At 67.1% G+C, this 450,504-nt stretch carries 425 protein-coding genes, 7 tRNA genes and 5 pseudogenes (2 of these 437 running past the window's edge); 211 read left to right on the forward strand and 226 right to left on the reverse strand.

The features are described 5' to 3' along the window. A protein-coding gene (locus tag FFI97_RS18700) for a helix-turn-helix domain-containing protein (protein WP_185993656.1) crosses the window boundary here: on the reverse strand, positions 1 to 262 show its beginning. Its footprint begins 569 nt before the window's first position; the window shows 262 of its 831 coding nt (coding positions 1–262); the start codon lies at positions 260 to 262; its stop codon lies beyond the left edge, outside the window. 102 nt (positions 263 to 364) lie between these two features. Here FFI97_RS18700 and FFI97_RS18705 point away from each other — a divergent pair, with 102 nt between their 5' ends. Both FFI97_RS18705 and FFI97_RS33625 read left to right on the forward strand, forming a co-directional pair. Next, entirely contained in the window at positions 365 to 1,351 is a 987-nt protein-coding gene (locus tag FFI97_RS18705; RefSeq protein WP_185993657.1) for a Bug family tripartite tricarboxylate transporter substrate binding protein, read from the forward strand. 2 nt (positions 1,352 to 1,353) lie between these two features. Further along, entirely contained in the window at positions 1,354 to 2,679 is a 1,326-nt protein-coding gene (locus tag FFI97_RS33625; protein WP_139702567.1) for a PhzF family phenazine biosynthesis isomerase, read from the forward strand. Here the strand turns inward: FFI97_RS33625 and FFI97_RS18715 are convergent. Further along, positions 2,676 to 3,413, reverse strand: coding sequence for a TetR family transcriptional regulator C-terminal domain-containing protein (locus FFI97_RS18715; protein ID WP_139702566.1), 738 nt, complete (start codon positions 3,411 to 3,413; stop codon positions 2,676 to 2,678). The genes FFI97_RS33625 and FFI97_RS18715 overlap by 4 nt on opposite strands. Beyond that, complete coding sequence (locus tag FFI97_RS18720) at positions 3,410 to 4,861, reverse strand: PLP-dependent aminotransferase family protein (protein ID WP_185993658.1); 1,452 nt, start codon at positions 4,859 to 4,861, stop codon at positions 3,410 to 3,412. The genes FFI97_RS18715 and FFI97_RS18720 overlap by 4 nt, the downstream gene beginning before the upstream one ends. 253 nt (positions 4,862 to 5,114) lie before the next feature. On the opposite strand from FFI97_RS18720, the gene FFI97_RS18725 reads away from it, so the two are divergent. From FFI97_RS18725 to FFI97_RS18745, 5 genes are all read left to right on the forward strand, one after another. After that, positions 5,115 to 6,485 carry an NAD(P)-dependent oxidoreductase gene (locus FFI97_RS18725; protein ID WP_409574633.1) on the forward strand — a complete coding sequence of 457 codons (1,371 nt, stop codon included), beginning with the start codon at positions 5,115 to 5,117 and terminating at the stop codon, positions 6,483 to 6,485. A gap of 70 nt (positions 6,486 to 6,555) precedes the next feature. Further along, positions 6,556 to 7,866 carry an NAD-dependent dihydropyrimidine dehydrogenase subunit PreA gene (gene preA, locus FFI97_RS18730; protein ID WP_139702563.1) on the forward strand — a complete coding sequence of 437 codons (1,311 nt, stop codon included), beginning with the start codon at positions 6,556 to 6,558 and terminating at the stop codon, positions 7,864 to 7,866. Between the two features lie 128 nt (positions 7,867 to 7,994). Continuing rightward, the gene (locus FFI97_RS18735; RefSeq protein WP_139702562.1) at positions 7,995 to 9,500 is read left to right on the forward strand and encodes an NCS1 family nucleobase:cation symporter-1; all 1,506 of its coding nucleotides are present in this window, start codon (positions 7,995 to 7,997) and stop codon (positions 9,498 to 9,500) included. Positions 9,501 to 9,526: 26 nt separating this feature from the next. Continuing rightward, a complete protein-coding gene (gene hydA, locus FFI97_RS18740; protein ID WP_139702561.1) occupies positions 9,527 to 10,966 on the forward strand; it encodes a dihydropyrimidinase in 1,440 nt (479 codons plus the stop codon). 18 nt (positions 10,967 to 10,984) lie between these two features. Next, on the forward strand, positions 10,985 to 12,241 hold the full coding sequence (locus tag FFI97_RS18745) for a Zn-dependent hydrolase (protein WP_139702560.1): 1,257 nt from the start codon (positions 10,985 to 10,987) through the stop codon (positions 12,239 to 12,241). A 22-nt stretch (positions 12,242 to 12,263) separates the two neighbouring features. Here the strand turns inward: FFI97_RS18745 and FFI97_RS18750 are convergent, their stop codons facing one another. The 4 genes from FFI97_RS18750 to ycaC all read right to left on the reverse strand — a co-directional run bounded on the left by FFI97_RS18750 (position 12,264) and on the right by ycaC (position 15,635). Next, positions 12,264 to 13,481, reverse strand: coding sequence for an acyl-CoA dehydrogenase family protein (locus tag FFI97_RS18750; RefSeq protein ID WP_070062107.1), 1,218 nt, complete (start codon positions 13,479 to 13,481; stop codon positions 12,264 to 12,266). Positions 13,482 to 13,578: 97 nt separating this feature from the next. Next, a complete protein-coding gene (locus FFI97_RS18755; protein ID WP_095746578.1) occupies positions 13,579 to 14,175 on the reverse strand; it encodes an NADPH-dependent FMN reductase in 597 nt (198 codons plus the stop codon). 90 nt (positions 14,176 to 14,265) lie between these two features. Beyond that, on the reverse strand, positions 14,266 to 14,955 hold the full coding sequence (locus FFI97_RS18760) for an isochorismatase family protein (RefSeq protein WP_139702559.1): 690 nt from the start codon (positions 14,953 to 14,955) through the stop codon (positions 14,266 to 14,268). A gap of 50 nt (positions 14,956 to 15,005) precedes the next feature. Beyond that, entirely contained in the window at positions 15,006 to 15,635 is a 630-nt protein-coding gene (gene ycaC, locus FFI97_RS18765; protein ID WP_139702558.1) for an isochorismate family cysteine hydrolase YcaC, read from the reverse strand. A 244-nt stretch (positions 15,636 to 15,879) separates the two neighbouring features. Between ycaC and FFI97_RS18770 the strand changes: the two genes are divergently transcribed. The 4 genes from FFI97_RS18770 to FFI97_RS18785 all read left to right on the forward strand — a co-directional run bounded on the left by FFI97_RS18770 (position 15,880) and on the right by FFI97_RS18785 (position 18,224). Continuing rightward, complete coding sequence (locus tag FFI97_RS18770) at positions 15,880 to 16,215, forward strand: hypothetical protein (protein ID WP_062479977.1); 336 nt, start codon at positions 15,880 to 15,882, stop codon at positions 16,213 to 16,215. 179 nt (positions 16,216 to 16,394) lie between these two features. After that, a complete protein-coding gene (locus tag FFI97_RS18775; RefSeq protein ID WP_062479959.1) occupies positions 16,395 to 17,093 on the forward strand; it encodes a Bax inhibitor-1/YccA family protein in 699 nt (232 codons plus the stop codon). A 35-nt stretch (positions 17,094 to 17,128) separates the two neighbouring features. Then, complete coding sequence (locus FFI97_RS18780) at positions 17,129 to 17,674, forward strand: Rrf2 family transcriptional regulator (RefSeq protein WP_062479961.1); 546 nt, start codon at positions 17,129 to 17,131, stop codon at positions 17,672 to 17,674. A 103-nt stretch (positions 17,675 to 17,777) separates the two neighbouring features. Then, complete coding sequence (locus FFI97_RS18785; RefSeq protein ID WP_062479963.1) at positions 17,778 to 18,224, forward strand: universal stress protein; 447 nt, start codon at positions 17,778 to 17,780, stop codon at positions 18,222 to 18,224. A gap of 38 nt (positions 18,225 to 18,262) precedes the next feature. On the opposite strand, the gene FFI97_RS18790 is transcribed toward FFI97_RS18785, so the two are convergent. The 4 genes and pseudogenes from FFI97_RS18790 to FFI97_RS18800 all read right to left on the reverse strand — a co-directional run bounded on the left by FFI97_RS18790 (position 18,263) and on the right by FFI97_RS18800 (position 20,472). Then, the gene (locus FFI97_RS18790) at positions 18,263 to 18,691 is read right to left on the reverse strand and encodes a hypothetical protein (RefSeq protein ID WP_062479965.1); all 429 of its coding nucleotides are present in this window, start codon (positions 18,689 to 18,691) and stop codon (positions 18,263 to 18,265) included. A 42-nt stretch (positions 18,692 to 18,733) separates the two neighbouring features. Continuing rightward, on the reverse strand, positions 18,734 to 19,231 hold the full coding sequence (locus FFI97_RS33785) for a GNAT family N-acetyltransferase (RefSeq protein ID WP_260685147.1): 498 nt from the start codon (positions 19,229 to 19,231) through the stop codon (positions 18,734 to 18,736). Positions 19,232 to 19,252: 21 nt separating this feature from the next. Continuing rightward, positions 19,253 to 19,819: pseudogene (locus FFI97_RS33995) on the reverse strand (HD domain-containing protein); the annotation flags it as partial. A 65-nt stretch (positions 19,820 to 19,884) separates the two neighbouring features. Beyond that, positions 19,885 to 20,472, reverse strand: a complete 588-nt coding sequence (locus FFI97_RS18800; protein WP_139702556.1) for a hemerythrin domain-containing protein — start codon at positions 20,470 to 20,472, stop codon at positions 19,885 to 19,887. Positions 20,473 to 20,618: 146 nt separating this feature from the next. On the opposite strand from FFI97_RS18800, the gene FFI97_RS18805 reads away from it, so the two are divergent. Both FFI97_RS18805 and FFI97_RS18810 read left to right on the forward strand, forming a co-directional pair. Continuing rightward, positions 20,619 to 21,131, forward strand: coding sequence for a universal stress protein (locus tag FFI97_RS18805; RefSeq protein ID WP_095746583.1), 513 nt, complete (start codon positions 20,619 to 20,621; stop codon positions 21,129 to 21,131). Positions 21,132 to 21,250: 119 nt separating this feature from the next. Then, on the forward strand, positions 21,251 to 21,775 hold the full coding sequence (locus tag FFI97_RS18810) for an OsmC family protein (RefSeq protein ID WP_185993659.1): 525 nt from the start codon (positions 21,251 to 21,253) through the stop codon (positions 21,773 to 21,775). A 21-nt stretch (positions 21,776 to 21,796) separates the two neighbouring features. On the opposite strand, the gene FFI97_RS18815 is transcribed toward FFI97_RS18810, so the two are convergent. Continuing rightward, positions 21,797 to 22,981 carry a fatty acid desaturase gene (locus FFI97_RS18815; RefSeq protein WP_139702554.1) on the reverse strand — a complete coding sequence of 395 codons (1,185 nt, stop codon included), beginning with the start codon at positions 22,979 to 22,981 and terminating at the stop codon, positions 21,797 to 21,799. A gap of 181 nt (positions 22,982 to 23,162) precedes the next feature. Here FFI97_RS18815 and FFI97_RS18820 point away from each other — a divergent pair, with 181 nt between their 5' ends. Continuing rightward, the gene (locus tag FFI97_RS18820) at positions 23,163 to 23,888 is read left to right on the forward strand and encodes a winged helix-turn-helix domain-containing protein (RefSeq protein ID WP_139702553.1); all 726 of its coding nucleotides are present in this window, start codon (positions 23,163 to 23,165) and stop codon (positions 23,886 to 23,888) included. Beyond that, positions 23,881 to 25,992 (forward strand): PAS domain S-box protein, encoded by a 2,112-nt coding sequence (locus FFI97_RS18825; protein WP_139702552.1) that lies wholly within the window; start codon positions 23,881 to 23,883, stop codon positions 25,990 to 25,992. The genes FFI97_RS18820 and FFI97_RS18825 overlap by 8 nt, the downstream gene beginning before the upstream one ends. 13 nt (positions 25,993 to 26,005) lie before the next feature. Here the strand turns inward: FFI97_RS18825 and FFI97_RS18830 are convergent, their stop codons facing one another. Continuing rightward, positions 26,006 to 26,764 carry a Crp/Fnr family transcriptional regulator gene (locus FFI97_RS18830; protein ID WP_260685050.1) on the reverse strand — a complete coding sequence of 253 codons (759 nt, stop codon included), beginning with the start codon at positions 26,762 to 26,764 and terminating at the stop codon, positions 26,006 to 26,008. Between the two features lie 222 nt (positions 26,765 to 26,986). On the opposite strand from FFI97_RS18830, the gene FFI97_RS18835 reads away from it, so the two are divergent. Continuing rightward, a complete protein-coding gene (locus tag FFI97_RS18835; protein ID WP_260685051.1) occupies positions 26,987 to 27,469 on the forward strand; it encodes an ornithine carbamoyltransferase in 483 nt (160 codons plus the stop codon). A 20-nt stretch (positions 27,470 to 27,489) separates the two neighbouring features. On the opposite strand, the gene FFI97_RS18840 is transcribed toward FFI97_RS18835, so the two are convergent. From FFI97_RS18840 to FFI97_RS18900, 13 genes are all read right to left on the reverse strand, one after another. Further along, positions 27,490 to 28,191: a sulfite exporter TauE/SafE family protein gene (locus tag FFI97_RS18840; protein ID WP_139702550.1), complete on the reverse strand. Its 702-nt coding sequence runs from the start codon at positions 28,189 to 28,191 to the stop codon at positions 27,490 to 27,492. A gap of 7 nt (positions 28,192 to 28,198) precedes the next feature. Continuing rightward, positions 28,199 to 29,605 (reverse strand): oxygen-independent coproporphyrinogen III oxidase, encoded by a 1,407-nt coding sequence (gene hemN / locus FFI97_RS18845; protein WP_139702549.1) that lies wholly within the window; start codon positions 29,603 to 29,605, stop codon positions 28,199 to 28,201. Beyond that, positions 29,602 to 29,835 (reverse strand): hypothetical protein, encoded by a 234-nt coding sequence (locus tag FFI97_RS18850; protein WP_223301390.1) that lies wholly within the window; start codon positions 29,833 to 29,835, stop codon positions 29,602 to 29,604. The genes hemN and FFI97_RS18850 overlap by 4 nt, the downstream gene beginning before the upstream one ends. 5 nt (positions 29,836 to 29,840) lie before the next feature. Next, the gene (locus FFI97_RS18855) at positions 29,841 to 30,131 is read right to left on the reverse strand and encodes a FixH family protein (protein ID WP_139702548.1); all 291 of its coding nucleotides are present in this window, start codon (positions 30,129 to 30,131) and stop codon (positions 29,841 to 29,843) included. Between the two features lie 11 nt (positions 30,132 to 30,142). Further along, positions 30,143 to 31,570, reverse strand: a complete 1,428-nt coding sequence (ccoG, locus tag FFI97_RS18860) for a cytochrome c oxidase accessory protein CcoG (RefSeq protein WP_139702547.1) — start codon at positions 31,568 to 31,570, stop codon at positions 30,143 to 30,145. Next, positions 31,567 to 32,481 (reverse strand): cytochrome-c oxidase, cbb3-type subunit III, encoded by a 915-nt coding sequence (gene ccoP, locus FFI97_RS18865; RefSeq protein WP_139702546.1) that lies wholly within the window; start codon positions 32,479 to 32,481, stop codon positions 31,567 to 31,569. Before ccoP ends, ccoG begins: the two co-directional genes overlap by 4 nt. Positions 32,482 to 32,494: 13 nt before the next feature. Further along, the gene (locus tag FFI97_RS18870) at positions 32,495 to 32,635 is read right to left on the reverse strand and encodes a cbb3-type cytochrome oxidase subunit 3 (RefSeq protein WP_062481697.1); all 141 of its coding nucleotides are present in this window, start codon (positions 32,633 to 32,635) and stop codon (positions 32,495 to 32,497) included. A 23-nt stretch (positions 32,636 to 32,658) separates the two neighbouring features. Further along, a complete protein-coding gene (ccoO, locus tag FFI97_RS18875) occupies positions 32,659 to 33,303 on the reverse strand; it encodes a cytochrome-c oxidase, cbb3-type subunit II (protein ID WP_062481700.1) in 645 nt (214 codons plus the stop codon). Positions 33,304 to 33,321: 18 nt separating this feature from the next. After that, positions 33,322 to 34,764: a cytochrome-c oxidase, cbb3-type subunit I gene (ccoN, locus tag FFI97_RS18880; RefSeq protein WP_139702545.1), complete on the reverse strand. Its 1,443-nt coding sequence runs from the start codon at positions 34,762 to 34,764 to the stop codon at positions 33,322 to 33,324. 87 nt (positions 34,765 to 34,851) lie between these two features. Further along, the gene (ccoS, locus tag FFI97_RS18885; RefSeq protein WP_062481719.1) at positions 34,852 to 34,989 is read right to left on the reverse strand and encodes a cbb3-type cytochrome oxidase assembly protein CcoS; all 138 of its coding nucleotides are present in this window, start codon (positions 34,987 to 34,989) and stop codon (positions 34,852 to 34,854) included. Position 34,990: 1 nt separating this feature from the next. Continuing rightward, positions 34,991 to 37,321, reverse strand: a complete 2,331-nt coding sequence (locus tag FFI97_RS18890; RefSeq protein ID WP_139702544.1) for a heavy metal translocating P-type ATPase — start codon at positions 37,319 to 37,321, stop codon at positions 34,991 to 34,993. An 86-nt stretch (positions 37,322 to 37,407) separates the two neighbouring features. Further along, positions 37,408 to 37,623 (reverse strand): DUF1059 domain-containing protein, encoded by a 216-nt coding sequence (locus FFI97_RS18895; protein WP_070062088.1) that lies wholly within the window; start codon positions 37,621 to 37,623, stop codon positions 37,408 to 37,410. Between the two features lie 16 nt (positions 37,624 to 37,639). Further along, positions 37,640 to 38,701 (reverse strand): class I SAM-dependent methyltransferase, encoded by a 1,062-nt coding sequence (locus tag FFI97_RS18900; RefSeq protein WP_062482952.1) that lies wholly within the window; start codon positions 38,699 to 38,701, stop codon positions 37,640 to 37,642. 144 nt (positions 38,702 to 38,845) lie between these two features. On the opposite strand from FFI97_RS18900, the gene FFI97_RS34330 reads away from it, so the two are divergent. Further along, positions 38,846 to 39,313 carry a helix-turn-helix transcriptional regulator gene (locus FFI97_RS34330; RefSeq protein WP_062482955.1) on the forward strand — a complete coding sequence of 156 codons (468 nt, stop codon included), beginning with the start codon at positions 38,846 to 38,848 and terminating at the stop codon, positions 39,311 to 39,313. A gap of 24 nt (positions 39,314 to 39,337) precedes the next feature. Here the strand turns inward: FFI97_RS34330 and FFI97_RS18910 are convergent, their stop codons facing one another. The 11 genes from FFI97_RS18910 to FFI97_RS18960 form a co-directional block, all read right to left on the reverse strand. Continuing rightward, positions 39,338 to 39,994 (reverse strand): energy transducer TonB, encoded by a 657-nt coding sequence (locus FFI97_RS18910; RefSeq protein WP_139702543.1) that lies wholly within the window; start codon positions 39,992 to 39,994, stop codon positions 39,338 to 39,340. Beyond that, positions 39,991 to 40,428, reverse strand: a complete 438-nt coding sequence (locus tag FFI97_RS18915; RefSeq protein ID WP_139702542.1) for an ExbD/TolR family protein — start codon at positions 40,426 to 40,428, stop codon at positions 39,991 to 39,993. The genes FFI97_RS18910 and FFI97_RS18915 overlap by 4 nt, the downstream gene beginning before the upstream one ends. Positions 40,429 to 40,456: 28 nt before the next feature. Next, entirely contained in the window at positions 40,457 to 40,885 is a 429-nt protein-coding gene (locus tag FFI97_RS18920) for an ExbD/TolR family protein (protein WP_139702541.1), read from the reverse strand. Positions 40,886 to 40,916: 31 nt separating this feature from the next. Then, a complete protein-coding gene (locus FFI97_RS18925; RefSeq protein WP_139702540.1) occupies positions 40,917 to 41,786 on the reverse strand; it encodes a MotA/TolQ/ExbB proton channel family protein in 870 nt (289 codons plus the stop codon). Positions 41,787 to 41,816: 30 nt separating this feature from the next. Continuing rightward, complete coding sequence (locus FFI97_RS18930; RefSeq protein WP_139702539.1) at positions 41,817 to 42,980, reverse strand: alanine racemase; 1,164 nt, start codon at positions 42,978 to 42,980, stop codon at positions 41,817 to 41,819. Beyond that, positions 42,977 to 45,343 (reverse strand): alpha/beta fold hydrolase, encoded by a 2,367-nt coding sequence (locus tag FFI97_RS18935; RefSeq protein ID WP_139702538.1) that lies wholly within the window; start codon positions 45,341 to 45,343, stop codon positions 42,977 to 42,979. The genes FFI97_RS18930 and FFI97_RS18935 overlap by 4 nt, the downstream gene beginning before the upstream one ends. Continuing rightward, a complete protein-coding gene (locus tag FFI97_RS18940) occupies positions 45,340 to 47,013 on the reverse strand; it encodes a serine hydrolase domain-containing protein (RefSeq protein ID WP_139702537.1) in 1,674 nt (557 codons plus the stop codon). Before FFI97_RS18940 ends, FFI97_RS18935 begins: the two co-directional genes overlap by 4 nt. A gap of 51 nt (positions 47,014 to 47,064) precedes the next feature. Then, complete coding sequence (locus tag FFI97_RS18945) at positions 47,065 to 48,456, reverse strand: MFS transporter (RefSeq protein ID WP_139702536.1); 1,392 nt, start codon at positions 48,454 to 48,456, stop codon at positions 47,065 to 47,067. A gap of 1 nt (position 48,457) precedes the next feature. Next, positions 48,458 to 50,962, reverse strand: coding sequence for a TonB-dependent receptor domain-containing protein (locus tag FFI97_RS18950; protein ID WP_144004484.1), 2,505 nt, complete (start codon positions 50,960 to 50,962; stop codon positions 48,458 to 48,460). A 72-nt stretch (positions 50,963 to 51,034) separates the two neighbouring features. Next, positions 51,035 to 52,033, reverse strand: coding sequence for a FecR family protein (locus FFI97_RS18955; protein WP_095948770.1), 999 nt, complete (start codon positions 52,031 to 52,033; stop codon positions 51,035 to 51,037). Then, positions 52,030 to 52,602 (reverse strand): RNA polymerase sigma factor, encoded by a 573-nt coding sequence (locus FFI97_RS18960; protein ID WP_223301388.1) that lies wholly within the window; start codon positions 52,600 to 52,602, stop codon positions 52,030 to 52,032. Before FFI97_RS18960 ends, FFI97_RS18955 begins: the two co-directional genes overlap by 4 nt. 313 nt (positions 52,603 to 52,915) lie before the next feature. Here FFI97_RS18960 and FFI97_RS18965 point away from each other — a divergent pair, with 313 nt between their 5' ends. The 3 genes from FFI97_RS18965 (at position 52,916) to FFI97_RS18975 (ending at position 58,127) form a co-directional block, all read left to right on the forward strand. Next, positions 52,916 to 53,263: an STN domain-containing protein gene (locus FFI97_RS18965; RefSeq protein ID WP_139702534.1), complete on the forward strand. Its 348-nt coding sequence runs from the start codon at positions 52,916 to 52,918 to the stop codon at positions 53,261 to 53,263. Positions 53,264 to 53,457: 194 nt separating this feature from the next. Beyond that, on the forward strand, positions 53,458 to 56,181 hold the full coding sequence (locus FFI97_RS18970; protein WP_139702533.1) for a diguanylate cyclase domain-containing protein: 2,724 nt from the start codon (positions 53,458 to 53,460) through the stop codon (positions 56,179 to 56,181). Between the two features lie 47 nt (positions 56,182 to 56,228). Then, positions 56,229 to 58,127, forward strand: coding sequence for a GspE/PulE family protein (locus tag FFI97_RS18975; RefSeq protein WP_139702532.1), 1,899 nt, complete (start codon positions 56,229 to 56,231; stop codon positions 58,125 to 58,127). A gap of 27 nt (positions 58,128 to 58,154) precedes the next feature. Here the strand turns inward: FFI97_RS18975 and FFI97_RS18980 are convergent, their stop codons facing one another. After that, positions 58,155 to 58,844, reverse strand: coding sequence for an EAL domain-containing protein (locus tag FFI97_RS18980; protein WP_062477265.1), 690 nt, complete (start codon positions 58,842 to 58,844; stop codon positions 58,155 to 58,157). Positions 58,845 to 59,241: 397 nt separating this feature from the next. Here FFI97_RS18980 and FFI97_RS18985 point away from each other — a divergent pair, with 397 nt between their 5' ends. The 4 genes from FFI97_RS18985 to FFI97_RS19000 are packed head-to-tail and all read left to right on the forward strand — an operon-like array spanning position 59,242 to position 63,404. Beyond that, entirely contained in the window at positions 59,242 to 59,772 is a 531-nt protein-coding gene (locus FFI97_RS18985) for a spore coat U domain-containing protein (RefSeq protein ID WP_070062075.1), read from the forward strand. An 8-nt stretch (positions 59,773 to 59,780) separates the two neighbouring features. Then, positions 59,781 to 60,590, forward strand: coding sequence for a molecular chaperone (locus FFI97_RS18990; protein WP_139702531.1), 810 nt, complete (start codon positions 59,781 to 59,783; stop codon positions 60,588 to 60,590). A gap of 1 nt (position 60,591) precedes the next feature. Continuing rightward, the gene (locus FFI97_RS18995; RefSeq protein WP_185993660.1) at positions 60,592 to 62,913 is read left to right on the forward strand and encodes a fimbria/pilus outer membrane usher protein; all 2,322 of its coding nucleotides are present in this window, start codon (positions 60,592 to 60,594) and stop codon (positions 62,911 to 62,913) included. After that, positions 62,883 to 63,404: a spore coat U domain-containing protein gene (locus FFI97_RS19000; RefSeq protein WP_185993661.1), complete on the forward strand. Its 522-nt coding sequence runs from the start codon at positions 62,883 to 62,885 to the stop codon at positions 63,402 to 63,404. Before FFI97_RS18995 ends, FFI97_RS19000 begins: the two co-directional genes overlap by 31 nt. Before the next feature lie 4 nt (positions 63,405 to 63,408). On the opposite strand, the gene FFI97_RS19005 is transcribed toward FFI97_RS19000, so the two are convergent. The 4 genes from FFI97_RS19005 to FFI97_RS19020 form a co-directional block, all read right to left on the reverse strand. After that, complete coding sequence (locus FFI97_RS19005) at positions 63,409 to 64,386, reverse strand: NAD(P)H-dependent flavin oxidoreductase (RefSeq protein ID WP_139702528.1); 978 nt, start codon at positions 64,384 to 64,386, stop codon at positions 63,409 to 63,411. A 48-nt stretch (positions 64,387 to 64,434) separates the two neighbouring features. Next, entirely contained in the window at positions 64,435 to 65,040 is a 606-nt protein-coding gene (locus FFI97_RS19010) for a TetR/AcrR family transcriptional regulator (protein WP_095948777.1), read from the reverse strand. A gap of 130 nt (positions 65,041 to 65,170) precedes the next feature. Next, positions 65,171 to 66,325, reverse strand: coding sequence for an aromatic ring-hydroxylating oxygenase subunit alpha (locus FFI97_RS19015; protein ID WP_139702526.1), 1,155 nt, complete (start codon positions 66,323 to 66,325; stop codon positions 65,171 to 65,173). Positions 66,326 to 66,436: 111 nt separating this feature from the next. Continuing rightward, positions 66,437 to 67,495, reverse strand: a complete 1,059-nt coding sequence (locus FFI97_RS19020) for a 3-keto-5-aminohexanoate cleavage protein (protein WP_139702525.1) — start codon at positions 67,493 to 67,495, stop codon at positions 66,437 to 66,439. A 235-nt stretch (positions 67,496 to 67,730) separates the two neighbouring features. Between FFI97_RS19020 and FFI97_RS19025 the strand changes: the two genes are divergently transcribed. Together FFI97_RS19025 and FFI97_RS19030 are read left to right on the forward strand one after the other, a co-directional pair. Next, positions 67,731 to 68,711 (forward strand): Bug family tripartite tricarboxylate transporter substrate binding protein, encoded by a 981-nt coding sequence (locus tag FFI97_RS19025; RefSeq protein WP_139702524.1) that lies wholly within the window; start codon positions 67,731 to 67,733, stop codon positions 68,709 to 68,711. Positions 68,712 to 68,739: 28 nt separating this feature from the next. Beyond that, entirely contained in the window at positions 68,740 to 69,780 is a 1,041-nt protein-coding gene (locus FFI97_RS19030) for an AraC family transcriptional regulator (protein WP_062477242.1), read from the forward strand. Between the two features lie 97 nt (positions 69,781 to 69,877). Here FFI97_RS19030 and FFI97_RS19035 read toward each other — a convergent pair whose 3' ends face one another. From FFI97_RS19035 to FFI97_RS19045, 3 genes are read right to left on the reverse strand one after another with little or no spacing between them, the layout of a single operon-like run. Then, the gene (locus FFI97_RS19035; protein ID WP_070062068.1) at positions 69,878 to 70,936 is read right to left on the reverse strand and encodes a 3-keto-5-aminohexanoate cleavage protein; all 1,059 of its coding nucleotides are present in this window, start codon (positions 70,934 to 70,936) and stop codon (positions 69,878 to 69,880) included. A gap of 35 nt (positions 70,937 to 70,971) precedes the next feature. After that, positions 70,972 to 71,814, reverse strand: coding sequence for a TauD/TfdA dioxygenase family protein (locus FFI97_RS19040; protein ID WP_070062067.1), 843 nt, complete (start codon positions 71,812 to 71,814; stop codon positions 70,972 to 70,974). A 31-nt stretch (positions 71,815 to 71,845) separates the two neighbouring features. Continuing rightward, complete coding sequence (locus FFI97_RS19045; protein WP_139702685.1) at positions 71,846 to 72,817, reverse strand: Bug family tripartite tricarboxylate transporter substrate binding protein; 972 nt, start codon at positions 72,815 to 72,817, stop codon at positions 71,846 to 71,848. 198 nt (positions 72,818 to 73,015) lie between these two features. On the opposite strand from FFI97_RS19045, the gene FFI97_RS19050 reads away from it, so the two are divergent. The 13 genes from FFI97_RS19050 (at position 73,016) to FFI97_RS19105 (ending at position 86,708) form a co-directional block, all read left to right on the forward strand. Next, positions 73,016 to 73,987: a quinone oxidoreductase family protein gene (locus tag FFI97_RS19050; protein WP_095948783.1), complete on the forward strand. Its 972-nt coding sequence runs from the start codon at positions 73,016 to 73,018 to the stop codon at positions 73,985 to 73,987. Between the two features lie 23 nt (positions 73,988 to 74,010). Beyond that, positions 74,011 to 75,042: an AraC family transcriptional regulator gene (locus FFI97_RS19055; protein WP_139702684.1), complete on the forward strand. Its 1,032-nt coding sequence runs from the start codon at positions 74,011 to 74,013 to the stop codon at positions 75,040 to 75,042. A gap of 46 nt (positions 75,043 to 75,088) precedes the next feature. Next, positions 75,089 to 76,036: an AAA family ATPase gene (locus FFI97_RS34335; RefSeq protein WP_313906283.1), complete on the forward strand. Its 948-nt coding sequence runs from the start codon at positions 75,089 to 75,091 to the stop codon at positions 76,034 to 76,036. Between the two features lie 49 nt (positions 76,037 to 76,085). After that, positions 76,086 to 77,786, forward strand: a complete 1,701-nt coding sequence (locus FFI97_RS34340; RefSeq protein ID WP_313906284.1) for a LuxR C-terminal-related transcriptional regulator — start codon at positions 76,086 to 76,088, stop codon at positions 77,784 to 77,786. Between the two features lie 218 nt (positions 77,787 to 78,004). Further along, entirely contained in the window at positions 78,005 to 78,853 is an 849-nt protein-coding gene (locus FFI97_RS19065) for a TauD/TfdA dioxygenase family protein (RefSeq protein ID WP_139702696.1), read from the forward strand. Positions 78,854 to 78,908: 55 nt separating this feature from the next. Next, positions 78,909 to 79,967 (forward strand): 3-keto-5-aminohexanoate cleavage protein, encoded by a 1,059-nt coding sequence (locus FFI97_RS19070; RefSeq protein WP_139702682.1) that lies wholly within the window; start codon positions 78,909 to 78,911, stop codon positions 79,965 to 79,967. Between the two features lie 41 nt (positions 79,968 to 80,008). Next, positions 80,009 to 80,992, forward strand: coding sequence for a tripartite tricarboxylate transporter substrate binding protein (locus FFI97_RS19075; RefSeq protein WP_139702681.1), 984 nt, complete (start codon positions 80,009 to 80,011; stop codon positions 80,990 to 80,992). Between the two features lie 14 nt (positions 80,993 to 81,006). Next, positions 81,007 to 81,564, forward strand: a complete 558-nt coding sequence (locus FFI97_RS19080; RefSeq protein WP_139702680.1) for an RBBP9/YdeN family alpha/beta hydrolase — start codon at positions 81,007 to 81,009, stop codon at positions 81,562 to 81,564. A 42-nt stretch (positions 81,565 to 81,606) separates the two neighbouring features. Continuing rightward, entirely contained in the window at positions 81,607 to 82,578 is a 972-nt protein-coding gene (locus FFI97_RS19085) for a quinone oxidoreductase family protein (RefSeq protein WP_139702679.1), read from the forward strand. A 7-nt stretch (positions 82,579 to 82,585) separates the two neighbouring features. Continuing rightward, the gene (locus FFI97_RS19090) at positions 82,586 to 83,596 is read left to right on the forward strand and encodes a YeiH family protein (RefSeq protein ID WP_139702678.1); all 1,011 of its coding nucleotides are present in this window, start codon (positions 82,586 to 82,588) and stop codon (positions 83,594 to 83,596) included. Positions 83,597 to 83,650: 54 nt separating this feature from the next. After that, positions 83,651 to 84,892 (forward strand): porin, encoded by a 1,242-nt coding sequence (locus tag FFI97_RS19095; protein ID WP_139702677.1) that lies wholly within the window; start codon positions 83,651 to 83,653, stop codon positions 84,890 to 84,892. A 59-nt stretch (positions 84,893 to 84,951) separates the two neighbouring features. Further along, positions 84,952 to 85,512, forward strand: coding sequence for a hypothetical protein (locus FFI97_RS19100; RefSeq protein WP_095746625.1), 561 nt, complete (start codon positions 84,952 to 84,954; stop codon positions 85,510 to 85,512). Further along, entirely contained in the window at positions 85,509 to 86,708 is a 1,200-nt protein-coding gene (locus FFI97_RS19105; RefSeq protein WP_260685052.1) for a PrsW family intramembrane metalloprotease, read from the forward strand. Before FFI97_RS19100 ends, FFI97_RS19105 begins: the two co-directional genes overlap by 4 nt. Positions 86,709 to 86,721: 13 nt before the next feature. On the opposite strand, the gene FFI97_RS19110 is transcribed toward FFI97_RS19105, so the two are convergent. The 7 genes from FFI97_RS19110 to FFI97_RS19140 form a co-directional block, all read right to left on the reverse strand. Then, positions 86,722 to 87,399: a peptidoglycan DD-metalloendopeptidase family protein gene (locus tag FFI97_RS19110; RefSeq protein ID WP_235926374.1), complete on the reverse strand. Its 678-nt coding sequence runs from the start codon at positions 87,397 to 87,399 to the stop codon at positions 86,722 to 86,724. A gap of 175 nt (positions 87,400 to 87,574) precedes the next feature. Continuing rightward, complete coding sequence (gene phaP / locus FFI97_RS19115) at positions 87,575 to 88,024, reverse strand: TIGR01841 family phasin (protein ID WP_139702675.1); 450 nt, start codon at positions 88,022 to 88,024, stop codon at positions 87,575 to 87,577. Positions 88,025 to 88,068: 44 nt separating this feature from the next. Beyond that, on the reverse strand, positions 88,069 to 89,409 hold the full coding sequence (locus FFI97_RS19120) for an MFS transporter (protein WP_139702674.1): 1,341 nt from the start codon (positions 89,407 to 89,409) through the stop codon (positions 88,069 to 88,071). A 48-nt stretch (positions 89,410 to 89,457) separates the two neighbouring features. Next, the gene (locus FFI97_RS19125) at positions 89,458 to 91,074 is read right to left on the reverse strand and encodes a wax ester/triacylglycerol synthase family O-acyltransferase (protein WP_139702673.1); all 1,617 of its coding nucleotides are present in this window, start codon (positions 91,072 to 91,074) and stop codon (positions 89,458 to 89,460) included. Between the two features lie 50 nt (positions 91,075 to 91,124). Then, the gene (locus FFI97_RS19130) at positions 91,125 to 92,837 is read right to left on the reverse strand and encodes a long-chain-fatty-acid--CoA ligase (RefSeq protein WP_139702672.1); all 1,713 of its coding nucleotides are present in this window, start codon (positions 92,835 to 92,837) and stop codon (positions 91,125 to 91,127) included. A gap of 52 nt (positions 92,838 to 92,889) precedes the next feature. Next, positions 92,890 to 93,669 (reverse strand): esterase/lipase family protein, encoded by a 780-nt coding sequence (locus tag FFI97_RS19135; RefSeq protein WP_095948796.1) that lies wholly within the window; start codon positions 93,667 to 93,669, stop codon positions 92,890 to 92,892. Between the two features lie 536 nt (positions 93,670 to 94,205). Further along, positions 94,206 to 95,246 carry an AraC family transcriptional regulator gene (locus FFI97_RS19140; protein WP_139702671.1) on the reverse strand — a complete coding sequence of 347 codons (1,041 nt, stop codon included), beginning with the start codon at positions 95,244 to 95,246 and terminating at the stop codon, positions 94,206 to 94,208. A gap of 298 nt (positions 95,247 to 95,544) precedes the next feature. On the opposite strand from FFI97_RS19140, the gene FFI97_RS19145 reads away from it, so the two are divergent. After that, on the forward strand, positions 95,545 to 96,459 hold the full coding sequence (locus tag FFI97_RS19145; RefSeq protein WP_139702670.1) for an alpha/beta fold hydrolase: 915 nt from the start codon (positions 95,545 to 95,547) through the stop codon (positions 96,457 to 96,459). 8 nt (positions 96,460 to 96,467) lie between these two features. On the opposite strand, the gene FFI97_RS19150 is transcribed toward FFI97_RS19145, so the two are convergent. The 3 genes from FFI97_RS19150 to FFI97_RS19160 all read right to left on the reverse strand — a co-directional run bounded on the left by FFI97_RS19150 (position 96,468) and on the right by FFI97_RS19160 (position 99,443). Beyond that, positions 96,468 to 98,336: a hybrid sensor histidine kinase/response regulator gene (locus FFI97_RS19150; RefSeq protein WP_139702669.1), complete on the reverse strand. Its 1,869-nt coding sequence runs from the start codon at positions 98,334 to 98,336 to the stop codon at positions 96,468 to 96,470. Between the two features lies 1 nt (position 98,337). Then, positions 98,338 to 98,946: a response regulator transcription factor gene (locus tag FFI97_RS19155; protein WP_139702668.1), complete on the reverse strand. Its 609-nt coding sequence runs from the start codon at positions 98,944 to 98,946 to the stop codon at positions 98,338 to 98,340. A 104-nt stretch (positions 98,947 to 99,050) separates the two neighbouring features. Next, a complete protein-coding gene (locus FFI97_RS19160; RefSeq protein ID WP_139702667.1) occupies positions 99,051 to 99,443 on the reverse strand; it encodes a hypothetical protein in 393 nt (130 codons plus the stop codon). A 171-nt stretch (positions 99,444 to 99,614) separates the two neighbouring features. Here FFI97_RS19160 and FFI97_RS19165 point away from each other — a divergent pair, with 171 nt between their 5' ends. Further along, on the forward strand, positions 99,615 to 101,303 hold the full coding sequence (locus FFI97_RS19165; protein WP_139702666.1) for an InlB B-repeat-containing protein: 1,689 nt from the start codon (positions 99,615 to 99,617) through the stop codon (positions 101,301 to 101,303). A 172-nt stretch (positions 101,304 to 101,475) separates the two neighbouring features. On the opposite strand, the gene FFI97_RS19170 is transcribed toward FFI97_RS19165, so the two are convergent. The 11 genes from FFI97_RS19170 to FFI97_RS19220 all read right to left on the reverse strand — a co-directional run bounded on the left by FFI97_RS19170 (position 101,476) and on the right by FFI97_RS19220 (position 109,685). Next, complete coding sequence (locus FFI97_RS19170; protein WP_139702665.1) at positions 101,476 to 103,200, reverse strand: ATP-dependent nuclease; 1,725 nt, start codon at positions 103,198 to 103,200, stop codon at positions 101,476 to 101,478. Between the two features lie 88 nt (positions 103,201 to 103,288). After that, a complete protein-coding gene (locus FFI97_RS19175) occupies positions 103,289 to 103,618 on the reverse strand; it encodes an HNH endonuclease (RefSeq protein ID WP_139702664.1) in 330 nt (109 codons plus the stop codon). A gap of 176 nt (positions 103,619 to 103,794) precedes the next feature. Continuing rightward, positions 103,795 to 104,028: a hypothetical protein gene (locus FFI97_RS19180; protein WP_313906285.1), complete on the reverse strand. Its 234-nt coding sequence runs from the start codon at positions 104,026 to 104,028 to the stop codon at positions 103,795 to 103,797. A gap of 59 nt (positions 104,029 to 104,087) precedes the next feature. Continuing rightward, positions 104,088 to 104,453 carry a hypothetical protein gene (locus FFI97_RS19185; RefSeq protein ID WP_139702662.1) on the reverse strand — a complete coding sequence of 122 codons (366 nt, stop codon included), beginning with the start codon at positions 104,451 to 104,453 and terminating at the stop codon, positions 104,088 to 104,090. Next, the gene (locus FFI97_RS19190; RefSeq protein ID WP_260685148.1) at positions 104,450 to 104,803 is read right to left on the reverse strand and encodes a hypothetical protein; all 354 of its coding nucleotides are present in this window, start codon (positions 104,801 to 104,803) and stop codon (positions 104,450 to 104,452) included. Before FFI97_RS19190 ends, FFI97_RS19185 begins: the two co-directional genes overlap by 4 nt. A 128-nt stretch (positions 104,804 to 104,931) precedes the next feature. Continuing rightward, positions 104,932 to 105,019 (reverse strand) — tRNA-Ser (locus FFI97_RS19195). A gap of 32 nt (positions 105,020 to 105,051) precedes the next feature. Next, positions 105,052 to 106,314 (reverse strand): radical SAM family heme chaperone HemW, encoded by a 1,263-nt coding sequence (hemW, locus tag FFI97_RS19200; RefSeq protein ID WP_139702660.1) that lies wholly within the window; start codon positions 106,312 to 106,314, stop codon positions 105,052 to 105,054. A gap of 3 nt (positions 106,315 to 106,317) precedes the next feature. After that, a complete protein-coding gene (locus FFI97_RS19205) occupies positions 106,318 to 106,917 on the reverse strand; it encodes a non-canonical purine NTP pyrophosphatase (protein ID WP_139702659.1) in 600 nt (199 codons plus the stop codon). A gap of 70 nt (positions 106,918 to 106,987) precedes the next feature. Then, positions 106,988 to 107,719 (reverse strand): ribonuclease PH, encoded by a 732-nt coding sequence (gene rph / locus FFI97_RS19210; protein ID WP_095948810.1) that lies wholly within the window; start codon positions 107,717 to 107,719, stop codon positions 106,988 to 106,990. A gap of 44 nt (positions 107,720 to 107,763) precedes the next feature. Further along, entirely contained in the window at positions 107,764 to 108,672 is a 909-nt protein-coding gene (locus FFI97_RS19215; RefSeq protein ID WP_062476311.1) for a PP2C family protein-serine/threonine phosphatase, read from the reverse strand. Between the two features lie 5 nt (positions 108,673 to 108,677). Further along, positions 108,678 to 109,685, reverse strand: a complete 1,008-nt coding sequence (locus FFI97_RS19220; RefSeq protein WP_056573330.1) for a serine/threonine protein kinase — start codon at positions 109,683 to 109,685, stop codon at positions 108,678 to 108,680. A gap of 91 nt (positions 109,686 to 109,776) precedes the next feature. Between FFI97_RS19220 and FFI97_RS19225 the strand changes: the two genes are divergently transcribed. The 4 genes from FFI97_RS19225 (at position 109,777) to FFI97_RS19240 (ending at position 113,907) form a co-directional block, all read left to right on the forward strand. Continuing rightward, entirely contained in the window at positions 109,777 to 110,700 is a 924-nt protein-coding gene (locus FFI97_RS19225; RefSeq protein ID WP_139702658.1) for a YicC/YloC family endoribonuclease, read from the forward strand. Positions 110,701 to 110,714: 14 nt separating this feature from the next. Continuing rightward, positions 110,715 to 111,335, forward strand: a complete 621-nt coding sequence (gene gmk, locus FFI97_RS19230; RefSeq protein WP_062476362.1) for a guanylate kinase — start codon at positions 110,715 to 110,717, stop codon at positions 111,333 to 111,335. A 31-nt stretch (positions 111,336 to 111,366) separates the two neighbouring features. Beyond that, positions 111,367 to 111,570, forward strand: coding sequence for a DNA-directed RNA polymerase subunit omega (gene rpoZ / locus FFI97_RS19235; protein WP_013543330.1), 204 nt, complete (start codon positions 111,367 to 111,369; stop codon positions 111,568 to 111,570). A gap of 93 nt (positions 111,571 to 111,663) precedes the next feature. Next, positions 111,664 to 113,907 (forward strand): RelA/SpoT family protein, encoded by a 2,244-nt coding sequence (locus FFI97_RS19240; protein ID WP_095746649.1) that lies wholly within the window; start codon positions 111,664 to 111,666, stop codon positions 113,905 to 113,907. A gap of 9 nt (positions 113,908 to 113,916) precedes the next feature. Here the strand turns inward: FFI97_RS19240 and greB are convergent, their stop codons facing one another. Then, positions 113,917 to 114,498, reverse strand: a complete 582-nt coding sequence (gene greB, locus FFI97_RS19245) for a transcription elongation factor GreB (RefSeq protein WP_139702657.1) — start codon at positions 114,496 to 114,498, stop codon at positions 113,917 to 113,919. Between the two features lie 98 nt (positions 114,499 to 114,596). Between greB and FFI97_RS19250 the strand changes: the two genes are divergently transcribed. Further along, complete coding sequence (locus FFI97_RS19250; protein ID WP_260685053.1) at positions 114,597 to 115,157, forward strand: thermonuclease family protein; 561 nt, start codon at positions 114,597 to 114,599, stop codon at positions 115,155 to 115,157. Positions 115,158 to 115,225: 68 nt separating this feature from the next. Here FFI97_RS19250 and FFI97_RS19255 read toward each other — a convergent pair. After that, positions 115,226 to 115,302 (reverse strand) — tRNA-Arg (locus FFI97_RS19255). A gap of 216 nt (positions 115,303 to 115,518) precedes the next feature. Between FFI97_RS19255 and FFI97_RS19260 the strand changes: the two genes are divergently transcribed. Beyond that, a complete protein-coding gene (locus tag FFI97_RS19260; RefSeq protein ID WP_070062003.1) occupies positions 115,519 to 115,929 on the forward strand; it encodes an HU family DNA-binding protein in 411 nt (136 codons plus the stop codon). Positions 115,930 to 116,112: 183 nt separating this feature from the next. Here FFI97_RS19260 and FFI97_RS19265 read toward each other — a convergent pair. The 3 genes from FFI97_RS19265 to FFI97_RS19275 all read right to left on the reverse strand — a co-directional run bounded on the left by FFI97_RS19265 (position 116,113) and on the right by FFI97_RS19275 (position 120,553). Next, positions 116,113 to 116,189 (reverse strand) — tRNA-Arg (locus FFI97_RS19265). 82 nt (positions 116,190 to 116,271) lie between these two features. Continuing rightward, complete coding sequence (locus FFI97_RS19270) at positions 116,272 to 119,406, reverse strand: efflux RND transporter permease subunit (protein ID WP_139702656.1); 3,135 nt, start codon at positions 119,404 to 119,406, stop codon at positions 116,272 to 116,274. 19 nt (positions 119,407 to 119,425) lie between these two features. Beyond that, positions 119,426 to 120,553, reverse strand: coding sequence for an efflux RND transporter periplasmic adaptor subunit (locus FFI97_RS19275; protein WP_260685054.1), 1,128 nt, complete (start codon positions 120,551 to 120,553; stop codon positions 119,426 to 119,428). Between the two features lie 423 nt (positions 120,554 to 120,976). Between FFI97_RS19275 and FFI97_RS19280 the strand changes: the two genes are divergently transcribed. The 10 genes from FFI97_RS19280 to FFI97_RS19325 all read left to right on the forward strand — a co-directional run bounded on the left by FFI97_RS19280 (position 120,977) and on the right by FFI97_RS19325 (position 131,288). After that, positions 120,977 to 121,684, forward strand: coding sequence for a DUF4145 domain-containing protein (locus tag FFI97_RS19280; RefSeq protein WP_139702654.1), 708 nt, complete (start codon positions 120,977 to 120,979; stop codon positions 121,682 to 121,684). A gap of 270 nt (positions 121,685 to 121,954) precedes the next feature. Further along, entirely contained in the window at positions 121,955 to 122,809 is an 855-nt protein-coding gene (locus FFI97_RS19285; protein ID WP_185993662.1) for a putative phage abortive infection protein, read from the forward strand. Positions 122,810 to 123,065: 256 nt separating this feature from the next. Beyond that, positions 123,066 to 124,469, forward strand: a complete 1,404-nt coding sequence (locus FFI97_RS19290; RefSeq protein ID WP_260685055.1) for an integrase — start codon at positions 123,066 to 123,068, stop codon at positions 124,467 to 124,469. Then, entirely contained in the window at positions 124,466 to 125,260 is a 795-nt protein-coding gene (locus FFI97_RS19295) for a hypothetical protein (protein ID WP_139702652.1), read from the forward strand. Before FFI97_RS19290 ends, FFI97_RS19295 begins: the two co-directional genes overlap by 4 nt. Positions 125,261 to 125,384: 124 nt before the next feature. Further along, entirely contained in the window at positions 125,385 to 125,594 is a 210-nt protein-coding gene (locus tag FFI97_RS33630) for an AlpA family transcriptional regulator (RefSeq protein ID WP_180838850.1), read from the forward strand. Beyond that, positions 125,591 to 126,553, forward strand: coding sequence for a hypothetical protein (locus FFI97_RS19305; protein WP_139702650.1), 963 nt, complete (start codon positions 125,591 to 125,593; stop codon positions 126,551 to 126,553). The genes FFI97_RS33630 and FFI97_RS19305 overlap by 4 nt, the downstream gene beginning before the upstream one ends. A gap of 178 nt (positions 126,554 to 126,731) precedes the next feature. Further along, a complete protein-coding gene (locus tag FFI97_RS19310; protein WP_139702649.1) occupies positions 126,732 to 127,670 on the forward strand; it encodes a hypothetical protein in 939 nt (312 codons plus the stop codon). A 351-nt stretch (positions 127,671 to 128,021) separates the two neighbouring features. Beyond that, positions 128,022 to 129,890 (forward strand): UvrD-helicase domain-containing protein, encoded by a 1,869-nt coding sequence (locus FFI97_RS19315; protein WP_185993663.1) that lies wholly within the window; start codon positions 128,022 to 128,024, stop codon positions 129,888 to 129,890. Positions 129,891 to 129,998: 108 nt separating this feature from the next. Beyond that, the gene (locus FFI97_RS19320; RefSeq protein WP_139702647.1) at positions 129,999 to 130,262 is read left to right on the forward strand and encodes a hypothetical protein; all 264 of its coding nucleotides are present in this window, start codon (positions 129,999 to 130,001) and stop codon (positions 130,260 to 130,262) included. Positions 130,263 to 130,340: 78 nt separating this feature from the next. Then, positions 130,341 to 131,288, forward strand: coding sequence for a hypothetical protein (locus FFI97_RS19325; protein ID WP_139702646.1), 948 nt, complete (start codon positions 130,341 to 130,343; stop codon positions 131,286 to 131,288). Between the two features lie 116 nt (positions 131,289 to 131,404). Here the strand turns inward: FFI97_RS19325 and FFI97_RS19330 are convergent, their stop codons facing one another. From FFI97_RS19330 to FFI97_RS19355, 6 genes are all read right to left on the reverse strand, one after another. Further along, positions 131,405 to 131,983 (reverse strand): HNH endonuclease, encoded by a 579-nt coding sequence (locus tag FFI97_RS19330; RefSeq protein ID WP_139702645.1) that lies wholly within the window; start codon positions 131,981 to 131,983, stop codon positions 131,405 to 131,407. Positions 131,984 to 132,362: 379 nt separating this feature from the next. Then, positions 132,363 to 132,761, reverse strand: coding sequence for a hypothetical protein (locus tag FFI97_RS19335; protein ID WP_139702644.1), 399 nt, complete (start codon positions 132,759 to 132,761; stop codon positions 132,363 to 132,365). A gap of 363 nt (positions 132,762 to 133,124) precedes the next feature. Beyond that, positions 133,125 to 134,132 carry a hypothetical protein gene (locus FFI97_RS19340; RefSeq protein ID WP_139702643.1) on the reverse strand — a complete coding sequence of 336 codons (1,008 nt, stop codon included), beginning with the start codon at positions 134,130 to 134,132 and terminating at the stop codon, positions 133,125 to 133,127. 3 nt (positions 134,133 to 134,135) lie between these two features. Continuing rightward, entirely contained in the window at positions 134,136 to 134,852 is a 717-nt protein-coding gene (locus tag FFI97_RS19345) for a GIY-YIG nuclease family protein (protein ID WP_185993664.1), read from the reverse strand. Between the two features lie 101 nt (positions 134,853 to 134,953). Further along, a complete protein-coding gene (locus FFI97_RS19350; protein ID WP_139702641.1) occupies positions 134,954 to 136,162 on the reverse strand; it encodes a hypothetical protein in 1,209 nt (402 codons plus the stop codon). A gap of 3 nt (positions 136,163 to 136,165) precedes the next feature. After that, positions 136,166 to 136,705, reverse strand: coding sequence for a hypothetical protein (locus tag FFI97_RS19355; RefSeq protein WP_139702640.1), 540 nt, complete (start codon positions 136,703 to 136,705; stop codon positions 136,166 to 136,168). A gap of 140 nt (positions 136,706 to 136,845) precedes the next feature. Between FFI97_RS19355 and FFI97_RS19360 the strand changes: the two genes are divergently transcribed. From FFI97_RS19360 to FFI97_RS19375, 4 genes are all read left to right on the forward strand, one after another. Then, complete coding sequence (locus FFI97_RS19360) at positions 136,846 to 137,124, forward strand: excalibur calcium-binding domain-containing protein (protein ID WP_139702639.1); 279 nt, start codon at positions 136,846 to 136,848, stop codon at positions 137,122 to 137,124. A 2-nt stretch (positions 137,125 to 137,126) separates the two neighbouring features. Beyond that, positions 137,127 to 137,615, forward strand: coding sequence for a hypothetical protein (locus tag FFI97_RS19365; protein WP_139702638.1), 489 nt, complete (start codon positions 137,127 to 137,129; stop codon positions 137,613 to 137,615). Between the two features lie 69 nt (positions 137,616 to 137,684). Further along, entirely contained in the window at positions 137,685 to 138,872 is a 1,188-nt protein-coding gene (locus FFI97_RS19370; RefSeq protein ID WP_260685056.1) for an energy transducer TonB, read from the forward strand. 478 nt (positions 138,873 to 139,350) lie between these two features. Continuing rightward, the gene (locus tag FFI97_RS19375; RefSeq protein ID WP_260685057.1) at positions 139,351 to 140,376 is read left to right on the forward strand and encodes a site-specific integrase; all 1,026 of its coding nucleotides are present in this window, start codon (positions 139,351 to 139,353) and stop codon (positions 140,374 to 140,376) included. Between the two features lie 360 nt (positions 140,377 to 140,736). Here the strand turns inward: FFI97_RS19375 and FFI97_RS19380 are convergent, their stop codons facing one another. The 11 genes from FFI97_RS19380 to FFI97_RS19425 all read right to left on the reverse strand — a co-directional run bounded on the left by FFI97_RS19380 (position 140,737) and on the right by FFI97_RS19425 (position 152,098). Next, a complete protein-coding gene (locus tag FFI97_RS19380) occupies positions 140,737 to 141,786 on the reverse strand; it encodes a hypothetical protein (RefSeq protein WP_139702637.1) in 1,050 nt (349 codons plus the stop codon). 39 nt (positions 141,787 to 141,825) lie between these two features. Next, on the reverse strand, positions 141,826 to 143,706 hold the full coding sequence (locus FFI97_RS19385; protein WP_139702636.1) for an AAA family ATPase: 1,881 nt from the start codon (positions 143,704 to 143,706) through the stop codon (positions 141,826 to 141,828). Further along, positions 143,703 to 144,209: an ABC-three component system middle component 2 gene (locus FFI97_RS19390; protein ID WP_221937700.1), complete on the reverse strand. Its 507-nt coding sequence runs from the start codon at positions 144,207 to 144,209 to the stop codon at positions 143,703 to 143,705. Before FFI97_RS19390 ends, FFI97_RS19385 begins: the two co-directional genes overlap by 4 nt. Next, positions 144,194 to 145,282, reverse strand: coding sequence for an ABC-three component system protein (locus tag FFI97_RS19395; RefSeq protein WP_139702635.1), 1,089 nt, complete (start codon positions 145,280 to 145,282; stop codon positions 144,194 to 144,196). Before FFI97_RS19395 ends, FFI97_RS19390 begins: the two co-directional genes overlap by 16 nt. Positions 145,283 to 145,325: 43 nt before the next feature. Further along, the gene (locus FFI97_RS19400) at positions 145,326 to 145,922 is read right to left on the reverse strand and encodes a recombinase family protein (RefSeq protein WP_139702634.1); all 597 of its coding nucleotides are present in this window, start codon (positions 145,920 to 145,922) and stop codon (positions 145,326 to 145,328) included. Between the two features lie 545 nt (positions 145,923 to 146,467). Continuing rightward, positions 146,468 to 146,737 carry a YkgJ family cysteine cluster protein gene (locus tag FFI97_RS19405; RefSeq protein ID WP_139702633.1) on the reverse strand — a complete coding sequence of 90 codons (270 nt, stop codon included), beginning with the start codon at positions 146,735 to 146,737 and terminating at the stop codon, positions 146,468 to 146,470. Then, entirely contained in the window at positions 146,734 to 148,356 is a 1,623-nt protein-coding gene (locus tag FFI97_RS19410) for a hypothetical protein (RefSeq protein ID WP_139702632.1), read from the reverse strand. Before FFI97_RS19410 ends, FFI97_RS19405 begins: the two co-directional genes overlap by 4 nt. A 71-nt stretch (positions 148,357 to 148,427) precedes the next feature. Then, the gene (locus tag FFI97_RS19415; protein WP_139702631.1) at positions 148,428 to 149,522 is read right to left on the reverse strand and encodes a chemotaxis protein; all 1,095 of its coding nucleotides are present in this window, start codon (positions 149,520 to 149,522) and stop codon (positions 148,428 to 148,430) included. Between the two features lie 53 nt (positions 149,523 to 149,575). Next, complete coding sequence (locus tag FFI97_RS33635; RefSeq protein ID WP_185993665.1) at positions 149,576 to 149,740, reverse strand: hypothetical protein; 165 nt, start codon at positions 149,738 to 149,740, stop codon at positions 149,576 to 149,578. Further along, positions 149,737 to 150,681 carry a helix-turn-helix transcriptional regulator gene (locus tag FFI97_RS19420; RefSeq protein WP_139702630.1) on the reverse strand — a complete coding sequence of 315 codons (945 nt, stop codon included), beginning with the start codon at positions 150,679 to 150,681 and terminating at the stop codon, positions 149,737 to 149,739. The genes FFI97_RS33635 and FFI97_RS19420 overlap by 4 nt, the downstream gene beginning before the upstream one ends. 331 nt (positions 150,682 to 151,012) lie before the next feature. Beyond that, positions 151,013 to 152,098, reverse strand: a complete 1,086-nt coding sequence (locus FFI97_RS19425; RefSeq protein WP_139702629.1) for a helix-turn-helix transcriptional regulator — start codon at positions 152,096 to 152,098, stop codon at positions 151,013 to 151,015. Between the two features lie 285 nt (positions 152,099 to 152,383). Between FFI97_RS19425 and FFI97_RS19430 the strand changes: the two genes are divergently transcribed. Both FFI97_RS19430 and FFI97_RS19435 read left to right on the forward strand, forming a co-directional pair. Continuing rightward, positions 152,384 to 153,976 carry a hypothetical protein gene (locus FFI97_RS19430; protein ID WP_260685058.1) on the forward strand — a complete coding sequence of 531 codons (1,593 nt, stop codon included), beginning with the start codon at positions 152,384 to 152,386 and terminating at the stop codon, positions 153,974 to 153,976. Then, positions 153,973 to 154,362, forward strand: a complete 390-nt coding sequence (locus FFI97_RS19435; RefSeq protein ID WP_139702627.1) for a hypothetical protein — start codon at positions 153,973 to 153,975, stop codon at positions 154,360 to 154,362. The genes FFI97_RS19430 and FFI97_RS19435 overlap by 4 nt, the downstream gene beginning before the upstream one ends. A gap of 1,133 nt (positions 154,363 to 155,495) precedes the next feature. Here the strand turns inward: FFI97_RS19435 and FFI97_RS19440 are convergent. The 3 genes from FFI97_RS19440 to FFI97_RS19450 form a co-directional block, all read right to left on the reverse strand. Further along, positions 155,496 to 155,783 (reverse strand): hypothetical protein, encoded by a 288-nt coding sequence (locus FFI97_RS19440; protein WP_139702626.1) that lies wholly within the window; start codon positions 155,781 to 155,783, stop codon positions 155,496 to 155,498. A 219-nt stretch (positions 155,784 to 156,002) separates the two neighbouring features. After that, a complete protein-coding gene (locus FFI97_RS19445; RefSeq protein WP_139702625.1) occupies positions 156,003 to 157,103 on the reverse strand; it encodes a hypothetical protein in 1,101 nt (366 codons plus the stop codon). Between the two features lie 50 nt (positions 157,104 to 157,153). Then, positions 157,154 to 158,371, reverse strand: a complete 1,218-nt coding sequence (locus tag FFI97_RS19450; RefSeq protein WP_139702624.1) for a hypothetical protein — start codon at positions 158,369 to 158,371, stop codon at positions 157,154 to 157,156. Positions 158,372 to 159,208: 837 nt separating this feature from the next. Here FFI97_RS19450 and FFI97_RS19455 point away from each other — a divergent pair. The 3 genes from FFI97_RS19455 to FFI97_RS19465 all read left to right on the forward strand — a co-directional run bounded on the left by FFI97_RS19455 (position 159,209) and on the right by FFI97_RS19465 (position 160,784). Then, a complete protein-coding gene (locus FFI97_RS19455) occupies positions 159,209 to 159,679 on the forward strand; it encodes a hypothetical protein (protein WP_139702622.1) in 471 nt (156 codons plus the stop codon). Positions 159,680 to 159,699: 20 nt separating this feature from the next. Continuing rightward, positions 159,700 to 160,068, forward strand: a complete 369-nt coding sequence (locus FFI97_RS19460; protein WP_139702621.1) for a hypothetical protein — start codon at positions 159,700 to 159,702, stop codon at positions 160,066 to 160,068. A gap of 266 nt (positions 160,069 to 160,334) precedes the next feature. Further along, the gene (locus FFI97_RS19465; RefSeq protein ID WP_139702620.1) at positions 160,335 to 160,784 is read left to right on the forward strand and encodes a hypothetical protein; all 450 of its coding nucleotides are present in this window, start codon (positions 160,335 to 160,337) and stop codon (positions 160,782 to 160,784) included. Positions 160,785 to 160,804: 20 nt separating this feature from the next. On the opposite strand, the gene FFI97_RS19470 is transcribed toward FFI97_RS19465, so the two are convergent. Beyond that, positions 160,805 to 161,893 carry a helix-turn-helix transcriptional regulator gene (locus FFI97_RS19470; RefSeq protein ID WP_139702619.1) on the reverse strand — a complete coding sequence of 363 codons (1,089 nt, stop codon included), beginning with the start codon at positions 161,891 to 161,893 and terminating at the stop codon, positions 160,805 to 160,807. A 560-nt stretch (positions 161,894 to 162,453) separates the two neighbouring features. On the opposite strand from FFI97_RS19470, the gene FFI97_RS19475 reads away from it, so the two are divergent. The 4 genes from FFI97_RS19475 (at position 162,454) to FFI97_RS19490 (ending at position 165,843) form a co-directional block, all read left to right on the forward strand. Beyond that, positions 162,454 to 163,155: a hypothetical protein gene (locus FFI97_RS19475; protein WP_139702618.1), complete on the forward strand. Its 702-nt coding sequence runs from the start codon at positions 162,454 to 162,456 to the stop codon at positions 163,153 to 163,155. A 406-nt stretch (positions 163,156 to 163,561) separates the two neighbouring features. Then, the gene (locus tag FFI97_RS19480) at positions 163,562 to 164,623 is read left to right on the forward strand and encodes a hypothetical protein (RefSeq protein WP_139702617.1); all 1,062 of its coding nucleotides are present in this window, start codon (positions 163,562 to 163,564) and stop codon (positions 164,621 to 164,623) included. 148 nt (positions 164,624 to 164,771) lie between these two features. After that, a complete protein-coding gene (locus FFI97_RS19485) occupies positions 164,772 to 165,140 on the forward strand; it encodes a type I restriction endonuclease subunit M (protein ID WP_260685059.1) in 369 nt (122 codons plus the stop codon). Between the two features lies 1 nt (position 165,141). Then, the gene (locus FFI97_RS19490) at positions 165,142 to 165,843 is read left to right on the forward strand and encodes a hypothetical protein (RefSeq protein ID WP_144004486.1); all 702 of its coding nucleotides are present in this window, start codon (positions 165,142 to 165,144) and stop codon (positions 165,841 to 165,843) included. Between the two features lie 113 nt (positions 165,844 to 165,956). Here the strand turns inward: FFI97_RS19490 and FFI97_RS19495 are convergent, their stop codons facing one another. Continuing rightward, positions 165,957 to 166,439: a helix-turn-helix domain-containing protein gene (locus FFI97_RS19495; protein WP_260685060.1), complete on the reverse strand. Its 483-nt coding sequence runs from the start codon at positions 166,437 to 166,439 to the stop codon at positions 165,957 to 165,959. A 135-nt stretch (positions 166,440 to 166,574) separates the two neighbouring features. Between FFI97_RS19495 and FFI97_RS19500 the strand changes: the two genes are divergently transcribed. The 6 genes from FFI97_RS19500 to FFI97_RS19525 all read left to right on the forward strand — a co-directional run bounded on the left by FFI97_RS19500 (position 166,575) and on the right by FFI97_RS19525 (position 169,985). After that, entirely contained in the window at positions 166,575 to 166,931 is a 357-nt protein-coding gene (locus tag FFI97_RS19500; RefSeq protein WP_139702615.1) for a DUF4190 domain-containing protein, read from the forward strand. Positions 166,932 to 166,956: 25 nt separating this feature from the next. Beyond that, entirely contained in the window at positions 166,957 to 167,373 is a 417-nt protein-coding gene (locus tag FFI97_RS33640) for a zinc ribbon domain-containing protein (protein ID WP_185993666.1), read from the forward strand. Further along, the gene (locus FFI97_RS19510) at positions 167,370 to 168,191 is read left to right on the forward strand and encodes a hypothetical protein (protein ID WP_139702614.1); all 822 of its coding nucleotides are present in this window, start codon (positions 167,370 to 167,372) and stop codon (positions 168,189 to 168,191) included. The genes FFI97_RS33640 and FFI97_RS19510 overlap by 4 nt, the downstream gene beginning before the upstream one ends. 145 nt (positions 168,192 to 168,336) lie before the next feature. Next, positions 168,337 to 168,888 carry a hypothetical protein gene (locus FFI97_RS19515; RefSeq protein WP_139702613.1) on the forward strand — a complete coding sequence of 184 codons (552 nt, stop codon included), beginning with the start codon at positions 168,337 to 168,339 and terminating at the stop codon, positions 168,886 to 168,888. Positions 168,889 to 169,046: 158 nt separating this feature from the next. After that, on the forward strand, positions 169,047 to 169,487 hold the full coding sequence (locus FFI97_RS19520; RefSeq protein ID WP_139702612.1) for a helix-turn-helix domain-containing protein: 441 nt from the start codon (positions 169,047 to 169,049) through the stop codon (positions 169,485 to 169,487). Between the two features lie 48 nt (positions 169,488 to 169,535). Further along, positions 169,536 to 169,985: a GNAT family N-acetyltransferase gene (locus tag FFI97_RS19525; protein WP_139702611.1), complete on the forward strand. Its 450-nt coding sequence runs from the start codon at positions 169,536 to 169,538 to the stop codon at positions 169,983 to 169,985. Here FFI97_RS19525 and FFI97_RS33645 read toward each other — a convergent pair. Then, complete coding sequence (locus FFI97_RS33645; RefSeq protein ID WP_185993667.1) at positions 169,977 to 170,345, reverse strand: hypothetical protein; 369 nt, start codon at positions 170,343 to 170,345, stop codon at positions 169,977 to 169,979. The genes FFI97_RS19525 and FFI97_RS33645 overlap by 9 nt on opposite strands. 391 nt (positions 170,346 to 170,736) lie before the next feature. Between FFI97_RS33645 and FFI97_RS19535 the strand changes: the two genes are divergently transcribed. Then, positions 170,737 to 171,306 carry a hypothetical protein gene (locus tag FFI97_RS19535; RefSeq protein ID WP_139702609.1) on the forward strand — a complete coding sequence of 190 codons (570 nt, stop codon included), beginning with the start codon at positions 170,737 to 170,739 and terminating at the stop codon, positions 171,304 to 171,306. A 98-nt stretch (positions 171,307 to 171,404) separates the two neighbouring features. On the opposite strand, the gene FFI97_RS19540 is transcribed toward FFI97_RS19535, so the two are convergent. Further along, the gene (locus FFI97_RS19540) at positions 171,405 to 172,118 is read right to left on the reverse strand and encodes a phage holin family protein (protein ID WP_139702608.1); all 714 of its coding nucleotides are present in this window, start codon (positions 172,116 to 172,118) and stop codon (positions 171,405 to 171,407) included. A gap of 970 nt (positions 172,119 to 173,088) precedes the next feature. Between FFI97_RS19540 and FFI97_RS19545 the strand changes: the two genes are divergently transcribed. From FFI97_RS19545 to FFI97_RS19580, 8 genes are all read left to right on the forward strand, one after another. Next, entirely contained in the window at positions 173,089 to 173,805 is a 717-nt protein-coding gene (locus tag FFI97_RS19545; RefSeq protein WP_139702607.1) for a sigma-70 family RNA polymerase sigma factor, read from the forward strand. Further along, complete coding sequence (locus FFI97_RS19550) at positions 173,802 to 174,437, forward strand: hypothetical protein (protein ID WP_139702606.1); 636 nt, start codon at positions 173,802 to 173,804, stop codon at positions 174,435 to 174,437. Before FFI97_RS19545 ends, FFI97_RS19550 begins: the two co-directional genes overlap by 4 nt. Beyond that, positions 174,434 to 177,757 (forward strand): UvrD-helicase domain-containing protein, encoded by a 3,324-nt coding sequence (locus tag FFI97_RS19555; protein ID WP_139702605.1) that lies wholly within the window; start codon positions 174,434 to 174,436, stop codon positions 177,755 to 177,757. The genes FFI97_RS19550 and FFI97_RS19555 overlap by 4 nt, the downstream gene beginning before the upstream one ends. A 103-nt stretch (positions 177,758 to 177,860) precedes the next feature. Continuing rightward, positions 177,861 to 178,358, forward strand: coding sequence for a hypothetical protein (locus tag FFI97_RS19560; RefSeq protein ID WP_139702604.1), 498 nt, complete (start codon positions 177,861 to 177,863; stop codon positions 178,356 to 178,358). 10 nt (positions 178,359 to 178,368) lie between these two features. Then, complete coding sequence (locus FFI97_RS19565) at positions 178,369 to 178,827, forward strand: hypothetical protein (protein ID WP_139702603.1); 459 nt, start codon at positions 178,369 to 178,371, stop codon at positions 178,825 to 178,827. Further along, positions 178,784 to 179,299, forward strand: coding sequence for a Mov34/MPN/PAD-1 family protein (locus FFI97_RS19570; RefSeq protein WP_139702602.1), 516 nt, complete (start codon positions 178,784 to 178,786; stop codon positions 179,297 to 179,299). The genes FFI97_RS19565 and FFI97_RS19570 overlap by 44 nt, the downstream gene beginning before the upstream one ends. After that, positions 179,296 to 180,693 carry a thiamine biosynthesis protein ThiF gene (locus tag FFI97_RS19575; protein WP_139702601.1) on the forward strand — a complete coding sequence of 466 codons (1,398 nt, stop codon included), beginning with the start codon at positions 179,296 to 179,298 and terminating at the stop codon, positions 180,691 to 180,693. The genes FFI97_RS19570 and FFI97_RS19575 overlap by 4 nt, the downstream gene beginning before the upstream one ends. Before the next feature lie 47 nt (positions 180,694 to 180,740). After that, complete coding sequence (locus FFI97_RS19580; protein ID WP_144004487.1) at positions 180,741 to 181,091, forward strand: hypothetical protein; 351 nt, start codon at positions 180,741 to 180,743, stop codon at positions 181,089 to 181,091. A 5-nt stretch (positions 181,092 to 181,096) separates the two neighbouring features. Here FFI97_RS19580 and FFI97_RS19585 read toward each other — a convergent pair whose 3' ends face one another. Both FFI97_RS19585 and FFI97_RS19590 read right to left on the reverse strand, forming a co-directional pair. Continuing rightward, positions 181,097 to 181,699, reverse strand: coding sequence for a poly-gamma-glutamate hydrolase family protein (locus FFI97_RS19585; protein ID WP_139702599.1), 603 nt, complete (start codon positions 181,697 to 181,699; stop codon positions 181,097 to 181,099). A gap of 524 nt (positions 181,700 to 182,223) precedes the next feature. Next, positions 182,224 to 183,639, reverse strand: coding sequence for an IS1182 family transposase (locus FFI97_RS19590; RefSeq protein ID WP_139701439.1), 1,416 nt, complete (start codon positions 183,637 to 183,639; stop codon positions 182,224 to 182,226). Positions 183,640 to 184,106: 467 nt separating this feature from the next. On the opposite strand from FFI97_RS19590, the gene FFI97_RS33650 reads away from it, so the two are divergent. Together FFI97_RS33650 and FFI97_RS19600 are read left to right on the forward strand one after the other, a co-directional pair. Beyond that, positions 184,107 to 184,412, forward strand: a complete 306-nt coding sequence (locus FFI97_RS33650; protein ID WP_185993668.1) for a hypothetical protein — start codon at positions 184,107 to 184,109, stop codon at positions 184,410 to 184,412. Between the two features lie 349 nt (positions 184,413 to 184,761). Continuing rightward, positions 184,762 to 185,136, forward strand: a complete 375-nt coding sequence (locus FFI97_RS19600; RefSeq protein ID WP_139702597.1) for a hypothetical protein — start codon at positions 184,762 to 184,764, stop codon at positions 185,134 to 185,136. A gap of 193 nt (positions 185,137 to 185,329) precedes the next feature. Here the strand turns inward: FFI97_RS19600 and FFI97_RS19605 are convergent. Together FFI97_RS19605 and hrcA are read right to left on the reverse strand one after the other, a co-directional pair. After that, a tRNA-Ile gene (locus tag FFI97_RS19605) sits at positions 185,330 to 185,406 on the reverse strand. A 35-nt stretch (positions 185,407 to 185,441) separates the two neighbouring features. After that, entirely contained in the window at positions 185,442 to 186,449 is a 1,008-nt protein-coding gene (hrcA, locus tag FFI97_RS19610) for a heat-inducible transcriptional repressor HrcA (protein ID WP_139702596.1), read from the reverse strand. Between the two features lie 31 nt (positions 186,450 to 186,480). On the opposite strand from hrcA, the gene FFI97_RS19615 reads away from it, so the two are divergent. From FFI97_RS19615 to rapZ, 3 genes are read left to right on the forward strand one after another with little or no spacing between them, the layout of a single operon-like run. Beyond that, the gene (locus FFI97_RS19615; RefSeq protein ID WP_062476290.1) at positions 186,481 to 187,386 is read left to right on the forward strand and encodes an NAD kinase; all 906 of its coding nucleotides are present in this window, start codon (positions 186,481 to 186,483) and stop codon (positions 187,384 to 187,386) included. Between the two features lie 37 nt (positions 187,387 to 187,423). Then, entirely contained in the window at positions 187,424 to 189,106 is a 1,683-nt protein-coding gene (recN, locus tag FFI97_RS19620; RefSeq protein ID WP_139702595.1) for a DNA repair protein RecN, read from the forward strand. A 2-nt stretch (positions 189,107 to 189,108) separates the two neighbouring features. Then, complete coding sequence (gene rapZ / locus FFI97_RS19625) at positions 189,109 to 189,981, forward strand: RNase adapter RapZ (protein ID WP_095949299.1); 873 nt, start codon at positions 189,109 to 189,111, stop codon at positions 189,979 to 189,981. A 16-nt stretch (positions 189,982 to 189,997) separates the two neighbouring features. Here the strand turns inward: rapZ and mutY are convergent, their stop codons facing one another. The 3 genes from mutY to mutM all read right to left on the reverse strand — a co-directional run bounded on the left by mutY (position 189,998) and on the right by mutM (position 193,965). Next, a complete protein-coding gene (gene mutY, locus FFI97_RS19630) occupies positions 189,998 to 191,032 on the reverse strand; it encodes an A/G-specific adenine glycosylase (protein ID WP_185993705.1) in 1,035 nt (344 codons plus the stop codon). Positions 191,033 to 191,072: 40 nt separating this feature from the next. Then, positions 191,073 to 193,046 carry a dynamin family protein gene (locus FFI97_RS19635; protein WP_139702594.1) on the reverse strand — a complete coding sequence of 658 codons (1,974 nt, stop codon included), beginning with the start codon at positions 193,044 to 193,046 and terminating at the stop codon, positions 191,073 to 191,075. Between the two features lie 103 nt (positions 193,047 to 193,149). Then, entirely contained in the window at positions 193,150 to 193,965 is an 816-nt protein-coding gene (gene mutM / locus FFI97_RS19640) for a bifunctional DNA-formamidopyrimidine glycosylase/DNA-(apurinic or apyrimidinic site) lyase (protein ID WP_139702593.1), read from the reverse strand. 71 nt (positions 193,966 to 194,036) lie between these two features. Here mutM and FFI97_RS19645 point away from each other — a divergent pair, with 71 nt between their 5' ends. The 8 genes from FFI97_RS19645 (at position 194,037) to FFI97_RS19680 (ending at position 200,588) form a co-directional block, all read left to right on the forward strand. Then, on the forward strand, positions 194,037 to 195,893 hold the full coding sequence (locus FFI97_RS19645) for a tetratricopeptide repeat protein (RefSeq protein WP_139702592.1): 1,857 nt from the start codon (positions 194,037 to 194,039) through the stop codon (positions 195,891 to 195,893). Beyond that, positions 195,894 to 196,439 carry a lipoprotein insertase outer membrane protein LolB gene (locus tag FFI97_RS19650; RefSeq protein WP_139702591.1) on the forward strand — a complete coding sequence of 182 codons (546 nt, stop codon included), beginning with the start codon at positions 195,894 to 195,896 and terminating at the stop codon, positions 196,437 to 196,439. Beyond that, positions 196,436 to 197,317 (forward strand): 4-(cytidine 5'-diphospho)-2-C-methyl-D-erythritol kinase, encoded by an 882-nt coding sequence (gene ispE / locus FFI97_RS19655; RefSeq protein ID WP_070061996.1) that lies wholly within the window; start codon positions 196,436 to 196,438, stop codon positions 197,315 to 197,317. The genes FFI97_RS19650 and ispE overlap by 4 nt, the downstream gene beginning before the upstream one ends. A 71-nt stretch (positions 197,318 to 197,388) precedes the next feature. Beyond that, positions 197,389 to 197,465, forward strand: a tRNA-Gln gene (locus tag FFI97_RS19660). Positions 197,466 to 197,608: 143 nt separating this feature from the next. Further along, the gene (locus FFI97_RS19665; RefSeq protein ID WP_062476346.1) at positions 197,609 to 198,583 is read left to right on the forward strand and encodes a ribose-phosphate pyrophosphokinase; all 975 of its coding nucleotides are present in this window, start codon (positions 197,609 to 197,611) and stop codon (positions 198,581 to 198,583) included. An 86-nt stretch (positions 198,584 to 198,669) separates the two neighbouring features. After that, positions 198,670 to 199,326, forward strand: a complete 657-nt coding sequence (locus FFI97_RS19670; RefSeq protein ID WP_062476274.1) for a 50S ribosomal protein L25/general stress protein Ctc — start codon at positions 198,670 to 198,672, stop codon at positions 199,324 to 199,326. 81 nt (positions 199,327 to 199,407) lie between these two features. Further along, positions 199,408 to 200,043: an aminoacyl-tRNA hydrolase gene (gene pth, locus FFI97_RS19675; RefSeq protein ID WP_139702590.1), complete on the forward strand. Its 636-nt coding sequence runs from the start codon at positions 199,408 to 199,410 to the stop codon at positions 200,041 to 200,043. Positions 200,044 to 200,171: 128 nt separating this feature from the next. Beyond that, positions 200,172 to 200,588: a hypothetical protein gene (locus FFI97_RS19680; RefSeq protein WP_260685061.1), complete on the forward strand. Its 417-nt coding sequence runs from the start codon at positions 200,172 to 200,174 to the stop codon at positions 200,586 to 200,588. On the opposite strand, the gene FFI97_RS19685 is transcribed toward FFI97_RS19680, so the two are convergent. Further along, positions 200,571 to 200,876: a YfhL family 4Fe-4S dicluster ferredoxin gene (locus tag FFI97_RS19685; RefSeq protein WP_095949170.1), complete on the reverse strand. Its 306-nt coding sequence runs from the start codon at positions 200,874 to 200,876 to the stop codon at positions 200,571 to 200,573. The genes FFI97_RS19680 and FFI97_RS19685 overlap by 18 nt on opposite strands. Positions 200,877 to 201,021: 145 nt before the next feature. Between FFI97_RS19685 and FFI97_RS19690 the strand changes: the two genes are divergently transcribed. From FFI97_RS19690 to FFI97_RS19720, 6 genes are all read left to right on the forward strand, one after another. Further along, positions 201,022 to 201,972, forward strand: coding sequence for an ABC transporter permease (locus FFI97_RS19690; protein ID WP_139702588.1), 951 nt, complete (start codon positions 201,022 to 201,024; stop codon positions 201,970 to 201,972). Further along, positions 201,969 to 202,844, forward strand: coding sequence for an ABC transporter permease (locus tag FFI97_RS19695; protein ID WP_062481348.1), 876 nt, complete (start codon positions 201,969 to 201,971; stop codon positions 202,842 to 202,844). The genes FFI97_RS19690 and FFI97_RS19695 overlap by 4 nt, the downstream gene beginning before the upstream one ends. An 11-nt stretch (positions 202,845 to 202,855) precedes the next feature. Continuing rightward, positions 202,856 to 203,845 (forward strand): ABC transporter ATP-binding protein, encoded by a 990-nt coding sequence (locus FFI97_RS19700; protein ID WP_139702587.1) that lies wholly within the window; start codon positions 202,856 to 202,858, stop codon positions 203,843 to 203,845. Continuing rightward, on the forward strand, positions 203,842 to 204,663 hold the full coding sequence (locus FFI97_RS19705; RefSeq protein ID WP_144004488.1) for an ATP-binding cassette domain-containing protein: 822 nt from the start codon (positions 203,842 to 203,844) through the stop codon (positions 204,661 to 204,663). The genes FFI97_RS19700 and FFI97_RS19705 overlap by 4 nt, the downstream gene beginning before the upstream one ends. Before the next feature lie 275 nt (positions 204,664 to 204,938). Next, entirely contained in the window at positions 204,939 to 206,426 is a 1,488-nt protein-coding gene (locus tag FFI97_RS19715) for an ABC transporter substrate-binding protein (protein WP_139706421.1), read from the forward strand. 23 nt (positions 206,427 to 206,449) lie between these two features. Beyond that, on the forward strand, positions 206,450 to 207,844 hold the full coding sequence (locus FFI97_RS19720) for an amidase (RefSeq protein WP_409574645.1): 1,395 nt from the start codon (positions 206,450 to 206,452) through the stop codon (positions 207,842 to 207,844). Between the two features lie 9 nt (positions 207,845 to 207,853). Here the strand turns inward: FFI97_RS19720 and FFI97_RS19725 are convergent, their stop codons facing one another. Further along, the gene (locus FFI97_RS19725) at positions 207,854 to 208,717 is read right to left on the reverse strand and encodes a LysR family transcriptional regulator (RefSeq protein WP_139706425.1); all 864 of its coding nucleotides are present in this window, start codon (positions 208,715 to 208,717) and stop codon (positions 207,854 to 207,856) included. A gap of 125 nt (positions 208,718 to 208,842) precedes the next feature. On the opposite strand from FFI97_RS19725, the gene FFI97_RS19730 reads away from it, so the two are divergent. From FFI97_RS19730 to FFI97_RS19740, 3 genes are all read left to right on the forward strand, one after another. After that, entirely contained in the window at positions 208,843 to 209,241 is a 399-nt protein-coding gene (locus FFI97_RS19730) for a tautomerase family protein (protein ID WP_139706427.1), read from the forward strand. Between the two features lie 50 nt (positions 209,242 to 209,291). After that, on the forward strand, positions 209,292 to 210,653 hold the full coding sequence (locus FFI97_RS19735) for a tetratricopeptide repeat protein (protein ID WP_139706429.1): 1,362 nt from the start codon (positions 209,292 to 209,294) through the stop codon (positions 210,651 to 210,653). A gap of 117 nt (positions 210,654 to 210,770) precedes the next feature. Continuing rightward, on the forward strand, positions 210,771 to 212,363 hold the full coding sequence (locus FFI97_RS19740) for an N-acyl-D-amino-acid deacylase family protein (RefSeq protein ID WP_139706431.1): 1,593 nt from the start codon (positions 210,771 to 210,773) through the stop codon (positions 212,361 to 212,363). 9 nt (positions 212,364 to 212,372) lie between these two features. Here FFI97_RS19740 and FFI97_RS19745 read toward each other — a convergent pair whose 3' ends face one another. Beyond that, complete coding sequence (locus FFI97_RS19745; RefSeq protein ID WP_139706433.1) at positions 212,373 to 213,068, reverse strand: histidine phosphatase family protein; 696 nt, start codon at positions 213,066 to 213,068, stop codon at positions 212,373 to 212,375. Between the two features lie 116 nt (positions 213,069 to 213,184). On the opposite strand from FFI97_RS19745, the gene FFI97_RS19750 reads away from it, so the two are divergent. After that, positions 213,185 to 213,895, forward strand: a complete 711-nt coding sequence (locus FFI97_RS19750; protein ID WP_185993669.1) for an alpha/beta fold hydrolase — start codon at positions 213,185 to 213,187, stop codon at positions 213,893 to 213,895. Between the two features lie 9 nt (positions 213,896 to 213,904). Here FFI97_RS19750 and pcp read toward each other — a convergent pair whose 3' ends face one another. The 7 genes from pcp to FFI97_RS19790 all read right to left on the reverse strand — a co-directional run bounded on the left by pcp (position 213,905) and on the right by FFI97_RS19790 (position 219,052). Next, entirely contained in the window at positions 213,905 to 214,576 is a 672-nt protein-coding gene (gene pcp / locus FFI97_RS19755) for a pyroglutamyl-peptidase I (RefSeq protein WP_139706435.1), read from the reverse strand. A gap of 5 nt (positions 214,577 to 214,581) precedes the next feature. Continuing rightward, entirely contained in the window at positions 214,582 to 215,322 is a 741-nt protein-coding gene (gene pxpA, locus FFI97_RS19760; protein ID WP_070061982.1) for a 5-oxoprolinase subunit PxpA, read from the reverse strand. Between the two features lie 55 nt (positions 215,323 to 215,377). After that, complete coding sequence (locus FFI97_RS19765; RefSeq protein ID WP_139706437.1) at positions 215,378 to 216,376, reverse strand: biotin-dependent carboxyltransferase family protein; 999 nt, start codon at positions 216,374 to 216,376, stop codon at positions 215,378 to 215,380. Continuing rightward, positions 216,373 to 217,020, reverse strand: coding sequence for a 5-oxoprolinase subunit PxpB (pxpB, locus tag FFI97_RS19770; RefSeq protein ID WP_062481459.1), 648 nt, complete (start codon positions 217,018 to 217,020; stop codon positions 216,373 to 216,375). The genes FFI97_RS19765 and pxpB overlap by 4 nt, the downstream gene beginning before the upstream one ends. A 150-nt stretch (positions 217,021 to 217,170) precedes the next feature. Continuing rightward, entirely contained in the window at positions 217,171 to 217,674 is a 504-nt protein-coding gene (gene coaD, locus FFI97_RS19780) for a pantetheine-phosphate adenylyltransferase (protein WP_062481439.1), read from the reverse strand. A 43-nt stretch (positions 217,675 to 217,717) separates the two neighbouring features. Next, positions 217,718 to 218,380: an RsmD family RNA methyltransferase gene (locus FFI97_RS19785; RefSeq protein WP_062481442.1), complete on the reverse strand. Its 663-nt coding sequence runs from the start codon at positions 218,378 to 218,380 to the stop codon at positions 217,718 to 217,720. Between the two features lie 36 nt (positions 218,381 to 218,416). Then, complete coding sequence (locus FFI97_RS19790) at positions 218,417 to 219,052, reverse strand: LysE/ArgO family amino acid transporter (RefSeq protein WP_062481444.1); 636 nt, start codon at positions 219,050 to 219,052, stop codon at positions 218,417 to 218,419. 79 nt (positions 219,053 to 219,131) lie between these two features. Between FFI97_RS19790 and FFI97_RS19795 the strand changes: the two genes are divergently transcribed. Then, positions 219,132 to 220,043, forward strand: coding sequence for a LysR family transcriptional regulator ArgP (locus FFI97_RS19795; RefSeq protein ID WP_070061978.1), 912 nt, complete (start codon positions 219,132 to 219,134; stop codon positions 220,041 to 220,043). 15 nt (positions 220,044 to 220,058) lie between these two features. Here FFI97_RS19795 and FFI97_RS19800 read toward each other — a convergent pair whose 3' ends face one another. Together FFI97_RS19800 and FFI97_RS19805 are read right to left on the reverse strand one after the other, a co-directional pair. Continuing rightward, a complete protein-coding gene (locus tag FFI97_RS19800; RefSeq protein WP_139706439.1) occupies positions 220,059 to 221,423 on the reverse strand; it encodes a M16 family metallopeptidase in 1,365 nt (454 codons plus the stop codon). A gap of 17 nt (positions 221,424 to 221,440) precedes the next feature. Next, complete coding sequence (locus FFI97_RS19805; protein ID WP_139706441.1) at positions 221,441 to 222,886, reverse strand: M16 family metallopeptidase; 1,446 nt, start codon at positions 222,884 to 222,886, stop codon at positions 221,441 to 221,443. 29 nt (positions 222,887 to 222,915) lie between these two features. On the opposite strand from FFI97_RS19805, the gene ftsY reads away from it, so the two are divergent. The 4 genes from ftsY to FFI97_RS19825 all read left to right on the forward strand — a co-directional run bounded on the left by ftsY (position 222,916) and on the right by FFI97_RS19825 (position 229,747). After that, complete coding sequence (gene ftsY / locus FFI97_RS19810) at positions 222,916 to 224,217, forward strand: signal recognition particle-docking protein FtsY (protein ID WP_139706443.1); 1,302 nt, start codon at positions 222,916 to 222,918, stop codon at positions 224,215 to 224,217. A 642-nt stretch (positions 224,218 to 224,859) separates the two neighbouring features. Beyond that, the gene (locus tag FFI97_RS19815) at positions 224,860 to 225,666 is read left to right on the forward strand and encodes a hypothetical protein (RefSeq protein WP_144004489.1); all 807 of its coding nucleotides are present in this window, start codon (positions 224,860 to 224,862) and stop codon (positions 225,664 to 225,666) included. Beyond that, the gene (locus FFI97_RS19820; protein WP_144004490.1) at positions 225,663 to 228,695 is read left to right on the forward strand and encodes a T6SS effector BTH_I2691 family protein; all 3,033 of its coding nucleotides are present in this window, start codon (positions 225,663 to 225,665) and stop codon (positions 228,693 to 228,695) included. The genes FFI97_RS19815 and FFI97_RS19820 overlap by 4 nt, the downstream gene beginning before the upstream one ends. Further along, entirely contained in the window at positions 228,692 to 229,747 is a 1,056-nt protein-coding gene (locus tag FFI97_RS19825) for a DUF6708 domain-containing protein (RefSeq protein ID WP_139706969.1), read from the forward strand. The genes FFI97_RS19820 and FFI97_RS19825 overlap by 4 nt, the downstream gene beginning before the upstream one ends. 287 nt (positions 229,748 to 230,034) lie before the next feature. On the opposite strand, the gene FFI97_RS19830 is transcribed toward FFI97_RS19825, so the two are convergent. Then, on the reverse strand, positions 230,035 to 231,834 hold the full coding sequence (locus FFI97_RS19830) for a hybrid sensor histidine kinase/response regulator (protein ID WP_260685063.1): 1,800 nt from the start codon (positions 231,832 to 231,834) through the stop codon (positions 230,035 to 230,037). Further along, positions 231,831 to 232,550, reverse strand: a complete 720-nt coding sequence (locus FFI97_RS19835; protein ID WP_139706993.1) for a response regulator transcription factor — start codon at positions 232,548 to 232,550, stop codon at positions 231,831 to 231,833. The genes FFI97_RS19830 and FFI97_RS19835 overlap by 4 nt, the downstream gene beginning before the upstream one ends. Positions 232,551 to 232,706: 156 nt before the next feature. Here FFI97_RS19835 and FFI97_RS19840 point away from each other — a divergent pair, with 156 nt between their 5' ends. Then, positions 232,707 to 233,171: a DUF962 domain-containing protein gene (locus FFI97_RS19840; protein WP_144004491.1), complete on the forward strand. Its 465-nt coding sequence runs from the start codon at positions 232,707 to 232,709 to the stop codon at positions 233,169 to 233,171. Positions 233,172 to 233,215: 44 nt separating this feature from the next. On the opposite strand, the gene FFI97_RS19845 is transcribed toward FFI97_RS19840, so the two are convergent. Next, complete coding sequence (locus FFI97_RS19845; protein ID WP_139699921.1) at positions 233,216 to 234,034, reverse strand: aminotransferase class IV family protein; 819 nt, start codon at positions 234,032 to 234,034, stop codon at positions 233,216 to 233,218. A 114-nt stretch (positions 234,035 to 234,148) separates the two neighbouring features. Here FFI97_RS19845 and FFI97_RS19850 point away from each other — a divergent pair, with 114 nt between their 5' ends. Beyond that, positions 234,149 to 235,066 carry a LysR substrate-binding domain-containing protein gene (locus FFI97_RS19850; RefSeq protein WP_139699922.1) on the forward strand — a complete coding sequence of 306 codons (918 nt, stop codon included), beginning with the start codon at positions 234,149 to 234,151 and terminating at the stop codon, positions 235,064 to 235,066. 136 nt (positions 235,067 to 235,202) lie between these two features. Beyond that, positions 235,203 to 236,144 carry an RNA polymerase sigma factor RpoH gene (rpoH, locus tag FFI97_RS19855; protein WP_056577975.1) on the forward strand — a complete coding sequence of 314 codons (942 nt, stop codon included), beginning with the start codon at positions 235,203 to 235,205 and terminating at the stop codon, positions 236,142 to 236,144. A 67-nt stretch (positions 236,145 to 236,211) separates the two neighbouring features. Here rpoH and FFI97_RS19860 read toward each other — a convergent pair whose 3' ends face one another. Genes FFI97_RS19860 through FFI97_RS19885 form a run of 6 tightly spaced genes read right to left on the reverse strand, consistent with a single transcriptional unit; the run spans position 236,212 to position 241,389 of the window. Then, positions 236,212 to 237,042 (reverse strand): DNA alkylation repair protein, encoded by an 831-nt coding sequence (locus FFI97_RS19860; protein ID WP_095746690.1) that lies wholly within the window; start codon positions 237,040 to 237,042, stop codon positions 236,212 to 236,214. 16 nt (positions 237,043 to 237,058) lie between these two features. Then, positions 237,059 to 237,679: an SCO family protein gene (locus FFI97_RS19865; RefSeq protein ID WP_139699923.1), complete on the reverse strand. Its 621-nt coding sequence runs from the start codon at positions 237,677 to 237,679 to the stop codon at positions 237,059 to 237,061. A gap of 17 nt (positions 237,680 to 237,696) precedes the next feature. Further along, complete coding sequence (gene cyoE, locus FFI97_RS19870; protein ID WP_139699924.1) at positions 237,697 to 238,602, reverse strand: heme o synthase; 906 nt, start codon at positions 238,600 to 238,602, stop codon at positions 237,697 to 237,699. After that, positions 238,599 to 239,822: a COX15/CtaA family protein gene (locus FFI97_RS19875; RefSeq protein WP_139699925.1), complete on the reverse strand. Its 1,224-nt coding sequence runs from the start codon at positions 239,820 to 239,822 to the stop codon at positions 238,599 to 238,601. The genes cyoE and FFI97_RS19875 overlap by 4 nt, the downstream gene beginning before the upstream one ends. 24 nt (positions 239,823 to 239,846) lie before the next feature. Beyond that, on the reverse strand, positions 239,847 to 240,530 hold the full coding sequence (locus FFI97_RS19880; RefSeq protein ID WP_139699926.1) for a hypothetical protein: 684 nt from the start codon (positions 240,528 to 240,530) through the stop codon (positions 239,847 to 239,849). Then, positions 240,514 to 241,389, reverse strand: coding sequence for an SURF1 family protein (locus FFI97_RS19885; protein WP_139699927.1), 876 nt, complete (start codon positions 241,387 to 241,389; stop codon positions 240,514 to 240,516). The genes FFI97_RS19880 and FFI97_RS19885 overlap by 17 nt, the downstream gene beginning before the upstream one ends. Before the next feature lie 27 nt (positions 241,390 to 241,416). Between FFI97_RS19885 and FFI97_RS19890 the strand changes: the two genes are divergently transcribed. Further along, entirely contained in the window at positions 241,417 to 241,647 is a 231-nt protein-coding gene (locus FFI97_RS19890) for a twin transmembrane helix small protein (protein WP_062481367.1), read from the forward strand. A gap of 80 nt (positions 241,648 to 241,727) precedes the next feature. On the opposite strand, the gene FFI97_RS19895 is transcribed toward FFI97_RS19890, so the two are convergent. From FFI97_RS19895 to FFI97_RS19925, 8 genes are all read right to left on the reverse strand, one after another. Beyond that, the gene (locus FFI97_RS19895) at positions 241,728 to 242,609 is read right to left on the reverse strand and encodes a cytochrome c oxidase subunit 3 (protein WP_062481365.1); all 882 of its coding nucleotides are present in this window, start codon (positions 242,607 to 242,609) and stop codon (positions 241,728 to 241,730) included. 82 nt (positions 242,610 to 242,691) lie between these two features. After that, positions 242,692 to 242,859, reverse strand: coding sequence for a DUF2970 domain-containing protein (locus FFI97_RS19900; protein WP_082818316.1), 168 nt, complete (start codon positions 242,857 to 242,859; stop codon positions 242,692 to 242,694). A gap of 53 nt (positions 242,860 to 242,912) precedes the next feature. Then, entirely contained in the window at positions 242,913 to 243,542 is a 630-nt protein-coding gene (locus tag FFI97_RS19905) for a cytochrome c oxidase assembly protein (RefSeq protein ID WP_056577955.1), read from the reverse strand. A gap of 37 nt (positions 243,543 to 243,579) precedes the next feature. After that, positions 243,580 to 243,696: a cytochrome oxidase small assembly protein gene (locus FFI97_RS33790; protein WP_216360125.1), complete on the reverse strand. Its 117-nt coding sequence runs from the start codon at positions 243,694 to 243,696 to the stop codon at positions 243,580 to 243,582. A gap of 40 nt (positions 243,697 to 243,736) precedes the next feature. Next, complete coding sequence (gene ctaD / locus FFI97_RS19910) at positions 243,737 to 245,374, reverse strand: cytochrome c oxidase subunit I (RefSeq protein ID WP_062481356.1); 1,638 nt, start codon at positions 245,372 to 245,374, stop codon at positions 243,737 to 243,739. 43 nt (positions 245,375 to 245,417) lie between these two features. Beyond that, a complete protein-coding gene (gene coxB / locus FFI97_RS19915; protein ID WP_062481354.1) occupies positions 245,418 to 246,596 on the reverse strand; it encodes a cytochrome c oxidase subunit II in 1,179 nt (392 codons plus the stop codon). Between the two features lie 59 nt (positions 246,597 to 246,655). Continuing rightward, positions 246,656 to 247,132 carry a DUF2244 domain-containing protein gene (locus tag FFI97_RS19920; RefSeq protein ID WP_056578078.1) on the reverse strand — a complete coding sequence of 159 codons (477 nt, stop codon included), beginning with the start codon at positions 247,130 to 247,132 and terminating at the stop codon, positions 246,656 to 246,658. Between the two features lie 163 nt (positions 247,133 to 247,295). Continuing rightward, a complete protein-coding gene (locus FFI97_RS19925) occupies positions 247,296 to 248,210 on the reverse strand; it encodes a class I SAM-dependent methyltransferase (protein ID WP_062481352.1) in 915 nt (304 codons plus the stop codon). 22 nt (positions 248,211 to 248,232) lie between these two features. Between FFI97_RS19925 and FFI97_RS19930 the strand changes: the two genes are divergently transcribed. The 3 genes from FFI97_RS19930 to FFI97_RS19940 all read left to right on the forward strand — a co-directional run bounded on the left by FFI97_RS19930 (position 248,233) and on the right by FFI97_RS19940 (position 249,857). Next, positions 248,233 to 248,949, forward strand: coding sequence for a ComF family protein (locus tag FFI97_RS19930; protein ID WP_139699928.1), 717 nt, complete (start codon positions 248,233 to 248,235; stop codon positions 248,947 to 248,949). Positions 248,950 to 248,980: 31 nt separating this feature from the next. After that, the gene (gene trmL / locus FFI97_RS19935; protein WP_139699929.1) at positions 248,981 to 249,442 is read left to right on the forward strand and encodes a tRNA (uridine(34)/cytosine(34)/5-carboxymethylaminomethyluridine(34)-2'-O)-methyltransferase TrmL; all 462 of its coding nucleotides are present in this window, start codon (positions 248,981 to 248,983) and stop codon (positions 249,440 to 249,442) included. A 124-nt stretch (positions 249,443 to 249,566) separates the two neighbouring features. After that, positions 249,567 to 249,857 (forward strand): DUF4148 domain-containing protein, encoded by a 291-nt coding sequence (locus FFI97_RS19940; protein ID WP_139699930.1) that lies wholly within the window; start codon positions 249,567 to 249,569, stop codon positions 249,855 to 249,857. Between the two features lie 27 nt (positions 249,858 to 249,884). Here FFI97_RS19940 and FFI97_RS19945 read toward each other — a convergent pair whose 3' ends face one another. Both FFI97_RS19945 and FFI97_RS19950 read right to left on the reverse strand, forming a co-directional pair. Beyond that, the gene (locus FFI97_RS19945; protein ID WP_062479484.1) at positions 249,885 to 250,355 is read right to left on the reverse strand and encodes a MaoC family dehydratase; all 471 of its coding nucleotides are present in this window, start codon (positions 250,353 to 250,355) and stop codon (positions 249,885 to 249,887) included. 71 nt (positions 250,356 to 250,426) lie between these two features. Next, positions 250,427 to 251,047 (reverse strand): ParA family protein, encoded by a 621-nt coding sequence (locus FFI97_RS19950; RefSeq protein WP_070061962.1) that lies wholly within the window; start codon positions 251,045 to 251,047, stop codon positions 250,427 to 250,429. A 92-nt stretch (positions 251,048 to 251,139) separates the two neighbouring features. Here FFI97_RS19950 and FFI97_RS19955 point away from each other — a divergent pair, with 92 nt between their 5' ends. After that, positions 251,140 to 251,862, forward strand: coding sequence for an NAD(P)H-dependent oxidoreductase (locus FFI97_RS19955; RefSeq protein WP_139699931.1), 723 nt, complete (start codon positions 251,140 to 251,142; stop codon positions 251,860 to 251,862). Positions 251,863 to 251,864: 2 nt separating this feature from the next. After that, entirely contained in the window at positions 251,865 to 253,727 is a 1,863-nt protein-coding gene (gene kefC / locus FFI97_RS19960; RefSeq protein WP_139699932.1) for a glutathione-regulated potassium-efflux system protein KefC, read from the forward strand. 9 nt (positions 253,728 to 253,736) lie between these two features. Here kefC and FFI97_RS19965 read toward each other — a convergent pair whose 3' ends face one another. Together FFI97_RS19965 and FFI97_RS19970 are read right to left on the reverse strand one after the other, a co-directional pair. Further along, entirely contained in the window at positions 253,737 to 254,687 is a 951-nt protein-coding gene (locus FFI97_RS19965) for a succinylglutamate desuccinylase/aspartoacylase family protein (protein WP_139699933.1), read from the reverse strand. A gap of 16 nt (positions 254,688 to 254,703) precedes the next feature. Beyond that, on the reverse strand, positions 254,704 to 255,705 hold the full coding sequence (locus FFI97_RS19970; protein WP_139699934.1) for a Bug family tripartite tricarboxylate transporter substrate binding protein: 1,002 nt from the start codon (positions 255,703 to 255,705) through the stop codon (positions 254,704 to 254,706). 118 nt (positions 255,706 to 255,823) lie between these two features. On the opposite strand from FFI97_RS19970, the gene FFI97_RS19975 reads away from it, so the two are divergent. Beyond that, a complete protein-coding gene (locus tag FFI97_RS19975) occupies positions 255,824 to 256,720 on the forward strand; it encodes a MurR/RpiR family transcriptional regulator (RefSeq protein ID WP_139699935.1) in 897 nt (298 codons plus the stop codon). A 3-nt stretch (positions 256,721 to 256,723) separates the two neighbouring features. Here FFI97_RS19975 and FFI97_RS19980 read toward each other — a convergent pair whose 3' ends face one another. Continuing rightward, positions 256,724 to 257,599, reverse strand: a complete 876-nt coding sequence (locus tag FFI97_RS19980) for an amidohydrolase family protein (RefSeq protein WP_062479505.1) — start codon at positions 257,597 to 257,599, stop codon at positions 256,724 to 256,726. Between the two features lie 104 nt (positions 257,600 to 257,703). Here FFI97_RS19980 and FFI97_RS19985 point away from each other — a divergent pair, with 104 nt between their 5' ends. From FFI97_RS19985 to FFI97_RS20010, 6 genes are all read left to right on the forward strand, one after another. Next, on the forward strand, positions 257,704 to 258,477 hold the full coding sequence (locus FFI97_RS19985) for a crotonase/enoyl-CoA hydratase family protein (RefSeq protein WP_139699936.1): 774 nt from the start codon (positions 257,704 to 257,706) through the stop codon (positions 258,475 to 258,477). Positions 258,478 to 258,568: 91 nt separating this feature from the next. After that, the gene (locus FFI97_RS19990; RefSeq protein ID WP_139699937.1) at positions 258,569 to 260,422 is read left to right on the forward strand and encodes a feruloyl-CoA synthase; all 1,854 of its coding nucleotides are present in this window, start codon (positions 258,569 to 258,571) and stop codon (positions 260,420 to 260,422) included. 20 nt (positions 260,423 to 260,442) lie between these two features. After that, positions 260,443 to 261,207: an SDR family NAD(P)-dependent oxidoreductase gene (locus tag FFI97_RS19995; protein WP_062479514.1), complete on the forward strand. Its 765-nt coding sequence runs from the start codon at positions 260,443 to 260,445 to the stop codon at positions 261,205 to 261,207. 34 nt (positions 261,208 to 261,241) lie between these two features. After that, complete coding sequence (locus FFI97_RS20000) at positions 261,242 to 262,234, forward strand: Bug family tripartite tricarboxylate transporter substrate binding protein (protein WP_062479517.1); 993 nt, start codon at positions 261,242 to 261,244, stop codon at positions 262,232 to 262,234. A gap of 5 nt (positions 262,235 to 262,239) precedes the next feature. Then, positions 262,240 to 263,979 carry an acyl-CoA dehydrogenase family protein gene (locus FFI97_RS20005; RefSeq protein WP_139699938.1) on the forward strand — a complete coding sequence of 580 codons (1,740 nt, stop codon included), beginning with the start codon at positions 262,240 to 262,242 and terminating at the stop codon, positions 263,977 to 263,979. A gap of 36 nt (positions 263,980 to 264,015) precedes the next feature. Then, the gene (locus FFI97_RS20010; RefSeq protein WP_139699939.1) at positions 264,016 to 264,507 is read left to right on the forward strand and encodes a MarR family winged helix-turn-helix transcriptional regulator; all 492 of its coding nucleotides are present in this window, start codon (positions 264,016 to 264,018) and stop codon (positions 264,505 to 264,507) included. 16 nt (positions 264,508 to 264,523) lie between these two features. Here FFI97_RS20010 and FFI97_RS20015 read toward each other — a convergent pair whose 3' ends face one another. Beyond that, a complete protein-coding gene (locus tag FFI97_RS20015; protein ID WP_139699947.1) occupies positions 264,524 to 265,177 on the reverse strand; it encodes a TetR/AcrR family transcriptional regulator in 654 nt (217 codons plus the stop codon). A 121-nt stretch (positions 265,178 to 265,298) separates the two neighbouring features. Here FFI97_RS20015 and FFI97_RS20020 point away from each other — a divergent pair, with 121 nt between their 5' ends. The 5 genes from FFI97_RS20020 to FFI97_RS20040 all read left to right on the forward strand — a co-directional run bounded on the left by FFI97_RS20020 (position 265,299) and on the right by FFI97_RS20040 (position 268,742). Continuing rightward, a complete protein-coding gene (locus FFI97_RS20020) occupies positions 265,299 to 265,742 on the forward strand; it encodes a VOC family protein (RefSeq protein ID WP_139699950.1) in 444 nt (147 codons plus the stop codon). Between the two features lie 46 nt (positions 265,743 to 265,788). After that, positions 265,789 to 266,316 carry an SRPBCC family protein gene (locus tag FFI97_RS20025; protein WP_139699952.1) on the forward strand — a complete coding sequence of 176 codons (528 nt, stop codon included), beginning with the start codon at positions 265,789 to 265,791 and terminating at the stop codon, positions 266,314 to 266,316. A gap of 47 nt (positions 266,317 to 266,363) precedes the next feature. Continuing rightward, on the forward strand, positions 266,364 to 266,783 hold the full coding sequence (locus FFI97_RS20030; RefSeq protein WP_139699953.1) for a VOC family protein: 420 nt from the start codon (positions 266,364 to 266,366) through the stop codon (positions 266,781 to 266,783). Between the two features lie 50 nt (positions 266,784 to 266,833). After that, positions 266,834 to 268,309, forward strand: a complete 1,476-nt coding sequence (locus FFI97_RS20035; RefSeq protein ID WP_139699955.1) for a DHA2 family efflux MFS transporter permease subunit — start codon at positions 266,834 to 266,836, stop codon at positions 268,307 to 268,309. A 70-nt stretch (positions 268,310 to 268,379) separates the two neighbouring features. After that, entirely contained in the window at positions 268,380 to 268,742 is a 363-nt protein-coding gene (locus FFI97_RS20040; RefSeq protein WP_062479540.1) for a DUF1428 domain-containing protein, read from the forward strand. Between the two features lie 7 nt (positions 268,743 to 268,749). On the opposite strand, the gene FFI97_RS20045 is transcribed toward FFI97_RS20040, so the two are convergent. Continuing rightward, positions 268,750 to 269,508, reverse strand: coding sequence for a sulfite exporter TauE/SafE family protein (locus FFI97_RS20045; RefSeq protein ID WP_070061947.1), 759 nt, complete (start codon positions 269,506 to 269,508; stop codon positions 268,750 to 268,752). A gap of 187 nt (positions 269,509 to 269,695) precedes the next feature. On the opposite strand from FFI97_RS20045, the gene FFI97_RS20050 reads away from it, so the two are divergent. The 4 genes from FFI97_RS20050 to FFI97_RS20065 all read left to right on the forward strand — a co-directional run bounded on the left by FFI97_RS20050 (position 269,696) and on the right by FFI97_RS20065 (position 273,671). Beyond that, complete coding sequence (locus FFI97_RS20050; protein ID WP_139699957.1) at positions 269,696 to 270,478, forward strand: FadR/GntR family transcriptional regulator; 783 nt, start codon at positions 269,696 to 269,698, stop codon at positions 270,476 to 270,478. Positions 270,479 to 270,594: 116 nt separating this feature from the next. Continuing rightward, a complete protein-coding gene (locus FFI97_RS20055) occupies positions 270,595 to 272,004 on the forward strand; it encodes an amidase family protein (RefSeq protein ID WP_139699959.1) in 1,410 nt (469 codons plus the stop codon). Between the two features lie 49 nt (positions 272,005 to 272,053). Beyond that, complete coding sequence (locus FFI97_RS20060) at positions 272,054 to 273,058, forward strand: tripartite tricarboxylate transporter substrate-binding protein (protein WP_139699961.1); 1,005 nt, start codon at positions 272,054 to 272,056, stop codon at positions 273,056 to 273,058. 139 nt (positions 273,059 to 273,197) lie between these two features. Continuing rightward, on the forward strand, positions 273,198 to 273,671 hold the full coding sequence (locus FFI97_RS20065) for a DoxX family protein (protein ID WP_139699963.1): 474 nt from the start codon (positions 273,198 to 273,200) through the stop codon (positions 273,669 to 273,671). Position 273,672: 1 nt separating this feature from the next. On the opposite strand, the gene FFI97_RS20070 is transcribed toward FFI97_RS20065, so the two are convergent. After that, the gene (locus FFI97_RS20070) at positions 273,673 to 274,398 is read right to left on the reverse strand and encodes a Crp/Fnr family transcriptional regulator (protein ID WP_139700373.1); all 726 of its coding nucleotides are present in this window, start codon (positions 274,396 to 274,398) and stop codon (positions 273,673 to 273,675) included. Positions 274,399 to 274,441: 43 nt separating this feature from the next. Between FFI97_RS20070 and FFI97_RS34440 the strand changes: the two are divergent. After that, a pseudogene (locus FFI97_RS34440) lies at positions 274,442 to 276,102 on the forward strand (adenylate/guanylate cyclase domain-containing protein). Between the two features lie 117 nt (positions 276,103 to 276,219). Continuing rightward, entirely contained in the window at positions 276,220 to 276,579 is a 360-nt protein-coding gene (locus tag FFI97_RS20080) for a hypothetical protein (RefSeq protein WP_062479876.1), read from the forward strand. Here FFI97_RS20080 and rtcA read toward each other — a convergent pair whose 3' ends face one another. From rtcA to FFI97_RS20110, 6 genes are all read right to left on the reverse strand, one after another. Next, positions 276,580 to 277,680 carry an RNA 3'-terminal phosphate cyclase gene (gene rtcA, locus FFI97_RS20085; RefSeq protein WP_139699964.1) on the reverse strand — a complete coding sequence of 367 codons (1,101 nt, stop codon included), beginning with the start codon at positions 277,678 to 277,680 and terminating at the stop codon, positions 276,580 to 276,582. It lies immediately after the preceding gene. An 18-nt stretch (positions 277,681 to 277,698) separates the two neighbouring features. After that, positions 277,699 to 278,052, reverse strand: coding sequence for a zinc-ribbon domain-containing protein (locus tag FFI97_RS20090; protein ID WP_139699966.1), 354 nt, complete (start codon positions 278,050 to 278,052; stop codon positions 277,699 to 277,701). 14 nt (positions 278,053 to 278,066) lie between these two features. Further along, positions 278,067 to 279,431, reverse strand: a complete 1,365-nt coding sequence (locus FFI97_RS20095; protein ID WP_139699968.1) for a hypothetical protein — start codon at positions 279,429 to 279,431, stop codon at positions 278,067 to 278,069. Between the two features lie 70 nt (positions 279,432 to 279,501). Then, positions 279,502 to 280,722: an RtcB family protein gene (locus FFI97_RS20100; RefSeq protein WP_139699970.1), complete on the reverse strand. Its 1,221-nt coding sequence runs from the start codon at positions 280,720 to 280,722 to the stop codon at positions 279,502 to 279,504. 17 nt (positions 280,723 to 280,739) lie between these two features. Beyond that, complete coding sequence (locus FFI97_RS20105; protein ID WP_139699971.1) at positions 280,740 to 281,252, reverse strand: hypothetical protein; 513 nt, start codon at positions 281,250 to 281,252, stop codon at positions 280,740 to 280,742. 294 nt (positions 281,253 to 281,546) lie between these two features. Beyond that, positions 281,547 to 282,698, reverse strand: a complete 1,152-nt coding sequence (locus tag FFI97_RS20110; RefSeq protein ID WP_095950994.1) for a slipin family protein — start codon at positions 282,696 to 282,698, stop codon at positions 281,547 to 281,549. 688 nt (positions 282,699 to 283,386) lie between these two features. Between FFI97_RS20110 and rtcR the strand changes: the two genes are divergently transcribed. Genes rtcR through FFI97_RS20135 form a run of 5 tightly spaced genes read left to right on the forward strand, consistent with a single transcriptional unit; the run spans position 283,387 to position 287,725 of the window. Further along, positions 283,387 to 285,006 (forward strand): RNA repair transcriptional activator RtcR, encoded by a 1,620-nt coding sequence (gene rtcR / locus FFI97_RS20115; RefSeq protein ID WP_139699973.1) that lies wholly within the window; start codon positions 283,387 to 283,389, stop codon positions 285,004 to 285,006. 23 nt (positions 285,007 to 285,029) lie between these two features. Further along, the gene (locus FFI97_RS20120; RefSeq protein WP_139699974.1) at positions 285,030 to 285,557 is read left to right on the forward strand and encodes a 2'-5' RNA ligase family protein; all 528 of its coding nucleotides are present in this window, start codon (positions 285,030 to 285,032) and stop codon (positions 285,555 to 285,557) included. Between the two features lie 49 nt (positions 285,558 to 285,606). Next, a complete protein-coding gene (locus tag FFI97_RS20125) occupies positions 285,607 to 285,915 on the forward strand; it encodes a hypothetical protein (protein WP_139699976.1) in 309 nt (102 codons plus the stop codon). Beyond that, positions 285,912 to 286,778, forward strand: coding sequence for an alpha/beta hydrolase (locus tag FFI97_RS20130; RefSeq protein WP_139699978.1), 867 nt, complete (start codon positions 285,912 to 285,914; stop codon positions 286,776 to 286,778). The genes FFI97_RS20125 and FFI97_RS20130 overlap by 4 nt, the downstream gene beginning before the upstream one ends. Continuing rightward, the gene (locus FFI97_RS20135; protein WP_139699981.1) at positions 286,775 to 287,725 is read left to right on the forward strand and encodes an ornithine cyclodeaminase family protein; all 951 of its coding nucleotides are present in this window, start codon (positions 286,775 to 286,777) and stop codon (positions 287,723 to 287,725) included. The genes FFI97_RS20130 and FFI97_RS20135 overlap by 4 nt, the downstream gene beginning before the upstream one ends. 24 nt (positions 287,726 to 287,749) lie before the next feature. Here the strand turns inward: FFI97_RS20135 and FFI97_RS20140 are convergent, their stop codons facing one another. Then, a complete protein-coding gene (locus tag FFI97_RS20140) occupies positions 287,750 to 289,963 on the reverse strand; it encodes a TonB-dependent receptor domain-containing protein (protein WP_139699983.1) in 2,214 nt (737 codons plus the stop codon). A gap of 304 nt (positions 289,964 to 290,267) precedes the next feature. On the opposite strand from FFI97_RS20140, the gene FFI97_RS20145 reads away from it, so the two are divergent. Continuing rightward, positions 290,268 to 290,537, forward strand: coding sequence for a hypothetical protein (locus FFI97_RS20145; RefSeq protein ID WP_139699985.1), 270 nt, complete (start codon positions 290,268 to 290,270; stop codon positions 290,535 to 290,537). Positions 290,538 to 290,542: 5 nt separating this feature from the next. Further along, positions 290,543 to 291,013, forward strand: a complete 471-nt coding sequence (locus FFI97_RS20150; RefSeq protein ID WP_095746724.1) for a hypothetical protein — start codon at positions 290,543 to 290,545, stop codon at positions 291,011 to 291,013. Positions 291,014 to 291,069: 56 nt separating this feature from the next. Here the strand turns inward: FFI97_RS20150 and FFI97_RS20155 are convergent, their stop codons facing one another. From FFI97_RS20155 to FFI97_RS20170, 4 genes are read right to left on the reverse strand one after another with little or no spacing between them, the layout of a single operon-like run. Further along, entirely contained in the window at positions 291,070 to 291,915 is an 846-nt protein-coding gene (locus FFI97_RS20155) for a fumarylacetoacetate hydrolase family protein (RefSeq protein ID WP_139699987.1), read from the reverse strand. A gap of 29 nt (positions 291,916 to 291,944) precedes the next feature. Further along, positions 291,945 to 292,976, reverse strand: a complete 1,032-nt coding sequence (locus tag FFI97_RS20160) for a TRAP transporter substrate-binding protein (RefSeq protein ID WP_139699989.1) — start codon at positions 292,974 to 292,976, stop codon at positions 291,945 to 291,947. Between the two features lie 38 nt (positions 292,977 to 293,014). Next, positions 293,015 to 293,767, reverse strand: a complete 753-nt coding sequence (locus FFI97_RS20165) for a hypothetical protein (protein ID WP_070061924.1) — start codon at positions 293,765 to 293,767, stop codon at positions 293,015 to 293,017. A 52-nt stretch (positions 293,768 to 293,819) separates the two neighbouring features. Beyond that, on the reverse strand, positions 293,820 to 298,556 hold the full coding sequence (locus FFI97_RS20170; RefSeq protein ID WP_409574634.1) for an RICIN domain-containing protein: 4,737 nt from the start codon (positions 298,554 to 298,556) through the stop codon (positions 293,820 to 293,822). A 228-nt stretch (positions 298,557 to 298,784) separates the two neighbouring features. Between FFI97_RS20170 and FFI97_RS20175 the strand changes: the two genes are divergently transcribed. From FFI97_RS20175 to FFI97_RS20210, 8 genes and pseudogenes are all read left to right on the forward strand, one after another. Then, complete coding sequence (locus tag FFI97_RS20175) at positions 298,785 to 300,365, forward strand: ABC transporter substrate-binding protein (protein ID WP_139699993.1); 1,581 nt, start codon at positions 298,785 to 298,787, stop codon at positions 300,363 to 300,365. Between the two features lie 9 nt (positions 300,366 to 300,374). Then, positions 300,375 to 301,316: an ABC transporter permease gene (locus tag FFI97_RS20180; protein ID WP_095746728.1), complete on the forward strand. Its 942-nt coding sequence runs from the start codon at positions 300,375 to 300,377 to the stop codon at positions 301,314 to 301,316. A 3-nt stretch (positions 301,317 to 301,319) separates the two neighbouring features. Continuing rightward, positions 301,320 to 302,159 (forward strand): ABC transporter permease, encoded by an 840-nt coding sequence (locus FFI97_RS20185; protein WP_062482920.1) that lies wholly within the window; start codon positions 301,320 to 301,322, stop codon positions 302,157 to 302,159. After that, on the forward strand, positions 302,159 to 303,196 hold the full coding sequence (locus tag FFI97_RS20190) for an ABC transporter ATP-binding protein (RefSeq protein ID WP_144004492.1): 1,038 nt from the start codon (positions 302,159 to 302,161) through the stop codon (positions 303,194 to 303,196). The genes FFI97_RS20185 and FFI97_RS20190 overlap by 1 nt, the downstream gene beginning before the upstream one ends. Beyond that, positions 303,193 to 304,201, forward strand: a pseudogene (locus tag FFI97_RS20195) (ABC transporter ATP-binding protein). The gene FFI97_RS20190 and the pseudogene FFI97_RS20195 overlap by 4 nt, the downstream one beginning before the upstream one ends. Continuing rightward, the gene (locus FFI97_RS20200; protein ID WP_139706959.1) at positions 304,198 to 305,505 is read left to right on the forward strand and encodes an alanine racemase; all 1,308 of its coding nucleotides are present in this window, start codon (positions 304,198 to 304,200) and stop codon (positions 305,503 to 305,505) included. The pseudogene FFI97_RS20195 and the gene FFI97_RS20200 overlap by 4 nt, the downstream one beginning before the upstream one ends. Before the next feature lie 19 nt (positions 305,506 to 305,524). After that, positions 305,525 to 307,009, forward strand: coding sequence for an N-acyl-D-amino-acid deacylase family protein (locus tag FFI97_RS20205; protein WP_144004493.1), 1,485 nt, complete (start codon positions 305,525 to 305,527; stop codon positions 307,007 to 307,009). 42 nt (positions 307,010 to 307,051) lie between these two features. Continuing rightward, complete coding sequence (locus FFI97_RS20210) at positions 307,052 to 308,011, forward strand: LysR family transcriptional regulator (RefSeq protein WP_139704844.1); 960 nt, start codon at positions 307,052 to 307,054, stop codon at positions 308,009 to 308,011. Positions 308,012 to 308,044: 33 nt separating this feature from the next. Here the strand turns inward: FFI97_RS20210 and FFI97_RS20215 are convergent, their stop codons facing one another. From FFI97_RS20215 to FFI97_RS20225, 3 genes are read right to left on the reverse strand one after another with little or no spacing between them, the layout of a single operon-like run. Then, on the reverse strand, positions 308,045 to 309,487 hold the full coding sequence (locus FFI97_RS20215; RefSeq protein ID WP_221937701.1) for an aldehyde dehydrogenase family protein: 1,443 nt from the start codon (positions 309,485 to 309,487) through the stop codon (positions 308,045 to 308,047). An 18-nt stretch (positions 309,488 to 309,505) separates the two neighbouring features. Then, entirely contained in the window at positions 309,506 to 310,702 is a 1,197-nt protein-coding gene (locus FFI97_RS20220; RefSeq protein WP_139704847.1) for an ABC transporter ATP-binding protein, read from the reverse strand. Positions 310,703 to 310,738: 36 nt separating this feature from the next. After that, positions 310,739 to 311,527, reverse strand: coding sequence for an SDR family oxidoreductase (locus FFI97_RS20225; RefSeq protein ID WP_370681988.1), 789 nt, complete (start codon positions 311,525 to 311,527; stop codon positions 310,739 to 310,741). Between the two features lie 330 nt (positions 311,528 to 311,857). Here FFI97_RS20225 and FFI97_RS20230 point away from each other — a divergent pair, with 330 nt between their 5' ends. The 5 genes from FFI97_RS20230 to FFI97_RS20250 all read left to right on the forward strand — a co-directional run bounded on the left by FFI97_RS20230 (position 311,858) and on the right by FFI97_RS20250 (position 316,107). After that, on the forward strand, positions 311,858 to 313,081 hold the full coding sequence (locus FFI97_RS20230) for an ABC transporter substrate-binding protein (RefSeq protein WP_139704900.1): 1,224 nt from the start codon (positions 311,858 to 311,860) through the stop codon (positions 313,079 to 313,081). 81 nt (positions 313,082 to 313,162) lie between these two features. Further along, complete coding sequence (locus FFI97_RS20235) at positions 313,163 to 314,053, forward strand: carbohydrate ABC transporter permease (RefSeq protein WP_139704849.1); 891 nt, start codon at positions 313,163 to 313,165, stop codon at positions 314,051 to 314,053. Further along, positions 314,050 to 314,904 carry a carbohydrate ABC transporter permease gene (locus FFI97_RS20240; protein WP_139704851.1) on the forward strand — a complete coding sequence of 285 codons (855 nt, stop codon included), beginning with the start codon at positions 314,050 to 314,052 and terminating at the stop codon, positions 314,902 to 314,904. The genes FFI97_RS20235 and FFI97_RS20240 overlap by 4 nt, the downstream gene beginning before the upstream one ends. 127 nt (positions 314,905 to 315,031) lie before the next feature. Further along, entirely contained in the window at positions 315,032 to 315,610 is a 579-nt protein-coding gene (locus FFI97_RS20245; RefSeq protein ID WP_139704853.1) for a DJ-1/PfpI family protein, read from the forward strand. Between the two features lie 74 nt (positions 315,611 to 315,684). Beyond that, a complete protein-coding gene (locus FFI97_RS20250) occupies positions 315,685 to 316,107 on the forward strand; it encodes a ribbon-helix-helix domain-containing protein (protein WP_139704854.1) in 423 nt (140 codons plus the stop codon). Positions 316,108 to 316,136: 29 nt separating this feature from the next. Here the strand turns inward: FFI97_RS20250 and FFI97_RS20255 are convergent, their stop codons facing one another. From FFI97_RS20255 to FFI97_RS20280, 6 genes are all read right to left on the reverse strand, one after another. After that, positions 316,137 to 319,247 (reverse strand): autotransporter outer membrane beta-barrel domain-containing protein, encoded by a 3,111-nt coding sequence (locus FFI97_RS20255; RefSeq protein WP_139704856.1) that lies wholly within the window; start codon positions 319,245 to 319,247, stop codon positions 316,137 to 316,139. Between the two features lie 350 nt (positions 319,248 to 319,597). Further along, positions 319,598 to 320,611 (reverse strand): Bug family tripartite tricarboxylate transporter substrate binding protein, encoded by a 1,014-nt coding sequence (locus FFI97_RS20260; RefSeq protein ID WP_139704859.1) that lies wholly within the window; start codon positions 320,609 to 320,611, stop codon positions 319,598 to 319,600. 56 nt (positions 320,612 to 320,667) lie between these two features. Then, positions 320,668 to 321,645, reverse strand: a complete 978-nt coding sequence (locus tag FFI97_RS20265; protein WP_139704861.1) for a Bug family tripartite tricarboxylate transporter substrate binding protein — start codon at positions 321,643 to 321,645, stop codon at positions 320,668 to 320,670. Then, complete coding sequence (gene pcaF / locus FFI97_RS20270) at positions 321,645 to 322,850, reverse strand: 3-oxoadipyl-CoA thiolase (RefSeq protein WP_139704864.1); 1,206 nt, start codon at positions 322,848 to 322,850, stop codon at positions 321,645 to 321,647. The genes FFI97_RS20265 and pcaF overlap by 1 nt, the downstream gene beginning before the upstream one ends. A 41-nt stretch (positions 322,851 to 322,891) precedes the next feature. Then, positions 322,892 to 323,539: a 3-oxoacid CoA-transferase subunit B gene (locus tag FFI97_RS20275; protein ID WP_139704866.1), complete on the reverse strand. Its 648-nt coding sequence runs from the start codon at positions 323,537 to 323,539 to the stop codon at positions 322,892 to 322,894. Then, positions 323,536 to 324,237: a 3-oxoacid CoA-transferase subunit A gene (locus tag FFI97_RS20280; RefSeq protein ID WP_139704868.1), complete on the reverse strand. Its 702-nt coding sequence runs from the start codon at positions 324,235 to 324,237 to the stop codon at positions 323,536 to 323,538. Before FFI97_RS20280 ends, FFI97_RS20275 begins: the two co-directional genes overlap by 4 nt. Positions 324,238 to 324,374: 137 nt before the next feature. Between FFI97_RS20280 and FFI97_RS20285 the strand changes: the two genes are divergently transcribed. Beyond that, positions 324,375 to 325,172, forward strand: coding sequence for an IclR family transcriptional regulator C-terminal domain-containing protein (locus tag FFI97_RS20285; protein WP_095746744.1), 798 nt, complete (start codon positions 324,375 to 324,377; stop codon positions 325,170 to 325,172). A gap of 27 nt (positions 325,173 to 325,199) precedes the next feature. Here the strand turns inward: FFI97_RS20285 and FFI97_RS20290 are convergent, their stop codons facing one another. Beyond that, the gene (locus tag FFI97_RS20290; protein WP_139704870.1) at positions 325,200 to 326,204 is read right to left on the reverse strand and encodes a Bug family tripartite tricarboxylate transporter substrate binding protein; all 1,005 of its coding nucleotides are present in this window, start codon (positions 326,202 to 326,204) and stop codon (positions 325,200 to 325,202) included. Positions 326,205 to 326,409: 205 nt separating this feature from the next. Here FFI97_RS20290 and FFI97_RS20295 point away from each other — a divergent pair, with 205 nt between their 5' ends. From FFI97_RS20295 to FFI97_RS20370, 16 genes are all read left to right on the forward strand, one after another. Next, on the forward strand, positions 326,410 to 327,585 hold the full coding sequence (locus FFI97_RS20295; RefSeq protein WP_139704902.1) for a nuclear transport factor 2 family protein: 1,176 nt from the start codon (positions 326,410 to 326,412) through the stop codon (positions 327,583 to 327,585). Then, positions 327,585 to 329,066, forward strand: coding sequence for a murein L,D-transpeptidase family protein (locus FFI97_RS20300; RefSeq protein ID WP_409574635.1), 1,482 nt, complete (start codon positions 327,585 to 327,587; stop codon positions 329,064 to 329,066). Before FFI97_RS20295 ends, FFI97_RS20300 begins: the two co-directional genes overlap by 1 nt. A gap of 373 nt (positions 329,067 to 329,439) precedes the next feature. Continuing rightward, positions 329,440 to 329,658, forward strand: coding sequence for a Flp family type IVb pilin (locus tag FFI97_RS20305; protein ID WP_313906287.1), 219 nt, complete (start codon positions 329,440 to 329,442; stop codon positions 329,656 to 329,658). A 12-nt stretch (positions 329,659 to 329,670) separates the two neighbouring features. Next, positions 329,671 to 330,174, forward strand: a complete 504-nt coding sequence (locus tag FFI97_RS20310; protein WP_260685069.1) for a prepilin peptidase — start codon at positions 329,671 to 329,673, stop codon at positions 330,172 to 330,174. 72 nt (positions 330,175 to 330,246) lie between these two features. Then, positions 330,247 to 331,245 (forward strand): Flp pilus assembly protein CpaB, encoded by a 999-nt coding sequence (cpaB, locus tag FFI97_RS20315; RefSeq protein ID WP_139704875.1) that lies wholly within the window; start codon positions 330,247 to 330,249, stop codon positions 331,243 to 331,245. 48 nt (positions 331,246 to 331,293) lie between these two features. After that, a complete protein-coding gene (locus tag FFI97_RS20320) occupies positions 331,294 to 332,667 on the forward strand; it encodes a type II and III secretion system protein family protein (protein WP_139704877.1) in 1,374 nt (457 codons plus the stop codon). 41 nt (positions 332,668 to 332,708) lie between these two features. Then, complete coding sequence (locus FFI97_RS20325) at positions 332,709 to 333,992, forward strand: CpaE family protein (protein WP_139704879.1); 1,284 nt, start codon at positions 332,709 to 332,711, stop codon at positions 333,990 to 333,992. Between the two features lie 3 nt (positions 333,993 to 333,995). Further along, positions 333,996 to 335,312: a CpaF family protein gene (locus FFI97_RS20330; protein WP_139704881.1), complete on the forward strand. Its 1,317-nt coding sequence runs from the start codon at positions 333,996 to 333,998 to the stop codon at positions 335,310 to 335,312. After that, positions 335,305 to 336,309 carry a type II secretion system F family protein gene (locus FFI97_RS20335; RefSeq protein ID WP_185993670.1) on the forward strand — a complete coding sequence of 335 codons (1,005 nt, stop codon included), beginning with the start codon at positions 335,305 to 335,307 and terminating at the stop codon, positions 336,307 to 336,309. The genes FFI97_RS20330 and FFI97_RS20335 overlap by 8 nt, the downstream gene beginning before the upstream one ends. Continuing rightward, complete coding sequence (locus tag FFI97_RS20340) at positions 336,306 to 337,271, forward strand: type II secretion system F family protein (RefSeq protein WP_139704883.1); 966 nt, start codon at positions 336,306 to 336,308, stop codon at positions 337,269 to 337,271. Before FFI97_RS20335 ends, FFI97_RS20340 begins: the two co-directional genes overlap by 4 nt. After that, complete coding sequence (locus FFI97_RS20345; RefSeq protein ID WP_260685070.1) at positions 337,268 to 338,191, forward strand: tetratricopeptide repeat protein; 924 nt, start codon at positions 337,268 to 337,270, stop codon at positions 338,189 to 338,191. Before FFI97_RS20340 ends, FFI97_RS20345 begins: the two co-directional genes overlap by 4 nt. 8 nt (positions 338,192 to 338,199) lie before the next feature. Next, positions 338,200 to 338,613, forward strand: a complete 414-nt coding sequence (locus tag FFI97_RS20350) for a DUF3613 domain-containing protein (RefSeq protein ID WP_260685071.1) — start codon at positions 338,200 to 338,202, stop codon at positions 338,611 to 338,613. A 46-nt stretch (positions 338,614 to 338,659) separates the two neighbouring features. Further along, entirely contained in the window at positions 338,660 to 339,145 is a 486-nt protein-coding gene (locus FFI97_RS20355) for a TadE/TadG family type IV pilus assembly protein (protein WP_139704885.1), read from the forward strand. Further along, on the forward strand, positions 339,142 to 339,627 hold the full coding sequence (locus FFI97_RS20360; protein WP_139704887.1) for a TadE/TadG family type IV pilus assembly protein: 486 nt from the start codon (positions 339,142 to 339,144) through the stop codon (positions 339,625 to 339,627). Before FFI97_RS20355 ends, FFI97_RS20360 begins: the two co-directional genes overlap by 4 nt. Positions 339,628 to 339,640: 13 nt before the next feature. Beyond that, on the forward strand, positions 339,641 to 341,410 hold the full coding sequence (locus FFI97_RS20365; RefSeq protein WP_139704888.1) for a TadG family pilus assembly protein: 1,770 nt from the start codon (positions 339,641 to 339,643) through the stop codon (positions 341,408 to 341,410). Positions 341,411 to 341,434: 24 nt separating this feature from the next. Next, positions 341,435 to 342,847, forward strand: coding sequence for a sigma 54-interacting transcriptional regulator (locus FFI97_RS20370; RefSeq protein WP_062479678.1), 1,413 nt, complete (start codon positions 341,435 to 341,437; stop codon positions 342,845 to 342,847). A gap of 132 nt (positions 342,848 to 342,979) precedes the next feature. Here FFI97_RS20370 and FFI97_RS20375 read toward each other — a convergent pair whose 3' ends face one another. The 7 genes from FFI97_RS20375 to FFI97_RS20405 form a co-directional block, all read right to left on the reverse strand. Next, positions 342,980 to 344,554 carry a TolC family protein gene (locus FFI97_RS20375; RefSeq protein ID WP_095948074.1) on the reverse strand — a complete coding sequence of 525 codons (1,575 nt, stop codon included), beginning with the start codon at positions 344,552 to 344,554 and terminating at the stop codon, positions 342,980 to 342,982. Further along, positions 344,551 to 345,846, reverse strand: coding sequence for an HlyD family type I secretion periplasmic adaptor subunit (locus FFI97_RS20380; protein WP_223301423.1), 1,296 nt, complete (start codon positions 345,844 to 345,846; stop codon positions 344,551 to 344,553). The genes FFI97_RS20375 and FFI97_RS20380 overlap by 4 nt, the downstream gene beginning before the upstream one ends. A gap of 100 nt (positions 345,847 to 345,946) precedes the next feature. Beyond that, positions 345,947 to 347,791, reverse strand: coding sequence for a peptidase domain-containing ABC transporter (locus FFI97_RS20385; RefSeq protein WP_095948072.1), 1,845 nt, complete (start codon positions 347,789 to 347,791; stop codon positions 345,947 to 345,949). A 91-nt stretch (positions 347,792 to 347,882) separates the two neighbouring features. Beyond that, positions 347,883 to 348,161, reverse strand: a complete 279-nt coding sequence (locus tag FFI97_RS20390; protein WP_185993713.1) for a hypothetical protein — start codon at positions 348,159 to 348,161, stop codon at positions 347,883 to 347,885. 11 nt (positions 348,162 to 348,172) lie between these two features. Then, the gene (locus tag FFI97_RS20395; protein ID WP_139704892.1) at positions 348,173 to 351,265 is read right to left on the reverse strand and encodes a glutamate ligase domain-containing protein; all 3,093 of its coding nucleotides are present in this window, start codon (positions 351,263 to 351,265) and stop codon (positions 348,173 to 348,175) included. A 111-nt stretch (positions 351,266 to 351,376) separates the two neighbouring features. Then, on the reverse strand, positions 351,377 to 351,874 hold the full coding sequence (locus FFI97_RS20400) for an OmpA family protein (protein ID WP_062479666.1): 498 nt from the start codon (positions 351,872 to 351,874) through the stop codon (positions 351,377 to 351,379). Positions 351,875 to 351,963: 89 nt separating this feature from the next. Then, the gene (locus FFI97_RS20405) at positions 351,964 to 356,481 is read right to left on the reverse strand and encodes a hypothetical protein (RefSeq protein WP_260685074.1); all 4,518 of its coding nucleotides are present in this window, start codon (positions 356,479 to 356,481) and stop codon (positions 351,964 to 351,966) included. A 298-nt stretch (positions 356,482 to 356,779) separates the two neighbouring features. On the opposite strand from FFI97_RS20405, the gene FFI97_RS20410 reads away from it, so the two are divergent. Further along, on the forward strand, positions 356,780 to 357,214 hold the full coding sequence (locus tag FFI97_RS20410) for a DUF1841 family protein (protein ID WP_062482964.1): 435 nt from the start codon (positions 356,780 to 356,782) through the stop codon (positions 357,212 to 357,214). A 4-nt stretch (positions 357,215 to 357,218) separates the two neighbouring features. Here FFI97_RS20410 and FFI97_RS20415 read toward each other — a convergent pair whose 3' ends face one another. Then, entirely contained in the window at positions 357,219 to 358,214 is a 996-nt protein-coding gene (locus FFI97_RS20415; protein WP_260685075.1) for a LysR substrate-binding domain-containing protein, read from the reverse strand. A gap of 103 nt (positions 358,215 to 358,317) precedes the next feature. Between FFI97_RS20415 and pcaH the strand changes: the two genes are divergently transcribed. Further along, positions 358,318 to 359,040 (forward strand): protocatechuate 3,4-dioxygenase subunit beta, encoded by a 723-nt coding sequence (gene pcaH / locus FFI97_RS20420; RefSeq protein WP_095746761.1) that lies wholly within the window; start codon positions 358,318 to 358,320, stop codon positions 359,038 to 359,040. A 12-nt stretch (positions 359,041 to 359,052) separates the two neighbouring features. After that, positions 359,053 to 359,664 (forward strand): protocatechuate 3,4-dioxygenase subunit alpha, encoded by a 612-nt coding sequence (gene pcaG, locus FFI97_RS20425; protein WP_139704894.1) that lies wholly within the window; start codon positions 359,053 to 359,055, stop codon positions 359,662 to 359,664. An 81-nt stretch (positions 359,665 to 359,745) separates the two neighbouring features. On the opposite strand, the gene FFI97_RS20430 is transcribed toward pcaG, so the two are convergent. After that, positions 359,746 to 360,438, reverse strand: a complete 693-nt coding sequence (locus FFI97_RS20430; protein WP_062482594.1) for a c-type cytochrome — start codon at positions 360,436 to 360,438, stop codon at positions 359,746 to 359,748. A gap of 150 nt (positions 360,439 to 360,588) precedes the next feature. Here FFI97_RS20430 and FFI97_RS20435 point away from each other — a divergent pair, with 150 nt between their 5' ends. From FFI97_RS20435 to FFI97_RS20475, 9 genes are all read left to right on the forward strand, one after another. Beyond that, entirely contained in the window at positions 360,589 to 361,443 is an 855-nt protein-coding gene (locus FFI97_RS20435) for an AAA family ATPase (RefSeq protein ID WP_062482592.1), read from the forward strand. Between the two features lie 3 nt (positions 361,444 to 361,446). After that, the gene (locus FFI97_RS20440; RefSeq protein WP_062482590.1) at positions 361,447 to 361,695 is read left to right on the forward strand and encodes a hypothetical protein; all 249 of its coding nucleotides are present in this window, start codon (positions 361,447 to 361,449) and stop codon (positions 361,693 to 361,695) included. Positions 361,696 to 361,741: 46 nt separating this feature from the next. Further along, positions 361,742 to 362,329, forward strand: a complete 588-nt coding sequence (locus FFI97_RS20445) for a GNAT family N-acetyltransferase (protein ID WP_139704896.1) — start codon at positions 361,742 to 361,744, stop codon at positions 362,327 to 362,329. 21 nt (positions 362,330 to 362,350) lie between these two features. After that, entirely contained in the window at positions 362,351 to 363,538 is a 1,188-nt protein-coding gene (locus FFI97_RS20450; protein ID WP_062482585.1) for a vWA domain-containing protein, read from the forward strand. 58 nt (positions 363,539 to 363,596) lie between these two features. Then, positions 363,597 to 365,528 (forward strand): autotransporter assembly complex protein TamA, encoded by a 1,932-nt coding sequence (locus tag FFI97_RS20455; protein WP_139704898.1) that lies wholly within the window; start codon positions 363,597 to 363,599, stop codon positions 365,526 to 365,528. 8 nt (positions 365,529 to 365,536) lie between these two features. Further along, complete coding sequence (locus tag FFI97_RS20460; RefSeq protein WP_144004494.1) at positions 365,537 to 369,634, forward strand: translocation/assembly module TamB domain-containing protein; 4,098 nt, start codon at positions 365,537 to 365,539, stop codon at positions 369,632 to 369,634. Positions 369,635 to 369,692: 58 nt separating this feature from the next. Then, positions 369,693 to 369,767 (forward strand) — tRNA-Arg (locus FFI97_RS20465). A 520-nt stretch (positions 369,768 to 370,287) separates the two neighbouring features. After that, on the forward strand, positions 370,288 to 371,325 hold the full coding sequence (locus FFI97_RS20470) for a PQQ-binding-like beta-propeller repeat protein (RefSeq protein ID WP_139704770.1): 1,038 nt from the start codon (positions 370,288 to 370,290) through the stop codon (positions 371,323 to 371,325). A gap of 101 nt (positions 371,326 to 371,426) precedes the next feature. Continuing rightward, positions 371,427 to 371,606 (forward strand): hypothetical protein, encoded by a 180-nt coding sequence (locus tag FFI97_RS20475; RefSeq protein WP_062469702.1) that lies wholly within the window; start codon positions 371,427 to 371,429, stop codon positions 371,604 to 371,606. Positions 371,607 to 371,683: 77 nt separating this feature from the next. On the opposite strand, the gene FFI97_RS20480 is transcribed toward FFI97_RS20475, so the two are convergent. Further along, a complete protein-coding gene (locus FFI97_RS20480) occupies positions 371,684 to 371,932 on the reverse strand; it encodes a hypothetical protein (RefSeq protein WP_139704772.1) in 249 nt (82 codons plus the stop codon). Positions 371,933 to 372,155: 223 nt separating this feature from the next. Here FFI97_RS20480 and FFI97_RS20485 point away from each other — a divergent pair, with 223 nt between their 5' ends. Further along, entirely contained in the window at positions 372,156 to 372,509 is a 354-nt protein-coding gene (locus FFI97_RS20485) for a hypothetical protein (protein ID WP_139704773.1), read from the forward strand. 391 nt (positions 372,510 to 372,900) lie between these two features. Here FFI97_RS20485 and FFI97_RS20490 read toward each other — a convergent pair whose 3' ends face one another. Beyond that, positions 372,901 to 373,482, reverse strand: a complete 582-nt coding sequence (locus tag FFI97_RS20490; RefSeq protein WP_144004495.1) for a hypothetical protein — start codon at positions 373,480 to 373,482, stop codon at positions 372,901 to 372,903. A 930-nt stretch (positions 373,483 to 374,412) separates the two neighbouring features. Between FFI97_RS20490 and FFI97_RS20495 the strand changes: the two genes are divergently transcribed. After that, a complete protein-coding gene (locus FFI97_RS20495) occupies positions 374,413 to 375,576 on the forward strand; it encodes a hypothetical protein (protein WP_062469704.1) in 1,164 nt (387 codons plus the stop codon). 309 nt (positions 375,577 to 375,885) lie between these two features. Here the strand turns inward: FFI97_RS20495 and FFI97_RS20500 are convergent, their stop codons facing one another. Next, positions 375,886 to 376,341 (reverse strand): hypothetical protein, encoded by a 456-nt coding sequence (locus FFI97_RS20500; RefSeq protein ID WP_139704777.1) that lies wholly within the window; start codon positions 376,339 to 376,341, stop codon positions 375,886 to 375,888. A 268-nt stretch (positions 376,342 to 376,609) separates the two neighbouring features. On the opposite strand from FFI97_RS20500, the gene FFI97_RS33655 reads away from it, so the two are divergent. Further along, the gene (locus FFI97_RS33655; protein WP_185993672.1) at positions 376,610 to 377,011 is read left to right on the forward strand and encodes a hypothetical protein; all 402 of its coding nucleotides are present in this window, start codon (positions 376,610 to 376,612) and stop codon (positions 377,009 to 377,011) included. Here FFI97_RS33655 and FFI97_RS20510 read toward each other — a convergent pair. The 10 genes from FFI97_RS20510 to FFI97_RS20555 are packed head-to-tail and all read right to left on the reverse strand — an operon-like array spanning position 376,974 to position 388,119. Then, entirely contained in the window at positions 376,974 to 377,693 is a 720-nt protein-coding gene (locus FFI97_RS20510; protein WP_139704779.1) for an EthD domain-containing protein, read from the reverse strand. The genes FFI97_RS33655 and FFI97_RS20510 overlap by 38 nt on opposite strands. Then, the gene (locus tag FFI97_RS20515) at positions 377,690 to 378,874 is read right to left on the reverse strand and encodes an NADH:flavin oxidoreductase/NADH oxidase (RefSeq protein WP_139704782.1); all 1,185 of its coding nucleotides are present in this window, start codon (positions 378,872 to 378,874) and stop codon (positions 377,690 to 377,692) included. The genes FFI97_RS20510 and FFI97_RS20515 overlap by 4 nt, the downstream gene beginning before the upstream one ends. Before the next feature lie 9 nt (positions 378,875 to 378,883). Further along, a complete protein-coding gene (locus FFI97_RS20520; RefSeq protein ID WP_260685078.1) occupies positions 378,884 to 379,807 on the reverse strand; it encodes a DMT family transporter in 924 nt (307 codons plus the stop codon). A 1-nt stretch (position 379,808) separates the two neighbouring features. Continuing rightward, positions 379,809 to 380,777, reverse strand: coding sequence for an MBL fold metallo-hydrolase (locus FFI97_RS20525; protein WP_095746773.1), 969 nt, complete (start codon positions 380,775 to 380,777; stop codon positions 379,809 to 379,811). Positions 380,778 to 380,805: 28 nt separating this feature from the next. After that, on the reverse strand, positions 380,806 to 381,516 hold the full coding sequence (locus tag FFI97_RS20530) for an ABC transporter ATP-binding protein (RefSeq protein ID WP_139704784.1): 711 nt from the start codon (positions 381,514 to 381,516) through the stop codon (positions 380,806 to 380,808). A 20-nt stretch (positions 381,517 to 381,536) separates the two neighbouring features. After that, positions 381,537 to 383,318: an ABC transporter permease subunit gene (locus FFI97_RS20535; RefSeq protein WP_139704787.1), complete on the reverse strand. Its 1,782-nt coding sequence runs from the start codon at positions 383,316 to 383,318 to the stop codon at positions 381,537 to 381,539. Further along, positions 383,315 to 384,238, reverse strand: coding sequence for a branched-chain amino acid ABC transporter permease (locus FFI97_RS20540; protein ID WP_062469725.1), 924 nt, complete (start codon positions 384,236 to 384,238; stop codon positions 383,315 to 383,317). The genes FFI97_RS20535 and FFI97_RS20540 overlap by 4 nt, the downstream gene beginning before the upstream one ends. A gap of 56 nt (positions 384,239 to 384,294) precedes the next feature. Further along, positions 384,295 to 385,494, reverse strand: coding sequence for an ABC transporter substrate-binding protein (locus FFI97_RS20545; protein WP_139704789.1), 1,200 nt, complete (start codon positions 385,492 to 385,494; stop codon positions 384,295 to 384,297). Between the two features lie 60 nt (positions 385,495 to 385,554). Then, positions 385,555 to 386,331 (reverse strand): SDR family NAD(P)-dependent oxidoreductase, encoded by a 777-nt coding sequence (locus tag FFI97_RS20550; RefSeq protein WP_139704791.1) that lies wholly within the window; start codon positions 386,329 to 386,331, stop codon positions 385,555 to 385,557. Between the two features lie 33 nt (positions 386,332 to 386,364). Further along, complete coding sequence (locus FFI97_RS20555; protein WP_095746778.1) at positions 386,365 to 388,119, reverse strand: FAD-dependent oxidoreductase; 1,755 nt, start codon at positions 388,117 to 388,119, stop codon at positions 386,365 to 386,367. Between the two features lie 191 nt (positions 388,120 to 388,310). Here FFI97_RS20555 and FFI97_RS20560 point away from each other — a divergent pair, with 191 nt between their 5' ends. After that, positions 388,311 to 389,108 (forward strand): IclR family transcriptional regulator, encoded by a 798-nt coding sequence (locus FFI97_RS20560; protein ID WP_070062752.1) that lies wholly within the window; start codon positions 388,311 to 388,313, stop codon positions 389,106 to 389,108. A 304-nt stretch (positions 389,109 to 389,412) separates the two neighbouring features. On the opposite strand, the gene FFI97_RS20565 is transcribed toward FFI97_RS20560, so the two are convergent. Genes FFI97_RS20565 through FFI97_RS20590 form a run of 6 tightly spaced genes read right to left on the reverse strand, consistent with a single transcriptional unit; the run spans position 389,413 to position 393,996 of the window. Then, positions 389,413 to 390,159 carry a lysophospholipid acyltransferase family protein gene (locus FFI97_RS20565; RefSeq protein ID WP_139704793.1) on the reverse strand — a complete coding sequence of 249 codons (747 nt, stop codon included), beginning with the start codon at positions 390,157 to 390,159 and terminating at the stop codon, positions 389,413 to 389,415. 58 nt (positions 390,160 to 390,217) lie between these two features. Then, positions 390,218 to 391,501 carry a dihydroorotase gene (locus tag FFI97_RS20570; protein ID WP_095746780.1) on the reverse strand — a complete coding sequence of 428 codons (1,284 nt, stop codon included), beginning with the start codon at positions 391,499 to 391,501 and terminating at the stop codon, positions 390,218 to 390,220. Beyond that, a complete protein-coding gene (locus tag FFI97_RS20575; RefSeq protein ID WP_056577783.1) occupies positions 391,498 to 392,460 on the reverse strand; it encodes an aspartate carbamoyltransferase catalytic subunit in 963 nt (320 codons plus the stop codon). The genes FFI97_RS20570 and FFI97_RS20575 overlap by 4 nt, the downstream gene beginning before the upstream one ends. Continuing rightward, a complete protein-coding gene (gene pyrR, locus FFI97_RS20580) occupies positions 392,460 to 392,957 on the reverse strand; it encodes a bifunctional pyr operon transcriptional regulator/uracil phosphoribosyltransferase PyrR (RefSeq protein ID WP_139704795.1) in 498 nt (165 codons plus the stop codon). The genes FFI97_RS20575 and pyrR overlap by 1 nt, the downstream gene beginning before the upstream one ends. Then, the gene (gene ruvX, locus FFI97_RS20585; protein WP_139704798.1) at positions 392,954 to 393,388 is read right to left on the reverse strand and encodes a Holliday junction resolvase RuvX; all 435 of its coding nucleotides are present in this window, start codon (positions 393,386 to 393,388) and stop codon (positions 392,954 to 392,956) included. Before ruvX ends, pyrR begins: the two co-directional genes overlap by 4 nt. A gap of 8 nt (positions 393,389 to 393,396) precedes the next feature. After that, positions 393,397 to 393,996, reverse strand: coding sequence for a YqgE/AlgH family protein (locus tag FFI97_RS20590; protein ID WP_095948042.1), 600 nt, complete (start codon positions 393,994 to 393,996; stop codon positions 393,397 to 393,399). Between FFI97_RS20590 and FFI97_RS20595 the strand changes: the two genes are divergently transcribed. After that, on the forward strand, positions 393,997 to 395,499 hold the full coding sequence (locus tag FFI97_RS20595; RefSeq protein ID WP_139704800.1) for a cryptochrome/photolyase family protein: 1,503 nt from the start codon (positions 393,997 to 393,999) through the stop codon (positions 395,497 to 395,499). Positions 395,500 to 395,567: 68 nt separating this feature from the next. Here the strand turns inward: FFI97_RS20595 and FFI97_RS34015 are convergent, their stop codons facing one another. The 7 genes and pseudogenes from FFI97_RS34015 to FFI97_RS20625 all read right to left on the reverse strand — a co-directional run bounded on the left by FFI97_RS34015 (position 395,568) and on the right by FFI97_RS20625 (position 405,554). Further along, on the reverse strand, positions 395,568 to 398,861 hold the full coding sequence (locus tag FFI97_RS34015; protein WP_409574636.1) for a response regulator: 3,294 nt from the start codon (positions 398,859 to 398,861) through the stop codon (positions 395,568 to 395,570). 515 nt (positions 398,862 to 399,376) lie between these two features. Beyond that, positions 399,377 to 401,545 (reverse strand): annotated as a pseudogene (locus FFI97_RS34345) (Hpt domain-containing protein); the annotation flags it as partial. Positions 401,546 to 401,618: 73 nt separating this feature from the next. Then, positions 401,619 to 403,943 carry a methyl-accepting chemotaxis protein gene (locus FFI97_RS20605; protein ID WP_139704803.1) on the reverse strand — a complete coding sequence of 775 codons (2,325 nt, stop codon included), beginning with the start codon at positions 403,941 to 403,943 and terminating at the stop codon, positions 401,619 to 401,621. A 42-nt stretch (positions 403,944 to 403,985) separates the two neighbouring features. Then, positions 403,986 to 404,519 (reverse strand): chemotaxis protein CheW, encoded by a 534-nt coding sequence (locus tag FFI97_RS20610; RefSeq protein WP_062479111.1) that lies wholly within the window; start codon positions 404,517 to 404,519, stop codon positions 403,986 to 403,988. A 19-nt stretch (positions 404,520 to 404,538) separates the two neighbouring features. Beyond that, the gene (locus FFI97_RS20615) at positions 404,539 to 404,904 is read right to left on the reverse strand and encodes a PleD family two-component system response regulator (protein WP_062479114.1); all 366 of its coding nucleotides are present in this window, start codon (positions 404,902 to 404,904) and stop codon (positions 404,539 to 404,541) included. Further along, positions 404,904 to 405,302: a PleD family two-component system response regulator gene (locus FFI97_RS20620; RefSeq protein ID WP_021012487.1), complete on the reverse strand. Its 399-nt coding sequence runs from the start codon at positions 405,300 to 405,302 to the stop codon at positions 404,904 to 404,906. Before FFI97_RS20620 ends, FFI97_RS20615 begins: the two co-directional genes overlap by 1 nt. 81 nt (positions 405,303 to 405,383) lie before the next feature. Then, positions 405,384 to 405,554, reverse strand: a complete 171-nt coding sequence (locus FFI97_RS20625; RefSeq protein ID WP_007838397.1) for a rubredoxin — start codon at positions 405,552 to 405,554, stop codon at positions 405,384 to 405,386. A gap of 111 nt (positions 405,555 to 405,665) precedes the next feature. Here FFI97_RS20625 and FFI97_RS20630 point away from each other — a divergent pair, with 111 nt between their 5' ends. Both FFI97_RS20630 and hemL read left to right on the forward strand, forming a co-directional pair. After that, positions 405,666 to 406,625, forward strand: a complete 960-nt coding sequence (locus FFI97_RS20630; RefSeq protein ID WP_139704804.1) for a hydroxymethylpyrimidine/phosphomethylpyrimidine kinase — start codon at positions 405,666 to 405,668, stop codon at positions 406,623 to 406,625. Beyond that, a complete protein-coding gene (gene hemL / locus FFI97_RS20635; protein ID WP_139704807.1) occupies positions 406,625 to 407,905 on the forward strand; it encodes a glutamate-1-semialdehyde 2,1-aminomutase in 1,281 nt (426 codons plus the stop codon). Before FFI97_RS20630 ends, hemL begins: the two co-directional genes overlap by 1 nt. Before the next feature lie 16 nt (positions 407,906 to 407,921). Here the strand turns inward: hemL and FFI97_RS20640 are convergent, their stop codons facing one another. Continuing rightward, entirely contained in the window at positions 407,922 to 409,322 is a 1,401-nt protein-coding gene (locus FFI97_RS20640; protein ID WP_139704809.1) for an amidase family protein, read from the reverse strand. A gap of 45 nt (positions 409,323 to 409,367) precedes the next feature. After that, on the reverse strand, positions 409,368 to 410,345 hold the full coding sequence (locus FFI97_RS20645; protein ID WP_260685082.1) for a Bug family tripartite tricarboxylate transporter substrate binding protein: 978 nt from the start codon (positions 410,343 to 410,345) through the stop codon (positions 409,368 to 409,370). A 159-nt stretch (positions 410,346 to 410,504) separates the two neighbouring features. Here FFI97_RS20645 and FFI97_RS20650 point away from each other — a divergent pair, with 159 nt between their 5' ends. Next, positions 410,505 to 411,401 carry a LysR substrate-binding domain-containing protein gene (locus tag FFI97_RS20650; RefSeq protein WP_062479122.1) on the forward strand — a complete coding sequence of 299 codons (897 nt, stop codon included), beginning with the start codon at positions 410,505 to 410,507 and terminating at the stop codon, positions 411,399 to 411,401. A 143-nt stretch (positions 411,402 to 411,544) separates the two neighbouring features. Then, positions 411,545 to 412,021 carry a hypothetical protein gene (locus FFI97_RS20655; protein WP_062479124.1) on the forward strand — a complete coding sequence of 159 codons (477 nt, stop codon included), beginning with the start codon at positions 411,545 to 411,547 and terminating at the stop codon, positions 412,019 to 412,021. Between the two features lie 75 nt (positions 412,022 to 412,096). On the opposite strand, the gene purH is transcribed toward FFI97_RS20655, so the two are convergent. The 3 genes from purH to dusB are packed head-to-tail and all read right to left on the reverse strand — an operon-like array spanning position 412,097 to position 415,040. After that, positions 412,097 to 413,704: a bifunctional phosphoribosylaminoimidazolecarboxamide formyltransferase/IMP cyclohydrolase gene (purH, locus tag FFI97_RS20660; RefSeq protein ID WP_139704811.1), complete on the reverse strand. Its 1,608-nt coding sequence runs from the start codon at positions 413,702 to 413,704 to the stop codon at positions 412,097 to 412,099. A gap of 16 nt (positions 413,705 to 413,720) precedes the next feature. Next, complete coding sequence (locus FFI97_RS20665; RefSeq protein ID WP_056577757.1) at positions 413,721 to 413,957, reverse strand: Fis family transcriptional regulator; 237 nt, start codon at positions 413,955 to 413,957, stop codon at positions 413,721 to 413,723. A 24-nt stretch (positions 413,958 to 413,981) separates the two neighbouring features. Then, on the reverse strand, positions 413,982 to 415,040 hold the full coding sequence (gene dusB, locus FFI97_RS20670) for a tRNA dihydrouridine synthase DusB (RefSeq protein WP_070062764.1): 1,059 nt from the start codon (positions 415,038 to 415,040) through the stop codon (positions 413,982 to 413,984). Between the two features lie 183 nt (positions 415,041 to 415,223). Between dusB and FFI97_RS20675 the strand changes: the two genes are divergently transcribed. Further along, positions 415,224 to 415,694, forward strand: coding sequence for a YqaA family protein (locus FFI97_RS20675; protein ID WP_062479132.1), 471 nt, complete (start codon positions 415,224 to 415,226; stop codon positions 415,692 to 415,694). A gap of 19 nt (positions 415,695 to 415,713) precedes the next feature. On the opposite strand, the gene FFI97_RS20680 is transcribed toward FFI97_RS20675, so the two are convergent. Then, positions 415,714 to 416,388: a glutathione S-transferase gene (locus tag FFI97_RS20680; protein WP_062479135.1), complete on the reverse strand. Its 675-nt coding sequence runs from the start codon at positions 416,386 to 416,388 to the stop codon at positions 415,714 to 415,716. Between the two features lie 135 nt (positions 416,389 to 416,523). Between FFI97_RS20680 and FFI97_RS20685 the strand changes: the two genes are divergently transcribed. Beyond that, positions 416,524 to 417,516, forward strand: a complete 993-nt coding sequence (locus FFI97_RS20685) for a trypsin-like peptidase domain-containing protein (RefSeq protein ID WP_082818224.1) — start codon at positions 416,524 to 416,526, stop codon at positions 417,514 to 417,516. A gap of 67 nt (positions 417,517 to 417,583) precedes the next feature. Here the strand turns inward: FFI97_RS20685 and FFI97_RS34025 are convergent, their stop codons facing one another. Next, positions 417,584 to 417,709, reverse strand: coding sequence for a hypothetical protein (locus tag FFI97_RS34025; RefSeq protein WP_260685084.1), 126 nt, complete (start codon positions 417,707 to 417,709; stop codon positions 417,584 to 417,586). Positions 417,710 to 417,822: 113 nt separating this feature from the next. Then, positions 417,823 to 418,914, reverse strand: a complete 1,092-nt coding sequence (gene ychF / locus FFI97_RS20690) for a redox-regulated ATPase YchF (protein ID WP_062479140.1) — start codon at positions 418,912 to 418,914, stop codon at positions 417,823 to 417,825. Positions 418,915 to 419,176: 262 nt separating this feature from the next. Between ychF and FFI97_RS20695 the strand changes: the two genes are divergently transcribed. The 6 genes from FFI97_RS20695 (at position 419,177) to rbsD (ending at position 425,257) form a co-directional block, all read left to right on the forward strand. Next, the gene (locus tag FFI97_RS20695; protein WP_062479141.1) at positions 419,177 to 420,130 is read left to right on the forward strand and encodes a sugar ABC transporter substrate-binding protein; all 954 of its coding nucleotides are present in this window, start codon (positions 419,177 to 419,179) and stop codon (positions 420,128 to 420,130) included. A 62-nt stretch (positions 420,131 to 420,192) separates the two neighbouring features. After that, complete coding sequence (locus FFI97_RS20700; RefSeq protein WP_139704813.1) at positions 420,193 to 421,797, forward strand: sugar ABC transporter ATP-binding protein; 1,605 nt, start codon at positions 420,193 to 420,195, stop codon at positions 421,795 to 421,797. 5 nt (positions 421,798 to 421,802) lie between these two features. Then, positions 421,803 to 422,807 carry an ABC transporter permease gene (locus FFI97_RS20705; RefSeq protein WP_062482008.1) on the forward strand — a complete coding sequence of 335 codons (1,005 nt, stop codon included), beginning with the start codon at positions 421,803 to 421,805 and terminating at the stop codon, positions 422,805 to 422,807. A gap of 22 nt (positions 422,808 to 422,829) precedes the next feature. After that, positions 422,830 to 423,909 carry a LacI family DNA-binding transcriptional regulator gene (locus FFI97_RS20710; protein ID WP_139704815.1) on the forward strand — a complete coding sequence of 360 codons (1,080 nt, stop codon included), beginning with the start codon at positions 422,830 to 422,832 and terminating at the stop codon, positions 423,907 to 423,909. Then, on the forward strand, positions 423,906 to 424,865 hold the full coding sequence (rbsK, locus tag FFI97_RS20715; RefSeq protein ID WP_139704817.1) for a ribokinase: 960 nt from the start codon (positions 423,906 to 423,908) through the stop codon (positions 424,863 to 424,865). The genes FFI97_RS20710 and rbsK overlap by 4 nt, the downstream gene beginning before the upstream one ends. Next, a complete protein-coding gene (gene rbsD, locus FFI97_RS20720) occupies positions 424,862 to 425,257 on the forward strand; it encodes a D-ribose pyranase (RefSeq protein WP_139704819.1) in 396 nt (131 codons plus the stop codon). The genes rbsK and rbsD overlap by 4 nt, the downstream gene beginning before the upstream one ends. Positions 425,258 to 425,260: 3 nt before the next feature. On the opposite strand, the gene FFI97_RS20725 is transcribed toward rbsD, so the two are convergent. Together FFI97_RS20725 and FFI97_RS20730 are read right to left on the reverse strand one after the other, a co-directional pair. Further along, positions 425,261 to 426,238: a glycerophosphodiester phosphodiesterase family protein gene (locus tag FFI97_RS20725; RefSeq protein ID WP_139704821.1), complete on the reverse strand. Its 978-nt coding sequence runs from the start codon at positions 426,236 to 426,238 to the stop codon at positions 425,261 to 425,263. Positions 426,239 to 426,248: 10 nt separating this feature from the next. Further along, positions 426,249 to 427,163 carry an MOSC domain-containing protein gene (locus tag FFI97_RS20730; RefSeq protein ID WP_409574637.1) on the reverse strand — a complete coding sequence of 305 codons (915 nt, stop codon included), beginning with the start codon at positions 427,161 to 427,163 and terminating at the stop codon, positions 426,249 to 426,251. Positions 427,164 to 427,220: 57 nt separating this feature from the next. Here FFI97_RS20730 and FFI97_RS20735 point away from each other — a divergent pair, with 57 nt between their 5' ends. Genes FFI97_RS20735 through FFI97_RS20745 form a run of 3 tightly spaced genes read left to right on the forward strand, consistent with a single transcriptional unit; the run spans position 427,221 to position 430,975 of the window. Then, entirely contained in the window at positions 427,221 to 428,348 is a 1,128-nt protein-coding gene (locus tag FFI97_RS20735; protein ID WP_139704825.1) for an FAD-dependent monooxygenase, read from the forward strand. Between the two features lie 46 nt (positions 428,349 to 428,394). Then, entirely contained in the window at positions 428,395 to 429,114 is a 720-nt protein-coding gene (locus FFI97_RS20740) for a DsbC family protein (RefSeq protein ID WP_062481991.1), read from the forward strand. A gap of 4 nt (positions 429,115 to 429,118) precedes the next feature. After that, positions 429,119 to 430,975, forward strand: a complete 1,857-nt coding sequence (locus tag FFI97_RS20745; protein WP_139704828.1) for a M61 family metallopeptidase — start codon at positions 429,119 to 429,121, stop codon at positions 430,973 to 430,975. A 7-nt stretch (positions 430,976 to 430,982) separates the two neighbouring features. On the opposite strand, the gene FFI97_RS20750 is transcribed toward FFI97_RS20745, so the two are convergent. Further along, the gene (locus tag FFI97_RS20750) at positions 430,983 to 431,591 is read right to left on the reverse strand and encodes a DUF2325 domain-containing protein (protein WP_144004496.1); all 609 of its coding nucleotides are present in this window, start codon (positions 431,589 to 431,591) and stop codon (positions 430,983 to 430,985) included. 133 nt (positions 431,592 to 431,724) lie between these two features. Here FFI97_RS20750 and FFI97_RS20755 point away from each other — a divergent pair, with 133 nt between their 5' ends. After that, complete coding sequence (locus tag FFI97_RS20755) at positions 431,725 to 432,504, forward strand: enoyl-CoA hydratase (protein WP_062481985.1); 780 nt, start codon at positions 431,725 to 431,727, stop codon at positions 432,502 to 432,504. Positions 432,505 to 432,549: 45 nt separating this feature from the next. On the opposite strand, the gene FFI97_RS34030 is transcribed toward FFI97_RS20755, so the two are convergent. Together FFI97_RS34030 and FFI97_RS20765 are read right to left on the reverse strand one after the other, a co-directional pair. Beyond that, entirely contained in the window at positions 432,550 to 433,815 is a 1,266-nt protein-coding gene (locus tag FFI97_RS34030; RefSeq protein ID WP_260685085.1) for a hypothetical protein, read from the reverse strand. Then, positions 433,812 to 434,486, reverse strand: a complete 675-nt coding sequence (locus tag FFI97_RS20765) for a sigma-70 family RNA polymerase sigma factor (RefSeq protein ID WP_139706648.1) — start codon at positions 434,484 to 434,486, stop codon at positions 433,812 to 433,814. The genes FFI97_RS34030 and FFI97_RS20765 overlap by 4 nt, the downstream gene beginning before the upstream one ends. A gap of 167 nt (positions 434,487 to 434,653) precedes the next feature. On the opposite strand from FFI97_RS20765, the gene FFI97_RS20770 reads away from it, so the two are divergent. Beyond that, positions 434,654 to 434,730: transfer RNA gene (locus FFI97_RS20770), tRNA-Met, on the forward strand. A gap of 71 nt (positions 434,731 to 434,801) precedes the next feature. On the opposite strand, the gene FFI97_RS33660 is transcribed toward FFI97_RS20770, so the two are convergent. The 18 genes and pseudogenes from FFI97_RS33660 to FFI97_RS20855 form a co-directional block, all read right to left on the reverse strand. Continuing rightward, a complete protein-coding gene (locus FFI97_RS33660) occupies positions 434,802 to 434,969 on the reverse strand; it encodes a hypothetical protein (RefSeq protein WP_185993673.1) in 168 nt (55 codons plus the stop codon). 255 nt (positions 434,970 to 435,224) lie between these two features. Further along, positions 435,225 to 435,422 (reverse strand): annotated as a pseudogene (locus tag FFI97_RS20775) (2-hydroxymuconate tautomerase); the annotation flags it as partial. A 33-nt stretch (positions 435,423 to 435,455) separates the two neighbouring features. Continuing rightward, complete coding sequence (gene dmpH / locus FFI97_RS20780) at positions 435,456 to 436,244, reverse strand: 2-oxo-3-hexenedioate decarboxylase (RefSeq protein WP_139706650.1); 789 nt, start codon at positions 436,242 to 436,244, stop codon at positions 435,456 to 435,458. Next, positions 436,241 to 437,314 (reverse strand): 4-hydroxy-2-oxovalerate aldolase, encoded by a 1,074-nt coding sequence (gene dmpG, locus FFI97_RS20785; RefSeq protein ID WP_139706652.1) that lies wholly within the window; start codon positions 437,312 to 437,314, stop codon positions 436,241 to 436,243. Before dmpG ends, dmpH begins: the two co-directional genes overlap by 4 nt. A 10-nt stretch (positions 437,315 to 437,324) precedes the next feature. Further along, the gene (locus tag FFI97_RS20790; protein WP_139706654.1) at positions 437,325 to 438,254 is read right to left on the reverse strand and encodes an acetaldehyde dehydrogenase (acetylating); all 930 of its coding nucleotides are present in this window, start codon (positions 438,252 to 438,254) and stop codon (positions 437,325 to 437,327) included. A gap of 13 nt (positions 438,255 to 438,267) precedes the next feature. After that, positions 438,268 to 439,050 carry a 2-oxopent-4-enoate hydratase gene (gene dmpE, locus FFI97_RS20795; protein WP_139706656.1) on the reverse strand — a complete coding sequence of 261 codons (783 nt, stop codon included), beginning with the start codon at positions 439,048 to 439,050 and terminating at the stop codon, positions 438,268 to 438,270. A 37-nt stretch (positions 439,051 to 439,087) separates the two neighbouring features. Next, positions 439,088 to 439,924 (reverse strand): alpha/beta fold hydrolase, encoded by an 837-nt coding sequence (locus FFI97_RS20800; RefSeq protein WP_139706658.1) that lies wholly within the window; start codon positions 439,922 to 439,924, stop codon positions 439,088 to 439,090. Positions 439,925 to 439,934: 10 nt separating this feature from the next. Continuing rightward, positions 439,935 to 441,389, reverse strand: coding sequence for a 2-hydroxymuconic semialdehyde dehydrogenase (locus FFI97_RS20805; protein WP_139706659.1), 1,455 nt, complete (start codon positions 441,387 to 441,389; stop codon positions 439,935 to 439,937). Between the two features lie 13 nt (positions 441,390 to 441,402). Beyond that, entirely contained in the window at positions 441,403 to 442,335 is a 933-nt protein-coding gene (locus FFI97_RS20810; RefSeq protein WP_139706661.1) for a catechol 2,3-dioxygenase, read from the reverse strand. A 31-nt stretch (positions 442,336 to 442,366) separates the two neighbouring features. Next, a complete protein-coding gene (locus FFI97_RS20815; RefSeq protein ID WP_139706663.1) occupies positions 442,367 to 442,711 on the reverse strand; it encodes a 2Fe-2S iron-sulfur cluster binding domain-containing protein in 345 nt (114 codons plus the stop codon). A gap of 13 nt (positions 442,712 to 442,724) precedes the next feature. Beyond that, positions 442,725 to 443,783, reverse strand: coding sequence for an NADH:ubiquinone reductase (Na(+)-transporting) subunit F (locus tag FFI97_RS20820; protein WP_139706665.1), 1,059 nt, complete (start codon positions 443,781 to 443,783; stop codon positions 442,725 to 442,727). 22 nt (positions 443,784 to 443,805) lie between these two features. Beyond that, positions 443,806 to 444,168, reverse strand: a complete 363-nt coding sequence (locus FFI97_RS20825; protein ID WP_139706667.1) for a phenol hydroxylase subunit P4 — start codon at positions 444,166 to 444,168, stop codon at positions 443,806 to 443,808. Positions 444,169 to 444,261: 93 nt separating this feature from the next. Next, entirely contained in the window at positions 444,262 to 445,845 is a 1,584-nt protein-coding gene (locus FFI97_RS20830; RefSeq protein ID WP_139706669.1) for an aromatic/alkene/methane monooxygenase hydroxylase/oxygenase subunit alpha, read from the reverse strand. A gap of 37 nt (positions 445,846 to 445,882) precedes the next feature. After that, positions 445,883 to 446,179, reverse strand: coding sequence for an MmoB/DmpM family protein (locus FFI97_RS20835; protein ID WP_185993674.1), 297 nt, complete (start codon positions 446,177 to 446,179; stop codon positions 445,883 to 445,885). Between the two features lie 33 nt (positions 446,180 to 446,212). Continuing rightward, positions 446,213 to 447,217, reverse strand: a complete 1,005-nt coding sequence (locus FFI97_RS20840; RefSeq protein ID WP_139706671.1) for an aromatic/alkene monooxygenase hydroxylase subunit beta — start codon at positions 447,215 to 447,217, stop codon at positions 446,213 to 446,215. Between the two features lie 45 nt (positions 447,218 to 447,262). Continuing rightward, on the reverse strand, positions 447,263 to 447,532 hold the full coding sequence (locus FFI97_RS20845; RefSeq protein WP_174250303.1) for a phenol hydroxylase subunit: 270 nt from the start codon (positions 447,530 to 447,532) through the stop codon (positions 447,263 to 447,265). A 222-nt stretch (positions 447,533 to 447,754) separates the two neighbouring features. After that, positions 447,755 to 449,428: a sigma-54-dependent Fis family transcriptional regulator gene (locus tag FFI97_RS20850; protein WP_144004497.1), complete on the reverse strand. Its 1,674-nt coding sequence runs from the start codon at positions 449,426 to 449,428 to the stop codon at positions 447,755 to 447,757. Between the two features lie 172 nt (positions 449,429 to 449,600). Beyond that, a protein-coding gene (locus tag FFI97_RS20855; protein WP_139704313.1) for a 3-(methylthio)propionyl-CoA ligase crosses the window boundary here: on the reverse strand, positions 449,601 to 450,504 show its 3' portion. Its footprint extends 737 nt past the window's final position; 904 of the gene's 1,641 nt are visible here — the last part of the coding sequence; its start codon lies off the right edge, out of view; it ends in the stop codon at positions 449,601 to 449,603.

Consider the following 450,504-nt stretch of genomic DNA (forward strand, 5'->3'; position numbering starts at 1 on the left):
GGCCGGCGGTGAGCGTGGTCGTCGAATGCGCGCTGCCCGCCGCGAACCAGACGAAGTGGCCGGGCCCGAGGCGCTGCGCCTCGCCCTGCGCATCGCCCACGCTGAAGCGGCCTGCGATGGGCACGAACAGCATGTCGCAATCGTGCACGTGCGCGTCGGTGGCGTAGTGGTCGCGGGTGTTGGCGACCATCGTCGCCTGGTGAGACAGCCGTTCGACGAACAGCGATTGGCGGGGCGGCGGATGGCTGGAAGTCAGTGGCATGGCCGTTCCTTGTCGCATTCGAAGCCGCGCATGTCGCAATCGGGCGCACGCGTTGGCGCGCGCTCCACAGAATCGGAAGGACCACTCCTGCAAGAAGACCCCATGACTACTCAACCTCTGCGCCGCGCGCTCCTGGGCCTGGCCGCCGCCGGCGCCCTGTACGGGCCGACCGCCTCGTGGCCGGCCTCCGATCCGGCCTACCCGGTGAAGCCGATCACCATCATCGTACCCTTCCCCGCCGGCGGCGGAACGGACGTGATCTTCCGTTCGGTGCAGCTGCGGCTGCAGGCTGCGCTCAGTGTGTCGGTCATCATCGACAACCGCTCGGGCGCGGGCGGCACCGTCGGCACGGGCTTCGGCGCGAAGGCGAACCCCGACGGCTACACGCTGGTGGCCAGCACCACGACCACCATCGCCTCGGCCGATGCGGTGTACCCCAAGCTCCCGTACGACCCTCTCAAGGACCTGGTGCCGATCGGCACCATCGGCACCACGCCTTTCGTGCTGGTGGTCACGCCCGCGCTGGCGGCGCGCACGGTGAAGGACTTCGTCGGCTACGCCAAGGCCAACCCGCAGGCGCTCAACTACGGCAGCATCGGTAACGGCAGCCTGAGCCACCTGGCGGGCGAACTCTTCAAGCAGCGCACCGGCATCGAGATGACGCACGTGCCCTACCGCGGCGCCGCGCCCGCGCAGGCCGACCTGATGGCAGGCCAAATCCAGGCGCTGTTCGACAACCCGCCCGCGCTGCTGGCGCAGGTGCGCGGCGGCCGCATGCGGGCGCTGGCCATCAGTGAACCGTCGGCGGGTTTCGCCGACCTGCCGACTTTCGAGGCAGCCGGCATCAAGGACTTCAAGCCGCAGCTCTGGTATGGCCTGATGGCACCGACCGCCACGCCGCAGCCGGTGGTGCAGCGCCTGCGCGCCGCGCTCGACACCGCGATGAAAGACCCGGCCCTGCGCACCGACATGCTGGCCAAGGGCGTGACGCCGTGGAGCGTGCGACCCGAGGTGTTCGAGGAACAGATCCGCGGCGACATCAAGCTCTGGGGCGGCATTGCGCGCTCGGTCAACGCGAGGGCTGATTGACGATGGCTGCGATTTTTTCTGCGCCCGGTTGCCGGAACATCCGCGTGTTCGTCGGCCCCGACCCATCCGTCGGCGGCAACCCCGCGCCCGTTTGGCTCGATGCTGACGCGCTCTCCACCGCACGGATGCAAGAGCACACCCGGCTCAGCGGCCATGAGTCCGTCTTCGTGCTGAAGCCGACCACACCGGCGCACCGGCTGCGCATGCGCTACTTCGTGCCGAAGCACGAGATGGAAATGTGCGGCCACGCCACGGTCGGCGCGCTGTGGCTGCTGCACCGGCGCGGCGAATGGGACGGTGCGCCCGTCGCGATCGAAACGCTCAGCGGCACCGTCACGGGCCGGCGCGTCGATGGCACGGTGCAGATCAGCCAGCCGCGTGCCACGGTGGAAGAGGTGACGCAACAGCGGCTGGTCGAAGACATCGCGCAGTGCCTGGGCATCGAGGTCGGGCAGATCGTGGGGCCAGTGCTCAACGCCGCCACCAGCCGGGTCAAGACGCTGGTTCGCCTGGCCGACACCGCGCAGCTGCACGCCTTGCGCGTCGACTTCGCACGCGTCGAATCGCTGTGCGAACGTCTCGGGTCCACCGGGCTGTATCCCTATGCCATGTCACGGGACGAGACCGACACGGTCAGCGCACGGCAATTTCCCAAATCTTCCGGCTACCCGGAAGACGCCGCCACGGGCATCGCCGCCGCCGCGCTGGCCTGGGGCCTGCGCCACCTTGGGCTGGTCGGCCACGAGGCGCTGTCAGTGACCGTGCGGCAGGGAGAGGCGATGGGTTCACCTTCCGCGATCCACGTGGGATTGCCATGGGATGCGAACACGCAGGAAGGTTGCTGGGTCGGCGGCGAGGCCTGCGATGCGCAGCCCGAAGATTTCTTGCTCGACCAGCTGTGCCCGCCGGAAGTGGCGCGGGCCAAGCCATCGGGTACTTACGCCACATTCGCGAGGGCCGGCAGTCTGCTGCACACGAGCGGCGTGGTGGCGCGCGAGAACGGCCAGGTGATCACAGGCCGGCTCGCAGGCCCCGACGATGTGGCACGCGGCCAGCGGGCCGCAGTGGCGGCTGTCGGCGCCCTGCTGCGCGCGGCACAGGACGAGCTCGGCAGCCTCTCGCGCGTCGTGCGCGTCGTGGCACTGAACGGCTACCTCCAGGCTTGCGGCGACTTCAAGGACCACGCCCAGGTGATGGACGCGGCCTCGGCGGCCCTTCAACGGATCTTCCCCGATGCCCCACTGCCGGTTCGCACCACCGTGGGCGTCGCGTCGCTGCCTCGCGGCGGCGTGGTCGAGGTGTCGATGGTGCTCGAGACGCGCGACTAGGCCCGCTCCTTTCCGGCTTTTTCCACGGGAGGCAGCGCAGCGTGCCCGCTCGTCACCACCGCCGAGGTGGCGGGCCGCTTCAGCCCCAGCGCGCCTTCGAGCATCCGCAGGATGGTCTCGCGGGCCAGGTCGAAGTCGGCTGGCTCCAGCGCCTGCTTGCCAAGCAGCATGCGCATCTGCCAGGCGAAGTCGGCGTAGGTCTGCGTCATGGCCCACAGCGTGAACAGCAGGTGCGGCACCGGCAGCGGCGCCACGTCGCCGTTCGCCATCCAGCGGTTCAGCACGGCGGCTTCGGCGCGGAAGGCGGGCACCAGCTTGGCCTCGATGTCGTCGGCGCATTGCGGCGCCTGCGAAATGATTTCCTGCGCGAACAGCCGCGAGCCCGAGGGGTGGTCGTACGAGAACTGCAGCTTCTGCGTGACGTAGCGCTCCAGCGCGGCATGCGGGTCGAGGTCGGCATCGGCCAGGCTGTTGAGGTTCGACAGCCACGAGTCGAGCACGTCGTTGAACACGCGGCTGTACAGCGCCTTCTTCGAGGGGAAGTAGTACAGCAGGCTCTGCTTGGAGATGCCCGCGTCGGCCGCGATGTCGTCGACCGACACGCCGCCGTAGCCGTGCAGCGCGAATCGCTCCTGCGCCACCGCGAGGATGGCGCTCTCGAGGTTCTGGCGGCGGGCCTGGCGCTTCACGGCGGGAGGACGCGCCGCAGTTCGCAGGGGGGGCGCAGCGCTCATGGGTTCTTCATCCGCGCCAGGAAGCGCACCAGTCGCTCGTCGCCGCAATGCGCGACGTTGAAGCGATACCAGGCAAAGGGCTGCGGCATGTCGCCGAAATCGGTCGCGGCCGCGAGCGGCAGGCCCTGCTTGCGCGCCTCCTGCAGCACCGCATCACCCGATGGACGAGGCTCGCTGCCGGGCGGCCAGCCTGCGCAGAGAAAGGGACCGCCATCGGGCACGCACAGCGCCTGCAGGCCCGCGCCGGTCAACAGCGACAGCGTGCGCTCGCCGGCGATCTTCAGCGCGGTGTTGAGCTTCTGCAGGAAACGCGGATAGCCGGCATCGGCCAGCACCTCGCAGGCCACGCGCTCTTCGAACTCGCTCGGCCCGAGCGTGGTGTGCAGACAGCGCAAGGCCGCATCCTCGACCCAATGCTGCGGCAGCAGCACATGTGCAAGCCGCAGCTTGGCCGAGAGCGTGGTCGACACGCCACCGACCTGCGCCACGCGCTGCAGCCCGTCCATCGCGGCAAGGCTGGGCGCCTGCAACGGCGAGAGCCCGCGCCAGGTGTCGAGCTCGATCACGCGCAGGTCGTGCCGCTCGGCCGCCTGCAGCGCCTGGTGCGCGCCCTGCGGGCTCATGCAGATCCCCATTGGATTGGAGACGGCGGTCGACAGGAACAGCAGGCGCTGCCGGCTCGCCGTCGGCAACAGCACGGCATGGCCGTCGAGCGCGGCGATGTCGAGGCAGCCGCCGCGCCGTGGCACTTCGAGCATGCGACGGCCCAGCGTGCGGATCAGGCTGCGCAGCTGGCGCGGTGCGGGCGACTCGACCAGCACCGCGTCGCCGGGCTCGGTCCAGGCCTGCAGCAGGCACATCGTGGCGCCGAGGCTGCCCGCTGCCGTCATGACCTGCTGCGGGCCCAGTGCGGGCAATTCGACGCGATGGCGCGCGGCGATCAGTTCGCGCAGGCGCGGCAGGCCGAAACCATGTCGCGTGCCGCTGTCCCATTCGGGGGCCGAGCGCGCCACGCGGCGCATGGCTTCGCGCACCAGGTCGTCGCCCCGGTATTCGGGGGGTGGCGGGCGGTCGTGGGCCGTGGCGGTGTCGGTCATGCGCGGCACCGCATCGGCGTCGTCGGTTGCCACGCGCGAAGGCCGGTGCAGCACGTAGTAGCCGCTGCCCGGCCGCGAGGCCAGCACCGAGCGTGCGCGCAAGGCGCTGTACGACTCGGTGACGGTGAAGGTGCTGATGCCCAGCTTGCCGGCCAGCGCGCGCACCGAAGGCATCTTGGTGCCGGGGGCGAGGCGCCCGTCGATGACGCGCAACTCGACGCCCACCACGAGGCGCTGCGCCAGCCCGAGGCCGGGCGCGGCTTCGTCCATGTCGCCCATCAGGCCCTGCATCCAACCGGCACCGGCGGGCGCCGGCTGGCGCAGCGCCGACGCGTTGCTTGAACTCTGCATCACCGGGTCTCCTTGAGAAACGCATGCGGCCTGTCTGGACAGGGTTTGCCCTTGGCAACTGTGCTGGGGAGTGCACCAAACAGCATGGTCGGCAGCGGCAAACACTTTCTCGTGCGCCGCGCCAACTGTGTATGGGCGGCACCCCTCGTTTGCTGAATCATCGCGACATTCGACCACTTGGTCAAACTTCATGAGGGCTCGCTCTCTCATGTCGCACACGGTTACCCCACCACGACCTGGAGCTTGAAAGCCCATGAGCAGCACGATGAATCCCGTCGCGCCCAGCGCGCACATTGCCTCCGATGTGCGCGCCGGCCGTCTCGACCCCGCGCAGTACGCCAAGAACTTCTGCGACGCCCACCCGCCGCTGAACGTGGTGCAGGCCAACATCGAGGCCGAGCGCTGCTACTACTGCTTCGACGCGCCCTGCCAGACGGCCTGCCCCACGGGCATCGACATCCCGACCTTCATCCGCCGCATCGCCGACGGCAACCTGCGCGGCGCCGCGCGCACCATCCTCGAAGAGAACCCGCTGGGCGGCATGTGCGCCCGCGTGTGCCCGACCGAGGTGCTGTGCGAGCAGGCCTGCGTGCGCAACAGCAACGAGAGCAAGCCGGTCGAGATCGGCCTGCTGCAGCGTCATGCGACCGATGCCTTCTTCGACGCGCCCGGCGCGCCGCTCTTCGTGCGCGCGGCCGACACGGGCAAGCGCATTGCCGTCGTCGGCGCGGGCCCGGCCGGCCTGGCCTGCGCGCACCGCCTGGCGGTGCTGGGCCATCAGGTGACGCTGTTTGATGCACGCCCCAAGCTGGGCGGCCTGAACGAATACGGCCTGGCCAGCTACAAGACGGTGAACGACTTCGCGCAACGCGAGATCGAGTGGCTGCTGTCGGTGGGCGGCATCGAGGTGCGCAACAACCAGGCACTGGGCCGCGAACTGCACCTCGATGCGCTCGCCGCCGACTACGACGCGGTGTTCCTCGGCCTGGGCCTGGCGGGCGTGAACACGCTGGGCCTGAGCGAGCAGACCGGTGTGCGCGACGCGGTGGACTTCATCGCCGAACTGCGCCAGGCCGCGTCGCCGGCCGACGTGGCCATCGGCCGACACGTGGTGGTGATCGGCGGCGGCATGACCGCCGTGGATGCGGCCGTGCAGTCGCGCAAGCTCGGCGCGGAAGACGTGAGCATCGTCTACCGCCGCGGCGCCGAGGCCATGGGCGCTTCGGTCGACGAGCAGAGCTGGGCCAAGGAGAACGGCGTGCGCATCATCCACTGGGCCGCGCCCAAGGCCCTGCGCGCCAAGGGCGGCGTGCTGCGCGGCATCGACTTCGCGCGCACCGCGCTGGTCGACGGCAAGCTGGTCGAGACCGGCGAAGCGCTGGCACTGCAGGCCGACATGGTGCTGTGTGCCATCGGCCAGAGCTTTGTCGCGACGGCGCTGGAAGACAGCGGCGTGCAGCTGCAGGGCGGGCGCATCAGCACCGATGCGGAATGCCGCAGCTCGCTCCCCAAGGTCTGGGCCGGCGGCGACGCGCGCTTCGGCGGGCGCGACCTCACGGTCGAGGCGGTGGAAGACGGCAAGCAGGCCGCGCTGTCCATCGACCGCCACCTGCGCGCGGCCTGACGCGACCGCACCGATCCTCCTTTCCTCTCATTCCATCCGTGCGCGCCTTGCCGCGACAGGAGCAATTCACATGGCAGACATGAGCATCGACTTCGTGGGCATCCGCAGCCCCAACCCTTTCTGGCTGGCCTCGGCGCCACCGACCGACAAGGAGATCAACGTGGTCCGCGCCTTCGAGGCCGGCTGGGGCGGCGTGGTCTGGAAGACCGTGGGCGAAGACCCGAACGTGGTCAACGTGCACGGCCCGCGCTACGCCGTGTCGTACGCGGCCGACCGCCGCGTGACGGGCTTCAACAACATCGAGCTGATCTCCGACCGGCCGCTGCGCACCAACCTGGAAGAGATGACGCGCGTCAAGCGCAACTGGCCCGACCGCGCGCTGGTGGCGTCGATCATGGTGCCGTGCACCGAAGAGGCCTGGAAGAACATCCTGCCGAGGGTCGAAGACACGGGCTGCGACGGCATTGAGCTGAACTTCGGCTGCCCGCACGGCATGAGCGAACGCGGCATGGGCGCGGCCGTGGGCCAGGTGCCCGAGTACATCCAGATGGTGGCCGAGTGGTGCAAGCACTACTCCAAGCTGCCGGTGATCGTGAAGCTCACGCCCAACGTGGCCGACATCCGCCCCGCCGCGCGCGCGGCCAAGAAGGGCGGCGCCGACGCGGTGAGCCTCATCAACACCATCAACTCGATCATGGGCGTCGACCTGGACGCGATGGCGATGTTCCCGCACACCGACGGCAAGGGCTCGCACGGCGGCTACTGCGGCCCCGGCGCCAAGCCCATCGCGCTGCACATGGTGGCCGAGATCGCGCGCGACCCGCAGACCGCCGGCCTGCCGATCTCGGGCATCGGCGGCGTCTCGACCTGGCGCGATGCGGCCGAGTTCATCGCGCTGGGCAGCGGCTCGGTGCAGGTGTGCACTGCTGCCATGGTCTACGGCTTCAAGATCGTGCAGGACCTGTGCGACGGCCTTTCGAACTTCATGGACCAGAAGGGCTACGCCAACCTGGAGCAGCTGCGCGGCCGTGCGGTCGGCAGCATCACCGACTGGCAGCAGCTCAACCTGAACCACGTCGACAAGGCGGTGATTCACCAGGACCTGTGCATCCAGTGCGGCCGCTGCCACGTGGTGTGCGAAGACACCTCGCACCAGGCCATCAGCGCCACGAAAGACGGCATGCGCTTCTTCGAGGTGAAGGAAGAAGAGTGCGTCGGCTGCAACCTGTGCGTGTCGATCTGCCCGGTGCCCGGCGCGCTGTCGATGCGCACGCTGAAGGCCGGCGAGACGGACGCGCGCACCGGCCACCCGGTGGTCGGCCACTACGCCAACTGGACCACGCACCCCAACAACCCGATGCGCACCGGCAGCCCCGCCTGAACGGGATATCGAACAAGCGAGTGAGTGAGTGAGCAAGTGAATGACCAAGCCCGGCGCGGACCGGGCGGCGGCGGGAGGGGAACGACCACACGGCCAGACGCACGACACACGTGCAGGAGAAAACCCACATGACGACCCCACAGCACGGCGGCGCACCCGCCGCAAACCTCTGGAACGAGGACCTGGCGCCCACCACGCTGGCGCAGCGAACGTGGCGCTGGTACCACTTCGCCGCGCTCTGGGTGGGCATGGTGATGTGCATCCCCGCCTACATGCTGGCGGCCAGCCTCATCGAGGGCGGCATGTCGTGGGGGCAGGCGGTGCTGACCGTGTTCCTCGGCAACGCCATCGTGCTGGTGCCGATGCTGCTCATCGGCCACGCCGGCGCGAAGTACGGCATTCCGTATGCGGTGATGGCGCGCGCCTCGTTCGGCACGCGCGGGGCGCGGCTGCCTGCCCTGCTGCGCGCCATCGTGGCCTGCGGCTGGTACGGCATCCAGACCTGGTTCGGCGGCCAGATGATCTACACGCTGGTCGGCGTACTCATGGGCCAGCCGCTGGGCGGCGACAAGCTGCCGATGCTCGGCATCAACGGCGCGCAGCTCGTGTGCTTCCTGATCTTCTGGGCCATCCAGCTGTACTTCGTGGTGCACGGCATCGAGTCGATCCGCCGTCTCGAGACCTACACCGCGCCGCTGAAGATCATCGTGTGCGTCGCGCTGCTCTACTGGGCCGTGCAACGTGCCGGCGGCCTGGGCCCGATCTTCGACCAGCCTTCGCAGTTCGAGGCCGGCGGCAAGAAGGCCGGCATGTTCTGGGCCGTGTTCTGGCCGTCGCTCACGGCCATGGTCGGCTTCTGGGCCACGCTGGCGCTGAACATTCCCGACTTCACGCGCTTCTCGCGCTCGCAGCGCGACCAGGTGGTGGGCCAGGTGATCGGCCTGCCCGCGCCCATGGGCCTGCTCGCGATGATGGCCGTGATGGTCACCTCGGCCACCGTCGTCATCTACGGCAAGGCGCTGTGGGACCCGGTGGACCTGGCCAGCCGCATGACCGGCGCCGCGGTGCTGCTCGCGCTCATCATCCTGCTGATCGACACCGTGAGCGTGAACCTGGCGGCCAACCTCGTGGGCCCGGCCTACGACTTCTCTGCCCTCAACCCGAAGAAGATCTCGTACCGCACGGGCGGCTACATCACGGCCGGCATCGCCATCGTGATGATGCCGTGGAAGGTGTTGGAGACCACGCAGGGCTACATCTTCACCTGGCTCATCGGCTACTCGGCGCTGCTGGGGCCGGTGGCCGGCATCCTGATTGCCGACTACTACCTCATCCGCCGCAAGGAGCTGGACGTCGAGGCGCTCTACCGCGAGAACGGCGCGTACAGCTACGGCAATGGCTGGAACATGGCGGCCATCGTCGCCTTCGTGGTCGGCGTGCTGCCGAACATCCCCGGCTTCCTCAACGCCGCCTTTCCGTCGGCCGTGCCGTCGATGCCCGAGTTCTTCAAGACGATCTACACCTACGCCTGGTTCGTCGGCGTGGTGCTGTCGGCCGTGGTCTACATGGGGCTGATGAAGGCTCGCGCGCCGCAGCTTCAGGGCCTGGCCCCACCCCTCAAGAACCCCAGCTGACACAAGAAAGAAAAGGAACCCACGCCATGACCGTACTCATTCGCGGTGGCACGGTGGTCAACGCCGATGCCGAGCACCGTGCCGACGTGCTCTGCCAGGGGGACAAGATCCTCCAGGTCGGCACCGACCTGGAGGTGCCGGCCGGCGCCGAAGTCGTCGACGCCGGCGGCGCCTACGTCATGCCCGGCGGCATCGATCCGCACACCCACATGCAGCTGCCCTTCATGGGGACGGTCGCGGCCGACGACTTCTTCAGCGGCACGGCGGCCGGTCTGGCCGGAGGCACCACCAGCATCATCGACTTCGTGATTCCCGACCCGCAGCAGTCGCTGATGGACGCCTTTCGCATGTGGCGCGGCTGGGCCGAGAAATCGGCCGGCGACTACAGCTTTCATGTGGCCGTGACCTGGTGGAACGACAGCGTGCACAAGGACATGGGCACGCTGGTGCAGGAGCACGGCGTGAACAGCTTCAAGCACTTCATGGCCTACAAGAACGCGATCATGGCCGACGACGAGATCCTGGTGAAGAGCTTCCAGCGCTCGTTGGAACTCGGCGCCATGCCGACGGTGCATGCGGAGAACGGCGAGCTGGTCGCGATGCTTCAACAGCAGTTGCTGGCACAGGGCATTCGCGGCCCCGAGGGGCATCCGCTGTCGCGCCCGCCGATGGTCGAGGCCGAGGCCGCCAACCGCGCCATTGCCATCGCCGACGTGCTGGGCGTGCCGATCTACGTTGTGCACGTGTCCTGCGGCGAAGCGCTCGACGCCATCACCCGCGCCCGCGCGCGCGGCCAGCGCGTGTACGGCGAAGTGCTGGCCGGCCACCTCGTGGTCGACGAGAGCGCCTACCGCGACCCCGACTTCGCACGCGCCGCCGCCCACGTGATGAGCCCGCCCTTCCGCTCGCGCGAGAACCAGGCCATGCTGTGGCGCGGCCTGCAGGGCGGCAACCTGCACACCACGGCCACCGACCACTGCACCTTCTGCGCCGAGCAGAAGGCGGCCGGCCGCGACGACTTCACGAAGATTCCCAACGGCTGCGGCGGCGTCGAAGAGCGCATGGCCGTGCTGTGGGATGCGGGCGTCAACCCAGGCCGCCTCACACCGTCGGAGTTCGTGCGCGTCACCTCGACCAACGCGGCGCAGCTGTTCAACCTGTACCCGCGCAAGGGCGTGATCCAGCCCGGTGCCGACGCCGACATCGTGGTGTGGGACCCGAAGGCCACCAAGACGCTGTCGGTGAAGACGCAGCACTCGAAGAGCGACTTCAACATCTTCGAAGGCCGCCAAGTGACGGGCGTGCCCAGGCACACGGTCAGTGCCGGCCGCTGGGTCTGGCGCGACGGCGATCTGCGCGCCGAGCCGGGCACCGGCCGCTACCTCAAGCGCCCGCCCTTCGCGCCGATGTTCACCGCGCTCGAACGCTTCAAGCAGCAGCACGCGCCCACGGCCGTGGCGCGCTGAACCCCCAAGGAGTCATACATGAATGCAGCAGTGGACACGCAGGTGCTGACGATCAACGGCGAGCGCCTGTGGAACTCGCTGATGGAACTGGCACGCATCGGCGCCACCCCCAAGGGCGGCGTCAAGCGGCTGGCGCTGACCGACCTCGACAAACAGGGCCGCGACCTCGTGGTGTCGTGGGGCAAGGCGGCCGGCCTGAGCATCACGGTCGACAAGATCGGCAACGTCTTCATGCGCCGCGAAGGCACCAACCCCGCGCTGCCGCCCATCGTGTCGGGCAGCCACATCGACACGCAACCCACCGGCGGCAAGTTCGACGGCAACTACGGCGTGCTGTCGGCACTGGAAGTGGTGCGCACGCTGAACGACCAGGGCATTCGCACCGAGGCGCCCATCGAAGTCGCGTTCTGGACCAACGAGGAAGGCTCGCGCTTCGTGCCGGTGATGATGGGCTCGGGCGCCTTCTGCGGCGCCTTCAGCCTCGAGCACGCCTATGCGGCCAAGGACACCGAAGGCAAGACGGTGCAAGAGGAGCTGGAACGCATCGGCTACATCGGCGACCAGACGCCGGGCGACCACCCCATCGGCGCCTACTTCGAGGCGCACATCGAGCAGGGGCCGGTGCTGGAAGATGCGGACAAGGTCATCGGCGTGGTGCCGGCGGTGCTCGGCCTCTCGTGGTACGACTGCGTCGTCACCGGCATGGAGGCGCACGCGGGCCCCACGCCGATGCACCTGCGCCGCGACGCGCTGCAGGTGGCGACGCGGATCATGCAGGAGGTGGTGGCCATCGGCCTGCGCTACCCGCCCTACGGGCGCGGCACGGTCGGCATGGTGCAGGTGCACCCGAACAGCCGCAACGTGATTCCGGGCGAGGTGAAGTTCTCGGTCGACCTGCGCAACGTGAGCGGCGAACTGCTCGACCGCATGCACGGCGAGATCCTCGCCTTCGTCGAGCGCACGGGGCGCGAGACCGGGTTGGGCGTGACGATCGAGCGCGTGTCGTACTTTCCACCCTGCCCGTTTCACCCCGATTGCGTGGATGCGGTGCGCCGCGCGACCGAACGGCTCGGCTACTCGACCATGGACGTGGTCTCGGGCGCGGGCCACGACGCGATCTATGCCGCGCGGCTCGCACCGGCCGGCATGATCTTCGTGCCCTGCAAGGACGGCATCAGCCACAACGAGATCGAGGACGCGCAGCCCGACCACCTCACGGCCGGCTGCAACGTCTTGCTGCACGCCATGCTGGAGCGCGCGAAGCGCGTCGACTGACGCGCTCGCGGCGGCGCTGCCGTTACTGGTACGCCGCCAGCTCCTGCTTGGCGATCGCGTTGCGGTGCACCTCGTCGGGGCCGTCGGCCACGCGCAGGTGGCGCTCGTAGGCGTAGAAGTGCGTGAGCAGCGTGTCCTGGCTCAAGCCCATCGCGCCGAAGGCCTGCATGGCCCAGTCGATCACCTTCACGCAGTTGTTGGGCGTGAGCACCTTGATCATCGCGATCTCTTTCGCCGCGACCTTGTTGCCCACGGTGTCCATGCGGTAGGCGGCATTGAGCACCATCCAGCGCGACTGCTCGATGAGCATGCGCGACTCGGCAATGCGCTCGCGCCACACGCCCTGCTCCGACAGCGGCTTGTGGAAGGCCACGCGCGACACGAGGCGCTGGCACATCATCTCCAGCGCGGCCTCGGCCATGCCGATGGCGCGCATGCAGTGGTGGATGCGTCCGGGGCCGAGGCGGCCTTGCGCGATCTCGAAGCCGCGGCCCTCGCCCAGCAGGATGTTCTCGACCGGCACGCGCACGTTGTCGAACACGATCTCGGGATGGCCGAAGGGCGGGTCGTACATGCCCAGCAGCTGCATGTCGCGCACGATGGTGATGCCGGGCGTGTTCTTGGGCACGAGCACCATCGACTGCTGCTTGTGGCGGTCGGCGTTGTCGGGGTCGGTCTTGCCCATCAGCACGAAGATCTCGCAGCGCTCATTCATGGCGCCGGTGATGTACCACTTGCGCCCGTTGATGACGTACTCGTCGCCCTCACGGCGGATGCTGCAGCGGATGTTGGTGGCGTCGCTGGAGGCCACCTCGGGCTCGGTCATGGCGAACGACGAGCGGATCTCGCCTGCCAGCAGCGGCGTGAGCCAGCGCTCCTGCTGCGCCTTGGTGCCGTAGCGCGCCAACACTTCCATGTTGCCGGTGTCGGGCGCGGAGCAGTTGAAGATTTCCGCGCACCAGTAGCGCCGGCCCATGATCTCGCACAGCGGCGCGTACTCGACATTGCTCAGGCCCGGCCCGTGTTCCGACTCGGGCAGGAACAGGTTCCACAGGCCGCGCTCGCGCGCCTTGGCCTTCAGGCCGGCCATCATCGGCAGTTCGGCGTAGGGCCGGCCGGCGCGGGCGTTGGCGGCCAGCTCTTCCTCGCGGCGCTTCTCGTTCGGGTAGACGTGCTCGTCCATGAACTTGAGCAGCTCGGCGCGCAGCGCGAGCACCCGGGGCGTGAATTCGAATTGCATGTCGTCTCGTCCTTCTTCCAATGTGCGGTCGAAGATACGTCGCGATGCGGATCGGGACGGTCGTTCGCGCGACAGCACGAACACCGCCCTGGGCAGGTCAACGTGGCGTGGGCAACGCGGTCGCGAGCGCGGCCAGCGCCGCCACCACCTTCTGCACCGACTGCGCGGCGCGTGCGTCCTTCAGCGTGCCGTCGGCCTCGAAGGCCTCGTTCGCGCGCCCGAGCGCGAACTGCTGCGGTGCCACCAGCATGGCGAAGGCCATCTGCAGGTACTGGCGCAGGAAGTTCATCGAGCGCAGTGCGCCCAGCGGCCCGGGCGAGGCCGACAGCAGCGCAGCCGGCTTGTTGGCCGTGGCGGCCAGGCCGCCCGCGTGGCCCTCGCCCGGCGGAATGCGCGAGAGCCAGCTGAAGGCGTTGATGACCAGCGGCGTGGGAAAGCCGTTGTACTCGGGCGTGACGATCAGCACGCCGTCGCTCGCCGCGATGGCGCTGCGCAGTTCGTGCGCCCCGGCCGGCACGCCCGAGGCGGCCTCGAGGTCGCCGTCGTACACGGGCAGCGCCAGCGCGCGCAGGTCCATCTCCGTCACCTGCAGGCCCGCCGCGCGCGCGGTGGCCGCGGCCACCGCCGCCAGCCGGCGGTTGAGCGAGCCGTCGCGGGCGCTGCCGGGAATGATCAGGATGCGGGGACTGTCCATGCGGGGCTCCTTGCCGTGCGTTTGAAAGGAAAGCCGCGCCGCACGCGAAGGGCGTGCGGCGCGGCGGTCGTCAGTGTCGCATCCGGAAGATCAGGCGCGCTGCGAGTCCAGCTGCTCGCTGTTCGTCACGACCTCCTGCGCCTTCATGTAGCTCTCGATCAGCAGCTGGTAGGGCGGGAACACGGCGCTGTAGGCCTCGGCCCATTGCGCGGCGTCGTCGCGGTGCCAGGTCTTCTGCACTTCGGAGCACACGCCCGCGGTGTCGATCGGCACCACGCCGGCCTGCACCACGCGCGCCAGCGTGATCTCCTGCGCCATCTTCGAGTACGTGCCCGAGGCGTCGATCACCGCGAACACGCGGTAGCCCTCGTGCACCGCCGCGATGCTCGGGAAGGCCATGCACACGCTGGTGATGGTGCCCGCGATGATCAGCGTGCCGCGCCCGGTGGCCTTCACGGCGGCCACGAACTCGGGGTTGTCCCAGGCGTTGATCTCGCCCTTGCGCGCCACGTACTGCGCATGCGGCGCGTACTTGTGCACTTCGGGAATCAGCGGCCCGTTGGGCCCCTGCGGCACCGAGGCGGTGGTGATGACCGGGATCTTCGCCAGCGTCGCGACCTTGGCCAGCGTGGTGACGTTGGAACGCAGCTCGGTCATCGGCATGTCCTTCACGGTCTGGAACAGGCCGCTCTGGTGGTCGATGAGCAGCATCACGGCGTCGTCGGGGTCGATGACGGGCTTGGCGCCGTTGAAGTTGGCGATGGTGTTGGGGATGGCCATGGTGTTTTCTCCTGGATGAATGAACGAACGAACGGTGAAACGGGCTCTGCTTACTTCCCGCCCTGGGTCAGCTGCGTGTAGCTGGTGATCAGGTTGCGGTAGTCGGGGATGTGGTTGGAGAACAGCGTCCCCAGCCCTTCGATGTCGTTGCGCCAGTCGCGGTGCAGCTCGCAGGCCACGCCGAACCACGACATCAGCTGTGCGCCGGCGGCCGACATGCGGTCCCACGCGGCCTGGCGCGTCACGTCGTTGAAGGTGCCCGACGCATCGGTGACGACGAACACGTCGAAGCCCTCGGCCAGCGCCGACAGCGCCGGGAAGGCCACGCAGACCTCGGTGACCACGCCGGCGATCAGCAGCTGCTTCTTGCCCGTGGCCTTCACGGCCTTGACGAAGTCCTCGTTGTCCCAGGCGTTGATCTGGCCGGGGCGGGGAATGTAGGGCGCGTCGGGGAACTGTGCCTTCAGCTCGGGCACCAGCGGGCCGTTGGGGCCGTTCTCGAAGCTGGTGGTCAGCACCGTGGGCAGCTTGAAGTAGCTGGCGATGTCGGCCAGGGCCAGCACGTTGTTCTTGAACTTGTCGGGGTCGATGTCGCGCACCAGCGAGAGCAGGCCGGTCTGGTGGTCGACCAGCAGCACGGCGACATCGTTCTTGTCGAGACGGGTGTAAGGCTTGGACATGAGAGGCTTCCTTTGCGAGGTTGAATGCCGGGGAAAAATGGCCCCCGATGCATGTCCGTCAGCGTAAAAGCGCCCCCGAAAGTCCGGTAGTCGGCGAAATTTGCCTGCAGCGTTCCACCCGATGGACGATGGCAACACCCGTGCGCGCAGGTCGGATGAATTCGCGCCCGCCGGAGCCGATCCGTGGCGGCGGGTAAAATACCCCTACATGTCCCGCTGGTTTGCCGCTACCGTCCTCGCTTTCATGCTGTCCTGCTACGGCTTCGCCGTGCTCGCGCACGGGCTGGTCGGCGGCCACCATGTGACGTCGTCGTCCGGCGAACGCCAGACCGTCGCGACGCTCGCCGCCTCGCTGGCCGATGGCGGCGACAAGGACATCGGCAAGACCTCGTCCGAAGACCCGTCCGCCATGGACGAAGCGGGCTCCGAGCACGCCGAACTGGTCGATGCGCGTCCCCACGCACGCAACCTGCTGGTGCTGTCCGCGCAACCGCCGCGGCTGGGCTCCACCTCGGTGCTCTCGCCGCTGCTCGACCGGCCCAAGCGGCCACCCCGGCCCCACGCCCTCCTCGCCGCCTGAGGCCGCGCGGCGGCGAGCGAACGCCTGAGGACTGTTGCAGTCCGGGCGTTTGCGCTCATCCGATCCGGCCCGTCGCCCTTTTCGCGCGACGCCCCTGCCCCTTCTTTTCAGCCGTCTGACGGCCCCGCCGCACGTGTCATGCGACCCGTCCGGCCTTCTCTCTTTTTCAGGATTTTTCGATGAACTCCAGCCAATCGGCCTACCCCTCCAGCTTCGGCGCACCGTTGGCCTCGGTCCAGGAACGCAACCGCGTTCTGCGCAACACCTACTGGCTGCTCGCGCTGTCGATGGTGCCCACCGTGCTGGGCGCCTGGCTCGGCGTGGCCACCGGCCTCACGCGCGCCATGTCGCCGGGCATCGGCATCATGGTGTTCCTCGGCGGCGCCTTCGGCTTCATGTACGCCATCGAGAAGACCAAGAACTCCGCCGCCGGCGTGCCCGTGCTGCTGGCCTTCACCTTCTTCATGGGTCTGATGCTGTCGCGCCTGGTCGGCAGCGTGCTCGGCCTGTCCAACGGCGCCAGCCTGGTCATGACCGCCTTCGCCGGCACCGGCGGCATCTTCCTGGGCATGGCCATGCTCTCGACGGTCATCAAGCGCGACATCTCGGCCATGGGCAAGTGGCTCTTCGTGGGCGCCATCGGCCTGCTCGTGGTGGGCATCGCCAACGTCTTCATCCAGTCGAGCGCGCTGATGATGACGCTGTCGGTCGCTGCCATCGGCATCTTCTCGGCCTTCATCCTGCATGACCTGAAGCGCGTGAAGGACGGCCTGGAAACCAACTACATCTCGGCCACGCTGGGCGTGTACCTGAGCCTCTACAACGTGTTCCAGTCGCTGCTGGCCCTGCTGGGCATCGCCGGCGGCCGCGACGAGTAAGCGCACACAGAACGACAAGCAAGGAAGGAAACACCATGCGCCTCACCACCAAGGGCCGCTTCGCGGTCACCGCGATGATCGACATCGCCCTGCACGGCCGATCGGGCCCCGTCACGCTGGCCTCGATCAGCCTGCGCCAGCAGGTCTCGCTGTCGTACCTGGAACTGCTGTTCGCCAAGCTGCGCCGCAACGGGCTGGTCGAATCCACCCGCGGCCCCGGCGGCGGCTACTCGCTCAGCCGCAAGGCCGCGGAGATCACGGTGGCCGACATCGTGCTCACCATCGAGGACCTGGGTGCCAGCAAGATCCGCCCGCGCGCCGCCGGCTCGGCCGACGAACCCGGCCGCTGCGAGATCGACGACCTGTGGGCCTCCGTGAACCTGCGCGCCGTCGAGTTCCTGCGCTCGATCTCGCTGCAGAGCCTGGTCGACGAACAGAAGGCCAAGGGCGTGCAGCCCGCCACCAGCGCGGCCGCCCGCCGCACCACGGCCGTGGTCGGCTCGCCGGTGCGCAAGCCCTTCGTGGTCGACGCGCCGAACTCGGTGTTCGCACTGGGCCGGCGCCACAGCACGAGCAGCTGACGGCGATCGGCGCGGCCGCTGCGCCGCGCCTTGAAAGACCGGGCCCCGCGACCTAGACTGGACAGTGAGGGCACCCGCGGTGCCGGGGGCCAAGGAGCCTGCCATGTACAAGCGTGTTCTCGTCGCAACCGACGGCTCTTCGCTGTCGGACAAGGCGGTGGCCGCGGCCATCGACCTCGCGTTGCTGACCGGCGCCGAGCTGGTGAGCGTCAACGTCGCACACATCCAGCCCTATGGCTACTTCGAAGGCTCGATGCTGCTGAACCAGACGGATTTCGAGGCCAACCAGAAACACGTCGAGCAGGCGGCCCAGCGCGTGGCCGATGCGGTGCGCGACACCGCCCTGGCCAAGGGCGTGCGCCGCGCCGACGCGGTGGTCATGAAGTCGAACCAGGTGGCCGAAGCCATCATCCACGCCGCCAAGAACCAGGACTGCGACCTGATCGTGATGGCCTCGCACGGGCGCCGCAGCCTGGCCCGGCTGCTGCTGGGCAGCGAGACGCTGCACGTGCTGACGCACTCGCACATTCCGGTGCTGGTGCTGCGCTGAACTGAACGAACGAGGCACCGCGCACGCGGTGCGCGGGGTTATCTCGTCGCGGCGGACTCGACGGTCTCGACGACCGTGCGGCCGGCCGGCGGGCACGACGGCCCGGCATCGCGGCCGAAGCAGCGCGCGGCCTGCGTGCGCGCCTGGGCTTCCTGCGCGTGGCGCGCCTGCGCGGCATCGACCTGGTAGTCGAGCAGCCACTTCATGAGCAACAACATCGCGATCACCAGCCCGAGCGCCACACCCAGCAGGGTCGTGCGCCAGTTGCGCGGTCGCGCCGCAGACGGCGCGCGGGCCGGTGCGCTGCTCTCCATCGCGGTGAAGCCCGCAAGGCTGCGGGACGCACCACCGTCATGGATGCGGCGGCGGGGTGGTTCGGGGGTCGCGGAACGCGCGGACACCGAGGTCTGCGCGCGCTTCACGCGCGGCGCATGGGCAGTGTCCGAAGGCAGGTGGCGGGCAGGCATGACGGGGGCGATTATGAACGCCTTGCGCCCCCGATCCGCGCGTCAGGCACCGACGCCGAACGCCGCGTGGTACCGCACCTCGCCGACCGGCCACGCGCCGTGGAACGACACGGCCTGAAAGTATTCCGGCGGCACGCCCGGCAACACCAGCCCGGGCCGCACGACGAAGCCGAAGCGACCATAGAAAGCCGGGTCGCCCAGCAGCACGCAGCCTTGCGCGCCGGCCGCGCGCAGGCCCGCCAGCGCGGCCTCCATGAGCAGCCGGCCGATGCCCTGCCCCTGGCGCGCGGGCGCCACCGAGATCGGCCCCAGGCCATGCCAGCCGGTCGTGCCGTCGGATATCGCCACGGGCGACAGCGCCACATGGCCGACGATCTCGCCGCCGTCTTCGGCCACGAGCGACAGCGTGAGCTGGCCGGCCGCGCGCAGGGCGTCGACGATGAGGTGCTCGGTCCCGTCGGCATGCGCCGCGCCGGCAAAGGCCGCCACCGTCAGTTGCCGGATCGCGGCTTCGTCGCCCGCTTGCTCGGGGCGCACCACCGGCCCCGCCTGCGCCCGCCGCGCGGCCTCCACCTTCTTCTGCGTTTCGACATCCACCAAAGCCCGCATGGCGCGAAACAGCGGCCGGCTGCCGGTGTGCTTCTGGCCGTAGCCGAGATTGAATTCGTAGTCGAAGTCCGGCGGGTTCGCGCCCTGGTTGTGCTGCAGCAGGGTCTCGAGCTTGTCGAGCGCCTTCACCGCCTGCGCTTCGGGCGTCTCGGCTTTCTCGTACTCGTCCCACAGCGCCAGGATGCCGGCGCGCAGCGGCGCGTCGAGCGTGCGCGTGAGCACCTGCAGGTCTTCGCGCTCCTGCGCGCTCTTGTCGGGATGCGCGCCCTGTTCGATGGCGGGGATGTCACCATGGATCGCCTCGCCCAGGTCGTGCACCACGCACATCTTCAGCACCTTGAGCAGGTCCAGGTCGGCCAGCTCGTCCTCGAAGGCCATGGCCATGAGGCACAGGCGCCAGCTGTGCTCGGCCGTGCTCTCGGTGCGGCCCGAGGCCGTGTGCGCGCTGCGCAGCACGCTCTTGAGGCGCTCGGCCTCGCGAAGGAAGTCCAGCCTTCCCCTGATCTGATCGATGTCCATCTCGCCGTCTCGTTGGTCCTGAATGAGTTCAGGCCGAGCCTAAGCGATCCGGACACAGGCCGTCGTTACAGCGCCGGCCCCAGCCCGATCGGTGCGGGCACCACGTTGACGATGCGCGTGAAGAGCGACGCATACACCTCGTCGGGCGCGGGGTGGTTGGAGAACAGGTCGCGGTTCTCGCCGAAGGCCGCGTCGAGCTCGCGCCAGTCGTCGGCGCCGAGCACGCGCTCGGCCAGCGGCAGGATCTCGCGTTCCTCGTGCGCCATGTGCTCCAGGTAGAAGCTCACGTACTCGTTCATCGCCTGCTCGAAGGCCAGGCGGCGCGGCTCGCCGAGCATCTCGAAGGCGAGCAGCGCATGCTCGACGTGGCGGATCTTGCGCTCGCCCCAGGCGTGGTCGTTGTCGAGCTTGTCCATCAGGTCGCGCGAGATCGGCGTGCAGGCGCGCAGCCGGGGAAAGAGCAGCTCGGTCTCTTTCGGGTGGTGGCGCTTCTCGGGAAACTCGTCCACGTAGAACAGCATGGCGCGCAGCGTCGCGAAGTCGGGCATCGTGCCCTTGCGGCGGTGCTGGTCGAGCAGCATCACGATGGAACGCAGCATGGCCGCCAGCGCGGCGTGCTCCTGGCGAATGATCCGGACGGCGGCATGTGTCATGAGGGTCTCCTTCTTTCGAAGGCCCCAAGGGTCGCAAGCCCGAGGCGGCCCAGGCTTGTTCCAGATCAAGGCCCGTGCACGCAGCCAGGCACAGACTGGCATGGCATCTCCTCTTTCTCATCAACGCACCCTGGAGGTTCCACACCATGTACCAACGCATCCTGGTTCCCGTCGACGGCAGTTCCACCTCCGCCGAAGGCCTGGCCGAAGCCATCCGCCTGGCAAAGCTCACCGGTGGCCGCCTGCGCATCGTCCACATCCTGGACGAGCTCTCGTTCGCGCTCGGCATGGACGTCTACGTCGGCCATTCGGGCGACTGGCTCGGGGCGCTGCGCGCCAACGCCGTGACGCTGCTCGAGAAGGCCCGCGCCCAGGCGCAGGAAGCGGGCGTCGAGGCCGAAGTCGTGCTGCGCGATGGCTTCAAGGCCGGCGCGGTCCACGACCAGGTGGTGACCGAAGCCGTCGATTCGAAGGCCGACCTGATCGTGCTCGGCACGCACGGGCGGCGCGGCCTGAGCCGCTGGGCCATGGGCAGCAGCGCGGAGCACATCCTGCGGGTGGCGCCCGTGCCGGTGCTGCTGATCCGCGCGCCCGAAGCCGCGGCGAAGGTGGAGTCCGAGCGCTTCAGCCTGCCGGACGGGCTGGTCGCGAACCAGTAGGCCGGCCGCCCGCCGCCGGTTTGACGGGGCCCGGCACCGCGCCCAGAATGGCCTGCTCCGCTCGCGGCTTCTTTCGCGCAAGAGCCGCCCGCCCGTTCCCCGTTTCAAGGAGCAGCGCCATGAGCTCACCCCAGCACATCCGGCAGTCCATGGACACCCTCGCGAGCCACTTCGCGACGCATCCCCAGGACGCCCTGACCCAGGACAAGCCGGCCACGGCCACGCTGGTGTCGGGCCTGCACTTTCGCGTGACCGGGCCCACGGGGGAATCCATCGCGACCGACATGCCCAAGGCCATCGGAGGCCACGCTGAAGCGCCATCCCCCGGCTGGTTCATGCGCGCCGCCCTGGCGAGTTGCGAAACAACCGTGATCGCCATGCGGGCGGCGCAGCTCGGCATCGCATTGACGACCCTCGAAGTGGTCGTCGGCAGCCAGTCGGACAGCCGCGGCCTGCTCGGCGAGCCGGCCTCCGTGCCCGCCGGCCCCAGCCGCATGCACGTCGCGGTGCGGATCGCCGCGGACGGCGTGCCGGAGCAGGACCTGCGCGACCTGGTGCACTGGGCCGAGGCCCACTCCCCGGTGGGCAGTGCGCTGCGCCGGGCCGTGCCGCTCGATGTGGCGGTGCAGGTCGGGCCGGCCTGACGGCACCGGCGAAGGCCGTCCTCAGGCGTAGGAACGCAGTCGCACCGCAAAGGCCGCCAGCGGCGCGATGCCGCTGGCTTCGGCGCGCTCGCACCAGTCCTGCAGCCGCTTCACGAGCTGTTCGCCCGTGGCGCCCGAGCGGCTCCACAGCGCCGTCAGTTCGCGCCGCATCGCGTACATGGTCTCCAATGCTTGCGAGGCCACCAGCGCTTGCGTGAGCTGCGCATGGCGCGTGGCATCGAGCGCCTTCTCTTCCTTGCCGAGCCAGGGCCGCGCGGCGCGCAAGGCACGGGCCTTGTTCGGCGCGAGCGCATGCACCCGCGCCAGCTCCTCGGTGCAGGCCTGCTTCAGCGAGCGCGAGTAGTTCGACAGCACGTCGTAGTGGTGCCGGATCACCGCCTGCACCGTGAGCAGGTCGACGGTGGCGCGCGGCGTGGTGAGGCGCGGCTTCGGCGCCAGGTGCTTCACCTTCGCCAGCCCCAGCGCCTGCAGCGCGCGGATGTAGACCCAGCCGATGTCGAACTCGAACCACTTGTTCGAGAGCTTGGCCGAGGTCGGGAACGCGTGGTGGTTGTTGTGCAGCTCCTCGCCGCCGATCAAAAGGCCGATGGGAAAGATGTTCGTGCTCGCGTCCGACGCGGGCCAGTTGCGGTAGCCCCAGAAGTGGCCGATGCCGTTGACCACGCCGGCGGCCCAGAACGGAATCCACGCGATCTGCACGAGCAGCACCAGCGCGCCCGGCAGCACGCCGAACAGCGCCATGTCGATCAGGCCCATGCAGGTGATGCCCAGCGTCTGGTAGCGCGTGTACAGCCGCCGCTCCAGCCAGTCGTCGGGCGTGCCGTGGCCGTAGCGGCTGAGCGTCTCGGGGTTGCGCGCCTCGGCCACGTACAGCAGCACGCCGCCCCACAGCACGCGCTTCAGGCCCACCACCTGCGGGCTGTGCGGGTCGTCGCGCGTGTCGCACTTGGCGTGGTGCTTGCGGTGCACCGCGGCCCACTGCTTCGTGACCATGCCCGTGGTCATCCAGAGCCAGAAGCGGAAGAAGTGGCTGGCGATGGGGTGCAGGTCGAGCGCGCGGTGCGCCTGGTGGCGGTGCAGGAAGATGGTGACCGAGGCGATGGTGACGTGCGTCAGCGCCAGTGCGGCCAGCAGCACGCCCCACCACGGGAGATCGAGCGCGCCCGAGAAAAGAAAAGATGCCATTCGTTCGTACCTTCTGGACCCTGTGGACAACGGGCGCGATTCTCGGAAGCGCCCCGCCCGCGCGCCTTGCGCCAGATCAACGGCGGGTGCTGCGGCTGCCGCAGCCGCGCCTTGCGTGCTACGCTTCCCGGCTCCCTGCGCCCTTCCCCGTGGCGCCGGCGTTTTTTCTCCCAGCCCCCGCATGACTTCTGCCCCCCACATCGCGGTGCTCGACGACGAGGTCGACATCACGCTGCTGCTGGCCAACTACCTCCAGGGCCACGGCTATCGCGTCACCCAGATCCACGACGGCGCGGCGCTGCGCTCGCTCATGGCCGCCGACCCGGCCGACCTCGTGCTGCTGGACCTCGGCCTGCCCGGAGAAGACGGTTTTTCCATCGCCCGCCACGTGCGCGAGAACTGGCGCTGCGGCCTCGTGATCGTCACCGGCCGCGGCGACCCGGTGGACAAGGTGGTGGGCCTCGAAGTGGGCGCCGACGACTACGTGACCAAGCCCTTCGACCTGCGCGAGCTGGCGGCGCGCGTCAAGGCCGTGCTGCGGCGCCTGACGCCCGACGCGTCGGCAGCCGCCGCCGCGCCCACGCCGCCCGAGCGCCTGCGCTTCGCCGGCTGGCGCCTGGACACCGCCGCGCGCAGCCTCAGCAACGCGCAGGGCGAGGCCGTGGCGCTGACCACCGGCGAGTTCGACCTGCTGTGCGCCTTCGCGCGGCACCCGGGCCGCGTGCTCTCGCGCGACTTCCTGCTCGAGCAGACGCGCGGGCGCGAAGCCGCGCCCTTCGACCGCACGATCGACGTGCAGGTCGGCCGGCTGCGCAAGAAGATCGAGGCCAACGCCGACGATCCGCAGCTCATCAAGTCGGTGCGCGGCGCGGGCTACATCCTGGTGCCGCCGGTCACCCATGGCTGACGGCAACGCCCCCTCGATTCCCGGCCTGCCCTCGGGCGTCGAGGAAGGCAGCGTGTTCCGCTCGCTGTTCGCCGCGTATCCCGATTCGCTGCTGGTGGTCGACCAGTCGGGCCGCATCGTGCTGGCCAACCCTTCGGCCGCCGCCATGCTCGGCTATGCGGCCGACGAGCTCGTGGGCCTGAGCGTGGAAGCGCTGGTGCCCGACAGCATCCGCCCGCGCCACGCGGCGTTTCGCGAAGCCTACGGCCGCGCGCCGCGCCCGCGCCCGATGGGCACCGACATGGAGCTGGTCGCCAAGCGCAAGGACGGCAGCGAGGTGATGGTCGAAATCGCGCTGAGCCCGCTGCAGAACCAGGGCCTGCCCTTCGTGGTGGCCGCGATCCGCGACATCGGCGCCTACCCGCGCGTGAAGCAGGCGCTGCAGCGCGCGCGCTACAGCGAACACCTGGCGCAGCTGGGCCGCCTGGCGGTCGACACGCGCGACCTGCAGGTGGTGCTGGCGCAGGTGCCCGACATCGTCGCGACCGCACTGCAGGTCGAGGTCGCCATGGTGTGGCTGCTCGACGGCAGCCAGCGCGAGTTCCGCCTGGCCAGCGGCGTGGGCCTGGTCGCCGACGAGAGCGTGGGCCTGCGCATCGCCAACCGGCCCGACACGCAACCCGGCTACGTGCTCTCGCAAGGCTGCCCGGTCGTGGTCACGGACTATCGCGAGGAGCGCCGCTTCACCGTGCCGCCCGCCTACCTCGAGGCCGGGCTGGTCAGCGCGCTGGCCGTGCCGCTGTCCGACCGGGGCCGCGTGACCGGCATGCTGTCGGTGCGCGCCACCGCCGCGCGGCGCTTCGGCGACGAAGAGATCCGTTTTCTCGAATCGGTGGCCAGCCTGCTGGCCACCAGCCTGCAGCGCGTGCAGACCGAAGAAGCGCTGAACCATGCACAGCGCCTGGAGAGCGTGGGCCAGCTCACCGGCGGCATCGCGCACGACTTCAACAACCTGCTCACCATCATCCAGGGCAACCTGCAGGTGCTCGAGGAGCTGCCGCAGCTCGCGGCCGACGGCTACGCGCAGCAGCTGGTGGCCGCCGCCGCGCGCGCCAGCCGGCGCGGCGCCGAACTCACGGGCAAGCTGCTGGCCTTCTCGCGGCGCCAGATGCTGCAGCCCGACGCGGTCGACGTGCGGCAGATGCTGCACTCGCTCACCGACATGCTGCGCCGCACGCTCGACCAGCGCATCCAGATCGAGATCGACGCCGACGACCCCTGCCCCGCCGTGCGTGCCGACACGGGCCAGCTCGAATCGGCGCTGCTGAACATCGCCATCAACGCGCGCGACGCCATGCCCGAGGGCGGGCGCCTGCACTTTCGCGCCGAAGCCTGCGACGCCCTGCCCGCCACCGTGCGCCAGGAACTGAGCGACGCCGACGCCGGCCGCCGCTTCGTGGCGCTCTCCATCGCCGACAGCGGCACCGGCATGACCGACGCGGTCATGGAGCACCTCTTCGAGCCCTTCTTCACCACCAAGGAGGCCGGGCGCGGCACCGGCCTGGGCCTGAGCACGGTGTACGGCTTCGTGAAGCAGTCGCGCGGCGCCATCGCCATCGACAGCAAGCTCAACGCCGGCACCACCGTCACGCTCTACCTGCCGCAGGTCGAGGCCGAGGTGGCGAGCGCTGCAACACCTGCCGATGAAGACCCGATAGAAGTTGAAGCCGAAGCCACGCTGGCCCCGGGCCTGCGCGTGATGCTGGTCGAAGACGACGCCGAGGTGCGCCAGGTGGTCCACACCTTCCTGACCACGCTGGGCTGCGAGGTCGCGACCGCCGCCAATGCCGAACAAGCGTTGCCCGCCATGGCGGCAGAGGCCACGCCCTTCGACCTGCTGCTGAGCGACATCGCGCTCGGCCCCGGCATGCGCGGCACGCGGCTGGCCGCCGAGGCGGTGCAACGCCAACCCCGGCTGGCGGTGCTGCTGATGTCGGGGTTCTCGGCCGAGCTGCTCGACGCCGACCGCGAAGCGCCGCCGGGCTGGGAGCTGCTGCGCAAGCCGTATTCGCGCAGCGAGCTGGCGCGCGCGATGGCGCGGGCGCTGTTGGCTGCGCGCGAGTGAACGAAGTCTCTTCCTACTGAAGCATCGCGGGCGCCGGCGCCAGGCAGCGCTGCACGAAGGCCGAGAGCGCGCTCACGTCGGGAATCTGCACCTCGCGCCGCCCCTTGGTGGCAAAGCCGATGACCTTGTCGCGCGCCAGCCGCGAGAGCGCACGGCTCACGCTTTCGAGCGTCATGCCCAGGTAGTTGCCGATCTCGGCGCGCGTCATGCGCAGCGTGATCTCGTCGGTGCGCATGCCGCGGTCGGCCAGCGACTCGGCCCAGTAGCGCAGGAAGTCGGCCACGCGCGCGTCGGCCGGCAAGGTGCACACCGACATCAGCGAATCGCGGTCGTGCGCGATCTCGCGGCTCATCGCGGCGTGCAGCATCTGCAGCAGCGCGGGGTGTGTGGTGCACGCCGCCAGCAGCGATTCGTAGGGCACGACCCAGACCTCGCCGGTGTCCATGGCCACGGCGTCGCACACGTAGCGCTGGCCCGCGATGCCGTCGAAGCCCAGCCAGTCGCCGCGGAACTTCAGGCCCACCACCTGCTCGCGCCCATCGGCCGAGAGATTCACGATCTTGAAGAAGCCCGAGTTCAGGATGTAGAGGTTGCCGAAGCGTTCGCCGGCCTGGTAGATCACGTCGCCCGTGTGCACCATGCGGCGCTGCGGTTGCAGCTGCTCGGCCAGCAGGCGCAGGCGCTCGGCCGTGCGGCGGCCCGCGTCTTCCTTCTGCACCGTCGGAAGGGGCCGAAGCGGCAGGATGGGGTTGGGGCGGGCACTCGTGAGCATGGGGATTCCTCGGCGTTCTGTCTTGTGTAGCGTTGCCTGCGATCAGGCGATGTCTCGATGCTAGGAAGCGCGAGGCCCCGCAGTGACAACGGCCCGCATCGGTGCGTAACGTCGGGTGAATGCTCTGTGTCCGGCGTGTAACAGCGGGGCGCTCCTTGATGTGCGTCAAGGCCGGCGCGGCCTGGGTGGCTAGCCTCCGCGAGACACATGTCGAACCTTGCCATGCACCCTTCCACCGCCGCGCTGTCGCCCCAGAGAGAGGCCAGCCTGCTCGGCCGCGCCCGGCTGCTCCAGCGCGCCGCGCTCGACGGCACCGCGCCGCCGCGGCTGCTGCGCGGCAAGAACCTCGGCCTGCTCAGCGAGACCGGCGACAGCGCCGCGCTCGCCCTGCTGCGCCAGGCCGCCGAGGAACTGGGCGCACAGGTCGCGACCATGCGCTCCAGCCTGTCGACCGACACGCCGGTGCAGGAGCTGCAGCACACGGCGCGCATGCTCGGCCGGCTCTACGACGCCGTGGCCTGCGAGGGCATCGATGCCGCGCTGGTGCGCCAGATCGGCCAGCACGCGGGCATTCCGGTGCACGACGGCGCCGCAGCCGACAGCCACCCCACGGCCGCGCTCGCAAGCCTGCTCGGCGAACGCACGGCGGCGGCGGACAACCGGAGGTTCGTGCTGCAGGCGTTGCTGATCGAGAGCATCGCCTGACGAGTTAGCGCGGCAGCGCCTCAGCCGCACCAGTCGGCGATGCGGTGGCTCAGGTCCATCCACAGCGCCTGCAACGCCACCGCTGCCAGCAACACCCCCGCCAGCCGCGCGCCCCAGGCCTGGCGCGTGCCGCTGTCGCCCCACCCGCGCAAGCGCTGCCACAGCCACGGCGCGGCGAGCAGCGACACGCTGCTGCCGAGCGCGAACAGCGCCATCGTCGATGCACCTTGGAGCGGCCCGTTGCCCAGCGCGGCCAGCATGAGTGCCGAATAGAGCAGGCCGCAGGGCATCGCGACCCACAGCGTGCCCGTGGCGAGCACGCCCAGCAGCGAGCCGCCGGCCCTCGGCCGCAGCCGCACTTCGAGCGCGCGCCCGGCGCGTTGCGCCCACAGCGGTTGGCGGCCTGCGACGGCGAGCACCACGCCCCAGGCGAGCACGAACACATGCAGCATCACCCACAGCGGACGCCAGGCCGCGACCTGCGCGCTCGCTGCGCCCAGGCCGTGCAGGCTCGCGGCGGCGATGGCGCCGGCGGCGGCGTAGCTCGCCATGCGGCCGAGGTGGAAGGCGACCGGTGCGACGGGATGCACGGCCTGCGCGGGCCTGCCCACCGGCACGATGCGGATCACCGCGGCCGACACCGCGCCGCACATCGCCACGCAGTGCGGCCCGCCCGCAAGCCCCATCAGCAATGCGGCGCCGGCGAGTGCGGGGGAACTCATGGCCTTCCTAAACCACGCGCGAAAAGCGCGTGCGCGTCGCAGCGCAGTAGCGGTCGAACACCATCGCCACCGCACGCACGAGGAACCAGCCGGCCTCCGTGACCTCGATGGCGCGCGGCGACAGGCGCACCAGCCCCTGCTCAGCCATCGGCACCAGCGCGGCGCGCTCGGGGGCGAAATAGTCCGCGAAGGCGATGCCGTGCGCGGCCTCGACGGCGTCGAAGTCCACGCGGCCCCGGCACATCAGCGCCATGATGACCTCGCGACGCAGCACATCGTCGTCCGACAGCGCGAGCCCCTTGACCACGGGCAGGCGCCCCTGGTCGAGCAGCGCGTAATAGTCTTCCAGCGTCTTCGCGTTCTGGCTGTAGGTCGCACCGACGCGGCCGATGGCCGACACGCCGAGCGCCACGAGGTCGCCGTCGGGCTGCGTGCTGTAGCCCTGGAAGTCGCGGTGCAGCCGGCCTTCGCGCTTGGCCACGGCCAGCGGATCGTCGGGCAGCGCGAAGTGGTCCATGCCGATGTAGACATAGCCGGCTTCGGTGAGCGCGGCGATCGCGCGCCCGAGCATGCGCACGCGCGTGGGCGCGTCGGGCAGTTCGTCGGCCGCGATGCGTCGCTGCGGCTTGAAGCGCTCCGGCAGGTGGGCGTAGGCATACAGCGCGATGCGGTCGGGCCGCAGTTCGCGGATCTGCGCGAGCGTGCGCTCGAACGAGGCATCGTTCTGACGCGGCAGGCCGTAGATCAAATCGACGTTGATCGATTTGAAACCCAGCGCGCGCGCCGCGTCCATGAGTGCGAAGACCTGCGCCGCCGGCTGGATGCGGTGCACGGCCTGCTGCACGGCGGGATCGAAGTCCTGCACGCCGAAGCTCAGGCGGTTGAAGCCGAGTGCGGCCAGCGCCGCGAGGCGCTTCGCATCGACGGTGCGCGGATCGATCTCGATCGACTGCTCGCCGCCCGGCACGAAGGCGAACGCGCGGCGCAGCAGGGCCACCAGTTCGCCCAGTTCTTCGTCGTCCAGGAAGGTCGGCGTGCCGCCGCCCAGGTGCAGCTGGCCGACGGCCGCACCGGGTCCGAGCTGCGCGACCTGCAGCGCCACTTCGCGCGCGAGGTAGTCGAGGTACTCGCGTCCGCGCTCGCGGTGCTTCGTCACGACTTTGTTGCAGGCGCAGTAGTAGCACAGCGATTCGCAGAACGGGATGTGCACGTACAGCGACAACGGCTCGCCGGCCGCATCCGCATCGCGCCGCAGGTGCAGCGCCTGCGCGTAGTCGCCAGCGCCGAAGGTCTCGACGAAGCGGTCGGCCGTGGGGTACGAGGTGTAGCGCGGGCCGGGCACGTCGAAGCGGCGCAGCAGCTCGACGGGCAACACGGACGGGGTCTCGGGAACGCAGGCCAGGGGCAGGCTCATGACGCAGTCTCTTTCTCGGACGGCAGCGCCAGCAGCGTGGTGCACGCGCTCGAGGCCGCCGCCATCAGCCAGAACACGAAGAAGGACACGGTGTAGATGCCCTGGCGCGACATGCGCAGCGCATCGGCGCCGCAGTACGAATGGATCGGGTCGATCATGGCGAACACCAGCACTTCCATGCCGCAGGCCACGAGGAACGACGGCCACAGGATGCCGGCGATGCGGCGCATGGCACTCACTGCGCGCCCCTCCGGGGCACCGGCACATCGTCCTCGGGCGTCGCCGCATGGTTGCGCCCGGCCTGCGCCGGCATGCGCTTCTTGTCGGCCAGCGTGCGGTTGATCTCGATGCCTTCGCGGTAGTAGTCCTCCGACACCAGCACCTCGGGGGTGCGCAGCGCCAGCCACACGGTCGCGATGCTCGCCAGCACCACGGCCGCAGGCCCCGCGATCACCAGCCAGACCAGCGGGTAGCGCCACCAGGGGCCAGAGGTCGCGGGCACGTTCATCGGCAGGGCATCGTTCATGGGAAGACCTTTCAGCGCGGCACCAGGAAGACCGCTTTTTCGGAAACCTGCGCCGCGCCATCCGCCTGCCGGATGTCGAAGTGCACGGTGTGCGAACCGGCCGGCGCGGCGCCATAGGGCACCTGCAGCCGCACCGCCACCCAGCGCGCCTGCGCGGGCTCGACCTCGATGGCCTCGTCGGGCGAGGCCACGCTCAACCCGTCGATGCCGCGCGCGGCGATGCGGTAGTGCTGCGTGCGCTCGGTCGCATTCATGATCTGCAGCCGGTAGACGTTCTCCAGCCGCCCGCCCTCGACGATGCGCGCCAGCGAGGCGCGGTCGCGCACCACGTCGACCTTCAGCGGCGTGCGCGCGACCAGGCTGGCGAGCAGGCCCGCCACCAGCAGCGCGAGCAACGCGGTGTAGACCAGCACGCGCGGGCGCAGCACGCGGCGCCACAGCTGGCGGCGCGACCAGCCGGCTTCCATGCCGTTCTGCGTGTCGTAGCGGATGAGGCGCGGCGCGTAGCCCATCTTGTCCATCACGCTGTCGCAGGCGTCCACGCACAGGCCGCAGCCGATGCACTCGTACTGCAGGCCCTGGCGGATGTCGATGCCGGTGGGGCACACCTGCACGCACAGGCTGCAGTCGATGCAGTCGCCCAAGGCGGCACTGCGCGGGTCGACGTTCTTGCGGCGCGGCGCGCGCGGCTCGCCGCGCCGTGGGTCGTAGCTGACGATGAGCGTGTCGCGGTCGAACATCGCGCTCTGGAAGCGCGCGTAGGGGCACATGTACTTGCACACCTGCTCGCGCATGAAACCGGCGTTGCCGTACGTGGCAAAGCCGTAGAAGAACACCCAGAACACCTCCCACGAGCCCATCTGCGTCTGCAGAAAGGCCATGCCCAGCTCTCGGATGGGCGTGAAGTAGCCCACAAAGGTGAAGCCGGTCCACAGCGCGATGCCGATCCAGACGAGGTGCTTGAAGGCCTTCTTCAACAGCTTCTCGAGCGAGAACGCACCGGCGTCGAGGCGGATGCGCGCGCTGCGGTTGCCTTCGATGCGCTGTTCCACCCACAGGAACATCTCGGTGTAGACGGTCTGCGGGCAGGCATAACCGCACCACAGGCGCCCGGCCACGGCCGTGAAGAGAAAGAGGGAGAGCGCGCTGATCACCAGCAGGCCCGACAGGTAGATCAGGTCCTGCGGGTACAGCACCAGACCGAAGATGTAGAAGCGCCGCGCGGCCAGGTCGAACAGCACCATCTGCCGCTCGCCCCACTCCACCCAGGGCATGCCGTAGAACACCAGCTGCGTGAGAAAGACCATGGCCCAGCGCCAGCGCGCGAACAGGCCCTGCACGCTGCGCGGGTAGATCTTCTTCGTCGCCTCGTACAGGCCGACCTCCGGCGCGGCGGCAGGCGGCGCGCTGACGATCGGGATGACCGTCTTTCGCGTCATGGCGTCCCGGTCGCAGGGTTGGACATGCCCCACACGTAGGAGGCCAGCAGCTTGATCTGGGCCTCGGTCAGGCGCCCTTCCTGCGCGGGCATGGCGCTGTGCTTGCCCTCGTTGATGATCTGCACGATGGCGGCCTCGCCGTAGCCGTGCAGCCAGATGCGGTCGTTCAGGCGCGGGGCGCCCAGCGCCGGGTTGCCCACGCCACCGATGCCGTGGCAGGCAGCGCAGGCGGCGAACTTGGGCTTGCCCAGGCCCGCGCGCAGCGAGTCGTGCGGCTCGCCCGACAGGCTCAGCACATAGTTGGCGACGTTCTTCACGTCGTCGGGCGTGCCGACCATCGCGGCGGCCGGCGGCATGGTGCCGATGCGGCCCTTGGTGATCGACTCGACGATCTTGTCGGGCGTGCCGCCGTGCAGCCAGTCGGCATCGGTGAGGTTGGGAAAGCCCTTGCTGCCGCGCGCGTCGGAGCCGTGGCACTGCGCGCAGTTGTTCATGAACAGGCGCTCGCCGATGGCGCGGGCCTGCGGGTCGCGCGCGACCTCCTCCAGGGGCATGGGCGCGTAGCGCGCGTACACCGGTTCCAGTGCCTGCGTGGCTTTGACCATGTCCTGCTGGTACTCGGTGCGCGAGCTCCAGTCGTTCGTGCCGCGGAAGCTGCCCAGGCCCGGGAACACGGCCAGGTAGCCGAGCGAGAAGACGATGGTCAGCACGAACAGGCCCACCCACCACAGCGGCAGCGGGTTGTTGGCTTCGCGCAGGTCTTCGTCCCACACATGGCCAGTGGTGTTGTCGGCGTCGGAGGGCACGCGCTTGCGCGCCGTGAGCCACAAGAGCAGCACGCAGCCCAGGATGCTCAGCAGCGAGGCCACGGCCACGTAGCTGGACCAGAAGTTGTTGATGAAATCGCTCATCGTGGGGCTCCCTTCAGTCCTGCTCGAACGGCAACCGGGCCGCTTCGGCGAAGCGCTGCGTGTTGCGGCGCGAACAGGCCCAGGCCACGATGCCGATGAAGACGACGAAGCAGGCGATGGTGGCGGCGATGCGCAGGGTGGTGATGTCGGTCATGGGGCGTTGCCTGTTCTTTCTTCTTACTTGAGCGCCAGGCCCAGCGACTGCAGGTAGGCCACGGTGGCGTCCATGTCGGTCTTGCCGGCAACCTCGTCGGCGGCCTTGGCAATCTCTTCGTCGGTGTAGGGCACGCCCACCGTGCGCAGCGCGCGCATGCGGGTGGCGATGCTGCCGGCGTCGACCAACCCCTTCTCCAGCCACGGGTAGGCCGGCATGTTCGACTCGGGCACGAGGTCGCGCGGGTTGTTCAGGTGGATGCGGTGCCACTCGTCGCTGTACTTGCCGCCCACGCGGTGCAGGTCGGGGCCGGTGCGCTTGCTGCCCCACTGGAAGGGGTGGTCGTACACGAACTCGCCGGCCACCGAGTAGTGGCCGTAGCGCAGCGTCTCCGAGCGGAAGGGGCGGATCATCTGCGAGTGGCAGTTGTAGCAACCCTCGCGCAGGTACACGTCGCGGCCGGCCAGCTGCAGCGGCGTGAGCGGCTTCACGCCCTCCACCGCCTCGGTGGTCGACTTCTGGAAGAACAGCGGCACGATCTCCACGAGGCCGCCGATGGCCACCACCAGCAGGATCAGCACGATCATCAGCAGGTTGTTGGTCTCGACCTTCTCGTGCGTGAAGCCGGTGGCGGCGGGCGCGGAGTTCTGGTTGTCAGGTGCGTTCATCGTGCGTCCTCGGGAGCTTCAGGCGTGGGCGGCGGCAACGGCCGGGATCTCGGCGCGCACCGAGCGCCCGGTGATCACGGTCATCCAGACGTTCCAGGCCATGACCAGCATGCCGCCCAGGTAGAGCACGCCGCCGATCACGCGCACCAGGTAGTAGGGGAAGGTGGCCTTCACGCTTTCGACGAAGGTGTAGGTCAGCGTGCCGTCGGCATTGATCTCGCGCCACATGAGGCCCTGCATCACGCCGGCGATCCACATCGCGGCGATGTACAGCACGATGCCGATGGTGGCCATCCAGAAGTGCACGTCGATGGCGCGCACGCTGTACATGGCGAGGCGGCCGTACATGCGCGGGATCAGGTAGTACAGCGACCCCATGGTGATGAAGCCCACCCAGCCCAGCGCGCCGGAGTGCACGTGGCCCACGGTCCAGTCGGTGTAGTGGCTCAGGGCGTTGACGGTCTTGATGGACATCAGCGGGCCCTCGAAGGTCGACATGCCGTAGAACGACAGCGCGACGATCAGAAAGCGCAGGATCGGGTCGGTGCGCAGCTTGTGCCAAGCGCCCGAGAGCGTCATCACGCCGTTGATCATGCCGCCCCAGCTGGGCGCCAGCAGGATCAGAGAGAACACCATGCCCAGCGACTGGGTCCAGTCGGGCAGCGCGGTGTAGTGCAGGTGGTGCGGGCCGGCCCACATGTAGGTGAAGATCAGCGCCCAGAAGTGCACGATCGACAGCCGGTACGAGTACACCGGACGCCCCGCCTGCTTGGGGATGTAGTAGTACATCATTCCCAGGAAGCCGGCCGTGAGGAAGAAGCCCACGGCGTTGTGGCCATACCACCACTGCACCATCGCGTCCTGCACGCCGGCGTAGGCCGAGTAGCTCTTCATCCAGCCGGCCGGAATGGCCGCGCTGTTGACGATGTGCAGCAGCGCCACCGCGATGATGAAGGCGCCGTAGAACCAGTTGGCCACGTAGATGTGGCGCACCTTGCGCAGCCCGATGGTGCCGAAGAACACGATGGCGTAGGCCACCCAGACCACCGCGATCAGGATGTCGATGGGCCATTCGAGCTCGGCGTATTCCTTGCCGCTGGTGTAGCCCAGCGGCAGGCTGATGGCGGCGGCGACGATCACCAGCTGCCAGCCCCAGAACACGAACGAGGCCAGCGCCGGCGCGAACAGCCGCACCTGGCAGGTGCGCTGCACGACGTGGAAGCTCGTGGCCATGAGCGCGCAGCCGCCGAAGGCGAAGATCACCGCGTTGGTGTGCAGCGGACGCAGGCGGCCGTAGCTGAGCCAGGGAATGCCGAGGTTGAGTTCGGGCCAGGTCAGCTGCGAGGCGATGATCACGCCGACCAGCATGCCGACCACCCCCCAGACCACCGACATGAGTGCGAACTGCCGCACGACGGTGTCGTCGTAGATGGCCGCGGGAGGGTGCGTGGTCTGCTGCATCGTGGTGCCCGTAGATGTGGTTTGCGGGCAGTGTCTGCCCGCGTCGCCCGGGCAGGCTTGATGCAGATCAAGCCATCAATCGCTGTGTCAGTCGTTGTTCAGGATGCGGTCGCCTTCGACCTCGATGTCCTCGAACTGGCCGCGCTCGATGGCCCACCAAAGGCCCCCGAGGATCGCCAGAACGAGCACCACCGACAGCGGCACGAGCAGGAACAGCACGTCCATCTCAGGCCACCGCCGTCTTGCCGGGCGCAGCGAGCCGCGCCGCGTTGAGCACCACCAGCAGCGAACTCGCGGCCATGCCCAGCCCGGCGAGCCAGGGCGGCAGCCAGCCGGCCACCGCCAGCGGCACGCACACGGCGTTGTAGGCTGCGGCCCAGAACAGGTTCTGGCGCACCACGCGCAGCGTGCGGCGCGCCTGCGCCACCGCGGCGGGAATGGCCTGCAGTGCGTCGCCCAGCACCACGAAGTCCGAACGTGCGCGCGACAGCGGCACGGCGTGGCCGAAGGCGAACGAGGCGTTGGCGCGCGCCAGGCTGGGGCCGTCGTTCAGGCCGTCGCCGACCATCGCCACCTCGCGCCCGGCCGCCTGCAATTGCCACAGCACCTCGAGCTTGTCTTCCGGCGCGCAGTCGCCCTGCACTGCCGCGATGCCGGCCTGCGCGCCGATGGCGCGCGCTGCGTTCTCGCGGTCGCCCGAGAGCAGGCGCACCGACAAGCCCTGCGCCTGCAGCGCCGTCACGGCCTGCATGGCGTCGGGGCGCAGCTCCTCGGCGAGCACGAAGCTGGCGAGCCAGCCCTCGTCGTCGCTCAGGTGGATCTGCGCCGCATCGACCTGCAGCGGCGGCACCTCGCAGAAGGCCGCCGAGCCCAGGCGCACGGGGCGCGCGCCGTGGTCGTCCACCGCATCGCGCCGGTGCAGCGAGGCCGCCACGCCCTGCCCCACCGTCTCGCGCAGCTGCGTCGCCGACCAGGCCGGCGGCGCGCGGAACTGCGCCTGCCAGGCGTTCACGAGCGCGCGCGCAGCCGGGTGCAGCGACAGCGCCGCGAGCGCCGCACCGATCTCCAGCGCATCGCCGGGGCGCAGGCCCTGGCGGCAGTACACGCGCTCCAGGCGCGGCGTGTCGCCCGTGAGCGTGCCGGTCTTGTCGAACACCACGGTGTCGACGCCGGCCAGCGCTTCGAGCGCCTGCAGGTTCGACGTGAGCACGCCGCCGCGCGCCAAGGCGCCCGCGCTCGCGAGCATCGCGGCCGGCGTGGCCAGCGACAACGCGCACGGGCAGGTGACGATCAGCACCGCCACCGCGACCATCAACGCCTTGCCGGGATCGACCGTCCACCACAGCGCGCCCGCGCCGAACGCGCAGGCCAGCACCGCGATGAGAAAGGGCCGCGCCACGCGGTCGGCCAGCCGGGCCAGGCGCGGCTTGTCGAGCGCGGCGTTTTCCATCAGCTGCACGATCTGCGCGAAGCGCGTGCCCTCGCCCACCGAGGCGATGCGCACCTGCACCACGGCCGAGAGGTTGTGGCTGCCCGCGAGCACGCGGTCGCCGCAGGGGCGCGGCACGGGGCGCGACTCGCCGGTGAGCAGCGCCTCGTCGGCGGTGGTGTCGCCGTCGATCACCGTGCCGTCGGCCGGAAAGGCCTCTCCGGGGCGCACGCGCACCACATCGCCCGCGCCGAGCCGGCGCACCGCCACGCGCGTCCATTCGCCGTCGGCCCCGAGGCGCTCCACGCTGTCGGGCAGCCGGTGCATCAGCGCCTCGAGCGCGCCGGCCGTGCGGTCGCGCAGCCGCGCCTCGAGCCAGCGGCCGGTGAGCAGGAAGAAGACGAACATCGTCAGCGAGTCGAAGTAGACCTCGTGCCCCAGCGGCCCCGTGGGGTCGAAGGTGGCGGCCGTGCTGACCAGGAAGGTGATGACCACGCCGAAGGTCACGGGCAGGTCCATGCCGACACGGCCGATGCGCAGGTCGCGCCAGGCGCTGCGAAAGAAGGGCCCGCACGAGAACAGCACCACGGGCAGGCTGAGCACCCACGAGGCCCAGCGCAGCAGCTGCGCCGCATCGGCCGTCATGTCGCCGGGGCGTGCGACGTAGGCCGGGTAGGCGTACATCATCACCTGCATCATGCAAAAGCCCGCGACCAGCCAGCGCCACAGCGCCATGCGCAGTTCGCGCGTGCGCGTCTCGCGCGCGCTGCGGCTGCCAGCGGGCAGCAAGGGGTAGCCCGCGCGCGCGCTGGCCTCGAACCAGCGCGAAGGCCGCGTGGCCGTGGCCGACCACACGACGCGCGCGCGCCGGCTCGCGGCATTCACCTGCACCTCGGTCACGCCGGGCACCTGCGCCAGCGCGGCCTCGACGGTGAAGGCGCAGCCCGCGCAGTGCATGCCTTCGACCGCCACCTGCGATTCCCAGCGGCCCGTGCCGGCCTCCAGCGGGCGGCCGAACGCGGCCCACTCGGCGGGATCGTCGAGCAGCTGCCAGGCGTCGGCGCGGGCGTCACTCCCGGCGGACGATGGAACGGACGGAAACGGCGCGAGCGCGGCGGAAGCTTGCATCGGGGCAGGCTAAATGCCGGGCCGATGCAAGCGTTTGATCTGCATCAAGGTTCGTTGCGGCGGCCGGGGCCGCGCAGGACCGTCAGTCAGGCAGGCGTCTTTGCGAGCTCCACCGGCGGCGTGCCGGCCTTGAACATGCTCGCCAGCTGCTTGCGCAGTTCGGGCGTGTCGGTGTGGCCGTGCACGGCCACGGCGTGCTGGACGGCGGCATCGAGCAGTTCGCCTTCGGAATCGGCGCAGAGCGCGACACTGCAGTTCATCGTGCTTGGGTACTCGCGGCAGTCGATGTATTGGCGGGACATGGCGCCTCCTTTGTCCTTACGGACGTGCTTCGAAGATCAGGTTGAAGGGCGTTTCGCTGGCGCGGCGGAAGTGCGAGAAGCCGCCCTGCGAGACGACGTCGCGCAGGCGCGCTTCACCGGCCTGCGCCCCCAGGCACAGGCCCACTTCCTGCGAACGCGAGGCCGGCGTGCAGATGAAGCTGGAGGCCGAATAGAACACGCGCCCCACCGGGTTGATGTTGTCCTCCAGCCGGTCGTTGGCAAAAGGCTCGACGATCATCCACGTGCCCTGCGGCTTGAGGGTGCGCCGCACGTGCGCCGCCGCGCCGACGGGGTCGCCCATGTCGTGCAGGCAGTCGAAGACGGCGACCAGGTCGTAGTCTTCGCCGGGGAAATCCTTAGCGCTCGCGACCTCGAAGCGCAGGCGCTTTTCATCGTCGACGCCGGCCTTGCGCGCGGTTTCGCGGGCGCGTTCGATCGACGGCGCGTGGTAGTCGAAGCCGACGAAGCTGGATTGGGGATAGGCCTGCGCCATCAGCAGCGTCGAGGCACCGTGCCCGCAGCCCACGTCCGCCACGCGCGCGCCGCTTTTCAGCAAGGGCTCGATGCCTTCGAGCGCCGGAATCCACTGGCTCACCAGGTTGGCCGCGTAGCCGGGCCGGAAGAAGCGCTCGGTGCCATGGAACAGGGCCACGTCGTGCTCGTGCCAGCCGATGCCCAGGCCCGTGCGCATGGCCTGGACCATCTTGGGAATGATCTTGAACTGCGCCACGGCGATCTGGAACGCGCCGGGCACGAAGGCCGGGCTGCCTTCCTCGGCCAGCGCGAAAGCCTGTTCCTCGGTCAGCGAGAACAGCTCGCCTTTCGGGTCGTACTCGACGTAGCCGCTGGCGGCCTGGGCCGAGAGCCATTCGCGCAGGTAGCGCGGGTCGGTCTCGGTGCGGCGGGCCAGCTGCTCCGCCGTGGCGGGGCCTTCGGCCAGCGCCTTGTACAGGCCGAGCTGGTCGCCGACGACGATGGTGGCCGCGTGCATCACGGCCCCGATGTCGTGGACGAAGTTACCCATGAACGCGTTAAGCCGTGTTTCGTCGATGGCCATGTGTATCCCCTTCGTCGACAAGCGACTGGCGCGCCCGCTGCCTGCCTATACTGAATTCGAGGCAAAGGGCCTGCGAGCATCCTGTCTCTCGATGCGTGCGGGCGCCATACGCAGCAATGCGTATGCACCGTGAAAGGGCATGCCATGACGCACCTGTCGCGCAACGATTGGGCGAGCGCACTTCGCCTGCTGGACAAACTGGAGTCCGGCCATGTGCCCGTGCGGCATCGCAGCGCCGACGCGCATCCCACGCGCACCACCCGCCGCATCGCCAAGGCGCCGGGCCGGCGCGAGTTGCGCCGCGCCGCCCAGCAGGCCGACTACTGCCGGCGCGTGGGGCTGGAGCATGCGATGGCGGTGGCCTTCCTGTACCGGTTGGCCTGCCGCACGCCGGCGCCGTTGCCCGATGCACAGCCCGCCGGCCTCACGCCGCGCGAGGGCGATGTCATGCACTGGCTCTCGCAGGGCAAGACCGATGCCGAGATCGCCGCCCTGCTGACGATCAGCCCCCGCACCGTGCACAAGCACCTGGAGCATGTCTACGTGAAGCTGGGCGTGGAGACGCGCACGGCCGCCGTGATGCGCGCGCTCGCCATGGGCCGATCTGTCTGAAGAAGAGAGACCGGCTCCTTCCCCCTACTCGATGCGGAAGACGAACTCCTGCGTCGCCAGCACCTCCGCGTCGCCCGTGGTCTGGCATTCGTAGCGCATCACCGCGGCGCGCACGGCCGAGTGGTACACGCGCGGCCCCGACAGGAAACGCACCTCCTGCACATGGCCGCCCTTGATGCGCACCTCGGCCTTGACCACGCCGCCGATGCCTTCGTCCATCGCCTTGCGCGGCATCTCGGGCTTGACCTGCCGCGGGCAGGCCACCGCGATGTCGGTGGTGGTCGCCTTCGGCGGGGCCGGCGGCGGGGGGGGCGCCGGCGGTGCGGCCGGCGGCGGCGGCACGGGCTCGGTGTTCTGCACGGCGGTGATCGCGGGCGCCGACGTGGCCGGCGGTGTCACGGCCGGCGGCGGCACGTAGGCCGGGCGCGGCGGCGGCGGGGCCTTGGGCGTTTCCTGGCGCACGATCTTCTTCGGCGGCGGGGGCGGCGGTGGCGGTGGGGGCGGCGGCTTGATCTCGCTGATGATGGTCGCGTCCATCGGCTTCTTGATCAGCTCGACCGTCTGGCGCGCCAGCCCCGATACGAGCGCATAGCCCACGCCGACGTGGAACAGCACCATCACCGCGATGCCCACAGGCCCGAAGCGTGATTTCGGGTTGAAGTCCTTGCGGGAGCGCTTCATGGGATGAACTGCTCCGCGCCCACGATGCCCAGCTTGCTCACGCCCGTGCGCTGCGCCGAGGCCATCACGCCGGCCACCACTTCGTACTTGGCGCGGCGGTCGGGCCGCAGGTGCACCTCGGGCTGCACCGCCTGCGCGGCGACCTGCTCGAAGCGCCGTTCCATCTCGCCGCGGTCGGCCAGCGGCTCGCCGTTCCACTGCACGACGCTGAGCGCGTCGATGTCGATGCGCAGCACCTCGGGCTTGAGCTCGCTGGGCGGCGGGTTGCCCGTGGGCATGTTCAGGTTCACCGAATGCAGCTGGATCGGAATGGTGATGATCAGCATGATCAGCAGCACCAGCATCACGTCGATGAGCGGCGTGGTGTTGATGTCCATCATCGGCTCGTCGGAAGGCGTGCTGCTGCGCCGCCCCTGCTTCTGTTTTCTTGGCATGGCTTGCTTGTCTCGCTGTCTGCTCGTCTCAGTTGCGCGCGGGCGGCTCGGTGATGAAGCCCACCTTGGCGATCCCGGCCGCCTGGCAGGCGTAGATGATCCGGCCCACCGGCTCGTAGTCGGAATGCCAGTCGCCGCGGATGTGCACCTCGGGCTGCGGGTTCAGGGCCGCCACCTTGGTGAGCCGCGCCACCAGTGCGGGCGTGCCCTGCACCGGCGTGTCGTACCAGTAGGTGCGGCCGGCGGCGTCCACCGAGATCACGACGGTCTCGGGCTTGCTCTCGCGCACCTCGTTGCGCTCCTTCGGCACCGCGACGGGCACCGAGTAATTGACCACCGGGATGGTGATGAGAAAGATGATCAGCAGCACCAGCATCACGTCGACCAGCGGCGTGGTGTTGATGGCCGCGATGGCCTGTTCCTCGTCTCCCCCGGAGGCCGGGATGTTCATCGCCATGGCGCGATCCGCTTGCGTGCGTGCGCGCGCGTCAGGCCGCGGCGCTGCCGGCCAGGATCACGGAGTGCAGCTCGCCGCTGAACTCGCGCACGTCGTCCATCACGGTGATGTTGCGGCGCAGGAGCCAGTTGTAGCCCAGCACCGCGGGCACGGCCACGGCCAGGCCGATGGCGGTCATGATGAGCGCCTCGCCCACCGGGCCCGCCACCTTGTCGATCGAGGCCTGCCCCGCCACGCCGATGGCGGTGAGCGCGTGGTAGATGCCCCAGACGGTGCCGAACAGCCCGACGAAGGGCGCGGTGGAACCCACGGTGGCCAGCAGCGACATGCCGTTGCCCAGGCGCCGCTGCACGCGCTCGGTGGCGCGGTGGATGCACAGGTCGACGAAGTCGGCGAAGTCGACCTTGCCGCGCAGGCCGTCGTGCTTCTGCGTGGCCTGCATGCCGGCGTCGGCGATGAAGCGGAACGGGCTGCCCTCGGCCAGCCGCGCGGTGCCGGCCTGCACGGTGCCCGCGTTCCAGAACTCGTTGTCGACCGCGCGCGCCTGGCGGCCCATGCGCATCTGCTCGAGCAGCTTGGTGACGATCACGTACCAGCTGCCCATCGACATGATCGCCAGGATGGCGAGCACGGCCTTGGCGACCGCATCGCTCTGCGACCAGAGCGCGCCCACGCCGTAGGGGTTGTCGACCTTGGCGGTGGCGGCCGGCGTGGCAACCGGGGCTGCAGGCTTCTCGGGCACCGCCACGGGCGCCGGCGCGGCGGCAGCAGCCGCGCTGGCCGCGGCCTGCGGTGCGGCCGGCGTCTGGGCGCCTGCGAGTTGCGGCGCGCTGCCCAAGCCGAGGGCCAGAACAAAGGGCGCGGCCACGGCCGTCAGCCGTGCAAGGAATGTCTTCGTCATCGTTGTCTTCTCCAGAAAAATTGATTGGCTTCAGGCGCCGGCCTGCCAGCCGTGCGCCTTGTCCCAGACCGCCTGCACGCCGCTGCCCGCGCCGTCCACCACGTGGTAGCGGTCGTAGGGCGCGGCCGTCATGCAGGCGTGGTGCGGCAGCACGCGCACGCGGGCGCCCAGGGGCAGCGCGCGGAACATGGCCTGTGCGTCGTCATCGCCTTCGCAGGCGATCAGCCCATGCTCCTGATGCAGCTCGGCCACGCACAGGCCGGGCAGCGGCACCGTGCCGTCGGCCCGGCACACCAGCCCGAAGCCCAGGCCGGCGCGGAACTCGGCCGCCGACTGGTCCTTCGACAGCGCGAGCGCGCCGGCATCGATCAGCACGCGGCGCGAGCGCGGGTTGTGGCCGATCACCGTGGCCAGCACCGACAGCGCGATCTCGTCCACGCCGCAGATGCCGCGCGCCGCCTGGTCCAGGTCGAAGAAGGTGTAGACGCCGGGGCGCATCTCGGTGACGCCCTCGAGCGACTGCGCGCACACGGCCGTGGGCGTGGAGCCCACGCTCACCACCTCGACCGGGATGCCGACCGCGCGCAGCCGTTCGGCGGCATGCACGGCGCCGGCGCGCTCGGCCTCGGCGATGGCGCGGATCGCCGTGCCGCCCTGCACGTGGTAGCTGTGGCCCGCATGCGTGAGCACGCCGGCCAGCGCCAGTGATTCGCTGCGCTGCACCTCGCGCGCGAGCGAGAGCAGGCCGTCGTCGCGCGGACCGACGCCGCCGCGGCCGCCGCCCGTGTCGATCTCCAGCAGCACGCGAAAGCTCGCGCCCAGCGCCCGCGCGCGGGCACCGGCCGCCTGCACGGCCTCGACCGAATCGGCCAGCAGCGTCACGCGCGCGCCGTGCGTGCGCTGGATGTCGTGCAGCGCCTCGATCTTGTTCGCGTCGATGCCCACGGCATAGGTCAGGTCGGTGAAGCCGTGGCGCGCGAAGTAGGCGGCCTCGGCCACGGTCGACACCGTGAGCCCGCCGGCCTGCCCGCGCGTGGCGCGCCGCGCCACTTCCGCCGACTTGGCGGTCTTCAGGTGCGGGCGCAGCGCCACGCCGTGGCGCGCCGCGCGCTGCGCCATCGCTTCGCAGTTGCGTTCGAGCACGCCGACGTCGAGCAGCAGCGCGGGCGTGGTGAGTTCGGCCAGGGGCGTCATCGACCGGTTCCGGACGCGATCTGCGCCATCACGCCGTCGATTTCCTCGGCCACGCGCTGCACCAGCGGCGGCAGCAGCACCAGCGTCATGTGCGCGGCGCCTTCGATGCACGCCAGGCGGCGTTGCGTCGACAGCGCCGCATGCGCCTCCTGGAACTCGGGCCAGCGCGCCTGCACCGCGGCAAGCGCTGGGTCGGCGCCGGCCGGCAGCGGCTGCTGCTGGGCCCACAGCACGGCGAGCGGACGCGAGCCGAAGTCGGGCGACGCGGCCGCCTGACGCGCGACCTGTGGAAGCCCGCGCACCTCGGCCAGCGTGGCGTCGAGCGCTTCGGGCGTGTAGGTCGCCTTCATCTGGCGCAGCACCTGCGGCATATCGGCGAACAGGGCCTCGATGGGCGCCTGCTCCGGCGGCGGCGGGCCGCCGGCCTGGAAGTCCGCGCGCTTCACGCGCTCGGCCGCGAACTGCGATTCGGGCGGGTGCTCGTACATCGCGAACTGGTCGGGGTGGCTGGCATCGAGCATCACGACACCGGCCACCTGCTGCGGATACAGGCCCGCATAGACCCGGTTCAGCAAGCCGCCGAGCGAATGGCCGACGAGCACGATCGGGCCCGTCACGCCGGCGGCTTCGAGCAGCGCATGCAGGCGGTGCGCGGTGCGCTCGCCGTCGAAGGGCGCGTCGTCGGCCTCGCTCCAGCCCATGCCGGCGCGGTCGTAGCTGATCACCGGGTGCTTCGCCGCCAGCGCCTGCTGCAGCCGCGCGTAGGTCGTCGAGGCACAGCCGCCGCCGGCTTCGATCACGAGCGTGGGCTGCGCGGCGCTGGCCGGCACGGGGCCGCTGCGCTGCAGGTGCATCGCACGGCCGTCGATGGTGTACAGCTCGCCGGGCGCGGCCATGTGGTACGGGCGACCGGGCTGTTCCACGCGCGGCCAGTAGTCGAGGTCGCGCACGCGGTACGGCAGGTTGGCGAAGTCGGTGCTCAGCGAGGCCGGCGTCGACACGTACAGCACCGACTTGGCCAGGGGGCCGAACTCCGCGTGGAAGTGCTGCGCCGACTTCACGATGACCAGCTTCTTGGCCGCCAGGTCGATGCCCAGGCCCGTGAAGAGGTCGGCGCCGATGACCTGGTTGCGCTTGCTGATGAGCACGATGTCCACGCCGTCGGCCGCCTGCACCCACACGCACGGGCCCATGGGCGTGCGCACGCCCGACAGGCCGCCTTGCGAATGCGCCTCCACCACGCGCTTGACGGTCACGTGCAGGTCGATCGGGTCGCCCGAGGCCGGGCCGCACTTGCCGCCCAGGCGCAGCTCGAAGCTCGCGCCCTCGCCCGCGTCGCGGCACAGCTGCACCGCGCCCAGGTCCCACACGCCGCCGAAGGCCACGTCGCCGATGCCGCGCTCGACCACGGCGCGCAGCATGAAGGTGCTGTCGCTGGTGGCGCCACCGCCGGGGTTGTCGGCGGTGTCGGCGATGACCACCGGACCATCCGGCGTGGCCATGGCTTTGGCGAGCGTCTCTTCGATCGAGAGCGAGGGCACGCCGGTTTCGTGGCGCAGGTCCCAGAAGCCGCGACCCAGTTCTTCGGCCAGCTTCGCGGCCAGCGCGGGGTCGTTGTCGGTCACCACCCACAGCTTGGCGCCCGACTCGGGCACGTCGGCCCAGGGGAAGCCATGGCCCAGCGACACCGAGAGCACGCCCGGCAGCTTTTCGGCGTCCTGCATGCGGCGCACGAAGCCGGCCATCGGTTCGCGCGTGGTGTGCCACTTGCCGACCATGCGGCAGTCGTGCACGGCTGTCACGGGCTTCACGCGGCCCTGCGCGGTGTCGACCACGATGCGGATCAGCTCGGTCAGGCGCTCGAACGCATCGGTGTGCGGATATTCCTTGTAGCAAATGATCGCGTCGGCCGTGTTCACCATCTTCTGCGTGAAGTGGCAGTGCAGGTCGAGCGACACGCCGATGGGCACGTTCGGCCCGACGATCTCGCGCACGCGCGAGATCACGTCGCCTTCACAGTCGTCGTAGCCGTCGGCCACCATCGCGCCGTGCAGCACGAGGATCACGCCGTCGACCGGGCCGGCCTTGCGCAGGTCGTCCAGGATCTCGTCGCGCAGGCGCTCGTACACGCTGCGCACGGTGCGCCCCAGCGGCTGCGCGAAGGCCAGCAGGCTCTCGACCGTTTCATGGCCTTCGGCGGCCAGCTGCCGGCGCACTTCCACCGCGTACAGGCCGTAGCCGGTGGCGTCGCGCGTGCTGGCGTCGCCGCGGAAGATGCCGTATTCCTCGTAGCTGCCCAGGCCGGTGGGGGCCGAGACGAAGGTGTTGGTTTCGGTGGCGAACAGGGTGGTGAAGAACTTCATGCGCGGGGCTCCTGGCGGGCAAGGTGGATGTTTCGCGAGCGCGTCGTGGCAAACAGCAGTCCCACGACCCGGCCACCCTTGCGCTCCACGTTGAGAACCGATTTGCCCAGCTGGGCCAGCACCGGGTCGACCGAGGCGAGCGTCGCCACGTCGGCCGACAGCGGCGTCAGCACGCACGCGTGCTGGCCGTGGCGGCCCTGCACGGTGAGCTGCAACCTGCCGTCGACCAACACCATCCGCGCGGTGGCGTCGAGGTCGGGGCTGGTGTAGTCGCCGCACAGTTCGTCGGCGAGCGAGGCGGCATCGGGCGCGGTCTCGGGCAGGCGCTCGAAGCGGCGCGGCTGGCCGCCTTCGTGCAGCACGAAGGCATCGGGTGCGCGTTGCGGGTCGATGTCGGCGGTGTCGATCACGAGGTCGTTCGTCGGCAGGTCCTGCAGGCCCAGCCACAGCTTGCCGTCGCCCTGGTTCAGGGGCCTGGCCTCGCCGGCCTGCCACGACAGCGCCAGCTTGCCGGCCACGTCCGCAAAGCCCAGCAGGCCGCCCGTGGAGGGGGCGTGGTAGCGCTGGCCGGGCAGCGCGGGGAAGGCGCTGGCCAGCGGGCGCACCTCGGGCGGCGCGAGCGCGTCGCCCAGCAGCAGCTCGATCACCTTGAGGGCCAACGCCGACGGCGACACGGGCGCGCCGTTCACCATGGCGATGATGTCCAGCCCGTGGCTGGGGACGCTGATCATCTGCGACTGCGCGCCGAGCACGGCGCCCGCGTGGTGCACGATCTCGACGCCGCGGTACGGGTGGCGCGCCAGGCCGAAGCCGTAGTTCACCCGGGAGCCCGACGACAGCGTGGTGGGCGCCGACAGCAGGGCCCAGCTCTTCGCGCTGCCCACGATCTTCTCGCTGCCGTGCATGTGCGCGAGCCAGCGCAGCATGTCGTCCGCCGTCGACACCAGCGAGCCGCCGCCGTCGAGTTCGCACGGGTACAGGCCGCGGCGCCAGCCGCCGCCGGGCGCGGGCATGTACAGGCCGGCCATGCCGGGGACCACGTCCAGGTCGGTCACCACCGACGAGGTGTCGGCCATGCCGAGCGGGTCGAACAGGCGCGCCTTCAGGAAGTCCTTGAAGCTGCGGCCGCTCACGCGCTCGACGATCTTCGCCAGCAGGAAGTAGCCGCCGTTGCTGTAGACCATGTGCGTGCCGGGCTCGAAGTTCAGCTCGCTCTGGCGCGCCATGGCCGGCAGGCCCGGGCCGGGCAGCGTGAACGTGAGGCCGTGCGCGATGGCCCACAGCTCGTCGTGGCCGCGCCAGCCGCTGGTGTGCGTGAGCAGGTGGCGCAGCGTGGGGCCGTTGGCGCTCAGCTGCGGCAGCTCGGGCAGGTATTTCTGCACCGGGTCTTCCACGTCGAGCAGGCCGTCTTCGGCCAGCAGCAGCACGGCCATGGCGGTGAAGTGCTTGCTGGTGGAGGCGATGCGCATGCGCGTGGTCGGCGTGAGCGCCACGCCCATCTCCAGGCTGGCCATGCCGACGGCGCGGCGGTACAGCAGGCGGCCATGCTGTGCGACGGCCAGCACCAGGCCGGGCGCGTCGCTGCGGTTCAGGGGCGCCACCAGCGCGTCGATGGCGGCCAGCGCGGAGGCGGTGTCAGGAAGAGAAGCTGAAGGGTGTGGTTGTGACATGGAGGAACAACGAACGATGAAAGGGGGGAGCGGAATCTCGACGCGGAAGGCTCAGTTCGGCTTCGCTTCGCGCATCAGGCGAACGAACGGGCCTTCGGCGGCACGCAGCACCATGGCGCCCAGGCTGCCGCCGACCAGCGTGGTCACGACGATGGACACCGCCAGCCCGTTGGGCATCGACTTGAGGGCGTCCGACAACATGCCCACCACCAGCGGACCCACCACGCCGAAGGGCAGGCTGGCCAGCGTGAGCATGGCGATGGTGCGGGCGCGCAGGTGCGGCGGCGCCGCGTCCTGCAGCACGTTGGGCAGCAGCACCGCGCTGCCGATGAGCGGCACCACCAGCAGGCCCAGCAGCGCGAAGTTGTGGTTGGCCGAGCTCGTGAACAGCAGCAGCGTCGACATCAGCGCCGCCGAGAGGTTGCCCAGCATGATCAGCCGCAGCGCCGCCGCCGGCCCCATGCGCGGCTGCACGTAGCGCATCGACAGCACGCCCAGCAGGCCGCCGGCCACCGTGCCGCACAGGAAGGCCAGGCCCATGCCCTGCCCCATCTGCACCGGCGTGACGCCGTAGGTGCGCGCCGTGAGGATCGGCAGCCAGGTGCCCAGCGAGCTCAGGCCCACGCTGGTCAGGCCCACGCCGACCACCAGGCCCGCGAAGGTGCGCCAGTGCTGGCGCAGGTGCTGGCGCAGGGTCGTGGCGCCCGGTGCGTCGGCGGCCGGTGCCCCGGGCGTTGCCTTGGCTTCCAGTGCGCCGCCGCGCGGCGTGCGCCGGATCGACAGCACCAGCAGCGTCACCGGAATGCCGGCGCTGGCCAGCACGAAGAAGGTCAGGCGCCAGGCTTCGAGCTGCTGCATCGCGACGGGCAGCCAGGGCCGCAGGTCGTCCGTCAGGTGCACGATGGTGCCGCCCAGCAGCGCGCCCAGCGCACTGCCGAAGATGGCCGACAGCGCGAACACCGCATTCGCCAGCACCCGCTGCGCCCGCGGGAACAGGTCGGGGATCATGCTGTTGGTGATGGGCGTGAGGCCCGCCTCGCCCACGCCCAGGCCGACGGAGGCGACGAACAGCACGCCGTAGTCCATGGCCGTGCCGCGCATCGCGGTGGCGGCGCTCCACAGCACCACGCAGGCGGCGAGCACCACGCGCCGGTCGTAGCGGTCGCTGAGCCAGCCCAGCGGCAAGGTGGCGATGCCGGTGAACAGCACGATGCCCGCGCCCTGCAGCAGCCCGAGCTGCGTGTCGGAGAGCGACAGCGTCTGGCGGATCGGCTCCGTCAGCAGCGTGAGGATGACCTTGTCGATCGAGCCCAGCACCGTCGCGATGATGAGCACTGCCAGCGCATACCAGGCGCTGGTGGGCGCCTTGCGGGTCGTTTCCAGGGCCGCAGGGGCGGCCGCATCCAGCGGCATCGGTGCCGCGAACGGTGGGAGGCCCGACATGTCAGAACGGGACGTTGACGTTGAAGCCGATGGTGCGCGACTGTGCGAGCGCCGCCGTGACGATGTTCGGATTTCCCGTGAGGCCAAGTTCGACCGACACGATGCCGCGCTTGTTCGCCAGGTTGCGCACGTAGGCCGAGACGCTGAAGCGCTTGAAGTCGATGCCCGCCTGCAGGTCGACCAACGTATACGCCGGCATCTTCATGCTCGGGATGACGCTGCTGCCGCGGTAGCCCGCGTCGCGCTTGCCGGTGTAGCGCGCGCTGATGCCGACGTAGGCCGGGTGCTCGGCGATGCTGAAGTTGCGCGTCGCGCCCAGCGTGGCTGCGAAGCGCGGCGTCTGGGGCAGCCGCGTGCCGGCCTTGGCTTCCAGGCCCTTGGCGTCTTCGGTCAGGCGCGCATCGACGGCCGCGGCGTTCGCGGTGAAGCGCCACTCCTTGCTGGGCTTCCAGTTGAGCGTGAGTTCGCCGCCCTTGATGCGGGCCGCGCCCGCGTTGGTGATGAAGCTGAAGGCGCCGCTGCGCGTGGGCTGCTGCACGCCGCTCCACTCGATGTCGTACAGCGCGGCCTCCAGCGACAACGTCCGGTCCAGCAGGTCGGCCTTGTAGCCGAGCTCGTAGCTCCACAGCGAATCCGAGTCGTACGTCGGCTGCACGACGCGGCGGTCGGTGTCGGCCTTCAGTACGTTCGGGCCGCCCGGCCGGTAGCCGCTGGCCGCGCGGAAGTACACGTTGCTCGTATCCGACAGCAGGTACCTGGCCGCGGCGAGGTAGGTGGTCGGGCTTTCCGACGAGGTGCCGGCAGCATCGGCGGCGACCGGACCGACGAGACGGCCGGTCTGGCGGCTGGCGTATTCCTGGTGATTGCGCGCCAGGCGCACGCCGCCGGTGAGCGAAAACGCGGGCGTCACGTTCCAGGTGGCGTTGCCGTAGACGGCCTCTTCGCGGTAGCGCGAAGACTGCGTCGAGTTCAGCAGGCCGATGCTACCCAGCCCCGCGGCCAGGTTGGCGTCGAGCGAGCCGTTGTTGCTGCCGCGCTCACGGTTCAGGTACAGGCCTGCGAGCCATTCGAAGGTGGTGCCCGAGCGCGAGGTCAGGCGGAACTCCTGGCTGATGCGGTGCTGCTCCACGGTGCTGGTGATCGGCGCCGAGGCCACCGGGATGCGCACCGCGCCCAGCAGCGGCGCGTAGCGGCTGGTGACGTCGACGACGTTGTTGATCTTCACGTCCTGCGCGGAGGTGATCGAGTTCAGGCGAGCCCATCCGAAGTCGTACTCCACGTCCAGGCCGAACAACTGCGAGAGGTTGCGGTACGACTCGCCGGCCGCCAGGTCGCGCGTGCGCTCGCGCCCCCACGGGCGCAGGGTTCGCCGGTCCATGTCCTCGAAGCCCAGGCCCTTGCGGTGCACGTCCTGCACGGTGCCCGTGAGGCGTACCGTGAGTTCGCGCGTGGGCGTGAGCAGCAGCGAGACGCGGCCCCCGTCGGTGTGGCCGCGGTCGATGTTGCGGCCGCGCGCCAGGCCCGTGGCGTCGTAGCTGCCGCCGATCTGGTCGGTGAAGGCGGCGAAGCGGATGGCCGCCACGTCTTCCTTGAGCGGCACATTGAGCACCGCGCCGGTCGTGAAGCCCGGGCCGCCGCCTTGCGTCCAAGAGGTGCCGAAGCGCACCGAGCCCGCGAACTCCATGGTGTCGGGCTGGTTGGTCACGTACTTGAGCACGCCGCTCATGGCGCCCGCGCCGTACAGCGTGCCCTGCGGGCCGCGCAGCACCTCGATGTGGCTCAGGTCGAGCATGCCCATGTCCATTGGCGTGATGCCGCTGCTCGCGCCGGCCGAGCTCAGGCCGGTGGCCACGTCGTCCACGTACACGCCCACGGTCGCGATGCCCTGCACCGGGCCGGTGGTCAGCCCGCGCATGGTGAGGATGCCGCCCACGCTGCCGCTGCTCGTGAGGTTCACGCCCGGCTGCTCGGCCACATAGTCGGCCAGGTTCTTGGCGCCCGCGCGCTCCAGCGTCTGCGCCTTCATCACGTTGACCTGCATCGGCACTTCGCGCACCGGCTCGCGACGGCGCGTGGCGGTAACGGTGACGCTGTCGAGCGACTGCGGTGTTTCCTCGGCCTGCGGCTTAGCGGCGGCAGCGGCCGTGTAGATCACGATGGCGCCGTCGTCACCGCGGCGCGTGCGCAACTGCGTGCCTTCGAGCAGCTGCACCAGCGCCTCCTGCGGCGAGAGCGCACCCTTCACGCCGCGCGTGGCCACGCCCTTCACGTCGTCGACTTTGTAGAGCAGCTGCACGCCGCCCTGCGCGATGTAGGCATCGAGCGCGGTCTTGAGATCGCCACCGCCGACGTCGAAGCCATGCACCGGTGCCTGCGTCTGCGCGTGTGCGGACATTCCGCTCGCCAGCGCCCACGCGCCGCCAATGACCCATGGGCGCAACGCGGCAGCCCCATACGTTCGCTTCTTCTTGGACGGCATACCGGGACGGGGTGCGATGCGATTCATGGGGGTGTCTCTCCAGCGTGGTTATTTGTTTGGGTACCCACTGAGACGAATGCCCCGTCACATTCCGGTAATTTACGGATTCGAAATTCTGATTTCGTTGCCGCTCTCATGCGCCGCAAGGCCGAAGCCCTGCTTGAGAAGCCCCACGAAGCCGCTCATGTTGTTGGCATCGAAGCTGCCGCCGATGCGCACCTGCGCAATGACCGGGTCGGCGATCACGAGCTTGCGCAGGTTGTAGCGGTTGAACTGCGCGGCCGCGTCGCCCAGCGTGGTCTGGTCGAACACGAGCTTGCCTTCGCGCCAGCTGAGTTCGTCGTCGACCTGCTTGGGTGCCTTGGACATCACGAGCACGTTGTCGGCATGCGTGACCGCCGCCTGGTTGCGCGTGAGCACGGTGGGCTCGGCGCTTCGGGCATCGGGCTTGGCCGCGGCGATCTGCACGCGCCCTTCCTCCACCGTCACGTTCACCTGCTCGCCCTGGCGCCGCACGAGAAAGCGCGTGCCCAGCACGGTGATGCGGCGGTCGCCGGCGATGACGACGAAGGGATGGTTCTTGTCGTGCGCGATGTCGAAGTAGGCCTCGCCCGCATCGAGCCACACCTTGCGCCCGCTGTCGTTCACGGCCGTGCGCACCTGCGTGGCGGTGTTCAGCGTGAGCTTCGAGCCGTCGGACAGCGCGACCGACTGGCGCGCACCTACGGCTGTGGCGTAGTGCTGGCCGCGTTCTTCCTGCGTGTACTGCCAGCCGAGCCAGGCTGTGCCGGCCGCGGCCACGAGCACGCCGGCAGCGATGCGCTGCAGCGAGAAGCGCGACAGGCGTTGAGGCGGACGCGCCGTCTGCGGCTGTGGTGCAGGCGTCGGCGCGGGGATCGGGATCGCCGGCGTGCGCAGCGCGCCCAGCCGGTCGCCGCGCTCCCACGCGCTGGACAGCCGCAGCCAGGCCACGCGGTGGGCGATGGAGGCGGCAATCCAGGCGTCCAGCTGCTGCTGGTCGGTGTCGGTCCAGTCGCCGCTGTCGCGGCGGGCCAGCCAGTCGGCGGCCAAGGATTCGATGCGCTGGGCTTCGCTCATGGTGAGAGCCTCCGCTCGTTCTGCGCTCGCCCGAAGGCCTTGGTGTCCAGCTGCACGCCGCCCGACAGCAGGGCATCTGCCAGGGCGCGCACGCCGCGCGAGACCTGCCGCTCCACCGTGTCCTCGGTGATGCCCAGCTGCGTGGCGACCTCGCGCTGCGAGAGCCCGTCGATCTTGCGCATCTCGACCACGCGGCGGCACTTGGAGGGCAGCGCGTCGAGCGCCGTCTGCAGCAGCCGCAGCTCGCCGCGGCCGGCGGCGTGGCGTTCGGGCGTGAGCTCGTCGGCCGAGAAATCGAGCGCGTCGAGGTCGGCAATGATCTCGATGGAAACGATCTGCGCGCGTCGGGCGCGGTCGATCAGCAGGTTGCGCGCGGTGGCAAAAACGAAGGGCTTGACCTGGTCGGGCATGGATCTGGAGGCGGACTCGTAAATGCGCACGTAGACGTCCTGCCGCAGGTCGGGCACTTCGGCGTCGTCGCGCCAGTTGCGGCGAAGGAAGCGCGTGAGCGCGGCTTCCATCGGCAGCACCTCGCTGACGAACCAGGCATCCAAGTCACTGAGAACCACGAAGCGCTCCTGGAAATTGAAGGGCCGACACACAAAGCGGCAGGTCGCCGGGATTGGCGACAGACAGTGAGACGAACGGCCCGAAGATTTCCGGTAACGCGCGAAGGCCCGCCGGCGAAATTTCCTTGAATTCCCGTGCCCGGCGGCGGACCCGGAAATTCTAGAAGGCCGGGCCCGAGGGCTTTTCCCCCTTGCCCCGTTACCGGAAAGTGCGCTCGAACTCGTCTCACCGGGGGCAGAAGAAAAACCAATTCGCGGAAAACAGACCGACATGATTCGAATCCGGAGGCAGCCCCCCACCTTCCTTGCCCTCTTGCTCACCCGCCCCCGCCTTGCCCTCGTGGCCGCCGCCGGCCTGCTGGCGACGGGGCTGGCCTTTGCCCACGCGCGGGAGTTCGACGTGAAGGGCGGCGAGCTGCGGCCCGCGCTCGACGCCTACATCGCGCAGTCGGGCGTGCAGCTCATCTACAAGATGGAAGACGTCAAGGACCTCTCGACCCGGGGCATCAGGGGAAAGATCGCCGCCGACGCGGCGCTGGAGCGCCTGCTCGACGGCACGCGCCTGCGCGTGCGGCGCGGGCAGGACGGCGCGATGGTGCTCATCGCGCCGGCGCGCTCGCCCGCGGCCGCCCGATCGGAGCCGCCGCCGCGCGTCGAGTAATACGATTGGTTTCCCTCGCGCACCTGCGCAACACTCCGCCCCCCAGGAACCCCGCGAGATGCACCGCAATGGCGCGCATTTCTCGCACTTTCTGACACACTAGCTGCGCAACGCGCGAAGGGTGTGTGCCGTGCCCCCATGGCCGGCCCGGCCGGTGGTCCCCGCCGCTTCGCTGCACCGCCCGCACGACGCCCATGAAACTCTTCGCGACCGCGAAACGCCGCATCAGCCTGAACACGCGCCTCAGCGTCGGCGTTGCGGCCGTCGTGCTGGCCACCACCTTCGTCATCGCCACGGTGGCGCTGCACCTGGTCAAGAGCCGCATGCAGGCCTCGATCGCCAACGAGGAGTTCGCGCGGCTGTCGGCCATCGCGAGCGCGGTGGAGCAGAAGTTCGCCAGCCGGCGCATCCTGCTGAAGACGATCGCCGAGAGCGTGGGCTCGCACGGCATCACGAACGCCGCGCCGCTGCAGGCTTTTCTGGAAAAGCACCAGTCCCTGCGGGCGGCGTTCGACAACGTCGCCTTCCTGGACACGGACGGCGAGCTGGTCGCCAACCTGAACGGCGCGCGACAGATCGGCAAGGTGAACGTGAAGGACCGCGCGTACTTCAAGGACACGGTCGCCGCGCGCACGGGCGTGATCTCCGAGCCTTACCGCAACCGGCTCAACGGCCTGGCGCAGGTCGCCATCACCGAGCCGGTGCTCGATGCGGCCGGCCGGGTGCTGTTCGTGATCTCGGGCTCCATCAACCTGAAGGACCGCAACATCCTGGGCGAACTGGCCGACGTGCGCTTCGGCCAGACGGGCTACGTGTTCATCACCACCGCCGACGGCATCGTGATCGACCACCCGCTGGCCGACCGCGTGCTCAAGCAGGCCAACATGGCCATGGCCGACGACGCGCCCGACCTGGACCGCGCGATCGGCGGCTTCGAAGGCACCATCGAAGGCGTGAACCATGCGGGCATTCCCGGCCTGTACGCCTTCAAGCGCATCCGCCAGGCCGACTGGATCATGGGCTCGATGTACCCGCGCCACGAGGCCTTTGCCCGCATCGACGCCATCGAGCGCACCGCGTGGATCGGCGCCATCGTGCTGGCGCTGCTGGCCGGCGCGCTCGCGCTGGCCGTGGTGCGCCAGCAGCTGCGCCCGCTCACCGGGCTGCACCGCCACATGCTCGACGCCCACGCGGCGCCCGCGCAGGCGGCCGTGGCGCGCACCTACCCGGACGACGAGATCGGCGACCTCTCGCGCACCTTCGACCGGCTCATGCAGCAGCACCAGGCCAGCGAGAAGTTCCTGCGCGACATCACCGACAACCTTCCGGCCATGATCTCGCACGCCGACGCGCAGGGCCGCTACACCTTCGTGAATGCGCGGCTGTGCGAGGAGCTGGGCTACAGCGCCGAGGAGCTGGTGGGCCAGCCCGTGCAGAGCATGAGCGGCCTGCACGACGACCCGACGCTCGAGCACAACCTGCGCCGCGTGCTGGCCGGCGAGGCCGTGTCCTTCGAGCGGCGCGGCGCCGCGCACCGCGACGAGGAAGAGCACTTCTTCCAGACCGACTTCATCCCCGAGCTCGATGCGCAGGGGCGGGTGTGCGGCTACTACGCGATGACCTTCGACATCACGCAGCGCAAGCACATCGAGCTCGAGCTGGCGCACAGCGAGGCGCAGATCCGCACCATCGCCGACAACATTCCCGCGCTGGTCTCGCATGTCGACGCCGCGCTGTACTACACCTTCGTCAATGCCAAGGTGCGCACGCTGCACCACGGACAGCCGCTGGTCGGCCAGTGGATGCCGGCCGTGCGGGGTGCGGCCGATTTCGCGGTGGTGCGGCCCCACATGGAGCGCGCGCTGGCGGGCGAGACGGTGATCGTCGAGAAGGCCGGCGACGCGGCGCTGGGCATCGGCGACCGCACCTTCAAGGCCCACTACATTCCCGACCAGGACGCCGAGGGCATGGTGCACGGCGTGTTCGCGATGACCTTCGACATCACCGACGAAGTGAACATCCGCCGCGCCCTCACGCAGCAGGAAAAGCGCCTGCGCGACGTGACCGACAACATCCCCGCGCTGGTCGCCTACTTCGACCGCGACGAGAACTGCCTGTACGGCAACAGCCGCGCGCGGCGCATGGCGGGCCTGGACGAGCGCGCGCCGCTGGACGGCGTGACGCTGCGCTCGGCCGTGGGCGAGGCGGTGTACGTGCAGCACACGCCCCACCTGCCCACGGTGCTCGCCGGCAGGGCGACGCAGTACCCGGTGCAGGTGCCGATCGATGACCGGGAGGCGCACTTCCAGGTGAACCTGATTCCCGACAAGGACCTGGCAGGCCACACGGCGGGCTTCTACCTCATGACCTTCAACGTCACGGCGCTGAAGGAGGCCGAGCGCAAGCTCATCGAGCTGGCGCGCATGGACGTGCTGACCGGCCTGCCGAACCGCCTGGCCTTCAACGAGCAGCTGCCCGCGGCGATGTCGCGCGTGCGCCGCGCCGAAGGCGGCATGGCGCTGATGTTCCTGGACATCGACCACTTCAAGGCCATCAACGACACGCTCGGCCATTCCACCGGCGACGGCGTGCTGGCCGAATATGCGCGCCGCCTGCGCGCCAGCGTGCGCGAGACCGACACGGTGGTGCGCCTGGCCGGCGACGAGTTCGTGATCGTGCTGGAGAACGTGCACTCGCAGGACGCGGTGGCGGGCGTGGCGCACAAGATCGTCTCGCAGATCGCGGCGCCGGCGTTCCCCGTGGAAGGCCGGCGGCTGGACGTCACGACGAGCATCGGCATCGTGTTCGTCGAGACGGTCGATGCCAGCGTCGGCGCCGGCGAACTGCTCGCGCGGGCGGACACGGCGCTCTACGCGGCCAAGTCGCAGGGCCGCAACCGTTTCGCGTTCTACCGTTAGCGTCGGCACGCCCGCCGCCCCCCTCACCCCCACCAGGAGACCCATCCATGGCAGCCACCGAAGTCGTCATGCCCGAACAGCTCGTGCAGGAGCTCGACCTGCAAAGCCGCATGCCGATCGCGCGCATCGGCCAGGCGCTGATGTCGCTGGGCATGGTCACGCAGGCGCAACTCGACGCGGCGCTGCAGCAGCAGCAGCGCGAGCCCACGGTGCCGCTGGGCGAGACGCTGGTGCGCATGGGTGTCGTGAGCCGGGGCCAGTTGCAGACCGCGCTGGTGCGCAAGATGGGCTACCCGCTGGTGAACCTGCATGTGTTTCCGGCCGCGGCCGACGCGCTGCGCAAGGTGGGCCACGAGGCCGCGCGGCGCCTGCAGGTGATGCCGCTCATGCTGCACGGTGGGCGCCTGGTGCTGGCGCTCGACGACCCGGTCAACCGGCATGCGGTGATCGACGAGGTGGAGTTCATCGCGCAGATGAAGGTGCTCCCCGTGCTGGGCCAGTGCCTGGACCTGGACGGCGTGCTGCACAAGGCCTACGAGAAGGTCGGCCAGGTGGCGGCCGAGCGCCCGGTGGTCGACATGAACGACCCGATGCGTCCGCTCGAGTTCGACATGACGGGCACCAGCACGCTGCTGAAGACGCTCGAGAAGGAAGAATCGGCCGCCGCGCCCGCGGCCGGCGAGCCGCCCGTGGAGCAGTCGGACAACTCGCTGGTGCGCATGATCAACAGCATGATCCTCGAAGCGCACCGCGAGGGCGCCTCCGACATCCACATCGAGAGCGACCCGGGGCAGGAAAAGACGCGCATCCGCTTTCGCCGCGACGGCCGGCTCTACACCTACCTGGAGCTGCCGCCCAGCTACCGCAACGCGGTGGTGGCGCGCGTGAAGATCATGTGCGACCTGGACATCAGCGAAAAGCGCAAGCCGCAGGACGGCAAGATCAACTTCTCGAAGTACTCGCCGCAGCACCGCATCGAGCTGCGCGTGGCCACCATCCCGACCAACAACGGCCTGGAAGACGTGGTGATGCGCATCCTGGCCTCGGCCAAGCCCATCGCGCTCGATGCGCTGGGCCTGTCCGAGCGCAACCTGGCGCAGTTCTCGCAGGCGGTCGACCGGCCCTACGGCATGGTGCTGTGCGTGGGCCCCACGGGCTCGGGCAAGACCACCACGCTGCACTCGGCGCTCATGCGCATCAACACGCCCGAGCGCAAGATCTGGACCGCCGAAGACCCGATCGAGATCACGCAGCCGGGCCTGCGCCAGGTGCAGGTCAACCCGCGCATCGACTGGACCTTTGCCAAGGCGCTGCGCGCCTTCGTGCGCGCCGACCCCGACGTGATCATGGTCGGCGAGATCCGCGACGCCGAAACCGCCAGGACCGCCATCGAGGCCTCGCTCACCGGCCACCTCGTGCTGTCGACGCTGCACACCAACAGCGCGCCCGAAACCGTGACGCGCCTGCTCGACATGGGCATGGACCCGTTCAACTTCGCCGACTCGCTGCTGGCCGTGCTGGCGCAGCGGCTGGTGCGCTGCCTGTGCCCGCAATGCGTGCAAAGCCGCCCGGCGACGCGCGAGGCGGTCGAGGAGCTGCTGGCCGACTACATGCACGCCTTCGGCGCACAGGACACGCCGGCCGCGCGCGACGCCGTGCGCGCCGAATGGGTGCAGCGCCACGGGCGCGACGGCCAGCTGCAGAGCTACACCAGCACCGGCTGCAAGCACTGCAACGACACCGGCTTCCGGGGCCGCGTGGGCATCCACGAACTGATGGTGATGTCGAGGGAACTGCGCCGGCTGGTGCAGGGCGGCGCGCGCGCCGAGGAACTGCAGGACGCCGCGATGCGCGAAGGCATGCGCACGCTGCGTCAGGACGGCATCGAGAAGGTGCTGGCGGGCCGGACCACGCTCGAGGAAGTGCGCGCGACCAGCAACGTCTGACCCAGAAGGTCTGAGGTCAGGGAAGGCTCAGGCGGCGGCGTCCCACGCCACCGCCGGCAGCGTGGCGATGGCCGGCCGCGCGAACAGGTAGCCCTGGAACAGCTCCACGCCGATCTCGCGCAAGGCGCGCACCTCTTCGGGCGCCTCCACGCCTTCGGCGATCACGCGGATGCGCAGCTCGTCGCAGGTGGCGACGAAGCCGCGCACGATGGTGAGCCGCACCGGGTCGGCATGGATGCCGCGGATCAGGCTCAGGTCGATCTTCACCACGTCGGGCTGGAACGCGGCCAGCAGCTCGAAGCCCGCGTAGGCGGCGCCGAAATCGTCGATGGCCGAGGTGAAGCCGTGGCGCTTGAAGGCGCGGAAAGTGTCGGCCAGGCCGTGCAGGTCGCGCACGCGCTCGCCTTCGGTGATCTCGAACATCAGCTGGCGCACGGGGAATTTGCAGCGTTTGGCGGCGGCCATGGCGGTGCGGAAGCACTCGGCCTGCCCCGCGACGTCGTTGGGCATGACGTTGAGGCTCAGGCGCGACTTCATGCCCAGGCGCGAGGCGATCTCGATGGCCTTGACGCGGCAGGCTTCGTGGAAGGCGAAGCGGTCGACCGGATCGACGCGCCCCAGCACCTCGGCAGCGCCTTCGCCCGACAGGCCGCGCACCAGCGCCTCGTGCGCATAGATCTCGTGCCGGCCCAGGTCCACGATGGGCTGGAACGCCATGGTGAACCCCGAGGCGAGGCCAGCAGGCGCGGCATCAGCATGTATTTCGGCGATCACGTTGGATGGACCTCGCGGGCAAGGTTGCAATGGCGTTGGATGGGGACTCCCAAGAGCGTAAATGTAAACGGTTCTATACACCGCACGCACCCCCCCTTGCGACAACAGGTCGCGCCCCATGAAGACATCCGACCTAGGTCCGGCCCGGGCTGTAGCCCGAAATCACTCATGAGCTCTCCCGGCCTCGAAAAAATCTGTAGCAAGCTGTCGACGACAGGGCCGCGTCCTATGTCCCATCGGGGAGAGATTGGTTAGAAAGGGGGCGCCCACTACTGGAAACGGTGGGTGGGTTTTCACTGTCGTTCCTGGGTTTCCAGTCACCGATGAAAGGTCCCGTCCGATGCGCCACCAGCCTCGCTCCCTCCTTCGCACACTGGCCCGTACCGTGCTGCCCGTCGGTGCCTTGTTGACATTGCTGCCCGCGCAGGCGGTCACGACGACCACGACCTTCCAGGTCACGGCCACGGTGCTCAAGGCCTGCCTGATGACCACGCCGGCCACGCTGGCGTTCGGGCCGTACGACCCGGCGTCAGCCACCGCGCTGGCCGGCACCACCAGCCTCAACGTGACCTGCACCTTCGGCACGCCCTACTCGCTCGGCCTGAGCGCGGGCGGCGGCTCGGGCGCGACGATCACGAACCGCCTGATGACCAGCCCCACGGCGGCCGCCGGCAACAACACGCTGGGCTACGGCCTCTTCAAGGACAGCGCGCACCAGACCAACTGGGACAACAGCGTCGCCGGCACCGGCTACGTCGGCAACGGGACGCCCCAGACGCAGACGATCTACGGCCTGATTCCCACGGGGCAGTACACCGCGGCGCCGGCCATCGACTACACGGACACGATCACGGTCTCGCTGACCTATTGAGGGCGCCGTTGACCGCCTTCACCGCAGGCCGCCACGGCATGCGTCGCGCCCTGCTGCCAGTCGCATGGGGGGCCGGCCTGCTGCTGGCCGCCCTTGCTCCCGCTCCCGCCGCGGCCACCAGCCTCAGCGTGGCGCCGCTGCGCATCGTGCTGACGCCGCAGCGCCCGGTCGCCTCGCTCACCATGGGCAACGCCGAGGACACCGAGGTCGCCGTGCAGGCCGAGGTGGTGGCGTGGTCGCAGCAGGACGGGCGCGATGCCTACGAACCCACGCGCGACGTGCTGGTCAACCCGGCCATCTTCCGCCTGCCGCCGGGCGGGCGGCAGATCGTGCGCCTCGGGCTGCAGGTGCCGGCCGACGCCGGCGAGCGCAGCTACCGCGTCTTCCTGCGCCAGCTGCCGCGCGACCAGGCCCTGCCGGCGGACGGCGCCGAGGGCGCGAAGGTGCAGACGCTGCTGCGCATCGGCGTGCCGATCTTCGTGCCGCCGCTGCAGCTGCGCCGCGCGCTGCAATGGTCGCTGCAGCCTTCGGGGCGCGCCACCGGCACGGCAGGCACGGCCTGGCGGCTGGTGTTCGACAACCAGGGCAGCGAACACATCCAGGTCACGCAGCTCGTGGTGCGCCGCGAGGACGGCACCGAGCTGCTGCGCAAGAGCCTGTCGCAGTACGCGCTGGCCGGGCAGTCGGCCGGCATCGACATCGAACTGCCCACCCTGCCGCCCGACACCCGGCTGCAGATCGAGGCCGCCACCGATGCCCCCGAGGCGTCGTCCAGCGCCACCGTGCGCGTGCCCCGTGCGCCCGCCACGCCACGCTAGCTTGTGGGTCTGCTGCGGCTGGCTGGGCCTGCGCGTGGCCTGCGCACAGACGTCGCCCGTTGATGTGGCGGGCGAGGTGCAGCCCGCGATCCTCGATGTGCGCATCAACGGCCTGAGCCAGCCCGCGCCACGGCCGCTGCTGCGGCGCGGCGCCCAGCTGCTGGCGTCGGCGCCCGACTTCGCGGCCTGGCGCCTGGTGCGGCCTGCCACCGCGGCATTGCAGCGCGACGGCACCAACTACTACGATCTGCGCGCGCTGCCGGGCGCCCAGCTGCAGCTCGACGAAGGCGCGCAGAGCGTGGACCTGAGCGTGCCCGCCGAGGCGTTCACGCTGGGCACCGTGCATGCGCACGCCGGCGACCGCCCGCCGCTGTCGGCCTCGGCCTTCGGGGCCTTTCTCAACTACGACCTGGCCTTGCAGCACGACCGCGAGGGCACGCGCGCCTCGGGCTACTTCGATGCGGCAGCCTCGGGCGACTGGGGCCTGGTGGGCACGAGCCTCGTCGCCGGCCAGTCCGCGTTCGGCGGACGCGGCACGACGCGGCTGGACAGCTACTTCCGCCGCGACGACCCCGCGCGGCTCACGCGCCTCACGGTGGGCGACACGATCACGCAGGCCGCCGCATGGTCCACGCCCTTTCGTTTCGGTGGCGTGCAGTTCGGCACCCGCTTCGGCTTGCAGCCCGGCTTCATCAGCTACCCGATGCCGACCTTGCGCGGCGGCGCGGCCGTGCCGTCGGCGGTGGAGGTGTATGTGAACGACACGCTGCGCTATCAACGGCGTGTGGACGCCGGCCCCTTCGCGCTCAGCGACGTGCCCGTGCTCACCGGCGCGGGCGAGATGCGCTTCGCCGTCACCGACGCGCTGGGCGTGCAGCGCACCGTGACCACGCCCTACTACGTGAGCTCGAACCTGCTGCGCGCAGGCCTGTCCGACTACTCGCTCGAAGCCGGCTGGACGCGCCTGCGCTACGGCGAGCGCAGCTTCGACTACGGCCCGCCCTTCGTCGCCGGCACCTGGCGCCACGGCGTGAACGACGGCGTGACCGTCGAGGCGCGCGGCGAGGTCAGCTCGCGCAGCCAGACCGCGGGCGCGGGCGTGACCTGGGTCTGGGGCACGCTCGGCGAGCTCTCGCTGCACGGCGCCGCCAGCCGCAGCAGGGACGGCGACAGCGGCCGCCTCTGGCGCGCCGCCTACACGCGCACCAGCGACGAATGGAACTTCTCGGTCAGCCGCCAGGTGGCCAGCCGCGGCTTCACGCAGATCGCCTGGCACGACAGCCCCGTGCACACCGACGCGCAGACGCAACTCTTCGCAGGCCGCTCGCTCGGCCGCTACGGCACGCTGGGCGCGAGCCACACGCGGCTGCGCTACAACACCGGCGAGCACATCGGCGTGACCACCGCCAGCTGGTCGATCGGCCTGGGCGGCAACGCCTGGCTCGGCACCTCGGTGGCCCACACGCGCCAGGACGGCAAGCGCTCCATCACCTCGGTGAACGTGAGCCTCAGCTTCACGCTCGGCGAGCGCCAGCACGCCACGCTCTCGGTGCAGCATCAGAAGCCGGGCGGCCACTCGGCCGTGGCCGAGTGGGTGCAGCAGCCGCCCAACGACACCGGCTGGGGCTACCGGCTGCGCGCCGCCGACGGCGAGAACGCGCGCAGCGAAGCCGCGGTCGATTGGCGCGGTCGCTACGGCATGCTGACGGCCGAAGCCGCGCGCGCCCAGGGCCAGACCGCGGTGCGCCTGCGCGCCAGCGGCGCCGTGGGTTTCGCGGGCGGCGTGGGCTTTGCCACCCGCCAGTCGGACGACGCCTTCGCGCTCGTGACCGTGCCCGGCGCCGCCGGCGTGAAGGTCTACCGCGAGAACCAGCCCTGGACCACCACCGACAGCCAAGGCCGCGCCGTCGTCTCGGGCCTGCGTGCGTACGAGCCGAACCACATCAGCATCGACAACGGCGACCTGCCGATCGAGGCGCAGGTGCGCAGCGACGTGCTGCGCGTGGTGCCGCGCTACAAGGGCGTGGCGCAGGCCAGCTTCGACATCGCGCGCGAGACGGTGGCGAACGTCACGGTGCTGCTGCCCGACGGCAGCCCGCTGCCTCCGGGCATCGACGTGATGCGACCGGCGCGTGGCACCTCGCTGCTGTCGGGCTTTCATGGCCTCGTGTCGGTCGACGACCCGCAGCCGAACGAGCGCTTCGAGGCGCGATGGAAGCGCGGGCATTGCCGCTTCACGCTGGGCGCGCCCGACCGCGCCGCCGGCGCACTGCCCTCGATGGGACCTTACCGATGCGAACCCGTGCCGTCGTCCCCGCGTTGACCGCCGCGTTGGCGCTGGCGGGGCTGCTGGCCCCGGGCACGTCGATGGCCGCGTGCTCGGGCGTGGGCGTGTTCAGCTGCAGCGCCACCGTCAGCGCGACAGCGCTGGCCTTCGGCAACTACGACCCGGCCGTCGCGACGCCCAAGGACAACACCTCGACCGTGACCGTCGCCGGCACGGTCACGGGCCTGGGCATCCTGGTGACGCTGTCGTTCACGATCAGCCTCGACGCGGGCTCCGCCGGCAACATCACCAGCCGGCAGATGGTGGGCCCGGTCGGTGCCACACCGCTGGGCTACAACCTCTACACCACCAACGCGCGCAGCACCGTCTGGGGCCTCAACAGCGTCAGCGACAGCTACAGCGCGCTGGCGACCCTCGGTGGCGTCACCACGCTGCGCCCCCACACCGTCTACGGCCGCATTCCGGCCGCTCAGTACGTGGCGCCGGGCGCCTACAGCAGCACCATCACGGTGACCGTGACGTACTGAAAGCTCAACCCCTCAGCATGCCCGCCAGCCGCTTGGCGATGAGCTCGTCAGCCTGCGCCATGATCCGGTCGATGAGCTCCGCGCAGCTGGGCACGTCGTGGATCAGCCCGGCCACCATGCCGCAGCTCCAGGCGCCGGCGTCCATGTGGCCCTCGGTCATCACCTTCGGGTAGATGCCGGCGACCTGGTCCATGATGTCGTCGATCTTCAGCGCGTCGCCCTTGGCGCGCTCGATCTCCATGAGGCGCTCGACGCCCGCGTTGTTGATCACGCGCTCGGTGTTGCGCAGCGAACGCATGATCAGGCGCGTGTCGAGTTCCGAGGCGCTGACGATGGCCTGCTTCACGTTGGCGTGCACCGGCGCTTCCTTGGTGGCGATGAAGCGCGTGCCCATGTTCATGCCCTCGGCGCCCAGCGCGAGCGCGGCCACGAGGCTGCGGCCGTCGGCCATGCCGCCCGAGGCGACGAACGGGATCTTCAGTTCTTCGGCCGCGCGCGGCAGCAGGATCATGTTGGGCACGTCGTCTTCGCCGGGGTGGCCGCCGCACTCGAAGCCGTCGACGCTCACGGCGTCGCAGCCGATGCGCTCGGCCTTGAGCGCGTGGCGCACCGAGGTGCACTTGTGGATCACCTTGATGCCCGCGGCCTTCAGCGCAGGCATGTAGGCCTCGGGGCTGCGGCCCGCGGTTTCCACGGCCTTGATGCCGCCCTCGACGATGGCCGCGATGTACTCGGGGTACGGCGGCGAGGCAAAGGTCGGCAGGAAGGTGAGGTTCACGCCGAAGGGCTTGTCGGTCATCTCGTGGCAGCGCGCGATCTCGCGCGCCAGCAGCTCGGGCGTCTTCTGCGTGAGGCCCGTGATGATCCCCAGGCCGCCGGCGTTGGAGACGGCCGCGGCCAGCTCGGCGAAGCCGACGTAGTGCATGCCGCCCTGGATGATGGGGTGGCGGATGCCGAAGAGTTCGGTGATGCGGGTTTTCAAGAGAACGTCCTTTGGTCGGGGTTGCTGGGAAGGAAAGAGAGAAAAAAATCAGGGCGGCGAGATGACGCGCAGCACGTCGCGCGCCATCGCCTTCATCCAGGCCGTGTCGCTCTTCAGCGCAGGCTCGGCGAAGGTCTTGGCAAAGGTGGGCCGTGCCATCTTGGCGTAGTTCAGCGTGCCGAAGATGAGCGTGAGCACCACCACGGCCGACAGGTCGTCGCGCACGAGGCCGGCCGCCTGCGCCGCGGCCACCAGGCCCAGGCTGGCTTGCAGGAAGCCTTCGAGCGGCCGGGTCTGCGCATGCTGGATGCGCTCGGCGTTGTCGAGCAGTTCGCGCGTGACGAGCTTGAAGCCCGTGGGCCGCGCGTGCATCCATTCGACCTGCAGCGCGACGAACGCCTGCAGCCGCGCGGGCAGGTCGGGGGCCGCCTCGACGCGCTTGCAGATGCGCGCCGTCAGGTCCTCGGCCTGCTTTTCGAGCACGGCGCGGTACAGCACCTCCTTGCTCGGGAAGTGATGCAGCAGCCCCGGGTTGCCGACCTCGCAGTCGCGCGCGATGGCCGACAACGACGCGCCCTGGAAGCCGTGGTCGGCAAAGTGCTGCTCGGCGCGCGCGAGGATCGTTTCTTTACGGGAAGGGGCAAGGGTGGCCATCGGGCGGTTCTGGATTGCGTCACGCAGACGAGCGCATGCCGCGAAGACGCGACCGGCGATCAGACGCGATGCGCGCCATTCTTTCTTGTGTCTTGGGGTCTGGTTGTTGCACGCGCGACACCCTCGCGCGTCAGCGTGCGGCCGGCATGGCCGCCACCTGCTGCGCGAGCTGCGCATGGAAGCGCGGCGCGCTGTACTCGAAGGTGCCGAAGCTGAGCGCGTCGTTCGCGCCCGACGCCAGCCCGGCCTGGATCGATTCGGCCAGCGCGTAGTCTTCCGCGAGCGTGCGGCGGTACAGCGCCACGTTCGCGTCCCAGTGCGCGGTCGCCTTCTCCGAGGCCGGCGCCTCGGGAATCAGCGTGAGCTCGTGCACGCGCGTGCGCGTGGCGCCCAGCGGCTCCAGCATGCTGAGCTGCGCGTGGTCGGGCTGCACCAGGATGGTCGTGTTGGGAAAGAAGAAGTAGGTCAGGTTGCCGTAGCGGCGCGGGTCGAAGCCGGCGGCGTCGGGCCGGTGTTCCTGGAACTTCGACTTGAGCAGGTACAGGCGCCGGTTCAGGTCGAACTCGTCGATCACCTGCAGGTTGTGCAGGAACATGTGGGCGATGGTCTCGCGGTGTGCCACCTTGAAGTGGTAGGCCTCGAAGGAACCGTCGACCAGCAGCTTCCAGTTGGCCTCGACCTCGTACGTGCGCGGCGCATAGGCCACGGGCGTGCGCAGCCCGGCCAGCGATTCGAGGTTGTCCATGAGCGCGCCCAGGTGCGCGCCGGGGTCGCTGTCCGCCCGCGACGGATCGCACACGACCCAGACCACGCCCGCGCGCTCGACCGTGGCCAGCCGGCGCAGGCCCGACTCGTCCTGCTTCAGGCAGGGAAAGCCGAAGGACTCGGGCACGCCGCGCAAGGCACCGTCGGGCTTGTAGGTCCATGCGTGGTACGGGCAGACGAAGGCGCGCGCCTCGCTGCCGCTGCCCTCGGGCACCACGCGCGCGCCGCGGTGGCGGCACACGTTGAGAAACGCCTGCACCTGCCCGCTCTCCTGGCGCACCAGCAGCAGCGGCACGCCGGTGTGCGTGAGCGACAGCCACGCGCCCGGCGAGGCGAGCGAGGCGCTGGCGGCCACCGGCTGCGGATGCCGCTGCAGCAAGCGCCGCTCGCCGCGTGCGATGGCCTCGTCGGTGTACTGGCCGACCGGCACGCGGTCGCCCTCTCCTTGCGCGTCGGCGCGCCCGGCCTGCAGAGCCGTGGTCGCTCGGCGATGGAGTTCGGCTGCGAAGTTCTCGCTCATCGGGGGCTTTCGGTTCGATGCGATGCAGCCCGGTGAGCTGCGCGATCGGCTCAGTCTACCGACTGACCAGTCGGTACGTCAACCGCCCCCCGGGAAGCGGTGGAAGCGGTATCAGGCCGGCTTGCGCAGGAAGCCCTGCTGCGCCCCATTGCGGTTGGGCGCAAAGCCGTTGGCCTGCAGCGTCTCTTCGGTGGTCTCGTAGAACACGCCGATCTTCATGATCTCGCGCGCCTGCTGCGCGGTGGCGATGGGGCGGCCGAACTCGGTCGCGATGCGCACGAGCTGCTTGATCTGCTCGACCGAGCTCATCTTGCCGGTGCGGGTCTGGTTCCACAGCACGTCCTCGATGCCGCAGCGCACGTGCAGGCCCAGGGCGATGCCGATCATGTTCACGGGCAGCACGTTGAGCACCGAGCTCTCCACCGTGACCACCGCACCGTCGGGTGCGGCGCGCAAAAAGTTGGCCAGGTTGTAGATGTTCGCCTGGTCCATGCCGCCGCTGATGGCCACCCAGTTCATCACCAGCGGGCCCTTGTAGACGCCGCGGCGGATCATGCGTTCGATGGTCTCGAAGCTGTTGATGTTGTAGCACTGGAACTCGCTCTGGATGCCCGCGGCCGTGAGGCGGCGGATGTGCTCTTCCACCCAGCTGGGGTTCGAGGGCACGATCATGTCCCGGTACGTCGAATACAGCCGCGGGTCGCCGCGCGACAGGCCCTTGAAGTCGTCCAGGCCCGCGTGCTCGGTCACGTTCATCTGCGTGGTGTTGACGGTCACCGTGACCTGGTCGGGCCTGGGCGTGAGTTCGGCCAGCATGTGGCGCGTGTCGTCGCTGAGCCACTTGGCGGCGGCACCGTCGTCCTCGGGCGCGAAGCTGATGGAGCCGCCCACCTGGATGATCATCTCGGGCACGCGCGCGCGCACGCCGGCGATCAGCTCGTTGAACATCGACAGGCGCTTGCTGCCCTTGCCGTTGGCCTCGCGCACATGCAGGTGCAGCACGGTGGCGCCGGCTTCGTAGCAGTCGACCGCCTTCTGGATCTGCTCTTCCATCGTGACCGGAATGTCTTCCGGGAAGTCGGCGGGAATCCAGCCCGGCGCATAGGGCGCGGCCGTGATGATCAGGGGCTGCTGGTTCTCGGGATACAGGTGGCCGTCGAGGAAGTTCATGGGGTTGTCTCCGGTGAAAAAGGTTGCGCTTGCAGCCAAAGTTTCTGGCTCAGCTGCGAAAACTTCTTGCTCATCGGGGGCGCGATTTTGTCTTTCTGGGGCATTGGAACGGCGCGTGCAAAGACAGGGTTCGCTGTCGCGATCCGGTAAGTGGCCGACGCGTGGCGCCAAGCATCCAGCAGCGGTGGCGCCGCAGAATCCGCACGCCTTTGTCTCTTCCACCTGAGGACGAACCATGTGTGTGCATCTGCTGCGAGCCTCCCTCCTCTTCCTGGCCGCGCTGTGCTGCGGCACGGCCTCGGCCCAGGCCTGGCCCGACAAGCCCCTCCGGCTGATCGTTCCCGCGCCGCCGGGCGGCATCTCCGACGCGGCGGCGCGGCTGCTCGCCGAACAGCTGCGCACGAACCTCGGCCAGACCGTGCTGGTGGACAACAAGCCGGGCGGCTCCGCCGTCATCGCCGAGCGCGCGCTGATGGCCGCGCCGGCCGACGGCTACACGCTGATGGTCGGGCCGTCGAGCGTGCTGTCCGACATTCCGCTCACGGTGAAGACGCCCTTCGACCCGCTCAAGACCTTCACCTACGTCGGCGAGGTGACGGGCATGTTCCATGTGCTGGTGGCCAATGCCGGCTTCCCGCCGAACACGGTGAACGACCTGCTGGCACATGCCAAGGCGCATCCGCGCTCGGTCAGCGTGGCCAACCTGAGCACGGGCACACGCTCCAACCTGCTGGGCGAGATGCTGCGCGCGCGCAGCGGCAACGACATCCTCGTGGTGCCGTACAAGGGCTCGGCGCCGGCGCTGGTCGACCTCATGGGCAACCAGGTGCAGCTGACCTTCGAGGCGGTGAGCAACGTCACTTCGCTGATCCGCAGCGGCAAGATCAAGGCGCTGGCCGTGGCGTCGTCCAAACGCTCGCGCTTCCTGCCCGACGTGCCCACCTTCGGCGAGCTGGGCCTGCCCGACTTCGTGATGCCCGACGCGAGCGTGGGCGTGTTCGTGCTCAGCAGCATGCCGCCGGCGCTGCAGGAGAAAATCCGCGCCGAGGTGGCCCGCGCCGTGCAGGCGCCGAAGTTCCGCGAGGCGCTGCTCGCGCAGAATTACGATCCACCGCGCGAGATGTCGCTGCAGCAGCTGCGCCAGACGCTGGACGCCACGACCGCCCACAATCGGGCCATCATCGAGAAACTGCAACTCAAGATCAGCCCCGAGTGAACACGGGGCCTCTGCCAAAGAAGCCACCATGAAGCACCTCGGTCGACTGATGCGCAGCGCGAGCCTCAGCGGCTACGTGGAGCTGGTGCAGTCGCTCGGCCGCGACCCGCATGCCTTCATGCGCACCGTGGGGCTGAAGGCGCAGCTGCTCGAGCACCCCGAGACGCTGATCCCGGGCGACGCGGTGCGCGAGCTGCTCGAGATCACCGCGCGCGCCACGCGCACCGAAGATTTCGCGCTGCGGCTGGCGGCGCAGCGCAAGCTCTCGGCGCTGGGCCCCATCAGCGTCGTGCTCAAGGAAGAGCCCACGCCGCGCGACGCGCTCGACACGCTGGGCCGCTACCTGAAGCTGGTGAACGCCTCGCTGAGCTTTCGCCTCGAGGACACGGGCGACATGGTCATCATCCAGGAAGACCTGCTGCCCAGCCCCGGACTGCCGATGCGCCAGTCGATGGAGCTGGCCGTGGGCATCATGTTCCGCATCCTCGGCGAGCTGATCGATCCGCAGTGGCGCCCGCAGCAGGTGTGCTTCACGCACCGCCCGCCGGCGGACATGGCGGCGCACCGCGCCTTCTTCGGTCGCAACGTCAAGTTCAACCAGGATTTCAACGGCCTCGTGTGCCTGGCGGCCGACCTGCGCAAGCCACGCGAATCGGGCGACCAGGGCGTGGCGCGTTTCGCGCGCGAGTACCTCGAAGCCGCGCTGAAAGACCGCGGCGAGAGCACGCGCGAAGCCTGCCGCGAACTCATCCTCGCGCTCATGCCCGGCGGCGGTTGCACGGCGCAGGAAGTGGCGCGGCACCTGCGCGTGGACCGTCGCACGCTGCACCGCCGGCTCGAGGCCGAAGGCCTCACCTTCAGCCGCCTGCTCGACGATGTGCGCTCCGACCTCGTGAAGCGCCATCTGCGCGACAGCGACCTGCCGCTGAGCGAGGTGGCCGAGCTGCTGGGGTTTTCGGGGCCCAGCAGCTTCAGCCACTGGTTCCGCCACCACTTCGGCTGCAGCGCCTCGCAGTGGAGCAAGCAGACGGCCGGCGCGGTGGCTCAGGGCGCGGTGCGCGCGTTCTGAACCAAGTCTTCGTGGCGCAGGGCATGCGCGATGCCCTCCAGCAGGCGCCAGGCGGCGCGCGTGAAGCGCCTCGTCATCGCCATCGCCATCGTCTTTCTCAGGCCGCCTTGCGCAGGAAGCCCTGGTTGCCCCCGTTGCGGTTCGGCGCGAAGCCGTTGGCGGCGAGCGATTCTTCGGCCGTCTCGTAGAAGACGCCGATCTTCGAGATCTCGCGCGCCTGCTGCGCCGTGGCGATGGGGCGGCCGAACTGGCGCGAGATGGCGACCAGCTGCTCGATCTGCGCCACCGTGCCGATCTTGGCGGTGCGCGTCTGGTTCCACAGCACGTCCTCGGTGCCGCAGCGCACATGCAGGCCCATCGCGATGCCCATCATGTTCACGGGCAGCACGTTGCGCACCGAGCTTTCCACCGTGAGCACGGCGCCGTCGGGCACGGCGCGCACGAAGTTGGCCAGGTTGTAGATGTTCGGCGCGTCCATGCCGCCGCTGATCGCCACCCAGTTCATCACCAGCGGGCCCTTGTAGACGCCGCGCCGCATGAGCCGTTCGACCGACTCGAAGCTGTTGATGTTGTAGCACTGGAAGGCGCTCTGGATGCCCGCCTTCGTGAGGCGGCGGATGTGCTCCTCGACCCAGCCCGGTTGCGCCGGCACCGTCATTTCCTTGTAGGCCTCGAAGATGGCCGGGATCTCGCGCGAGGTGCCCTTGAAGTCGGCCAGCTCGGCGTGTTCGGTGACGTTCATCTGCGAGGTGTTGACCGTCACCGTCACCTGGTCGGGCGTGGGCTCCAGCTCGGCCAGCATGTGGCGCGTGTCGTCGCTGAGCCACTTGGCGGCGGCGCCTTCGCTCTCGGGTGCGAAGCTGATCGAGCCGCCCACCTGGATGATCATTTCGGGCACGCGCGCGCGCACGCCGGCGATCAGCTCGTTGAACTTCGACAGGCGTTTGCTGCCCTTGCCGTCGAGTTCGCGCACATGCAGGTGCAGCACCGTGGCGCCGGCGTTGTAGCAGTCGACCGCCTTCTGGATCTGCTCTTCCATCGTGACCGGGATCTCGCCTGGGAAATCGGAAGGAAGCCAGCCCGGTGCATAGGGCGCGGCGGTGATGATCAGCGGCTGCTGGTTTTCGGGAAAGAGGTGGCCGTCGAGGAAGTTCATGGCGTGCGTCTGTCAGGTTGCGAGGGGGGCGATGCTCAGTACGGCACGTCGCCGACGATGCCGGCGCGTTCCATCTTTCGCGGCGCGGGCCAGTAGTCGTTCAGTGCGTAGTGCTGCGTGCTGCGGTTGTCCCAGACGACCACGTCGCCCGGCTGCCACGACCAGCGCACCTGGTACTCGGGAATGGTGGCGCGGCTAAGCAGGTAGTTCAGCAGCAGCGCCGCGCCCGGTGTCTTGTCGATGCCGTGGCGCACGTTCTCAGGGGTGCTGTAGTTCACGAAGTGCGTGGTGAAGCTGCCCACGTAGAGCACCTTCTCGCCGGTCTCGGGGTGCGTGCGCACCACGGGGTGCTCCACGGGCGGATGGTCCTGGCCCAGCTTGAGGCGCGCTTCCATCGGCATCACGGCGCCGAACGAATGCTCGATGCTGGCCTTGGCGCGCAGCTTGCCGATCTTCTGTTTGATCTCGTCGGGCAGCTCGTCGTGCGCCTGCACCATGTTCACCCAGATGGTGTCGCCACCGACCTCGGGGCATTCGATGCAGCGCAGCACCGCGCCCATGGCGGGGCTCTGGCGCCACAGGCCGTCGCAGTGGTAGGTGTTCTCGTAGCTGTGCTTGTTGTCGCTGCGGTAGATGCGCACGAGGCCGGGGTGCTCGGGGTCGCTGCCGACCACGGGGTGGTCTTCCAGTTCGCCGAAGCAGCGTGCGAAGGCGACGTGCTCGGCGCGCTCGATGTCCTGGCCGCGAAAGAAAAGCACCTTGTGCTTGAGCAGCGCGGCGCGGATCGACGCAAAGCACTCGGGGTCGCGCGAGGCCTCGCCCAGGTGGACGTCCGAGATTTCGGCGCCGATGGACGGCGTGAGGGGTCTGATCTTCATGAGAGGTCTCCGATGGAATGGCGCGTGCCGCTCAGTTCGCCTGGATACGGTACTTCTTGACGATGGCCGCGTTGCGCTCGGACAGCGCCTTCGTCTCGGCGATGAGCGCGGGCGTGTCGACGCTGAGCTCGGGCTCCAGGCCCACGTCGAGCAGCTTCTGCTGCACGGCGGGCGCCTGGCCGGCCTTCTCGATCGCGGCATGGAGCTTGGCCATCACGTCGGCCGGCAGCTTGGCCGAGCCGATGAAGCCGACCCAGCCGCGGAACTGCAGGTCGGGGTAGCCCAGTTCGGTGGTGGTGGGCAGGTCGGGCAGGAAGCGCGAGCGGGTCTTGCCGGTGAAGGCATAGGGGCGCAGCTTGCCGGCCTTGATGAGCGGCATCGAGGTGAGCATGCCGTCGAACATCAGGTCGACCTGGCCGCCCAGCAGGTCCTGCAGCGCGGGCGGCGAGCCGGGGTAGCCGATGTGCTGCAGGTCGAGCCCGGCGCGGTCGCTGAGGATGAGGCCCGCGTACTGCGACACGGTGCCGGGGCTGTAGCTGGCGAAGCTGGCCTTGCCCTTGCGCGTCTTCAGTTCGGCGACGAGGCCCTGGAAATCCTTGGCCGGGAAGTTCGCGGCCGTGACGAGCACCACGCCCGAGCGCGCCACCGAGCCGATGGGCACCACGTCCTTGAGCGGATCGAAGGGCATCTTCACGACCTGCGGCGTCTCGGCCAGCACGTTGCTCGCGGCCATCACGATGGTGTTGCCGTCGGCCGGCGCCTGCAGCATGGCCTGCAGGCCGATGGAGCCGCCCGCGCCGGGGCGGTTCTCGACGATCACGGGGCGGCCGATGTCCAGCGCCATCTGCTGCCCGACGACGCGGGCCACGATGTCCATCGTGCCGCCCGGCGGCGCGGGAACGATGAGCTTGACGGGCTTGTCGCCCAGCGCCCAGGCCCCGAGTGCCATCGAGCATCCGACCAGCGCCACGGCGGCGGCGCGTGCAAATTGCAGCAGTTTCATGGGGGTGTCTCCGGTTGTTGTCTTGCAGGCCTCGGTGGGCCGATACCGCCAGTATCCGGCGCACCCCGCCCGCATTTCTTGCTTTATTGGGGCATCGATTTGCCAATTTGGGACATCGCCAAGACCACGCTTCCCGCCGCCGCCACGCGCCGCAAGAATCCGTTCCATACAGCCCCCACACACCTCAGGAGACGCACCATGAACCAGGCCATCCGCTTCCACGAGACCGGCAGCGCCGACGTGCTCAAGCTCGAACACGTCGAGGTCGGCGAGCCCGGCCCGGGCCAGGCGCGCGTGCGCCACAGCCTCATCGCCGTCAACTTCATCGACATCTACTTTCGTACGGGGCGCTATCCGCTGGCGCTGCCCAACGGGCTCGGTTCCGACGCCGTGGGCGTGGTCGAAGCCGTGGGGCCGGGCGTGACCGACATCCGCGTGGGCGATCGCGTGGGCTACCTCATCGGGCCGCAGGGGGCGTACTCGCAAGTGCGTGTGATGCCCGCCGATGTGCTCATTCCGCTGCCCGATGGCATCTCCGATCGCACCGCCGCCACGTTGATGATGAAGGGCATGACGGCGCAGTACCTGTTCCGCCAGGTCTATCCATTGAAGGGTGGCGAGACGATCCTGTACCACGCAGCCGCCGGTGGCGTGGGCCTCATCGCCTGCCAGTGGGCACGTGCGATGGGCGTGACGATGATCGGCACCGTCAGCACCGACGAGAAAGCTGCCGTCGCCAAGGCCAACGGCTGCACGCACACCATCGTGACCTCGCGCGAGAACATCGCCCAGCGCGTGCGCGAGATCACCGAGGGCAAGGGCGTTCCCGTCGTGTACGACTCGGTGGGGAAAGACACGCTGGAGGCTTCACTCGATTGCCTGCAGCCGCGCGGCACGCTCGTGAGCAATGGCACGTCGTCGGGCGCCGTGGTCCTCGACACCAAGCTGCTGGCGGCGAAGGGCTCGATCTGGCTCACGCGGCCGGCGATGGTGCACTACATCCATCCACGCCCGCACATGCTGAGCATGGCCGACGAACTCTTCGGCCACGTGCTGGCCGGCCGCATCGTGAGCGAGCCCCAGCAGAGCTTCGCACTGGCCGACGCCGCCGAGGCACACCGCGCGCTCGAAGGCCGCAAGACCACCGGCGCCACCGTGCTCGTGCCCTGAGAACTGCCACGTGCGGACTTGCGATGCCCTCCCTGGTCCGCGCGGCAAGCCTCACCCACTACAGCGAGGTCGCCCGCGCCAGCGGCCTCGACCCGGCGCGCATGCTCCTGGACGCCGGCCTGAGCCCCCGCGTGCTGGACGAGCCCGACCTGATGATTCCGGTCGACCGCGTCGCCGCGCTGCTGCAGGCCTCGGCCGAGCGTTCGGGCAACGAAGCCTTCGGGCTGTGCATGGCCGAGGGGCGGCGGCTGTCGAACCTCGGGGCCGTCGGCCTGCTGGTGCGCGAGCAGCCGACGCTGCGCGATTCGCTCGACGTGCTGATGCGCTACCAGCCGCTGCTCAACGGCTCGCTGTCGCTGATGGTCGAGGCCTTCGGCCAGGTGGTGGTCATCCGCGAGGAAGTGCAGCCCGGCAAGGCGCACCGCGCCACGCGCCAGCGCATCGAACTGGCGCTGGGCGTGATGCTGCGCCTGCTGCGCCAGTTTCTCGGCGCCGACTGGCAGCCCCGGCGCGTGTGCCTGGCGCACCCCGCGCCGCGCGACCTGCGCACGCACCACCGCGTGCTGGGCGCGGCCGTCGCCTTCGACCAGGACTTCCACGGCATCGTCTGCGCGCGCGACGACCTGGACGCGCCCAACCCCTCGGCCGACCCGGCCATGGCACGCTATGCGCGGCAGCTGCTCGACGCGGCGGCGCCTGCGCCCGGCGACGCGCTGCCGGGCGACGTGCGGCGCGCGGTGCTGCTGCTCCTGCCCAGCGGGCGCTGCAGCATCGCGCAGGTGTCGGCGCACGTGGGCGTGGAATGCCGCACGATCCAGCGCCGGCTCGCGGACGACGGGCAGAGCTTCTCGGCCATCGTCAACGACGTGCGCAAGGAACTCGCCGTGCGCCATGTGCTGGAGGGCGACCGCCCGTTGGCCGAGGTCGCGGGGCTGCTGGGCTTCTGCGCGCCCAGCGGGCTGTCGCGCTGGTTCCATGCGCAGTACGGCTGCAGCGCGAAGGCCAGCCGCGCGCGGCGGGGGGCGCCGCGCCGCGCTTCGGCCTCGCGCGATTGACGTGGAGAATCGGGCCCGTTCTTCCCTCCACGAGCACGAACGAGCCTTGGCCACTTTCCCGCCCCCCGATGCGAGCGGCGCCCCGCGCGACCTGCTGCTCAAGGTGACGCCGCCCCGTGTCCCGCGTCACCTGGTCTCGCGCGCGCGGCTCCTGTCGAGCGCCGACGCGCTGCGCGACCACGCCGTGTGCGTGGTGCAGGCGCCCTCGGGCTTCGGCAAGACCTCGCTGCTGGCGCAGTGGCGCCTGGAGTACCTGGGCCTGGGCGTGCCGGTCGGCTGGGTCTCGGCGCAGAGCCAGGACGACCCGGGCCGGCTGGTGCAGAGCCTGGCGCTGGCGCTGCGCGTCGCCATGGGGCGTCCCGCGTTCGGGCGCAGCCTGTTCCAGGACGACCGGCCCGGCACGCTCGGCAGCGTCACCGCGCTGCTGGCCGAGCTGGCGCAGGCGGCCTTGAACGTGGTGCTGGTCATCGACGAGGCCGACCGCCTGCCGCCCGCCTCGCGCGAGGCGCTGGCCTACCTGCTGCGCAACGCGCCGCCCAACGTGCGCACGCTCATTGCCACGCGCCCCGACGGCCGGCTCGACATCGAGGACCTCGTGGCCTACGGGCAGTGCGTGGAGATCGGCCCGGCGCTGCTGAAGTTCAGCCTCGACGAGACGCTGCAGCTGGTGCAGGCGCGCTTCGGCGCGCGCGTCGACCGCAACACCGCCGCCCGGCTGCACGAGCTGACCGAAGGCTGGCCGCTGGGCCTGCAGCTGGCCACGACCATCATCGCGCGCGGGGCCGACGCGCACGCCGCGCACACGGTACTTGGCGACATGACGGCCGCCGCCGGCGAGCTGCAGGGCGAGCTGGTGCGGCTGCTGCTGGTCAACCTCGACCCCGACGATCGCGACTTCCTGGCCCGCATCGCCGTGCTCGACCTGCTGCACCCGAGCTGTGCCGCGCCGTCTCCGGCGTCGACGACGCCGCGGCGGCGCGGCTGGCGCGGCTGAGCAACGACACGCCGGTGTTCGCCGCCGCCGAAGGGGCGAGTGGCTGCGCATGCATGCGCTGGCGCGCGACGTGCTGCGCCAGCGTTTTGCCGCGCTCGACGCCGCCGAGCAGGTGGCGGCGCATGCGCGCGCGGCGCAGTGGCTGGCCGCGCACGAGCTGCTCGACGAGGCCGCCCACCACGCGCTGAGCGCGGGCCAGCACCAGACCGCCTACGAGCTCGCGGAGCGCAGCCTGTACGAATCGCTCATGCGGCGCGGCCGGCAGGCCACGGTGCTCGAATGGATGGCGCAGATGCCCGCCGACGAACTCGACCGCCGCCCGCGCCTGCTGCTGGCCGCGGCATGGACGCTGGCGTCGAGCGAGCGGCACGAAGAAGCCGGCCGCTTCGTGGCGCGCATCCTCGCGCAGCCCGATGTGAGCGATGCGCTGCGCTGCGAATGCGCGCTGATCCTCGGCGGCGCCGCCGTGTTCGCGGACGACCCCGACCGCTTCGTCGAACTGCACGCGCCCTGGACCGAGGCCGTGCCGCTGACCGACCCGCTGCTGCTGCAGTCGCATGCCAACCGCATGGCCTACCGCGCGCTGCTCGAGGGCGAGCCGGCGCTGGCCCGCCTGCGCCAGCAGCAGGCCCTGCGCGGGCACCCGGGCCACGGCGTCGACTACATCCGGCGCTGGAGCGAGCTGGTCATCGGCCTGAGCTATGCGTGGGAAGGCCAGGTGCTGCTGGCCGAACAGCTGCTGCGCCCCGCCGTGGCCGGCGCCGAGGCCGAGATGGGCCGGCGCCACCGCTTCAGCTGCAACCTGGCCGCGCTGCTCGCGTCGGTGGCCTGGGAGCGCGACCTGCCGGGCGACGCCGCCACGCTGCTGGCCGACCGCCTCGACGTGCTGGAGCACAGCGGCCTGCCCGAATCGCTGCTGCAGGCCTACCGCACGGCGGCGCGCATCGCGGCGGCCGAAGGCGCCGAGCACCGCGCGCTGGAACTGCTGGACGCGCTGGACGCAGCCGGCGCCGCGCGGCGCCTGCCGCGGCTGCGCATCGCCAGCCTGGCCGAGCAGGTGCGCCTGCATGCGCAGCGCCACCGCGCCCAGACCTGCCGCGAGCTGTGCGAACGCATCGACGCGCAATTGGCCGACCCCACGCTGCCGCAGGGCCCGCTGTGGCGGCGCAGCGTGGAAGCGCTGCGCGACGTGGCACGTGCCCACGCGGCCATCGCCGCGCGCGACTGGCCCGACGCCCTCGCGAAGCTGGCGCGTGCCGACGAACAGGCGCGCCAGCGCAAGCAGGGCGGCCTGCACATCGAGCTGCTGGGGCTGCGCGCGCTGGCGCTGGAGCGCTGCGGCCAGCCGGCGCAGGCGCTGCTGCGCGAGGCCATGGACCTGGCGCGCGCCTACGGACTGCAGCGCGTGTTCTCCGACGCACACCCCGAGCTGGGCGCCTGGGTCGGCACGCTCGCGGCCGAGGGCGCGCAGGCCGAGATCGCGGTCGCCCCGCTCGTGCCCGCCGCGCCGCCGGCGTCCGCGCCTGCGGCACCGGCGTCGCCCGGCGCCGTGCTCACGCCCAAGGAGGGCGAGGTGCTGGTGCTGCTGGCGCGCAACCTGTCGAACAAGGAAATCGGGCGCGCCATGCAGGTGGGCGAAACCACCGTCAAGTGGCATGTGAAGAACCTGTTCGCCAAGCTCGACGCGGGCACGCGCACGCAGGTGGTGCAGCGCGCGCGCATCCTGGGGCTGCTCGCCGCGGGGCACTGAGGGCTCGCCGCCAGGCACCGAGGGTTTCTCCCTCCCCTCCGGGGCCGTCTCCCCCTCCTGCGAGGAGGGGGCGCGCGCAGGGGCCCCGACCTATTCTTGCTTCCAGCACGGTCACCGCCGCACAGCGGCACCCCACGACCGGCACAGGAGACAAGACAATGGGTTCCACGATCCAGCCAGGCCTCTCGAACGGGGCCCCCGCCGTGCACACGCGCGGCATCCAGGTCCACCCCGTGACCTGCGCCATCGGCGCCGAGCTGCGCCACGTGTCGCTGGCCGAAGCCTCGCGCGACGCCGGCCTGGCGGCCGAGATCCGCGCGCTGCTGGTGCAGCACAAGGTGCTGTTCTTCCGCCAGCAGGAACTCACGCGCGCCGAGCACGTCACCTTCGCCCGCCACTTCGGCGAGCTCGAGGACCACCCCGTGGTCGGCAGCGACCCCGAGCACCCGGGCCTCGTGCGCATCTACAAGAACCCCGAGACGCCGGTCGACCGCTACGAGAACAGCTGGCACACCGACGCCACCTGGCGCGAGAAGCCGCCCTTCGGCTGCGTGCTGCGTTGCGTCGAGTGCCCGCCGGTGGGCGGCGACACCATGTGGGCCAACATGGCGCGGGCCTTCGAGAAGCTGCCCGCGCACATCCAGCAGCAGATCGCGGGGCTGCGCGCGCGCCACAGCATCGAGGCCACCTTCGGCGCCGCGATGCCGATCGAGAAGCGCCTGGCGCTGAAGGCCCAGTTTCCCGACGCCGAGCACCCGGTGGTGCGCACGCACCCCGACACGGGCGAGAAGATTTTGTTCGTCAACGGCTTCACGACCCACTTCACCAACTTCCACACGCCGGCCAACGTGCGCTACGGGCAGGACTACCAGCCCGGCGCCGCCCTGCTGCTGGCCTACCTCGTGAGCCAGGTGCAGATCCCCGAGTACCAGGTGCGCTGGCGCTGGCAGCCGGGCGACGTGGCCATGTGGGACAACCGTTCGACCCAGCACTACGCGGTCATGGACTACCCGCCCTGCCATCGAAAGATGGAACGCGCCGGCATCGTCGGCGACGCGGTCTTCTGAGCGGGCACGTCCTGCGCCCTCTCCCTTCCTTCTTCCTTTCTCCCGAGGTCCTGCCATGAACTTTCTCGACGGCCATCTGTTCCCCGAAAACCAGCAGCCGCTGGTCATCACCGCCGCGCCCTACGCACCGTCGTGGGTGCCCGCCGACTTTCCGGAAGACATTCCCGTCACGATGGAACAGCAGGTCCAGAAGGCGGTCGACTGCTACAACGCCGGCGCCACGGTGCTGCACCTGCACGTGCGCGAACTCGACGGCAAGGGCAGCAAGCGGCTGTCGAAATTCAACGAACTGATCGCCGGCGTGCGCAAGGCCGTGCCCGAAATGATCATCCAGGTCGGCGGCTCGATCAGCTTCGCGCCCGAGAGCGAAGGCGCCGCCGCCAAGTGGCTCAGCGACGACACGCGCCACATGCTGGCCGAGCTGGAGCCCACGCCCGACCAGGTGACGGTGACCATCAACACCTCGCAGATGAACGTGGTCGAGCACTGGGACGACGCCGACACCCGGGGGACCTCGATGGAAGACCCCGAGGTCTACCGCGCCTACAAGGAAATGACCGTGCCCGCGCAGCCGGGCTGGGCCGAAGAGCACATCCGCCGCCTCACCAAGGCCGGCATCCAGAGCGCCTTCCAGTGCTACAACATCAACAGCTTCGACTCGGTCGAACGGCTCATGCGCCGCGGCGTCTACAAGGGCCCGCTGGTGATGAACTGGGTGGCCATCGGCGGCGGCATGGACGTGCCCAACATCTACAGCCTGGCCAACTTCGTGCGCGCCGTGCCCGACGGCGCGGTGCTCACGGTGGAAAGCTCCATGCGCAACGTGCTGCCCGTGAACATGATGGGCATCGCCATGGGCCTGCACGTGCGCTGCGGCATCGAGGACAACCTCTGGAACCAGTCGCGCTCCGCCAAGATGGGCACGGTAGCGCAGGTCGAGCAGCTGGTGGCCATCTCGCGCCAGTTCGGCCGCCCCATCGCCACCGCCAAGCAGGCGCGCGAGATTTCGAAGATCGGCGTGTTCTACGACACCGTCGAGGAATCGCTGGCGGCCAACGGCTTCGCGCCGAACCGCAACGGCGCGCAGCAGGGCTTCCTGCGCAAGGCGGCCTGAGCACCCCCACCCCCGGCACCAGAACACCTGGAGACATCGCGATGAAAAAAACCCACAACATCCTTCGCCGCCTGAAGCCCTGGGCAGCCGCCCTGGCCGCCGCGCCCCTGCTCGCCCATGCCTGGACCACCAAGCCGGTGCGGATCGTGGTGCCGGCGCCCGCGGGCGGCACCATGGACGTCGTGGCCCGCGTGTTGTCCGACGCCATTTCGGCCGAGATCGGGCAGCCGGTGATCGTCGACAACAAGCCGGGCGCCGGTGGCGCCATCGGGGTGCAGGCGCTCAACAGCGCGCCGCCCGACGGGCAGACCATCATGTTCATGGTCAGCAACATCCTGACCGAGATACCCCTGGTGATGAAGACCAGCTTCGACCCGGTCAAGGACGTGAAGCCGGTGACCATGGTGGCGCGTTCGGCGATGGTGCTGGTGAGCGCGCCGTCGGTGCCGGCCAACGACCTGAAGGGACTCATCGCCTACCTGAAGACCGGCAAGGGCAGCCCGGGCAGCTACGCCTCGTACTCCGCGGGCACCAGCTCGCACTACGCCGGCGCCATCTTTGCCCGCAAGGCGGGGCTGGACCTGCAGCACGTGCCGTTCCCGGGCTCGCCGCCGGCGCTGCAGAACCTGATGGGCAGCCAGGTCGACATCCTGTTCGACGGCATCGTCACGTCGCTGCCGCTGATCAAGGCCGGCAAGGTGAAGGTCTTCGGGGTCGGGGCCAAGACCCGGCTGGCCCAGCTGCCGGAGGTGCCCACGATGGCCGAGCAGGGCTTCGACGAGATCGACTTCTCGAACTGGGCCGGCGCCATCGTGTCGGCAAAGATGCCCGACGACCTCGTGAAGCGGATCAATGCGGTCCTCACGAGGGCCGCCTCCTCGCCGAAGGTGCGGGAGCGGCTCATCGCGCAGAACTTCGTGCCGATGACCAGCGAGAGCCCCGAGCAGCTCGCGAAGATCACGCATGACGAGTACGAGCGCAACGCGCGGATCGTCAAGACCTACAACATCCAGCTCAACCAGTGAGGGTGCAGGCCGACATGACTGCTCCCACCGTCCTCATCGTTCCCGGCCTGCGCGACGCCGTCGCCAGCCACTGGCAGACCCTGCTCGCCGCACGCCTGCCGCGCGTGCGCGCGGTGCCGCCCATGGGCCGCGACGACCTCGACTGCGCCGCGCGCGTGGCAGCCATCGAGCGCGAGGCGCAGGCGGTCGAGGGGCCGCTGGTCGTCGTGGCGCACAGCGGCGGCGTCGTGATGCTGGCGCACTGGGCGCAGCGCACGCGCCGGCCGGTGCGCGGCGCCCTGCTGGCCACGCCGCCCGACTTCGAGCGGCCGATGCCCGAGGGCTACCCCAGCGTCGAGGCCCTGCGCGCCGGCGGCTGGCTGCCGGTGCCGACCGGGCCGCTGCCGTTCCCGAGCATCGTGGCGGCCAGCCGCAACGACCCGCTGGCGCCGTTCGAGCGCGTGGTGCAGATGGCGCAAGGCTGGGGCAGCCGCCTGGTCGACCTCGGCGAGGTCGGCCACCTCAACCCCGCCTCGGGCTACGGCGAATGGCCGGGCGCGCAGGCCTTCATCGACGAACTCTCGGCGGGCTGAGCCCTTTCTGCCCGCCTTCCCTTCCTACCGAAAGAAATTCCCATGGTCCAAGCCATCCGCTTCCACGAGACCGGCAGCGCCGACGTGCTCAAGCTCGAACACGTCGAGGTCGGCGAACCCGGCCCGGGCCAGGCGCGCGTGCGCCACAGCCTCATCGCCGTCAACTTCATCGACATCTACTTCCGCACCGGGCGCTATCCGCTCGCACTGCCCAATGGCCTGGGCTCCGATGCCGTGGGCGTAGTCGAGGCCGTGGGGCCCGGCGTGACCGACATTCGCGTGGGTGATCGTGTGGGCTATCTCATCGGGCCGCAGGGTGCGTATTCGCAAGTGCGTGTGATGCCCGCCGATGTGCTCATTCCGCTGCCCGATGGCATCTCCGATCGCACCGCCGCCACGTTGATGATGAAGGGCATGACGGCGCAGTACCTGTTCCGCCAGGTCTATCCATTGAAGGGTGGCGAGACGATCCTGTACCACGCAGCCGCCGGTGGCGTGGGCCTCATCGCCTGCCAGTGGGCACGTGCGATGGGCGTGACGATGATCGGCACCGTCAGCACCGACGAGAAAGCTGCCGTCGCCAAGGCCAACGGCTGCACGCACACCATCGTGACCTCGCGCGAGAACATCGCCCAGCGCGTGCGCGAGATCACCGAGGGCAAGGGCGTTCCCGTCGTGTACGACTCGGTGGGGAAAGACACGCTGGAGGCTTCACTCGATTGCCTGCAGCCGCGCGGCACGCTCGTGAGCAATGGCACGTCGTCGGGCGCCGTGGTCCTCGACACCAAGCTGCTGGCGGCGAAGGGCTCGATCTGGCTCACGCGGCCGGCGATGGTGCACTACATCCATCCACGCCCGCACATGCTGAGCATGGCCGACGAACTCTTCGGCCACGTGCTGGCCGGCCGCATCGTGAGCGAGCCCCAGCAGAGCTTCGCACTGGCCGACGCCGCCGAGGCACACCGCGCGCTCGAAGGCCGCAAGACCACCGGCGCCACCGTGCTCGTGCCCTGAGGTTTTCATGACCGCCTTGTCTGTCGCCGCATGGCCGGCGCGCGGCCGCCTGCTCTTTCCGGGCGTGCTCGCCTGCGCGGTGGTCGCCGCCGCGTCCACCTTTCTGTCGCAGCACTACGGTGCGCCGGTGATGCTGTTCGCGCTCATCCTCGGCATGGCGATGAACTTTCTTTCGGCCGAAGGCCCGTGCAAGCCCGGCATCGAGTTCACCGCGCGCCACGTGCTGCGCTGGGGCGTGGCGCTGCTCGGGCTGCGCATCACGGCCGCGCAGGTGGTGGCGCTGGGCTGGCACCCGGTGCTGCTGGTGGCGGTGTCGCTGGTGCTGACCATCGGGGTGTCGATGGTGGTGGCGCGGCTGATGGGCTTCAACGTGCTGTTCGGCCTGCTCAGCGGCGGTGCCACCGCGATCTGCGGCGCCTCGGCCGCGCTGGCGCTGGCCGCGGCGCTGCCGCCGCATCCGCTGAAGGAACGCGTCACGCTGTTCACGGTGGTGGGCGTGTCGGCGCTGTCGACGCTCACGATGATCGCCTACCCCCTGATCGCGCGCGCCCTCGGCATGGACGAACACACGGCCGGCGTGTTCCTGGGCGCCACCATCCACGACGTGGCGCAGGTGGTGGGCGCGGGCTACGGCATGTCGCAGGCCACGGGCGACACGGCCACGCTGGTCAAGCTGATGCGCGTGGCGGCGCTGCTGCCGGTCATCCTGTTCGCCGTGATGTTCACGCGCGCCACCGGCAAGGCCGTGGGGGGCCAGCGCCCGCCGCTGCTGCCGTGGTTCGCGGTGGCCTTCGCCGCGCTGGTGGCGCTCAACAGCACGGGCTGGCTGCCACCGCCCCTCGCCACCGCGGGCAGCGACCTGTCGCGCTGGTTCCTGGTGGCGGCGATGGCCGGCATCGGCATGAAGACGCAACTGCGCGAGCTGGTCGACGTGGGCCTCAAGCCGGTGGTGCTGATGGTCGGCGAGACCGTCTTCATCGCCGCGCTGGTGCTCGCGCTGCTGCGCTGGGCGCCCTGACACGCGTTTCGAATCCCGACGACGACACACCTACAACAACCAGGAGACAAGACCATGAAGAAGAAGACCCTCATCGCCGCCGCAGCCACGACCCTTGCTGCCGGCAGCGCCCTCGCCCAATCCTCGCTCACGCTGTTCGGCGTGATGGACGCGGGCGTGAGCCACTACCGCACCACCAGCAGTTCGTACAACCCGCTGCGCCCGGCCGAGCTGCGCCAGAGCCAGACCGTGCTGTCGCCCTCGGGCAATGCGTCGAGTCGCATCGGCTTTCGCGGCACCGAGGACCTGGGCGGCGGGCTGGCCGCGAGCTTCTGGCTGGAGGCGCCGCTGAGCAACGACACGGGCAGCGGCATCACCAACTTCGGACGCCGCTCCACGCTCAGCCTCAGCGGGCCCTTCGGCGAAGTGCGCCTGGGCCGCGACTACACAGCCTCGTTCTGGAACGACGCCGTGTTCGACCCCTTCAGCGTCAACGGCGTGGGCACCAACCTGATCGCGGTGGTCAACAGCAACATCGCGGCCTCGCGCGCGCTGGCCACGGGCGGCCTGCTGAACGGCGGGCTCTCGGCCGGCACCGACAGCTACCTGCGCACCAGCAACGCCATCAGCTACTTCCTGCCGCCGAACCTGGGCGGCTTCTACGGCCAGGTGCAGTACGCGCTGCACGAGAACACGAAGGTCAACAACACGCCCGACAGCCCCTCGCAGCGCGGGCGCTACGTGGGCGGTCGCATCGGCTGGGCCAGCGGCCCGGCCGACGTGGCGCTGGGCTACGGCGAGAGCACGCTGGCCAGCGCCGCCGCGCAGAGCGAGAAGATCAAGAGCCTGAACCTGGGCGCCTCCTACGACTTCGGCGTGGTGAAGGTGTTCGGCGAATGGTCGCGCGTGCGTGACGTGCGCCACAGCGCCACTCCCTTCGCCAACGGCGCGCTGCATCTGAGCGACCGCTACGACGGCCTCATGGCCGGCGTGAACGTGCCGCTGGGCGCGGGCGTGGTGCGCGCCTCGTATGCGCGCGTGCGCTTCGTCAACGGGCTGGGCCTGCCCGACGGCAATTCGTCGGTCAACAAGCTGGCGCTGGGCTACGTGCACAACCTCTCCAAGCGCACGGCGCTGTATGCCTCGGTGGCGCGCATCCACATCGCCAACGGCCGCAACAACCCGACGGTGATGGGCGTGACGCCGCTGGTGCTGAGCCTGCCGGCCATCTTCCCGCAGCCGGCCTACGCGACCACCAACGGCATGCAGCCGCACCGCGCGCTGGGCTACGACGTTGGTATTCGCATGGCCTTCTGAGCGCCTGACAACCGCGGCGGCGCCCCCGCGCCGTCGCTTCGGTGTGGCACGATCCACGGATGCTTCAACCGTCCCGCCGCATCCCGTACCGCACCTGGCCGGGCGCGCTCGCGATCCTCCTGGCCATTGCCGCGTACGTCGGCGGCCTCACCTTCTGGAACAACCACACGCCCGGCAGCCGGCCGCTGCCCGCGGGCGAGACGGTGTCGGTCGCCCACGCGCGCTTCGAGCCCGCGCCGGGCTGGCAGATGGACGTGTCGCGCTCCAAGGCCGGCCAGTCGCTCATGCTCTTCAAGGGCGGCCACAAGTTCCTCGTGACCACGCGCCTGTGGATGGGCGGGCCCGACGGCCCGATGGTGCGCCAGCAGCGGCTCATGGAGCGCGGCCAGGGCCTGACCGTCGAAGGCGACGTGTCCGACTTCGTCACCGGCTGGGGCCTGCAGGGCAAGACTTTTGCCTACTACGGCGCCAAGCTCGCCGGCCGCTTCTGGCAGGTGGTCGACACGCCGCGCCGCTCGTTGGTGCAGATCGACGTGTACGGCCCCACCGACGGCTTCAACGAAGCGCTGGCCGACGCCCGCAAGATGCTCGACTCGATGGACCTGGAGGCACCGCTGTGAGCACGACCACCGAAGCGCCCATCGCGACCCAGGAAGACGCCGATTGGCCGATCGGCACCGACTCGTTCTTCCAGCCGCAGCGCGCCGCGTTCTGGCTGCTGGCGGCGCTGATCCTCAACGGGCTGTTCTACACGGTGTCGATGTTCTCGCTGGGCTTTCGCGTGGTGCCCGTCACCGCGCTGCTGGGCCTGCTGGTGTGGGGCGGCTACACGGCGGCCTTCGTGCTGTTTTTCCGCACGCTCGACCTGCTGGAGCAGCACCCGCCCGAGGCCTACGTGCTGGCCTTTGCGTGGGGCGGGCTGGGCGCGGTGTACTTCGCGGCACCGGCCAACATCGCCATCCAGAGCCTGTGCGCCAAGCTGGTGTCGCCGGAGTTCGTGGCAGCGTGGGGGCCGGCCATCGCGGGGCCGATCACCGAGGAGTTCCTGAAGCTCGCGGGCGTGATCCTGCTGGTGCTGATCGCGCGCAACCAGTTCGAAACCTACCTGTCGGTGCTGATCGTCGGCGCCATGGCCGGGCTGGGCTTCCAGGTGATCGAGAACCTGAGCTACACGGTGAACAGCGCCGTGAACTTCCCGCTCGAGAACCAGGTTTACCCGGTGCTCTACCACCTGCTCATGCGCGGGCTGCTGAGCGGGCTGTGGAGCCACGCGGCCTACACGACCATCGCCTCGTTCGGCGTGGCGTGGTTCCTGCTGAACCCGCAGCGCTCGATGGCCGCGCGCATCGGCTGCGCCCTCTTCTACTTCGCGCTGGCGTGGGCCATGCACTTCATCTGGAACTCGCCGCTGCTCGAAGACCGCTTCGACGACGGTTTTGTCGGCATCGCGCTGCTGCTGATCGTCAAGGGCATTCCGGTGGTGATCGCCGCGGCCTTCGTCTGGCGCGCCGCCGCGCGCGAGAACGGCACCTACCTGCATGCGCTGGCCGCGTACTTCGTGCCCGAGCGCGAGCTGATCCGCGACGACGAATGGGTGCGCCTGGGCGCGCCGCTGCTGCGCTACCGCGTGCGCCGCGACATGGGCAAGGAATTCGGCAAGCGCGCCCGGCGCCTGAAGGCGCAGCTGCAGCGCGAGCAGCTGCGGCTCATCCTGAAGGCCGGCACGCATGGGCGCGGGCCGCAGACGCGGCGCCATGAAGTGGCGGTGCGCCGCCTGCGGGCCGAGCTCGACCTGCTCACCCGGCCGCAGGGCTGAGGGCCCCGTTCGCTTACTTCGCCGGCAGGTACAGGCGCGGATCGACGGCCTTGCCGCGGTAGCGGATCTCGAAGTGCAGCTTGGCGCGACCGCCCTCCGCCGGGCCGATCTCGGCGATCTTCTGGCCGCGCTGCACGCGCTGGCCCTGCTTCACGCCCACGGTGCCCACGTTGGTGTAGATCGACATGTAGGAGCCGCCGTGGTCGACCATGATCACGCTGCCGTAGCCGCGCATCGTTTCGGTCGCGGCCACCGAGCCGGCACCGATCGCATGTACGGGCTCGCCGCTGCTGCCGCCGATGTCCAGGCCCTTGTTGCTGTTGCCGTTGAAGCCGGCGATGACCGCGCCTTGCGTCGGCCAGCCCCAGTCGCTGCGCCGCGAGGCGGGCGGCACCACGGGGTCGCGCTCGCGGGGTGCGGGCGCGGGCTTGGCTTTTTCGGCACTGCCGCCACCGCTGCTGCTGCGCGGCGGAGGCGTGGCCGCCCCGGTCGCGGCGCCGCCGGGCGGCACCACGCGCAGCACCTGCCCGGCTTCGAGCTGGTCGGGGTCCTTGATCTGGTTCCAGCGGGCGATCTCGGCCGTCGTCCGGCCGTGCCGCTGCGCGATGCGGTAGAGCGTGTCGCCCGTCTGCACGACGTACTCGCCGGGGCCCGCCACCGGCGTGCTGGGCGTGGTGGAGCATGCGCCCACCAGCAATGCCGCCGTCAACGCGGCGCACGCGCCCCATCTTCTCCCTGTCACAACCACGCGCTGAGTCCTTTCTGATTCATCCGGATCGCGCGACCTCGCGGGGCGAGGCGCGCCTGAACAATCCGGCAAGGCTACCAGCAGTCGTTGCGCGGACATTGCGTCCGCGGGAGCGCCCCTATTTCTTCGGCTGCAGCAGCTGCTGCAGGTTGGCCATGTTCTCGTTCAGGCGGTCCTGCACCACCTTCCAGCTGTTGTTGCGCGCCTGCGCTTCCAGCTGCGCCAGTTCGCGGAAATTGTCGACGGCCTGCTGCACGCCGCGCTGCGCGGCCTCGGCCTGTTTGGAGATCGCGTCCTTGCCGGTGGCGTCCTTCAGCGCGTCCTGCCACTGGGCCAGCGTGTCGCGCAGGATCTCGCCGCGCCGCTGCGCCAGCGACTGGATGCCTTCGTAGGCCTGCCGGTTGGCCTCGGCCAGCGCCTCCATGTCCTTGCGCTGCCACTCCACGAGCGCGCCGACGTCCACGCCGGGCAGCTTGAGCTGCTCGATCAGCTTGCTGAAGTCTTCCATCGACGGCAGCGCCGTGGGAAAGAGCGGGTTGGCGTTGGCTGCGGTCTTGCTGGTTGCCATGGATCGAATCTCCTTGTGTGAATGAAATGACGAGTAACAGGGAATCAGGCCGGCGCGAACTGCGTGCGCCCGGCGGCGGCGGGCCGCATCACGCGCAGCAGCACCACGCCGGACAGCAGCCACAGCCCGATCGCCAGGAACATGCTGTTGTCCGAACTGCCGGTGGCCGTGGTGATCCACGCGGTGATCACCGGCATCACGGCGGGCCCGAGGTTGCCCAGGCTGCTGATCAGCGCGATGCCGCCGGCCGCCGACTTGCGCGGCAGGTACTCGCTGATGGCCGCGAAGAAGATCGGCGTGTTGGCCGACTGGCCGATGCTCATCACCGCGAGACCCGCCAGCGCCAGCACCAGGTTGCCGCCGCTGAAGACGGCCACCAGCAGGCCCGCCGAGGCCAGCGCCACGCAGAAGAAGAAGTGCTTGCGCCGCTCCAGGTGCTTGTCGGAGCTGCGTCCGACGAACACCATGCCGATGGCGCCGAAGACCGCCGGGATGGCCGACAGCAGGCCGACCATGAACACGTCGCCCACGCCCCAGTTCTTGATGAGCGTGGGCACCAGGAACACCAGCGTGTAGTTGGCGCCCAGGAACAGGAAGTACACGAAGGCCATCGTGAACACCTTGGGGTCGCGCAGCAGCGCCCAGAACGAACCGTGCGAGGCGGTCTCCACCGCATGCGGCTCGTTGTCCAGGTGATGGCGCAGCGCGACCTTCTCGGAAGGCGTGAGCCAGTTGGCCTGCTCGGGCTTGTCCTTCAGGTAGAAGAACGCGACGATGCCCAGCACCGAGGCCGGCAGCCCCTGCACCACGAACAGCCACTGCCAGCCGTGGTGGCCGCCCAGGCCGTTCATGTACTTCATGATCCAGCCCGAGAGCGGGCCGGCCAGCAGGTAGCCGATGGCCGTGGCCGTCATGAAGATCGAGATCACCTTGCAGCGCCGCGCCGAGGGGTACCAGTAGGTGAGGTACAGGATGATCCCCGGGAAGAAGCCCGCCTCGAAGGCGCCCAGCAGGAAGCGCAGCACGTAGAACTGCGTGGTGGTCTCCACGAACATCATGGCCGAGGCCACGAGCCCCCAGCAGAACATGATGCGCAGCAGCGTCTTGCGCGCGCCGATCTTCTCGAGCATGAGGTTGCTGGGCACCTCGAAGAGAAAGTAGCCGATGAAGAAGATGCCCGCGCCCAGCGCATAGGCCTCGTTGCTGAAGGCCAGCGTCTGCTTCATCTGCAGCTGCGCGAAGCCGATGTTGATGCGGTCGATGAAGGCGACGATGTAGCAGAGGATCAACAGCGGCAGCAGGTGCCAGCTGACCTTCGAAAACAAAGCCTCGTCCGCCGCGTTGTACGGCGCGCGGGCGGGGGCCTGCGCAGAAGTGGGGGTCATGGTCTTGCTTTCCTTTGGGGTCGGTCGGTGAAGGAATCGGCGGGAAGGCTAGGCAGCGGCAGCGGCGCGCTTGCCCTTGGGGGGAGCGGCCGGCTTGCGCGGCGCGCGGGGCTTCTTGCTGGCGGGCGCGGCAGCCGCAGCAGCCACGCGCGGCTTGGCGGCGGCCGGCGCCTTCGCGCGGCGCGGGGCCTTGGCGGGCACGGCTCCGGCCGGCGCCTCTTTCGCGACCGCCGGCTTGGCCGCGCTCTCGACGCTGGGCAGCCGCTCGATCTGCCGCAGCGCCGCGCGCAGGTGGCCGATCAGCTCGTACGACTCTTCCTGCGACAGGATGCGTCGGCAGGCCGTGAGGCCGAAGTCGAGCGAGCCCGCGTAGCTCTGCACCGTGATGTTGAGCGCGCTGCCGTGGTACGGGATCGACACGGGGTAGAAGTGCATCATCCGCGCGCCCGCCACGTAGAGCGTGGCGCCCGGCCCCGGCACGTTCGAGATGAGCACGTTGGCCGCGGGCGGCACGCGGCGCGCCAGGTTGGAGCGGCCGTAGAGCGAGGCCAGGCTGGTCATGAGCCAGGGCGAGCCGGTGATCGGCATGTCCACGCCGAGCACGGGCTTGAGCTCGCGCACCACGGCCTTGGCCGCCTCGGACGAGGCATGGATCGCCTTGAAGCGCTCGGCCGCGTCGCCGATGTCGGTCGCCAGGTCGACGCGCACCATCGACACCTGGTTGTTCATCGAGTCGTCGCCCTCCGCGCGCAGGCTCACGGGCACGCCGGCGATCAGCGCTTCCTTCGGCAGCAGGTTGCGCTCCTTCAGGAAGCGCGCCAGCGCCTCGCTGCACATCGCCATCACGATGGTGTTGACGGTGCCGCCCACGCGCTTGCCCAGCGCCTTGAGTTCGTCGAAGGGCAGCGACATCGTGCTGTACGAGCGCTGGTTGGTGATGGCGTCGTTGAACATGCTCTTGGGCGCCATGCCCAGGCTCAGGCGGCGCTCGCCCTTGCCGGTCTGCTGGCTCGCCAGCACGCTGCCGGCCGCCGTGAGGGCGCGCGCGGCCGCCGGCAGCAGCTCGGCGAGCTTGCGGTACTGGCGCGCCGAGTTGGACACCGCCGCCTGCAGCAGTTCGGCCACGCCGAGCTGGTAGTGGCTGCCGCTGCCGCGCTTGCGGCGCGCGGGCGGCACCTCGCGCATCTGCGCCGTGGTGTCGTAGAGCACCTTGGCCAGCTCGGTGCCGGCCTTGCCGTCGACGCCGCTGTGATGGGCCTTGGTGTAGAAGGCCACCTGGCCGTTCTCCAGGCCTTCGATGACGTACATCTCCCACAGCGGGCGGCTGCGGTCGAGCAGGCTCGAATGCAGGCGTGCGACCAGGTGATGCAGCTGCTCCATGGTGCCGGGGCGGCGCAGCGTGAGGCTGCGCACGTGGTAGTCCAGGTCGATGTCGTCGTCGTCGATCCACACCGGCTCGGCCAGCTCGAAGGGCATCTGCGCGAGCTTGCGCGTGAGCACCGACGCCAGGTGCAGCCGCTTGCCCAGCATGCCCTTCACGTCTTCGTAGTAGTCGCCCCGGTAGCCCTCGGGCAGGTCCAGGAGCATGAGACTGCCGACGTGCATCGGCGTCTCGGGGGTTTCAAGGTGCAGGAACGACGCGTCCATGCTGCTCAGGTGGTCCATGGCGTGGCCTCTTTCGTCGGTGGGATCGGTGGGAATTGGGGAATGCGCGCTCAGGCGGTGGCCGCGGCGACGGCCTGCTTGCGCAGCTCTTCGTCCACGAGGTCTTTCTTGGAGAGCTTGCCCACCGCCGTCTTGGGCAGCGCGGCGCGGATCTCCAGGGCCTGCACCATCTCGTGCTTGCCCACGCGCTCCTTGAGAAAGCTTTGCAGGGCCTTGATGTCGAAGGCCTCGGCGCCGGGCTTGAGCGTGACGAAGGCCTTGGGCGACTGGCCGCGGTATTCGTCGGGCACGCCGATCACCGCCACCTCATGCACGGCCGGGTGCTGGTAGATGGCCTCTTCGAGCACGCGCGGATAGACGTTGTAGCCGCTGCACAGCAGCATGTCCTTGCAGCGGTCGACGATGAAGACGAAGCCGTCCTCGTCCATGTAGCCCACGTCGCCGGTGCGAAAGAAGCCGTCGAAGGTGGTGCTGTCGGCCGTGGCCTCGGGCTTGTTCCAGTAGCCCTTCATCACGTTGGGGCCCTGGATGCACATCTCGCCCTTCTCGCCCAGCGGCACGTAGCGCATGGGGTCTTCGAGGTCGAGCATCTTGATGACCACGCCCGGATGCGGAATGCCGCACGAGCCCGCCTTGCGCTGGCCGTGCGCGGGCGAGAAGGTGCCGGTGGGCGATGTTTCGGTCATGCCCCAGCCTTCGGCCAGCCAGGTGCCGGTGATGGCGCGGAAGCGCTCGCCCACCTCCATCGGCAGCGGCGCGCCGCCCGAGTTGCACAGCTTGAGCGAGTGCAGGTCGTACTGCGGCGTGTCGGGGTCGCCGATCACCGCGGTGAACATGGTGGGCACGCCGCAGAACGTGGTGAGCTTCTTCTCGGCGATGTCGCGCAGCGCGGCCTTGGGGTCGAAGCGCAGGTGCTGCACGATCTCGGCCGCCAGGCGCACGCCCAGCAAAAGGTTGACCGTGAGCGCGTAGATGTGAAACGGCGGCAGCACCGCGAGCAGCCGCTCGGTGCCCATCTGCAGCACGGGCGGCGTGCCCGACTGCGTGATCACCACCTGCTCGCAGGCCGACGACAGGTTGGCGTGCGTGAGCATCGCGCCCTTGGGCAGGCCGGTGGTGCCGCCCGTGTACTGCAGGATGGCCAGCGCCTCGCGCGGATCGCCGATGGGGTGCGGCGTGTAGCGGCCGTCGTTGTCGAGCAGTTCGGAAAAGCGCAGGTGGTGCTCGTCGCCGGAGATCTCGACCGTCTCGTTCTTCGCCTTCATCTGCGCGGCCACCTGCTCGGGCGCGCCCGTCATCTCGGCGAGGTTGCCGACGATGAGCTTCTTCAGACGCGTCTTGCCGAGCATGGCGGCCATCTGCGGGTACAGCGCGGCCAGGTCGAGCGTGATGAGGAAGTCGGTCTGGCTGTCCTCGATCTTGTGCTCGAGCACCTTCGCCGCATCGAGCGGCGAGTAGTTGACCACCGTGCCGCCCGCCTGCAGCACGCCGAACAGCGCGACCAGGTAGTGCGGCGTGTTGGGCAGGAACAGGCCCACGTGCACGCCGGGGCGCACGCCCAGGGCCTGCAAGCCCTTGGCGGCGCGGTCGACCAGCGCGCCGAGCTCGCGGTAGTTCAGCCGCTTGCCCATGAAGTCGATGGCCGGCCGGTCGGGAAAGCCGGCCACGGCGTCGGCCAGGATCTGCTGGACCGAGGTGGGCGTGATCGCGTGGTCCCACGCCACGCCTTCGGGGTAGGAAGCCAGCCAGGGCTTGCTGTTCATGTGCGTCTCCAGGAAGTGAACGGGTGGGTGAATGACTGACCGACGAAGCGCGTCAGGCGGCCTTGCGCACGTCGCGGTGCGGGTCGAGGTACAGCAGGCGGCGCAGGCCTTCGCGGCGGAACGGCTTCCACTGGCCCTCGGGCTGCGCGAGCCGGTCGGCGATGGCGTAGAGCACCACGGGGTTGTGGCCGAGGCCGCAGTGGCTGCCCTCGACCTCGATGTTTTCCGAGGTCGCGGTCTCGCGTTCACGGCAGCCCTGCCAGGCCACGATGCCGTCGCTGCGGCTGTAGATGGCGCTGGCCGGCACGGGCGGCGGCGTGCGCATGCGTTCGCGCTCGGGCCAGTCCTCGACCTTGCGCTCGCTCACCATCTCGTACAGCCGCCATGCGTTGCTCGCGCGCGGCTCGCCCGCGAACGGGCTGCCCAGCGTGATGACGCTGCGCACCTGCGAAGGCGCGCGCCGTGCCAGCTCGCGTGCGAACACGCCGCCCAGGCTCCAGCCGACGATGCTCACCTTGCGCTGGTAGCGTTCGTGCAGCTCGGCCAGGCGCTCCTGCATCTGGTCTTCCACGCCGGGGCGCGGGCCGAAGTTGGGGCCCAGCTTCCATCCGTGCGCGCGGTAGCCGCGGTCGCGCAGGAAGGCGCGCAGCGGTTGCGTCGAAGCGTCGCTCGCCGAGAGGCCGGGCAGCACGAGCACGGGATGCCCGTCGCCCGCGGGCGCCATGCGCAGCATCGGGGCCATGGTGAAGAACGCGGACAGCTCCGCCACGGCGCGCCACTCGAGCATCAGCAGGCGGCGGGACGGCGGGGCCATCGAAGAAGATTCGGTCATGGTCATCTCGGGAGTGGAGGGAAAGGAAAAAGAGAAAAAGAGAAGGCGAAGAAAAAGCCCGACGTGCAGACGCGATGCACACGGCTACCCGGTCGGGCGGTCGTTCGAGAGAGGATCGAGGTCGGGGAAAAGGGTTGACGGCGCCGCGCAACGGCGGCGCCCGGCCTGTGCGGCGGCACGCATGCATGGTGTGAACCCGCCGCGTACGTCCAGTCCGTGCCGGGCATGCCGGCACGCGCGAGGTGCATCCATGTGTTGTCTCCTGTCGGCCTCGTCCGGGCCTTCAGCGAGGCTCGGATCGGGCACTTTGTTGTCGTTGCTCTGGGCGCCATCTTTTCGCGGCGACGTCGACAAGGAAAGGTGCGATGCGACCACTTCGCGGTGATTTCGGGACGCGTGTTCGAACGCCGCGCAGGCGCGACTCACAACTGCGAACAGATGTGTGGATCGACGGCCACGCGAACGCCGCACGAAGGCGCGCGCGTGCGAATCAGCGGTGGTTCACGATGCCCGATGCGGCATCGCGCAGGCGTGGCTCAGGCCTTCGCCGCGCGGTAGTCCTGCGGGCTGCGGCCGGTCCAGCGCACGAAGGCGTGACGGAAGTTCGAGGCATCGCTGTAGCCCAGCCGCTCGGCGATTTCCTCGGTGGTCATGCGCGTGGTGCGCAGGTACTCGATGGCCAGCACGCGGCGCACGTCGGCCAGGATGCCGCGGTAGGTCGTGCCTTCGGTCTCGAGGCGTCGGCGCAAGGTGCGCGGATGGATCGACAGCTCGGAGGCCATCGGCTCGATGGTCGGAAAGCGCCAGGGCATGTGGTCGATCAGCGTGCGCCGCACCACCGACGAGACACCGCCCGAGCGCGGCAGGTCGGCCAGCACCTGCTGGCACATCTCGCTCACCATCGCATGCGTGACCGAGTCGGGCAGCCGCGAAGGATGGCCCACCCACGGCGAGCCCACATGCAGCTCGTCGCGCGGCTGGCCGAACGCCACGGGGCAACCGAACAGCGTGCGGTAGGCGCTCAGGTCGTCGGGCTCGGCAAAGCGCACATGCAGTGCGGAAAGACCGAACGACGGACCGAAGAGATCGCGGCCCAGCCGCAGGTGCACCGCAAAGGCGAACTCGAGCGCGAAGCGGTACAGCGGGTCTTGCGGATCGGACGACAGCAGCACCTCGTAGGGCAGCACCGCCGTGCCGCCGCTGCAGGTGTACGACACCGGCCCGGCCACGGGGCCCATGACGCGGTTGTACTTGATGGTGAAGTCCATCAGGTCGGCGTGCGTGGGGCTGCTCAGCAGCCCGTAGCCGTACATGCCGTAGGCCGTGAGGTGCATGCGGATGCCCGCGCGAAAGGCGATGCTGGGACCGGGCGCGAGACGCACCGCGTTGCGGAAGACCACGGCCGCCTGCTCGTAGGAAATCCGCGTCGCCGGTGCGCGCAGCTGGTCTTCCGTCAGGCCACTCCCACTCAGGGTTTGTTCCGGTGCGATGCCTTCTTCGACCAGGGTGGCGACGATGGCTGCGACGCGCTGGGGTCCGTAGACGCGTGACGCGAAGTCGGGTGGCGAACGATGCACGACGATTCAATCCCTTCAGAACACATGCTTTCGATGGCGGGCCGCCACTGGCCTCGCACTCCAAGGTCGTCGCAGGATATCGAAGCGTTCTGCACGCGCAGACTCGGAGTTTCCCGATAGCGCCAAATTGTCCCGAAGTCACTCCCGGTTGGTCTGAACGAACCTTTCTCGCGCTGGTGCCCCACGGAAAGATCGTCCACGAAACACCGTCCCGGCCGCAGGGCACAAAGCGCAACGCGCGACGGTTGCCTTTCGCTTCTCTTCCTTTCTCTCCCCTTCCTTTTCACCGCCACGCCCCATGCAACGCGACCCCTCTTCCCCTTCGTTCGCTTCGTCCAACGGCATCGAGCTGGCCTACGACTGCTTCGGCGATCCGGCGGCGCCACCGCTGCTGCTCATCATGGGCCTGGGCACGCAGATGATTGCGTGGGACGAAGCCTTCTGCGAGCGCCTGGCCGGTCGCGGCTACCGCGTCATCCGCTTCGACAACCGCGACATCGGACAGTCCACGCGCCTGAGCGCCGCGGGTATTCCCGACGTGGCCAAGCTGCTCGGGCAGGCGCTGGCCGGCGTGCCGGTGAGCGCGAGCCAGGTGCCGTACACGCTGGCCCACATGGCCGACGATGCGGTCGGCCTGCTCGATGCGCTGGGCATCGATCGTGCCCACATCGTCGGCGCCTCGATGGGCGGCGCCATCGGCCAGGAGATCGCGCTGCGGCATCCGGCGCGCGTGCGCACGCTGGTGTCGATCATGGCCACCAGCGGCGCCCCCGACCTGCCGCCGCCCCAACCGCAGGCGCTGCAGGTGCTGCTCACGCCCACGCCGCTGGACCGCGATGGCTACATCGCGCGCCAGCAGCAGGTGATGAAGGTGCTGCGCGCCGGCTCGCATCCGGACGAAGAGGCGCTCGATGCCGCGCGCGCGGAACGCACGTTCGAACGCGGCCTGCACCCGGCCGGCTACGCGCGCCAGCTCGCGGCGATCATCGCCTCGGGCAGCCGCAGGGAGCGGCTGGCGTCGCTGAAGGTGCCGACGCTGGTGATCCATGGCGATGTCGATCCACTGGTGCCGATCGAGTGCGGGAAGGATGTGGCGCGCCACGTGCCCGGCGCGAGGATGGTGACCATCGAGGGCATGGGCCACGCGCTGCCGAAGGTGACGTGGGCGCCGGTGATCGATGCGATTGCGGGGCACGCGGTCGAAGCGCGCTGATCCTGCGTTCAGTCGGCCACGCGCTCCCGCCTCCAGGCCTGCGCATGGCCCAGGAAGGCGCGAAGCTGCGAGGGCCGCACCGGCTTGACGAGCACCGGCAGGCCGGCCTCGCGTGCCGCCGCCAGCGAATCGCCGCCGACGTCGCCGGTCACGATCAACGCGGGCAGGTCGGCTTCGTTCAACGCAAGGCGCAGGTCCGCGATGGCCTGCAGGCCGCTCGCCTGCAGGCCGAGCCGCAGGTCCACCACCAGCGCATCGGGCCGAAAGCCCGCCTGCAAGCACGCCAGCGCGCTCGCCATGTCGCTCGCGGCGCGGACCTCCGCGCCCCAGGAGGCCAGCAGCCCGTGCAGCGCCTGCAACGAACTCTGGTCGTCATCGAGCACGAGCACGCGCGCGGCCAATGCGGCGGTCGATGACGCGGCGAGCCGTTCGACATCGTCCGCCCGGCCGCTCTCGGCCGCATCGGCCAACGGCACCTGCACGTCGAACACGCTGCCCAGCCCCGGCTGCGAGCGCACGGTCACGCGCAGGTCGAGCAGTTCGCTCAATCGCTTCACGGTCGCAAGGCCCAGGCCGTAGCCCAGGCGACGGTCGCGCGCGGGGTTATCGATTTGATAGAACTCGTCGAAAACGTGCGGCAGGTGCTCGGGCGCGATGCCGATGCCTGTGTCTTCGATGGCCAGCCGCAGCCGGCCGTTGTCGACCCGGCCGCCGATCCGCACCGTGCCCTTGTGCGTGTAGCGGATGGCGTTCGCCAGCAGGTTGGTGACGACGCGCGTGAGCAAGGCCCGGTCGCTGCGGACGGTGGCGGGGTCGATGGCCAGCTCGAACGTCAGCCCCTTGGCCGTGGCCACGGCCTGGTGCGGCCGGCAGCAGTCGCGCAGCAGCGCGTCGATGGCGAAGAGCGACCACTGCGGGCTGATCGATCCGGCGTCGGCGCGCGTGATGTCGAGCAGGTCGTCCACCACGTCGGCCATGCCGTCGGCGCAGGCCACCAGCTGCTCGGAGAGCGCCTGCACCTGCGGCTGCGTGCTGACCGTGTGCAGGGTCTGCGCGAGCAGCGCCATCGCGTTGAGCGGCTGGCGCAGGTCGTGGTTGGCCGAGGCGAAGAAACGCATGCGCGCGGCGACGGCTTCTTCGGCGGTCTGCCGGGCCGAGCGACTGCGTTCGTTCTCGGCGCTCAGTGCGGTCACCAGTTCGGCATTGCGCCGGCGCTGCGCCTGGATCTCGTGCAGCGCGCGCGAGAGTTCGCGGGAACTCAGCAGCGTGTAGACGCCGATGAGCGTCACGATCAGCGCCATGGCCAGGTGGTAGCTGCCGCCGAACCAGATGTCGCGCAGTACCAGTGGGCCGAGGATGAGCACCACATAGGCCATGGCCGCCCGCCCGATCGTCGAGAGGCGGATCGCCCCACCGAGAGACACCGTCACCATCGCGATGTGAAGAATGGCCTCGGCCTGCGCCGGACCTTCGTGCCACAGCAGCGCACTGAGCACGCCCCAGAGCAAGGCCAGCAACTGGTTGCTGGCCATGACGGGCCACACCATCGCCGCCAGGTTCGCGCGCAGCCCGGGCCGCACCGCCCAGGCCAGCCAGAGGCCCATCCGCGCCGCGATGACCAGGCCGTAGACGACGAGCCACGCCCGCACCCGCGGGCTGTCGGGGCCCGCTGCGTATTCGAGGTAGCAGAGCAACCCGCCGACCGCGGCCAGCATCCACGACCACGGCGTGGAGCGGATCATCTGCGTCAGCTGCTCGAGCTGCAGGTCCGACAGGGCCGACCACGCGCGGAGGCGTGCGTGCGGGGCCGGCGCCACGGCCTCCTCCGCCACCACGTCGGCGTTGGAAGGCGCCTGCACCGGGGACGACGCGCTCATCTCATTCCTGGGCCAGCCACAGCCCCGCGCGCCGCGCCTGGACCAGCAGGTGCGTGCGGTTGCGCGCGTCCATCGTGTCGAGCAGCGCCGTGATGTGGAGCTTGACCGTGCGCTCCGCGATCGCCAACTCGGCGGCGATCTGCTTGTTCTGGCGGCCTTGCGCCACCAGCAGCAGCACTTCGAGCTGACGCGGCGTGAGGCTCGCGACCGGCAGGCCGGTGCGCGAGGTCAGCACGTCGAAAGACTCGCCGCCCGCGGCCACCTCGTCCAGCGCCGCCGCGATGTGCGCCACCGAGCGCGACTTGCCGATGAAGCCGGCCGCTCCCGCAGCGCGTGCGCGGGCGGCGAGTGCTGGCTCTTCGTCGCCCGAGATCATCAGGCGCGACACGAGGGGATGGCGGGCGCCGAAGAGGCGCAGGCCTTCGAGGCCGTCTTCACCGCCCAGGCGGTAGTCGATCAGCACGATGTCGGGCGCGCATTGCGAAGCCCGCGCCACGCCCTCGGCCAGCGAAAGCGCGGTCTGCACTTCGAAGTCGGGGCGAGCGTGCGTCAGCGCATGCGCAAAGCCGACACCGAACAGCGGGTGATCGTCGACAAGCAGGAGTTTCATGGTGCCGTGATCCTCGGGTGCGGGCCCGGCCCGCGCCCTCTCCTCGTAGGGCGCCATTGTTGTCTACGCCGGCGCATCGGTGCCGCGCCGGCTGTCGCGAAGCCTCAGTTGCAACGACCGGCCGCGCGCAGCAGCGCATTGCACGCCGGCGCAGGGGCGGTCGTCGGCCGCGTGGCGGAACGGCGCGCGGACGCGGGTGCGTCGCTCTGGCGCATCTCCTGGCAGATGGCATCACTGACCACCCGGCCCACGACCGACACCGAACCCTCCACGTAGCAGCTATAGACCCGCCCGCCGTCGGTGCGCGCCTGGAAGGTCGTCTGCACGCCGCTGTCGGCCCGGTTCGAGATCGTGAATGCCTGCGGCGGTAGGCCCAGCGCCCGCGAGGTGTTCGTGACGATGGCGTCGTCGGTCACGGCATGCGAAGCGCAGCCGCCTGCCAGAACGGCAGCCACGAGAAGCCAGGGCAGGCAGAAGAGCGTTCGTGAAGAGGTCATGCAGGGAGCCTATCGGGACACCTTGCAACGGCCCATAGCACCTTCGGGCAGGTGCCCGAAGGTGCTATGGGCCGCACGCGCAGCCGTCCCTACGATCCGCCCCTCTTGAACGAACAAGCAAGCACAGAAGGCGCCGGGCCCCGGCGCCAGCGGACGAGGAGGAACACGGACATGACGAAGACGAGCAGCTACGGACGGTGGATGGTGTGGACAGGCGCGCTGGCCCTGCTGGCGGCCTGTGGCGGTGGTGGCGGCGGATCGGGCGGCGGTGCGTTGCCGCCCCTGGGCATCTTCCCGCCCGCGCCCCCACCGGTGGCAGTGACCCATCGCCTGGAGGTCGGCATCACCGGCAACGGCCGCGTCGGCTCGCAGCCCGCGGGCATCGACTGCACCGATCGCTGCGGTGCGGATTTCAACGCGGGCATCGAGGTCGTCCTCGCAGCCACACCGGCCGCGGGACAGGTGCTCGGCAACTGGGGCGGTGCATGCAGCGGCAACGCCAGCACCTGCACCGTGCGGATGGATGCCGCGCTCGACGTGACGGCCACCTTCGTCGCCGCACCGCCGGTGATCGGCTGGGGCGATGCGTCGGCGCTGTCGGCCGGCGGCGCCAGCCTGCCGAAGACCGCGATCGACGCGCAAGGGCGCGCGCTGGTCGTGTGGCGCCAGATCGAAGGCAACCCCCAGGTGGACCGCCTGTGGGGCAGCCGCTACCTGCCCGGCAGCGGCTGGACCGCGCCGCAGCGCCTCGAAGCCAACACCGGCGGCGTGCGCGACATCCGCATCGCCATCGACAAGCCCAGCGGCCGCGCCGTCGTGCTGTGGACCCAGCTGAGCTCCGTGACCGGCTACGACCTGTGGGCACTGCCCGTCGACCCCGCGGGCGGCTGGGGCAGCCCCGCGCTGCTGGAGACCGGCACCGGCATCGTCGGCAACGCCAGCGTGGGCATCGACGCCAACGGCAACGCCGTCGCCGTGTGGTCGCAGATCGGCCCGAGCACGCGCTTCAGCATCTACGCCAACCGCTTCACCCCGGCCGGCGGCTGGGGCACCGCCGCGCTCATCGAGACCAACGAGGTCGTGGGCAGCGTCGACGGCGACCCGGCCGTCGTGGTCGCGGGGTCGGGCGAATCGGTCGCCGTGTGGAAGCGCTCTGACGGCAGCAGCGCCTCGCTCTGGACCAACCGCGCCAACGCAAGCGGCACCTGGACCACGGCCACCGAACTCGTGCCCGACACCGGCACCGGCCACTCGATCGGTGCCCACGACCTGGCGATCGACGCCGCCGGCAACGCCCTGCTCGCCTGGGGCCAGGCCGATCTGCCCGGCGGCAGCAACCAGTGGGAGAGCGCCGTGTGGTTCAAGCGCTTCTCGGCGGGTGTATGGCAGAACGGCACCGCGCGGGTGGGCGCACCGTTCGTCGCCACGCAGGCGCTGTTGAGCACGCCCGTGCTGCGCATGAATGCGGCGGGTTCGGCGGTCGTGAGCTGGGGGCGGCTGGACAACGCGCTCATGGCGGCGACGGCGGCATCGGGGGCCGCGTTCGGCGCGGACCGTGTGGTGCGGGCGGCGGCTCCGCAGGCGTTGGCGAGCTTGCCTGCTGTGGGTGTCGACGATGCGACCAACGCGCTGGTGGCGTGGGCGCAGGGCAATGGGGTGGGGACCAGCGATCTTTATGCGGCCCGGCACACGCTGGCGGATGGCTGGGGGACGCCTGTGGCTCAGGAGGGCACGGACGAGATTGCGACTTCGCCGGATCTGGCGATGAATGAAGTGGGGAATGCGGTGCTGGCTTGGCAGCAGTTTGAGGCGGCGAGTGGGACGCGGATTCTGGTGCGGCGGTATGGGTCGGGGAGGTAATTGCGTGAGGGGGCAAATGGCTTGCCCCTGATCGCGAGCCCGCATGAACAACAGGCTGATGACGGAGAGTGTGAGAGCAAAAACCTATTTTGAATCAACCACTTAGGCATCAGATACCATTTCCAATGTCTCGTTCGACAGGAGACTGCGTCGCCGAATTCCGGCGTCAGTATCAAACCGGCGTCGGCTCAGGCAATCGATTCCAAAGCCTAATTTGTGCGCACAGGCGGCCCACCTCGTCGGCGAGGTCAGGAGTCCCCACAATGTCCGCGCGCGTGGTCAATGCTCCAAATTCTTCTGCAAGCAGCGGCTTTTGGCGCACGTATCTTTTGCCAAGACCTTTTTCTATTTTATCGAATGCATCATAAACGCTTTCGTAGCGCCCCGGAACCTTCTCACTTCCGTGTTTAGCAAGCCACTTTTTAAAAACTATTGCAGGCACATGGTTCTCTATTTCCCGACCTGAAGTAACCCAGGCGATGCCGCCTATTCGTTCAATCTCCGAGATCATCCTTTGCTTGGTGGAATTAATTCCGTCTTCGGTAGCTCGACGGTCGCTATCCATAATTAATGCCGCATTCCGATTTACGCGCAGAATCGAAACTCCATCTTGAGCATTGTTTTCGGTATCTGCCGAAAGATGAGACAACAACCTACCGCCATAAAAAATACATTGATAGTGATGACCTTCAATCAGTGTTCCTGCGCTCCAAAGAGAGATCCATTTATTAACAAGAACCCGGTCTGAGGGTCCTTCGAGCCAGATCACACCGTTCGCTTGAAGTAAATCACTCGCACGCACATCCAGATCATCTAGAACTCCGTAATTTTCGACCGAAGCGCGCACAACTCTACTTGTTGCCTTCGTTCCATCATGAGTCACATGAACAATTTGCGCGTCTTTGTTGCGATTCAAGATGTCAATTGAAACACTTGAATGAGTTGTAAGAAAGATATGAAAGCTCTCGTTCACTGCCTGCTGCGCCAAGTAACTAATCAGCCTTCTCTGAAGAGCTGGATGCAGGTTGTTCTCCAACTCTTCGAAGGCAATTGCAAATTGGCTGAGCGGCTTTTTTGCCAAAAAAGGTTCAAGATGAATCAACGATAATGCAAGTATCACCGTCTTAAGGCCGCTGCCTGATTGGGAAAGAGGAATTAGACCTTTTTCTTTTTCTTTTAAAAATATCTCCCATCGATCATCCGCCAATTGCCTGCACAATATCTCTTCAAACATCGTGTCAGGATTAAATACAATATTCAACGCATCCAGCAGAGTTTTCCGAACCAGATCACGGGGTAGCGACGCCTTGTTTAAGAATTTCTGGATGACATTTGTCGCGCCTTGCCCGTCGTTCCCAATTTCGATTGCAACCGAATCCAGTTCGGGCAAAATATTGCGTTCGGCCGCCAACCTTCTAAATTCTTTTCCAAACAACAAATTTCGTTTTGGCAAACCCGCGACGTGGCGAATGTTGTCAGGAAGACCTCGCGCATCTTCCGTTGCGTTAAGACCGCTTGGATATGAAAGAGAGACAAAGTCTTTTACCCCTTTCCCGGTGAGCGAACATGTGATTCTTGCGCCGACGAACCTATTTCCAAAGCTTCTGTAGTTGCCAACCACACCATTCGATGTGTTTCCGGGGTAGCATTGTTCGATATCTTCTTCAGTCACTGTGCTCTGCAGGAACAAAGTGGGCGCCTGCCCCGCATGGAAATGCGAAGGAGATACAGTCGCATCCCCTTTGATAGCCAATTGAACCAAGTTAATTAAAGAAGATTTTCCGGAATTATTGCGCCCCACAATAACATTAATAGCCCGTATTTCGTCAAATCCCTGCGGCTCAATTCCAATGCAGTTTAGATTTGAAGCGCGCAGTGAGAAGTCCTGCATGGTCATTTTTAGCCTTATGAAACTAAATAAATCCAGTACCGGGCACGGGTTTGGCGACTACAAGGTCACGCCGGGCAGTCACGGACTTGAAGACCTACAACGGCGTCGGTCCGGTCGAAATCCTACGCGAGCGCGCCGCCTGAGCGAAGTCCTGAAGGTCGAATCCAGCTACTTCGGCTAGACTGATGAGATTCGCATACGTCATCGGCCCAGGAGGCTCAACCGGAAATAGCTGGTGCCGTCGCGAATTGCATAGGCGATGGGCAGCGACGATGTTCTCGCGCGTGTCCTTGCCACCGTCGCGTCGAGCTTGCAGATGCTCCGCAGTGACATCGCCACGCATGGGCTGCAAACAGTAGAAGCAAAGGCCTCGCTGCTTTCGACAAGCAGCGGACCTCAAAGACTGGAGATGGCTTTGCCCCATTTGGGAACTCCTAAGGTTGTACTTGGAAGTCCCCGATGCAGTAGCTGTCAGAGCGGGCGCCGCGCAAAGAGCAATCGGCGGGTGCGTCGAAGAAACGCACGGTCGGGCGCAGGCCCGAGCAGTCGAAATTCTAGAGCCATGTCGGCACAACGACCATCGACGGACCTGCCGCCGCGTCACCCCCCAGCGGGCAATCGCTCCACCCGCAACGGCTTCACGCACTCGGCCAGCGCTGCACGCAACTCGCCCTCGTAGCCCTCGCGCAGCTCAATCTCAGCCATCGCCGCGGCGCTGAATCGGTCGAGATCCACGCCAAGCGACAGCATCTCGGTCGGCATGGCCGGGCGCGCAGGAACGCCCACGCGGCACTCAACCGGAATCGATACCTTCACCATTTGGATCGGGGCCATGCCGCACGCGGCGAGTGGGCCAGCAAGGGCCACAGCAGCCTCCAAGAGCGCACATCGCTTCATGGCTGCGCCCTCCCCCTCAACCACCCATCGACGCGAACCTGCGCGCTCGCACAGGCGTTGCCGGGCACGGCCGACGGCGCGCCCAGGATGGCGTTCGCGGCTTGCTGCCGCCCAGTCGCCGCGGCACGTGCCACGGCCTGCGCCCTCTTCGCCTCAGCACCTCGCTCGTCAGCCAGGTCGCGAAGGTCTTCAGTTGCATCGCTGCAGGCCGAGGCCGAGGCCGCGGCCGCGACCCGAGCGTTGTCGCGCTCAACGAGCGTCGTCGCCGACTTCTCGCGCGCGCCCACCCATGCCCAGCCGAGTGCAGCTTTGCCCGCCACACTCAGGCCGAGCGCAACCAACAAGGTTTGCATCAGGCTCATTTGCTCAGCACCTTCAAAGCGCGATCCGTCGCCGCCTTGCGCTCAGCCAGCTTGAGACGCATCGGCCCGTTCACCAGTCGCGTGACCTCGTGAACATCGCCACGCTGCGCCGCCGACAGACAACCCTTGTACTCGACGAAGAACCAGCACGCAGACATCGCCGCATCCTGCGGCTGCAGCAACAGCGAGGGATTGGCACGGTAGTCACGGCCCAGTGCCTTGCCCACTGCGATGTAGGCATCTTCCCAAGTGAGCTGAATGAGGTCGCGGCCGTGGAAGCCCTTGTAGCGCAGCATGGTCAACCCGCGCGGATTGCGCACGTAGTCCTCGGCCCGGTAGCCGCCTTGCACGAACAAGCTCGGGAAAATGTCGCGCAGTCGCTGCAGATCGCGCCGGACTCAAAAGGACGCATTGCCCAATGAAAAAGTCCCGTCGTATGGACTACGCGGGACTTCTTGAAACTTGCTCAGACTGATTTTGGCGGAGAGTGTGAGATTCGAACTCACGGACGCTTTCACGTCGGCAGTTTTCAAGACTGCTGGTTTAAACCACTCACCCAACTCTCCGGAACCGTCGATTTTATGCCGACGGCGCAGCCTTACTCGTCATCGGGCAGGAACAGCGTCTGCAGGTCGCTCAGGAAGTCGAGTCCGCGCTCGGTGGGCCACACGCGGAACAGGTCGCGTGCGACGAGCCCCTTGCGCTCAGCCTCCTCCAGGCCGCGCTGGATCGACGTCATCGCCAGGCCCGTGCGTTCGCTGAACTGGGGCAGCGTGAAGCCCTGCTTCAGCCGCAGCGCGTTGAGCATGAACTCGAACGGCAGGTCGGCCAGCGCCACGTCGTCGCTCTGCGACACGGCCATGCCGGCGCGCGCGTTCTCCATGTACAGGCGCGGTTCGCGATAACGCACCTGCCGCACGATGCGGTGCGCGAAGCTCAGCTTGCTGTGCGCGCCGGCGCCAATGCCGAGGTAGTCGCCGAACTGCCAGTAGTTGAGGTTGTGCGCGCACTGGTGCCCGTCGCGCGCATAGGCCGAAACCTCGTAGCGCGACATGCCGCTCGCGCCCGTGCGCTCGGTGATGCGGTCGAGCATGGCGTAGGCGATGTCGTCCTCAGGCAGCGTGGGCGGGAACTTGGCGAACCAGGTGTTGGGCTCGATGGTGAGGTGATAGATCGAGATGTGCGGCGGCGCGAGGTCCAACGCCTGGGTCAGGTCGGCGTCGAGGCCTTTCATGGTCTGGCCCGGCAGGGCGTACATCAGGTCGAGGTTGAAGGTATCGAAGGCGCTCGCGGCCTCTTCCACCGCGGCGATGGCCTGGGCACGATCGTGCACGCGGCTCAGCGCCGTCAGGTGCTCGTCGTTGAAGCTCTGCACGCCCACCGACAGGCGCGTGACGCCGGCCGCGCGGTAGGCGCGGAAGCGGTTGCGCTCGAAGGTGCCGGGGTTGGCCTCGAGCGTGATCTCGCACTCGGGCGCGAGCTTCAGGCGAGCGCGCACGTCGCCCAGCAACCGGTCGATGGCTTGCGGCGAGAACAGGCTGGGCGTGCCGCCGCCGATGAAGATGGTGTGGACGGTGCGGCCCCAGATCAACGGCAGCGCGGCGTCGAGGTCGGCGATCAGCGCGTCGATGTAGGCGGCTTCGGGAAGGCCGTCGATGTCAGCCTCGCTGGTGGCGCGCCACTCGTGCGAGTTGAAGTCGCAGTAAGGGCACTTGCGCAGGCACCACGGCAGGTGGATGTACAGCGACAGCGGCGGCAGCGCGGCGAGTTGCAGCGGGCCGGGGCGCATCCAGTGCAGCACGTCATTGGCCTGGGGGGCGCCGCCGGCTTGGGCGGGCTGGATCGGGAAGACGGTGGCCATGGGTCAGAACCAGCGCTCGCGCATCAGGGCGAGCATGGCCTGCGCGGCGCGGCCGCGGTGGCTGTTGGCGTTCTTCACGTCGGGCGGCAGCTGGGCGAAGGTCTTGCCGAAGGTCGGCAGGTACATGATGGGGTCGAAGCCGAAGCCGTTGTCGCCGATGGGCGCGGGCGCGATCTCGCCGACCACGCGGCCGACGGCAATGAGCGGCTCGGGGTCGTCGTGGCGGCGCAGCGCGACCAGCGTGCTGACGAGGGCGGCGCGGCGGTTGACCACGCCGTCGAGCTGTTCGAGCAGCGCCTTCACGTTGTTGGCGTCGCCCTTGGCGTAGCCGAACTGCGTGGCGTAGTAGGCGGTGTCGACGCCCGGCAGGCCGCCGAAGGCGTCGACGCACAGGCCGGCGTCGTCGGCAATGGCCGGCAGGCCGGTGGCGGCGCTGGCGTGGCGCGCCTTGGTCAGCGCGTTCTCGACGAAGGTGCGGAAGGGTTCTTCAGCCTCGCCCACGCCGAGTGCCGACTGCGGCACCAGGGTGACGGACAGCTCGGCAAACAGCTGCTGGAGTTCGGCGAGCTTGCCCGCGTTGTTGGAAGCCAGAACCAGTTTCATGGAAAGTCAAAGATGGCTGTGATGCCCAGCGAATGGGCGCCAGTGGCTATTGGTTGTGGTCGTCGTTCGGTCAGTTCGAAAGCAGGGCCTGCTGCTGCAGGCTCACGAGCTCGCCGATGCCCTTCTCGGCCAGGCCGAGCAGGAGGTTCATTTCTTCGCGCGTGAAGGCCACGCCTTCGGCCGTGCCCTGCACTTCGACGAAGTGGCCGGCGCCAGTCATGACGACGTTCATGTCGGTGTCGCAGGCCGAGTCTTCGGTGTACTCAAGGTCGAGCAGCGGCGTGCCGTCGACGATGCCCACCGAGATGGCGGCCACCTGGCCCTTGATGGGCGAGGTCTTGAGCGCGCCGGAGGCCAGCAGCTTGTCGACGGCGTCCTGTGCGGCCACGAAGGCGCCGGTGATGGCCGCGGTGCGCGTGCCGCCGTCGGCCTGCAGCACGTCGCAGTCGAGGTGGATGGTGCGTTCGCCCAGAGCGGCGAGGTCGAACACGGCGCGCATCGAGCGGCCGATGAGGCGCTGGATTTCCTGCGTGCGGCCGGTCTGCTTGCCCTTGGCGGCCTCACGGCTGCTGCGGGTGTGGGTGGCGCGCGGCAGCATGCCGTATTCGGCCGTGACCCAGCCTTCGCCGCTGCCCTTCTTGTGCGGCGGCACTTTTTCTTCGACCGAGGCGGTGCATAGCACGCGGGTCTGGCCGAACTCGATGAGCACGGAGCCCTCGGCGTGGATGGTGAAGCCGCGGGTGATGCGCACGGGGCGCAGCTGGTCGGCGGCGCGGCCGCCGCTTCGTGTGAAAGCAGTCATTTTTTGAAGAAGAAAACCGAAAGAAGAAAAGGGAGACTGCGCGCTCAGGTTTTGCGTGCAGCGGAGCGGCGGATGGCTTCGTTGATCTCGGCGATGGAACGCTCGATGGCGTCTTCATCGAGGTCGTCGATCTCGCTGTCGGACGGCATGCCGGCCTGGATGGTCGAGGCGAACACGCCGTCGTCGATGGTTTCGGTGGACACGCCCCGGTCGTCGCCGGGCGTCTCGGGCATTTCCCACTCGAGCGCGATCAGCGTCACGTTGTCGCTGTGGGCGCCGCCCTTGCGCAGCGCCATCTCGGCGAGGTCGGGCGCGGCATCGGACACGGGCTTGCCGGACGACAGAGTGTGCACGATGACGGCGTCGTCGAGCACGCCCCAGACGCCGTCGGAGCACAGCATGAGGCGGTCGCCGCGCTGCAGCGGCAGCGGCGCCGACACGTCGAACAGCGGCGTGGTCGGCGAGCCGAGGCAGGTCAGCAGCAGGTTGCGGTTGACCGGCGCGTCGGTGGCACCGTGGGGCTTGGGGCGCTCGGCATGCGAGTGGTCGCGCGTGCGGGTCAGCAGGCGACCGTCGCGCACGACGTACAGGCGCGAGTCGCCGCAATGCAGCCAGGTGGCGGTGGCGTTCTGCAGCACGGCCGCGACGACGGTGGTGCGGGGCGTGTCGAGCATCGCCTTGTGGCTCGCGTACCGCATGATCTGCTGGTGCGCCGACATGGCCGATTCGGCCAGGAAGGCCTTCACATCCTTCACGGTGGGGCGGGCCTCGCGCTGGTACAGCGCGGCGATGGTCTGCAGCGCCAGCTGGGCCGCCACCTCGCCTTCAGGATGGCCGCCCATGCCGTCGGCGAGCACGAACAGGCCCGACTCCCGCGTGTAGCAGTAGCCCATGCGGTCTTCGTTCTTGAGACGGCCACCCTTGCGGCTGACCTGGAACACGGAGAACTTCATGTCGCTCAGGCCGGTCGGGTGGTGGGCGCGGCAGCGCGCGGCAGGCTCTTCTTGTCGAAGGAGCGGATGTTGTCGATCGACAGGCGCACCTTTTCGCCGACCGTGAGCTTGGTGTAGCGGCGCTCGCCTTCGCGGCTGAGTTCCTTTTGCAGCGCAAACACCGACTGCGGGCGCGAGAGCGGGTCGAGCGACATGCACCACTCGACCACCTCGATGAGGTTGTCGGAGTACACGCCGCGCAGGCGCGAGAGCGACAGGCTCAGGCGGTCTTTCTCGATGCGCCGGGGCGCGTCGTTGGGCGGATAGCCCTGCATGCAGGCGTAGATGCAGGCGCCGATGGCGTAGATGTCGGTCCAGGGGCCCATCGACGAATCGCGTCGGTACATCTCGGGCGCGGCGAAGCCGGGCGTGTACATGGGGCGGATGAAGATGCCCTCTTTGCTGAGCACTTCGCGCGCGGCGCCGAAGTCGATCAGCACGGCGCGGTCGTCGTCGGTGACGAAGATGTTGGCGGGCTTGATGTCCAGGTGCAGCATCTTGTACTGGTGGACGATGCGCAGGCCGCGCAGGATTTCGTCGAACAGCGAACGGATGGTCGATTCGCGGAACACCTTCTGCCGCTTCAGGTCGCGCGCCGTGACCACGAAATCCTGCAGGGTCGCGCCCTCCAGGTAGTTCATGACCATGTAGACGGTCTCGTTTTCGCGGAAGAAATTGAGCACGCTGACCACCGACGCATGCGAAATTTGCGCGAGCGAGCGGCCTTCTTCGAAGAAGCTCTTGAGCCCCAGGCGGTACAGCGACAGCTTCTCGGGCGGCACCTGCGGCGCCAGCTCGCCGGGGCCCCGCGTGGCGAGCGACGAAGGCAGGTATTCCTTGACGGCGACCTGCTGGCCGTTCGGGTCGATCGCGAGGTAGACCACGCCGAAACCGCCCGCGGAAAGCCGGCGAACGACGCGATATCCGCCAATGACCGTATCGGGCAACAGGGGCGTAGGCTTGACCTTTGACATAATCCGGGAGTTTCGCCCGAAGGCGATGGTGCGGCAAGCGAACGCTGTACCGACGCCTCGGTGCTTGCAAGCAAAACCACAGTGAGGCGCAATGCCAGTTTACAGCATGACCGGCTACGCCAGCGGCCAGAACGGCCCCGCAGGCAGCCACTCCGAAGCCGATGCACGGCCCTCCGCCGCGGGCCGGCTCGGGGTCGAAATCCGCTCGGTCAACAGCCGCTTTCTCGACCTCACCTTCAAGCTCCCCGAGGAGCTGCGCCAGCATGAGACCGCGCTGCGCGAGCTGCTCACGGCCAAGCTCAAGCGCGGCAAGGTCGAGGTGCGCGCGGCCATCGAGAACACGTCCCAGGCGGGCGTGGTCGAGCCCTCCGTCAAGCTGCTTCAGCGGCTGAACGGCGTGCAGGACGGCATCCGTGCCTGGCTGCCCGGCGCCCGCGAGCTCAGCGTGGCCGACGTGCTGCGCCTGGCCGGCAGCGACGGCGCCACCCGCGGCGACTGGGGCCCCGACCTGCTCGACGTGGCAGGCAAGGCCCTGGAGGCCCTGATGTCGGCCCGCCAGCGCGAAGGCGCCCGGCTGGCCAAGATGCTCGAGGCCCACCTGGCCCAGCTGCGCACCCTGGTGCAGCAGGCCGGCCCGCTGGTGCCGCAGCTGGTCGAACAGCAGCGCAACCGCTTCCTGGAGCGCTGGCAGGAGGCCATGGGCCTGACCGCCGGCACGGGCGGCACGCTGCCCGAAGCCGCCCAGGACCGCGCCCTGACCGAAGCGACCGCTTTTGCGATCCGCATCGACGTGGCGGAAGAGCTCACGCGGCTGAATTCGCACCTCGACGAGATCGAGCGGCTGCTCAAGAAGGGCGGCGAGATCGGCAAGCGGCTGGATTTCCTGATCCAGGAACTGCACCGCGAAGCCAACACCCTGGGCTCCAAGTCGGCGGCCCTGGAACTCACGCGCATCGGCGTGGACATGAAGGTCCTCATCGAGCAGATGCGCGAGCAGGTGCAGAACATCGAATGACGACGAGCCTTCCCATGGACTACCCCGGCAATATCTTCGTGGTCGCCGCGCCCAGCGGCGCCGGCAAATCGAGCCTGGTCAAGGCGCTCATGGAGCTCGACTCGGCCGTTCAGCCCTCGGTCTCCCACACCACGCGCCCCCCGCGCGGACAGGAAAAGCACGGTCGGGAGTACTTTTTCGCCTCCCCGAGCGAGTTCGACGCCCTCATCGCGGCCGACGGCTTCGTCGAATGGGCCCATGTGCACGGGCACCGCTACGGCACGTCGAAGAAGGCGGTCGAGGAGCGGGTGGCCCTGGGCACCGACGTGATCCTCGAAATCGACTTCCAGGGCGCGCTGCAGATCCGCAAGACCTTTGCGAACGCGGTCATGATCTTCATCCTCCCGCCCAGCTGGGAAGAGTTGCGCTCCCGCCTCGAGCGGCGCGGCGAGGACAGCGCGGCGGTGATCGAATTGCGCCTGAAGAATGCGGCCGAAGAGATGGCCCAGGCCGGAAAATTCGATTTCGTTATAATCAACGAGTTATTTGAGCGCGCACTTTTCGATCTCAAGGCGATCGTCCACGCGCAGCGGCTCCGGTATTCCGCACAGCGCAGAGCCCGTGCCGATACGTTCGCCGCACTGAACATCCCTTGAAATCCCCGCTCACCGACCGAAAGAATTCATCATGGCCCGCATCACCGTCGAAGATTGTCTCGTTCAGATCCCGAACCGTTTCCAGCTCGTTCTCGCCGCCACATACCGTGCGCGCATGCTGAGCCAAGGCCACGCACCCAAGATCGAGAGCAAGAACAAGCCCGCCGTCACGGCCCTGCGCGAAATCGCCGAAGGCAAGATCGGCATCGAGATGCTCAAGAAAGTGCCGGGCTGATCTGACGCAGCCCCGCAACGAAAAGGCACCGCATTGCGGTGCTTTTTTTACGTCTGGACGCGTCCACAGAGCGGTCACGCTAAAGTGGTAGCCATGAGCGCGGTCGCCAAACCTCCGTCCCCCACGCCGAAACCGAGTCCGGCGGCGCTGAACGCGGCCGCCGCGAGTTTTGCCGCGCTGACGGCCCGCCTCGACTACCTCAGCCCCGAAGACACCGAGCTGGTTCGCCGGGCCTACCGCTTCGCCGACGAGGCCCACCTCGGGCAGTTGCGCAACAGCGGCGAGCCGTACATCACCCACCCCATCGCCGTGGCGGCGCAGTGCGCCGAATGGAAGCTCGACGCCCAGGCGCTCATGGCCGCGCTGCTGCACGATGCCATCGAGGACTGCGGGGTCACCAAGCCGGAACTCATCGAGCGCTTCGGCGCCCCGGTTGCCGAGCTGGTCGACGGGCTCACCAAGCTCGACAAGCTGCAGTTCAACACGCGCGAAGAGAACCAGGCCGAGTCCTTCCGCAAGATGCTGCTGGCCATGGCGCGCGACGTGCGCGTCATCCTGGTCAAGCTGGCCGACCGCACGCACAACATGCGCACGCTGGCCGATGCGCCGCGCGAGAAGTGGGCCCGCATCTCGCGTGAAACGCTCGAGATCTACGCCCCCATCGCGCACCGGCTGGGCCTGAACCAGACCTACCGCGAGCTGCAGGACCTGTCGTTCCGGCACCTCAAGCCCTGGCGCTACGCCACGCTGGCCAAGGCCGTCGCCAAGGCGCGCGGGCGACGACGCGACCTGATCCAGAAGGTGCAGAAAGAGGTCGAGACGGCCTTCTCCGCCGCCGGCATGACGCTGCGCATCGCGGGCCGCGAGAAAACGCTCTATTCCATCTACCGCAAGATGGAAGAAAAACACCTGAGCTTCGCGCAGGTCACCGACATCTATGGCTTCCGGCTCATCGTGCCGAACGTGATCGCCTGCTACACCGGCCTGGGCATCCTGCACCAGATGTACAAGCCGCTGCCCGGCAAGTTCAAGGACCACATCGCGATCGCCAAGCTCAACGGCTACCAGTCGCTGCACACCACGCTGGTGGGCCCTGCCGGCGTGAGCGTGGAGTTCCAGCTGCGCACCGAGGCCATGCATGTCGTGGCCGAATCGGGCGTCGCCGCGCACTGGCTCTACAAGGCCGCCGAGCCCAATGCCGCGAGCAACGACCGGCTGGGCACCAAGTGGCTGCAGTCGCTGCTCGACATCCAGGACGAGACCCGCGACGCCGCCGAGTTCTGGGACCACGTCAAGGTCGACCTGTTTCCCGACGCCGTCTACGTCTTCACGCCCAAGAGCCAGATCATGGCGCTGCCGCGCGGCGCCACGGTGGTCGACTTCGCGTATGCCATCCACAGCAACATCGGCGACCACACCTCGGCCGCGCGCATCAACGGCGACCAGGTGCCGCTGCGTACCGAGCTGAAGAACGGCGACGTGGTCGAAGTGATCACCGCGCCGGTGTCCACGCCCAACCCCGCCTGGCTGGGCTTCGTGCGCACCGGCCGGGCACGCTCCAAGATCCGCCACTACCTGAAGACGCTGGCGCATGCCGAGTCCGAAGGCCTGGGCGAGAAGCTGCTGGCGCAGGCGCTGCGCGCCGAAGGCCTGGGCAAGCTGCCCGAGGAAGACGACGAACACCAGGCGCTGTGGGAGAAGCTGCTGCGCTTCACCGGCAACCGCACCCGCGCCGAGCTGCTGACTGACATCGGCTTGGGCAAGCGCATCGCGAGCATCGTCGCCAAGCGGCTCATGGCGCTGCTGGCCGAGATCGGCGAGCGCCCCGACGCCCTCCTCCTGAGCCGCGAGCGCTTCACGTCGCACGAGGCCGTGTCGCAAGGCGCGGTGACGCTCGACGGCAGCGAGAACTCTTCCGTGCGCTTTGCGCAGTGCTGCCGGCCCATTCCCGGTGACCAGATCGTCGGCTATCTCGGGCACGGCGAAGGGCTGGTGGTGCACACCGACGACTGCGGCGTGGGCCAGCGCCTGCGCAACAAGGACAGCGAGCGCTTCTTCGCAGTCGAATGGGCCGACGAGCCCACGCGTGCCTTCGAGACCGGCGTGGTCATCACCGTGCGCAACGACAAGGGCGTGCTCGCCCGCGTGGCGGCCACCCTGGCCGACGCCGAGGCCGACATCACGCACGTGGAAATGGCCGACGAGACCCCGCAGGACTCGACCGACCTGCGCTTCGTGATCGCGGTGCGCGACCGCACACACCTCGACGCCGTGCTGCGCGCCGCGCGCCGGACCGCGTCGGTGCTGACCGCAGCGCGGACGATTCCGGCGCCCTGAGTTCGCGCGTTAGTTCGCCGGCGTGCGCGGCGCCGGATAGCTCACCGACAAGATCTCCACCTCGTGCGCCCCGCCGGGCGTCACGAGCTTCACCACGTCGCCTTCGCGCGCCTTGAGCAGCGCACGCGCGATCGGCGAGATCCAGCTGACCTCCGACTTGGCGCTCTCGGCCTCGTCGATGCCGAGGATCGTGACGCTGCGCTCCTCGTCGGTCTCGTCGACATAGCGGACGGTGGCGCCGAAGAAGACCTGGTCGCGCCCGTGGTGCACCGACGGGTCGGTGATCTCCGCGATCTCGAGCCGCTTGCCGAGGAAGCGGATGCGCCGGTCGATCTCGCGCAGGCGCTTCTTGCCGTAGAGGTAGTCGCCGTTCTCGGAGCGGTCGCCGTTCTTCGCGGCCCAGTGCACGGCCTCGACGACCTTGGGGCGCTCCTCGTCCATCAGCTGCAGCAGCTCGTCGCGCAGGCGCGCGTAGCCCTCGGGCGTGATGTAGTTCTTGCTGCCCGCCGGCAGCGCGGGTGCGGCGCCGCCTGCGCCGTCATCGTCGTCGTCCGCATCGGCGTCCGACTCCTTGGTGAATGCCTTGTTCAATGCAGAGCCCTTCAAATCGGAAATACTGGGCGCCCTTGCCGCGCCGTCCAAGCCGGTGAGTTTGCCGCAACCGCAATGCCCAGGAGACAGGAGCCCCCGTGATCGCCACCGGACATTTCCCATGCCGTCGCCATGCCTCGGCGGGGCTTCATTTGTACGCTCTCGCGGTCCTTGCTGCCGTCCTGGGCTTTCTTCCCTGCGACACCCACGCCAGGACGCAGACCTGCTTCGTCGTGAGCATCCACAGCGGCGACACCCTCACCGCCCGCTGCGGCGACGCGGCCAGCGCCAGTGCGTGGCGCCGCGTGCGCCTGCAGGGCATCGAGGCGCCAAAGCCGGGGCAGCCCTTCGCCGAGCAGGCCCGGCAGAAGATGCACGACATGGTTCGCCTGAAGCCAGCGGACGTCGACTGCGACGCTTCCACATCCCACGCTCGCGAACGCATCTGCCGTGTCATGGTGACGCCGGACTCGGCACCCAATGGCCCGAGGACGCTCGACGCATGCTTGGCATTGCTGACCGTCGGATTGGCACGCTGGCAGCCCGCGCAGGCGCAGCGCCTGTCACCCCAGGAGCGCGGGCAGTACGAATTCGCGGAGGAAGAAGCGAAGGCCAAGCGGGCTGGCCTCTGGAAAGACGCGCGACCGGCGCGCCCTTGATGCGGGCACGGCGCAATGACCGGCCAAAGAAAAAGGTTAGCTCGAAAAACGAGCTAACCCTTGAAGAGTGGTGCGGCTGGCAGGAATTGAACCCACGACCCCTTGGTTCGTAGCCAAGTACTCTATCCAACTGAGCTACAGCCGCACAGCTTTCGATTATAGCGTGTTTTTTCGCCCGTCCCAACCTTTGTGATCGAAAGCTGAAAATACGGACGACACCAGCCCGCAATGGGGCTCGTTGCAACGCATCCGGCCCGTGCCGTTCCAAAGAGGCCCTTCCGACCCGGTACACTCCGCCCCGCCCGGAATAAGCCTGGGCCGCCGTAGGCAACACGGCGCCATACCATCCAAGGAATACTGAATGAACCGCATCGAACTGGTCGAGAAGATCGCCACCACCCACAACCTGAGCAAGGCCGAGGCCGCACGCGTCCTCGAAACGATCACCAGCAGCGTCGTCGCTGCCGTGAAGAAGGGCGATTCGGTCCAGCTGGTCGGCTTCGGTACTTTCAAGCAAGTCGCACGCGCCGCACGCTCGGGCTTCAACCCCCAGGCCGGCACCAAGATCAAGATCGCAGCCACCAAGGTGCCGAAGTTCGTCGCCGGCGCTGCTTTCAAGGCCGCCATCGACCCCAAGGCCGCCAAGCGCAAGGCTGAAAAGGCTGCTGCTGCACCTGCTGCCAAGAAGGCCGCCGCTCCCAAGAAGGCTGCTGTCACGAAGGCAGTCGTCGCCAAGGCTCCCGCCAAGAAGGCCGTCGCCAAGAAGAAGTAAGACGCATGGTGCGACGCTGCACAGGCCCGGCCTGGCAGCTGTCCGTATCGACGTCAAAAAGCCGCCCTCGGGCGGCTTTTTTGTGGGCGCCTGCCGCGCAGCGAATGCGACAGCGAAACCCTCTTTGCAAGGGCCCAAACGAAAATAGCCTGGAAGAGAAACTCTTCCAGGCTATTCGAGAGATGGTGCGGCTGGCAGGAATTGAACCCACGACCCCTTGGTTCGTAGCCAAGTACTCTATCCAACTGAGCTACAGCCGCGCAGCCTTGAATTCTACCCCGCCGAAAGCGCTGTTCCGGCGAGGCCTTCAAAAAAGCTTCACGGCCTTGTGATGCGACGGCCTCAGGCCACCTGTTCGCCGCCCTCCTGCGCCTTGCGCCCCATCAACCTTGCGGCCACGCGCTTCACCAGCAGGTAGAACAGCGGCACGAAAAAGATGCCCAGTGCCGTCGCCGCAAGCACGCCGCCGAACACCCCGGTGCCGATCGCGACCTGGCTGCCCGAGCCCGCGCCGGTGGCCACCGCCAGCGGGATCACGCCCGCCAGAAAGGCCAGCGAGGTCATCAGGATCGGCCGCAGCCGCAGGCGCGCGCCTTCGGCCACCGCTTCGAGCAGCGGCACGCCACGGCGCAGCGCGGCCTCCGCGAACTCGATGATCAGGATCGCGTTCTTGGCCGACAGCCCGATGGTCGCGAGCAGCCCCACCTGGAAGTAGATGTCGTTCGACAACCCGCGCAGCGCCGCCGCGATCACCGCGCCGAGCACGCCCAGCGGAATCACCAGCATCACCGACACCGGCACCGACCAGCTCTCGTACAGCGCCGCCAGGCACAGGAACACCACGAGGATCGACAGCGCGAACAGCAGCGGCGCCTGCCCACCCGACAGCCGCTCCTGGTACGACAGGCCGCTCCAGGCCTGGCCCGTGCCGCTCTGCTTCTTCGCGAGGGTCTCGATGGCCGCCATGGCCGTGCCCGAGCTGGTGCCCTGCGCGGCCGCGCCCTGGATCTGCACCGCGGGCAGGCCGTTGTAGCGCTCCAGCTGCGACGCGCCCTGCGACCAGCGCGTGGTGGCAAAAGCCGAGAACGGCGTCATCGCCCCCGTACTGCCGCGCACGAACCACTGGCCGATGTCGTCCGGCGCGGAGCGGTACGGCGCATCGGCCTGCACGTACACGCGCTTCACGCGGCCGCGGTCGATGAAGTCGTTGACGTAGCTGCCGCCCCAGGCAATGCCCAGCGTGGTGTTCACGTCGTCCAGCGACAGCCGCAGCGCCGAGGCCTTCAGCTGGTCGATGTCGACCTGCAGCTGCGGCGTGCCGGCCACGCTGTTGGCGCGCACCGACTGCAGGCGCGGGTCCTTGTTGGCCTCGCGCACCAGCTTTTCGCGCGCCTGCAACAGCCGCTCGGCGCCCATGCCCGAGGTGTCCTGCAGCCAGAACTCGAAGCCGTTCGATTCGCCCAGCCCTTCGATGGGCGGCGGCACCATGCCGAAGACCTCGGCGTCGCGCTGCTGCTTGGCCAGCGCCTTGCCGGCACGCTCGACGATGGCGTGCGCGCGCTTGTCGGCGCTGGCGCGCTCGGACCAGTCCTTCAGCGAGACAAACGCCATGCCCATGTTCTGCCCCGAGCCGCTGTAGCTCCAGCCGGTGAGCGTGAAGATGGTGTCGGTCGTGTCCTTCTCGGTCTCGAGAAAATGCTTTTCGATGGCGCGGTTCACTTCGTCGGTGCGGCCCGAGGTGGCGCCGGCCGGCAGCGTCGCGATCACCATCACGCTGCCCTGGTCCTCTTCCGGCAGGAAGCCGCCGGGCAGGCTCAGGTACAGCAGGCCCATGCCGGCCACGATGGCGACGTACACCGCCGTGAAGCGCAGCGGCTTGCGCAGGATGCGGCCCAGCACGCCCACGTAGCGGCCTTGCGCGGCGTCGAAGCGGCGGTTGAAGGCGCCCAGGAAGCCGCGCGTGCGCGGCGGCACGCCGGCCTTCAGGAAGCGCGCGCACAGCGCCGGGATGAGCACGATGGCCACCACCACCGACAGCACCATCGACGCGATGATGGTCACCGAGAACTGCCGGTAGATCACGCCCACCGAGCCGCCGAAGAAGGCCATGGGCAGGAACACCGCCGACACCACCACCGCGATGCCGACCAGCGCGCCGGTGATCTCCTTCATCGACTTGATCGTGGCGGCCTTCGCATCGAGCCCCTCTTCGTGCATGACGCGCTCGACGTTCTCCACCACCACGATCGCGTCGTCCACCAGCAGGCCGATGGCCAGCACCATGCCGAACAGCGTGAGCACGTTGATCGAATAGCCAAAGGCCGCCAGCACGCCGAAGGTGCCCAGCAGCACCACCGGCACGGTGATCGCGGGGATCACCGTGGCGCGCCAGTTCTGCAGGAAGAGGAACATCACGACCACCACCAGCGCGATGGCCTCCAGCAGCGTGCGGATGACCGACTGGATCGAGATCTTGACGAAGCGCGTCGTGTCTTCCGCGTAGGCCACGCGCAGGCCCGCGGGCAGCGAGCGTTCGAGCTCGGCGATGCGCGCCTTCACCGCGCGGGCGGTGGTCAGCGCGTTGGCGCCGGGCGCCAGCATCACGGCCGAGCCCGCGGCCGGGTGACCGTTCAGGCGCGTGGTCTCGGCATACGACTCGCTGCCGATCTCCACGCGCGCCACGTCGCCCAGCCGCACCACGGCGCCGTCGGCCTGCGTCTTGAGCACGATGGCCTTGAACTGGTCGGGCGTCTGCAGCCGCGACATCGCGGTGACGGTGGCGTTCAGGTGCTGCGTCGGCGCGGACGGCCGCGCGCCGATCTCGCCCACCGACACCTGCGTGTTCTGCGCGGTGATGGCGGCCGTGACGTCGGACGGCATCAGCTGGTAGCTGGCCAGCCGGTGCGGGTCGAGCCAGATGCGCATGGCGTACGCCGCGCCGAAAGCCTGCACCGAGCCCACGCCGTCGACGCGGCTGATCGGGTCGCGCAGGTTGCTGGCCATCCAGTCGGCGATGTCGGTGTCGGTGCGCTGGCCGGTCTCGTCGTAGAGCGCCACGATCAGCAGGAAGTTGTTCTGCGACTTGGCGACCGTCACGCCCTGCTGCTGCACCGCCTGCGGCAGCCGGCTGGTGGCCTGGCTGACCTTGTTCTGCACCTGCACCTGCGCGGTGTCGGGGTCGATGCCCTGGCGGAACGTGACGTTGATCTCGGCCCAGCCCGCGGCGCTGCTGGTCGACTTGAAGTACATCAGGCCGTCGATGCCCTTGAGCTGCTGCTCGAGCACCTGCGTGACGCTGTTTTCCACCGCCTGCGCCGAGGCGCCGGGGTAGTTGGCCGACACGACCACGGTCGGCGGCGCGATGTCGGGGTACTGCGACACCGGCAGCGTGCGAATGGCCACGCCGCCGGCCAGCATGATGAGGATGGCAATGACCCAGGCGAAGACGGGCCGCTGGATGAAAAAATGAGCGATCACGGGAGGTTGCGGTTTCTCGTCAATCGGCCGGGGAAGGCGCGGCGGCGGACGATGCGCCCGCCGTGGACACCGGCACCGGCTTCACTTTTTCGCCGGGGCGCGCGCGCTGCAGGCCGTCGACCACCAGGCGGTCGCCCTCGCGCAGGCCCCGGGTCACGACCCAGTGCTCGCCCTCGGTGCTGCGCACTTGGAGCGCGCGCAGCTCGACCTTGTTGTCGGCCCCCACCACCAGCGCGGTCGGCTCGCCCTTCTCGTTGCGGGCCACGCCGCGCTGCGGCGCCAGGATGGCCTGGCGCTCCACGCCGGACTCGACCTGCGCGCGCACATACATGCCGGGCAGCAGCAGCCCTTGCGGGTTCGGAAACTCCGCGCGCAACGTGACCGAGCCGGTGGCCGCATCGACGCTCACTTCGGAGAACTTCAGCGTGCCGGCGTGCGGGTACGGCAAGCCGTCTTCCATGCGCAGGCTGACCTGGGTGCTGGCCGGCGCCATGTCGCCCGAGATGAAGCGGCGCTTGAGCTTCGTCAACGCCAGGCTCGACTGCACCACGTCGACATAGATCGGATCGAGCCGCTGGATCGTGGCCAAAGCCATCGCCTGGCCCGGCACCACGAGCGCGCCTTCGGTCACGGCGGAACGGCCGATGCGTCCCGCGATGGGTGCGGTGATGCGCGTGAAGTCGAGGTTGATGCGCGCCGCCTTCACGGCCGCCTGCGCGGCCTTCACGCCGGCTTGCGCCTGCACCAGCGCGGCCTGCGCCTCTTCGTGTTCCTGCCGGCTCACGGCATTGGCCTTGACCAGTTCACCGAAGCGATCGGCCTTGCCGCGCAGGCTGGCGATGGTGGCCTGCGACGTGGCCAGCGTGGCCTGCGCCTGCTCGTGCGCGGCCTCGAACGGGCCGGGCTCGATCTCGTACAGCACCTGGCCCGCGCGGACCATGCCGCCTTCTTCGAACAGCCGCTTGCGCACGATGCCGTTGACTTGAGGACGCACCTCGGAGACGCGGTAAGCGGCCGTGCGGCCCGCGAGCTCGGTGTGCACGGCCACGTCGCTGGCGTGCAGCGCCACCACGCCGACTTCGGGCGGAGCGTCGTCGGTGGTGGAAGCCTGCTTGGCGCCGCATGCAGCGAGCGCGAGCAGGGACATTGGAAGCAGGAGCTTGAAAAGCGGGGTCATGGCCATCGGGAATCGCAGTGCGGCGTGCGCAGGGATCACCCGGCTCGTTACATTTGCACTCAAATGGTGCATTCTGCCTTCGATGTTGCATTGCAACCTGAAGGAATCCTGTGTTTGCCGTAGGTGAAATCGGCGGCGGCCGTGGGCCTCGCTAGCGCCCTCGCAAGTGCAAAAGAAAAAGGGCCGCGCAGTGTGGCCTTCGTCGGAGTGTCTACAGAAGGGGGAAATGTGGTGGTAAGCCGTGATGGGAGTGAGCCATCGACCAACGGTGAAGTAGTCGATGCGGTCTCTTCTAAACATTCAAAGAAGCTCTAGAACCTAGAGCTGCATGCGGGTTCCGGAGCCTTTCCCCTGCTTTGGCTGTTCTCGGAAAGCTGACTTCTAGAATCTGGCATGGACACCAAACCCTTTCACTTCCTCGATGTCGGCGGCCAACGTGTGACGCGCTCCAAGGAGCCGAGCATCTGCCCACACTGCCGTCGCCTTGTACAAGCACAGGAGGTGACGTGGCAGCCGGTTTCCTCGGATTGGAAGGTAAGCGGCTTGGAAAGCATCTACGTCTGTCCGAACCCCGACTGCGGGCATTTCTTCCTGGCCACCTTCGACCTCAAAGAGAAGAGCGTCCAAGTGCTGGGCTCGCTGTCTGTTCGCAAAGACGACTTCGAGCTCAGGTCCACCACACCAGTGATGATCGAGCGCAAGGAGTTTCCGCCGTCGGTCGTGAAGCTATCACCTCTGTTCGCTGAGACCTATGCCCAAGCCGAGGCAGCAGAGGCCTACGGTCTCACCCAGATCTGCGGGCTTGGCTATCGCAAGGCGGTCGAGTACCTGATCAAAGACCACTGCATCGACCAGCATCCCGTCGATACCGACAAGATCAAGGCCATGCCGCTGGGAGCATGCATCAAGGAGTTCGTGACCGACCCGAACGTCAAGATCAGTGCCCAGCGTGCCGTGTGGCTGGGCAACGATGAGGCGCACTACCTGCGCAAGTGGGCGGACAAGGACATCGGCGACTTAAAGATCCTGATCATGCTGACCTCAAACTGGATCGACAGCCTGTTCCTCACCACGCAATATCAAGACTCGATGAAGCCGTGAAGTGCCCCAGTGGGCCTGTTGCGTGAAGCCTTGCATTCCGCATCGACAGGAATGCTACATGGTGGCAGAAGATCACGAGGCTCGGCGCTCTGCCGTTCGCAACCGAAAGAAGTGTTCGTCAGCGTCGGCTTGATCGTCGTACTCGGCAATCGGACGGCACCACCTGCCCATCGACGTCCGATTCCTGCACAGTGTGCAACATGGGCACGAAGGGCGCGAGTGAGCATGACTTGGCATGATTGAGGCCATCAACAAATGATGGAGGAGACCATGGCAAGCGGACGTAGAGGAAATTCAACACCGCAATGGTGGTACGCGATGCCGTTCGTCGCGGTATTAGTGGCCTGGTGCTTGTGCTGGTGGGCGCTCCGAGGTGACACGGACCGAGGCACCTTCGGCGACATGTTTGGTTCAGTCAATGCTCTGTTCAGTGGCTTCGCATTCGCAGGCTTGATCGTGGCGATTCGCCTTCAGAGTGAAGAGTTGGCGCTGCAGCGCCAGGAATTAGCCGATACCCGGACAGTGCTGGACGGACAAAAGACTCAGATGGAAGCCCAGGCGGACACACTCAAGCTACAACAGTTCGAGGCCACGTTCTTTCAGTTACTCAGAACGCATGGCGAAATCGTAAGCGCCATTGATCTTGCTGCGCCAGGCGGCCGCGTTACTCAAGGCAGAGACTGCTTCAAGGTTTTTTACTCGCGTTTCCGAACCAAGGCCGCGTCAGTGCCGAGCAACACTCCGGATATGGAGAGGTTTTCCAAGAGCTATGACGAGTTTTACAAGGAACATGAGCACGAGATTGGTCACTACTTCCGCCACCTGTACCACATCATCAAGTTTGTCGACTCGAGTAATGTGGCCGCCCCCCGTCGATACACATCTTTTGTTCGCGCGCAAATCTCAACCTTTGAGAGCCTATTGCTGTTTTACAACTGCCTCAGCTCCCACGGCGTACTTAATTTCAAACCCCTCGTGGAGAAGTACGGGCTGCTCAAACATCTGCCAAGAGACGATCTGTCGCGAGACCTCATCAAGTCCTTCAAGCCATCCGCATACCTACCGCAGGCCCCCAACGTAGTTGACCTAGTGGCAATCGGGGCCAGGAACCTCAATGAATACTGAGTCGAATAGGCCCTCACAGCACTGACACGATTACACGGGAAATACACCCCCCTTTTCAATGCAAAGGGCCTGCTACATATTTTGTAGCAGGCCCTTCTTTATTGGCGCAGTAACTGTGAGTGGTAGGCCGTGATGGGCTTGAACCATCGACCAACGGATTATGAGTCCGAAATCAAGGCACTCAGCCGCATGTCATCGCACGATAGAATCAATGTAAGTCATTGATTTATATGAATTCTTCGTGCGAGACAGTGCAATGCCATCCACCACCATAGATCGAAATTCTGGCAATATTCTGGCAACGGGAAATGACCCCTTGGTCGCGGCGTCTGCGCCCGTCGCCAGCGTGGGCCGCCTTCTCAATGCTCTGGCTCCCGGAACCTTCAAGACGCTCCAGAAAGTGCAGCCGATCGGCGCACTCCAGGCGCGCAAGAACAGCAGTAGTGCCATTTCATTCTTCTGGCGTTACAGCATCGGAACCAAGAGCGAGCGCGTACCAATCGGGCTTTACGATCCTTCGGCACCGCCGAAGAGCCTGACGGCGACCGCCAAGGGGTTCTCCGTGGCCGCGGCGATCCGCGCCGCCGAAGTGCTGGCACTCGAACACAACGACCACAGACTGGATGGTGGCCGCCCTGCCCTGCTCGAAGCTAGGCGCAAAGCCGACGAGGCGGCAGCCAGGCGCGCCGCTAAGGTCGGCAAACACACGCTGGAAAACCTGCTTGATCACTACGCCGACCACCTAGAACGGCTGGGGCGGCGCTCGCACAGCGACGTGCGTTCGATCTTCCAACTCCACGTCAAAGGTCCATGGCCCGATGTGGCAAGGCTACCGGCCAAGGAAGTCACCGGCGAGCAGATCGGGGACATGATGCGGCGCGTGGCAGACGCCGGCAAGGGCCGCACGGCCAACAAGCTGCGCAGCTACGTTCGTGCGGCGTATCAGACCGCGCGGGCCTCACGGTCAAAAGCGTCGGTCCCTGTCCACTTCAAGGACTACGAGATCACGCACAACCCTGCAATGGACACGGAGCCAGACGAAAGCCAAAACCGCGCCAAGAAACAGCCGCTGCTCGAAGACGACATGCGACGGTACTGGCGGCAGATCGACTCCATGCAGGATTTCAAGGGGGGTGTGCTCAGGCTGCACGTATTAACCGGTGGACAACGCATTGAGCAGTTGGTGAAATTGCATACGGAGCATGCGGCGACAGACGAGATTCTGCTATTCGACGGCAAGGGCCGCCCTGGCAAGGGTGTACGCGACAACCCAGTCCCACTCATACCTGCCGCCGCCAAAGCGCTCGCAGCATGTAAGCCAAGCGGTGTCTATGCCATCTCGACAGACGGCGGAGAAACACATCTGGCAGCCACCACTCTCAGCCTGTGGGCGAAAGATGCAGCGGCAGCCGCTGGCATCAGAGACTTTCAAGCCAAACGCATCCGCTCAGGTGTCGAGACGCTATTGGCCAAGGCTGGCGTGAGCACGGAAATTCGTGGCCGGCTGCAGTCACATGGCATCTCCGGTGTCCAAGCGCGGCATTACGATGGTCACGACTACATGGAGGAGCAGCGCTCGGCGCTCGCGACATTGCATGTGATATTGACGCGAAACAGCGTCGAGGGAACGAAGTCAAAAAATCTATCCACCAAAAAATGAACCCGCAATCAAGAAGTAAAAGCCAAGGCCTGTCGCCCGGCGAGAAAAAATGGGGGCCGCCGGAACCGCTTTGGGAGCGAGAACTGAAGAGGAAGGAGGGTCGCCTTGTTCAGATAGTTGCCTTGGCTGGCAACGTGAGACCCGCCGGACGATACGTAGAGCGAGTCAAGAAGCAAAACCCAGCATGGGCGAAGGCGTTCGATCGAGTTATCAGGGCGCTGGTTCCGACCTTGTATCCGGAGCGCTCGGAAGGAAAAATCTACTTCGACCCCAAAAATCCTGGCAACAAAGCTGCCGAAAGCAACGCCGATCAGCATTCACTCATGTTTGTTGATCTTGGTGATGCGGTGATACTGATTGGCGAGAAGTATGGAACGGAAGGCATGCCAGCAGGCTTTCGGCGCCTATACGACCATCATGTGGCACAAAGAATTTCAGCCTCCCCAATCGAAGTAGCGGGCCCAGCGGCCCCCCTCCTTCCGCCACCTCCTGCATCCGTCGATGCAAGACCAAAAAAGTCTCAGGCCAGAGCAATCGAGACGAAGTCAGAGGAGCGGTTGCTCGCGCTGTTCTATGCAGTGGTGCAAGGCGAATGGGGATGGGGCAGCGAAGGGCCGGTAGGCAGAAGAGTAGCTCTTGAGAAGATCGAAAAGTACATTGAGAAACTGAGTATCTCCAGGTATGGAATGAATCAAGACAAGATTGAAAACTTGCTAGATCAAGCCGCCCTGAAGTTCCCGCTTCGGCCAGAGCGTGATTCGCCTGAACCGAGTCCTCAAGAAAGTTCATGAAGAGTTCATCGGGAATTCATCTGATGTAGCATTTTTTCGCCCCGAGACTTGGCCCATCGCGATGCTGATGGGTTCGACGGGACTCATCGAAAGGTTCAGCAACTACTTTCATGAGGAGCCCACGGTGGCACAAGAACTCCAAGCCCTTCTTCGCAAGAAGAGGGTTCTCGAACTCACAGGTCTGTCCAACAGCACCTTCTATGCACTGATCCGAAACGGTTTGATCAAGCCGGGCGTTCCAGTGGGGTCACGCATTAAGGCTTGGCCGGAAAGCGAAGTTCAAGCATTCATCGACAGCTGCATCACTGCTCGCGATACGGGAGGTGCACGATGAGCACAACCCCTATCAACCCAATGGCGCACCTGGCCTGCCTTCCTGAAGGTGTGACTGTGCTGTTCATTCCCACCGATCTCAGGATCGAAGTGGTGACCGCGGTGGTCAAAGAGGCGGCAACGGCTGGCCAGAATTTTGGCTTGAAATTCCCGCTTTCCCCAATCGTCAACGTGCTGGTGTCCGGCACCGAACGCGAGGTTCAGCAGGCGCGAGCTTTGCATGCCGGCAACGCGCTCGACGAAGATGCGGCCGAGGTCCGGTTCGTGCCGGTGGGCCTGCGCAAGGACGTCGATTACTTCTCGCAAGAGGGGCTGTTTTTCCTGCAAGCCAAACTCCGCAAGGAGCGCGCCGCACCCGAGACATGGGTGTTCGAGCAAACATTGGACGGCGAAGTTGACTTTCTGGTTGCCGATGCGCTGTGTCGGCTGCGCGTGATGGCCAAGGCAACGCACTCATGCGTGGTCGCGATCATCGCGTGTGACCGACTGCGCGAAGAAACCCGCATCGCCGATCTGGTCGATGAGTTCATCAAAGTCGAAGCGTGTGAACCCGATGTGGATGGCGGCGTCGCGTTCTCGTTCGATTGCACCGCTCTTCAGGGGCTGCAGCATTTTGGCCTTGGCAAGGTCATGTGCACGCTCAAGTTCGGTGAGGATTTCCGCTACGAGAGAACCTTCGCGCCGTTCGTCGCAAAAAGCCTGTTGGATCGCGCCATTCGCACGCTGCACGTCAACGACTACAAGATGGCCGCGATCAGTGAAATTGTTGTTTTGAACAAGTCCAATGTGTCGCGCCGTCTCGATGGATGGCAACCGCGCCGCATTGTGATGGCCGAAGGCTGGCCGGACCAGCTCAAGGAATACTTCGCGATGGGCGGCGGCAAACGCCGCGCTCCGATCGAGAACAGCGACGACAGCGAATCCGATGACGACGACGGCGACATCGAGGAAGAAGGCTGACCGACTGCCTATCGACGTGTGCTGCACGGCACCACGAGCAGGCGTTGCGCTGTTTTGCGAAGCGTGCGCAACCAGCGCAACGCACGCAACGCAAGTCGATCAGCTCGTCAGCTGTAACCGCTGACTATTTTTAATTCGAAGCTCGTCGATGGTCGGCGAGCCTTTCGAAGGATTCCCCATGCCTTTCATCATCATAGGCGCCCGTGCGTTCCGCGTCGTCTATGGCTTCGACCGGGTCACGCTCTGGTTTGATCGCGCCGAACTCCCCATCTCCGAAGCGGAGCTGGAGGCGCACTGTCGCGAACTCTCTTTCATCTGCGGCGACATGAAGTTCAATCCTCGTTGGAAGTCCTGCATCTCGGTTTACCAGCCAAGCCCGAAGTTCTTCCGCGTACTGCTCGCAGCGCTCGCTACCGAGATAGCCGTCTGCATCAACTACGTCGAGATCGCGCGCGATTTCGTGCCGGTACTGGCTCCGCGCAAGGGTGTAGTGCCCCCCGCCTCACACCACTCGGTCGCAGATGCGCAAGTGGCCATCTTGCACCTGCGCGACTGGTTCTTGCGCAGTGCCATTGTCGGGCGTCAACACCAAGTCGTGGTCTATAGCCATGGCGATCCCTTCTACTACGGCCGCCGCTACGAGAAAGACGGAATCACCAAGAGCGCAAACGTGTTCGTCGTCTACGGGGACAAGCCGTCCAAGCAGTCCGGTGTCCGTTTGAGCAAGAGTTCTCGCGACGAAGTACCGTGCTTGCACATCGAATGGCGTGCGAACGGCGCGCCGGTGCTGGCTGACCTCGGCATCTCATGTATCCAGGATCTGCTCTCATTCGACTTCCCTGCATTCTGGTCGCGTGAAGTGAAGCTGCTGCGCGTACCCAAGCAGAACACCGCTCTCGGCCTACTACTGCCGGGCCGGCGAAACAGCAGCAGTCGAGCCTATCGAAAGCGCACGGCGGCCCTGGCGCCCGAGGGCTGCAATGTCATCGTGCTTCAGAACGCGCGGATCGCGAATCAGATATCTGCGTCGGCATTTCTCAAGAAGCTACGTCGGCTATCCCTGCAAGAGTGGTGCGCCGAAGTCCCGGCAATGCCGGCCAAGCGCCATCGGCCATAGCTACTACGCAGGGCTCAACTGCTATAGATACCGAAAGTAGATCGGAAAGACCGTCAAACAGATTGGATATCTCAGTCTGTTCCGTCTCTTCATCTGCTTCCGGAACCATGAAAACACAGTGCTTTTTCAAGAATTGGCACATTTCCTCGTTCTCTCACCATGTCCCGAATCTCTCCGAAAAAGCGGAACCTCACCCGAACTCCAAGCTCTTTCACCGCTCTCCGAAGACCAGTTGGTTCGAGTGTTCCGCCAGCGTCCCCCATTCCGTCTGGCCCCGCCAATTCTGCTGCGTCTCTCGTTCCCACGTCGTCTTCCCTCTCCACGCAGGCGCCTCGCCGCACCAGCCAGTCGTTGGAGCTGAACCCTCAAGCAAAAGCCATCGTCCAAGCCGATGCTCGGTATGTCGAGGTCATGGCTTGTGCCGGCAGCGGCAAGACGACGGTCTTGGTGCATCGTCTGGCGCATCTGATGGTCACGCGCCAAGTACCAGCATCCGCGATCCTGGTGCTGAGCTTCTCCAATGCAACGGTTTCCGAAGTTCGTCTGCGGCTTGCCCGCTTTGAGAGCGAGGAAGCTCACGCGAATGCTCCCGCCGTTAACGGCATTGACTCCGTCCATCTGCAGAGCGTGACCGTCAAAACCGCCCATGCGTTTGCGCGTCAGGTCACCCGGTCGATCTCTGGCAGCCGCAATCTGCCGAGCCTCATGAAACCTGCTGAGATCATAGAGTTCATGGCGCGCGCGGCCACCACCGCTCGAAAATCTCTAGGCAAAGATCGGACCATCGCAGCGGAGCGCCGTCTCCAGCTCCAGGCGTGGCTCAAGGCACTCTCGGCCTCTGATCTCAAGGCGGCTCACGCGCTCATCGACTTCGGCACCGCCACAGACCAGTCGATCAAGCAGTTGGTGAAGCTCGAGCGATTTGCCGCCCAGTTCGGCCCCTACCGGTTGGCGCTTCAGCTGCTGCGGCTAGCCTATCAGGCGATCAAGTTGGAACATCGAAAGATCGACTACACGGACATGTTGATCGATGCTCGCACGGCGCTTGGAGCCCGCGCCGGTACGACCGCACTCCACAACATCAAGTACATCGTGGTCGATGAGTACCAGGACAGCAGTCTGGCTCAGCTGCAGTTCATTGCCGAGTTGGCTCGGCGGCCCGGTGTTGAGCTGACGGTGTTGGGCGACCAGCAGCAATCGATCTTCCGGTATGCCGGTGCAGCGGCAGCGGGCCACGCGCTTTCCGAACTGCTGCCGGGCGTCGTGAGCATGCCACTCTCGCATTCATATCGCGTGCCGCAGACGGTGGCAGCAGCGACTACCGCGATGCTGCGTCATGGTGATCTGATAGACGTCCCGACCATGACCGGTCGACCCGGTGGCAGCAAGCCGGTGCTGGTCCATTCTGCTGATCTGGCTCGCCAGCTTGCGGCGGTCACCAACGATGTTCAAGCTCGGCTGACCGAGGGTGTAGCAGCCAGCGACATAGTGATTCTGGCTCGCGTCAAATCGACGCTGCGCGAAGTCGGCGCCGCGCTGTTGGCCCGAGGCATCGATACGGATATGCGCGGTACCGTCCAGAGCACCGAGCACGCGCTGCAGGTGCTCCGGCTTGTTCATTTGGTCGAGCTACACCAGGCTGGTCAGTCGCTGACGCTCCGAGCATTGCGCCAGCGACTCAGCCGTGGTCTTTCCGTGAAGGCGTCGGGCCAGCAGTGGACCGAAGCACTCCAGCACTTGCATAGAGCTGGCCGAGGGGCGCCGCTTGAAGGCCGGTACATCAGGTGCGCCGCCATCTATCTCCGGCTCATGGGTGGTGTGCGTGCTGATGCGGACCGCCGCGCCGACGTGAACCGGTGGGCTCCGCTGTGTCGCGACCATCAGACCGCTGATGAGATGCGCCAGGCTCTAGCGAAGCTTGCGAGTTCACCGCGGATCACGCTGTCGAGCATCCACAAGGCCAAGGGTGGCGAATGGAAGCACGTGTTCATCGTGGGCGTGGCCGATGGCCAAATGCCGAACTACTTGTCTCGGGGCAAAGATGCGTTGATCGAAGAGCGAAGCCTACTGCATGTGGCAATGACCCGCGCCTCCGAGACAGTGCGCTTGTACTGTGCACCGGTCCAGCATGCACGCAGCCGCCAGAAGTTCGACCGGCTGAGCCATTTTCTCGATCACCCTGGGGTACTACGGTATTTCGAAGTTGAGGACCGCCGTTGACACTGAGGAAGAGGTTGCGGCACCGCGATGCCGCGACCTCGACAACGGCGGCATGGCCGGCTGTGCTGGCTAATTTGAGAGAGTTACCAGTACTCTCAAATTCAGACCATGCCCCAACTCCCAACCTCGTCGAAGAAGCTCACCGTCTCCGCCACCAAGCCTCGAAGCCCATACAACCGTAGCCCTTACCGCGAAAGGACTGTGGCCGTGCGGGTGCCCGAATCGATGCTTCCTCAAGTTCGCAAGATGCTGAGCCGGCGCCGAGACCAGACGGCGCGCCACGTCAACGTTGAAGTCAAGGCCAAGCCGAAGCTGAGTCCGAAGCGCAAGCTCATGGGTAACGTCACGGCTCAGCGCAAGGATCGGCGGTGACTGCGGTGCGCGCGCGCCTCCCAGCTCTCCACCGTGCTCGAAATGTCCGGTCACCATCCGCAAGTGGAGGGCCTAGTCATGGACAGCGCACGTGACCGCTGGACCAGCCACATCATCGATGCGGAGCAACTGTGGGACATGGAGGTCATCGAGAGAGGTGGCTTCGTGTGCCCTGGCTGTGCGGTCGATGTGTTCCCGGCGTCGTACCGCAAGGACATCAACAAGCGGCGGCCGTATTTCAAGATAGGCAAGGGCGGTGCTCATGCGGATGGCTGCGGTATCGCAGGCTTCTTGAGCGCAAAAACATCGACCGCTCGTAAGCGCGGCATGACGCGTGCTTCCGGCGGGCTGCCGATTCCCTTCCCCTCGCGATTGGTCATGGACTCTGTAGTCGAGACTGTTCTTGCGACCGCGCCGCACCGTGCCATGCAGTCGATGGCTGCAAAGCTCAGACGTTCGCCGCCGGCCCTTCCGCACGGAGCCCCCATCTATCACGGCCACACTGTCACGACGCTGCGACCGATCTGCCGAATCTTCATGGAGTTCCCAAATGACCGAAAGCAATTGGCGATCCGAATCCCCGGAGTGGCAGGTCGTACGTATGGCACGGCATTCAGACAACTTGGCTTCGCTGGTGTTCGTGCTCAACCTGTGCCAACTGGCTTGTTCTATGCTCCTTTGAGCTGGGACTTCGCGACCAAGGGCGCTGGCTATGAGGAGTGGACACTCAACGCCGGTGCGTGGCCGAAAGGAGCCAAGCGGCCGACCGCGCACTACCGCGTGCGCATCAACTGGTCGGGCTGGACCGGCTTGCAGCGCGCGACGCTGCGACACGAGCTTCAGCGTGCGCGAAAGGAGGTCGTTGGAAAGAAAGGTCTCCGCGAGAAGGCGTGGCTGTTCTTCGTCGGCAGCCAAGACGCTCATGATCCTGGTCTCTTCGTTGTCGACCGATATCCGCTGATCAGTTGCCGCGTCGGAGAGATGCGGTGGCCAAAGCGGAACGCAGCGGCTGGCAGGAGCCTTTGATGCTTGGTTGGAAAAGCGCCGCCAACAGCCGTTCCATGGTTACTGCACGCGGGGCGCCTCCCCGCTGTCCTCTGATGCGCGACGCCCCATCTTTGACTTTGGGATGACTGCCGTTGCTATCGGCGTTTGAACGCCAGAATCTTTGCGCCTGTTGGCCGCTTGTCAGTCTTGTGCTCAAGGGTCAGCCTCAGAGTCTCGATGGCCTGCTGAATATCGCCCAAGTCTTCCTGGGTGGGCCAAAAAATGTCCCGGCAATACTCTCCACGGGACTTCCGCCACTCGATATACGCCCTTGCGTCTAGGCTTCCTTTTGCTCTGTTGCAAGGCAAGCAAGCCAGCGTGAGGTTGCGGAATTCATTGGTACCACCTTCCGCAAGAGAGGTCATGTGATCGACCTCGCCGCCGCCGAACAGGCTTACTCCACAGTAGAAGCATCGATCCCGAAGTCTTCCGCGAATGACCGCCACATCGTCCTCTGACCAAGGCTGCCCGGCCGCCTTCCGTCTGGCGTTCTGGCGCTGCCACTTTTCCTTGATTTGGTCTGGGTTGTTCTCGGCATATCGTGTCTTTGCATCCCTGTCACAAACCCGGCATCTACCGCGGAAACTGCCGGTTGAGGCCCGCTGACCGTAGAACTCCCGTGTTAGCGGGAAAACTCTGCCGCAGATGCTGCACTTCTTGGTGTCGTCCGACATATGCCCTCCGGTTTCTAGAGGCCCATACCCTTTCTATCAAGCGCGTTGAATACTTGCAAGTGAAACGGACAGTTGGTCGCGCGGATGCTCATCCAATCGAAATGTCCATTGCCCCATCAACGAGGTAGCAAGTTCATCCAAAGGTCGAGCCGTGACGAGCGCTCGCCAATGCGTTTGGCCGGCTTCGCCCTGAACGCACCAGGCATCTAGATTCACTTCTGACAGGGTACCCACGGTAGCCTAGCCGCGGGAGGATCGTTTTTGGCCGACGGTAGCCTGTCGCGCCCCGCTCGCCTAGGTCGTGTACTCGTTTGCCCTCCGGTGCTGGCCTAATATCGAGGGGGTTGGGGTGGCAGTTGATCGCCGAACCCCAAAGGGGTCACGCCCGACGGAAGCGGATGACATAGTCATCCCCATCTAGCTCCGCCACTTCTCCGATCAACTCAGGGCGAACGTCAAATTCCTTCTTCAACTTGCTCGCATCCTCGCCAGCCTCAACTCGCGCGACCTCCTTTGTGCTCACGATCACAAGGCGGACCCGACTTCCTTGCGCCTTCGCTCTTTCGAGATTGGCTTTGAATTCGTTCTTCCCAGGCCCCTCCCAACGCGTGGTGCGGCCCCAATACTCGGCCGAATTCTCCGGCCCCTTCCGGTAGTGGTGCGCCCATTGGCTCACCACTAGCTCTCCCTGCATCGTCCAGGCAGAGACCGACCACATCGGATTCTTGAGAGTGGCTCCGTATCGGGCGAATGCTTCTGTGAGGCTGAGATGTGCCATATCGTGAGCTCTATCCAATTTGAACCGCAGGACTCGCAAACGCGATGTCTGGAGCATCCCATCGTCGTCAGTCGCGAGCAATGGGCATTTGTGCCTAACTTCTTTGGCAGAAACGTCTCGACGTCCGGGGGAAAGCAGAGGGCGGAACGAACGTCCACTTCTCTGATCCGGCCTTCCCCTCTTATACCGGCTATGGAGTACCGCCAAACCGAAGGCTGTCCAAGTTGTCTGCAGCTTCGAACGGCCGCCTACGCGCGGGGCGGGGCGGGGCGGATTCAACGTAAGCCATCAATTAACCACGCCCTTGTTCGGTGGGCGCGAGTCTGGCCTCCGAGAAGTACCAAGAACTCGTCTAAAGCAAGCTCACTGAGCGTCGAACCTGCGGCTGACTCGATTGGCTTCGGCCACAAGTGCTTCTTGCTTGACGAGCTCGCTCTTATAGATATCGCGAATCTTGAAGAACTCGGCACGGGATTGCTCCCCGGCCTTCGCAACGGATTCACTCGCCCGTGGCACCCACTCACACAGGCTGATGAATGACGAAGTGTTGAGGCCAAGAGGTGGATTCTCAGCACACGCCTTCGCAGCGGCGCTCAGCTTACCCTCGGAGTCTTTCCAGTCCTTCATGGATTTTTCATACGCGTGCCGCACATCAATGTGGGGGTGTTCTGTGCCGTCGATTTTCTCGTGGAGCATTGACGAGCTCAACTGTGTTCTACGACCACTGGCCTCACCATTACTGCCAGGTGTCGCCTTCAGTTTTTCCAGCGTGCCTTCGAGCTTGGCGGTTGTAGCTTCATACCTCTGTGGATATGCGGCGTAGTTGCGATATGTGAGACTCCCCTTCTCGACATAGGCCGCGGCGCCAGCCAAGATACCTTGGAGGGCCTCAACTCGTTTCTTCAGCTTGGCTTCCTGCTGCTCTCGCGTCTTCTGAAGCTCAACGGCCGTAATGTTTTGCTCAACACCCTGGCGAAGCACGCCAACGGCTCTGGCTTCGTCTTCCTCAGTGCCGGCGCGTAGGCTCGCCCTCAAGCCATTGGCACCAGAGATCTGCATACCACCTGGCACACGCTTGCCAGACACCACAATGTTCCCGCCATTGGCCCGACCAGTCTCAATCTTGCCCACGAACTGATCGCCACTCGCAGCGCCGTTCAACGGTGCGTCTATGGTGTTCAGCTTGTTGTCTTTGTCGACCGATACTTGCTTGAAGCGACCAACGATGGCGCCGCCCTGGAACTCCACGAGTTGGAGATAGAAGCTGACGCGAGGACCACCACCAACATACGTCCCTGACCAAGTGGCCGACCAAGCAGGCGCAATCAGCACAATGAGCGCCATACCGGCAATGAATCGTGAGCTCACCATGGGTCAGTTTCCGTTGTGGCCGTGAAGGCGAGTGAGCAGCACTTCTTTCCAATGCCCTTCGCGCAGAAGAACATCAGCACCGCTCGTATGTGTGTCAGCAATCTCCAGCACAGAGAAATGGAAGTTCTCAGCACGAGCAGCGCCACCTTCTTTTATGAGCTTGCGAAGGCGCACGTTTTCACCGTGGCCGTTGAGGTATTCGCACCACCGAGCCCATATGCCACCCGCCCCTGTGGCACTGCCCACATAGAGCTTGCCGTCCAATTGGTCCGAGATAAGGTACACCCCCGCAACATTCTCGAGTGCAGCCCTCCAGGAGGGGATGGCCTGGCGAACAATGCGAGCGAGCTCACCAAACGAGACGTTCACCTTCTTGAAGCCAGGGAACTCGGACAGGTGAAGCTTTTCGGCGTTGAGCTGATAGACCTCGCAGGTTGGCGCCACTGATTCACCAAATGGATATGCCTGCCGGCCTTTGCGTTCATACGAGCAAGTCAGCCGTCCAGCGAAATCCAAAGATGCCGGCAATAGGGTCAAGTCATAGACAACCCCCTTGATGGAGTGCGGCTTGCTTCCACTTTGGGCGTAGGCTCCCACATAGAGCCACCGGTTCACTTCCTTTGGCGTCTTAATGAACGACACAACATACTGCCGGTCGAAGTTCTTCTTTTCTTGCCAAGCCTGCCAGGAATCGAAGCGACCTTCGAGATACTCGGTCAAGGGGTCCTCTGAGCCATTGTGGGTTGCCAGGTGTACCTTGCATTTTTTTGGCTCAAGGCAGGGCTCGACAGCGCGGAGCAAATCAAAGAACAGCATAGTCGTCAGGCGCTTCGAAGAACACTGACCACCGCTGCTATCGCCATGAGGCTGAAGAAGCAGAACGTCACAACGAAGCCGCTACGCTTCTTCAAGCGTTGCCAAGGGGAGCTGTAGTAGTTTTCAGAGCGGGACTGAAAGAACCTTGGATAAAGGTTCCAGCCTAGCGCCACAAGGACCAGCAACATCGCTATGACTGCCGAGGTCAACAACACGTCAGACGTGCCACCTGGGGATTTCTGCGGCGTGGCCGTGCCGGACGTGCTTACCGGTTTTGCTGGTGGCTCATTGACTCGGCTCTGCGCAACCTGACTCGGTTGCGGCGGTGGTGGTATCACTTCTACCTTGGCTTCGCTTTCCACTGGTGCTGCGACGGGCAACATGGCAGGTGCCGCAGCTACTACAGGGCTCGGCGTGCTCACCACTTCTACTTCAGCCCTTGGCGTAGGCAATGGGGCAGCGACCGCAGGCTCTGCCACGGCCCTTGTTGGTGTAGCCAGCTCTTTTTCTTTTGCGCGTAGAGCAAGCTCCCTTTCGCGTAGTGCCGCCTCCCTCTCTCTTCTCGCCAGGTCGATTTCTTTTTGCTTCAGCGCAGCTTCACGCTGACTGATTTCCTTCGTGGCCGACTCAACCTGCGGGGCCACGGGTGCGGCCTGTCCAGAGACCTTTGCGGGAGGCTGAATTGCTGTTGCCGGCGTCGCTTCTGTTGCTACCTGCGGAGGCGCAACCTTGGTTGGAGCTGGAGCGATCGATGTCTCAGCCGTAGCCCCACCAGGCACTACAGCGGCAAACCTGCAGGCTCGTTGAAGCGTGCTCCCGTCCTTCGAATAAATTTGCGCCTCACCGCTGACACCTTTCTCAGAGGTCGTGAGCTGCGCCTTCAACCGCCAATCCCAGAAGGCTTGCTTCGTGTTGGCCGATACCGAGCCGCCGTATCCCTCAAGAATGGTTTTACCCTCCACCAATGAACCTGAGACGACCTCTTTCATACTGGCCGTCTGCCGAGACCAGGTGAGCTTGTTGTCGGTGATAGTGATTCTTGTGGCTGCTGTGAACGCAGGGCCTATGTCCGTGGCTTGTCCAGCCCCGCAGCTCAACGTGCCTTCATACGAGCCGTCAGGAATGGTTGCGGCTGAGGCCAATGACGCAAGGCCAATCAATGCCGTTGCGAGAAGACCAGCGCGCGCACGAAGGAATGGTTGGTTTTTATTCATTTTTCAATCGTTCTCGTCTTCAATTTTCTTGGCCGCTTGGAGCACAAGGCCTCGCCAACCAGGAAGGTCAGCGTCAACCTGATATCGCTCACTCACTATTTTTTTAGCCTGGCGCTCAACCTCCGGGTCAAGCACCGTGCCGAGCATCCGTCTCGCTGAGAGATTCTTCCCACTTCCAATGGCCGAGGCTTGGGCACGTTGCTCGAAAACTGCCTTCAATGCGCGCAGCTTCTGGCGGCTTTCTTCTTGGCGCTGCTCGTGTTCGACCTTCAGCTTTTGCAGAAGACTTTCAGTGTTCGACTCAAGCTGTGCTCGCTCCTCAGCAGTCAACCGTCTGTCAGTCGTCGTGTACGCCGCAGCACGTTGCTTCGAGGTCCAGCCAAACAGTTTTCCGCAGCACTGCGAACCGTAGAGCTTCAGGCCTTCGTCAGCTTGAATCACGTGGATGGCGCGATAGACACCGTGGTTACACCCAGGAGCTTGGCAGCGAATACGTTGCTCTTGCTCAACCTCCACCACGGCCAGGAGAGTTGGTTCAGGCACGGGTTGAGCCCTCCCGCAAAGCTGTCAGATAGGTCTTGGCGACCCGTACACGAAAAAAACTCACGCGCTCCCTCCCGTCCCGACGAAAACAAAAGGCTGTAAGCTAGTGTAAACAGGCGTAAGGGCGCCAGGAGGGAAGAATGTTCAGGTTGTTGGTGATAGCCGCGTTGCTCTTCGGCGCCTGGAAGGGGTACGAGCACTACCAAGCGAAAAATCTCGCCCAGCGCGCGCCTGCCGCGGCTCCATTCAGTCTGACCTCCACGAGTCAGCCCTCGGCTTCGTTCTCCTGCGACGGTCGCAAGTACTGTTCACAGATAACCTCTTGCCAGGAAGCCACCTACTTCTTGAAGAACTGTCCAGGCGTGAAGATGGACGGCAACAATGACGGCGTGCCCTGTGAACAACAATGGTGCCGGTAGAAATGAAGGCTATGCGAAAACTAACAGTTAGCCTGGCGCTCGCAGGACTGAACAGTGTGGCCTTGGCAGACGCCCCACAGTTTCAGATGTTCGCCTCGGACTTGAATAACGTTCTGAGCTGCAAATACACCAAGACCACGCCTCCTGATGAGCTCGGCGGTACTCTCTACATGTGTATCGCGGGCAAGGCCGAAACCGCCAAAGTCTTTATCAACAAGGACGAGAGAACCGGCAAGGTCTTGAATCTCAAAATCATGTGGAATGATTGGTTCAAGGACCTGGGCTACGGCATTCACCCCGATAAAAAGGAAGCAATCGATTTCATCACTCTGCTAGGAAAACGCCTTTCTCCGGCTGTCACACCTCAGATGCTCAAGGCCTTCGAAGGCAAAACCCCTGCCACTTTCACCACAGATGCCTGGGTGGTGAAGTACACCTACAACCGAGGGCCGGCGATTGACGAGCGGTTGCTCGTCTTCACGCCGAAGTAGACCGTTGTTGATATCGTTGTAACTCCAGAGAAGGCAACTGAGCTCAACGCCGCCGGAGGAGACCGATTCATGACGATAGCAAGGAAGACTCCGGCCACCACAGCAGTTGTCGCCTCCCTCAAAGAAAAAGCCATGTCCTATCGTCTACGAGTTGGCGTCCTGACCACCGCTTGCGCCCTCTTCAGCCAGGCATACGCACAAGAGGCCTGCAGCTCATTTGACGGCCAAATTGTGCAGCCCGTGCGCGCCAACGTCCTTTGGAAGCGCCTCGCGAGTATCCCCAACGTCAAGGGTGAGTACGAGACCACCGAAGCCTATGAGGCACGTGTGGCAAACGCCCTAGGCGACTTGGCAGGGCAAGTCATTGTTGACGTCCCGATTGATTCGAAATTCATGGTCTACGACGCCGATGCCAACCGACTCGATGTTCAAAGTTATGCCTTCTCCAATGGGACCACAAAGTACAGCGGCGTCTTCGGTTACGGCACACCGTTCGACGGGAAAATCAAGTACGGGATGAGCGGCAACAAGGATGTCGTCTATCCCTCCGAAGAAGTCCGGCTCGGTAGCTACCTCGGTGTCACGGCACTGGGCGCCAAGGTGCGAGTGTCGAAGATTCGCCGCACCACCAAAGCCATTTTCGAGCGTGAGGCTCGATGGAATGAGGGGCTCTTTGCCAACCCCAAGGCGGCCATGTCATTTGACAACATCACGCCGGCGACCGCTCGACAGATGAAGGCCACCGCCAAGGCTGCAATCGTCTATTCACCCAAGGCGCCCTACTTCGCGAAAGGTAAGTTTCCCTGGGGTGAGCCAACACTTGAAGGTCCGATGGACATTGACGAGACCATCGAGGTGGCTATTGGCACCATTCATTGCGCACTCCTTCTAGACAGCACTGGGAAGGTATATGCCGCAGCCGCCACCACGACCACGAGTACCGGGCGTCCTCTAATGATTGAGGCCCAGCAGGAACTACTTGGCCTTAGCGGCTACGCCGGAAGAATCGCAGCAGCAGTGCGCCCCAATATCACCTTCCCTGAGGCGGATAGCATTCAAGGCAACCCAGCAGTGGAGCTTGAAGCTCTTCTCTCACCAGACGGCACCATCACGAGCTCTCGAATCGCCAAATCCAGTGGCAACGATGCATGGGACACAGCCGCTCTGCGCGGTCTTCAAAGAACAGCCAGACTTCCTCGCGATGTCGATGGAAAAGTTCCCTCGACGTTGACGCTCAGCCTTCGCCCAAAGCGCTGACCGGCAGCTCGCTCAGTTCTTGTTTGTGTTGGTCAAGATTGCGATTTCCGACATCATGGAAGCCTTCGAGTTGGGCCTCATTGAGCATTTTCCTGAGCGTCCGGGGACCTACTTGACGCTGGAATCCCAGTCAGAACGACAACGCTGTGGGTTGCCCCTCTCCGCTAGCGCCTACAACGAGCGCGCAAGGAAATCACGCCTTTGCCTAGGGCGAAAATACCTGGCAAAATTTAGCTGACGCCAGCAGGCGTTCGCTGGGCGGCCGCGGGGATTTTCATCTCGGTGCGGCCGGGCCAGGTCCAGCACCCTCCCGGGCTTTTTCTCTCCAAATCCCCCTCGTCTCTGACGTTCCGTCGCCGGTACGCGCTCCGCAGCCATTGCGGTTTCGCTACCGGCTTTTTTGCGTCTGCCGCTGGGTATCGAGAAGCCGACATTCTCGATACCCGCGCCATGCGCACTCCATTTCCTAAGAGCTTTTATGGAAAAACCACAAGGTTCGCCCGCGTCCGTCTTGAAAAAAGGGCAAGAAACTCAGAATTCCACCCTGTCTGCCACAGCATCCGAATCGACTCACGTCGACAGCGCCGCCAAGCTGTCGAATCCGATCGATGACACGCCGTCGGCACTCGCCAATGGCTATATGGCGGCATCGCAATCAAGTGCTACAGCGGCCGCCTATGCGCTCGACGAGAAAATGTTCCGTGCGGCCGGGGGCACGATACCGGCGAGCCCACGTCAGATCGTGGATTTTTTGGCCGCGTTCGCTGGGAAATTGGCCGTTGCAACCTTGGAACGGCGGCTCATCGGTATCCACCATGCGCATGTCGAGCGCGGCTTGGTTTCGCCGGTGCATCACCCCGTAGTGAAGAAGACCATGGCCGGCATCAAGCGCACATTTGGCGTGCGCCAACGCCGCGTCCGGCCGATCCTAAAAGACGACTTAGTGGCGATGATGGTGATGTCGGACCGCCAAAGGCCGAAGAAAGCCGCGCGCGACAAGGCGCTGCTGTTGATCGGATTCGCCGGTGCGTTCCGCCGCAGCGAGCTGGTCGCGATCGAGCGCGAACACGTGACCGAGCACAGCAACGGCCTTGAGATTCTGCTTGTTCGTTCCAAGACTGATCAGAGCGGGGCCGGACGAACCGTCTTCGTTCCGCATGCCAACGGTGATCGCTGCCCCGTGTTGGCGCTGCAGGAGTGGTTGACGATCTCCGGCATCGGCACCGGCTACATCTTTCGCGGCGTCGACCGTCACGACCGCGTCGCCGATGAGCCTCTGACCGCGCAGTCGGTGGCGTTGATAGTCAAGAACGCGATCGAAAGGGTTGGTGGCCCCAGGGCCGACGTATCCGGCCACTCGATGCGCGCCGGCTACTGCACACAAGCTGCAATTGCCGGGCTCCAGCCGTTCCAGATCAGGGAGCAAACCGGCCACATGTCCGACGCTACGCTCGCGCGCTACATCCGGCCAGTGGCGAAGCGCAAGATTCCGTCGTTACTTTAGGCAGACTTACAGGCCGGCCTACGGCCAGTTGGTGAGCATTTGCCGATCGCTTCTCACTGAACTAATTGCGTTGCCGTCCTTGGTGATGGTTGACACCCGGGTCCTTAGACGACTCCCTGCGCCTGAGCCCTCGAAACCATGCGGCCACTGCAAGCAGTGAACGCTGCCGGCACAGCGCCACCATACGCATGTCATTTCGTGACGTTGTCCAGTTGGGTCGAAGGTTCGACTTCGTTGCGGTGCTTTGGGCGACCAGCAACTTGTGCGTGCTGTTGGGCTCGGTGCTTTGATAAAGCTGTCCCGTGCACCGGGCGAACTCGCGTCAACTGCTCTCAGCTTAGTGGCGCGGCAACTCGCTAGTCATATGGCGACCCGAACCCAAAGCGCCACCGTGACGCCTGTCGGCTGTAGTTCGTGGACGTTGCCGCCGGCAACGAGATGCGCGTCGCCATAGCCAGCACGGAGTTCGGACGTGGCTGCCTTGACGTTCGCCAAGACCCCCTCAGCCGTCGAACACTGGACCAAGGCCAGTACGCTAACCACGCGGTCGCCAGGGTGGCGCTGCTGAGCAGCCGCTACCATCGCAGCGCGCGCTGCCGTCGCGGCGTCGGGTCCCGCGCCAGAGGCAGCTTGGAGGGTCTTATCGCCGGCGGCCAGGGCCACCAGCAGATCCTCGTGGTCGAACGCAGGGCCAACGACGCCTGAGAAGCGTGATGCGATGTGATCTTCCGGCGAGTTTGCGAATGGTCGCCCATGGAAGACGGGACGAGCCGGCGCCGCAGCGCCGCAAGGGTCGGGAGCATAGGCAATGCACAGGCCGAGCTTCGGCGGCAACTGCTCGCGAAACGACTTGTCCCAATGTCCAGCGTTGCGGGGGCGGCATTCGTCCCAGAACTCCACGAGGTCGACCTGGCGGGCGTTGGAGCAAAAGATCCCGAGCAGCATCTTGGCGTCCGGAGATATCTTCAGTGGCATGGGATCGCCAGCCTCTGTGTCCCGGTGGCGCCTGAGTTCGATCGTGACGCGCTGGTCGCGGCGTGCGCGATTTCGGATCTGATCGAGACTAGTGAGATCCTTCTTCAGGGCCTCAACGCTGGGAAAGGTTCTTGGGGTGTACTTGATCTCGACGGCAAGTAGGACTTCACGGCCCAGGCACACCAAGGTGTCGATGGCGATTACGCGCGCCGGCTGCGCATCCCTGTCGGGGTCGGCCGGGACGGCGGGTACGTCGACCGCTGCTTCGATGAAGATGCGGTACTCGCTGGAAATGACTTCCAGTCGAGATCGTAAGTGAAAGTACAGGGCCGCCTGAAGGCTGCGCTCGGAATTGAGCTTGCGAGCGCCGTAGTCGTTGCAAGCCTCGATCCATGCAGCGCGCCATGCATCGATTGCGCTTTCCACTGGTTCCATGCCGATACTTCTCCTTCTTGGCGCATTGCGCTGGATGGTTCAACCTTCTGACTTGGCTACATAAGGGAATAAGCCGTACCTGCCGTGATGTGGGTTCTTGCCAAACATGATCGACTGCTCGCGCTTCCTGATTACATCCGGGGGATCGGTGTTTTCCACCACGATGACCTGTGTATCAGCGGCCAGGGCCTCTAGATATGCATAGAACCGCTCCTGAAGATCGGTACCAGTCAGGTCATCTTCCGTCCCGTCAGGCTCCCTGTATGCAAGCAAGGGGGAATCGAGCACGACAAATCCAGTGTGCGGGATATGGCGCGACCGACAGAAGGCCAGCAGACCGAGCGTGAACGCCGCATGCGTGATCGCGCGAAGACCTTTGCCAAAGGCGCTACGCGACTTCCCTGCAATCACGAGGTCGCGCGTCTTGGAGTCGAAGTACACGTCTCCGGCCTCGGGAAAGTGCCAATCCGTGAGGATGCCTTCAACAGTCTTGGCGAAGCCATGGGTCACAGTGGTGGGAATGTCTGCGCCGGCAAGCGCCCCTGCCTTCTCGTCTTCGGCGCCCTTCTCAAGATCGGCGCGACGGCGCTCCATGTCTTGTACGGTGGCGTATAGCGCAAGCGCCTCGCGCACCTCCGCGCGCTTGTCAGCGAACTCGGAATATGACTTGCGAAGAGTCGAAAGCTTGGGCGCGATCAGTTCTTCAACAGCCCCGGAAATCGCACCCAGGTCCCGGACGACTGCAGGTAGCTTCCGGTCGAAGTTGGCGCTCTCGCGTTCAAGAGTGCCGACAGTTTCCGAAAGCTCTGCACGCAGGACTTCGATTTTGGAGATCTCCGTTCGCGCGGCCCGAACCACTGCATCTGTGTCTCCATTGCATTCGGCATCGGCGCGGTGATGAGCAGCGGGTGCGGCTCCGCAAAGCGGGCAATGCCCGGCACCCAGCACGTTAAACAACGTCCCGCCTTCCTCAATGGCGCGCAACCGATCAATATCGGATGCGTAGTGCTTATCGAGTAGGCTGAACCGCTCAAGCATCGCCCCAACTTCGGCGCGCCGTTCGCGGCCTTCCTCCAGTTTTTTGCGCAATTCGCGCCGCTTCCCGGCCGCCTCTTGGAACGCGGCCTCGGTGGTGTTCACTTGGGCGGCTTGTTGACGGAGTGAAGTGTCGAGCTTCTCAAGCTGCTCTTCCAACTCCTTCGGGCTTTTGGTCAACTCCTTGAGCCGATCGCGATAGTCGTCAAGAAGCTGGTCCAGAAGTTGAAGTTGTGCCTCTCGCGACAGTTCCTCCGGCTCCCGCTTGTTGCTGGCAACCAGCGCCGAATCGTCCGTCCCTGTCAGAAGCAGCTTGAATGTCGCGAGATTCGGGGTATTGGCAATGGGGTTGCCGTCAAAGAGCGGAGAGCTTTGCTGCGTGATTTCTGTCTCGTTGACGATCATCAATCGCGCGATATTGCGAAAGCTCAGACTGTTGGTTTCGTTCCGGGAATTCTTTCGGACACGCTTTCCACCAAGACCGCATAGGCCCAGTAAGAATGAAGACAGGTTCGCGTCATTCCTGTCACTGTGCTGCTCGTCAAGCTGCTTGAATGGGACGTCGGTCTCAGGTGGCGTCTCATGCAAGCCGTCATAAAGTCGAAAGCCGCCCCCGTCCATGCTGCGCCAAAGCGTGAAGGACTTCTCATCAAGTGTCTGAAGACCCAGGAGAATGAGGTCGTAGCCGACACGCTCCGGGATGTCGCGCAGAGGCGGTTTGCCACCGAGCATGAAGTCGATAGCTTCGACGATGAACGATTTTCCCGAGTTCGATGCGCCGTAGACGACGTTGAGGCCCGGGCCGAAGGGTACGGTTGCGGGCGGCTTCTGCGGGCCGAAGAAGCCGAGGAAACGCAAGCGCAGACCGGGGGGAGTTGCCGTCATGCTTCGCTTCCCAGGCTCTGTTCGACGTGCTGGAACTCCTCCACCCATTTATCAAAGAAGCGGCGCATCATGCCCTTGAATTGTTCATCTGTGAGGTCGCCGAGGGTTTCTACAAGCCAAACGGCGCGATCCTTCAGGGCCAACAGATAGCTGGAAGAGACCGTTGAAAGGAAAGGCGCCGCGTTCTCGCCTGCGCCGTATTTGATGCCTTCGGCCGTGACTGAACGCTCCACCAGATCGCGAGTCATCATGAGAAGCAGCGACTGCTCGACCAGCTTGCGCCGCACAAGCAATTCCGCCGAGTGCATGGGCGTCGGCGGATGCAGGTTATCTGGGCCATCAATATCGCCCGTATGGACAAGAAGGTAGTCAAGCGCGACGAGTCGCTGAAGGTCATAGGTTTGTGGATAGGCGGCGCCAAGAATCGAGACCGCGCGGATGCCGGCCTCGAGCGGGCCATTGAACGTGATCGGCTTACGTTCCTGGCTCATGATCGTGTCCACCGCAGGCGGTCCTCGTTCACTAACTGATGGCAGATTCCGTCCCGGTCCTTGGGGTTCGTACAGGTGATGAGGGCATTCGCCGTGATCTGCATATCGCGAGCCGCCTTGGTGACCGCGCAAACCTTTTCGTAGCCATCTGCATGGTTCGCGTCATGCGTGTCGATTACGCCATCGTGGATGTCGTCCAATAGGGACTCGAAGGTGCCGGGTGGAACGCTGTCGCGTGCGAAAACGCGCAGCGACTCGGCCTCATAGAACGCCTCGCGCTGTCGGCGGAAATGGTCCTTGAACTTCGACGCGGACAAGGCCGAGGGATCGGTCACGATTGTCCCTGTGTGCTCACCGTATGCGCCGAGCAATTGCGTCACGTAGCGGCTTTCGGCAGCGGCGACTTGCTGGGGCGGCTTCTCGGATGCGGGCCGCGACGGTAGCCCGCCACCAAAGCGCGCCGTATGCACCGGTGTTGTCCTGTGATCGTCAACCAGTTGGAGCGCAGTTTTGGCGTCGAAGATTGAGAAGTCGAAGGCGTCCACATAGGCCCGGAGGTTCGCGTCGAGCGAAACCGCCTGGGTGCTTGTGATCGCTTCCTTGACGTGCTTGTCCCAGTTGGCAATCAACTCCCCTCGCAACTTCGTGGCATCCGCAAACAGGCGGCTGAGCGACGTGCCGGCACCACGCGGCGATACAAAGTAGTAGCGACGGGGAGCCGTGTATGCACCGTTGTACGAATACCAGATGACCTTGCCGAATTCGACCCAGACATCGCTGGGCCTGATGGCATGGTCGTAGTGCTTGCACTGGTAGTTGTCCCACACGCCCTGTAGGCGCTTATCGTCAATGAACCCGGCAACGTCGATCCCCATGTCGCCGGCGCCCGAAAAACGTTGGACGTGCATGTATTTCGTCGCGAGGCAGTAGTAGACCCACTCTTCGACGAACCCCTCCCACTCGTCTGGCGAGTAGGTCATGAGCCTTTGCTGAGGCGGAATAACGGGGCCATTCGCCACTTGGGCGGCTGTGACGGCGGTCGCGGGGACCGGCGGCTTTTTGATGTCTTTCCAGTTCTCCGGCATGAGATGCGTTGCCCTTGTTCTTGCTTTCCCCGATTTTGGACGATCATGCCTTCAGGTATTGATACACGCTTGCCCGGGAAATCCCCAGCGCCTGCGCGATATCCGTCTTCGGCATACCGGCTGCGGCCATCTCAAGCAGCGTCGCCGTCGCCGCCTCATCTAGCGCCGGCTTTCTTCCCTTGTAGACGCCCTTGGTTTTCGCGATGACAATGCCTTCGCGCTGGCGCTCTTTGATCAGCGCGCGCTCGAACTGGCCGACCGCTCCGAGAAGCTGCAACATCAGCATCGAGTACATGGCTTCGTGGGACTTGTCTTCTGAGCTGGGCTTCTGGAACGTCAGCTTCTCTTTCATGAACTCGACCGTCACGCCCTTGCCGGTCAACGACTCGACCACGTGCTGCAAGTCCACGAGGCTGCGTGAGAGCCGGTCCATGCTGTGGACGTACAGATGATCGCCATCGCGCACGTGACTCAGCATGGCTTGGAGCTGCGGTCGATTTGTGTCTTTGCCGCTGGCCTTGTCAGTGAAGATTTTTTCAAGCTCCAAGCCTTCGAGCTGGCGCGCGTCGTTCTGGTCGGCGCTGGAGACGCGGACGTAGCAGATCCTCTGGCCGGTAGCGGATTTTTTCGGTGGTGTCATAGGCTTTCGCTCCGAGAGTCGATGTCTAAATTGACTCTATAAGGCATTTCGGAAAATGTCGATAAATTCCAAAAACAAGCCTATCTAGACACGAAACGGCGCCGTCAAACATGTCTGACTAGCGTGTACTTCAGATGGACGACGCGGGGCATCTGCACCAGAAAATCAGCCGCGACCGGAACTGAGCGGTCAAGACCGTCGCCAAGCCGCCGAATCCGGCCGCCAAGCCGCTTTTCGCGTGTGGTGATAGTTCGGTGGCCGGAACGCACTCAAGCGCCACTGCAGTTACCTGTGAGCGGAGCGGAAAAAATCTTCCGTGCAACCAGAGGCGCGACGCCGGTGAGCCGTGCGCAGATGGTGGAGTTTTGGCCGCGTTTTCCTGGAAAGTTGGCTGTCCCCACCTTGGAGCAATTGCTCTCCAGTCTTCACCATGTGGACATCTAGAGCGCAGTTCAATTTCTCCGGTGCAGGACTTCGTATGTAGAGGACCATAGATGCGACGAAACGCGCGCTGCGGTAGCCCTTGATCACTCGACGTCTGCGCGCTACTTCTCGCCGACGGTCTGGCGGATGATCACGCAAGCATCCAGATTCAGCTGAACGAACTCAGCCCAGCTGAACTGCTGGGCGTAGTGAAGCTCGTACTGCCGGTCGACTCGGCACACCTCTGGTCGCTCGTTGTAGATACTGCATGCACTATTCGAGTCTTCGTAGTGACGACACGTACCATCACCACGGTCAAGATGCTGTGTCGCCTGTGCTCGATAGACCTGACGACAACAAGCACCGCACCGATTGCACGGAAACTCGCTCATGTCGTTGACAGCGACGCCAACCAGAGACGAGTGGATGCTGCGTCGCCCATCCGGAACGGAACCTCGATGCCGCGTTTTTCGAGTGTGGCTTGCAGTAGTCTCGACTTCATCAGCTCGTCGTTGCAGCTCTGGAGTTCGGAAGCGAAGTCCTCCAGCTCAACTGCGTCAAGACCAAACTCGATCCGAGCAAGCGCATCCAGCTCTTTGTCCAGCATCGCATTGATAGCCTGAAACTGCTCCAGTGTGCCGGCATAGGCCTCGCCTTTCAGCAGCGCCCAGACTTTCTGCATCGGTGCGCTGTGCAGAAGAAAATACTCCAGACAAAGCGTGACCAGCCCCGTGACCAATGCCGCGCCAAAAGCCGCTAGCTCTGCGCCAAATGGAAACTGCAAAACGGGTGCGAGCTCTGCGTGGACCATCGCACCGATCACGGTCCCAATACCAAGCGAAAGGATGCTGGTCACGGCTTGTGCAAGCTCCACCGTGGAGAGCTTGTCGGGATTGAACGCCAGCAGCTTTACCGCTTTGGTGAGCTGAGACCACATCTCGCGGATGATCTTCATCGCTGCCGCTTGCGTCGTCACCAGCATGTTGAGCATGGTGGTGGTTATCGAGGAAAGGGCCCCTCCAATAGCACTTTCCTTGAAGGCAGCTAGGAAGTCGCGAAACCGGTCAACAAGCCGCTGCCAGATGTTGTGCAGCGTGATTCTCAGTTCTTCGAGCAGCTTGCTGAAATTGAGGTTAGCTCGGGCTTTCTCCAGGATCTCCGGAAGACGTGCTCGAAGTTCGAACCAGAACTCGGCCATGATCAATCCAAACATCTGCCGCATGCCGAGCTTGACGCCGGCGTGTGATGCCGCAGTCGCGGCACCTCCGAGAAATTTGCAGCTCGTGTAATACGCTTGGTTGATCTCTTGGTTGTATGCCTCGCGCGCCTCTCGATCGGCACGCCTCATGCTCTTGACATCGATCTGCTTGAGCTGCTCCAGGGAAACTCTTCTCTTTTCGATCTTCGCGTCGAGCTCTCTCGCTTGATGCTGCTCTTCCGGCGTGTTGCGCGCGATCGTACCTTGACGCTCGACCAGTCGATCCAGCTCGCGTGTCCGATCGCGAATCATGGTGGAGAGTTTCGCTGTGAAATCATCGACCGGCTTCTGTTGTTTCGGCCGGTTGATGCTTGCCACCGTCGACACCAGGTTGCTGTCCCGATTCGCCAACTCGGTGCCGTCGATTTCGGCCAGAACGCGTCCCGCATCATGATGGACTTCATGGCTGGAGATCACGTGATCCAGATCGCGATTCTCGCCAGGCTTCATCGTTGTCTGGCGGTATATGTCTTGCAGGTCGCCCGCCAGATGCGCCGCTTTGTCACGACGACCTCGCTCCTTGTACGCCGCATCTTCGTGATATTTTTTTGGGTCGTACGCGTCGCGCTCGGTATAGCGATCCTGTTCCTCCTGCGTTGCGTAGACGCCGCCGCGGACGTTATGAACCGTGTCCACATCGCCGCCAAGCTTGTCCTTGAAAAGAAGAAAGTCCAGACCGAAGCTTGTGCAAAGGCTGCTGACGACGGTCTTCTCAAGTTGCTCCGTCCAAGGAAAGGTTGCGCTGGATGACATGGTGTGATCGGAAGTGAAAGAAGGATCGATGAAGGCAAGATGCGTCCGAAGCATCTCGCCTGCGCAGCGGTCTATCCGATCGAAAGATGGTTGAACTCTGCCGTTGCCAGAGCGCTGTCGATGGCCTCTTCGTTCAGAACCAAAGAGCCGTCTTCGTCCTTTTCGAGTTCAGGGATGCCTTCGGCATCAGTCGCAGCGCTTCCGCCGACGACCCGCACTTTGAACAGCGGCGTGACCATGACATCCGTGAGGATTGCTGCGATCGCATAGCCGTTCTGCACACTGAGCATGATGTCGTCTTCAAGCTTACCGAGCTCGACATTGCCATCCAATGCCAGTTCCTTCGACACCTCGATGTACTGTGCGACCTTCTTCAGTTTGCCGTGATAGCCCTTGAAGCTTGCATCGATGTGCGTAAGAGCGGCCTTGACTTTGCCCACATATTCCGCCGTGCGCTCGAGCGAATGGCCAGCACGAATCAGCTTGCCAACCACCGTGTCCGCTTCCGCGCTGGCCTTTCGTGCGTTGCTGAGGGCTTCTTCTCCGTGGTTCGCATACGCCCATCCTGCAACGGCCAGCACGGGCGCGGCGACGGCTGCACCGAGGATGGCCGTGCCGCCGGCAATGCCCAAACCACCGGCGCTCAGCGCGCCGCCGCCGATAGCCGCCAAGGTCGCATTGGACGCGGCGATACCGGACAGGGCGGAGATTGCCGTGCCAGTCGATGCGGCCGCGAAGGACATGACACCGCCATAGACAGCAAAGCCGGCGGCAGCGCCGGCAACGCCGGCGCCGGCAACGCTCCCGAGAACGCCAATCGCTGAGAATGAGTAGCTTTGAATTTGCGCAAGCTTATGCTGCGGCAACTTGACTTCGATCTTGTCTTGGCGATCGCGGTTGAGCCTTTCAAGCAGCTCATCTGCCAAACGGGAGAAGTCCTGGAAGCTTGCGCCGATCTGCAACTCCAGTTCGCCGAGCTGCGTCAGTTCTTGCTGCGTGTTTTTCTCCGCCACTGCAACTTCTGAGCGCTGCTTTTCGTAGCGGGTCTTCGCCTTCTCGATCAGCTCGTCGGCCTCGGAATGGCTCTTGTATCCATCTACGCCTTTCTTGACACCGTAGCTGCCGGCGACCAGTGCAACGCCAGCAATAATCAATGGAATGGGCATGACTATCTTCTCCTCAGATTAAAAAAATCAACGAATGAGCGTGATCGCTCGCCTCAGAACCCGCAGTCGAAGTCTTGAACCAGCTGGTTCAACGCCTTCAGAATCTGCACCATGCCTGCCAAGCAGCAGGCGACAAGAAACACGCCTGCACCAAGCAGTGCGATGCGCCAAAAGACGATGACCAGCACTGCAACTGGTACTGCCCACAGTACGTTCATACGACTCCCTCGCTGAGAAACGGTGCATCGGCGCTGGCCGAAGCTCCGGACATGGCTTGGCGCAGGCTCTCGATGTATGCGTCATGCAGCGACGCTGGACGCAGGATTCGCACGTGCGGAGACCAGTAGCGAACCACCGGCAGCAGTTGAAGCGGATGATGGATTCGCGTGGTCACGATCAGCGAGCCGTCCGCGTCAGCGCGATGCTGCTGCTCGGGGAAAACGGGGCGCCGCAGGAAGAAGCGGGCAGCTGTGGCAGAGACACGAAGCAGGACTTCAGTCGTCGACGAAGCGAACCAGGCGCTTCGGGATGCTTCGATCTGCGAGGTGTGAGTTTCGCTTCGCTGGAACCGACATGCGTCTTCAACCTTCAAGCCTGAGATGAAGGCAACGCTGAAGGCCTTGACGTGACCTTCTTCGTCGCCCGCCAAGTACCACACCCCGTGGTCATGGATGAGCTTGTATGGCCGTACCTTGCGAGACTTTCCCTTGTAGTCGAAGCTGCATTCGTGCCGCTCGCGAATCGCCAACTGCAGCGACTCGAACGCGTGCCGCAAGGCACGCGAGTCTTCGCTCACCGGCGTGAGCACTCGCAGCGCACGCTCGCTTGGCGCTAGGCGCAATTGCTCCAGCGCAAAGTCGAGAGTTGGGTTCGGAAACAGCGCGCTGGTGCCGACAAGGTCGGCATAGTCGTTCAGTCGGCCACTTGGAACCGTTCGACCCTGGGAATGAGTCAGTTGCCAAGTGCCTTGGTCGTCACGGTGCGCGATGCTGCCCAGTCGCTCACCAAGATCGCGCTCTATGGTGCGAACATCCACACCGAACTGCTGTGCCAGTTGGTGCTTGTCTATGTCTGCGCCTTCATACAGAAGGGCAAGGATGTGCGCCAAGCGCTGCGCGAGACGTTCTCCCTTGGCGCTGGATTTTCGGTCAGCTGGCATCTTTCTTTGTGTTCGTTGCGATGAGATGCAGCGTATGAACCTGCCCCGACAGGTTGTGTCGGAAACGCATTATGTTACAAATTACGCAAAAAGTCTCATCGCATGTTCCTGCTCGGCGACCGTAGTTCTCAACGCACCTGGGGATGTCTGGGGCGGGCCGCGCACAAGCAGCTGAACTACGAGACGGCACCAGCCAGAGCCGGTCACCGGTGCCACCTCTCCATGACCCGGCATGCGGATTGGGGAATCACTCCGTGACGGCGGCAAGACGCAGTAGTGGATTGATCTTGAGCCTGCTGGCTTGAGCGGGCCGCGACCGGTCTTCTGAGGCCTAGGGCGCCAGCAGGCCCTTGCGCACCAGATCGACCTGCCGCGTGCATTCCATCTTGGTCATCAACGAGGTGACCTGGCTGCGTACCGTGTGCACCGACACACCCTGCAATACCGCATGCTGCTTGGGTGACTGGCCCGCCATGAGCGCGGTCAGCACGCGTGCCTCGGCGGGCGTGATGCCGAAGCTGCTGCAGAGGCTGTCGATGGGTGGCAGCGAGCGCGTGTCGTCGTGGTGGATGCGGATGAAGACCAGTGCCTCCTTGCCCAGGCTGAGCTGAGGCACGGCGGGCACGAGTTCCAGCCGGCACTGTCCAGCTCTTTCATCCGGGATCGAAAGGCGCACCGGCTCGCGGGCTTGCGGTGCATGCTCGAGCGCCGACTGCAAGGCGCGCTGCACCTCGACGCTTGGATGCCAGAGCCGGCCACCGCGCAGGCGCAGCGCGCGCCCTTGACTGAAGAGTTCCTGGGCCCGGGCCGAGGCGCGCAGCGCGGTGCCCCGCGGCGTGACCAGGCAGATCGCTTCACCGAAACCATCAAACGCCGATTCGGCCGTGTCGAACCACTGACGTGCCATCGCATCGCGTTGAGCCATCCCCCGCCGCAGCGCGCTGGTGGCTCGGCGCACAGTGGTGCTCTCCAGGTCGCGCCGCGCATGGCTGGTGGGCATGTTGCGCTGAACGGTCAGACCGCCGCGCCGTTGTGGGCTGTCCTCGATGATGAAGGTCAACAGCTGGCGCATCCGAAGTTGGCACATGAAGTCGATGTAGAAAGCTTCCCTCGACAGCAGAGATGAAGAGAACAGCTCCTGCGTGTCGAACCAGCTCCCGGGCGGCGCGCCGATGGTCAGCGGTGCCACGATGTCGTGCGCAAAGAAGTGTTCCGTGTAGACGCGCTCGGTGGCTGGGGAGACGTCGTGTTGCTGGAAGTTCAGTAACTCGCCGCTGCCGTCGATCAGGATCAATGTAGCGCTGTCGCCCCCGATCAATTGCTGCATGCCTTGCAGCAGCGCCGTCCAGGGCGGCTCCCGGTCGCTCAGGTGCGCGACCGCATCGAGCGTGCGCTGCAGTGCGAGATTCCGATTCATGCGATCTCCCCTTCTCGGGTGGACGCCAGCATTCTTCGTCGGAATGATGCGCGCGCGCTCCGGTGGGTGTCAACGCAGGTTGAAGCATTTCTTCCTACTTCGATCGTCGGCATCGCGCATCATGTATTTGCGTGATGCGTCATGCGGACCACCCTCCCACACTGCTCAGAACCAGGATTCGCTGTCAGGCGAACGGGGTACTCGACACGCAACCCGGGGGAAAAAACCATGCAAGTTCGTTGGACCAGAGAAAGGGCCGTTCCGCTGGCCTGTGCAAGCTTCCTGTTGGCACTGTCCGCCTGTGGCGGGGGAGGAGGCGGCGGAGGTGGTGGCGGCTTTCCGTTCGGCCTCGGGGGCGCCGGGCCGGGTACCAACCCGCCGCCGGCCCAGGGCCAGGTCACCGTCTCCGGCAAGGTGATGGTGCTCGGCCCGGTGAGCGGGGCGCTGGTCTGCGTGGATCGCAACCGCAGCGGCACCTGCGACGAAGGCGAGCCTGTCGCCGCCGCCAAGACTGGCGAAGACGGCGCCTACAGCTTTGGCTACACGCCGGCCGACGAGGCCGCAGCAAGCGAACTTGCCGCTGCGCCGCTGTTGGCGCAGGTGGACGGCGACAACCCCTCGCTGCCGGCATTCTCGAAACCCTTCACCCTGAGCGCACCGGCAGGCCACCGCACGCAGGTCAATCCGCTGACCACGCTGCTGCAGGCCGGGATCGCGGCAGGCCTCACGCCCGAGCGGGCCGAGGCGCTGGTGCTGCAGCAACTGGGGCTGCCGGAGGTCGCACAGTTGTACGACTACCAGGGCGTGGCTGTGACCGATGCCGCGCGTCTCGAGGACAACGCGTTCACTGCCGCGCTGGTCACGGCCGACGCGTTGCACAGCGGCGTGGCCTTGCGCCTGATCGATCAGGCCACCTTCACTCCCTCGGCCTCGGACCAGTTGGCCCGGCTGGACTTCACGAATTTCGACCAGTACGTCGCCCGGACCTACCCGACCGATGGCGTGGCCGACATGACCACCGGCAAGATCAAGATCACCGACCGGCGCGAAGGCAAGACCGCCGGCGCGCCGGCCGCGCACGACACGCTCTACAACCTGCTGCAACTGGGCCCCAACGGCTGGGTGCGCTGCGACGAGAACGCGGCCTTCACCAGCACCCTCGGCACGCCGAGCCGCAGCGAGTACTGCGGCGGCGCCACACAAAGCCTCGGCCATGTGATGTCGACCGATATCGCCGGCCGCAAGATGGCGGAGGTGGTGGCTGAAATGCAGGCGGCGGATGGCAACACGATCTTCGGCGTTGCGCCGTCAGTGGCTCTCGGCAACCCGGACGCCACCTTCCCGGCCGGATCGATGCTGCGTTATCGCCGAGGCGTGGACCTGCTGCAGCCCTATTCGATCAACCTCACCAACGCTGGAGAGCAGACCAACTTCGCGACGCTCGAGGCGTTGGTCGCGGCGTTTCCCGCCGCCAGCGTCAGCCTGCCCGCCGGCACGGGTACCAACAGCCTGGGTGTGGTGGACGCCGCGCAGACACAGATATTGCGCGTGGCATTCACCGGCGCCGGTACTGTGCAGTACTACGTCTGCAAGTTCTATTCCGCAACGAGCACCTTCGACACCTGCGCGGCCACTGGCGTCGGCACAGTGGAAATCCGCCCCCAGGGCGGTGCGCGCGTGATGGTCTTCAACGGCGGTCGGCCACCGACCAGCGTCGGCACGCTGCGCAGCTTCGGTGAGTACGACGGGGCGGTCTACGTGGCGCGCGGCGTCAAGCCTGATGCGCAATACAACGTCGGAACGTCGCGTCGCCTCAACGGCGTGGCCTGGGAGGCGATGAAGCCCGAACTGGGCATCACGACAGGCGGTGCGCCATGAAGCGCGCCCTGTGGTCGCTGTGCGCGGCCGGTGCCGCCGCGCTGGCCGCCGACGGGGCTGCGGCCCAGGCGCCCGATGGTCTGGAGGGCGACTGGAAGGGGCGCATCACGATCAAGAGCGGCCGCCAGTTCGATGCGGACCTGCAGTTGCAGGCCACGGGCGGGACGTGGCGGACGCTGTTCCAGAGCCCCGCCGACCCCTGCGTCGGCATTCCGACGCCGATGCAGTGGCGGCGCCTGGACGGCGGCGACTACGAGCTGCACTTCCAGCCCAGCAAGACGCTCAATGGCTGCCGCGACACCGTCGTCACCTTCCAGCGCGTCGATGCGACCACGCTCAAGGGCCAGTCCGACGCGGGCGCACAGATCGTGCTGACGCGCCGTTGAGCGGCGGTTTCCTACGGAAAGCGCGCCGGGTACGCACCAACTGCGGTGGTGGGCGAGGCGGACCTTGGCCTCCGAAACCCTGGGGTCAACAAAGAAGCACGCATTTTCTATGCGATCAACAACGACAACGACAACGACAACGACAACGAATCCGAACCGTCTGTACGGACTGCCAATACGCAATGCTCGCGTGGATCGCGCCAGTCAAGAATTAGAAGATTCTGCGGAGAGTCAAGCCAGGAAAGTGACCGGAAATTCACTATTCGCCGCGAAGTACTCGCGCAAGGCTGAGAGGCGAACTACGGATTCAAGCATTCGATGCAACGAACCAAGAACTGTGTCGACAGAATTCACAAGATCGCGTTCGGAAACCTCTTGATCGGAAGAGCCTGCATCAGTAGGAAGAGCACCGCTATTCATGATTGAATCCTGGCACGCGGAGGTGGCGTATGAGGAAGTGGATCTCTCTAGCATTGGCACCTGTCATCTGCGGCCTGCTCGTTAGCCAAGGAGCGCTTGGGGCGGAGTTCAACACTGTTCCCCGGGTCCCGGCTGATTCACAGGTAATGGAGGCGGCGCCGGGCGTATCGGCGGCTCAGGCACGGTATTTGGGGCGCTGGGAAGGGCCCCTCATTGGACACAAAGGCCAAATTCCGCACACGCTCGTCGTTGAGCGGATGGAGGCCAACCGTGCAACGGTCGTTTGGTCAACCGGTGACTCAACGGCTACAACTGCTGCAGTTCATCGACTTGACGCGACCGTGACCAAGGAGGGCGATCTGAGCGTCAACACTATCGGGTGGCCCATGGTCTATCGGATGAGTCTGGATGGAACGTCGCTCCAAGCTGTTTACACATACTACGGCAGCGACCTTGTCGGCTCGATGGCCAAGATGTCGGGGCCATCCATTCCCTACTCGGCCGAAGGCGACCGCGTCACGCACTGGCCCGCCAACATCTCGACCATGAGACCTCAGGTGGCCAGCCACGCAGTTCAGGCCACGCTGCCCACCGACCTAAGATCATCTACAGCGGACGGATCACCACGAGCGAGATGGCTGGGAAAGTGGGCCGGCGGGGGGTGCCGGCAGTCATGCAGTATCAAGCTTGCTGTCTTGCAAATAAGCGGTGACTCAGCGCAGGTCGCCGTAGTGTTTACGAACAAAAACGGTGTGCAACTCCAAGGACTGCAGACAGCAAGCTTCGTCGGAGATGAACTTCGTATCGAGGCCGTCGCAGGCCAACGGCTTACTTTCCGCTTTCGTGGTGACGCAGGCCTTGAGGTCTACAGAGTTGCGCGAAACGGTGCCACTGGTTGGGCGTTCATTGAACGCGAAGAGTAGCGAAAGGCAGTGGGACTGGCAGCCCACAGCAGAGTCGGGCGCGATCAGATGCAGTTCAAGATCAAGTGTTGAACGCAAGGCATCGGGCCCTTTTTCTCACTTCGGTAGGTTGTGCTTGATCCGTACCCTCACGGGGTCTGGCAACGTCCTCAAGATCGCTCAAACGAAGCGAATGTCGTTGACAGTCTTCCACTGGCATCCGCAATGAGGTCGTAATTTGCTTGGCGATTTTCGGGCGATATTTCCGTGGGCGAGAGCGCAATCCATTTTCTCTTTCTGTTGCTTGAGTGGGTTGAACTAGTCACGCATGGACATCCAGCCGATCGCGCCTGGAAAAAAGGACAGATGGCCGAGAAGATCGCGGGCATCTACCCAGCCATCACCATGCTCGCGCTGCCAAGTTTCGCCCCAGGAATTGTGGACCTTCAACGCATCAATGCATTGGCTTTCTTTGCAGGCTCGCCGAAACCCGGAGACCGCGATTGCATGGGCCCTGGTTTCGCTGCCGTCTTCGTTTGCGCATTCCTTGGTCGCTTGCCGAAGGGTGCAGACGCTCAGAACGACTGGCACCTTGGTGGTGAGTACGCCCTTGATCGTCCGCAACGATGTTGCGTACTGGGCGACTTCGCCATTGCGGGGCCAGTACTCAAGCTGCTTGTTTGCCGTGTAGAACTGCACGACGTTCGCTGCGCGCGCACACTTCTTTGGCACTAGTACTTGATAGAAATACTCTCCCTGGCTCTTTGCACCGAAGGCGGCAATGAGATCGGAGGCCGAGCTGTTCTGAACCAACGCTTCTATTTCGAGAGAGGCGCTTGCGGCGTACTCCGCAGCGGAGACCCTGTTCGTCCGCCTGAGGCGTTCATGCGCGACCCAGTGAAAGGCCAGACGCTGAAGCAACTCCGGATCGCGCGCGAAATACTGCTCCGCCGGCGCACAAGATTCCTTGGCAATCATCCCACCTGACGTGAATAGGTTGTCCAGCACGACCAACGGAAGTAGAGTGCGATCGATCGTGGCAGTGGTCACGATTGTTTTCGGGTACTCGCGAGCATCGGTTGGAGCGATGCCTCTGCCGATCGTCTTAACATCTACGGCGAACTTGCTAAGGTCCAGAACGGAGGGCCTGCGCTCGGACGAAAGCGCCTTGCAATCAAGATGGTCTTCGCGGCAAATAGCATGCTCGATCAAGACAGCTGCCGCGTACGTATAACAAAGCGGCGCCTGGTGCTGGTCGCGAATGGCCGGCATGTTGGGGACCAGGATTTCGTCCTGAACTTCCGAAAACTGAATAGGGATGCGGCTGAAGCCATGCACTTGGGCGCGTACCGGCGTCCCCTGCATGAGAATTGCGACTACAGCAAGCGCGGCGCCTATGAATGCGGAATGCAGTCCCATTCTTGGTAGGTCCATCGCCATCTCCAGACGGTTCTTGATGCGCTAGCCAGCTATCTGCGAGTAGGCGACGCCGATGGGTCCACGTCCTCGATCCAAGCTAGGTTCTTGAGGGGGTAGCCTGTCTGAGCAAAGAATTTCGATGCGCGAACCCAGCCGCCAGCGTTTTCGTCTTGCCAACGCTGCCCCCAGGAGTTCAATATTCGCACAGCACCCATGCACTCGCCTGCTCGATTGCACATCTGACGCACACCGGAAATGACAGTTGTATGAGCAAGTGAAGTCCCCGCGGGGAGGAGTTCTGTACTCGACACAGAGAGGCAGTTTTTGTCACGCGCGAAACCATCTTTCAGGCAAACGAAGTCGACGATCACCAAGTGATTTGATCGCAGGACTGACTCGATCTTTAGTAGTGATGCCTCAAGTTTTCGATCACTTTCAACCAACGGCCAGTAACGTAAAGTCTGAAATTGCGAAGCAAAGCTAAGTAGATTTTTCGATTCAGAGCAAGCTGGATCAATGAGAAGCCGCCCGATAAATTCCTCGAAGGATTCCGCACCGAGAGCATCACCAACGCGAGCAGCTGGCACGCCGACTGACTTTGAGGTTCCCAGTAGCACGTTCATTTGGGTGCTCGCTAAGGCAATCAGGTCTTTGCGGCAGTCGGGAGAGCTTCTTGCGGACGCGCATGCTGCAAATCTGGCACGGGACTCCCTGTGCAGAACGCGAAGACGAGCGAGGAGGTCAATGCTGGCTTTCTCCTGCGCAGCGCGAGATACGCCGCGGTCCATCGGAATCACACCAGTCGTGATCGGAGCAATCGGTGCACATGCCTCGGTTGAAACCTCTTTGGTCTGGAAGTACGCATTGATAAGCGAAAAGAGGCCTGGTGCTCCTTCAGACACAATGCGGGGGTAGGAGTCGAGATCGTTCTGGTCAGCCGCATTCGGCAGAGATTGCGCAAGGCGCGCAACATCCAGAAGCGAGGGCCGGCGACTATCGCTCAGGGTCGTACAGTTTTGCTTCTGTTGATTGCAACGCTCGAACTCGATTAGAGCTGTCGCAGCAGCGGGGCCGCAGATCCCAAGCGCAATGGGGTCTCGCGGCGCTGGCAGATTGGCGAGGGCAACTTCTGCGCGAACAACTGAGTATTCCGGGGGGACCGGATCGAACCCCGGTATAGCTGCGTGCGACTGAACACACCACGCGCCTACGAAGCTGACGAACGCCGAAAGAAGCCTTCGGCGAGAAGTTGGCTGTCCATTTTTCATGCGTCCTCCTCCAACGTAGCTAATTCTCCGTCGGTAGCTCTTTTCGCCTACCGACGGCGACCAGAGTCACCGGCGCGCAGACCCGCATCGTTCGTCATTTCGTGCCGTGAGGCAATGGGGATTTTGGGTAACGGCGCTTCCGTCGGACGGTCTCGATTGAGGGGCGCGGCATTGCGGCAAGAAATGCGGCCACGATGATTGCGGCGGCTTTGTCGAAATGGACCACTTCATTCACGTCGAGTAAAAGTGGGGAGGTCAGCCCCGTCTCCTTGTGCGAGCGCTGTAGGTTCAGCAGAACTTCCTTCGCTAATTCTCGATCGGCACGCGGTCTTCCGTCGGGATGCATCAACCACCGCCCTAGATGGTCGGCCGAAATCTCCCGAAAAGACGCAGTTACGGGGATGTACCTGTACTCAGCTCCGCCAAGCCGGATCGGCAAGTCGAAGTGACACACGAGCGTCTTGGCTCTTGCGGCATGCACAGGCGATTCAGGTGGAAACATCGAAGATGCAATGCAAAAGGTCTCATGCTGCCTGCAGCACAAGCCGATGGCTACTACCGGCGCCCGTAGTTTTTTACTTCCAGCGCACTCGCGGCAGCTGAAAAGCACGGCACAGCTTGCTCTCGGTCATCGATTCCAGAAATGGCGAGTCATTTTTTTGAGCCGAGTTGTCATCAATTTGAGTGATGCGGGTCTCAACTCAGCTCGACCAGAATTTCCCATCTCTTCGAGTCAACCATGCGGCGCCTCTTCGTAAACACGCTACTCGCGGCAGTCCTGGCCTCCCAGCGCCGATTGTTGGCAGCGTTGTACTTATGGCGGATGTTGGACACGCAATGACCCTTGGAAGATTCGCCTCAGCTTCAGTTGGTGCTTCGCTGCTCGCGATGCTCCTTTCCGCATGTGCGAATGGCCCAAGTGTTCAACTCACTTCCGCGACAGGCGATGAGCTTCAACGCGCAAGCAGGCAGCTTGGCTCAGAAGAACTCCAGCAACTCGTCCGGCCGGGTTCCAAAGTAGTGCGTCGCACTCCCGAGGGCTACTTCCACTTCTGGACAAATGAGCCAGACGGGACTTTCGTGTCGCATACCGAGAGCAGCTTCTTCTGGGGAAGAGGCAAATGGCTAGTGCACGACAACACCTACTGCGTTCGGATCGAATGGAACTCCAAGGACTTTGGAAGAACGGTCAACGAAGCCTACTGCTACGGCATCTATGCGAAGGGCGACCGGCTCTTCCAGGGGCCACCGATGATCACCCCGGCCATGACATCCCAAAAATTCGGGGAGATCCGATTCAGCAACTGATTCTTCAACCAAGGAGTTCCATGAAAAATCTTATCGTCTCGGCGTTGATTGCAGCTAGCGCAAGTGCCTTCGGGCAAACGCCCACCGCTTTTCCATCTGACGCTCCGATTCCCAAAGCTGCGGAGATTCATGATTTTGTGAAAGACAAGACGTTCACATCAACGCGAAGCGATGGGGTAACAGGAAAGTTCAACTATCGAAGCGACGGGAAATTCGATGTGATCTACACCAGCTTCAAGGAGTTCGGAGCTTGGAAAGCGGATGATGGAAACATCTGCGTCGATGATCCGATCAATGGCAAGGCGTGCAACCAGGTCCGCATTACCGGCAATGAGCTTCTCTATCGGCGCAACAAGAATGGAGAGATTCTGACGCTGAAGCCCAGTTGAAATTTAAGCTGAATAGTCTCGCCCGCATGTTCACGATGTCTCAGATTCGCGCCCCATTAGATGGGTAGTCATTGCGATTTTTGGTAGTTTTCAGAGAGATGCAAATTTTCGAGCACCAGCTTTTTTGGCCAAGTCAGCTTTGAGGGAACAATGCATGTTGAAATTGATTTCTCCGGTCCTTGCAAGGCAAGAGGTGTGATCAATTTTGGTGATGCGAACTTCCACTCGAATTGATCAGAATTTTCCATATCCTTCGAGAAATCACCATGCAACGCTTATTCCCAAACATATTGGCGGTCGTGCTCTTGGTCGGTTGTGCGAATGCACCTCCCTTGGCGTCCGTACCGTTGCCATCGGACATCGCGATTTCTGTCCCCGACAACAAGCTCCCGGCCGAGCGGCGTGCTTTCTCCGGTAAGTGGGCGGGAAAGTGGCGCGGTCTCGCAGGCGGGCAGCAGCAAGAGACGGTGCTCATCGTGGAGAACCTGACGGCAGACGGAGCCACGGTGGTCTATGCGCAAGGAGACCATAGCCGGTTCCCCGCGTTCTTTCGGCGCACCCAGGCGCGGTTCGTCGGCGCTAAGCTGAATTTCTCTTTCGAGCAACGGGCACCCGTTTCCTTCAGCTATGAACTCCAGCCAGACGGAACGTTGAAGGCTGAATCAATGTCCAGAGGATTCACGGCGGTCTCCACTTTGAGTCGCGTTAACTCGTAGGCCGGCCGACCAGCATGCCTTCAATGCCGAACATTTAGTGCAGTTCGGACCAGATCGACTTGCCTTGAGCAATCCATCTTGATCATCAACGTCGCTACCTGCTTGCGCACGGTATGGATGGAGACGCTGTTGCTCTCGGCATAGTTGCTTACCGAAAGCCCCGAGGCCAACGCGTGCAAGACCCGCGCCTCGGCCAGCGTGATGCCGAGAGGTTGCATGAGCCGCTCGGGCGACGCCACTGCTTGCTGTCCAGCGCGTCGAAGTCGAATGAAAACCAATGGCTCGCGCCCTATGCGAAGCAAAGGGTTCGCGCACACTAGTTCTAGATGAACTGGTAGACCTGTACGGCTGTCTCGGAAAACAAGCTGCTGTACCTTATCGGTGACGCCTGCTACAAGCAAACTCGCCTGTAATTGCGCACGATCTTTCGGATCGGGATGAGAAATTCGACCACCCGTAACGATGACGCTGCCGCGCGAGTCGAAAAGCTCCTTCGCCGCCGGCGATGCATGCACGATCTGTCCCGAACTGTGTGCCAAGCAACTGGCTTCGGCTAGGGTGTCAAAGGCGTGATCAGTGGTTGCCAACCATGAGGCCGCGTGAGCGCGCCGCCGTTCAACGGCTTGTTGGAGCGCCTGGGTATAGGTGCGAATTCTTTCACCGGCAAGGAAAGACGACAGTCCATCCCATGCCGACTCCCGCTGAAACCCCAAACTGGTCCGTCGATCAGGGCTGTTTTCGATAATGAACGAGTAGAGCTGCCTCATGCGGTGTTTGCACATGAAGTCGACGTAATAAGCGCTGCGTTGCCGTCTTTGTTCTGGAAGAAGGATCTGCGTGTCGAGCCAAGTACCCGGAGGCTTGACTACGCTCGGTAGCGTCATCACATCTTCGGTATGAAAATGCCCCGCATAGTCTCGGACCGCTGCCGCGTCCGCACCCGACTGCTGTACGTCGACGACACTTTCGCCATTGAAGACGATGAGTACGGCTGCATCGCTTCCGACCAACCGATTGGCCGTCGAAAGAACAGAGTTCCAGGGGGGCGATTGCTCCGAGAGGCCGCGAACAGCTTCTAGTGCCCTGCTCAATTCCGTATCGGGTTGCATGGGAACTTCCCTCCTACATGGAAATGATGCCCTAAGCCGCTGTGGCACGCCACTCAGTTTGCCTGTTGCGACCTAGCTCATGCGATCGGCTTTCGAGCCGGCCAAAGAGCCGCGGCCTTCATGAGCCTGCCTCCACGCGGCCCGGCTCAATGGCCATAGGCCCTATGCGTAACTCAAAGGCGTGCTCAAGCGGCTTGGTGAGCATTCCGTAGTGGTCAACGAGAACGCGGCCCATGAAGCATTCACGAAGGCCGATGCGATCGGGGGAGTGGCCTAAGGCTGGGGCAGCCTGGACCGATCGAACGGCAGATTTTGACTCGCAATGCGATGAGGTTGAGCTGCAAAGCATTCGTCAGGAAATTGGCGTGCCGGTGTTCTTTTCGTATGACAGCGCATCCTAGAAAGATTTGATATTTCTCTTCAGAGCCTTCGTTTCTTTCCGTTTCCCGGCGCGACTCAAGCATGTGCGAAAAATGAGAGGGAAATGGGCGGTCCATAACGAATATTGGGTATGACATGGAGCGCGCTTGCTGTACTGTAGGCGGTCGATGGAGAGAGCCATGGAACCGTATACAACCAGTCTGACTTGCAATAATTCCCGACTGAATTCCCGCCAAGCACCGCTTGTGCTCATCGCTAGGTCAATTCGCTCGAGTGTCGGTCTAGTTGCAGGAGCGGTGTTGGGGGGCTGTGCTTGGGCACAAGTACAAGCCCCCCAATACAACTTGGAGGACACTTGGACATACGAGCGAATTGATTCACTAGGCGTCCGCACCGCCTATACCGAGACTGTGAAGAAAATCGGAGACCAGTTCATTGGCGTCCGCATTGACCCAGAAGGAAAAGCAAGGCGCTATTCCTTAACATTCAATCCGATTGACAGCCAAAGAAACGAGATTGAGCGCGTCAGGTTTCCACTTTTTGTCGGGAATAAATGGAAAACGGAACACGAATGGAAGAATAGCATCGATGCAGGTCAAACCTCATCCAACTATAAAGTGGAAGCAGAGGAGGAAGTAGTAGTTCCGGCCGGTACCTTCAGGGCATTCAAGATTACCAACTTAGGTTGGATAGATAATCAAACCGCACCAGTTGGCCCACTCGGAGGAAAGACGAAGGCCGAGTACACCTATTGGTACGCTCCAGCTGCAAAGCGTATTGTCAAGTACGAGGGCAAGCACTTGAAGTGGGCGCCACCCAACTACATTGAAACTTGGTCGTCAAAGTATGAGCTGAAGTCTTTTAAGATTTCCGGCGAATAATTTAGAAGGTCTTGTGGTTGGAATTTCATCGAGCGAGCAAATTTTCTTTATAGAGGGGCGATAGCTCCAATAAAAACTACCGTCTCATTTTCAATTGGTTGGAATTAGTTTCCATTTTATTTTATTGGATTTTGTGGTAGAATAAAGAAAACAGTCGGATTTTCTCAAAATCCACTGTTCTCGGCTTAAAAATGGCGTTTTTTAAGCGGTTTTTTGATGATTTTTGAACGGTTTTCGAGTCCGCGACCAATTCCGCCGGCTCGGAGTGAAAGCCTGGTCGTCGGCGGCTTTCTACCGTCGCTTTTCACTCTCCCTGATCGTTTCTGACCGCTTCGTCGGCTGCCTTGTCGTGGCCGGTCGCTAGCGCGTCTGGCGTCCCTCTTTCTCACTCACTCCTGGAGCTTTTATGACCGACATCTCGTCCGGTGGCGTAGCCGTGCCTGAAGCATTGGTTGCTGCGCCCCTTGTCCTGCCCTTTACCGTGCCTGAGCACCCCAGCAATGTGGCGTTTCGCCAAGCTCAAGCGGCCCGGATGCTTCAGACCCTTGGCATGAATCTGCATCGCCTGGTTGATGGAGATGCTTTCCAGCGGGCAGCGCGTCATGTCCAGAACTTCTTTGCCCCTGAGCTTGGCATCGCCAACGCCCGTACTTGCTCGTTTGATATCCCACACTTCCTGCTGGCTGCCGACCACCCTGCCGTACCATTGATTGACCCGGTGTCGTTCACCGCCGAGATCGCGGCCTTAACGGTGCCGGAGCCGGACGGCGAAAGCGCCGTGGCTCGAAATCTCGCCTGGCTGACGGAGTTGCTTCATCTGACCCCGGTCGAGCGCAAGCTCTTGCTCTGGGCGTACTGCGCCGAAACGCAGCACCCGGCCGTGCTCACTCGGGTGCTCGGATGCGTGCCGTGCGAGAACTGGGCTGATGTCATCGAAACGCTGTCGATCCTGCTGGAAGAGCCGGTCATTGCGGTTGCCGAATCTCTGGTCTTGCCGTGTCGACTGCAGGCCATGCGCTTGATCCTGACGGAGACCCAACGCGCGCCGTCGAACCTGCACCGGTGCCTGGAGCCCAGCGACACGTTGGTCGAAGTGCTGGAGACGGTCCACCGATCCAAGAATGCACTGCTCTTCGACCTGCTGGAGCCGCGGCTGTCGCACTGGTCGCTGCAGCCGCAAGACGATGTGCCGGATGCAGCGCTTCTCGAGTGGTTCGAGCAGCCGGTAGCAGACGCGTTCATCGCCAGCTTGAGCGGACGCCCGTTGAGCACGGCCAATATCTCGGCGGCCATCACATGGCTCACCGGCTGGCAGGTGCCGGATGCGCAGTGCGAGCCGCTGGCTGGCCATCTGCCGTTCGACGCCATTGAGCGGACGGTCCAACGCTGCTTCGTCGAACACGGCCGACGCAATGAGCCGGTGACGGTGCTGGCATTGATGCAGGCGTTGTATGCCGCTGCCAGCTAGTGCGCCATCCGGCTTCCCGAACAAGCGGTCTTTCAGGCCGCTTTTTTTATGTCTCGACGTGTCCATACGGTCTGTAGATCGAAGGCCGGCACACGTCCATTCCGATTACTTCATCACCTCCATCGAAAGGAAAATCATGTGCACTCTCTTGGACCCCAACATTCGCAAGCACCGTTGCACGCCAGCGGCACCGCAGAACGTTCAACCGCTGTTCGCGCTCGGCCGAACACTGGCAACGCCAGGCGCTCTGGAACTGCTGGAAAAACATGCAATCGGCCCCGCATGCTTGCTGGTGCGACATCAGAGCGGCGATTGGGGTGACGTCTGCACGGACGATGCGGCGAGCAACGTGCTGGCACTGGCCGACGGTGGCCGCATCTTCTCCGTATACCGGCTGCTCGATGCCGCGACGCTGGAACGTATGACCGAGCAAGAACGGCGGCGCACGCCGACCGTGTGGTGCATCACCGAGGTCGACCGGTCGAGCACGACGCTTCTGTGCCCCAACGAGTACTGACGTGGCGCGTTCGACGAACAGCAGATTTCGCGTTCAGCGATACCACGCGGCGCTCACTGTCGGAAACGTGCTGACGACCAAGAGCCGGCGTCTCGATCCGGTTGCGGTTCACATACGTCAAGGCGAGATGGATAGTGCTTGTGCATTGCACTGCCTCGCAATGGCGTTCGTGATTCTCGACGTAGCGAAGAGGAGCGCGCTGCTTTCCATGGCTCACCGGAAGTACGGCGTGGCGGCAGACCTCTATGCGGTGCTGGGAGATAGCTGGCTTGAAGGTGCGTACGCGCAAGACGTTGTGGACGCGCTTGAAGCGATGGAGTTGCCGCTCACTGTCCGGTCAGCGGACGGCTTCGACCACGGAGTCGATCTGTTCGCCGTCGAGTCGCTCTTGAAAGGACAGCTGACCCTGATTGCGTACGAGAGTTTCAAGGACGGCCGATACCGTCACTTTTTGCTGGGCGTTGGATGCGGCGGCCACATGCTCGGCCAGAAATTCACGGTCGATTCGCTGCTGGTGCTCGATCCGTCAGCCGACGCACTGCCGTTCTCATGCTGCAACGGGATGCTGAAGATCGACCGACCAATCGACTTCAAGCGCCGGCGCAAGTCGGTGGAGTGGCGTTACGAAAGTGCCGGTCACAGCGAGCCGGTGAGGTTGATGTCTGCGATCTCGGTCGTGCGCAACGACGTCGTGCTGTGCTAACCCCCTAGGGGTCCCGTGAGTTGGGCTGGGCTGTGGTTCCTATCGCGATATGGCTGCTGGTTGTCTACAAGACAACTCGGAGCTTGCGGACGTTAGATGGAGTCCGCACAGATTCAAGACTGCTGTGCCTTCCGGCGCGAAGTGCTGGTCGGAGTGGTGGGGCGCGCCTCTTGCTGTGCCAGCTTCTTCTTTCGCATCGTCTCGGCGCGTTTGAGTGTCGCGGCGGAAGGTGGGCGTGGCTCGTGAGACGCCTGATTGGCTCTTCGCTTCTTGCCATTGGTCATACCGGACGGAGGCAGTGTGTGCGCGATCCCCGCGAACAAGTCGGCCATGGTGATCTGCAGACACCAACACAGCGTGCCCAAGCTGTAGAGCGACGGATTCGTCGCTCCCCGCTCGCACAGGGAAACGAACGTTCTGTCCATCTCTGCGGCAAATGCAAGGTTTTGCTGAGTCAGACCGCGCTCCTGCCGGATGCGCTTCAAGTTTTCTCCTAGCGCCAGCGACAGAGGATTTCCCGTCAGCGACGGAGCGGCTCTTGCCTCCGACGAGGTGACGGCGAGGTCGCTGGATGTCGCGACTTTTGAGGGTTTCATGCTCCCCAGAGTCGTGATTCAGACTTGCTTGGTATGCGTTATATATGATGCGTTTTGTAAACCTCATGGGAAAACGGGCAGTGCCGCGAGGTGCCGGCCGGCTTCCTGACCTCACACAACTGGAGGAGAAATCAAATGACAGGTCTTGTGCACTGCCGAGGGTGCGCCCAGCGGCTGCACGCCGAAGCCGCCGCGTGCCCCCATTGCGGCGCTCCGCAGGCCGGCGCGACGCCTGACATCGTTTCGAAACCGGCCGGCAGCCCGGTTCTGGCCATCGTCTCGTGCGTGCTCGGCGTTCTGACGCTTTTGGGCCTCCTGAGTGACGGTAGTCCGGCCGATCGCGACGAGCTGCTCGGCGGCTTCTGTCTTTCTCTCATCGCCATCGTCTGTGGCGCTCTGAGCATCTATCACCAGAAACCCGGCCGCACCGCCGCCGTGGTCGGTCTCGTGACAGCAGGCATCGGTCTGCTGGTCTGTCTTGGCAGTTTTTAACCACCGAAAGAAGAGGAGAACTTCAATGTCAACGTTCGTGCATTGCCGCGGCTGCGGCGCACAGATTCATGAAACGGCGCCGACGTGCCCCAAATGCGGTGCGCCGCAAGTCGTAGCTGCTGCGACCGGAGCGACCGTAGCCGCACCGTTGGCCGGTACGCCAAGCGCATATTCTCTGGTGCCGTGGTACCGCCGCCGTTGGTTCGTGATCACGTCATTTCTGACGATCCCTGCGGTCACCGGCTTGATCGCGCTGACCGGCTCGATGCACTACGACGCCAAGGGATCCGTGAAGACGTTCCCCAAGAATTTCAAGACCGGCATCATCATCACGTCGGTGTACTACCTGTACACGCTGACGACGCCGATCGGATCGACGCAGCAGATCCTGTGCTTCTTGATGACGCTGGTCATCTCGCTGGTCATGGGGTTCAAGCGATGAGCACGCTCAAGAGCTGGAGGCGCTTCGTAGCGCCATTGGTACTGGCAGGCACGGCCATGCTCGTTGGCTGTACTGACGATTCTCTACCTACCTGCATGGACCCGACAGCTCAGAATTTGCTCAAGAAGATTCTGGTCAACTCGGTCGCGAGGGGATTGGACCTTTCTACTCGTGAGCCCGGTTGGTTGGAAAAGGTCGAGAGGGCGACGGAGGTCAAGTTGACGATGGTCCGAACGACCGGAACCGATGAGGAGTACCGCAAGCGCAGTTGCGCAGCTCAGCTCCAGATGATTGTGCCGAGCGGCACCGAAGTCTCGTCAGTCGAGTACACGATTCAGCAAACCGACGACAGGAAGGACCTGTTGGTCGAGATGAGGGGGCATGACTACCTCGTGCTGTCTCTCGGAGTAATGACCGGCGATGAGGCGTTCAAACGAGCGATCGCTAACATGCCTGCTCAGAAGCAGCCGGCCACGACTGGCGCCGCGCCTTCTGCTCCGTCGACCCCATCGACGCCTGCTGCCGCTGCGCCATCGGCTCCCGCGCCAACAGCGACGGGGCCAACGAAGACGGTCGCGGATGCCACGCTGATCTGGCTCAACTGCGAGGACCTGTGCCACCTCCAGTACAAGACGGTGCAAGGCGAGTTGAAGTCGGCACTCTGTACTGAAGCTCCGATCTGTCGCGAGTGGGCGGAGAGTCCACCCGAGTTCAACAAGCGGATTGGATCGCGCGCAACGTTAACGCTCGGCAGCCAGTTCGTACCCGAAGGCGGTGTGACGCTGGACAGCCTGCACGGGATTGAGTGGAAATTGTGACCGCCGACGCGAGACGGCGTGGCGATGCGCGCTAGCAGAGAGGCCTCAGCCGCACCGGACTGCGCGACAGCGTCTGAAGTCTGAGAGATTGCGAGAATACGCCAGACGCAACGCCAACGACACCGACCACTTGAAGTCAAAACGTATGCCTGACGCCCTTGTCAAGACTGCCCATCGTTCTGCAATTCAGCTCGAAATTCTTGAAGTACTTGAGCGTGCGGCGCGCATGTACGTCGAACAGGGCGATCCGAACAGCGATCTCCGTGATGCGCCGGAATACTTGATCAACGTCAATCTCGCGCAGGGCTTGGTCGCAGCGTTTCCGACGTTGAGATTCCGGTTGGAGCATCCCGCAGCCATGTATGAGAACTCGGCTCGGCAGACAGTGGATGCTCGGACTGCGATTGGCAAGGACACTGCTCGCTTTGATGTCGTGTTGCTGAACAAGCAGACAGGGATTCCGCGCTACATCATCGAGGTGAAGCGCGGCACCAAGATCATCGGTGACGCGCAGCGCATCATCTCGATGGCGGCTCTGAACTCTGGCCGTAAGCGCTGGCATCACGGCTACTTGGTGACGATTCTTCGACGTTCAGAAACGGAGGTCGCGCGGATCGTCAAAGAGCTTGCCGAGGAATTGAGGCAATCCGATCCACGAAGAGCGCAGAGCTGCCGGATCATCAGCAGGTCATTGTGAAGTGCATTCACAAACGGATCGGGGATTCGCGCCAAGAGCCCAAGACCAAGGCGATCTATGGCGTGGTGTTCCAGGTCTCGCTGGTTGATCGAACCGTCACTGAAGCTGCCGAGGAAGCGGAATTCGACGCTTAAGGTATTGGCCTGCACAATGCGTGCATGCCAAATATCGCATCCATTCTGAAATCCGAAATCTCCCGCGTAGCTCGCAAGGAGGTTCGCACAGAGATCGAAACGCTCAAGAAAGCATCGGCACAGCACCGTAGTTCGATTGCTGCGCTGCGCCGTCAAATCGACAGCTTGGAGAAAGTGCTTCGGCGGGTCAGCAAGGGCTCGGCGCGAGTGCGGTCCGCACCGGATACGACGGAGCCGGCCGAGCAGGGGACGGCACGCCGTTTCAGCGCCAGTCGGTTGGCCGCGCACCGCAGCAAGCTCGGACTGTCTGCTGCGGCCTACGGCAAGCTGGTGGGCGTCTCGGGTCAGACGATCTACCACTGGGAGCAAGGCAAGGCTCGACCACGCGCCGCTCAGCTCGAATCTCTGGCTTCGGTTCGGAGCTTGGGCAAGCGGGACGTAGCGCAGCAGCTTCAAGAGGAGTAGAACTTCCGACGCCCTCCAGCGCGCCCCTCGGCCATTGGACAGCTGAACATGCTGCCGAAATACAGTCTGCGTCTTGCTGGCACGCACGATTCGCCGTTTTGCTACGACGTTCTGGTGCAGTCAATGAAGACCTATGCGCTTCAGACGTGGGGAGTCTGGCCTGAAGAGGAAGCACGGTTGGCGCAAGCGACAGATTGCGCGGCTGGGCGCATGCGCATCATCCAACTTGATGGGGTGGATGCCGGGACACTTCGAGTCGATGTCTTGCCGAACCATCATCAACTCGAACAGCTATATCTGCTTCCGCAATTCAGGGGCAAGGGTCTAGGCTCTGCTGTTCTTGTTGACCTGCTGGCTTGCGCGAGCATCAAAGGTTTTCCGATGCGACTTCGCGTTCTGCGGGTCAATCCCGCCCAACATTTCTATGTCAGACATGGCTTTCGCATCGTGCTGTCCGAGCCCGAGCGATTGCACATGGAGTGCGATCACTCATCTTGATCCGGGCGCCGAGTGAATGCGACGGAAATTGATTGAAATCGGGTTTTCCCTCAAAGAAGGCTGTAGGCGCTCGGTCAGGCTTTCGATGACCAACAGGAAATCTTCGATGAACTGAGGAAAAGTTGCTCCAGGACTTCCTCCCATGAATAAGGTATCCCGATGGGGTCGCGGACTGATGCGTAGCATGAGAGCATCGCGAATACGCTGTCCATCAAGTACGGGGAGAGCCGGGCGCCCGATCCAGCTCGGCATGAGGAGGCAAGAATTAATGAAAACAGCAATGCTCGCTATCCTGCTTACCGCCGCTGCCAGCAGTTCCAATGCGGGGCCTCTGGCGATGCCGGGCGGCTTGGTGTTCAACGTTACCGGCGCTTCATCGGCGCCGATTCTCGAGGCGGCGAACCGATCCGGTAGTCGGCGTGTCGGTGGAAGCCGTAGCGGCAAGGGTAGTCACTACGTCGGCGGTCGCCGCAGGTAAGTCCATCGGGCTGAGCACGGCCGTTCGGCGCGACGCGCCACCGGGGGTTGACTTGCGCATACCTGCACGCTAGGCCTGCGTACAGAGTTGATAGCAATCTCAGTATGACCAGGAGCGGGCCTCTGAGATGGGCGAAGAATTTGGCACGACCGCAGCGACGGGTCGATGAGCATGGCAACATCACGGGCGAGTCCCAAGCCTATGAAGTATTGCCTTGAGTCCTAACCTTTACAAGGTACAGCAGCCACGCCCAACCATGGACATTCGCATCAGATGCAGCGCTTACTACCTCTCTTGCTCTCGGCGATTCTGATGGCGGGTTGCGCAACCGGAATTGGTGGCGCAGAAGATCGAAAAATTTCGACTTCAATGGTGCTGATCGTGCTTGATCGCCCCTTTGTCTACTACGGCACAGGTGACGCAACAGGGCAATCATCTAGGTACACTTTGGTTAAGGGTACTTACCAACCCCTGTACCAAGATGCCAAAGGAACCTACTTCATCGGTCCGGGCCATTGCCTCGGCATCGAGGCTGCGAGCGCAGATGCGGGCGCGTTCGAAAAGTCCAAAGCCCATCGGTGCGGAATCTATGTTCCATCGCTCTCCGACAGTAGCCCTCATGTCTACTACTACCCGTATCAGCAAGTCCTTGTCGACGGGAATATTGGCCAGATAGCAGCGAATTCAATTCCAAACATGTCCCCCATTGCAGCCGGATTGGGCGCCGGGATTGCAGAGGGCATCGTCGCGGGTATCGCAGCTTCGCAGGCGGCGGAATTTCGAATCTTCGAGCGCCAACCGCCCGCAGGCGCCCTTCAGCAGGCAATTTCTTACTTGCGATAGGCAAAAAGGGGCGAGCTCGCCTTGCGTAGGATCACTGTCGGCCACGACCAGTCAGTCGCATTCCCGGTCGCTACGACCGGTCCTTGGCAGCGGCCATTTCATGGCAAGGTCTGAAGCACGAGCCTCTCGCCGCTACACGCTTTTGTGCCGCCGCTTTCGAACGTGCCCGTAGAAAAGAATCGAACCCAGCCAGCCACTTGATCCGGATCGACTGACTGCGCGTGGCCGGAGACCTTACGGAAGATGAAGTGCGTGTATCCCTTGCTGCTTAACGCGATCGCTCCATCACGCACTTCGAGGTTACCCTGCTTCAGGTGATAGCTCACCATTTTTTCGCCAGCAATGCGTTTCATTTGCTCGCGCGACATGGTGCCGCCGGCGAACATCTTGGTGACTGTCATCCACGCGTCCGTGTACGAAAAAAGAGCCTTCCCCGCTGTGGGGCGTAGCGTCTCGTCCAGGAGTGCGTAGATCTCTCTGCTCCTGGCTTTCGGCTTGGCATCAACAAAGGATCCAGCAGGAAGCCTTGCTCTCGCCCGTTGCACGTACCTCTCGGCTGATGGCTTCATGGGGGCGGGTGGTTTGGAGAATGCGGCTCGCAGTCGCCTCCAGATCGCAAGAATCAGGTAGAGCAGGGCGATCGCACCCATCAAGGCCGCTGCGATGCCGTAGAGCCACAGGACTGGACCTCCCCAGGCAAGTAAAACCCCGGCGGCGAGAAATAGCATGGGGATGGTGAACAGAAGCGTCCGAAGTCCATCCAGAAAGATGGTGGCGACGCCGACGGCCAAGTTGTCCAGTTCTTCCTGCATGTAGCGGTCTCCACGAGGTTTTCGCCATTCCAGCGCGACTTTCCCCAAGCATCACGCGAAAGAATCGTCGCAGCAAGCACTAGCGCGATGGTCTGCGGAATCAGCAGCGAGTCGCAATGCCCCGTTCCCGCCTTCACCCGCCGGCAGATTGCGTGGCGACGGCCCTGCCGCCGCGGTTGGATCGCTTTGGGCGGCGCCTGTACTTTGCCAGATCGACCGCGAACGACAGCAAGCGTTGGCCTACCTGCCGTTAGGCGGCGGAGGGCGACCGACAGGACCGGGCCCTTCGCGGTGGCATCTCGACCGGCTAAAGTCGGCCAATTGCGGTTGGTCGCGAGAGGCGGCTTTCGGGCAAGCCACTTTTGCCTTCTTCCAGACGCAGGACGTCTGCCTCAGCGGCTCCGAGCGTGATAGGGAAAGAGGCGGCCGGCGAACCTTGTTCTTCGCTGTGGCGCCCTCCCACCAGTCGTCTGACGGACCGGGCGACCCGAAAACCCGTCAAACGCCGTCGCTGGGCGGTCGGAAGCTCAAACCCTTCCCCGCCGTCTCGCAGGGCGCTTCTTGAGCGTGGCCAGCGTCTCTGGCTTGTCTCGGTCGAACTCATCCATGCCCAACATTGCCCACAGGTTGGCGACCTCGGCTGCCGCGGCGTCCAGGTCAACCTTCGGAAGAGAGGTGCATACCTAGATTGTCGCAACGTCGTCCATGACGCGCCCACAATGGCTGAGGCATCGCGAACATCGACGGAACCTGGTCCCAAAACTGGCTCGCCCCATGCACATGTAACGAAGAGTTGTCGCATACTGGGCTACCGGAAGTCCGCTGCCTTGGGGCGAGCCTTCGCGGGTCATTTCACCCTGCTACGGCCGGCGGTTTCCGATTTCCGGCTTCTCTTGCGACTTAGCCATGTGAGGGGGCCATCCCCTGAAAAGCCGGGAGGGGGTGTTCGCATGACCAACGGAAAAGAACGATGTACACACGAGAACCTGACGCGGTCCTAGAGGCCCTCGATGACCGCTCTCTGCGGGCCAGGCTGGCGCGCACCGACTGGGAGCACGACCCGCTCTTCGTCACCGACGAGCAGGTCTTCAGCCTGTTCAGGCGAGCACGCGCCAAGGACGACGCGGTCAGAGTCGGGCTTTTTGCCGAGGCGTTCAACGAGCGCCTGCTGGGGCGGTCGCGCAAGTTCGTCCTCAGGGCGCGTATCTTCCCGGGGCTCATCGACGACCTCAAACGGGCGACGCACGAGCTTGCCTCCTGCATCTGGGACCAGTTGCTTTCGAACACCAATGACGCAGTGCATGCGGAGAAGGCGTTCGGACAGTTCTTTGAACGGCGGGCCATTAGCTTCCAGCGAACCCTGCTGTCAAAGAAGCGCAAGATGCAGTCCAGCCTGGACGCCGATGAGGATGATGAAGACGAGGTGGTGTCGGCGACCGACGACCTCGAGGAGCTGCAAGACCACAACACACCGGACCTTCTCGCTACGAGGCAGCAGGCGTTCGAGCGCGCGAATAACCGCCTGCTCGAAATCCTCACGGAGAAGGAATACACCACCTATACGCTGCTCTACGGCGCCGACTGGCAGGTCCAGGAAGTAGCCGCAGCGCTCAAGGTGACCGTCAAGAGCGTGAACAACTACAAGAGAAGCGCGCTCGCGAAAATCGACAAGGAGTTCAAGCAATGACTACGCTCAACCGGAGGCTTTCGCTCGACGAAGTGCTTGACGAGTTCTTCTACTCGGCGGACAAGCCGACCCCTGTCCAAGTGCTTCGCGCATGCGAGGCGCACCCTGAGTATCGCGACGACATCGTGGAGTTCGCGGCGCTCTGGACTGCTTACGAGGCATCGCCGGAACCCATCGAAGACGCCTCGCTTCCGAAGGTGACCACCGACGATGTGTCGCGGCTGCACAGCTACGTTCTCAATCGCATTCACGAGCTTGATGGGAAAGCGGCGCAGAGCACTGACCTCGAAGCCACGAAGCGCGCCATCTCAACCTTGGCCGGAGGCAAGCTGGGACGAGCTGCGACCGCCGCCGGATTCGCCAGCTCGCTGCTCATGACCAAGGTGCTCACGACCATCACCAACGTTCCGCCCAGAGTTATTCGCGACTTGGCGAAGCATCTGCACGTGGCACCAGCAGACCTGCGTCAGTGCATCGGCCCGCAGTTCGCGGGCGCAAGAAACTACAGCTCAAACCGCCAGCCCGATGCGCCTGGCTTGGAGACCTGGGAAAGTGCAGTCCGCTCCCTGCCAGAGAGCGAGGACGAAAAGAAGCGGCTCCTGGGATTTCAGACGGAGGACAACGCTTCGTGACACCCTTTCATCGCGCGCGTGAGGAGGCGAGACGGTTTCGTCAGGACCTCTTCGGGGAAACTGCCGAAACTGGCATTGCCTCCAAGGCAATCATTGATGCCGCCGCCAGCGAGGACGCTGAGGATTTCCAGATTTCGGACGCCAATCCATCAGACAAAGCGCTTGGTGGCGCCGATGCTGTGCTGGAGGTCAAGTTCCGCCAGATAGTCGTCCGCAATGACGTATCTACAGGCGAGCGCGCCTTCCTCGTCGCCCACGAATTCGGGCATTGGAAGCTCCACCACGACGGGCACGAGGGCTGCCACAAGGTCGTCGACTCAACCCTGAAGCCAGAGGACGGCGACACGTTCGGCGCCCAGAAGGTCGAGGCCTACGGCGCGCGGGAGCGTGCCGAGCTGCAGGCCAACATCTTCGCCCGCGAGCTGCTGCTGCCCAGAGATGTAGCCCGGACCCTGTTCCTTGCCGGTAAGACGGCGGAACAGCTCACGATTGAACTCGACCTTCCGTTAGAGCTGGTCCGGCAACAGCTGCTCGATGGCCTGCTGCTTCCAGAGCCCATGGAAGAGCAGTCCGCGCCACCCAAGTCCATCACCCCAACGGCGGAGCAGATGGCGGCGGCCCGGTCCAAGGCCACAACGTCCTTGGTGAAGGCAGGTCCAGGCACCGGCAAGACGGCCACACTGCTGATGCGGGTCCAACACCTGTTGGAAACAGGCACGAAGCCAGAGGAGCTTCTGCTACTGACCTTCTCCAACCGAGCGGCAAGAGAACTGGTGGACCGGCTACAACAGCTGGGCGTCGAGAACGCGCATGAAATGTGGGTCGGCACCTTCCACGCGTTCGGGCTGGAGTTCCTGCGAAAGAATTGCGAACAGTTCGGACTGAAATCCCGCTTCGGAGTCGCCGACAAGATGGCCGAGATTGCGGTGCTGGAGCCACACATCTACAGCCTGGGCTTGCAGGCGTTCAACCCCTTGGGTGACCCCCTCGACTGGCTGAAGACCGCCGTGGAAGCCATCCAACGAGCGAAGGACGAACTCGCAGACGCCGCCACCTACGCTGCAGCAGTGGAGAAATCCGCCGCTGACACGCCGGCCGACCTGCTTGTCAAGCGACGCGACGTCGCGAAGCTCTACAGCTGCTACGAGGAGAAGACCGAGGCCAACTCCAGCCTTGTGGACATGGGCGACCTCGTGATGCTGCCCGCGCTCGCGCTCACGCACAACTACGACAGCTTCAGGGCCAGCGTCGGTCGATTCAAGCACATCCTTGTGGACGAGTACCAGGACGTCAACCGGGCCAGCGCCCAGCTCGTGAAGGCCCTCGCCGCCCACGCAGAAACGCTCTGGGTGGTTGGTGACGCCCGTCAGGCCATCTACCGCTTCCGCGGCGCATCCATGCGCAGCATCGTCAACTTCGGCGACGACTATCCCGACCACGAGCCTTTTCCGCTCAACGAGAACCGGCGCAGCTACGAAGAGGTCGTTCGAGTCTTCGAGCACTCGGGGCGCGCGACCCACCCGCTGCAGCTCATCCTTCCGCTCGACGATGTAGAGCCTGCCCGGGGCGCGAGCGGCGTGAAGCCTCGCCACGTCAAGTGCGCCACCACAGACATTGTTCGCGGTGAGGTTGCGGCCAATGTCGCCCGCATTCACGGACTCGGCGTCGCGTACAGAGACCAAGTCGTACTGGCTAGTACCCACGAAACCTGTGGCGACACGGCCGATGCTCTGAACGCAGCCGGCATTCCTGCCCTCCACCTTGGCGACATCTTCCAACGCTCAGAGACCAAAGACCTTCTGGCATTGCTGCAGGTCTTCATAGACCGGTCTGGCAGCGGCTTACTGCGCATCTCGCGGTTGCCGGGTCTAGAGATGCCCGTGGCGGACGTCGACCTCATCCTCAGCTGGCTCGACAGCTCTCGACCAGAACCTCTGTCCTGGCTGGATTCGCCGCCGCCCGGTCTTTCGGCCAAAGGCACGGCGGCCCTTCTGCGTTGGAAGGCCGCCTTCCAAGGCCTTGCGTCGAGAGACTCGCCTTGGGAGGTCATCTGCACTCTGCTGCTCGACCGAACAAGTATCCTCGCGCCGCATCTGGCGGGAACCAGAATACTCGACATCACTCGGCGCATCGCCTTGTGGCAGCTCATCTATTTCCTGCGCGTGCCTGATGGTGGCCACGCGTATCAGACCGTCGGAAGTTTCATTTCTCGCCTGCGTCGACGCCTGCGTATCGGCGATGACCGCGAGCTACGCGTTCCGCCGCCGGAGGCCGACAGTCTCGACGCGGTAGCCGTCATGACCATCCACGGCAGCAAGGGGCTCGAGTTCGAGGCAGTCCATCTTGTCGACATCGACATCAAGCATTTCCGGATGGGCACAGACCCCGACCTAGTGCCGGAGTCGCTGTTGCAGTCCCTTCAACACCGCGAGAACTTCGAGGAAGAAACTGAAGCCTCGAACAAGCTATACGTCGCACTTTCGCGGGCACGCGAGCATCTCGTCTTGTATGAATGCCAAGGCGCGTACAAGGCGCAATGTGTGAGCGCAATCGAGCACGCAGCCCATCTTCTCCAGCCTGTTCAAGGGTTCGCGACGGCACCCAAGGCGGTCATAGCCAAGGCCAAGGCCACAGGCAGCCATCAGGCTGGGCGCTGTGAGTTTCCCGGCTTCATGACCTACATGGTCTGCCCAAGGCGCTACTACTACGACTACGTCAAGAACCTCAAGCCGGCATCGGGGCTCCACCCCGCGGCCCTGATTGAGGGCGCGGTGATGCGCGAGCTCTTCGTTCCCTACGGGGCAGACCCTTCGGTCGCTGCCGACGATGTCGAAAGGACGCTGGCATCACTGGGGCACGCCTACAAAGATTCGCTTTCTCACCTGCGTGCGTACGCAGATGGTCTGCTGTCCGCAGGACGCAACCTGATAAGCGCACAGCGCGCCGCGATGGCCAAGCCGTTCCAAGTCACGTGTGCGGGGCTGCAAATCAACGTGACGGCGCACAGCATTTCAAGTTCTGATGGCACCTACACAATTCACTTCGTCCGCACCAAGCCCTCGGGCAAGCTCGGCCGACAAAAGTCTGCAATCCGCTGGATGCTGAAATACCTCGCCGCAGCCAACACGAACCTCTCGTTCTCCGCACGCCTCCACCTGCTCAGCACTGGGGAAGAAGAAACGCTATGGCCGGACAGCCCCAAGTGGGACAACAAGTTCGCCATGGCAGCGGCCGAGGGCCTGCTGGTTGGCAACTTCGAGGCACGCCCGAACCAGTACGAGTGCCCGAAGTGCCGGCACTTCCTGCATTGCCCGGCCTGAGCCGCCTCCGTTCACACGCTTCCGATTTCCAGGCCGTCCTGCGACTTACCTAGCATGAGCAGCGCATCCCGCGCAGCTCACCTAGCTGGAAAAGGAAGCAGAAATGCCCACCCGCGTTTATATCCAGTCGGAGTTCTTCTCTGACATCAAGTTCGTCGAAGTCAACGACGAGGCCACCGTCGCTGAGTTGAAGCACGCCGTTCTGGCGTTGCTGCCGCCCGGCACCGACGCCTCTGACCTGGCGCTCTCGGTCGAGGACGATGACGACGACACCCACGGCCGCGCGACCCACGTCAAACACCTCAAGAAGGAGCATGGCGTCCGCGTGCACCTCCACCGCTGCAAGCAGGTGGAAGTGCAAGTTCGCTTCGGCGCCGAGGTCGTACACCACAAGTTCCGCCCGGCGACTACCGTCGGCCGCGTGCGCCTGTGGGCCGGCGAGAAGTTCGACATGGCTCCGGGCGACATCGCCGAGCACGTCCTGCAGATTGCCGGCACGACCGAGCAGCCCGACGTGGACATCCACATCGGCACGCTGACCAAGTGCCCGCAGTGCTCGGTGACCTTCGACCTGGTGCCCGCGCACCGCATCAACGGCTAAGGGGCGAGGTGTGGCACCGGACGAGCAATCGCTGCGTGCCGACCTCGCGTCGGCGCGCTTTCTTTCGGGCGAAGACCGCAACCGCTGGCAATTCAAGAAGCTGGAGTGGCCCTTCGCCTACATCAACGTCATCGCCCGCGACCGGCGCGAGTACACGCTGCGCCTGGACTGCAGCGGCTTCCCGACGACGCCGCCCACGGGCACGTTCTGGGATCTGTCGACGAATAGCAAGCTGACTTTCGACAAGTGGCCCCAAGGCGGCGAGCGCCTGCAACTAGCCTTTAAGCCCGGCTGGAAGAACGGCGATGCGCTCTACATCCCCTGCGACCGCGAAAGCATCGTCGGCCACGACTGCTGGTTCGCCCAGTACCCGCAACTCATCTGGAAGCCCGCCAAGGGCATCAGCCACTACCTGGAGGTGGTCCATGAACTTCTTCAAAGCCGCGACTACGCCTGCGCCCCTGCTTGAGTTGCCGGCCGCGCTTTGGGCGGAGCTGATGGCCCACCTGCGTGCGCAAGGCGCCGGCGTCCGCGAAAGCGGCGCCTTCCTCCTTGGGCGCAAGACTGACGCCGGCCGCATGGTCCAGCGCTTCGTGCCCTACGAGCAGCTGCAACCCGACGCGTTCAGCAACGACTACGTGTCCCTGAAGGCCGACAGCTTCGCCAAGCTCTGGGAGGTCTGCCGCGCCACCGGCATGACCGTCGTGGCCGACGTCCACACGCACCCCTTCGGGCCCGGCCAGAGCCATTCGGACCGCACGAACCCCATGGTCGCGTTGAAGGGACACATCGCCCTCATAGTGCCGCGATTCGCCAAGGGTAACCCGCGCCCGTGCGACCTCGGGCTCTATGTCTACCAAGGCAACCATCACTGGGCTTCGTATTCGGGCTCCGATGTCGACCGCCTCCTGCGACTTACCGATGTTGGAGTTTTCCAATGACCGAGTTCAACGCTGATTCCATGCACCGGCTGGCCAAGATGGCCCTGGACGCCGGCGAGGTCGCCTCTCCCGAGGAGGCTGTGGCGCTGTTCTCCCGCTACCGGCTGCGCATCCACCTCGGCCATGGCTGGGCCAACACGCTGGCCGGCCAGGCCTGCTTCTTGACCGCGCTGAATACGGCCGTGCGCGCCTTCCTTGGCGGCGTCGAGGTCTACGGCGACCTGGGCTTCACGCTTGACGTCCCGCTGTACCAGGGGCGAGGCGCACGAGCCGTCGCCGAAGAGCTGGGTGCGGCCGTCGCCAACAGCGCCACCACGAATCTGCCGACTCTCGTGCTCGGCGCCGCCCCCGAGGGAGCGCTGCCGGCCTTCTGCGTTCAGCTCAGCTGGGACCACTGGCGCTTCGAGATTACGCCCGTCAGTGCCGGCGGCGGGCTGCCCTGCGCTGACGACAATTCGCTCGCCGGCATCGGCGCCGCGGCGCTGGGCGTCAACGAGGCCTTCATGCATGTCCGCGGCGACCTGGCCGAGGCCGGCCACCGCAGTGTCGGCATGTCGCTCTGGACCCCTCTGGCTGTTGCCGACTGGCGCGACGACGCGCATGAGGGTCCCGAGCTCGCCTACCTGCCGAAGTCTCTTTGGCTGGTCGGCCTGGGCCATCTTGGTCAAGCCTATGCGTGGACGCTGGGTATGCTGCCGTACCCGGTCGACGGTCGCCCGCACCTGGTGCTCCAGGACTTCGACAAGGCCGCCAAATCCAACCTCAGCACCTGCTTGCTACTGTGGTCGGCCGACCTGCTCAAGCCGAAGGTCAGGGCAGTGGCGAGCCGCCTTGAGGCTGCCGGCTTCACCACCGCGCTGGTCGAGCGCCGGTTCGGCCCTGGACATCGGGTCGTCGTCGACGAGCCGACCACGGCGCTCTTCGGCGTCGACAATGTGGCCGCGCGCCGCGACCTCGATACGGCCGAGTTCTCGCTGGTCGTTGAGACCGGGCTGGGCAGCGGCTACCGCGACTTCCGGAATATCCGCCTGCACACCTTCCCGGGCTCGCGTCTGCCGTCCCAAATCTGGACGGCCGAATCCACCGCGCAAGCCACCGCCGAGCTGAACGACACCTACAAGAAGTTGGCTGACGAGCGCAACGACATCTGCGGGATGACGCTGCTGGCCTCGCGCGCCGTGGCCACGCCTTTTGTTGGCGTCCTGGCAGCGGTGCTGGCCTTGTCCGAGGTGATTCGCCCGCTCCACGGCGGCTTGGTCTACTCCACCTTGGACGTGCAGCTGAAGAGCCTGCGTCATCGCACTGGCGCAGCACCTGCCCCCTACCAAGGGCTACAGACGGCCTTCGTTCAAGCCGAGAAGCGGTCGGCCGGACCCGCGCAGGAGGCCGCGTGAGCAGGCGTCCCTACCGCCGTCGACGCCGCGACAGCCTTTCCTCTGCGGTGGACGACACCGCACACATCGCCGCGAGGTTCGGCCCCGTCGGTGCCCTCTGGACGGGCGTGATTGGCTTCGCCGTCTTCTACGCGGCGTTACCGGCTTGCATGATGGCCTGGATCGCGGACCGTAAGGCCACCCTGAAGGGCCCAGCCGCGGCGGCCTTCGCGAACTTGCTGGACCAGGTCATGTGGCACCGCTTCATATCGCCCTGTCAGTGGGCCGGCGTCGCCATCCTGTTGGTGTGCTCGGCCATCGCCATCTGGAAGCACCTTGGCCAGGCTGACCTCGATGGCGACGACGTGACCTTCCTGAGCGCTGCGTCGAAAGCCGTCAGCCGCTTGATTGGGCATTGAACGCGTCAGGCGCCGATGCCGGCTGCTTGCATGAGCACCCTACGAACCGCTCTCACGACGCCGGCTACGGCATCTGGTGATTCGCGCAATGCCTCCGTCAGTTCCAGCTGCACACCGGCCTTGCTCTTGCCCTGGTTGCAAATGTTGGTTGAGGCGGTGCCGGTGAAATCGTGCCCCTCTAGCCTGGCCCGGACGCCCTCCGCTTCGAGGGCTTCAGCGATAAGCACCGCAAGCGCTTTGTCACGGCCACCGAGCAGAACTTCCACCTCACCTTCCTTGCAGCCATGAACGGTAACGACCTGGTCGCAGTCAGCTATGAGCTCAAGGCACTTTCGCTCGTCAAAGTACTCGCTGGTGAGATGCAGTGCCTTATAGTTATTGGACTTCCGAATACCCTCGAACAGGTAGCAGGAAAATTCCTGGCCAGCGATGTCCGATGCAATCTGCGAGGTCGGCGGTTCGATAGCACCGCCGTGCGGCGCTACCACTGCGATGTGCGGGTGGAGGCCGGACCGCTTCTTGATGCTGTAGTCGACGCCTTCCTTGTAGGCCGCCGCCAAATCCGCAAAAGACTTGAAGGTCTTGGCGAGGACGAGAGAGGCGGCCATCGGCCCAGTTTAGTCGCAGTCCCCAGCTCAGTCTTCCGCACTGAAGTTCCCCGTCGCAACCCCATTGCGCCCAGCACGCTTGACCGCAAGCTGCGTCTCATCTGCCACCCGCATCAGTTGTGCGAAAGACCTTCGAGGGACAGTATGTGCCGCGCCGACGCTGACCGTGAGCAATGCCCGCCAGTAGCCATACTTTGTCGAGTTGGAGCCGGGCCCGCGATGACCCGCCGGCCGCAGCTCGTCGAACTTGCGGTCGCGCTCGAACCGCGAGCCAGCTTGCGGGGCCTTCGGTTCTGCGGCGGCAACTGCCGGTCGCATGCATCTGCGCCGACCGGCAGGTATCGGGCAGGACGTTTCGAACGTCGACTGACTCCTGTGGGCCCGTTCACGACGGCGGCGCGACCGGCTACAGTCGGCCGATTGTGTTGAAAAACTCGCCTCGAATCTTGCCTGCGTTGGCGATCGCACAGGATTCGCAATCGAGTTAACGAAGCGAGAGCGCGCAGCACGCCGCTGCGTTCACCTCACACGCTTTTCACGGCTGCATGTCCTTCAATTGGCATCAACCACTTGGCCATCCGCCGCAGATTCTGGGCTGTAGCCGCCAGCAGGAACTCGTCCTGCGCACCACTGAGCCCGCGAAGCCGGAGCCGATCCAGCTTCATGATGCGCTTGAGGTGCGCGAACAGCATCTCCACTTTCTTGCGATCCCTGCGTGACTGGCTGTACTCCGGTGTCCTTGCAATGGATCGTGCCGTCTCGCGTGCACCTTCATGGACGCTTCTCGCGATCTTGCGGAATGGCGTGTTCGGGCAGCACCGATCTTTCATCGCACAGCCGACGCAGTCTGACTGACTCGCTCGGTAGATCACCGTGTCGGCCTTCGTGACGTGGCTGCGCGGGATCGTGAATCGGCGTCGTTCATTACGCAGCGCATGGCCTTCGGGGCATACGTACTCATTGCGCTCTGGTTCCCACTCGAACTCGCCGATCGACAGGCTGCCGTCCTTGCGGGCCGTCTTGTCCCACACGGGCACATGAGGTTCGATCTGCTTGTCTTCAACCATCCAACCAAGCAGCGGTGCAGTGCCGTACGCCGTATCACCCACAAGCCGTCGCGGCTTGATGTCGAAGCGCTCTTCGACCCGATCGATCATGGTTCGGGTGGAGTCGACCTCCGGTGTGCGATGCGCAGGCGTGGCCTCCACGTCCATGATGATGCCGGCCGACAGATCGATCAGATAGTTGGTCGAGTACGCGTAGAAGGCCGGACCACCCGGTGCTGCGGTCCATTGCGCAGCCGGGTCGGTCGGAGAGATGTTCCTGGATGGTGCCTGCGTGTCGTGCGGCACCTCGGGCGCACCGTCGGCAACCGGATTAGTGGCGTCCAGCGCTTCGAGGTACTCGCGCACCGCACGGCTGCACTGGGTGCCTTGGCGCCACTGCGCAACCTCGGAGGCAGGAACATTGCGCGCGCGGTTAGCGTCGGCCTTGATGACGCTGGCATCGATGGCAAATCCCTCCCCTTGCACCAGCCCTTCGGTCATGCAGCGGTGCAGCACCGCCTCGAAGACGAATCGAAATGCATTGCTCTGGCGGAAGCGGCCATGCCGGTTCTTGGAGAAAGTGGAATGGTCGGGCACCTTGTCCTCCAGGCCCAGGCGACAGAACCATCGGTAGGCCAAGTGGAGATGGACTTCCTCGCACAACCGGCGCTCGGATCGGATGCCCAGGCAGTAGCCGATGACCAGCATGCGGATCATGAGTTCGGGATCAATCGATGGCCGGCCGGTGTGGCTGTAGAACGGCGCAAGATGTTGGCGTAGCTCGCTCAGATCGAGGAAGCGATCAACGCCTCGAAGCAGGTGATCACGCGGGACGTGATCGTCGAGGTTGAATGCGTAGAACAACTGATCTTGAGCGGTGCCTTGACCCATCATGATGCATACCTCCATCGATCACGAAGCGCATGCAAACTGCAAGCCAGCTACGGGGATTCGGGAGAGTTTTTCAACACAATCGGCCGCCTAGAGACGTTACCCGAGCGCTCTACCATCTGAGGCTTGCCAGCTCATCTACCAAAGAGCAGAGCGGCGGCTCCGAGGCACAGGACTGAGATCGGAAAGGCGATACAGATGGCAGCTTCGAACCGAGTAGCGCCGAGCAACAAGTTCTTTCGCCACAGGTGGCCCGCATGGCCTACTAAGCAAGGGGTGCCTAAAAAAATAGCAAAGTAAAAACCAATACCCAACGCACCAATCGGCGTTCCGGTGAACCAACTCCATGCGACGTAAGCGAATGCGCCGTACGACGCAAAAGCAAGAAGCCAGATGAGCAAACGCGAGAAGGACACTAGTGCTCCGAGATTCCGCTTGATTGACTCTTTGTAAAGTCACTCAGGGGGTGAATGCGAAGGCTCGATCGCTGGCCAAGCTTTTTACTTGTGGACTCGACCCCGCTTGAAGCGCAAGAACATGCCTATCGCCAACAAGGTCAGGATGCCTCCCAGAATCAACTGGCCAATGGCCGCAGCCACGGCTGCCCCAGAAATAAGACCGACCGAGACGGCACCTTCAACGAAGTGAAGAACTGCATCTATCTTTGCGCTTGGATAGAGTTTGGCCATACTTTTCAGCGAGATCTCGCCGGTGCCTGGAGATGTCCGACTGTAGTTGGTTTCGTCATGGTCGCGAAGCAGTCACTTGAGGCTTGACGCCTCTACACGTCTGCGAGTGCTTCAGCACAGGTCATTGCGCTCCCCACGCTGCCTGCTGAGGCACAACGCGGTAGCCATCGAGGTCTGCAAACGTGCGATCGCAGCGTCGCCGTCGGTGTTCGATCTTCAGTCACCAGCGGCGTGAACGTCCATTTCGGAGCTGTCTCAGCTTCCGCTTTGGGCCCCTTTGCGACATTCGCATGGCTCCAGAGCGGTCATCTGAGTGCTTGCTCACCACCACACAGCTTCGTCGTCGTTCCCCACAGTAAGCTCCACTCGTTGAACGCAATCTTCTAGGGGAGTGGAGAAAGTGCGAAAGGGAACTCGTCGCAAACCAGTAACGGGATTGAACCTGTTCCAAAAGGCCGAAATTCGTCGAGCCTGGCAGGCCGATCATGTCAAGGCCAGCATTCATGCGCTGATCGGCGACGATGCTCAGGCTCTCGTGCAACAAGCCGGGGCAATCATCTACGGAGTGGTCTCCGCATGCGAGGACGCTGGAATTGATGGAGATGACGCCGATTTGTGTGCCGTGCACGACGCTGCGAAAGCGCTAGTGGGGCTGTCGGCTGAGAACGAAATCCAGGGGGCGGCAAGGGTGCTGATCGTCGACGGCTTGGCGGCATGCGAACGGCTGCAACCGAGGCTGAGCCCCGCGTCGATTCAGCGCGCTGCCGGGGAAGTCCTGAAGGTCAACGAAGAACAGGAAGACTGCGCATAGCCAGAACCATCCCCACAAGTGCCGATGCGAGCAAGTTGCCGACAGTCCGGACTGGCGACGAAACGTGCGGCGCAGTGCGGTTGAATGCAGCAGCATCCGGACCAAATCTGGCAACAATCTGGCAACGGATCGGCCATGAAAAAAGTCCGCTATCTTTTGAATAGCGGACTTCTCAGCATTAACGCGGCTTCGGTGGTAGGCCGTGATGGGCTTGAACCATCGACCAACGGATTATGAGTCCGCTGCTCTAACCAACTGAGCTAACGGCCCACGCGGGCCCGATTCTATGCGCCGCGCGCGGCCGCTTACTTGCGGTGGCTCAGCGCGTTGCTCACCAGCCGCGACGTGATGTCGACGATCTGGATCATGCGGTCGTACGGCATGCGGGTCGGGCCGATCACGCCCAGCGTGCCGACCACCTGGCCGTCGACCTCGTAGTTGGCGCTGACGATGGACAGCTCCTCGAAGGGCACGACCTGGCTTTCGCCGCCGATGAAGATGCGCACGCCCTCGGCCTTGCTCGACACGTCGAGCAACCGCATCAGCTGCGCCTTCTCTTCAAAAAGATCGAAGGCACGCCGCAGCTGCCCCATGTCGCTGGAAAAATCGGTCACTGACAGCAGGTTGCGCTCGCCGGAGATCACGACGTCGTCGGCCTGGGCGTCGGTGAGCACTTCGGAGCTGACCTGCACCGCGGCCTGCATCAACGCAGCGATTTCCCCGCGCAGCTTCTCGACCTCGGACTGCAGGCGGTCGCGCACCTGCTCGATCGTCAGGCCCGCGAAGTGCGCGTTGATGTAGTTCGAGGCCTCGACCAGTTGCGACTGCGAGTAGTCGGATTCCGGAAAGATCACGCGGTTCTGCACGTCGCCGTCGGGCGAGACGATGATCACCAGCAGCCGCCGCTCCGACAGGCGCAGGAATTCGATCTGCTTGAACACCGAGGCGCGGCGCGGCGCCATCACGACGCCCACGAACTGCGACAGGTTCGACAGCAGGTGCGCGGCGTTGGCGATCACCTTCTGCGGCTGGTCGGCCGCCAGGCTCGGCGTGCTCATCTGCTCGCGCTGCGCGGTCAGCATGGTGTCGACGAAGAGCCGGTAGCCGCGCGTGGTCGGCACGCGTCCGGCCGAGGTGTGAGGGCTGGCGATGAGCCCCAGCGCCTCGAGGTCGGACATGACGTTGCGGATGGTCGCAGGCGAGAGATCCAGCCCCGCCGAACGCGAGAGCGTGCGTGATCCGACGGGTTGCCCATCGGCGATGTAACGCTCGACCAGCGTCTTCAACAGCAACTTGGCACGGTCGTCCAGCATTGCAAGATTTTAGTGTTGTAATTTGTGAGCTATGACCTCACGCTTTCGTCACGTCGCCCTGATCGGCAAATACCAGGCTTCCGGCGCCCGGGCGCAAGCCGATGCGCGCGACGGCGTGATGGAGGGCATCGGCGCCTTCCTCGAATCGCAGGGATGCACGGTGTTCGTGGAGCGTTCGTCCTGCGAGGACACCGACGCCCCGCCGCACCCGCGCTACCAGGCGCTGTCGGTAGAAGAAATCGGCCAGCGCTGCGACCTCGGCCTCGTGGTCGGCGGTGACGGCACCATGCTCGGCATCGGCCGGCAGCTCGCGTGCTACGGCATCCCGCTCATCGGCATCAACCGCGGCCGGCTGGGCTTCATCACCGACATCCCGCTGGACAACTACCAGGCCACGCTGATCCCGATGCTGGCCGGCGAATACGAAGAAGACCACCGCAGCCTGATGCACGCGCAGGTGCTCCGCGACGAAGCCGTGGTGTTCGACGCGCTCGCCATGAACGACGTGGTGGTCAACCGCGGCGCCACCTCGGGCATGGTCGAGATGCGCGTGTCGGTGGGCCGCCATTTCGTGGCCAACCAGCGCGCCGACGGGCTGATCATCGCGTCGCCCACGGGCTCGACGGCCTATGCGCTGTCGGCCGGCGGGCCGCTGTTGCATCCGGCGGTGCCGGGCTGGGTGATGGTGCCGATCGCACCGCACACGCTGTCCAACCGCCCCGTGCTGCTGCCCGACGCCGACGAGATCGTGATCGAGCTGGTGAGCGGGCGCGACGCCAGCGCCAATTTCGACATGCAGTCGCTCGCCTCGCTCGCCATCGGCGACCGCGTGGTCGTGCGCCGCTCCGACTTCCGGGTGCGCTTCCTGCACCCGCGCGGCTGGAGCTATTTCGACACGCTGCGGAAAAAACTCCATTGGAACGAAGGGGGCTCCTGAATGAAGGACCACGCCCCCAGCTTGAGGACGAACTGAGATGGCTTTGCGACGCATCGCACTGCGCGACTTCGTGATCGTGCGGTCCCTTGAACTCGATCTGTCGGCCGGCTTCACGGTGCTGACCGGGGAAACCGGCGCTGGCAAGTCCATCCTGATCGACGCACTGCAGCTGGCGCTGGGCAACCGCGCCGACGCCGGCGCCGTGCGCGAAGGCGCCGAGCGACTCGACGTGAGCGCCGAGTTCGACGCCGACCCGGCGCTGGCCGGCTGGCTCGACGAAGGCGGCTTCGAGGCTGGCGACGGCCTGCTGCTGCGCCGCACGGTCGACCTGCAGGGACGCAGCCGCGGCTGGATCAACGGCAGCCCCGCCACCGCCACGCAACTGCGCGAACTCGGCGACCGCCTGCTCGACATCCACGGCCAGCACGCCTGGCAGAGCCTGACCCGCCCCGAGGCCGTGCGCGGCCTGCTCGACGCCTACGCCGGCGCGCGCACCGACGCACTCGACGCCGCCTGGCAGAGCTGGCGCCAGGCGCTCTCGGCGCTCGAACACGCGCGCTCGGCGCAAGACTCGCTGCAGCGCGAGCGCGAGCGGCTGCAATGGCAGATTTCCGAAGTCGCGAAGCTCGCGCCGGGCGCCGACGAGTGGGACGAACTCTCGGCCCACCACTCGCGCATCTCGAACGCGCAGGCGCTCATCGACGCGGCCCAGGGCGCAAGCCAGGCGCTCGAAGACGACGACAACGGCGCCCTCGCCGCCCTCACGCGCGCCGCGACGCTGCTGCAGAACTGCGAACACATCGAGCCCGAGTTCCGCACGCTGGGCGAGGTGCTGGCGTCCTGCGTGGCGCAGGCCTCTGATGCGGCCCACTCGCTGCACGGCTACCTGCGCGACACCGACACCGATCCCAAGACCCTCGCCGAACTCGACGAGCGCATGGGCCTATGGATGTCGCTCGCGCGCCGCTACAAGCGCACGCCCGCCGAGCTGCCCGCGCTGCTGGCCGGCTGGCAGGCGGAGCTGCAGGCACTCGACGCGCAAAGCGATCTCGAAGGCCTGGAACGTGCCGAGCAGAACACCCAGCAGGCCTACATGAAGGAAGCCAAGGCCCTCGGCAAGATCCGCAAGCAGGCGGCGCCGCGCCTGGCCCAGGCCGTCACGCAGGCGATGCAGGGCCTGGGCATGCAGGGCGGGCGTTTCGACGTCGAACTGCAGCCGCTGGCGCAGCCCGGTCGCGCCGGCCTCGAAGAAATTTCGTTCCTGGTGGCCGGCCACGCCGGCAGCACGCCGCGCGCCATCGGCAAAGTGGCCTCGGGCGGCGAGCTCTCGCGCATCGCACTGGCCATCGCCGTGACGACCAGCGAACTGGGCGCCGCACAGACGCTGATCTTCGACGAGGTCGATGCCGGCGTGGGCGGTGCCGTTGCCGAAACCGTGGGCCGCCTCATGAAGCAGCTCGGCCGCGATCGCCAAGTGCTCGCTGTGACCCATCTTCCGCAAGTGGCGGCCTGCGCCGACCACCACCTCGTGGTCGCCAAGCGCCAGACGACGGCGGCCGGCACGGACGGCCCGCGCACCGAAAGCGGCGTGTCGCGCCTGGCCGCCGACGACCGCGCCCGCGAAATCGCCCGCATGCTGGGCGGTGAAAAGGTGTCGGCCACCTCGCTGGCCCACGCGCGCGAAATGCTGGGCCACAAGACGCCGGCGACCGCCCCATGAACATGAATCTCGACCTCGTCCTCATCACCGGCATGTCGGGCTCCGGCAAGTCGGTGGCGCTGCACGCGCTGGAAGACGCCGGCTACTACTGCGTCGACAACCTGCCGCCCGAACTGCTCACGGCCTTCATCGCCCTGCAGCATGAGCAGCAGGCCACGCGCGTGGCTATCGCGATGGACGTGCGCAGCGGCGTGTCGCTGCCGATCGTGCCGCAGCAGCTCGAGGCGCTGCGCGCCGACGGCGTCTCGCTGCGCTCGCTGTTCCTCGACGCGACCACCGACGCGCTGCTGCGCCGCTATTCGGAAACCCGCCGGCGCCACCCGCTCTCGCGCCAGGAAAGCCGCACCGACGTGCCCGAGCAGCACCGCGTGCTGGTGCAGGCCATCGAGCTCGAACGCGAGCTGCTGGCCGACCTGCGCGACGGCGCCGACGTGATCGACACCAGCCTCATCCGCCCCGCACAGCTGCAGAGCTACATCAAGGGGCTGATCTCGGCGCCGCAGAACGCGCTGACGCTGGTGTTCGAGTCGTTCGCCTTCAAGCGCGGCGTGCCGCTCGATGCCGACTACGTGTTCGACGTGCGCATGCTGCCCAACCCGCACTACGTGCCGGCGCTGCGCGCGCTGACGGGCCGCGACGAGCCAGTAATCCAATGGCTGCGCGAGCACGACGAGGTGGCGCGCATGTTCGACGACATCGAGCAGTTCCTGACGCACTGGCTCGACGCGCTGGCGCGCGACCACCGCAGCTACGTGACGGTGGCCATCGGCTGCACGGGCGGGCAGCACCGGTCGGTGTTCCTGGTCGAGCAGCTGGCACGCGCCTTCGGTGCCCGCTGGGGCGCGCTCAAGCGCCATCGCGAACTCGACGCCTGACGGCGGCGGAGGCCGCTCAGGCCTCGGTGGTTTCCAGCAGCTTGCGCATCGGGGCGGGCAGGCCCAGCCGGCTCCACTCCTGCGCCTCGACCCAGCGCGCGCCCTCGCCTTGCGGCTGGACGCCCTGGAGCAGCACGGGGTGCAGGTGCAGGTCCTTGTGGGTCAGCACGTGCACGAAGGGTGGCAGGTCCTGCGTGTCATGCGCCGCGCCCGACGGCAGGGCCGCGAGCAGGTCATCGTGGCTGTCGAACACCGGCAGGCAATGCAGCCCCGCCCAGATGCCCTTGGCGGGCCGCTTCTCCAGCCACACGCGCCCTTGCGCGTCGCGCGCCAGCAGCACCCACAGCGACTGGGCGCTGCGCTTGAGCTTGCGCGTCTTCACCGGGTAGCGCTCGGGCGCGCCCTGGCGCAGGCCCACGCAGCTCGCGTTCACCGGGCAGATCATGCAGCTGGGCTTGCGCGGCAGGCAGACCGTGGCGCCCAGGTCCATCAGGCCCTGCGTGTAGTGCGCCACCGCCTCGCGCTGGCCGTCCGGCGGCAACAGCTGCGTGGCGAGGTCCCACAGCGCGCGCTCCTGCGCCGCAGACGACATGTCGCCGTCGAAGCCGAGCACGCGCGTCAGAACGCGCTTCACGTTGCCATCGAGGATGGCCACGCGCTCGCCGAAACAGAAAGCCGCAATCGCAGCCGCCGTGGAGCGCCCGATGCCGGGCAGGGTCACGAGTTCGGCGGCGGTGTGCGGAAAGGCGCCGCCGAAACGCGCGACCACCTCCTGCGCGCAGCGGTGCATGTTGCGCGCGCGGCTGTAGTAGCCCAGCCCGCTCCACAGGCCGAACACCTCGTCCTCGGTGCCGGCGGCCAGCGCCGCCACGTCCGGGAAACGCTCGAGAAAGCGCGCAAAGTAGCCCAACACGGTCGTGACCTGGGTCTGCTGGAGCATCACCTCCGAAAGCCAGACGCGGTACGGATCGCGCGTGTTCTGCCACGGTAGCTCGCTGCGCCCATGGCTGCGCTGCCAGCGCACAACCTGTGCCGCGAAATCGGGGGGCAGCGACAGGGAAGGAGAGACGGCCGCCCGCGCGGCGTTGCGCTCAGGCCGCACGCAGTTGCTCGCCCGCGATGGCGGCGGCCGCGACAGGCGGCTGGCTGCCGTGCTGCGCGATCAGCGAGGTGAACTCGTGCAGCCGCTCCTGCAGCGCGGCCAGGTGGCTTTCTTGCGCGGCGATCTCGGCCAGCCGGTCGTCGAGGCTGCCCGCGGCGTTCTGGATGCGTTCGATCGCCTCGATGCGCTTGCTGAAATTGCGGCGGCGCTCCTTGAGCTGCGCATCGATCTGCGCGCTGGCGCCCTTGCTCCAGCGCTCGACCTCGGTCATGGCGGCTTCGTTGACCAGCCGCAACCGGCTGGCCAGCGCACGCACCAGCTTGTCGCAGAAGTCGGCCTGCGCGAGCTTGATCAGGTTGCCCACGCCCAGGTAGTGGATGTGGCTGCGCTCGATCTGGCCCAGCTCCTGCTCAAAGCCGCTCAGGTCGGGTTCGGCCGGCGCCTGTAGCGTGAAGCCCTGCTCGGCGTTGAGCTGGCGGAAGGTGGCGTGCAGCATCGACTGGATCTCGGCCGTGGTCGCCTGCACTTCGCGCAGGTTGTTGCGCAGCGCATCGAAGGTTTCGCCGTACACCTTGCGCACGTTGAACTTGACGCCGGGACGCTTGAGCGCCGCGGCCAGCTTGACCATGTCGGCCTTGAGCGCCGTGCGCCCGAGCACCGCGTACACCTCGCGCAGCAGCTTGCCCTGTACCGAGCGCAGCGCCAGGATGCGGGTGTTGCTGCCCTCGAATTCAGCATGTTCCTGGTCGATGCGCGCACGCATGTGGCGGATCACCGACACGTTCTTGCCGCGCAGGCCCTGCAGTTCGAGCGCCTGCTCCGACAGGTCGCGCTGACGCACCTTCAGCAGGCGCTCGGCCTCGGTGCGCAGCGCGGTCATGCCGGCATCGACCGCCAGCCGCAGCATGGTCTCTCGCTTGCCGAGCACGCCTTCGCCAAGCAGCGCCTCGAGCGCCGGCAGCCGGCTGGCGTCGAGCAGGGCCGCGTCGTGACCGATCTTGGCCTGCAGCCCCTTCTGCGCCGACACCGGCAGCACCTGCGCCAGCGGCACCTCGAGCAGCCGGGCCGCGCCTTCGCGCTGGCGCTCGATCTGCTGCGCGATCTGCGTCGGGGTGCTCAGCGTGTCCCACAGCGTGTCGATCTTGTTGAGCACCACGAAGCGCGTGTCGTGGCTGTCGTCGCCGGTGATCAGGTGCTCGCGCCAGATCGACAGGTCAGAGCGGGTCACGCCGGTTTCGGCGCCCAGGATGAAGACCACGGCATGCGCCTGCGGGATCAGGCTCACGGTGAGTTCGGGCTCGGCACCGATCGCATTCAGGCCGGGCGTGTCGAGGATCACGAGGCCCTGCTCGAGCAGCGGATGCGGCATGTTCAGCACCGCATGGCGCCAGCGGGGAATCTCGACGCGGCCTTCGGCGTCCTGCACCGGGTTGTCGTCGGGCGTCTCGGGGTTCCAGAAGCCGAGCGCGCGGGCTTCGTCCTTGCTCACCCAGCGGACTTCGGCCACCTTGCCCATGGCGCGGGCCAGTTGCTCGGCGTCGCCCACCTCGATGGGCAACTCGGTCCAGCGCGTGGGCCGCTCGCGCCAGTGGGCGAGCGAGTGCGGCTCCAGGCGGGTTTCGATGGGCAGCAGGCGCAGCTTGGGCGCCAGTGCGGCGTCGTAGCCCAGCTCGGTCGGGCACATCGTGGTGCGCCCGGCGCTGGCCGGCATGATCCGCCGGCCGTAGCCGGCAAAGAAGATCGCGTTGATCAGTTCCGACTTGCCGCGCGAGAACTCGGCCACGAAGGCCACCATGACCTTGCTGGTGCGGATCTGGTCTTCGAGGGCGCGCAGCCGTTCGGCCACGGCCTGGTCGAGCAGCTCGTTGTCGGTCAGCCAACGGGACAGCCACTGAAGGCGGCGGGCGAAGTTGCTCCGCCAGGCGCCGTGCTGATCGAGCTGTTGGTTGAAAGAGCGGCTCAAGGGAAAGATGTAAGTAAGAATTTACAAATATAACATCGCCGCATGGCGAACGGGGTACCGGCAGGAGTTTGCCCCGAAGCAGCCGCCACGGGGCCCGCCTTCCCTAGGATTTCTGGCAATGGGGGCAGTAAAAAGTAGAGCGCTGCCCCTGTTTCAGTTGCCGGATCGGCGTGCCGCACACCCGGCACGGCTCGCCCGCGCGGCCGTAGACGGTCGCTTCGAGCTGGAAGTAGCCACTTTGCCCGTCCACGTTCGAGAAGTCGCGCAAGGTGCTGCCGCCCTTCTCCACCGCCCGCGCCAGGATGTCCCGCACCGCCGCATGCAGCTTCGCCGCGCGCGGCCGGCTGATGCGCGCGGCCGACAGGGTCGGGCGGATGCCGGCGATGAACAGCGCCTCCGACGCGTAGATGTTGCCCACGCCCACCACCACGTCGCCCGCGAGCAGCACCTGCTTGATGGCCGTGCGGCGTTTCTTCAGCCCGGCATGGAAGGCGTCGAGGTCGAAGGCATCGCCCAGCGGCTCCATGCCCAGTCCGCCGAGCAGCTTGAGGGCCCAGGGCGCCTCTTCATCGTCCACGTAGACCACGGCGCCGAAGCGGCGCGGGTCGTTCAGCCGCAGGGTCCCGAGTTCGGTGACGAGGTCGAAGTGGTCGTGCACGCCGGGCTCCGGCAGGTGGATGTCGAAACGCAGGCTGCCCGACATGCCCAGGTGCAGCAGCAGCAGCCCGCGGTCCAGGTCGATGAGCAGGTACTTGCCGCGACGGCGCACCTCGCGCACGCGGCGCCCGACCAGCGCCTGCGGCACCACCATCAGCGCCCAGCGCAGCGGCTTGCCGATGCGCACGGACTCGATGCGCGCGCCGGCGATGCGGTCGGCAAAGCCGCGCCGGGTGACTTCGACTTCGGGTAGTTCAGGCATGAAAAGTAAAACTCCGGCAGCGACGAAGCCCCAGGCGGCGCTCGTTCAAATGGCTGGATTATTATGGTCAGATGAACCCATCGCCCCGCCGTCACCGCCTTGCGGCGGCCGCGTCTCTCGTGCTGCTTGCCTACACAACGCACGCACAGTCTCTTGAACCCACCGCCGCCGGCAACCCGCCTCCCGCCATCGAGCGCACGGCACCGCCGAAGCCGCCGGTGCGCCCCCGGACGACCCCTGCGGCCGCCAAGCCGGCCGCCGAAGCCGCGCAGCCGTCGGCGCTGACGGCCGACCTGTTCTACGAAATCCTCATGGGCGAGATCACCGCCCGCTCGGGCGACCCCGGCTCCGGCTATTCGCTGGTGCTCGACGCCGCCCGGCGCCTGCGCGACGGCAAGCTGTTCCAGCGCGCGGTCGAAATTGCGCTGCAGTCGCGCTCGGGCGACGCCGCCATTTCCGCGGCACGCGCCTGGCAGGAAGCACTGCCCAATTCGCGCGATGCCCGGCGCATCGAGCTGCAGATCCTGATCGCACTGAACCGCATCAGCGAAACCGTCGAACCGCTGCGCGCCGAAGTGGCCGCCACCTCGCAGATCGAGCGCCCCCTGCTGATGGCGGTGATCGCGCGCACCTACGGCCGCGCCGCCGACAAGAAGCTCGCCGCCTCGGTGGTCGAGCAGGCGCTGGTCGACGAACTCAAGAGCCCCACGACCGGCGGACTGGCCTGGGCCACCGTGGGCCGGCTGCGCCTGAACGCTGGCGACCCCTCGGGGGCGCTGGACGCCGCGCGCAAGGGGCAGGCCATCGATCCGTCGTCCGAGGCGCCCTCGGCGCTGGCGCTCGAGCTCATCGACCCGGGCCAGCCGCTGGCCGAGCCGATCGTCACGCGCTACCTCGCCAACAACCCCAAGGCCTCGCCCGACCTGCGCATCGCGTACGCACGCACGCTGGTCGAGAACCGCCGCTTCAGCGACGCCAGCACGCAGCTGCAGACCCTGACCGCCGCACGCCCCGAGCTGGCGGAGCCCTGGCTGCTGCTCGGCAGCCTGCAGATGCAGGCCCGCCAGGAGGCGGCGGCCGAAACTTCGCTCAAGCGCTACGTCGACCTGATGACGGCACCAGGCCAGAGCCAGGACGCCGGCGACGTCGCCGACCGCAAGCGCGGGCTGACGCAGGCGTATCTCGTGCTCTCGCAGCTGGCCGAGCGGCGCAAGGATTTCCAGGCGGCCGACCGCTGGATCACACGCATCGACAGCGCGGACAACCAGAGCGCCATCCAGGGCCGTCGCGCCAGCCTGCTCGCGAAGCAGGGCAAGCTGCCCCAGGCCCGCGAGCTGCTGCGCGCGCTGCCCGAGCGCACGGCGGAGGAACGCAAGCAGAAACTGCTGGCCGAAACCCAGCTGCTGCGCGAAGCCAAGCAATACCAGGCCGCCTACGACCTGCTGGCCCAGGCCTCGGCCGCCGCGCCGGACGACGGCGACCTCGTCTACGACCAGGCCATGATGGCCGAGAAGCTCAATCGCCTGGACGACATGGAGCGGCTGCTGCGCCGCCTCATGACGCTCAAGCCCGAGAGCCAGAACGCCTACAACGCGCTGGGCTACTCCTTTGCCGATCGCAAGATCCGGCTCGACGAGGCCCGCACGCTCATCCAGAAGGCGGTGCAGCTCGCGCCCGAAGACCCGTTCATTGCCGACAGCCTGGGCTGGGTCGAGTTCCGGCTCGGCAACACGGCGGAGGCGATCCGCATCCTCGAGGCAGCCTACAAGTCGCGGCCCGACCCCGAGATCGGCGCGCATTTCGGCGAAGTCCTGTGGTCGGTCGGCCAGAAGGACCGCGCGGTCGCTATCTGGAAAGAATCGCTGCTGACGGACGCCGAGAACGAGACGCTGCAGGAAACCCTCAAGCGCCTGCGCGTCAAACCCTGAATGGCATCGATCACGCACACGGCTCCCGCGCGGGGCAATGAGTCCTTCACCCGCCGCGCGGCGCTGGGCACGGGCGGCGGCGCACTGCTGCTGTGGCTCTCGGGCTGCGCCCAGCTCTCGGGCGGCCCGGCCGCTGCGTCCGGGCGATCGGCCAGCTGGAGCGGGCGCATGTCGCTGCGCATCGACAGCGAACCGGTCCAGACCTTTGCCGCCCTGTTCGAGCTGCGTGGCTCGGCCGAAACCGGCGACCTGACGCTGACCACGCCCATCGGCAGCACGCTGGCCCAGCTGCACTGGGCGCCGGGTGAAGCCCTGCTGAAGAACGGCAGCGAGACCCGCCGCTACGACTCCGTCGACGCGCTGATCGAAGCCGCTACCGGCGCCGCCATTCCGGTGGGCGCGCTGTTCGGCTGGCTCGACGGCCGCGCCGACCCCGTGCCCGGCTGGCGCGCCGATCTGGGCCAGCTGTCGAACGGCAAGCTGCAGGCCACCCGCGAATCCCCTGCGCCACGGGCAGACCTGCGCATCGTGTTCGAACGCTCATGAAGGCGATCTACGACCTTCCCGCGCCGGCCAAGCTGAATCTGTTCCTGCACATCACCGGGCGGCGCGACGACGGCTACCACCTGCTGCAGTCGGTCTTCATGCTGATCGACTGGTGCGACACGCTGCACGTCGAACTGCGCAACGATGGCCAACTGAGCCGCGAAGACCTCACCACGCCGCTGCCGGCCGACGATCTCGTACTGCGCGCCGCCCGTGCGCTGCAGGCGCATGCCGCACCGGGCCAGGGCGCGCACATCGGCATCGCCAAGCACGTGCCGGCGCAGGCCGGCATGGGCGGCGGGTCGTCGGACGCGGCCACCTGCCTGCTCGCGCTCAACCGCCTCTGGAACCTGAACCTACCGCTGTCGCGCCTGGCGCAGATCGGGCTGAAGCTGGGTGCGGATGTGCCTTTCTTCCTCGGTGGACGCAACGCCTGGGTCGAGGGCATCGGCGAGGAAATCACCCCCGTGAACCTGCCGCCGGCACGCTTCGTGGTGGCCAAGCCACCCGAGGGACTCGATACCCGATTAATTTTTTCTGCGGATGATTTGGAACGGGCAACTCCTGTTGCTATAATCTCAGGCTTTGCTGCAGATAGCGAACAGCTAGAAGCCACAAACCTCGGCAACGGGGTTTACGACTTCGGTCACAACGACCTGCAGCCGGTTGCCCAACGGCTTTGCCCCGCAGTCACCGACGCCATCGAATGGCTCGGACTGCAAGGTTTGAAGGCCCGGATGACCGGCTCCGGAAGTTCGGTGTTCGCGAAGATGCCGCAATTGCCGCAGGAAGCGGAACTGCTTGAAGCCCCCCGGGGATGGCAGGTTCGACAATGCGACAATCTGGCAGTTCATCCACTCTGGGGATGGGCAGCCTGAAGAGATAATCGGAGCGCTCTGCGGTTCGATGCGACATATATCGGTGGGTGGTGCAAACCATCAACCTGTGTAGGGGAGTCGCCAAGCTGGTTAAGGCACTGGATTTTGATTCCAGCATGCAAAGGTTCGAATCCTTTCTCCCCTGCCAAATCTCTCAAACTGCGGCCTGATGGCCGCAGTGCTTCTTTTGCAGTCCACCGGCTGCAATAATCGGCGGCCCACACAGGCCGCCACGACTCGAAACCTTTGGCGGCTTTCCCGCAAGCCCATTTGCACTGCCCGGACGCGCTCATGCAGGCCAATCACCCTGACTTTTTGGTTTTCACCGGCAACGCCAATCCCGGCCTTGCTGCAGAAATCGCGCACAACCTCGGCACCTCGCTGGGCGCCGCACGCGTCGGTCGCTTCTCCGACGGCGAAGTCACCGTCGAGATCAACCAGAACGTCCGTGCCCGCGACGTGTTCGTGGTGCAGTCGACCTGCGCGCCGACCAACGAAAACCTGATGGAACTACTGATCATGGTCGACGCGCTCAAGCGCGCCTCGGCCGAGCGGATCAGCGCCGTGATTCCCTACTTCGGCTACGCCCGCCAGGACCGCCGCCCGCGCTCGAGCCGCGTGCCGATCTCGGCCAAGGTGGTCGCCAACCTGCTGGAAACCGTGGGCGTCGAGCGCGTGCTCACCATGGACCTGCACGCCGACCAGATCCAGGGCTTCTTCGACATTCCGGTCGACAACATCTACGCCTCGCCCGTGCTGCTGGGCGACCTGCGCCAGAAGAACTACGAAGACCTGATCGTGGTCTCGCCCGACGTCGGCGGCGTGGTGCGCGCCCGTGCACTGGCCAAGCAACTGAACTGCGACCTCGCCATCATCGACAAGCGCCGCCCGAAGGCCAACGTCAGCGAAGTCATGAACGTGATCGGCGAGATCGACGGCCGCAACTGCGTGATCATGGACGACATGATCGACACCGCCGGCACGCTGGTCAAAGCGGCCGAAGTGCTGAAGGAACGCGGCGCCAAGAGCGTGTACGCCTACTGCACGCACCCGATCTTCTCGGGCCCGGCCATCGAGCGCCTCTCCAAGGGCACGGCCCTGGACGAAGTGGTCGTCACCAACACCATCCCTCTTTCCGATGCGGCCGTCGCGTGCGGAAAGATCCGCCAGCTCTCCGTGGCACCGCTGATCGCCGAAACGATCCAGCGCATTGCCAAGGGCGAGTCGGTGATGAGTTTGTTCTCGGACCAGGACAACCTGTTCTGAGCTGAGAGCGAAAAAGCAGGCCTCCTTCGGAGGCCTTTTTGAACCGGAGTCGCACTGGTCGCGGTGGACTCTCACAGGAGCTAGTTATGAAATTCGTCGCTTATGAGCGCGCAAAGCAGGGCACGGGTGCGAGCCGCCGTCTCCGCATCACGGGCAAGACCCCGGGCATCGTCTACGGTGGTGACACCCAGCCGCAACTGATCGAAATCGATCACAACGCGCTGTGGCACGCCCTGAAGAAGGAAGCCTTCCACTCGTCGATCCTCGAAATGGACCTCGCCGGCGCCGTCACCAAGGTGCTGCTGCGCGACGTGCAATACCACCCGTTCCGCCAGCTGGTGCAACACATCGACTTCCAACGCGTCGATGCCAAGACCCGCATGAACATGAAGGTGCCGCTTCACTTCAAGGGTGAAGAAGAGTCCGACGCCGTCAAGCTGGATCACAACCTCGTGAACCACGTGATGACCGAGCTGGAAATCAACTGCCTGCCCAGCGATCTGCCTGAATTCATCGAGATCGACCTCTCGGGCCTGAAGAAGAACGCCACGCTGCACGTCAACGACATCAAGCTGCCCAAGGGCGTGAAGTTCGTGAGCCACGGCAAGACCAACCCCGTCATCGTGTCGGCCGTGCCGCCGCTGGTCTCGGAAGAGCCGGCACCTGCCGCCGAAGGCGCTGCTGCCGAAGGCGCTGCTGCTGCCGCTGGCAAGCCCGCCGCCAAGACGGCCAAGAAGAAGTAATCCTCTTTCTTTCCGTCCGCGAACAGAAGGCCCGCCTCGTGCGGGCCTTTTGCTTTGTGGGGCGGCGAGATAATTCCCGCCATGATCAAGCTGTTTGTCGGCCTCGGAAACCCGGGCCCTGAGTACGAAGCCACGCGCCACAACGCCGGCTTCTGGTGGATCGACGCCCTCGCGCGCGACTGGAAGCTCAACCTCGTGCCCGAGCGCGGTTACCACGGCCTCGCGGCACGCGCGAACATCGGCGGCCAGAGCATCTGGTTGCTGGAGCCGCAGACCTTCATGAACCTGTCGGGCAAGTCGGTGGCTGCGCTGGCGCGCTTCTTCAAGATCGCGCCCGACGAAATCCTCGTGGTGCACGACGAGCTCGACGTGGTGCCCGGCCAGGCCAAGCTCAAGTTCGGCGGCAGCCATGCGGGCCACAACGGCCTGCGCGACATCCACGCCCAGCTCGGCACCGGCGACTACTGGCGCCTGCGGCTGGGCATCGGCCATCCCGGCGTGAAGTCGGAGGTCGTCAACTGGGTGCTCAAGAAGCCGCTCAAGGAACAACGTGAAGCGATCGAAGACGCCATCGTGCGCACCTTGCATGCCGCCCCCGCCCTGGTGGCCGGCGAGATGGGAAAAGCCACGCTGATGATTCACACGAGCAAACCGCCGCGGCCCAAGCCGCCGAGGCGGGAGCCCGGCGACGGAGGCACGACGCCTGCCGCCACCTAGCCGGCCACGGGAGTGCAGGGAGGGAGAGCAAACAAAAAATGAGAAAAAGAAGAACGACGACGAAGAACAAGAAGACCGCCGGCACAGCGGCAATTGCTATATTTTCAATAGCATTTTCCGCCACATCCATGGGCGCCTCATCCCAGACCTGGCGATGCGGCAACACCTACTCCGACCAGCCGTGCGAAGGCGGGCGGACCGTGAAGGTGGACGACCGGCGCAGCGATGCGGACCGCAGGGCGTCGGAAGACGCCACGCGCCGCAACGAACACAGCGCGGGCCGGCTGGCACGCAGCCGCGAGTCGCAGGAGCGGGAGGCGCTCGGCCGGCGCAGTCCCACGACCTTCGATGCGGGGCGCTTCGCCGCGAGCGCGCAACCGCTCACGCCCGCCGAACAGGCCGCCCAGGCCCGCCAGCGCAAGCACACGGCCGAGCCCCGCCCGACGAGCGCGCGCTTCAACAGTCCTTCGAGCGGCGACGAGGCCCCGAAGGACACAGGCAAGAAGAAAAAGAAGAAGAAACCCGGCTCAGAGGGCGCCGGCTGACGACGACGGCGAGGCGGCATCCGAAGCTGGCGCTGCCGCCTTGTCCGCCGTGAGGCGCACGTACTTCTGCATCAGCGTCTCGCGGGTCTCCACATGGTCCGGGTTCACCGGGATGCAGGCCACCGGGCAGATCTGCACGCACTGCGGCTCGTCGAAGTGGCCGACGCACTCGGTGCACTTGTGCGGATCGATCTCGTAGAACTCGGCGCCCATGTAGATCGCATCGTTCGGGCACTCGGGCTCGCAGACATCGCAGTTGATGCATTCGTCGGTGATCATGAGGGCCATCCCCCGATTATCCGCGGACCGGACGAACGCCCTGCCACGGACCTTGCGGAGCCCGCGTCGGCGTCAGGGCGGTCCGGCGAGGAGCCACAAAGTTCACAGTCGAGGCACGGTTGTTGCACCAGTCAGTTATGCTGCGGCCCGCCCCATGAGTCTGTTTCTATTCAAGCGCATCGCCACGCTGATCGGCACCCTGATCGGCGCCTCGGTCATCGTTTTCCTCGTCCTCGAGATCCTGCCCGGCAATGCCGCGCAGATGCTCATGGGCCCCGACGCCTCTCCCGACGCCGTCGCCGCCCTGGCCACCAAGCTCGGCCTGGACCAGCCCGCGTGGACGCGCTACTGGCACTGGATCGGCGGCCTGCTCACCGGCAACCTCGGTGACAGCTATGCCTACAGCTCGCCCGTCATCGACCTGATCCTGGAGCGCCTGGCCCTCACCGTGCCGCTGGCCGTGCTGGCCATGGCCTTCACCGTCGTCATCGCATTGCTCGTCGGTGTCACCGCCGCCGCACGCCACAACAAGCTCGGCGACGTCGGCCTCATGGGCATGGCCCAGGTCGGCATCGCCATTCCCAACTTCTGGTTCGCGATCCTGCTGATCCTCGTGTTCTCGGTGCAGTTGCAGTGGTTCTCCGCGGGCGGCTTCGAGGGTTGGGGTGAGGGCATCTTCGCGGGTTTGAAATCGCTGCTGCTGCCGGCCTTGTCGCTGGCCGTGGTGCAAGCGGCGATCCTCGCCCGCATCACACGCTCCGCCGTGCTCGAGGTGATGCGCGAGGACTTCGTGCGCACCGCGCGCGCCAAGGGCGTGTCGCAGCGCATGGTGCTGTGGACCCACGTGCTGCGCAACGCGATGATCCCCGTCATCACCGTCATGGGCATGCAGTTCTCCGAACTGCTGGCCGGCACCATCGTGGTGGAGAACGTGTTCTACCTGCCGGGGCTGGGCCGGCTGATCTTCCAGGCCATCAGCAACCGCGACCTGATCGTGGTGCGCAACTGCGTGATGCTGCTCGCGGCGATGGTCGTCATCGTGAACTTCGTGGTCGACGTGCTGTATGCCGTGATCGACCCGCGCATCAAGGCGAGCGACGTATGAGCACGACCACCGTTCCCAGCGCCGTCGCGCTCAAGGTGCCGGGCTTCTGGCGCCGCGCCCTGCACCACCGCAGCTTCGCGATCGGCGGCGTGCTGAGCCTGCTGCTGCTGATCGCTGCCGTGCTCTCCCTGGTCTGGACGCCCTGGTCGCCCTACGCGATGGACATGGCGAACAAGATGCAGGGTCCTTCGGCCACGCACTGGCTCGGCACCGACGCCTTCGGGCGCGACGTGGCCTCGCTGCTGCTGGTGGGCGCACGCGCCTCCATCCTCGTCGGCGTGATCGCCGTGGGCATCGGCCTTGTGGTCGGCACCGCGCTGGGCCTGCTCGCTGCGGCGAGACGCGGCTGGGTCGAGGAAGCGGTGATGCGCCTGTCGGACTTCACGCTCGCCTTCCCCGCCATCCTCTCGGCCATCATGATGACGGCCGTGTTCGGTGCAGGCATCGTCAACGCCATCATCGCGATCGGCATCTACAACATCCCGACCTTCGCACGCATCACGCGCGCCTCGGCCAACGCGATCTGGTCGCGCGAGTACGTGGCTGCTGCCCGCGCCTGCGGCAAGGGCAGCTTCGCGATCACGATGCAGCACGTGCTGCCCAACATCTCCGCCGTGCTGATCGTGCAGATCACCATCCGCTTCGCCATCGCCATCCTGGCCGAGGCGGCGCTGTCGTACCTCGGCCTCGGCACGCAACCGCCGCAGCCCTCGTGGGGCCGCATGCTCAGCGAAGCCCAGACCCTCATGTTCCAGCAGCCGCTGCTCGCGGTGTTCCCCGGCATGGCCATCGCCCTGGCGGTGCTCGGCCTGAACCTGATGGGCGACGGCCTGCGCGACCTGCTCGATCCGCGCCTGGCGCGCGCGAGGTAAACAAGCACGTCATGGCGCTTCTCGAAGTCAACGACCTCCACATCGGCCTGCAGACGCAACGCGGCCCGGCCGAAGCCGTGCGCGGCATCTCCTTCTCGCTGGAGCGCGGCGAAACGCTGGGCATCGTCGGCGAGTCGGGCTGCGGCAAGTCGATCACCGTGATGTCGCTCATGGGCCTGCTGCCCGCGACCGCGAAGGTCACGGGCAGCATCCGCTTCGACGGCACCGAGCTGGTCGGGCGCGACGAAAAGGACATGTGCCAGATCCGCGGCAACCGCATCGGCATGATCTTCCAGGAGCCGATGACGGCGCTGAACCCGGTGCACACGATCGTGCGCCAGGTCGGCGAGCCGCTGCGGCTGCACCGCGGGCTGTCGAAAGCCGAGGCACGCAAGGAAGTGCTCGCGCTGCTCGACCGCGTCGGCATTCCCGACGCCGCCTCGCGCCTCGATGCGTATCCGCACCAGTTCTCGGGCGGGCAACGCCAGCGCATCGGTATCGCGATGGCGCTGGCCTGCGGGCCCGACCTGCTGATCGCCGACGAGCCGACCACCGCGCTCGACGTGACGATCCAGAAGCAGATCCTGGAACTCATCCAGGGCCTCGTGGCCGAGCGCGGCATGGCGCTCATCCTGATCTCGCACGACCTCGGCGTGATCTCGCAGACGGTCTCGAAGATGCTCGTGATGTACGGCGGCAGCGTGGTCGAGAGCGGCCCCACCGACGCCGTGTTCGCCAAGCGCGCCCACCCCTACACGCAAGGCCTGTTCGCCGCGCGCCCCGCCATCGGCGCGCCGCGCGGGCTGCGCCTGGCGACCATCCGTGGCAGCGTGCCCGAGCTGGTCGACCTGCCACCGGGCTGCCCGTTCGCGGGCCGCTGCGCGTACACGGTCGATGCCTGCCACACCACGCGGCCGGCCGCCACGGTGCTGCCGCCGGACCACGCGGTGCGCTGCATGCGTCTTGAAGAAATTGCAGCCGCGCAGGCTGTTGCGCCATGAATCCATCGACCCCGCTGCTGCAGGTGACCGACCTCGTGCGGCACTACGCATTGCCGCGCGAAAAGCTCTTCGGCCCGCCGCCCACCGTGAAGGCGCTCAATGGCGTGAGCTTCGACGTACAGGCCGGCAAGAGCGTGGGCATCGTCGGCGAATCGGGCTCGGGCAAGTCGACCATCGCGCGCCTCGTGATGGCACTGGACACGCCCACCTCGGGCAGCGTCGCGCTCGAAGGCCGCAACCTGCACGCGCTCTCGAAGGCCGATCTGCGCACCGCGCGGCGCGACTTCCAGATGGTCTTCCAAGATCCGTACGGCTCGCTCGACCCGCGCCAGACCGTCGCGCGCATCGTCGCCGAGCCGCTCGAAGCGCTGGCCGAAACGCGCCGCGCCGAGCAGCGCGAACGCGCCGCCGAAGCGCTCGCGGCCGTGGGCCTGCGCACCACCGACCTCGACAAGTACCCGCACGAGTTCTCCGGCGGCCAACGCCAGCGCATCGCCATCGCGCGCGCGCTCATCACGCGGCCCAAGCTCATCGTGGCCGACGAGCCCGTGAGCGCACTCGACGTCTCGGTGCAGGCCCAGGTGCTCAACCTCATGCAGGACCTGCAGCAGCAGTTCGGCATCAGCTACCTGCTCATCAGCCACGACCTCGCCGTGGTCAACCACCTGTGCGACGAGGTGTGCGTGGTGTTCAAGGGCCAGATCGTGGAGCAGGGGCCGCCGGCCGAGCTGTTCCATCACGCGCAGCATCCGTACACCCGCACCCTGCTGTCGGCGGTGCTGCACACACCGCCCGGCGGCACGCTGCGCGCCGCCTGAAGTCGCCGGGGCGCGGCCTCGGACAGATCGGTCATGAGCATCTGGTGGCGCAAGCGCTTGGCTTCGCGCAAGATCGCTCGCCCATCCGGGAACGTCCCGAGGAAAAACCGCCCGCGCCGGCGCGCACCGGAGGGCCTGCTGCGAGAGAATGATCCGCTGCACGTGGCATCTTTCGTGCTGTGTGTCTTTCTTTCGTGGCGCTGCGCTTCCCCCTGGGGCACGGTGCGCGCCGAAGCAGTCATTCGACACTGACCGTTTTCCGGAGATCACCCCGTATGTTGAACCGTCGCACGCTCCTTACCACCGCCGGCGCCACCGTCGCCCTGGCCACCCCGCTGGCCGGCATGGCGCAGGGCCGCAAGGACGCCATCGTGATCGGCATGGCCCTGGAGCCGCCGGGCCTGGACCCGACCACCGGCGCCGCCGCCGCCATCGCCGAGGTCGTGCAGTACAACATCCTGGAAACACTGACCAAGATCAACGTCGACGGCAGTGTCACGCCGCTGCTGGCCGAGAGCTGGGAAATCTCGCCCGACCTGAAAACCTACACCTTCAAGCTGCGCAAGGGCGTCAAGTTCCAGAACGGCGAGCCCTTCAACGCGTCCACCGTCAAGTTCGCCTTCGACCGCGCCGGCGGCGAGAAGAGCACCAACAAGGACAAGCGCACCTTCGCCAACCTCGCCACCCAGGTGGTCGACGAGCACACGGTCGTGGTCATCAACAAGGAGATCGACCCCGACCTGCCCTTCGTGCTGGGCCAGGCCACGGCCGCCATCGTCGAGCCCAAGAGCGCCGAGGGCAACGCCACCAAGCCGATCGGCACCGGCCCCTACAAGCTGGACAACTGGGCCAAGGGCTCGTCGATCACGCTGAGCAAGTGGGAGGGCTTCCGCGCGCCCGCCGTCGCCAAGATCAACAAGGTCACCTTCCGCTTCATCTCGGACACCGCCGCGCAGGCCGCCGCCGTGCTCTCGGGCGACGTGGACGTGTTCACGCGCATCGGCACGCGCGCCGTGCCGCAGTTCCGCAACAACCCGCAGTTCCAGACCATCCTGGCCGGTTCGCGCGCCAAGACCATCCTCTCGATCAACAACAAGAAGAAGCCGCTCGACGACGTGCGCGTGCGCCGCGCCATCCTCGCGGCCATCGACCGCAAGGCCTTCATCGAGGGCGCGGCCGACGGCCTGGGCGTGCCGATCGGCAGCCACTACGTGCCGGGCGCCGCAGGCTATGTCGACACCACGGGCATCAACCCCTTCGACATCGAGAAGGCCAAGAAGCTGCTGGCCGAGGCCGGCGTGAAGACCCCGCTCGAGCTGCGCATGACCCTGCCCCCGCCGCCGTATGCGCGCCAGGGCGGCGAAGTCATCGTGGCCCAGCTCGCCAAGATCGGCATCAACGTGAAGATCCAGAACGTCGAGTGGGCGCAGTGGCTCAGCGGCACCTACGGCAACAAGGACTACGACCTGTCGATCATTTCGCACGTCGAGCCCTTCGACCTGGGCAACTACGCCAAGCCCGACTACTACTGGGGCTACCAGTCGAAGGCCTTCGACACGCTGTTCGACAAGATCAAGTCCACCGGCAACGCGGCGGAGCGCAACAAGCTGCTGGGCGAGGCGCAGAAGCTGCTCGCCACCGACGCGGCCAACGGCTTCCTCTACCAGCCGCAGTTCCCGACCGTGGCCAAGAAGAACGTCAAGGGCCTCTGGAAAGAGAACCCGATCTTCGTGAACGACCTGTCGGCCCTGTCGTGGGGATGAGCCCCGCAGTGCCTGACCCTTCCCTGCCTTCGTTGAGCGACCTGTCGGCGCAGGAGCTCTCCGCGGCCTACCGCGAGAAGCGCCTGTCGCCGGTCGAGGTGACGCGCGCCGTCATCGCGCGCATCGAGCACTGCGAGCCCCGGCTGCAGGCCACGTGGCTGTTCCGGCCCGAGGCCGCGCTGGAGCAGGCGCGCGCCTCGGAGCAGCGCTGGCAGCGCGGCGACGCGCGCGGCCCGCTCGACGGCGTGCCGACCACGATCAAGGAAAACATCGCCACGCGCGGCGACCCGCTGCCCGCGGGCACCGCCGCCGTCGACCTCATGCCCGCCGCCGCCGACGCGCCGCCGGCCGCGCGCCTGAAGGAGGCCGGCGCCGTCATCGTCAGCAAGACCACCATGCCCGACTACGGCATGTTGTCGTCGGGGCTGTCGAGCTTTCACACGCTGGCGCGCAACCCCTGGGACCTGAGCCGCACGCCGGGCGGTTCCAGTGCTGGCGCCGGTGCCGCCGCGGCGGCGGGCTACGGTCCGCTGCACCTGGGCACCGACATCGGCGGCTCGCTGCGGCTGCCCGCCAGCTGGTGCGGCATCTTCACGCTCAAGCCCAGCCTGGGGCGCATCCCGATCGACCCACCCTACATGGGCCGCGCCGCCGGCCCCATGACGCGCACCGTCGGCGACGCCGCGCTCATGATGCAGGCGCTGGCCCGGCCCGACGCGCGCGACAGCATGAGCCTGCCCGCGCAGGACATCGACTGGGCCGCGTTCGACGTCGCGCCCGACCACCTGCGCGGCCTGCGCATCGGGCTGCTGCTGGACGCCGGCTGCGGCCTCGCAGTGGAACCCGAGATCCAGGCCGCGGTCGAGCAGGCGGCGCGCCTGTTCGAAAAGGCCGGCGCCACCGTCGAGCCGATGCAGCCCTTCATGTCGCAGGCCCTGCTCGACGGCATGGACCACCTGTGGCGCATGCGCTCGCTCGTGGACCTGAAGGCCCTGCGCCCCGACCAGCGCACCAAGGTGCTGCCCTACATCCGCGAATGGGCCGAGAGCGCTGCCGAGTTCAGCGGCGAGCACGTGTTCCGCAGCTTCAGCCAGTTCCACGCCACGCGCGTCACCACGGTGAACGCCTGCGCGCGCTTCGACTACGTGATCTCGCCGGTGTCGCCCAACATGCCGGCAGCGGCCGAGGCGCCCTCGCCCACCAACGACCCGCTGCGGCCGCTGGAGCACATCGGCTTCACCGTGCCGTTCAACATGTCGGAGCAGCCGGCGGCGTCGGTGAACTGCGGGTACTCGGCCGGCGGCCTGCCGATCGGGCTGCAGATTGCGGGGCAGCGCTTCGACGACCTCGGCGTGCTGCGCGTGGCGCGTGCGTTCGAGCAGATCCGGGAAGTGCAGCGGCCCTGGCCGCAGGTCTGAGCACGGCCTTCAGGCCAGCTGCAACGACAGCATCTCTCGCGCCCGCGTCACGAACGCGGTCTCGCCCCGCCGCGCGGGCAGCCACTGGAACGCCACGCGCGGCAGCGCCGGCAGCCCATGCGGCGGTGCGAGCCGTGCAATGCCCTCCCCGATCGCCGATTCGTTGAGGCAGGCCACGCCCAGGCCCGCGGCCAGGGCCGACTGCAGGCCCGCCACGCCTGACGCCACGTGCGCCAGCACGTAGGGCACGCGGCGGCGGCGCAGCAGGGACACGGTGAACTGGTGCAGCGAACAGGTGTCGGGCAGCGCCAGCAGCCGCACCGGCTCGCCGCGCACGAGGCGCAGGCCGGTCGCGCCGAGCCACGCCAGCGATTCGCGCCGCAGCACCCCACCGCTGCCGCTCGCTGCAGCATTGGCCCCCGCGATGTTCATGGCCAGCCCCACGTCGAAATCGCCGTGCGCGTAGGCGGTGCGCAGCGCGTCGCTTTTCAGGATGGTCACGTGCAGCCGCACCTGCGGATAGCGCTCGCCGAGCCGGCCCAGCAGGCGGGTGAGGTCGCCGGGGCGGAAGTAGTCGGTCACGGCCAGCCGCAGCTCGCCCTGCAGGGTTTCGCCGCGCAGGTCGCGAAAGGCCTCGTCGCTCAGCGCGAGGATGCGCCGCGCATGCCCCAGCAGCCGCAGGCCCGCCTCGGTGGGCGCCACGCCGGCCTTGCTGCGGGTCAGCAGCGACTGGCCGGCGCGCTCCTCGAGCTTGCGGATCTGCTCGCTCACCGACGACTGCGACAGGTACACGCGCGGCGCCGCGGCCGTGAGGCTGCCGGCGTCGGCCACCGCCACCAGGGTGCGCAACTGTTCGAGGTCGAAGCCTTGCATGGTGCCTGCCTATCCATTCGCTGATCCGATGGATTCCATCATATCTTCCCGCTTTTCCGATGGCTATGCGGCGCCCACAATCACCCCATCGACCACCGGTTCTTCAACGCAAAAAGGAGTCCACCATGCCCCACATCGTCGTCCACCTCTCCGGCCAGCCTGACGCCGCCCTCACCCGCAAGACCGTCGACACGGTCGCCGAACTCACGCAGAGCGTGCTCGGCAAGGCATTGCCGGTCATCGCCGTCACGGTGCAGTACATCGCCGCCGACAGCTGGTTCATCGGCGGCAAGTCGCTGGCCGAGCTCGGCAAGTCGGCCTTCCACCTGGACATCAGCGTGACCGACGAGACCAACACCAAGGCCGAGAAGGCGCGCTACCTGTGCGAGGTGCACGCGGCCATGGCCCGGCTGCGGCCCGACCTGCACGAGGTCTCGTACGTCCACGTGATCGACGCGCGCGCCGCGGCCTACGGCTACGGCGGCCAGACCCAGGAGTACCGCCACCAGCAGGCGGGTGTCTAGGGCGTCTCAGAGGGACTTGAAAGACGCCGGGGGCGTGGCACCATGCCGCCATGCCCTCCCACGGAACCCCGCACGCCGCCGACAGCCTCGGCAATCCGCTCACGCTCGACGACACCGCCAGCCTCGCGCTGGTCGACGACTTCGTCATGGGCTTTCTCTCGACCGAGGCGCGCGCCGTGAACCTGCTGGCGCTGGCTGAACGCGATGCCAGCCCGATCGTGCAGGCCTACTGCGCGACGCTGCACCTGTTCGCCGAATCGCGCGAGGCCGCGGCCAACGCGCAGCCCTTCCTCGACAAGGCCCACGCCGGTGCGGCGCGCGCCACGCCGCGCGAGCAGCGCTACATCGCCGCCGTCCAGGCCTGGGCCGACGGCGACATCGCGCACGCCATCGCGCTGCATGCCGAGCAGGCGCGCGAGCATCCGCGCGACCTGGTGTCGGTGAAGCTGGGCCAGTACCACTGCTTCAACACCGGCGACTGCCCCGGCATGCTGCGGCTCGCGCTCGCGGCGCTGCCGGCCACAGCCGAGGTGCCCTACGTGCACGGCATGGCGGCCTTCGGCTACGAGCAGTGCCACCTGCTGCGCGAAGCCGAGGCCAGCGCGCGCCGCGCCATCGGCCTGTGCCGCAAGGAGCCCTGGGCGCACCATGCGCTGGCGCACGTGATGCTCACCGAAGGCCGGCTGGCCGAGGGGCTGGCGTTCATGCAAAGCGTGAGCGACACCTGGACCGGGCTCAACTCCTTCATGGTCACGCACAACTGGTGGCATGTGGCGCTGTTCCTCATCGACCTGGGCCACGACGCCGAGGCGCTCGCGGTGTACGACGAGCACGCCTGGGGCGTGGTGAAGGACTATTCGCAGGACCAGATCGGCGCCGTGTCGCTGCTCGCGCGGCTCGAGCTGGCGGGCATCGACGTCGGTGCGCGCTGGGACGACGTGGCCGACCACCTGCGGCAGCGCCAGGCCGACCATGTACTGCCCTTTCTCGACCTGCAGTACCTCTACGGCCTGGCGCGCGCCGGCCGGCCCGAGGCGCAGGTGCTGCTGCACAACATCGAGGCCTTCGCGCCCGTGGCGCCGGCGTCCACGCGCGCCGCGTGGCAGCGCGTGTGCGTGCCGGCCGCACGCGGCCTCGTGGCCCATGCGCGTGGCGACGTGGCGGGTGCGGTCGAGGGCCTGGGCGTCGCGCTGCCGCGCATGATCGAGATCGGCGGCAGCCATGCGCAGCGCGACCTGTTCGAGCAGCTGTACCTCGACGCGCTGGTGCGCACCGGCACCGAGTCCGCGCTCGCGGGCGCGCAAGGCCTGCTGCAGCAGCAGCTCAACGGCCAGCCCGAATCGCTGCGGCTGCGGCGGCAGACCGACGCGGTCTACGCGCGGCTGGGACTCGGGCAGATCACGGCGCGCTGAGCGGCGCGCGGCACCACCCATGCCTTCCGGTCATGGGGCGTGCCGCAAAAGGAATTAACGGCTGCGCGGGAGCGACTCCTAAACTGGCCGCTCCTCCCGCTCTCCTCCCGTTCGCCCATGCAGCGCTCCCTCGTCACGCTGGCCGTTCTCGCGGCCCTCGCCTCGCCCTTCCACACCACCGCCGCTGAAGCCACTGTCGCGCTCGACCTGCTGCTGCGCGGCGGCACCATCTACACGGGCGACAGCGACACGCCCGTGATCGGCGACGTCGGCATCGCGGGCGACCGCATCGTGTTCGCGGGCCGCGCCATGCCGGCGCAGTTCCGCGCACGGCGCACCATCGACGCCACCGGCCTCGTGGTGGCGCCCGGCTTCATCGACGCCCACACGCACGCCGACGCCGACCTTCTCTCGAGCGACGCGCGCAAGCGCCTGAACATTCCTTTTCTCACGCAGGGCGTGACCACGGCCGTGATCGGCAACGACGGCTTCGGCGGCTACGACATCGCGGCGCAGACGCAGAAGCTGCGCGCCGTGCCGGTCGGCACCAACGTCGCGATGTACGCGGGCTTCGGGCCGCTGCGCATCAGCCAGCTCGGCGAGGCCAACCGCGCCCCCACGCCCGCGCAGATGGACACCATGAAACAGCACCTGAGCCGCGCGATGTGCGACGGCGCGCTCGGGCTGTCGACGGGCCTGTTCTACCCGCCGCAGAATTTCTCGAAGACCGAGGAGGTCATCGAACTCGCGAAGGTAGCGGCCGCGCACGGCGGCCTGTACGACAGCCACATCCGCGACGAGTCGATGTACAACGTCGGCCTCAAAGGCTCGATCGACGAGGTGATCCGCATCGGCCACGAGGCCAAGCTGCCGGTGCATGTGGCGCACATCAAGGCGCTGGGCGTGGCGGTGCAGGGCCAGAGCGGCGACATCATCCGGCGCATCGAGAAGGAGCGCGCCGCGGGCCTGGACATCACGGCCGACCACTACCCCTGGACCGCGTCGAGCACGCGCTTCTCGGCCGCGCTGCTGCCGCCCTGGGCCAACGAAGGCGGCCGCGCGGCGACGCTGCAGCGCTTCGACGACGCGACGCAGCAGGAGCGCCTGCGCAAGGACATGCGCGAGAACCTGCGCCTGCGCGGCGGGCCCGAGGCGATCCTGTTCTCGGCCGGCAGCACGAAGTACGTGGGCAAGACGCTGGCCGACGTGGCCAAGGCCTCGAACGCCGACCCGGTCGACGCCGCCATCGCCGTGCTGCGCGACGGCGACCTGATGATCGCCTCGTTCAACATGAGCGACGACGACGTGCGCGCCTTCATGAAGCGGCCCTGGGTCATGACCTCGTCCGACTCGTCGCTGGGCCATCCGCGCGCCTACGGCACCTTCGCGCGCAAGTACGACCAGTACGTGGTGAAGGAGCGCGCGATCTCGCTGGCGCAGTTCATCCGCACCAGCAGCGCGTACACGGCCGACACGCTGGGCCTCGTGCAGCGCGGCCACCTGCGCCCCGGCTACCACGCCGACGTGGTGGTGTTCGATCCGAAGCGCTTTGCGGCCAAGGCCACCTACACGCAGCCGACGCTGTTGTCCGAGGGCGTGGTCACGGTGCTGGTGAACGGCCGCCTCGCGGTGGACGGCGGCCAGCCTACGGGCGTGGGCGCCGGCGTGCCGCTGCTGCGCACGCCGAAGCCGGGCAGTTGCCCGGCCTGAACTGGAAGATCAGTCCTTCTTCAGGTGCCGCCGCTGGTCGTAGGTCGGCTGCGGCGGCAGGTCGGCGAGGTGGCGCGTGTCGGCCCACTCGACGATCTCGATGGCGTCCGGCGCGGCCGGGTCGGCGATGCGGATGCGGTTGAAGCCCGCGTTCGGGATCTCGCTCTGGCGCGGGCCACTGAGGCTCAGGCCACGCGCGGTGCGCCACACCATGTCGAGCACGCCGCCGTGGGTGACGACGATCAGGCGCTGGCCGCGGTGCGCTGCGGCGACAGCGCCGAGCGCGCCGATCACGCGCGCATGGAACTCGCGCGCGCTCTCGCCCTGCGGCATGGCGTGGTCTTCGCGGAACTCCAGCCACTCTTCCCAGGCGCGCGGATGCTGGCTCTGGATCTCGTCGGCCCGCATGCCCTCGACCACGCCGAAGTGCTGCTCGCGCAGCGCCACCGAGGTGACGACCGGCAGCGCGAGCTGCTGCGCCGCGGGCGCCGCGGTCTGCTGGGCGCGCATGAGGTCGCTGCTGATGAGGTGCCGTGCCGTCTCGCCCGCCAGCCGCAGGCCGAGGCGGCGCGCCTGCTCGTGGCCGATGTCGTTGAGCGGGACGTCCGCGTGGCCCTGGAAGCGCAGTTCGCGGTTCCAGGCGGTTTCGCCGTGGCGGATCAGGATGAGGTCGGTGGGGGCGGAGTCGGGGGTGGTGGTGGACATTGCATGCATTGTCCCCCGAGTGCATGACAGGCCGGCTTCGTGCCAACCCGCTGTTGCATGGTCGCCACCGCGTACGGGCCGTGCGCCGGGCGCGTCCGATCGCGCAAAATCGGCCCATGCCCCATCTTGTCCTGCTGCCCGGCCTTGCCTGCGACGAACGCCTCTGGGAGGCCCAGTTGCCCGCACTTCCCGCCGCCTTCGGCGCCCGCGTGAGCGACGTCCAGACGCGCCACGACACCATCGAAGGCATGGCCAGCGCCGTGCTGCGCGAGCACGACGGCCCGCTGGTGCTGTGCGGTGCCTCGATGGGCGGCATGGTCGCGATGGAGGCGGCGCGCCAGGCGCCCGAGCGCATCGCCGGGTTGATGCTGCTGGGCACCAGCGCGCGGCCCGAGACGCCCGACATGTTCGCGCTGCGCGAAGGCGCCATCGAATGGTTCGAGCGCGGCGAGGTGCGCGAGATCATCGAGCCCAACGTCGCCTTCGCCTTCCATCCCGCGCAGGCCGCCAACCCGGCGCTGGTGCAGCGCTACCTGGACATCGTGCTCGGCGCCGGCGCGGCCCAGCTCATCCGCCAGAACCACGCCGTGATGCGCCGTCCCGACGCGCGCACGCACCTGGCCCTGCTGCGCGCGCCGGTGCTGCTGATGTGCGGCGACGACGACCGCCTCGCACCGCCCGAATGCACGCGCGAGATGGCGGCGCTGCTGCCCCGCGCCGAGGTGGTGTGGGTGCCGCAGTGCGGCCACATGCTGACGATGGAGAAGCCTGCGTTCGTCAACACGGCGCTCAACGCCTGGCTGGGCAAGCACTTTCCCCGCGCTTGAGAGCCCCGGTCAGTGCAGCTGGCCGCCGGTTTCCGCGACGTCCTGCTTCACGGCCAGCGCGGTCTTCACGGTGATGCGCAACGCATCGACCAGCGTCTCGAGCGCCATGCTCGGCGCACCCGGAAAGCGCGCCGCCTGCGCCGGCAGGTAGGGAATATGGATGAAGCCGCCGCGCACGCCCTTCGCCGCCGCGTGCGTCGCGATGCGGTGCATCAACCCGTAGAAGAGGTGGTTGCACACGAAGGTGCCCGCGCTGTTCGACACCGAGGCCGGCACGCCGCCCGCACGCAGTTCGCGCACGATGGCCTTCACGGGCAGGCTCGAGAAGTAGGCGGCGGGCGCGCCGGGCACCACGGGCACATCGATCGGCTGGTGGCCGAGGTTGTCGGGCACGCGGGCGTCGTCGACGTTGATCGCGATGCGCTCCGGCGTGAACTCGGCGCGGCCACCGGCCTGGCCAATGCAGATCACCAGCGTCGGCTGGAGCTCGTCCATCGCGCGGTCGAGCGCGGTGAGCGCCTCGCCGAAGACGCAGGGCACGAGGCGCGCATGCACGGCGGCGCGGCCGCACTGCCAGCCATCGAGCGTGCGCACCGCCTCCCATGATGGATTGAGCAGCTCCTGCTCGAAGGGCTCGAAGCCCGTCAGCAGGACGTTGGGAGAAGCGCGCTTCGCCGGCATCCTGTTCAGGCCATCGCGCGAACGTCGATGCCTTCCTGCTGCAGCCGCTCGCGGATGCGCCGCGCGAAGGCCAGCGCATGCGCGCCGTCGCCGTGCAGGCACACGCTCTGGGCGTTGACGGGCACGGTGCTGCCGTCGATGGCGACCACGCGGTGGTCGCGCACCAACGACAGGGTCTGAGCCAGCGACTGTTCCTCGCTCTCGATGAGCGCGCCGGGCTGGCTGCGCGGCACGAGGCTGCCGTCGGGCATGTAGCCGCGGTCGGCGAACACTTCTTCCACGGGTTGCAGGCCGGCGCGGCGGGCCGCGTCGATCATGTTGCTGCCGGCCAGGCCGAAGAACTTGAGCGAAGGGTCGAAGCGGCGCACCGCCTCGCACAGCGCCTCGGCCAGCTCGGGTTCTTTCACCGCCTGGTTGTAGAGCTGGCCGTGCGGCTTCACGTGCGCGAGCCGGCCGCCCTCGGCCTTGACGATCGCGGCCAGTGCACCGACCTGGTAGAGCACGTTCGCCACGATCTCCTCGGGCGGCAGGTGCATGGTGCTGCGGCCGAAGTTCTCGCGGTCGGGAAAGCTCGGGTGCGCGCCGATCGCCACGCCGTGCGCCATGGCCCAACGCACGCACTGCTGCATGGTCCTGGCGTCGCCCGCATGCCAGCCACAGGCGATGTTGGCGGAACTCACGAGGCCGAGCAGCGCTTCGTCGCTGCCGGCGCCTTCGCCGAGGTCGGCGTTCAGGTCGATCTGCATGGGGTGTTCTCCGTCTCGGGGGCAGGTGCGGGAGCCACCTGCGTCAGGCCACAGTCTAGGCCGCGCCGGGCCAGCCCGCAGCGGCGAGCCCCTGCGCCACCTGCGCCAGGTAACGCTGCTGCGCAGCCCAGGCCGCGAGCGCGTGCGACAGGTCGGTGCGCACCAGCCGCAGCCGGCCACCCAGCGGCGCCTGCGCGAGCTTCCAGAGGTCGGCGCGGATCACCACGCCGATGCGCGGGTAGCCACCGGTGGTCTGCGCGTCGCCCATGAGGATGATTGGCTGGCCCGAAGGCGGCACCTGGATCGTGCCGGGGATCACGCCCGAGGACAGCATGTCGCCACCCGCCTTGCGCTGCAGCTCCGCGCCGGCGAGGCGGCTGCCCATGCGGTTACTCTGCGGCGTGATGCGCCAGCGCTCGCTCCACAGCAGCGCCTGCGCGTCGGGCGTGAACAGGTCGAACTCGGGGCCGGGCAGCACGCGCAGCGCGAAGGCGCCGTCGGGCTCGGCCGTGCCCCAGTCGGGCGCGCGCAGGCCGAAGGGACGGCGCGCGTTCTGGTCGGCACCGAGGCGCGAAGCGCCCAGCGCGAGCCGGTCTCCCTTGCGCAGCGCGCGGCCCTCGTGGCCGCCGAAGCCGGCCTTGAGGTCGGTGCTGCGCGAGCCGAGCACGGGTGCCACGTCGATGCCGCCGGCCACCGCGAGCCAGCTGCGCAGGCCGGCCTTCGGCGTGCCGGGCGCGTTGGCGCCGGCCAGGCGCAAGGTCTGGCCGGCACGCACCGGCACGCTCCAGCAGGGCCACAGCGGCACGCCGTCGAGCGTGGCGCCGAAGTCGTCGCCGGTGAGCGCGATGCGGGTGTCGACTTCGAACTGCAGCTCGCAGCCGCCCATGGTGAATTCGATGCCGGCCGCCGCATCGGCGTTGCCGGCCAGCCGGTTCGCCAGTGTGAGCGCAAGCATGTCGAGCGCACCGCCCGGGCAGATGCCGAGCTGGCGCAGGCCGGGCCGCCCGAGGTCCTGCACCGAGGCATGCACGCCGGGTTTGCGCACGAGGATCATGTCTGCAGGCTTTCGACGACGAAGCGCACGCGGTCGCCGGGGCGCAGCAGCGTAGGTGATTCCGCCGAGGGATCGAACAGCTCGAGCGGCGTGCGCCCGATGAGCTGCCAGCCGCCCGGCGACACCAACGGATAGATGCCGGTCTGCTCGCCGCCGATGCCGACCGAGCGCGCGGGCACGGCGGTGCGTGGTTCGGCGCGGCGCGGTGTCGCGAGTTCGGGCGCCAGCCCGCCCATGAAGGCGAAGCCCGGCAGGAAACCGAGCAGGTAGACCACGTAGTCGCCGCCGCTGTGGCGTCGCACCACCTCGGCTACCGAGAGCCCGGTGTGGGCCGCCACGTCGGCCAGGTCGGGGCCGTGCTCGCCGCCGTAGGCCACGGGAATCTCGATGCGTCGCCCTTCGGCGGCATGGGCCGCGAGCCCCGGCCAGGCCTGGAGCACGCGCGCCGCGAGTTCCTCGAACGCCACGGCGGTCGGGTCGAAGGTCAGCGTGAGGTTGTTCATGCCCGGCAGCGCTTCGCCGACGCCGGGCCAGGCCAGCACCTCGGCGGCCAGCGCCCAGATGCGCTGCTGCTGCGCCAGCGTGGCGGGCGCGGGCAGGTCGCACACCAGCGCCGCATCGCCCAGCGGATGCAGGCGGGGCAAGGGGGTGTTGTTCACCTCACGACACTCGCTGCGGCGAGCCGCAGGTCTCTGCGCGGAACACCGCGGAACCGGCTTTGCCGGGCCGCTGGTGTTGCCCCCGGCGAGGGGGTTGGCGTAGCGACACGAAGTGCGCGAAGACTGGGGGAGTGCCTATTCACGGCCGAGGCTGCGGACCTTGGCGGTCAGCTGCTGCTCGACGTTCGGCGAGACGAACTTGTTGACCTCGCCGCCGAGCATGGCGATCTCGCGCACGAAGGTGCTGGAGATGAACTGGTACTTGTCGCTCGGGGTCAGGAACACGGTCTCGACGTCGGGCATCAGCGAACGGTTCATGCCGGCGAGCTGGAACTCGTAGTCGAAGTCGGTCACGGCGCGCAGGCCGCGCACCATGGCCTTGCCGCCGCGCGCGACGACGAAGTCGCGCAGCAGGCCCGAGAAGCTCTCGACCGTCACCTGGTCGCTGTAGGGCTTCACCGCCTCGCGGGCCATGTCCATGCGCTCGGAGAGCGTGAACAGCGCCTTCTTGTGGTGGCCCGCCGCGACGGCGACGATCACCTTGGAGAAGAGTTGGGTTGCACGCCGCACCACGTCCTCGTGACCGAGGGTGATGGGGTCGAAAGTGCCGGGATAAACCGCGATCACGTTGCTGGCCATGGTTGCTTCTTCCTCATGCTGCCGGTGCGGCTTGTCCGGCGGATTATGCAGGCACGGACACAGCGCGGCGCAGCAGATGGGCATGCACGGCGCCGGCCTTCAGGTAGCGGAATTCGGCCAGGCCCAGCGCGGCGAGCTCCTCGGCGGCCCAGCGGCGCGGCGCCTCGAGGTAGATCGCGCCGTCGGCGTGCAGCGCGCGCGCGGCGGCGCGCAGGGCCGGCTCGTACAGCGCGAGGTTGTCGAAGGGCGGATCGAGAAACACCGCCTGCAGGCTGCCCGCCGTCGCACGCTCGAGCGCGGTGACGCCGTTGCCGCGCTCCACGCGCACGGCCTCGGCCGAGAGCTTGGCCTTGGCGGCCTGCAGCTGGGCGACCAGCGCGGCGTCCTGCTCGCACAGCAGCACGTGGGCCGCGCCGCGCGAGGCGGCTTCGAGGCCGAGCGCGCCGGTGCCCGCGAAGGCGTCGATGCAATGCCAGCCCGGCAAGGCACCGCCGCCCACGCCGGCCAGGCTCGCGAGCCAGTTGAACAGCGTTTCGCGCACGCGATCGGGCGTGGGGCGCAGGCCGGGCTTGTCGGCCACGGCCAGGCGGGTGCGCTTCCACTCGCCGCCGATGATGCGAACCTCGCTGGGCCGCGACGGGCGCTTGGCGGCAGGGGCGCGCGAGACGGGCGCGGCGGCGTTCTTCTTCGGGGGCTTCTGGGGCATGCGGCGAGCTTAACGCCGCGGCCGGCCCCCCTTCACTCAGTAGCCCATGAACGCGCGGCGGGCCAGCAGCGCGGCCAGCACGAGCATCGTGCCGCCGATGAGCGCATCGAGCATCTGCCAGGCGCGCGGGCGTGCGAACACCGGCGCCAGCAGGCGCGCGCCGAAGCCCAGCGCGGTGAACCACAGCACGCTGGCCAGCGTCGACCCGGCCACGAACCAGGCCTTGAGCAGGCCCGGGTACTGCGCCCCGGCCGTGCCCACGAGCAGCACGGTGTCCAGGTAGACGTGCGGGTTCAGCAGCGTGAAGCCGGCGGCCTGCGCAACCACCGCGGCACGCGAGCGCGAAGCGCCCTGCGCCACCGTCTGCAGCGCGCCCGGCTGGCGCGAGCGCCACAGCGCGCGCAGGCCGTAGCCGCAGAGAAAGGCCGCGCCGAAGCCCGCGAGCAGCGTCGCCAGCATCGGCCGCCCCTTCAGCGCCTGCGCCATGCCGGCCACGCCGGCGGCGACCAGCACCGCGTCGCAGACGGCGCAGAACAGCACCACCGCGCTCACGTGCTCGCGGCGCAAGCCCTGGCGCAGCACGTACGCGTTCTGGGCGCCGATGGCGACGATGAGCACCAGGCTCATGAAGAGCCCGTTGAGGAAAGCGGTGGAGGCGTGAACGGCGGTCATGGTCCGAGCTTGCCGTCCGCAGCCGATTCAATCAAACTAAACTTTCTAACGCCGATTCAGTTTTACTTCATTCACAACCATGCTCGACTACGCCGCCCTGCACGCCCTTGCCGCCGTGGTGCGCGAAGGCAGTTTCGAGCGCGCCGCCCGCGCGCTGCACGTCACGCCCTCGGCGGTGTCGCAGCGCGTGAAGCTGCTCGAGGAGCGCACCGGCGGCGCGCTGCTGGTGCGCGGCCAGCCCTGCGTGGCGACCGAGGCTGGCCTGCAGCTGTGCCGGCACGTCGAGCGCGTGGGCATGCTGGAACACGAGCTGCGCGAGGCCCTGCCCGCGCTGGGCATGGGCAGCGGCGAGGCGCACGAGCGGGTCACGGTGCGGGTGGCGGTCAACGCCGACAGCCTCGCGACCTGGTTCATGGCGGGCGCCGCAGCCTTCGCCGCGCAGGCGCCCGACGCCCTGCTCGACCTCACGGCCGACGACCAGGACCACACGGCCGAGCGGCTGCGCAGCGGCGCGGTGCTGGCGGCCGTGACCGCGCTGGCCCAGCCGGTCACGGGCTGCAACAGCGAGGCGCTGGGCACGGTGCACTACGTGGCCGCCGCGAGCCCCGGTTTCGTGGAACGGTATTTCGCCAAGGGCGTGGGCGCGCGCACGCTGGCCGCCGCGCCGAACCTGGTGTTCGACCGCAAGGACCGGCTGCAGGCGCGCTGGGTGCGCCGCATCTGCCACCGCAACGTGGAGACGCCGCGCCACTGGGTGCCCTCGCCCGCCGCCTTCGTCGAGGCGGCCTGCCGCGGCATCGGCTGGGGCATGCACCCGACCAGCATGGTGGCCGATGCGCTGCGCGACGGCACGCTGGTCGAACTGGTGCCCGGCGCAACGCTGCCCGTGCCGCTGTACTGGCAGCACGCCCGCGCGGCGCCGCGCCTGCTGGCGCAGCTCGGCGCCGCGGTGCGCGAGGCCGCGCGCAGCGGGCCACACGCGCTGGCCTGAGCTCTTCTTTTCTTCTTACTGCGCCGCGGCGGCCTGCTTGCCGCCCACCACCACCGTCACCATGCGCTGCGGCTGCAGCTTGCGGGCGAACGCGGCCTGGATGTCGGCGGCCGTGACCGCGTTCATGCGCGCGGTCCAGGTGTCGAGGTAGTCCAGCGGCAGGCCGTACCAGGCGATATTGGCAACGTTGCCGATCAGCTTGCGATTGCTGTCCAGGAGCAGCGGGAAGCCGCCGATCAGGTTGTCCTTGGCGGCCTTCAGCTCCTTCTCGGTCGGGCCTTCGGCCACGAACTTCGCGAGCACGTCACGCGAGACCTTCGTCGCCGCCTCGGCCTGGTCGGGCCGGGTCTGGAAGCCGATGCGGAAGGCGCCCGCGTCGAGCCCCGGCGCAAAGCCGCTGTACACGCTGTAGGCCAGGCCGCGCTTCTCGCGCACCTCTTCGGTCAGCCGCGAAACAAAGCCGCCGCCGCCGAGCACGTAGTTGCCGAGCGTGAGCGCGAAGTGGTCGGGGTCCTGGCGCGGGTAGCCGGGCTGGCCGATGAAGACGTGGGCCTGCGCCGAGTCGAACGCAATGCGCTCGTCCTTCGGCGCCGTGAGCGCCACCACCGGCGCGATGGCCGGCAGCGGTGCGCAGGCGGCGGGGCTGGGCAGGCGCGACAGCAGCGTGGTCGCGAGCGCCTCGGCCTCGGCGCGCGTGACCGCGCCCACGATGCTGAGCTTGGCGCGGCACGGCAGGATCAGCTGCTCGTAGCGCTGGCGCATGGCCGCGGTGTCGATGCGCGCCAGCGTGGCTTCCGTCACTTCCTGGCCGTAGGGGTGCGTGCCGTACACGGCCTGCGCGAAGGCGCGGCCGACCACGGTGGCGGGCTTGGTGTTGGCTTCCTTGATGGCGGCGTTGATGCGCTCGCGCTCGCGCGGCCAGATCTCGTCGGGGAACGAGGGCTCGCCGATCTCGCGCGCGGCCAGCGCCACGGCCTTGGTCAGCAGCGCCGGGTCGGACAGCGTGCGCAGCGTGTAGCTGGTGCGGTCGGTGCCGGCGCTCACGTCGAAGCTGGCGCCCAGGTCGGCCCAAGCCTCGCCCAGCGCATTCTGGTCGAGCGCGGGCTCGCCGTTGCGCCCGGCGCGCACGCCCTTCTCGACCATGGCGGCACTGGTGCTGGCCAGCCCGGCCTGCGCGGCCGGATCGCGCCGGCTGCCGGCGTCGAAGTCGATCTGCACGTCGACGATCGGCAATGCGTTGGTCGACACCAGGTACACCTTGGCGCCGTTGGCCAGCGTCCAGTGCTGGATGGGCAGCGCGGCCTGCGCGCTGCCCATGCCGAACAGCGCGGTGATGCCCGCCAGGAGGGCGGTGCTTGCAATCTTGTGGAGGTTCTTCATGAGGGAATCCGGTGCTTTCAGCGCATCTCGCCAGCAGGGGCGGCGAAGCCGCGGCCGCGCTTGGGTTCGGGCGGCAGGGGCCGCAGCGTGGCGACCGTGAGCTGGTCGTCGCCGAAATACTTGGCGGCCACGGCCTGCACCTGCGCCGCCGTCACGGCCTGCAGCCGGGCGACGATGCGCTCGCTGGCGTCCAGCGGCAGGCCCTGGATCCAGTTGCTGCCGAGTTCGCGCGCCTGCGCCATCACCGAGTCGCGCTTGTAGGTCTCGCTCGCCACCCACTGCGTCTTGACGCGGGCCAGCTCGGCCTCGCCGACGCCCTCTTTCGCCACGCGCGCCACCTGGGCGCGCAGCGCGGCCTCGACCGTCTCGGCGGTCTTGCCGGCGGCCGGCACGCCGTCGAGCATGAACAGCTGCGGACCGCGGCCGATGAAGCCCGCGTACGCGCCGGCCGAATCGGCCACGCGGCCGGGGCCCTGCGTGAGCGCGCGGTCGAGCCGCGCGCCGGCGTAGCCGTCGAGCACGGCCGAGAGCACCACCAGCGCCCAGGCGTCGCTGTTGGCGTCGTCGATGTTCGTGAGCTGCGGCACGCGGAAGGCGAGCGACACGTACGCCTGCTCGGCCGGGGCCTTGAATTCGAGGCGGCGGATGCCGCGCTGCGCGGGCTCGGTGCGCGGCTTGCGCTCCGGCACGGCGCGCGCGGGGATGCTGCCGTAGTACTTCTCGGCCAGCGCGCGCACGCGCGCCACGTCGACGTCGCCGGCCACCACGAGCACGGCGTTGGCCGGCACGTACCAGCGCTGGAAGAAGGCGCGCGCGTCGGCGGGCGTCATCGACTCAAGGTCGCTCATCCAGCCCACCACCGGGCGGCGGTACGGCGACGCGGTGAAGACGGCCGCGCTCTGCTGCTCGCCGAGCAGGGCGCGCGGCTGGTCGTCGGTGCGCAGGCGGCGCTCTTCCTTGACCACCTCGATCTCGCGCTTGAACTCGTCGTCGGGCCACTGGTTGTTGGCGAAGCGGTCCGATTCGAGCTTCATCACCTGTTCGAGGCTGCCGACCGGGATCTGCTGGTAGTAGCCCGTGGCGTCGCGCATGGTGAATGCGTTTTCCTGGCCGCCCAGCGCCGCCACGCGGCGCGAGAACTCGCCGGCCGGCACGCTCTTCGTGCCCTTGAACAGCATGTGCTCCAGCACGTGCGCCACGCCCGTGGTGCCGTCGACCTCGTCCATGGAGCCGACCCGCACCCAGACCATCTGCACCGCCGTCGGCGAGCGCCGGTCGGTCTGCACGATCACGGTCATGCCGTTGGCGAGGGTGAATTGCTGGGGGCCCGGGGCCGCGGCGATGGGGGTCGACGCGGCGGGAGCGGGGGTGGACTGGGCCTGCGCGGGCACGGTCCACAGCGCCGAAAGCGCCAGGGCCAGCACCGCACCAGACGCAGCGCGGCGTGGCGAGAGGTGTTTCATAGAATGGGTCGGATTGTAAAAAGCTCCCGATGTTCAGTTTCTTCAAGAAAAAACCACCTGCCGATGCCCCGGTGACACCGGCCCCGCCGCCGACCGCCGAACCCGCGCCCTCCCCGGCCGCGGAACCCGCACCGGCACGCTCGGTGTTCTCGCCGTCGAGCTGGTTCGGGTCGAAGCCTGCGGCGGAAGCGCCTGTTCCCGCACCCGCACCCACCCCTGCGCCGCTCCCCGAGCCAACACCGGCCGCGCCCGTGGTGGCGCCGGCGCCCGCGCCAGTTCCGGTCGCTGCACCAGCGCCGATCCCTGCGCCAGCGCCCGCCCCCATTCCCGCACCCGCTCCCGTCATCGCGCCACCGCCGCCCCCTCCGGCGCCCGTGCCCGCACCGCCTCCCGCGCCTGTCGCCGTCGTCGAGCCGGCCCCCATCGCCACCGAGCGCAAGAGCTGGTTCGACAAGCTCAAGACCGGCTTGCGCAAGACCGGCACCGGCATCCAGGCCGTGTTCGTCAACGCGCAGATCGACGACGCGCTGTATGAAGAGCTCGAATCGGCGCTGCTCATGGCCGACACCGGCGTCAAAGCCACCGAGTTCCTGCTCGACGACCTGAAGGGGCGCGTCAAGCGCCAGATGGCCACCGACGCCTCGCAGGTCAAGCGCCTGCTGGCCGACGCCGTCACCGACCTGCTCAAACCGCTCGAAAAGCCGCTGGTCATCGGCGAGTACACGCCCACCGTGATCATGGTGGCCGGCGTCAACGGCGCGGGCAAGACCACCTCCATCGGCAAGCTCACCAAGCACCTGGCCACCGAGGGCGCTTCGGTGCTGCTGGCCGCGGCCGACACCTTCCGGGCGGCGGCGCGTGAGCAGCTGCTGGTCTGGGCCGACCGCAACACCGTCGAGATCGTCAGCAACGAAGGCGGCGACCCGTCGGCCGTGAGCTTCGACGCGGTGAACGCCGGCAAGGCGCGCGGCAAGGACGTGGTCCTGGTCGACACGGCCGGGCGCCTGCCGACGCAGTTGCACCTGATGGACGAGCTCAAGAAGATCAAGCGCGTCGTCACCAAGGCCGACGCCTCCGCGCCGCACGAGGTGCTGCTGGTGATCGACGGCAACACCGGCCAGAACGCGCTGGCGCAGGTCAAGGCCTTCGACGAGACGCTGGGCCTCACGGGCCTCATCGTCACCAAGCTCGACGGCACCGCCAAGGGCGGCGTGCTGTGCGCCATCGCACGCGAGCGGCCGATTCCGGTGTACTTCATCGGCGTGGGCGAAAAGCTCGAAGACCTCGAGACCTTCAACGCGCGCGAGTTCGCGCAGGCGCTGCTGGGCTGAGGCGCCGCGCCTCGTTTCGGGTCCAAAGAACGGCGCGGATCTTCCCCGCGCCGCATCGCATCCCTGCGATTGCGCAGTGAAACGCCTCAATGGCGAACATTTGTCGACGATGGTCATCGCGGATGGCTCAAAGTCGGAGAGATGGCGTAGAGGGATAGTTCTTGCCGTTCCACGCACCAGTCTGCCCCTCCATTCAAGGGGCAGATGTTCGTGAATTCGATCACGACTCGGCTGCCCAGCCGGGCAGTGCCACTCCTACACTCCGCGCGGCTTCTCTCGAACACCGAGCGGTGACTCCAACCCGCATCGTCGTCTCCGGGGAGGCCAGGGAGGGTGGTCAAGCGCGGCAACGAAGATTGCATCCAAGCGTCAGGCTGCCTGTGTTCTTGCTGCATTCATACACCGGCCGCCATGTCAGAGATTCCCCTTCCACCCTGGCCTTGGGACAGTCCGCCACGCGCGTTGACGACAGCCCTTGGCAAATGCCTTGCCGCCCAATTCGGGCCCGGCCCCGTCTATCTCCTCGTTGATCCGTGCTTTGACGATCCCCCCGGGGTAGCGCTTGAAAAAGCAACGGCCGGCGCGGTCCCCGGCGGCACACGACGGGCACGCGAAGCTGCATGGCAACGCCAGGTCCACACGTTGCACTCCAGCGACCTCCCCCGTTTCACGGAAGCTCGCTTTCCGTACCTCGTCTGCCTGGAAGGCGACGCGGATCCCTGGCTCGAGAAAAGCATCGAATGGGCTGCGCAGGAGCACCTGGATGCTTGTGCACTCGGCAACGGTGCTTGCCGCATCGGCGGCTGGCTTCAGCCTCACAGCGTCGACACCCCTCGTGTACTGGAGTCGCTGTCGTCTGGCATCGATCACGAAGGGCGGGCATTGGCAGCTCAACTCGCTCGCCTCCTCGAGTTTGCCGACGCCGACGGTGCGCGCCGGATGGTTCGCCTGTTCGACCGGCGTGTCCTGCACACGCTGCAACGGGGAACCCGGATCGATTGGGCGTCCGCGCTCCAGGGCATCGCCTGCTGGAGCTACCTCGATCACAACCTCGCACTGCACACGCTGCAAGGCCATCGCGGCGCATTCACTGCCAAGCCGTTGATCGACAGCGACGCGCACCGCGAGTTGCTCGGCCGCTGCCATGCCCTTCACTTGACCCAATCCGCGTGGCTGCACACCACGTTTCCATTGCCGGATGACGCATTCGACAAGGCCATGCGTCAGCTGTACGACGCCGAGCAACGCGGGCTCGTCCATCCCGCAGACCAGGCGGCCTATGCCGTGGAAACCCTGACCGACCCCGCATTCGGCCATTGGCCGAAGCAACAGGTGCTTCTGGACAACGTCGTGCGCAACCGCTTGGTGCTGCGCGATGCGCTCGACGACCAACGCCACAACTGGACCGGCACGAACGCCGCCACCCGAACCGTCGGAAAGTACCTATGAGCGACTGCAGAATCTGCGACAACAAGGCCGGCCTTTCGATCCTTCTGGTGCGCCCTGGCGCCATCGCGACCGATGCGGATTTCGCACCCGCTGAAGCTCCGCGGCTACTGACCCACGAACCCAGCGTCAAAGCGCTGAGCCTGCCCGCGCTGAAGAGATCGCGCCATGTCCTACGCATGCTGCGCCAGGGCGGCTTCGTGTACGTGTACTACACCAAGTGCCCTCCGCAGCTCATCAAATCCTGGCAGGCGTACCGGGTGCAAGGCAGCGGCGCACTCGTCCCCGAAAGCCAGATCGTCTGGGCCGATCGGGAAGCCAGCTTCGCATGCAGCGTCAAGCCCACGCACCCGAACGACGTGCGCACCCTCTGTATCCAGCTGCCCGAAAAAGAACCAGGCAGCGCCGGCCCCGTGTGGATCGGTTTCAGCATGAACTGGTGGGACGACACCATGCGCGAGCAGGTGCAGGCCAACCCCGCTGCGGCCGGCATGGTGTGCATCGACTCGCGGGCCGATCTGGGCGGCGTGTCGCATGCCTTCAAGGCCGAAGAGGTGCTGATCCAGAAGCATGTCGCCGACTTCGCGCTGCGCTCGATGAAGCATGGTGGTATCAAGGAAGGGATCAACGTCATCCAAGGCGGCACCGAGTCCGCCACGTCCTTCTACGGCGCGTCGCAAGACAAGACCTACAGGCTGGCCAATGGCATGGCCGCCGCCATGCGGCGACAGGCCGAGCAGCACGCGGCGACGCGGGGCAAGGCATTCGTGCTCGCCATCCCCGACCCCGTGGGGCTTGCCGCCGATCTGAACGGCATCCGTCTTGCCAGGGACAAGGCGTTCAAGGACGCCACACTCCGGTCGCCCGAGGCTTGGCCCACCGCAAGCCATGCAACGTTGAACGCGCTGCAGGCTGCGATGAAGACCGCAGGCATGGCCCGCGCCGAAGGCGAGGCCTACGGCAGCACCTCCCGTCTGCAGTGGGAACAACTGCGCGGACAGCCTTACTTTCAAGTGGGCTTTGCATGGGAACCGGCCGCCGACGGCTCGCTCGCAGCCGATGGCAGCCGCAACGGCCGCATCGTCGAGCCGGGAAACATCCGGCGCACGCGACGCATCGGTCAACGCGGCGAACGCATTGGCGAGTCCGAGTGGCACGGCATTGCGAACGAGATCGACGCGCTCAAGCGCAAGGAGTGGCAGAAAACGCGCCATACCGCACTTGGCAAGGAAGCCGATCTTCTGTCCGCCTACGAACTCGACTGGCTGCACGCGACGAAACATCCAGCCACACTCGACTACTTCAAGCACCATTTCGACGAGAACAGTCCGAACAAACTGACAGAACAGACACGAAGTTGCCCCGGCGCCATCTACGCAAGCGAAAGCCACCTGATCCACTTTCCTCAGCCGCTGAGCACGCCGCAGTGCTTCAAGGACTATCTGGCTCACACACTGGACAAGCCCATCACCGATGCAAAGGCGATTGCACTGCGCGCCATGTTCGGCAACCAGAAAAACGTCATCGAGCAGGCGCATGCCGTCCTCGTCGGCGAATGGGACCGCGCCGGCGAGAACATGCGCGACAAGACCTACGACCTCATCAAGGGATTGCTCACCACCGAAGCCGGTCGCAAGTACAACTGGCTGACCAATGTGGTAGCAACCTTCTCGATAGGCCAGATCGCCGCGTTCACGGCCGCCGCGACACAGTTGCTCAACTCGCCGAAGGCTGCGCCGGTCGTGGAGCCGTACCTGCGCAAGCTGCCCAAGGTGTGCCTAGCCCACCGAGGCTTCGAAGCGGCGCTGGAGGCGGCCCTGAATGGCGGTCGAAGACTCGATATGCCAGTGCTGCTAGAGCTCAAGCTCAATTCGCGTGACGCCGTGGCTATCTTGGCCGGCAAGAGTGCGGCGGCCAAGGCCACCGAGTGGGTTGTCAGCGCCAGCAAAGGCGAAGTGAAGATGTGGGCCCTGACCTCGTTGGACGCTCTCCAGCAGCTGCGCGACCCTACCTCCATCGATCCCGGACGCGCTCCGGCAAGAATGCCCAACGCAGGCGGTGATCCGCTGGCCGAACTCAAGGTCAGAGCCGCCAGCATGGGAGCCATCGAGTTGACCCCTAACAGCGCGACACGCATCCTCCAGTATCAGAATGAGCGTGCAATCGGTGCGGCCCGGGAGATCAAGGTGGAGAACTTCAAGAGCGGCACCGATGCCCGCCTGGCTCTCGGCAGCCTGTTCGTGCAGGGCCTGGGCATGTACTGGGGCATCAAGGCGCTGATGGAGGCCTATTCAGGAGAGGGCCCCGAGGCCGAGAAAAAGCGACACGATGCGTGGCTGAGCGTGGGCGACAGCGCCTCGGGGCTGGCGACAGGCTTCTTCGAACTGGCGCATGCGGGCCACAGCATGCGGCTGGTGGGGCAAGGCGGCGCAGCGGCAATGCAGGCCAGTGCGGTGCTTCCGGCGCTCAGGCTTGGGGCTGCGCTAGCGGGGGTGGGGGGTGGGGTGATTAATGCGTGGATTTCTTGGGATAAGGCGGATGCTGCGAAAGAGAATGCCAACGACGTTGCATATGGTGCCTACACCGTTGCAGGTTTTGCCTTCATGGGAACTGCAATAACAAGCACGGCGCTTGCTACTGAAGCGGGTGCACAAGCGGCCCTCAAGCGCTTTGCAAGCCAGCGCGTGGTCGTGATCATCGCGGGTTCCATCGTCGGCGGCATGGAGGCGTCGGTCGCCGGATTTGCCCTCGCCTCCATCATTTCAGGCACGGGTCTTGTCTTACTGGGCGTAGGCATCGTGGCCACACTCATTGCCATGCAAGAACTCACGCCACTGGAAAAATGGGCCAACCGCAGTTATTTTGGGAAGGGCAATCGAGGTGTGAAATTTTCCGATGGCCATGAAGAGCAGCTCAAACTCAATGAAGCGCTTGCTCCTCCCAAGCCAGTAGCGACGCCGGAACCTGCGCCATACCCAACACCCGCGTATGACCCAAGGCAGCGAGGCCCGACACGAAGGACGAGTTCTTGAGTGCACCAGAAGCGGAAGCACCGCCAACAGCCAACAAGCTCCCCATAAAGAAGCGCATCGACGTGTTGCGCAGCTTTGGAAAAACCGAGGTCGCAAGCATTGAGGTTACAGACTTGGGATTGCTCAAGCGCGTCTACGCCCGAGCCCTCCAGTTTGGAGGGGTGGGAGGGGTGGGCTGGCGTGGGATGCCAGCATCACTCGCCGCTCTAGGTTTTTTCCTTAGTCTCTGGACAGCTAGTCTTGCGTTGAGAGGACTTCTCTACCCGGATCCGTTTGAGGTCGGGAAGACATATCCAATCGTCATATATGGCATCGCTCTCTTCTTTTTTTCCACTAGTGCTTTCCTTTTTCTTCTCTGGGTCTACACCGCCACCTTCTTCCTTCCCTCCGACGACAGCGTCATCTTCGACCGTGGCAACCGCAAGGTGCACTGGGTCAGCATGCAACTCGCAGGCAAGACCCGACGCACAGCATTAAAGCGTCCCGTCATCGAAGTCCGCAGCGTCGATTGGGATCTTGTCGATGCTGAGCACCGCGTCACCGTCAAGGTCAACACCGCCAGTGCGAGCCGCGACCATGACCTTGCATTCATCGTGCACAAGAGCGCCACGGACGCCACCGTTGTCGACGAATTCGGCATCGCCCCGAGCATGCTGCTGGGTGAGACCACCGTGCCCGCCCTGTGGGAGCACATCCGCCGCTACATGGAAGAAGATGGCCCACCCCTGCCACCAGGCGTCACAGAACCCAGCCCCACGGTGCCCAAGCCGCGCAACTGGTGGCAGAGCATGGGGCTGGTCGGCCCCTTCGGGCCAAAGTACCTGCAGTGGTGGAGGAAGCAACCCGGCCTCACCCTGGCCGCTCACGCACTGCTGCCGCTGAGCCTACCGATCTATCTGGCTTGGGGCACGTTGAATTGGCTGACCTACGCCACTGAACAGAAAGTCCACTGGCCGCAAGACGTGCTGAGTGCGCTCGGACCGTCACTGGATTCGCGGAGCATCGAGGCGAGCAAGGGTGACGCACTGCAGCCCATGCGTGCCAAAGGATAAAAAAACGGCCCCCGGCTTTCGCCGGGGGCCGTCAGCTCCCTGTCTTTCTTATTTCTCCCTTGTATTCCCCCTGCGTGTGGCCTGTGCGGCGTCGCGCCTCGTGTGCGAAGGCACCGGTGGTCGACGCCTGCAACGCCCCCTGATTTCGCTTCCCTGAAACCCGAAATTACGACGGGAGGCGAACGCCCGGCAGTGCCAAAAGTCATTGCATGTGTGGCCAACCGATGGGATCGGCACGCAATGAACTACAACGTATTCACTTTCAGCCGCAGGCTGTGTGCCAAACGCTACGGTGCCGGCACAAGCCCCGCCATGGCCTGCAGCAGCGCATCGGGCGCCACTGGCTTGAACAGCACCGGCACGCCCGATTCGCGCACGCGCTGCAGGCGATCGGGCGAGGTCTCGCCGGTGATGAGCAGCAGCGGCAGCTCGGTGCCCAGGTGCCGACTCAGGCGCAGGCCCACGTCGAGGCCGTCGACGCCGTCGGCCAGGCGGTAGTCGCACATCAGCAGGCCGAAGGGCCGGCCTTCGGCGCGGGCCTGGTGCAGTGCCTCGGCTGCGGCGGCCTCGTCGGCGACGGCGTGCGCATCGATCGCGTGGGAGCGCAGCAGGCCGGTCATGGCTTCGCGGATTTCAAGTTCGTCGTCCATCAACAGCACGCGACCGGGCAGCGTGACCGCGCGCCGGCGTGCAGCCAGTTCGACACTGCCGGCCGGAAACGGGCCCACGAGCGCGCTGACCTGCGGCGGCACGGTCGGCAGCACGACGCGGAAGTGCGTGCCCCGGCCCGGGCGCGAATGCATCTGCACCGGATGGCCCAACAGCCGCGACAGGCGGCGCACGATCGACAGGCCGATGCCCAGGCCGCGCGCACGGTCGCGGCCCGGGTTATCGATCTGGTAGAACTCTTCGAAGATGCGGTGCGACTGCTCGGGCGCGATGCCGATGCCGGTGTCGCGCACCTCGATCCACACGGTGTCGCCGCGGTCGCGCGCCGTCACGGTCACGCCGCCCTGCACGGTGTACTTCAGCGCGTTGTCCATCAGGTTGGACAGCATGCGGTGCAGCAGCTGCGGATCGCTGCGCACCCACAGGCCGCTGGCGCGCACGCGCAGCTGCAGCTCCTTCTGCTCGGCCTGCGCCGAGAAGGTGTGGTTGAGCGGCAGGAAGAGCGCATCGAGCTCCACCGGCTGCGGCGAAGGCGTGATGACGCCCGCATCGAGCCGGGACACATCGAGCATGGTGTCCAGCGACGCGCCCAGCGAGTTCACCGCGCGCATCAGGCGCTCGGCGTTGCGGCTCTCGGGACGGCCGCGCAGTTCGTTCTCGAGCGCGGCGCCGAACAGCGCGATGGCGTGCAGCGGCTGGCGCAGGTCGTGGCTGGCGGCACCGAGGAAGCGGGTCTTTTCTTCACTGGCGCGCTCGGTGGCGGCGATCTGCTCGCCCAGGCGCGCGGCCAGTGCCTCGTTCTCGAAACGCAGCATGAGCGAGTCGGTCAGCAGCCGGTGCTGGCGCACGCCGGCGTGCAGCGTGAGCATCAGGTAGGCCGAGCCCGCCGCGGCCAGGAACAGGTGCAGGCCGTCGCCCTGCCAGGCCAACGCGATGATCATGCCCAGCGACATCGGCAGCGTGTAGCCGAACAGCGCGGGCTTCAGGGGCCACAGCGACTGCGCGGCGCGCGCGCAGCTGCCGACGATCACGGCCATCAGCAGCGAGGTCATGGGCAGGTTCTCGTGCGGCACGATGAACCAGGGCACCACCGCCGTGATCATGCTCACCAGCGTGACCATGCGCGAGATCTTGCGCGCCCAGTACGGGCTCTCGGAGGCCGGCTTGTCGGGCGTCCAGCGCGGCGTGAAGAAGACGTAGATGTCGACCGCCACCAGCGCCGCCATCCAGAACAGCAGGCGCGCATCGCTGAGCTGCGAGTAGATGATGCAGCCGAACACGATCACGAAGCCCAGGTGGGTCAGCGTGGAGATGCCGTAGGTGTCGTAGACCGAGCCGACGTGCTCGCGCAGCACGCGCTGGCCCAGCAACTGGCCGGCGGCGGCGTCGCCGCGGCCCGCCAGCGTGGCGCCGCTCAACGCAGCATGCTGATCAGCTGGGCGCGCGAGCGCATGCCGAACAGCAGCAGGATGGTCGAGACATGGTTCTTCACCGTGCCCTCGCTCAGGTTGGCCAGTTGCGCGATCTCCTTGTTCGCCTTGCCTTCGAGCACCCACTGCAGCACCTGCATCTGGCGCGGCGTGAGCTCCTGCCAGGCGCTGGCGTGCGCGAACTCCGCGTAACCCGACAGCGACTTGGGCAGCGACGCGGGCGGCAGCGGCTGCTGCGGGGTGCCGTCGGCCTCGAACAGGCCGCAGGCGCGGATGAAGCCCACCATCTCCTTCAGGTCGGCGGACTTGGGCAGGAAGGCACTGGCACCGAGCGCGAGCGCACCCTGCGCCAGCGTGCTGTTGGCGGTGCCCGAGAGCACCACAACGCGCGCCGCCGGAAAGCGCAGGCGGAACTCGGCCAGGCCGCTGAGCCCGTGCGTGTCGGGCAGCGCGAGGTCGAGCAGCACGAGGCCGATGGCCGCCTCGTTCGCCGCGTAGAGCGCGAGCGCGTCGGCGATGTTGCCGGCCTCGAACACCGCGATGCGCGCGCCCGAGGTGGCGGCCTGGGCCTGCACCAGCGCGCTCACGCCCAGGCGCAGCAGGTCATGGTCGTCGACCACCAGGATCGCGCCGGACACGCCGGCGGTCACACCGATGTCGGTGGTGGGCGGCAGGGGTGCGGAGGGGGAGTCGAAAGAGGCCACGGATTTGATCTTAGCGGCGCAAGCCCCGCGCGACAGTGCCCTAAGTCATGGCGCTCTGGCCCTCGCCCTCCCCCGGGACGACGCCACTTGCCATCGCCCGGCGCCGTGGGCACCATGAGTCTCTTGCCGCAACGCACGGCGCCCCGGAGACCTGCCATGACCCACACTGCCGCCGCCCCGCTCGCCACCAGCGAGCGCAAGGTCGACCGCCTGCTCGCCCACTACGAGGAGAGCCACCGCCATCCGACCAACGAGCTGATCCACTTCGTGGCCATTCCCGCGATCATGCTGAGCATCGTCGGGCTGCTGTTCGCGATCCATCCGTGGGTGGCCTACGCCTTCGTGGCGGCCAGCCTCGTGTACTACGCCCTGCTGCGCTCGCCGGCCTTCCTCGTCACGATGCTGGCGCTCACGGTGCTGGCGCTGGTGGCGGTGCATGCGATGGGCACCGCGGTGGCGCCGGTGTCGGCGGCGATCTTCGTGGTGGCGTGGATCTTCCAGTTCGTCGGCCACAAGATCGAAGGCAAGAAGCCTTCGTTCTTCGAGGACATCCAGTACCTCTGGGTTGGCCCGCTGTTCGTGCTGTCCAAGCTGTTCGTCAAGCTCGGCATCCGCTGGTAGTCGGTGGGTGATCTGGCGCGCAGCGTCCGCGCGCGAGGGTTCCTTCAAGGCGACATGAGCGGTTCGGCCTCATAGGCCCGGTGCAGCAGTTCCACGAAAGCCGGCGCTGCCGGCAACACCACGTCGCCGATGCGGTGCACCGCCACGCCCGGCGTCCACGAGTTCATGACCACGGCGCCGGCCAGCGCGGGCAGGTCGGCCATCCGCAGCACCTGGCTGCGCTGCGGGACACCGAGGCGTTCGAGCTGCCGGCGCACGATGCCCATCGTGGTGCCAGTCAGGATCTCGGCTTCGGGCCACACCACCGCCTCGCCGTCCCAGAAGGCCAGGTTCCAGATCGACGCCTCGCCGAGCCGGCCGTGCCGGTCGAGAAAGGCCGCGTCGCCGAAACCCTGCGCGACGGCCTGGCGCAGCAGCTGGGTCTTGGCGCCTTCGCCGACGTGCTTCACGGCCGGCAGGAAGCGCTCGTGTTCGATCGCGGCCAGGGTCAGCGGGCCGGCGGGGCCGTTGGAAGGTGGGCCGGTGCGGATCAGCACCTCGGGCACCGCGTCGACCGCGGTGAACTCACCGGCCGGGGAGTAGACGGTGGCCGTCAGCGACAGGTCCGCCGGGCCGGCCGCGAGCGCGGCCCGCAGGTGGGCGCGCACCGTGTCGTCGGGCAGCGCCTGGCCGAACAGGGTCTGCGAGGCGAAGCGCAGCCGTGCCAGGTGGAGATCGAGGCCCCGCACCCGGCCGCCGCGCACCTGCATGGCCGTGAAATGCGCGTGGCCGGCGAAGGCGAGCGGAGTCAGGGCCTCGGCGAGCACCGGCTGGCCGTTGCGCTGCACGACAAAGGAAGAAGGAGAAGGGACGCTGGCGGACATGGTTTCGTGGCTCCTGGAGGGGATGGATCATCAAGTTCCTGAACTATCCCGCGTTGACTTCCCCAGGAGAAACGAATAGTTTTTGGAAAATCATCAAAAACCATTTGAAGATCGATGCACCCCAGACTGCTCCCTGGCACCCGCGCCCTGCGCACCTTCGAGGCCGCCGGGCGGCACCTGAACTTCACGCGGGCCGCCGAAGAAGTCGGGCTGACGCCGGCGGCCGTGAGCCACCAGGTCAAGGAGATCGAGGACCAGCTCGGCGTGCTGCTGTTCACGCGCACCAGCCGCAGCATCCGCCTCACGCCGGCCGGCGCCGTGTGGCTCGAGGCCACCGCCGACGCGCTCGACACCCTGCGCCGCGCCGCCGGCCGCGCCCGGCGCATGGCGCGCGGGGCGGCGACGCTGCGGCTGTCGACCAGCGCCCGTTTCGCGACCAACTGGCTGCTGCCCCGGCTGCCGCAGTTCCGCGCCGCGAACCCGGGGCTGGAACTGGGTTTCGATATTTCCGACGCGCTGCGGGATTTCGACGCCGACGACATCGACGTGGCGATCCGCTTCGGCAACGGACAAGACCCGGGCACGCGCGCGCAGCGGCTGTTCGACACCGTGATCGTGCCGGTCTGCAGCCCCAGGCTGCTGTCCAGCGGGCCCCCGCTGGCAACGCCGCGCGACCTGCTCCAGCACACGCTGTGCTTCGTCGACTGGAAGACCGACGGCATGGTCTGGCCGAACTGGCCCATGTGGATGGCCGCGGCGGGCATCGAGGGCTTCGACGACAGCCGCTGCATCGGCTTCTCCGACTCGAGCGACGTGGTGCGCGCCGTCACCGAGAGCGGCATGGTCGGACTGGCCGATCTGGACATGATCGGCGCCGACCTCGCCCAGGGCCGGCTGGTGCGGCTGTTCGACATCGGCGTGCCCATGGCGGCAGACTACGCCTACCACCTGGTCTACCCGGAAGGCAGCGCTGCGGACCCGCGCATCCTGGCGTTCCAGGACTGGCTGCTGGGGCAGGCCTCCAGGACTTGAAAAACGCCAAACGGCATACAAATATCCAACAAATCGCGGCAAAAGCTATCGCAACGATAGAAACCCAAGGGAACCCTTGGCTTAGCACTCCCTCTAACCGAGTGCTAATATGGCCAACACAAAGGAGTTTCCCCTGATGACAACGCTGTCTGGAGTCTCTGCCAACCAGCTGGCCGTCGCCAACCCATGGTCGATGGTCCCCCCGCTGGGCAACCTGGATGCCTACATTTCGGCCGCCAACCGCCTGCCGCTGCTCACGCTCGAAGAAGAGCAGGGCTTCGCACGCAAGTTGCGCGACCAGAACGACCTCGAAGCTGCCGGTGCGCTGATCCTGTCGCACCTGCGCCTGGTCGTGTCCATTTCCCGCCAGTACCTGGGCTACGGGCTGCCGCACGGCGACCTGATCCAGGAAGGCAACGTCGGTCTCATGAAGGCCGTGAAGCGTTTCGACCCCGACCAGGGCGTGCGGCTGGTGAGCTACGCCATGCACTGGATCAAGGCCGAGATCCACGAGTACATCCTGAAGAACTGGCGCATGGTCAAGGTCGCGACGACCAAGGCCCAGCGCAAGCTGTTCTTCAATCTGCGCTCGATGAAGCAGGGTTTCAAGGCCGACTCGGCCGCAGCCGACAACGGCACGCACCGCGAGACGCTGAGCCCCGACGAGGTCTCGCAGATGGCCACGCGCCTGAACGTGAAGCCCGAGGAAGTGCTCGAGATGGAAACCCGCCTGTCGGGCGGCGACGTGCTGCTCGATCCGGGTCCGTCCGATGACGGCGACGAAGGCTTCGGCCCGATCGCCTACCTGGCCGACGCCACGCAGGAACCGACCGCTTTGCTCGAATCGCAGCAGCGCGACCGCCTGTCGAGCGACGGCATCGCCACCGCCCTGGAGGCGCTGGACGACCGCAGCCGCCGCATCGTCGAAGAGCGCTGGCTCAAGGTGAACGACGATGGCTCGGGCGGCATGACGCTGCACGACCTGGCCGCGGTGTACGGCGTGAGCGCCGAGCGCATCCGCCAGATCGAAGTGGCGGCGATGAAGAAAATGAAGAAGGCGCTGGCCGAGTACGCGTAAGCGTCACGACCGCCCTCCTCCACGAAAAAGCCCGGCAGTGCCGGGCTTTTTTTCGTTCGGGGACACTTCAGGGCGTCGACTTGGTCAGCGTGCGCAGCGCCCGCTTCGCGATGTAGCGGGTCTCGGCGACCGGCGACTCGGCCACCCAGCGCGTGCACAGCGTCTCGACCCACTCGGGCTGCGTCTTGCTGGCGTCGTTGAGCCAGTTGGCGACCGAGTTCTGCACGTAGCGATGATCGTCGGCGCGCAGCGGCTCCAGCAGCGGCAGCGCCAGCCAGGGCTCGGCCTTCAGCGTCTCGATCTGCGCGCACCACACGCCGCGCGGGCGCGTGAGCTCGCTGGCGAAGCGGCGCACGTTCGGATCGGCATCGGCCACCCAGGGCTGCAGCAGCGCCAGCGCTTCGTCGAGCGAATCGATGACGCTGTCGCGCACCGCCATCCAGGCGAACTCGCGCACGCCGAAATGCGGGTCGGCGGCAAAGCGGCGCACGGCGTCGAGCTGGGCCGCCAGCGGCAGGCCCGACAGCGTGATCCACTGCACCGCCCAGCAGCGCGCCACATCGCTCGCGTGCGTGGCCAGCCGGTGCGCCACGGCATCGCGTTCGGCGTGTTCGGCCGTCATGTCGTACAGCGCCCGCGCGATGTGGCTGTGGCGCTGCATGGGCTTGAAGGCGGCCAGCATGGCGAGCGTGTCGTCCAGCCGTTCGTGCGCTGCGTCGAGGCCGACATGGCCCGCCACGCTGCGCGCGAGCAGCGGCAGTTCGAGCGCGAGGAATTCGTTGAGGTTGACGGTCTCGAGCAGCCCGCCGTTCAGCGCGCCCAGCACCTCGGGCGGAATGAGCGCAATGCGGAACGCGCCCTTGCGCGACTTCAGGTGCGCGACCGATGCGGCGTCCATGCCCCGGGCGCCTGGCTCAGGACGCGAGCAGCGTCTTCAGGTCCGACACCATCGCCGGCACGCCCGCGCCGTAGCGCGCGTAGAGCCGCAGGCGGCCCTGCGGGTCGTAGATGTAGCTGGCGGCCGAGTGGTCCATGGCGTAGCTGGTCGGGGTCTTGCCCTCGACCTTCTTGTAGTAGACCTTGAAGTCCTTCGCGACGGCGGCCAGCTGCTCGGTCGTGGGAATGAGCGCCACGAAGCTCGGGTCGAACGCGCCCATGTAGGCCTTGAGCACCTCGGGCGTGTCGCGCGCCGGATCGACGGTGACGAACAGCACCTGCAGCTTGCTGCCGTCGGCGCCGAGCTGCTGCTTGACCTGCGCCATCTCGGTCATGGTGGTCGGGCAGACGTCGGGGCATTGCACGTAGCCGAAGAACAGCACCACCGCCTTGCCCTTGAAGTCGGCCAGCGTGCGCACCTTGCCGTCAGCGTCGGTGAGCGAGAAGTCTTTCGCGTAGTCGGCGCCCGTGATGTCGACCGCCTGGAAGCTCTGCTTCGGCTGCTCGCTGCAGGCCGAAAGGCCCAGGCCCAGCGTGGCCGAGGCGGCCACCCAGCCGGCCGTGGCGGCGATCGATTTCAGGGCATTGCGCTTGTTCATGGGCAGGTCAGGTCCGGTCAGCGGAGGTAATGGTCGACGAGCAGCGCCGCGAACAGCACGCTCAGGTGGATGAGCGAAAACCGGAAGGTCTTGCGCGCCAGCGTGTCGGAGTAGTTACGCCACAGCGCGAAGGCATAGCCGGTGAAGCCGATGCTCACGCCGATGGCCACCGCAAGGTAGAGCCAGCCGCTCATGCCGTAGATGAAGGGCATCAGGCAGGCGGCGAACAGGATGAAGGTGTACAGCAGCACCTGCAGCCGCGTGAACTCGTTGCCGTGCGTCACGGGCAGCATCGGCAGGCCGGCCTTGCGGTAGTCCTCGACGCGGTACAACGCCAGCGCCCAGAAATGCGGCGGGGTCCACAGGAAGATGATGAGGAACAGGATCAGCGCCTCGGGGCCGACATCGCCCGTCATGGCGGCCCAGCCCAGCACCGGCGGCATGGCGCCCGAGGCGCCGCCGATCACGATGTTCTGCGGCGTCAGCGGCTTCAGGATGACGGTGTAGATCACCGCGTAGCCGACGAAGGTGGCGAAGGTGAGCCACATGGTCAGCGGGTTGACCGTGAACCACAGCAGCGCCGAGCCGGCTGCACACAACAGCGCCGAGAACACCAGTGCCTGCATGTCGCTGAGCTGCCCACGCGCCGTGGGGCGCCAGGCGGTGCGCTTCATCTTGGCGTCGATGCCCTTCTCGACCAGGCAGTTGAATGCGGCGGCGGCGCCAGCCACCAGCCAGATGCCGATGCAAGCCAGCACGCCGCGCTGCACATCGGCCCACGACGGCAGACCGGGCACGGCCAGCACCATGCCGATGAGCGCGCAGAACACGATCAGCTGCACCACGCGCGGCTTGGTGAGCGCGTAGAACTGGCGCAGCACGTTGGCGGTGCTGGCGTGCTGAACAGGAATCGGGGTGCTCACGCGGTGGCTTTCTTCGGTTGGGGGGTGCCGCGCGCATTGTCGACGGCGCGCGGAATCGGTGCAGCGGCGGCGCTTTCGCGCCGGCTCTCGCACAGCGCCCAGGTCAGGACCACGGCCAGCGCCGCGGCGCCGCCCGTGTGGAGCACGGCGGCGGCCAGCGGCCAGCCGAGCAGCACGTTGCCCAGGCCCGTGGCCAGCTGCAGCAACGCCAGCCCGAGCAGCCAGCGGGCCTGCGAGCGCAGCGCCTCGAGGCGGCGCAGGCGCCAGGCCAGCAGGCCGAGCGCCACGAACACGGCATACGCCATGAGGCGGTGCACGTAGTGGATGGCGGTGAGGGCGGAAAAGTCGAGCGGCTGGCCGTCGCCGGTCACGCCGAGGTGGCGCCAGATCTCGAAGCCCTGCACGAAATTCATCGGCGGCCACCAGCTGTCCTGGCAGGTCGGGAACTGCGTGCAGGCCAGCACCGCGTAGTTGGTGCTGACCCAGCCGCCGAGCGCGATCTGCAGCACCAGCAGCACCGCCGTGGCGATCAGCCCGTTGCGCAGGGCCGGCGACACGGCCGTGGGCAGGCGCTGCGCGGCCACCTGGCGGTAGCGCACGGCCTGGATGCACAGCAGCGCGAGCAGCACGATGGCGCCCATCAGGTGCATCGTGACGATGGCGGGGAACAGCTTCCAGGTGACGGTCATGGCGCCGAAGGCGCCCTGCAGGCAGACCCAGACCAGCGTGGCCGCGGGCCACCAGGCGCTGAGCACGACGTGGTGGTGCGCGCTGTCGACCGGCGGCGCGGGCTGGCGCCGCTGGCGGCGGCGCACGATCCAGGTGGCGCCGGCCAGCGTGAGGATCAGCACCCCGACGCCGGTCGCGAGGTAGCGGTGGACCATCTCGATCCAGGCCTTGCTGTGCGTCACCGGGCCGGTCGGCTGGGCCGCTTGCGCCATCGCGATCTCGTGGCGCGCGCCGGCCGGGCTGGCGTTGCCGTAGCAGCCAGGCCAGTCGGGGCAGCCCAGGCCCGAGTCGGTGAGCCGCGTGAAGGCGCCGAACAGCGTGAGGTCGAAGGTGAGGAACAGCGTGAGCACGGTCAGCGCATGCAGCCGCCGCGCGGGGCCGGAGCCGGCATTGCGGCGCCACACCCAGACCAGCGGTCCGAGCGCGAGCAGCACGCCGGCGCCCATCATCCAGGCGATCGGCGTGAGGTCGTAGAGGGAGCTCGTGTCCATGAGGCGGTGGTGGTTCGCGCGGGCTCAGCGGCCCGCTTCGTCCCACGACGACGAGGCGCGCAGCAGGCGGTCGATGTCGCGCTTGGCGCGGCTCGCGCCGGCGGCGTCCATGCGGGCCGGGAAACGCATCATCCAGTTGCCCATCGGATCGACCACGTAGAGGTGCTCGGACAGCGTGTGGCCCTTCACGGGCGCGAGCCAGCGGGCGAGTTGATCAGCCGGCACGCGCAGCACGGTCGCGCCGTGCAGGCCGTTGGTCAGGCGCTCGGGCACGGGCGCCGCGTCGCTCACGAGCCAGACGCGGTCCAGGCGGTCTTTCTCGCGGCCCAGGCTCTCGCGCAGCTGGCGCTGCAGGTACAGCTGCTGCTCGCACAGCGCATCGCAGGCGGCGTCGGCCACCGCCACCAGCAGCCACTGGCCCTTGAGCGTGGCCAGCTCGACCGGCGCGCCGCTGCGGTCGGTTGCCGTGAGGCGGGGCATCTCGCGCTGCGGATCGATCAGCTCGCCGTACACGCTGCGGCCCTCGGGCCGGATCACGTAGTAGGTGAAGTACGAGGCGATGACGGGGGCCGCGCACATCAGCAGCACGGCGATCATCTTCCAGCGCCCGTGGACCGTGCGGCGGTTCTCGGCCTCGTCCAGCGCCTGGCCCGGCGACGGCATCGAGTGCACGGTCAGGCCCAGCGGCTCGTCAGAGGCTGCGGCCATCGCGTGCGCGGCGCCGCGCGCGCCGGAAGGGGGAGATGAATTGGAACCAGACATAGAGGATGACAACGAGGGCCGACAGGCCGAACCACTGGAATGCGTAACCGTAGTGCCTCTCCAGGCCCAACGCCGGGGCCGGCCAGTCGCGCTGCAGGCCCTCGGACGCCGGCCCGCTCTGCTGCAGCGACACGTCGGTGCGCAGCGGCAGCTGGGTCTCGCCGCGGAATGCCTCCAGGTCGAGATTTTGCCGGATGGGGGAAGACCCCTGAATGCCCGGTGCCGGAGCGCTGGCGCCGGCAGCCGAAGGGGCCGGTGCGGCGGCCGATGCCGCGGGTGCCGGTGCGGCCGCAGTCTTCGCGCCGAGTTCGAACAGATGGCTCGGCGGCGGCTCGATCAGCGCCGTGAGCTCGACGATGCCGGGCGGCGTCTCGACCACGCCGAGCTGCGTGCGGTCGACGAAATTGCGCTGCACCCAGCCGCGCTGGACCATCACGGCCTGCTCGCTGCCCTCGAGCGCGAATGGCGTCAGCACGTAGAAGCCCGGCGTGCCGTGCATCTGGCGGTTGTCCAGGTAGACCGTCTGCGCCGTGAGCCACAGGCCGCGCAGGCGCACCGGCCGGTGCATCTCGCCGGCGGCTTCGCCCAGCGCCAGGAACTCGGCCTGCGACAGCGGGGCTTTCAGCTTCTGCGCATCGATGCGGGCCTGCAGCGCCTCTTTCTGCGCGGCGCGCGACAGCTGCCAGCGGCCCAGCGACACGGTGGCGGCCAGCGCCAGCACGGCCGCCAGCGTCACGACCAGGAAACGGCCCTGGCCCGCGCGGCGGCGCGGCGTGGCAGAGGAAACGAGAGGCTCGGGGGTCACTGGAGCGGACGGGGCGTGCGGCCGATAATGCGGGTCATGAAATATTTCGTCGCCCTGATCTTTCTGGGCATCTTCGCGAGCCTCGCTTTCGCGCTCTACTTCATGCTGAAGGACGGTCGCGACGGGCAGAACAAGCGCGGCGGCATGGCCCGCGCCCTCACCTTTCGGATCGGCCTGTCGGTCTTTTTGTTCCTGTGCATGCTGCTGGCCTGGAAACTCGGCTACATCCAGCCCACCGGGCTCCCGCTCGGGAAGTAACAGATGGTGCTCGTTCCACGAGAACCATGAAAAAGGCGCCTTACGGCGCCTTTTTTCTGGAATGCCGTGAGGTTCTTCGCTCAAAGCCAATAGACCAGCACGTACAGGCCCAGCCAGACCACGTCCACGAAGTGCCAGTACCAGGCAGCGCCTTCGAAGCCGAAGTGACGCTCGGCGGTGAAGTGGCCCTTCTGCAGGCGCAGCGTGATGAACAGCAGCATCAGCATGCCGATGAACACGTGCAGGCCGTGAAAGCCGGTCAGCATGAAGAAGGTCGAACCGTAGGTGCCCGAGCTGAGCTTGAGGTTCAGTTCGGTGTACAGGTGGAAGTACTCGTAGCCCTGCACGCCCAGGAAGATCACGCCCAGCAGCACGGTGAGCCACATGAAGCGAATGCACTGGGCGCGGTGGTCGGCGCGCAGCGCGTGGTGGGCGATGGTCAGCGTCACGCCCGAGCTCAGCAGCAGCGCGGTGTTGATGGTCGGCAGCCAGAACGGGCCGACGGTCTGGAAGGGCTCGATGATGCCGGCCGGCGAACCGGTGACACCGGCCGCGACGCTGGGCCACACGGCCTTGAAGTCAGGCCAGAGGATCGCGTTGTCCAGGCTGCCGAGCGTCGGCAGCGCGTGGGTGCGGGCCCACCACAGCGCCGTGAAGAAGGCGCCGAAGAACATCACTTCCGAGAAGATGAACCAGCTCATGCTCCAGCGGTACGAGAGGTCGATCTTGTGGCCGTACTGGCCGCTCTCGCTCTCGCCGACGGCAGCGCGGAACCACACGAAGAGCGTGCCGAGCCAGATCACCATGCCCAGCAGCAGCGACCAGGCGCCCCACTGGTGGCTGTTGATCCATTGCCCCGCGCCGAGGATCACGAAGAACAAGCCGATCGCGGACACGACCGGGTAGGCCGAGGGTCCGGGCACGAAGTAGTAGGGCGTGGTGCCGTGGGTGGTTGAACTCATATCAGCTCCTGGCTTTCTTTCTTCTCTCGATTCAATGATTCTGGAGATCGTGGTTTCTTATCTTCGGCTCAGCAGGCAGCGCTCAGGCGGCCGCGACCACATGCCGCACCAGCAGCACCAGCCCGACCACGAAGACGATCACTGCGGCAAACGCCACCACGATGACGTGCAGCGGATTGAGCTTGCCCAGGTCTTCCTTGTAGGCGCTGTTGCGGCGCACCCCGAAGAACGACCAGCCCACCGCCTTCATCGTGTCCCACAGCGTGGGCTTGCGGCGCGGGGCTTCGGGCGGCAACGGCGAGGTCACGAGCGCGGCTCATCGGCGACAGCATGCGAAACGGCGGCCACCGGGGCCGGAGGCGTCTTGCCGCCCACCTCGAAGAAGGTGTACGACAGCGTGATGGTCTTGACGTCCTTCGAGATCTTCGGATCGATCACGAAGGCGACCGGCCACTGCTTCTTCTCGCCCGCATCGAGCGTGTACTGGTTGAAACAGAAGCACTCGAGCTTGTTGAAATGCGCCGCGGCCTGCTGCGGCGCGTAGCTCGGGATGGCCTGCGCGGCCATGCGGCGGTTCTGCGTGTTCTGGAACTCGTACATCACCGTGTTCAGCTGGCCCGGGTGCACCTCGATGAAGCGCTCGGCCGGCTTGAAGTCCCACAGGCCACCGCGCACGTTGGAGTCGAACTCGACCTTGATCGTGCGGGTCATGTCGACCTGCGTGTTGTCCGGCACGCGCACGTTCTTGGCGCCGCTGGCGCCGCCCGGCACCTGGAGCTCGGAGAGCGCGAGGATGTTGATGCCGGTCATCTCGCAGATGGCGCGGTACATCGGCACCAGCGCATAGCCGAAGGCGAACATGCCGCAGGTCACGACGGCCAGCTTGCCGACCATGCGGACATTGGCGCGGCGGATGCGTTGACCGAGGCTCATGCTGTTGCTTCCGTTCGGAGGGTGCGATGCGGCGCGGTCAGCGACCGCTGAACCAGACCATGCGGACGATGAAGCCGATGAAGAAGATCACCGCGATGGAGGCCAGCGTGAGCCCCATGCGTCGGTTGTTCCTTCTTTGTTCGGGCGTCGTCATCGTCGTGCGGTCGTGGTGCTTGTGCGGCGTGCGCGGGTGATCAGCCGATCACCTTGGTGGCGGTCACGTCGAGCTTGGGCGGGTTCTCGAAGGTGTGGAACGGGGCCGGCGACGGCACTTCCCACTCGAGGCCTTCGGCTGCTTCCCAGGGCTTCTGAGCTGCTGCTTCACCCTTGCCGCGCATCGAAGGCAGCACGATGAACAGGAAGAAGTAGACCTGCGCGAAGCCGAAGAAGAACGCACCCACCGAAGCGATGGCGTTGAAGTCGGCGAACTGCATGGGGTAGTCGGCGTAGCGACGCGGCATGCCGGCCAGACCCAGGAAGTGCATCGGGAAGAAGGTGACGTTGAACGAGATCAGCGACCACCAGAAGTGAACCTTGCCGCGCGTTTCGTTGTACATCACGCCGGTCCACTTGGGCGCCCAGTAGTAGAAGCCCGAGAACATGGCGAACAGCGAGCCGGCCACCAGCACGTAGTGGAAGTGGGCCACCACGTAATACGTGTCCTGCAGCTGCGTGTCGATCGGCGCGACCGCGAGGATCAGGCCGGTGAAGCCACCCATCGTGAACACGAAGATGAAGCCGACCGCGAACAGCATGGGCGTCTCGAAGGTCATCGAGCCCTGCCACATCGTCGCGATCCAGTTGAAGATCTTCACTGCCGTGGGCACGGCGATCAGCATGGTCGCGTACATGAAGAACAGCTGGCCCGTGAGCGGCATGCCGGTCGTGAACATGTGGTGGGCCCACACGATGAACGACAGGATGGCGATCGACGAGGTGGCGTACACCATCGAGGCGTAGCCGAAGAGCTTCTTGCGGGCGAAGGCCGGGACCACCTGGCTGATGATGCCGAAGGCCGGCAAGATCATGATGTAGACCTCGGGGTGGCCGAAGAACCAGAAGATGTGCTGGTACATCACCGGGTCGCCGCCGCCGGCGGGGTTGAAGAAGCTGGTGCCGAAGTGGCGGTCGGTCAGCGTCATCGTGATGGCGCCTGCGAGCACGGGCATCACGGCGATCAGCAGGTAGGCGGTGATGAGCCAGGTCCAGCAGAACATCGGCATCTTCATCAGCGTCATGCCGGGGGCGCGCATGTTCAGGATGGTGACGATGATGTTGATCGAACCCATGATCGACGAGGCGCCCATGATGTGCATCGCGAAGATGCCGGCGTCCATCGAGGGGCCCATCTGCAGCGTGAGCGGGGCGTACAGCGTCCAGCCGGCCGCGGGCGCGCCGCCGGGCATGAAGAACGAACCGGCCAGCATGATGGCCGCCGGGATCAGCAGCCAGAAGCTGAAGTTGTTCATGCGCGCGAACGCCATGTCGGATGCGCCGATCTGCAGCGGGATCATCCAGTTCGCGAAGCCCACGAAGGCCGGCATGATCGCGCCGAACACCATGATCAGGCCGTGCATGGTGGTGAACTGGTTGAACAGCTCGGGGTTCACCATCTGCAGGCCGGGCTGGAACAGCTCGGCGCGGATCAGCAGGGCGAGCACGCCGCCGATCATCAGCATCGTGAAGCTGAACAGCAGGTAGAGCGTGCCGATGTCCTTGTGGTTGGTCGCGAACACCCAGCGGCGCCAGCCGGTGGGCGCGTGGTGGTCGTGATGGTCGTCGTGTGCGTGGCCGCCGGGGGCGTGACCGTGGGGGTCGAGGACTGCGCTCATGTCGTTGTTCCTTGCAATTTCTTCTTCGCGGGGCGCCGTCGGATCACTTGCCGCGCAGGGCCAGCACTTCGGCCGGTTGCACCAGCTGGCCCGTCTTGTTCGACCAGCTGTTCTTGGTGTACGTGGCCACGGCCGCGAGGTCGGTGTCGCTCAGCTGCTTCCAGGCAGGCATGGCACCGTTGTTCTGGCCATTGAGCAGCACCAGCAGCTGCACCTTGTGGTCGGAATCGGTCACCTTGGCTGCGCCGTCGAGCGGCTTGATCGGGCCTGCGCCCTTGCCGTTGGCCTGGTGGCAGGCCGCGCAGTTGGCGGCGTAGACCTTCTCGCCGCGTGCCAGCATGTCGGGCAGCGTCCAGACCTTGGTCGGGTCGTCGAGCTTGGCTGCGGCTTCCTTGCGCTTGGTGGCGACCCAGGCGGTGTAGTCGGCAGCCGACAGCACCTTCACGTGGATCGGCATGTAGGCGTGTTCCTTGCCGCACAGTTCCTGGCACTGGCCGTAGTAGTCGCCCACGGTCTCGGCGCGGAACCAGGTGTCGCGCACGAAGCCGGGAATGGCGTCCTGCTTGAGGCCCAGCTGCGGCACGGCGAAGGCGTGGATCACGTCGTTCGCGGTGGTGATGATGCGGACCTTCTTCTGCACCGGCACGACCATCGGGTTGTCGACCTTGAGCAGGTAGTCGTCGGGCATGGCGCCCTTGGCACCGGCGTCGGACATGGCGCGCTGCGAACTGTCGAGCGTGGAGATGAAGGCCAGGCCCTCGCCTTCGCCGTTCAGGTAGTCGTAGCCCCACTTCCACTGGTAGCCCGTGGTCTTGATCGTGAGGTCGGCGTTCGTGGTGTCCTTCTGGGCCACGAGCACCTTGGTGGCGGGCAGCGCCATCACGATCACGATAAGGAAGGGCACGATGGTCCAGATGACCTCGACCACCACCGATTCATGGAAGTTCGCGGCCTTGTGGCCCACCGACTTGCGGTGCTTCCAGATGGAATAGAACATCACCGCGAACACGGCGACGAAGATGACCGTGCAGATGATCATCATGATCGTGTGGAGCAGATGCTGCTCCTGCGCGATCTTGGTCACGCCGACCGGAAGATTCAGCTGGCGCACCGCGGGGCCGCCGGGCAGATCGTTGACTGCGTGCGCCGCGTTGCTGAACGCCGCGCCGGCCGCCAGCAACAGATTCGCCGGCCTGTACTTATTGCGCCAAATGCTCTTCATCGTGTTCACGTTTCTTCAATTTTTCGAAAACCCAACCGTGCAGCACCGCGCGAGCCCCCTCAGGCGCCACGCAACGCCATGCGAATCTCGCGCGCCAGTGCGGCTCGCAACTCCGGGCGTACATAGCGCCCCACCCTGACCGATCGACCTTGCCCCGAGACCTCGATCAGCGAACGATCGCCGGTCTGCGGTTCGATCCGCACCTGGTGCGGAAGAAATTCCGTGCGTTCGTAGTGCCCACCGTTCTCGAGCTCCACGACGAGGCGCCCGCCCTGCAGCGCGATCCGTTCGCCGTCGGTGGCATGCCGCGCGTACATCATGAACGCAAAGCCCACCGCGGCCAGTTCGAGCCAGGCGAATGGCAATACCAGCGGCGCACCGTGCAGCCAGAACACCATGCCCGTTCCCAGAGATACCACGCACAGCGAGGCGTAGAGCCAGCCCAGCTGGCTCGGCGTCACCGAGCAATTGCGTTTCAGGAACCAGTGGATGTTCTGGCCTGAGACGGTGGCAAAACGAAACACGGAATTCGACACGGGCGAGTTCAGCAAATCGGTGCGTCGATGGTGGCCAAACCCCTCGTACAAACAGGATCCGACACCCCTCGATCACGGGACAATACCCGCGAGTTTCACGCAACGGCGGATTGTAGCGGGTAGAGCGCGGGCCCCGCGCACCGAATGAGGGCTGCCGGGTCGCTCAGGCGCCAGGGCGGCCGCGCTGGAGCATCGATCGCATCTCGCGCAGCGAGACCGCGCTCTCGGGCGAGAGCGCGACGCGCGGCGTCGGCTTGAAGGCGTGGCCGTAGATGACCTCGAAGGTCAGCGCGATGCGGCCCTCGCCTTCCGCGGCCGGCGCCAGCTCGGGCAGGGCCTGCTTGAGCGCGCGGTGCCAGGCCTTGCCGCGCAGTGCGGGAAAGCGCGCCGGATGCAGGTTGCGCCCCAAGGTGCGCAGCTCGGCCAGGGCGGCCTCGGGGGTGGCCCAGGTGAGCACGATGCGCTCCATGTCCATCACGGGCTCGGCGAAGCCGGCATGCACGAGCATGTCGCCCCAGTCGTGCATGTCGGTGTATTCATGGCCGGCGGCGGGCCAGCCGAGCCGGGCGTGCAGGGCGCGCAGCTCGCGCACCGTGTCCGGGCCCAGGCAGGAAAACATCAGGAAGCCGTTGGTCGCGACCAGGCGGTGCCACTGCGCGATGAGCGCCTCGGGGTCGGCCGCCATGTGCAGCGACATGTTGGCCCACAGCAGGTCCACGCCGTCTTCGGGCGTTGCGTCGAAGCGGGCCTTGCCGCCCTGCCAGCGGCGCGCGCTCCACCAAGGGGCGGTCAGCGCCTCGCCGGTCCGGTCGGCCAAGGCGGGTTCGGATTCGATGACGAAGGCTTCGGCGTCGCGGTAGCGGCGGGCCAGCAGCGCGTGCGCTTCGAGGCCGCCGCGCAGCGGCGACCAGTCGGCCCAGGTGCGGGGCTGGGCCTTGATCCATTGCAGCCGGTCTTCCATCCGGCGGCCGATTTCCTCGTGCAGCCAGGGCGAGCCCTCGGCGGGCGCGAGCCGGCGCCAGCGGTCGGCCGCCGTGGGATCGATGGTCGGCGGTCTTCTTGCGGGGTCGGTGGCCATGGGGCCGTGAGTATATTGAGGCATGTACAACCGCCGGGCCCTGAGGCCTTTCACCTCGCTGCTCGCGCGGCTGCCCAGCCAGTGCGAGGTCTGCCGCGCCTGGCCGGCGCAGCGCGTGTGCGACGCCTGCGTGGCCCGCTTCGCGCCGCCGACCCCGCGCTGCGGCGGCTGCGCCCTGCCGATGCCCGAGGGCGTGGCGCGCTGCGGCGAATGCATCAAGCACCCGCCACCGCTCGACGCCTGCCTCGCCGCCTGCACCTACGCGTGGCCGTGGCCCGACTGCATCGCCCAGTTCAAGTTTCGCGGCGAGGCGGGCTGGGCCGGCCCGCTGGCCACCCTGCTGCGCAGCGCGCCGTGGGTGGAGCCGGCGCTGGAACAGTGCGACCTCGTGCTGCCGATGCCGCTGGCGCCCGGACGCCTGGCCGAGCGCGGCTTCAACCAGGCGCACGAGCTCGCGCGCCGGCTGGCACCGGCCAAGACCGACGCCACCCTGCTGCTGCGCACGCGCGACACGCCCGCGCAGAGCGGCCTGCCGCGCGCCGACCGGCTGCGCAACCTGCGCGGCGCCTTCGCCGTGGAACCGCTGCGCGCCGACGGCCTGCGGGGGCGGCGCGTGGTGCTGGTGGACGACGTGATGACCAGTGGCGCCTCGCTGTTCGCCGCGGCCGCCACCTTGCGCCTGGCGGGTGCGGCGCACATCACCGGCGTGGTGCTGGCGCGGACCGACCCGCCGCGCTGAAGCCATCGACGGCGCCCGCGACAATCGGCGCATGTTCCATATCGTCCTGGTCCACCCCGAAATTCCGCCGAACACCGGCAACGTGATCCGGCTCGCGGCCAACACAGGCTGCACGCTGCACCTGGTCGAGCCGCTCGGCTTTTCGATGGACGACCGCCTGCTGCGCCGCGCCGGGCTCGACTACCACGAGTACGCCGAAGTCAAGCGCCACGCCGACTGGGCCGCGCTGCTGGCCACGCAGCAGCCGCCGGCCGAGCGCATGTTCGCGCTGACCACGCGCGGCACCCGCCCGGTGCACGACGTGCGCTTCCAGCCCGACGACTGGCTGGTGTTCGGCTCGGAAACCGCCGGACTGCCGCCCGCGATCCGCGACGGCTTTGCCGAGCCGCAGCGCCTGCGGCTGCCGATGCGCGCCGGCCAGCGCAGCCTGAATTTGTCGAACGCGGTGGCGGTCACGGTGTTCGAGGCCTGGCGGCAAAACGGTTTCGCCTGACGGCCATACAGCCCCTCACGCGGCAGGGGCACATCCGATCGGCGCTGCGCAGCGTATGGGAAGACATGCCGGTGATTCGCACCGGCATCCGCCCCCTCAACGCTGACTGCCAAGGAGTCCCGCCATGCACACCACTTTGCGCCTTATCACGATCGCCGCCCTCGCCTTCACCGGCGGCGCCCATGCCTTCCAGGGCGAGCAGAACCCGCTGCCGCCCGCGCCCTTCCAGTCATCGCTGACGCGCGCCCAGGTCCAGCAGCAAGCCCTGCAGCCGCTGCAGATCAGCAACGGCGGCACCGGCGTGGCCCGCCCGACCGCGGGCAACGTCGACCGGGCGGCGGTGCGCGCGAGCGCCGTCGGCATCACCCGCCAGGGCGCCGCCGCCTACGGCGAAGTCACCGACCGCCGGATGTAAAGAGAAGCAGAGAAGAAGAAAAACCGCTCAGGGAAAACGGCGCACCACCGACTCGGCGACGCACGCCGGCTTGGCGGCGCCTTCGAGTTCGATGGTGGTTTCCCAGGTCATCTGCAGGCCGTTGTTGGGAATCGGCTCGGCGCTCAGCAGCTTCATGCGGGCGCGCAGGCGCTGGCCCACGGGCACCGGCGACATGAAGCGCACGCGGTTCAGGCCGTAGTTCACGCCCATGCGCGACTCGACCACGTCGATGGCCGTCTCGAAGAACTTCGGCAGCAGCGACAAAGTGAGAAACCCGTGCGCGATCGGCGCGCCGAAGGGGCCGGACTTGGCCCGCTCCACATCGACGTGGATCCACTGATGGTCGCCCGTCGCCTCGGCGAACTGGTTGACCTGCTGCTGCGTCACGCTGATCCAGTCGCTCACGGCGACTTCCTGGCCGACGCAGGCGGCGAGATCCTGAAGGGTCTGGAATGTCTTTTTGGTCATGCGGGGCATTCTGGTGCCAAGGGCACAAGGCTGGCTGTCGGACTTGCGACAACCGGGAATCGGGGAAATCCGGGATCAGTTCAGGCGTCGAGCCATTCGCAGATCGGCGCCCACTGGTCCAGGTCGCGCTGCACGCGCCCCGGCGCGATGTCGAACAGCGTGAGCCCGCGCGCGGCCAGCTGCACGTAGTTCTGCGTGTCGCGCAGCTCGCCCAACACGGGCACGCCCAGGCCGGCGATGAACTCGTGCAGCCGGTCGGCCGCCAGCGTGCGGGCGTTCACGCGCATGCCGACCAGGCCGATGCGGGTCTTCTCGGCGCGGCGGCTTTCCAGCAGGCGGTCGAGGAAATCGCGCGTGGCGTAGATGTCGAAGATGCTCGGCTGCAGCGGCACGATCACGCGGTCGGCCAGCGCCAGCACTTCCTTGAAGCGCCAGCCGTGCAGGCCGGCCGGCGTGTCGAGCACCGCGTGGGTGGTACCGCGCGGCGGGCGCACCACGGTGCTGTCGCCGGTGGCTTCCCAGGTGGCGATGGGGCGGGCCTGCGGTGGGCGCAGGCCGAGCCACAGCCGCGAGGACTGCTGGCGGTCCACGTCGCCGAGCATCACGGCATGGCCGCGGCTCGCGAAATAGCCCGCGATGTTCGTTGCAATCGTCGACTTGCCCACGCCTCCCTTGGGATTGGCGACCAGAACCACCGGCATGAGGATCTCCTCCAGAACGGGAACAGGGCTGGATGGTAGTCGCCTCGGGTTGCGCGTCGGCGACGGCGGGCCGTCTGCGTTATGTTCGCCACATGACGACAACAACATCCACGGAGAACCCCGCCAGCATCTATGTGCTGGCGGCCCACCCCCACTGGCGTGACTCGCGCGTGAACCGCCGGCTGTTCGCCGCCGCGCAGCGCGTGCCGGGCGCCGACGTGAACGACCTGTACGGCAGCTACCCCGATTTCGCCATCGACGTCGAGGCCGAGCGCGAGCGGCTGGCGCGCGCGGACCTGGTGGTGCTGCTGCACCCGATCCAGTGGTATTCGATGCCGCCGCTGCAAAAGCTCTGGGTCGACGATGTGCTGGGCTACGGCTGGGCCTACGGCCCCGGCGGCACCGCGCTGCAGGGCAAGGACTGCTGGCTGGTCGCCACCACCGGCGGCCCCGAGCCGAGCTACCACCCGCAAAGCTACAACCGCTACTTCTTCGACGCCTTCCTGCCGCCCTACGAACAGACCGCCGCGCTGTGCGGCATGCGCTTCTTGCCGCCGCTGCTGCTGCACGGCGCGCGCCGCGCCAGCGAGGCCGAGGTGGCCGCGCATGTCGAGGTGTTCGTGCAGCGGCTGGAAAGCTACCCGGTGTGGCCCGAAATGGACGAGCTCGATGCCTGCATCGCCTGCCCGGTGCCCGAGACCGACCGCCCCGCCGAATCCGACGACGTGGGCCAGGTGATGGCCGGCGCGCTCCACAGCGCGATGACGCACGGCCTGGCCGTCGCCAACGGCAGCGGCACCCACAAGGCGGCCTGAGCATGGAACACGCACCCGCCTGGCTGACCAGCAGCCTGATCTACCTGAGCGCCGCCGTGCTGGTGGTGCCGCTGTCCAAGGCCCTGGGCCTGGGCTCGATCATCGGCTACCTCGTGGCCGGCATCGCCATCGGCCCCTGGGGCCTGGGCCTCGTGTCCAGCGTCGAGGACGTGCTGCATTTCGCCGAGTTCGGCGTGGTGCTGATGCTGTTCCTCGTGGGCCTCGAACTCGAGCCCAAGCGCCTGTGGAGCCTGCGCCGCCCGATCTTCGGCTGGGGGTCGGCGCAGGTGCTCAGTTGCGCGGCGGTGCTGTTCGCCGTCGGCTGGGCCGTGGGCGCGCCGTGGCGCGTGGCGCTGGTGGCGGCGCTCGGGCTGGCGTTGTCGTCCACCGCGATCGCGCTGCAGGTATTCGGCGAACGCAACCTGCTGAAGACGCCCAGCGGCCAAGCCGGCTTCTCGATCCTGCTGTTCCAGGACGTGGCGGCGATCCCGATCCTCGCGCTGCTGCCGCTATTGGCCGGCGCCACGGCGGCCGAGCAGGCCATCAGCGGGCTGGACCGCGCACTCGAGGCGCTGAAGATCGTCGGCGTGATCGCCGGCATCATCCTCGGCGGCCGGCTGTTGCTGCGCCCGATCCTGAGCTGGATCGCGCGCAGCGACACGCCCGAGATCTTCACCGCCGCCGCGCTGCTGCTGGTGGTGGCCATCGCGGCGCTGATGCAGTTCGTCGGCCTGTCGATGGCGCTGGGCGCCTTCCTTGCCGGCGTGCTGCTGGCCGAAAGCGAATACCGGCGCGAGCTCGAGACCGACATCGAGCCCTTCAAGGGCCTGCTGCTCGGGCTGTTCTTCATCGCGGTGGGCATGTCGATCAACTTCGGCGTGCTGCTGGCCAACCCGGGGGTCATGGCCTTGCTGGTGGTGAGCTTCCTGGTCATCAAGCTGGTGGTGATCTACGCGCTGGCCAAGGCCATGGGCCTGGCCTACCAGGAGCGGCCGGTGTTCACGCTGCTGCTGGCACAGGGCGGCGAGTTCGCCTTCGTGGTGTTCCAGGCCGCCGGCCCCGACGTGCTGCCGCCGCAGACCACCTCGCTGCTGATCGGCGCGGTGGCGCTGTCGATGCTGCTGTCGCCGCTCCTGCTGGTGCTGCTCGACAAGTTCGTGCTGCCGCGCTACAGCCACGCGGGCGGACCGCAGCTCGAAGAGATTTCGGAGCAGCAGGACGCCAAGGTGCTGATCTGCGGCTTCGGGCGCTACGGCCAGATCGTCGGTCGCCTGCTGATGTCGCAGGGCCTGCGCGTGACGGTGCTCGACCACGACGCCGACACCGTCGAAGGCCTGCGCCAGTTCGGCTTCCGGGTGTTCTACGGCGACGCCACGCGGCTGGACCTGCTGCGCACCGCGGGCGCCGGCACGGCGCGCGCCATCGTGGTGGCGGTGGACGACATCGAACAGTCGCTGGACATCGTCGACCTGGTGCGCGAGAACTTCCCGCAGGCGCGCATCATTGCGCGCGCACGCAACGTGACCCACCTGTTCCAGCTGCGCGACCGCGGCGTGCAGGACATCGAGCGCGAGGTGTTCGAGTCGTCGCTGCGCAGCGCGCGCTCGGCGCTGGAGGCGCTGGGCTGGCCGGCGGCCGAGGCGCGCGAGGCGTCGATGCGTTTCCGCCAGCGAAACCTCAAGCTCAGCGACGAGATCTACCCGCACTACAAGGACCGCGCCAAGCTGATCGCGGCCAACAAGGCGGGCCGCCAGCAGTTCGAGGAACAGATGGCGCGCGAGCGCGAGGAGCGCAAGCTGCGCTCGGGCCAGGACTGGGATCGGCTCGGCGAAGACGAACCAGCAGGCGACGCGAAGGCGCCCTGAGGCCCGGGGTCAGACCGGCACGGTCAGGTACACGCCCTCGCGGCCGATCACCGGCGCGCGGGTCGGCATGAAGATCGTGCAGCCGTCGCAGGGCGAGCGGATCTCGCGCCCGGCCTGCACCGCGATCAGTTCACCCTGGTCGAAGGTCTCGAAGCCGAGCACGGGCCGCACGAAGGCGAAGTCGTCCGACGTGACCATGTGGACCTCGAGCAGCCGGAAGCGGCGCGCGGCGACCGGCACGCGCGGCACCGGGTCGACGAGCCCGAGGTGCGCCAGAAAGCGCAGCGACACGTCGGTGGCCAGGTCGGCCGCCGACTGCGCGAAGTGCTGGCCGCACTCGACCACCACCGCGCCGCCGTCGATGCCCGGCTCGCCGTGCCGGCCGTAGGCCGTGACGCCCGTGCCGGGCGCGGCGCCCACGGGCATCACGAGGTGCACCGCCGGGCCACCGACGGCCTGCGCCAGGCCTGCATTGCGTTCGAACTCCGGGTAGACCCAGAAGGGCTGCACGGGCGCGCGCGTGGAATGGATGTCCAGCACGTAGTCGGCCACGTCGAGCACGGGCCGCAGCTCGCGCGCGCGGCGCAGCTCGGGGCTGTGCGCGTCGCCGTCGAGCAGCTCGGGCGACCAGATGCGGTTCAGGTTGTGCACCAGCTGGCGGTTCTCGTAGGGCCGTTCGATGTCGAAAGCCTCGTAGGCCTCGACGTTCGCGAAGCTCACGGTGAGCGTGCCGATCTTCGGGCGCACGCCGGTGTCGAGCAGGTGCGTGGCCGCGACCATGCCGCAGATCTCGTTGCCGTGCGTGAGCGCGTTGACGAGCACGTGCGGGCCCGGCTTGCCGGACGCGAAGCGGTGCACGTAGTCGATGCCGGTGTTGCCCTGGCGGTAGGCCGAGAGGTCGCGCGGCAGCACCTCCAGAGGGGCGGTGTCGGGTGCGAAGGTCGGCAGTGTCTGCGTCATGGAACCAGCCGCCCGCTCACTCGCCGCGGATGCCGGCGCGCTTGACCATCTCGCCGTACAGCGCGAGCCGCTCCGACATCATGGCCGTGAACTGCGCGGGCGATTGCGCCTCGGGCGCAAGCGAGCCGCGCGCCAGCAGCGCGTCGACCATCGCCGGCTGCTCGGCCACCGTGCGCACCGCCTTGTGCAGCGCGGCGATGACCTCGGGCGGCGTCTTCGCGGGCGCGGCCAGGCCGATCCACGAGGTGGTGTTCAGCACCGGATAGCCCAGTTCGGTGAAGGTCGGCACGTCGGGCAGCGCCGCGACGCGCGTGGGCGAGGCCACGGCCAGCGCGCGCAGCTTGCCGGCCTGGATGTGCGGCAGGAAGGGCGCGAGGTTGTCCAGACCGAACTGCACTTCGTTGGAGATCAGCGCGGTCACCAGCGGGCCGCCACCGCGATAGGGCACGTGCGTGGCATTGAGCTGCAGCTGCGACTTCATCAGCTCCACGTTGAGCTGGCCCATGCTGCCCGGCCCGGCGCTGCAGAAGTTGAGCTCGCCCGGGCGCGACTTCACCAGCGCCACGAACTCCTTGAAGGTCTTGGCGGGCACGGCCGGGTTTACCAGCAGCACGTTGATGGAACGCGCGAGCTGGCTGATGGACAGGAAATCCTTGATCGGGTCGTAGCCCGGGTTGGCCTGCGTCAGCGGGTTGGCCAGGTGCGAGCTCTGCGACGACACCACGAGCGTGTAGCCGTCGGGCTTGGCGCGCGCCACCTGCGCGCTGGCGATGGAGCCGCCCGCGCCGGCGCGGTTGTCGATGACCACCGGCGTGCCCAGCGCCTTCGACAGCGGCTCGGCGTACAGCCGCGCGATCAGGTCGACCGAGCCGCCGGCCGGGAACGGCACCACCAGCGTGACCGGGCGGGCCGGAAAGGCCTGGGCGCGCGCGGACAGGGGCAGCAGCGCCGCCGTCAGGCCGGCGCCGAGGATCTCGCGCCGGCGCAGGGCGGGCACGGCGGGGGTGGTGGAACGCATGGCAAGGTCTTTCTGCAAGGGAAGGCGGGCGGGCAAAGGCTCAGCCCGGATTTGTGCATTCATTTTTGCAAGGAGGCCCTATTTTTGCAATACTCGTTGCAAACATGAGGTTTCTCCGATGCCGCACGCAGACACCCCCACCGCCCCCAGCCTCACCCAGCGCATCTCGGGCTATGGCAAGAAGCTCACGAAAAGCGAGCGACGCCTCATCGAGGAATTGCAGGCGCACCACCCGCAGGGGCTGCTCGAATCTGCAACGAGCCTTGCAAGAAAGGTGGGCACCAGCGCCTCGACCGTGGTGCGGCTGCTCGCCAAGCTGGGCTACGAGAGCTACGCCCAGGCGCAGATGGAGGCGCGCGCCGAAGTCACCGCCCTGCTGGCCTCGCCCGCCACGCGCGCCGACGCGGTCATCGGCGACGACACCTCCGTGCGCAGCTGCCTGGACAACGCGCTGCTGCACGACCAGCACAACCTGGCCGCCACCTTCGCGGCGCTCGACGTGGGCGCGTTCGAGGCGGCGGTGAAGCTGCTCACGCAGCGCAAGGTGCGCGTGCACGTGCTCGGCCAGCGCAACGGCCTGCCGCTGGCCAGCCACCTCGCGCTGAACCTGAACCTGTGCCTGCCCGATGTGCGGCTGCTGGGCGGCGCGGGCGCGCTGCCGCTCGAAGACCAGCTGCTGCGCATCGACGACAACGACCTGCTGCTCACGCTCACCTTCCGCCGCCACTCGCTCGCCATCGCGCGCACGGCGGCGTACTTCCGCGAGAAGGGCGCGAAGGTCGTCATGGTCACCGACAGCCCCACCGCGCCCGCAGCGGCCTCGGCCGATCACCTGCTGCTGGTGCGCACCTCCAGCGCCTCGCCCTTCGATTCGTACACGGCGGCGCTGTCGGTCTGCAACGCGTTGATCACCGCGGTGGCGCAGCGCCGCAAGAAGGAGCTGGCCGCCGTGTTCGAACGCGGCGCGGCGCTGTGGGAGCCGCACTGGAACGAGGCGGCACCGCGCGCCGCCTGAGCCTCAGGCCGCCGGGGTTCCGAGCCCCAGCAAGCGCACCGCGTTGTCCTTGAGGATGCCGGGCATCACCTCGGGCTTGAAGCCGGCGGCCTCGAAGTCCTTCATCCAGCGGTCGGGCGTGATCAGCGGGTAGTCGCTGCCGAACAGCACGCGGTCCTTGAGCAGCGTGTTGGCGTACTGCACCAGCTGCTTCGGAAAGTACTTGGGGCTCCAGCCCGACAGGTCGATCCACACGTTGGGCTTGTGCGTGGCCACGCTGAGCGCCTCGTCCTGCCAGGGAAAGCTGGGGTGGGCCATGACGATCTGCATGTCGGGGAAGTCGATGGCCACGTCGTCCAGGTGCATCGGGTTGCTGTACTCCAGGCGCAGGCCGCCGCCGCAGCGCATGCCCGAGCCGATGCCGCTGTGGCCGGTGTGGAAGATGGCCGGCAGCTTGTACTCGGCGATCACCTCGTAGATCGGCCAGGCCATGCGGTCGTAGGGGTGGTAGCCCTGCACGGTCGGGTGGAACTTGAAGCCCTTCACGCCGTGCTCCTCGATGAGCCGGCGCGCCTCGCGCGCACCCATCTTTCCCTTGTGCGGATCGACGCTGCCGAAGGCAATCATGATGTCGCTGTTCTGCTGCGCCGCCTCGGCGATCTCCTCGTTCGGGATGCGCCGGCGGCCCATGTTCGACTCGGCGTCGACCATGAACATCACCAGCCCGATCTTCCTTTCACGGTAGTACGCCACGCTCTCGGCGATGGTGGGGCGGCGGTTCGAGCCGAAGAACTTGTCGGCCGCGCGGTCGTATTCCTCGCCGTAGTTGTCGAAAGGGTTCCAGCAGCTCACTTCGGCGTGGGTGTGGATGTCGATCGCGATCAGGTTCCGTGGGTCCATGTCGTTGTCTCCGGTTCGGGTAAGTCCCTAGGTTTCGGGAGGCTCCAATGCCTTGAATTGATTATTTCTCATAACCATAATCCAACGCAACCCCGCACACCATCATGACCAATCCAGACCTTCACCTCGACATCCGCGACGACGTCGCCATCGTTCGTCTCACGCGCGGCGCCAAGCGCAACGCGCTGTCCGACGGCCTGATCCTCGCGCTGCGCGGCACCTTCGAGACGCTGCCCGCCACGGTGCGCGCGGCCGTGCTCGACGGCGAGGGCCCGCATTTCTGCGCCGGCCTGGACCTGAGCGAGCTCAAGGAGCGCGACGCCGGCCAGGGCATGCAGCACTCGCGCCTGTGGCACAGCGCGCTCGACCTGATCCAGCACGGCCCGGTGCCGGTGGTGGCGGCGCTGCACGGCGCGGTGGTCGGCGGCGGGCTCGAGCTGGCCAGCGCCTGCCACATCCGCGTGGCCGACCGCTCCACCTTCTATGCGCTGCCCGAAGGCTCGCGCGGCATCTTCGTGGGCGGCGGCGGCTCGGTGCGCATCCCCAAGCTGATCGGCGTGGCCCGCATGACCGACATGATGATGACCGGCCGCGTCTACAACGCCGAAGACGGCGAGCGCGCCAACTTCGCGCAGTACCTGGTCGACGAAGGCACCGCCTTCGACAAGGCCCTGGAGCTCGCCAAGCGCATCGCCACCAACGCGCCGCTCACCAACTACGCCCTGATGCACGCGCTGCCGCGCATCTCCGAGCAGTCGGCCGACCACGGCTTCTTCACCGAGGCGCTGATGTCGGGCATCGTCCAGGCCGCGCCCGAAGCGAAGGCACGCGTGCGCGACTTCCTCGAAGGCCGCGGCGCGAAAGTGAGCAAGGGATGAGCGCCGCTCGGCCGCCCGAAGGCGCTCGCCCCCTCCCTTGGGAGGGGGTGTGCGAAGCCACGCAGTGGCGAAGCATGGGGGAGGTATCCAAATGACCGCCGTCCGCTACCGCCCGCTGGCCTTCGGCGTGACGCGCGCGGTGTTGCGCGACGGCGCGCCGGGCACGCGCTACCTCACGGCCGAGACGCCGCTGCAGGCCTACCGCGAGCGCATGACCGACCGGCTCGCGCACTGGGCGCAGGTGGCGCCCGATCGCACCTTCATCGCGCGTCGCGAGCGCCTGCCCGACGGCCGCACCGGCGACTGGCTGCGCGTGAGCTACGCGCAGGCGCTGGAAGAAGCGCGCGGCATCGGACAGGCCCTGCTCGATCGCGGCCTGAACGCCGAGCGTCCGGTCGTGATCCTCAGCGAAAACGGCATCGAGCACGCGCTGCTCGCGCTGGGCTGCCTCTACGCGGGCGTGCCCTACTGCCCCGTGTCGCCGCCCTATGCGATCGTGAGCCAGGACTACGACAAGCTGCGCCACGTCATCGACACGCTCACGCCCGGCCTGGTGTTCGCGGCCGACGCCGCGCGCTTCGCCAAGGCCATCGCGGCCACCGTGCCCGCCGGCACCGAGGTCGTGCTCGCCGAAGGCACGCTCGAAGGCCGCGCCACCACGCGCTTCGACGTGCTCGCCGCCACGCCGGCCACGCCTGCCATCGACGCGGCGATGCAGGCCACCGGCCCCGACACCATCACCAAGTTCCTCTTCACCTCGGGCTCGACCAAGATGCCCAAGGCGGTGATCAACACGCACCGCATGTGGTGCGCCAACCAGCAGCAGCTGCGCCAGTCGATTCCCGCCCTGGGCGACGAGCCGCCGGTGCTGGTCGACTGGCTGCCCTGGAACCACACCTTCGGCGGCAACCACAACGTGGGCATCGTGCTGGACAACGGCGGCACGCTGTTCATCGACGACGGCAAGCCCACGCCCGCCGGCATGGCCGAGACGCTGCGCAACCTGCGCGAGATCGCGCCCACCATCTACTTCAACGTGCCCACCGGCTTCGAGGCCATCGCCAACGCGATGGAAAGCGACGCCGTGCTGCGCCGCAACCTGCTGTCGCGCGTGAAGATGTTCTTCTACTCGGGTGCCGCGCTCGCGCAGCCCGTGTGGGACAGCCTGCACCGCACGCAGGAGTCGGAAGTCGGTGAGCGCATCGTGATGGGCACCGGCCTGGGCATGACCGAGTCGGGCCCCTTCGCGCTGTACGTGACCGGCCCCGACGTGAAGTCGGGCGACGTGGGCCTGCCGGCCGCCGGCATCGAGCTCAAGCTGATCGAGGTCGACGGCAAGACCGAGGTGCGCTACCGCGGCCCCAACATCACGCCCGGCTACTGGCGCGCGCCCGAAGCCACGGCCGAGGCCTTCGACGACGAAGGCTTCTTCTCCACCGGCGACGCGGTGAAGTGGATCGACGACCACGACATCCACCGCGGCCTGCGCTTCGACGGCCGCATCGCCGAAGACTTCAAGCTCGCCACCGGCACCTTCGTGAGCGTGGGCCCGCTGCGCGCGAAGATCATCGCGGCCGGCTCGCCCTATGTGCAGGACGCGGTGCTCACCGGCATCAACCTGAAGGAAGTCGGTGCGCTGATCTTCCCGACGCAGAAGGTGCGCCAGCTCTCCGATTTGCCCGCCGACACCCCGCTGCAGCAGGTGCTCGAAAGCGCTCCGGTGCAGGCGCACTTCCAGCAGGTGGTGGACACACTCGCGGCCGGCGCCACCGGCAGCGCCAACCGCATCGCACGGCTGCACCTGATGGCCGAGCCGCCGTCGATCGACAAGGGCGAAGTGACCGACAAGGGCTCGATCAACCAGCGCGCCGTGCTCAAGCACCGCGCCGCGCTGGCCGACGCGCTGCACGCCGACACGCTGCCTTTCACGCTCAAGCCCCGCTAACCCCATCCAGGAGACAACCCATGAAGATCGAAGGACAAGCCGCACTCGTCACCGGCGGCGCCTCGGGCCTCGGCGAGGCCACCGCGCGCGAACTCGCACGCCTGGGCGCCAAGGTCGCGGTGCTCGACCGCAACGCCGCGCTCGCAGAGAAAGTGGCCGCCGAGATCGGCGGCGTTGCCTGCGTTTGCGACATCACCGACACCGACAGCGTGAACGCCGCGCTCGACAAGGCGCAGGCCGCACACGGTCCCGCACGCATCTTGATGAACGTCGCCGGCATCGGCAGTGCCAAGCGCATCGTCGGCAAGGACGGCAACCCGGCGCCGCTCGAAGACTTCGTGCGCGTGGTCAACATCAACCTGATCGGCGGCTACAACATGGCGCGCCTGTTCGCGGCGCGCTGCGCGAAGCTCGACGCGCTCGACAACGGCGAAAAGGGCGTGATGCTCTTCACCGCCTCGGTCGCGGCCTTCGACGGCCAGGTGGGCCAGCAGGCCTACAGCGCCTCGAAGGGCGGCCTCGTCGGCATGACCCTGCCGATGGCGCGCGACCTCGCACAGCACGCCATCCGCGTGTGCACCGTGGCGCCGGGCCTCTTCGCCACGCCGCTGCTGCTGGAACTGCCCGAGCCGGTGCAGCACTCGCTGGCCGCGTCGATCCCGTTCCCGCCGCGCCTGGGCAAGCCGTCGGAGTTCGCCGAGCTGGCCTGCCACATCGTCACCAACGGCCACCTCAATGGCGAAGTGATTCGCCTCGACGGCGCCTTGCGCATGGCGCCGCGCTGATTCCCGCCCCCGCAGACAACCAGGAGACAAGACCATGACCACCCGACGCCAATTCACGGCGGCGCTCGGCGGCACCGCCGCGCTCGCCGCATTGCATCCCCTTGCCGCACTCGCCCAGGCGGTGCAGCAGCAGGTGAAGATCTACTACGGCTTCCCGGCCGGCAGCGCGGGCGACAGCGTGGCCCGCCGCGTGGCCGACAAGCTGGGCAACACGCCCTTCACCGCCACCAACCCGGTGGTCGAGAACAAGCCCGGCGCGGGCGGGCGCATCGCGCTCGACACGCTCAAGACCTCGCCGGCCGACGGTTCGGTGCTGTGCCTCGCGCAGGCTTCGGCGCTGTCGATCTACCCGCACATCTACACCAAGCTCAGCTACGCCATCCCAGACTTCGCGCCCATCTCCATCGGCGCCGTGATGACGCACGGCCTGGCCGTCGGCCCGATGGTGCCGGCCAGCGTGAAGACGCTGAAGGACTACATCGCCTGGGCCAAGGCCAACCCCGGCCAGGCCAGCTACGGCTCGCCGGGCGCGGGCTCCACGCCGCACTTTTTGGGCGCGCTGCTGGGCCTGAGCACCGGCACCGACCTGCGCCACGTGCCCTACCGCGGCTCGCTGCCCGGCATCAACGACGTGGTGGGCGGCCAGATCGCCTCGTGCCTGACGCCCGCCGGCGACTGCCTGCCCTTCGCCAAGGCCGGCAAGCTGCGCGTGCTCGCCACCTCGGGCGCGCAGCGCCCGGCCTACCTGCCCGACGTGCCCACCTTCACCGAGCAGGGCTTCCCCGAGATCGTGGCCGACGAGTGGTTCGGTTTCTTCGCACCGGCGAAGACGCCGGCCGCAACCATCGCCGTCGCGAGCACCGCGATCCAGGCCGCGCTGAAGGACAAGGCCGTGGCCGACGGCCTGCTGTCGGTGGGCCTGATCGCGCACGGCTCCTCGCCCGAGGAGATGAAGAAGTCGCTGCAGTCCGAGTACGAACGCTGGGGCCCGCTGGTCAAGAAGATCGGCTTCACCGCCGAGTCCTGAACCCCATGCATTACCAGCCTCGCCCCGAAGACGTCCGCTTCCTGTTGAACGCGGTGCTCGATGCGCCCACGCGCCTGCGCGCCCTCGCGCCCTTCGCGGAGGTCGACGAGCCGCTGCAGTCGCAGGTGCTCGAGGAAGCCGCACGCTTCGTCGGCGAGGTGATCGCGCCGCTGAACCGCGAAGGCGACGAGGTGGGTTGCCGCTTCGATGGCGGCGAGGTCGTCACGCCCCCGGGCTTTCGCGCGGCGTACCAGGCCTTCGTGGACGGCGGCTGGCCGGCGCTCTCCGCCGCGACCGAAGACGGCGGCCAGGGCCTGCCCGCGGTGCTCGAAGCCATCCTCTACGAATGGCTCAGCGCCGCGAACCACGGCTTCACCATGGCGCCGGGGCTGCTGCACGGCGCATACGCCTGCCTCAAGCACCACGGCAGCGACGAATTGAAGGCGCGCTATTTGCAGAAGATCGCGACCGGCGAATGGCTCGCGACCATGTGCCTCACCGAAGCGCATGCCGGCAGCGACCTCGGCCAGGTGCGCACGCGCGCCACGGCGCAGGCCGACGGCAGTGTGCGCGTGAACGGCAGCAAGATCTTCATTTCAGGCGGCGAGCACGACCTCACGCCGAACATCGTGCACCTCGTGCTGTGCCGCCTGCCCGATGCACCGGCAGGGCCCAAGGGCCTGTCGCTGGCGCTCGTGCCCAAGCGGCTGCCCGACGGTGCGCGCAATGCGGTGCACTGCGAGCGCATCGAAGAAAAGATGGGCCTGCACGGCAGCCCGACCTGCACGATGCGCTTCGACGACGCCACCGGCTGGCTGGTCGGCGAACCCGGTCGCGGGCTGGCCGCGATGTTCGTGATGATGAACGCGGCGCGCCTGCACGTGGCGCTGCAGGGCATCGGCCTGCTCGACGCCGCCTGGCAGAAGGCCGACGCCTACGCCGCCGAGCGCCGCCAGATGCGCGCGCCCGGCGCCGCGCCCGCCAGCCGCGGCACGGAGGTGGCCGACCTGATCGCCGAGCACCCGGCCGTGCGCCGCATCCTCGACACGCAGCGCGCCTGGATCGAGGGCTCGCGCGCGCTGGCCTACCGCAGCGCGCTGATGCTCGACGTCGCCACGCACGACAGCGACCCCAAGGCCCGTGAGCGCGCGCAGCGCTGGTGCTCGCTCGTCACGCCGGTGCTCAAGGCCGCCTGCACGCAGCAGGCCTTCCACGGCGCGAGCGACTGCCTGCAGGTGTTCGGCGGCCACGGCTACGTGCGCGAATGGGGCGTCGAGCAGGTGGTGCGCGACGCGCGCGTGACCATGATTTACGAGGGCACCAACGAGATCCAGGCCATCGACCTGCTGGTGCGCAAGGTGCTGCCCGACGGCGGCGCGGCGCTGTCGGCCGTGCTGCTCGAACTGCGCGACACGCTCGACGCCTCGCGCGAGGCCGATGCCGACGTGCAGCGCCGGCTGGCGCAGCTGCGTTACCTGGGCACCACGGTGGCGATGGCGGCGCACGCCAACCCCGTGCTGCCTTACGAGGTGGCGGACGACTTCCTGCGCGTGACGGCGCTCACGCTGATGGCGTGGGCCTGGGCCCGCATCGAAGTGGCCGCGCCCGATGATGCGGATCGCCTTCGCGCCGCGGCGGCCTTCCGGCGCTGGGTGCTGCCCGAGTTCGAGATGCGCCTGGGCATCGTCAAGCGGGCTTGTGAGGGTGTCGCACTGGCGCATTCCGCACAAGAGGCGTCACGCTAGTTGTTCGAGAAAGCAACGCGCGGTTACGCTCGCCGCATGCCTCCTCCCGCGAAAACACCGTCCGCCAAAACCGAATCCGCCGCCGTGCCGTCTCCCCGCACGGACCGGCTCGACGCCCGCGTGCTCGAAGGGCTGGTCGGCTACAACGCCCGGCGCGCCTGGCTGATCGTGAGCACCGTGTTCGCCGACCGCATGGCGCCCTACGGCCTCAAGCAGATCGACTTCTCGGTGCTCTCGCTGCTGGCGCACAACCCGGGCGCCACCTCGCGGCAGCTGTGCAACACGCTGGACATCCTGCCGCCCAACCTCGTGAGCCTGGTGGCCACGCTGGACGGCCGCGGCCTCATCGAACGCCGCCCGCACCCGCACGACGGCCGCGCCGTCGGCCTGCACCTCACGCCGGCCGGCGAGACGCTGATCCGCGAGGCCGAGCAGGCCGTGGTGCAACTGGAAACCGAAGCCAGCAGCCGCCTGAGCACGCGCGAGCGCGAGACGCTCATCAAGCTGCTGCAGAAGATCTATCTCTGACCTTTGAACGCGGCGATCACAGCCCGCGTTCCACCATGTCGATCAGGCGCTGCCCCAGCGCGTGCGTGGCCGCCGCGTCGACCCCGCGCAGCGGGCCGTCGATGATGAGCAACGCCAGCCCGTGCACCGCCGACCACGCGAGGTATTCGGCGCCCGGGCGCCGCGCCGGGTCGAGCAGGCCCGCGTCCACGAGCCGGTCGACGGCCGCGCCCAGCAACTCGAACGGGTTCATGCCGCTGGCGCCCGCGCCGTCGGGACCGACGTCGCCCTGCGCGTCTTCCGACACCACGAAGGCCGTGCGAAACAGCCCCGGCTGCGCCTGCGCAAAGCGCAGATAAGCGGTGCCGATGGCGCGCACCTGGGCGCGCGCGAAGTCGGCGGGCGGCTGGTCGCAGGGCAGCACGGCGAGTTCGCTTTCCATCGCCTTGGCCGCCTCCGACAGCGCCGCGGCGCGCACCGCCAGCAGCAGGTCGTGCCGGCTGGCGAAGTGGCGATACGCCGCGTTCGGCACCACGCCCACGCGGCGCGTGGCCTCGCGCAGCACCACGGCACTGGGGCCCCCGTCCCGCGCCAGTTCGATGCCCGCATCCAGCAACGCACGGCGCAGGTCGCCGTGGCGGTAGGTGCTGCGCGCGGGCGGCAGGCTTTCGGGAACGTTGTTGAGCTTCATCGCGACTCCATGTGGACACTGTCCATTATCTCTGCTATTCTTTGTGGACGGTGTACACAAAGTAATTCCATTGTTTTCGCGCAGACCCGTTGTGCCCGTGAACCAACCAAAAGGAAACGCCATGAAAGTCCAGTCTTACCTGTCCTTCGAAGGTCGTTGCGACGAAGCGATTGCCTTCTACAAGAAGGCGCTCGGCGCCGAAGTCGTGCAGCTGATGCGCTACAGCGAGGCGCCGGCCACCGGCGGCCCCGAGGGCAACCCCGACGCCGGCTGCGCCGGCGGCATGCCCGGCCCTGACAAAGTGATGCATTCGGTCTTGCGCATCGGCCAGACCGAGCTCATGCTGTCCGACGGACGCTGCTCCGGCCAGGCCGAGTTCAAGGGGATCATGCTGTCGCTGTCGGCCGACAGCGACGCCGACGCCCGCAAGTGGTTCGACGCACTGGCCGACGGCGGCCAGGTGATGCAGCCGCTGATCCCGACCTTCTTCACCACCAGCTTCGGCATGCTCAGCGACCGCTTCGGCGTGGGCTGGCTGCTGGTGGCGGACCCGGCCGCCGCGTGATGCGCGAGGGCTTGCTCTTCACTCTTCCCACACGCTTTTTTTCATCATGCTCAAGACCATCGTCCTCGCCGTCCTCGCGCTGATTGCCGCGCTGCTCATCTACGGCGCCACGCGGCCCGACAGCTTTCGCGTCGAGCGCACCACGCGCATCGAGGCACCGGCCGAAAAAATCTTTCCGCTGATCGACGACTTCCACCGCTGGGGCGCGTGGTCGCCCTACGAGAAGCTCGACCCGGCCATGAAGCGCACCTACGGCGGCGGCGCCAGCGGCAAGGGCGCGACCTACGCCTGGGAAGGCAACAGCAAGGCGGGCGCGGGCACGATGGAAATCACCGAATCACAGCCGGCGTCGAAGGTCGCGATCAAGCTCGACTTCGTGAAGCCCTTCGAAGGCCACAACACGGCCGAGTTCACGCTGCAGCCGCAGGGCGGCGCCACGCAGGTCACCTGGGCCATGTACGGCCCGAGCCCCTACATGGCCAAGCTCATGGGCATCTTCTTCGACATGGACCAGATGATCGGCAAGGACTTCGAGGCGGGCCTGGCCAATCTGAAGAGCGCAACCGAGAAGTAACCGCCTCTTTCCTCCATCGACTCACCTCAATCATTCAAGGAACTCACATGTCCCCCATCAACGCTTACCTCACGTTCGACGGCAATGCCGCCGAGGCCATGCGCTTTTACGAGAAGACGCTGCGCGGCACCATGCAGATGATGATGACCGTCGGCGAAGCGCCCGACACCGAGCAGATGCCGGCCGAGGCCAAGAAGCGGATCATGCATGCGTCGCTCACCTACGGCGAGGGCATCCTCATGGCCTCCGACACCATGCCGGGCCAGCCCTTCGAAGGCATGAAGGGCTTCGGCGTGGCGCTCACGCTCGACACCGTGGCCGAGGCACGGCGCATCTTCGACGCCTTCGCCGACGGCGGCTCGATCGGCATGCCGTTCGAGAAGACCTTCTGGGTCGAAGGCTTCGGCATGGTGACCGACCGCTTCGGCACGCCCTGGCTCATCAACGGCGGCAAAGCGCTGGTCTGAGCGCGGAGCCGCCTCTCTCTCTATTTTTTTCTTCGCAGGAAGCACCTTCCATGACCGAAACCCTCGACAACCGAAAGCGCTGGCTCGCCCTGATGGTGCTGTGCCTGGGCGTGCTGATGATCGTGCTGGACACCACGATCGTGAACGTGGCGTTGCCTTCGATCCGCACCGATCTCGGCTTTTCCGAGACGTCTCTGGTCTGGGTGGTGAACGCCTACATGCTGACCTTCGGCGGCTTCCTGCTGCTGGGCGGGCGGCTGGGCGACCTGTACGGCCACCGCCGCGTGTTCCTCGCGGGCCTGGTGCTGTTCACGCTGGCCTCGCTGGCCTGCGGGGTTTCGACCTCGCAGGGCCTGCTGGTGGCGGCGCGCGCGGTGCAGGGCCTGGGCGGCGCGGTGGTGTCGGCGGTGGCGCTCTCGCTCATCATGAACCTGTTCACCGAGCCGGCCGACCGCGCCAAGGCGATGGGCGTGTACGGCTTCGTGTGCGCGGGCGGCGGCAGCATCGGCGTGCTGCTGGGCGGCCTGCTCACGAGCACGCTGAGCTGGCACTGGATCTTCCTGGTCAACCTGCCGATCGGCGTGGCGGTGTATGCGCTGTGCGTGGCGCTGCTGCCCAACGCACGCGGCCATGCGCACGGCGAGAAGCTCGACGTGGCCGGCGCCATCACCGTCACCTCGTCGCTGATGCTCGCGGTGTACGGCGTGGTCAACGGCAACGAGGCGGGCTGGGGCTCCACGCAGACGGTGAGCCTGCTCGGCGCCGCCGTGGTGCTGCTGGCCGTCTTCATCGCCATCGAGGCGCGCGTGCAGCATCCGCTGATGCCGCTGGGCCTGTTCAAACTGCGCAGCGTGTCGGTGGCCAACGTGGTGGGCGTGCTGTGGGCCGCGGCCATGTTCGCGTGGTTCTTCATCTCGGCGCTGTACATGCAGCTGGTGCTGCAGTACACGCCGATGCAGATCGGGCTGGCCTTCCTGCCGGCCAACGTGATCATGGCGGTGTTCTCGCTCGGCCTCTCCGCAAAGATCGTGATGCGCTTCGGCATCCGCAAGCCGCTGGCGGCGGGGCTGTGGCTCGCGGCCCTCGGGCTGGCGCTGTTCGCGCGCGCGCCGGTCAACGGCAGCTTCGTGCTCGACGTGCTGCCCGGCATGGTGCTGCTGGGCCTGGGCGCGGGCATGGCCTTCAACCCGGTGCTGCTGGCGGCCATGAGCGAGGTCGACCCGGCCGACTCGGGCCTGGCCTCGGGCGTGGTCAACACCGCCTTCATGATGGGCGGCGCCCTGGGCCTGGCCGTGCTGGCCAGCGCCGCGGCGGCACGCACCACCGCCATGACCACCGCCGGCGCGCAGACGCCGCTGGCGCTCACCGGTGGCTACAACCTGGCATTCCTGGTCGGCGCCGTGTTCGCGGCGGCGGCGGGTCTGATCGGGGTCTTGCTGCTTCGCCCGGCTGCGCCGGGACACACCCACAACAACAACGAAGCAGCGTCGGCCCCGGGCGCGGCGGGCAAGACAGCGTCGCCGTGAACGCGACGGCGCCATGCAGCCCCCGCTTTTTCTTTTTCAACGTTTCTATCCCCTATTCAGGAGAACAGACATGGCTCGTTATGTAGACGGATTCATCGTCGCCATTCCCACCAAGAACGTCGAGGCCTACCGCAAGCTCGCGCGCAAGGCCGGCAAGGTCTGGATGGAGTACGGCGCGCTCGAGTACGTGGAGTGCATCGCCGACGACGTGAAGCCCGGCAAGCTCACGTCGTTCCCCCAAAGCGTGAAGCTCAAGGCCGACGAGACCGTGGCCTTCTCGTGGATCACCTACAAGTCGCGCAAGCACCGCGACACGATCAACAAGAAGGTCATGGCCGACCCGCGCCTGGAGGCCATGATGGACATGAAGAACCTGCCGTTCGACGGCAAGCGGATGATCTTCGGCGGCTTCAAGTCGATCGTGGAACTTTGATGCTTTCTCAGGCCAGGAAGCCGTCGTAGACGAGCTTGAGGCCCGTGAGCAGCATGCCCAGATAGACGAAGCGATAGAACCACGTCGCATCGATGCGGCGTGCAATGCGGATGCCGATCCACACGCCCAGCGGTGCGATCGGCATCAGCACGAGCGAGGTGGCCAGCGTGCGAAAGTCGAGCAGGCCGAGCCACGCGTAGGGAATCCACTTGCTGAGATTCACCACGAAGAAGAAGTAGGCCATGGTCGCCGTGAACACCACGGGCTTGAGCTTCAACGGGATCACGTAGGCATTGATCGGCGGCCCGCCCGCATGCGCGATGAAGCTGGTGAAGCCCGACACGGCCGTCAGCACCGCGCCCACCGCGCGCGACGGCAGCGGGTCGTTGGGCTTGGGCGGAAACAGCAGGCGCTGCGCCAGAAACACCAGCGTGAACACGCCCACGATGCCCGCCACCGTGTGGGCCGACAGCACGCGAAACAGCAGCGTGCCGATCACCGTGCCGACCAGCCCGAACGGAATCAGGAACTTGAGCAGCGAGCGATCGAAGTCGCGCCGGAACGCAGCCAGGCCGAGCAGGTCCATGAGCAGCAGCAGCGGCATCAGGATCGCCGCCGCCTGCGGGACGGTGACGGCCAGCGCCATCATCGGCACGGCCAGCGACCCGAATCCGGCGCCGAAGCCGCTCTTGCTGATGCCGAGCAGCAGCACGGCGGGGACGGCGACCGCGTAGAACGACGGGTCGGTGATGAGGGGAAAAACCATGGGGAAACCAGCAGCGCAGAAAAAAGCCCGCCAGGGGCAGGCGGGCCGTCCGGGAGCGTAGCAGGAAGCCCGGTTTCCTGCCGGCGGCCCGCCCCGACCACGCCCCGCTCCCCCCCTCACGGGACAACCCGCTTGACAGCGTTTTCGAGATTTATGACATTTATGATCATAAATACCTGAAACGCAGATGCCCCCTTCCCAACCCAAGCCTTCGCTCACGCGCGACAAGCGCGTGAAGCGCTCCGACCAGGTGGTCGACAACATCAAGCGCTGGGTCGTGCAGACCCAGCAGCAGGTCGGCAACAAGCTGCCGCAGGAGAAAGAGCTGATCGAGCAGCTCGGCGTGTCGCGCGGCACGGTGCGCGAGGCGCTGGCCGCGCTGCAGGTGCAGGGGCTGGTCGCGATCAGCACCGGCCCCAACGGCGGCGCCACGCTCACGCAGGCCTCGTACGAGCAGTGCCTGCAGGCGGTGTCGAACTTCCTGTACTTCCAGCCGGTCGACATCACGATGCTGTACGCGCTGCGCCGCGTGGTCGAGCCCGAGCTGGCCGCCAACGTGGCCACGCGCCTCACCGAGGACGACCTGGCCGCGCTGGAGGCGCTGATCGGCCACAGCCACCCGGCCCACGGCGGCAGCGCCGACTGGAACGAGCGCCGCGAGGCCGACCTGCTGTTCCATGACCGCCTGGCCGAGGCCTGCAGCAGCCCCTTCCTGGCGCTGGTGTGCCGCCTGCTCAACGACGTGATCCGCCGCGTGATCATCGTGCGCAACGCGCTCACCGAGTTCGACCAGTTCGACGAGGAGATCGTCGACAGCCACACCGAGCTGCTCGACGCGCTGCGCGCCCGCGACCCCGCGCGTGCGCGCGAGGTCATGCGCGTGCACATGGAACACGCCGAAGCCCTGGCCCTGGAGGCCGAATCCCGCGTCGACCGCGGCAGCCTGCTCATGAAGAAACCGACCGGCTGACGCCCGCGCGGCGCACGCTGATCCGCCGCCGCCCTCTTCCCTGCTCTCTCTTGCCTTCACCCCGGTCGCGCCGGGGTGCGGGATTTCCTTTGCCTGAACTTTCCTCGAGACCACCCATGACTGCATCCCCCGCCCTCTGGCAGCGCAGCGCCACCGACCTCGCCGACGCCGTGCGCCGCCGCGAGGTGTCGAGCCGCGAAGTGACGACCAGCGTGCTCGCGCGCATCGCCGAACTCAACCCGCGCCTCAATGCCCTGGCCGAGGTGCTGGCCGACGAGGCCCTGGCCAGCGCCGACGCCGCCGACGCGCGCACCCTGCGCGGCGAGCCGCTGGGCCCGCTGCACGGCGTGCCGGTGAGCATCAAGGTCAACGTGGACCAGGCCGGCCACGCCACCACCAACGGCGTGATCCCGCTGAAGGACCACATCGCCCGCGAAGACGCGCCGGTGGTGGCGCACTGGCGCAGCGCGGGCGCCGTCATCGTGGGGCGCAGCAACACGGCGACCTACTCCTCGCGCTGGTTCACCGACAACGGCGTGCACGGCCGCACGCTGAACCCGTGGGACGCGGCCATCACCCCCGGCGGCTCCAGCGGCGGCGCGGCCTCGGCGGTGGCCGCCGGCATGGGCGCGCTGGCGCACGGCAACGACATCGGCGGCTCGATCCGCTACCCCGCGTACGCCTGCGGCGTGGCCGGCCTGCGCCCCACCGCCGGCCGCGTGCCGGCCTTCAACCCGAGCGCCACGAGCGAGCGCGGCATCACGCCGCAGCTCATGTCGGTGCAAGGGCCGCTGGCGCGCAGCATCGCCGACCTGCGACTGGGCTACGAGGCCATGGCGCGCCCCGACGCGCGCGACCCGAACTGGGTGCCGGTGCCGCACGAGCTGCCGCGCCCCGCCGGCCCGCTGCGCGTGGCGCTGTTCAAGCGCGCGCCGGGCATCCCGGTGGACCCGGCCGTCACGCAGGCGCTGGACGATGCCGCCCGCTGGCTGCAGCAGGCGGGCTACGCGGTCGACGAAGCCGAGCTGCCCTGCTTCGGCGAAGCCGCCGCCCTGTGGCGCACGCTGATCGTGGACGACACCCGCCGCAACATCATCGCGGGCGTCGAGCAGCACGGCGACGACCTCATGCAGCGCAGCCAGCGCTACCTGCTCGAAGGCATGGCCGAGACCGACCGCGACGGTTTTCTGGATGCACTCGCGCGGCGCCAGGCGCTGCTGCGCAGCTGGTCGGTGTTCATGCAGACCCATCCGCTGGTGCTGATGCCCGTGTCGTGGCAGCGCCCCTGCCCGCAGGACGAAGACGTCGCCAGCCTGGAGCGCGCCCGCGCCCTCATCGATGCCCAGAGCCCGCTGCTCGCGACCGCCGCGCTGGGCATGCCCGGCCTTGCGGTGCCCACCGGCATGGCCGGCGGTGCGCCCATGGGCGTGCAGCTGCTGGCCTGGCGCTTCCGCGAAGACCTGCTGCTGGAGGCCGGCCAGGCGATCGAGGATGCGGCCCACTTCACGCCGCTGGTCGCGCAGTGATCTCTCTTTTTCTGTTCTTCCAACGATTCCAACCACCCGGAGACTTTCGATGACCCCCTTCACCTTCCCCACCGGCGCTGCGCTCTCGCGGCGCGGCCTCATCCGCGCAGCGGCGGCCACGGGCCTGGGCGGCCTGCTGCCGTACGGCGCGAACGCGCAGCCGGCGGTCAACCGCCTGATCGTGCCCTTCCCGGCCGGCGGCCCGGCCGACTTCATGGGCCGGCTGCTTTCCGAAAAGCTCAAGGACGAACTCGGCCGCCCGGTGATGGTCGACAACCGCCCCGGCGCCGGCACGCGCCTGGCGGCCGAGGTGCTGAAGAACAGCCCCGCCGACGGCACCACCATGCTGCTGGCGCCGGTCGACCCGATGTTCATCGGCCCCGCCATCTACGCCAACATGCGCTTCAACCCGGCCACCGACTTCAAGCCCGTGACCGACGTGAGCGGCATCCAGTTCGGCCTGGCCGTGAGCGCCGCCTCGCCGGTGAAAACGCTGGCCCAGTTCGTCCAGGCCGCCAAGGCCAACCCCGACCAGGGCTCGATCGGCATCACCACCGTGGGCTCGCTGCTGCACTTCCTGGCGATGGACTTCGTGGCCCTGTCGCGCAGCGGCGCCACCCTGGTGCCCTACCGCGGCGGCGCGGCCATGGTCACCGAGCTGATCGGCGGCCAGGTGGCCTCGGGCATGGACGCCACCACCACCCTCACCGAGTACCACCGCGCGGGCAAGCTGCGCGTGCTGGCCGTGGCCGGCGACAAGCGCGCCGACGGCCTGCCCGACGTGCCGACCTTCGCCGAGTCGGGCTACCCGACGCTCGTGGCCTCGTCGCGCTACGTGCTGTACGCCCACGCCAACACCGCGCCTGCCACGCTGGCGCAGTGGAACCGGGCCGTGCGCAAGGTGCTGGCCCTGCCCGACGTGCGCGAAAAGCTCGGCCGCGTGGGCTACGACCTGCTGCCTGGCGCCTCGACCGAAGAGGTGGTGCGCTACACCGACGCGCTGGCCGCACGCTGGCTGCCGGTGATCAAGGCCTCGGGCTACAAGGGCGACTGAGGCCCGGCGGCCGCGACCCAACCGCCGAAAAGTGTGCGTAAACGCACCGACCGGCGGCGGCAGGGCTCTCACACTGGCATGGCAACCGCCGCAGCCCGCGGCGGCCTTCTTCCTTTTTTCTTCCACTCAAGGATTCGCCATGAACACCCAGGCTGCCCCGATCGCCTCCGCCGCTTCGGCGTCTTCCTCCTCGTCGTTCCTTGCCACGCCCGCGGCCCGCGACGACGCCGGCAAGCTGGTGCTGCGCGTGTCGGTCGGCGTGCTGATGCTGCTGCACGGCATCTTCAAGCTCTCGGCCGGCGTCGGCTTCATCAGCGGCATGCTGGCCAAGGCCGGCCTGCCCGGCGGGCTGGCCTACCTCGTGTTCGTGGGCGAGATCGTCGCGCCGCTGCTGATGATCGCGGGCCTGTGGACGCGCGCCGCCGCCGCCGTGGTGGTGATCAACATGCTCTTCGCCTTCGGCCTCGTGCACATGGCCGACCTGTTCGCGCTGACCAAGCAGGGCGGCTGGGCGCTGGAGCTGCAGGGCCTGTACCTGTTCGGCGCACTGAGCGTGGCATTGATGGGCGCCGGCCGCTACAGCGTGGCTGGCTCCAACGGCCGCTGGAACTGATCTAGTCGCCGCGCACCTGCGACACCATCAGCGCCAGGCGCTCGGCATCGGCCACCACCAGCGCCTTGCCGTCCTTGCGCAGCACGCCGCCGCGCACCAGCGTGTTGAGTTCGCGGGTCACCTGCTCGCGGTTGGTGCTGATCTGGCTGGCCAGCGCCGCGTGCTTGGGCGCGGGCTCCAGCCGGGCCTCGTTGCCGTCGATGCCCGCCTCGCGCGCCAGGCGCAGCAGCTCGGCATGCAGGCGGTTCTGCACGCCCAGCGTGCTCAGGTCGATCACCCGCTCCGACAGCTGCCGCACCAGCGCGGCCAGCCGCTGCATCACGCGCTCAGCCACCAGCGGCTCCTCGCGCAGCAGCGCCAGGAAGGCCGCGCGGTCCAGGCTGGCGACCACGCAGGGTTCGAGCGTGACCACGTCGGCCGAACGCGGCCCGCCGTCCAGCGCGGCGATGTCGCCGAAATGCGCACCGGCCTCCGAATCGCGGAAGGTCACCTGCCGGCCGTTGGCCGCGTAGGTCGTCACCCGCACGCGGCCCGACACCAGCAGGAACACCTCGCCCTGCAGGTCGGCGCGCAGCATCAACGGCTTGCCGGCCGCCACGCTGTGCCACAGGCACTGGCGCGCCAGGTGGTCGAAGCGGTCGTCGGACAGGCCTTCGAGCAGCGCGATGCGGCGCAGCGCGAGGCTGGAGCGGGGGGTGGGTTCGGGTAGGGCCATGCCGGTGGTCATCGAGGCGCGCGCATTATGCTCGGGTGCCGCTTCGAACCCGTTCATGGACAGACGTTCCCCTCCTTCGCCTTTTTTGCTGAGAACGCCGACACGGCGCAACCTCCGCTGGGCGAGCGGGCTGGTGCTGATGGCCTACATCACGGCGCACCTGCTGAACCATTCGCTGGGCATCGTCTCCTTCGCCGCGGCCGAGACCGTGCTGCGCGGCGTGCAGAAGTTCTGGCACAGCCTGCCCGGCACGCTGCTGCTGTACGGCGCCGCCCTCACCCACCTCGTGCTCGCCGTGGCCGCCCTGTGGGAGCGCCGCACCCTGCGCATGCCGCCGCTCGAAGCCCTGCGCGTGCTGCTGGGCTTTGCGCTGCCGCTGCTGCTGGCCACCCACCTCACCGCCATGCGCGGCGCCTGGCTGGCCTACGGCATCGAGGGCTCGTACGTGCGCGTGGTCTGGGGCCTGTGGGACCTGGCCGGCGCGGGCGCGCAGCTGGGCATGATGCTCGCCGCCTGGGCCCACGGCTGCCTCGGCCTGCACTTCGCGCTGCGCGTGCGCCCGCTCTACCGGCGCCTGTTCGCGCCGCTGCTCGCCGTGGCCGTGCTGCTGCCGGTGACCGCCGCGATGGGCTTCGTCTCGATGGGGCGCGAGTTCCAGTGGACCGGCGTGCCGCCCGTCGTGCTGCCGACGCCCGAACAGGGCCGCGCGCTCAACGCCGCCGAGACCAACATCAAGCTCTATTACGCCTTGGCGCTGCTGGCCCTGCTCGCAGCCTACGCGGCGCGCAGCCGCCTGGCCCGGCGCGCGCGCGGCGCCACCGTGGCGCTGCGCTACCCCGACCGCACCGTGCACGTGCCGCCCGGCTGGAGCGTGCTCGAAGCCAGCCGCTCGCACGGCATCGCGCACGTGTCGATCTGCGGCGGGCGCGCGCGCTGCTCCACCTGCCGTGTGCGCGTGGGCGGCGCACCCAGGAACACATCGGCACGCCGGGCCGTGACGAGCAGCGCACGCTCGAGCGCGTGCGCGCCCCGCACGACGTGCGGCTGGCCTGCCAGCTGCGCCCGCGCGGCAGCATCGAGGTGACGCCGCTGTTCGCGCCGCTGCCGCGCGAAGGCCGGCCCGCGCCGGTCGGCCGCTTCGGGCACGAGCGCGACGTGGCGATTTTGTTCGTCGACCTGCGGCGCTGGTCGGGCCTCTCGGAGCGGCAGTGGCCCTTCGACCTGGCCTACGTGCTCGACCGCTACTTCGCCATCGTGGGCGCTGCCGTGCGCGAGAGCGGCGGCGTGCCCAACCAGTTCATCGGCGACAGCGTGATGGCCATCTTCGGCCTCGAGAGTGACCTGCCCACCGCCTGCCGGCAGGCCCTGCACGCCACCCAACTCATCGGCGAGCGCATGGACGCATGGAACATCGACTTCCAGGCCCAGTTCGGCCAGCACCTGGACTTCGGCATGGGCCTGCACGCCGGGCGCGCGGCCGTCGGCGAGGTCGGCTACCTCGAGACCACCACCTTCACCGCCATCGGCGAAGTGGTCAACACCGCGAGCCGGCTGCAGGACCATTCAAAGACTGCGTCAGCGCGGCTCGTGGTCTCGCAGTTCGCGGCGCAACAGGCCGGCGCTGAAGAGACGCTGGGCGAGGTCGACACGCTGAACGTGCGCGGGCGCTCCGAACCGCTGGCCGTGATGTATTCACGCGCCGGGAAAGCGGCCTGAGCATCACCTGCCGGATTCGGTGCGCAAACGCACAGCGCCTTCCGTGATGCGGTTTCACACTGCAGCCTGTGGCAACGACGACTGTCCGCCGCCCACAGACTCAAGGGAAATCTCATCATGAACAGCAAGCAACTCCTCGCCATTTCCGCCGCCGCCTTCGCCCTGCTGGGCACCGTGGGCGCGGCCCACGCCGAAACGTATGAAGGCGTGCACGCCATCACCTCGGCCGCCAGCCGTGCCGACGTGCGCACCCAAGCCGTCGCCGCCGCGCGCAACGGCAACGAATACTCCGACGCTGCCGCCGAAGGCACCGTGGCCGTGACCTCCACGCTCGACCGCCAGGCCGTGCGCGACCAGGCCGTGGCCGCTGCCCACAACCCGCTGCAAAGCCTGGACCGCCGCGCCTTCTACCGCGACGAAGTGCCCGCCGCCTACAAGAAGCCGGCCGTGAGCTTCACGCGCCAGGCCGGCCTGTAATCACGACGCCACCTGCACCCGCGCCGCGCGCGGGCCTGCAGCCTCGGTGATCGTGAAGCGCACCGGCAGGAAGCGCTCGATCACCGCGCAGTTCGTGCGCGTGTGCGGCGTCACTTCGCTGCAGGTGAACGCGCCCGACTGCCCCGGTTGCCGGAACACCGCCAGCGCCAGCAGCAGCGCGAGCTGATCGGCCAGGTGCGGCCCCACGGCCGCGTCCTCGTGCTTCTGGAACGCGCGCACCTCCTTCACGAGGCCGTGCGCCACCTGCTCCGCGCTCAGCGTCTTCTCGCCGAAGGCCGTGAACACCTCGGTGAGGTGGGCGTAGGTCAGCGTCACCAGCAGCGCATTGCCAGGACCTTCGTTCTGGCGCGTCGGCACCGTGCGCAGCTGCTCGGCTTCTACCGACCAGCCCATCGCCGCGCCCACCGTCTCGAGTTCGCGCGCCGCCACATGGCGCGGCAGTCCGGGCGCCAGGCACTCGGCATGGCCCGACAGCAGATGGCCGCGTGACAGCAGGTCGAAGGCCTGCAGCCGCGCGCCTTCCGCCGCCGGCACGATCGTCGCGTCCACCTCGCCGCCACCGGCCGGATAGAAGCCGCAACGGCGCAGCACGAGCTGCAGGTCGCCGCCGAGGCGACGCACCAGCGGCGCGAACGCACGCTCCAGGAAGTGGAACGGCGGCGCCATCGGGTTGTGCGTGCCACCGCTCAGCCGCAGCCGGCTCACCTGGCCCGCGGCCTGCAGCAGCAGCGGCGGCAGCACCGTCTGCAGCACCAGCATGCAGCTGCCCGCACCGGCGATCGCAAAACGGTAGTCGCCCGCGCGCACCGGCCCCGGCACGAAGCGCAGCGACTGCGAGCCCAGCTCGGCACCCTCGACCTGCGCGCCGCTGATCTCCGCGGCCGCGTGCACGCACGCCAGGTGCTGGCGCATCAGGCCCGGCTTGGCCCGGCCCGCGCGGATCTTCGCGATGGTCAGCGGCCGGCCCGTGACCATCGACAGCGCGAGGCCGGTGCGCAGGATCTGGCCACCGCCTTCGCCTTGGGAGCCGTCGAGTTCGACGGCATCGAGTGCTCGTTGTTCTTCTTGTGCTTCCGTCATCGGGAAAGTCTTTCTTGTTCAGTCGTTTGTCGTTGTTCTCGTTCGCGACGTTCCTAGTCGGCATGCGCGACAGCGCACCGCCGTGCTGTGGATGCTGCCGAGCGCCACCTCGTACCACCACTTCTGCTGCTTGGCCGTCCACACCTCCTGAGCGCCGCAATCGCGGCAGGTGAACGCCTTGTCGACATAGAAGGTGGGCAGCGGGCCGTAGGTGTTGTTGTGCGCGGCCAGCAAGGCCGTGTCGGCCGCGACCATGCCTTCGGCGCGCAGCAGCCGTGCATCGGCCTGGCGCTGCTGCAATGCCACGGCGCGCGCGGCGCGTTCGAGGCGGTGCGCCTTGATTTCGGCGCGGCGTTGCTTGTTGCTTTTCATGATCGCAATGTTCTTCAAATAATCCGAAAGGCACGCAGGTGGAGCTCCATCTCACTCGGGAAGCCATAGGGCAGAAGAGTGCGTGGACTTTCCTCGGACAGCAGTTCTTTTCTTCGGCTCCAGAAAGCAGCCACGGTCGCCTTCTGCGCTTCTTTTGGAGGCACGTAGCAATTGGCCATCGCCTTGCACCACGAATCGACTTCAATGGTCACGGCATGGCAGAGGTCGCCGGAAAGGTTCCCTCTCTCCATGAGTGCCATGACAAACAGCAAGCGATCCCAGGGCGATCCGGACCTGAGCATTGCCATGACTTCCGGTGCGACCTCCTGACGTTCCAGACCCATGCGCATCAGCGCATCCGGGCGCGGCAGCGATGCGCCGCGCCGGATGTGCTCGACCGCGAGGCGACGTACCTTCGGTGAAGCGTCTGCCAGGATCTCCATCAATTCCTTATCGATCTCTTCGTCTTTCGCGGCACAGAGCACGAGCCATCGGGCAAGGCGCCGCAGCGGCACCACTTTCGACGCCTGCAACCCACGGGCATACCCCGTCGCGCGCGAGTCCTGCAGCAAGTGCAGCACGTGAAGGGCGGCCGTCTTTCGAGCGTCGATTTGGGGGAGTTCCAAGATCTCCGCCGCCCGACTGGCGAACTCCTCCCTGCTCACAGCCGACGAATTCACGACCAGCGAGCGCACGACCGCGCTCGTGTCGAAGCACATGGATCGGGCAAACCGCTGCACATCGAAGTCTTTCTCGCCCAGAAGCACCCGGGTGGCCGCTGCCCGCACACGCGGCAGGCATGCACGGGAAGCGATCTCGAAAAACTTGCGCCTGTCCGACGCCGACTGCAGTCGGTCTGCTGCGTTGAGGCAGAGCTGCGCCGTCGGTGGGTCGCGTGCGAGCACACCTTGTGTCAGCAGCGCCAGAAGCACTGGGCCCGCGCTCGCCCGCTGGAGACGCAGCGTGAAGATCCAACGCCGCATGGCATCGTCGAGCACCGGCGCCTGACGCTCCAGCTCGTCGGCGTTGCGCGCAAGAAAATCCTCGATGGCTGCCCGCAGCGCGCGCAGGTCGGTCCTGCGGATGCGATAAGCGAAGGCCAGCTCTGGCAAGGCATGCGCCCAATGGCCGATGAACTCGTCGCGCATGAAGGAGGCGAGGCCTTTCTTTGCAGCCTCGCCCACCCCCGGCACCCAGTCGTCGACACACACAAGAAGGATGGCGATGGCCCGTGGGTCCTGACGCCGTACCAGTTCGGCCACGACGGCTTCGCGCTGATAGCCGTCATAGGAACGTGCAAGCTCTTTCAATTCGCTGAATGCGAGCGCACTCGCATCCAGCGTCGGCACCGCCTCGGTTCTACTTTTCCACCATGTCATCGCAATGTCCTTTTCTCGGCGCCTGGAACCTGCGCCGCCTCCTCCGCCAGGGCAATGATCGCGCCTGGCTCTACCCCTTCACACACACCACCTGCTTGAGCGTGTAAACCACCTCCACCAGGTCCTTCTGCGCCTCCATCACCGCGTCGATGTCCTTGTAGGCCATCGGGATCTCGTCGATCACGTCGGCGTCCTTGCGGCATTCCACGCCCTCGGTCGCAGCGATCTGGTCGGCGACGGTGAAGAGCTTCTTGGCCTTCGTACGGCTCATCTTCCGGCCCGCGCCGTGGCTGCAGCTCATGAAGCTCTCGGGGTTGCCCTTGCCGCGCACGATGTAGCTCTTGGCGCCCATGCTGCCGGGGATGATCCCCAGTTCGCCGAGCTTCGCGCTCACCGCGCCCTTGCGGGTCACGAGCACGTCCTGCCCGAAGTGCGTCTCGCGGCTCACGTAGTTGTGGTGGCAGTTCACCGCTTCCACGTGCGCCTCGAAGGGCTTGGTGATGACCTTGCGCGCGGCCGCGACCACGCGCTGCATCATCACTTCGCGGTTCGCCCGTGCGAACTTCTGGGCCCAGCCCACCGCACGCACGTAGTCGCCGAAGTACTGGGCGCCTTCCTCGAAGTACGCCAGGTCCTGATCGGGCAGGTTGCGCTGGTGCAGCTGCGCGTCCTTCTTCGCGAGTTCGATGAAGTGCGTGCCGATGGCATTGCCCACGCCACGCGAACCCGAGTGCAGCATGAACCACACGGCGCCCGCTTCGTCGAGGCACACCTCGATGAAGTGGTTGCCGGTACCCAGCGTTCCCAGGTGCTTGTGGTTGTTCGTGTTCTTGATGCGTGGATGGTCCTCGCAGATCAGTTCGAACTCGTCCAACAGCTTGGCCCAGGCGGCATCGGTTTCGTCGGGCGGCGTTTCCCACGAACCCTTGTCGCGGCCCATGCGCTTGGGGTTGCTTCCGTGCGGCACGGCCTTCTCGATCGCCGAACGCAGCGGGCCCAGGTTGTCGGGCAGGTCGCGCGCGTTGAGCGTGGTCTTGCAGGCCATCATTCCGCAGCCGATGTCCACGCCGACCGCGGCGGGGATGATGGCCTTGAAGGTCGGGATCACCGACCCCACGGTCGCACCGATGCCGTAGTGCACGTCAGGCATGGCCGCGATGTGCTTGAACACGATGGGCAGGCGCGCGGCGTTCTTGAGCTGCTTCTGCGCCTCGTCTTCCACGGGCACGCCGTTCGTCCACATCTTCACGGGGACGCCGTTGGCCACTTCATGCAGTTTGTAGTTCGTCATTTTTCTTCTCTCTCTGTCTATTTGTTTGTCTGTTCAATTTCGATCCGTGGCCGCTTCCTGAATTCGGCAATGAGCCCCTCATACGCCCGGAGCGGAAAGTCATGCTGTACCCAGCGTTCGCGGTACTTCTCGAGCCCCAGATCCACATACATGCGCTCCAGAACCACGTGGATGTTTCGGACCAGGTCCACCCGCCGGATGGTCCCGCGGTCCACGACCTCGTAGTCGTCCGTGGCAATGAGTCCCCAGCTCGCCCAATCGCGGTAGCAGCGCAACTCGAAGCTCAAATCGTCTTCATCGCCCGTCACCACGAAGAGAACTTCGCCAGGCTCATCCATGAAGACAGCCGTGGCACTGTTCGCGCCCTTTGCCATCTCGAGCCCCATGCGAGCCAGGTCTCCCAGCGAGTCGTGCAAGTACGACACCGCGAAAGCCAGAGGCCCAGCGTCTGCGCGAAAGCTCAACGTGGCCCAGCCAGTACCGCTCAGCACGTAGCCGATCCGCTCCTGGGTCCGATCTTCATCCGACATGATCTTCTTTCTTTTCAGCAACTTCGTTCACATGACTGGTGGACACGGCGGGATTCGAACCCGCATCAATACGGCGACCGTGGTGTTTGAATCCAGCGGTCCAGTCGACGATTGGAAACGCGCGCCAGTGACAGACCCGTCATCGGAGCCAGCACCTGCATCCTCAACCTTGCTCGTCAACCGACTTGCCCGCCGTACCTGGTCTTACCCAGGCTGCCGGCAATTTCAAACATTTTTGGCAGTGGCGCTCCCTTCTGTGCCTGCGTGCCCGTGTCTCTTTCTTTTCTCTACCGCTCAGGACCCGTTCGGCCGCAGCGTCACGAGTCCGTTGAGCACCTGGTCCAGGCCGCCGACCACCGAGATCTTGTCGATGCGCTCGGCCACGCGTTCCAGCGTCTCGAGTTCCTTCATCCGCAAGGCGACGGGGTTGCCCTCCATCACCTTGGCGGTGTTCAGCAGCGAGCGCGTGGCCGCGGTTTCCTCGCGGCGACGGATCACGTTGGCCTGGGCCGACTTCTCGGCCTCCACCACCTGCGCGAGGATGGTCTTCATCTCGCCCGGCAGGATGATGTCCTTCACGCCCACGCTCTCCAGCACCAGGCCCGAACCCTCGAGCCGCTCACGCACCTGCGCCAGCACCGTCTGGTCGATGGCCGACTTGTTCTCCAGCAGCGCGTCGAGCGTCTGCTCGCCCACCGCCGCGCGCAGGCCGAACTGCAGCTCGCGGTACACATGCTCGGCCGGCTTCGGCATCTGCGCCAGGGCCTGGCGCACATCGGCGAAACGCCACACCGCCGACAGGTTCAGCCGCAGCCCCACCTTGTCGCGGGTCAGGATTTCCTGGCCGCTCACTTCGGCGATCTGCGAGCGCAGGTCCACGCTGGTCACGGCCACCTGCCGGTTGAAGCGCCAGAAGCCGTGGTTGCCCGGCGGCAGCAGCGCCTGCATCTGGCCTTCGAGGGTCAGCACGCCGGCGTGGAACTCGGGCACCTGCACCAGCAGCACGCCTTCGAGCCCCTGCACCGCACGCGGACGCAACGCCACGCTCTGCAGCTTGGCCAGCAGCTCGGCCGGCAGGCGTGCATCGGCGGCCACGTCGATCACGTCGACGCGCTGCTCGCGCAGACCGCGCCAGTAGAGCTTGCGGGTGGCGGGCGGCAGCACCTGCACCAGCACGCCGTCTTCATGGCGCAGGCCGACCTCGGTCTCGCCCAGCGACACCTGCACGAACTCGCGCTGCACCAGCTGCGGCTCGCGCGCCAGGAAGTAGTCGGCCAGCTCGTGGTCGAAGGCCGGCTCGGCCAGCGAGAAGCGCTCGAGCTGCACGGTGTCGAAACCCGTGAACACGCGGTACTTGCCGGCGGCATACAGGCCCTCGAAGTCGCCGTTGCGCAGCAGCAGCACGCGTTCGTTCTTCTTGACGGTGAATTGGGTGAATCCCAGCATTTTTTTCTTCCTCTCTCTTCTTCTTCGTTGCGGTTGTCGTTCGTTGTTCGTCTGCGTTTCGTGTCGGGGCCCACGAAGGACAGGCGGCGGGCACCGTGTGGCTTGCGAGGTCAGCAACGCAGCGGTCGACGGGTCGGTGCGGTGGCTGCGCCATCGCCTCCTTCTGCGTCGATGGCTGCATGCGGTTCCTGGCAGAACGCGCGATGCGCAAGCCGCCTGCACTGGCACGGTGTCGCTCGGCCGGGCCCTGCCCTGCGCCTCGCTCCGGTGTGCCGGGGCGGTGGGGCTTTCGCCCCCATCAAAGCGGCGGTGCGAACACCGCCGAAGGTTGTTTGCGGGAATCGAACCCGCCACGCCGCGTGGTTAGCACGGTGCTCCACCATGAGCAGACTGGATCAAGTCCAGTGACCAGCACAGTTCAACAGCGGCATACCGCGGACCCAAGAACAGGTCTGGCCTGCGGCACCGGGCCGCTTTCATGCGGCACCTGGGAGCGGATGAACTGCATCCGGACAGGTTCTCTCTTGCAGCGAGCGTGCCAACTTGCGCGTACAGCGCCTGAAAACAGGGAGACGGCGATGCAAGTCATTGACCTGCAAGGGAAATTTCTTCTTCGCCCGGTGTGACACGGCGCCCATCTCTTGCTAGCATTCGGATATTTTCTAGAATTTCAGCTAGTCTTTTATCCATGAAGCCCATCGTCGTCATCGGTTTCCTCGGCACCCAGCTCGATGCCGGCCAGGGCGCGGGCCGCTGGCACAAGTGGCGCCCCACGGTCTCGCTCGCGCAGCACGACGACATGGTGGTGGCGCGCATCGAGCTGCTGCACACGCGCAAGCACACGGCGCTGGCCGAGCTGGTGAAGGCCGACATCGCCGCCGTGTCGCCCGAGACCACCGTCAACCTCGTGCCCTTCGACCTCGAAGACCCGTGGGACTTCGGCGAGGTCTACACGCGCCTGTACGACTGGGCGCGCGCCTACCCCTTCCAGCCCGAGCGCGAGCAGTACTGGACGCACATCACCACGGGCACGCACGTGGCGCAGATCTGCATGTTCCTGCTGTCGGAATCGCGCGTGGTGCCCGGCGTGCTGGCCCAGACCTCGCCGCCGCGCAAGCAGCGCCAGGGCGACGCCGGCAAGGTCGCGCTCATCGACCTCGACCTGTCGCGCTACGACCCGATCGCGCGCCGCTTCGACGCCGACCAGCGCGACGCGGTCGCCTTCTTGAAGAGCGGCATCGCCACACGCAACGCGCGCTTCAACGCGCTCATCGACGAGATCGAGCGCGTGGCCGTGCGCTCGCGCGCGCCCATCCTGCTGGTGGGGCCGACGGGCGCGGGCAAGTCGTTCCTGGCGCGCCGCATGTTCGAGCTGAAGCAGGCGCGCCACCAGGTGACGGGGCCGTTCGTCGAAGTGAACTGCGCCACGCTGCGTGGCGACGGCGCGGCGTCCACGCTGTTCGGGCACAAGAAGGGGTCGTTCACCGGCGCGGCGAGCGACCGCGCGGGGCTGCTGCGCACCGCGCACCAGGGCGCGCTGTTCCTCGACGAGATCGGCGAGCTCGGCCTGGACGAGCAAGCGATGCTGCTCAAGGCCATCGAGGAAAAACGCTTCTTCCCCGTGGGCGCCGACAAGGAAGTGGAGAGCGACTTCCAGCTCATCGCCGGCACCCACCGCGACCTGCGCCGCGACGTGGCGCAGGGGCGCTTTCGCGAAGACCTGTTCGCGCGCATCAACCTCTGGACCTACGACCTGCCCGGCCTCGCGCAGCGGCCCGAGGACATCGAGCCCAACCTCGACCACCTGCTGGCCCTGCACGCGGCCGAGAACCACCGCGTGGTGCGCTTCAACGCCGAGGCGCGCACGGCCTACCTGCGCTTTGCGCAAAGCAGCGAGGCAATCTGGCGCGGCAACTTCCGCGACCTCTCGGCGAGCGTGACGCGGCTCGCCACGCTGGCCGATGGCGGGCGCATCGCCGTCGCGCTGGTCGAGGCGGAGATCGCGCGGCTGCGTTGGCTGTGGAAGCACGAGGGCGCGGGCACATCGGCGGCGGCGGGCGACGACGTCGACCTGGAAGCCCTGCTCGGCGAAGAGAAGTTCGCGGCGCTCGACCTGTTCGACCGCCTGCAGCTCGAGGCGGTGGTGCGCGTGTGCCGGCCGGCGCGCAGCTTGTCGGAGGCGGGGCGCCAACTGTTCCAGGCCTCGCGGACGCAGCGCAGCGTGGTCAACGATGCGGACCGGCTGCGCAAGTACCTGGCCAAGATGGGGCTGGACTGGGCACGCGTTTCAGCCGATGCGCGCCCCTGAGGGCGTGGGCTATCCTCCGCCCGATGCCCATCTCCGCATTCGTTGTGAAGGTTCCCGCGGCTGAAACCATCGCCGCAGACCTTCGCCGCCGCTTCGACCCCACCGTGGCGCTCGGCGTGCCCGCCCACATCACGCTGCTCGTGCCCTTCATGGACCCCGCGTTGATCACCGACGAGGTGCTCGCCCGCGCGCGACGCGTGCTGCAACGCACGGCGCCGTTCTCGTTCGTGCTCGGCAAGGTCGGGCGCTTTCCCGAGACGGCCTACCTCGCACCGGAGCCCGCTGCGCCGTTCATCGAGATGACGCGTGCGCTGGTGAAAGAGTTTCCCGACTTCCCGCCGTACGACGGCTTGCATGACGACATCGTTCCGCATCTATCGGTGGCGCATGGCAACGCGCTGCATGCGGAAGAAGCGGCCATCGAATTGCAGGCGCGGCTGCTTGCGTCGGGGCCGGTGCAGGCGCGCTGCACGGAGGTCGTGCTCATCGAGAACGCGTCGGGGCAGTGGTTGGACATGCATGTCTTTCAGTTGCCGAGAGCCGCTACCTGATTCAGGTCGGCAGCAGCCAGGACTCGATTCACCCGAACAAGGAACCTGCATGGGCCCCGAAGCACTGATCATTCCGGGCCTCTGGCTCGGTGCCGCCCTCACCGCGTACTACCTCTATCTTTGCTGTCGCTCGACCTCTCGTCCGTTCGCCCTTTCCACACTGATCACCGCGTTGTTTTTTGCTTCGCTGATTGCTGGTTCCGGCGGCAGGCCCGAATTTTTTTGGCGCGATTTCTTCATGGTCTATGTGCCTGGCTTGCTTGCGTTCGGCCTGCACGCGCTTTGCATCAACCTCTTGCTGAAGTTCTCCAACCGACAGACTCCCCCACCGGAAACGCCGACATCGCGCCGCATATGACCAGAACCACCGCACCCGCTCGCCGCTGGTGGATGTCGCTCGCCGCCCTGCCCCTCTTCCTGCTCGGCGGCTGCGTGCAGTCGATGTTCTACTACCCCGACCGCGTGCGCTACGAAACGCCCGACGCGCTGGGCCTGCGCTACGAGAACGTGCGCTTCACCAGCGCCGACGGCACGCGCCTGAGCGGCTGGTTCATTCCCGCCGCAGGCCGGGCCGACCCGAAGGCGGCCAAGGGCACGGTGGTGCATTTCCACGGCAACGCGCAGAACATGAGCAGCCACTGGCGTTTCGTGGCGTGGCTGCCCGCGCAGGACTACAACGTCTTCGTGTTCGACTACCGCGGCTATGGTGAATCGGACGGCGAACCCGAACCCCGGGGCGTGTTCGAGGATTCGAACGCTGCGCTCGACCACGTGCGCGCCCGCACGGATGTCGATGCGTCGCGGCTGTTCGTCTTCGGGCAGAGCCTGGGCGGAACGAACGCAATCGCGGCCGTGGGCTCGGGCAACCGGGCCGGCGTGAAGGCAGTGGCGATCGAGTCGACCTTCTATTCGTACCGCTCCATCGCCAACGACAAGCTGCCGGGCGCCGGCCTGCTGGTGCGCGACGACTACGCGGCCTCGAAGTTCGTCGCGGCCCTTGCGCCGATTCCGCTGCTGCTGATCCACGGCACGGCCGATGCGGTGATTCCGCACCACCACTCGCAGCGCCTGCTGGCCGATGCGAAAGAACCCAAGCAGCTGATCGAAGTGCCGGGCGCCGGTCACCTCGAGCCGATGGCGGCGCCGCGCTTTGGCGCCACGTACCGGCAAGCCCTCACCACCTTCTTCGACAGCGCCCCGGCGCTGCCTGCCCGCCCATGAAACACTTCGACGAAGCCGCCACCGCCGCCCCCCTGGGCTTCGAGCAACTCGTGCCCGCGCTGCGCGCCGCCTTCGCGGCCGAGGCGCAGGTGCCGCCGCGCCACGTGCACAGCATCGAGACCGGCGGCGACGCGGCCACGCGCGGCACGGTGCTGATCATGCCGGCGTGGAGCGACGCGGGCTTCCTGGGCATCAAGACGATCAACATCTTTCCGGGCAACGGCGCGCGCGGCCTGCCGGGGCTGCACGCGACCTACGTGCTGTACGACGCGCGCACCGGCGTGCCGCTGGCGATGATGGACGGCAACGAGATCACGGCGCGGCGCACGGCGGCCGCCTCGGCGCTGGGCGCTTCGTTCCTGGCCCGCGCCGATGCGCGCAAGCTGCTGGTGCTGGGCACCGGCCGCATCGCGCGCATGCTGCCCGCCGCGCACGCGAGCGTGCGACCCATCGACGAGGTGTGGGTGTGGAACCACCGGCCCGAGGGCGCCGAGGCGCTGGCAGAGCAGTGGCGCAGTGAAGGATGGAACGCGCAGGCGGCCGGCACCGACCTCGAGGCGGCCGTGCGCAATGCCGACATCGTGAGCTGCGCCACGCTCGCGACCACGCCGCTGGTGCGCGGCGAGTGGCTCGCGCCGGGCGCGCACCTCGACCTGATCGGCAGCTTCACGCCCGCGATGCGCGAAGCCGATGTGCAGTGTTTCGATGGCACGCGCACCTTCATCGACACGCCCGAGGCGCTGCAGAAGGCCGGCGACCTGCTCGATGCGATCGCGGCCGGCACCTTGCGTGCCGACGCGGTGCAGGGCACGCTCGCCGAGCTGTGCCGCGGCGCGCGGCCCGGGCGCACGGGCGATGCCGAGCGCACGGTGTTCAAGGCCGTGGGCAGCGCGCTCGAGGACCTGAGCGCGGCCACGCTGGTGTGGCAGGCGCGTACGGCCCCCTGAGGCGCGCGCCGCCCGCCATCAACGTCAGAACGTCACGTTCGCCGACAGCCAGATCGTGCGTCCGGCCGGCGTGGTGCCCGCCACCGACGCGCCGCCCTGGAAGTACTCGTTGACCCAGGCCGAGGTGCCCGCCAGGTTCACCTGCTGGAACTTGCGGAAGTCCTTGTTGAACAGGTTGTTGATGTTGGCGTTCAGGCGCACGTTCTTCGACACCTGGTAGGAGCCGCCCAGGTGGAACAGGTGGTAGGCCTTGATGTCGCCCACCGCGCGGTAGATCGCCAGGTTGTTGCCCGTGAGCCGTGCCGGGTCGCCGGTGAAGCGAGGGCTCTTGCCGCGGTACTCGCCGCGCAGCCAGAAGCGCCACTTGGCGTCGGGGTTCCAGTCGAGCTGCGCGTGCAGCAGGTGGCGCGCGGTGTCGGCCAGCTTGCCGTTCTTCACGCCGCCCTCGATCACTTCGCTGTCGGTCCAGGTGTAGCCCGCCTTCAGGCCCCAGGCCTTGGTGAGCTGCACGCGGCTGCTCAGTTCCATGCCCCAGGTCTTGGCCTGGTCGACGTTGACCGAGTAGTTCGCGGTCGGGTCGACGATGCAGCTGGAGATGCGCGCCACGCTGCAGTCGCCGCCGCTGGCGATCTTGTCCTTCACCTTGTTGTGGAACAGGGTCGCCGAGGCGGTCAGGCCCTTCTGGTTGTTGAACAGCGCCGACAGCTCGGTGCTGGTGCTGGTCTCGGGCTTGAGGTTCGGGTTGCCGATGTTGAGCGTGGCGCCCTGGCCGCTCACGCCGCTGATGCCGTCGATCAGCTGGTTCAGGCGCGGCGCACGAAAGCCCTTGCTGACGCCGCCCTTGAAGGTCCACTGCGGCGTGGCGTCCCAGACCAGGTAGCCGCGCGGGCTCACGTGGCCGCCGAAGGCGCTGTGGTGGTCGTAGCGCCCGCCCAGCGTGGCGGTGAGGCCGGGCGCGAGGCGCCATTCGTCTTCGGCAAACAGCGCCCACATGGTCTGGCTCTGCGAGCGCGGCAGCAGGCCGTCGACCAGCTTGGCGTCCCACCACTGGCCACCGACGGTGAGCACGTGGGCGTCGCCCACCGGCGCGACGAGCTTGCTGTCGAGCACGAGGTTGGTGGTCTTGAGTTCGCGCGCGCGGCCGCGGTCGGCTTCATTCAGCCAGTACACGGTGCGGCGGGCCGCGGCATTGCGCGGGATGGCGCCGCCGGGAATCGTGCGGCCGACGGTTTCGGTGGTGGTGTGCATCAGGCTGCTTTCCACCGTGCCGAAACCCAGGCGCCCGGTGTGGCCGATGGCGACCTGGTCGCGGTTGAAGCGCAGCGCGTCCAGGTAGCCCGGCGGGTTGTTGCCGGTGCGGTTGGGCGCGGCGGCATCGCGCGTGCCCAGGCGGCCGTCTTCGTTGTCGTACCAGCTGCGGCCCGATTCCACGTCGAGCCAGATGTCGTGCTGGCGGTTGGGCGTGAGCATCAGGCGCCCGCCCACGCTGTGCTGGCGGCTCTCGGCGGGCGCGGGGTTGCGGGCCGTCGCGGGCTGCGCCTGGCCGGGGGCCAGCACCCAGTCGGCGGCTTCGCGGCGGTAGATGTTGCCGCGCAAGGTCAGGCCCAGCAGGTCGGTGGCCACGGGGCCGCTCAGGTAGATGCTGGAGCGCGTCTGCGAGCCCCACTCGCTGTCCTGCGGGATGCCGGTTTCCATCGTGACCTGGCCGCCCCATTCGCGCGCCACCTTGCGCGTGATGATGTTGACCACGCCGCCCATGGCGTCGGAGCCATACAGCGTCGACATCGGGCCGCGGATGACCTCGATGCGCTCGATGGCCGCCAGCGGCGGCATGAAGCTGGTGTGCGCGGCGCCGAAGCCGTTGGGCGTCACGTCGCCGGCCACGTTCTGGCGGCGGCCGTCGATGAGGATCAGCGTGTAGTCGCTGGGCATGCCGCGGATCGAGATGTCCAGGCCCCCGGTCTTGCCGGTCGAGCCGCCCACGTCGATGCCTTCGACGTTCTGCAGCGCCTCGGCCAGGTCGCGGAACTGGCGCGTTTCCAGCTCCTGGCGCGTGATCACCGAAATGGAAGCGGGCGCGTCCTTGAGTTCCTGCTCGAAGCCGGTCGCGCTGACGACGACCTCGCGCAGTTGTTGTTCAGCGGGCGTCTGGGCGAACAGGGCGGGAGAAAAAAGAGATGCGGCGGCCAGCGCCAGCACCGACGGACGCGGCCGACGGCCGCAACGCGAAAACAACATGCAAAAACTCCACGGGAAACGGCAGGAAAAACAGGGCCGCTCTCGGGATGCGTTGTTGTTGCGTACCAACTGATCAGCATCAATTCTATTGAGAATGAAAACAAATATTATTTGCATCCAGAACCACCGAAGGGACATTGCGAGAGGCCGATGGCGCTTCGTGTAGGCCCAGCTTCCGGCCACCCAGACAAACCCCATGTCAGCCGAAAGTTCATCTTGAATTCGGGGGCGGATACGTCATCTGGCGAGTGGCAGCCCGCGAAGGGCGCTGTTACTCTGGAACAAGAAAAAAGAGAGGTCCGCCATGCTCACCATCCTTCAGAAAGCCGTGATCCTCGGGAAGGCCGGCGTCGACGTACCGGCCCGCCCGGTGGACGACCTGTCGACGCCGATGGCGACCGGCTCGCCGGTGAAGGCGGAAGGCGTGTCGCAGAAGGCGCACGAATGGGCGCGGGCCGTCGAGACCCTGTACGTCACCTACGTCGCGGCGCGCGCCGCGAAGAGCCTGCGCGACGCCGAAGAGGCGCGGCAGTCGGCCATGCTGCGGCAACTGTCGGCCGCGGTGCAGGCCTGAGCACCATGGGACTGTTCGATTTCCTGAAGAAGAAAAAGCAGCCGGAAGTGGAAATGCCGTCGACGCTCGAGGCCGGCATGGCCTCGCAGGCGGAGGACTTCATCGGCGCCTTCTCGCAACCCGGCGCGCCCATCGACAGCGCGGCGCTCGACTACTCCGAAGCCTCGCTGGTCCTGGTCGACCAGGTGCTCGAAGACTTCTTCCAGCAGCAGGCGCCCTTGCCCGACGACCTGCACTTCCTGGCGTCGGCCTACGTGTTCGAAACCGCACGCCGCGAGTTCGGCGGACGCTACCTGCGCGGCGACGACGACAACCCCTTCGTCCTCGTGATCGGCCCCGACAGCGCACAGGTCGGCGTCTGCGCCATGGCCAAGGTGCGCGGGCGCGCCGTCAACGGGCCGGAAGACAGCCTGGCGTTCTTCTACGCCGGCATCGCGCCCGTGGTGCAGCGCGGCGTGAGCGCCACGCTGGTCTGACACAGCGGCAGCAGCGGGCGCCTCACGGCCCGCTGCCGCCCCCTGCCACCTCCCCTTCAGTCGAACTGCGTGGCAACCTGCCGCTGGGTGCCTAACCCTTCGATGCCCAGCGTGACGACATCACCGCGCTTGAGGTAGACCGGCGGCTTGAACCCCATGCCCACGCCGGGCGGGGTTCCGGTGGAAATGATGTCCCCCGGGCGCAGGCTCATGAACTGCGAGAGGTACGCGATCAGGTAGCGCACGCCGTAGACCATGGTGGCCGTGGAGCCGCTCTGGCGCCGCACGCCGTTGACCTCCAGCCACATGTCCAGCTGCTGCGGGTCGGGCACTTCATCGGGCGTCACGAGCCAGGGCCCGATCGGTCCGAAGGTGTCGGCCGACTTGCCTTTGGTCCACTGGCCCTGGCGTTCGGTTTGAAAGGCGCGTTCCGACACGTCGTTGATCAGGCAGTAGCCCGCAACGTGGTCTATCGCATCCGCTTCGCTGACGTACTTCGCGGTCTTGCCGATCACCACGCCCAGCTCCACCTCCCAATCGGTCTTGGTGGAACCGCGCGGAATCTCCAGCATGTCGTTCGGTCCGCCGATCGCCGAGGTGGCCTTCAGGAAAACGATGGGCTCGGGCGGCACCGTGGCGCCCGTCTCGGCCGCGTGGTCCGAGTAGTTGAGCCCGATGCAGATGAACTTGCCCGAGCCGGCCACGCAGGCGCCGATCCGCGGGGAGCCCTCCACCAGCGGAAGGCTCTGCGGGTCCAGCGCGGCGAGGCGCGCCAGGCCGGCGGGCAACAGCACCTCGTGGGCGATGTCGTTCACGTGCATGGAGAGGTCGCGCAAGCGGCCTTCTGCGTCGAGCATCGCCGGCTTTTCCTGGCCGACGGCCCCGTAACGCAACAGCTTCATTCGTCATTCCTTGATGGTTGGTTGGCTGGCTATCTGGCGGCGCTGCTGCGTGCCTTGCCGAGCTCGGAGAACAGTTCCTGGGTCAGCGCCGGATCGATCTGTTTGACATGCTTGTCCGTGACCGGCGCGAGCTTCTCGCGCAGGCGCTCGCGCTCGGCGGCGGGGAACTCGGTCAACACCATGCCCTGGCCCTTCAGGAACTCGGCGGCCCTGGCGTTGACGTCGCGGTTGGCGGCGCGCTGGAAGGGCTGCGTCTCCCGGGCCGCATCGAGAAGAATCTTGCGTTCGTCGTCCGACAGCTGCTCCCACCGCTTCTTGCTGAACAGCAGCACGACGGGGTTGAACGCGTGCCGCGTGTTGGAGCCGTACTTCTGGATCTCGTAGTACTTCGAGGCTTCCACCAGCGAGTACGGATTTTCCTGGCCGTCGACGGCCTTCTGCTCCAGCGCGGTGTAGACCTCGGGCAGCGGCAGCGGCGACGGGTTGGCGCCCAGCGCGCGGAAGGCATCGATCATCACGGGGATCTGCATCACGCGCAGCTTCAGGCCCTGCAGGTCTTCCATCTTCGCCACCGGCCGCCGGCTGTTGGTGACGTTGCGAAAGCCGTGCTCGAAGTACGTGAGGCCGATCAGCCCCTTCTCGGGCAGCTTGTCCAGCAGCTTGCGGCCGACCGGACCATCGAGCACGAAGTCGGCTTCCTTCTCGTTGTTGAACAGGAACGGCAGGTCGAACAGCGAGAACTCCCGGGCCATGCCCGAGAGCAGGCCCGGGATCGCCATCGTCATTTCCACCGTGCCGCCCTGCAGCGAGGCGATGACCGAGGCATCGCCGCCCAGCACGCCCGAAGGAAAGAGCTTCACCTTCATCTTGCCGCCGCTCTTTTTCTCGACGATCTCCGAGAAGCGCTGCGCCCCCATGCCCTGCGGATGCTCCTTCTGGTTCACGAAGGCGAACTTGAAGGTGCGCTCCTGGATGTTCTGCGCAGCGGCGAAGCCGGCCGCCAGGAACGCGCTCAGGACGAGGCAGGTGGCGGCCAGGCGATGCGGCAATTTCTTGGGCATGGGCATCTCGGTGAGAAGGTGTGGCGACCCGCGCGCGATCAGACCGCGACGCGTTCGAACTGGACGCTGCGGCAGTCCATCTCGTACTCGAGATCGACCACGGGCGGGCGGTTGTAGTGCCACGTCAGCCCGTGCCGCGCGGCACCGCGCTTGACGATCTCGTCGGCGATGAAGGGATGGATGTCGTGCACCGTGTACAGCTGCGAGCCCGTGGTGCTGGCCCAGGTGAAGCCCAGCGATGCCAGTCGGCGTTCCATTTCGTCGAGCACCCACTGCGCCTTCTTCAGGATGGCGGGCGGCGAGGTGTCGCCCAGGCGCACGGCATGGTCGCGGTAGTGCCCCTTGCCTTCCGGCGCTTCGGCGCTGCCGGCCACCACGAACGACGCCGCCGCCCCGGCGTCGGGCACGGTGTAGCTGAAGGCATGGAACGAGGGCTCCGACGGCGGCGACAGCGCGGGGCACACGTTGCTTCGCGCCACCGGATTCAGGTCGCCGATGAAGATCCCCCACTCCTTCAACGTGCCCACGTAGAGGTTGTTGAACTCGACGAAGCCCTGTTCGGTGAACGGTGCCGGGGACCGCAGTTCGCACGCGCAGAAGGCGGCCAGCGGACGCGAGGCCTCCTCCAGGATTTCCTTGATGCGACGAAAGCCCTGCTTCAGGGGCAGGGGCTCCAGGAAGCGCACGCGCTCGATGCGAAACCCAGGTTCGGCGGCCACGCCAGCCGAGTACTGCTGGACGCCCGGAATGAACCGATAGCCGCCTGGGAGGGAGAGTTGGAGTGCCGACACGTGATTTCCTTTTTGGAGAGCGAGAGAAAAAAGAGAGAACGGGCAGAAGAGCTCAGGGAATCTGGCTCCAGCGCTGGTTGGCCCCGCCATGGCAGGCGTAGGTGGACAGCGCCGTGCCCTGCGTGGTGGTCGAGCCGGGCACATCGAGGCACGCACCCGAAGACACCCGGTTGCGCAGCGTCGCCCCGACCACGCTCCACTGCGTGGCCGCGCCCGCCGTGCACGCCAGCTGCACCACCGGGCCGCCGCCGGCGTTGGTGTTGCCCTGCGCCAGGCACAGGCCGCTGTGCTTCGCGACGAACTGGCTGTAGCCGCCGCTGCTGTTGACGGTGAAGGTCTCGTTGGCGCCGTTGCCGCAGGCCCACTGCACCACCGTGGCGCCGCTGGCCGTCGAGCCGCCCGACACGTTGACGCACAGGTTGTTGACCTCCGAGCGGATGCGCGTGTCGATCGCCGGTGCCGTGTCGAACGACTTCACGTACTCACCCAGTGCCAGCAGGTCGGCCGCCGGCAGGCCCGAGGCATTGCCGTGGCCGCCCGCGAGCACGTCCTGCAGCGTGGCCTTCTGGCCGTTGTGGAAGAAGCTCGGGTTGCTCCAGGTGCCGTAGAGCGTCGGGGTGTCGAAGCCCACGCCGGCCAGCGGCTGGTTGCTGCCCTTGCCCGACGAGAGCTGGATGGTGCCCACGTCGTGCCGCAGCCCGTCGCGCAGGCTGCCGGCCGTGTGGCAGGTCGCGCATTGCGCCGTGTTGAACACGGTCTGGCCGCGCACGGCGTCCACGCTGAGGTTGCCGTCCGCCGCGCGGGCCGGGCTGCGCATGTACTTGTTCAGCGAGTTCAGGTAGGCCGCGAGATCGTCGAGCTGCGCATTGCGGCCGGCCTTCGGCACGCCGAGCGGGTCGCCCGTGGCCGAGAAGTCGGCGTTGGTCAGGAAGCCCGTGCCGCCGAACTCGTTGCGGATGTCGTGCTCGAAGTCCTGCACCTCGTCGAAGTTGGCGGTCCAGTGCAGCTTGCCGTGGCCCGTGCCGCGACGGCCCTGCAGGCTGATGGTGCGGCGCAGGCCCTCGCCGCGCTGCGTGAAGTCCCACACCATGCCGTCGTCGCTGCCGTCGGCATGGCAGCTCGCGCAGGACATGTAGTTGTTCATGCTCATGCGCCGGTCCGACGCGTTGTAGAACACCTGCTTGCCGCGCAGTGCCGCGGCCGCCATCGGCTCCTGCGCGACCGTGGTGATGTTCTGCAGGAAGGCCGGGGCGGCCGACTCCGAGGACAGCACCTGCGCCACGTCGTGCACCGACACCGAGCGCGCCAGGAAGTTGTTCACGTACAGCCGCTTCCGCACCGCATCGAGGTACAGGCCGTGCGGCGCGCTGCTGGCGTTGATCTCGCCGCGCACCGAGCGGTTGTAGGCATCGACGATGGCGATGCGGTTGCCTTCCATCTGCGCCACGAAGAGGTAGTCGCCGGCCGGCGAGTACAGCGCAGCGCGCGCGGGGGCGCGGTCGTTGAAGTCGAGCTGTTCGCTGAACACTTCCGCGGCCGTCTGCAGGTTCACCTGCGACAGGATGGAGCGCACGGTCTTGTCATGCTCCAACGGCAGGCCGTCGCGGAAGGTGCCGCGCACGATGTTGTCCTTCTTCGAAGGCAGGAGCGCACGCGCACCATCGGGCGAGATCACCACCTGGCTCAGGTAGTTGGGCACGCCGCGCGAGGCGGCCTCGGTGTCGACCGTGGTCGTGTCGACCGCCAGCGCGATGGGCGTGGCGGCGCTGAAGCTCTGCAGGTTCACCTTGTGCAGTTGCCCGCCCGTCATCTTCGACTTGAAGCGCGTCACGTAGGCCGATTGCGAGCTCGCATCGACCGCGATGCCGCGCACGCTGCCTTCCAGGGCGAGCGTGCCCGTGGCGGCGCCGGTCGTCGGGTCGAAGCTGACCAGGGCCGACTTGCTTTCCAGCGTCAGCAGGCCCTTGGTGCCGTTGGGCGTGAAGACGACGCCGTACGGGCCGCTGCCGTAGGCCAGCGGCACCGTCGTCGACAGCGTGCCGTCGGCGGCGTTGAGCGCCACCAGCTTGTCCTCGCCCTGCACCGTGACCCAGATGCGGCCGTCCGGGCCCACGGCCAGCGTCTTGGGCTCATCCCCCACGCGCACTTCCCAGCGCTTGGCGAAGGTCTGCGCGTCGATGGCGGCCACCGTGCCGCTGTCGGGGTTCACCGAGTACACCGCGTTCGCATCGCCCGCGATGTTGGTCGTGTGCGTCGGCGCCGCCGCCGTGACGGGCGCGATCACCGTGAGGTTGTAGGTGTAGAAGGTCTCCTGGCCATTCGCGGCCTTGACCGTCAGCGTCACGGTGTAGTGGCCGGGGCTGCTGTAGGTGTGCGTGACGCCGGGCTGCGAGGCGTACGCGCTCTGCGTGCCGTCGCCGAAGTTCCAGCGGAACTGCGCGCCGGTGGCACCCAGCGTGGCCGGGTTGAAGTTCAGCTGGCCGTTGACGATCTTCGGTGCGCCCACGATGCCGGGATCGCCTATCACGGCCTGCGCCCGCAGCGCCGCCACGTCGGTGTCGCCGAGCACGCGGCCATACACGCGCACCTCGGCCAGCGTGCCCTTGAAGAGCGCCGCATTGCCCTGGATCTGCCCCAGCAGCTGGAACTTGGTCGACAGGCCCTTGGTGCCGGTGGGGCCGGTCGACGTGGTCTTCACGCCGTCGACGTACACCGCCTGCGCGCCCGAGGCCGCGTCGCGCGTGAGCACCACGTGGTGCCAGTTGCCGTCGTTCACGGCGCTTTGCGAGCGCGTGCCGGCGTGGTCGCCCACCGACAGCTTGATGTTGCCGGTGCTGTCGAGCCAGCCCCAGAACACGTCGTCGACGCCCGGCGACTGGTCGCGTCCGAAGATGCCGGGCGCGGTCCACGAGTTGGCGCCGCCGGCTTGCGTGGTCTTCATGTAGAAGCTCAGCGAGGCGGTGCCGCCCAGCGTGGTGGACACGCTGTCGTTCTTCAGTTGCACGCCCGTGGTGCGGTTGGCGAAGTTCAGGCCGATGCTCTCGAAGGCATCGCCGCTGGCGGGCGTACCGTTGTTGGCGCTGATCTGGTCACCCAGGTTGCCGGTCAGCGCCCAGTGGTGCATCAGGTTGATGTCGTTGGCGTTGCCGGTGTTGAAGGTGGAGCGATAGTCGGCCGCAATGGCATTGCCCGCATAGTCCTTCAGGCCGTTGGCGGGCAGGAACACTTCATAGCTCGTGCCCGGCTGCAGCGGCTGCGCGGGGTGGAAGTTGACGATGCCCAATTGCACGCTGTAGGTGCCCGCCAGCGTGTTGCCGCCCACCGCGCGCACGATGAAGGTGTTGGCGTTCACGCTCTCCGGCAGGATGCTGTCGGTCATGCCCAGGCCGATGCGCGAGGTGAGGGCCTGCTGCTTCGCACCATTCACGGGCGAGACCTGCTTCACTTCGGGCTTGGTGGTGTCGGGGTCCACCGCATGCACGATGAAGCCGCTGCCCGAGCCGTGGTCGTTGCCGACGTAGATCAGGTTGCCGAACGGCGACACCTGGCCATGGTCGGAGCTCGAGAAATCGGGATGCGTCGTTGCGAACAGTCCGCCGCGCCCGACTTCGACGTGGTTGAGCGGGTTGCTCACATCGACCTTGTGGATGTAGTTCTGCGCGCCCTGGAACACGAAGTTGTCCTGCGTGCTGCAGTACAGCTGCTGGTTGATCACCAGCCGGTTGTCCTCGGCCACGAAGCGCGAGCGGTCGCTCAGGTCGTAGCCGTACATCTTGCCGCCGCTCTCCTGCGCCGAGGCGTAGACCTTCTTGCCGTCGAAGCAGGTGGAGTAGTAGCTGGCGGTGGACCCGGAGACGGTGTCGAGCACCTTGGGATTCAGCGGGTCCGAGATGTCCAGGCTGGCGAAGCCGCTGGTGTTGGTCATGGACGTCAGCACCATGTGGTTGCCCATGGTGAAGATCGGCCCCACGCGAAAGCCGCCGAGCTCGCCCGTCGGTATCGGGTTGGGCTTGCCGGCGCCACGGTTCGCGAGCACTGCGTTCGCGGGGTCGGTGGCGTCGATGACGAACACGCCCTGCTCCGCCGCCGCCACGTACAGGTAGGGCGCCTGCCACCAGAGCTGCCAGCTCACGTTGTTGTAGTCGCCCTTGTTGACGTTGGGCAACACCAGCTTCTTCACTTGCTTGACATCGTTGATGTCGGTGAAGTCCCAGAACTCGATGCCGAAGACGCTGGGCACAGCGACGTACTGCTTGCCGCCGATGCTGGCGATGCCGATGGAATGCGGCTCCCTCAGTTCCTTGGTGCGGCCGTCCGGCTCGTAGATGCGCTTGACGAGCCGCAGGTTGCGCGGATCGGAGACGTCGTAGAGCAGGAAGCCACCGGGGCCCAGGCCGCCATCGGGCGTGAACGTCGTCAGGAAGTAGCCGTTGATCATGAGGCCCACGTTCTGGCCGTAGTGGTACTTGGTGTACCCGGCGGTGGGGTGCGTCACGCTGCCCCCGGGGATCTTCGGCACGTCGGCGCCGGTGCCGGCCCCGACGCCGGTGTCGACCTCCTCCTTGATCATCGAGATGGGCTTGAACAGCTCGGCCTGCGTGTAGGTCAGGTTGCCCAGTCCGGGTCCTTGCAGCGGCAAGGGATCGGCCACCAGGTCAGCGGCCGCGGAGGCCATGCTGGAGGCAGCCTTCCTGATCGTGTCGAGGGGGTTCACCCCGGTGATCGCCGCATGCGTCAGCAACGCACAGCCGAACAGAAAACCTACCGCAAGAACTTTCTTGGTGCTCATTTTCATCCTCGCAAATTCGATCGGACGCCATCTTTCGGTGGGAAAAGATTCGACCGGAATCTAGCAGCGGATGCGTGCGCGAACGGCATTGAATTTCGAAGGGAGGGTTCGAATATTTAGATCATTGCTCAGGGTAAATGGTGATGTTTTGGCATAGGTTGTGCTTCAAAGTTCGGGCCTGAAAAAAGTGAATTCATTGCCCACCGATCGCCCATGAAGGAACACCCCATGTCTCACGCCGGTCTTGTTGTCCAGCGCCTGCCTCGTCTGTCCAAGCGCAGCCTGCTGGGCGCTTCGCTGCTCGCCATGCTGTGCACCACGCTGCCCCACCCTCCAGCGCATGCGCAAAGCCCGCGCAACTTCGCCACGCTGGCGATGGTGGCCGAGCCGCAGACGCTCGACCCGATGGCCTCCACGGCCGACCTGGTCGGAACCATCATGCAGCACGTGTACGAGACGCTGTACACCTTCGATGCCAAGTGGAACGTGGTGCCGATGCTGGCCGAGGGCATGCCCAAGATCTCGGCCGACGGCAAGACCTACGCCATCACGCTGCGCAAGGGCGTGGCGCTGCACAACGGGCGCGAGCTCACGGCCGACGACGTGGTCGCCAGCCTGCAGCGCTGGATGGACCAGTCGCCGCGCGGCAAGGCCGTGGGCAAGGAGATCGAGAGCCTCAAGGCCAAGGGTCCGCTGGGCGTGGAGATCGTGCTGAAGGCGCCGTATGCGCCGCTGCTGTCGCAGCTGGCGCTGCCCAGCAATGGCACCGCCGCGATGATGGCCAAGGAATCGATGGCCTCGCCGCTCAAGGACTTCGTCGGCACCGGCCCCTACAAGTTCAAGGAGCGCCGCCCCGACCAGTTCGTGCTGCTCTCGCGCTTCGACAAGTACGCCGCGCGCAAAGAGCCCGCGAGCGGCTATGGCGGCAAGCGCGAAGCGGTCATCGAAGAACTGCGCTTCGTGCCCGTGCCCAACGCCAGCACGCGCGTCGAAGGTGCACTCGCGGGCCAGTACGACTTTGCCGACCTGCTGCCGGTGGAAGCGCTGCCGCGCCTGGAGAAGGCCAGTGGCAAGACGCTGCCGATCATCACGCCCGCTTTCGGTTTTCCGCTGGTGGTCTTCAACACCAAGGAAGGTCCGCTCGCCAGCCAGGCCGTGCGCCAGGCCCTGCAGACGGCGATGGGCCAGGGCGAGATGCTCGCGGCCGGCTTCGGCGACACGCGCTTCTTCACCGCGGAAGCAAACCACTTTCCCAAGAGTTCGCCGTTCTACTCGGCCGCGGGCGCCGACCAGTACAACCAGCGCAACGCCACCAAGGCGAAAGACGCCGCGACCAAGGCCGGCTACAAGGGCGAGCCGATCCGCGTGCTCACCAGCCGCCAGTACGACTTCCACTACAACATGTCGCTCTTGATGGCCGAGCAGCTCAAGCGCGCCGGCTTCAAGGTCGACCTCAACGTGGTCGACTGGGCCACGCTCACCCAGCGCCGCAACGACCCGCGGCTGTGGGAAATCTTCATCACCCATTCGGGGCTGTTCCCCGAGCCCATGCTGTCTCCACCTCAACTGGGCGACGGTGCACCAGGCTGGTGGGACTCGCCCGCCAAGAAGGCCTCGCTCAGTGCCTTCAACACCGAGAGCGATCCTGCCAAGCGTGGCGCGCTGTGGGGCAAGGTGCAGCAGGTGGTGTACGACGAGGTGCCGTACATCAGCGTCGGCAAGTTCAACGCCCTCTCGGCCAAGAGCCTGGCGCTGGACAACTACCAACCCACGAACTGGCCCTTCTTCTGGAATGTGAAGATCAAGTAGGAGGCGCGCTTGTTCCGTTTCATTGCCTCGCGCTTCGCCGGCATGCTCATCGTGCTGGCGCTGGTGGCCGTGCTGGTCTTCGTGCTCACGCGCGCCGCCTCGGGCGACCCCATCTCCGTGCTGCTGGGCGACCAGGCCACCGCCGCCGACATCGCCCGCGTGCAGAAGGACTACGGCCTGGACAAACCCCTGCCCGTGCAGTTCGGCTACTGGCTGCGCGAAGTGCTGCAGGGCAACCTGGGCACCTCGATCTTCCTGCAGCGCCCGGTCACGCAGGCGCTGTGGGAGCGCGCCGAGCCCACCACCTTGCTGGCCCTGCTGGCGGTTGCCATCGCGGCCCTCATCGGCGTGCCCTGCGGCATCGTCTCGGCCGTGTTCCGCGGCCGCGTGGTCGACCAGTTCTTCACCGGCATCGCGATGCTGGGCGCCAGCATCCCCAGCTTCTGGCTGGGCATCGTGCTGATCCAGATCTTCGCGGTGTCCTTCGGGTGGTTCCCGGTGTCGGGGTACGGCGCGCCCGATGCACCCTTCGCCGAGCGGCTGCATGCGCTGGTGCTGCCCGCCACCGTGCTGGGCCTGCTGAACTCCGCGCTCATCATCCGTTTCACGCGCGCCTCGATGCTCGACGTGCTGGGCGAGGACTACGTGCGCACCGCGCGCTCCAAGGGCCTGAGCGAGAAGGTCGTCGTGCTCAAGCACGCGCTGCGCAATGCGCTGGTGCCCATCGTCACGGTGATCGGCCTCACGGTCGCACTCATGATCGGCGGCGCCGTCATCACCGAGACCGTGTTCGGCCTGCCCGGCGTGGGCAACCTCGTGGTCAACGCCGTGCTGCGGCGCGACTACCCGGTCATTCAAGGTGCGCTGCTCGTGATTGCCGCGATCTACGTGCTCATCAATTTCTCGATCGACCTGCTGTATGCCGTCGTCGATCCGCGCGTGAAGGTCTGAACGATGCGCATGCCTCGAATGCTCCGCCAGCTGATGCACCGCCGCATCGTGATGGTCTCCGCCCTGGTGCTGCTGGTGATTGCCGTGCTCGCTGTCGGTGCGCCGCTTTTCGCGTCCGCCGATCCCAACGACACAGCGGTGCTGCAGCGCCTGAAGGCGCCCAGTGCCGAACACCTGCTCGGAACCGACGAACTCGGGCGCGACATGTATGCGCGCATCGTGCACGGCGCACGCTACTCGCTGGCCATTGCGGCACTCACCGCACTGGGCGCGGTCATCGCCGGCACCGTGCTGGGCCTCATGGCCGGGTTCTTCCGCCGCCTCGATGCACCCCTGATGCGCGTGGTCGACGCCATGATGTCCTTCCCCGACATCCTGCTGGCCATCGCGCTGGTGGCCATCCTGGGACCGTCGCTGATGAACACCGTGCTCGCGCTGGTGCTGGTCTACACACCCCGCGTGGCGCGGGTGGTGCGGGCCTCGACCTTGGTGGTGCGCGAACTGCTGTTCGTCGAAGCCGTGCGCGCTTTGGGCGTGCGCACCTCGCGCATCCTGTGGCGCCACATCCTGCCGAACCTGATGTCGCCGATCCTCGTGCAGGTGTCGTTCATCTTTGCCTACGCGATCCTGGCCGAGGCGGGCCTCTCGTTCCTGGGCGTGGGCGTGCCGCCCGAGATCCCCACCTGGGGCACCATGGTCGCGGGCAGCCAGCAGTACGCGCACCAGGCTTTCTGGGTCGTGCTGTTCCCGGGGCTGGCGATCATCTTCACGGCGCTGTCGCTGCAACTGCTCGGTGACGGCGTGCGTGACCTGCTCGATCCGAAGCTCAAGAAGACCTCGTGATGAACACCGCGAACACCACCCCACGCCTCACGGTCACCAACCTGAGCACCAGCTTCCCCACTGAAGACGGATTGATCCGTTCAGTGGCCGACGTGAGCTTTGCCATCCAGCCCGGCAAGACCACCGCGCTGGTGGGCGAGTCGGGCTCGGGCAAGTCGGTCACCAGCCTCACGCTGATGCGCCTGTTGCCCAAGACCGCCAACGCGCAGGTCAGCGGATCGGCTTCCTTCGTCACCCGCGAAGGCAAGACGCTCGACCTGCTGCAGATCGGCGAGCGCGAGATGCGCTCGCTGCGCGGCAACCAGCTGTCGATGATCTTCCAGGAGCCCATGACCAGCCTGAACCCGGTGTTCACCATCGGCGAGCAGATTGCCGAGAGCGTGCGCCTGCACAAGGGGCTGGACCGCAAGGCGGCCTTGGCCCATGCGCTGCGCATGCTCGAGCTGGTGGAGATTCCGGCTGCGGCCCAACGCATCCACGAGTACCCGCACCAGCTCTCGGGCGGCATGCGCCAGCGCGTGATGATTGCGCTGGCCATGGCCTGCGACCCGACGCTCCTGATCGCCGACGAGCCCACCACCGCGCTGGACGTGACCATCCAGGCGCAGATCCTGGAGCTCATGCGCCGGCTGCAGGCCGAGACCGGCATGAGCATCCTGTTCATCACGCACAACCTGGGCGTGGTGGCGCACCATGCCGACGACGTGGTGGTCATGTACTCGGGCCGCGTGGTCGAGCGTGCGCCGGTGCGCCCGCTCTTTGCGCAGCCCGAGCATCCGTACACGCAGGGCCTGCTGGCCTGCCTGCCGGGCAAGGCGCGCCTGCCGGGGCAGCCCAAGCCCAAGCGTCTGTTCGCCATTCGCGGGCAGGTGTCGAGCCCGTTGGCGCCGCCGCCGGGCTGTGCTTTCGAGCCGCGCTGCGACCAGGCGTTACCCGAATGCCGCAGCGCCATGCCGCCGCTCATCGACATCCGGCAAGACCGTCAGGCGCGCTGCGTGCGCGTGCAGCCCGATGCCCAACTCGCGAGGGTCGCATGACCGCTGTTTCTGTTTCCTCTCCTCCTTCTTCCCCGCCCCTCATCGAAGTCCGAGGGCTTAAAAAATACTTCGGCAGCAGCGAGCGCCCTGTGCGCGCGGTGGACGACGTGTCCTTCGCGATCCACCCCGGCGAGACCCTCGGCCTGGTCGGCGAATCGGGCTCGGGCAAGAGCACCATCGGGCGCACCGTGCTGCGCCTGGTCGAGCGCACCGAGGGCCAGGTGCTGTACCGGGGCGACGACATCGGCGGTCTCGGGCGAGCGCATGCGCAAGCTGCGCAGCAAGCTGCAGATCATCTTCCAGGACCCGTACGCCAGCCTGAACCCGAAGATGCGCATCAGCGCCATCCTGGGCGAGGCGCTGTCCACGCACGGCCTGCACAAGGGCGCGGCCGCGCGCGACAAGCGCATCGCCGAGCTGCTGGAAACGGTGGGCCTGCGCCCCGAACACGCCAGCCGCTTCCCGCACGAGTTCTCGGGCGGCCAGCGCCAGCGCATCGGCGTGGCGCGCGCGCTGGCCGTGGAGCCCGAGTTCATCGTGGCCGACGAGCCGCTGTCGGCGCTGGACGTGTCGATTCAATCGCAGGTGATCAACCTGCTGGCGGACCTGCGCGAGCGCCTGGGCCTGACCATGCTCTTCATCTCGCACGACCTCGACGTGGTCGAGTATTTGTGCGACCGCGTGGTGGTGCTGTACTTGGGCAAGGTGATGGAAGTCGCCACCACCGAGGAGCTGTTCGCGAACCCCTTGCACCCCTATACCCAGGCGCTGCTGGCCGCGAGCCCGAAGCCTGATCCCGAGATGGCCACCGAGCGCATTGCCCTGAAGGGCGACATTCCCAGCCCGATCTCGCCGCCCTCGGGCTGCGTGTTCCGCACGCGCTGCCCGCATGCCATCGAGGCCTGTGCGCAGACGGTGCCGCCGCTCGAGGAGATTTCCGCAGGACACTACAGCGCCTGCATCCGCAAAGAACTGCTCTCCAACACCGCCGTTGCACGACCATGACCGACATTTCTTCCTCGACTCACGACTTCATCGACCCGCTGCTGAGCGACCGTTTCAAGGGCTACCCGCGCACCCAGCCGCCGCGCCTGCGCAGCGAGGTCGGCGCCGCCGGCTGGAACGTGCTGGCCGGCGACCTGCCGCTGCCGCTGGCCGTGCTCAAGCGCGAGGCGCTGGAACACAACCTCCAATGGATGCAGGCGCGCGTGCGCGAATGGGGCATCGACCTCGCACCGCACGGCAAGACCACCATGTCGCCGCAGCTGTTCCAGCGCCAGCTCGACGCCGGCGCCTGGGGCCTGACCTTTGCCACCGTCACGCAGCTGGCCGTGGGCGTGGCTGCCGGCGCGCGCCGCACGCTGATCGCCAACCAGGTCGTGAGCGACGAAGACCTCGCGGGCATCCAGCTGCTGCTGGCCGACCATGCGGACCTGCGCGTCGTCTTCCTCGTCGATTCGATTGCGCAGCTGGCGCTCGTCGAAGACTGGTCGAAGCGCCATCCCGCCAGCGTGCCTTTCGAAGTCATGCTCGAGATCGGCATCGACGGCGGACGTACCGGTTGCCGCACGCATGCGGAAGCGGTCGCCGTGGCCAGTGCGGTGCGTGCCAGCAGCGCTGCGAAGCTGGTGGGCATCGAGAGCTACGAAGGCCTGAATGCCACCGGGTCCACCGAACAGGACACCGCCTTCGCCAAGGCCCTGATGGACCGGATCGAAGCCGTGGCCCGCCACTGCGACACGCAGCAGCTCTTCGAGACCAACGAGGTGCTGGTCTCGGCCGGTGGCTCGGCCATCTTCGATCTCGTGGCCGGGCGCCTCAAGCCTGCCCTGGGTTCGCCGGTGCGTGGCCTGCTGCGCTCGGGCTGCTACGTCACGCACGACCATGGCTTCTACAAGCGCATGGTGAATGTGGCGGATGAGCGCATGGGTTGCGAGTGCGGCGAAGGGCTGACGCCGGCGATGGAGGTCTGGGCCAACGTGCAGTCGCGGCCCGAGCCCGGCCTGGCGATCCTTTCAGTCGGCAAGCGCGATGTCTCTTTCGACATGTCGATGCCCATTCCCATTGCGCTCGCAGCACGCGGTGCATTGCAGTCGCATGCGGTGCCCGCCAGCTGGAAGATCACGGCACTGAACGACCAGCATGCTTACCTGCGCTGGGACGCGAATGACGAAGCGCAGGCACCTGTCGTCGGCGACCGTGTCGGCCTTGGCATCTCGCACCCCTGCACCACCTTCGACAAGTGGCACTGGATGCCCGTGGTCGAGAACGACTACCGCGTGAGCGATGCGGTCGTGATTCACTTCTAAGCAAGACAACGCCTTCCCCATGAACACACAGAAGAACAGCGCGACGCTGCTCGAAGGCGGCCTCGTGGTCGACGGCTCGGGCGGCCCCTCGTGGCCCGGCGACGTGCTGCTGCAGGGTGACCGCATCCTGGCGCTGGGCGAAGGCCTGCGCACGCGCCTGCCTGCAGGGTTGAACATCGCCGACGTCGACGTGGTCGACTGCCGCGGCAAGGTGATCGCGCCCGGCTTCATCGACGCGCACACGCACGACGACGCCATCGTGCTGCGCGATCCGTTGTGCCTGCCCAAGGTGTCGCAGGGCATCACGACGGTGGTCACGGGCAACTGCGGCATCTCGCTCGCGCCGTACCGCACGCCGCAGTCGAAGCCGCCGCTCACGCTGCTGGGCGCCGACTCGTTCAAGCACGCGACCATGGCCGAGTACCGCGCCGCGGTCGATGCGACGCAGCCTGCGCTCAATGTGGCCGCGCTGGTCGGTCACACCACGCTGCGCTTCGCGGCGATGCAGACGCTCGACCGCCCGGCGAACGGCGATGAACTGGCACACATGGCCGCACTGCTCGACGACTGCATGGCCGCCGGCGCGCACGGCCTGTCATCGGGCCTTTTCTATGAAGAAGCCTTTGCCGCGCCGGCCGAGGAGGTCACCGCGCTCGCGCGCGTCGTGGCGCGCCATGGCGGCGTCTACGCCACGCACCTGCGCAGCGAGATGCAGCAGATCATCGAGGCGATGCACGAGGCCGGTGAGTCGGCGTTCGAGGCCGGCGTGCCCTTGATCATCTCGCACCACAAGTGCGCAAGCCCCGCCAACTGGGGCCGCACCAAGGAGACCCTGCCGCTGATCGATGCCCTGTCGCAGCGCCAGGAGATCGCGATGGACGTCTACCCCTACGTGGCCGGTTCCACCGTATTGCGCGAGGACATGGTGGACGGCGTCATCGACGTGCTGCTGACCTGGTCCGAGCCCCACCCGGAGATGACCGGGCGCCTGATCTCCGACATCGCGCGCGAATGGGGCACGACGGAGAAGGAGGCCAGCCTGCGCCTGAAGCCCGGCGGTGCGTGCTATTTCCTGATGCAGGAAGAAGACGTGGAGCGCGTCATCGCGCATCCGCGCTGCATGATCGGCAGCGACGGCCTGCCGCACGACCGGCATCCGCACCCGCGGCTGTGGGGTGCGTTTCCGCGCGTGTTCGCGCGCTACTGGCGCCAGCGCAAGCTGTTCACGCTGGAGCAGGCGGTGCACAAGATGACGGGCATGACGGCGCGCAACCTGCGCATCGCGGACCGCGGCCTGCTGCGCGTCGGCACGATGGCAGACGTGGTGGTGTTCGACCCCGAGACCATCACCGACACCGCGACCTACGACCAGCCGCTGGGCGTGAGCGAAGGGATCGAACGCGTGTTCGTGAACGGCGTGCTCGCGTACCGCGGTGCGAACGAGGCGCGGGTGCTCGCGCGCGCGGGGCGCATGCTGACACGGCAGCCACGCGCCGCGAACTGAACATCGCCGCGCCCCGTCCCTGCCATCCCGTAGAGTGCACGCATGATCGAATCCACAACCCTTCGGTACTTCTACGAGGTCGCGGCCTTCGGCTCGGTACGCGTGGCGGCGGAAAAGCTCTTCGTCGCCCAGAGCGCCGTGAGCCGGCAGATCGCGCTGCTGGAAGACGAACTGGGCGTGCCCGTCTTCGAGCGCCATGCACGGGGCATGGCACTGACCGCGGCCGGCGAACTGCTGCTGCGCTATGCGCAGGACAACAAGACGCAGCTGGCCGACCTGAAGGGCCAGATCCACGAGTACGAGACGCTGGCCAAGGGCCACGTGCGGGTGGGGTGCGTGGAAGGCATCCTGCACGGGCTGCTCACCAGCTTCATGCCGAACTTCATCCGCACGCACCCGGGCATCACCTTCTCGCTCGATCTCATGGGGTCGCATGCGGTGGGCGAGTCGGTGGCGGAGCACAAGTACGACCTGGGCATTCTGTTCGGCGCCTCGCCGCGCCCCGACCTCATCGAGCTGCAGAAGATCGAGCAGCCCCTGTGCGTGATCGCTTCGACGCAGCACCCGCTCGCACAACAGCGCAGCTGCTCGCTCGCGGAAGTCGCCGACGCGCCCCTGGCGTTGCCCGACCGTTCTTTCGGCCTGCGCCAGCTGGTCGACCGCGTCAGCTCCAAAGGCAAGTTCAAACTGAACATCGCGGTCGAGACGAATTCGCTGTCCTTCGCGAGCCGGCTGGTCGCGGAGTCAGACCTCATCACCTTCCAGCCGAGCGACGTGGTCGCGCCGCTGATCGAGGCCGGCAAGGTGGTGGCCATTCCGCTCACCGATGCGTCGCTGCGCTCGGCGCGCGCCACGCTGGTGGCGAGCTATTCCCGGCGGCTGTCGCTTGCGGCCAATCACCTGTCGCAGTCGCTGATCGCCTACATGCAGGGGTGGCAGCGGCCCGTGAAGCCGGGGCGCGCCACCGCCGCTCGCACGCCCGCCAGGGGAAAGCCGGAATAGTTCCGGCGCGCGGGATCGTCGGCATCGAAAGGTTCAACCCGGCAGCGTGACCGTGATCATCTTGATCTCGGTCATCGCCTCCAGCGTGTGCATGCCGCCCAGCCGGCCGATGCCGCTTTTCTTGCCAGAGCCGCCGCCGAAGGGCAGGTGGATTTCCCACCAGGTGGTGCCCGCGTTGATGTTGACGATGCCGGCGGGAATCGCCTTGGCCATGGCGATGCCGCGGCCGATGTCTTGCGTGAAGACGCCCACCGAGAGTCCGTAATCGTTCTGCAGGGCCATCTCCAAGGCTTGCGCTTCGTCCTGGAAGGCGATGACCGGCACGACGGGGCCGAAGGTTTCTTCGCGGCACAGCCGCATGGCGGGCGTGACGTCGCGCACCACGGTCGGCTCGAAGAAGAGGTCGCTGCCCAGGTCCGGACGCGCCCGGCCGCCGCACAGCACGCGCGCACCCTGTTCAACGGCGTCGTCCACATGCGCGCGCACCTTGGCCGCCACCTGGGCGTTGTTGAGCGGCCCCATGGTCGTCGCGGGATGCAAGGGATCGCCCAGCACCTGCTCGGCGGCCTTGGCGACCAGCTTGTCGCAGAGGCGGTCGATCACGCTGGCATGGGCCAGCACGCACCCTGTCGCCGCGCACACCTGCCCGGCATTGAAGAACGCGCCGCCTGCCGCTGCAGCGGCTGCCGCATCGAGGTCGGCGTCCTCGAAAACGATCAGGGGGCCATTGCCGCCGAGCTCGAGCAGCAGGGGCTTTCCGGCGCCTCGCTCGGCGATGCGCTGGCCCGTCGCGGTGCTGCCGGTGAAGGCGATGGCGGTCACGTCCGGGTGCACCACCACCGCATCGCCCACGGTCGCGCCCTCGCCGATCACCAGGTTGAGAACGCCAGCGGGCAGGCCGGCCTTTTCGATGACTGCCATCAGCGCGCAGGCCACGAGCGCGGTGGACGGCGCGGGCACCCAGACGAGGGTGTTGCCGGTGGCGATGCCGGGGGCGAGGTATTCCACCGGAATGTTGACCGGGAAGTTCCAGGGCGTGATGACGCCATACACGCCGCGCGGCTGCCGCAGGGTCATGACGAGCTTGCCCGGGTCTTCCGCCGGCAGCGTCTTGCCGCCCATCTGCTTGACGAGTTCGGCGGCGAGCCGGAAGCCGTCGGCAGCCTTGGCGACCTCGCCCATCGCCTCGGCCAGGACCTTGCCCTGCTCGCACGACAGCGTGTGCGCGAGGGCCTCGCGCGCGGCATCGATCTCGGCCGCGATCGCCATGCACATCGCGGCGCGTTCGAACACAGGCGTAGCAGCCCACGCCTTGGCCGCGGCCTTGGCGGCGGCGACCGCCGCGTTCGCCGTCTCGCGGCCCGAACGGGGCACCGTGGCGAGGGTTTCGCCGCTGGCCGGGTTGACCACCGGCAGGGTGTCGACGGTGGTCGACCAGCGCCCGCCGATGTGGTTGCCCGTTTCGACTTCGGACATGCAGTGGTTGCGCATGGCCTAGCCGTACGAATACGCGATCGACGCGGCGTGGCGCTGGCCCTCGCTGCCGCTGGCCCGCGCGTCCACGCTGGACGCGGACGGCCTGTACCCGGCCGGCGCCGGGGCCGCGACACCCACATGGCGCTCGGTCTGCGCATCGAAGCAATGGGTCGATGCGGCCTCGCGGACCTGCAGGTGCACGAGGTCGCCGGGCTTGAGGGCCACGCGGTCGTGCACGGACACGCACCAGGGCGTCTCGCTGCCCGCCACGGTGCCGTAGATCTGCGTCTTGTCGCCCGTCGACTCCGTGAGGATCACGCGCAACGCCAGGCCTTCCGGGGCCAACTGCAGGTGCTCGGGTCGCAACCCGAGCAGCACGTGCTGTCCATCGGCCAGCAGCGGCGTGCACCCGGACGTGGGCAGGTCCCAGCTCTGGCCGTCGGGCAGCGCGAGCCAGGTGCGGCCGTGTGCGCGATGCACCTGCCCCTGCGTGAAGTTCATGGCGGGCGAGCCGATGAAGCCCGCCACGAAGCGGTTGACCGGGCGGTCGTAGAGCTCGAGCGGCGCACCGACCTGCTCCACCCGGCCCGCGCGCATCACGACGATGCGGTCGGCCATGGTCATGGCTTCCACCTGGTCGTGCGTAACGTAGACCATGGTGTTGCCCAGGCGCTGGTGCAGGGCCTTGATCTCGGCGCGCATCTGCACGCGCAACTGCGCATCCAGGTTGGACAGCGGCTCGTCGAAGAGGAACAGCGCGGGCTCGCGCACCACGGCGCGGCCCATGGCGACGCGCTGGCGCTGTCCGCCCGAGAGCGCGCGCGGCAGGCGGTCCAGGTACGGCGTGAGGTTGAGCAGGCTGGCGGCCTTTTCGATGCGCGGGCGGAAGTCGCTTTCGGCCTCGCCGCGCGTGCGCGGGCCGAAGGCGATGTTCTCGTAGACCGACAGGTGCGGGTAGAGCGCATAGCTCTGGAACACCATCGAGATGTTGCGCTTTTGCGGCGACAGGTCGTTGGCGCGTGCGCCGCCGATGCGCAGCTCGCCGCCGCTGATGGGCTCCAGCCCCGCGATCATGCGCAGCAGCGTCGACTTGCCGCAGCCCGAGGGGCCGACGAGCACGACGAACTCGCCGTGGGCAATGTCCAGGTCGATGCCGTGCACGACGGGCACGCCCGCGAAATCCTTGCGCAGTTGCTTGAGTTGAACCTGAGCCATGGGGTCTCCTTGTCTTTGTGGAAGTGAATCGCTGGCTCAGTAGTCTTCGACGGTGATTTCACGGGCCATCGGCAGGATGCCCGCCATGAGGCCCGCGTCCACCGGCAACGCCACGCCGGTGATGACGCGCGCGGCAGGCGACGCCAGGAACAGCACGGCATCGGCCACGTCGTCGGGTGTCGCGAAGTCGCCCAGCGGGTACCACTTCTTCAGCTGCTCGAACACCTGCGGGTTCTTGTCGGCGCGCGCCTGCCAGGCGGGCGTCTTGACGGTGCCGGGCAGCACGATGTTGGCGCGGATGCCGTAGGCGCCCAGCTCCATGGCGAGCGAGCGGGTGTAGCTGACCAAGGCGGCCTTGGCCGCGCTGTAGGCCGGGTGGCCGAGCGTGGTCAGCGCGTTGACCGAGCCGATCAGCACCAACTGCCCGCTGCGGCGCTCGACCATGGCGTGGCGCACCGCCTCCACGCAATGGAACGCGCCATTCAGGTTGAGCTGGATGTCGGCCTGCCAGTCCTGCGGCGTGGTCTTGCGCACCGTCGGCCCGCGCGCCGCTCCCACGTTCGACACCAGCACGTCCACCGGGCCGACAGCCGCTACGGCCGTGGCCACCTTGTCGCACAGGCCTGCGCAGTCGGTGACGTCCGCCACCAAAGGATGCAGCCGCGCCAGGTCGTCGGCGCTCACGCCCTGCCCGGCCAACACGGCCGCCAGGCCTTCCAGCGCGCCCGCGTCGTGGTCCAGCGCGATCAGCCGGTCGCCCGCCTGCAGCACGCGGCGGCACAGGGCCTGGCCGATGCCGCCCGCGGCGCCCGTAACCAGCGTCACGCGCCGGGACGGCGCGTGGGGATGAACCGGAGACGGAGTCGAAATTGATGTGTCCACGCAATGCGCCCTGTGAATTGCCAATACCTCTCCCGACCGGGCGGCAATGAATTACCGCGCGCAATTCGAGCTCGAATTTTGAAGCGTACAGGACGCCGCCGGAATTTGGCCTTCAATATTTCGCAGGCAGGGTTCTGTTTTTTAGAAATCGAGGGTTAGCTCTATCTATGGCGCCATTCGGCCGACTCGTAAGATAAAAAAGCGAAAGCATTGATCGCAGCAGATCCCGACGTGTATTCAATTAATTTTCAATCACTTCACGAGGAATTAAATATGAAAAAACGAAATACAACTCTATTGGCAGGCGCAATTCTTCTGGGTCTTTCCTCCCTCACGGCCCAGGCAGGAAATATCCGCATCGCCATGTCCAGCTACAGCAACAACACGCGCCCCTGGCTGGAGGCGCTGGCCCGGGACTACGAGAAGGCCAACCCGGGAGACAAGGTCAAGGTCGAGGTGGGAAGCTGGGAGAACATGCAGCAGAAACTGCAGGCGGAAATCGCCAGCAACAACCCGCCCGACCTGGCCCACGTCGCGACCCGCTGGGTGGGCGATTTCGTGAACGACGGCCTGGTGGAGCCGGTCGACAATTACGCCAATGCGGCGTTCAAGGACCAATTCATTCCGGCCTTCCTGAAAGCCGGCAATATCAATGGCAAGCCTTATGCGCTGCCTATTGCAGCCAGCGTGCGCGCCATGTTCTATAACAAGGACATGCTGAGCAAGGCAGGCTTTCCCAATGGCCCCAAGACCTGGGACGACGTGATTGCCGCCGCGAAAAAGATCAAGGCCACGGGCGCCTACGGCTATGGCATCCAGGGCAAGGACCTGGATACCGACACTTATTTCTACTACGCGTTGTGGAGCATGGGCGGCGACGTGCTGGATGCGGGCAACAAGGCCGCCTTCAATTCGCCGACCGGCGTGAAAGCCGCCACGCTCTACAAAAGCATGATCGACCAGGGCCTGACCGAGCCCGGCGTGGCCGGCAACACGCGCTACGACCTGCACAACCTGTTCAAGCAGGGGCGCCTGGGCATGGTCATTTCGCTGCCGCCGCTGGCCAAGGAAATCGCCAAGGACGCGCCGCAACTGAAATACGGCATCACCGGCGTGCCCAATGGCGGCAAGGACATCACCTTCGGCGTGACCGACTCGATCATGATGTTCAAGACCTCGAAGAACAAGGAAACCGCCCAGAAATTCCTGAACTTCATGTTCTCGAAAACCGCGCGGCTGAAGTTCGACCAGGGCGAAGGCTTCATGCCGGTGACGCGCGAGGTGGCCAACGACCCCGTGTTCAAGGACGACCCGGTGCTGTCCGAGTTCGTGACCCTGCTGCCCAACGCGCGCTTCGCCCCGCTGGTCGCCGGCTGGGAAGACTCGGCGCAGGCCGTCACCAACGCGCTGCAGGCCATCTACCAGGGCAAGGCGGAACCGAAGGCGGCGCTGGACAAGGCCGCGGCCGAAGCCAACACCAAGCTCAACAAGAAGTAAGCCAGCAAGCCCCGGGGCGCAGCCGCCGGGCTGCGCCAGCTTTCCGCGTGTCGCACCACGTCTATCCGATCGAATTGCCCTATGCAGAATCCTGTTCGAGGCCCTGCCCTGGCTTGGGGGCTGATTGCGCCGAGCCTGTTGCTCACCCTCTTCATCCTGGCCTACCCGCTGTCCACCCTGGTGTTCCAGTCGGTGCACGACATCTCGCGCTTCGGCCTGCTGCGGGCCTTCAACGGCCTGGACAACTTTCGCACCGTGTTCACCGATCCGGTGTTCGTCCACGTGGTGTGGCGCACGGTGCAATGGACGGTGTGCGTGGTCGGCGGCGCGGTGCTGTGCGCTGTGCCGATCGCGCTCATCCTGCAGCAGGATTTCTATGGCCGGGGCGTGGCGCGCACGATCGTGATGCTGCCCTGGGCGGTGTCGCTGACCATGACCGCCATCGTCTGGACCTGGTCGTTCAATGGCCAGTACGGCATGGTCAATGCGAGCCTCGCGATGGTCGGGATCATCCAGGAGCCGATCAACTGGCTGGCCGATGGACAGCTCGCGTTCTGGGTCGAGGTGGGCGTGGGCATCCTGGTGTCCATTCCCTTCACCGTGACCATCTTCCTGGGCGGGCTGTCGTCGGTGTCGCAGGACATCTACGAGGCGGCCGGCATCGAGGGCGCGTCGCGCTGGCAGCAGTTTCGCCGGCTCACGCTGCCGCTGCTCAAGCCCTTCATCCACATGGCGATCGTGCTGAACGTGATCTACGTCTTCAACTCGTTCCCCATCATCTGGATCATGACGCAGGGCGGGCCGGACAACGCCACGCACATCCTCGTCACCTGGCTGTACCAGCTGGGCTTTCGCCTGGGCCGTCCCGGCGAGGCAGCCGCCATCTCGCTCGTGATGCTGGCCTTGCTGCTGGCCTTCACCGTGTTCTACCTGCGCCTGCAAAAGCGCCAGTCCGCGAAGGCCGCCGCATGATCCGCCCCGACAAACTCGTGCGCAGCCTCTGGTGCTGGCTGCTGCTCCTGCCGCTGGTGGTCGTGGTCATCTTTCCGCTCGCGGTGATGTTCTTCACGGCGCTCAAGCCGGCGTCCGAGATCTACGTCTATCCGGCGCGGTGGTTGCCCCAGCAGTGGCAGTGGAGCAACTTCTCCGCCATGTGGACCCAGACCGGGTTCGGGCGCGCGCTGCTGAACAGCCTGCTGGTGTCGCTCTCTGCCACGGTGCTGACGATTGCCGTGAGCGTGCCTTCCGCCTATGCGTTGGCGCGCCTGAAGTTTCGCGGCCAGGGCGGCTACCGGCAGTTTTTGCTCATCACGCAGATGATCTCGCCCGTGCTGCTGGTGGTGGGCCTGTTCAAGATGGCGGCCAGTCTGCCCTGGTTCGAGGGCGGCAACATGACCGACTCGCGCCTGTCCGTGGTGGTGGCCTATGGCGCCTTCGGCATTGCCTTCGCCGTCTGGATGATGACCTCGTACTTCGAGACCATTCCGCGCGACCTGGAAGAGTCGGCCTGGCTCGAAGGCTCGGGCCCGGTGCGCACGGTCTGCAAGGTGTTCCTGCCGCTGGCCTTGCCGGCCATGGCGGTCACGGCGCTGGTCACCTTCGTCAATGCCTGGAACGAGTTCGCGGTGGTCTACACGCTGATCCGCTCCACGGAAAAGCAGACGCTGACCGTGCTCGTCACCAACATGGTCGCGGGCCAGTACGTGGTGCAGTGGGAGCTGGTGATGGCCGCCGCCATCTGCGCCGTGGTCCCGGTCGCCATCCTGTTCGCGTGGATGCAGCGCTACATGGTGCAGGGCTTGACCGCAGGCTCGGTCAAATAGCGACCGCAGCGGCATCACAGCCCGCTGCTACCCGCTGCGCCCGCCCCCTTCGAATAATGCGGCGACGGCCGGCGCGCCCCCTGCGCCGGCCGGTTTCGCTACACCTCATCCGAAGGAGACAAACCCGATGGCTCGCAAGATCCTGATGCTCTGCGGCGACTACGCCGAAGACTACGAAACCATGGTGCCGTTCCAGACCCTGCTGGCCGTCGGCCACACCGTGCATGCGGTGGCGCCCGACAAGAAGGCCGGCGACTGGGTGCACACCGCCATCCACGACTTCGAGGGCGCGCAGACCTACAGCGAGAAGCCGGGCCACCGCTTCACGCTGAACGCCAGCTTCGACGAGGTGCGCCCCGAGGCCTACGACGCGCTCGTGATCCCCGGCGGCCGCGCGCCCGAGTACCTGCGCATGCACCCTCGCGTGGTCGAGATCGCGCGCCACTTCCTGGCCACCGACAAGCCGGTGGCCGCCGTCTGCCACGGCGCGCAACTGCTCGCGGCCACGGGCCTCATCAAGGGCCGCAAGGTGTCGGCCTACCCAGCCTGCCAGGTCGAGGTGGAACTGGCCGGCGCCGAGTACATGGGCATCCCGGTCGACCAGGCCGTGACCGACCGCAACCTCGTCACGGCACCGGCCTGGCCGGCGCATCCGGCGTGGCTGTCGCAGTTTTTGGTGGTGCTGGGCACGCGCATCGAACACTGATCGGACGAAAGTGCGTGGGCGGCGCTACAGTGCCGCGTCGCCCCGATTCATTCCGCCTCTCGAGGAGATGGCCCATGTGCGAAGTCTTCATCAGCGCCGATCCGCAAAGCTACGACGCGCGCACGCGCTCGGTGCGCCTGCACGGCGTGGTCACCAGCATCCGGCTCGAGAACCTGTTCTGGCAGGTGCTCGAAGAGATCGCGCAGCGCGACGGCATGGCGGTGGTGCAGCTCATCGAGCGGCTGTACGACGAGCTGGTGGCGGCGCGCGGCGAGGTCGGCAACTTCGCGTCGTTCCTGCGCGTGTGCGCGCTGCGCTACGAGGCGATGGTGGCGCAGGGGCGGATTCCGGCCGACACGTCGGTCGCGATCCGCTCGCTCGATGCGAACGCCGTGCTGCATGAACTGCCGCAGGGTTGGGGGCGGCCATCACCTGCGCAGCAGCCGGGAGAGGCCCGCGTGCACACGCTCCACGCCGCCGCGCGGCGGCATGCGTAGACGCCGCCCTTGCGCGCCCCTTCACGAGATCACCAGCGCATCTTCACGCCGACGCTCGCATTGACCCCGCTCTTGATGCGCGAGTCGCCGCCGGAGCCCGACCACAGCTTGCCCAGCTCCACATAGACGCTGGTGTTCTCGGCCACCTGTAGCGTGGCCCCCGCCGCCAGCTCGGTGCTGCTGCCGCCGGTGCGCGTCGCAATGTCGGTGAAGCCGGCCGGGCCGACGAAGCGGGTGACGTCGGTGCCGCGGCTGCTGCGGTGGAAATTGACCCGCACATAAGGCTGCAGCACCCCGGCGCTGGTGACGAACTCGCCCTTCACGCGCACGCCGGCGCGTGCCCGCCAGCCGTTGTGGCTGTTCTGCTGCACGAGGGCGCCGGAGATGCCCGTGTCGCCCAGGCTCACCCGCTGGTGCACCAATTGCACCTGCGGCTCGACGGTCCAGTTCTGCGCGATGGGAATCGACTGCCCCACCTCGATGGACGCCAGCAGGCTGTTGCCCTTGCCGCCCCGGGAGAAGCCCAGCGTGGGCCTGGCGGTGTAGCGGTGGCGCCCGGCCTGCAGCACGCCGTCGACGTACACGCCGCTGGCGTGCTTCCAGGTGGCATAGGCGCCCAGGTACTCGCTCTTCTGGTTGTTGCTGCCCACGCCGAGGTTCGCCAGGCCGCTGGCAAAGCCGTTCACGCGCATGTCTCCGTCGAGCTGGCCGACGTACACGCCCGCGTGCCAGTCGGGGTTGGCCCACAGGTCGGTGCCGGCCTGGAAGCCCGTGAGGCGCCCCTTGCTCGTGGGGCTCACGGTGCCGCCCTGCGCGATGGTGCGGTCGGTGCTGATGATGCGCCCCCACGCCTCGCGGTAGCCCTGCGTGGGCTTGGCCGGGTTTGCGCCCGCTACAAGGTCCTCGCCCATGCGCAGGCGCCTGTTGCCGAGCATCGCGAAGCTGGACTGGCGCAGCTGCTCGGGCAGCGCGGCGTACAGCGGCACTTCGGCGCGGTAGGTGGGCACGGCGAACACGGGCACGACGCCGGTGCCGCCAGTGCCCGAGCCGCCACCGCCGGCAGGCGGCGTGCCGGGCGGGACAGGCGTCACGGGTGTCACGGGCGCAGCGGTCGAGCGCAGGTACCAGTTCTCGCCCGCGCCGGTGGCATCGGCCGCATGCAGCCGGTACTCGTAGGCACCCGCATCGACATGCGTGCCGGCCAGCACGAACGCGCTCTTGGTCGTCTGCGCGGTGGTGGTCGCGCCGTTGAGGACGCTGATCACTTCGATGCCGTTGCCGGTGGTGAGCGCGCCCAGGCCGCCCAGGTTGGTGATCTGCACATTCGTCGTGCCGCTGGCGACGGCGGTGGCGCCGCTCAGAATGAGCCGGTCGCTCGCGCTCGCGCTGCCGCCCAGCGCGGTCCCCAGTCGCAACGTGCCGCCGTTGCCGACCCAGGGACCGTTGACGGTGAGCGTGGTGCCCGGCACCGCGCCCACCAACGAGACGGTGCCGCTGTGGGCCATCGACGCGAGGGTCTGGCTGTTGCCGGCCAGGTCGAGCGTCGCGCCGGTGGCCACGGTGAAGGGGCTCACGCTGCTGAGCACGTTGGCCGCGCCAGCGCGCAGGGTGCCCGCCGCGACGTTGGTGGCGCCCGAGTGGGTGTCGGCACCGCTGAGCGTCAGCACGCCCGCGCCGATCTTCACGAGATCGCTGGCGCCGGAGATCGCGCCGGTCCACGTCAGGGCGTTCCCGTTGGTGTCGATGGTGCCCGTGCCGCCCAGCAGCAAGGCGTTGCTGACGGTGAGGCCGCCGGCACCCGCGATGAGGCTGGCGGTGGCGCCCGCGCCGATCGAAATCGCGCCCGTCATCGACGAGCCGGTGTTCAGCGTGAGGCTGTTGGTGCCGCCCGTGAATGCGACCGCCGCAGCGCGCGTGACGCCGTCGCCGCCCAGGCCGCCCGAGATGGTTCCGCCGTTGGTCAGCGCGAGGTTCGCGCCCGTCACCCCGACGCCACCCACGCCGTTGGCACCGCTCGGTCCGCCGTTGCTGTTGACCCCGCCGACGCCGCCCGCCCCACCGGCGATGGTGCCGGTGTTGGCGACGGTTGCGCCCGCGCCGGTCGATGCGAGGCCCGCCCCGCCGTCGCCGCCAGCGCCCGGTGAACCGGTGCCGCCCGCACCGCCGCCGGCCGCGCCGCCCGCGCCCCCGGCACCGCCCGTGATCGCGCCGGAGTTGCCGACGGTGACGGCGACACCCGCCAACGTCGCGCCGATGCCCCCTGCGCCGCCACCGCCGCCCGAGGCGTTGGAACGGGCGGGCGCCAATTCGGCCCCGCCGGCACCGCCCGCACCGCCCGTGAGGGGACCGGTGTTGGTGAAGCTGAGCCCCGGGTTGGTCGCGTTCAGGTAGAACCCGCCGCCCCCGCTGCCGCCGCCACCGCCCTGCGAGAAGGCGTCGCCGCCCTTGCCGCCGGCGCCGCCCGTGGAAGATCCCGTGGCCGTGTAGCTGCCGAGCGGGCCGCTGAGGATCGAACCGTAGCCGCCCGCGCCGCCACCACCCGCTGCCCAGTACCCGTTGCCGCCCGCGCCACCGATGCCGCCGGTGTAGCTGTCGGACGAATTGGCCACGTTGTTGGCGATCGACATCCCCTGGAAGCCGCCGCCACCCCCGCCGCCATAGCCGTTGCCGTTGCCCGGGTCGCCGGTCTGCGCCTGGCCCGCGCCACCGGCGTCGCCCTGGAACGCACCGGGGCCGGTGGGCGTGCTGGCCGCGCCGGCCGCGCCACCGGTGCCCGGCGTGGCACCGCCGAAGCCGCCGATGCTGGCGTTGGCCCCCGCCGTGACGCCGCCCGGCGTGGACGATCCGCCCGCGCCGCCGAAGGCATTGACCGTGGTGTCGTTGAGCCCGCCGCTGCCGCCCGTGCCGTCGCTGCCGCCCGTGCCCGCGTTCAGCGACGCGTCACCGACCGGCTGGCCACCCGCACCGCCGGCCGCGAGCACCGGCACGACGCAGACCCACAGCGCCGCCGTTGCCGCCGCTGCAGCCACCGCGCGCACGCCGCCCCCGCTGCACGATCGCGCGTGGCCGCGCGCGATTTCCGGCGCGGCCACCCAGGTGCCGGCGGTGGGACTCCACAGGGTTCGGAAGATCTTGTTCATGACTCAACTCCCTCTTCGTTCACTGACTGAGCAGGTGGACCTCCGTGTGCAGCAGCAATGGCTTGCTCCTCCCCACGGCGACGATTTCGGATTTGCAAGTCAAAAATGTAAGAACGGGTGCCGGTTACGCGTATCCCTGCAAGGGGCTACCCTGAAACGGGGCGACCGGCCCCATACGGGGCCACTCCGCCTCTGTCAGGCCCTTCGGTAGACGGTCTACCCTGTCGCGTATCCATACGTAACATGTGACTTTTGGACAGCACAATCTCTCGCCCTGGGCGCAGCGCCCAAAAGAAAAGGCACCCTCGCGGGTGCCTTGTTCGTTGCGGATGCGCCCTGGGCGCGCGCTGTCAGTCCAGCGACACGTTCGCCTTGCGGATCACGTCGGTGAAACGCTTCGTTTCGGTCGCCACGAACTGGTCGAACTGCGGGCGCGTGGTGGGGAACGGCTCGTAGCCGAAGCTCTTGAACTTCTCCAGCACGTCGGGTTCGGCCAGGCCCTTCTCGATGTCGCGCTTGATCTTGTCGGTGACCGAAGCCGGCAGGCCCTTGGGCACGGCGATGGCGTTCCAGCCGATGACCTCGAAGCCCTTCGGGCCGCCCGATTCGCTCACGGTGGGCACGTCGGGGAAGGCGGCCACGCGCTGGGGCGCGGCAGCCGCCAGGAAGCGCAGCTTGTTGGCGCGCTGCAGCGGGCCGGCGGTGGCGCTGCTGCCCAGCGCAAAGGCCAGCTCGCCGGTGGCGACCGAGGTGTACAGCTGCGTGGTCTCCTTGTAGATCACGTGCTCCATCTGCGTGCCGGTGGCCGACTCGAACAGTTCCGAGCCCAGGTGCACCGGGTTGCCGACCGACCACGAGCCGTAGTCGAGCTTGCCGGGGTTGGCCTTGGCGTCGGCGATGAGGTCGCCCACGGTCTTGTACTTGCTGTTCGTGGCCACGGTGAAGAAGAAGTAGGTCTTGAACAGCGGCAGCAGCGCATCGAAGTCCTTCGAGGCGTCGTAGGGCAGTTTCTTGAACAGCGCCGGGTACGCGGCCAGGTGCACGTTGTCGAGCACGATGATGTCGTGGCCGTCCTTGGCGCCGCGCTTGAAGGCGTCGATGGCGATGAAGCCGTTGCCGCCCGGGCGGTTCTCGACCACCACCGGCTGGCCCCAGGCGCGCGAGAGCTTGTCGGCCACGAGGCGGGCCACGCCGTCCGGACCACCGCCGACCGGGAACGGCGTGATGATGCGCACGGGCTTGGTCGGGAAGGCGGCAGGCTGCTGTTGTGCCGAAGCGGTCAGCGGCAGCAGGCCGCCGGCAGTCAACGCCAGCACGGCTGCAGCGATGGCGCAGCGCGAAAGCGACGAACGGAAGAAGGACATGAGGGAAGTCTCCGGTTTGATGAATCGTTGATGGGTGGGAAGCGGTGCGTCGCCGCTCAGTCGACCGACGCGCCCGAGGCCTTGACGATGCCGGCCCACAGCGCGCTTTCCTTCGCGATGAGCGCGGCGTACTCGGCCGGCCCGCCGAGCAGCGGCACGGCGCCTTCCACGTCCAGGCGCGACTGGAACTCGGCGCCGCCCGCCACCTGCAGCATCTGCGCCGACAGCGTCTTCACGAACGTGTCGGGCGTGCCGCGCGGCGCGAGGATGCCGTAGGTGAGCGTGCTCTCGAAGCCCGCGAGTTCGCGCAGGCCCGACTCGGCCACGGTGGGCACGTCGGGCAGCGACGGCAGGCGTTTGGCGCCCGTGACGGCAATGGCGCGCAGGCGCCCGCCCTTGACCAGCGCGAGCGCGGGCGGGATGACGCTGAACATCATCTGCACCTGGCCGCCCGCGAGGTCAGTGAGCGCGGGGTTGGTGCCCTTGTAGGGAATGTGATTGATCTTCGTGCCGGTGCGCTGCGCGAAGAGCTCGCCCGTGAGGTGGCCGCCCGTGCCGCTGCCGCTCGAGGCGTAGTCGAGCAGGCCCGGGCGCACCTTGGCCTCCTTGACGAGGTCGGCCACGCTGCGCACCTTCGAGGCGGCGGGCACCACGAGCACGAGCGCGGACGACGCGAACATGGCCACGGGCACGAGGTCCTTGCGGGCGTCGAACTTCAGCCCCTTGTACAGCGCCGGGTTGATCGACACGGTGCCCGTGTGGCCCAGCAGCAGCGTGCTGCCGTCGGGCGTGCTGCGCACCACCTGCTCGGTGCCGAGGTTGCCGCCCGCGCCGGGCTTGTTGTCGACGATGACGCCCGACTTGCGCACCTCGCCCAGGCCCTTGGCCATCTGGCGCGCAAACACGTCGTTGCCGCCGCCGGCCGCGAAGGGCACGACGATGCGGATCGGCTTGGCATCGCTCTGCTGCGCATGCGCCGGCAGGCCCGCTGCTGCCAGCAGACCCAGCAGCAGCTCGCGTCGGGCGAGCGTCATCAGACGCGTTCCAGGATCACGGCAATGCCCTGCCCCACGCCGATGCACATCGTGCACAGCGCGTAGCGGCCGCCGCCCTTGTGCAGCTGGTTCACCGCGGTGGTGGCCAGGCGTGCGCCGCTGGCGCCGAGCGGGTGACCCAGTGCGATGGCGCCGCCGTTGATGTTCACGCGCGCGTCGTCGTCCTTCAGGCCCAGCAGGCGCAGCACGGCGAGGCCTTGTGCGGCGAAGGCTTCGTTGAGTTCGATGACGTCGATCTGGTCGAGCGTGAGGCCGGTGAGCGCCAGCACCTTCTGCGTGGCGGGCGCCGGGCCGATGCCCATGATGCGCGGCGCAACGCCGGCCGTGGCCATGCCGACCACGCGGGCGCGCGGCGTGAGCCCGTGCTTGGCGGCGCTGGCTTCGTCGGCCAGCAGCAGCGCGCAGGCGCCGTCGTTCACACCGCTGGCATTGCCGGCGGTGACGGTGCCGTCGGGACGCACGATGGGCTTGAGCTTGGCCAGCGCCTCCAGCGTGGTGTCGCGCGGATGTTCGTCCTTGTTGACGATGAGGGCGTCGCCCTTTTTCTGCGGCACGCTCACGGGCACGATCTCGGCGTCGAAGAAGCCGGACTTCTGCGAAGCGACGGCGCGCAGCTGCGAGTTGAGCGCCATCAGGTCTTGCGCTGCGCGCTCGATCTTGTAGTCGGTGGCCACGTTCTCGGCCGTCTCGGGCATCGAGTCGACGCCGTACTGCGCCTTCATGAGCTTGTTGACGAAGCGCCAGCCGATGGTGGTGTCGTACACCGCGTTGTTGCGGCTGAAGGCGCTCTCGGCCTTGGGCATGACGAAGGGCGCGCGGCTCATGCTTTCGACGCCGCCGGCGATCATGAGGCCGGCTTCACCGGCGCGGATGGCGCGAGCCGCGGTGCCCAGTGCATCGAGGCCCGAACCGCACAGGCGGTTGATGGTGCCGCCGCCCACTTCGATCGGCAGGCCCGCGAGCAGCGCCGACATGCGCGCGACGTTGCGGTTGTCTTCGCCGGCCTGGTTGGCGCAGCCGTAGAGCACGTCGCTCACGGCCTGCCAGTCGACGTTCTTGTTGCGCTCGATGAGGGCGCGCAGGGGCACGGCGCCGAGGTCGTCGGTGCGCACGCTGCTGAGCGAACCGCCGTAGCGGCCGAAGGGGGTGCGGACGGCGTCGCAGATGAAGGCTTGATTGGTCATGTGAGTTGTCTCTTGAATGGGTGGAACGGATCAGGCGGCCGTCATGCCGCAATGGGCAGGCCGACCAGCGTCTCGAGCTCTTCGCGGCTCAGGCCCTCGACGGTGTCGACGAGCTTCAGGCCCTGCGGCGTGCATTCGAGCGTGGCGAGGTCGGAGTACACACGCTTGACGCAGCCGATGCCGGTGAGCGGATAGGTGCACTCTTGCACCAGCTTGCTCGCGCCCTGCTTGGTGAGCAAATCCATCATGACCCACGTCTGCTTGGCGCCGATGGCCAGGTCCATCGCGCCGCCGACCGCGGGAATGGCGTCTTTCTCGCCCGTGTGCCAGTTGGCCAGGTCGCCCGTGGCCGACACCTGGAACGCGCCAAGCACGCAGATGTCGAGGTGGCCGCCGCGCATCATCGCGAAGCTGTCCGAGTGGTGGAAGAACGAGCCGCCCGGCAGCAGCGTGACGGGCTGCTTGCCGGCGTTGATGAGGTCGTAGTCCTCTTCGCCGGCCTCGGGCGCGGGGCCCATGCCGAGGATGCCGTTCTCGCTTTGCAGGATGACCTCGCGGCCCTGCGGCAGGTGGTTGGCCACCAGCGTGGGCTGGCCGATGCCGAGGTTGACGACAGCGCCGTCGAAGATGTCTTGTGCGACGCGGGCTGCCAACTGGTCTTTGGTGCGACGGGTGTATGCCATGGTCATGCTGCCTTCTTGAAGCCGCCGGCTTGGGTCGCCACGCGTTCGATGCGCACCACCTGGTGCACGAAGATGCCCGGGGTCACGATGCTCTCGGGGTCGAGGGTGCCGAGCTCGGCGATGTCGTGCACGGTGGCGATGGTCTTCTTCGCCGCCATGGCCATCACCGGGCCGAAGTTGCGCGCGGCCTTGCGGTAGACCAGGTTGCCCCAGCGGTCGCCGCGCTCGGCCTTGATGAGCGCCACGTCGCCGTGGATGGGGTACTCGAGCACGTACTGCACGCCGTCGATCTCGCGCGTTTCGCGGTTGCCGGCCAGTTGCGTGCCGTAGCCCGTGGGGCAGAAGAAGGCGCCGATGCCGGCACCCGCCGCGCGGATGCGCTCGGCGAGGTTGCCCTGGGGCACGAGTTCGAGTTCGATCTTGCCGCTGCGGTACAGGCCGTCGAACACCTGGCTGTCGGCCTGGCGCGGAAAGCTGCAGATGATCTTGCGCACGCGGCCGGCCTTGAGCAGCGCCGCCAGGCCCGTCTCTCCGTTGCCTGCGTTGTTGTTGACGACCGTGAGGTCCTTGGCACCCTGCTCGACGAGACCGTCGATGAGTTCGCCTGGAATGCCGGCGGTGCCGAAACCGCCGATGAGCACCGTGGCGCCGTCTTGGATGCCTGCCAGGGCATCGGCGACCGAGCGCGCGATCTTGTTGATCATGAAGCCTGTCTCCGGGAGTGAAGAAAGAAACCGAACGGTGCGAACACCCTGCCGAATTCACGAACCCTCGCAAACCGCAATTTGTTCGCCTAAAGAACTTTTGTTCGTATAATGAATTTTAAAGAGGATCGCTCGCCATGGCAACCCACCCTGTTTCCGCCAGTTCCGCCACCGACACACCCGCTCCCGGCGACAGCTACGTGCAGTCTTTTGCGCGCGGCCTGCAGGTGATCCGCTCGTTCAGCGCGAGCGCACCGCACCAGACCCTGAGCGAAGTGGCGGCCGGCAGCGGCCTCACGCGTGCGGGGGCGCGGCGCATTCTTCTCACGCTGCAGACGCTGGGCTATGTGGTGACCGACGGCAAGCTCTTCACGCTCACGCCGCGCATCCTCGACCTGGGCTTTGCCTACCTGTCGTCGATGCCGATCTGGAACCGCGCCGAGCCCGTGATGGAGGCGCTGGTGCAGCAGGTGCAGGAGTCGTGCTCGGCCGCCGTGCTCGACGCGACCGACATCGTCTATGTGCTGCGCGTGCCCACGCAGAAGATCATGCGCATCAGCCTGGGCGTGGGCTCGCGGCTGCCGGCGTACTGCACCTCACTGGGCCGCCTGCTGCTGGCCGACTTGAGCGACGACGAGGTGCGCGCGCGGCTCGAGGCCTCGAACCTCGAGGCGCTGACCAAGCACACCGTGACCGACATCGACGCGCTCATGGCCAAGGTGGCCCAGGCGCGCAAGCAGCAGTGGTGCCTGGTGAACCAGGAACTGGAAGAAGGCCTGATCTCGGTGGCCGCGCCCATCGTGAACCGACAGGGCCGCATGGTGGCCGCGCTGAACATCAGCGGGCAGGCGAACCGCACGAGTGCGAAGGTGATGCAGGAGACGATGCTGCCGGCGCTGATCGATGCGGCACGGCAGGTGTCGGCGCTGCTGTAGCCGCAGCGCGGTCGCCCTCGCGAAGGCTCAAGCCTCGGAGCGAATGCCCTTCATGAGGATCACGCCACCAAGGCGCGTGGTGTCGGCGCGCATGCGCTTGGCCAGCGTGTCGGGCGAACCGGGCTGCGCCTGCCAGCCAGTCTTGAGCAGCTCGCCGCTCACCTCGGGCGAACTGATCACCTCGACCAACGCGGCATTCAGCCGGGCCACGGCGGCCGGCTTCATGCTCGCGGGCGCAGCGAGCGCAGTCCAGATCTCGAGGTCGGCGCCGCGCACGTCGGCGTCGCGGATCGTCGGCAGCTCGTTGACCAGCGGGCTGCGCTCGGGCGAGGTCACGCCGATGGCCTTGAGCTTGCCCGACTTCACGTGCGGCATCGCCAGCCCGGGCGGCAGCAGTGCCAGCTGGATCTCGCCCGCGAGGATGCCGGCGATCACCTGCGGGTTGCCGGTGTAGGGCTTGTGCTGCGCGGTGATGGCCGCGCGGCTCTTGAGCAGCTCCATGCCCAGGTGGCCCACCGTGCCCACGCCCGGCGTGCCGTACTTGCCGGCGCTGCCCAGGTTGCGCACCCACAGCAGCAGGTCGGCCGCGGTCTTGCCCGTGGCGCTGCCCGACACCACCAGCACCAGCGGCGCGGTGCCGATCAGGCCGACGGGCGCGAAGTCTTTCTCGGGGTCGAAGTCGAGCGACGGGTTCAGCAGCTTGGCGATCGTGAGGTTGCCGTTGATGAGCGCGCCGATCGTGTGGTCGTCCGTGGCCTTGGCCACTTCGGCGGCCACGAGGTTGCCGCTGGCGCCGGGCTTGTTCTCCACCGTCACCGGCTGGCGCAGGAGCTTCGAGAGCGGCTCTGCGATGGCGCGCGCCGCCAAGTCGGGCGAGGCACCCGCCGGAAAGCCCACGAGGATGCGCACGGGCTTGGTTGGCCAGGCGGCATCGCCGCCTGCTGCACGCTGGGCCCACGAAGCCGGCGTGAACAGCGAGGTGGCAATGGCTGCAGCGCCGCCTTCGAGCAGGCGGCGTTTGGTGATCTTCAAGACGGACTCCGGAGGGTTGGAAAAATCAGGGTAAACACGTGCATTTTGCTTACGAGACGTTACATGATGATGCTGCATCGCACAAGTTCGGCACAACTGTGAATAGGTCCATCGCAGGGCTCCGTCAGCTTGGTATCCAGAGGTGACGGGCGCATTTACAATGCCTGCCGCATTCCCCTTCCCCACCAACGAGGTCTTGTCCGCAATGCCCAAGAGCCCCCGGCCTCGCGCCCGCTTCAGCTTCCCCCCCACCGTGCGCGCCCTGTTCCTGGCCGTTGCGGCCTGCGGCGCCGCGCTTCCCGCGCTGGCCGCGACCGAGCACGAAGAGGTCGACCGCCTGATGCAGTCCGGCAAGCTCGACGAAGCCATGACCAAGGCCGAGGCCTTCCTCAAGGACAAGCCGCGCGATCCGCAGATGCGCTTCCTGAAGGGCGTGATCCAGCTCGACACCGGCAAGCGCGCCGAGGCCATCGCCGCCTTCACGCAGCTCACGCAGGACGCACCCGAGCTGCCCGAGCCGTTCAACAACCTCGCCGTCATCTACGCGAGCCAGAACCAGTTCGACAAGGCCCGCAACGCCCTCGAAAGCGCGATTCGCACCAACCCCAGCTACGCCACCGCCCAGGAAAACCTCGGCGACGTGTACGCGCGGCTGGCCAGCCAGGCCTACAGCAAGGCGCTGCAGCTCGACCAGAACAACACCGCGGTGCAGCCCAAGCTGGCCGTGATCCGCACGCTCTTCACCGCGCCGCCGGCGGCTGGCTCCAAGGGCTCGACCCTCGTGGCTTCGGCCACGACGACGCCTGCACCGGCACCGGCTGCGAAGGCCCCTGCCCCGGCGCCTGCGCCCGCACCAGTCGCCAAGGCACCTGCTCCGGCACCCGCGCCCGCGCCTGCTCCTGTCGCCAAGGCACCGCCTGCGCCCGCGCCGGCACCCGCCGCCGCGCCTGTCGCACCGCCCGTCAAGGTGGCCGCAGCGCCCGCGCCGGTTGCCAAGACGCCTGAACCGGCACCGGCACCAGCGCCTGCTGCAGCCCCGGCCTCCAACGCCGAGATCGAATCCGTCGTGCGCGGCTGGGCCTCGGCCTGGGCCAGCCAGGACATGGACCGCTACCTCGCCGCCTACGGCAGCGACTTCGTGCCCGCCGGCGGCCAGAGCCGCAAGGCCTGGGAAGAAGACCGCCGCGCGCGCATCGTCGGCAAGTCCAGCATCAGCGTGAACCTCGAGAACCTCGCGATCAAGGTCGACGGACAGACCGCCACCGCCAAGTTCCGCCAGATCTACCGCGCCGACAACCTCAACATCGCGAGCCGTAAGACGCTCGAGCTGCAACGCTCCGGCAACCAGTGGCACATTCGCAAGGAAAGCGTCGGCGGCTAGTGGCAGACATCGTCCGGCACGGCCGGCTTCAGACCCTCCCGTTCCCGCTGCGGAGCGGGAAACTGCTCGCGGCCTTGACGACCGCTTCTGCGCTCCTGCTGGCCACGCCCGGCGCCGCGCTCGCAGCCAACAACAGCAGCAGTTCCAGCAAGTCGGCCAACGCCAAGACCAGCGGCACCAAGGCCGCCAAGGCCGCCAAGGCGGGCGGCAGCCGCGCGTCCGCCAAGGAAGCCAGGGGCGCCAAAGCCGGCAGCGGCGCCAGCAAGACGCAACTGCAAGCCAAGGGCAAGCGGTCCGCCGTCGCGGCAGACAACGCGGGCGCCACGCGCCCGGCCCGCAAGACCGCCAGAACCGCCGCGCCGCTGCAGGAAGCCAGCGGCGCCGAGGCCCGCCTGATCGGCGTCTACGAACTGTTCGGCCGCGGCAAGACCCGCGAGGCGCTGGCCAAGGCCCAGACCCTCGTGCGCGACCATCCGAACTTCCAGCTCGCGCAGCTCGTGTACGGCGACCTGCTCGCGGCGCAGGTGCCGCCGTCGAACGCCATGCCCGACACCGCCGGCATCGCGCGCCTGCGCGGCAACCCGGCCATGGTCGAGCTGCACGAGGAATCGCGCCGCCGCCTGCAGGCCCTGCGCGAACGCCCGCCCGCCGGCACCGTGCCCTCGCAGTTCCTCACCCTCTCGACCCGCAGCCGCTTCGCCATTGCCGTCGACGCCTCGCGCTCGCGGCTGTACCTGTTCGAGAACTCCGACAAGGGCCTGAAGCTCGTCGCCGACTACTACATCTCCGTCGGCAAGTCGGGCACCGACAAGGCCGTCGAAGGCGACGCGCGCACCCCGCTGGGCGTGTACTACATCACCAGCAGCCTCGACCCGCGCTCGCTGAAAGACTTCTACGGCGCCGGCGCCCTGCCCATCAACTACCCCAACCCGTACGACGTGCGGCGCGGCAAGACCGGCAGCGGCATCTGGCTGCACGGCACCCCGCCCCAGCAGTTCGCGCGGGCGCCGCTGGCCAGCGACGGCTGCGTCGTCATGGCCAACCCCGACCTCAAGCAGCTGCTGCGCAAGGTCCAGATCGGCGCCACCCCCGTCGTCACCGCGCGCAGCCTGCAATGGATTTCGCAGCCGCAGGCCGAAAAAGAAACAAAGAAATTCGCCGATTCAATTACCGCCTGGAAAGACGCGCGCGCCAGCGGCAATGAAGCGCAATTGAAAAAATTCTATTTGCCGGATTTCCAGCGCGCCAGCCGCAAGCCCGTCGACGCCGATGCGGTACTCCGCGACGAATTGACCTACGCACAAGGTAAACGAGTGCAAATCAAGGACACGTCGTACCTGCACTGGCGCGACACCGAGGACACCATGGTCGCCACCTTCGGCGAGGTGTTCGAGGGCGAGAAGAACGGCCGCACCCGCCGCCAATACTGGCTGCGCCAGGGCGGCGAGTGGAAGCTCTTCCACGAAGAAATCCTCGGCTGAGCCCACATCACCGAAGGGGTCTCGGCCCCAAAAGTGTGATTTATTGCCCAAACGGAGCCGCCTTGTCGAGTGTTACAAATTGCACTCCTAGGTACCGCGCTACGTAACACGTAACGGGCATGTTCCCGTAACGCTCAACTTTCGGACGTTCCCGCGTCCGTAACGCGTTCCCCTCGTCCATGCCAGTGTGCATGCGGTTTACAGAGGGAAACGAACATCTCCAGACTGTGAATAAGTGACCTTTTCTGCCCCGTTGTGGGGGCCGAACGAGGCTGGCCGCCTTCCTGCTTTACCCCTCCGAGTAGCACATCCGGGACTCGATCCGGTGTGTTTCTCCTGTTGATACACGGAGTTACGCTGTATAACATCCACCGTGCCAGCCTTTGTTAACACTTCCTTTCAGGAGATCACCATGCTTAGTTCTATTACTCGTTTTCTGCGTGATGAAGAGGGTGCTACTGCACTTGAATACGGAATGATTGCAGGGCTTATTTCCATTGCAATCCTCGTATCTCTTCCCACGATTGGCTCTAAATTGGGTGCCATCTTCACCAAGATCTCGACCGAACTCGCCAAGATCGTGACGACTTGAAAGTCGATTGCGATGATCTTGACGGCGACTTTTTTGCTATGGCTGCTACTTGTCGCCGCCTATGACTTTCAGCAGCGCCGCGTCCCCAACTGGCTTGTGGTCGCAGGCGCGTCCCTTTCAGTTGCGGCACTCGCGCTGGGGACAGGGCCTCTCGGGTTCGATTGGCAAGCGGCGCTCCTTGGTGGAGCAGCAGGCTTCGGCTTTCTTCTGTTGTTCTACGCCACCGGCCTCATGGGGGCGGGTGACGTGAAGTTCGCAGGAGCCTTGGGGCTGTGGGTCGGGTTTTCCGCCTTCATCCCGATCTGGGTCATCGCCAGTTTGCTGGCTTGCGCTCACGCGATGCTTTGGCGCTATCTGGAGCGCTGGCCTCTTTTCCCTCGGCTGACCTCGATGCTCGCGGGTCCGTCGCGTACCACCGAATCCAATACGCCGGCACGCCGGCTTCGCATCATTCCCTACGCGGCCTACTTGGCCTTGGCCGCCGTGGTGTGGATGGTTTGGGGACGAGAGAGTTAGCCGCTCTGCTGCGTTTCGCAGGCCCTTCATCTCCCTCCTCATGATCGCTTGCTCCCCTTCCCTCCGCCGCCCATGATCAATCTCACCAAAATCATCGCTGCCATCCTGGTTCTGTTGGCCATCCTGCTGGGGGTCTATGCCTGGATGCTCGGTCGGCAGCCCACACCAAAGGCCCCTGCGGCCTCTGAACGAGGGAGCGAGCAGACAAAGAGCCAGCCCGCAGTTACCTACCCCGTTGTCGTCGCCGCCAAGCCGCTGCCCGCGGGTCAAGTCATTGCAGCAGATGCCCTGCGCGTCGAGCATCTCACCGTCAATCCTGCGGGCGCTTTTCAAGAGGTGGCAGCAGCGGCCGATCGCGTTCCGGTACTCGATCTCTCAGAGGGCACGCCCGTGATGGAGAACCAACTGGTCTCGGGCCTTGCCCTTCGCGTGGGAGCAGGCGAACGCGCAGTCGCTGTCAAGGCCGACGAGATCATGGGTGTCGGCAACAAGATTCAGCCCGGAGATTTCGTCGACGTGTTCATCACGCTGAAGTCGGACGGCAAGGACGTCGATCGCAGTCAGGCACGCCTGCTTCTCTCGCGCAAGCGCGTGCTCGCCTTCGGTTCGGCATCCGTCGATGGTCTTCCTTCGAAGACGGCGGACAAGCAGCAACAACAAGCCCAACGCACCGAGCCTGCCCGCACCGCCGTGCTGGCGGTGCCCGTCGATGACGTGAACCGCCTCACGATCGGCGATGCAACCGGTCGACTGATGTTGGCGCTGCGCAACCCCAACGACATGGGCGAACCCGACCCCAAGCTCTTTACCGATCTCCCGACCGCACTGCAGCCTGCCTCGGTCCGCCCCGGCGAGCCTCGCCGCCCGCCTCTGGAAGGACTGGACCGTGCACAGGCAGGTTTGACGGCGCTCGATCTTGTGACCGGCGGCAAGAACGTCGCCAGTCGCCCGGCCTTGACTGAAGCCCGCGCCATCTCAACTGGCACACGGGCACCCCAACCAGGTACCGCTCGCGGCGGCCTTCAAGTCGAAGTCATTCGCGGCGACCGCAGCGAAACCATGAGCTATTGAGTGCAGCGCACTTCAGCCGTCACGTCCGTCATCCAGGAAAGAAGCCACATGCCCTACACGCCACGCGAACCGTCGAGCAGCCCTGCGGGCGCCCCGCCGCTGTTGCGTTCGTCGCTGATCGCCTTGTGTGCGCTGGCCCAGGCCGCCTGGCCGTTCGCCGCCAATGCCGCAGACACCCAGGCTGTGCGCACACAGCCCCAGCGGCCGCTGATTCTCAATGCGGGCACACAGCAGGAGCTTCTGATCGACAAGGGCATCGAGCGGATGGCCATCGCCGACGAGGCCGTCGCGGCCGTCACCGTCACCCGCAAGACACCAAGTTCTCCCGCGGCGCGACTGATCATCACCGGCAAGGCTGCAGGACGCACCACGCTGATGGTCTGGGAAAAAGGCAACGCAGCGGCGACGACATATGCAGTCGAAGTGCGGCGTCGCAACGCCACAGTCTCCGGCGCCGTGGACAGCGTCGCGGCACACCAGCAAGCACGCGACACGGCCCTGGCGGGCGCGGGCGACAAGACGGAGCTCATCGACCGCTCTGTCGTCAACGTGCGCAGCAACACCGTTCAGGTCGAAGTGAAGGTCGTCGAGTTCAACCGGAGTGTGCTCAAGCAGGCGGGTCTGAACATCTTCAGCACGCGCGCCAACTCCAATGGATTCAGCTTTGGTTCCTTCACGCCGTCGTCACTGAAGTCTGCAACTTTCGCGTCAGATGGAAGTATCAGTGGTGAATACAGCAACCCTCTCGCACAGGCTTTCAGCCTGCTGTTCAACTTCGGCAAGGCCGGTATCGGGCTGAACGTCGGCTTTCTTGAGGGCAATGGCATGGCGCGCGTGCTCGCCGAGCCCACGCTGATCGCAATGTCGGGCCAGAGCGCCAGCTTCCTGGCCGGCGGAGAACTGCCCGTTCCAGCTCCTCAGGGTCTGGGCACCACGAGCATCGAGTACAAGCCCTTCGGTATCGGCCTGACCTTGACCCCCACCGTGCTGTCGAACGACCGCATCGTGCTCAAGGTGGCACCTGAAGCCAGCGACCTCGACTACACCAACTCACTCAGCATCGGCGGCGTTGCGGTGCCCGCGATCACCACCCGCCGTGCCGACACCACCGTGGAATTGGGTGACGGAGAGAGCTTCATCATCGGTGGACTGGTCAGCCGCACTACCACCTCGAACGTCGACAAGGTTCCGCTGCTGGGCGACCTGCCGATCCTGGGCACCTTCTTCCGCCAGAACAAGTACCAGATGAGCGAGAAGGAACTGGTGATCCTCGTCACCCCGCATCTGGTCAAGCCGATTGCCCGCAACACCGATCTGACTCCTTACCTCCCAGGCGGTGCCGAGCAGCGCGACGGCCCCGTGTGGCGCTCGCATTTCCTCGGCGGCGCAGCCAACACGGCGGTGCCGGGCTTCTCCCGCTGATGGATGACGGTCTTACGAATCGCACATCGCAGAACGGCACCATGAACGCCCCACGCGACAACCTTCCGGAAACTGGCAGCGAAACCTACCTGTTCGCGTCAGCCAACGGCGGCCACATCACCTGGCTGACCGACGCCCTCAGCCATGAAGGCTCGGTCGTCGTCCTGAGCCAGGACACGAAGACGATCGACGAGCGCATTTCCTTGCTCGGCCCTGTGGCCGTGTTCATCGATTTCTCTCCCGAGCAAGCCACCGCAGCCAGCGAACTCCATCAACGCCTGAAGCGCGACTGGCCCACCCTGCCCGTGCTGGCCGCCGGTGTGTCGTCGCAACCCGCGGCGATGCTGGCCGCCCTTCGCGCCGGTGTGGACGACTTCATCGACCTCTCGGCCACGCCCGATGAAGCCGTGGGCACCCTGCGCGCGCTTCTCGAAAAGCGGCGCTCGCTCCCCGGGGGCCTGCGTGGCAGCACGCTGGCCCTGCTGGGCGCACGCGCCGGCCTGGGCGTCACCACGCTGGCCACGAGCCTGGCGCTCACGCTATACGACCAACTGGGGCAAGCGCCTGCACGCCCGGCCGGCCGCAACGGCCGCCATGGCGTGGCGCTGCTCGACCTGGGCCTGCCCGCACGCGATGGCCTGCTGTACCTGAACACGCAGAGCGGTTTCAGCTTCGTCGATGGCGTGCGCAATCTGCGGCGCCTCGACCAGACCCTGTTGCACACCGCACTGGCGCATCACACCAGCGGCGTCGCCGTGCTGCCGCTGCCGACCAATCTGGCGCAGGTGCGCGAGATCTCGCACGCCGATTCCGTCTCGCTGATCCGCCGGCTGGCCGATTTCTTCGATTTCCAGATCGCCGACCTCGGCGGCTTCTCGACCATCGACTTCATCGCCCAGACCGTGCGCGAAGCACAGAACGCGTGGGTGGTGTGCGACCAGAGCATCGGCGCCATCGTCTCGACGGCCAACATGCTCAAGGAGCTGCGCGCCCGCAACGTCGAGACCGAGCGAATGACTCTGGTCGTGAACAAGTTCGACGCTCGCGTCGGCCTGTCGGCCAAGGACATCGCCGAACGCCTTGAACTGCCGCTGCAGCATGTGCTGCCCGACCGCAGCACCCAATTGCTTGCCGCCGGTTGCCGCGGCGAAATGCTCGTGCGCACCGCCCGCAACGATCCGTATGCACAGGCCGTCGGCGGCCTGGCTCGCACCCTGCACCAGGAATACATGTCCGTCTCCGGTCAACCGCCTGCCAAGGACCCTCGATGGGTGGCACTGATGGCGCAGATCACGGGGCTCTGGAAGAGAGATAACGAAGGCTGATCCATGTCCACTGATATCGAATTTGCCGACGACGACCAGGCGTTCATCAACTCCCAGCAGTTCCAGGACATCAAGAGCTGGACGCACGATCACCTGCTGAGTCGCATCGAAGAACTGGGCGCGGAGTTCGGCCGCTGGTCGCGCGCGTCGATCCAGCAGTTCGTCGAGCTGGAGGTCGACAGCTTCGTGCGCCTGCGCCGCGTGCCGATCAACGACCGCGAGATGCAGCTCATCGCCGATGCGCTGACGAAGGAGCTGGCCGGCTTCGGCCCGCTGGAAGACCTGCTGAACGATCCGGCTGTCGAAGACATCCTGATCAACGGCTACCAGAACGTCTATGTGTCGCGCCACGGCATGCTGGAGCGCGAAACGCTGCGCTTCACGGACTCCGAGCACGTGATGCGGATCGTGCGGCGCATCCTGGCACCGCTAGGGCGCAGGCTCGACGAATCGAACCCGATGGTCGATGCGCGCCTGCCCGATGGAGGGCGCATCAACGTCATCATCGAGCCGCTGGCCATCGATGGCCTGTCGGTTTCGATTCGCAAGTTCCGCAAGGAACCTCTCACACCTGCAGACCTGGTGAAGCTCGGCACCTTCGATGCCGGCATGGCGCAGCTGCTCGAGATCGCGGTGCGTGCGCGCTGCAACATCCTCGTGAGTGGGGGCACCAGTTCGGGCAAGACCTCGTTGCTCAACGCACTGGCCAGCTTCATCCCTTCGCGCGAACGCGTGATCACCATCGAAGACACAGCCGAGCTTTCGCTGGGCACCAGCCACGTGGTGCGCCTCGAAAGCCGCCCCGGCGGTTTCGACGGCACTGGCGTGGTGTCGATCCGCGACCTGCTGCGCAACAGCCTGCGCATGCGCCCGGACCGGATCATCGTGGGCGAAGTGCGCGGTGCCGAAGTCATCGAGATGCTGCAGGCCATGAACACCGGGCATGAAGGCTCCATGGGCACCATCCACGCGAGCTCGCCGCGCGAATGCCTGTACCGCCTCGAAATGCTCTCCGGCTTTGCCGGCTATCAAGGCAGCGAGGTCAGCCTGCGCCGCCAGATTGCCAACGCCATCGATTTCATCGTGCAGATCGGCCGGCTCTCCAACGGGCAGCGGCGCATCATCTCGCTCAGCGAAGTCACGGGTGTGAACGACAACGTGGTGGCGATGCAGGAGCTCTACCGCTACGAACCGGTGGTTTCACCGGACGGCGAAGAACGCGACCGCTGGGTCTCGCTCGGCATCGCGCCGCACTCACCGAAGATCACCCGTTTCCGCCAATCGATGGCGCGCGCGCAGAACGGAGAAGGCCGTGCGTGAAGCGCTGCTCATCGTGACCTGCATCGCACTTCTGCTGGCTGCCGGCGGCCTGTTGCTCTGGCAATGGGCAAGAAGCCGGCAGACCCGCCAAGCGACCGGGCGTCACCTTGAGCAGCAGATTCTGGCGAGCAGTGCCGATGCGGTGCCGTCCGTTGCGAACGTGCCGATGCCATTGCGCGATCCGTCGTCGGAAAGCTATGTCTCCGGCATCACTTCGGATCCTTGGCTCAACACGGAGGCGACGACCGGCACGCCGGCCCGCAAGGGCCTGATGGAGACGGTCTTGCCCGAGTGGCTGCTCGGCGTTGTTTCACCGAAGGTCGCCACGCTTGCCGTGGTCGGCATCGTCGTGCTGTGCCTTTTGGCGGGACTCTTCGGCGGGGCAATCGCAGCGGTTGGTGTTCTGTTCCTGCTCGTCCTGGTTTCGGTTTTTGCGGTCTGGCTGCGGCTCCAAAAAATCCGTCGCCAACTGATCAGCCAGTTGCCGGCATACATCGACGCGATGGTGCGTTTGATCACCATCGGAAACTCCACGCAAGCGGCATTCCAGCTCGCGATTGCGACGACGCAGGAGCCTCTGCGCGGGCACATGGAGCGCTCGGCCGCCTTGGTTCGTGCGGGGGTGGATCTCGACCGTGCGTTGCACCAGACGGCGACCAATGTGCGGGTGGAAGAAATGTTCCTGTTGGCGTCCATCCTCGGCCTTGGCGTGCGCTATGGCGGGCGGGCCGATCTTCTTCTCGAACGGGTGGCCAACTTCATGCGCGACCGCGAGCAGGCAGAGCACGAACTGGTTGCGATGTCTGCAGAAACCCGGCTTTCCGCCTGGATTCTGGGGCTCCTTCCCATTGGCGTGGGCACCTTCATGATCCTGAGCAGCCCGGCTTACTTCCTGGGCATGTGGAACGATGAGATCGGCCGCACGCTGATCTTCTCTTCCGCCGGATTGCAGGTGCTCGGTACCTTCTTCCTGTATCGATTGGCAAAGCTGGCATGAGCTTCACTTCCAATCACTTCGCCATTCTCAGCCTTGCACTCCTGGCACTGGGGCTGGTGATTGCGGCCGGCGCCCTGATCGCGACAGAGCTTCGCCGCAGTCGCAGCGGCCAGGTGATTGGCCGCGCGCTTCGACGGGACACCACGACGCAGATCGACCTCAAGACTCCCCTCGATGCAACTCCAGGTCCGGGCGATCCGCCACGCACCGATATCGAACTCCCTTTTCATTGGCTCGACTCTCGCGTCGGGCGAGCCCTCGTGGCCGACGAGGACCGACGACTCATCGACCAATGCGGATACCCCTCCAAGCGGACGCAACTGATCTTCCTGGTCACCCGCCTTCTGCTTGCATTCTTCCTGCCGGCGTTCGCTTATGTCGTCTGGAAAGGAGCACTCGCCGAACGCGCCATGATCATCGCGCTCGCCGGTGCCCTCGTGGTCGGCTTCATGATCCCCAAGTGGGTGCTCGGTCGCATTGCCGCCGGCCGACGCGAACGCATCCATCGTGAGCTTCCGCTCTTTGTGGATCTGTTGAAGCTCCTGCAGGGCGTGGGCCTCAGCCTCGATCAGAGCCTGCAGATCATGGCCGACGATTTTTCCCACGTGTTGCGCGTGCTCGGCCATGAGTTGACTCTCGCGAACCGCCAATACAGCCAAGGGCGAACACGCGAGCACTCGCTGCATCGACTCGCCACGCTGCATGGCAATGAAGATCTTCGCGGTCTGGTTTCGCTGCTCGTTCAGGTCGATCGCCACGGTGGGGCGGTGCAAGAGCCCCTGCGCGTATTCGGCGAGCGGCTGCGCGAACGGCGCCGCTCGGAAATGAAGGAGCGGATCGGAAAGATCACCGTGAAGATGACGGCCGTCATGGTGGGCACATTGCTCCCCGCACTGGTGATAGTGACCGCCGGTCCAGGATTCATTGCCGTCTTCCGTTCTCTTGGAGCAGTCGCCAAATGAAGAGCATTCATCTCCCTGAAAGGAAGCTCCGCGGCATGCGGGGTCGCATCACGGTACAAACCGCAGCGTGCCTAACGGCATTTGCGCTCGTTGGGTGCGCCACCCAGAAGGATCAGTACGCGGCCAGTGCCGAAGCCCAGCAACGCATGGCCGCCGAAGCCGCTGCCGACACCAAAGCGGGGAACTCAGTCGACACGAAAGAGACCTACCTCAAGCTTGTCGAGCAGATGCAGCGAGAAGGCCTGTGGTTCGCCTCGCTGGCGCACATCGATGCCCTCGAGCAGCGCTGGGGAACGTCGCCCGAATCCACGCGCCTGCGCGCCGACGCCTTGCGGCAGACAGGACAGGCGGCGCAGAGCGAAGCCATCTACAAGCGTTTGATGGGCACGCCACTTGAAGGCGCTGGCTATCGCGGACTGGGCCTTCTTGCGGGTGCCCGTGGCAACTACCCCGAAGCCATACAGCTTCTGAAACAGGCCCAGCGCCGCGCACCAACCGATGCACTGCTGCTGAGCGATCTCGGTTACGCCCATCTGCGTGCGGGCTCGACCGAGGAAGCACGGCTTCCGTTGATGCAGGCACTTCAACTGAGGCCGGACAGCGCGCAGGCCCAAGCCAATCTTGCGCTGTATCTTGAACTCACCAATCAGCAAGAGCAAGCGGCCGCCATGATGGAGGCGAACCGCATGTCTCCCACAGCGCGCTCGGCGATCAAGGAGGCTGCACAGCAACTCCGCGCTGGCGCAACCGCAGTGCCCCTGCGCTCCACAACTAGCATGCCACTTCCCGACGAAACCGCGGCCCCCCTCGCGCTGAAAGCGTCCCGCTGGTCCACCCCTCCAGGCATCCGCACCGCCATTCAGTCGAATCCAGCAGCAACCGCCTCTTCGACACCCTTGCCATCGAGCCCGACTCCATGAGGTACACCATGAAAAAAGAATGCGGCACGGTTTTCCGCACCCTGTCCGGGTTGAGCTGGGCCATCGCCCTTCTCACCTCCTCGTCGATGGCGATGGCACAAAGCGCCACGCAGTCCGAGCCGCCTCCCGCCTCCAAGGCGCAAAGCACGCAAGTGACGACAGAGGCGTCTGCCAACCCGTCTCAGAACGACGCCACGGACGCCGAAGAGTTTGACCATGTGTCACTCCAAGTGGGCGACGCCACTCAAGGGTTGCTTGCCTGGCAACGCAGCGGTGACATCGCATCCAAGACACCGCGCCCCATTGCAGGCAATGTTGCGCAACGAAGCTATGAACGTTATCTGAAGAGTTTCGAGTTCTCGATTCCGGAGCGAATGAGCTCGACGGTCAAGACGTCCTCCGGAACTGGCGGCGCCAAGTAGCAAGGAAGGCAGACCCTCCCGCTATCAGCCCTCTATAGAAACAGCCATGAAAGCGATCCGCGCTTCCACATCATCACGCGCTCAGCGCGGCGTGTATGCGATCGAGTTCGCCGTGGTGTTCATGATCTTCTTCAGCCTTCTCTATGCCGTTATCTGCTACGGCATGCTTTTCGCGTTCCGGCTTGGTCTTCAGAACGCGGCGGAAGACGGCGCAAGGGCCGCACTCCGCTACCAGAGCAGCCTGGAGGAACGCAGGCAGCATGCGGTCGCCATTGCAACCGCCCAGAGCAAGTGGATGCCTGCCGTGGTGCAACCCGTTGTATCCGCCCAGATTTGCGCCGCCGAAACCAACAACTGCGATCCAACCAAGCCTGCCAGATGTGGAGTCGCCTGGAGCCATCGCTGCCAGGTCGTGGTCCTCGTGCAAGCGAACAATTTGAGTTCGCTCCTACCCCCATTGCCAAGCTTTGCACTGCCCGCCCAGATTGTGGGCAACGCCAGCATGCTTCTGGACATGAGGTCCGGGTCATGAAGGCAGTTGCACAGGACATCTGTACGGGTTGCCGTACGCAACGTGGCGTCGCAGCCATCGAGTTTGCGCTGGTGATCATGGTCCTCTTTCTTGTGCTGTACGCGTTGCTGACCTTCGGTGCGGCCCTCTACACGCAGCAGGTCGTTTCTCGCGCCGCGGAAGATGGCGCTCGCGCGGCGACCCTGCTGCCGCGACCACCCGATCCGGTCAAGGTGAAGCAGGCCGTGGTTGAGTCCCTGGCTCGTTCGCTCATCGTTCCTGCATCGGCGAACGGCAATCTGACCAGCCGCAAGAATTGGATCTCGGCTCACATCACGATCGAATCCTGTCCTGTCGCACCGAGCACGCCCACTTGCGTCGTGACCGTCACCTACCCCTATGAGACCGACGCTCGCTTCCTTCCTCAGATGCCGCTTTTCGACGCCAGCAACTGGATAAAGCAGCTGCAGGGCAAAGCAACTGCCGCGCTGGCGACATCATGAGAGGCCTGAAGAAATGACCGCAGTATTCACCCGACCGGTCGCCAGCTCCTCTTTCCAACGCCGTGGTCGAGGTTCGATCCTCATCAACACGGCCATCGCGATGAGCCTCATCGTCATCACCCTCATCGGTGTTGAACTGGGATACCTCTTCTTCGTGAAGAGAGAAATACAAAAGGCGACCGATCTGGCCGCCCTCGCCGGCGCCCAGATGATCTCCAGCGCGGACGGTTGCACCGACGCGAAAACCGCCGCCAAACTCAGTGCCAACGGAACGGGGGCCACCGACACCAAGCGGAATCTTCCGCCAGTTTTCTCTCTGGTCGATGAAGATATCGAATGCGGTCGATGGTCTCCCGACAAGGCAACGGTTGATCATTTTGAAATCGCGACGACCGAGCTGAATGCCGTTCGTGTCACGATCAAGAGGACACCGATCTCTCTCCTGCCATTTTTTGAAGCGGATCGAACGATTCAAAGCAAGGCAGTCGCAGCCAACGATCCGATCGCCTCGTTCTCGTTGGGAACCGGCCTCGCCAGTTTGAATGAAGGCGTTGCCAATCAGCTCTTGAATGCACTACTCGGCACCGGCAACAAGATCAGTCTCAAGCTGGTGGACTACCAAGGTCTGGCCAAAGCACAGGTTCGGCTGCTTGACCTGATCTCCGCAATCCCAAATGTCGGGACCGTGGACGAGCTTCTCAACACTCCCATCAAGTTGAACGACCTGATGCTGGCCATGGTGCAGGCCCTCGGGAACTCCAATGCGTTGGCAGTGCAGGCACTCAATTCGATCATCTCCGCCAATGTGAAGTCCGTGGAGATCAAGCTGGGTGATCTGCTCAAGGTCACCACTCCTTCTCGGGAGGGCGCAGCCAACGCGGCGATCAACGTACTGGATTTGCTGACCACCACGGCTCAGATCGCCAACGGAAAGAATCTCGTCAAGCTCGGTTCAACTATTGATCTGGGTGCATTGGCCAAGGCCGATGTTCAACTCGTGGTGATTGAGCCACCATCTATCGCCATCGGCCCTGCAGGCAAAGACGCCAACGGCAACTGGCGGACGCAAGCACATTCGGCCGCGGTAAGACTGCTGCTCGATGTCAAGCTGGTGGACACCAACGAAATTCCGGGCCTCTCCTGGCTGGTAAAGGTGACTCTCTTGCGTTTGCCCATCTATCTCGAAGTGGCCCAAGGGCATGGGCGACTGAGCAGTATCAAGTGCGCAAGTACCTTGGCCGACTGCCGAGTCGACATCGAGGCAAAACCGGGATTAGCGAGCATCTGCATTGCGGGCGTTTCCGATGCACTGATGTCAAACACGACTACCCCGATAAATTGCAGCGCAATGCCTCCCACCATGATCAGTGAGATCAGTGCACTGGGAATTCCAGTCTTGCAGGTCTACGCCAAGGTTCCGGTGCAAGCGGAAACTCCTGATACCAGCTATCAAAAACTCACGTTCAATGGTGTCATCGGAGACACAGACGATGTCCAGACCGTGAATTCCAATGCCGTCGGCTCCGTACTGTCCAACACACTCAGCAACTTCACCGATGGCACGAAGTGGACCCTGACCACCGTGCTTCTCGGCGCGCTCCCACTTCCACTGGGCGGGATCCTCTCTCCCCTGTTGTCCTTTGTCTTGAGCATCCTGAGCCCGTTGTTCGGTTTGCTCGATGCGATCATCGTTCCATTGCTCAACCTGCTTGGGGTTCAACTTGGCTATAGCGATGTCCGGTTCCTTTCTCTCTTGTGCGGCGAATCCAAGCTCGTCTACTAGCACTTCGCCATTGCCTTTCGATACATGAGTGCCTCCAACTTCGACGAACTCGACCTCTTTGTCTGGGAAGGCAAAGCCGACATCCTCGACCGCATTGCGCGGTGCATGGCGAGCTTCGACGTGGAAGTCATCCGGGCCGATGGCCTGCCGCCGCCCCAGCAGGACCGCGGTGTCGCGCTGCGCCCTTCCGTCGCGATCATCAGCGTCACCGTCATCGACGGCGGCGGGCTTCCTCATGCCACCGAGCTGCTGCAAGGCATGCCCGTGATCTGGGTCGCGGCCGCCTCGCGCGAGCGCGACTCGCGCACGTATCCGCCCGAGTACCTGCACGTCCTGCCCTACGACTTCACCTGCGCCGAGCTGCGCACGATGGTGGCGAAGCTGGTGCGCCAGCTGCGTGCGCGCGATGTCGCGCCGCAGGCGCCCGACGTGCTGGTGGCGCATTCCGATGCGATGAAGGGGCTGCTCGCCGAAGTGGGCGCCTTTGCGGACTGCAACCATCCGGTGCTGGTGCGCGGCGAGACCGGCGTGGGCAAGGAGCGCATCGCGCAGCAGCTTCACATCGGGCACCAGCAGTACGGCAAGGGCGCGTTCGTGGCGGTGAACTGCGGCGCGATTCCCGATGGGCTGTTCGAGTCGCTGTTCTTCGGCCACACGAAGGGCTCGTTCACGGGTGCCGTGCATGCGCACCGCGGGTACTTCGAGCAGGCCACCGGGGGCACCTTGTTCCTCGACGAGATCGGTGACTTGCCGCGCTATCAGCAGGTCAAGCTGCTGCGCGTGCTCGAAGACAGCGCGGTCACGCGGCTGGGTGCGACATCGCCGATCCGCGTCGACTTCCGGCTCGTGGCGGCGACGAACCGCAACCTGCGCGAGATGGTGGCGAGCGGCGAGTTTCGTGCCGATCTGTTCTACCGGCTCGCGGTGATCGAGCTGCATGTGCCGAGCCTCGAAGAGCGCGGCGAGATCGACAAGATCGCGATCTTCAAGGCGCTGCTGGCGAACGTGCTCGGCGACGAGCTCGAGGCCTTGGGCGAAACGCCGCACTGGCTCAGCGATGCGGTGGCCGAAACCTACTTCCCCGGCAACGTGCGGCAGCTGCGCAATCTCGCGGAGCGCGTGGGGGTGATCGCGCGGCAGCTGCACAGCTGGGACCAGAACCTGATCCAGCGCGCGATCGCGCTCACGCGCGGCACGCCGGCGCCCGCTGCGCTGGCCACCGACCGCAATGGCACGGGCGTCCCGCTCGACGCGAACGGCGACCGCAAGGGCTGGAACAGCAGCGAGCGCAACCGCATCATCGCGGCGCTCGAGATCAACGACTGGAAGCGCCAGGACACGGCGCAGCACCTGGGCATCAGCCGCAAGGTGCTGTGGGAAAAGATGCGCAAGTACCAGATCCTCGACGGCGAGCCTGGCATCCCCGAAGAGACGTAACTAGCTCGCCCCCAGGCTGCGCGGCACTTCGTGTCCGCTTCTCCTTCCCCCTACCGGGGGCAACACCTGAGGCCCGGCAAAGCCGGTTCCTCGGTGTTTCGCGAAGGGGCTTCGCTGCGCTTGCCTCGTCGGCTAGTTGGTTCCGAGGCGCGTTGACCGGCGCAGCGGCGGGTTCGCAATCGATGCGCCCGGTGCGCGGTCGACCAACGGTTCGCTCGCGCAGGTCGTGTTGCTCGAGATGCACAGCGCGCCCAGCAGGCCGTCTTCGGTCAGGACGTTCCGGCTCGGGGGGCCGAAGATGCGGTCGATCCAGTTGTTGGCGCCGATGGGGTCGATGCGCAGTTCGCCAGTAGTGCGCGCCAGGCGCAGTTCCGAAATGCGCAGGTCGAACACGCCGTCGATGTAGTCGAACAGCAGGGTGTAGTAGTCGAGTTGGGCATCGAGCACCTGGGGCAGTGTCTCGCGGCCGAATTCCATGAGGCGGCGGCGGCCGCGGAAGGCCTGGCCCGAGGTGCTGACGGCTTCCATCAACTGGCGCTCGCGCTCGCGGCCGGCCACGGTGCGGGACCACGACGACGCGGTGAGCTCCATCAGGTTGAGCTTCACGCCCTCCATCTTGGCTTCCTGGTTCGCCACTTCGGCCAGGGCGCCCTTGAGCTTGAGCTGGCGGTCGAAGCCGTTGCCGAAGTTCCAGTTCAGTTCAAACGCGGCGCGCGTGGGGTCTTGCGGCGACACGCCGCGCGGGTCCTTGCTCTTCACGACGACGGCGTCGAGCGTGGGGTACAGGCTGGCTTCGGTCTGGTCGACCAGCGCACGCGCACGCGCCACGCGGCCCTGGGCTTCGGCCAGTTCGGTGCTGCGCGCCTCGGCACGGCGCAGCGCTTCTTCCTGCGAGCCGATGCGCCAGTGCGCCGGCGCGGCGAGCACGGGCAGCGATTCGGGCGCGGGCGAGAACTTGAAGTAGTTGCGAAACTTGGCCAACGCCTCGTCGCGCTGGGCCTCGAAGTCGGACTCGCGCGCGGCGACGAGGGCGCGGCGCGACGCCGCCATGTTGAGGTCGTTGTCGCCGCTCACGCCGAGCGCCACGCGGCGTGCCTCGGCCTTCGACAGGTCGGCCACGACTTCGGTGGCGCGGTGCGCGATCTGCTTCTTCAGGTCGAAGCGCTGCACCTGCAGGTAGGCGGTGAGCGCGTCCAGCACCACTTTCTGCGAGGTGGTGACCACGGCTTCGTCGTCGGCCTGGTTGCCGAATTCGGCGGCGCGCTGCGCCGCGCTCATGGCGCCACCGTCGATCAGGCTCACGCGCGCTTCGGCGGTGAGCACGGTGTAGTTCTCGCTCTTCGCGTCCTTGGCGCCGCTGCTGTAGGTGCCCGACGAGGTGCCGACCTTGAAGCGCGGGTAGCGCGCCATGCGGGCCGCGTCGACGCCGAAGCTGCTGGTGTTGGCCGCCGCCTGCGCGGTCAGCACTTCGGGGTACTCCTGCGACAGCGCGATGAGCGCCTGCTTCACGCGCTGCGCGTAGCTGGCGGCGCCGAGGGACGGTGGCGACAGGCGGCGCGACAGTGCCAGCGCTGCAGGCGGCCCCTCCTGCTCCGGCGACGGTTGGGCGTAAGCGGTGGGCGGCAGCGCCATGCTGACGCACAAGGTCGCGCAAAGCACACCCGGGGCGATGCGCGCGCGCCGGCCCGGCAACACGGGCTTGCTCATGGTTCGCGGAAGGCTTCGCGCCGCAGTTTGAGCACAGGCCGCAGGATGTACCAGATGAACGGATCGGTCCCCACGCGCAGGTCGACTTCGGACTCCATGCCGGCGGTGATGCGGTTTTCCGGCCGCCCCACGTGCGACTGCGACATGCTGATGAGCAGCCGGTAGTACGGCGCGCCGCTGGCAATGGCGGCGTCGCGATCGGCGTCGGCCGCCACAAGTTTGACCTTGCCGTCGACGGCGCCATAGCGCAGGTAGTCGTAGGCGGTGATCTTCACGCGCGCCTCCTGCCCCACTTCGACAAAGCCGCGGTCGTTCGGGTTAAGGCGCGCCTCGACCATGATCTCGTCCTCGTCGGGCACCACCTCCAGGATGGATTCGCCGGGCTTCACGACCCAGCCGGCGCTGGAGCTGCGCAGGCCCTTCACGATGCCGTCGGCCGGCGCCTTCACCACCGTGCGCGAGCGCTGGGTGCGGGCGCGCGCGAGGTCTTCGCTCAAGCTCGCGAACTGGCGTTCGACGGTGGCCAGTTCGTCCGATGCGCGGCGGCGAAAGCGGCCCTCGGCCTCGGCCATCTTGGCTTGCGCCTCGGTGATGGCGGCCTGCGCCGAGATCACGCCCTGGCGCGCCACGGCGAGTTCGCTGCGCACGCCTTCGGCCTGGCGGCGCTTCTCGAGCACCTCGACCTGGCCGACGAGTTTTTCGCTCAGCAGCTGTTCGGAGATCTCCAGCTCTTTCTGCATCAGCGCGAGCCGGTCGTTCAGGCCCTTGGCCTTGGCCTGCTGTTCGAGCTGTTTGCTGCGCGCCTGCTCCAGGCCCGACACGGCCCCGGCCATGACGCCGCGCTGTTCGAGCGCGCGCGCCTGGTAGGCGCCGATCTCGCCTTCGAGCACGGCTTCGTCGATGTCGGCATCGAACGAATCGCGCTTGAGCGGCTGGCCGCGGCTCTCGGCAATGAGTCGCACGCGCGTGGCCTGCGTGGCGGCGTATCGCGCGGTGAGTTCCTCGAAGTTCAGGCCGCTGCCGCCCAGGTCGATCTCGACCAGCGACTGGCCCTGCTTGACCTTGTCGCCTTCTTTCACGAGCACGTTGCTGACGATGCCGCCTTCCAGATGCTGGATCGACTTCACGCGGTCGGAGGGGATCACGCGGCCCGGTGCGACGACGACGGTTTCCATCGGAAAGCCGAGCCCCACCGCCGCCAGCACCGCGACCGCGCCGCCGATGATCCACTGGCGCCGCCGGCCTTGCGGCGTGGTCTGCGCCGCCTGTTTCTCGCTCTCGCCCTGAAGCACCTGCGGCAAGTCTGGTTTCAAAATCCCGTTCCCCTGTCTCTGTCTGTCAGTCGGTCGATCCGTGGCAACCACGAATCACGCATCGCATGGCCCTTCTTGCTCACGCCATCGAGCGCGAGGCGGCCGGGACGCCTGCATTGCTGTTGCTGCTGCCACTGCCGTCGTCGGTGCTGTCGCCCAGCGCCACCAGCGGTTTCTTCACGCCGAAGAGCTTGGGCACCATGACGGCGGCGGAGCCGATTTCCACATTGCCCTGGCCGGTGACGTGATAGACGGCGGAGGCCGCGGACACGATGCGCAGCGAGTGCGTGACCACGACCACGGTGCGCACCTTGGCCACCGCGAGCATGGTCGCGAGCAGGTTGCGCTCGCTTTGAAAGTCGAGGTCGTTGCTGGGCTCGTCGAGCACCAGCACCGAGGGCTTGCGCAGGAAGCTCATGGCCAGCGCGAGCTTGCGCCGCTCGCCCACCGAGAAGCCGGTGCCGCCCTCGCCCACCACGGTGCGGTAGCCGTCGGGCAGGCGCGAAATGAAGTCGTGCGCGCCCGAGAGCTTGCAAGCCGCGACGATCTGCTCGTCGCTCTGGCCCGGCGCGCCGCGGCGCATGGTGTCGACCAGCGGGCCGCCGAACCAGTAAACCTCCTGCGAGAGGTAGCTGATCCAGCGCGACAGCTCTTCGCGGCCGAATTGCGACAGGTCGTACTCGCCGATGCTCACCACGCCGTGCGTGGGCGTGTACAAGCCCGACAGCAGCTTCACGAGCGTCGACTTGCCCGCGCCGTTGCGCCCGACGATCACATGCAGGCCGCCGGGGCCGATGTCGAGGTCGACGTTTTCCAGCACGGGCTGCGGTGCGTCTTCGGTGAAGCTGAAGCTCACGTCCTTGAGCGTGACGCGGCCCAGCGGCTGCGGCAGCGCCATGCCGGTGGGCGCCTTCTCGACCGGCTCACCGAGCACGGTCTCCAGCCGCTTGGCGGCTTCCTTGGCGGTGGCCAATGCGCGCCAGTTCGACACCAGCCCGGCCACCGGCTGCAGCGCCTTCAGCGCGAGCATGTTGGACGCAACGAGGCCGCCCACCGTCATCCACTGCTGCATGACGGCGATGGCGCCGACGGTGACGACGATCACCGAGAACACGGTGAGCAGCACGGTGGTGCCGTCGCGCGCGGTTTCGATCTGGCCGTTCTTGCCGAAGCTCTCGCTGAGCCAGGCGTTGTAGGTCTGCTGCCAGACCTCGATGGTCGGGCCGTCGTTCGACTGCGCCTTGAGCGTCTCGCGCGCATGGCAGATCTCGGAGGTGATGCGGTCCAGGCCGCGCCCGCGCAGCACTTCTTCGACGCGGCCGGCGCGCACTTCGTCGGCCCACCACCAGGCCAGGAACGCCATGATGGCCAGGAAGGCCGCCACCACGGGCAGCACCGGCAGCGCGACGATGCCGATCACGATCAGCGCGAAGATCGCCATCGGCAGGTCGAAGATCGATTGCGCGAGTCCGCCGGTGACGGTGCCGCGCACCGCGCCCACGTCGCGAAAGAACAGCTGCCAGGACGAGGCCGGCCGCGCCTCGAGCGCGCGCAGCGGGCGCCCGAGCATGGAGTGCAGCAGCGCGCCCGACACGCCGTGGTCGACGGTGGCGCCCGCGTTGCGCAGCAGGCGCGAGCGGCGCGTACGCAGCCAGAACTCGATGCACAGGAAGAACAGGATGCCGCTCACCAGCGCGGCGAGCGTGGAGACGCCGCTGCGCGAGAGCACGCGGTCATACACCTGCAGCAGGAAGATCGAAGGCAGCAGCCCGAACAGGCTGATGGGCAGCGACAGCCAGGCTGCGCTCTTGACGAGCGGGTAGGCCGCGCGAAACGCATCGTTCAGCGCACTGGCATACGGACTGGCGCCGGGGACTTCCGGCCTGTCGGCAACCAGCTGGCTGGGCAAGAGGAACTTGATCATGGAAAAAGACCGATCCGTCGGGCAACGACGCCTGCATCATTATCAACTGTTACCCGACTGTTACAAGGCAAAAATTCGCCTCTGACGCCTCTCAGCATCGGTGGGTGCGAACCTGCGCCGGACCGGTCGTTTCCGCGCCGCGCGCTGCTTGCGGCGCGGCGTTTTCCCTGAGCGTGCAATTCATCGTTTTGTGGGTGTGGCTGTGGGTCGCCGTGCGGCCGGACGAGCCCGGCAGGCCTTCGGCAAAAACGAGGGCGATGTTGGCGCACAGCAGCATCAGCAGCACCCAGGCGCACAGCAGCTGCAGCCAGCCCAGCCACCAGCGCCGCGGGGGTACCTCGCGTTCGGATTCATAGGGGATGTGGACCAATGCGTTCCATCTCATGGCAGTGCTTTCAGGACCCGGGCGAGCCGGGAAAGACCGACACCGGCGGAGCTCTTGGCCAGCACCCAGTCGCCTGGTTGCAGCAGCCCGCCGAGTGCGGTGGAGAGGTCGGACACATCGACAAACCAATGGGAGCGGACCTTGGTGCGGATGCGCGTGTGAAGCGCCCGCATCAAAGGTCCGCACAAGAGCACGCGGTCAGGTTGCGACGCCAGCAACTCGGCCTCCAGATCGAGGTGATGGCGTTGCGCCGCGGGCCCCAGCTCCTGCATGTCGCCCAGGATGGCCACCCGGCGCGCAGGCTCGCAGGGGGCTTGTGACAGCAACTCAAGCGCCGCCCGCATCGAACTCGGGTTGGCGTCGTAGGTTTCATCGATCAGCTTGAAGCTTCCGCCGCCGATGTGAATGGTGTGCAGCGCGCCGCGTCCGCCCGGCGGCTCGAAGTGCGCAAAGGGTTCGACGGCGGCGGCCAGCGGCAGGCGCAGTGCCTGCAGCGCGGCCAGCGCGGCCACGGCGCTGGCGCCCATGTGGCGGCCCGGCGCATTCAAGCGCAGCTGGAAGGGCTCGCCGGCCACCTCGGCCTGCACCTCGCCGTGGTCGAAGGCGAGCAGGCGCACGTCGGCGTCCTTGTGCTCGCCGTAGGTCACGATCTGCAGCTGGTGCGCCATGGCCGCTTCGGCGAAGGTGGCGAACTCGGGCATGTCGCGGTTGAGCACCACGCGGTCGCCCGCGGCCATGGCCTGGAACATGCGGCAATCCAGCCGCGCGGCGGCCTCCGACGGGCCGCGGTGCTTCTGCGACGCGGCCGACAGCCCCGTCACCACGATGAGCGAGGGCCGCATCAGCTGCGCCGAGGCCGGCATGTGCGAGGTCCCCATTTCGAGCACCCAGTAGGCGGCATGGCGCGGCATGCAGGTGAGGTTCCACGCGATGCCCGACGGCAGGCTGATGTTGCCTTCGGGCTGCGCCACCTCGCCCCACACGGTGAGCGCGCCGGCCAGCATGGCGGCCACGGTGCTGCTGCCTGCGCCGCTGCCGAGCACGCCGCAGACGCGGCCGGTGAACTCGGTGCGCGCGTGGTCGCCCAGCTCGAGCACGGCCTGCAACACGTTGGCCACCTGCAGCACGGGCACGCGCTTGTCCAGGTGCGGCTTGGGGTCGGTGCACAGCACGGCCGCGGCCGGCTGCAGCACGCCCTTGAGCGTGACGGCGGCCAGCGGCGTCTTCGAGGGCCGGGCCTGGTGTTCGAACACGACGCGGCCCTTGCGCATGAAGGTGCGCTGGGTCACGCCGGTGGCGCGCCAGCCGTCTTCGGGCTTGACCACCCATTCGCCGCCGGTGACGCGGGCCATCTCGCTGGCCGTCCAGACCGCGCCGTCGTCGCGCACGCCAACACCGCCGCCCCCGGGGCCGGCGCCGCCGGGCTGGCTGCGCCGGTCGAGCAGGTAGCGGTGGTAGGCCGCGAAGCCGGTCACGTACTGCTCGACGTCGTCGATGCGCACGCGGAACGAGTGGTGCCGCACGAAGAAGGCGCCGACGACCGTGGACGGCCGGCGGAAGTACATCGCCATCTCGGGCCAGAAGAAGCCGTTGAGCAGGTAGTGCGCGCGGTAGTCGAGCGCGCGGTAGAACTTCTCGGTGTCCAGCTCGTCGAGCAGGTGCCGCATGGCGGGCATGCTCTCCAGCCGCTGCAGCATCTGCTGCGCCGCCAGCATGAGGCTGAGCAGCGTGGGAAAAGTGGTCTTGCGGTCGAGCACGAAGTCCAGGTAGCCCGCCACGTTCTGCAGCCCGAAGCGGAAGTAGCGCTCCTGCGGGCTCCACTGCGTGAGCTCGTTCACGCAGCCGCTGAGCCAGTGGTCGTGCGACTGCCAGTGCTGGCTCGCAATGAAGTGGTCGAAGGCTTTCTCGACCGCGGCCAGCCAGCACGGATCGCGCGTGAGGCCGTACAGGCGCATGAGGCCGAAGGCCGCTTCGCCGTCGTAGAAGATGACGCGCGAGGCCTGCTTGAGCGACAGGTCGGCCGCGTGCAGCACGTGGTCGAAGCGCCCGCTGGCCGGGTCCTGCAGCGCCACGATGCCCAGCGCGAGCTTCTCGAGCAGCGGCAGCCAGTGGCGCGTCTCCATCAGCTCGCAATAGCGCACGAACATGCGCACGCAGGCCGCATTGCCGCCCAGGCGGATCTCGCCGCCGGTGTCGACCAAGTAGGCCACCTCGCGGCCGTCGGGCAGCGTGTAGTCGCGGATCAGCGCGTCGGTGAGGTGGTCGATGGCGCGGTCGATGGCCGCGCGCAGCGTGTCGTCGCGCGTGAGCTCCCAGGCCTCGAGCATGGCGTGCACGGTGCCCGCATGGCGCATCGCGTCGTAGGTCGGGATGCGGCGGTCGAAGCACGGGAAGTAGCCGTACACGAACAGGCCGTCGCTTTGCATCTGGCGCGCCAGGTACGACGAGCCGCTGCGCACCAGCTCGAGCACTGCCTGCGGGTTGAGCGCCGGCAGCTGGCGGCGGCCCGCGTCGAGCCCCGTGCCCACGAGCTTGTGCACCACGCCGTCGGGCTGGCAGAACACGCCGACCGTGGCCAGCAGGTACACGGTGCGCTCGGACGACTCCTCCAGCGGCAGCGTGCGCTCGAAGCGCGCCTGCGCATAGACGTCGAAGTTGCGCACGTTCACCACCGAATGCGCGATGGTCGAATCGCCGCACAGCATGGCGTTGGCGTTGAGTTCCTGCTCGGTGAAGGCGAAGCCGAAGTCCTGGTCGAAGGCCAGGCCGAGCCGGAAGTAGTTGCGCTTGACCGCGGTGAGCTGGGTCTTGAACTGCGTCCAGTCCATGGGACTGGCGCCCTCGACCCAGTCGATGCGCAGCCAGGGCGAGACGATGCCGCGCTCGCGCACCCATCGCTCGACGAGGTCGGCGCCTTCGCGCCAGGCGGTCTCGAAGTCGTCGGCCCGCGCATGCACGACGTGCGCACGCTGGGAGCCGTCGCTCACCGAGAAGAAGAGCGTGAAGGCCGGGTACGGGGCAGGCAACGCCGCGCACACGGACACCAGGCGCTCGTGGCAGGCGTGGAGCTGGTCTGAGAAGGACATCATTCGGCCCCGGTCGAATGCGGGCGAAGGCCGGTCGCGTCCGTCATCTGCTCTCGCTTGAATGACGTGATCGCGGACCGGAAACCGCCCGTGAAATCATCGCGTGCTCCCGATTCAGCGGTAGCTGAACTCGGCGCGACGATTGAGCTGATGGCCCTCCTCGGTGGTGGCAAGCGATGCGGGCTTTTCAATGCCCCAGCTGACGGCTTCGATGCGTTCGCCCGGCACGCCCATCTGCGTGAGCATGCGTTGCACGGCCTCGGCGCGGCGCTGGCCGAGCGCAAGGTTGTACTCGCGGCCGCCGCGCAGGTCGGTGTGGCCTTCGATCACGACCCGGCTCGCCGGCCGGTTGCGCATGTAGCCCGCGTGCGCCTCGACGATGCTGCGGTCGCCCGTCCTGACGTCGTATCGGTCGAAGTCGAAGTAGACGATCTTGGCCGGTGTGTTCGGCGGCGGCGGCGGGGGTGCCGGCTCCACCTTGGGCACTTCGCGCACGCTCTTGTTGGAGTAGTAGTAGGTCGCGTCGTCGCGGCCGCCCTTGGGAGGCACACCGCAGGCAGCGAGGCTTGCGCCCATTGCCACGAGGGCCAGTATCCGGAAATTCTTGTTCATGACGGTCCTTTCGCGGGACGGGCCGCTGACGGCCCGTCCCTGTCTGCTTGCTATCGAGGTTTCCCTTCCTCCTTCTTCGTGTCCTTGGATCAGCCCAGCAGGCCGTGCAGGATGTTCGTCACGGGTGCCAGGGCACCGCCGGCCGGGCTGCTGTGGTCGACCAGGCTGGTGATCGGGGTGAGCACGTTGTCGAGCACCGGAGCCACCGTGTGTTCGACCGTGTCCAGCACACCGGTCACGACCGCGGCCACCGGGGCTGCCGGGGTGCCGGCAAGGATGTCGGTCACCGGTTCGACCGCGTGGGCCACGGTGTCGACCACCGTCGAGACCACCGAGCCGGCCGAGCCGTCCAGGAGGCTCGTCACCGGTTCCAGGATGCCGGCCACCGGTTCGGCGCCACCCGTCAGGCCGCCGAGCAGGCCGCCCACGAGACCGTCGGCACCGAGCAGGCTGCCGACCAGGCCGTCGTCACCGAGGACGCCGCCGAGCAGACCGCCTTCGCCGCCGCCGAGCACGCCGCCCAGGAGGCCGCCGTCACCGCCGAGGACCCCACCGAGCAGGCCGTCGTCGCCCAGCACGCCGTCGAGCAGGCCGCCGGCGTCGCCGCCGGTCACGCCGCCGAGGACACCGCCCAGCAGGCCGTCGTCGCCGAGGATGCCGTCGAGCAGGCCGCCAGCATCGCCACCGGTCACGCCGCCGAGGACACCACCCAGCAGGCCGTCGTCGCCGAGGATGCCGTCGAGCAGGCCGCCAGCATCGCCACCGGTCACGCCGCCGAGGACACCACCGAGCAGGCCGTCGTCGCCGAGGATGCCGCCGAGCAGGCCGCCGGCGTCGCCACCGGTCACGCCGCCGAGGACACCACCGAGCAGGCCGTCGTCGCCGAGGATGCCGCCGAGCAAGCCGCCGTCACCACCGAGGACGCCGCCCAGAAGACCGTCGTCACCCAGCACACCGCCGAGCAGACCACCTTCACCGCCGAGGACGCCGCCCAGGAGGCCGTCGTCACCCAACACGCCGCCAAGCAGACCACCGTCGCCGCCGAGGACGCCACCCAGGAGGCCGTCGTCACCCAGCACGCCACCGAGCAGACCACCGTCACCGCCGAGGACTCCGCCCAGGAGGCCGTCGTCGCCGAGGATGCCGCCGAGCAGGCCGCCGTCACCGCCGAGGACGCCACCCAGGAGGCCGTCGTCACCCAGCACACCGCCGAGCAGACCACCGTCACCGCCGAGGACGCCGCCCAGGAGGCCGTCGTCACCCAGCACGCCGCCGAGCAGACCACCTTCACCGCCGAGGACGCCACCCAGGAGGCCGTCGTCACCCAGCACGCCGCCGAGCAGGCCACCTTCACCGCCGAGGACGCCACCCAGGAGGCCGTCGTCACCCAGCACGCCGCCGAGCAGACCACCTTCACCGCCGAGGACGCCACCCAGGAGGCCGTCGTCACCCAGCACGCCGCCGAGCAGGCCGCCTTCACCGCCGAGCAAGCCGCCCAGCAGGCCGTCGTCACCCAGCACGCCTCCGAGCAGACCACCTTCGCCGCCGAGGACACCACCCAGGAGGCCGCCTTCGCCGAGCACGCCGCCCAGCAGACCGCCTTCGCCGCCGAGCAAGCCGCCCAGCAGGCCGTCATCACCCAGCACGCCGCCGAGCAGGCCACCGTCGCCGCCGAGGACACCGCCCAGCAGGCCGCCGTCGCCACCCAGCACGCCACCCAGCAGGCCATCGCCACCGATCAGGTTGGCCACGCCGTCGGTCACGAAGTCGACCTGCGTGTCCACTGCGTTCAGCAGGCCGTTCGTCGCGCCGGCGCCGAGCAGCTGGTCGACCACCGGGCTGACCAGGCCGCCCACGCCGTCCGTCACGTCGTCGACGAGGCTGTCGGCCGGGTCGAGCACGTTCGGGTCGTTCGGCGTGAAGCTGGAACCGAGCACCGGTGCCAGCAGGCCGTCGACCGTGTCGGTCAGGCTGTCGGTCAGTTGCGAGACCGGGGCCAGCACGTCGCCCAGGCCGAGGTCGCCGAGCACGCCGTTGTTCAGGCCGTTCACCAGGCCGGCCACCACGCTGTCGGCCGGGTCGAGCAGGGCCGCGCCGGTGCCGGGGGTGCCGCCACCGCCGATGCCGCCGAGCACGCCGCCCAGCAGACCGCCGACGAGGCCTTCTTCACCGAGCAGGCCGCCCACGGGGCCGTCTTCGCCCAGCAGGCCACCGACCACGCCGTCCGGTCCGAGCAGGCCGCCGACACCGTCGCCACCGAGCAGGCCACCCAGCGGGCCGTTATCGCCCAACAGGCCACCGAGCAGACCGTCGTCACCGAGCAGGCCACCGATGGGGCCGGTGCCGCCGAGCAGACCGCCGACCAGGCCGTTGTCGCCGAGCACGCCGCCCAGCACGCCGTCGCCGCCGAGCAGGCCGCCGATGGGGCCGGCATCGCCGAGCAGGCCACCGACCAGGCCGTCGTCACCCAGCAGGCTACCCAACGGGCCGTCGCTGCCGAGCACACCGCCCAGCAGGCCGTCGTCGCTCAGCAGGCCGCCAACCAGGCCGTCGTTGCCGAGCAGGCCGCCGATGGGGCCGCCTTCGCCGATGACACCGCCGAGCAAGCCGCCCAGCAGGCCGTCGTCGCCGCCGAGCAGGCCGCCCAGCGGGCTGTCGGCGAGCAGGCCGGAGATCGCGCCGTCCTGGCCAAGCAGGTTGTCGATGAGGCCACCCTGGCCGAGCAGTTCGCCGGTGAGGCCTTCCGAGCCGGCCAGGCCGGCCAGCACGCCGTCGCCGCCGAGCAGGCCGCCCACGAGGCCGTCGTCACCCAGCAGGCCGCCCAGTGCGCTGTCGTCGCCGAGCAGGCCACCCAGCAGGCCCTCTGCACCGAGCAGGCCGCCAGTGAGGTTGCCGAGGGCGCCGTCGCCGAGCAGGCCGCCGACCAGGCCGTCCTCGCCGAGCACGGTGTCGAGCAGGCCGCCGACGGCGGTGTCTTCACCCAGCAGGCCGCCGACCAGGCCGTCCGGTGCCAGCAGGCCACCGACCAGACCGTCTTCGGCCAGCACGCCGGCCACGAGGCTGCCTTCGCCGAGCACGTTCTCGAGCAGGCCGCCCAGCGCGCCGTCGTCGCCCAGCAGCTGGTCGGTGACACCGCCCAGGCCGAGCGCGTCGGTGAGGCCGCTGACGATGCCGTTGTCGCCGACGAGGTTGCCCAGCGCGTTGTCGAGCGCGTCGGTCACGTAGTCGACCTGGTTGAGCAGGCCGTCCATGATGGCGCCGGCCGCACCCGCGCCGAGCAGCGGATCGAGCAGCGGGCTCAGCGTTTCGCCGAGCGGGTCGGTGATGCTGCCGACGGCGTCGTCCACCGGGTCGAACTGGTTCGGGTTGTTGGCCTGGAACTCTTCGCCAAGCAGCGGAGCGAGCACGTCGTCGACGACGTCGGTGAGGTTGTCGACCGTCTCCGACACCGGGGTGAGCGAGCCGCCGAGGCCCAGTGCGTCGTCGATGCCGTCGAGGGCGCCGCCCAGGATGCCGTCGGCGGGGTCGAGCAGGTGGTCGCCGTCTGCGTCGGAGTCGGAATCGCTGTCCGAGTCCGAATCGCTGTCGGAGTCCGAATCGGAGTCGCTGTCCGAGTCACTGTCGGAGTCGGAATCCGAGTCGCTGTCCGAGTCCGAGTCCGAATCAGAGTCGCTGTCCGAATCGGAGTCGGAATCCGAGTCACTGTCGGAGTCGGAGTCGCTGTCCGAATCCGAGTCAGAGTCCGAATCCGAGTCAGAGTCCGAATCAGAGTCGGAATCCGAGTCACTGTCGGAGTCGGAGTCGCTGTCCGAATCCGAGTCAGAGTCCGAATCAGAGTCGCTGTCCGAGTCAGAGTCGGAGTCGGAGTCGCTGTCCGAATCGGAATCCGAGTCGCTATCCGAATCCGAATCCGAATCGCTGTCCGAATCAGAGTCGCTGTCAGAGTCCGAGTCGGAATCCGAGTCCGAGTCAGCGTCCGCATCGGACTCACCGCCCGGGCCGCCCACGAACAGCGGGAAGCCGGTGGTGCCACCGTCGCCGCCACCGCCGCTCAGTGCAGCACCCAGCGCCGCGGCGCCCAGGGCGCCCAGCGCGAATTCACCGAGACCGATGCCGCTGCCGGCCGCGGTCTTCTTGGTCACTGCCAGGGCGGCCGCATCGGCGTCGCTGTCCGGCGGGGTCACCTGCAGGTCGCCCGAGGCGACGTCCACATTCACTTGTTCGAGGCCGCCGGGCAGCTTGGTCGAGCCGATGGTCGCATCGGTGCCGCCGGTGAAGACGCCGGCCAGCGGCGCCTTGTTGGAGGCCGATCCGGGGAACAGCACGTTGGCCTGGCCGCCGTCCGGCACGATCACGCGGTCGCCGGCCATCAGGGTCTGATTGCCGTCCACCGGAATGCGGACACCCTCGCGCATCACTGCAACGCCGGGCGTAGCATTGGACAATGTGCCCACGCTGGGCGACGCCACGGCCGCAGGCGCGGCGGAGGCGCCGGCGCTGATGCCCGGCGTGCCGAGCGGCGTGACGGTGGCTTGGGCGAGAACCACGGGCGCGCCAGTGGCGGCGAGCCCTTCGGTCGAAACGGTCGATGCTTGTGGAGCGGTCATGGCAGCCTCTGTGACAAAAGATGCATCTACAGGGGCAACTTGCGTGCCGCTTTTCCGCCGCCGTGCCAACGCCGCGCCATCGGCGCTTCAAGTGATTGATTTGTATGGATATTTTTCTGAAAACTGCGCAGCACACCGACCTCCGAAACAGCCCGTAAGGAGGTCAATTCGCGATTCGTTACGTAACGATGTAACGCCTCGTACCCGGAACGCCGGGCGTGTCGCGCGCACTTTCCACAGCCCTAGCGCCCACGCCGCGCCACCCGCTTTTTCTCTTTCCTTCTTCTCTCTTCTATATATGTTCAATCCCTCCCAGGAAGACGTGCGCCGCTTCTTCTGCGACGTGTACGCCAAGCACCGGCAGGGCCTGCCGATGGAGCCGCTGGAGACCATCGCGGCCGGCTGGATCGACGAGCACCCCGAGTACCACGAGGACCTGATCGACGCCGACGCGGCCGTGGCGCGGGTCTACGACGGATCGAACGGCCGCGAGAACCCGTTCCTGCATCTGTCGATGCACCTGTCGATCAGCGAGCAGTGCTCCATCGACCAGCCGCGCGGCATCCGCCAGGCGGTCGAGCTGCTGGCCGCGCGCCGCGGCTCGCTGCTGCATGCGCACCACGAGGCGATGGATTGCCTGGGCCAGATGATGTGGGAGAGCCAGCGCGCAGGGCGTCCCCCAGATGGCGATGGCTACGTAGCGTGCGTGCAGCGCCGGGCAACCAAGGACTGAGCGATCAGCCGGCGGCGCGCGGCGTTCCCTTTCGCGCCGGCAACGCGCCTTGCGCCTTCGCCGCTTCGCGCAGCAGCCCCGCCATCGCGGCGCGCATCGGCGACGGCTCGGCCTCGCTGCGCTGCAGGAGGCCGACCGGCTCCTCGGTGCCGGTGGTGTCGATCGGCAGGCGCACCAGGCGGCCGTCGGCCAGCTCGCTGCGCGCGGCGCCCAGCGGCGTGATCCACACCGCATCCGACACCGCCACCAGCGCGCGCGCCACCGCCACGTCGAGCGTCTGCAGGGCATTGCGCGGCAGCGCGAGGCCGCGCGCCGACAAAAAGCTCTCGGTGTTGTGGCGCGGGATCGTGCCCTCGCCGTACACGACCAGCGGATAGTCGAGCACCGCCTGCACCGGCGCCGGCTTGAGCGCGAGCGGATGGCCGGCGCGCACGGCGAACACCAGCGGCTCGGTGTGCAGCAGCTCGAAGCTCAGGCCGCCCATGAGACGCGGATCGCTCATGCGGCCCACCACGAGGTCGAGCTCGCCGGCGCGCAGCTCGTCGAGCAGCGCGGCGTTGGCCGCGCTCTTCACCAGGATCTGCACCGCCGGCCAGCCCTCGCGCAGCCGCGCCAGCGCCACCGGCAGCAGCGCGGGCGCCACGCTGGGCAAGGCGCCGATGCGCAGGCGCTCGATGCGCCCGCCCGCCGCCGGCGCCACGGCCTGGGCGCTGGCATCCATCGCTTCGAGCACGCGCAGGGCGTGGGCCAGCAACTGTTCGCCGGCCGGCGTGAGGCCCTGCACGCCGCGGCGCCCGGCCTGGCTGCGTTCCACCAGGCGGGTGCCGACCACGGCCTCGAGCTCCGACAGCGTCTTGGACACCGCCGGCTGGCTCAGCGCCAGCCGCTCGGCCGCGCGCGCCAGGTGGCGCTCCTGTGCGACCGCGACGAAGGCGCGCAGGTGCCTCAACTGCACGTTGCGCACGAAATCCTGGCGAAGCTCGGCGGGAGACTTTTTCAATGCCTTCTGGTTATTGAAACTGGAACAATCTTCAATTTACATCATTGATCGCGACTTCTACAGTGCGGGCTTCGGATTCGTCCCACGACAGGAGACAACGTACATGACCAAGACCAGCGGCGCCCAGCCCACCCTCACCCCGCGCGACTGGGACGCCCACCCCAGCTACATCTACCCCGGCTACAAGTCGACCGGCAAGCGCGGCCCGCAGAAGCCGCTCATTCCGCTGAAAGCCTCGCTCGGCGAGCTGCAGCAGCCGGTGTACGGCCACGACAGCATCGGCGAGTTCGACCACGACCTCACGCGCAACGCGCGCGTCAACGGCGAGCCGCTGGGCGAACGCATGATCCTCACGGGCCAGGTGCTCGACGAGCGCCGCCGTCCGGTGGCCAACACGCTGGTCGAGCTGTGGCAGGCCAACGCCTCGGGCCGCTACGTGCACAAGGTCGACCAGCACGACGCCCCGCTGGACCCCAACTTCCTGGGCGCGGGCCGCTGCCTGACCGACAGCGAAGGCCGCTACCGCTTCCTCACCATCAAGCCCGGCGCCTACCCCTGGGGCAACCACCCGAACGCCTGGCGCCCGCAGCACATCCACCTGTCGCTGTTCGGCCAGAGCTTCGCCAGCCGCCTCGTGACGCAGATGTACTTCCCCGGCGACCCGCTGCTGCAGTACGACCCGATGGTCACCGGCACGCCCGAGCGCTACCGCAACCGCCTCATTGCCGACTTCAGCCTCGACATCACCGAGGAAGGCTATGCCCTGGGCTACCAGTTCGACATGGTGCTGCGCGGCGCCGATGAAACGCCGTTCGAGAACCGCTGAAAGGAATTCCCCATGCCATTGATGACCGCACAGGAAGCCGACTTCGGCCAGACGCCCTCGCAGACCGTGGGCCCCTACTTCGCCTACGGCCTCACCGCCACGCAGTACGGCTACAACTTCAACCAGCCCTTCGACGCCGTGCTGGCGCTGGACACCGCCAGCGGCCAGCGCATCCGCCTCGAAGGCCGCGTGATCGACGGCGACGGCAACCCGATCAACGACGCGCTGGTCGAGATCAGCCAGCCCGACGGCGAAGGCCGCTACCCGCAGACGCCCGACGAGGCACGCGCCCTGGGCTTTCGCGCCTTCGGCCGTGTCGGCACGGGCACCGACGCGCAGAACCGCTTCGTGTTCCACACCGTCAAGCCCGGCGCCGAGACGCCCGGCGAAGCCCCGCACATCAACGTGATCGTGCTCATGCGCGGCCTGCTGCTGCATGCCTTCACGCGCGTGTACTTCAGCGACGAGGCCGAGGCCAACGCGAAGGACGCGGTGCTGCAGAGCGTGCCGGCCGAACGCCGCCACACGCTGGTCGCCGAGCGCGTGGAACAAGGCGGTGCGGTGACGTACCGCTTCGACATCCGCATGCAGGGCACGGACGAGACGGCCTTCTTCGACGTCTGACCCCCGGGAAAATCCGGACGAAAAAAAGCCCGCTGATGCGGGCTTTTTCTTTCGAGCACCAGTCTTGCGGACTGGCCCGGCTTACTGAGGCGCGTGATGCAGGCGCGATTCAGGCACGACCTTCAGTTCGCCAGGCAGCGAGCTGATGTAGGTGGCCAGGGTCTTCAGTTCGGCGTTGGTGAACTTCTTGGGCTCGACCTGCGCGGCCATCACGGCGTTCGAACGGCCCAGGTGAGGGTTGTTCTTCACGCGGTACGACTTCAGCGCCACGAACAGGTAGTCGGCGTGCTGGCCGGCCAGCTTGGGCACGGTGCCGTCGTTCGGCGTGTTGAAGTTGGCACCGTGGCACTTGGTGCAGCTGTTGTCCTTGTCGCGCGCGATGAGCGCCTGGACGTTCTCGGACGCAGCCTTGGCCGGGGTGGCCGCAGGCGCGTCGCCTTCCTTCACGCCCAGCTGGCTGTAATAGGCCGCAAGGTCGGCGATGTCCTGTTCGGTGAGGGTGTCGGCGATGGCGCGCATCGTCGGGTGCTTGCGGTCACCGCCCTTGTACGCGGTGAGCGCGGAGGAGATGTACGTGGCGCTCTGGCCCGCGATCATCGGGACCTTGTGGATCTCGGGGAAGCTCGCCTGGTAGCCGATGATGCCGTGGCAACCCACGCACATCTGGACCTTCTTGGCTCCGTCCTGGGCCTTGCCAGTGACTTGTTGGGCTTGGGCCGAGACCGTCACGCAAGCGACAGCAAGGGCAAACATCGTGGTCAACAACTTGTTCATTTTGCGCGCACAATCTCGTGGAGATACAGTTTTTCGAATCAACATTCGATTATATGCAAGGGTCCCACGGGAACCTCGCGCGGGCTGCACAAGAGACTGCGCAATGCAGATCGAGTGTGTTCTTTTCTCCACCCTGCCTCCGCTCCACTCATGAAATTCAAGGGCTCAGACAACTACGTCGCCACTCAGGACCTGATGCTGGCGGTCAATGCGGCCATCACACTCCAGCGCCCCCTGCTCGTCAAGGGCGAGCCCGGCACCGGCAAGACCATGCTGGCCGAGGAAGTGGCGCAAGCGCTCGACATGCCGCTGCTGCAGTGGCACATCAAGTCGACCACCAAGGCGCAACAGGGCCTGTATGAATACGACGCCGTGAGCCGCCTGCGCGACTCGCAGCTGTCCGACGTGGACGGCGGCGAGCGCGTCAAGGACATCCAGAACTACATCGTCAAGGGCGTGCTGTGGCAGGCCTTCACGGCCGACAAGCCGGTGGCGCTGCTGATCGACGAGATCGACAAGGCCGACATCGAATTCCCGAACGACCTGCTGCGCGAAATCGACCGCATGGAGTTCTACTGCTACGAGACGCGCGAACTCATCCGCGCCAAGCACCGTCCGCTGGTGTTCATCACCTCGAACAACGAGAAGGAACTGCCCGACGCCTTCCTGCGCCGCTGCTTCTTCCACTACATCAAGTTCCCCGATGCCGAGACGATGAAGCACATCGTCGCCGTGCACTTCCCGAACCTGAAGCAGGAGCTGCTCACGTCCGCGATGAAGACCTTCTACGACGTGCGCAACCTGCCCGGCCTGAAGAAAAAGCCCTCGACCTCCGAGCTGCTCGACTGGCTCAAGCTGCTGGTGGCCGAAGACATTCCGCTCGAAGCCCTGCAGAGCAAGGACGACAAGGTCGCCGTGCCGCCGCTGGTGGGCGCGCTGCTCAAGAACGAACAGGACGTGACCCTGTTCGAGAAGCTCGTCTTCATGCAACGCAACAACCGCTAGGCCATGAGCCGGCAACCGCATTCCACCAAGCAGCTGATGAAGCTGGGCATCGCCCAGGCGGTGCTGTTCGTGGTGGGCGCGCTGATCGGGCGCGGGATCGGGCTGCTGCTCGGACTCGACGCCTTCGCCACCGACAGCAAGTACGGCACGCGCGAGATCGTCGGCATTGCGTTGATCGGCCTGGGCGGCGGCGCCGGTGCGCAGGCCGCGCGCGCGTGGTACGTGCACAAGTACGGCGACCCGCGCGGCTGAGCCCCAGATCCACCGAGACCTGCACGGAGATACGGAGAGTTTGCACATGGCGTTCGTCGAACCCGTCACGCTGAAGGCCCGCGGCCTCGCGCTGGTGCCGCTGGCACTCACCCACGAAGACGGCCTGCGCGCCGCGGCCGCCGACGGCGAGCTGTGGAAGCTGCGCGTCACCTCCGTGCCCGAGCCGCAGCACACGCGTAGCTACATCGAGACCGCCCTGAAGACGGCCGATCGTTTCGCCTTCGCCGTGACCGACGAAGCCAGCGGCACCGTGCTGGGCAGCACGAGCTTTCACGACATCCTGCCGGGCGTGAAGCGCGTCGAGATCGGCTACACCTGGTACGCCGAGCGCTGCCAGCGCACCCACGTCAACACCACCTGCAAGCTGCTGATGCTCACGCACGCGTTCGACACGCTGGGCTGCAACGTGGTGGGCTGGCGCACTGACAACTTCAACTTCGCCTCGCAGCGCGCCATCGAGCGCCTGGGCGCCAAGAAAGACGGCGTGATCCGCGGCCACGTGATGCGCCGCGACGGCACCATCCGCGACACCGTCATGTACAGCCTGCGCGCGGGCGAATGGCCCGAGGTGAAGGCCCAGCTGCAGTACCTGCTCGACAAGCCGCGCGGCTGAACGAAACACAAGGAGCGCTCCATGCTCATCGACTTCTTCTACACCCTGCGTTCGGCCAAGCTGCCGGTGTCGGTCAAGGAATACCTCACGCTGCTCGAGGCGCTCAAGTCCGACGTGGTGGGCCCGAACTCCGACGGCGCCTACGGCATCGACGACTTCTATTACCTCTCGCGCACCGCGCTCGTGAAGGACGAGAAGCACTACGACAAGTTCGACCGCGCCTTCGCTGCCTACTTCAAGGGCGTCGAGATGCTCACCGACTTCACCAAGGAAGTGCCGCTCGACTGGCTCAAGAAGACGCTGGAGCGCGAGTTCACGGCCGAAGAAAAAGCCAAGATCGAGAAGATGGGCTGGGACGAGCTCATGGAAACGCTCAAGAAGCGTTTCGAAGAGCAGAAGGAACGCCACGAAGGCGGCAGCAAGTGGATCGGCACCGGCGGCACCTCGCCCTTCGGCAATGGCGGCTACAACCCGCAGGGCATCCGCATCGGCGGCGCCGGCAAGAACCGCAGTGCCGTGAAGGTGTGGGACCAGCGCGCCTACAAGGACTACGACGACACGCAGGAGCTGGGCACGCGCAACATCAAGGTCGCGCTGCGCCGGCTGCGCAAGTTCGCGCGCGAAGGCCACGAGGAAGAGCTCGACCTGGACAACACCATCCACTCGACCGCCGCCAACGCCGGCTACCTCGACATCAAGATGCGGCCCGAGCGCCACAACAACGTCAAGGTGCTGCTGCTGATGGACGTGGGCGGCACGATGGACGAGCACATCCAGCGCGTCGAAGAACTGTTCTCGGCCGTGAAGACCGAGTTCAAGCATCTGGAGTTCTACTACTTCCACAACTGCGTCTACGACTTCATGTGGAAGAACAACAAGCGCCGCTTCTCCGAGAAGTTCGCGACCTGGGACATCCTGCGCAAGTACAACAAGGACTACAAGCTGATCTTCGTGGGCGACGCCACGATGAGTCCTTACGAAATTTTGCAACCTGGCGGCAGCGTCGAATACAACAACGAAGAGGCCGGCGCCGAATGGATCCAGCGCCTCACGCACACCTTCCCCAAGTTCGCCTGGATCAACCCCGAGCCCCAGGGTGTGTGGCAGTACCGCCAGAGCATCGCGGTGATGCAGCAGCTCATGTCCAACCGCATGTACCCGCTCACGCTGCGCGGCCTCGAAGAGGCGATGCGCATGCTGTCCAAGTAACCCGCGGCCCCGTACAAGTGGGGGGCATCGCCCGCACGTGTGCTGTCAGAATGCCCCCATGGTCAGGGTGGCATCCGTTCTTTCGCCGGCGTTGTGGCCGGCTTTGCTTTTTTCCGGCGTCCTGCTTTTGCAAGGCTGCAGCCTGCTGCCTCAAAAAGAGGCGGCAGACACGGGCGTGTCCACCGTCGGCGTGGTGCGCAGCGGCGACAGCAACGGCGACACCGCCAAGGACGACGACAAGGCCAAGGCCGACGGCCGGCGCAATGCCTTCACCGTCGACGTGCGCGGCCCCGAAACCGAGCGCGACTACCTCGCGCGCCACCTCGAAATCCAGCGCTACCGCGAGCTCGACGACCTGGGCGTGACCGAGGTCTCGCGCCTCATGGTCGCGGCCGAGGCCAATGCACGCGAGCTGCTGGGCACGCTGGGCTACTTCACGCCCACGCTCACGCTCGAACTCAACGAAACGCCCGACAGCACCGAGGCCCCGCGCGAGGTCATCATCACCGTGGCGCCCGGCGAGCGAACGAAAGTGTCGACCGTGCAGATCCGCTACGCCGGCCAGATCGCCAACGACCCCAGCGCCGAAGCGCAGCGCGACGCCATCCGCACCGGCTGGGCGCTGCGCGCGGGCGAGCCCTTCACGCAAGGCGCATGGGACGACGCCAAGACCACCGCGCTGCGCAGCCTCACGGCCAAGCGCTTTCCCACCGGCAGCGTGGAAATCAGCCGCGCCGAGATCGACGCCGACCGCCACGAGGCCCGGCTCGGCGTGACCTACCAGTCGGGCCCGGCCTACAAGTTCGGCCCGCTGGTGCTGCGCGGCGTGGAGCGCTACGACGCCGACGCCGCGCGCCGCATCGCGCGCCTGCCCACCGGCACCGACTACGACCAGCAGAAGCTGCTCGACGCGCAACAACGCCTGGCCAGCAGCGGCTACTACGACTCGGTGTTCCTCACGCTCGACACCGACAGCAACACCCCGCTGGCCGCCCCCGTGATCGCCCAGCTGCGCGAGGCGCCGCTGCAGAAGGTGGTGATGGGCGTGGGCTTCACCACCGACAACGGCCCGCGCCTGTCGATCGACCACACCCACAACCGCATGCCGCTGCTCGGCTGGCGCGCCGTGTCGCGGCTCTCGCTGGACAACGACATCCAGTCGCTGGGCACCGAGTGGAACGCCGTGCCCAACGACCGCGGCTGGCGCTGGTTTGCCGGTGGCGAACTCAAGAGCGAGCAGTCGGGCAGCTACGTGGTCGACAGCGGCCGGCTGCGCGGCGGGCGCAACAAGTCCAGCGACCACATCGACCGCAGCTACTTCCTGCAGTACGACTACGCCCACAACCGCGGCACCGACGCGCCGCCCTCGGCCTCGGCCGTCACCGCCAACTGGGGCTGGACCGGGCGCTACTTCGACGACAACTCGGCGCCCTCGCGCGGCTACGGCCTGGCGCTCGAAATGGCTGCGGGCTACACGCTCACCGGCCAGCAGGTGCCCTTCACGCGCACCTACGCACGCTTTCTCGGCGTGCTGCCGCTGGGCGCGGCCGAGGACAAGAACGCCCGCGCGCGCCGCAGCCGGCTGCAGATGCGGCTCGAAGCCGGCGCCGTCGCGGCCAAGGACAGCGCGCAGATCCCGTCCACGCTGATGTTCCTCACCGGCGGCGACACCACCGTGCGCGGCTACAGCTACAAGCAGATCGGCACGGTGCGCGCCGACGGCAAGACCGTGGCGGGCCGCTACCTGGGCGTGGCCAGCCTCGAGTGGCAGCGCCCCTTCGTCTACAAGGACAAGCTCACCGAGTGGGAGAGCGTGGTGTTCGTGGATGCCGGCGCCGTGGCCGACAAGCCCGGCGAGCTCAAGCCCAAGGTCGGCGTGGGCGTCGGCGCGCGCTGGCGCAGCCCGGTCGGCCCGGTGCAAGCCGACCTGGCCTACGGCGTCGACTCGAAGAAATTCCGCCTGCACTTCCGTCTCGGCTTCACCTTCTGACCCGCTTCATGCCGTCCACGCCCACCACAGCCACGCCCCGTCCCCGCTCACGCACCCGCCGCGTGCTGCGCGCGCTGGGCTGGATGCTGGCGGGCCTGCTGCTCGTCGTGCTGCTGCTCGCCGCAGGCACGTGGTGGTGGCTCGGTTCGAACAAATCATTGGCCTTCGCGCTCGCGCAGGCCGCGCAACGCCTCCCCGCAGGCCAGACGCTCGAGAGCCGCGACGTCACCGGCTCGCTGCGCACCGGCGGACGCATCGGCTGGCTCAAGTGGCAAAGCGAGAGCCTCGCGGTCGAGGTGAACGATGCCACGCTCGGCTGGCAGCTCGCCCCGCTGTTCCAGCGCAAGGTGCAGCTCGGCGAGATCCACGCGGCGCGCCTGTCGATCGAACGCCGCGGCCCGCCCAGCGACACGCCGACCGAGCCGCTCACGCAGGTCGCGCTGCCCGTCGAAGTGGCCGAAGTGCCCTTCCGCATCGACGAGGTGCGCTGGGCCGGACCGCCCGCGCTGGAAGCCAAAGGCCTCGCGGGCCGCTACAGCTACCTGGCCGCGCAGCACGCGCTGGACATCGAAGGCGTCGACATCGCCGACGGCCACTACAGCGCTCGCGTGCGACTGCAGGGCCCGGCGCCAATGGCGCTCGATGCCACGCTCGACGGCCGCGTGAAGGCCCCGCTCGCCGAAGACCGCCACATCGAGGTGCAGGCCAAGGCCTCGGTGAAAGGCACGCTGGCCGGCCCCGAGGCGCGCCTGCAGGTCGCCACCGACCTGCAGCCCACCGAGCCCGACGCCGAAGCGCCCATGGCCGCCCAGCTGCGCGCGCAGATCGCGCCCTGGCTGCCGCAGCCCGTGATCGATGCCAAGGCCGACCTGCGCAACGTCGACGCCGCCAGCCTCTGGCCCGGCGCGCCCCGGACCCGGCTCACCGGCACCGTCGAGCTCACGCCCGACGCCGCCACCGGCCCCGCCGCGTGGAAGGCCTCGGCCGACCTCCGCAACGCCGTCGCCGGCCCGTGGGACGAACAGAAGCTGCCGGTCGAGCAGGTCCAGGCGCAGGTCGGCTTCGACGGCACGACCTGGACCGTGCCCGAGGCCACCGTGCGCGCAGGCGGCGGCCGCATCGACGCCGAAGGCAGCTGGAGCCCCGCGCCCTCGCCCTGGCAGGTGCGCGCCACCGTGCGCGGCGTGCGGCCCGGCGCGCTGTACAGCGAGCTGTCGGGCGCGCCCGTCGGCGGGCAGATCAGCGCACGGCAGGCCGAAGATTCCGACACCCTCGTCTTCGATGTGGCCCTCCGCGCCGACGGCAACGGCGGCGCCGGCAGCAAGGCGCTGCCCGGCTTCGGCCTGGACCGCGCACTGGCGCAGGGCCAATGGAAAGACCAGGTGCTCGACCTGCGCACGCTGCGTGTCGAAGCGATGCGCGCCAGCATCGACGGCAAGCTGCAGGTGCGCGTGGCCGAGCAGGCCGCCAGCGGCAAGCTCGCCCTGTCGCTGCCGGGCGGCAGCGCGCAGCTCGACGGCCGCATCGCGCCCACCACCGGCGGCGGCGACCTTCAGGCGCGCATCGACGACGCCGAAGCCATGCAGCGCTGGGTGCAAGGCCTGCCGGGCCTGTCGAGCGTGTTCGCGAACGCCAGCGCCAAGGGCAGCGCCCGGCTCGACGCCAGCTGGCAAGGCGGCTGGCAGACCGTGCAGCGCCGCATCGAGAACCCCGGCGCACCCACCGCGCGCGGCAACGCCGAGCCCAGCCTCAAGGCCGTGCTCGCCGTGCCACGTCTCGACCTGAACCTGCCCGCCGCCCAGCCCGGCGGCACAGCCACCAGCGTGCAGCTGCGCGCGCTGCAGGCCGACCTTGCCGGCAGCATCGCCCAGGCCACGCTGACGCTCAAGGGCGAAGCCACCACCGGCACGCAGAAGCTCGCACTCGACACCCGCGCCAGCGGCGGCCTTGCCAGCGCCAACCAGTGGCGCGCCACGCTCGCCAGCCTGCGCCTGCAGGCACAGGACACCGCCACCGCGCGCCCCGGCCAGGGCCCCTGGGTGCTGGAGCTGGGCCGCGAAGTCACGGCCACCGTGCGCGCCGCCGACAACCGCCTCGACGTCGAAGCCTCCGCCGCCGAGGCCACCCTGCGCGGCCCGCTGCCGGGCACCGTGCGCATCGACTGGCAGCCGCTGCGCTTCAACCAGAGCGGCGCCGCGCCCAACCGCGTGTTCCGCTTGCAGTCCAAGGGCCAGATGCAGGGCCTGCCGATGGCCTGGGCCGGTGCGTTCGGCGCCAACGCCACGCTGAGCGAACTCGGCATCAGCGGCGACCTGCTGTTCAACGGCGACTGGGACATCGACGCCGGCGACACCCTGCGCGCCAAGGCCCGGCTCGCGCGCCAGAGCGGCGACATCCGCGTGCAGGCCGGCGAAGCCGCGCTCGTCACCCGCATCACCAGCACCGGAACCGGCACCGCGAGCGAACGCACCATGAGCTCGGCCAGTGGCAAGAACGAGGTCAACGGCGTCGATGTCACGGCCACCCCGGCCGGCCTGCGCCGCGCCGAACTGCAGCTCGACGCGCAGGGCGACGCCGTGCGCGCCACCCTGGCCTGGGACAGCGAACGCGCCGGCCGCCTCGACGCCGAGCTCGGCACCCGCATGCAGCAGCGCAGCGGCGGCTGGCAGTGGGCGCCCGACGCGCCTCTGAACGGCACGCTGCGCGCCGCGCTGCCCAACCTGGGCGTGTGGTCCATGCTCGCGCCGCCCGGCTGGCGCATCGCCGGCACGCTCGACGCCAACGCCACCCTGTCGGGCATCCGCACCGCGCCGCGCTGGAACGGCACGCTCGGCGCCGACCAACTCGCGCTGCGCGCCCCGGTCGAAGGCCTCGACCTGCGCGACGGCCGCCTGCGCGCCTCGCTCACTGGAGACCGCCTGGAGATCACCGAGTTCACGCTCAAGGGCGGCGCCGGCAGCAACGCGCGCATCGGCGGCCAGAGCGGCAACCGTAGCACCGCCGCCAGCGAAGCGCGCACCGACGGCGGCTCGCTCACCGCGCGCGGCGACCTCAGCTGGGGCAGCAACAACAGCACGACCAGCACCGGCATCCGCATGGCCGTGCAGGCCGAGCTGCGCGCCCTGCGCGTGCTGGTGCGCACTGACCGCCAGGTGTCGCTGTCGGGCAACCTGCAGGCGCGGCTGGACGACGGCCAGTTCAACGTGCGCGGCAAGCTCAAGACCGACCGCGCCGTCATCATCCTGCCCGACGAGACCGCGCCCAGCCTGGGCAGCGATGTCGTCGTGCGCTCGGCCGCCAAGGACAAGGCCGCCGCCGAGGCCGCGCAGCGCGAATCCGCCAAAGCCGACGCCCAGGCGGCCAAGGCCGCCAAGCCCCAGACCGCCAAGCCGCCCGACATCGTCGTCACCTTCGACCTCGGCGACGACTTCGCCGTGCAGGGACGCGGCATCACCACGCGGCTCGAGGGCGAACTGGAAATCCGCAGCACCCGCCTCGATGCCCCGCCGCGCATCACCGGCGAGGTGAAGACCGTCAAGGGCCAGTACCGCGCCTACGGCCAGCAGCTCGACGTCGAGACCGGCATCGCGCGCTTCAACGGCCCCTTCGACAACCCCGCGCTCGACATCCTGGCCATCCGCCCGAACATCGCGCAGCGCGCCGGCGTGCAGATCACCGGCTCGGCGCAATCGCCGCGCGTGAAGCTCTATGCGGAGCCCGCGCTGTCCGACGCCGAGACGCTGTCATGGGTCATCCTGGGCCGCGCCTCGGCCACCAGCGGCGGCGAGTCGGCACTCTTGCAGCAGGCCGCCCTATCGCTGCTCGGCAAGATCGGCGGCACCACCACCGGCGGAAGCCTGGCCAGCCGTTTCGGTCTGGATGAACTCGGCTTCAAGGGCCCCGGCAACGGCGGCGACCTGCGCGAGTCAGCCGTGACGCTGGGCAAGCGGTTGTCCAAAGACTTCTACATCACCTACGAACGCAGTCTGGGCGGCACCTTCGGCACCCTCTTCATCTTCTACGACCTGACCAAGCGCCTCACGCTTCGGGGCCAGGCGGGGCAGACGAGCGGGGTGGACCTGATCTACACGGTGAAGTACGACTGAGGGCCGGGACACCCCAAACTGTTAAAGTGCGGGCCGCGCTGCAGCAGCGGCGCACACCGTCTTCGTAGTTCAATGGATAGAACGGGGTCCTCCTAAGACTCAGATACAGGTTCGATTCCTGTCGAAGGCACCAAAGACCCAGATCACGGCGTCTCACATCACCTCAGAAACCCGCACGTTCCAAGGCGTAGCTGAGCAAGCAAGAAGTAGCATCCGCCCATGTGGAAGCCCGCTAGCCCTATCGTGATCGTCGGCCGCACCCTGAGCGATCAGGAGGCGTGGTGGCACGAATTTCAGGATGAGCTGCACGCACAATGCAACGGCAAGCTCGACGGCGACTGGCTCACCATGGTCTGCCACGTCGTCTACCCCATCGCCTTCAAAGATGACCCGCGGCATATCGCCAGGCTGACACACGCCGTCTTTGGGCTCCAGGGGTCGGAGCCCCGCAGTGCCGCGCACGGAGCACATATGCGCCGGCCACGGTCAAATCAGTGCAGGGGCGCCTCTCGGCCTCGACGATAGAAGTCGCTCGTCGTGAGCCATCTTCTACTCCTCGGCAGACTTGGGCCTCGGGCATACTGGAGCACCGCCCAGAGCGACGCTGCCAAGCGTGCAGGCGACATCTTGAATGCACTCGCGAGAACGTGCGCATGAAATTGAGTTGGTCATATCGGTTGCCGAAAGAGCGCCAGATCGGCACCAGAGCCCCTGTCGCCTCTGCCGATACGGTGCTCGTCGCCTTTCACTACGACAAGGCGGATTTTTTCGAGAGCACGCTCGTTGCATTCGAGCGCATGACCGGTGAGGAGCGCTGGCGCACCACCATCCCCCATGTGATCAATGAGCCTGTGCTGGCACAAGATGGCTCCGTGTACGTAAGCAGCTTCTCCGGAACGGTCCACGCCTTCGACAGCAACGGAAAGAAACTTTGGGACTGCCGGTGCGGTGATCGCAACATGGGCAAGCCCTGCCTCGTCGCAGGCGATCGCCTCGCAGTCGCGGAAACGGGTGGCGGTGCGTCGAAGACGTGGTGCCTCGATCTGCGCACGGGCTCGATCGCCTGGGCTTTCGAGAATCATGGGCACAGCTATGGCCTTGCCACGAACAACGGCCGCCTCGTCCATGCCACGGTGCTCGCAGAGGGCGCAGGGGTTCGCCTGCATTGCGTGGAGACGTCAAGCGGCCGTTCGCTCTGGGCCGCCGACAGCGCAGAGTGGCTGTTTCAGCCGATTGTGCAAGACCAGGCCGTCCTCATCGGTGCGAGGGGATCTCTGCGAGCCTATTCATTGCAGTCGGGCGATCTGCTGGCACGGTTGGACCTTGAGGATCAGGAGGCGATCGATGGTCAGATGCTGAGCGCGGGCGATCGCATCTACTTCAGCACAGATTCCGGACGCGTTGGTTGCGCTTCGTTGCAGAGTGAACGATCTTTCTTCAAGGTCAAGCACTCGCTCCAGAGCGTGTGGTTCGCTGCCTTCGAAGGCAGCATTCGTGGACGGCCGACCATGGCCGGGAACGCCGTGGCTGTGCTCTCGCAGGAAGAGGGCATTGTCCTTCTCGATCCGGCCGCAGGGAATCGGCTCTCCGCGCTCAAGATGAGCAAGGGCAACGGTGGTGGTCTGCTGTACCACCGCGATTGGCTTTACGGATCGTTGGGGGCGGAAGTCCGAGCTTTTGGTCCCGTGTGAGACTGATGCGCCCGCCCAGGCTGCCCGCGTCGCATTCGGCCCGGGTCGGGCGCTAACGCGAGCTTTGAAGTTGCAGCATCGCCAGGCTCCTGACCTGCACGATGTACCAGGACATGTGGAAGCCCACCAGCCCCATCGTGATCGCCGGTCGCATCCTGACCAGCCGGGAAGACGCAGAGTCCGGCGCATGGATTCGCGCCGATCATCAGGCCCAGGTTGCCGCAACGAAGCACCTTGCCGGCGCGAAAGACATCAGCGCCTTGGTGAAGCTGGACGCCTAAACCACCTTAGTCCTCAACGTCCGTACCACGCCGAGGCAATCGCCATGCTTGCGCGCCTGTTGAGGGCTTTTTCTAGCCTACTGCCGACTAGACGTCCAGATTGCAGCACCCAAGCTCAGAAGAGTTTCCACGTTGGACTCATAGCAGCTACTGCTCGGGTTCAGTTCACCGATCATCTGCAAGACTTGCGAAACGGCATCGTCCGGCAGCTTGGCCAGGTCCAGGTCAGTCAACTCGGAGAGACGCAGCGCCACATCCATGCGAGTCATCTCTGCACCCGATACGGTCGGAGGAAACAGCCGGCGGCTTCGCGCATCGTTGAACATTAGTAATTTGCATTACTCCTGTCAACAATTAATCCCTTGGGCCTCGTCTAGCGCCCTCATCTGAACCGCCTCCTGGAGGCCCCCTTGCCCGCCTTCGCGCTGGCTTTTTCTTGACTCAGGCACTGTGACCACCGGGTTCCGTGGGCTCCCACAAATGCGGTATTTGGTTTGTAGTTCTCGAAGCTAGATTCTGCGCACCGAAACCAACGTCCCTGGAGGAAAGATGCGCAAATTTCAACTGATTGTGACGGCGCTTCTCGGCCTGCTATTGCTCGCAGCATCGGCGTCCCATGCGCAAAAAAGGTCCATTACGATCGAGCGCAAAGACGGTCAGACGGCTTTCTACTGCTCCGCTAGCACTTGCTTCGAGTCCGGCGAACTGCAACGTCGCTACGACGCCAAAGCGGAGCACGTAAGAAGTCATGCGTGCAAGCCGTCGCTCTCATCGGACAAGTATTGCCAGAATCAGAAAGAGGAGCTGTACGCGATCAAGATGTGCTCGGACTATTGCCAGGCAGCACGCTGCTTGGAGAAAAATGTGACGACAGGACACTGTTTGAACGCGGTTTTCCGATAGTCGGCGGCACTACGGTCCCCAGCAGCGCCCGATCGTTCCTCACAGTGCCGAGCAGAAGCTGCGCTGATCTCGGTATTGCAAGAATTTCGAGCGCGGATGGCCTCCTAGACCTAGGCTACGCGTCGGTGAGCTAAGTGCGTATTGCGGGCGAAAACCACGGGAAATTCACCCCGCTCTCCAGCATCCCGCGAGTCTGAGGTCAGGTTTGAAGCCGATGCTGGGATGTGCTTGGCAGTCGCGATACTGAGTCTCGCGCGCCAAGCAGCTCGAACTGCATCGCAGCCTGAGATTTCAGGTGGCAATCGGGGTATGGCGCGCAGTTCATGCCCCTCCTTGAGCCCGCCCACAAAAAAGCCCGTTCAAGACGGGCGTTCTTTCAGGTTCAATGCCTCTAGTGGTGAGCTATCAAGGACCCACGAGGCTCATGCCCAACTGCTTGGGAACGACCCTCTTCATATGCAAGAAGATCGAGTCGCGCGATCTGTGTCTTGAAGTGCTTAACTGCCGCTGAAACCACGCTCATCCCCGTCACCCATCCGATGACAAGTGCGAGCACAGGGACGAGAACTATGAAGCTGAAAGGCGAAGTTCCCAGATGCCTAACCAGCGCCCGGTTTGCGTCCATCAAGTAGCGATTGCAAACCTGACGGTCCTTTTCAGATGACGCACTGAAAACGGCTTGCACTTGTCGTTTGGCCTCAGACCTTTCCTCTTCTGTTGACAGCGCGACTGTCATTACAAACCGGGTGAGACTTATCCGATGGGAGAATCTGATCATCCCGTTGATCACGGTGCGTGTGTACATGTATGCATGACTGTCGAAGCGAACGTTGCCCGCCATGCCTTCATCGAACAATCGATCGCGGATGTCAAAGAGTTTTTGACGCAATACATCGACCCGATGCCTGTCGAACAGCACAAAAACCAGCACGAAAAACAGTGCGAGAGAGATCAGACTCTGAAGCGCAATCATCATTCGTCCTCCGGATTTGTGTCGCCGTTTGAACTTAACGCGCTCGTCGAACGGCGGGGGTCGACGTGCGTTTCTAATTCCTGAAGCCGACTACTCAGGCGCTTCACTGTGCGCTTTCTCAACCGGTTTTGTGAAACCCCATAGGCAACCCCACCACCACCAGCCAGCCACGCTAGTGTCACTGACACTTCAAGACTACCAAGAACGTTTAACGCTATGTTTGCGGAGGTTATCTGTCCCGCAAGATCTGCTGCAATCAGGCGACCGCACCAAGCCATGAAGCACACACCGGCAACAATAATCAGCGTCCGGATCGTCTGCCCGGCTTGCTCCACAATTGCGGCTCCAACAGGCTCGGAAGCCCCAGCTGGCCGCGATTTCATCGCTGGACGCTTCGTCGCCAAAATAGTTCCCGTTACATTGCGAAACGAGGATATTAGTCCATTGGACATCATCCAAGGGCGCTTCGCACGTAGGTGAATGCCCTTTGCTGCGCCAGTTGGCGCCGCACCTACGGACATCTGGACAAGATCTCAAGACCTGGTTCGTTGAGACTCGTGAGACGCTTCGAGATTTGTCGGTACTTTTGTCGGTATCTTTCAGGTGAAAATCGCATAAACCCAGTACTCATGCGACCTGCAGCCTGATTTTCGATTCCTGTCGAACACCAAAGATTCGGATCACGGCGTCTCACGCCACATCAGAAACCCGCACGCTCCAAGGCGTAGCGGGCTTTTCTTTGCCCCATAGAGGGGTTTCACCTAGTAGGCAGAATCCCTCACCTCTTCTTGCGAAGCCGTCTCGCCGAAGGCGAGATACCAGCTTGGCAACAGCCTTGGCCCCAAGGGTAAGCTCGCCAATGTCGCACGCACCCATGGTCGGCCGACACGCGGCAATCAAGCCAAGCCATCACCTAGCAACTGGAAAAAAATGCCAAGACAGACCATCGTGCTGCGCGTTTTCGTGGCGTCGCCCTCGGACGTAGGGTCCGAGCGCAGCTTGCTGGAAAGCGTGTTGAGGGAATTGAACCAAGCTTGGAGTCAAACCCTAGGCGTCATGTTCGAGTTGGTGAAGTGGGAGACCTCCGTGCGCCCCGCATTTTCATCAGACCCTCAAGCCGCAATCAACGAACAGATTGGCGAAGACTATGACGTTTTCGTCGGGATCTTCTGGGGCCGATTGGGCACAGCGACGCCGCGGGCATCGTCCGGTTCAGTTGAGGAATTTGAGCGAGCGCACAAGCGGTTTGTTGCAACCGGCGGGTCCCCGGAAATTCTCTTGTACTTCAAAGATGCTCCGATAGCGCCTTCAAAGATCGATATCAAGCAACTTGAAAGCGTCCAGATCTTCAAGGGCTCATTGGCTCCCAGAGGAGGTTTGTATTTTTCTTTCGACGATCTTTCTTCGTTCGAATCGTCGTTGCGGTCGCATTTAGCCGCCATCGCCCAGAAGTTTTCCACAGAACGGCGAGAGAGTGGGATCCGTCTCATAGATGTCGCGACGCCTGCTGTAGAGGCATTCCTTGTCAGCGACGAAGACGACTTTGGGTTCATGGATTACATAGAAATCTATGAGTCTCGCCAAGCAGAGATGACCGTTGCGATGGGTGTAATCAATGAAGCAATGGTGCGCGTCGGAGAACAGATCACACTACGAAGCAAGGAGATGGCTCCAACGTCCACGACCGACGCAAAGAACGTCAGACGGATGGTCAAGCGGGCAGCCGATGACCTGAACAACTTTTCAGACACAGTCTCGAAAGAACTGCCTGCCATATCTCACGCGAGAGAAAAGGCATATGGTGCACTCAGCAAAGCGCTGGTTCTGCGGGGAGATTTCACCTCGGGAGATTCCGCACTGCTAGAGCTACGAACTGCTATCACCACGATGCTCAAAAGTGCTGCGGCTGCGAAGGACAGCGTCTTGGGGCTGAGGCATTCGACAGATTCGTTGCCACGCCTTAGCAAAGAGATCAACCAAGCCAAGCGCGAGATGGTTCGGCAGCTTGATTTTTTTATCTCAGAGATCGACAGCTTGCTCTCCACTGTCACAAACATAGTTGGCGCAATTGATCGCATGGTCGAGAGCGATTGAGCGCCAGCAATTGCGAAATCCGGTGCCAAATCGATCGTGATGAAAGCTTGAGGCTGAAGGACATTCACTGGCCCGGGACCAATCGGCCGTTGAGTCGAGTGCACACAAAGTCGGGCGCATCGAATTCGCCGGTACTGCTCAAGCGAGAAGTCAAGAAACCCAGCATCCATGTGATCTGACGGGACGTGCTCGACCCCTCTCGGGCACAACGCACCTTGATCACGGCATCCCACACAAATTCAGAAACCCACACGCCCCATGGCCTTGCGGTTTCTTGTTTGCCTTCCAGTCGAAGCCTTCGCCGACCCCCTACTTGAACGGCGGCGGCACCCGGATCTTCTGCCACTCCTCCGGCGTGATGAACTTCGCGCAGGTCGGCAGTGCGCTGATGACGCGCCGCTGCAGCTTCATCGGAACGAGCTGCGCGTTCTCCTCTTCCCGATAGAGGTTCACTCCGCAGGCTTCGTACGCGATGCCCTGCTTGCTCTCGATGTCGCGGCGCGCCTCGAAGCGTTCGCGCAGGTTCCGGAACGACTGCCCGACGATCCGGTAGCGCTTGCCTTCCTCGGGCAGGAACGAAAACGAAATCCGGCACGCGGCACGGCCGTGGTACTCGATGAGAGCCTCTTCCCCCGCGCGGATGAACATCGCGCCCTTGAGTTCGGTGCGCCCGCGGTAGCAGCCCTCTGCATTGAGGTTGTTGATCACCACGTCGTCCTTCGACTCGACGGTGACCTGTGCCCGGCTTTCCTGCGCGGTCGGCAAACGGTACGGCGTTTCACAGGCGCTCAGCAATGCAGCGGCGGCGATGGCGAATGCGTACGAGCGAATCGCTCTGGGTGACATGGTGCGGCCCTCCCCTTGGTCTTGTGGTGCCGCGCGATGCTAAGGCAGCCCCACCCCGCGTACGCCCCGCCCCGCGCACGGACGAGATTTCAATCGACGACCCGACGGCGCGCCGGACTACTTTTGGATGCACCGCGTAACGGCATGCTGTCCTTCGTAGCAAGAGACAAGCAACAGGGGGCAAGCGATGAACAAGACCGAGGCCTTGGCGGCCATGGTGGAAGTGGCACGGATCGGGCGCGGCATGACGCCCGCCGATGCACTCACGCAGCTGGGCGAGCTGATCGCGCAGGAGTCGCCGGACGATCCGGCGCATGACGTGAAGGTCGAGAAGCTGCTGCGCCTCGGCGCCTGCATCTGGTCGCTGCGGCGCGGGGTGTTCCTGCCCGAGCCGCCCGGGCGCAGCATGGAGCCCGAAGAGGCCGAGGCGCCCGCCCGGGTCCGCGAGATCGCGCCCATCGGCACGGTCCCCACGCGGGTCTCACACCCCGCCGCCTACCAGCCGGTGATCCCGGCGCTGAGCACGTCGGTGCACTACGCGCGCGCGGCCTTCACACCACCCGAAACTCCTCCACCACAAAGGCCGTGATCTCCGCCAGGAAGGTCTTGGCATGCGCCATGGTGCGCTGGCCTTCGGGCGAGGCGAAGGCGGCGTTCAGCGTGTCGGTATTCTCGAACCACAGTTCCACGATGCCGTCGATCGGCAGCTCGGCGTAGCCGCAGGGCGTGCCCTTCTCGAACTCGCGCGCGACCACCACGTTCTGGCGGTAACCGGCCACGCCGGGCATGCGGCGCACGTGGTCGGCGTGCACCTTCCATTCGCGGCGGAAGTCTTCTTCCGACTGCGCGACCGGGCGGCGCAGGGTCGAGATGCGCTTGAGCATCGCCGGCCCCGCCGACGATGCGGGCGACGGCGGCGCGATGACCTCGGTCTGCTCGACCGTCACGATGTGCAGCCCGCCCAGGAAGTGCCGCTCGTCGGCGCGGATCTCTGCCGCCAACTCGCCGGTGTTGAAGGCCGCATCGGCCTGCGCCGTTGCATCGAACTGCAGCTGCGAGAAACCATCGAAGTCCCACGGTCCGCGCGCGAAGTCGATGCCGCGCTGCAGCCGGTCGGTCACGCGGTTCTGGCGGTAGGCGCGCAGCGTGGGCAGGCGCGCGACGAGCGGGCCGTGGCGTTCGCGCCAGTGGCGGCTGAAGGCCTCGTCGGTCCAGCCGGGCTGCTTGCGGATCAGGCCCATGCGCAGGGTCGTGGTCGTGGGTTCGGTCATCGGTCGGTCTCCTTGTGGGGTGGCGCGTTCTCTGCCTCGGCGCGCGCACGCGCCAGGCCGGGCGCACGCTTGGCGAGCCACACGCCATGGCGCACGGGCCAGCGCTGGTACTGCGGATCGGCGCCGAGCGCGGCGGCCGCGTGGTGCGGCCAGTAAGGGTCGAACAGGGCTTCGCGGCCGAGCGCGACGAGATCGGCCTGCCCGGCGGCGAGCACGGCCTCGGCCTGTTGCGCGTCGACGATCATCCCGACGGCCTGCGTGACCACGCCGGCCTCGCGCCGGATGCGTTCAGAGAAGGGCACCTGGAAGCCCAGGCCGCGCGGCACGGGCAGCGCGCGCGTTTCTTCGGTGAGGCCGCCCGACGAGCAGTCGATCACGTCGACGCCGCAACGCTTCAGTTCGCGCGCGAGCACCACCGAGTCGTCGAGACTCCAGCCGTCGAGCGTGCCGTCCACGGCCGAGAGGCGGCAGAACAGCGGCTTGCCGGCGGGCCATGCGGCGCGCACGCGCTGCGCGATTTCCAAGGCGAGCGACATGCGGTTCTCCCGGCTGCCGCCGAGCGCGTCGTCGCGGTGGTTGGCGTTGGGCGACAGGAAGCTCGCCACCAGATAACCATGGCCGAAGTGCAGCTCGACCACGTCGAAGCCGGCCTGGTCGGCGCGCACGGTGGCATCGACAAAACACTGCACGACCTCGGCCATGTCCGCCGCATCGAGTGCGCGCGGCGCCGACCAGCCGGGGCCGGCCGCGAGCGCGCTGGGGCCCAGCCGCTCCCAGGGTTCGTCATCGGCCGCCATGCGCGCCGGGTCGATGGCCGCCCCGCCCTCCCACAGCGGCTCGCTGCCGGCCTTGCGGCCCGCGTGCGCGAGCTGCACGCCGATGGCGCTGCCTTGCGCGTGGACGAAATCGACCACGGCCTTGAGCGGCGCGATCTGGCTGTCGTTCCACAGGCCGAGGTCGGCGGTGCCGATGCGCCCGCGCGGATCGACGGCGGTGCTCTCGGTGAGGATCAGGCCCGCGCCGCCGAGCGCGAACTTGCCCAGGTGCACCAGGTGCCACGGCGTGGCATGGCCGCGCTCGGCGGCGTGCTGGCACATGGGCGAGATGACGATGCGGTTGGCCAGCGTGAGCTCGCGCAGCTGCAAGGGCTGGAACAGCAGGGGAAGGGATGAATCAGGCATGTGAAGGAATCAAGGGGCCGACGCAGCCACCGGCCGCGTGCCGAGCCAGGTGCCGCTCATCACCGCGGCAAAGCCGAACAGGTGCCACCACGTGAGCACTTCGCCCAGCAGCAGCGCCGCGAACAGCACGCCGAACACCGGCACCCAGTAGAGAAAGACGGCCGTGCGCGCCACGCCGATGACGGAGATCGCACGGTTCCAGATGAGGTTGCCCGCGGCGGTGGCCGCGATGCCCGAGAACAGCACCAGCGCCCACGGCCACGCGCCCGGAAAGAGCTGCGCCGTACCGAGCCGCGACGGCCCGAGCAGGGTGTGCACCACGAGCATGAACGTGCCGATGAGGTAGATGACCCAGCTGATCGACAGCGGATCGACCTGCCGCGCCAGCCGCTGCACGCCCACGCCGCCGACCGCGAAGCTCACCACCGACAGCGCGAGCATCAGGTCGCCGATGCCGGCGCTCGACAGCCCCGCGCCCGGGTGGCTCAGCACCACCGCCGCCACGCCCGCGAAGCCCAACGCCACGCCCACCATGCGGCGCGCCGTGAAGCGCTCGCCGAAGACCAGCGCGGCCATCAACGCCGACACCAGCGGGCTCAGCGCCATGATCAGTGCGCCGTTGGTGGCGGTGGAACGCAGCAGCCCCTGCGCGAACAGGATCTGGTTGCCGTAGACCATGAGAAAGGCGCAGCCCGCCATCACCGCGAGTTGCCGCGCCGTGAGACGAGGCACGCCGCCGCGCCGCCACAGCACGATGGCGCTGAGCGCGATGCACGCCACGCCCATGCGCAGCGCCGCCAGCGGCAGCGTCTCGAAGGAGGCGGTGAGCGCCTTCACGGCCGAGACGTTCACGCCCCACACCAGCATCGCGAGCAGCATCCAGCCCTGCACGGATGCGGGCGTGGCGCCGTGCGAGGGCGCGGGTTGGTTCACCTTAGCTTTCGAGCGCGTTCCACATTTCGATGTCGCGCTCGGCGGTCCAGATGCGCGGGTGCACGTGGCCCGTCGCCTCGTCGTAGGCACGGGTCACGTCGAAGGGCATGCAGTGGTCGAAGATCACCCAGTGGCCGTAGGTCGGGCGCAGCGCGGCCACGGTTTCCTTGTAGATCACGTTGAGCGACTTGCCCTCTGCCACGCCGTTGTTCACCAGCGTGTAGACGTCGGAGATGAAGGCGCGCGTGGAGGCAATCGCCTTGCGCACGTCGGCGGCGTTTTCCAGTGCGGCGCCGCGGCCGGGCACCAGCTTCTCGAAGCCGAAGCCGGCCAGGCGGTCGAGCGTGGTGGGCCAGTCGCGGAAGTAGCAGTCGCCCGCGTAGGCGGTGCTCTGGTATTCGACGAGGTCGCCCGCGAAGCAGATCTTCTGGTCTTCGAGGTAGGCGATGGTGTCGCCCTTGGTGTGGCCGCGGCCGACCTGCGCGATCTTCACCTCGAGCTTCTTGCCCAGCCACACGCTCATGGTGCCGTCGAAGGTCATGGTGGGCCAGGTGAGGCCAGCGGGCACCGACTCGACGTTGCGGAACAGACGCGGGAAGCGACCGATCTCGCTGGCCTTGTCCTGCTCGCCGCGCTCGACGATCAGGTCGTAGGTGTCGCGGCTGGCCAGGATCTGCTCGGCGCCTTCCTTGAAGTACGCCGACGCGCCCAGCACGCGCACCGCGTGGTAGTGGCTCAGCAGCACGTACTTGATGGGCAGCGGCGTGACTTCGCGGATGCGGCGGATCACGTCCTGCGCCATCGCGGGCGTGGCCTGGGTGTCGACCACCATCACGGCCTCGTCGCCGATGAAGACGCCGGTGTTGGGGTCGCCCTCGGCGGTGTAGGCGTAGGCGTTCTCCGAGAGGCGGGTGAACGAGACCTTCTTTTCTTCGAGGTCGGCCTGGCTGGCGAATTTCTTGGTGGTCATGGGAGTTCCTTTGATGTGAGCGATGAATTCAATGCGTACCGAGGTACGCCGACTTCACCTTGGGGTTGTCGAGCAGCTCGCGGCCGGAGCCTTCGAGCGTGATGCAGCCGGTTTCGAGCACGTAGGCGCGGTCGGCCACGCCCAGCGCCTGCTTGGCCATCTGTTCCACCAGCAGGATCGTGAGACCCGAGCTGCGCAGCTGGCGGATGGCGTCGAAGATGTCCTTGATGATGAGCGGCGCCAAGCCCAGCGAGGGCTCGTCGAGCAGCAGCAGGCGCGGCTCGCTCATGAGCGCGCGGGCAATCGCGAGCATCTGCTGCTCGCCGCCCGACAGCGTGCCGGACAGTTGATGCGCGCGTTCTTTCAAGCGTGGGAAGCGCGCGAACTCGCGCTCGATGGCGCGCTCCACGAAGGCCTTGTCGTTGCGGCGCGAGTAGGCGCCCAGCATCAGGTTCTCGCGCACGGTCTGGTCGGGGAACACGCCGCGCCCCTCGGGCGACAGCGCCACGCCCAGGCCCACGCGCTGGTGCGCGGGCACGTGCGTGCAGTCCTTGCCGTCCACGAGCACGCGGCCTGCGGCCACGGGCTCCAGCCCGACGATGCTCTTGAGCAGCGTGCTCTTGCCGGCGCCGTTGGCGCCGATGATGGTGACGACCTCGCCCGCGCGCACTTCCAGGCTCACGCCCTTGACGGCCTCGATGGCGCCGTACGAGACCTTCACCGATTCGATTTTCAACATGATGGTTTCGGTCCTCTGGCTCAAGCGGGCACGGCGGCCATGTCTTCTTCGTCGTCCACGCCCAGGTAGGCCTCGACCACGCGCGGGTTCGACTGCACCTCGGCCGGCTTGCCCTCGGCGATCTTCACGCCGTAGTCGAGCACGATCACGTGGTCGGAGATCGACATCACCAGGTCCATGTGGTGCTCCACCATCAGGATGGACACGCCGCACTTTCCGATGCGCACCAGCAGTTCGCCCAGCTCGGCGGTTTCCTGCGGGTTGAGGCCGGCGGCGGGCTCGTCGAGCAGCAGCAGCTGCGGCTCGGTAGCCAGCGCGCGCGCCAGTTCCACGCGGCGCTGCAGGCCGTAGGGCAGGCTGCCGGCGGGCCAGTGCGCCAGGTGGCCCAGGCCCACGAGGTCGAGCAGCTGCAGCGCGCGCTCGCGCGTGGCGCGCTCCTGCTTGCTGGCCGTGGGCCAGGCCACGAGCGACGACAGGAAGCCGTTGCTCATGCGGCTGTGCCGCCCGAGCATCACGTTGTCGAGCACCGAGAGGTCGGCGAACAAACGCAGGTTCTGGAAGGTGCGGCCCATGCCCAGGCAGCAGATGGTGTGCGCCGGCTGGCCGACGATGTTGCGGCCCAGGAAGCGGATCACGCCCGCATCGGGTTCAACCACGCCGGTGAGCATGTTGATCATGGTGCTCTTGCCGGCGCCGTTCGGGCCGATGAGCGCATGGATGTGGCCGCGCTGCAGGCGGAACGACACGTCCTGCGCCGGCTTCACGCCGCCGTACGACTTGGTCACGCCCTGCACCACCAGCAGCTCGCCTTCGCCGCCGGGACCGATCTGGCCCGGCACGCCGTTGCCGGCCGCCCCTTCGCCGCGGTGGCGCGACTTCAGGAACCACTTGTTGAACAGGCCCACCACGCCGCCCGGCATGACGTACAGCGCGAACAGCAGCAGGAAGCCGTACAGGAAGTGCTGCGCCGAGGGCCAGCGCGCGAGCAGCGCGTCGGTCGCCGTGAGCAGCACCGCGCCCACGATGGGGCCGTACATCGAGCCCGCGCCGCCGAACAGCACCAGCAGCAGGATGAAGATCGACAGGTGGAAGGTGATGAAGTCGGAGTTGATGTACTGGTTCTGCTGCGCCACGAGCGCGCCCGCGATGCCGCAGGTGACGGCCGCGACCACGAAGGCCATGACCTTGGCGCGGTACACGCGCACGCCCACCGACGACGAGGCGATCTCGTCCGCCTGCAGCGACAGCAGCGCGCGGCCGAAGCGGCCCTGCAGCAGGTTGCGCAGCAGCAGGTGCAGCGCGGCGCTGAGCACGATGCCCAGGATCACCCATTGCACGCTGCTCAGCGGCTGGCCGTTCCAGGTCAGCGGGCGGATGCCGTAGATGCCCTGCGCGCCGCCGAACACGTCGGTCCACTCGCCCACGAGCTTCTCGACCACGATGCCGAAGGCCAGCGTGACCATCGCGAGGTACGGGCCCTTCACGCGCAACGAAGGCAACGCGATGAGCACGCCGCACACGCCAGAGACAACCGCCGCGATCACCAGCGCGAGCCACGGGCTCAGCTCGGTGCGCGAGGTGATGAGTGCGACCGCGTAGGCGCCGGCCGCGAACAGGCCGGCCTGGCCCAGCGATTTCTGGCCTGCGTAGCCGACCAGCACGTTCATGCCGGCCGCGCACAGGTAGTAGACGCACATCATGAAAGCGATGCGCAGGTAGTAGTCGTTGCCGGACAGCGAGACCAGGCCGCACAGCACGGCCGCCACCAGCACCACGGCGGCGGGATGGGCGAGGCGCTTCATACCTTCTCCACCGTCGAGCGGCCGAACAAGCCCGTGGGCCGGAAGGCCAGCACCAGGATCACGAGTGCGAACACCGCGACCTCGCGCCACTGCGCCTGCCAGAGGTTCACCATCGACTCGAGCACGCCCAGCAGGAAGCCGCCGATGACGCAGCCGCGCGGGTTGCTCAGGCCACCGATCATGGCGCCCGAGAAGCCCTTGAGCCCCACGGTCAGCCCCATGAAGAGCGAGGCCTGCGCGATGGGCGCGAGCAGAAAGCCCGACAGCCCTGCCAGCGCCGAGCTGACGACGAAGGCGCCGATCATCATGGCGTTGGTGTTGATGCCCATGAGGCTGGCCACGTTGCCGTTCTGCGCCACGGCGCGCATGGCCTTGCCGATCATGGTGCGGTTCATCACGCGGTCGAAGCCGATCATCACGACCACGGCCACGCCCAGCGTGAGCAGTTCCTGCGGGCGCACGCCCACGCCGAACATGCGGATCACGGTGTCGCCCACGGGCGCGGGCACCACCACGGGCTTCGGACCCCAGATGGCCAGGCCCACGCTTTGCAGGATCACGCCGAAGCCCAGCGTGCTCATGACCCACGCCATGCCCGGGCGGCCCGCGAACGGGCGCACGCCGAGCACGTAGAGCAGCCAGCCCAGCAGGCCCATCACGCCGAGCGCGGCGACCAGCGCAAACAGCTGCGCGCCCGCGCCGGGCACGGCATCGCCGAAGGTGGTGGAACTGAGCGGCTTGCCCAGCACGAGGAACAGCGCGCTCATGCCGATGAACGCGCCGGCCGAGACGAACTCGCCGTGCGAGAAGTTCAGCGTCTTGGTCGTCGTGAACGTGATGCTGAATCCGAGCGCCACCAGCGCATAGGCACCGCCGACGGCGAGCCCGCTGATGAGCGCCTGCAGGAGCGCTTCAACCATGGTGTGTATCTCCGTTGCGGAACGGGGCCGAGCCCCGTTCCTTTTGTCTCAGACGTTTATTGCTTGAAGTCGGCCGGCTTGAGCGCGCCGATCAGCGCGTCGCTGTAGGGCAGCAGCTTGCCGTCCTTCCAGCGGATCCAGACCAGGTCCTTGGCCGTGAGCGCTTCATGGTTGGTCTTGCTGAAAGGCTTCTCGTAGGTCTTGAGCACGCCCTGCACCGGCGTCCTCAGGTCTTCGAGCGCGGCACGCACGGCCGCGCCGTCGGTGCTGTTGGCCTGCTTCATGGCCTGGGCCAGCAGCAGCACCGAGTCGTAGCCGTGCAGCGCGAACGAGAACGAGCCCGGTGCCTTCAGCTTGCTGCCGATGCGGTCGAACAGCTTCTGCTGCACGGGCGTGCGCGTCTCGCTCACGGTGCGCATGAAGATCGGCTTCTCGGCCAGCGCCTTGCCGGCCGCGTCGTAGAAGGTGATGTTGTCGGCGGCCCACGAGGTGAGCGTCAGCGGGAAGTAGTTGATCTTCTCCATGCTGCGCACCAGCTGCGCGATCGGCGTGCCCTGCGCCCACACCACCACGGTGTCGACGTTGGCGGCCTTCATCTTCGAGAGCTGCGAGGTCATGTCGGTGTCGCCGACGCCGAAGCGCTCGGTGGCCGCGATCTTGATGTCCTGCAGCTTGGCGATTTCTTCCATGTCCTTCAGGCCGCCCTGGCCGTAGCCGGTGGTCTCGGCCATGAGGCCCACGACCTTGGAGCCGGCCGTGTTGCGCTTCACGTAGGCCATGAGCGCGGCGACCTGCTCGCGGTCGACCATCGAGACGCGGAACATGTAGTTGTCGGCGCCGGCACTCATCGGCTTGGTGATGTCGGTGCCCGAGCCCACGTTGCCCAGCACGGGGATCTTCTTCTGGTTGGCGATGTGCTTCCAGGCCATGGCGTTGCCCGAGTTGGTGGGGCCGAACACGGCGACGACCTTCTCGTTGTCGACCAGGTCGCTCATGTTCTGGATCGACTTCGGCGGCGCCGAGACGTCGTCGCGCGTGACCAGTGTGAACTTCCGTCCGAGCGCGCCGCCGGCGGCGTTCAGGTCGGCAATGGCCGCTTCCATGCCCAGCACCGCGGCCTGGCCGCTCTGCGCCGAAGGCGACGCCGAGAGGTCACCGTTGTAGCCGAGCTTGATGTCTTGCGCATACGCGCCTGCCGAGAACGCAGCGAAAGCGGCAGTCGCGAGCAGGGTCTTGTACAGACGGATCGTTTTCATTCTTTGTCTCCTAAGGGTTGACGGACGGGGAACGGGAAATCGAAAAGGAAGAGGCGTGGCTCAGACGGCGAGGAAGCCGCCATCCACCGGCAGCGTGATGCCGGTGACGTAGCGCGACATGTCGCTCGCCAGGAAGATCACCGGGCCCACCAGGTCTTCGGTCTGGCCGACGCGGCCCAGCGGGATGCGCGTCATGAACGACTCGAGGCGCTGCGGGTTCTCGCGCGTGGCCGCGGTCATGGGCGTCTCGATCACGCCGGGTGCGAGTGCGTTCACGCGCACGCCGGCCGGCGCGAGCTCCTGCGCCAGCGACTGCGTGAGCATCTTGATCGCGCCCTTCGAGGGCGAGTAGCCCAGGCTCGCGGCCTGCCCCGCGTAGGCGGCGATGGAGGCGATGTTGATGATCGAGCCCTTCGTCTGCTTGAGCACGGGGATGAAGGCCAGCGTGGTGTTGAAGGTGCCGTGCACGTTCACGTCGATGGTCTTCTTCCAGTTGGCCGCGGCGTTCGGGCTGCTGGTGGTCTCGCGGATGATGATGCCGGCGTTGTTCACCAGCAGGTCGACATGGCCGACCTCTTGCGCCACGCGCGCCGCCAGCGCCTGGCAGGCCTCGGGCGCGGTGACGTCAAGCACGAACGACCAGGCCTCGCCGCCTTCGTTGCGCACCAGTTGCGCGGTCTCGGCCACGGTGGCTTCGTTCATGTCGGTGACGACGACGCGCGCGCCCGCCTGGGCCAGGCCGAGCGCGAGCGCGCGGCCATTGCCCTGGCCGGCGCCGGTGATCAGCGCGAGGCGGCCTTCGAGCAGGCGCGGTGCGACGTGAGGAGGAAAGGGCATGGTCGGCTCCTTGGGTTGACTATCGGAACGGGGTCAGGCGCCGCGCGGCACGGCCACGGCTTCGCGCTGTTCGACGTGCAGGGGCACAGCCACTTCGGCCTGCGCGACCTGCAGGCCCGCGACGTAGCCGAAGGTGAGCGCCGGGCCGAGCGTGATGCCCGCGCCGGGGTAGTTGCCGCCCATCACGCTGGCCGCGTCGTTGCCGACGGCGTACAGGCCCTTGATCGGCTGGCGGTCGGCGTCGAGCACGCGGGTCTTCTCGTCGGTGACGAGGCCGGCGAAAGTGCCGATGTCGCCGATGACCAGCTTGATGGCGTAGTACGGGCCGTTTTCCAGCGGCGCCACGCAGGGGTTCGGCGTGACGTTGGCGTCGCCCTGGTAGCGGTTGTAGGCCTTGCTGCCCTTGCCGAAGGCTGGGTCGTCGCCGGTGCGCGCGCCCTGGTTGAACTCCTGCACGGTGGCTTCGAGCGCGGCCGGGGCGATGCCGATTTCCTTGGCCAGCTCGCCGATGCTCGCGCCGCGCTTGAGGTAGCCGGTCTTCAGATGGCGGCCTATGGGCAGCGGCGCGGGCGCAACGCAGCCCAGGCCGTAGTCGCGCAGCGCCTTGTGGTCGCACAGCAGCCAGGCCGTGACCTCGGGCTCGCCCTCGCAGGCCTTGACCATCGCCTGCACGAAGTCGTGGTACGAGTTGCCTTCGTTGGCGAAGCGCTTGCCCTTGGGCGTGACCGCGATCACGCCCGGCTTGGCGCGGTCGATGAAGTGCGGCATGACGCCCTTGCTGCCGTCGGGTCGCGTGGTGACCGAGGCCGGCACCCAGGCCGCGGCGTGCGGGATGGTGCCGTCGACGCGGCCGCCCACGGCTTCGGCCAGGCGCAGGCCGTCGCCGGTGTTCGTGGAAGGCGACGGCGAGTAGTGCTCCTTGCCGGTCGGTGCGTGCGGGAACAGTTGCTTGCGGCGCTCCACGTCGTAGGGGAAGCCGCCGCAGGCCAGCACCACGCCACGTTTGGCGGTGATGCGCACCGTCTTGCCTTCGTGCTGCACCACGGCGCCCGAGACGCCGTCGTACTCGACCACGAGCTTCTTCACGGGCGACGAGAGCCACACGGGAATGTCCAGGTCCATCGCGGCCTTGGCCAGGCGGCCGGCCAGCGCGTTGCCGTTGGTCAGCGTCATGCCGCGGCCGTGGCGCACCACGTCCAGGAAGTGCCGGGTCAGGCGCTTGGTCACGTACCAGAACGAGGTCGGCGACTTGAAGGCCCGCATGAAGTGTTTGATCTCGGGGCCCGAGCCCAACATCATCCCGAACACCGTGAGCTCGGGCAGTGGCGGCGCCAGGTGCTTGATGCGCGCACCGAGCTCGCGGCCGTCGAACGGGCGCGTGACCATCGAACGCCCGCCGGGCTGGCCGCCGGGCGCTTCGGCGTGGTAGTCGGGGAAGACGGCCGGCATGTCGAACTGCACGCAGGTGTTGCGCGTGAAGAAGTCGATCGCCTTGGGGCCCATGTCGAGGAAGGCGCCCACGCGCGCCGCGTCGAAGTGCGTCGTGGTCTCGTGCTTCATGTAGTCGAGCGCCGCGCCGGGCGGCTCATGGATGCCCTGCTCCGTGGCCAGGCGCGTGCCCGGAATCCACAGCCAGCCGCCCGAGCGCGCGGTGGTGCCACCGAAGCGCGGCTCTTTCTCGACCACCAGCACCTTCAAACCCTGCGACGCCGCCGTGACGGCGGTGGCCATGCCCGACGCGCCGCTGCCGACGACGAGGACATCGCATTCCCACGTGTTCTGTTCCATCTCTGCCTCTGTTCGCTCTCGTGTTGTGTGTACGACTTAAGTTGCGGCGGAGTGTAGGCAGCGATGTTGATATGGTCAAGTCGTTTAGTTACTATCAGATGATCAGTCATCGTCGATTGAACACGACAATATCAGTAGAAACCCTGATGGCTATACTCGCTCCCACTCTCAACCCCCACGCCGGGCGCCCCATGGAAAAGCCAAGACGTGGCATTCAATCCGTCGAAATCGGAACGCAATTGCTGGTCGCGCTCGGCCGGCACGTCGCGCCCATGGCGCTGCGCGATCTCGGCAAGGCCGCCGGCGTGCCAGTCGGCAAGGCGCACCCCTACCTGGTGAGTTTTCTGAAGGTCGGCTTCGTGGTGCAGGACGGCACCGGCCGCTACGAACTGGGCCCGCTGGCCCTGCAGCTGGGCCTGGCCAAGCTGCAACGGCTCGACCCGATCAAGGAAGCCTCGCCGCTCATCGAAGCCCTCGCCTCCGAGACCGAGCAGAGCATCGCGGTCGCGGTCTGGGGCAACTTCGGGCCGACCGTGGTGCGGCTGGAAGAACCGATCCACCCGCTGCACGTGAACCTGCGCACCGGCACCGTGATGTCGCTGGCCTACACGGCCACGGGCCGGCTGTTCGCGGCCTACCTACCGCCGAAGGTGGTGGAAAAGATGATGCTCGAGGACCTGGCGCGCACGCGCCCGGCCGACGGACGCGGCGCCAGCGAAGAGCTGTCGAAGTCGCAGATCGAGGCGCTCCTGGTCGAGACGCGGTTGCACGGCATCTCGCGCACGCTGGGCCAGCCGATTCCGGGCATCGACGCCTTCTGCGCGCCGGTGTTCGACTCGACCAACAACCTGGTGCTGGGCATCACGGCCATGGGCCCCGAGGCCACCTTCGACAGCGACTGGAACGGCCGCGTGGCCGTGCCGCTGAAGGCCTGCGCACTCGAAATCTCGCGCCGCCTGGGCTTCGTGCCCACCGACGAAGCGGGCTGAACCGCCGGCCCGTGCCGTGTAGGCAGGCGCTCACGCGCTTGGTTTGCCTTATCCCGCACGCGCGGGCCACAGACGCGGCCACCGTAGAGGCCTACCTACCTCACGGAGACCGGTCATGAAAAGCATCATCCTTTGGCTCTGCGGCGTCCCGCTGATCGTGATCATCGGGCTGAAGGTGTTCGGCATTCTCTGACCGGCCACGAGTCACGACGAACGATCCCGCTTCCTCCTCACGGCGCTTCTTGCGTCGTTACAGCGCCCCTCCCGGGGCGCTTTTTTTGCGAATCGATCCGGTCAGTGCCGCTCAGTGGGTATCGCGGCGCAGCTGCTGCACGTCTTCATGCAGCGAATGCGCCCAGCTGCGGCGTTCGCGGCTGTACGAAGGCTGCGGCTCGCCGAAGCGCACGATGGCCAAGAGCGGCGGCGCGCGCAGCGTGTTCCACACCGAGGCCAGCAGGTTGTCGTCGTCGATGTAGCGCGGCGCCTGGCTTGTTTCGCCGGTGGCGGCGTCGGCAAAGCGCAGCGCGGCCGGGATCACCGGCGCGCCCGAGGAAATCGCGGCCTGCAGCAGGTTGGCGTGGAACGGCAGCAGCCCGCGCCCGTCGCTCGTGGTGCCTTCGGGGAACACGCCGATCAGGTCGCCGCCGCGCAGCGCCTCGGTCATGTGGTGCACCACGCGCATGGCGTCGCGCCGGCGTTCGCGTTCGATGTAGAGCGTGCCCGAACCGGTGGAGAGCGTGCCGATCACCGGCCACTGCTTGACGTCCGACTTCGACACGAAGCGCACGTGGCGCGCCGCATGGATGGCGGTGATGTCGAGCCATGAGAGGTGGTTGCAGATGAGCAGCGCCGGCCCGTGCGCGGGCGGCTCGCCCTGCACGCGCAGCGTGACGCCCATGATCTGCAGCATGCGCGCCGACCAGGCCTGCACGCGCGCGTTGCGCTCGTCCTGCGGCAGGCGGGGGAAGGTGAAGCGGATCGTCCACCAGCCCGACAGCGCATGCGAGGCCGCATGCAGCAGGCGCCAGCCGGCCTTCAACGAGTGCAGCATCTGGACGCGGGCCCTCTTCTTCTTTTTGATGGCGTGCTGTGTGGCGGGCGGCTGTCGCTCAGCCGTGCACGACGCGACCGGCCACCAGCGTGTGGCGCGCGCGCCCTTGCATCGGGTAGCTGGAGAACGGCGTGTGCTTGCCCTGGCTGCGCAGCGCCTCGGGCACCACCTGCCATTCGAGCGACGGATCGGCGATGCACAGGTCGGCCACGCCGCCCTCGGCGATGCGGCCGATGCCGCTGGCCGCGTCGGCCGCGTTCAGCAGGCGCGCCGGCGCCGAGGTGACCACCTCGATGGCGCGCGCCAGGCCCGCGCCGCTGCGCTCGCCCCACTGCAGCGCGAGCGGCAGCAGCAGTTCGAGGCCGGTGGCGCCGGGTTCGGCTTCGGCAAAAGGCAGGGTCTTGGCGTCGGCCTCGACCGGCGTGTGGTCGGACACCAGCGCGTCGATGGTGCCGTCGGCCAGCGCAGCCGAAAGCGCATCGCGGTCGCCCTGCTGGCGCAGCGGCGGGTTCAGGCGCGCGCGGCTGTCGAAGAAGCCGATGTCGGTGTCGGCCAGGTGCAGCGAGTTGATGCTGACGTCGCAGGTGATCGGCAGGCCCTGCGCCTTAGCCTCGCGCACCAGTGCCACGCCGCGGGCGCTGGAGATGCGGCACAGGTGCACGCGCGCGCCGGTGCTCTTCATGAGCTCGATGATGGTGAAGATGGCGATCGTCTCGGCCGCCACCGGCACGCCGCCCAGGCCCAGCCGCGTGGCGAGCGCGCCGCTGGCCGCAACGCCCTTGCCGAGGTCGCGGTCCTGCGGGCGCAGCCACACGGTGTAGCCGAAGGTGCTGGCGTACGACAGCGCGCGCTGCAGCACCTGCGTGTCGGCCAGCGGCACGTCGGCCTGGCCGAAGCCGATGCAGCCGGCCTCGGTGAGTTCGGCCATCTCGGTGAGCACGCCGCCGGCCAGGTTGCGCGTGAGCGCGCCCAGCGGGAACAGGCGCGCGCACTGCAGCTTTTCGGCGCGGAACTTGAGCATCTCGACCAGACCGGGCTCGTCGAGCACGGGGTCGGTGTCGGGTGGGCACACGAGGCTGGTCACGCCACCCGCGATGGCCGCGGCCATTTCGCTTTCGAGCATGCCTTCGTGCTCGTAGCCCGGCTCGCGCAGGCGCGCGGCAAGGTCGACGAGGCCGGGGGTGACGATGCAGCCCGTGGCGTCGAGGGTGCGCTCGGGCTTGAAGCCTGCCGGTGCGCGTCCGATGCCGGCGATCTTGCCGTCGGCGATGGCGATGTCGGTGGGCTTGTCGGTGCCCGAGGCGGGGTCGACCACGCGGCCGTTGGTGATAAGGATGTTCATGCTTCGTTACCTGCCACGATGCTCATGACGGCCATGCGGACCGCGATGCCGAAGGTGACCTGCGGAAGGATCACGCTCTGCTTGCCGTCAACCACGGCGGAGTCGATCTCCACGCCGCGGTTGATGGGGCCCGGGTGCATCACGATGGCGTCGGGCTTGGCCAGCTGCAGCTTTTCCTGCGTGAGGCCGAAGGTCTTGAAGAACTCCTGCGACGAGGGCAGCAGCGCGCCGCTCATGCGCTCGTTCTGCAGGCGCAGCATGATGACGACGTCGCAGTCCTTGATGCCTTCTTCGAGCGTGTGGCACACGCGCACGCCCATGCCGGCCATGTCGGCGGGCACCAGCGTCTTGGGGCCGACCACGCGCACTTCGGCGCAGCCGAGCGTGGTGAGCGCGTGGATGTCGGAGCGCGCCACGCGCGAGTGCAGCACGTCGCCGACGATCGCGACCGTGAGGTTCGAGAAGTCTTTCTTGTAGTGGCGGATCGTGTACATGTCGAGCAGCCCCTGCGTCGGGTGCGCGTGGCGGCCGTCGCCGGCGTTCACCACGTGCACGTGCGGCGCAACGTGCTGCGCGATCAGGTAGGGCGCGCCCGACTCGCTGTGGCGCACCACGAACAGGTCGGCGGCCATGGCGCTCAGGTTGGCGATGGTGTCCAGCAGCGACTCGCCCTTGGTGGCCGAGGAACGCGCGATGTCCAGGTTGATGACGTCAGCACTCAGGCGCTTGGCCGCGATCTCGAAGGTGGTGCGCGTGCGCGTGCTGTTCTCGAAGAACAGGTTGAACACGCTCTTGCCGCGCAGCAGCGGCACCTTCTTCACCTCACGGTCGCTCACGCTCGTGAAGTTGGCGGCCGTGTCGAGGATGTGCGTGACGATGTCCTTGGGCAGGCCCTCGATCGACAGCAGGTGGATCAGCTCGCCGTTCTTGTTGAGCTGCGGATTTCGCTTGTAGAGCATTACTTGTTGTCCTCCACCTTGAGGCTGAAGGCGCCGTCGTCGGCGCGTGCGAGGGCTAGCAATTGGGTGTCGGGCAGCTTGAGCGTCGTTGCCGCGAAGTCGGCGGCCACGGGCAGTTCGCGACCACCACGGTCGACCAGCACGGCCAGGCGCACGCAGGCGGGACGCCCGAAGTCGAACAGCTCGTTGAGCACGGCGCGGATGGTGCGGCCGGTGTAGAGCACGTCGTCGAGCAGCAGCACGTCGGCGCCGTTCACGTCGAAGGGCAGCGCGGTCTGCGCGCTGGCCGAGAGGCCGCGGCGCGCGAAGTCGTCGCGGTGCATGGCCGACGAGATGACGCCGGGGGCGCCGGCCAGGCCCAGGTCTTTTTGCAGGCGCTCGACCAGCCAGGCGCCGCCGGAGGTGATGCCCACCAGTTTCGTCTCGGGGCGCATCAGCGCCTTCACGCCGGACAGCAGCATCGTGTAGAGCGCTTCGGCATCGGGGATTGAACTCACGGGAGACTCCTCAAAAACTGTTCCAGGATGATGCAGGCGGAGGCGGCGTCGGCATCGCGGGCGCCGGACGACAAGGCCTCGGTGGTGCTGTAGCGCTCGTCCACCTCGAACACCTGGAGATTGAAACGGCCGCGCAGCTGGCGCGCGAACTTCTGCGCGCGGCGGGTGTTCTCGTGCGGGGCGCCGTCGGGGTGGTAGGGCACGCCGACCACCAGGGCGTCGGGCTGCCATTCCTTGATGCGCGCCTCGACCTGGGCAAAGCGGGCGTCGGCGCCCTCGGCCTTGATGGTGGCCTGCGGGGTCGCCGTGCGCAGCAGCCGGTTGCCGCTGGCCACGCCGGTGCGCTTGGCGCCGAAGTCGAAGGCCAGGAAGCTCTGGAAATGCGCGGAAACGGGAACGGAGGCAGGGGCGGATGCAGGCGCGTCGGACATGACGTCGCTCATGCGTGGCCCGCGTCGGGAGACAAGGTCCAGGCCTCGAGCCCCAAGAGCATCAACGCCTTGTCGTAACGCTTTTCCACCGGCGTATCGAAGATCACGGCCGGGTCGGCCAGCACGGTGAGCCAGCTGTTCTCGGCCAGTTCGGACTCCAGCTGGCCCTCGCCCCAGGCCGAATAGCCCAGCGAGACCAGCACCTTGCGCGGGCCGGCGCCGGTGGCCAGGGCCTCCAGCACGTCCTTGGAGGTGGTCATTTCGAGCCCGCCGGGGATGGTCATGGTCGAGGCGTAGACCGATTCCTCGGGTTTCTCGGCCTGGGTGAACACCGGCTCGTGCAGCACGAAGCCGCGCTCGGTCTGCACCGGGCCACCCTGGAAAACGGGGGCGTCGCCCAGCTCGGGGCGGGCCAGGTGCAGCTCGATCTTCTCGAACAGCACCTTGAGGTTGATGTCGCTGGGTTTGTTGATCACCAGCCCGAGCGCGCCGCGCTCGCTGTGTTCGCAGAGGTAAACGACGCTGCGGTTGAAAGTTTTGTCTTCCATCCCCGGCATCGCGATCAGAAAGTGATGCGTCAGGTTCATCGGGGCAGAATCGGCAGCCATATGCCCCCGATTTTACTGGCCGTCGACAAGACCTATCCCAAAGGGCTCATGTGGTTTCGCCGGGACCTCCGGGTAGACGACAACGCGGCGCTGTACCGGGCGCTGCGGGCCTGCCGGCAGGTGGTCTGCGTTTTCGTGTTCGACCGGGCGATCCTGGACGCCCTGCCCCGGGCGGACCGGCGGGTCGAATTCATCCGCGAATCGCTGGTGGAGCTCGAAGCCGAGCTGCGCGGGCTGGGCAGCGGGCTGATCGTGCGGCACGCGGTGGCCGCCGAGGATATCCCGGCGCTGGCCCACACGCTCGACGTGCAGGCGGTGTTCGCCAACCGCGACGACGAGCCCGACGCCCTGGCACGCGACGCCCGCGTGCTCGGCGCGCTGGCCAACACGGGCATCAGCTTCCACACCTTCAAGGACAGCACCGTCTTCGACCGCGACGAGGTCATGACCAAGGCCGGCCTGCCCTACACGGTGTTCACGCCGTACAAGCGGGCCTGGCTGGCGAAGGTGGATTCGTTCTTCCTGAAGTCGTACCCCGTGCGCAGCCACGCCGACGCGCTCGCTCCGCCGCCCCCGGCCCTGAATGGGCCCGTCCCCACGCTGGGCGAGATCGGCTTCGAAAGCACCAACCTCCAGACGCTGGAGATCCCCACCGGCACGCGCGGCGCCGGCGCGCTGTTCGAGGATTTCTTCGAGCGCATCGACCGCTACGACGAGGCGCGCAACTTCCCGGCCGTGCGCGGGCCCAGCTACATGGGCGTGCACCTGCGCTTCGGCACGGTGTCGATCCGGCAGCTGGCCAGCGTGGCGCACCAGCTGGCGCTGCAGGGCAACACCGGCGCCGCGACCTGGCTCAGCGAGCTGGTCTGGCGCGACTTCTACTTCCAGATCCTGGCGCACTTTCCGCACGTGCATGCGAACGGCGAGTCGAAGAGCTTCCGCCCCGAGTACGACAAGATCGCCTGGCACCACGGCAAGCACGCCGACCAGCTGTTCGACGCCTGGTGCGAGGGCCGCACCGGCTACCCGCTGGTCGATGCGGCGATGCTGCAGATCCGGCAGAGCGGTTACATGCACAACCGGCTTCGCATGGTGGTGGCGAGCTTCCTGTGCAAGGACCTGGGGCTGGACTGGCGGCGCGGCGAACGCTACTTCGCGCTGCACCTGAACGACTTCGAGCTGGCCTCGAACAACGGCGGCTGGCAATGGGCCAGCTCGACCGGCTGCGACGCCCAGCCCTATTTCCGCATCTTCAACCCGGTGACGCAAAGCGAACGCTTCGACCCCGAGGGCAAGTTCATCCGCCGCTACCTGCCGCAGCTCGCGGGCCTGTCGAACGTGGCGATCCATGCGCCGTGGCTGGCATCGCCGGTCGAACTGGAGGCCGCAGGCGTCAGGCTGGGCGAGAACTACCCGAAGCCGGTGGTGGACCACGCGGAGGCGCGGGAGAAGACGATGCAGCGCTATGCGGTGGCGCGGGCCAAAGCGCTGCAAAAGCCGTAAGCCAAGAAAAAAGGGCCCCGAAGGGCCCTTTTCTTTTGCGCGCCGACTGCCGGCGCGGCCGATGCCGGTCAGGCCACCGCCAACGCGGCCGGCTCGCTCGTGTAGGCACGCACCAGGCGCAGCAATTCCTCTTCCGAGTACGGCTTGCCCAGGTAGTGGTTCACGCCCAGGTCGCGGGCGTACTCGCGGTGCTTCTCGGCGATGCGCGAGGTGATCATGATGATCGGCAGCTCGGCCAGGGCCACGTCGGCGCGGATGTTGCGAGCCAGGTCGAAGCCGTCCATGCGCGGCATCTCGATGTCCGACAGCACCACGGCCGGGCGCTCCTGCTGCAGCCGTTCGAGCGCCTGCAGACCGTCGGCCGCGAGCGACACGCGATAGCCTTCGCGCTGCAGCAGACGCTGCGTGACGCGGCGCACGGTGATGGAGTCGTCCACCACCAGCACGAGCGGGATCTGCGGCACCACCGGGGCAAAGGCGGCCGGCGTCTGCGGCGCGCCGGTGTCCACCGAAGCGGCATGCGTCGGCGCGGCCAGCGCGGCGGTCTGGCGCGCACGCGCCTGGTCGCCGTGCACCGCGGCCAGCGCCACCGGGTTGTAGATGAGCGCCACCGCACCCGAAGCCAGCACCGAGATGCCGGCCAGGCCGGGCAGCCGCGCGAGCTGCGGGCCGAGGTTCTTCACCACGACTTCCTGGTTGCCCAGCACTTCGTCCACATGCAGGGCCACGCGCTGCGCCGCGCTTCGCACGATCACCAGCGTGTTGTTCTTGGTGGCGGCGTGCTCGCTGCGAATCGAATGCTGCAGCAGCGCGCCTGCCCAGTAGAACGGCACCTGCTCGGTGCCGAAGGCGAAGCTGTGGTTCAGGTAGGCGGCCTCGAGGTCGGCGCCGCTCACGCGCTGCACGAGTTCCACGAGGTTCGACGGCACGCCGATCGACACCTCGCCCGCACGCAGCATCACCACGTGCGTCACGGCGGTGGTCAGCGGCAGCACCAGCTTGAAGGTGGTGCCCTGGCCCGGCGTGCTGTGCGTTTCGATGCGGCCGCCGAGCGCGGCGATCTGCGCGCGCACCACGTCCATGCCGATGCCGCGGCCGGCCAGTTCGGACACCTGTCCGGCCGTCGAGAAGCCGGGCTTGAAGATCAGCTCGGTGGCTTCCTCGGGCGACAGGTCCTGGTCGGGGCCGAGCAGGCCGAGGGCGCGGGCGCGTTCGGCGATGCGCTTCTGGTCGAGGCCGGCGCCGTCGTCGCGGAAGCTCACCGACACGTCGTTGCCTTCGTGGTGCAGGTCGATGACGATGAGGCCGCTGGCGTCCTTGCCGGCCTTCTCGCGCGCCGCCACATCCTCGATGCCGTGCGCCACGCAGTTACGCAGCAGGTGTTCGAAGGCGGGCGTCATGCGGTCGAGCACGCCGCGGTCCATTTCGATGGAGCCGCCGACGATGTCCAGGCGCACCTGCTTGCCGGTGTCCTTCGAGGCCTGGCGCACCACGCGGTACAGGCGGTCGGAGATACCTTCGAACTCCACCATGCGCGTGCGCAGCAGGCCGCGCTGCAGTTCGCGCGTCTGGCGTGCCTGCACGCTCAGGTCGTCTTCCGTGGCCTGCACGGTCTTTTGCAAGGTGCGCTGCACGGTGGCCACGTCGTTCACCGACTCGGCCATCATGCGCGTGAGTTCCTGCACGCGGGTGAAGCGGTCGAACTCGAGCGGGTCGAAACTCTGCTGCGAGTCCTTGGCCTGCGCCAAACGCGACTGCATCTGGCTTTCGGCCTGCACCTCGATGTCGCGCAGCTGCTGGCGCAGGCGGTCGAGGTTGCCCGTGAGGTCGGCCAGCGAGCCGCGCAGCTGGCCCAGTTCGGCCTCCAGGCGCGAACGCGTGATGATGACCTCGCCGGTCTGCGCGACCAGGCGGTCGAGCAGCTGGGTGCGGATGCGCACCGCCTGGCCCGAAGCCGCGCGCAGCGGCGCGAGCAGGGCCGGCACGGGGCGCGGCAGCAGGGCCGACGGGGCTTCAGCAGCGGCTTCGGCGGAAGCGGCTTCGGCCTGGTCGTCGTTCGCCGACTCGCGCACCTCGGGCGCCGCCTGCACGCGCTGGATGGCGGGCGCGGTCGGGCTGGCGGTGGCGATCAGCTGGGCCACCTCGACCTGGGCGGCGTCGTCGGCCGCGCGCAGGGCATCGAAGGTGTGTTGCAGCGTGTCCAGGCGGGTGAGCAGCTTCTCGATGTCGGCCCGCTCCGCCCCCTGGGAGCCCAGCAGTTCGATCTCGGACTCCATGCGGTGCGCGCGCTCGCCCAGGCGCATGGCGCCGGCCAGCCGGGCACTGCCCTTGAGCGTGTGCAGCGTGCGCAGCACCGAGGCGCGCGGCGCGGCGTCGTCGGGGTGGTGCGACCACTGGCGCAGCGCCTCACCCAATTGCGGCATCAGTTCGGCGGCCTCTTCCTCGAAGATCGGGAACAGGTCGACGTCGACCGCATCGGCCAGGTCGATGGCGTCTTCGTTGTCGTCCAGTACCACGTCGGCAAAGGCGTCGTTGGCGACGACCTGCTTGGGCAGCAGCGTCTCGAAACGGGCCGCGGCGATTTCGGGCGGCATCGGTGCGGCGGCGATTTCGCGCAGCGCCTGCAGCGTGGCTTCGGACGGATCACGCAGGAAGCCGACGGCGAACTGGTGCAGCAGGCGACGCAGTTCGTCGGCCGCGGCGACCAGCACCACGCCCTGTTCGCGCGTGCCGCTGCCCTGCATCTGCAAATGCTGCAGCGCCGATTCGAGCAGGCGGGCCATGCCCGAGAGGCTGTGGAAGCCGACGGTGGCCGAGCTGCCGGCCAGCGAGTGGGCCAGCGCAATGGTCGAGTCGGGCAGGCGCTCGTGGGTTTCGAGCGCCCATTCGCCGACATCGGTCGCCAGCTGGCGGGACCATTCGTCGGCTTCGTTGAGGTAGACGTTGTACAGCGCGATGCCGATGCGCAGCGGGCCGATCACCTTGACCTGGTCTTCGGCGCTCGGGGCGATGGAAGACTCGGGTTCAGGAGTGGCCTCGGCCAGCACGGGCTCAGGCTCCGACACGGGTTCCGGTTCGGCCACGACGGCGGCTGGCAGCTCTTCGACGACAACGGGGGCCTCGGGGGCGACTTCGATGGCCGCCGACACAGGTTCCGGCTCCGGCTGCAGTTCAACCGGCACTTCCAATGCGGGCAGTTCTTCGGCGGCCTCGATGACTTCGACAGGTGCCACCGTCTCGGCGACAGGCTCCGCAGCCGCCAGCGGCAGCGGCTCCGGCGCCCATTCGAGATCGGGCAGGCCCGACGCGGTCGGCACCGTCGCTTCGATTTCCGGGGCGGGCTCGGGTTCGGCGTGCGACACGGCGGGCTCGGCCGGTGCATGCGTCTTCGGGGGTGCGAGGAAATCGAAATCGTCACCGCTGGGCAGCGCTTCGAGCGGTGCGGGCGCGGTGCTCTGCTTGCCTTCGAAGTCGAGGAAGTCGGTGGAAGCGAAATCGTCGTCGGGCTCGGGTGTGACAGGCTTGGTCGGTGCGTGTGGCGCTTCTGCGCCTGCTGCCAATCGGAGAAGTCCAACGTGGCGTCAGGGGCTGCGACATCTTGCGGCGTCAGCGACAGGTCGGGGAGCTCAGGCAGCTCCGGCAGTGCGAGCGGCGCCGGCTCCGCGGCGATGTGGCGCGCGGCCACCGCGAGCGCTTCGGCGTCGGCCACGCGCACCGGCGCGGGCACAGGCTCGCCGGCCAGCAGCGCGTTGGCCACGCGGCTGAACGGTGCCGAGTGCCAGGTGCCCGCATCGCCGGCAGCGATGGCTTCGACCCACTGGCTGAAATCGCGCAGCATGCGCTCGGTGCTCGACAGCAGCTCGGACGTGGCATCTCGCTGGTCGGCCAGCCAGGTGTTGAGCACCTGCTCGAGCGACCAGGCGGCGTCGCCGAAGTCGGTGAGGCCGACCATGCGCGAGCTGCCCTTGAGCGTGTGGAACGCGCGGCGCAGGATGGTGAGTTCTTCGGTGTCGCCGGGACGGTTGCCGAGCGCGGCGATGGCGGCCAGGCCGTTGCCCACCACTTCGCGGGCTTCGTCCAGGAAGATGTTCTGCAGGTCGTCTTCTTCGAGCTCGGTGACCTCGGTGTCGGGCAGCGCCGACGGGCCCGTGATCTTGGTGGTCCAGCTCTCGGCCTTGCGGCTGAACTCCTCCAGCGGCGACGGCTTGGTCTTGCGGTTGGGCGTGGCCAAGGCGGCAAGCTTGGAAGCGATCTGCGCGTCGACCTCCTCGATGCTGAGCACGGGCTCGGCGGCCGGCGCGGCAGCGCCTTCGGCCGGGGCCGCGGCATCGATGGCCTGGCGGCCCATCAGCGGCTTGAGTTCGCCGGCCTCGGCGTCGAACACGAACAGGCGCTTGGCCAGTGCGGGCTGGTAGCCCAGCATGTCGATGAGGAAACCGAGCGCGCCCAGGTTGTTGCCGAGCGCGTCGAAGGTGGCCATTTCCTCGACGGGCGAGCGGTTGACCTGCAGCATCTGCTCGACGTCGTCGCGCATGCGTTGCACGGTGTGCGCGGCCTGCTCGAGCCCCAGCACCGAGAACACGCCGCGCATCTGCATGAGCTGGGTGGGCACGGTGCGCAGCAGCGGCTTTTCGGCCGGGCGGCGGAAATACTGGTCGAGCGACTTCTCGAGTTCGCTCAGGTGGCTGCGCAGCTCGTCGACCACGGTGCCCATGGTCTGGCGGTCGCTGACGCGGCGGTACAGGTCCTCCATCCAGGGCTCGAGCGGCTCGGAACGGCCGCCGTCGCGCACGCGTTCGATGCGGCCGGCCAGCTGCAGCGTGCGGGCCGTGAGCTGCGGGTCGCTGGGGTCGAGGTCTTCGAGCGCGGCTTCGAGGTACAGCACCGAGGTGGCGACTTCCATCGCCAGTTCGGTGTCGGGCGGCTGGCCGGAACGCACCGAGGCGTCCACGGCGTGCGTCAGCGCCTGCACCATCGGCTGGCTCGGCGGGTGCAGCTTCAACAGCGATTCGCCGAGCTGCGCGAACGTGTCGGCCACCTGGCGCGTGCGCGTGATGTCGCCGCCCGAGAGCGCCGACCACATTTCCTTGGCGGTCTCGATGCGCTTGCGCGCCTGCGAGAGCACCAGCGGGTCGAAGCGGCCGAACTGCACCACGGTGTAGTCGACGCGCGGTTCTTGCGTCACGCCCCAGGCGCTGCGCACGGTGCGCAGCGTGGCGGCGTCGTCCTGCGCGCCGGGCACGGCCTGGGCGCAGAAGAAGAGCAGGTCCTGGCCGAGACGGTCGGACACCACGCTGTCGCCGCGCGCCAGCGTGGCGTACTGCAGCAGCACGCGCGAGGCGGCGCGCTTGACGTAGGTGTCGGCGGGAATCAGGCCGAGGGCAAGGGCTTCGAAGAAGCCCGCGGCCAGCGTCCAGAAGCTCGCGACGCGCGGCAGCAGCGCGCCGCGCCCGAGCCCCAGGCACAGCGCATGCAGCCGTCGCGCGGCCTGCGCGTCGCCGCTCTTGACCAGTTGCAGCACCTCGCGGTCGAGCCGCGAACGCACGGCCGGGTCATAGGCCAGCGCGGCTTGCGTGAGGGCTGGCTTGACCTCGACCCACCGCCACGCGGTGCTCCACAGGTCCGCCGGGTGGACGCGCTCATTGCCGCCCAGCTCCAGCACGTCGCGGTACTGCGGGAACAGCGCCACCGACGACACGGCCTTGCCGGCCAGCAGTGCGCTGAGGAAATCGGTGACGGCAAAGCCGGCACGCTCGATCTTGTGCACGGCACTCTCGGTGCAGCGCTGCGGTTCGGCGATGAAGCCCTGCACCGCGAATTCGATGGTGCCGAGCACCAGGGCGGGCGAGCTGTGGCCGACCATCTGCAGCGCGCCGACGGCCTGGTGCAGTTGCTGGCGGGCCATCTGCAGCGGACCGCTCTCGGGCTCCGTGGCACTGCCCACGTCGCGCACGAAACGCCGCAGCGACTTGCCGACACCGTCGAGGGATTTCTGGATTTCTCCCAGCACCCAGGCCAACGGCCCGAGGTCTTCGGTGGCCGGCATGTTGCCGGCGAGGGGGGCCGTGGCAGGGGTTTGAATCGACACGTGGTTGCTCGCCGTTCTTATCTATCTGTTGTCACGCGATCTTGAAACGAGCCACGGAGCGACGCAGTTCTTCGGCCATCTGCGAGAGCTCGCGCACCTGCTGGGCCGTGGTCCGCGTGCCTTCTCCGGTCTGTTCCGTCACCGCAAAAATGTGCTGGATGTTGGCGGCCACCACGTTAGCCGAATCGGCCTCGCGGGAGGCGGACTGCGAAATCTGCTCGATGAGGTCAGCGAGTCGGCGCGACACGCGGTCGATCTCGGACAGCGCGGTACCCGCGTTGTCGGACAGCTTGGCCCCTTCGACCACACCCTGCGTGGAGCGCTCCATGGCGCCCACCGCGTCCTGCGTGTCGGTCTGAATCGCCTTCACCAGCGCCGAGATCTGGCGCGTGGCGTCTGCGGAGCGTTCGGCCAGTCGCTGAACTTCTTCCGCCACCACCGAGAAGCCGCGGCCGGCTTCACCGGCGGATGCTGCCTGAATGGCGGCGTTCAGGGCCAGCACGTTGGTCTGTTCGGTAATGTCCGAGATCAGTTCGGTGATTTCGCCAATCTCTTGCGACGATTCGCCCAGGCGCTTGATCCGCTTGGAGGTTTCCTGGATCTGGTCGCGGATGGAGTTCATACCGCCGATGGCGTTCTGCACGGCCTGCAGGCCCGACGATGCGGCTTGCAGCGACTGGCGCGCCACCGTGGCGGACTCTTGCGCTTGCGAGGACACGCCGTTGATTCGCTCGGCCATGGTCAGCACCGACTGGCCGGTTTCGCGAATTTCGCGCAGTTGCTCGGTCGAGGCGGCGAGCAGTTCGGTCGAGGTGTTTTCCACCTGCGACGTCGTCTGCGCCACGCGGGTCGCCGTGTTCTGCACGTTGCCCACCAGCAAACGCAGTTCTTCCACCGTGTAGTTCACCGAGTCGGCGATGGCGCCGGTGATGTCCTCGGTCACGGTCGCTTCCTGCGTCAGGTCGCCTTCGGCCACCGTTTGCAGTTCGTTCATCAGGCGAAGAATGGCGGCCTGGTTGGCGTTGTTCACGCGGCCGGCTTCTTCAGACGCCTGCTCGGCAGCCAGACGCTCGCGTTCGGCGACGGCGGCACGTTCGCGGCCTTCGCGCACCTGCACGAAACCGATGGCGCCGGCCAGGGCCAGGGCGGCCAGCGACAGCACGAACAGCAGCACGATGGTGCCGGCGCCCAGGCCGGTGCGTGCGGACAGCTTTTCTTGCAGTTCGCCCAGCGACTTACGCAGCGGCTCGCTGTCGGTCAGGATGGACGCCTGTGCTTCGCGCGCGGCCACCAGGCCTTGCAGGTTGCCCAGAATGGCCGAGGCCTGCGTGCGCATCTGTTCGTAGGTCTTCAGGATGGCTTCGAGCTGCTGGCGCGTCTGCGGGTCTTTCGAGCCGGGGAAGCGCTGCTGCGCGTTGCCGTCGAGCAGGCCGCGGGTGGTTTCCTGGAAGGTGTTCAGGTCCTTGCCCAGCAGGAACACGGCGTCGGGGTTCACACCCTCGACCGTGAAGAACTCGTTGGTCGACTTGCCGATGCGCTGCGTCAGCATCACGAGCTGGCCGGCGGCCGAGATCTCGGGCAGCGTGGCGTTCTGCTGCATCTTCAGCGACGCGACGGTTTCCGTCATTTCGAGCAGCGTGGACGACTGCTGGTTGATGTCGCGCAAGGCGGCGCCCACCTGCGTCAGGATCTGGCGCTGGGCCAGCACGGCCTTGGCGCTGGTGTCGGCGCGGGCGACCAGCGGGTTGATCTTGTTCATCTCCTCGTCGTACTGGTTGCCGACGGCTTCCAGGCGCAAGGCGTCGTCGCCGTTGGTCAGACCCTGCACGCGGCGCGAGAGGTCGTCGGCGCTGTCCTTCACTTCGACGAACGCCGAGGCGCTGCCGACGAGGGCCTGCGAGATCGACTTGGCCAGGCGCTGCGACTGCATCAGCGACTGGCCGGTGGCCGCCACCTGCTGCGCCAGGCGTTCCGCGCGAAGGATGGCGGAGCCGGCCACCAGCAACAGCGCCAGCACCACGATGGCCAGCATGATGGCCAGCACGCGCTGCTGCTTGGCGGGGTTGGCGCCCATGCCGCCCGCGGCGGGGGCCAGCGGAGCCGCTTCGAGCGTGGCCGCGTTGGCGGCTTCGACGGACGCCGGGTCGCCCAGCGCGTCGATGCCGCCGAAGCCGGTGTCGGCTGTGGCGGCGGATGCGCCCTCGCCCTTCTTGGCGAGGCGGATCGTTTTTTCGTCCGGAACCTGAACCGTGTCGACATCGTCGAGCGATATCGAACCGGAGCCGTCGACGCGGGCCTTGTCGTTCCCGTTGGTCGCGGGGAGTAATTTCTTGAACTTGTCGGCGATCGAGCTCACGGTCGGTCCTTCAGGTGGTTGCCAGTGCCATGTGCCGAAGCACTACGCACCAATACTCAAAAACTGGGGTTGCTGCGAAAGCGCCTGCAGGTTGACTTCCTGCCAGCGCTCTCCTGCTGCGTCGGTGTACAGATGCCCGTGCCAGGCCGGGGCCTCTGCGCCCGGGGCGTCGGCGGCCGTGAAGGCCTCCGCACCCCGCAACCCCGCCAGTCGATCGACCAGCAAAGCGCAGTTGACTTCGAGCAGCTCGTTGAATGCCACGAGCCGCGATTGGATGCGTGCCGCCTCGGTGGCGGCAGGGGCGCCCGGCGCACCGGACGCAAACGCCGACAGCTGCACGACGCCGTACAGGCCACCGCGCAGGTTGGCGACGCCGAGGAACCAGGGCTCCGTATAGGGCACGGGCTGGGGCGGCGTCCAGGGAAAGATTTCGCCGGCGTGCGCCAGCGGAAAGAGGTACTTGCCCTCACCCGCCTCGACCGCCAGCCAGCTCGCGGCCACGCCCGTGGTGCGCGCGGCCTGGAGGCGGCTCGCAAGCCGGGACTGGAAGGCGCGCAGCGCGTCGCGATTCGCCATGGAGTGCGCAGGTTCCCGCTCAGGCGAGCGCGCTGATCTTGGACATCAGATCGGCCGCGTTGACCGGCTTCACGATGTAGTCGCGTGCGCCCTGGCGCATGCCCCAGACACGATCGGTTTCCTGGTTCTTGCTGGTGCACAGGATGATTGGGATGGCGGCGTACTTCGGGTCGCGAGCGATGGCGCGCGTGAGCTGGAAGCCGTTCTGGCCGGGCATGACCACGTCCATGAGGATCAGGTCGGGGTGGTCTTCCTCGAGGCGGCGCATCGCGTCGTCGGCGTTTTCGGCCGTCTTCACGGAGAAACCGTTCTTCTGGAGGAGGTCGGTCAGGAACACCAGTTCCGTCTTGGAGTCGTCGACGACGAGGATTTTTCGAATGGGCATTACTGCACTTCCTGTTGAACAATGCCAAACTGCTGCACGGCCTGCAGCAGCTGGTCTTTGGTGAATGGCTTGGTGAGATAGTCCTGGGACCCGACCATGCGGCCGCGGGCCTTGTCGAATACGCCATCCTTCGAAGACAGCATGACGACCGGGACATTGGAGAAATGCGCGTTGCGCTTGATGATGGCGCAGGTCTGATAGCCGTCGAGGCGAGGCATCAGGATGTCGCAGAAAATCAGGTGAGGCTTGTGGTCGTTAACCTTGGAGAGCGCGTCGAAGCCGTCTTCCGCGAGAAGAACCTCGTGCCCACCCTGCTTCAGAAAAATCTCGGCACTGCGCCGGATGGTGTTGCTGTCATCGATGACCAGCACCTTGTAACCAGATCCATTCGGGCCCATTGCAAACGCTCCTGCTCATGAGACTTGGATGCCCGCCGCGCCGAACATCGACGCAGATCGCGTAGCCCTATGCCATGCTTGTCAGATCTCAACCATTTCGAAGTCTTCCTTGCGCGCACCGCACTCAGGACAGGTCCAGTTCATCGGCACATCGGCCCAGGCCGTGCCTGCCGCGATGCCGTCTTCCGGTACACCAACCGCTTCGTCATAGATCCACCCACAAATCAGGCACATCCAAGTTTTCGTGTTCATCGGAGCTTAAAGTCCTTGTTCATTAAATGCAACGAGTGTATCTATGCGTATCTCACTGGCAGACCGTAAACGTCGCGCCTATGCCACCATCCAGGGGATTTCGCTAGGCGTATGACCATCTACTTACATCCAGACGAGAACGCCCGTAACCCGGGCAATCTTAACGACCCCTCGCAGGACGACGAGGCGCTGAGCGAACGCGACCTGAATCCCCCCTGCGTGCTGGTGTTCAATGCCAGCGATCCGAGCGGCGCGGGCGGCCTGGGCGCCGACGCGTTGGCCATGGGATCGGTGGGCGCTCACATTCTGCCGGTGGTGACGGGCGCCTACGCGCGCGACACGGCCGAGATCTTCGACCACTTCGCCTTCGAGGAAGAGGCCGTGGCCGAGCAGGCGCGCGCCATCCTCGAAGACGTCGAGGTCCAGCTGATCAAGATCGGCTTTGCCGGCACCCCCGAGGCGCTGAGCACCATCGCCGAGACCGCCGCCGACTACCCGGACGTGCCCGTGGTGGCCTACATGCCCAACCTGTCGTGGTGGGACGAGAACCTGATCGAGGCCTATCTGGACGCTTTCCGCGACCTCGTGCTGCCCCAGACCACGGTGTTGGTTGGAAACCACAGCACCCTGTGGCGCTGGCTGCTGCCCGACTGGAGCGGCGAGCGCCCGCCCGGCGCGCGCGACATCGCCAAGGCCGCCGGCGAGTTCGGCGTGCCCTACACCCTGGTCACCGGCATGGTCTTGCCCGACCAGTTCATCGACAACGTGCTGGCCTCGCCGCAGTCGGTGCTGGCCAGCGAGAAGTACGAACGGCTCGAAGCCGTCTTTGCCGGCGCCGGCGACACGCTCTCGGCCGCGCTCGCGGCCCTGCTCGCCAGCGGCACTGACCTCGTGGCTGCCACGACCGAAGCGCTCGCTTACATGGACCGCTGCCTCGACGCGGGCTTTCGCCCCGGCATGGGCCACGTGCTGCCCGACCGCCTGTTCTGGGCCGAGCCCGAGGACGACGAAGACGACGCGCCCGACACCCCACCCGATTTCGCTTTACCCCCGCACGACACGCGACACTGATGACTGACCAGAACGACCTTCTTTTCGAGCGCGCCCGCGCCGTGATCCCCGGCGGCGTGAACTCGCCCGTGCGCGCCTTCAAGGCCGTCGGCGGCACGCCCCGTTTCATCCAGCGCGCGCAAGGCGCCTATTTCTGGGACGCCAACGACAAGCGCTACATCGACTACATCGGCTCCTGGGGTCCGATGATCCTGGGCCACGGCCACCCCGCCGTGGTCGAGGCGGTGCAGAAGGCCGTGCTCGAAGGCTTCTCGTACGGCGCGCCGACCGAGCGCGAGATCGAACTGGCCGAAGCCATCCTGGCCCTGGTGCCATCGATGGAGATGGTGCGCCTCGTGAGCTCGGGCACCGAGGCCGCGATGAGCGCGCTGCGCCTGGCGCGCGGCGCCACCGGCCGCAAGACCATCGTCAAGTTCGAAGGCTGCTACCACGGCCACGCCGACGCGCTGCTCGTGAAGGCCGGTTCCGGCCTCGCCACCTTCGGCAACCCGACCTCGGCCGGCGTGCCGCCCGAGGTGGTGCAGCACACGCTGGTGCTCGAGTACAACAACCTGCAGCAGCTCGAAGAAGCCTTCGCGCTGCACGGCAAGGACATCGCCTGCCTGATGATCGAGGCGATCGCCGGCAACATGAACTTCGTGCGCGCCACGCCCGAATTCGCGAAGCGCTGCCGCGAGCTGTGCACGCAGCACGGCGCGCTGCTGATCTTCGACGAGGTGATGACGGGCTTCCGTGTCGGCCTGCACGGCGCGCAAGGCGTGCTGGGCATCACGCCCGACCTCACGGTGCTCGGCAAGGTGATCGGCGGCGGCATGCCGCTGGCGGCCTTCGGCGGCCCGCGCGCCATCATGGAACAGCTCGCGCCGCTGGGCCCGGTCTACCAGGCCGGCACGCTGTCGGGCAACCCGGTGGCCACCGCCTGCGGCTTGGCCACGCTGAAGGAAATCTCGAAGCCCGGCTTCTACGAAGCGCTGGCCAAGAAGACCCGCACGCTGGTCGACGGCCTCAAGGCCGCCGCGGCCGCCGAGGGCCAGCCCTTCAACGCCGACAGCGAAGGCGGCATGTTCGGCTTCTTCCTGATGAACGAACTGCCGCAGAACTACGCGACGGTGATGACCACCGACAACGCGCAGTTCAATGCACTGTTCCACGGCCTGCTCGATCGCGGCGTGTACATCGCGCCGGCACTCTATGAAGCAGGCTTCGTGAGCGCCGCGCACAGCGAGGACGACATCGCGGCCACCATCGCGGCGGCGCGCGACATCTTCAGTAAGCGCTGACGCGCGCCCTCCCCGCTCAGGCGGGGTCGACCGCCGCCACCGGCCCGGCCTCGGCTTCGAGCACTTCGGCCGCGGCCAGGCAGAGGTCTTCGCGGAAGCGGTCGCTCACGAGTTGCACGCCCGTGGGCAGCCCGTGGCGCAGCCCCATCGGCACCGACAGCCCCGGCAATCCGAGGATCGCGGTGGACAGCAGCGGGCTCTGCGCATCCAGAATCTCCCGCATCGCAGAGCTGCCGCGCTGGTCGGCGTCGACCGGGAACGGATGGCGCCACGACACCGGCATCAGCAGCAGCGGATGGCGCTGCAGGAACAGCGCCCATTCGCGCATCAAGCCCGTGCGCGCGGCCAGGGCACGCATGTAGCCCACCGTGTCGAACTGCGGCGCGTGCGCATCCATGGCGCGGTAGGCCTGGCGGATGGTGTCGTCGCCGTCGCGCATCAGTGCCTCTTCCACCAGCAGCCGGCTGTCGGCCATCGTCAGCGACAGCCAGAGGTCGGCCGTCTCGCGCAGGCGCGGCGGCTGCGCGGGCTCGACGCGGTAGCCGGCGCGCTCCAGGCGGCGCGCGGCGCGCTGCAAGGCGTCGGCCACCTCAGGGTCACAGGCGTAGCCGGGCAGCTCGGTGCACAGCGCCACGCTGACGGGGCTGCCCGACGTGGCCGATTCCAGCGGCGCGGGCGCCCACCACGGGTCGCGCACATCGCGCTGCGCCATCGCGGCAAAAGCCAGCCGCAGGTCGCGCACGCTGCGCGCCAGCGGCCCCTGCACCGACGTGAGCTGGACCACCATCGGCCGCTCGCCCGTACCCGAGGGGTTGAAAGCCGGCACGCGCCCGAAGCTCGGGCGCAGGCCGTACACGCCGCAGGCGTAGGCCGGGTAGCGGATCGATCCGCCCTGGTCGTTGCCGTGCGCGATGGCGCCGATGCCGACCGCCACCGCCGCCGCCGCGCCACCGCTGGAACCGCCCGGCGTGACGTCGGCGTTGTACGGATTCAGCGTGCGCCCGTGCGCTGCGTTGTCGGTGAACCAGCGCATCGAGAACGCGGGCGTGTTGGTGCGGCCGACCACGATCGCGCCGGCGCGCTGCAAGTTCGCGACCACGGGGCTGTCGTCCTTCGCCACGACGCTGCGGTAGGCCTCCACGCCGTTGGTGGTGGCATGCCCGCGCTGGTCGACGTTGACCTTGATGGTGACCGGCACGCCGTGCAGCGGCCCGGTCGCCTCGCCCTTCGCGAGCACGGCATCGGCCTGCGCCGCCGCGCCGAGGGCCTCGTCGGCGCAGCCGTCGACCACGGCGTTCACCCGTGGGTTGACGGCCTCCAGCCGCGCCAGGCTGCTGCGCACCGCCTCGACGCACGAGAGCTCGCGCGCCTTGATGCGCAGCGCCAGGTCGGCGGCTTCCAGTTGCCAGAGTTGCATGCGTTGTCTCCTTGAGAAAAATGAAATCGATCGATCGGACCTGCGTTAGTCGCCCTTGACGCCCGCGCGCCGCACGGCGTCGGCCCAGCGCGGCTTCTCGCGCTTCATCAGCGCGCTGAGTTCCTCGGGACTCGAAGGCAATGCCTCGATCGACAGCGCGGCGTTGGCGTGCACCACGGCCGGGTCGGCCAGCGCGGTGCGCAATGCGGTGTTGAGCCGGTCGACCGTCTTGCGCGGCGTGCCCGCCGGCGCCATCAGCGCGCCCCAGGCCACCACCTCGAAACCGGGCACGCCGCTCTCGGCCACCGTCGCCACCTCGGGCAGCACGCCGGCGCGCTTGGCGCTGGTCACGGCGATCGCCTTGACCCGGCCCTGCTGGATGAACGGCAGCACCGCCGAGATGTTCTCGATGGTCACGTCGAGCTGCCCGTTGACCATGTCGCCGACCGCCTGCGTGCCGGTCTTGTAGGGCACCTGCACCATCGTCAGGCCCGTCTCAGCCTTCAGCAATTCGCCGGTCAGGTGGCCTGCGCTGCCGATGCCGGGCGAGCCGGCCGAGAGCTTGCCGGGGTGCTCGCGCCCGTAGGCGATGAGCTCCTGCAGGTTGCGCACCGGCAGGTCCTTTCGCACGATCAGCACGTAGGCGTTGCTCGAGATCAGGCCGACCGGCACCAGGTCTTTCTCGGGCGCGTAGGGCAGCTTCGAGAAGAAGGCCGGGTTGATGCTCAGCGTGACGAGGTTGCCGTAGCCGACCGTGTAGCCGTCCGGCGCGGAGGTGGCCAGCGCCTGCGTGCCGACGATGCCGCCGGCGCTGGGGCGGTTGTCCACCGCCAGGGCCTGGCCCAGTTCGCGGCCCATGGCGTCGGCTACCGGCCGCACCGCGACGTCCACGCCCGACCCGGCGGCGTAGGGCACGATGAATTTCAACGGGCGCTCGGGAAACTGGGCCGAGGCGCCCAGGGCAACGGCGGCCAGTCCGGCCAGGACGGTGCGGCGGGTCCACGCGAATGACAGTGCAGGCACGAAGCGATCTCCTGTGAGAGTCCCGCCGCTCACCATGAGACGACCGGTGCGCAAAGTCTAGAAATCGGCCGCGCGCCGGAAAAGACAATCGCTTGTCGCGATGACAACCTGCGTTTGTCTGGGGATCACCCGGTGGCGCCGGGCGGCAGAATGCGCCGCATGAAGGACCACCAGCTCAAGGCCTGGCTGCGGCTGGCCGACACCGGCAGCATCCGCGCCGCCGCGCGCAGCCTGCACCTGAGCCAGGCGGCCGTGACCAAGGCGATCCGCGAACTCGAGGCCGAGGTCGACGCCCAACTGGTGCTGCGCAGTTCGCGGGGCATCGAGTTCACCGAGTGCGGCCGCCAGCTCACCGTGCGCGCGCGGCTGGCGCACCAGCAGCTCGAACTCGCGCGCCAGGACATCCGCATCCTGCAGGGCAGCCAGCACGGGCGCGTGGCCGTCGCGGTGACGCCGATGGTGTTCCTGGGCGTGCTGCCCGAGGTGGTGCGCGCCTTTCGCAAGGCCATGCCGCATGCGCAGCTCAAGCTCTTCGATGGCCTGATTCCCCAGGTGCTGCCGCTGCTGCGCGAAGGCACGATCGACTTCGCGGTGGCCGGCCCGGTGGCCGCGGCGCTCGACGCCGACTTCGCGTTCGAACGGCTCGACATGATCGAGATGGCGGTGCTCTGCCGGCGCGGCCATCCGCTGAACCGCGCCACCCGATGGGAAGAAGTGGCGGGCGCCGAATGGCTGATGCACCTGGCGCCGGGCAGCCAGCACACCTTCCTGCTCGAACAGTACGCCGCGCAGGGCCTGCCGCTGCCGGAGCACCGCATCGAGGTGGCGTCGTTCGGCGTGAGCTGGGGCCTGCTGACCCGCAGCGACGCGCTGATGGTCGGGCCGGCCGGCATGCTCACCATGCCGCCGTATGCCGACCTGGTGGAGCGCGTGCCGCTCGCGATGCCGGTGCCGCCGCTGGAACTTGGCATCGTCTCGCCGCGCGGCAAGCCGCTGTCGCTGGCGGCGCTGCGGCTGGCCGAGCTGTTCCGCAAGTACCTGGCGCGGCCCGCCTGAGCGATGTCATCGTTTTCGCGATGGCCGCGTGTATATTGCGCCGGCGTTCGCGGGGCCGTGCCCCCGCGCGCAGACCCAAGGGAAGCCGTCATCGCAGCCACCATCGAAGCCGCGAGACAGACCAATTTCAGGATGCCCCGCCCATGACCCCCTTGCGCATGCTGCCGCTGCTGAGTGCCCTTCTTTTGCCGGGCCTCGCGCTGGCGCAGTCCTTCGAGCCGAAGAACATCTGGGTCAACCCCGGCTTCTACTCGGCCCACTTCGACAGCGGCAAGGGCCTGGAAAACGCCAACCCGGGCCTGGGCTTCGAGTACCCGCTGAACGACACCTACCGCGTCACGGCCGGCACCTTCCACAACAGCAACCGGCGCCAGTCGCACTACGTCGGCCTGTACATCCTGCCCTTCGAGTTCTACGGCGTGAAGTTCGGCGCGGTGGTGGGCGGCTTCGACGGCTACCCCGACTACCGCAACGGCAACTGGTTCCCGGCCATCATTCCCACGGCCGCCATCGAGGGCAAGAACTGGGGCCTGAACATCGCCTACGTGCCGACGATCAGGAACCGCCTCTACGGCGCGATCAGCTTCCAGCTCAAGTACCGCTTCGGCACGCACGAGTAGCGACCACAACAAAAAGGCCAGGGCCGCGTGAGCGACCCTGGCCTTGTTCGGGCAGGCCCCGCAGGGCCTGCAGGCTCAGTGCCGGAAGTGGCGCACGCCCGAGAACACCATCACCACGCCGCGCTCGTCGGCCGCGTCGATCACTTCCTGGTCGCGCATCGAGCCGCCCGGCTGGATGACGCAGCCTGCGCCCGCGTCCACCACCACATCGAGGCCGTCGCGGAACGGGAAGAAGGCGTCGCTCGCCACCGCCGTGTCCTTGAGCGACAGGCCCGCGTGCTCGGCCTTGATGCTGGCGATGCGCGCCGAATCGAGGCGGCTCATCTGGCCCGCGCCCACGCCCATGGTCATGCCGTCGGCGCAGAACACGATCGCGTTGCTCTTGACGTACTTCGCGACCTTCCAGGCGAACAGCAGGTCTTGCAGCTGCTGCGCCGTGGGCTGCTTCTTGCTGACCACCTTGAGGTCGGCCAGTGCCAGCTCGTGGTTGTCGGCGGTCTGGATCAGGAGGCCCGAGCCGACGCGCTTGACGTCCATCGCGTTGCGGCCGTTGTCCCAGTCGGTGGCGCCACCCTGGGGCAGTGCGATCTCGAGCACGCGCACGTTGAGCTTGGCCTTGGTGGCCTGGAACACTTCGAGTGCCTCGGGCGTGTAGCCCGGCGCCATCAGCACTTCGACGAACTGCTTGTTGACGGCCTGCGCAGTGGCCAGGTCGACTGGGCGGTTGAAGGCAATGATGCCGCCGAAGGCCGAGGTCGGATCGGTCTTGAAGGCCTTGCTGTAGGCCTCGAGCGCGTCGACGCCCACGGCCACGCCGCAGGGGTTGGCATGCTTCACGATCACGCAGGCGGGCACGTCGAAGCTCTTCACGCATTCCCACGCCGCATCGGCGTCGGCGATGTTGTTGTAGCTGAGTTCCTTGCCCTGCAATTGCTTGGCCGACACGAGCGAACCGGGCGCCGGGTACAGGTCGCGGTAGAACGCGGCCTGCTGGTGCGGGTTCTCGCCGTAGCGCAGGTCCTGCACCTTCACGAAGCGGCCGTTGCTCTGCGCGGGGAACAGCGAGCGCTTGGGCGCGGGCTGGCCGATGCTGGCGTCGAAGTCGATGGCCGAGAGGTAGTCGCTGATGGCGCCGTCGTAGTCGGCGATGCGGTTGAACGCGGCCACTGAGAACGCGAACTTGGTCTTGTCGCTGAGCTTGCCGTCAGCCTGGAGCTCGGCCAGCGCCACGGCGTACTGCGAGGCGTCGGTGAGCACGCCCACGTCCTTCCAGTTCTTGGCCGCGCTGCGCACCATGGCCGGGCCGCCGATGTCGATGTTCTCGATGGCGTCTTCCAGCGTGCAGCCTGGCTTGGCCACGGTGGCTTCGAACGGGTACAGGTTGACCACCAGCAGGTCGATGGTGTCGATGCCGTGCTCCTTGATCGCGGCGACGTGCGCGGGCAGGTCGCGGCGCGCCAGCAGGCCGCCGTGGATCTTCGGGTGCAGCGTCTTCACGCGGCCGTCGAGCATTTCGGGAAAGCCGGTGTGGTCGGCGACCTCGGTCACCGGCAGGCCGGCGTCGGCCAGCAGCTTGGCGGTGCCGCCGGTGGACAGCAGCTTGACGCCCAGGCCATGCAGGGCCTGCGCGAATTCAAGGATGCCGGTCTTGTCGGAAACGGAAAGGAGTGCGGTCTGAGCCATGGAATATGCCGTGGAGTTATTTCAAAAGTTTGTGCTCGACCAATTTCTTGCGGAGCGTGTTGCGGTTCAGGCCCAGCCATTGGGCGGCCCGGGACTGGTTGCCTTCGGCGCGCGTCATGACGACGTCGAGCAGGGGTTTCTCGACCACGCGCACGAGCATCTCGTACATGCCGTCGGGTTCGGTGCCCCGCAGATCGCGAAAGTAGCTGTCTAGACTGCTGCGAACGCAGTCCTCGATGTGTTTCTTGCTCATTGCTTCTTCTCTTTTTCTCTTCGCTCAATCGACGGCGCAGGCCGTCTCCTCTTCTCCCGCCGGCTCCTCGTCTGCCGTCGGGGCGGGCATGCGGTCCATGCGGTCCGCAAGCCCCTGGAAATAGTCGTCGACCGCGCGCAGCTGGCCGGCGCAGTCTTCGATGGCGTTCATGCGTGCGCGGAACGCCTCGCCGTCGGGCAGCGCGCGCACATACCAGCCGATATGCTTGCGCGCCGTGCGCACGCCGCTGAACTCGCCGTACAGCGCGTAGTGCTCCACCAGATGATCGAGCAGCAGCCGGCGCACCTCCGCCACCAGCGGCGGCGCCAGGTGGGTGCCGGTGTCCAGGAAATGCGCGATCTCCCGGAAGATCCACGGCCGGCCCTGCGCGGCGCGGCCGATCATCACGGCGTCGGCGCCCGTGGCCGCCAGCACGTCGCGCGCCTTCTCGGGCGAGCGGATGTCGCCGTTGGCCACCACCGGCACGCGCACCGCGGCCTTCACGGCGGCGATGGTGTCGTACTCGGCATGGCCCTTGTAGCCCTGCTCGCGCGTGCGCCCGTGCACGGTGAGCATCTGCACGCCGGCCGATTCGAAGTCGCGTGCGAGCTTCACCGCATTGCGGTGGTCTTCGCTCCAGCCGGTGCGCATCTTGAGCGTGACCGGCACGTTGAATGGTTGTGCCGCGTCGACCACGGCCTGCACGATTTCCAGGGCCAGCGGCTCGTCGCGCATCAGCGCCGAACCGGCCCACTTGTTGCAGACCTTCTTGGCCGGGCAGCCCATGTTGATGTCGATGATCTGCGCGCCGCGCTCGATGTTGTAGACCGCGGCCTCGGCCATCATGGCCGCGTCGGTGCCGGCGATCTGCACCGCAATGGGGCCCGGCTCGCCGTCGTGGTTGGCGCGCCGCGAAGTCTTCAGCGTGTTCCAGAGTTCCTTGCGCGAGGTGACCATCTCGCTGACCGCATAGCCCGCGCCGAGTTCGCGGCACAGCATGCGGAAGGGCCGGTCCGTCACGCCGGCCATGGGCGCGACGAACAGCCGGTTTTCCAGCGTGTGGGTGCCGATCTGCAAGGTCATGGGAAGGAGTGCTGTGCGGGTCGGCTGCTGAAAAATGAGGCACGATTGTAGCCACGTGGCATTTCAGCGACTGAAACGATTTACGCCTTTTTGCGCTTGCGACACAGGCGTAAACACCAGTATTTCGCGGGGCCTTCTCCCACGCGCTTGCGACGTGAGCGCTGCCTATACTTCGCCGACCTTATGCAAGCCTGGCTCGACGCACTCCTGGCGCTCCTCGCGCTCCCCCAGTACGGACTTTCGACGCTGTTCATCGCGGCCTTCGTGTCGGCCACGCTGCTGCCGGTGGGCTCCGAACCGATCTTGTTCGGCCTGCTGAAACTCAACCCCGAGATGTTTTGGCAGGCCATCGCCGTGGCCACCGTGGGCAACACGCTGGGCGGCGCGGTCGACTGGTGGATGGGCTACGGCGCGCACAAGGTGGCCGACAAGTACTCGCACTCGAAACACCACCTGCGCGTGCTCGGCTGGCTCGAGCGGCTGGGCCCGAAGGCCTGCCTGCTGAGCTGGCTGCCGATCGTGGGCGACCCGCTGTGCGCGGTCGCCGGCTGGCTCAAGCTGCCGTTCTGGCCCTGCGTGGGCTACATGGCGATCGGCAAGTTCCTGCGTTATGTGACGATGACCTACGCGCTCCTTTACGTCTTCCCGTCATGAAGCGCGCGTTCGAAAAAACTCAGCTCAGCAGTTCGTAGGGGCCGCCGCGCTCCAGCGCGCGCTTATAGGCCGGGCGCGTATGGATGCGCTCCAGGTAGGCCATGAGCTTGGGCCGCCGCGCATCGAGCCCGCCGCGCGCCTGCGAGGCTTCGACCACGAAACTCATCTGGATGTCGGCGCCCGTGAATTCATTGCCCGCGAACCACTCGCTGCGGCCAAGTTCGGCCTCCATGAAATTCAGATGGCCTGTGATGTTCGGATGAATGAAGGCCGACTTCGCCTTCGCCGCGATGGCCTTGGCGATCGGCTTGGCGAAGAAGGGCATCTTGCTCGTCTCGATGCGGTCGAACACCAGCTTGAGCAGCAGCGGCGACATCGCCGTGCCTTCGGCGAAGTGCAGCCAGTAGCGGTAGCGCAAAGCCTCGGGCGAACCCGGCGCGGGCGCGAGCCGGCCCTGGCCGTAGCGTTCGATGAGCGACTCGATGATCGCGCCCGATTCCGCCAGCGTCGCGCCGTCGTCGGTCGTCACCACCGGCGACTTGCCCAGCGGATGCACGGCCTTCAGCGAAGCGGGCGCCAACATGGTCTTGGGATCGCGCTGGTAGTGGACGATCTCGTAGGGCAGCTCGAGTTCTTCGAGCAGCCAGAGCACACGTTGCGAGCGCGAGTTGTTCAGGTGATGGACGGTGAGCATGATGGCGAATGAAGGCCTTCCGGCGGAGGATGCAGCGGGCGCGCAGTCTAACCAACGCACGCGGGTTCCGGGCGCCCGCTGCGACAGCGTGACCGCCTACGGCAAACCGTGGACCGGCTTCCTACACTGACCCGGATGGCTCCTCACTTCACGCGGCGCCGCCGCACCTCGCTACTCATCACCGGACTCTGGCTCGGCCTCGCGGCCTGCCAGGCCTGGGCACTCACGCCCGAGGAGGTGTTCCGCAAGGTCGCTCCCGCCGTCTGGACCGTGAAAGGCGAACGCGGCAACAACCAGACCGCCATCGGCAGCGCGGTGGCCGTGACCTCGGGCGCGCTGGCCACGGCCTGCCACGTGGTCGACGGCGCCGTCGCCGTCACGGTGGTGCAGGGCCCGACCACGCTGCGCATCGCCCGCATCGTGCGCGACCCCGATCCGTCGCGCGACCTGTGCGTGCTCACGAGCGAAACGCCGCTGCAGCTGCCCGCCGTGCAGATCGTGCCCACCGCCGAGTTGCGCGTCGGCCAGCGCGTGTTCGCCGTCGGCAGCCCGCATGGCCTCGAACGCACGCTGAGCGAGGGCCTGATCTCCGCGCTGCGTCCGCGCGCGCCCGGGCAACTGCCGATCGTGCAAACGTCGGCGCCCGTGTCTTCAGGTTCCAGCGGCGGCGGGTTGTTCGACACCGAGGGCCGACTGGTCGGCGTGACCGACAGCGTGGCGCCCGGCGGCGCGAACCTTGGCTTTGCCTATCCGGCGCAATGGGTGATGGAACTGCCGCAGCGCGTGACCACGGAGCTGGCGACATGGCGCGATCTGCTGAAAAGCACCGGCGTGGTGTTCGGTCCCAACGGGGAACCCGCGCCTTCCGGCCATGCCGAGCTGTCGGACCTGCAGGCCCTGCCGTCCATCGGCGCCGACCCGACCCCGGTGCGCAATGCGTACCGTCAGTTCCTGCTGCAGGCCCGGCCCCGCATCTTCCTGCTCACCGGCGACCAGAAGTTCGGCACCGCCACCAGCTCGGCCGCGCTGACCGAGCATCTGAAAGGCTGCACCGAACGCAAGGTGACGTGTGCGGCCTATGCGGTGGATGACACGGTGGTGTGGGGCAAGCAGCAAGCCGCGAAGTAGCCGGGGCTTACTTGACCCCGGCCTTGCGAAGCTCTTCCGCCGTGATGCGGACGGGCTTCTGGCCCCGCTAAACCACGATGGCAGTGTTGGTGCGCACTGCCACCTTGCGTGCTGTTTGCGCGGCGCGCCGCAATGCAATCAGCGACGCCGGCAAGTCCGTGTCTTTCGCTTGGCTGAGTGGGTCGCGGGTCATGGCGCTTTTCGTGAAACACCGAGGAACCGGCTTCGCCGGGCCTCAGGTGTTGCCCCCGGTAGGGGGTTGGCGTAGCGGACACGCAGTGCCGCGCAGCCTGGGGGCGAGCGAAATCAGGAGCTGAAGAGGAAGTTCATCACGTCGCCATCCTTCACGACGTATTCCTTGCCTTCCGACCGCATCTTCCCTGCGTCCTTCGCGCCCTGCTCGCCCTTGAAGGCGATGTAGTCGTCGAACGCGATGGTCTGGGCGCGGATGTAGCCCTTCTCGAAGTCGCCGTGGATCACGCCGGCCGCTTGCGGGCCGGTGTCGCCGATGTGGATGGTCCAGGCGCGCACTTCCTTCACGCCGGCGGTGAAGTAGGTCTGCAGGCCCAGCAGCTTGAAGGCGGCGCGGATCAGGCGGTTCAGGCCCGGTTCTTCCTGGCCGATCTCGGCCAGGAACATCTTCTTGTCTTCGTCGTCCATCTCGGCTAGGTCGGCTTCGATCTTGGCGCAGATGGCGACCACGGGCGCGCCCTGCTTGGCGGCGTACTCGCGCAGGCGGTCCAGGTAAGGGTTGTTCTCGAAGCCGTCTTCCGACACGTTGCCCACGAACATGGCGGGCTTGGCGGTGATGAGCGTGAAGCTCTTCACCAGCGGCAGCTCTTCCTTCGTGAACTCGAGCGCGCGCACCGGCGTGTTCTCGTTCAGCGCGGCCTGGCAGCGTTCGAGCAGGCCGACGAGCTTCTGCGCGTCCTTGTCGCCCGAGCGGGCCACCTTGGTGTGGCGGTGCAGCGCCTTCTCGACCGTGGCCAGGTCGGCCAGGCACAGCTCGGTCTGGATCACCTCGATGTCGGAGATCGGGTCGACCTTGCCGGCCACGTGGATCACGTTCTCGTCGTCGAAGCAGCGCACCACGTTCACGGTGGCGTCGGTCTCGCGGATGTGCGCCAAAAACTTGTTGCCCAGGCCTTCACCGGTGCTGGCACCGGCCACCAGGCCGGCGATGTCGACGAACTCGACGATGGCGGGCACCACACGCTCGGGCTTGACGATCTCGCTCAGCTGGTCGAGCCGCGGATCGGGCACTTCCACCACGCCCACGTTGGGCTCGATGGTGCAGAACGGATAGTTTTCCGCTGCGATGCCGGCCTTGGTCAACGCATTGAAAAGGGTGGATTTACCGACGTTGGGCAGGCCGACGATGCCGCATTGCAAACTCATGGGAGGTCCTCTTGGGTAACCCCCGATTTTAGGCTGACCGGGTTCTCCCCTTGGTCGGGCGCCCTTCCCGCCACACCCGCGTGCCTTTTCCGAGCCACTCGACTCCGCACGAAAGCCCTCTGGCAGCGGCTTCGAGGCCCGAAAGGCTCAGGGTTTGACCCGACTGGCAAACGTTTGCGCAAACGTTTCCCTCGATTAACATCGGGGCCCCCGGCACAGACCGGCGTTCCGCTCTGACCCCTCATTTCAGGAGACATCCACCATGAAGTTCACCCGCCGTACCCTGCAAAGCGCTGCCGCATTGACCTTGCTGGGCGCCATCGCCGGAACGCCCGCCTTCGCGCAGGACAAGCCGAAGGTCGCGCTGGTCATGAAGTCGCTGGCCAACGAGTTCTTCCGCACCATGGAAGACGGCGCCAAGGCGCACCAGAAGGCCAACGCCGCGCAGTACACGCTGGTGGCCAACGGCATCAAGGACGAGACCGACACCGCCGCCCAGATCAAGATGGTCGAGCAGATGGTGGCGCAGAAGATCAACGCGCTGGTCATCGCACCCGCCGATTCGAAGGCGCTGGTGCCGGTGATCAAGGCGGCCATCGACAAGGGCATCCTGGTCGTGAACATCGACAACCGGCTCGACGCCGATGCCCTGAAGGAAAAGGGCATCCAGGTGCCCTTTGTCGGCCCCGACAACCGCGCCGGCGCCAAGCTGGTCGGCGACGCACTCGCCAAGGAGCTGAAGTCGGGCGACAAGGTCGGCATCATCGAAGGCGTGTCGACCACCTTCAATGCGCAGCAGCGCACGCTGGGCTACCAGGACGCCATGAAGGCCGGCGGCATGACCGTGGTCGGCGTGCAGTCGGGCCAGTGGGAAATCGACAAGGGCAACACCGTGGCCGCCGGCATGATGCGCGAGCACCCCGACCTGAAGGCCCTGCTGGCCGGCAACGACAGCATGGCGCTGGGCGCCGTGGCCGCCGTCAAGGCCGCGGGCAAGACCGGCAAGGTGCTGGTGGTGGGCTACGACAACATCGGCGCCATCAAGCCGATGCTGAAGGACGGCCGCGTGCTCGCCACCGCCGACCAGTTCGCCGCCAAGCAGGCGGTGTTCGGCATCGAGACCGCACTGAAGGCCATCGCCGACAAGAAGAAGCAATCGGAAATGCCGGCCGAAGTGAAGACCGACGTGGTGCTGGTCACCAAGTCGTCCAAGTAAGCCATTCCGCTCCCCTCTAAAAAGAAGAAGACCTCGTTTTGACTGCCGCACCCGACGCCGCCATGAATCCGCCCTTACCCACCGCCGTGCTCTCCCTGAGCACGGTCGGCAAGGACTACGCGGCGCCGGTGCTCGACGACGTCTCCCTCGAGCTGCGCGCCGGCGAGGTGCTGGCGCTCACGGGCGAGAACGGCGCGGGCAAGAGCACGCTGTCGAAGATCGTCTGTGGGCTGGTGCAGCCCACGCGCGGCGGCATGCTGCTCGATGGCCAGCCCTTCGCGCCGGCCTCGCGCCGCGACGCCGAGCGCCTGGGCGTGCGCATGGTCATGCAGGAACTCGGCCTCGTCACCACGCTGTCGGTGGCCGAGAACCTGCTGCTCGACCGCCTGCCGCACAAGAGCGGCTGGATCCGCCGCGCCACGCTGCACGAGCTGGCCGAGCGCCAGCTCGCCAAGATCGGCCTGGACGGCATCGACCCGGCCACGCCGGTGGCGCGGCTGGGCATCGGCCAGCAGCAGATGGTGGAAATTGCGCGCAACCTGCAGGACGACACGCGCGTGCTGGTGCTCGACGAACCCACCGCCATGCTCACGCCGCGCGAAACCGCGCACCTGTTCGAGCAGATCGAGCTGCTGAAGCTGCGCGGCGTGGCGATCGTCTACGTGTCGCACCGCCTCGAAGAACTGCAGCGCATCGCCGACCGCGTGGCGGTGCTGCGCGACGGCAAGCTGGTCGACGTGCGCGCCATGGCCGGCGTGCGCGAATCCGAACTGGTGCAGCGCATGGTCGGGCGCGCGGTGCACGAGCACGAAGGCCGCGCGCGTCGCGTGGCGGGCCCGGTGCTGCTGAGCGCGCGTGGCATCGGCCGGGCGCAGGTGGTGCGCGACGTCGATCTCGAACTGCGCGCGGGCGAAGTCATGGGCCTGGCCGGGCTGGTCGGCTCGGGCCGCACCGAGCTCGTGCGGCTGCTGTTCGGCGCCGACCGCGCCGACCGCGGCGAGGTCGTGCTGCACGACGGCACGCCCGCCGCGCAGCCCGTGCGGCATGCGCGCAAGGGCTGGCGCTCGCCGATGCAGGCCATTCGCGCGGGCATCGGCCTCGTCACCGAAGATCGCAAGTCGCAGGGCCTGCTGCTGTCACAGCCGATCCGCGTCAACGCCACGCTGAGCGACCTCGGCGCGATCTCGCATGCCGGCTGGCTGCGCCGCGCCAAGGAGCGCCAGATTGCCCGCCGGCTGGTCGAGCTGCTGCGCATCCGCTCGCGCAGCATCGAACAACCCGTGTCCACGCTCAGCGGCGGCAACCAGCAGAAGGTGGTGTTCGCACGCTGGCTGCACCGCGAATGCAAGGTGCTGCTGCTGGACGAACCCACGCGCGGCGTGGACGTGGGCGCGCGCGCCGACCTGTACGCCGAACTCGACCGCATGACCGACGCCGGCAAGGCGCTCCTGATGGTGTCCAGCGACCTGCGCGAGCTGATGGCCATGTGCGACCGCATCGGCGTGATGAGCGCCGGCCGGCTGGTCGCGGTGTTCGAGCGCGGCGAGTGGAGCGAACAGTCGCTGCTCGCCGCCGCCTTCAGCGACGCCACGGGCCGCGTGCCCGGCTCCCCGGCGGATTCCGCCCCTTCTTCCGCAGCCTCCGCCCCGACTTCCGCCGACGCCTGACGACCATGAACGCAGCCTCTCCCTCTTCTCCTGCTTCCGCCGCCGCCGGCAAGCCGCCGTCCGCGCTCAAGGGCCAGCTTGGCACCTACCTGGGCCTGACCGTCGTGCTGCTGGGCATGATTGCGCTGTTCGGCTCGATGAGCGAATACTTCCTCACGCGCGAGACCTTCATCTCCATCGCCAACGAAATCCCGGCGCTGGCCGTGATGGCGGTGGGCATGACCTTCGTGCTCATCATCGCGGGCATCGACCTGTCGGTGGGCTCGGTGCTCGCGCTGAGCGCGGCCGTCACGGCCGCCGCCATCCTCGAATGGAAGCTCTCGGTGCCGCTGGCCGCGCTGCTGGGCCTGGCCACCGGCCTCATCTGCGGCACGGTGACGGGCGCGGTGTCGGTCGCGTGGCGGCTGCCCAGCTTCATCGTCTCGCTGGGCATGCTCGAAGCCGTGCGCGGCGGTGCCTACCTGGTCACCGACTCGCGCACGCAGTACGTGGGCGACGCCATCTCGGGCCTGGCCGCGCCGTGGATCGGCGGCATCTCGGCCGCCTTCGTGCTCGCCGTGGTGCTGGTGGCCGTGGGACAGCTGGTGCTCACGCGCTCCGTGTTCGGCCGCCATGTGGTCGGCATCGGCACCAACGAGGAAGCCATGCGCCTGGCGGGCATCGACCCGCGGCCGATCCGCATCATCGTGTTCGCCGTGACCGGCCTCTTGGCCGGGCTCGCGGGCCTGATGCAGTCGGCCCGCCTCGAAGCGGCCGACCCGAACGCCGGCGTGGGCATCGAGTTGCAGGTGATCGCGGCCGTGGTCATCGGCGGCACCAGCCTCATGGGCGGGCGCGGCTCGGTGGTCAACACCTTCTTCGGCGTGCTGATCATCGCCGTGCTCGAGGCCGGCCTGGCGCAGGTGGGCGCGAGCGAACCGAGCAAGCGCATCATTACGGGCGCGGTGATCGTGGTGGCCGTCATCATCGACACCCTGCGTCAGCGCCGGGCCGATCGTCGACTGGCCTGAGCCTCAAGGAACCCACACAACCATGGCCACCATCAAGGACGTCGCACTCCAAGCGGGCGTTTCCGTCACCACCGTGTCGCACGTCGTCAACGACACGCGCCACGTGAGCGCCAAGGTGCGCGAGCGCGTCGAGCTGGCGATCCGCGAACTGGGCTACGTGCCCAACGCGATGGCGCGCAGCCTCAAGAGCAACACCACCTCGACGCTGGGCATGCTCATTCCCAACAGCTCGAACCCCTACTTCGCCGAGATCGTGCGCATCGTGGAAGACCGCTGCTTCGGCGCCGGCTACACGCTGGTGCTGTGCAACACCGACGACGAGCCCCGGCGCCAGAGCGTGTACCTGCAGGTGCTGGCCGAGCGCCGCATCGACGGGCTCATCGTGGTGTCGACCGGCGCCGACGAGGACGACTCGCTCGCCACCCAGCTGCGCGGCCTGCGCATTCCCACGGTGCTGGTCGACCGCGAGATCGCCGACCCGGCCTGCGACCTGGTGGAAACCGCCCACATGCAAGGCGGCCTGCTCGCCGTGCGGCACCTGCTGTCGCTGGGCCACAAGCGCATCGCCTGCATCGGCGGGCCGCTGGGCGTGACCTCGAGCGAGCAGCGCATCGAAGGCTGGCGCATGGCACTGGCGGAAACCGGCTCGGCACCCAACGCCGACGCGCTGCTGTGGCGCGGCGGCTTCACCAGCCAGGGCGGCTACGAGGCGATGCACGCCATCCTGCGTACCGAGCAGAAGCCTTCGGCCGTGTTCGTGTGCAATGACCTGATGGCCATCGGCGCGCTGCGCGCCGCGCATGAAAGCGGCGTGCGCGTGCCCGACGAACTGTCCATCGTGGGCTTCGACGACATCGAGTTGTCGGCCTACACCAGCCCGCCGCTCACCACCGTGGCCCAGCCCAAGGAGCGCATCGGCGCGCTGGCGGTCGACATGCTGCTGGAGCGCATGGGCGGCAAGCGCCGCGACGCGCGCAAGGTCGTGCTGCAGCCCGAGCTGCGCGTGCGCGCCTCGACCGCGCGCCACGCGGGCTTTCGCGAAACCGGCGTGACGCCCACTCCTTCCACCACCGCCACACCTTCCAAGTCCCGCACCTCGTGAGCCTTCAGCCTCTTTCTTCCTCCACGCCGCCGCGCATCGTGGTGCTCGGCAGCCTGAACATGGACATCGTGCTGCGCGTGCCGCACGCGCCGGCCGCGGGCGAAACCCTGCTGGGCCGCTCGATCGACGCCATCCCCGGCGGCAAGGGCGCCAACCAGGCCGTGAGCTGCGCACGCCAAGGCGCGCAGGTGCAGATGATCGGCTGCGTGGGCGACGACGCACATGGCGCGGCCCTGCGCGAGGCGCTCGCGCGCGACGGCATCGACACCGCCGCGCTGCGCACCGTGGCGGGCGAGCCGACCGGCACGGCGCTGATCCTCGTGGAAGACAGCGGCCAGAACCGCATCGTGATGATCCCCGGCGCCAACGCGCGCGTCGCCATCGACGAAGCCTCGCTGACGCAGCAGGTGCAGGGCGCGGCCTTCCTCGTCGCGCAGTTCGAGACCCCGATGGACCAGGTGACACGCGCCATCAACGCCGCGCACGACGCGGGCTGCGCGGTGATGCTCAACCCCTCTCCGGTGCAAGCCATCGCCGAGGCGCTCTGGCCCCGCATCGACACGCTGGTGGTCAACGAGATCGAGGCGCAGACCCTGTCGGGCCAGAACGCCGACAGCCCCGAAGAAGCAGCGCAGGCCGGCCAGGCACTGCGCGCGCGCGGCATCGCCCGCGTGGTCGTGACGCTGGGTTCGCGCGGCGCCGTGGCGGTCGACGCCGACGGCGCGCGCCACCATCCCGCGCCGAAGGTGCAGGCGGTCGACACCACCGCCGCCGGCGACACCTTCCTGGGCGCGCTCGCCGTGGCGCTGGGCGAAGGCCAATCCTTCGACGAAGCCGTGCGCCTGGGCATCCGCGCCGCCGCGCTGTGCATCCAGCAGCCCGGTGCCCAACCCTCCATTCCGCTGCGCGACGCCGTGCTGCGCAGCCCCCTACCCCCCGACTGGATCACGCTGTGAAACGCTCTCCCCTGCTGCACGCCGAACTCTCCCACGTGATCGCCTCGCTGGGCCACGGCGACATGCTGGTGATCGGCGACGCCGGCCTGCCCATTCCCGACGGCCCGCGCCGCATCGACCTGGCCGTGGCGCGCGGTGTGCCGGGGATCACCGATGTGCTGAAGGCGGTGCTGTCCGAGATGCAGGTCGAAGCCATCGTGGTGGCCGACGAAGCGCTGCAAGGCGACGCGAAGGCGCTGCCGGGCTGGTACCCGCAGTCGCTGGGCATCGCACCGCAGACGGTGTCGCACGAGGAGTTCAAGCGCCGCAGCGCGAAGGCCCGCGCCATCGTGCGCACGGGCGAATGCACGCCCTACGCGAACATCATCCTGATCGCCGGCGTGAGCTTCTGAGGCTCAGTTGGACGTGCGCTGGCGCACCAGCGGCCCGATCTGCTCGATGCGGTTGGTCCACAGGCCGCCCCGGTAGTCGGTCGGCAATGCCGCGAGCGCCTCGGCGCTGTCGATGCCGCCGTTGAAATCGCCGCCCGTGTAGGGACCGACCACGATCAGCTGCGTGCCCGCAGCTTCCAGCCGCTGCTGCAACCGGTGCGGCCAGCCCCAGAGCCAGGGCGCGACATTGGCGGGCACCAGCATCAGCCCGCCCCGGCACGCCTCGGGCACATGACCCGACCAGCCGAGCGCCTCGTAGCGCAGCAGGCATTGCACCAGCGCCCCGCGCGGCGCCACGCGCACGGCCGGCAGTGCCTGCTTCAACGCGACGACGGGTTCGTCGCTGCCATAGACCGCGAGCCGTGCCAGCGCCGCCGCATCGAGCGCCGCGAGGTGGCGCGCGAGCAGCCGCCCTTCGGCCGCATCGCGGCTTTTCATGTGGATCAGGAAACTCTGCGACGGAAAGGCGGCCAGCACCTGCGCCAGGCTCGGCATCAGCCCGACGCCCTGGCCGCGCAGCGGGTAGGTCTTGCCGCCATCGGCCGTGTAGCCGTGGCCCACGTCCAGCGCCTGCAGCTCGGCCAGCGTGTGTTCGCGCACCACGCCGCGGCCGTCGGTGCGGCACTCGAGCGTCCAGTCGTGGAACACCGCGAACTGGCCGTCGCGCGTGGGATGCACGTCGAACTCCACCCAGTCGGCGCCGGCCTCGAAGGCGGCGCGCATCGATGGCAGCGTGTTCTCGATCAGGCCATGCGTCGGCGCATGGATGCGCTGCGCGGTGCAGGTGTCGTTGCGCAGGTCGTGCGTGTCGAAGGTCTGGTGCACGCCGCGGTGCGCGAGCAGCTTGGGCGAGGTCTGCGGCGGCGCGACCCAGCGCGACTGGTTGCCGACGTAGAGCAGCGCCGCGACACCGGCCAATACAGCCACGAGGGCACGCCGCATGCCCAGCCCCTCACTCGAAGCGGTAGTTCGCGCCCACCACCTGCCCCACCTTGAGCATGTGCTCCACGCCCTGCACCACGATGCAGTTCATGCCGAAGGTGATGCCGCCGTCCACGCGCGCGTCGGCGCGGTAGGTGCGCAACATGTCGCCCACCTCGGGGCTGCTGAGCGCGGTGGCCGGGTCGATGTCGGGAATGGGGCAGCGCGTGCAGGGCTTGACCGGGCGCAGCTCGGCCTCGCCCTCGCCGGTGGTGACGTGTAGCGCGTCGACCCGGTCTTCGTCGTGCGACTCGATGCCGGCCAGCACGATGTTCGGGCGGAAGCGCTCGATGCCGACCGGGCCGTGGCCGGCCGCCGCCAGGCGCTCGTTGAGTTCGGCGATCGAGCCTTCGCTGGCCACCAGCAACGGGAAGCCGTCGGCGAACTGGTTCAGGGCCTCGACGCCGTCGGTCCACTTCAGGCTCGACAGGCGCTGGTGCTCGGGGTCGAAGCGCACCAGGCGCAGCGTCTGCGGCTTGCCGGGCTCCGAAAGAAAGTCGCTGAACCACTGGGCGGCGATGTCGCCCATGTCGTAGGCCGCGACTTCGTCCTTCCACACGCGCACGCGCACCGGCTGCTCGACGCGGTCGAAGGCCAGGTGCAGCGCCAGCATGCCGGGCGCGCGCAGCACGACCTCGGTGTGCTTCATCTGCGGCTGGATGAGCGCCATGCGCGGCAGCTGCCGCTGGGTGACGAACTCGCCCTGCGCATCGACCACCATCCAGGCGCGGTCGAACTCCAGGCCGGTTTCGGTGAGCAGCATCTCATTGAGCTCGACGCCGGCGCACGACTTGACGGGGTACACGAACAGGCGGGCGATGGTGGCCTGGAGATCGAAAGCGGGCGGCTGCGACACGGTGGGGGTTCCTTTGAAATCGCTGGCCATTCTCCCGCATGAACGGGTATCGGCGCCCGCGCGCGAGGCAACTCCTACAATCATCCGATGGCCCTTTCCCCCGAAGTTTGTATCCGCGGCGCCGGCATCGTCGGCCGCACGCTGGCGCTGCTGCTGGCGCGCGAACGCGTGCGTGTCGCGCTCGTGGTGCCGCCGGCCCCTGCGGGCAAGGAAGACATCCGGGCGTACGCACTCAACGCGGCGTCCCGCACCATGCTCGAATCGCTGCGCGCCTGGCCCGACACGGCCCATGCCACGCCGGTGCACGAGATGCAGGTGCACGGCGACGACGGCGGCCGGGTGCAGTTCAGCGCCGCGCGCCAGAAGGTCGAGGCGCTGGCCTGGATCGTCGACGTGCCCGCGCTCGAACAGCAACTGGCCGACGCGGTGCGCTTCCAGCCCCTGATCGACGTGGTGACCGAGCCCGTGGCCGCGCCGCTCACGGTGGTGTGCGAAGGCAAGGCCAGCGCCTCGCGCGCGGCACTGGGCGTGAGCTACGAGGTCACGCGCTACCCGCAGCACGCCATTGCCGCGCGGCTCGAGGCCGCGCACACGCACGACGGCATCGCGCGCCAGTGGTTCAACGACCGCGGCGAGGTGTTCGCCCTGCTGCCGCTGGGCGGCGTGCACGGCAAGACGCTGGCGCTGGTGTGGTCGGTCGACCAGCTGCGCGTGCCCGAGCTGGTCGCGCAAGGCGCCGAAGAATTCAATGCCGCCGTGAGTGAGGCCAGCCACGGCGAGCTGGGCTCGCTGCGGCTCACGAGCGAACGCGCCGTGTGGCAGCTGTCGCGCGCCATCGCCGACCGCTGGTCCGGCACGATGCCCGGCCAGCCCACCCAGTCGTGGGTGCTCGCGGGCGACGCCGCGCACACGGTGCATCCGCTGGCGGGCCAGGGCCTGAACCTCGGCCTGGCCGACGCGGCCGCGCTGGCCGACGTGATCCGCACCCGCGACTACTGGCGCAGCGTGGGCGACGCCCGCCTGCTGCGCCGCTACGAACGCGCCCGCCGCGCCGACGTGCTGCAGATGAGCCTGGCCACCGACGGATTGCAGCAACTTTTCTCGCACAACCTGGGTCCACTTCCTGCGTTGCGCAACTGGGGCATGCGCGGTTTCGACCGCACGCGCTTCGTGAAGCACTGGATCACCGCACAAGCCATGGGCCTGAAGGCCTGACGCCCCGCGCCCACCAGCCCTCCACCTTTTTCCCGAAACCTTCCCGATGACCTTCGTCCGCCACCTTCTCGTCGCCGCCTGCGCGCTGCTCACGCTCTCCACCGCCGGCGCGGGCGAGGCCGAGATCCGCAAGAACCTGCCGACGCACATCCCGCAACTGCCGCCCATCGAGGAAGTCACCAAGACGCCCGTGCCGGGCCTGTACGAAGTGCGCGTGGGCGGCAGCCAGCTGCTCTACACCGACGAACAGGGCAACTACCTGCTGCAGGGCAACCTGATCGATGCCAAGACCCGCCGCAACCTCACCGAAGAACGCGTCGAGAAGCTCACCGCCGTCGCCTTCGACAAGCTGCCGCTGAAGGACGCGATCAAGATCGTGCGCGGCAACGGCAAGCGCAAGGTCGCGGTCTTCGAAGACCCGAACTGCGGCTACTGCAAGCGCTTCGAGAAGGACATGAAGAAGGTCGACAACGTGACCGTCTACATGTTCCTGTACCCCGTGCTCGGCCCGGATTCGACCGCCAAGTCGCGCGACATCTGGTGCAGCAAGGACCCGGGCAAGGCCTGGGCCGACTGGATGGAAAGCAGCGTCAAGCCTGCCGCCGCAGGCACCAGCTGCAACGTGACGGCGCTGGAGCGCAACGTGGAGTTCGGCCGCAAGTACAACATCACCGGCACGCCCACGCTGATCTTCACCGACGGCAGCCGCGTCCCGGGTGCGATTCCCGCCGAGCAGGTCGAGAAGCAGCTCGCCGCCGCCAACTGATCCGATGGCGACCACCTCGACTTCCCGGCGCACGGCCGCAGCCACCGCCACGCCCGCCGTGCACTGCCGCGTCGAGTGCGCCGACCTGCATGCGCGCCTGTTCGCCGTCACGCTGACCATCGCCGCGCCCGCCGCGCAGCAGCGCGTGGCGCTGCCGGTGTGGATTCCGGGCAGCTACCTCGTGCGCGAGTTCGCCAAGAACCTGCAGGGCCTGCGCGCCACGCAGGGCCGCCGCAAGCCGGTGCTGACGCAGCTCGACAAGTGCAGCTGGCAGATCGACTGCGTGCCGGGCCAGCCGCTGGTGCTGCATTACCAGGTGTGCGCCTACGACAACTCGGTGCGCACCGCCTGGCTCGACGCCACGCGCGGCTTCTTCAACGGCACCAGCGTCTGCCTGCGTGTCGAGGGCCAGACCGAGGCGCCACACGCGCTGGAAATCGTGCCGCCCGCGCTGCCGGCCGACGCCGCGCGCTGGTCGTGCGCCACCGCGCTCGTGCCGACGAAGGCCGACAAGCACGGCTTCGGCAGCTACCGCGCCGCCGGCTACGACGAACTGGCCGACAGCCCGGTCGAGATGGGCGCCTTCTGGAGCGCCGAGTTCGAGGCCTGCGGCGTGCCGCACCGCTTCGTGATCGCGGGCGCCGCGGCCTCGTTCGACGGCGAGCGCCTCATTGCTGACACCAAGGCCATCTGCGAAGCCGAGATCCGCTTCTGGCACGGCGACAAGGCCGGCAAGCGGGGCGGCCCGAAGCTGCCGATCGATCGCTACGTGTTCATGCTCAATGCGGTGGACGACGGCTACGGCGGTCTCGAGCACCGCCACTCCACCGCGCTCATCTGCAACCGCCGCGACCTGCCGCTGCGCGGTGAAAAGAAGAAGCAGCCCGAGGGCTACACCACGCTGCTGGGCCTCATCAGCCACGAGTACTTCCACACCTGGAACGTCAAGCGCATGCGCCCGGCGGAGTTCGCCAGCTACGACTACAGCCGCGAGAACTACACGCAGCTGCTGTGGTTCTTCGAAGGCTTCACGAGCTACTACGACGACCTGCTGCTGCGCCGCGCCGGCCGCATCGACGACGCCGCGTACCTGCGCCTGCTCAACAAGACCATCAACCAGGTGCTGCAGACGCCCGGCCGGCTGGTGCAGCCGGTGGCCGACGCGAGCTTCGACGCCTGGGTCAAGTACTACCGCCAGGACGAGCAGACGCCCAACAGCACCGTCAGCTACTACACCAAGGGTGCGCTGGTGGCGCTGTGCTTCGACCTCACGCTGCGCCAGGAAGGCAAGGGCACGCTCGACGACGTGATGCGCCACCTCTGGACGCACAGCAACGGCGGCCCCATCAGCGAGGCCGACATCGCCGCCGCGCTCGAAGCCGTGGGCGGCCGCTCGTACGCCCCCGAGCTCGCGCGCTGGGTGCATTCGACCGACGAACTCCCGCTGGCCGATCTGCTGCGCGCACACGGCGTCGCCACGCTCGACGACCCCTCGCAGCCCGCACAAGCGCTCGGCCTGCGCGTGGCCGAAACCGGCGGCAGCGTGCAGATCAAGGTGGTGCTGCGCGGCGGCGCCGCCGAAAAGGCCGGTTTCTCGGCCAACGACGAATGGATCGGCATCGAACTGCCGGCCACCGGTGGTCGCGGCAAGGGCACGGCGCAACCCGCGCAGGCCTGGCGCCTCACGAAGCTCGACGACCTGGCTCTGTACCTCGGCGATGCCACCAAGTGCACCGCCCTCGTCGCGCGCGACCGCCGGCTGCTGCGCCTGCCGCTCACGCTGCCGACGGGCTCGACCACGTGGCGGCTGTTCTCGCACGACGCGGCCAAGATCACGGCCTGGCTCGCAGCCAAGCCGTAACTCGTTTTCAGGCCGGGTGATCGACGGCCGCCGCCAGCGGCGGCCGCACGAACAGCATCGGCTGCGGCTCGCCCACCAGCACGCAGGGCTTGCCGGTGCGGCGGCAGTGGTCCTGCACGCGCCAGTAGGCACCGTGGCTCACGCAGCCGGTCTGGCAGATCACGAGGTCGGCAGCGCGCAGGCCCGCTTCGAGCGCCGCGGGGTCGTCGGCCTCGTCGCCGCCGTCGTGGTGCAGGTAATGGCCGCCGGCAATCTCCACGAGCTGGCGCGCCAGCGAAGGCGCTTCTTGCGCCGCTTCCGAACGGCCCACGCACAGCACTGACTTGGCCCGCAGGTCGGCCGGCACCTGCGGCCCCGGCGGCAAGGCATGGTGGCGCCGGCCGCCCGGCGCCAGCAGCGCATGCAGGCGCTGGGGCAAGGCGCTGCCCTTGGCGGCGCGCGCCGCCAGTTCCTCGCGCACGATGGCAATCGCCGAGTCGCGCGCCACCAGCGCACCGCGCAGCCGCACGATCTGCGCCTCGAGCCGCTCGACCCGGGCGGCCTGCTCCACCAGCAGGCGCGAGCAACGCTCCTGCACCCGGGCATAGGCCCGCAACAACACGGCATGTTCTTGCATCGGGAAGTCCATGGCGGCCATTCTAGATGAGAACAATTCTCAAATGAAACACCCGCGCGTCAGCGGGCCCGAAGCCTGGCTGGGTATAGTGGGACGCGTTTTTTTCCCCACCTCCCCCGGAGACAGCGACACCATGAGCTACGAAAACATCGACGTGCGGACCGAAGCAGGCAAGGTCGGCATCATCACCCTCAACCGTCCCAAGGCCCTCAATGCGCTGAACGACGCGCTGATGACCGAACTGGGCCAGGCGCTCAAGGCCTTCGACGCCGACGACGCCATCGGCTGCATCATCCTCACGGGCAGCGAGCGCGCCTTCGCGGCCGGCGCCGACATCGCGGCGATGGCCAAGTACAGCTTCATCGACACCTACAAGGGCGACTACATCACGCGCAACTGGGAAACCATCCGCTCGATCCGCAAGCCGGTGATCGCGGCCGTGAGCGGCTTCGCGCTGGGCGGCGGCTGCGAGCTGGCGATGATGTGCGACTTCATCATCGCGGCCGACAACGCCAAGTTCGGCCAGCCCGAGATCAAGATCGGCGTGATCCCCGGCGCCGGCGGCACGCAGCGCCTGCCGCGCGCGGTGGGCAAGAGCAAGGCCATGGACATGGCGCTCACCGCCCGCATGATGGACGCCGCCGAAGCCGAGCGCGCGGGCCTCGTGAGCCGCGTGGTGCCTTTTGAAAAGCTGGCCGACGAAGCGCTGGGCGCCGCGCTGATCATCGCGGGCTTCTCGCAGATCGCCGTGATGGCGGCCAAGGAATCGGTCAACCGTGCCTTCGAGAGCGGCCTGAGCGACGGCGTGATGTTCGAACGCCGCCTGTTCCACGCGCTGTTCGCGACGCAGGACCAGAAGGAAGGCATGGACGCCTTCCTGGCCAAGCGCCAGCCGGACTTCAAGAACGCCTGATCAGGCTGGTCGTCGCGGGCCCGGCGACCGCAGCAGCGGTTGCCGTCAGCGGGCTCGCGACAGCGCCGTGCGCAGCGCGTCGAGCGCCTGCGCCGGCGGCGTGCCGATGGATGCGGGGCCGCCCGGCTGCGGCGTCCACCGCACCTGGTCGCCCGCGATCTCGAGCACGGCCAGCAACGTGCCGTCGCGCCGCAGTTCGATGCGCGCCTCGACCGGCGCACCCAACTCCCCGCCCGCCGCGGCGGCCGCACGCGCCACGGTGTTCACCAGTGCCGCGAGGCCTTCGGTGTCGCCGCGCGCCTGGCGCGTGGTGGTGCCGGCGCGCGTGATGTCGAGCGCCGTCCAGCGGTCCAGTGCCGTGAAGCCGCCGCTCGCCACGGCTTCGGTGGCTGCACGCGGCGCCGCCTTGGCGGCGGCCGACGGAGCCGGTGCGGCTTGCATGGGAGCGGCGCGGCGCTGCATGCCGGCGACATTCGCGCTGGCACCGCCTTGCGCGGCAAGCGATGGCGTCGTGTCTGCGGACTCGCGCTGCATCGGCGCTGGCGCTGCAGACGCTGCAGACGCTGCAGGCGCTACGGCCGGCGGTGCGGCTGCGTAGGGCATCGGACTCTGACCGACATCGGCCATGGGCGGCGCGGCCGGCATGGGCGCAGACGCGATGGCCGGTGCGGCGGGTGCAGGCACGGGCGCCGGGGCTTGCACCGCCGGGGCCGCGGGCGCCGCCTTTTCCATCGCCCGTGCTTCGTCTTTCTGGACCGACGCCGCCGCCGCAGGGGCTTCGCGCCGCCGCGACGCTTCACGCGTTTCCTGCGTCTCGCGCTGCTTCAGGGTTTCTTTCGCATCGCGCGCCGCTTCGCTGCGCTGCGCAGCGGGCGGTGTCATGTCCGCCGTTGCGGCCGGTTCAGCGGCTGGCGCAGGTGCTGCGGCTACTGCCGGCGCTTCGGCCGATTGAGTAGGCGGTGCCGACGCAGGCGCCCCGGCCACTTGCGCCTCGCCATCGAGCCGCGCGTCGGGCACCGGCTCGCGATGCCACAGCACGGTAACGAAGGTCGCCACGAGCACGGTCGCGAAGGCCGCGTTCCACGGCATGCGCGAGCGGGGGCTGCCGCCACCGAACAGGCGTCGCCACCACGGCGCAGCCTCCACCGCAGGGCCGGCCGCCGGTGCGGAGGCCGCGGCGAGGTTGTGCGCCATCTTCAGGATCGCCTCGCGCGTGTGGGCCGCGGGCACGGCGTCGCGGTCGGGCGCGTGGTCCAGCGCGCGGCGCAGCCGCGCGTCGTGCAGGTCGTCGTCGTCCATGCCGGTGCTCATGCGCGCTGCTCCAGCACCGACAGGTAGCGTTCCATGCAGCCGCGCAGCTTCTGCAGCCCGTAGCGCAGACGGCTGCGCACGGTCTCGAAGCCGATCTCCAGCCGGGCCGCGAGCGCGTCGACGGTCAGGCCGTCTTCATGGTGCAAGAGAAAAGCCGCGCGTTGCTCGGCCGGCAGTTCGTCCAGACAGGTCAGCAGCCGGCGCCCGGCGGCGCGCCAGAACGCCAGCTCTTCGGCCGACGGGTGCACCGACAAGTCGGTGGCCCCGTGCACGCCGCGGTCGAGCGCAGGCACCGCGTCGCCATCGTCGTCGGTCGCATGGCCATCGAGCGTCACCTCGCGCCCGCTCACGCGCAGGCGGTCCATCGCGAGGTTGTGCGCGATGGTGAAGGCCCAGGTGCGCCAGGTGGCGCCCTGCGGCGAGAAGCTGTCGCGCGCCGAGATGATCCGCACCCAGGTGTCCTGGAACACCTCGTCGGCCTGCGCGGCCAGCCGAGCGCCGAGCAGGCGCTTGACGAAGCGGAACAGGCCGCCTTCGTGGCGCGCATAAAGCACGTCGAAGGCGGCGGCGTCGCCGTGGGCGTAGGCCAGCATCAACTGATCGTCGGGCATGGCGTCGCGCTCGGTGGCGGTGCGGGCAGCAGCAGAAGGGGCGCGTGGCAGCGCAGACATCGCAGGATTGTCACCCGAGCTTGTACGGCGTACGGAGGCGATCGGGGTTAGGTCGAAACGCGATCCGACGCATCCGATCGCAGAAAAATCGAGTTGAAAACGCCGGGAGTTGAACTGGGCCCAAAGCCTGGGCTATAATTTTGGGCTCGGTGCTGAATTGCACTGACGGCTCTTTAGCTCAGTCGGTTAGAGCGATGGAATCATAATCCACAGGTCCGCGGTTCGAGTCCGTGAAGAGCCACCAACACAGCCTCCCCGCCCCGGCGGAATGGCTCAAAAAGCCCTAAGTTTTCAACGACTTAGGGCTTTTTTCGTTCAGGCGTCCGATGCCGTCTCGCCCACCGGCACCCGGTCCAGCCGGAACGCCTCGGGCTCGCAGTGCACCAGGCGCCAGCCGTGGGCGCCGTGCAGCTGCAGTTCGTCCATCACGTCCGTCAACGTGCCGATGAGTTCGGTGCCCCAGAACCTGCGTGCGCCGCGCACGGGGTTTCCATGAGATTCCTAGTGCCTGCTGAATGGAAAACGGGACCGCAGCGCCAGCTCTACGGTTTGTTGACCGATGACTTAGGAAGACGGTCCCGTTCCATCCATCGGACGAGTCCGAAAGCGGGTGCGGCAAACATAGGCACATGGCGAAACTGTGAACAAAGCCCCCAGGAGTTCGTACAAAGCACAAGGCCCTTGCCAGTCGACGACGGGCAAGGGCCTTGAAGAAGACAGCGCCGCAGCGCGAAGCGGTCAGCGTCCGAGGTCTTTGGCGGACACGCCGCCGATGCCCCAGTTTTCCTTGGGCATGTCGTGCAGCCACACGCGCACGTTCTCCTTCGGTGCGTCGACGGCCTCGACGATGGCGCGGGTCACTTTCTCGATCAGCGCGCGCTTCTGTTCTTCGGTGCGGCCTTCGATGAGGTAGATCTGGGCAAAGGGCATTCGTGTACTCCTGCTGTGTGCTTCAGTGGTTGATGCAGATCAGACGAAGCGCAGGCCCACGCTGCCCATGCCCTGCACCTTCAGCGTGACGGCATCGCCCACCTGCACGGCTACGGCCTCGGTGATGCCGCCCGACAGGATCAGCGTGCCCGCCGGAATCTCCTCGCCGCGCGCGCCCAGGTGGTTGGCCAGCATTGCAATCGCCGCGGCCGGGTGGCCGAGCACGGCGGCGCCCGCGCCGAAGGCCACGGGCTGGCCGTTCTTCTCCAGCACGATGCCCACGGTGCGCAGGTCGACCTCGCTCGCGGGCACGGCGCGCCCGCCCACCACGAAGCGCGAGGCCGAGGTGTTGTCGGCCACCACGCTCTTCAGGTCGAACTTGAAGTCGCGGTAGCGGCTGTCGATCACCTCGATGCCCGGCAGCACGAAGTCGGTGGCCGCGAGCACGGCGCCGATGTGGCAGCCCGGGCCGCTGAGCGCGCGCTTGGTGACGAACGCGATCTCGGGCTCGACCTTCGGGTGGATGAGCTCGCTCACCTTGCATTCGCCGCCTTCGGGCAACGCGTAGTTGTCGGCCATGAAGCCGAAGACCGGCGTGGTCACGCCCATCTGCTTCATCTTGGCGTGCGAGGTGAGCCCGGCCTTCAGCCCGATGATGCGGTGGCCGCGCGCGAGCTTGCGGCGGCGGATCTCGTTCTGGATGGCGTAGGCGTCGTCCCAGTCCATCTCGGGATGCTCGTCGGTGATCTTGGGCGTGTCGCGCGCCTCGAGCTCGCAGGTCTCCAGGTGCTCGGCGAGCGCGGCGATGGTGTTCTTGTCGAGCTTCATGCCGCGACTCCTTCCTGTTGCTGCTGCACGGCCTGACGCGCGCGGGCCAGCGTGATGGCCGTGTCTTCGATCATGTCTTCCTGCCCGCCGACCATGCCGCGCCGGCCCAGCTCCACCAGGATCTCGCGCGCGGGCACGCCGTACTTCTTCTCTGCGCGCTTGGCGAACAGCAGGAAGCTCGAGTACACGCCCGCGTAGCCCAGCGTGAGCGAGTCGCGGTCGACGCGGATCATGTGGTCCATGATCGGCACCACGCGGTCCTCGGCCACGTCCTGGATGCGGAACACATCGACACCGGTCTCGATGCCCATGCGGTCGCACACCGCCACGAAGACCTCCATCGGCGTGTTGCCCGCGCCCGCGCCCAGGCCTGCGGCGGCGGCGTCGATGCGGTTGGCGCCGGCCGCAACGGCCGCGACCGAATTGGCCACGCCCATCGCGAGGTTGTGATGGCCATGAAAGCCCAGCTCGGTGTCGGCCTGGAGCGCCGCACGCACGGCGCCGATGCGCGCCGTGACGTCGTCCGGCAGCATGTGGCCCGCCGAGTCGGTCACGTAGATGCAGTTGGCGCCGTAGCCTTCCATGAGCAGTGCCTGGCGCACCAGCGTCTCGGGCGAGGCCATGTGGGCCATCATGAGAAAGCCCACCGTGTCCATGCCGAGCCGGCGCGCCATGGTGATGTGCTGCTCGGACACGTCGGCCTCGGTGCAGTGCGTGGCCACGCGCACGGTGTGCACGCCCAGGCCGTGCGCCATGCGCAGGTGGTCCACGGTGCCGATGCCGGGAATCAGAAGCGCCGACACCTTGGCCTGCTTCATGAGCGGGATCACGGCGCCCAGATACTCCTCGTCGGAATGCGCGGGAAAGCCGTAGTTGACCGAGCTGCCGCCCAGGCCGTCGCCGTGCGTCACCTCGATCAGCGGCACGCCCGCTTCATCGAGCCCGCTGGCGATGTGCGTCATCTGTTCGAGCGTCATCAGGTGGCGCTGGGGGTGCATGCCGTCGCGCAGTGTCATGTCGTGCAGGGTGACGCGGCGGCCCTTCAGATTCGTGTTCGTCGTGGTGGTCATGGGGGTGCTCCTAGGCCACGGCGGGCTCGGGTTGCGGGAGGCTGGCGAGCATCGCTTCGGCGAACATTTCGGCCGTGCGCGCCGCGGCGGCGGTCATGATGTCGAGGTTGCCGGCGTACTTGGGCAGGTAGTCGCCCAGGCCTTCGACCTCCAGGTAGATCGACACGCGGTTGCCGTCGAAGACGGGCCCGTTCACGAGCTTGTAGCCCGGCACGTACTTGCGCACCTCGGCGATCATTTCGTGCACCGAGGCCGTGATGCGCGCCTCGTCGGGCGGGCCTTCGGTGAGGCAGTGCACCGTGTCGCGCATGATCAGCGGCGGCTCGGCCGGGTTGACGATGATGATCGCCTTGCCCTTGGCCGCGCCGCCCACGCGCTCGACCGCACCGGCCGTGGTGCGCGTGAACTCGTCGATGTTCTTGCGCGTGCCCGGGCCGACCGAGCGGCTCGACACGGTGGCCACGATCTCGCCGTAGGCCACCGGCTGCACGCGCGACACCGCCGCCACCATGGGGATGGTGGCCTGCCCGCCGCAGGTGACCATGTTGACGTTGGCCGGCCGCGCACCACCCGCCATGAGCAGGCTCTTGAGGTTGACCGGCGGCACGCAGAACGGGCCGATGGCCGCGGGCGTGAGGTCGATCATGAGCACGCCCAGCGCATTGAGCTTGGCGCTGTTCTCGGCGTGCACGTAGGCGCTGGTCGCGTCGAACGCGATCTGCACGCCGTCGGCCTGCACATGCGGCAAGAGACCGTCCACGCCCTCGGCCGTGGTCTTCAGGCCCATCTCGCGGGCGCGCTTGAGACCGTCGGATTCGGGGTCGATGCCCACCATCCACACGGGTTCGAGCACCGGGCTGCGCTGCAGCTTGGCGAGCAGGTCGGTGCCGATGTTGCCGGGGCCGATCAGCGCGCACTTGATCTTGGTTGTGGTCGTCATGGGGTTGTCTCCTTCAATGGAAGCGCACCGAGCAGCCGCCGAGGCCGCCGATCGAGACGCGGAAGTTGTCGCCGGCCTTGGCAGGGAACATCGCGGCGAGCGCGCCCGACAAAATCACCTCGCCCGCCTTGAGCCCGATGCCCAGCGCGCCGAGCGTGTTGGCCAGCCACGCGACCGCGTTCACCGGCGAGCCGAGCGCGGCGGCGCCCGCGCCGGTGGCGATGATTTCGCCGTTCTTCTCCAGCACCATGCCGCAGGTCGCCAGGTCGATGCGGCGCGGATCGACCGCGTGGTCGCCCAGCACGAACACGCCGCAGGAGGCGTTGTCGGCCACGGTGTCGGCGATCTGGATCTTCCAGTCGCGGATGCGCGAGTCGACGATCTCGAAGCAGGGCATCACGCACTCGGTGGCGGCCAGCACGTCGGCGTTGCCGATGCCGGGGCCCATGAGGTCGCGCTTGAGCAGGAAGGCGATCTCGCCCTCGGCCTTGGGCTGGATGAGCGTGGTGCTGTCGATCGACTCGCCCTCGCCGACGACCATGCCGTCGAGCAGGTAGCCGAAGTCGGGCTGGAACACGCCCAGCATGTTCATCACGGCGCGCGAGGTCACGCCGATCTTCTTGCCGACGACGCGCTCGCCGGCGTCGAGTCGGCGCGCGATCATGCGTTGCTGCACGCCGTAGGCGTCGGCGATGGTGATGCCTGCGTGCCGGCTGGTGAGCGGCTCCACGACGCTGCGCTCGCGCAGCGCGCCGTAGAGCTCGTCGCCGAGCCGCTGGATGAGGGTGGGGTCCATGGTGGGTTCTGTCCTTTGCTCTGTCTCGGGGGGTGAATCAATCAATCAGTCGATCGGCTTCGTTCAGGAAGTCGCCGACCAGGCGGGCGAAGCGCGCGCTGTGCTCGATCTGCGTCCAGTGGCCGCAGCGGCCGAACACATGCAGCTGGCTGCGGGGAATCCACTGGCTCAGCGTGAGCGAGGTGGCCAGCGGGATCACCTGGTCTTCGCGGCCGTGGATCAGCAGCGTCTCGTGCGGCAATGCGCGAATGGCGGCCTCCGGGCTCGCCATGGCATCGACCCAGCGCTGGCGCGGCGCCGGGAACATCGCGCCGAAGGTCTCCTGGAAGCCGGGCCGCGTGCTGGCTTCGTAGCGCAGCTGCGCGAGCTCGTCGGTGACGAGGGCGCGGTCGAACGCGAACACGTCCATGATCCGGCGCATGTTCGCGAACGAGGGCGTGTAGCCCCATACCGCGTCGAGCCCCGGCGTGATCGCGAAGGGCACGCCCACGCTGCCCATGAGCACCAGCCGGCGCACGCGGTGCGGCGCGCGGATGGCCAGCGCCAATGCCAGCGCACCGCCGAAGGAGTTGCCCACCACGTCGGCGCGTTCGATGTCGAGCGCGTCGAGCAGGTCGAGCGCCTGCTGCACCCACGTGTCCATGGTGTAGGCCGCGCCGGGCACGCGCTCGGTGAAGCCGAAGCCGGCCATGTCGGGCGCGATCACGCGGCGCGTTTGCGCGAGCACCGGCAGCACCAGCCGCCAGTTGGCCCACGCACTCACGCCCGGGCCCGAGCCGTGGATGAAGAGCACCGGCGCGCCCTCGCCCAGGTCGTGCACGTTGGTGTGGAAGGCGCCGGTGCGCACGCTGTTCGCGATTTCGGGGTTGCTCACCGCCGGGCCCTCACAGCTTGATGCAGACGTTGCGAAGTTCTGTGTAGAACTCGAGCGAATGCACACCGCCCTCGCGGCCGATGCCCGACGACTTGGCGCCGCCGAAGGCCGTGCGCAAATCGCGCAGGAACCAGCTGTTGACCCAGCAGATGCCGACCTGCACCTGTTTGGCCACGCGGTGCGCGCGGCCCAGGTTCTCGGTCCACACGGTGGTCGCCAGGCCGTAGTCGGTGGCGTTGGCCAGCGCGATGGCTTCTTCCTCGGTGTCGAAGGGCGCGATGTGGCAGCAGGGGCCGAAGATTTCCTCGCGGATCACCGAGGCCGTCTCGGGCAGGCCGGTCCAGATGGTGGGCTGCACCCAGTGGCCCTCGGCCAGCGCGCCGGGCATCGAGGGCACGCCGCCGCCGGTGACGACGGTAGCGCCTTCCTTCACGGCCTTCGCGTAGTACGACAGCACCTTCTGCTGGTGCTCGCGCGAGATCAGCGGGCCGATGCCCACGCCGGCTTCTTCCGACGGGCCCGGCTTGAGCGCCTCGGCCTTGGCCTTGAGCGCCGCGACGAACTTGTCGAAGATCGGCCGCTGCACGTAGACGCGCTCGGTGCCCAGGCACACCTGGCCGCAGTTCTCGAAGGCCGAGCGCGTGATGCCGGCCACGGCCTTGTCGAAATCGGCGTCGGCGAACACGATGCCGGCGTTCTTGCCGCCGAGCTCGAAGGACACGGGCCGCACGCCCTTGGCGGCTGCCCCCATGATGGCCTCGCCGGTGCGCGTCTCGCCCGTGAAGGTGATGCCGTCCACGCCCGGGTGCGTGGTGAGGAATTCGCCGGCCGAGTCGGGGCCGAAGCCGTGCACCACGTTGTAGACGCCCGGCGGGATGCCGACCGCGTTCATCACCTCGCCCAGCAGCGTGGCGGTGGCCGGCGTTTCTTCCGAGGGCTTGACCACCACCGTGTTGCCGCAGGCCAGCGCCGGACCGACCTTCCAGGTCATGAGCAGCAGCGGCAGGTTCCACGGACACACGACGCCGATCACGCCCAGCGGCGAGCGCACCGCGTAGTTCAGCGCCTGCCCGCCGTCGGGCGTGGCCATCTCGAAGCTCTCGGTGGGCACGTTCTTCACGATGTCGGCAAACACCTTGAAGTTGGCCGCGCCGCGCGGGATGTCGACGTGCGAGGCCAGCGCGTGCGGCTTGCCGGTGTCGGCCATCTCGGCCGCCAGGAAGTCGTCGAAGCGGCGGTTGATCTCGTCGGCCACCGCATGCAGCAGCTCGACGCGGCGCGCGACGCTCATGCGGCCCCACTCGCCGTTGAGGGCCGCACGCGCGGCGCGCACGGCCGCGTCGACCTCGCTGCGGCCGGCCTCGTGCACCTTGCCGATGACGCGGTTGTCCACGGGCGCGCGGTTGTCGAAGGTCTTCGTCGTGGCGACGAACTCGCCGCCGATGAAGTTCATGAACTGTTTCATCGCACCGTCTCCTTCAGGTCACCACGCTCAGGAAGTTCTCGTTGAGCTTGCGGTCGTGATAGAAGATCGCGCGCCCGAGTTCGTCGTCGGTCCACACCAGCGGCGGCTTGTCGGGATAGAAGATGTAGCCCCCCGAGAACACCTCGTTGCGGTTACCGCTCGGGTCGAAGAAGTAGATGGTTTCGCCGCGCGTGATGCCGTGGCGCGTGGGGCCGATGTCCAGCGACACGCGCTTCTTGGTGATGATGTCGGCCGCCTTGAGCACCTCGCCCCAGTTGTCGAGCAGGAACGAGGCGTGGTGGAACTTGTTCTTCTCGGGGTGGCGGATGAACGCGATGTCGTGCGGCTTGGTCGAGCAGGTGAGAAAGGCCGCGATGTACATGCGCTCGGGGCCGGCCACCACGCTCTCGGCCAGCTGGAAGCCCAGCACCTCGGTGAACAGCTTCATGGTGCCGTCGAGGTCGTCGCCGTACAGCAGGCAGTGGTCGAAGCGCGAAGGCGCCATGCCTTTGAGGTCGTCGGGGTAGACCTCGGGGTTTTCATACGGCATGCCGTTGCCGACCTTCTCCTTCTCGGCGAAGAGCTCGATGGCATGGCCGGTGGGCACGGTGAAGCGAAAGCGCTTGCCGCTGCGCAGGTGCTCGCCGGCTTTGATCCACTGCATGTCGGTGGCCAGGCCGCTGGCCTTCAGGTCGGCGGCGAGCTGGTCGAGCGTGGCGGGCGAGTCGACGCGAAAGCCCATGAAGTCCATGCCGGCCTCGTCGGCTTCGCGCAGCACGACGCTGTGGTGGTCGTGCTCGTCCCAGGCCTTGAGGTAGATGCGACCCTGCGCATCGCGCCCGGTTTCGATCAGGCCCAGCACGTCGCGGTAGTGCGTGAGGGCGGCCCCGAGGTCGAGCACGCGCAGTTGCACGTGTCCGGGGCGAATGACGCCAGTGAGTGCCATGGAAGTCTCCTTTGGTGGGTGAGGGAAAGGTTCAGGTGGGGGAATGGGGAACGGCGGGCTGCGACGCGGCCAGGCGCCGCTCGATGCAGCGCGCCAGCTTCTCGACGGCGCGCAGGGCCAGGTCGCTCTGCGGGTACGCGCGGCAGGCCAGCACGTAGCCCTGGGCTTCTTCTTCGGCGCTGACGTGGCAGCGGCTCATGCGCTCGCGGCGCACGGCGCCCGACTCGATGCGCACCTTGCACACGCCGCAGCCGCCGCCGCGGCAGCCGACCGGGATGCCCTTGCGGCCCAGCTGCTCCATGCCGCCGAGCAGGGTCTGGTCGGCGCGGCACACGTAGTGCTCACTGGTGTTGCCGATGGCGACGGAGAAGCGCATGACGGGCTCCACGTCACAGTGCCTTGAACAGCGGGCTGCGCGGCGCTGCAGAGGCCGCATCGGCGGCGGTAAAGAATTTCTCGGTGTAGATGTCGCGCTCGAACAGGCGCCCCTGCATCAGCGTGGCGATGCAGGCCTCGGTCATCGGCGGCGGCCCGCACAGGTAGGCCTTGTGGCCGCGGAAGTCGTTCGCGAAGTGGGCCTTCAGCGCTTCGTGCGCAAAGCCGCGCGCGCCGTGCCAGTCGCTGTCGGCTGGCAGGTCGGACAGCACCGGCACGTAGGTGAAGTTGGGGTGCTGTTCGGCGAGCTGCTCGAAGAGTTCGCGAAAGTACAGCTCTTCGGCATTGCGCGCGCCCTGCACCAGCGTGATCGGCAAGGTGCAGCCTTCGGCCAGCAGGTCGAGCACCATCGACTTCGGGCTCGACAGGCCCGAGCCGCCGGCCACGAAGATCATCGGCAGCCCCGCCGACTTACGCACGAAGAAGCGGCCGTTGGGCGCGGTGAAGCGCAGGCGTTGGCCCACCTGCAGCTCGTCGTGCAGCCAGCCGGTGGCGCGGCCGTTCGGCACGCGTCGGATGTGCAGCTCGACCAGGTGGTCGTCGGGTGCATTGGCGATCGAGAAGGCGCGTGCGCCCTCCACGCCCGGCACGTGCAGCATCACGTACTGGCCGGCCTGGAACGGCGCCGGCCGGTCGGTGCGCAGCCACAGGCCGCGGATGGTGGGCGTGAGCATGCGGGCCTGGACCAGCTCGGCGTCGAAGTCTTCCAGCGGCAGGAACTGCGCGTCGGGGTCTTCGTCGATCTCGGCCTCGATGACCAGGTCGGCCTGCGCCATCGCGCAGCACGCGAGGATCTTGCCGTCGTCGCGCTCGAAGTCCATGAGCGCGAAGTTGGATGCGTCGCCGTGCTCGCATTCGCCCTCGAGCACCTGCACCTTGCAGGTGCCGCACACGCCGTGGCCGCAGGCGTGCGGCAGCCACACGCCGGCGCGCAGGCAGGCGTCGAGCACGGTCTGTCCGTCGCGCGCCGCCACGGCCTGGCCGAGCGGCTCGATCATGATCTGGAAGCTCATGGCAAGGCCCTCCTTCCTGTGCTCAGCTGAACGAGCCGTCGATGCCCGTGAGCCCGGGCGTGCGAAAGCGCAGCGCCGACTTGTGGACCAGGCCGTTGTCGGCCAGCGACTTCGACGCGTCGGGCGCGAAGGGCTTGCCGGAGTCGAACCATTCGACCTTCGACCAGTCGACCTTTTCGAAGTCGGGGTGGCTGCCGTACACGCCGGGCAGCACGTCGCTGATGAGCGCGCCGAAGGGCATGGCCGCGGGCAGCGGCAGGCACACGGGGGCGCAGAAGAGCAGATGGTCTTCCCAGCCGATGTAGAGCAGGCGGTTGCCGTGGAAGCGGTCTTCGCTGTCCATGACGGTGCCGGTGTAGCCGGGGGCGAGTGCAACAACAGACATGTCGGTCTCCTTGTTTCGGGGTGAGCGCCGCCCACGCCGTGCGCGGGCACGGCGGGAGCGCGGGGGTCGATGAGGGGTGGTGGGGCCGGGTGCTCAGGCCACCTTGGGCTCGGCCGCCGACAGGTCCTGCCCTGTCCAGCGTTCCCAGTTGGCCTTGTCGGGCGAGGTGTTGAACTCGCCGTTGTCGGCGCCGACGTTGATGTGGTAGTAGTCGAGCACGGCCGCCAGCGGGTTGAAGCCTTCCACCGTCGGGTCGGTGCCCTCGGGGAAGCAGTTGCCCTGGTAGATCTGGTGCACCGGCAGCCAGGCCTGCACGTACTTCTCGGGCTCGCCGTCGAACACATCCTTGCAGCCGTCGGAGCAGAAGTGGTACTTCATGCCGTGGTAGCTGCTCTCGCGATAGCAGATCTTGGTGGGGTCGTCGGGCTCGGTGAAGGCCATCGGAATCTGGCAGGTCTGGCACAGCATGGGCAGCGTGTTGTTGAACCAGCGCTTGCCCTGCTTCTCCTGCTCGGCCAGCCACTCGAAGCGCGGGCGGTACAGGCTGTCGAAGGTCTCGGGGTACTTCTCGGCCAGCCAGCTCATCTCGTCGGGCTTGGGTGCCCAGACGTTGAAGTTGGCGGCGTGGCCGTAGTTGTTGAAGATGGCCCAGGCCTCGTGCGAGATGCGGCTCTTTTCCTTCGACGCGACCTCGTGGTACTTGGGCATGCGGATGCCGTAGCGCGCCAGGTCCTCGAACAGCGCGCCGCCGTTCTTCTCGAAGTACATCTCCCAGGCCTCGGACCAGCTCATGACGCGCTTGGGCAGCATGTAGTCCATCATCATCGCGACCAGCGTGAGCAGGCGGTAGCCGCGCCAGAACCACTTGTCGACCCACTTCTGAACGATGGGCACGTTGTCGGGGTCCTGCTCGAGGATGAACTTCACCACCTCCAGGCCCAGCGTCATGTGGCGCGACTCGTCGCTCTGCGCCGAGAAGCCGAAGGTGACGGTGGCCATGTCGCCGTTGTAGGCGGCGCCGCTCATGAAGGGCATGAACAGCAGGTTGGTCAGCACGTACTCGAAGGAGAACGAGATGGCGGTGATGAACTCGAAGGGCCCCGCGCTCATCGCATCTTCGAAGTAGCTCTTGGGCACCGACAGGTACCACACGCGGTCGTGCATGTGCTGCGGGTCGTGCAGGCCGTGGAAGTACTTGTTGAAGTGGCTGATGGTGTGGAACTGCGTCTGCGCATGGCGCAGCTCGTCGATCGACTGCATCTGGCAGGCCACGCGCGCGCCCACGCCGCGCAGCGAACGCCCGGCCATGGCATAGCCGCGGTGCGCCGCGTACTCCAGCGGCGAGACGCCGGTGAGGAACAGCTTGAGCGTGTTCAGGTAGCGCGGGTCGCTGATGTTGAACTGGCCGTTGTTCTGCTGGAACGCATCGATGATGGCGTAGAGCTTCTTCTCCTTCTCGCCCTGGAACTTCCAGTAGGCGTCCATCGTGAGGCGGAACGGGTCTTCCCACTGGTCCCAGTCGTGGATCTTGATGCCCTCGAACTTGTCGAAGGGAAACACGTCGTCCATCGACTGGTAGGTGGTCTCCCAGCCGAGGCCGCGCGTCATCATGGCGTAGCGTTCCTTCAGGCCGAGGCGCGGGGTGGCAGGGGTCTTTGCTGCTGCTTGGGTGGTCATGGCGTTGTCCTTGGTCGTGGTCCGGTGGGGGCTGGGCTCAGGCGCCCCAATGGAGGGTGAATTCGTCGTCGGTTTCTTCGATGCTTCCGGACAGCGAGATCAGGCTCAGGTGCAGTTCCTGCAGGTCCCAGCGGCGCCCGACCAGGGCTTCGACGCTCTCGCGGCGGATCACGAGGCGGCCGGGCGCGTCGATCTTCACCATCGCGGGGTACTCGGTGATGGTGGCCCCGGGGTTGTCGGCCACGATGGCCTCGACGATGGCGCGCGCGGCCTCGCCGGTCTGCAGGGCGATGAAGACGGGCGGTCGGGACACTTCGGCGGTGGCGGTGGTCATGGGGTGGTCTCCTTGGTTCGATCGATTCGGTCGTCAGGCGGCGGCGCCCGTGCGCACCAGCCGGGCCACGCGCGCATCGAGCGCGGCGTGCAGCGTCTTGAGCACCTCGGCGCCCTGCGCGCCCAGGGCCAGCGCGGCCAGCGGCGCCAGCGCCTGCACGGCCTGGTCACGCCAGCTCGCGTACCACTGCGCGAGCAGTTCGGCGTTGGCGGGCGACTCGTCGGCGGCGGTCTTCAGCGTGGCGTCGACCCAGCGCACGTTCTCGTCGAACCACTCGTTCATGAACTCGGTCAGCATCGCCAGTGCGTTGCCGGTGGCGGCGCTGTGCGCGTTCACGTAGTGGCGGTAGATCAGCGGGTACAGCAGGCCGTCGAGCACGAGGTTCTGCGCCACGAACACCTCGAACCAGTCCTTGGTGACGAAGAGGTTTTCCATCAGGCGGCGCACGCCCTGCCAGGCCGGGTGCGCGAGCCAGGCCTGCTTGCCGGCGTCCAGCGCGCGGCCCGAGTTGGCGTCGATCTGCAGGCCGACGCGCGAGAGGTACTGCGCGATGCCCAGGCGGTCCATGGCCGCGTAGATGAAGGGCTGCGTGATGGCCGTGCCGTAGCCGTAGCCGCAGCAGTAGCTGTGGTTCATGTTGGCGCCCCACTCGTAGTGGCGCAGCGGCACCAGCACCTGCTGCAGCGACTCGCGCACGCCCGCATCGGCCTGGGCCAGCAGCTGGCGCTTCTCGGCGAACTCGAACTGGCGGTCGGCGCCTTCCTGCTGGCGCGCGCGGGTCATGGTGTACACGCCGTAGTAATAGTGGCGCGGGTCCTTGAAGCTGTACCAGTCGGCCATCACGAGCGCGGTGCGGCGCTTGTCGTACAGCGCGTGCTGTGGGTCCCACAGCGGCCGGTAGTGGAAGTTGGCCGTGGGCTGCATGTCCAGCGTGGCCTCCTGGTAGCGCGAGGCCGGCTTGTCGCCGAGCCGCCGCGCCACATGCGAGAAGGTCTGCCGGATCGGCCGGATGTCCGAGGTCTTGATGTCGACTTGCACGGGGTGTCTCCTTGGTTATCGCGGGAAAAAAATGTGGCGGGGTCGTCAGTGGTCGATGCCGGGTGCGCCGAAGCGCCACTTCATGCGCTCGAAGTCCAGCCGCGCGCCCTCTTCGGTGCTCAGGTGGCGCACCGCGTGGCGCGCGCAGAACTCGCGGAACTGGTCGAACTGCAGCACCAGCTCCACGGCCAGTTCGGGGTCGCCGATGGCGAACTCGAACTCCACGAAGCGCGTGCCGCGCGTGCCGGTGACGCGCACGAAGCACGGCTGGCCGGTCATCTGTGCGGCGCTGCCGCTGCGGGGGTCGGGCTGCATCGAGGGCATCACTTGTTCAATCCATCAACAGGTGGACGGCACCAGCGCCGCCCGGCCTGATAAGGGCAACGGGCGTGCCAGCGTGGCTAAGTGATTGATTTGCATGGGCCCGCTGCGCCTGCGGGCCCGAAGCACCGGGAAGTCCCGGATGCTGGTTTGATCATTTGCTGCGGTGCAGCTTGATCAAATGGTGAAAACCGGAAAACGCCGGCCGGCGTCCGCTCAGGACGTGGGCAGGCCTTCTTTTTTCAGACGGTAGGCCAGCTGCGGGCGCGTGATGCCCAACAGGCGCGCAGCCTGCGACAGGTTGCCCTTGGCGCGCTGCATCGCGGTCTGCATGAGACGCTGCTCGAGCGAGGCGATGTCGATGTTCTGCTCCAGCACGCGCTGGCACAGCGCGTCCAGTTCGCTCGCGTCGGCGCCCGAAGCCGAGGCGCCCGTGGCGACCTTGCCGCTGGCGTCGAGCTGGTTGTCGGGCGGCGCGCCCGGCGGCTGCATCCACAGGTGGCAGGCCTCGATGTCGCCGTGGTCGGGCGCCAGCAGCACGGCGCGCTCGATCACGTTCTCGAGCTCGCGGATGTTGCCGGGCCAGGCGTGCTTGTGCACGTCGAGCGCGGCCTTGTCGGTGAGGCCGCGCAGCTTCTTGCCGTACAGCGCGCTGTACTTCTCGACGAAGCGCGCCACCAGCGCCGGGATGTCGGCGGTGCGCTCGCGCAGCGGCGGAATCTGGATCGGGAAGGTGTTGAGCCGGTAGAACAGGTCGGTGCGGAACTTGCCCGCCTGCATGGCCTGCTGCAGGTTGACGTTGGTGGCAGCCACGATGCGCACGTCGACCTGGGTCGGCTGCTCGGCGCCCAGGCGCTCGACCTCACCGGTCTGCAGCACGCGCAGCAGCTTGACCTGCGCGGCCAGCGGCAGGTCGCCCACCTCGTCCAGGAACAGGGTGCCGCCGTGCGCGCGCTCGAAGCGCCCGGCGCGCGCATGGTGGGCGCCGGTGTAGGCGCCCTTTTCCACACCGAACAGCTCGGCCTCGATCAGGTCGGCCGGGATCGCCGCGCAGTTGACGGCAATGAAGGGCTGCTTGCCGCGCGGCCCGTTGTCGTGCAGCCAGCGAGCGAACACTTCCTTGCCGACGCCGGTCTCGCCGAGCAGCAGCACGGTGATGGCGCTGTCGACCGCGCTGCGCATGAGCTCGAAGGCGGCGCGAAAACCCGGCGACACGCCGACCAGCTTCTGGTCGTACTCGCGGCGCGGCTGCAGGCGGCGCAGGTGCTGCAGGCCGAGGTTGAAGTCGATGAGCTTCTCGGCCACGTGGTGCTGGCGGAAGTACTCGAGGTAGTGCTCGTCGTTCCATGCCTCGGCGGCCTGGCCGACGATGCGGCAGCGGCTGTCGCCCATGCTGGTGCACTCGACTTCCTTGAACACTACGAGCCGCCCCATGAAGGCGGTGGTGTAGCCCGAGGCGTAGCCGATCTGCGACCAGCACTGCGGGTCTTCCCCGTAGCCGAAGTCGGCCACGTGGGCTTCGCATTCCCAGGAGTTCTCCCAGAGGAATTCGCCGTAGAAATGCTTGGTGGCCACGTCGAGGTCGACCTGCACCTTCTGCACCGAGACGATGCCCTCGATGGAATGCAGGCGCGGCCCGAGCATGAAGGCGTCTTCGGCCCGCATGCCGGCAAGGCGCTCGCGCACGGCCACCTCGCCGTCGCGCAGGCCGGAAGCAAAACCCATGCGCACCAGCAGGCCGCGCGCGCGCTCGATGCCCAGCGAGTCGAGCAGTTCGCGGCGCAGTTCGGCGAAGGCCCGGGCATGCATGAGCAGCATGCGCTGCTCGTCCAGCCAGATGTGGCCCGAGCCGGCGCTGAAGCGCAGGAGAGAAAGAAGTTCTCCCACCATGTCCCCTTTACTTGTCTGGAATCCGTTCCTCCTACATTCTCCTGCAAGGACGGACGACAAGGCTGCTCAATCAACAGGCAACGTGGTGCGAAGCCGCGCCAATGCTCGTTCTGCTGGCTCGCCTCCTCAGGCAACCCACAGAGTTATGCACAGAAAGAACGAACAACTGTCATCAAGTTGACTTGGCTGCGACGTAGCCCTTGAACTGCTCGCGCAATTTGGTCTTCAGCAGCTTGCCGGTGGCTGTATGCGGCAGGCTGTCGACGAAAGCCACGTCGTCGGGCAGCCACCACTTAGCCACCCGCTGCGAAAGAAAAGTGAGCAGTTCCTCGCCCGAGACCTCTGCGCCTGCACGCTTCACGACGATCAGCAGGGGCCGCTCCTGCCACTTCGGATGCGCGATGCCGATCACCGCGGCCTCGGCCACGGCGGGGTGCGCGCTGGCGGCGTTCTCCAGGTCGATCGACGAGATCCACTCGCCACCCGACTTGATCACGTCCTTGGCGCGGTCGACCAGCTGCACATAACCGTCGGCGTCGATGTTGGCCACGTCGCCGGTCGGAAAGAAGCCCTCCGCATCGAGCACGTCGCCGCCTTCGCTGCGGAAGTAACCGCTCGCAATCCACGGACCGCGCACATGCAGGTGGCCGAAGGCCACGCCGTCGTGCGGCAGGCGCTGGCCGTTCTCGTCGACGATCTTGAGCTCCACGCCCCACACGCCGCGGCCCTGGCGCATCTTGACTGTCGTCTGCTCCTCTTTCGGGAGCGCGAGGTGCTTGGGCAGCAGGTTGCCGATCACGCCGATGGGGCTGGTCTCGGTCATGCCCCAGCCTTGCACGAAGTCGGCGCCAAAGTCGCGCTCGAAGCGCTCGATCATGGCGCGCGGCGTGGCGGCGCCGCCCACGCCGATGCGCTTGAGGCCGATGGCGCGGGTGTCGATCTCGGGGTGGGCGTCGAAGTACTGGAACAGCATCAGCCACACGGTGGGCACCGCCTGCGAGAAGCTCACCTTCTCGTCGCGCATGAGTTCGTACAGGCTCTGGCCGTCCAGGTGCGGGCCGGGCATGACGAGCTTG

It is taken from the genome of Variovorax sp. KBS0712 (genome assembly GCF_006323185.2).
GTDB lineage: Bacteria > Pseudomonadota > Gammaproteobacteria > Burkholderiales > Burkholderiaceae_C > Variovorax > Variovorax boronicumulans.

Coding starts and splice junctions, on each gene's coding strand:
- FFI97_RS18705 (WP_185993657.1), top strand. CDS start 365: ATGACTACTCAACCTCTGCGCCGCGCGCTCCTGGGCCTGGCCGCCGCC.
- FFI97_RS33625 (WP_139702567.1), top strand. CDS start 1,354: ATGGCTGCGATTTTTTCTGCGCCCGGTTGCCGGAACATCCGCGTGTTC.
- FFI97_RS18715 (WP_139702566.1), bottom strand. CDS start 3,413: ATGAGCGCTGCGCCCCCCCTGCGAACTGCGGCGCGTCCTCCCGCCGTG.
- FFI97_RS18720 (WP_185993658.1), bottom strand. CDS start 4,861: ATGCAGAGTTCAAGCAACGCGTCGGCGCTGCGCCAGCCGGCGCCCGCC.
- FFI97_RS18725 (WP_409574633.1), top strand. CDS start 5,115: ATGAGCAGCACGATGAATCCCGTCGCGCCCAGCGCGCACATTGCCTCC.
- preA (WP_139702563.1), top strand. CDS start 6,556: ATGGCAGACATGAGCATCGACTTCGTGGGCATCCGCAGCCCCAACCCT.
- FFI97_RS18735 (WP_139702562.1), top strand. CDS start 7,995: ATGACGACCCCACAGCACGGCGGCGCACCCGCCGCAAACCTCTGGAAC.
- hydA (WP_139702561.1), top strand. CDS start 9,527: ATGACCGTACTCATTCGCGGTGGCACGGTGGTCAACGCCGATGCCGAG.
- FFI97_RS18745 (WP_139702560.1), top strand. CDS start 10,985: ATGAATGCAGCAGTGGACACGCAGGTGCTGACGATCAACGGCGAGCGC.
- FFI97_RS18750 (WP_070062107.1), bottom strand. CDS start 13,481: ATGCAATTCGAATTCACGCCCCGGGTGCTCGCGCTGCGCGCCGAGCTG.
- FFI97_RS18755 (WP_095746578.1), bottom strand. CDS start 14,175: ATGGACAGTCCCCGCATCCTGATCATTCCCGGCAGCGCCCGCGACGGC.
- FFI97_RS18760 (WP_139702559.1), bottom strand. CDS start 14,955: ATGGCCATCCCCAACACCATCGCCAACTTCAACGGCGCCAAGCCCGTC.
- ycaC (WP_139702558.1), bottom strand. CDS start 15,635: ATGTCCAAGCCTTACACCCGTCTCGACAAGAACGATGTCGCCGTGCTG.
- FFI97_RS18770 (WP_062479977.1), top strand. CDS start 15,880: ATGCTGTCCTGCTACGGCTTCGCCGTGCTCGCGCACGGGCTGGTCGGC.
- FFI97_RS18775 (WP_062479959.1), top strand. CDS start 16,395: ATGAACTCCAGCCAATCGGCCTACCCCTCCAGCTTCGGCGCACCGTTG.
- FFI97_RS18780 (WP_062479961.1), top strand. CDS start 17,129: ATGCGCCTCACCACCAAGGGCCGCTTCGCGGTCACCGCGATGATCGAC.
- FFI97_RS18785 (WP_062479963.1), top strand. CDS start 17,778: ATGTACAAGCGTGTTCTCGTCGCAACCGACGGCTCTTCGCTGTCGGAC.
- FFI97_RS18790 (WP_062479965.1), bottom strand. CDS start 18,691: ATGCCTGCCCGCCACCTGCCTTCGGACACTGCCCATGCGCCGCGCGTG.
- FFI97_RS18800 (WP_139702556.1), bottom strand. CDS start 20,472: ATGACACATGCCGCCGTCCGGATCATTCGCCAGGAGCACGCCGCGCTG.
- FFI97_RS18805 (WP_095746583.1), top strand. CDS start 20,619: ATGTACCAACGCATCCTGGTTCCCGTCGACGGCAGTTCCACCTCCGCC.
- FFI97_RS18810 (WP_185993659.1), top strand. CDS start 21,251: ATGAGCTCACCCCAGCACATCCGGCAGTCCATGGACACCCTCGCGAGC.
- FFI97_RS18815 (WP_139702554.1), bottom strand. CDS start 22,981: ATGGCATCTTTTCTTTTCTCGGGCGCGCTCGATCTCCCGTGGTGGGGC.
- FFI97_RS18820 (WP_139702553.1), top strand. CDS start 23,163: ATGACTTCTGCCCCCCACATCGCGGTGCTCGACGACGAGGTCGACATC.
- FFI97_RS18825 (WP_139702552.1), top strand. CDS start 23,881: ATGGCTGACGGCAACGCCCCCTCGATTCCCGGCCTGCCCTCGGGCGTC.
- FFI97_RS18830 (WP_260685050.1), bottom strand. CDS start 26,764: ATGCTCACGAGTGCCCGCCCCAACCCCATCCTGCCGCTTCGGCCCCTT.
- FFI97_RS18835 (WP_260685051.1), top strand. CDS start 26,987: ATGCACCCTTCCACCGCCGCGCTGTCGCCCCAGAGAGAGGCCAGCCTG.
- FFI97_RS18840 (WP_139702550.1), bottom strand. CDS start 28,191: ATGAGTTCCCCCGCACTCGCCGGCGCCGCATTGCTGATGGGGCTTGCG.
- hemN (WP_139702549.1), bottom strand. CDS start 29,605: ATGAGCCTGCCCCTGGCCTGCGTTCCCGAGACCCCGTCCGTGTTGCCC.
- FFI97_RS18850 (WP_223301390.1), bottom strand. CDS start 29,835: ATGCGCCGCATCGCCGGCATCCTGTGGCCGTCGTTCCTCGTGGCCTGC.
- FFI97_RS18855 (WP_139702548.1), bottom strand. CDS start 30,131: ATGAACGATGCCCTGCCGATGAACGTGCCCGCGACCTCTGGCCCCTGG.
- ccoG (WP_139702547.1), bottom strand. CDS start 31,570: ATGACGCGAAAGACGGTCATCCCGATCGTCAGCGCGCCGCCTGCCGCC.
- ccoP (WP_139702546.1), bottom strand. CDS start 32,481: ATGAGCGATTTCATCAACAACTTCTGGTCCAGCTACGTGGCCGTGGCC.
- FFI97_RS18870 (WP_062481697.1), bottom strand. CDS start 32,635: ATGACCGACATCACCACCCTGCGCATCGCCGCCACCATCGCCTGCTTC.
- ccoO (WP_062481700.1), bottom strand. CDS start 33,303: ATGAACGCACCTGACAACCAGAACTCCGCGCCCGCCGCCACCGGCTTC.
- ccoN (WP_139702545.1), bottom strand. CDS start 34,764: ATGCAGCAGACCACGCACCCTCCCGCGGCCATCTACGACGACACCGTC.
- ccoS (WP_062481719.1), bottom strand. CDS start 34,989: ATGGACGTGCTGTTCCTGCTCGTGCCGCTGTCGGTGGTGCTCGTTCTG.
- FFI97_RS18890 (WP_139702544.1), bottom strand. CDS start 37,321: ATGCAAGCTTCCGCCGCGCTCGCGCCGTTTCCGTCCGTTCCATCGTCC.
- FFI97_RS18895 (WP_070062088.1), bottom strand. CDS start 37,623: ATGTCCCGCCAATACATCGACTGCCGCGAGTACCCAAGCACGATGAAC.
- FFI97_RS18900 (WP_062482952.1), bottom strand. CDS start 38,701: ATGGCCATCGACGAAACACGGCTTAACGCGTTCATGGGTAACTTCGTC.
- FFI97_RS34330 (WP_062482955.1), top strand. CDS start 38,846: ATGACGCACCTGTCGCGCAACGATTGGGCGAGCGCACTTCGCCTGCTG.
- FFI97_RS18910 (WP_139702543.1), bottom strand. CDS start 39,994: ATGAAGCGCTCCCGCAAGGACTTCAACCCGAAATCACGCTTCGGGCCT.
- FFI97_RS18915 (WP_139702542.1), bottom strand. CDS start 40,428: ATGCCAAGAAAACAGAAGCAGGGGCGGCGCAGCAGCACGCCTTCCGAC.
- FFI97_RS18920 (WP_139702541.1), bottom strand. CDS start 40,885: ATGGCGATGAACATCCCGGCCTCCGGGGGAGACGAGGAACAGGCCATC.
- FFI97_RS18925 (WP_139702540.1), bottom strand. CDS start 41,786: ATGACGAAGACATTCCTTGCACGGCTGACGGCCGTGGCCGCGCCCTTT.
- FFI97_RS18930 (WP_139702539.1), bottom strand. CDS start 42,980: ATGACGCCCCTGGCCGAACTCACCACGCCCGCGCTGCTGCTCGACGTC.
- FFI97_RS18935 (WP_139702538.1), bottom strand. CDS start 45,343: ATGAAGTTCTTCACCACCCTGTTCGCCACCGAAACCAACACCTTCGTC.
- FFI97_RS18940 (WP_139702537.1), bottom strand. CDS start 47,013: ATGTCACAACCACACCCTTCAGCTTCTCTTCCTGACACCGCCTCCGCG.
- FFI97_RS18945 (WP_139702536.1), bottom strand. CDS start 48,456: ATGTCGGGCCTCCCACCGTTCGCGGCACCGATGCCGCTGGATGCGGCC.
- FFI97_RS18950 (WP_144004484.1), bottom strand. CDS start 50,962: ATGAATCGCATCGCACCCCGTCCCGGTATGCCGTCCAAGAAGAAGCGA.
- FFI97_RS18955 (WP_095948770.1), bottom strand. CDS start 52,033: ATGAGCGAAGCCCAGCGCATCGAATCCTTGGCCGCCGACTGGCTGGCC.
- FFI97_RS18970 (WP_139702533.1), top strand. CDS start 53,458: ATGAAACTCTTCGCGACCGCGAAACGCCGCATCAGCCTGAACACGCGC.
- FFI97_RS18975 (WP_139702532.1), top strand. CDS start 56,229: ATGGCAGCCACCGAAGTCGTCATGCCCGAACAGCTCGTGCAGGAGCTC.
- FFI97_RS18980 (WP_062477265.1), bottom strand. CDS start 58,844: ATGGCGTTCCAGCCCATCGTGGACCTGGGCCGGCACGAGATCTATGCG.
- FFI97_RS18985 (WP_070062075.1), top strand. CDS start 59,242: ATGCGCCACCAGCCTCGCTCCCTCCTTCGCACACTGGCCCGTACCGTG.
- FFI97_RS19000 (WP_185993661.1), top strand. CDS start 62,883: ATGCGAACCCGTGCCGTCGTCCCCGCGTTGACCGCCGCGTTGGCGCTG.
- FFI97_RS19010 (WP_095948777.1), bottom strand. CDS start 65,040: ATGGCCACCCTTGCCCCTTCCCGTAAAGAAACGATCCTCGCGCGCGCC.
- FFI97_RS19015 (WP_139702526.1), bottom strand. CDS start 66,325: ATGAGCGAGAACTTCGCAGCCGAACTCCATCGCCGAGCGACCACGGCT.
- FFI97_RS19020 (WP_139702525.1), bottom strand. CDS start 67,495: ATGAACTTCCTCGACGGCCACCTGTATCCCGAGAACCAGCAGCCCCTG.
- FFI97_RS19025 (WP_139702524.1), top strand. CDS start 67,731: ATGTGTGTGCATCTGCTGCGAGCCTCCCTCCTCTTCCTGGCCGCGCTG.
- FFI97_RS19030 (WP_062477242.1), top strand. CDS start 68,740: ATGAAGCACCTCGGTCGACTGATGCGCAGCGCGAGCCTCAGCGGCTAC.
- FFI97_RS19035 (WP_070062068.1), bottom strand. CDS start 70,936: ATGAACTTCCTCGACGGCCACCTCTTTCCCGAAAACCAGCAGCCGCTG.
- FFI97_RS19040 (WP_070062067.1), bottom strand. CDS start 71,814: ATGAAGATCAGACCCCTCACGCCGTCCATCGGCGCCGAAATCTCGGAC.
- FFI97_RS19045 (WP_139702685.1), bottom strand. CDS start 72,817: ATGAAACTGCTGCAATTTGCACGCGCCGCCGCCGTGGCGCTGGTCGGA.
- FFI97_RS19050 (WP_095948783.1), top strand. CDS start 73,016: ATGAACCAGGCCATCCGCTTCCACGAGACCGGCAGCGCCGACGTGCTC.
- FFI97_RS19055 (WP_139702684.1), top strand. CDS start 74,011: ATGCCCTCCCTGGTCCGCGCGGCAAGCCTCACCCACTACAGCGAGGTC.
- FFI97_RS34340 (WP_313906284.1), top strand. CDS start 76,086: ATGCATGCGCTGGCGCGCGACGTGCTGCGCCAGCGTTTTGCCGCGCTC.
- FFI97_RS19070 (WP_139702682.1), top strand. CDS start 78,909: ATGAACTTTCTCGACGGCCATCTGTTCCCCGAAAACCAGCAGCCGCTG.
- FFI97_RS19075 (WP_139702681.1), top strand. CDS start 80,009: ATGAAAAAAACCCACAACATCCTTCGCCGCCTGAAGCCCTGGGCAGCC.
- FFI97_RS19080 (WP_139702680.1), top strand. CDS start 81,007: ATGACTGCTCCCACCGTCCTCATCGTTCCCGGCCTGCGCGACGCCGTC.
- FFI97_RS19085 (WP_139702679.1), top strand. CDS start 81,607: ATGGTCCAAGCCATCCGCTTCCACGAGACCGGCAGCGCCGACGTGCTC.
- FFI97_RS19090 (WP_139702678.1), top strand. CDS start 82,586: ATGACCGCCTTGTCTGTCGCCGCATGGCCGGCGCGCGGCCGCCTGCTC.
- FFI97_RS19095 (WP_139702677.1), top strand. CDS start 83,651: ATGAAGAAGAAGACCCTCATCGCCGCCGCAGCCACGACCCTTGCTGCC.
- FFI97_RS19100 (WP_095746625.1), top strand. CDS start 84,952: ATGCTTCAACCGTCCCGCCGCATCCCGTACCGCACCTGGCCGGGCGCG.
- phaP (WP_139702675.1), bottom strand. CDS start 88,024: ATGGCAACCAGCAAGACCGCAGCCAACGCCAACCCGCTCTTTCCCACG.
- FFI97_RS19120 (WP_139702674.1), bottom strand. CDS start 89,409: ATGACCCCCACTTCTGCGCAGGCCCCCGCCCGCGCGCCGTACAACGCG.
- FFI97_RS19125 (WP_139702673.1), bottom strand. CDS start 91,074: ATGGACCACCTGAGCAGCATGGACGCGTCGTTCCTGCACCTTGAAACC.
- FFI97_RS19130 (WP_139702672.1), bottom strand. CDS start 92,837: ATGAACAGCAAGCCCTGGCTGGCTTCCTACCCCGAAGGCGTGGCGTGG.
- FFI97_RS19135 (WP_095948796.1), bottom strand. CDS start 93,669: ATGACCGAATCTTCTTCGATGGCCCCGCCGTCCCGCCGCCTGCTGATG.
- FFI97_RS19145 (WP_139702670.1), top strand. CDS start 95,545: ATGCAACGCGACCCCTCTTCCCCTTCGTTCGCTTCGTCCAACGGCATC.
- FFI97_RS19150 (WP_139702669.1), bottom strand. CDS start 98,336: ATGAGCGCGTCGTCCCCGGTGCAGGCGCCTTCCAACGCCGACGTGGTG.
- FFI97_RS19155 (WP_139702668.1), bottom strand. CDS start 98,946: ATGAAACTCCTGCTTGTCGACGATCACCCGCTGTTCGGTGTCGGCTTT.
- FFI97_RS19160 (WP_139702667.1), bottom strand. CDS start 99,443: ATGACCTCTTCACGAACGCTCTTCTGCCTGCCCTGGCTTCTCGTGGCT.
- FFI97_RS19165 (WP_139702666.1), top strand. CDS start 99,615: ATGACGAAGACGAGCAGCTACGGACGGTGGATGGTGTGGACAGGCGCG.
- FFI97_RS19170 (WP_139702665.1), bottom strand. CDS start 103,200: ATGACCATGCAGGACTTCTCACTGCGCGCTTCAAATCTAAACTGCATT.
- FFI97_RS19175 (WP_139702664.1), bottom strand. CDS start 103,618: ATGGGGCAAAGCCATCTCCAGTCTTTGAGGTCCGCTGCTTGTCGAAAG.
- FFI97_RS19180 (WP_313906285.1), bottom strand. CDS start 104,028: ATGGCCCCGATCCAAATGGTGAAGGTATCGATTCCGGTTGAGTGCCGC.
- FFI97_RS19185 (WP_139702662.1), bottom strand. CDS start 104,453: ATGAGCCTGATGCAAACCTTGTTGGTTGCGCTCGGCCTGAGTGTGGCG.
- hemW (WP_139702660.1), bottom strand. CDS start 106,314: ATGGCCACCGTCTTCCCGATCCAGCCCGCCCAAGCCGGCGGCGCCCCC.
- FFI97_RS19205 (WP_139702659.1), bottom strand. CDS start 106,917: ATGAAACTGGTTCTGGCTTCCAACAACGCGGGCAAGCTCGCCGAACTC.
- rph (WP_095948810.1), bottom strand. CDS start 107,719: ATGACTGCTTTCACACGAAGCGGCGGCCGCGCCGCCGACCAGCTGCGC.
- FFI97_RS19215 (WP_062476311.1), bottom strand. CDS start 108,672: ATGAAGTTCTCCGTGTTCCAGGTCAGCCGCAAGGGTGGCCGTCTCAAG.
- FFI97_RS19220 (WP_056573330.1), bottom strand. CDS start 109,685: ATGTCAAAGGTCAAGCCTACGCCCCTGTTGCCCGATACGGTCATTGGC.
- FFI97_RS19225 (WP_139702658.1), top strand. CDS start 109,777: ATGCCAGTTTACAGCATGACCGGCTACGCCAGCGGCCAGAACGGCCCC.
- gmk (WP_062476362.1), top strand. CDS start 110,715: ATGGACTACCCCGGCAATATCTTCGTGGTCGCCGCGCCCAGCGGCGCC.
- rpoZ (WP_013543330.1), top strand. CDS start 111,367: ATGGCCCGCATCACCGTCGAAGATTGTCTCGTTCAGATCCCGAACCGT.
- FFI97_RS19240 (WP_095746649.1), top strand. CDS start 111,664: ATGAGCGCGGTCGCCAAACCTCCGTCCCCCACGCCGAAACCGAGTCCG.
- FFI97_RS19260 (WP_070062003.1), top strand. CDS start 115,519: ATGAACCGCATCGAACTGGTCGAGAAGATCGCCACCACCCACAACCTG.
- FFI97_RS19275 (WP_260685054.1), bottom strand. CDS start 120,553: ATGTCCCTGCTCGCGCTCGCTGCATGCGGCGCCAAGCAGGCTTCCACC.
- FFI97_RS19280 (WP_139702654.1), top strand. CDS start 120,977: ATGGACACCAAACCCTTTCACTTCCTCGATGTCGGCGGCCAACGTGTG.
- FFI97_RS19285 (WP_185993662.1), top strand. CDS start 121,955: ATGGCAAGCGGACGTAGAGGAAATTCAACACCGCAATGGTGGTACGCG.
- FFI97_RS19290 (WP_260685055.1), top strand. CDS start 123,066: ATGCCATCCACCACCATAGATCGAAATTCTGGCAATATTCTGGCAACG.
- FFI97_RS19295 (WP_139702652.1), top strand. CDS start 124,466: ATGAACCCGCAATCAAGAAGTAAAAGCCAAGGCCTGTCGCCCGGCGAG.
- FFI97_RS19305 (WP_139702650.1), top strand. CDS start 125,591: ATGAGCACAACCCCTATCAACCCAATGGCGCACCTGGCCTGCCTTCCT.
- FFI97_RS19310 (WP_139702649.1), top strand. CDS start 126,732: ATGCCTTTCATCATCATAGGCGCCCGTGCGTTCCGCGTCGTCTATGGC.
- FFI97_RS19320 (WP_139702647.1), top strand. CDS start 129,999: ATGCCCCAACTCCCAACCTCGTCGAAGAAGCTCACCGTCTCCGCCACC.
- FFI97_RS19325 (WP_139702646.1), top strand. CDS start 130,341: ATGGACAGCGCACGTGACCGCTGGACCAGCCACATCATCGATGCGGAG.
- FFI97_RS19330 (WP_139702645.1), bottom strand. CDS start 131,983: ATGTCGGACGACACCAAGAAGTGCAGCATCTGCGGCAGAGTTTTCCCG.
- FFI97_RS19335 (WP_139702644.1), bottom strand. CDS start 132,761: ATGGCACATCTCAGCCTCACAGAAGCATTCGCCCGATACGGAGCCACT.
- FFI97_RS19340 (WP_139702643.1), bottom strand. CDS start 134,132: ATGGTGAGCTCACGATTCATTGCCGGTATGGCGCTCATTGTGCTGATT.
- FFI97_RS19350 (WP_139702641.1), bottom strand. CDS start 136,162: ATGAATAAAAACCAACCATTCCTTCGTGCGCGCGCTGGTCTTCTCGCA.
- FFI97_RS19360 (WP_139702639.1), top strand. CDS start 136,846: ATGTTCAGGTTGTTGGTGATAGCCGCGTTGCTCTTCGGCGCCTGGAAG.
- FFI97_RS19365 (WP_139702638.1), top strand. CDS start 137,127: ATGAAGGCTATGCGAAAACTAACAGTTAGCCTGGCGCTCGCAGGACTG.
- FFI97_RS19370 (WP_260685056.1), top strand. CDS start 137,685: ATGACGATAGCAAGGAAGACTCCGGCCACCACAGCAGTTGTCGCCTCC.
- FFI97_RS19375 (WP_260685057.1), top strand. CDS start 139,351: ATGGAAAAACCACAAGGTTCGCCCGCGTCCGTCTTGAAAAAAGGGCAA.
- FFI97_RS19380 (WP_139702637.1), bottom strand. CDS start 141,786: ATGGAACCAGTGGAAAGCGCAATCGATGCATGGCGCGCTGCATGGATC.
- FFI97_RS19385 (WP_139702636.1), bottom strand. CDS start 143,706: ATGACGGCAACTCCCCCCGGTCTGCGCTTGCGTTTCCTCGGCTTCTTC.
- FFI97_RS19395 (WP_139702635.1), bottom strand. CDS start 145,282: ATGCCGGAGAACTGGAAAGACATCAAAAAGCCGCCGGTCCCCGCGACC.
- FFI97_RS19400 (WP_139702634.1), bottom strand. CDS start 145,922: ATGACACCACCGAAAAAATCCGCTACCGGCCAGAGGATCTGCTACGTC.
- FFI97_RS19405 (WP_139702633.1), bottom strand. CDS start 146,737: ATGAGCGAGTTTCCGTGCAATCGGTGCGGTGCTTGTTGTCGTCAGGTC.
- FFI97_RS19410 (WP_139702632.1), bottom strand. CDS start 148,356: ATGTCATCCAGCGCAACCTTTCCTTGGACGGAGCAACTTGAGAAGACC.
- FFI97_RS19415 (WP_139702631.1), bottom strand. CDS start 149,522: ATGCCCATTCCATTGATTATTGCTGGCGTTGCACTGGTCGCCGGCAGC.
- FFI97_RS33635 (WP_185993665.1), bottom strand. CDS start 149,740: ATGAACGTACTGTGGGCAGTACCAGTTGCAGTGCTGGTCATCGTCTTT.
- FFI97_RS19420 (WP_139702630.1), bottom strand. CDS start 150,681: ATGCCAGCTGACCGAAAATCCAGCGCCAAGGGAGAACGTCTCGCGCAG.
- FFI97_RS19425 (WP_139702629.1), bottom strand. CDS start 152,098: ATGAATCGGAATCTCGCACTGCAGCGCACGCTCGATGCGGTCGCGCAC.
- FFI97_RS19435 (WP_139702627.1), top strand. CDS start 153,973: ATGAAGCGCGCCCTGTGGTCGCTGTGCGCGGCCGGTGCCGCCGCGCTG.
- FFI97_RS19445 (WP_139702625.1), bottom strand. CDS start 157,103: ATGGGACTGCATTCCGCATTCATAGGCGCCGCGCTTGCTGTAGTCGCA.
- FFI97_RS19450 (WP_139702624.1), bottom strand. CDS start 158,371: ATGAAAAATGGACAGCCAACTTCTCGCCGAAGGCTTCTTTCGGCGTTC.
- FFI97_RS19455 (WP_139702622.1), top strand. CDS start 159,209: ATGACCCTTGGAAGATTCGCCTCAGCTTCAGTTGGTGCTTCGCTGCTC.
- FFI97_RS19460 (WP_139702621.1), top strand. CDS start 159,700: ATGAAAAATCTTATCGTCTCGGCGTTGATTGCAGCTAGCGCAAGTGCC.
- FFI97_RS19465 (WP_139702620.1), top strand. CDS start 160,335: ATGCAACGCTTATTCCCAAACATATTGGCGGTCGTGCTCTTGGTCGGT.
- FFI97_RS19470 (WP_139702619.1), bottom strand. CDS start 161,893: ATGCAACCCGATACGGAATTGAGCAGGGCACTAGAAGCTGTTCGCGGC.
- FFI97_RS19475 (WP_139702618.1), top strand. CDS start 162,454: ATGGAACCGTATACAACCAGTCTGACTTGCAATAATTCCCGACTGAAT.
- FFI97_RS19480 (WP_139702617.1), top strand. CDS start 163,562: ATGACCGACATCTCGTCCGGTGGCGTAGCCGTGCCTGAAGCATTGGTT.
- FFI97_RS19495 (WP_260685060.1), bottom strand. CDS start 166,439: ATGAAACCCTCAAAAGTCGCGACATCCAGCGACCTCGCCGTCACCTCG.
- FFI97_RS19500 (WP_139702615.1), top strand. CDS start 166,575: ATGACAGGTCTTGTGCACTGCCGAGGGTGCGCCCAGCGGCTGCACGCC.
- FFI97_RS33640 (WP_185993666.1), top strand. CDS start 166,957: ATGTCAACGTTCGTGCATTGCCGCGGCTGCGGCGCACAGATTCATGAA.
- FFI97_RS19510 (WP_139702614.1), top strand. CDS start 167,370: ATGAGCACGCTCAAGAGCTGGAGGCGCTTCGTAGCGCCATTGGTACTG.
- FFI97_RS19515 (WP_139702613.1), top strand. CDS start 168,337: ATGCCTGACGCCCTTGTCAAGACTGCCCATCGTTCTGCAATTCAGCTC.
- FFI97_RS19520 (WP_139702612.1), top strand. CDS start 169,047: ATGCCAAATATCGCATCCATTCTGAAATCCGAAATCTCCCGCGTAGCT.
- FFI97_RS19525 (WP_139702611.1), top strand. CDS start 169,536: ATGCTGCCGAAATACAGTCTGCGTCTTGCTGGCACGCACGATTCGCCG.
- FFI97_RS19535 (WP_139702609.1), top strand. CDS start 170,737: ATGCAGCGCTTACTACCTCTCTTGCTCTCGGCGATTCTGATGGCGGGT.
- FFI97_RS19540 (WP_139702608.1), bottom strand. CDS start 172,118: ATGCAGGAAGAACTGGACAACTTGGCCGTCGGCGTCGCCACCATCTTT.
- FFI97_RS19545 (WP_139702607.1), top strand. CDS start 173,089: ATGTACACACGAGAACCTGACGCGGTCCTAGAGGCCCTCGATGACCGC.
- FFI97_RS19550 (WP_139702606.1), top strand. CDS start 173,802: ATGACTACGCTCAACCGGAGGCTTTCGCTCGACGAAGTGCTTGACGAG.
- FFI97_RS19560 (WP_139702604.1), top strand. CDS start 177,861: ATGCCCACCCGCGTTTATATCCAGTCGGAGTTCTTCTCTGACATCAAG.
- FFI97_RS19570 (WP_139702602.1), top strand. CDS start 178,784: ATGAACTTCTTCAAAGCCGCGACTACGCCTGCGCCCCTGCTTGAGTTG.
- FFI97_RS19575 (WP_139702601.1), top strand. CDS start 179,296: ATGACCGAGTTCAACGCTGATTCCATGCACCGGCTGGCCAAGATGGCC.
- FFI97_RS19585 (WP_139702599.1), bottom strand. CDS start 181,699: ATGGCCGCCTCTCTCGTCCTCGCCAAGACCTTCAAGTCTTTTGCGGAT.
- FFI97_RS19590 (WP_139701439.1), bottom strand. CDS start 183,639: ATGATGGGTCAAGGCACCGCTCAAGATCAGTTGTTCTACGCATTCAAC.
- FFI97_RS33650 (WP_185993668.1), top strand. CDS start 184,107: ATGCGAAGGCTCGATCGCTGGCCAAGCTTTTTACTTGTGGACTCGACC.
- hrcA (WP_139702596.1), bottom strand. CDS start 186,449: ATGCTGGACGACCGTGCCAAGTTGCTGTTGAAGACGCTGGTCGAGCGT.
- FFI97_RS19615 (WP_062476290.1), top strand. CDS start 186,481: ATGACCTCACGCTTTCGTCACGTCGCCCTGATCGGCAAATACCAGGCT.
- recN (WP_139702595.1), top strand. CDS start 187,424: ATGGCTTTGCGACGCATCGCACTGCGCGACTTCGTGATCGTGCGGTCC.
- rapZ (WP_095949299.1), top strand. CDS start 189,109: ATGAATCTCGACCTCGTCCTCATCACCGGCATGTCGGGCTCCGGCAAG.
- mutM (WP_139702593.1), bottom strand. CDS start 193,965: ATGCCTGAACTACCCGAAGTCGAAGTCACCCGGCGCGGCTTTGCCGAC.
- FFI97_RS19645 (WP_139702592.1), top strand. CDS start 194,037: ATGAACCCATCGCCCCGCCGTCACCGCCTTGCGGCGGCCGCGTCTCTC.
- FFI97_RS19650 (WP_139702591.1), top strand. CDS start 195,894: ATGGCATCGATCACGCACACGGCTCCCGCGCGGGGCAATGAGTCCTTC.
- ispE (WP_070061996.1), top strand. CDS start 196,436: ATGAAGGCGATCTACGACCTTCCCGCGCCGGCCAAGCTGAATCTGTTC.
- FFI97_RS19665 (WP_062476346.1), top strand. CDS start 197,609: ATGCAGGCCAATCACCCTGACTTTTTGGTTTTCACCGGCAACGCCAAT.
- FFI97_RS19670 (WP_062476274.1), top strand. CDS start 198,670: ATGAAATTCGTCGCTTATGAGCGCGCAAAGCAGGGCACGGGTGCGAGC.
- pth (WP_139702590.1), top strand. CDS start 199,408: ATGATCAAGCTGTTTGTCGGCCTCGGAAACCCGGGCCCTGAGTACGAA.
- FFI97_RS19680 (WP_260685061.1), top strand. CDS start 200,172: ATGGGCGCCTCATCCCAGACCTGGCGATGCGGCAACACCTACTCCGAC.
- FFI97_RS19685 (WP_095949170.1), bottom strand. CDS start 200,876: ATGGCCCTCATGATCACCGACGAATGCATCAACTGCGATGTCTGCGAG.
- FFI97_RS19690 (WP_139702588.1), top strand. CDS start 201,022: ATGAGTCTGTTTCTATTCAAGCGCATCGCCACGCTGATCGGCACCCTG.
- FFI97_RS19695 (WP_062481348.1), top strand. CDS start 201,969: ATGAGCACGACCACCGTTCCCAGCGCCGTCGCGCTCAAGGTGCCGGGC.
- FFI97_RS19700 (WP_139702587.1), top strand. CDS start 202,856: ATGGCGCTTCTCGAAGTCAACGACCTCCACATCGGCCTGCAGACGCAA.
- FFI97_RS19705 (WP_144004488.1), top strand. CDS start 203,842: ATGAATCCATCGACCCCGCTGCTGCAGGTGACCGACCTCGTGCGGCAC.
- FFI97_RS19715 (WP_139706421.1), top strand. CDS start 204,939: ATGTTGAACCGTCGCACGCTCCTTACCACCGCCGGCGCCACCGTCGCC.
- FFI97_RS19725 (WP_139706425.1), bottom strand. CDS start 208,717: ATGCAAGGCTTCGACCTCGAACAGTTGCGCACCCTGGTGGCGGTGGCC.
- FFI97_RS19730 (WP_139706427.1), top strand. CDS start 208,843: ATGCCCCACATCGTCGTCCACCTCTCCGGCCAGCCTGACGCCGCCCTC.
- FFI97_RS19735 (WP_139706429.1), top strand. CDS start 209,292: ATGCCCTCCCACGGAACCCCGCACGCCGCCGACAGCCTCGGCAATCCG.
- FFI97_RS19740 (WP_139706431.1), top strand. CDS start 210,771: ATGCAGCGCTCCCTCGTCACGCTGGCCGTTCTCGCGGCCCTCGCCTCG.
- FFI97_RS19745 (WP_139706433.1), bottom strand. CDS start 213,068: ATGTCCACCACCACCCCCGACTCCGCCCCCACCGACCTCATCCTGATC.
- FFI97_RS19750 (WP_185993669.1), top strand. CDS start 213,185: ATGCCCCATCTTGTCCTGCTGCCCGGCCTTGCCTGCGACGAACGCCTC.
- pcp (WP_139706435.1), bottom strand. CDS start 214,576: ATGCCGGCGAAGCGCGCTTCTCCCAACGTCCTGCTGACGGGCTTCGAG.
- pxpA (WP_070061982.1), bottom strand. CDS start 215,322: ATGCAGATCGACCTGAACGCCGACCTCGGCGAAGGCGCCGGCAGCGAC.
- FFI97_RS19765 (WP_139706437.1), bottom strand. CDS start 216,376: ATGATCCTCGTGCGCAAACCCGGCGTGCATGCCTCGGTGCAGGACCTC.
- coaD (WP_062481439.1), bottom strand. CDS start 217,674: ATGGCCAGCAACGTGATCGCGGTTTATCCCGGCACTTTCGACCCCATC.
- FFI97_RS19785 (WP_062481442.1), bottom strand. CDS start 218,380: ATGCCCCAGAAGCCCCCGAAGAAGAACGCCGCCGCGCCCGTCTCGCGC.
- FFI97_RS19790 (WP_062481444.1), bottom strand. CDS start 219,052: ATGACCGCCGTTCACGCCTCCACCGCTTTCCTCAACGGGCTCTTCATG.
- FFI97_RS19795 (WP_070061978.1), top strand. CDS start 219,132: ATGCTCGACTACGCCGCCCTGCACGCCCTTGCCGCCGTGGTGCGCGAA.
- FFI97_RS19800 (WP_139706439.1), bottom strand. CDS start 221,423: ATGAAGAACCTCCACAAGATTGCAAGCACCGCCCTCCTGGCGGGCATC.
- FFI97_RS19805 (WP_139706441.1), bottom strand. CDS start 222,886: ATGAAACACCTCTCGCCACGCCGCGCTGCGTCTGGTGCGGTGCTGGCC.
- ftsY (WP_139706443.1), top strand. CDS start 222,916: ATGTTCAGTTTCTTCAAGAAAAAACCACCTGCCGATGCCCCGGTGACA.
- FFI97_RS19820 (WP_144004490.1), top strand. CDS start 225,663: ATGAGCGACTGCAGAATCTGCGACAACAAGGCCGGCCTTTCGATCCTT.
- FFI97_RS19840 (WP_144004491.1), top strand. CDS start 232,707: ATGACCCACACTGCCGCCGCCCCGCTCGCCACCAGCGAGCGCAAGGTC.
- FFI97_RS19845 (WP_139699921.1), bottom strand. CDS start 234,034: ATGTCCGCCAGCGTCCCTTCTCCTTCTTCCTTTGTCGTGCAGCGCAAC.
- FFI97_RS19850 (WP_139699922.1), top strand. CDS start 234,149: ATGCACCCCAGACTGCTCCCTGGCACCCGCGCCCTGCGCACCTTCGAG.
- rpoH (WP_056577975.1), top strand. CDS start 235,203: ATGACAACGCTGTCTGGAGTCTCTGCCAACCAGCTGGCCGTCGCCAAC.
- FFI97_RS19860 (WP_095746690.1), bottom strand. CDS start 237,042: ATGGACGCCGCATCGGTCGCGCACCTGAAGTCGCGCAAGGGCGCGTTC.
- FFI97_RS19865 (WP_139699923.1), bottom strand. CDS start 237,679: ATGAACAAGCGCAATGCCCTGAAATCGATCGCCGCCACGGCCGGCTGG.
- FFI97_RS19875 (WP_139699925.1), bottom strand. CDS start 239,822: ATGGACACGAGCTCCCTCTACGACCTCACGCCGATCGCCTGGATGATG.
- FFI97_RS19880 (WP_139699926.1), bottom strand. CDS start 240,530: ATGGCCGCAGCCTCTGACGAGCCGCTGGGCCTGACCGTGCACTCGATG.
- FFI97_RS19890 (WP_062481367.1), top strand. CDS start 241,417: ATGCGGGTCATGAAATATTTCGTCGCCCTGATCTTTCTGGGCATCTTC.
- FFI97_RS19895 (WP_062481365.1), bottom strand. CDS start 242,609: ATGAGTTCAACCACCCACGGCACCACGCCCTACTACTTCGTGCCCGGA.
- FFI97_RS19900 (WP_082818316.1), bottom strand. CDS start 242,859: ATGAAGGCGGTGGGCTGGTCGTTCTTCGGGGTGCGCCGCAACAGCGCC.
- FFI97_RS19905 (WP_056577955.1), bottom strand. CDS start 243,542: ATGAGCCTCGGTCAACGCATCCGCCGCGCCAATGTCCGCATGGTCGGC.
- FFI97_RS33790 (WP_216360125.1), bottom strand. CDS start 243,696: ATGACGACGCCCGAACAAAGAAGGAACAACCGACGCATGGGGCTCACG.
- ctaD (WP_062481356.1), bottom strand. CDS start 245,374: ATGAGCGCAGTCCTCGACCCCCACGGTCACGCCCCCGGCGGCCACGCA.
- coxB (WP_062481354.1), bottom strand. CDS start 246,596: ATGAAGAGCATTTGGCGCAATAAGTACAGGCCGGCGAATCTGTTGCTG.
- FFI97_RS19925 (WP_062481352.1), bottom strand. CDS start 248,210: ATGGCCACCGACCCCGCAAGAAGACCGCCGACCATCGATCCCACGGCG.
- FFI97_RS19930 (WP_139699928.1), top strand. CDS start 248,233: ATGTACAACCGCCGGGCCCTGAGGCCTTTCACCTCGCTGCTCGCGCGG.
- trmL (WP_139699929.1), top strand. CDS start 248,981: ATGTTCCATATCGTCCTGGTCCACCCCGAAATTCCGCCGAACACCGGC.
- FFI97_RS19940 (WP_139699930.1), top strand. CDS start 249,567: ATGCACACCACTTTGCGCCTTATCACGATCGCCGCCCTCGCCTTCACC.
- FFI97_RS19945 (WP_062479484.1), bottom strand. CDS start 250,355: ATGCCCCGCATGACCAAAAAGACATTCCAGACCCTTCAGGATCTCGCC.
- FFI97_RS19950 (WP_070061962.1), bottom strand. CDS start 251,047: ATGCCGGTGGTTCTGGTCGCCAATCCCAAGGGAGGCGTGGGCAAGTCG.
- FFI97_RS19955 (WP_139699931.1), top strand. CDS start 251,140: ATGACGACAACAACATCCACGGAGAACCCCGCCAGCATCTATGTGCTG.
- kefC (WP_139699932.1), top strand. CDS start 251,865: ATGGAACACGCACCCGCCTGGCTGACCAGCAGCCTGATCTACCTGAGC.
- FFI97_RS19965 (WP_139699933.1), bottom strand. CDS start 254,687: ATGACGCAGACACTGCCGACCTTCGCACCCGACACCGCCCCTCTGGAG.
- FFI97_RS19970 (WP_139699934.1), bottom strand. CDS start 255,705: ATGCGTTCCACCACCCCCGCCGTGCCCGCCCTGCGCCGGCGCGAGATC.
- FFI97_RS19975 (WP_139699935.1), top strand. CDS start 255,824: ATGCCGCACGCAGACACCCCCACCGCCCCCAGCCTCACCCAGCGCATC.
- FFI97_RS19980 (WP_062479505.1), bottom strand. CDS start 257,599: ATGGACCCACGGAACCTGATCGCGATCGACATCCACACCCACGCCGAA.
- FFI97_RS19985 (WP_139699936.1), top strand. CDS start 257,704: ATGACCAATCCAGACCTTCACCTCGACATCCGCGACGACGTCGCCATC.
- FFI97_RS19990 (WP_139699937.1), top strand. CDS start 258,569: ATGACCGCCGTCCGCTACCGCCCGCTGGCCTTCGGCGTGACGCGCGCG.
- FFI97_RS19995 (WP_062479514.1), top strand. CDS start 260,443: ATGAAGATCGAAGGACAAGCCGCACTCGTCACCGGCGGCGCCTCGGGC.
- FFI97_RS20000 (WP_062479517.1), top strand. CDS start 261,242: ATGACCACCCGACGCCAATTCACGGCGGCGCTCGGCGGCACCGCCGCG.
- FFI97_RS20005 (WP_139699938.1), top strand. CDS start 262,240: ATGCATTACCAGCCTCGCCCCGAAGACGTCCGCTTCCTGTTGAACGCG.
- FFI97_RS20010 (WP_139699939.1), top strand. CDS start 264,016: ATGCCTCCTCCCGCGAAAACACCGTCCGCCAAAACCGAATCCGCCGCC.
- FFI97_RS20015 (WP_139699947.1), bottom strand. CDS start 265,177: ATGAAGCTCAACAACGTTCCCGAAAGCCTGCCGCCCGCGCGCAGCACC.
- FFI97_RS20020 (WP_139699950.1), top strand. CDS start 265,299: ATGAAAGTCCAGTCTTACCTGTCCTTCGAAGGTCGTTGCGACGAAGCG.
- FFI97_RS20025 (WP_139699952.1), top strand. CDS start 265,789: ATGCTCAAGACCATCGTCCTCGCCGTCCTCGCGCTGATTGCCGCGCTG.
- FFI97_RS20030 (WP_139699953.1), top strand. CDS start 266,364: ATGTCCCCCATCAACGCTTACCTCACGTTCGACGGCAATGCCGCCGAG.
- FFI97_RS20035 (WP_139699955.1), top strand. CDS start 266,834: ATGACCGAAACCCTCGACAACCGAAAGCGCTGGCTCGCCCTGATGGTG.
- FFI97_RS20040 (WP_062479540.1), top strand. CDS start 268,380: ATGGCTCGTTATGTAGACGGATTCATCGTCGCCATTCCCACCAAGAAC.
- FFI97_RS20045 (WP_070061947.1), bottom strand. CDS start 269,508: ATGGTTTTTCCCCTCATCACCGACCCGTCGTTCTACGCGGTCGCCGTC.
- FFI97_RS20050 (WP_139699957.1), top strand. CDS start 269,696: ATGCCCCCTTCCCAACCCAAGCCTTCGCTCACGCGCGACAAGCGCGTG.
- FFI97_RS20055 (WP_139699959.1), top strand. CDS start 270,595: ATGACTGCATCCCCCGCCCTCTGGCAGCGCAGCGCCACCGACCTCGCC.
- FFI97_RS20060 (WP_139699961.1), top strand. CDS start 272,054: ATGACCCCCTTCACCTTCCCCACCGGCGCTGCGCTCTCGCGGCGCGGC.
- FFI97_RS20065 (WP_139699963.1), top strand. CDS start 273,198: ATGAACACCCAGGCTGCCCCGATCGCCTCCGCCGCTTCGGCGTCTTCC.
- FFI97_RS20070 (WP_139700373.1), bottom strand. CDS start 274,398: ATGACCACCGGCATGGCCCTACCCGAACCCACCCCCCGCTCCAGCCTC.
- FFI97_RS20080 (WP_062479876.1), top strand. CDS start 276,220: ATGAACAGCAAGCAACTCCTCGCCATTTCCGCCGCCGCCTTCGCCCTG.
- rtcA (WP_139699964.1), bottom strand. CDS start 277,680: ATGACGGAAGCACAAGAAGAACAACGAGCACTCGATGCCGTCGAACTC.
- FFI97_RS20090 (WP_139699966.1), bottom strand. CDS start 278,052: ATGAAAAGCAACAAGCAACGCCGCGCCGAAATCAAGGCGCACCGCCTC.
- FFI97_RS20095 (WP_139699968.1), bottom strand. CDS start 279,431: ATGACATGGTGGAAAAGTAGAACCGAGGCGGTGCCGACGCTGGATGCG.
- FFI97_RS20100 (WP_139699970.1), bottom strand. CDS start 280,722: ATGACGAACTACAAACTGCATGAAGTGGCCAACGGCGTCCCCGTGAAG.
- FFI97_RS20105 (WP_139699971.1), bottom strand. CDS start 281,252: ATGTCGGATGAAGATCGGACCCAGGAGCGGATCGGCTACGTGCTGAGC.
- FFI97_RS20110 (WP_095950994.1), bottom strand. CDS start 282,698: ATGCTGGGATTCACCCAATTCACCGTCAAGAAGAACGAACGCGTGCTG.
- rtcR (WP_139699973.1), top strand. CDS start 283,387: ATGAAGCCCATCGTCGTCATCGGTTTCCTCGGCACCCAGCTCGATGCC.
- FFI97_RS20120 (WP_139699974.1), top strand. CDS start 285,030: ATGCCCATCTCCGCATTCGTTGTGAAGGTTCCCGCGGCTGAAACCATC.
- FFI97_RS20125 (WP_139699976.1), top strand. CDS start 285,607: ATGGGCCCCGAAGCACTGATCATTCCGGGCCTCTGGCTCGGTGCCGCC.
- FFI97_RS20130 (WP_139699978.1), top strand. CDS start 285,912: ATGACCAGAACCACCGCACCCGCTCGCCGCTGGTGGATGTCGCTCGCC.
- FFI97_RS20135 (WP_139699981.1), top strand. CDS start 286,775: ATGAAACACTTCGACGAAGCCGCCACCGCCGCCCCCCTGGGCTTCGAG.
- FFI97_RS20140 (WP_139699983.1), bottom strand. CDS start 289,963: ATGTTGTTTTCGCGTTGCGGCCGTCGGCCGCGTCCGTCGGTGCTGGCG.
- FFI97_RS20145 (WP_139699985.1), top strand. CDS start 290,268: ATGCTCACCATCCTTCAGAAAGCCGTGATCCTCGGGAAGGCCGGCGTC.
- FFI97_RS20150 (WP_095746724.1), top strand. CDS start 290,543: ATGGGACTGTTCGATTTCCTGAAGAAGAAAAAGCAGCCGGAAGTGGAA.
- FFI97_RS20155 (WP_139699987.1), bottom strand. CDS start 291,915: ATGAAGCTGTTGCGTTACGGGGCCGTCGGCCAGGAAAAGCCGGCGATG.
- FFI97_RS20160 (WP_139699989.1), bottom strand. CDS start 292,976: ATGCCCAAGAAATTGCCGCATCGCCTGGCCGCCACCTGCCTCGTCCTG.
- FFI97_RS20170 (WP_409574634.1), bottom strand. CDS start 298,556: ATGAGCACCAAGAAAGTTCTTGCGGTAGGTTTTCTGTTCGGCTGTGCG.
- FFI97_RS20175 (WP_139699993.1), top strand. CDS start 298,785: ATGTCTCACGCCGGTCTTGTTGTCCAGCGCCTGCCTCGTCTGTCCAAG.
- FFI97_RS20185 (WP_062482920.1), top strand. CDS start 301,320: ATGCGCATGCCTCGAATGCTCCGCCAGCTGATGCACCGCCGCATCGTG.
- FFI97_RS20190 (WP_144004492.1), top strand. CDS start 302,159: ATGAACACCGCGAACACCACCCCACGCCTCACGGTCACCAACCTGAGC.
- FFI97_RS20200 (WP_139706959.1), top strand. CDS start 304,198: ATGACCGACATTTCTTCCTCGACTCACGACTTCATCGACCCGCTGCTG.
- FFI97_RS20205 (WP_144004493.1), top strand. CDS start 305,525: ATGAACACACAGAAGAACAGCGCGACGCTGCTCGAAGGCGGCCTCGTG.
- FFI97_RS20210 (WP_139704844.1), top strand. CDS start 307,052: ATGATCGAATCCACAACCCTTCGGTACTTCTACGAGGTCGCGGCCTTC.
- FFI97_RS20215 (WP_221937701.1), bottom strand. CDS start 309,487: ATGTCCGAAGTCGAAACGGGCAACCACATCGGCGGGCGCTGGTCGACC.
- FFI97_RS20220 (WP_139704847.1), bottom strand. CDS start 310,702: ATGGCTCAGGTTCAACTCAAGCAACTGCGCAAGGATTTCGCGGGCGTG.
- FFI97_RS20230 (WP_139704900.1), top strand. CDS start 311,858: ATGAAAAAACGAAATACAACTCTATTGGCAGGCGCAATTCTTCTGGGT.
- FFI97_RS20235 (WP_139704849.1), top strand. CDS start 313,163: ATGCAGAATCCTGTTCGAGGCCCTGCCCTGGCTTGGGGGCTGATTGCG.
- FFI97_RS20240 (WP_139704851.1), top strand. CDS start 314,050: ATGATCCGCCCCGACAAACTCGTGCGCAGCCTCTGGTGCTGGCTGCTG.
- FFI97_RS20245 (WP_139704853.1), top strand. CDS start 315,032: ATGGCTCGCAAGATCCTGATGCTCTGCGGCGACTACGCCGAAGACTAC.
- FFI97_RS20250 (WP_139704854.1), top strand. CDS start 315,685: ATGTGCGAAGTCTTCATCAGCGCCGATCCGCAAAGCTACGACGCGCGC.
- FFI97_RS20255 (WP_139704856.1), bottom strand. CDS start 319,247: ATGAACAAGATCTTCCGAACCCTGTGGAGTCCCACCGCCGGCACCTGG.
- FFI97_RS20260 (WP_139704859.1), bottom strand. CDS start 320,611: ATGTCCTTCTTCCGTTCGTCGCTTTCGCGCTGCGCCATCGCTGCAGCC.
- FFI97_RS20265 (WP_139704861.1), bottom strand. CDS start 321,645: ATGACGCTCGCCCGACGCGAGCTGCTGCTGGGTCTGCTGGCAGCAGCG.
- pcaF (WP_139704864.1), bottom strand. CDS start 322,850: ATGACCAATCAAGCCTTCATCTGCGACGCCGTCCGCACCCCCTTCGGC.
- FFI97_RS20275 (WP_139704866.1), bottom strand. CDS start 323,539: ATGACCATGGCATACACCCGTCGCACCAAAGACCAGTTGGCAGCCCGC.
- FFI97_RS20280 (WP_139704868.1), bottom strand. CDS start 324,237: ATGATCAACAAGATCGCGCGCTCGGTCGCCGATGCCCTGGCAGGCATC.
- FFI97_RS20285 (WP_095746744.1), top strand. CDS start 324,375: ATGGCAACCCACCCTGTTTCCGCCAGTTCCGCCACCGACACACCCGCT.
- FFI97_RS20295 (WP_139704902.1), top strand. CDS start 326,410: ATGCCCAAGAGCCCCCGGCCTCGCGCCCGCTTCAGCTTCCCCCCCACC.
- FFI97_RS20310 (WP_260685069.1), top strand. CDS start 329,671: ATGATCTTGACGGCGACTTTTTTGCTATGGCTGCTACTTGTCGCCGCC.
- cpaB (WP_139704875.1), top strand. CDS start 330,247: ATGATCAATCTCACCAAAATCATCGCTGCCATCCTGGTTCTGTTGGCC.
- FFI97_RS20320 (WP_139704877.1), top strand. CDS start 331,294: ATGCCCTACACGCCACGCGAACCGTCGAGCAGCCCTGCGGGCGCCCCG.
- FFI97_RS20325 (WP_139704879.1), top strand. CDS start 332,709: ATGAACGCCCCACGCGACAACCTTCCGGAAACTGGCAGCGAAACCTAC.
- FFI97_RS20330 (WP_139704881.1), top strand. CDS start 333,996: ATGTCCACTGATATCGAATTTGCCGACGACGACCAGGCGTTCATCAAC.
- FFI97_RS20340 (WP_139704883.1), top strand. CDS start 336,306: ATGAGCTTCACTTCCAATCACTTCGCCATTCTCAGCCTTGCACTCCTG.
- FFI97_RS20345 (WP_260685070.1), top strand. CDS start 337,268: ATGAAGAGCATTCATCTCCCTGAAAGGAAGCTCCGCGGCATGCGGGGT.
- FFI97_RS20350 (WP_260685071.1), top strand. CDS start 338,200: ATGAAAAAAGAATGCGGCACGGTTTTCCGCACCCTGTCCGGGTTGAGC.
- FFI97_RS20355 (WP_139704885.1), top strand. CDS start 338,660: ATGAAAGCGATCCGCGCTTCCACATCATCACGCGCTCAGCGCGGCGTG.
- FFI97_RS20360 (WP_139704887.1), top strand. CDS start 339,142: ATGAAGGCAGTTGCACAGGACATCTGTACGGGTTGCCGTACGCAACGT.
- FFI97_RS20365 (WP_139704888.1), top strand. CDS start 339,641: ATGACCGCAGTATTCACCCGACCGGTCGCCAGCTCCTCTTTCCAACGC.
- FFI97_RS20370 (WP_062479678.1), top strand. CDS start 341,435: ATGAGTGCCTCCAACTTCGACGAACTCGACCTCTTTGTCTGGGAAGGC.
- FFI97_RS20375 (WP_095948074.1), bottom strand. CDS start 344,554: ATGAGCAAGCCCGTGTTGCCGGGCCGGCGCGCGCGCATCGCCCCGGGT.
- FFI97_RS20385 (WP_095948072.1), bottom strand. CDS start 347,791: ATGATCAAGTTCCTCTTGCCCAGCCAGCTGGTTGCCGACAGGCCGGAA.
- FFI97_RS20395 (WP_139704892.1), bottom strand. CDS start 351,265: ATGATGTCCTTCTCAGACCAGCTCCACGCCTGCCACGAGCGCCTGGTG.
- FFI97_RS20400 (WP_062479666.1), bottom strand. CDS start 351,874: ATGAACAAGAATTTCCGGATACTGGCCCTCGTGGCAATGGGCGCAAGC.
- FFI97_RS20405 (WP_260685074.1), bottom strand. CDS start 356,481: ATGACCGCTCCACAAGCATCGACCGTTTCGACCGAAGGGCTCGCCGCC.
- FFI97_RS20410 (WP_062482964.1), top strand. CDS start 356,780: ATGTTCAATCCCTCCCAGGAAGACGTGCGCCGCTTCTTCTGCGACGTG.
- pcaH (WP_095746761.1), top strand. CDS start 358,318: ATGACCAAGACCAGCGGCGCCCAGCCCACCCTCACCCCGCGCGACTGG.
- pcaG (WP_139704894.1), top strand. CDS start 359,053: ATGCCATTGATGACCGCACAGGAAGCCGACTTCGGCCAGACGCCCTCG.
- FFI97_RS20430 (WP_062482594.1), bottom strand. CDS start 360,438: ATGAACAAGTTGTTGACCACGATGTTTGCCCTTGCTGTCGCTTGCGTG.
- FFI97_RS20435 (WP_062482592.1), top strand. CDS start 360,589: ATGAAATTCAAGGGCTCAGACAACTACGTCGCCACTCAGGACCTGATG.
- FFI97_RS20440 (WP_062482590.1), top strand. CDS start 361,447: ATGAGCCGGCAACCGCATTCCACCAAGCAGCTGATGAAGCTGGGCATC.
- FFI97_RS20445 (WP_139704896.1), top strand. CDS start 361,742: ATGGCGTTCGTCGAACCCGTCACGCTGAAGGCCCGCGGCCTCGCGCTG.
- FFI97_RS20450 (WP_062482585.1), top strand. CDS start 362,351: ATGCTCATCGACTTCTTCTACACCCTGCGTTCGGCCAAGCTGCCGGTG.
- FFI97_RS20455 (WP_139704898.1), top strand. CDS start 363,597: ATGGTCAGGGTGGCATCCGTTCTTTCGCCGGCGTTGTGGCCGGCTTTG.
- FFI97_RS20460 (WP_144004494.1), top strand. CDS start 365,537: ATGCCGTCCACGCCCACCACAGCCACGCCCCGTCCCCGCTCACGCACC.
- FFI97_RS20470 (WP_139704770.1), top strand. CDS start 370,288: ATGAAATTGAGTTGGTCATATCGGTTGCCGAAAGAGCGCCAGATCGGC.
- FFI97_RS20475 (WP_062469702.1), top strand. CDS start 371,427: ATGTACCAGGACATGTGGAAGCCCACCAGCCCCATCGTGATCGCCGGT.
- FFI97_RS20480 (WP_139704772.1), bottom strand. CDS start 371,932: ATGTTCAACGATGCGCGAAGCCGCCGGCTGTTTCCTCCGACCGTATCG.
- FFI97_RS20485 (WP_139704773.1), top strand. CDS start 372,156: ATGCGCAAATTTCAACTGATTGTGACGGCGCTTCTCGGCCTGCTATTG.
- FFI97_RS20490 (WP_144004495.1), bottom strand. CDS start 373,482: ATGATTGCGCTTCAGAGTCTGATCTCTCTCGCACTGTTTTTCGTGCTG.
- FFI97_RS20495 (WP_062469704.1), top strand. CDS start 374,413: ATGCCAAGACAGACCATCGTGCTGCGCGTTTTCGTGGCGTCGCCCTCG.
- FFI97_RS33655 (WP_185993672.1), top strand. CDS start 376,610: ATGAACAAGACCGAGGCCTTGGCGGCCATGGTGGAAGTGGCACGGATC.
- FFI97_RS20510 (WP_139704779.1), bottom strand. CDS start 377,693: ATGACCGAACCCACGACCACGACCCTGCGCATGGGCCTGATCCGCAAG.
- FFI97_RS20515 (WP_139704782.1), bottom strand. CDS start 378,874: ATGCCTGATTCATCCCTTCCCCTGCTGTTCCAGCCCTTGCAGCTGCGC.
- FFI97_RS20525 (WP_095746773.1), bottom strand. CDS start 380,777: ATGACCACCAAGAAATTCGCCAGCCAGGCCGACCTCGAAGAAAAGAAG.
- FFI97_RS20530 (WP_139704784.1), bottom strand. CDS start 381,516: ATGTTGAAAATCGAATCGGTGAAGGTCTCGTACGGCGCCATCGAGGCC.
- FFI97_RS20535 (WP_139704787.1), bottom strand. CDS start 383,318: ATGAAGCGCCTCGCCCATCCCGCCGCCGTGGTGCTGGTGGCGGCCGTG.
- FFI97_RS20540 (WP_062469725.1), bottom strand. CDS start 384,238: ATGGTTGAAGCGCTCCTGCAGGCGCTCATCAGCGGGCTCGCCGTCGGC.
- FFI97_RS20545 (WP_139704789.1), bottom strand. CDS start 385,494: ATGAAAACGATCCGTCTGTACAAGACCCTGCTCGCGACTGCCGCTTTC.
- FFI97_RS20550 (WP_139704791.1), bottom strand. CDS start 386,331: ATGCCCTTTCCTCCTCACGTCGCACCGCGCCTGCTCGAAGGCCGCCTC.
- FFI97_RS20555 (WP_095746778.1), bottom strand. CDS start 388,119: ATGGAACAGAACACGTGGGAATGCGATGTCCTCGTCGTCGGCAGCGGC.
- FFI97_RS20560 (WP_070062752.1), top strand. CDS start 388,311: ATGGAAAAGCCAAGACGTGGCATTCAATCCGTCGAAATCGGAACGCAA.
- FFI97_RS20565 (WP_139704793.1), bottom strand. CDS start 390,159: ATGCTGCACTCGTTGAAGGCCGGCTGGCGCCTGCTGCATGCGGCCTCG.
- FFI97_RS20570 (WP_095746780.1), bottom strand. CDS start 391,501: ATGAACATCCTTATCACCAACGGCCGCGTGGTCGACCCCGCCTCGGGC.
- FFI97_RS20575 (WP_056577783.1), bottom strand. CDS start 392,460: ATGCTCTACAAGCGAAATCCGCAGCTCAACAAGAACGGCGAGCTGATC.
- ruvX (WP_139704798.1), bottom strand. CDS start 393,388: ATGTCCGACGCGCCTGCATCCGCCCCTGCCTCCGTTCCCGTTTCCGCG.
- FFI97_RS20590 (WP_095948042.1), bottom strand. CDS start 393,996: ATGGCTGCCGATTCTGCCCCGATGAACCTGACGCATCACTTTCTGATC.
- FFI97_RS20595 (WP_139704800.1), top strand. CDS start 393,997: ATGCCCCCGATTTTACTGGCCGTCGACAAGACCTATCCCAAAGGGCTC.
- FFI97_RS20610 (WP_062479111.1), bottom strand. CDS start 404,519: ATGGCGAATCGCGACGCGCTGCGCGCCTTCCAGTCCCGGCTTGCGAGC.
- FFI97_RS20615 (WP_062479114.1), bottom strand. CDS start 404,904: ATGCCCATTCGAAAAATCCTCGTCGTCGACGACTCCAAGACGGAACTG.
- FFI97_RS20620 (WP_021012487.1), bottom strand. CDS start 405,302: ATGGGCCCGAATGGATCTGGTTACAAGGTGCTGGTCATCGATGACAGC.
- FFI97_RS20625 (WP_007838397.1), bottom strand. CDS start 405,554: ATGAACACGAAAACTTGGATGTGCCTGATTTGTGGGTGGATCTATGAC.
- FFI97_RS20630 (WP_139704804.1), top strand. CDS start 405,666: ATGACCATCTACTTACATCCAGACGAGAACGCCCGTAACCCGGGCAAT.
- hemL (WP_139704807.1), top strand. CDS start 406,625: ATGACTGACCAGAACGACCTTCTTTTCGAGCGCGCCCGCGCCGTGATC.
- FFI97_RS20640 (WP_139704809.1), bottom strand. CDS start 409,322: ATGCAACTCTGGCAACTGGAAGCCGCCGACCTGGCGCTGCGCATCAAG.
- FFI97_RS20650 (WP_062479122.1), top strand. CDS start 410,505: ATGAAGGACCACCAGCTCAAGGCCTGGCTGCGGCTGGCCGACACCGGC.
- FFI97_RS20655 (WP_062479124.1), top strand. CDS start 411,545: ATGACCCCCTTGCGCATGCTGCCGCTGCTGAGTGCCCTTCTTTTGCCG.
- purH (WP_139704811.1), bottom strand. CDS start 413,704: ATGGCTCAGACCGCACTCCTTTCCGTTTCCGACAAGACCGGCATCCTT.
- FFI97_RS20665 (WP_056577757.1), bottom strand. CDS start 413,957: ATGAGCAAGAAACACATCGAGGACTGCGTTCGCAGCAGTCTAGACAGC.
- dusB (WP_070062764.1), bottom strand. CDS start 415,040: ATGACCTTGCAGATCGGCACCCACACGCTGGAAAACCGGCTGTTCGTC.
- FFI97_RS20675 (WP_062479132.1), top strand. CDS start 415,224: ATGCAAGCCTGGCTCGACGCACTCCTGGCGCTCCTCGCGCTCCCCCAG.
- FFI97_RS20680 (WP_062479135.1), bottom strand. CDS start 416,388: ATGCTCACCGTCCATCACCTGAACAACTCGCGCTCGCAACGTGTGCTC.
- FFI97_RS20685 (WP_082818224.1), top strand. CDS start 416,524: ATGGCTCCTCACTTCACGCGGCGCCGCCGCACCTCGCTACTCATCACC.
- FFI97_RS34025 (WP_260685084.1), bottom strand. CDS start 417,709: ATGACCCGCGACCCACTCAGCCAAGCGAAAGACACGGACTTGCCGGCG.
- ychF (WP_062479140.1), bottom strand. CDS start 418,914: ATGAGTTTGCAATGCGGCATCGTCGGCCTGCCCAACGTCGGTAAATCC.
- FFI97_RS20695 (WP_062479141.1), top strand. CDS start 419,177: ATGAAGTTCACCCGCCGTACCCTGCAAAGCGCTGCCGCATTGACCTTG.
- FFI97_RS20700 (WP_139704813.1), top strand. CDS start 420,193: ATGAATCCGCCCTTACCCACCGCCGTGCTCTCCCTGAGCACGGTCGGC.
- FFI97_RS20705 (WP_062482008.1), top strand. CDS start 421,803: ATGAACGCAGCCTCTCCCTCTTCTCCTGCTTCCGCCGCCGCCGGCAAG.
- FFI97_RS20710 (WP_139704815.1), top strand. CDS start 422,830: ATGGCCACCATCAAGGACGTCGCACTCCAAGCGGGCGTTTCCGTCACC.
- FFI97_RS20725 (WP_139704821.1), bottom strand. CDS start 426,238: ATGCGGCGTGCCCTCGTGGCTGTATTGGCCGGTGTCGCGGCGCTGCTC.
- FFI97_RS20730 (WP_409574637.1), bottom strand. CDS start 427,163: ATGGCCAGCGATTTCAAAGGAACCCCCACCGTGTCGCAGCCGCCCGCT.
- FFI97_RS20735 (WP_139704825.1), top strand. CDS start 427,221: ATGGCCCTTTCCCCCGAAGTTTGTATCCGCGGCGCCGGCATCGTCGGC.
- FFI97_RS20740 (WP_062481991.1), top strand. CDS start 428,395: ATGACCTTCGTCCGCCACCTTCTCGTCGCCGCCTGCGCGCTGCTCACG.
- FFI97_RS20745 (WP_139704828.1), top strand. CDS start 429,119: ATGGCGACCACCTCGACTTCCCGGCGCACGGCCGCAGCCACCGCCACG.
- FFI97_RS20750 (WP_144004496.1), bottom strand. CDS start 431,591: ATGCAAGAACATGCCGTGTTGTTGCGGGCCTATGCCCGGGTGCAGGAG.
- FFI97_RS20755 (WP_062481985.1), top strand. CDS start 431,725: ATGAGCTACGAAAACATCGACGTGCGGACCGAAGCAGGCAAGGTCGGC.
- FFI97_RS34030 (WP_260685085.1), bottom strand. CDS start 433,815: ATGAGCACCGGCATGGACGACGACGACCTGCACGACGCGCGGCTGCGC.
- FFI97_RS20765 (WP_139706648.1), bottom strand. CDS start 434,486: ATGTCTGCGCTGCCACGCGCCCCTTCTGCTGCTGCCCGCACCGCCACC.
- dmpH (WP_139706650.1), bottom strand. CDS start 436,244: ATGAAGCTCGACAAGAACACCATCGCCGCGCTCGCCGAGCACCTGGAG.
- dmpG (WP_139706652.1), bottom strand. CDS start 437,314: ATGACCACCACGACGAACACGAATCTGAAGGGCCGCCGCGTCACCCTG.
- FFI97_RS20790 (WP_139706654.1), bottom strand. CDS start 438,254: ATGACGACCACAACCAAGATCAAGTGCGCGCTGATCGGCCCCGGCAAC.
- dmpE (WP_139706656.1), bottom strand. CDS start 439,050: ATGGACCCCACCCTCATCCAGCGGCTCGGCGACGAGCTCTACGGCGCG.
- FFI97_RS20805 (WP_139706659.1), bottom strand. CDS start 441,389: ATGAAACAGTTCATGAACTTCATCGGCGGCGAGTTCGTCGCCACGACG.
- FFI97_RS20810 (WP_139706661.1), bottom strand. CDS start 442,335: ATGGCACTCACTGGCGTCATTCGCCCCGGACACGTGCAACTGCGCGTG.
- FFI97_RS20815 (WP_139706663.1), bottom strand. CDS start 442,711: ATGCGCTTCTCCGTCGCCATCGGCAACACCAGTGAGCACTACGTGTGC.
- FFI97_RS20820 (WP_139706665.1), bottom strand. CDS start 443,783: ATGAGCTTCCAGATCATGATCGAGCCGCTCGGCCAGGCCGTGGCGGCG.
- FFI97_RS20825 (WP_139706667.1), bottom strand. CDS start 444,168: ATGTCTGTTGTTGCACTCGCCCCCGGCTACACCGGCACCGTCATGGAC.
- FFI97_RS20830 (WP_139706669.1), bottom strand. CDS start 445,845: ATGACCACCCAAGCAGCAGCAAAGACCCCTGCCACCCCGCGCCTCGGC.
- FFI97_RS20835 (WP_185993674.1), bottom strand. CDS start 446,179: ATGACCACCGCCACCGCCGAAGTGTCCCGACCGCCCGTCTTCATCGCC.
- FFI97_RS20845 (WP_174250303.1), bottom strand. CDS start 447,532: ATGCAGCCCGACCCCCGCAGCGGCAGCGCCGCACAGATGACCGGCCAG.
- FFI97_RS20850 (WP_144004497.1), bottom strand. CDS start 449,428: ATGGTGGGAGAACTTCTTTCTCTCCTGCGCTTCAGCGCCGGCTCGGGC.